Origin of the sequence: Methylopila turkensis (assembly GCF_027922325.1) — a bacterium.
In the GTDB taxonomy this organism is placed as follows: domain Bacteria; phylum Pseudomonadota; class Alphaproteobacteria; order Rhizobiales; family Methylopilaceae; genus Methylopila; species Methylopila turkensis.
The window spans coordinates 1,008,573-1,376,352 of sequence record NZ_BSFL01000001.1 but is presented as its reverse complement, the minus strand read 5'-3'; the positions used below and the strand labels follow the sequence as shown (position 1 = coordinate 1,376,352).

Below are 367,780 nucleotides of genomic sequence, written 5' to 3'. Positions count from 1 at the left end.
ACGGCCGCCCAAACAGGCGGCCGTTTTGCTTTGACCACGCCAGCAGGAACAGCGCCGACGGGCGAGGCGACTTCGCCCTGTGATCGGCGCCGAGCGAAGTTACCCCCTCCTTTAGGGCGGGCGGTCGCACCGTTCGTCTTTGCTTGCAGCGGCTCGCCGCAAACGGTCGGCAGATGAGCCGGCTCGCGCGGAGCGCCATCCGCGCACGACATCGCCTCCCATTGGTTCGCCGGCTCCACAAACGGCGACTGTCTCAATCCGGGCCATCGCGTCGCCGTCGATCGCAGCGGCCTTGACGGCGCCGCGACGGGCGCGCGAGGTCGTCGGCAACCGTCCAGTCCCAGCCGGATTTCACGACCCTGACCGACCATCCCGTCACCCTTCCCGGATGCCTGCGCTTCGACCTCGCTCCGAAGGCGGGCGGCGAACCCTACCGCGTCTTCCTGCGGACGCCGCCGGGGGAGGCCCCCGCCGGCGGCTGGCCAGTCATCACCCTGCTCGACGGCAACGCGGTGTTCGGAACGGCGGTCGAGGCGTTGCGGGCCCAAACGCCCTGGCCGATGGGGGCAGGCGTGGCCGACGCGGCGGTGGTCGCGGTCGGGTACCCGACCGACGCGCCGTACGACAGCGTGCGCCGGTCCTGGGATTACAGTCCACCGCCGGGCGCGACCTATCCGCCCCACACGCCGCAGGGACCCGACGTGCGCACCGGCGGCGCCGAGACGTTCCTGACCTTCCTCGAGGAGGAACTGAAGCCCGAGATCGCGCGCCGCGTGCGAACGGATCCCGCCCGTTCCGCCCTGTTCGGCCACTCCTTCGGCGGCCTGTTCGCGCTCTATGCGCTGTTCCGACGGCCGGAGGCGTTCTCGCGCTGGATCGCCGTCAGCCCCAGCGTCTACTGGGAGAACTTCACCCTCCTGCGTTTCGCCGAGGCGTTCGAGGCCAGTGCGGACCGGCCGACGGATCTGCGCGTCCTGATCTCGGTCGGCGAGTACGAGGAGGCGCCCGCGCCGTTCCCGCTCGACGCCGCCGACGCGGAGAAGCGCCGCGCCGTGCAGGCTTCGGCCCGGATCGAAACCCACGCCCGGGCCATGCACACGCGCCTGAGCGCGCTGGACGGGATCACAAGCGAATTCGAGCTGATCGGCGGCGAAACCCACATGTCCGTGCTGCCGACCGCGATCAACCAGGCGATCCGGTTCGCCTTCGGCACGTGGCGCTGAGCGAGCGTCCGCTCGGCCCTTCGCCGTCGCGCACGCCCGGCGGGAGGTTTCCGCCCGTCGCGGCTTCGGCTATCCGTTCGCCTCGCACGTGAACCCTGTCCCCGCGAGAGCTCCTCTGTCGTCCCTGTCGCCCGACGCGTCCAAACTGCCACGACCCGCGCCCTCGCGCCGGGCCTTCGGCATGCTTGTGGGCGCGGCGGCGCTTATGGCGGCCTCCGGGGCGTCGAAAGCGGCGCCGGCGCGGCGCGTGGTCACGCTCGACTATGGCGTCGGCCAGACGCTGATCGAAATCGGCCGTCCGCCCATCGCCATGGCGGCGATCGACGAGTGGGACCGCTGGTGCGTCGAGCCCAGGCTGACGCCGGGCATCGTCAATCTCGGCACCTCGCGGGAGCCCAATCTCGAGCTTCTGCAGCAGCTCGCGCCCGACCTCATCCTGTCGACGCCCTATCTGGAACGCCTGAAGCCGAAGCTCGCGCGGATCGCGCCGGTCGAGACCCTACCGGTGCACGCCACCGGATCCTCGCCGTGGCCGAATCTCGTCGCCGCGGCCCGGCGGATCGGCGACCTGATCGGGGCACGTGACGAGGCGGAGGCCTTTCTCGCGCGCGTCGACGCGGAGCTCGCTGAGGCGCGCGAGCGCGTGCGGCCGCTCGCCGACCGCCCCCTGCTGATGGTGAACTTCCAGGACGCGCGTAATGTCTGGGTGTTCGGCCGCAACAGTCTCTACCAAGACGGCCTCGTCCGGCTCGGGCTGACCAACGGCTGGACGCGCCCCACCAACGCCTGGGGCTTCGCCGCCGTCGGCGTCGAAGCGCTCGCCGAGGTCCACGACGCGCGGCTGGCGCTGTTCGATCCGACCCCGTCGGACGCGCTCGCGCTGCTGCGCGCCGGCCCGATCTGGAAGGCGGTCGGCTTCGCGGAACCCGGCCGGACGATCCGGCTCGCGCCCGCGCTCGCCTTCGGCGGCCTGCCGGTGCTGACCCGTCTCGCCCGTCTGCTCGGAGAGGCGGCCGCGCGTGTCTGACCGGCCGTGGGGCCCTGCGGGGGCTCTCGCGGGGCTGCTCGCGCTCGGTTTGGCGGGGCTCGCCGCCGCGCTTCTCGGGCGGCTGCCGCCTGCCTCTTGGGGCGCGGCGCTGTTCGCGCCCGAGCCGGACGACGTCGCCCAGCTCCTCGTGCACTACAGCCTGGCGCCGCGCGTCGTCGTGGCCGCGCTCGCCGGGGCCGGGCTGGCGCTTGCGGGCGTCGCCTTCCAGCAGGCGCTGCGCAATCCGCTCGCCTCGCCCTCGACGCTCGGGGTCTCGGCCGGCGCGCAGCTCGCGCTGTCGGTGACGACGCTGCTCGCCCCCGCCGTCGTCGACACCGCGCGAGAAGGCGTGGCGCTCGGGGGCGCCGCCGCGGCCGCGGCGCTGGTGCTGCTGCTGTCATGGCGAAGCCGGCTCGCGCCGTTGACGGTCATCCTCGCAGGCATGGTGACGGCCATGTTCTGCGGCGCCGCCTCGGCCACGCTGGTTCTGTTCAACGAGAGGCAGCTCGTCGGCTTCTTCATCTGGGGCAGCGGCGCCCTCAGCCAGCAGGACTGGTCGATCGTGACGGAGCTCGCGCCGCGCGTCGGGATCGCGGCGGGCCTTCTGGCGCTTCTGGCGCGGCCGCTCGCTCTGCTGCAGCTCGACGATCAGGCCCGAAATCTGGGCCTCTCCGTCGTTCAGATCCGGCTCGCCTGCCTCGCGCTCGCGGTGGCGCTGACGGCCGTCATCGTGAGCGCGGTCGGCGTGATCGGCTTCGTCGGGCTCGCCGCGCCGGCGCTCGCGGGCGCGCTCGGCGCGCGCACGGTGCGTCGCAAGCTGCTGTGGGCTCCGGCGCTCGGCGCGGCGCTGCTGTTCGCGACCGATTCCGCGCTCCAGGCGCTCGACGTCTGGACTGGCGTCGCGATCCCAACGGGCGCCGCGACGGCTTTGGTCGGCGCGCCGACGCTGCTCTGGCTCGCGTCGCGGATGTCGCCGGCGGCCCTGCCGTCCTCCGCTTCGCCACCGATCGCCCGCGCGAGGGGAGGCCGCGTCCGGGTCGGGCTGGTCGTCGCGGCTGCGCTCGCGCTGGCGGTTCTCTCGCTCGCGGTCGGCCGGGCGCCGGACGGGACGTTGCGGATCGCCGACGGCGCGATGTTCATGGACTTGCTGCCATGGCGCTGGCCACGGACGCTCGCCTCGGCTTCGGCGGGGGCGATGCTCGCGGCCGCGGGCGTGATGCTGCAGCGGTTGACGGGCAACCCGATCGCAAGCCCCGACGTGCTGGGCGTTTCGTCCGGCGCGGCGCTCGGCCTGCTTGCGGCGCTCGTGCTGCTCGCCGCCCCCGGCTACGGCGCGCAGCTTGCGGCCGCGACGGCGGGCGGCCTCGTGACCGCCGCGGGGCTCATGGTCTTCGCCCGGCGGAGGACGGGCGGCGATCAGGTGCTGATCGCGGGCGTCGCCATCGGCGCCGGCGTCAACGCGCTCGTCGCCGCGGCCATGGCGACCGGCGACCCGCGCATGCTCGTGCTCGCGAACTGGATGGCGGGCTCCGCCTACGACGTCGAGCCGCGGATCGCCCTGGGCGCGGCCGCCCTCGCGCTGGTCGGCCTGTCCGGCGCGGCGGCGCTGGTCCGCTGGCTCGCGCTTGCGCCGCTCGGACGGGCGACGATGACGGGGCTCGGCGCGCCAGCTCCGCGCGTGACGGCGGCGATCCTCGCCGCCTCCGCCGCGCTGACGGCGGCCGCCACGATGGCGATCGGCCCGCTGAGCTTCGCGGGGCTGGTGGCGCCGCATCTCGCGGCCCAACTTGGTCTGAGGACGGCCGGGCGGCAGCTTGGAGGGGCCGCCGCGCTTGGCGGGCTCATTCTGGTCGCGGCGGACTGGCTCGGCCGCGTGGTCTACTTTCCGTTCCAGGTGCCGGCCGGGCTGGTCGGCATGGCCATCGCGGGACCGGTGCTGATGTGGCTGCTGCAGCGGCGCTGACAGCGTTCGAGCCCAATCCGCCCGCACGAGAGCCTCATGCCGGCGGGTCCGAACGCGGCGTGCGCCCGTTTCACCACACCCTGGTCACGGTGAAGCCCGCCTTGCGATAGAGCTCCACCAGGCCCTTGGGGCCGGGCAGATGGAGCGCGCCGACCGCGACGAAGGCGCCGCCGGCGGCGATATGGGGCTGCGACCGCTCGGCCATCACCGCGTTGCGCCGGTCCACCAGCGTCTCCATGAAATCGGCATAGGCGGTTACGTCGAGCGCCTTGCCGAAGGTCTCGCCCTTCATCGCGAGGTACCAGCCGATCCGGCGGTCGCGGTAGAGCTGCAGCGTGGTGGCGCGCAGGTCCTCGCTCGCGGTCTGGCTGGCCAGAAGGTCGCGGATCATCCGGCGCGCGGTCTCGTCGGGCGTCTTGGCGACGGCGTCGAGTTGCTCCGTCACGCTTTCGAGCCCGACGACCGTGGCGCCGGCGTCCCGGGCAAGCGTCTCGACTTGCAGGTCGATCGTGCGCATTCCGTCGGCGATCCGCTTGGTTTCGCAGGGCGCGACCTGCAGCGTGACGCCGAGAAACCAGGGCTTGAGCGAGGCGGCGAGGGCCGCGGGCAGGCCGCTGGCCGCGATCCGGCGGCCGACCTCCTCGCGTTGGGCCTCGTCGAAGCCCTCGAGCCCGCCGCCGCTGAAATCGATGCCGTTCGCGGTGACGTAGGCGATGATCTCGGCCTGAGTGGCCGCGCCCGTGGCGTTCGTCACCTCGACGACGACGGTCTTGGCCGCGCTGAGCGCCTGGCGCGCCGGCTCGCTCAGCGCGACCAGGTCCTTCTCGGTGGTGTGCATGGTGCCGAACAGGTAGGAGGGCGCCGCGGCGCCCTTCGCCTCGATGCGCCAGAGCAGCCCTTCCGCGTTGGGCACAGCGCGGGCGTCGCGCTCGAAGACGGCGTAGGCCTCCGGCCGTTCGGCGCGGATTTTTGCGACGAGGTCGACGCCGCCGCAAGCCGGCGCCTCGGCGAGGGCGGGGGATGAGACGAGCGCGAGAGCGGCGAAAGCGAGGGCGCCAAGGCGACGGATCATGAGAGGGCTCCCGTGCGAGATCTCCGCCATCATGCCGGCGGATGTCCGACGGCCGCGTTAACGAGACCGTTGAAAAACGAGGCCTTCCGCCATGTTCGAAACGCGGCGGAGAGGGTGGCGCGCGTTGCGCGTCGGCGTGCTATAGCGGTCGCCATGCCGCTCAGCACCGACGAGATCGAACGCTACGCCCGCCACATCGTGCTGCGGGAGGTCGGCGGGCCTGGCCAGCAGAAGCTCGCGAAAGCCCGCGTGCTGCTGGTCGGCGCCGGCGGGCTCGGCAGCCCGCTCGCGCTCTACCTCGCCGCCGCCGGCGTCGGGACCATCGGGATCGTCGACGACGACGTGGTCTCGCTGTCGAACCTGCAGCGGCAGGTGCTGCACGGAACGCCGGACGTCGGCCGGCCCAAGACGGACTCCGCCGTCGATGCGCTCGCCCGCGTCAACCCGCATGTGACGGTCGCGGCCCATCCGTTCCGGCTCGACGCCGCCAACGCGATGGAGCTGATCGCCTCCTACGACCTCGTCGCCGACGGCTCGGACAGTTTCGCGACCCGCTACCTCGTCGCCGACGCGTGCGCGCTCGCCGGCCGGCCGCTGGTGACCGCGTCGCTCGGGACCTTCGACGGCGCGCTCACCACCATTCGCGCCCACGAGACCGGGCCGGACGGCGCGCCGAACCCGACGTGGCGCTGCCTGTTTCCGGAGCCGCCGCCGCCAGGGACCGTCGCGCCCTGCGCCGAGGCCGGCGTGCTCGGCGCGCTCGCCGGCATGATGGGCTCGATGATGGCGATCGAGGTGATCCGCGAGATCGTCGGCTTCGGGCAGGGCCTCGTCGGCCGGCTGCTCGTGGTCGACGCCCGCGCGATGCGCTTCGAGACCATCTCCTACGGGTGGGACCCGGACAACCCGGTCACCGGAACGGCGCCGACGATCCGGGACCTGTCGATCCACGCCCGGCGCTGAGCCGGGGCCGGGTCAGCGCGCCCAGACGAAAGCGCCGCCGGACCGCCGCACCACCTTCAGGCTGTCGCCCGACCGGATCGCGAGATAGCAGGATTCCCGCCGGGCCTGGCCGAGCTTCATGCAGAAGCCGTCCTCGTCGAGCCGCCAAGTGCCGTCGGTCGCCGCGCCGGCGCGGCCGCCGGCGCGCGTCACCTTGCCGTCCGGCGTGAACACGAAATCCGAGCGGCCGCCGCGCGGGCCGGTGGTCGAGACCGTGCGGCCGTCGAACCAGCCGGTTTTCAGCGCCTCCGGCCCGACCAGCTCGGCGGCGGCGGACAGGCCGGCCAGGCCCGAAAGCGCCAACAGCGCAAAGGTGAGAACGGAAGCGACGTGGCGGAACGGCCGCCCGGCGGCCGCAAGCTGAATGCGCATCATCCACCCCATGTTCATCGAATGTTCCGTGAACATGAATGGCTCCTGGCGCGGAGTCAATCGGGTTGCATTCTCGCAGACGTTCGCGTCGCTTGCCCGCCGCTTGAGGCCGCTGACGCCCCGTCCGTCGGGAGGTCCGTCACGGGCCGTCCGCGCCCTCGGGGGCGGCGCGGTCCGTCAGAGCATGGCGGGCAGCACGCGGTCCGGCGGGCGGTGGCCGTCGAAGAAGGTCTTGATGTTGACGATGACCTTTTCGCCCATGTCGACGCGGCCCTCGATGGTGGCGGAGCCGAGATGCGGCAGCAGCACCACCTTGTTCTGGCGCGCGAGCTTCACGAGCTTCGGGTTCACGGCCGGCTCGTTCTCGAACACGTCGAGCGCCGCGCCGGCGAGTTCGCCGGCCTCCAGCATCCGCGCTAGCGCCAGTTCGTCGATCACCTCGCCGCGCGCGGTGTTGACGACATAGGCCTCCTTCTTGAGCAGCTTCAGCCGCCGCGCCGAAAGCAGGTGGTAGGTCGCGGGCGTGTGCGGGCAGTTGACCGACACGATGTCCATCCGCGCGAGCATCTGGTCCAGGCTTTCCCAATAGGTCGCCTCGAGCTGCTCCTCCACATGCGGCGAGACCCGCCGGCGGTTGTGGTAGTGGATCGACAGGCCGAAGGCGCGCGCGCGCCGCGCCACCGCCTGCCCGATGCGGCCCATGCCGACGATGCCGAGGCGCTTGCCCCAGATGCGGCGGCCGAGCATCCAGGTCGGAGACCAGCCGGTCCAGTCATGCTCGTCCGGCACGACGCGCGCGCCCTCCGCGATCCGGCGCGGCACGGCGAGGATCAGGCCCATCGTCATGTCGGCGGTGTCTTCGGTCAGCACGCCCGGCGTGTTGGTCACCGTGATCCCGCGGTCGAGCGCGGACTGCACGTCGATGTTGTCGATGCCGTTACCGAAATTCGCGATCAGCTTGAGGTTCGGACCAGCCTGCGCCAGCACGGCGGCGTCGATGCGGTCGGTGACCGTCGGCACCAGCACGTCGGCGACAGTCAGCGCCTCGCCAAGCGCGCTCTGCGACATCGGAGCGTCGTCGTGGTTCAGTTGCGCATCGAACAGCTCGCGCATCCGGGTCTCGACCACGTCCGGGAGCCGGCGCGTCACAACGACGAGCGGTCGCTTCTTCATGGCCGTCGACCTTTCCGGGGGCGCTCGGGCGTCACGGTTAATCCATCGTCAACGCGGACGCGGGATGCTGGCGGCGGTGCGCAGGCGGGACATGTCCGCGCACGGGAGATGAGCCGTCTCTAACAGACGGCGGGCGGAACGCAATACGGCGACGAAAGACGGAGTTCTCCGGGGCATGACCACATCGATTTTCCGCCGCCTTCCGCGCGCCGCGGCGGCGGCCGCCGTGATCGCCGCGACGCTCGCGCCGGCGGGCGCCCGGGCTCAGGCCGCGAAGCCGGGCGAGGCCGGCGTCATGATCGGTCCGGTCTCCGGACTGCCGATCCCGCGCTTCGTCAGCCTGAAGTCCGCCAAGGTCTATGTGCGGCAGGGCCCGACCAAGGAGCATCCGGTCGCCTTCGTCTACCGGCGGGCCGGCGAGCCGGTGGAGATCACCGCCGAATACGACAACTGGCGCCGCATCCGCGATTCCGAGGGCGCGGAAGGCTGGGTCTGGCACAGTCTGCTGTCCGGCCGGCGCACCGCGCTGGTCGCGCCCTGGTCGAAGGACGCGGCGCTGCCGGTCCATGTGCGCGCGGGCGCCGACGCGCGGCTCGCAGCCCGGCTGGAGCCGAAGGTGCTGGTGGAGACCCGCCGCTGCGACGGAGGCTGGTGCCTCGTGGAGGGCGACGGCTTCGACGGCTGGATCGAGCAGAACCGGCTGTGGGGCGTCTATCCCGGCGAGCGGTTCGACTGACGGCGGAGGACAGGAATGACGCCAGCGGACGCTTGTCTCGTTCTGCCAGTTGATTTCGATGAGTGTGCGTCGATCGTAAGGTGCAAGGGATGGTTTTCAGACGTTAAAGCTATCGTAGGTGGCGCTCGATACAGCCTGACATTCTATGATCCAGCGCGTCTTGGTCAGGAAATAGAAAATGAAATGGAGGCGAGGGGCATCTTCTTTGAGAAGAACCTAATCGTCGTACGGTCTGTGACGCGATCCAACATGGAGAAGGCGTTGGTTTTTCTAGTCGCCACAGGCCAGATCGCCGCGCTCGTCGCCGATTGACCGACTGCGGCGGGCGGGCGGTTGTTCGCCATCACGCCGCGATTGTGGACTGAGCCAAAGCGCGCTTCGCGCGGCCCGGCTGGAGCCGAGAGTTCTGATCGAGGCCCACCGCTGCGACGAAAACTGGCGCCGCGTCGAGGGCGACGGCTTCGACGGCTGGATCGAGCAGAACCGGCTGTGGGGCGTCTATCCCGGCGAGCGGTTCGACTGACGGCGGGATAGACCCCGATGAATGAGCCCAAAATGCGCCTATTCGATCCGAAACTTAAAACGTGGAGATATTGGGTCGCTCTGTCAGGAGTCGCTCTGGGAACATCCGCTTGCATCGTTATAGGCCAAGGCATTGGCTATCCTTCGGCAGGATGGTTGGGAATACCTGTCGGTCTGACCGCCGGACTCGCTTTCCATCGGATTGGCTGGCTGTAAGTTCACAAGCTCGCCTCATCGACATGACGTGATGGTCGATACGGCTGCTGCCAGCTGAAGCCGAGATGCTGAGCGAGGTCTGCAAATGCGTTGGCGAGCGAGGTCAAGGCATTTACCGAGACGACCGCGTCGGCGGGTCTCTCTCGCCTGCTATTCCGGACGGCCGCAGGCCGATCTGGTAGCGCGCGCCGAATTTTGCGCCTGTTCTGACGACGATCCCAGTTCGCGCTTCGCGAGTCCGGGATGACAGCCTACGCAAACAAAGAGCCCGCCGCGTTTCCGCAGCGGGCTTTTGTTTAAGTGGCTCGAAAGCTCAGGCCTTGCGACGCAGGCGGACCACGACGTCCACCCGCGAAATCTCCATGCCGTCCGGGATGTCGGGCAGGCGATCGACCGAGACGTGCGCGCCGGGGATGTCGAACAGCTTGTTGTCGTCCTCGACCAGGAAGTGGTGGTGCTCGGTCACGTTGGTGTCGAACCAGGTCTTGGAGCCGTCGACCGCGAGTTCGCGCAGGAGGCCCACCTCGGTGAACTGGTGCAGCGTGTTGTAGACGGTCGCGAGCGACACCGGCACGCGGGCGCGCATCGCCTCCTCATGCAGGATTTCCGCGGTCACGTGGCGGTCGCCCTTGGCGTAGAGCAGACGCCCGAGCGCGATGCGCTGGCGGGTCGGCCGCAGGCCGGAGTCGCGCAGCATCCCTCCCACGTCGCGAGCGACGCACAGCGACGGGCGAAGGCCGCAGTCTGAAGCCGCGGCGACCGCGTTGGCGGCGGCGGTGGTCGTGTTCGTCTCGGCCATCGTCGGTCTCGGACAATCTCTAACGCTGGGGCTCCCCGGTCCGGCGGAGCCGGGCGTGGCGCGCACAATGACTGCCCTGCAAGAGACGCAGGGCGCTCGCGCATTCAAAATAGCCTGCCGCGGCGCAGCGATCAACCTCCGGCGTTCGGGGCGCTTTCCGCTCGCCGAGCATGTGTGCTAGCAAAGCCGCGCCTGCGCGCCGGATCGCCGCGCGGCGGGGATCGAGCAGAGGACGCCGACGGAGCGACATGAGCGAACGCAAGGCCAGCTTTGAGTATGAGGATCTTCTGGCCTGTGGGCGCGGAGAGCTTTTCGGCGGCGGGAACGCCCAGCTTCCGCTTCCCCCGATGTTGATGTTCGACCGCATCTCGGAGATCTCCGAAACCGGCGGCCCGAATGACAAGGGCTTTGTCCGCGCCGAGCTCGAGGTGCGGCCGGACCTCTGGTTTTTCGACTGCCACTTCAAGGGCGATCCGGTGATGCCAGGCTGCCTCGGGCTGGACGCGCTGTGGCAGATGACCGGCTTCTTCCTCGGCTGGCTCGGCGCGCCGGGGCGGGGCCGCGCGCTCGGCACCGGCGAGATCAAGTTTACCGGCCAAGTGTTGCCGACGGTCAAGAAGGTCGTCTACGGCGTCGACTTCAAGCGCGTCGTGCGCGGCCGCCTCACGCTCGGCATCGCCGACGGCTGGCTTCAGGCGGACGGCGAGACCATCTACCAGGCCAAGGATCTGAAGGTGGGTCTGTTCAAGGCCGACGCCGCGGCGGCCTGAGCGCCGCTTCGGTCTGAAGCTCGGGATCATCGGCCCCTCCGCCGCGCGCGCCTCGCGATTTGGGTCGCGAGCCCCGGCGCGGGGGCGTTCACAGGACTGGGAGGCTCCCCATGAGACGCGTCGTCGTCACCGGCATGGGCATCGTGTCGTCGATCGGAAACTCAACGCAAGAGGTGGTCGCCGCCCTGCGGGAAGCGAAGTCGGGCATCACCCGCGCCGAGCAGTTCGCCGCCCACGGATTCAAGTGCCAGGTCCAGGGCGCGCCGACGCTCGACGCCGCTGAGGTGGTCGACCGCCGCGCCATGCGCTTCCACGGCGGCGGCTCGGGCTGGAACCACGTCGCCATGGATCAGGCGATCCGGGACTCCGGGCTCGAGGAGAGCGACATCTCCAACGAGATGACCGGCATCATCATGGGCTCGGGCGGGCCGTCCACCAAGGTCGTGGTCGAGGCCGCCGACATCACCCGCGAGAAGGGCGGCCCGAAGCGGATCGGCCCGTTCGCGGTGCCGAAGGCGATGTCGTCGACCGCCTCGGCGACGCTTGCCACCTGGTTCAAGATCAAGGGCGTGAACTACTCGATCTCGTCGGCCTGCGCGACGTCGAGCCACTGCATCGGCAACGCCGCCGAGATGATCCAGTGGGGCAAGCAGGACGTCATGTTCGCCGGCGGCTGCGAAGAGCTCGACTGGACGCTGTCGAATCTGTTCGACGCCATGGGCGCGATGTCCAGCAAGTACAACGACACGCCCGCCACCGCCTCGCGCGCCTATGACAAGAACCGCGACGGCTTCGTCATCGCCGGCGGCGCGGGCGTGCTGGTGCTTGAGGAGTACGAGCGGGCCAAGGCGCGCGGCGCGAAGATCTACGCCGAGCTCACTGGCTACGGCGCGACATCCGACGGCTACGACATGGTGGCTCCCTCCGGCGAGGGCGCGGTGCGCTGCATGCGGGCTGCGATGAAGACGGCGCGGGAGCCGATCGACTACGTCAACCCGCACGCGACCTCGACCCCGGTCGGCGACCTCAAGGAGGTCGAGGCGCTGCGCGCGGTATTCGGCGACAAGTGCCCGCCGATCTCCGGCACAAAGTCGCTCACCGGGCATTCGCTTGGCGCCGCCGGCGTGCAGGAGGCGATCTATTCGCTGCTGATGATGCAGAGCGGCTTCATGGCCGAGAGCGCCCACATCGAGGAGCTCGACCCGGCCTTCGCCGACATGCCGATCCTGCGCGAACGGACCGACAAGACCCTGAACGCTGTGATGTCGAACTCCTTCGGCTTCGGCGGCACCAACGCCACGCTGGTGTTCGAGCGGGTGTGACGTCGAGCGTCATCCCGGCCGAAGCGGCCTAGCCGCGCAGAGCCGGGATCGTCATCAGAATGAGGCGCCATGTCCGGACGACGATCCCGGATCTTCGCTTCGCTCCGTCCGGGATGACGCGAACGTCCCCGGCGCATCCTTCGGAGGGGCGCATGGTCGCCGGACTTCTTTCAGGCAAACGCGCCCTCGTCATGGGCGTCGCCAACGACCACTCCATCGCCTGGGGCTGCGCCAGGGCGTTGGCCGAGGCCGGCGCCGAGATCGCCTTCACCTATCAGGGCGAGGCGCTGGGCAAGCGCGTGCGGCCGCTGGCGGAGAGCGTCGGCTCCGATCTCGTGCTCCCGTGCGACGTCGAGGACATCGCCTCGGTCGACGCGGTGTTCGCGGCGCTGAAGGAGCGCTGGGGCGGGCTCGACCTGCTTGTCCACGCCATCGGCTTCTCCAACAAGAACGAGCTGAAGGGCCGCTACGCCGACACCACCCGCGAGAACTTCTCGCGCACTATGGTGATCTCGGCCTTCTCCTTCACCGAGATCGCGAAGCGCGCCGCCGAACTGATGATGGGCGGCGGCGCGATGATCACGCTGACCTATGGCGGCGCGACCCGCGTCATGCCGAACTACAACGTCATGGGCGTCGCCAAGGCCGCGCTGGAGGCCAGCGTACGCTATCTCGCCGCCGACTACGGTCCGCAGGGGATCCGCGTCAACGCGATCTCCGCCGGCCCGGTGCGGACGCTCGCCGGCGCGGGCATCGCCGACGCCCGGCTGATGTACGAGCACCAGCGCCGCCACGCGCCGCTCCGCCGCCCGATCACCATCGAGGACGTCGGCGGCGCCGCGCTCTATCTGCTCTCCGACCTGTCGTCGGGCGTCACCGGAGAGGTCCATTTCGTGGACGCCGGCTACAACATCATCTCGATGCCGCGCGCCGAAAGCCTGAAGACCATCGTCGCGGCCGAGGACGCCGCGGAAAAGGCGGGGCAGGGCTGAACGCCGGAGTCGCGGACAGGAGCGTCCAGTCCGGGCGTGAATGGCAGCGGTCCGGCTGACGCGCTTCTCGCGCGGCCCGGGGCGGGCATACTCGGGGCGATGATCCGTCCGTTCGACCCCCGCCGCCTCGCCGCGGCGCTCAAGCCCGCCGACGCCCGCAAGCACACGCGGTTCGAGGACGCGGTCGCGTTCTGCATCGCGGTGGTGCTGATCGGCTTCGGCCTCGCGCTGCTGCAGGCGGCGGGGCTCGCGACCGGCGGCGTCGCCGGCATCGCGCTGATCCTGCATTTCGCCACCAGCTGGCCGGCGGGGCTGCTGTTCCTGCTGGTGAACGCGCCGTTCTACGCGCTGGTGTTCCGCACCATGGGGCGCGAGTTCGGGCTGAAGACGCTGATCGTCAACCCGATGCTGGCCGGCTTCGGGGCGCTCGCGCCGCACGCCTTCGCGATCGAGGTCCGCAGCGAGCCGTTCGCGGCGGTGGCCGGCGGGGTGCTGCTCGGCATGGGCGTGCTCGCGCTCGCCCGCCATCGAGCGAGCGTCGGCGGGTTCAGCGCGCTCGCGATCTATCTGCAGGAGCGCGGCGTCATGCGCGCCGGCCTCGCCCAGGCGCTGACGGACTGCTTCGTGATAGCCTGCGCCGCCGCCGTGCTCGACCCTCGGCACGTCGCGCTTTCGGTGCTCAGCGCGGTCGTTCTGAGCATCGTTCTCGTCCTCAACCACAAGCCCGGCCGCTACTCCGGCTTCTGACCGCGGCGGCTTGGCCCTTCGAAGCTGAACGCCTTTTGGGCATGCTTCGGACTCGCCTTCCGTGCGGCGCGCCATAGGTTGCGATGCACAAGGCGGGCAGGCGGCGTCGGGGTCTCGACGCCGCGGGCCCCGCCGTATCTCAACGAGGCGACGGGACGAACATGTGCGGAATCTGCGGTGAAGCGACCTTTCTCGGTCAGCCGGCGTCGGTCGAGGCCGTCGCCGCGATGGCCGGGTGCATGGTGGCGCGCGGTCCCGACGGCGAGGGCGTGGTCGCCCGCGGCCGCGTCGCCTTCGGCCACCGGCGGCTGAAGATCATCGACCTGTCGGAACGCGCCGAGCAGCCGATGGTGGACCCGGCGCTCGGCCTGACCATCGTGTTCAACGGCTGCATCTACAACCACAAGGAGCTGCGCGCCGAGCTGGAGGCCAAGGGCCACGTCTTCTTCTCCGACGGCGACACCGAGGTCATCATCAAGGGCTGGAAGGAGTGGGGGACCGAGCTGCCGAAGAAGCTATTCGGCATGTTCGCCATCGCGATCCACGAGCGGGATTCGGGCCGCGTCATCCTGATCCGCGACCGGCTCGGCATCAAGCCGCTGTACGTCTCCGAGGGCGCTGGCCGCGTTCGGTTCTCGTCCTCGCTGCCGTCGCTGCTGAAGGCGGGCGGGGTCGACACGTCGATCGATCCGGTCGGGCTCAACGCCTATATGAGCTTCCACTCGGTGGTGCCGGCGCCGCGCACCATCCTGGCGGGCGTGCGCAAGCTGCCGCCGGCGACGTTGCGCATCTACGAGCCGGACGGGCGCACCAAGGACGAGGTCTACTGGTCCGTCTCCTACGACCGCTCGGCGGCCGACGTGGCGCGATCGTTCGAGGAGTGGCGCGAACAGGTGCACGAAGGGCTGCGCACCGCCGTGAAGCGCCGCATGGTGGCGGACGTGCCGGTCGGCGTGCTGCTGTCGGGCGGCGTCGATTCCAGCGTCGTGGTGGCCCTGCTCTCCGAGCTCGGGCACCAGAACGTCGAGACCTTCTCGATCGGCTTCGAATCCCGCGGCGGCGAGGAAGGCGACGAGTTCAAGTATTCGGATATCGTCGCGCAGCGCTTCGGCACCAAGCACCACAAGATCACGATCGAGGAGCGCCGCATGCTCGACGCGCTGCCCGGCGCGATCGAGGCCATGTCCGAGCCGATGGTCAGCCACGACTGCGTGGCGTTCTATCTGCTGTCTGAAGAGGTCCGGAAGCACGTCACCGTGGTGCAGTCGGGCCAGGGCGCCGACGAGATTTTCGCGGGCTACCACTGGTACCCGCCGGTCGCGGCCTCCAACGCGCCGGCGGCCGACTACGCCCGCGCGTTCTTCGACCGCGACCACGCGCGCTACCTCGCGCATGTGACCGAGGCCTACGCCACCGCCGACGACGCCCGCGCCTTCGTCGAGGACCATTTCGACATGCCCGGCGCCGACGACGCGGTCGACAAGGCGCTCCGGCTCGACAGCCTGGTGATGCTCGTCGACGACCCGGTTAAGCGCGTCGACAACATGACCATGGCCCATTCGCTGGAGGCGCGCGTCCCGTTCCTCGACCACGAGCTGGTCGAGCTCGCGGCGCGCATTCCGGGCGAGCACAAGCTCGCCGACGGCGGCAAGGGCGTGCTGAAGGACCTCGCGCGCCAGATCGTGCCGAAGGAGATCGTCGACCGGCCCAAGGGCTACTTCCCTGTGCCGGGTCTGAAGTACCTCGAAGGCCAGACGCTGGAGATGGTCCGCGACGCGCTGGGCAGCCAGGCGGCGCGCGAGCGCGGCCTGTTCCGGCCGGAGTATCTGGAGACCCTGTTCGCGAATCCGCAGGCGCACATCACGCCGCTGCGGGGCTCCGAGCTGTGGCAGTGCGCGCTGCTGGAGGTCTGGCTCCAGACCCACGGCGTTTGAACGGACGGAAAGCGGGACGGTGGCGATGACGGCGATGCAGACGCAACAGGGCGAGCGGGCGGCCGTTGGCGGCGACGGCCAATCGAAGGAAGCGCCCGTGGTCCAGGCGAACGCGATCGTCGACTGCGGCTGGGGCCGGCTGCTGTTCGGCCAGACTTTCCAAGACCCGGCGCTGCTGGCCGAGGCGCTGCGCGAGGAGGGGCCGGAGGCGCGCGACATCGCGGTCTACGTCGACGACCCGCACGTGCTGCTGGCGCAGGCCCCGCTCGAGCTGTTCCTCGATCCCAGCCACATGTTCCGGCTCGATCTCGAGGCCTACGAGCCGTCGAGCCGCGGCCAGCGCGCCTTCAACGTGCGTCGCCTCGCTCGGCCGTCGGACGCCGAGGAGGTGAACCGCATCTACGCCTCGCGCCACATGGTGACGGTGCGCCCCGACTTCTTCGAGCGCCACGCCGGCGGCGACGCCGTGATCCACCTCATCGCTGAGGACGCCCGCACCCACGCCGTGATCGGAACGGTGACCGGCGTCGACCATGGCCGTTCCTTTGGCTGCCCTGAGGGCGGCTCATCGCTCTGGTGCCTCGCCGTCGACCCGCAGGCGACCCATCCCGGCGTCGGCGAGACGCTGGTGCGCAGGCTCGCCGAGACGCTGGCCGAACAGGGCGCCCGCACGATGGACCTGTCGGTGATGCACGACAACGCGCAGGCGATCGCGCTCTATGAGAAGCTCGGCTTCGAACGCATTCAGACCTTCTCGGTGAAGCGCAAGAACTCGATCAACGAGCGCCTGTTCGTGGGCGATCAGGGCACGGAAGGGCTCAACCCCTATGCCCGGATCATCGTCGACGAGGCGCGCCGCCGCGGCATAGGCGTCGACGTCACCGACGCCGAGGGCGGTTTCTTCCGCCTGACCCATGGCGGGCGCTCAATCCTGTGCCGCGAGTCGCTGAGCGAGCTGACGACCGGCGTCGCTATGTCGATCTGCGACGACAAGGCCGTCACCCGCCGCGCGGTGTCGCGCGCGGGCGTCACGGTGCCGGACCAGATCGAGGCCGGCGACCGCGCGAAGCTGGAGGATTTCCTCAAGCGCTACGGTTCGGTGGTGGTGAAGCCCGCCCGCGGCGAGCAGGGCCGCGGCATTTCGGTCGGGCTGGAGACCGTCGAGGAGACCGAGGCGGCGATCGAGCGCGCCCGCGCCTTCTGCGACCGCGTGATCGTGGAGCAGAAGGCGGAGGGCGAGGACCTTCGGCTGATCGTCATCGACTTCAAGCTGGTGGCCGCCGCGGTGCGGCGACCCGCGCAGATCACCACCGACGGCCGCTCCACGGTGCGCGACCTGATCGCGGCCCAGAGCCGCCGCCGCTCCGCCGCGACCGGCGGCGAGAGCTCGATCCCGATCGACGCCGAGACCGAGCGCTGCGTGCGCGCGGCGGGCTTCGCGCTCGACGACGTCGCGCCGCCCAACCAGGCCATCGCCGTGCGCAAGACCGCGAACCTGCACACCGGCGGCACGATCCACGACGTCACCGGCGTGGTGCATCCGACCCTGGTGGACGCCGCGGTCAAGGTGGCGCGCGCGATCGACATACCCGTGGTGGGCGTCGACTTCATGGTCCGCGCGCCGCACGAGCCGACCTACGCCTTCATCGAGGCGAACGAGCGGCCGGGGCTCGCCAACCACGAGCCGCAGCCGACGGCCGAGCGCTTCATCGACCTGTTGTTCCCGCTGTCGGTGCCCACGGCCGTGCGGCGTCTTGGGCTCGGCTGACCACCACGTCAGGCCCGCGCCTTCGCGCGGGCATCCAGACTTTTGCGTGGACGCTCGGCTTCGCCCGAAACCACGGCGCTTGAAGCCCTAGATGCCCGCGCCGAGGTCCACGAAGTCGCGCAGCAGCGTGTGCGGGCTCCGCCGCTCCAGACCGTTCGCCAGATAGTAGCTCTGCGCCGAGATTTCCGGCGCGGCCGTGATCTCCCACCATTCCGGACGCGTGAGCGGCCCGATGGCGAACAGCCAGTCCGAGGGCGTCGCGTACTTGTCGACCACGGCGCAGCCGAACGTCTTGATCCCGAGGCCGAGCTCGTCGGGCGTCAGCAGTCCGCGTTCCTTCAGCTTGATGTAGGCGGGCTCGTTCAGGTCGTCGAAGGAGGAGCGGGGCCCGGTGCAGTTGACGATCGTTCCGACCTCGATCCCGACGGCCTCGCGCGCGCCGCGCGGACGCAGCTCCACGACGGCGCCGGATCGCGTGCGCTTCAGGCCCTCGATGCGGCCGGCACGGATCTGCAGGCGGCCCGACCGTATGAGCTGCTCGATCGGCGCCGCCACGGCCCCCGCCATGCGGTGACGGTGCACGTCCCAGATCGTGCGGGCGTGGCGAAGAAACCGGCGGCGCTCGTCCTGGCTCCACGAAATCCAGACGCTCGCTAGGCTCGGCCGCGCCGCGTCGATCACGCGCTGCCACGGCACGCCTTGCGCCGCCGCCTCGCGCGCCTCCCGCCTGAGCAGCCGCAGGGCGGCCAGCGGAGGCAGCGGCCGGCCGTCGAAGGCGTTTCGCCACTGGCCGCCATGGACATGCCGGTTCGGCAGCAGGCCCCGGCGCGACAGCGCGATGATCGGCCCCTCGTGACCGCCGCGCGCGAGGCGCAGCGCCACGTCGACCATCGTCAGGCCCGAGCCGATCAGCAGCACCGTCGCGCCGCTGGCGGGCAGCCGGTCCTTGTGCACGTCCCAGGGGTCGGGAATGAAAACAGGCGAGTCCAGCACGCCCTCGTCCCTGAAGCGGGGCGTCTTCGGCGGCAGGTTGCCTGTGGCGAGCACGACATGGGCGCCGCGCAGGACGCGTCCGTCGCGCAGCAGCGCGTAGGGCTCTCCCTCCCGGCCGATCTCGACGACGTCGCCGCGAACGCGCGTCAGCCGGCCCGCGAGCACGTTCCGCTCAGTGACGTCCTCGATGTAGTCGCCGAAGGACCGGCGAGACACGAAGGAATCCTTCAAGCCGCCGTCGTCGGCGTTGAGCTCGTGCGGACGGTTCGCGCCCAGCCAGTCCTGGAAGGACGGCGACAGCCCGACCTCCATGCGGAACAGCGGCACGTTGAGCAGGTGCTCGGGGTCGCAGGCGCCGTAAGCGACGCCGCGGCCGAGCGCGCCGGACCGCTCGATCAGAACGACGCGGTTGGCCGGGTTCTCGATGGCGCGGAGCGCGAGCAGCGAGCCGCTCAGCCCTCCGCCCACGACGAGGATGGTGCGCGGCTTCGTCACTTCAGCAGGCATGAGACGGTCCGGGAGAGCTGATGTCAGTTCGGCTGTCGCGTCACCATATTCCATCCACCGCGGCACGGGGGTGGCCGGGAGGGGAACCGCCGGCGGCGATCGGGCGCAGGAGCCTCTCCGCGCTTGCGCCGGCGATGCCGCATGCTCGGGCTGCGCTGGGCCGCGCCGTGCGAAGGCCGGGATGACGCGCCGGCCGGCGCGCCCTAAACAGGGGCGAGCCGAATCATCCCGTCCCCCCTGCGAGGCCTCATGGCGCGTCTTGATGTCGACATCGATTATCTCGGCGAGCAGCTGAAGGCTCTGCTCAAGATTCCGAGCCCGACCGGCTTCACCGACACGATCACCCATGCGGTGGTCGACGAGCTTCAGCGGCTTGGCGTCGAGCCGGAGGTGACGCGGCGCGGCGCGATCCGCGCCAAGCTGAAGGGCAAGGCGAAGGATCCGTCGCGCGCGCTGATCGCGCATCTCGACACCCTCGGCGCGCAGGTGAAGTACCTGAAGCCGAACGGCCGGCTCGAGCTGGTCCCGATCGGCAACTGGTCCGCGCGCTTCGCCGAAGGCGCGCGCTGCACGGTCTTCACCGAGGCCGGCGCCTATCGCGGCTCGATCCTGCCGCTGAAGGCGTCGGGCCACACCTACGCCGACGAGATCGACACCCAGCCGACCGGCTGGCCCTATGTGGAGGTGCGCGTCGACGCTCTCGTGCGCGACGTGCCGGACCTGAACCGGCTGGGCTTCCATGTCGGCGACGTGGTCGCGATCGATCCGGAGACCGAGTTTCTCGACAACGGCTTCATCGTCTCCCGCCACCTCGACGACAAGGCGGGCGTCGCGATCCTGCTCGCGACGCTGAAGGCGATGATCGACTCGGGCAAGAAGCCCCCGGTCGACACATGGTGGGTGTTCTCGATCGCCGAGGAGGTCGGCGTCGGCGCCTCCGCGGTGCTGCCGCATGACGTCGCCGCCATGGTGACGATCGACAACGGCACCACCGCGCCGGGGCAGGCCTCCGACGAGTTCGGCGTGACCATCGCCATGGCCGACCAGACCGGGCCGTTCGACTACCACCTCACCCACGAGCTGATCCGGCTCGCGCGCGACAACGACATCCGCCACCAGCGCGACGTGTTCCGCTACTACCGCTCGGACAGCGCCTCGGCGATCGAGGCCGGCGCCGACGTGCGCACCGCGCTCGTGACCTTCGGCATCGACGCGAGCCACGGCTATGAGCGCATCCACATGCACGCGCTGCGCTCCCTCGCCGAGCTGATGACGGCCTATGTGACGAGCCCGATCGACATCAAGCGCGACGCCAAGCCGGTCGGGCCGATCGATGGATTCCCGCACCAGCCGACCGAGCCGGCCGAGCCGGACATCGAGCCGACCGAGGAGCTGCGCGCCGGCGAGTAGGCTTACTTGATCGCCAGCACCTGGATCACGGCCGGGCCGAGGATGACCACGAAGATCACTGGCAGGAAGAACACGATCATCGGCACGGTCAGCTTCGGCGGCAGGGCGGCGGCCTTCTTCTCGGCGTCGGCCATGCGCATGTCGCGGCTGTCCTGGCCGAGCACGCGCAGCGCCGTGCTGACCGGCGTGCCGTATTTGTCGGCCTGGATCAGGGCGGTGGCGACCGACTTGACGGAGTCGAGGCCGGTGCGCATGCCGAGGTTCTCGTAGGCCTGCCGTCGGTCCTGCAGGTAGGACATCTCCGCCATCGCAAGCGTCAGCTCTTCGGCGAGCGCGACCGACTGCGAGCCGATCTCGTCCGCGACCTTGCGGAAGGCCGCCTCGATCGACATGCCGGATTCGACGCAGATCAGCATCAGGTCGAGCGCGTCCGGAAAGGCGCGCTTCATCGACAACTGGCGCTTCGCGGTCTGGTTCTTGAGGTAGAGCTCGGGCGCCTTGATGCCGACGTAGGTCGCGAAGATCACGCCGCCGAGGCGGACCGGCCAGGTGAGGCCGAAGTCGTTGATCAGGAACAGGTAGATCAGCGCGATCGCCATGAAGACGAGGGGCGCGACGAGGCGGAAGAACAGGAACGTGACCATCACGCCCTGCCCGCGATAGCCGGCCATCTGCAGCCGTTCCTTGGCGTCCTCGGTGCCGAGGTGTTTCGCCAGGTTGAACTGGCTGACCACGTTCTGCATGTAGGCTTTGGGCTCGCGCTTGAGCCCCTTGCGCTCGCCGCGCGCCAGCCGCTCCCGCTCGCGGGCGCGGATCTTCGAGCGTTCCAGCGCGACCGACTTCATGCGCTTGTTGAGCGTGTCGCCCGCAAGCAGCGGCATCGCGAAGGTCAGCACCGTGGCCGCCGCCGCGACCGCCGCGAGCAGCATCGCGATCGAACGCGGATCGCTGGCGATTCTGAAGATCTCGTTGATCACCCGACGTTCCCCGTGGTCTTCAGAAATCGAAGTTGATCATCTTCCGCATGATCAGGATGCCCGTGAGCATCAGCATGCCCGAACCGACGAGCATCACCCGGCCCATGTCGGTGGTCCACATCAGGCCCATGTAGTTCGGGTTGAGCACCGCGATGATCATGACGGTGATGATCGGCAGCGAGCCGATGATGGCGGCGGAGGCTTTCGCCTCCATGCTCATCGCCTGGATCTTGGCCTTCATCTTCTTGCGGTCCCGGAGCACGCGCGCGAGATTGCCGAGGGCGTCCGACAGGCTGCCGCCGGATTTCGACTGGATCGCGATGACGATGCCGAAGAAGTTCGCCTCGGGCACGGGCATGCGCTCGTAGAGCTTGCCCACGGCTTCGGCCAAGGGGATGCCGACGGTCTGCGCCTCGACGATGGCGCGGAACTCGCTCTTCACCGGTTCCTGGGTTTCGTTCGCCACGATGCGGATGCAGTCACCGAGCGGCAGGCCCGCCTTCAGGCCGCGCAGGATCACCTCGACGGCGTTTGGAAGCTCGAGCAGGAAGCGGGTGGTGCGGCGCTTCCTGAGGAAGGCGAGAATCCAGCGCGGCAGTCCGAGCCCGCCGACGAAGGCGCCGGCGAGGCCCGCGAGCGGTTCGCCGGTTCCGGCGAGCGCGGCGATCCCGAGCCCGACCCCAAGCGCGAGGCTCAGAAGGTAGAACTGTTTCTTCGTCCAGCTCAGCCCGGCCTGTTCGATGCGCATCTTCAGGCTGGGGCGGTTGATGCGCTTCTGGCGCTCGTCAAGCGCCTTCAGGCTGTCCGCGACCTGACCGCGCCGCAGGCTATCGGCCGCGGCTTCGGTCGCCGCGCGGCGCCGGTCGACGCCGCCGAACGAGCGCTGCCGCTGCTCGACGCGCTTCTCGCCCGACAGGAACGGGTAGACCAGGGCATAGGCCGCTCCGCCCGCCGCGACGGCGGCGAGGAGGATGATCGGCAGGCGCTCCATATCCATCTGTGCGGCCGATCCGTGCGTTAGGCGACGCGGGTGGGGGTGTCGATGTCCATCGCGTCGATCGCGGCGGCGAGACGGTTCTCCTCGCCGAAGTAGCGCGCGCGCTCCCAGAACCGCGGCCGGCCGATGCCGGTGGAGCGGTGCCGGCCGATCAGGCGCTTGTTCGCGTCCTCGCCGAGGATGTCGTAGAGCAGGATGTCCTGCGTGATCACCACGTCGCCTTCCATGCCCATCACCTCGGTCACGTGGGTGATGCGGCGCGACCCGTCGCGCAGACGGGACGCCTGGACGATGACGTCGACCGAAGTGCAGATCATCTCCTTGATCGTCTTGGACGGCAGCGTGAAGCCGCCCATGGTGATCATGGATTCGAGACGCGACAGGGCTTCGCGCGGCGAGTTGGCGTGCAGCGTGCCCATCGAGCCGTCATGGCCGGTGTTCATGGCCTGCAGCAGGTCGAAGGCCTCGGGGCCGCGCACCTCGCCCACGATGATCCGCTCGGGACGCATGCGCAGGCAGTTCTTGACGAGGTCACGCATGGTGACCTGGCCTTCGCCCTCGAGGTTCGGCGGGCGGGTCTCGAGGCGCACCACATGAGGCTGCTGGAGCTGGAGCTCGGCGGCGTCCTCGCAGGTGATGACGCGCTCGTCCTCGTCGATGTAGCGCGTCAGGCAGTTGAGCAGGGTGGTCTTGCCCGAGCCCGTGCCGCCGGAGATCAGGACGTTGCAGCGGACGCGGCCGATGATCTTAAGGACCTCGGCGCCCTCCGGGCTGATCGAGCCGAAGCGCACGAGCTGGTCGAGCGTCAGCTTGTCCTTCTTGAATTTTCGAATGGTGAGCGTCGGGCCGTCGAGCGCGAGCGGCGGCGCGATCACGTTGACGCGCGAGCCGTCCGGAAGGCGCGCGTCGCAGATCGGCGAGCTTTCGTCGACGCGGCGGCCGACCTGGCTGACGATGCGCTGGCAGATGTTCAACAGCTGGGCGTTGTCGCGGAAGCGCACCGCCGTCGTCTGCACCTTGCCGGCGACTTCGATGTAGGTGCGGTCGGCGCCGTTGACCATGATGTCCGCGATGTCGTCGCGGGCGAGCAGCGGCTCCAGCGGACCATAGCCCAGCACGTCGTTGCAGATGTCGTCGAGCAGCTCCTCCTGCTCGGCGATCGACATCACCACGTTACGGATCGCGATGATCTCGTTGACGATGTCGCGGATTTCCTCGCGCGCGCTCTCGGTGTCGAGACGGGCGAGCTGCGCGAGGTCGATCGCCTCGATCAGGGCGCCGAAGATGCGGCTCTTGGTCTGGTAGTACTCTTCGTTGCGGCGGCCGTCGGAAGCGACCGGAGGCGGCACGGCGCTGGGCGACGCCGGGCGCGGCTCGGGCTCCGGCGCAGCGATCGGCGCGACGTTGATCAGCGGCGCGCCGAGGCCCGCCGCGATCGTGTTCCGCGTGAAGCCGGCGGCGCCCGAAGGCGTCGGCGATCCGCGTTTTCCGAACATGCGATCCGCTCCTCTTCCCGCACCGACCGGAAGGTCAGCCGGCCTTCTTCCGGTTCATGCGCGCCATCAGCGGCTCCAGAAACGCGCGCTTGGTCGCGCGCGTTTCCGAACGGCCGGTGAGGCGCTTGGCGAGATCGACGAAGATGTCGTTGATCTTGTTGCTCGGCGCTGTCTCCGCGATCATCTGGCCGTTGTTCGCGGCGGCGCCGAACAGCGCCGGATCGCAGGGGATGATGGCCGCCGCTTCGAGATCCAGCGCCTTGCAGAAGTCGCTCGGCTTGATCTCGGCCCGCTTCGGCATGCCGGCCTGATTGATCACCAGCCGGGCGGCCGCGTCGTTGGGACGGGCGGCCTTGAGCAGGTCGATCAGATTCTTGGCGTTGCGCAGGTTGGCGAGGTCAGGCGAGGCCACGATCACGACCTCGTCGGCCGAGATCAGCGCGCGCTTCGACCATGCGGTCCAGACGTGGGGGACATCGAGCACGCTGCAGGGCACGTTCGAGCGCATGATGTCGAGCAGCGGATCGAACACGTCCTCATGGAAGTCGTACACCCGGTCGAGGGTCGCCGGCGCGGCGAGCAGCGACAGCTGCTCCGTGCACTTGGACAGCAGGCGGTCGACCAGCGCGCCGTCGAGCCGGTCCGGCGCGAACACGATCTCGGCCACGCCCTGCGGCGGGTCTTGATTGAAGTTCAGGCCGGCGGTGCCGAAGGCGAGGTCGAGATCGACCACCACGCTGTCGAGCTTGAGCTGGCGCGCGATCGCCCAGGACACGTTGTGGGCGATCGTCGACGCGCCGACGCCGCCCTTGGCGCCGACGAAGGCGATCGTGCGGCCGACCGGATCGGCGCCCGGGGCGCGGAAAATCTCGGACAGCGAGCGCACGAGATCGACCACGCCGAAGGGCGGGACGAGATAGTCGCTCACGCCCTGCCGCATCAGCTCGCGGTAGAGCAGCACGTCGTTGACCTGGCCGATGACGACCACCTTGGTGCCGGGGTCGCAGACCTCGGCGAGGCGCTGCAACGTGTCGACCAGCCGTTCGCGGTGGGCGTCGCCCTCGATGACCACGACGTTTGGCGTCGGCGCGGCCTTGTAGGCCTCGGTGGCGGCGAGCCCGCCGCCCATCTGGACCTTGACGTGCGCCTTCTCCATGCGGCGGTCGGTCGTGACCTGCTCGATGAGGCGGGCGATCTCCGGCGTCTCGCAGAACGCCTGGATCGACACGCGCGGCAGCGGCGCGATCACCTCCGAGGGAGAGGCGCCGGTTCCGAGGGGCCCGCCGGGCTGATGCGTCAGGCTGGTCATCAGTTCTCCCCCACGTCGCTGAGCTTCGCTTCGTCCTGCTTATAGTCCGTGGTCGTGTCTGCGCCGGCGCGGTGCTTCTCGATCACGGTCTGGCGGCGCGCGGCGTAGACAGGGCTTTCGGCGCGGGGACGTGCGAGGTCTTCCGGATCGGCCACCTGGGCCGCCAGATTCTGCTGCGTCGCGCAGCCGTAGTTCCAGTAGTCGCGATTCTGCGTCGCGCCGTAGGCGTCGCCGCCATGGCCGAGATCGTCCGGCCACAGGCCGCATGGGTGCGGAACCTCGGCCTTGAGCTTGACGTAGCCGAGCTTGATCGGCGCCAGGTGGTCGGGGCCGGAGGCGGCGTAGCGCTGCGTCAGCACCGCGGTGGAAGGCACGCCGGCCGAGGCGAGCGTGGCGCGCAGCGCGGAGGCCGAATAGGCCGACGCCGCGTCGCTGGCGCCGCCCCGCGGGACCATGATGGCGAGCGGGCCGCGGCCGTTCCTGCGCCAGTCGGAGGCGAAGGCGCGGACGTCCTCCTTCTGGCGCGCCGTCAGGCCGTCGCGCCCCGCTCCGACCGGAAGGTCGAGGCGCGCGGCGCCCTCGGTCAGCACGATCGGATGGCGTTGGTCGTAATGCTGGGGGTAGTCGTCGGCGACGATCCGGTCGGCGTGGCAGCCGGCGAGCGCGACGGTCGACGCCGCGGCCAGCAGCACGCCAAGCCTGGCCCGCGTCAGAGAGGTGAGGAAGGACGTCATCGGTGAGAACTCCGGGAGCGCTGAGGCTCAGTCGATGATGAAGCCGCCGCGGCGGTGGCTGACGGTCGAGGGGTCGATCTTGCCGGGAATGCCGTAGAGGCGGTTGAGGCGTCCGAGCAGCAGGACCGACTGGTCGGACGGCTGGGCGAAGCCGTCGTCCGGCGAGGCGAGCTTCGCGGGCGCCGAGGGCTTGGCGAGATACGGGGTCACGAAGATCGCGAGTTCCGTGTCGTTGCGCAGGAAGTCGTTCGAGCGGAACAGCGCGCCGAGGATCGGGAGCTTCATCAGGCCGGGAAGGCCGCCCGCCGCGCGCTTCGTCTGCTGCTGGATCAGCCCGGCCATCACGATCGAGCCGCCCGAGGGAATTTCGACGGTCGAGTCCGCGCGCCGGACCTGCAGGCCCGGGATCACCAGACCGCGGTCGACGATCCCGTTAGAAGGATCGAGCTCGCTCACCTCGGTGCTGACCTTGAGGCTGATGCGGCCCGCGGAGAGAACGACAGGGGTGAAGTTGAGGCTGACGCCGAAATCCTTGAACTCGACGGACCGCGTGCAGCCGCCGTTGTCATTCGCTTCGCAAGGGCCGGGGAAAGGATACTGGCCGCCAGCGAGGAACTTGGCGCTCTCGCCCGAGATCGCGGTGAGGTTGGGCTCGGCGAGCGTCCTGACGACCCCGCCCCGCTCCAGCGCCTGGATGCTGGCCGCGAGCGAGCCGCCGTTGCTAGAGATCGCCCCGGTCAGGAAGTTCGCCGGGCTTGAGTTGTTCGCGCCGTATGGAAACGCCGTCTGTCCGTTGAGGGTGACGCCGCCGATGCTGAAATTGCTGGCCTGGTAGTCGATGCCGAGCTGCTTGATGACGTCGCGCTTCATCTCGACGACCTTGACCTGCAGCATGACCTGGTCCTGGCCTTCGATCTTCAGCGCGTTCACGACCTTCTTTGGGTCGGCCATGTAGCCGCTCGCGATGTCGATCGCGGCCTGGGCCTCCTGCGCCGACCTGACCGAGCCGGTGACGACGACGCCGTCGCCGACGCCCTCCACCCGCACCTTGTCGCCGTTGATGGAGCGGCCGATCGAGGCCCGGATCGAGCCGACGTCGCGGGAGACCGAAACCTCATAGGAGGCGATCTCGCGGCCCTCGGAGTCCAGGAACTTGACGTCGGTCTGGCCTGGGGCCGTGCCGATGAGATAGGCCTTGCGCGCCGTGCGCACCACGGCGTTGGCGACGGCCGGGTCCGCGACGAACACCTCCCTGGCGTCGCGCGGCAGCGTCACGGAATAGGACTTGCCGATGCCGAGGTCGATCTGGCCGGAATCTGTTCCGTCGGCGTAGCCGCCTTGGTCGAGATAGGCCTTGTCGGCGGCGAAGGCCGGAGCAGGCGCCACGAGGGCGATCGCGCAGGTCGCGACCAGGGTCGCCCGAAGCGCGCGGGCGATGCCGCCGGGGCGGCGAATGTCGTCATGGCTGCTGAGTAGGCTCATGGCGGTCGAAGTCCTGGCCGAGGGCCGGTCTGTCCGGCGCGGGGCGGGAAGAGCGAAGGTGGGGAGCGGAAGCCCGAAGCGGCGAGCGGTCACCGGGCGGCTCCCTGGCTGGAGACGCCGAACCGGACGACGGTCACGCGGCCGCGCTTCTCCGCCGGATCGAGCGACGTGTCCGCGGCGTTCGGGCTGGAGTCGATCAGCGAGCGGAGCGCGAGGGCGATCGTGCCGAGCTGCCGGCTGAGGGCGAGCTGCTCGGACTGCGACGGCGTCAGTTCGAGCGTCGCCGTCTTGCCCACGACGACCTTCTGGCCGTCCTTGTCCTCGACCGCCTGGTCGATGGCGAGCACGCGGATGTTCGCGGCGATCGTCTCGGAATAGGTCTCGTCGCGACCGCCCGCGCCTTGGACGCGGCGCGTCAGGATCACGTCGACGCGGTCGTTCGGCAGGATGAAGCCGCCGGCGCCGGTCTCGGGCGAAATCTCGACGGAGATGGCGCGCATGCCGGCGGGCAGGATCGCCGCCATGTAGCCGGAGCCGGAGCCCTTGATCAGCTTGTCGGGACGGATCGGCTCGCCGACGACAAAAGGCGACCGGGCGATCGCGCCGACATTGTCCTGCGCGGCGGTGGGCGCGCCGGACTTGGTCACGAAATGCGGGCTCGCGGCTTCTTCGGGCCAAGCCTGCCAGCGCACGTCCTCGGCGCGGATGACGCCGCCCATCTGGATGTCGGAGGCGGCGACGAGCACCTCGACGGTTTTCAGCGGCGCGGCGTCGGTGACAGCGGGCTCCGGCTCGTCCGATCCCCCGGCGAGCAGCGCGGCCCCGATGCCGGCCACGATCGCAATTCCCAGAACAACGATGCGCGCGGCCTTCATCGAACGGCTCCCCCTTCACGCCCTCGAAGCCGCGTTTCCGCAGTCTTCGAACTTCAGGGACAGTCAAACAGCCATTCGTCAATTCATGGTTAACGATGCGTCTGCGGCTCGTCTTAATCCGCCGTTGTTTTAACTGTTCGCTCGACAACTGTCGCGCGTCGGGACATGGCGGAACTTGATGGAGCGCGTTTCACCGCATCACGGCGCAGGATTGGAAGCCGCGGGGTCCGCTCGCGTTCAGCCGACGAGGGCGAACCACTGCGTCTGCGGCAGCAGCAGCAGCGTGCCGGCCGCGATCGCCACGCCGTAGGGAACGCCCGACGCGGGATGGTGCAGCTTGGCGAGCCAGCCGATCCGCACGAACTGCGCCGGCAGCGGGTACTTGCGGTAGATCATGACGCCGAGGGTCAGCGCGCCGCCGAACAGGGCGAAAAGCACGAGCCATTCGAGCAGCGGAGCGAAGCCGAGCCAGAGCGCAAGCGCCGCCGCGAGCTTGGCGTCGCCGCCGCCGATCCATCCGGGAATGAACAGCGCGATCCCGACGGCGAGCACCGCCGCGGCGGCCGCGAGATGTAGACCAAGATCCTGAAGGCCGAGCCCCGCGAAGGGCGCCGTCGCCGCGAACGCCGCCACGAGCGCCAGCACGAGCCGGTTCGGAATCGTCATGGTGAGAAGGTCGGAGACCGCCGCGACGACGACGAGCGCGGGAAGCACGATGACAACGACGGTTTCGAGCATGGCTTGTTCCCGCTGGACGGGCGTTGTTCGAGAACGCCTGCGGCTATACTGGCCGGCGAAGCGCTAACGAAAGACGAACTCCGTCGCCCCAGAAACGACGAAACCGCCGTCCCCGGCTGACGGAGATCGGCGGCTTTATCGCCCTGCCGGGCGACGGCCGCTTACGCGGCCGCCGCTTGCGGGAGGGAGCCTCGACGCGAACGTCCGCGCTCAGCTCACTTGGTCAGGTTGGTGGCGACCTTCGTGAAGGCGCCCGACAGGTTGGTGCCGACCGTCTGGACGGTCACGATGATGGCGACGGCGATGCCGACCGCGATGAGGCCGTACTCGATGGCGGTGGCGCCGGACTCGTCCTTGGCGAAACGCTTGAGAATGCTCATGAGAGTCTCCTGAACTCTGGAAGGTTGCGACAGCTCCAGTCCCGCGGCCCCTCAGTGTTCGTCGGTGCGCCGGAACGCCCTCTACTTACCGGAGCGCCCATTGCGATTGGGTTAATCGGACCGTTGAAAAAGAACTGATTCAAACTGGAGTGTTTCTCGGTTAAAGTAATATTCCGATCACCAGAATGCTTAACGACAGTTGAATTCGCTCGCGGCATATCGCGGAAACCGCAGACGGCCAAGATGCTTCGTCGCGGCGAAGGGTTGCAGGCGCTTCGGACGTTAGCGGTTCGTTCACCAAACTGCGCTGGAATGGCGTGGATTACCTGCGGGGACCCGACAGCCATGCGCATACACGCTGCAAGAAATTTTCTGCGCGCCGCAGTTGCGGCGACGGCTGCCTTGCTGGCGACGGCGGCGGCCGCGCAGGCGGCCGAGAGCCAGCTCGACGTCACCGTCGACCGCGCGAGCCTGATGCGCGCGCCGGACGGCGTCGCGACCATCGTCATCGGCAACCCGCTGATCGCCGACGCCACGACCCAGCGCAACGGCGTCATCGTCGTGACCGGTAAGAGCTTCGGCAGCACCAACATCGTGCTGCTCGACGCGCGCGGCGAGGTGCTGTCCGAGACGATCGTCAGCGTGGCCCGCGGCCAGAACAACACCGTCATGGTCCAGCGCGGGGCGAAGCGCGAGAGCTTCTCCTGCAACCCTCGCTGCGAGCCGGTGCTCGCCATCGGCGACAACCAGGACACATTCACCACGACCGCGGGCCAGATCAGCCAGCGGCAGGGCATGTCCGTCGGCGTCGGCCAGTAACGTCGTGGCGGCGGGGTGGCTTGGGTCGGCGGAGCGCCGCCGGGGGCCGGCGCGCGCGTCCCGCGCGCGGCTCGCCGTGATCGCCGGGCCGCTGCTTCTCCTGCTGCTCGCCACCTGCGAATCCGCGATCGTCGCCGCAGCCGACCGGCTCGCCGACATCGCGCGCCGCCATGCGGTTCTCGCGGCTCCGGCGCCCTGCGCGGGACCCGCGATTCGCCTCTGTCCCGAGGCATAGACCTTCGTCTGCGGTGCTCGGACACGGTTGCGAAGCCGCGTCCGGCAGGTGAAAAAAGCGACCGGCCGCATCGGCCTCGCCCTTTTTTCTGACGCCTCGGGACACCGCTTCATGCCGACCGACATCGAGATCGCCCGCGCCGCGACGCTCAAGCCGATCACCGAGATCGCCGCCAAGGCCGGCATTCCCGAAGACGCCCTCCACCTCCACGGCAAGCACATCGCCAAGGTCGACGACCGCTTCATCGCGGGCCTTCCGAAGAAGGAGGGCGCGAAGCTGGTGCTCGTGACGGCGATCTCGCCGACGCCGGCGGGCGAAGGCAAGACCACCACGACCGTCGGCCTCGGCGACGCGCTGAACTACATCGGCGAGAAGGCCATCATGTGCCTGCGCGAGCCGTCGCTCGGGCCTGTGTTCGGCGTGAAGGGCGGCGCGGCCGGCGGCGGCAAGGCGCAGGTCATCCCGATGGAGCAGATCAACCTGCATTTCACGGGCGACTTCCACGCCATCACCTCGGCGAACAACCTGCTCGCCGCTCTCGTGGACAACTCGCTCTATTGGGGCAATCCGCTCAACATCGACCCGCGCCGCATCGTGTTCCGGCGCGTGCTTGACATGAATGACCGCACGCTGCGCTCCATCATCTCAGGCGTCGGCGCGCCGACGAACGGCTACACCCGCGAGGCCGGCTTCGACATCACCGTCGCCTCCGAGATCATGGCGATCTTCTGTCTCGCCAACGACCTGCACGACCTCGAGGAGCGCATCAGCCGCATCGTCGTGGCCTACACGCCCGACCGCAAGCCGATCACGGCCAGGGACGTCGATGCGCAGGGCTCGCTCGGCGTGCTGCTGCGCGACGCGCTGCGTCCCAACATGGTGCAGTCGATCGACGGCTCGCCGGTCTTCATCCATGGCGGCCCGTTCGCGAACATCGCCCATGGCTGCAACTCGGTGATCGCGACCACGACGGCGATGAAGCTCGCGGACTGGACCGTGACCGAGGCCGGCTTCGGCGCCGACCTTGGCGCCGAGAAGTTCATGGACATCAAGTGCCGCTTCTCCGGCCTCGCGCCGGACGTCGTGGTGATCGTCGCGACCGTGCGCGCGCTTAAGATGCATGGCGGCATGGCCAAGAACGACCTCAAGACCGAGAACGTCGAGGCGCTGAAGAAGGGCCTCGTCAACCTCGGACGCCACATCGAAAACACCAAGAAGTTCGGCGTGCCGGTGGTGGTCGGCATCAACCACTTCTTCGCCGACACCGAAGCCGAGATCGAGACGCTGCAGAAGGCGGTGCGCGAGGACTTCGGCGTCGAGGCCGTGGTCTGCAAGCATTGGGCGGACGGCGCCGCCGGCGCCGAGGGTCTCGCCCGCGCGGTGGTGAAGATCGCCGGCGAGGAGCCCTCGAATTTCAAGCCGCTCTATTCCGAAGACCTGCCGCTGTTCGAGAAGGTCGAGACGATTGCGAAAGAGATCTACCGCGCCGACAAGGTGACGGCGTCGCCCGCGATCAAGAAGCAGCTCAAGGACTGGGAGGACGCCGGCTACGGCAAGTTCCCGGTCTGCATCGCCAAGACCCAAAGCTCGTTCTCGTCCGATCCGAACGCGATCGGCGCCCCGACCGGGCACACGCTGCCGATCCGCGAGGTCCGGCTCTCGGCCGGCGCGGGCTTCGTGGTGGTGGTCTGCGGCGAGATCATGACCATGCCGGGCCTGCCGAAGGTTCCAGCCTCGGCCAACATCAAGCTGCTGCCCGACGGCACGATCGACGGCATCGCCTGACGCGCCAAGGGGCGGGAGCCCCGCCTCCGTACGCCGTCGGGCGTACGTACTCGTCCGGGATTGAGACAGGACAGGACCGGCTCCACTCTTGGGGCCGGTTCTTTTTTGTGCGCATGGCGTTCGGTTTTCACCTGGACGGGTCCGCGTCGCGGACCGTTCCCGATCACGAGGCCCGCCCCATGACGCGCATCGGGCTTGTCGCGGCGGCCGCGGTCGCCATGGCTTCCACCGTCGCGACGCAGGCGCAGTCCCAGTCCGCGACGACTGTGGTGTGGCAGGGCGAGGCGACGATCCTCACCGTCACGCCCAGTTGCACGTCGAACAAGAACGAACGGCAGACGATCGGCGTCGGCACGGTGCTACGCACGCTGCTGCGGCCCGCGGGGCTGGGGGCCAACGGCACGACCACCCGGATGAGCTTCAATCACGACGGCCAGGCCAACGCGGTCTACATCATGCCGGGCACGCCGGGCGAGGCGTCCGGGACCTACGCGTCGTTCGGGGCGGCGCACAACGGCGTGCTGCTCGCGAACCGCGCCGCCACCTACGCCCGCTTCAGCTCGATCCCGGCGACCATCACCGCCGCCACCGTGTTCATCGAGTACCGGGGCGCGCTCGCGCACTTTCTCGCCATCAACAACTGCACCGTGACGTTCCGCGCGGCCTATTCGCCGCGTCCCTGACGCATCGACACCCGGAGCCTCGCCGCCATGAAGACCGCCGTGCTGGCAGGTTGCGTCGCCGCCGCGTTCGCGACGGGCGCGAACGCCGAGATCATGTATGTCGGCAGCGCCGCGGTGACGGCCGCGAGCACCGCCTGCGGCAACTCGGCGACGGTCGGAGATTACGCGCGGATCACCTATCGCCCGGCCTATCCGGCCTTCGGCAACAGCGGCGACAGCTATCTCGCCTATGTGACGACGCGCGCGAGCTTCGCCATGACCGTTCCCGCCAACACGTTCCGGGCGGGGATCAACTATTCCGGCCAGTCGGTGGGCTCGACGCTCAACGTGGCGAGCCGCGCGGGCGGGATCACCGCGTGGACGCAGGCCCCGGCCACGCCGGCGACGGACACGAGCTCGATCAACGTGACCGCGACGTTCGCGAATTTCTGGACGATTTCGGGCTGCACGGTGTCGCTGCGGTTCAACCTGCTGAGGGTGAAGTCCGGCCCGGACGAGGTTCTCAATTGATCGCTCACGGCGGCGGCGCGGGCCGCGCGGCGCGGGAGGCGACGAACACGCCGAGCAGCACCAGCGGAAAGCCGATCGCGTGAAACGCGGCGGGCCGTTCGCCGAGGAAGGCGATGGCGAGAACGGAACCGAAAACGGGCATGAGGTGGAAGAACGGCCCGGCCCGGTTCGCCCCGATCAGCTCCACGCCGCGGTTGAAGAACAGGTAGGCGAGCGTGGAGGGAAACACCGCGACGTAGGCGATCGCCGCGAAGGTCGTGGCGTCCGCGGTCGGCGCGCGGCCCTGCGCCAGCTCCCAGAGAAAGGCGGGCGTCAGCAGCAGCGCGCCGAGCGCGCTCGTCGCCGCCACGAAGGACAGCCAGTGCATCGCGGGCTTGATCCGGAGCAGGGCGGAATAAAGCGCATACAGGATCATCGCCGAAAGCACCCAGACGTCGCCGGGGTTCAGCCGGAGGTCGGCGAGCGCCGCCGGATCGCCCCGGGTGATGATCACCGCGACGCCGGCGAGCGAGACGGTGACGCCGGCGAACTGGCGCGCGGACAGCGTCTCCCGGAACAGGGCGAAGCCCCACAGCGCGATCAGCAGCGGTCCGGTGGACTGGATCAGCAGCGCGTTGAGGGCCTCCGTGCGCTGCAGACCCCAATAGGCCATCGCGTTGTAGACGCTGACGCCCGTGAAGGAGAGCAGCGTCAGCAGGGGCAGGTTGGCGCGGACCAAGGGCCAGTCGCGCCTCAGGTGCGGCCAGGCGAAGGCGAGCAGGATGCAGGCCGCGCCGCTCCAGCGCATCCAGGCCAGCGCGATCGGCGGAATGTGCCCGGCGACGAACCGGCCCAGCACGATGTTGCCGGCCCAGAACAGCGAGGTGAGGGAGAGCAGGAGGTAAGGCCGCCCGAACAGGGCGCGGCCGATGTCGGTGAAACGCATGACGCTCGCTTCATGGCGAGGATGTGGTGTGGGGCGCGAAGCAGGCGCGGCCGAAAGCAGCATGGACCAGCTCGCACGTCGGGTCCAAGGTCCGCTCACGCATGGCTGTCCCGAAACGGAGCGCCGGCCTGCCCGAACCAGGAGCGCCCAGCGCGCATGACATCCGACATTTTCGACCTCTGGCGGCGCCAGGCGGCGCTCGTCGGCGGGTTCGCCGCCATGGGGCCTTTCGCCGGGTTCGTGGTCGCGACCCGCGTCGCGCGCATGGCCCAGGAGGGCTGTTCGCCCACAGCGGCCGGCGCGGCGGAAGCCCAGCGCATGATGTCGGAGAAGGTCATGGCCGCCTGGGAAGGCGGAATGGCGGCCGGGCGCGTGCTCAGCCGGCTTGGCGTGACGTCTTCGCCGATGGCCGCCGCCGGCGTCATGGTCGCGGCCGGCGAAGCGGCGATGCGCCCCGCCGCGCGCGCCGTGCGGGCCAACGCGCGGCGGCTCTCCAAGCCGTAAGGCTCCGGTTCCCGCATCGCGCAGAGGACGATGGCGGAGCGCTCCCAAAGTCGTGTAGCCTGTCGGCGGGAGCGGTCCGTGAAGGCCGTTCCGCAGGCAAGGGGAACACATGGCTCGGCTCGCGCCGGCGCGTTCGACGACAGGCGTAACCTGCGAAACGGCGACGTTCCGGCCCGCCGGCCGTCGCGGGGCGAACGTCGCCGCGCGCTTGACAGGCCCTGAGGCAGACGGGATATCTCGGCTGCGCCCCCTTCGACCGTCACGTTTCCGTCACGCGCGTCCGACCATGTGGCGCCCGGCCGAGGTTTCGCGATTCGGTCGCGTCGCTCCGGGGCGGCGCGCGTCCGCCTTCCGCCGGCAGGCGCGGGGCGCAGCAATCGAGGCAGGTCCGCGTCGTCGCTCATGAAAAAAACCGCGCCTCTCGCCGTCGTTGGACGTTCGTGTCGGCTTCCCGGCGCTCCCGATGTCCCGGCCTTCTGGCGGCTGCTCTCCGAAGGCCGCTGCGCCGTGACCTCGATCGGCGAGGAGCGATGGTCGTCGGCTCGCTACCTGCACCCCCGCAAGGGCGAGCCGGGCAAGAGCTACACCTTCGCGGCCGGCGTTCTCGACGACATCTACGCCTTTGATCCCGCGGCCTTCGGCGTCAGTCCGCGCGAGGCCGAGCAGATGGATCCGCAGCAGCGCCTCGCGCTGCAGCTCGTCTGGGAGGCGCTGGAGGACGCAGGGATTCCGCCTTCGTCGATCGCCGGCGGCGAGACCGGCGTGTTCGTGGGCGCCTCGGCGCTCGACTACGGCAACCGCATCATCTTCGACCCGGCCTCGGCCGACCCCTACTTCGCGACCGGCAACACGCTGTCGATCGTCTCGAACCGCATCTCGTACCTGTTCGACCTGCGCGGCCCGAGCTTCACGGTCGACACCGCCTGCTCGTCCTCGCTCGTCGCGCTGAACGAGGCGGTCGCAGCTCTCCGCTCCGGCCGGATCGAGCGGGCGATCGTGGTCGGCGTCAACATCCTCGGCAGCCCGTTCCCGTTCATCTCCTTCGCGCAGGCCACGATGCTGTCGCCGGGCGGCCGCTGCCGCGCCTTCGACGCCAACGCGGACGGCTACGTGCGCGCCGAAGGCGGCGTCGCGGTGGTGATCGAGCGCGCCGACGCCGCCCGCGCGGCGCACCGCCGCATGCGGGTCATGATCGCCGCGTCCGACGTTAATTCCGACGGCCGCACCGTCGGCATGTCGCTGCCCTCGCCCGACGCTCAGCTCGCGCTGCTGGAGCGGGTCTATCGCGAGGCAGATATCGATCTCGAACGGCTCGCCTTCATCGAGGCGCACGGCACCGGCACGCGCGTCGGCGATCCGGCGGAAGCCGGGGCGGTCGGCGGCCTGCTGAAGGCCCGCAAGGGGCCGCCGCTGCCGATCGGCTCGGTCAAGACCAATGTCGGCCATCTCGAGGCGGCCTCCGGGCTCGTCGGCCTGCTGAAGGCCGATCTCGCGCTCGAGCACGACCTCTTACCGGCCTCGCTCCACGTCACGGCGCTCAACCCCGACATCCCGTTCGACGAGCTGAAGCTCGCCGTCGCGACCGCGGCGACGCCGCTGCCGCGCGGCGCCGGCGCGCGTTACGCGGGCGTGAACTCCTTCGGCTTCGGCGGCACCAACGCCCATGTCATCGTCTGCGACCCGACGCCGGACGACCGCGCCGGCCGTTCCTCGCCGCGCGCCGTCGAGGCCGGCGGCCCGGCGCCGGTGCTCGCGCTCTCGGCGCGCTCGCGCGAGGCGCTGACGGAGCTCGCCGCGGCTTACGCGAAGACGCTCGAAGGCCGCGACGTCGCCCGCGCGCGGCACGTGGCGACCAGCGTCGCCGCGACGCGCGACCTGCTCGGCCGCCGCCTCGTGCTCGAGAGCGACGATCCCGCCACATGGGGCCCGACGCTCGCCGCTTTCGCCGAGACGGGCGAGGCCCCCGGCGCGACCCTCGACAGCGCGGTCGGACGCGAGGCGCCCGTCGCCTTCGCCTATTCCGGCAACGGCTCACAATGGGCCGGCATGGGCCGCCGGCTGCACGCGCAGGACGCGGCGTTCCGCGCCCGCCTCGACGAGATCGACGCCGTCTTCGGCGCGCTCGCGGGATGGTCGGTGAAGGAGGTCCTGTTCGCCGACGATCTGGCAGACCGGCTCAAGCGCGCGGAGTTCGCACAGCCGCTGCTGTTCGCCGTGCAGGAGGCGACGACCGCCGCGCTCGCGGCCGCGGGCGTCACGCCCGACGTCGTGCTTGGCCATTCGGTCGGCGAAGTGGCCGCAGCGCTGGCCGCCGGCGCGCTGACGCTGGAGCAGGCCTGCGCCGTTGTGCATTCGCGCAGCCTTCATCAGGAGATCGCGTGGAAGGCCGGCGTGATGGCGGCGGTGCTGCTGCCGGCCGACGAGGTCGAGACGCTGCTCGCAGACGGCGGCTTCGCCGGCGTCGAGATCGCGGCGGTCAACAGCGCCCGCTCGGTCACGGTGTCCGGCCCCGAATCCGAGATCCGCGAGCTTGGGCGCTTCGCCCGCGGGCGCCGGATCGCGGTGCGCGTGCTCGACATCGACTATCCGTTTCACACCGGGCTGATCGAAGGCGTCCGGGCGCCGCTGCTCGCCGACCTCGCCACGCTGAAGCCCAAGGCCGGCAAGATCGCCTTCGTGTCGAGCGTCACGGGCGCCCTGACCGACGGCGCGACGCTCGACGCCGGCTACTGGTGGGACAACGTCCGACAGCCCGTGCGCTTCGCCGACGCCGTCGAGGCGGCGGCCGCGGCGGGCGCCCGCGTTTTCGTGGAGATCGGCCCACGCCCGGTGCTGCAGACCTACGTCAGCGACGTGCTGGCGGCGGCGGAGATTCCGGCCGGCGTCCTGAGTTGCGACGACCACGGCCCCGGCGACCACGACCCGGTCCGCCGCGCGCTCGCCCGCGTCGTCGCCAAGGGCGGACGCGTGACGCGGGACCAGGTGTTCGGCAAGCTCAACGGCCCGGCCGTGCGCCTGCCCGGATACCCCTGGCAGAATTCCCGCTTCGCGGTGGGCATGACGGCCGACGGCGAGTCGCTCTACCAAGGCTACGATCGCCACCCGCTGATCGGGGCGCGGGTGCGCGCCTTCGCGGACGACTGGATCGCGCATCTCGATCCGGCGAACGCGCCGCTGATCGCCGAGCACAAGGTCGGCGGGCGCGTGGTCATCCCGGGCGCGGCGCTCGCTGAGATGGCGCTCGCCGCGGGCCGCGCCTGGCTCGGCGTCGAGGCGGTCGAACTGCTCGACTTCGAGATCAGTCACGCGCTCACGCTTGACGCCGACTCCATCACCGAGGTCCGCACCCGGATGTCGCCGGAGAGCCGCACCGTCGAGATCCTGAGCCGGCCGCGGCTCCGCTCCGACGACTGGACGCTGCACGCCGTCGGCCGCGTCGGCGCGCCGCCGAGCCTCGCCGCCGAAGCGCCGGCGCCGGCCCCGGACGCCGGCGAAACCTATTCCGGCGCCGAGCTCTACGCGCTCGCCGGCCAGCACGGGCTCGACTTCGGCCCGTCGTTCCAGGTCGCCGAGCGGATCGAACGTCCGACGCCCGACCGTCTCGTCGTCACGCTCGCGCCCGAGGCGGCGCGCGGTCCACGGGACGCGCGCTACGGCCTGCACCCGGCCGATTTCGACGCCTGCTTCCACGGTCTGCTGGCGCTGTTCGGCGCGCACGGCCACCGGCCCGACGTGACCTACCTGCCGATGCGGTTCGGCGCGCTGAGGCTGCTCAGGCCCGGCGCCACGATCGCGCGCGCCGACATCGCGATCCGGCGCTTCAGCGCGCGGTCGATCGACGCGACCTTCACTCTCACCGACGCCGCGGGCGAGGTGATCGCCACGCTGCGCGACGCGCGCTTCCGCGCCGTGACGCTCGCCCGCCGCACTCCGCTCGAACGGCTCGCCTATCATGTGGCGCCGGCGCTGGTCGGCCCGGCGCCCGGCGCGCCCGAGGCCGCCGCGGTCGCGGCCTCGGACATCGTGGCGCGCGCCCGCGCGCTCGGTCTCGTCACCGACGCGCCGGAGCGCGCCGACGACGACCTGCTGCTGGAGGCCTTCGCGGTCGTGGCCGCGCATGACGCGCTGTCCGGCGTGTTCGGCCGCGGCCGCAAGCCCGCGACGCTCGCCGACCTCGTGCGCCGTGGGCGTCTCGCGCCGACCTCCGTGCGCTACGCCGGTCGGCTGCTCGCCCTGCTGCAGCAGCGCGGCCACGCCTCCCGCGCGGGCGACGTCTGGACGCTCGCGCCCTCCACCGGCCTGCCGCGCGCGGCGGAGATCGTGCGCACCGTCCTCGCCGACCACCCGGACCGCGGCGCAGAATGCGTCATGGCCTCCCGCGCGCTCGCGCTCATGCCGCGGGTGCTCGCCTTAGGCGCCGAAGAAGGGGCGCCTTTCGGCGCGGCCACCCTCGCCCATGCGGGTTCGGCGGCGCCGCTCGTCGCCGACGGCGTCCGCGCGGTCGCGGACCTCGTCCGGGCGCTGGTCGCGGACGCTCCGGCCGACAGGCCGATCCGCATCCTCGAGATCGCCGCCGGGACGGGCGCGCTGACGCGCGCCCTGGCGAAGCTTGGCCTTGACCCGCGGGTGACGCTCACGGTCAGCGATCCGGACGCGACCGCCGTCGAGCGGCTGCGGTTCGCCTTCGCCGGGCGGCCGGGCGTCGCGGTGACGGCGTTCGATCCCGCCGTCGACGGCGGCGACGCCGACGTGTTCGACCTCGTCGTCGGCGCTCTCGGATGGGGCCGCGCGCTCGCCTCGCCGGAGGCGGTCCGCAGGCTCGCCGGCCGTCTCGCCGACAACGGCGCGCTCGCGCTGGCGGCGCTCCAGCCGTCCGCGTTCCTCGACGTGGTGTTCGGCCTCGATCCGTCGTGGTTCGAGCGTTTCGAGGCGGATCATGACGCGGCCGGCTTCGCCCGCGAGGCGGGCGAGTGGACGGCCGATCTCGCCGACGCCCGGCTTTCCGACCATGCGGTCCTCGCCCTCGACGGCGCCCGCGCTCCGACCAGCCTCGTGCTCGCCACCCGACGCCGGCGGGCCGGCGACGACGCGGTCGCCGGGCGGGCCGGCGTCCTGGTGGTGGGCGAGGCGGCCGGCGGGCGCGGCGCGCTTGCGCAGTCGCTCGCGCGGGCGCTGGACGGCGACGGCCGCGCCGCAAGCCTTCATGCCGCCACCTCGGGCGCGAACGGGAACGGTCGCCACGCGCCCCGTCCCTGGGGCGAGCCGGCGGAGCTCGGCCTCACGGCCGCAGCGAAGAACGGCCCGAAGCCCGAAGTCGTCGTGGCGCTCGACGGCGAGGGCCCGGACGACGCCGCGACGGCGACGCTGCGCGCCGGCTGGCTGCTCGGGCTGGTCCGCGCCGCCACCGCGGTCGACGCGCGACTGTGGGTGGTGGCGCCGGGCAGCCTGTCAGGCGCCGTCGGCGTCGCGGGCGAGCGCGCCGACCAGGCCGCGCTCGCAGGCTTCCTGCGCGTAGTGCGGAACGAGTTCCGCGGCCACGACATCCGCCTGATCGACGTCTCCGCCGATCTCGGGACCGACGAGGCCGCGCGCGCGGTCGCCGCCGAGATCGCCGCGCCGCGCGCGGACGTGGAGCTGGTCATCAACGCCCACGGCGTCCGCGCGCCGCGGCTGCGGCACGGGCTGCCGCTCGCACCTCAGGCGGGCGATTCCGGAGCGCCGCGCGCCGCCGCGCTCGACACCGGCCGCGAGGGCGGGCTCGACGACGTCGCGTGGCGCGCGGCGCCGCTGAAGCCGCCGGCCGCGGGCGAGGTGGCGATCGAGGTCGCCGCCGTCGGGCTCAATTTCCGCGACGTGATGTGGGCGCTCGGCCTACTGCCGGAAGAGGCGCTGGAGGACGGCTTCGCCGGTCCCGGCCTCGGCATCGAATGCTCGGGCGTCGTGACCGCGGTCGGCGACGGCGTGTCGGGGCTCGCGGTCGGCGACCGCGTAGTGGCCTTCGCCTCCGGGGCCTTCGCAAGCCACGTCACCGTGCCGGAGATCGCGGTCGCGCCGCTGCCGGAAGGGCTCGCCTTCGAAGAGGGCGCGACCATCCCGGTCTGCTTCCTCACGGCCTATTACGCGCTGGTCGAACTCGCCAACATCAAGCGCGGCGAGTGGGTGCTGATCCATGGCGGCGCTGGCGGCGTCGGCCTGGCCGCGCTGCAGATCGCGCAATGGAGGGGCGCCAAGGTCGTCGCGACCGCCGGCTCCGACGAGAAGCGCGCCCTGCTGCGCACCCTCGGCGCGACCCATGTGCTGTCGAGCCGCAGCCTCGAATTCATGGACGAGGTGAAGCGCCTCACCGGCGGACAAGGCGTCGACGTGGTGCTGAACTCGCTGTTCGGCGAAGCCATCGAGCGCAGCCTCGCGACGCTGAAGCCGTTCGGGCGCTTCCTCGAGCTCGGCAAGCGCGACTTCTACGCTAACAGCCGGCTGGGCCTGAGGCCGTTCCGGCGCAACATCTCCTACTTCGGCATCGACGCCGACCAGTTGCTGGTCCACCGGCCGGAACTCGGCCGCAAGCTGTTCCGGGACGTGCTGAAGCTGTTCGGCAAGGGCGTGTTCGCGCCGCTGCCCTACCGCGCCTTCGAGGCGACGGAGGTCGGCGACGCGTTCCGGCTGATGCAGCAGTCCGGCCATGTCGGCAAGATCGTGGTGCGGCCGCTCGACCCGGCCGACCTGCCGGCCTCCGCGCCCGAGCCGTTCCGCTCGGCGGACGGCGCGCATGTGCTGGTCGGCGGCCTCGGCGGCTTCGGCCTCGCCACCGCGGAATGGCTGGTCGCTCATGGCGCGACCAAGCTCGCGCTGATCGGGCGTTCGGGCGCGACGAGCGCGGCTGCGGCCGCGGGCGTCGCCCGGCTCGAGGCGCTCGGCGCGACGGTTCGCGCCTACGCCTGCGACGCGGCGGACGCGGCGGCGCTGGACGTCGTGCTCAAGGACGTCCGCGCGGCGCTTGGGCCGATCGGCGGCGCGTGGCATGTGGCCATGGTGCTGGAGGACGCGCTGCTCGCCAATCTCGACGCCGAGCGGTTCGAGGCGGCGCTGCGCCCCAAGATCGACGGCGCCAAGGCGCTCGACCGCCTGACCGCGGACGATCCGCTTGGCCAGTTCGTGATCTACTCGTCGGCGACGACCGTGATCGGCAATCCGGGCCAGGCGAACTACGTCGCCGCCAATGCGTGGCTTGAAGCGCTGGCGCGAAACCGCCGTCGGTCGGGCAGGCCCGCGCTCGCGGTCGCCTGGGGCGCGCTCGGCGACGTCGGCTACCTCGCGCGCACCGGCGAGGTGAAGGAGAAGATCCAGCGCCGTCTCGGCCACGCCACGCTCTCGGGCGCCGAGGCGCTCGAAGGTCTCGGGACCGTGCTCGCCGCCGGCGATCCTGCGCCCGAAGCGGCCGTCGTCGCGATCGCGCCGATCGACTGGGCTGCGGCCCGGCGCGATCTCGCCTATCTCGCCTCGCCCATGTTCGCGCAGGTTCTGGCCGGCGCCGAGATGGGGCCGCAGGACGCGGTGGAGCAGATCGACCTCGCGGCGCTGGTGCGCGGCAAGGACGCCCGCGCCGCCCGCGACATCGTGGCCGAAATCCTGGCGGGGGAGGTCGCGCGTATCCTGAAGCTGCCGGCGAAAGAAATCTCGCCGCAGCGGCCGCTGGCCGAGCTGGGCATGGATTCGCTGATGGGACTGGAGCTGCGCATGAGCGTGGAACGGCGGTTCGACGTGGAGCTGCCGCTGGTGGCGATCGGCGATTCGACGACGCTCATCACGATCGCGCAGTCGATCGTCGCCCGCATCCACGATCCGGACGCCGGCGCGGAGACGAGCGCCGTCAACGCCGACCTCGTTCAGCGCCACATCGCCGACGACGTCGGCCACGAGGACCTCGCGGAGTTCGGCGAGGCGGTGGAGGCGCGCCGCGCCGCCCTCGGCGGAGCCGCGGGATGAGCGTCCGGCGTGGCATGGGCGGGCTTTCGCGCTCCGCGAAGGACGGCATCCTCGGCGCGCTGCGGTCGTCCGCGCCGAAGCCGGCCGAAGAGGGCGTCGCGGCGCCGCGGCCGCGGGCGAAGCGCGCGCGCAACCGCTTCGCCGACCTGCCGGAGCTGAAGGACATCCATACGCAGCAGGCCGTCGCCTCGCTGCTGAACGTGCCGAACCCATTCTTCCGCCTGCACGACGGCCGCGCGGGCGCGACCACCGAGATCGACGGCCGGGCGCACGTCAACTTCGCCTCCTACAACTATCTCGGCCTGAACGGGCATCCCGCGGTCGCGGAGGCCGCCAAGGCCGCGATCGACCGATACGGCACCTCGGTCTCGGCGAGCCGTCTGGTGGCGGGCGAGCGGCCGATCCACCAGGAGCTCGAGGCGCGCATCGCCGGCTTCGTCGGCGTCGAGGCTGCGGTCGTCTTCGTCAGCGGCCACGCCACCAACGTGGCGATCCTCGGCCATCTGATGCGGCCGAACGACCTGATCCTGTACGACTCGCTCTCGCACAACTCGATCGTGGTCGGCGCGACGCTCTCGGGCGCGACCCGGCGGATGTTCGCGCACAACGATCTCGACGCGCTCGACGAACTGCTGAGCCAGCACGCCCACGGCCACGACCGGGTTCTGGTCGTCGTCGAAGGCCTCTACAGCATGGACGGCGACATCCCGGACCTGCCCCGGCTGGTCGCGCTGCGGGAGCGCTACGGCTTCTGGCTGATGGTGGACGAGGCCCATTCGCTGGGCGTGCTCGGCCGCACCGGGCGCGGCGTGGCCGAGGAGCAGGGCGTCGATCCGAACGAGGTCGACATCTGGATGGGCACGCTGTCCAAGACGCTGTCCGGCTGCGGCGGCTATGTGGCGGGCTCGAAGGCGCTGGTCGAATACATGAAATTCACGGCGCCCGGCTTCGTCTACTCCGTGGGCATGCCGCCGCCGGTCGCGGCCGCGGCCATCGCCTCGCTTGACGTGCTGGAGCGGGAGCCGGAGCGCGTGGCGAAGCTGCGCGCCAACGGGCTGCGCTTCGTGGAGAAGGCGAAGCAGGCCGGTCTCGATGTCGGCGACAGCGCCGGCTTCGCGATCTCGCCCGTGATGGTGGGCGACAGCCTGCGCGCCGTGCACCTCGCGAACCGCCTGCTGGAGCGCGGCGTCAACGCGCTGCCGATCGTGCATCCGGCGGTGCCGGAGCGTTCGGCGCGGCTGCGCTTCTTCCTGACGAGCGAGCATTCCTTCGACCAGATCGACGAGGCGGTCGCCGTCACGGCGGACGAGCACGCCAAGCTCGCCAAGGCCGGCTTCGGCATCAAGATGGCGGCCGCGCTCGCCAAGGCCACGAGGCCGGGCTGACCGCTTGCCGCCCGTCCAGCACCCATCGTCGGCGGTCGACGTCCGCCCCGTCCGATCCGCGCGCGACCTGAAGCCGTTCTGGCGCGCGGCGCTCGCCGCGCAGGGCGGCGACCCGAACTTCTCGCCGCCGCTCCTGCAGGAGCTGAAGGAGACGCTGACGCCCGGCGCGACGCCCTTCGCCCGCGCCAATGACGGCCAGGCCTGGACGGCGTTCCGGGGCGGCGCGCCGGTCGGGCGGATCTACGCGGTCAAGCACCACGCCCATCTCACGGCCCATGGCGACGGCGCCGGCCATTTCGGCTTCCTCGAGGCGATCGACGACGACGCGGTCTGGGACGCGCTGTTCGCGACCGCCTTCGGCTTCCTCCGCGAGCGCGGCCTGACGCAGGTGACCGGGCCCTACAGCGCCTCGGTCAATCACGAATGCGGGCTGCTGGTGGAGGGCTTCGACACGCCGTCGACGACCCACACCAACTACGCGCCGCCCTATTACGCGCGCCAGCTCGAACGGCTCGGCTTCCGCGGCGTGAAGGACATCGTCGGCTACGAGGGCGAACTCGCGCAAAGCCGGCTGCCGGAGCGCGTCGCGCGGGCGCGATCGAAGTGGCGGTCAGCGGCCGACCTGACCTTGCGCAGCGCCGTCGGCCCGGACGCGGTGGCCACCATCAACGACGTCTACAACGACGGCTGGTCGGTGAACTGGGGCGCCGTGCCGGTCACGCTCGACGAGGCGCGGTTCCTGGCCGAACTCGCCCAGCCGATCCTGCCGCGCGACTGGTCGACGATCGCCGACTGGCGCGGCGAGCCGATCGGCATCCTCACCATGGCGCCCGACCTGAACGAGGCGATCCACGATCTCGGCGGCCGGCTCGCGCCGTTCGGTTGGGCCAAGCTGCTCTGGCGGCTCAAGGTCGCGGGCCTCAGCCGTGTCCGCGTGCCGATCATCGGCGTCCGGCGCGGCTGGCGCGGCACCCGCGTCGGCGCGATGGCGGCGGCCATGCTGCTGGCGGACGCCGTCGAGAAGGCGCGCAAGGCGGGCGCAACACGCCTCGAGGTGAGCTGGATGCTGGAGGACAACCGCAACGTCATCCACCTCGTCGCCGGCATGCCGGCCCGGCGCACCAAGACGTGGCGGATCTACCAGCGCGCGCTGTGAGGCCTCAGCGGTTGCGGAAGGCCGGTTTGCGCTTCTCCACGAAGGCGGCCATGCCTTCCTTCTGGTCCTCGGTGGCGAACAGCGCCTGAAACGCGCGGCGCTCGAAGCGCACGCCCTCGGACAGGCCCGTCTCGTGGGCGACCTCCACGGCCTCTTTCGCGGCGAGCACGGCGGCGCGCGAGAACGACGCGATCTTCGCCGCGGCCGACAGCGCCTCATCCAGCAGGCGGTCGCCGGGCACCACGCGCGAGACGAGCCCGGAGCGCTCGGCCTCCTCAGCGTCCATCATCCGGCCGGTGAGGATCAGGTCCATCGCCTTGGCCTTGCCGATCGCCCGCGTCAGCCGCTGGGTGCCGCCGAAGCCGGGGATGATGCCGAGGGTGATCTCCGGCTGGCCGAACTTCGCGGTCTCGGACGCGATCACGACGTCGCACATCTGCGCCAGCTCTGCACCGCCGCCGAGCGCGTAGCCTGAGACCGCCGCGATCCGCGGCTTGCGGCAGGCGACGAGCCGGGCCCATGCGCCGCCGAGATCGGCGAAGTAGACTTCCGTGAAGCTCTTCGACGCCATCTCGGTGATGTCGGCGCCCGCGGCGAAGGCCTTTTCGCTTCCGGTGATGACCACGGCGCCGACCGCCTGGTCCGCCTCGAAGGCCTGGATCGCGTCGCCCAGTTCGCCGATCAGGCGGGCGTTCAGCGCGTTGAGGGCCTTGGGGCGGTTGAGGGTCACGAGCCCCACCGCGCCGCGGGTCTCGACCAGGATGGTTTCGTAAGCTGCGTCGGTCATGAGGGCCTCGCGATGGGAGAACGTCATCGTCCCGGCCGAGCGTAGGCGAGAGCCGGGATCGTGCGCAGGACAGAGCGCCATATCCGTAGCACGATCCCGGTTCGGCCTTCGCCGTCCGGGATGACGGTCACTTCTGGCACTCCGGGCAGAAGAAGGTCGAGCGGCCGGTCTGGACGATGCGCCGGATCACGCCGCGGCAGCCCGGCGTCGCGCACGGCTCGTGCTCGCGGTCGTAAGCCCGGAACGCGTGCTGGAAGTAGCCGAGCGCGCCGTCGGCGTGGGCGAAGTCGCGCAGCGTCGAGCCGCCCGCGGCGATCGCGTCCTCGAGCGTCGCCCGGATGGCGCCGGCGAGCGCCTCGGCCTGGCTCGGCTTCAGCGTTCCCGCGGCGCGCGTCGGCGACAGGCGCGAGCGGTTGAGCGCCTCGCAGACGTAGATGTTGCCGAGCCCCGCGATCAGCCGCTGGTCGAGCAGGGCGGCCTTCAGGCTCGTCTTCCGGTCCGCGAACAGCTTCAGCAGCAGCGCCCCGTCGAGCGCGTTGCCGAGCGGTTCGACCCCGACGTGCCGAAACAGCGGATGCGCTTCGAGGTTCGCCCGCGGCAACAGCGTCATGAAGCCGAACCGGCGCGGGTCGTTGTAGGTGATCGAGGCGCCGCCGGCGAAGGCGAAGCGCACGTGGTCGTGCGTCGCGGCCTTGGAGCGCGGGTGGTGGAAGGCGCCGGGCGCAATCGCCGCGTCCGGCAGCTCGACGCGGAACGAGCCCGACATTCCGAGATGCATCACCAGCACCTCGTCGTCGTCGAGATCGGCCAGCAAATACTTCGCCCGCCGGCCGAGCGAGGTGACGGTGCGGCCGGCGAGACGCTCGGCGAAACGTTCGGGGAAAGGAAAGCGCAGGTCCGGGCGGCGGGCCTCCACGCTCTCGATGCGCCGGCCCTCCATCACCGGCGCCAGCCCCCGGCGGACGGTCTCGACCTCGGGAAGTTCGGGCATCGATGCTCTCTCGCGAATGGCGGCCGTCGAGGCGCCGTGTCTAGCGCCGCGCGGCCCCGCACGCTAGGTTCCGCCCGCCCGAGGCTGCGGAAGCCTCCCGAGGACGCCATGGACCGCCACGATTCCAAGCCCGACGACGAAGCGACCCATTTCGGCTTCTCCGACGTGCGGCTCGACGACAAGCAGGGCCTTGTCGACGATGTGTTCCACAAGGTGGCGTCGCGCTACGACCTGATGAACGACCTGATGTCGGGCGGCCTGCACCGGGCGTGGAAGTCGGCCATGGTCACGGCGATCGGGCTTCCCAAGGGCCCGCGCGCGTTCAAGCTGCTCGACGTCGCGGGCGGGACCGGCGACATCGCCTTCCGCGCGCTGAAGCACGGCGGACAGGGCGTCGCCGTGACGGTGTTCGACATCAACGGCGCCATGCTGGACGTCGGCCGCGAGCGGGCGCGCGAGAAGAAGCTCGGCGACCGGGTCGAGTTCGTGCAGGGCAACGCCGAGGAGCTGCCGTTCGCGAGCGGTTCGTTCGACGCGGTGACGATCGCCTTCGGCATCCGCAACGTGCCGCGCATTCCCGCCGCGCTGAAGGAGATGCGCCGGGCGCTAAAGCCGGGCGGCCGGGCGCTGGTGCTGGAGTTCTCGAAGGTCGACGTGCCGGTGCTCGACCGGGTCTACGACGCGTTCTCGTTCAACGTGATCCCGCGCATCGGCCAGATGGTCGCCGGCGACGCGCAGCCCTACCAGTATCTCGTGGAGTCGATCCGGCGCTTTCCCGACGCCGAGACGTTCGCCGACATGATGCGCGAGGCCGGCTTCGAGCAGGTCACGGCGACGCCGCTCACCGGCGGGGTCGCGGCGCTCCACGTCGGCTTTCGGATCTAGGCGCCCGATCGCGTGTCCGCGTTCGGCGCCGTTCCCAGCCTTCTTCGTCTCGCCCGCGCAGGGTTCGTCATGGCGCGCGAGGGCGCGCTACGGCTCGTCGATCCAATCGATCTGCCGCCCGCGGCCCGCACGCTGGTCGGCCTCGGCCGGCTGATCGAGCGCCGCAGCGCGCGCGACGGCGCGGAAGGCCTCGCCCGCGCCCTGCAGCGGCTTGGGCCGTCCTACGTCAAGCTCGGCCAGTTCCTCGCGACCCGGCCCGACGTGGTCGGCATCCAGACCGCGCGCGACCTCGAACGCCTGCAGGACCAGGTCGACCCGTTCCCGCAGGAGCTCGCCGAGGCGGCAATCGCCGAGGCGTTGGGCGCGCCGCTTTCGAGCCGCTTCACGCATCTCGGACCCCCTGTCGCGGCGGCCTCGATCGCGCAGGTGCACCGGGCGACGGTGAGCGACGCCTTCGGCGAGCGCGTCGTGGCGGTGAAGGTGCTCCGGCCGGGCGTGACCCATCGTTTCGGGCGCGACCTCCAGGCCTTCTTCCGGATCGCGCGGCTGATCGAGCGCTTCGCGCCGAAGACGCGCCGGCTGAAGCCGGTGGTGGTGGTGGAGACGCTCGCCCGCTCGGTCGCGATCGAGATGGACCTCCGGCTCGAGGCCGCCGCGCTGTCGGAGATCGCGGAGAACACCGCCGCCGATCCGGGCTTCCGCGTGCCCGCCGTCGACTGGGAGCGCACCGCTCGCGGCGTGCTGACCATGGAGTGGATCGACGGGGTCAAGCTGTCCGACCGCGCCGGCCTCGCGGCCGCCGGCCACGATCTCCCGGCGCTCGGCCGCCATGTGATGCAGACCTTCCTGCGCCACGCCATGCGCGACGGCTTCTTCCACGCCGACATGCACCCCGGCAACCTGTTCGTGGACGCCGCCGGCGGGCTGGTCGCGGTCGATTTCGGCATCACCGGCCGGCTCGGCATGAAGGAGCGCCGCTTCCTCGCCGAGATTCTCCACGGCTTCATCGTGCGGGACTACCGGCGCATCGCCGAGGTGCATTTCGAGGCGGGCTACGTGCCGCCCGAGCAGTCGGTGGACGAGTTCGCACGCGCGCTGCGCGCGATCGGCGAGCCGATCCACTCCCGCACTGCCGACCAGATCTCCATGGCGAAGCTGCTGACGCTGCTGTTCGAGGTCACCGAGCTGTTCCAGATGCAGACCCGGCCCGAGCTGCTGATGCTTCAGAAGACCATGGTCGTGGTCGAGGGCGTCGCGCGCTCGCTCGACCCGAAGCTCGACATGTGGGCGACCGCGGCGCCGGTGGTGCGCGAATGGCTCGAACGCAACCTCGGCCCGATTGGGATCGCGGAAAACGCCGTCGACGAGCTCCGGCAGCTCGCGCGCGGCATCGCGGCCGGGCCGGAGCTTCTGCTGCGGCTCGAGCGCATCTCGGTCGACCTCGAGGAGGTCGTCCATGGCGGCCTGAGCTACTCCGAGGACAGCATCCAGGCCATCGTCGGCGGTGTCCGCCGGGCGGCGTTCTGGAGCAATCTGGCGCTCGTCGTGCTCGCGCTGGGGGTTGTGGTCTACCTGTTCCGGTAGCCTCCCGCTTTGCCGGCAACGAAGTCAATGCTAGCATGGCTGTCACGTTCTTGACGGAGGCGATCATGGCGACGCTGACGGTCCGCAACTTCGATGATGCGATCAAAGCCGAGCTCCGCGTTCAGGCGGCCGAGCGGGGCCGTTCGATGGAGGAGGACGTGCGTCAGTTGTTGCGCGAAGCGGTCGAGCGGCGTCGGCGCGCCGAGCGAAAGCCCTACAGGAACCTGGCGGAGGCGATCGCGGCCCGTTTCGATCCGCTGGGCGGCGTGGAGCTGGAGTTGCCGTCGCGGACGCCGTTGCGCGATCCGCCGGACAGCGACGACGCCGGACGATGATCGTTCTGGACACGAACGTGATATCGGAACTCACCCGCTCGCGTGAGACGCGTTCGGCCGCCGCCGTCGCTTGGCTCGAACGCCAGCCGCTGGACGCTCTCTGGGTGACAAGCGTGACCTACGCCGAGCTTCTGGCCGGCGTGTACGCGATGCCGAGCGGACGTCGGAAGGAACTGACGCTTCAGGCCACGCGCGATGTGATCATGATCGATCTCGACGGGCGGATCCTGCCGTTCGGCGCGGAGGCGGTGAGCGCCTTCGCCCAGATATCGTCAGAGCGCCGCGCGAAGGGATTGTCCCGAACGACGGCTGATCTTCAGATCGCCGCCATCGCGCTTTCGAAGGGCTTCGCCGTGGCGACCAGGAACGTGTCGGATTTCGGAGCGGAGGGACTTACCGTGATCAACCCCTGGGACCACCCCGCCCCGTGACCGCGCCCCGCATCCTGCTCGTGATCGGCGGCGGCGTCGCCGCTTACAAGTCGCTCGACCTGATCCGACGGCTGAAGGAGCGAGGCTCCTCCGTGCGCGCCATCCTGACGAAGGCGGGAGCGGAGTTCGTGACGCCGCTGTCGGTCGGGACGCTGACCGCCGAGCCCGTGTTCCAGGAGCTGTTCGACCTGACGCAGGAGCAGGATGTCGGCCATATCCGGCTCGCGCGCGACGCCGATCTGGTTTTGGTCGCGCCGGCGACCGCCGATCTGCTCGCCAAAATGGCGAACGGCCTCGCCAACGATCTCGCCTCGACGACGCTGCTGGCGACGACCGCGCCGATCCTCGCGGCGCCGGCGATGAACCCGACGATGTGGGCGCATCCCGCGACCCGCCGCAACGTGGCGTGGCTCGAAGCGCAGGGCGTGAGCTTCGTCGGCCCGGAGATCGGCCTGATGGCCGAGCGCGGCGAAAGCGGCCTTGGGCGCATGAGCGAGCCGCTCGCCATCGTGGCCGCGGTCGAGGACCGGCTGCGGCCGTCGTCCGGGGCGCTCGCCGGCCGGCGCGTGCTCGTCACCTCCGGGCCGACCCACGAGCCGATCGATCCCGTCCGGGTGCTGGCGAACCGTTCGTCCGGCCGGCAGGGACACGCCATCGCCGCCGCCGCGGCGCGGGCGGGCGCCGAGGTCACGCTGGTGTCCGGGCCGGTCGCGATCCCCGATCCGGCGGGCGTCACGGTGATCCACGTGGAAAGCGCCCGCCAGATGCTGTCCGCGGTCGAGGCGGCCTTGCCGGCGGACGTCGCCGTGTTCGCCGCGGCGGTCGCCGACTGGCGCGTCGCGACCGACGCCGCGCATAAGATGAAGAAGGGGGCCGGGGGGCCGCCGGCGCTGACGCTGGTCGAGAACCCGGACATTCTCGCGACCGTCGCCCGCCGCGGGGAAGGCCGCCCGACGCTGGTCGTCGGCTTCGCCGCCGAGACCGAGAACGTGCTGGACAACGCGCGCGCCAAGCTCGCGCGCAAGGGCTGCGATCTGATCGTCGCGAACGACGTGTCGCATGCCGGCGGCGTCATGGGCGGCGTCTCGAACACCGTCCATCTCGTGACCGCGGACGGGGTCGACTCTTGGACGACCATGAGCAAGGAGGCGGTGGCGGAGGCCTTGGTCGCCCATTTCGCCGGCCGGCTGGGAGCGTCGCAATGACGGAGATCAGGTTCGTCCGGCTGGCCCATGGGCAGGGCCTGCCCGCGCCGCGCTACGAGTCGGAGGCGGCCGCTGGAATGGACCTCGCCGCGGCCGTGCCGGAAGATGCGCCGATCATGCTCGCGCCGGGCGCCCGCGCCCTTGTCCCCACAGGCTTGGTGCTCCAGTTCCCAGTCGGCTTCGAGGCCCAGGTCAGGCCGAGGTCGGGACTGGCGTTCCGCCACGGCGTGACGGTGCTCAACGCGCCGGGGACCATCGACGCGGACTACCGCGGCGAGCTCAAGGTTCTGCTCGTCAATCTGGGCGAGGAGGATTTCCTCGTCTCGCGCGGCGCGCGGATCGCGCAGCTCGTCGTCGCGGCGGTGGCGCGGGCGGAAGTGACGGAAACGGATGCGCTCGACCCCACCACGCGAGGGGAGGGCGGGTTCGGTTCAACCGGACGGTGAAGCGGAAGGACCAGAACGTATGAACCTGCTGCCGCGCCGCAGCCTGCTCGCCGTCGCCGCCGTCGTGGACATCGCCTACCACGCGCGTCCAACGCCTATCGCCGCCAAGACGCTCGCCGCCCGCCACGGGCTGCCCCCCCGCCATCTGGAGACGCTTCTTCAGGTGCTTGTCCGGTCCGGCATCCTGAAAGGCGTGCGGGGCCCGCGCGGCGGCTACGAACTCGCCCGCGAGCGCCGCCGCATCACCATCGCCGACATCGTCCGCGCCGCGCTCGGCGAAAGCGATGAGCCAGGCTCGATCGAGGACGCCGAACGAGACGGCTCCCAGCTCGTCGTCGACGTGGTCAAGCCGATGATCCGCTCGGCTTCGGAGAGCTTTCTCGAGCGTCTCGACGAGATCAACGTCGACGATCTCTGCAACGAGGCCGAACGCCGCTCCGTGTTCGCCGACAGCCGGCCGAGCTACGATTTTACAATATAAGTATGATAAATTAGGCGTTCATCGACATGCTGCTGTGACATCGCTATCGTCGCGGTGAAGCCAATCGAACGCGGGCCGCCCATGGGACGGTCCGCCGCCTGAGGAGACGTCGCTATGACGCAGCCCGCCCTGAAGCCGACGGAGGTCGCGCAGCGCGCGCCCGGTCGCGGCCGGATTTACGACTCCATCACCGACACCATCGGCGACACGCCGCTGGTCCGGCTCGACAGGCTCGCCAAGCACAAGGGCGTCAAGGCGAACCTGCTGGCGAAGCTCGAGTTCTTCAATCCGATCTCGAGCGTCAAAGACCGCATCGGCGTCGCCATGATCGACGCGCTCGAGCGCGACGGCGTGCTGAAGCCGGACAGCGTCCTGGTGGAGCCGACCTCCGGCAACACCGGCATCGCGCTCGCCTTCGTGGCGGCCGCGCGCGGTTACCGTCTCATCTTGGTCATGCCCGAAACCATGTCGATCGAGCGCCGCAAGATGCTGGCGCTGCTCGGCGCCGAGCTCGTGCTGACCGAGGGTCCGAAGGGCATGAAGGGCGCCGTCGCCAAGGCGCAGGAGCTGGTCAAGGAGATCCCGAACGCGGTCATTCCGCAGCAGTTCGAGAACCCGGCGAACCCCGAGATCCATCGCCGCACGACCGCCGAGGAGATCTGGAACGACACCGAGGGGACCGTCGACTACGTCGTCTCCGGCGTCGGCACCGGCGGCACCATCACCGGCGTCGGCTCGGTGCTGAAGCCGCGCAAGGACACGCTCAAGATCGTCGCGGTGGAGCCCGAGGACTCGCCGGTTCTGTCCGGCGGCCAGCCCGGTCCGCACAAGATTCAGGGCATCGGCGCCGGCTTCGTGCCGGGCATCCTCGACCGCTCGGTGATCGACGAGGTCATCACCGTCGGCAACCAGACGTCGTTCGAGACCGCGCGTCTGGTCGCGCGGCTCGAGGGCCTGCCGGTCGGCATCTCGTCCGGAGCGGCGGTCGCGGCGGCGCTCGAGATCGGAGCCCGCCCGGAGGCTGCCGGCAAGAACATCGTGATCATCATCCCGAGCTTCGCCGAGCGCTATCTCTCGACCGCGCTGTTCGAGGGACTCTGATCCGGAGAGGCTCCGGCCGGCGGGCCTGAGCCTTTCGTCCCGCTGATCAGATCTTCCTGAGCCGCACCTCGTCGATGCGGTGGCTCTTGCCCTTCTTCAGGATCAGGTCGGCGCGCGGGCGCGTGGGCCGTATGTTCTTGCGCAGGTTGGGCAGGTTGATCTCGGCCCAGAGCTTCTCCGCCTGCTCAAGCGCCTCCTGCTTTGAGACCTGAGCGTACTTTCGGAAGTACGACTGCGGGTCGCGGAAGGCGGTCTCGCGCAGCTGCATGAAGCGTTCGACGTACCAGCGGTGCAGCAGCGGCTCGTCGGCGTCGAGGAAGATGCCGAAATCGATGAAGTCGGAGACGAACGGCGCCACACGGCCGTTCTTCGGCTTGTCGCCGGTCTGGAGCACGTTGAGGCCCTCGAGGATGACGATGTCCGGCTGATCGATGACGATCTTTTCGCCGCGCACCACGTCGTAGACGAGATGGCTGTAGACCGGCGCCGCCACCTCGCGCTTGCCGGCCTTGATGTCGGAGATGAACCGCAGCAGCGCCTGGACGTCGTAGCTCTCCGGGAAGCCCTTGCGGCTCATCAGGTCTTCGCGGGCGAGCACGGCGTTCGGCAGCAGGAAGCCGTCCGTGGTGACGAGGTCCACCTTCGGCGTCGCCGGCCAGCGCGCGAGCAGGGCGCGCAGCACGCGCGCCGTGGTCGACTTGCCGACCGCGACCGAGCCCGCCACTGCGATGACATAGGGCACCTTGGTTTCGCTGTGCCCGAGGAAGCGCTGCGTCGCCCGGAACAGCTGCTGGCGCGCGGTGACGTAGAACGCGAGCAGGCGCGAGATCGGCAGGTAGATCTGCTCGACCTCGTCCATGTCGATCGGGTCGTTCAGCGAACTCAGCCGGTCGAGATCCGCCGCGTCCAGCGTCATCGGCGTGTCGGCGCGCAGCTTCGCCCAGGCGGCGCGGCCGAAGGTGGCGTAGGGCGAGGGATTCGAAACGCGCGGGCGATCGTCCATCAGCTCTTCCGGGCGGCCTTCTCCGCGAGGCCGGACTGCGCCGTGCGGCGTTCGAGCTCCGCCATCACCTCGGCTATGGAGACGTCCCGGACCTTAAGCGCGACCATCAAGTGGTAGAGCACGTCGGCGGCCTCGCTGACGAGTTCGACCTTGGCCCCGCAGGCGACCGCAAGCGCGGCCTCCACGCCCTCCTCGCCGAGCTTCTTGGCGACGCGCGCGGGCCCCGCCTCGATCAGCGAGCGGGTGTAGGAGCTTCCTGCATCGGCCGCGGCGCGGCTCTCGACGATGGCGGCGAGATCGTTGAGGGTGAAGGGGGTCGTCATGCCGTCGTCATCTCCCGTCGACGCGCGCTGTGTCAGGCGCCCTGAGCGCCCGGGTCGAGACGCACCGGCAGTCCGGCCGCGGCCATCGCGGCCTTGGCCTCGCCGATGGTGAACTCGCCAAAATGGAAGATCGAGGCCGCCAGCACGGCGCTCGCCCCGCCCTTGACCACGCCGTCCACCATGTGGGCCGGGGTTCCGACGCCCCCCGAGGCGACCACCGGCACCGGCACCGCGTCCACCACCGCCCGGGTCAGCGCAATGTCGTAGCCGTCCTTGGCCCCGTCATTGTCCATGGAGGTCAGCAGGATCTCGCCGGCGCCGAGCGCGGCCACCTCCGCGGCGTAGGCCACGGCGTCGAGCCCGGTCGGCCGCCGGCCACCGTGGGTGAACACCTCCCAGCGGTCGGCCTCGCCCGCGCCGGAAACCTTCTTGGCGTCGACCGCGACCACGATCGCCTGGGCGCCGAACTTGTCGGCGGCGCGGGCGACGACCGAGCGGTCGTTCACGGCCGCCGACATGATGGAGACCTTGTCCGCGCCCGCGAGCATCAGCGCCCGCACGTCATCCACCGAGCGCACGCCGCCCCCGACGGTCACCGGCATGAAGCAGTTTTCCGCCGTGCGAGCGACCACGTCGAGCAGGATCGCCCGCTCCTCGTGGCTCGCGGTGATGTCGAGGAAGCAGAGCTCGTCGGCGCCGGCGGCGTCATAGGCGATCGCCGCCTCCACCGGATCGCCGGCGTCGCGCAGGTCGACGAACTGGACGCCCTTGACGACGCGGCCGTCCTTGACGTCGAGGCAGGGAATGACGCGGATCTTCAACATGGGCGCCGATGGTGTCGCGATAACGGGGCGGAGCCTGCAGGCCCGGTTTCGTCCTGTCCTATAGGCGGATCGCTCGCGATACGACAGTCCCGTCACATAATCCGGAGACGATCATTCGCGGGCGAGCAGCGCGTCGAGAGGCGCCTCAAGACGGAAGACGACGCCTTCGGGACGGTAGTCGGCGACGGCCTTGCCCCGAAGCTGCATGGACAGCGTCTTCTCGATAAGCTGGGAGCCGAAGCCGCGCCGGGTGGGGGGCGCGACGAGCGGGCCGCCGGTTTCCCGCCACTCCATGTGGAACGCGTCGTCTCCGCAGTTCCAGGTCAGGGCGACGCGGCCTTCGGTCCGGGACAGCGCGCCGTACTTGGCGGCGTTGGAGCCGAGTTCGTGGATCGCGAGCGTCATGGCGGTGGCGGCGCGGTCGCGCAGGCGCACCGGCGGGCCGCTGATGACGATCCGCGTTTCCAAATCATGAGGCGTCAGCACGCTGCGGACCAGCGCGTCGAGCTGCGCTTCCGCGCTCTCGGCCTGAAACAGCATGTCCTGGGCGCGAGCCAGGGCCACCAGCCGCTCGTCGATCCGGGCGCGGTAGGGCGCCAGCGCCTCGCCGCCCGCGCGCAGCGTCTGGGCCGTGACCGACTGGGTCAGCGCGAGCGTGTTCTTGATGCGATGATGCAGCTCCGCCGCGAGCAGCTTGTAGCGCTCCTCGCTCTCTTTCAGCGCGGTGACGTCGCGCGAGACGGAGAGGATCGACTCCGGCCGGCCGTCCGGACCCAAGATCGGCGTCACCTGCACGTCCCAGTGGCGGGGATTGCCGCGCGCGGTGTTCGCCATCTCCTGGAAGCGGTAGCTTCGGCCCGCCCGCGCCGCCGCGATCGCGGCCCTGGCGTGGGCGGCGGCGCCGCCGGTCCATACGTCGGGCCATTGGCAGCCGCGGAGCCGCTCGAAGTCGTCGACCTCCATCACCTTCTGGCCGCCCTCGCTCATGAAGACGAGGGCGCCGTCGAGATCGAGGATCTTGATGCAGTCCTCGGAGGCCGCGAGCACGCTGCGGATGAAGCGGGCCTCTCGGTTCGGGTCCGCAGGGTCGATCTCGCTGGTCATGCTGTAGGCCTCAGGGCGCCCCGGACGGAGGTGGAATCCGGCGACGCACGGCCGCGCGACGGGTCGAGAAGAACCGAAACTAGACCTTTACCGCCCGCCGCGCGAGGTCCCGGTCAGCGCCAGCGCCTCTCGCGCGTCGAGCCTTCCGTCGTAGAGCGCGCGCCCGGTGATGGCGCCGGCGATCTTCGCGTTCTCGGGCGCGAGCAGGCGGCGGACGTCCTCAATGTCGGCCAATCCGCCCGAGGCGATCACCGGAATATTCACCGCCTCGGCCAACGCGCGGGTAAGTTCGAGGTTAAGTCCCTTGAGCAATCCGTCGCGGGCGATGTCAGTGAAGATGATCGCGGCGACGCCGGCGTCCTCGAACCGCCGCGCGAGGTCGAGCGCGGTCATGTCGGACACCTCCGCCCAGCCCTGCACCGCGACCTTGCCGCCGCGGGCGTCGACGCCGACCGCGATCCGGCCGGGATGGGCCTTCGCCGCCGCCTTCACGAATTCGGGGTCGCGGACGGCCGCCGTCCCGACGATCACGCGGGCGACGCCGCGCTTCAGCCAGGCGTCGACCGCCTTCATGTCGCGCACCCCGCCGCCGAGCTGCACGGGAACGCCGGCGGCGTCGAGGATTCCGTCGACCGCCGCGGCGTTGACGCTCGCGCCGGCGAAGGCGCCGTCGAGGTCGACGACGTGGATCCATTCGAAGCCGGCGTCGGCGAAGCTCTTCGCCTGCGCCGCCGGATCGTGGCCGTAGACGGTCGCCCGGTCCATGTCGCCTTCCTTCAGGCGGACCACGGCGCCGCCCTTCAGGTCGATCGCGGGATAGAGGATCATGGACGCCACCGCACGAAGCCCGCGAGCAGGGACAGGCCGAGCGCCTGGCTCTTCTCGGGATGGAACTGGACGCCGGCCACGTTGTCGCGCGCGACCAGCGCGGTGACGTCGCCGCCATAGGAGGCCGCCAGCACCACGTCGCCGGCGTCGTCGGGCGTCAGGTGGTAGGCGTGCAGGAAATAGGCGTGCAGCCCACCGTCGCCGAGCGGCAGGTCGTCGGTCAGCGGGTGCGAGCGGCGGCGCTCCAGCGTGTTCCAGCCCATGTGCGGGACCTTGAGCCCGGCGTCGCCCGGCTCGATCCGCACCACCTTGCCCGGAATCCAGCCGAGCCCCTGCGTCGGCTCGTGCTCCTCGCCTTCGGTCGCGAGCAGCTGCATGCCGATGCAGATGCCGAGAAACGGCCGGCCGCGCCGGCGCACGGCCTCGTCCAGCGCCTCGCCAAGGCCGCTGGCCTCGCCCAGCGCGCGGCGGCAGTCGGGAAAGGCGCCGTCGCCGGGAAGCACCACCCGGTCGGCGGCCGCGACCCGCTCGGGATCGCTCGTCACCACCACGCCGGCGCCGCCGGCGCGCGTCAGCGCCTTCTCGACCGAGCGCAGGTTGCCGGCGCCGTAGTCGACGACCGCGATGGTCACCGCGCCGCTCCGGGCTGCGGGAACAGGCCGAGCACGCCGGCGGCGGCCGGGCGATAGGCCGCGACGGGGCCTGCGGTCGGGCGGGGAGCCGGCGCGGGGTCGTGGGCGTCCGCGGACCATTCGGCGAAGAAATGCGCCTCGGCCTCGTCGCGCGAGCGGGCCATCAGCGCGGCGACGAAGCGGTAGCCGCGCCGCTCCAGCGACCTGGCCCGCAGCCAGGCGGCCTCGAAGCCGACGGCGAGGTTCGGCAGCAGCGCCAGCAGGATCGCCTCACCGCTTCGGAGCGACAGCAGGCCCGCGACCAGCGCCAGCGCGACCGCGGCGGCGAGGTAGAGCGCGAGCGCCAGCCAGCAGCGCCGCCAGATCAGCCAGACGAACGGGAACAGGAACGCGGCCTTCGAGAAGCCCTCGCGCAGGCTTACGAAGCGCTCGGCGTCCTCGAGGGTGCGGGCCGCGCCGCCGGGCGGCTCGTAGATCAGCCAGGTGTTCAAGGTCGAACCTCAGCAGATTTGATTTAGTCGCCGATGCGGCCCTTGGTCGAGGGCAGGCGGTCGCCGGCCCTCGGGTCGAGCGCCAGCGCGGTCTTCAGCACGCGGGCGAGGCCCTTGAAGCAGCTTTCGGCGATGTGGTGCGCGTTGGCGCCGTAGAGCGTCTCCACATGCAGCGTCACCGCGGCGTGGGTGGCGAAGGCCTGGAAGAACTCGCGCACCAGCTCGGTGTCGAACTCGCCGACCTTGGGCGCCGGGAACTCCGTGCGCCAGACCAGGAACGGGCGGCCCGAGACGTCGATCGCGACGCGGGTCAGGGTCTCGTCCATCGGCATATGAACGTCGGCGTAGCGCGTCAGGCCCTTCATGTCGCCCAGCGCCCGTCGCACGGCCTGGCCGAGCGCGATGCCGACGTCCTCCACGGTGTGGTGGAAGTCCACATGGGTGTCGCCGTTGGCCGTCACGTCGAGGTCGATCATCGCGTGGCGGGCGAGCAGCTCGAGCATGTGGTCGAAGAAGCCGACGCCGGTCTCGATCCGGCTCGCGCCCGTCCCGTCGAGGTCGAGCGTGAGGGTGATGTCGGTCTCTGCGGTCGTCCGGGTCACCTCGGCGCGGCGCATGGGAGCCTCGTTGATCGCGCGTTCCGTCGCGGAGCTGTCATGGAAACGCGCGGTCGATAGCACGGCGGCGCGCGCAAGGCCAACGGCTGCGCCCCTGCAAGACCGCATGGCGCATGCGCGGCGGGCGCGGGCGCGATATCGACTCCGGCTGCTTCGTCACTACTTGAGAAACACGCCGGCATTGGCGCCGGTCTGCATCAGGTGATTGTTATGGCCAAGAAACCGTCAGACGACGTCAAGGCGCGCAGGAAGGCGGCGCTCGCGACGCCGACCGACCTCGGCTCCAACGCGATCCGCGACCTGCAGGGCGCGCTGAACGCGATCCTCGCCGACACATTCGCGTTGTTCCTCAAGACCAAGAACTTCCACTGGCACGTCAGCGGCCCGCATTTCCGCGACTATCACCTTCTGCTCGACGAACAGGCGGCCGAAATCCTCGCAGGAACCGACGACATCGCCGAGCGCGTGCGCAAGATCGGCGGGACGACCATCCGCTCGGTCGGGCACATCGGGCGCCTGCAGCGGGTCAAGGACAACGACGCCGACTTCGTGACGCCGCAGGACATGCTGGCCGAGCTGCGCGAGGACAATCTCGAGCACGTCAAGCGGCTGCGCGAGGTCCACAGCCTCGCCGACGAGCACGAGGACGTCGCGACCGCGAGCCTGATCGAGAACTGGATCGACCAGGCCGAGAAGCGCGCCTGGTTCCTGTTCGAGGCGAGCCGCGGCGCCTGAGTGGGCGGGGAGCGCCGCATCGTTCCTGTCCCGGCCCTGAGCCGGGACCGGGCGTTCGTCGCCGCCCTTTTCACGGCCCGGGGGAGTGCATACCTGAGCTCCAGTCATTCCCCCGGAGCTTTCATGTCCGACATCATCCTTCACGGGACCACGATCGTGCTCGTCCGCAAGGGCGGCAAGGTGGTCATCGGCGGCGACGGCCAGGTCACGCTCGGCCAGACCGTGCTCAAGGCGACCGCGAAGAAGGTCCGCCGCATCGCCAAGGGCGAGGTCATCGCCGGTTTCGCCGGCGCGACCGCCGACGCCTTCACGCTGTTCGAGCGGCTTGAGCAGAAGCTCGAACAGTATCCCGGCCAGCTTCTGCGCGCCGCGGTCGAGCTCGCCAAGGACTGGCGCACCGACCGCTATCTCCGCCGGCTGGAGGCCATGATGCTTGTCGCCGACAAGCATGTGGCGCTCGTCATCACCGGCACCGGCGACGTGCTGGAGCCCGAGGACGGCGTCGCCGCCATCGGCTCCGGCGGCAACTACGCGCTGTCCGCCGCCCGCGCGCTCGCCGACACCGAGCTCGACGCCGAGGCGATCGTGCGCAAGTCGATGAAGATCGCCGCCGACATCTGCGTCTACACCAACGCCAACCTGACCGTGGAGAGCCTGGAGACGGTGGGATGATCCCACGCGCTCCGGCGGCCTACGCGTTTCGCGCGGTCACGCCCGACGATCTCCCGCAGATCGCCGGCTGGCTGCGCGAACCGCACGTGGCGCGGTGGTGGGGCGATCCCGACCAGCAACTGGCGTTGATCCGCGAAGATCTTTCGGAGCCGCGCATGGCGCTCAGCATCGTCTCGATTGACGGTCGGCCGTCCGGCTATGTCCAGGCCTACGGACCGTTCGACTTCGGGACGCTGGCGGGCCAGCCCGCGGGGTCGAAGGGGATCGACCAGTTCATCGGCGCGCCGGACCTCGTCGGCAAAGGGCATGGCCCCGCGCTGACCGAGGTTTTCGTGGCGACGTTGTTCGCTGCGGGCGCCCCGAGGGTGGTGACCGACCCTCATCCTGACAACGCCGTCGCGATCCGGGCCTATGAAAAGGCCGGGTTTCGACGGGAAAGACTGATCCATACGGAAGACGGTCCCGCGGTGCTGATGGCCAGGGATCGGGCTTGAGGAAAATGACATGACCGACCTTTCCCCCCGCGAAATCGTCTCCGAGCTCGACCGGCACATCGTCGGTCAGCGCGACGCCAAGCGTGCGGTCGCGATCGCGCTCCGGAACCGCTGGCGGCGTCTGCAGCTTCAGGGCCACCTGCGCGAGGAGGTGCAGCCCAAGAACATCCTGATGATCGGGCCGACCGGCGTCGGCAAGACCGAGATCTCGCGCCGTCTGGCGAAGCTCGCGAACGCGCCGTTCCTGAAGGTCGAGGCCACCAAGTTCACCGAGGTTGGCTATGTCGGCCGCGACGTGGAGCAGATCGTGCGCGACCTCGTCGAGGTTGCGATCGGCCTGACGCGCGAGCAGAAGCGCAAGGACGTGCAGGCCAAGGCGCACATGGCGGCGGAGGAGCGGGTGCTGACCGCTCTCGTCGGCGCGACCGCGAGCCCGGCCACGCGGGAGTCGTTCCGCAAGAAGCTGCGCGACGGCGACATGGACGACAAGGAGATCGAGATCGAGGTGGCGGCCTCCGGCCCCGCGGCGATGGAGATCCCCGGCATGCCGGGCCAGGTCGGGATGATCTCGCTCGGCGAGATGTTCAAGGGCCTCGGCGGCCAGAAGAAGACGCGCCGCGTCACGGTCAAGGACAGCTACGAACAGCTCATCGCCGACGAGAGCGACAAGCTGCTCGACCAGGAGAGCCTGGTCGCCGAGGCGGTGCGCACGGTGGAGAACGCCGGCATCGTGTTCCTCGACGAGATCGACAAGATCTGCGCCCGCGAGGGCCGCGCCGGCGACGTGAGCCGGGAAGGCGTGCAGCGCGACCTGCTGCCGCTGATCGAGGGCACCACCGTCGCGACCAAGCACGGGCCGGTGAAGACCGACCACATCCTGTTCATCGCGTCCGGCGCGTTCCATGTGGCGAAGCCGTCCGACCTGCTGCCGGAGCTTCAGGGCCGGCTGCCGATCCGCGTGGAGCTCAACGCGCTGACCCGCGAGGATTTCGTCCGCATCCTCGACGACACCGAGGCGAGTCTCGTGAAGCAGTATGTGGCGCTGCTGGCGACCGAGAACGTGACGCTCGCGTTCACGCCCGACGGCATCGACGCGCTCGCCGACGTGGCGGTCGAGGTCAACTCGACGGTCGAGAACATCGGCGCGCGCAGGCTGCAGACGGTGATGGAGCGGGTGCTCGACGAGATCAGCTTCACCGCCGCCGACATGGGCGGCCAGACGGTGACGGTCGACGGCGCTTACGTGCGCAAGTATGTCGGCGACCTCGCGAAGAACGCCGACCTCAGCCGCTTCATCCTCTGAAGACGGCGCGTCGGCGCGCGCTGCGGGAGCCCGGACCATGGCCGTTCTCACCCTCGACGAGGCCATGGCGCTCGCGGCCGGCGCGCTGGAGCGCAACGGCGCCCTGCCGGCGGTCGCGGCGAGCGTCGCCCGGGCGCTGGCCGGCGCCGAGGCCGACGGCCTGAAGGGGCACGGCCTGTCGCGGGTTCCTGGCTACGCGGGCCAGCTTCGCGCCGGCAAGGTGCGCGGCGACGCGACGCCGACCCTCGCCCGGCCGCGGCCGGGCGCGCTTCGGATCGACGCCGCGGAAGGCTTCGCCTATCCCGCCCTCGACCTCGCGGTCGCCGAACTGCCGGCGGTCGCGAGGGCGCAAGGCGTGGCGGCGGCGTCGCTTTTCCGCTCGCATCACTGCGGGGCGGCCGGCCGCCCGGTCGAGGCGCTGGCCGATCAGGGGCTGGTCGCGCTGCTGTTCGCGAACACGCCGGCCGCCATGGCGCCCTGGGGCGGCGCGACGCCGGTGTTCGGCACCAACCCGATCGCCTTCGCCTGCCCGCTGCCGGGACGGGCTCCGATCGTGGTCGACCTTTCGCTGTCCAAGGTCGCGCGCGGAAACATTATGGCGGCGAAGCAGAAGGGTGAGCTGATCCCCGAGGGCTGGGCCTTCGACGCGCAGGGGCGTCCGACGACCGATCCGGACGCCGCGCTCGCCGGGACCATGGCGCCGCTCGGCGACGCCAAGGGCGTCGCGCTGGCTCTTGTGGTGGAGCTGCTGGCGGCGGGGATGACCGGCGCGAACTACGCCGGCGAGGCCTCGTCCTTCCTCGACGACAGGGGCGGGCCGCCCGGCACCGGGCAGCTCCTGCTCGCCTTTGATCCCGCGGCGTTCTCAGACGGCGGCCCCGCCCGCTTCGCGGTTCTGGCCGCGGCGATCGAGGCCCAGGCCGGCGCGCGGCTTCCCGGCGCCCGCCGGCTCGCAGCGCGCGCGAAGGCCGCGACCGCGGGGCTCACGGTCGCGGACGCTCTCGTCGCGGAGATACGGGCGCTCTGAGGTCAGCCCATCGTCGGCATCACGAACTCGGCCCCGGCGCGGATGCCGGTCGGCCAGCGGGTCGTGATGGTCTTGAGGCGCGTGTAGAAGCGCACGCCCTCCGGCCCGTGCATGTGGTGGTCGCCGAACAGCGAGGCCTTCCAGCCGCCGAAGGAGTGGAACGCCATCGGCACCGGGATCGGCACGTTGATCCCGACCATGCCGACCTTGATCGAATGGGCGAACTCGCGGGCGGCGTCGCCGTCGCGGGTGAAGATCGCGGTGCCGTTGCCGAACTCGTGCTCGTTCACGAGCTTCGCCGCCTCGGCGTAGTTGTCCGCGCGGACGACCGAGAGGACGGGACCGAAGATCTCCTCCTTGTAGATGCGCATCTCGGGGGTCACGCGGTCGAACAGCGTGCCGCCGACGAAATAGCCGTTCTCGTAGCCCTGCAACGCCAGCCCGCGGCCGTCGACCACGAGCTCCGCGCCCTCGTCGACGCCGAGGTCCACATAGCCCGAGACCTTGTCGCGGTGCTGGGCGGTGACGAGCGGGCCCATCTCCGCCTCCGGATCGGTGCCGGGACCGACTTTGAGCGCGCGCACCTTGGGGGCGAGCTTGTCGATCAGGATGTCGGCGGTCTTCTCGCCGACCGGCACCGCGACCGAGATCGCCATGCAGCGCTCGCCGGCGGAGCCGTAGGCCGCGCCCATCAGGGCGTCGACCGCCTGGTCCATGTCGGCGTCGGGCATGATGATCATGTGGTTCTTGGCGCCGCCGAGCGCCTGCGCGCGCTTGCCCGCCTTGGTCGCGGTCTCGTAGACGTAGCGCGCGATCGGGGTCGAGCCGACGAAGCTCATGGCCTCGACGTTCGGATGGGCGAGCAGCGCGTCGACCGCCTGCTTGTCGCCGTTGACGACGTTGAACACGCCGTCCGGAAGGCCGGCCTCCTTCAGCCAGTCGGCGATCAGCAGGGCCGCGGACGGATCGCGCTCGGACGGCTTGAGCACGAAGGCGTTGCCGCAGGCGAGCGCCACCGGGAACATCCACATCGGCACCATGGCCGGGAAGTTGAACGGCGTGATCCCGGCGACGACCCCGAGCGGCTGGCGCAGCGAATGGCTGTCGACGCGGGTGCCGACGTTCTCCGTGAACTCGCCCTTGAGCAGCTCGGGAATGCCGGTCGCGAACTCGACCACCTCGAGGCCGCGCTGGATCTCGCCCTTCGCGTCGGAGAACACCTTGCCGTGCTCGGCGCTGATGACGGTCGCGAGCTCGTCGGAGCGCGCCTCGGCGATGGCGAGGAACTTCATCAGGATGCGCGCGCGGCGCAGCGGCGGCGAGGCGGCCCAGGCGGGGAAGGCCTTGAGCGCGGCCTCAACGGCGGCGTCGACGGTCGCGTCGTCGGCGAGCGCGACCGCGCCGGTCTGCTCGCCGGTCGCCGGGTTGAACACGGCCGCGCTGCGGCGGGAGCCGTCGCGGCGCGCGCCGCCGATGAAATGCGGGATCGGGGTCGCCATGGCATCCTCCTATCGGCGGCGCTCGAAACGGCGCCGGCCGTGGACCGCAGCTTCATTGTTGCGCAGGCGCACATCAACGGCATAGTTTCCGCATCCGTTGTGCGGAAATGCGAACATGGACTGGGACCATCTGCGCGTCTTCCTTGCCGTGGCGCGCAAGGGCCAGCTTCTCGGGGCCGCCCGGGCGCTCGGGCTGAACCACACCACTGTCGCCCGCCGGCTCGACGCGCTCGAGGCCGACATGGGGGCGACGCTGTTCGAGCGGCGGCCGTCCGGTTCGGCGCTGACGCCGGCGGGCGAGCGGCTCGTGCCGGTCGCGGAGCGGATGGAGACCGAGCTGCTGCAGCTCGCCTCGTCGATGCGGGCGGGGGAGGCGGAGGTCGCGGGGCCGGTGCGCATCGGCGCGCCGGACGGGCTCGGCAACCTGCTGCTGGCGGCCGAACTCGGTGCGTTCGCCGAGCGCCATCCCGGCCTCGCGATCGAGCTGGTGCCGCTGCCGCGCACCTTCTCGCTGTCGCGGCGCGAGGCGGACATCGCGATCGGGCTCGACCGGCCGACCCACGGCCGGCTGATCGCGGCGAAGCTCGGCGACTACAGCCTCGGCGTCTACGCCGCGCCCGCCTACCTCGCCCGCGCCGGGACGCCGGAGACCCGCGAGGCGCTGTCGCGCCATGCGGTGGTGACGGGGGTCGAGGACTTCCTCTACGCCGCCGCGCTCGACTACGCCACCGCGCTCGAGGACGGCGCCGGCCGGCTGTTCCGCTGCGCGAGCGTCGTCGGCCAGATGGAGGCGATCCGCGCCGGCGCCGGCATCGGCGTGCTGCACGACTTCGCCGCCGCGGGCGATCCCGGCCTCGTCCGCGTCCTGCCGGAGATCAGCTTCCGCCGCGCCTACTGGATGATGAGCCACGCCGACACCCACGGCGCGGCGCGGATCGCCACCTGCCGGGCCTTCCTCGCCTCGCTGTTCCGCGAGCGCCGCGTCCGCTTTCTGCCCTATGAGGGCGGCTGAAGGCTCACTGGAACAGCTCCCGCGCCTGCCAGAACTGGTCGGCGATGTAGTCCATCACGATCCGCACACGGGCGATGTCGCGCTGGGATTCGTGCACCACGAGCCACCACGAGCGCTTGAGCCGGACCGAGTTCTTCAGCACCGGCGCGAGATCCGGGAACTGGGCGGCGAGGAAGCGCGGCAGCACCACCAGCCCGCCGCCGCCGCGCGCGGCGTTCATCTGCGCGATGATGTTGGAGCTCTGCAGGCTCGCGCGCGCGCCGCGGGCGGCCTCGTCGAGATAGTCGAGCTCGGTCGTGAAGATCAGGTCGTCGATGTAGTCGATGAAGCGGTGGCGGCGCAGGTCGGCGGGGACCCGGATCGGCGGGGCGGCGTCGAGATAGGCGCGGCTCGCGAACACGCCGAGGGCGTAGTCCGTGAGCTTCCGCGTGGCGAGCCGGCCCTGCTCGGGCAGCGACAGCACGATGGCGAGGTCGGCCTCGCGCTTGGTCAGGTTGAACACCCGCGGCATGGCGACGAGCTGCAGCGTGAGGTTGGGGTAGCGCTCCGTGAGCGCGGGCAGCCGCGGCGCGAGGAAGAAGGCGCCGACGCCGTCCGGCGCGCCGATGCGCACAGAGCCGCCGGCCGAGAGGTCGCGGCCGCCGATCTCCTCCTGCGCGAGGTGGATCTGGTTCTCGACCGCCTCCGCCGCCTCCAGCAGCCGCTCGCCGGCGGGCGTCAGCGCGAGGCCGGAGGGCGTCCGCTCGAACAGCCGCGCCCGGGTCGCCTCCTCGAGCGCGGTGACGTGGCGGCTCACCGTGGAGTGCTTGACGCCGAGGGCGACGGCGGCGCCCGACAGCGTGCCGGCGCGGGCGACGCTGAGGAACGCCCTGAGATGCTCCCAGTTCGGGGTCTGGCTCATGTCGATTTCCGCACAACGGATGCCGTGATTTTGGCTGTAGCCGCTCAGCAATCGGCAGGCTACGCCTTGGGGAGGAAACGTCAAAGGCGCGATCCGCCATAAGAGCGGGCGGCCGGGATGGGGACGACGGGCTGCGCGCGACCAGCGCGCCAGCGCGGCCGCGTCCGTCCGAGCAACGGAGGGCGCCCGTATGGCGAAGATCGGCTTCATCGGCCTCGGCAACATGGGCGCCCCGATGGCGGCGAACGCCGTCCGCGCCGGCCACGCCGTCCACGGCTACGACATCGCGGCGGCGCGCTGCGCCGAAGCCGCGGCGCATGGCGTCGAGATCGCGGCGGATGTCGGCGACGCCGCCTCGGGCGCCGACATCGTGGTGACGATGCTCAACGCCGGCGCGACCGTGGTCGACGTCTGGACCCGCGTAGCGCCCCGGCTCGCGCCCGGCGCGCTGATGATCGACAGCTCCACCATCGACGTGGACAGCGCCCGGCGGGCCCACGCCGTCGCGGCCGAGGCCGGGCTGCTGTCGCTCGACGCGCCGGTCTCCGGCGGGGTCGAGGGCGCGACCGCCGGCACGCTCACCTTCATGGTCGGCGGCTCGGACGAGGCCTTCGCGAAGGGCCAGCCGCTGCTCGCCGTCATGGGCCGGCGGATCGTGCATTGCGGCGGCGCCGGCGCCGGCGACGCCGCCAAGATCTGCAACAACATGATCCTCGGCGTCAGCATGATCGCGGTCAGCGAGGCCTTCATCCTGGGCGAAAGCCTCGGCCTGTCGCGGCAGGCGCTGTTCGACGTGGCCTCGAACGCCTCCGGCCAGTGCTACGCGCTCACCACCCATTGCCCGGTTCCGGGCCCGGTGCCGGGCTCGGCCGCCAACCGCGACTACCGGCCAGGCTTCGCCGCCGAGCTGATGGCGAAGGACCTCCGGCTGTCGCAGGACTGCGCGCGTTCGTCCGGCGCGCCGACGCCGATCGGCGCCGCGGCCTCGGCGCTCTACGAGCGGTTCGTCGACGCCGGCGGGCGGGGCGTGGACTACGCGGGCGTGATCCGCTTCATCCGCGAGATGGAGGAGCAGGAGCGCGCCCCGATCGCCAAGGCCGGAGAATAAGGCCGGGAACAGGGACTGCGGACGCCCGCAGGGGCGGCCGAACGATGACGCCGGAGAACCGGCGCGCGAGGAAACGCAATCAAGGGGAGCTGAAACGCCATGAAGACCCGTCGCCTGCTCGCGGCCGCGGCCGCGCTTGCCCTGCTGCCGATGTCGGCCGAGGCCCAGACCGCCAAGACCCTCAAGATCGGCGTGCTTAACGACCAGTCCGGCCTCTACGCCGACATGGGCGGCGTCGGCTCGGTCGCCGCCGCGCGGCTCGCCGTGCAGGATTCCGGCCTGCTCGAGAAGGGCTGGAAGATCGAGGTTCTGGGCGCCGACCACCAGAACAAGCCCGACATCGCCTCCAACATCGCGCGCCGCTGGTTCGACGTGGAGGGCGTCGACGTGGTGACGGACGTCACCAACTCCGCGGTCGCGCTCGCCCTCAGCTCGCTCGCCCGCGACAAGAACAAGGTCGAGCTGGTCTCGGGCGCCGCGACCTCGGAGCTCACCGGCAAGCAGTGCTCGACCAACACCATCCACTGGACGCACGACACCTGGGCGCTCGCCAACGGCACCGGCAAGGCGATCGTCCAGACCGGCGGCGACACCTGGTACTTCATGACCGCCGACTACGCCTTCGGCCACGCGCTCGAGCGTGACACCGAGGCGGTGGTGAAGGCGAGCGGCGGCAAGGTGCTCGGCAAGGTGCTGACCCCGCTCAACACGCCGGACTTCTCCTCCTTCCTGCTGCAGGCGCAGAGCTCGGGCGCGAAGATCGTCGGCCTCGCCAATTCCGGCGTCGACACCTCGAACTCGATCAAGCAGGCGGCGGAGTTCGGCATCGTCGAGGGCGGCCAGAAGCTCGCGGGCCTGCTCGTCTACCTCACCGACGTGCACTCGATCGGCCTGCCGATCGCGCAGGGGCTGCTGCTGGAGGCGGCGTTCTACTGGGATCTGAACGAGGGCACGCGCGCCTTCTCCGACCGCTTCTCCAAGGAGATGCGCGGCCGCAGGCCGACCATGGTGCAGGCCGGCGTCTACGGCTCCGTCATCCACTACCTCAAGGCGGTCGAGGCGCTCGGCGACTCGAAGGACGGCCGGGCCGTGGTCGAGAAGATGAAGGCCACGCCGACCGACGACATCGTCATGGGCAAGGGCCAGGTCCGCGCCGACGGCCGCAAGATCCACGACATGCACCTGTTCGAGGTCAAGTCGCCCGACGAGTCCAAGGGCGAGTGGGACTACTACAAGCTCCGCCAGACCATCCCGGCGGCCGAGGCGTTCCGGCCGATGGATCAGGGCGGCTGCCCGCTCGTCACCACGAACTGACCCGCCGGGTCAGCTTCCGCAGACCGCGGGCGTCCGGCCCGGCGACGGCCGGGACGTCCGCGGCCCCCTTCCTTCCCGAACGAAAATGACGGAGCATCCGATGCCCGAGATGATGGTGCGCAAGATCGTCGTGCAGATCGAAGAGACCCACAGCGATTTCGGACGGCCGGTCGACCCGCCGTCGCGCAAGGCGACGGTCGCGGCGGTCATCCGAAATCCCTTCGCGGGCCGCTACGTCGAGGATCTCGCCGAGCTCTACGCGCTCGGCGCCGAGGTCTCGACCCTGCTGGTGAAGCGCGCGATGGACGCGCTCGGCGCGGGGCCCGACGACATCACCGGCTACGGCAAGGCGGCGATCATCGGAACGGACGGCGAGATCGAGCACGCCGCGGCGCTGATCCATCCGAAGTTCGGCGCGCCGGTGCGCTCCGCCACCGGCGGCAAGGACATCATCCCGTCCACCAAGAAGATCGGCGCGCCCGGCGCGGCGATCACCTTCCCGCTCACCGGCAAGACGTCGATCTGGAGCTTCGACGACATGGACGCCTCCGAGATCGCGATCCCCGACGCGCCGCGCGCGGACGAGGCGGTCGTGGTGCTCGCGCTCGGGATCGGCGGCCGGCCGTTGCACCGGATCAAGCTGCCGGACGCCTGAGCGCGCACGGACCCGCGGGGCGGCCTCGACGCCGCCTTGCGTGATAGAACGGCTTTGGGGAAACGTCTCCGCCGAAGACCTGGGATCAACCGGGCTCGCGCGGCGCGCTTGAGAAGAGGAGGCCGCAATGGACGGGGAGCACATCCTCGAGACCGAGGGACTGTCGAAGAGTTTCGGCGGCTTCGCCGCGGTCTCCGACGTCGGCCTGAGGGTGAAGCGGGGCACGATCCACGCCCTGATCGGGCCGAACGGGGCCGGCAAGACCACCTGCTTCAACCTGCTGACGAAGTTCCTCGCCCCGACGGCGGGCTCGATCCGCTACAACGGCCGCGACATCACCCGGACCAACGCGGCCGGCATCGCGCAGCTCGGGCTGGTGCGCTCGTTCCAGATCTCGGCGGTGTTCCTCCACCTAACGGTGCTGGAGAACGTGCGGGTGGCGCTGCAGCGCCAGCGCGGCGCGTCCTTCGACTTCTGGCGTTCCGAAAAGGTGCTGAAGCGCTACGACGCCGCCGCCATGGCGCTGCTGGAGGAGTTCGGCCTCGCCGAGGTCGCCCATCGCGAGGCGACCGAGCTGTCCTACGGCCGCAAGCGCGCGCTGGAGCTCGCCACCACGCTCGCGCTCGAGCCGGAGATGATGCTGCTGGACGAGCCGATGGCCGGCATGGGCCACGAGGACATCGCGCGCATCGCCGGCCTGATCCGCAAGGCGGCCGCCGGCCGGACGATCCTGATGGTGGAGCACAATCTCTCGGTGGTCGCCGACCTCTCCGACCGCATCACCGTGCTCGCCCGGGGCAAGGTTCTGGCCGAGGGCGACTACGCCGCCGTCTCCGCCGACCCGCGCGTGATCGAGGCCTATATCGGAGCCGGACATGCTTGAGCGCGTGAACGCCGCGAAGGCCGAGCTCGCGATCGAGGACCTGCATGCCTGGTACGGCGAGTCCCACATCCTGCACGGCGTCGGTTTCGAGGTGCGCGAGGGCGAGGTGCTGACGCTGCTCGGCCGCAACGGCGCCGGCAAGACCACGACCCTGCGCTCGATCATGGCCATGGTCGGCCGCCGCACCGGCTCGATCCGGATCGGCGGCGTCGAGACCGTCGCTCTGCCGTCGCGCCGGATCGCCCGGCTCGGCGTCGGCTACGTGCCGGAGGAGCGCGGCATCTACGCCAGCCTCTCGGTGAAGGAGAACCTGCACCTGCCGCCCGAGGTGCGGCCGGGCGGGCTGACCGACGACCAGATCTTCGAGCTGTTCCCGAACCTGAAGGAGCGGCTGTCGAGCCAGGGCTCCAAGCTCTCGGGCGGCGAGCAGCAGATGCTGGCGCTCGCCCGCATCCTCAGGACCGGCGCCAAGCTGCTGCTCTGCGACGAGCTGACCGAGGGGCTCGCGCCCGTCATCGTGCAGCAGATCGGCGCGACGCTCCGGACGCTCAAGGACCGCGGCTTCACCGTGCTGCTGGTGGAGAGCAACTTCCGCTTCGCTCAGAGCGTGGCCGACCGCCATCTCATCGTCGAGCAGGGCCGGATCGTCGACGCAGTCCTCAACGACGAGCTTGAGGCGAACCTGCCCAAGCTCAACCGCTATCTCGGGGTCTGAGCCATGATGATCCCCTTCCTCGACATCTCCACGCAGGCGCTCTTCGGGCAGCTTTTGCTGGGCCTCATAAACGGCTCGTTCTACGCCATGCTGAGCCTCGGTCTCGCCGTCATCTTCGGGCTGCTCAACATCATCAACTTCACGCACGGCGCGCAGTACATGCTGGGCGCCTTCGCGGCCTGGATGCTGCTGAACTATCTCGGGATCGGCTACTGGTGGGCGCTGCTGCTCGCGCCGCTGATCGTCGGCGCGACCGGCGTCGTGCTGGAACGGTTGCTCATTAGCCGGCTCTACAAGCTCGACCACATCTACGGCCTGCTGCTGACCTTCGGCCTCGCGCTGATCATCCAGGGCCTGCTGCGCAACCAGTACGGCGTCTCGGGCATGCCTTACGCCATGCCGAAAGAGCTGATGGGCGGACGCAACCTCGGCTTCATGTTCCTGCCGAACTATCGCGCCTGGGTGATCGTCGCCTCGGTCATCGTATGCTTCGGCACCTGGTTCCTGATCGAGCGCACCCGGCTCGGCGCCTACCTGCGCGCCGCGACCGAGAACGCGGCGCTGACCCAGGCCTTCGGCATCAACGTGCCGCTGCTCGTCACGCTGACCTACGGCTTCGGCGTCGGCCTCGCGGCGCTCGCCGGCGTGCTCGCCGCGCCGATCTACTCGGTCAATCCCAACATGGGCGCCGACATCATCATCGTCGTGTTCGCGGTGGTGGTGATCGGCGGCATGGGCTCGATCCTCGGCGCGATCGTCTCCGGCTTCTCGCTCGGCCTGATCGAGGGACTGACCAAGGTGTTCTACCCCGAGGCCTCGACCACCGTGATCTTCGTGATCATGGCGATCGTCCTCCTCGTGAAGCCCGCCGGCCTGTTCGGGAGGACCGCATGACCGCCCACGACGCTTCCGCGCCCGCCGCGGCGATCGGCCCGACGTCCGCCTCCCTGCCGCGCGAGGCGATGGCGACCTACCGGCTGCTGTTCCTCGGCCTCGCCGGCCTCATCGTCGTCGCGCCGCTGGTGATCTACCCCGTGTTCGTGATGACGGTGCTGTGCTTCGCGCTGTTCGCCTGCGCCTTCAACCTGCTGCTTGGCTACGCTGGGCTGCTGTCCTTCGGCCACGCCGCCTTCTTCGGCATGGCGGCCTACGTCACCGGCCACGCCGCCAAGGTCTGGGGGCTGACGCCCGAACTCGCGATCCTGCTCGGCGTCGCGGCTTCGGCCGGGCTCGGGCTCGTCGTCGGCGCGCTCGCGATCCGGCGGCAGGGCATCTACTTCTCGATGATCACGCTGGCGCTCGCCCAGATGGTGTTCTTCTTCTGCCTGCAGGCGAAGTTCACCCATGGCGAGGACGGCATCCAGGCCATCCCGCGCGGCGCGCTGTTCGGCGTGATCGACCTCAGCGACGACTGGGCCCTCTACGTCTTCATCGCCGTCGTGTTCATGGCGGCGCTGCTGGCGCTGTTCCGGATCGTGCATTCGCCGTTCGGGCAGGTGCTGAAGGCGATCCGCGAGAACGAGCCGCGCGCGATCTCGCTCGGCTACGACGCCGCCCGTTACAAGCTCGCGACCTTCGTGCTCTCCGCCGGCTTCGCGGGGCTTGCGGGCTCGCTGAAGGCGCTGGTCTCGCAGATCGCGACGCTGACCGACGTGCACTGGTCTATGTCGGGCGAGGCCATCCTGATCACGCTGGTCGGAGGCGTCGGCACGGTGTTCGGGCCCATCGTCGGCTCGGTCATCGTGATCGCGATGCAGAACTATCTGGCGCAGCTCGGCGCCTGGGTGACGGTGGCGCAGGGCGTGATCTTCGTGGTCTGCGTGCTCGCCTTCCGCGAGGGCATCGTCGGCGTGCTGGCCCGGCGGCTGAAGATGCGGCTCTGATCCGGCGGAGGATCGGCCGGAGCGGTTGACCCTCTCCGGCCGATCGTCGAGAAGGGGCCGTTTCGCCCGCGCCCCCGAGGACCCGCCCATGACCGGCTTCGCCACCTCCGCCGACCAGGACCGCATCGCCTACGAGACGGCGAAGATGTTCCTGGAGATCAAGGCGGTCCAGTTCTACAGCGACAAGCCGTTCATCTTCACCTCCGGCTGGGCGAGCCCGGTCTACACCGACACCCGCAAGATCATCTCGTTTCCGCGCCTGCGCACGGCGGCGGTCGACTACGCCGTGCGGACCATCGCGCGCGACATCGGCTACGAGGCGATCGACGTCGTGGCCGGCGGCGAGACCGCCGGCATCCCGTTCGCGGCCTGGGTCGCCGACCGGCTGATGCTGCCGATGCAGTATGTGCGCAAGAAGCCGAAGGGTTTCGGCCGCAACGCCCAGATCGAGGGCGTGGTGACGCCAGGATCGCGCGGCCTCCTCGTCGAGGACCTCGCCACCGACGGCCGCAGCAAGCACGTCTTCGCCCAGGCGATGCGCGACGCCGGCATGACGGTGGAGCACTGCTTCGTGTTCTTCTTCTACGACGTGTTCCCAAACAGCCGCGAGATGCTGGCCGACATGGGACTGAAGCTGCACTACCTCACGACCTGGCGGCACGTGCTCGAGGTCGCGAAGGCGAGCGGCCATTTCGAGCCCAAGGTGCTGGCCGAGGTCGAGAATTTCCTGAACGCGCCGGCGGAATGGTCCGCCGCCCATGGCGGCGCGTCGGAGCTGAAGGCCGGCTGAGGGTTTCGAGGACCGAGATCTAGGCGGACGCTCGGCTGGCTGCTCTTCTTGTCCCGGCCTTGAGCCGGGACCCAGACCCGCGTCGCCATCCGGTAAAGCCGCACGACCGTGGCATCGATTCATGGACGCCGCGGAGGCTCTGGGTCCCGGCTCAAGGCCGGGACAAGAGCGCTGCGTTGGCCGGCGGCGCGTCGAGCTGGCCGGGCTTGGAGGCGCCGCCCGTCCCTTACTCTCCCGCGAGCAGCTCCCTGAGCCGGCCGCGGTTCAGGGCGAGCCACTGCAGGCCGATCAGCAGATAGGCGTTGGTGGCGACCGCGCCGTCGAGCGAGGCGATCGCGGCGTCGATCGGCGCCGCGAACGGCCGGGTCAGCTCGTGCTCGTCCGCCGCCCCCGCATGCTCCGGCAGCGCGCCGGCGTCGACCCGCGCGAGGAACAGCGTGGCGTGCTCGTCGACGATGCCGGGCGTCGGCAGGAAGGTGAGCAGCGGCTTCGACAGCGCGAGCGGAACAAGGCCCGTCTCCTCCTCGAGCTCGCGCCGGGCGGCCTCGGCGGCGTCTTCGCCCGGCTCCATGCGGCCGGCGACGATCTCGACCAGCTCGCCGGCTCCGGTCGCGAGCGCCGCGGGCGCGCGGAACTGGCGGATGAACACCGCCTCGTCGCGCTCGAGGTCGACCGCGATCACCGCCACGCAGGGGCCGGCGCGCAGCACCTCGCGCTGCTGTCGTATCTCGCCGCGGCCGCCCGCGTCCGGCAGCGTCACGCGCCAGAGCTCCAGCTTGCGGTAGCCGTCGTGCAGCAGCTCCGGCCCGTCGAGCGCGACCTCGCCGGCGCGCGGCGCGAAAAGGTCCGCTTCGGTCACTGCGCCACCGCGTGGGAGGCCTTGGCTTCGATGTCGAAGGCGGCGGCGAGCAGGGCGCGGGTGTAGTCGGTCTTCGGGGCGGCGAACACCTCCGCCGCCGGCCCGTGCTCCACCACCTTGCCGCCGCGCATCACCACCAGATCGTTGGCGAGCGCGCGCACCACCTTGAGGTCGTGGCTGATGAACAGGAAGGACAGCTTCCGCTTGGCCTGCACCGCGCGCAGCAGGTCGACGATCTGCGCCTGCACCGACATGTCGAGCGCGCTGGTCGGCTCGTCCAGCACGATGAAGGCGGGTTCCAGCGCGAGCGCGCGGGCGATGGCGATGCGCTGGCGCTGGCCGCCGGAGAACTCGTGCGGGTAGCGGTCGAGCGCGTCGGCGCCGAGGCCGACGTCGGCGAGCGCGCGCGCCGCCGCCTCCCGCCGTTCCGCGGGCTTCAGCGCCTTGCCCTGCACGTCGAGGCCTTCGGTGACGATGTCGACCACCGTCATCCGCGGCGACAGCGAGCCGTAGGGGTCCTGGAACACGATCTGCATGTCGGCGCGCAGCGGCCGCATGGCGGCGGAGGAGAAGCCGTCGATCGCCTGCCCGAGATAGGCGATGCGGCCTTCGCTGGAAATTAGCCTGAGGATCGCGAGGCCCAGCGTGGTCTTGCCCGAGCCGCTCTCGCCGACCACGCCGAGCGTCTGGCCCTCGCGCACGGTGACCGAGACGCCGTCGACCGCCTTCACATGGCCGACCGTCTTGCGCAGCAGGCCGCGCCGGATCGGGAACCACACCTTGAGGTCGTCGACCTCGACCACGGCGCGCGCCTCGGCGTCGGTCGGCGGCGGCGCGCCCTTCGGCTCGGCGGCGAGCAGTTTTCGGGTGTAGGCGTGCTCGGGGGAGGCGAACACGCGGGCGGTCTCGCCATGCTCGACGATCTTGCCCTCGGTCATGACGCAGACCCGGTCCGCGATGCGCCGCACGATGCCGAGATCGTGGGTGATGAACAGCATGGCCATGCCGAGCCGCCCCTGCAGCTCCTTCAGCAGCGCGAGGATCTGCGCCTGCACGGTGACGTCGAGCGCGGTGGTGGGCTCGTCGGCGATCAGCAGGTCCGGCTCGTTCGCGAGCGCCATGGCGATCATGACGCGCTGGCGCTGGCCGCCGGACAGCTGGTGCGGAAAGGCGTCGAGCCGCTCCGCCGGGTTCGGGATGCCGACCTGCGCCAGCAGCTCCAGCGTCCGCTCGCGGCACTTCGCCGCCGACCAGCCGCGATGCACCTTCAGCACCTCGCCGACCTGCCGCTCGATCGTGTGCAGCGGGTTGAGCGAGGTCATCGGCTCCTGGAACACCATGGTGATGTCCGCGCCGCGCACCTTGCGCAGCTCCCGCTCCGAGGCCTTCAGCAGGTCGCGGCCCTTGAACAGGATCTCGCCGGAAGGATGCCCCGCGGCCGGGTAGGCCAGCAGCTTCACGATCGACAGCGCCGTCACCGACTTGCCCGAGCCGCTTTCGCCCACGATCGCGAGCGTCTCGCCCTTGGCGAGATCGAACGATACGCGGTCGACCGCGAGCGCCCGCCCGCCCTCGCGGGCGAAGTCGACGGACAGGTCGCGGACGGAGAGCAGGGGGGCGTCGGTCATGGGCGCGCGGCGGCCTTCTCGAACAGGGCGGTCATTTCGGCTTCGATCAGCGGACATGTGGGCAGGTAGGCGCTCGACGCCGCAAGGAGACCCGTGTCCTGCGTGATCATGACGTCGCAGCCGGCCGACAGGCAGGTTGCAAGATGGATGGCGTCCGGCAGCCGCAGGGCCCTGTGCTCGGCGCGAAGTTCGGCGGCCTTGAACAGCAGCGCAGCCGATACCGGAACGGCCTCCAGAGTCCCCGATCCCCGAAAAAACGCTTCGTAGGTCGACCGCCACACCCGCGCCGTCGGATCGGACGGGTCGGTACGCGCTCTTCGCAGCGGGAGGACAAGCACTTCCGCCAGCGTGAGCTCGCTGGAGACGGGAGCGACGTCGCCTGTCTCCAGCAGGCGGCGGACGGCGATCGCGACGGAGTCATCGGCCTCGACGCCCCGGATCAGCGCGTTCGCGTCGAAATAGGCCCGAAGCGGCAAGCCTCAGCGGTCCCATTCGTCCCGCAGCTCGCGGACGCGAGCCACCGCCTCTTCGGTCGTCACCGGAACGAACCCCGGCGAGCGATGAAGCTCCTCGATAAGAGCTTTGATTTCGGTCCAGTTCGCAAGCTTCTGGTCGCGCAGGCTCGGCGCCCGCTCCACCGTCACCTTGACCCGCGCCGCGTCGCCGAGGCCCTCGCGCAGGTCCTCGGGCAGGCGCTCGACCGGGTAGTCCTCGCGGATGATCTTCTCGCGCTCGTCCATGGCCCGCATCCTACACCCGTCTCATCGGAACGTCTTCCGCGGGTCGAAGGCGTCGCGGACGGCTTCGCCTACGAAGATCAGCAGCGACAGCATGATCGCGATGACGAGGAAGCCCGAGATGCCGAGCCAGGGCGCCTGCAGGTTCGACTTGCCCTGGCTGAGCAGTTCGCCGAGCGAGGGCGATCCCGGCGGCAGGCCGAAGCCGAGGAAGTCGAGCGCGGTCAGCGTGGTGATCGAGCCGGACAGGATGAAGGGCATGAAGGTCAGCGTCGCCACCATCGCGTTCGGCAGCAGGTGGCGGAACATGATGGCGCCGTCGGAGACGCCGAGCGCGCGCGCGGCGCGGACATATTCGAAGTTCCGCCCGCGCAGGAACTCGGCGCGCACCACGCCGACGAGCGCGGTCCAGGAGAACAGCAGCAGGATGCCGAGCAGCACCCACACGTTCGGCGCCAGCACGGACGAGATGATGATCAGCAGGTAGAGCGTCGGCACCGAGGTCCAGATCTCGATGAAACGCTGGAACAGCAGGTCGATCCAGCCGCCGAAATAGCCCTGCACCGCGCCGGCGACCACGCCGATGACCGACGACAGGATGGCGAGCGCGAGCCCGAACAGCACGGAGAGCCGGAACCCGTAGATCAGCCGGGCGAGCACGTCGCGGCCCTGGTCGTCGGTGCCGAGCCAGTTCCATTCGAGGTCGGCGCAGGTCCGGGCCTTGGGCGCGTTCCCGCCTTGCGTCGGCGCGGCGTCGCCGTCCGGCGTCCGCCCGACGGAGGCCTTCGAACACTGCTCGTCCGTCAGCATCCAGGTCGGGGCCGAGGGCGCCGGCGTCGGCAGGTTCAGGTTGATGGTGCGGTAGGAGTAGCGGATCGGCGGCCAGACCATGTAGCCGCCGCTGTCCTTGATCAGCTTCTGCAGATAGGGGTCGCGGTAGTCCGCCTCGGTGTCGAAGTCGCCGCCGAAGGCGGTCTCCGGATAGAACATAACCGCCGGCACGTAGAACGCGCCGTCGTGCTTCACGAGGAACGGCTTGTCGTTGGCGATGAACTCGGCGAACAGCGTGACGAAGAACAGCAGAAGGAACAGCGCGAGCGACCAGTAGCCGCGCCGGTTGGCCCGGAAGTTCGCGAACCGCCGCCGGTTGATCGGCGACAGTTTTCCGCGCGGCGCGGCCGGCATCGGCGGCGCGCCGGGCGAGGGCGGGGGGACGGCGGTGGCGGCGTTGGTCATGCGACGCCCCGGCCGGAACGCGGTCGGATCGGATAGCCCTCGCCGTCATGCCCGCGCCTTCGCGCGGGTATCGACGACTTTGGGCCACGCTCGACGCCGAAGTCGTGGATACCCGGCTTCGCCGGGCATGACGGAGAACGTGCCGGAGAGGGCAGGGCTGTCATGGGCCTCACACCTCCCGCGTCTCGAAGTCGATGCGGGGGTCGACCCACATGTAGCTGAGGTCGGAGATCAGCGCGACGACGAGGCCCAGCAGCGAGAAGATGTAGAGGTTCGCGAACACCACGGCGTAGTCGCGGTTCACGATCGCCTCGAAGCCCAGCAGGCCGAGCCCGTCGAGCGAGAAGATCGTCTCGATCAGCAGCGAGCCGGAGAAGAACGCGCCGATGAAGGCGCCGGGGAAGCCCGCGATCAGCAGCAGCATGGCGTTGCGGAACACGTGGCCGTAGAGCACCTGGTTTTCGGTCAGGCCCTTCATGCGCGCCGTCTGGACGTACTGCTTGCGGATTTCGTCGAGGAACGAGTTCTTGGTCAGCAGCGTGGTGGTGGCGAAGGCGGAGATGCCAAGCGCCAGCAGCGGCAGCGTCAGGTGCCAGAAGTAGTCGACGATCTTGCCCCAGAGCGAGAGCTGGTCCCAGTTGTCGGAGGTCAGTCCCCGGAGCGGGAACCAGTCGAGGAAGGTGCCGCCCGCGAACAGCACGATCAGCAGGATCGCGAACAGGAAGCCGGGGATAGCGTAGCCGATCACGACCACGGTCGAGGTCCAGACGTCGAAGCGCGAGCCGTCGCGCACGGCCTTGGCGACGCCGAGCGGCACCGAGATCAGGTACGAGATCAGCGTCATCCAGAGGCCGAGCGAGATCGACACCGGCATCTTCTCGAGGATGAGGTCGATCACGTCGATGTCGCGGAAGTAGCTGCGGCCGAAATCGAACCGGGCGTAGTCCCACAGCATCTTGAGGAAGCGCTCGTGCGCCGGCTTGTCGAAGCCGAACTGCTGCTCGAGCTGGCGGATGAATTCGGGGTCGAGCCCCTGCGCGCCCCGGTACTTGGACGAGATCGGATCGTTCGAGGCGCCGCGCTGGGTCTGCGCCTGCGACAGGTCGGAGCCGGATCCGCCGGAGAACCGCGCGGTGGCGGAGGTGTCCTGGCCTGTCACCTGCGCGATCACGCGCTCCACCGGCCCGCCGGGGGCGAACTGGATGATGACGAACGAGATCAGCATGATCCCGAGGATGGTCGGGATGATCAGCAGCAGGCGACGCGCGACATAGGCGAGCATGCGGGGTCAGGCCCTCGACGCGGGGTGGGAGCGGGGCGCGGCGTCATGCCCGCGCCTTCGCGCGGGTATCCACGACTTCAGGCTGCGCCCCACGTCGAAGGCGTGGACGCCCGGCTTCGCCGGGCGCGTCGCCTGTCCGAGTCGACCGCTCACGCCTTCACCCCCGCCTTCTCGGCCTTGTCCGCCTCCCACCACCACGTCTCCAGCGTGCCGCGGGTGAAGCGCGGCTTCTCCGGCGGGCGGCCGTAGGCGTCCCAGTAGGCGAGGGTGTGCGTGTCCTTGTACCAGGCCGGAACCCAGGTCCGGAGCGCGCGCAGCACGCGGTCGAGCGCGCGGGCGGCGACATGGAGCTCGTCCCGGCTCTTCGCGGCGATCATGGTCTCGATCAGAGAATCCACCGCCGGGTTGGCGACGCCGGAGAGGTTCTGCGAACCGGGCAGGTTCGCGGATTCGGACGAGTAGACCTGCCGCAGCCCTTCGCCCGGCGTCGGGCTCATCGACATGCGCCGGCTGACCACGTCGAAGTCGAAGCTGTTGGTGCGCTGCTGGAACTGGGCCGGGTCGACCTGCCGGATGGTCCCCTCGATCCCCAGCACCTTCAGGTTCTTGATGAAGGCGCTCAGGTGCGGCTCGAACGACGGCTCGAACTCCAGGAACTCGATCGTCAGCGCCTCGCCCGCGGCGTTGGTCGCGCGGCCGTTCTTCGTGGTCCAGCCGGCCTCGCGCAGCAACTTCGCGCCTTGGCGCAGCAGCGCGCGGTCCTGGCCCGAGCCGTCGGAGACCGGCGGCGTGAGCGGCTCGCCGAACGCCTCGTCCGGGATCTTGCCGCGGAACGGCTCCAGCAGAGCGAGCTCGGCGCCCTCGGCGACGCCCGTCGCCATCATCTCCGGCGCGCCCTGGAACACCGAGGCCGTGCGCTTGTAGGCGTCGAACATCAGGTTCTTGTTCATCCACTCGAAATCGAAGGCGAGCGTGATGGCGGCGCGGGTCCGCGGGTCCTGGAACTTCGCGCGGCGCAGGTTGAGCCATAGCCCCTGTGCGCCCGACGGCGTCAGGTCCGGCAGCGTCTCGCGCCGGACCTTGCCCTCGCGCACCGCGGGGAAGTCGTAGCCCGTGGCCCAGACGCGCGAGGTGAACTCCTCGCGGAACAGATAGGCCTTGCCCTTGAACGCCTCGAACGCGACGGCCCGGTCGCGGAAGAACTCGTAGCGGACGCGGTCGAAGTTGAACTGCCCGGCGTTGACGGGGAGGTCCTTCGCCCACCAGTCGGCGACACGCTCGAAGGTTATGTTGCGGCCGGGCTCGATGCGGCCGACCTTGTAGGGGCCGGAGCCGAGCGGCGGCTCCATTGTCGCGGCGTCGAAATCGCGGGTCGCGTACCAGGCCTTGGAGAAGATCGGCAGGCCGGCGAGCGTCAGCGGCAGGTCACGGGTGCGCTTCGGCGAGAGCCGCAGCACCACGACGCCTTCGCCCTCGACCTCGACGCCCTCGAGGTCGCGGATCTGCTGCGCGATCAGCGGGTGGCCCTTGGCCTTCAGCGTCTCGAACGACCACTTCACATCCTCGGCGGTGAGCCGCGAGCCGTCGTGGAAGCGCGCTTCGGGCCGAAGCCGGAACCGGAAGGCGAGCCCGTCGCCCGACACCGCGACCGATTGCGCCACGAGGCCGTAGAGCGCGTCCGGCTCGTCATAGGCGCGCGCCATCAGCGTGTCGAAGACGAGCTCCATGCCGGCGGCGCCGTCGCCCTTCAGGATGTACGCGTTGAGCGTGTTGAAGGTGGTGAAGTTCTGGTTCAGCGCGATCGTGGACGGCGTCTGGGAGTAGGAGCCGCCCTTGGGCGCGTCGACGCGCACATAGTCGAACGTCTTGAAGTCGGGGCCGTATTTCAGCTCCCCGAACGCCGACAGGCCGTGGCGCTCGGGCCCGAAGGCCTGCGGGTCGCCCTCGGCCGCCGCGGGCGCCGCCGGCGCGCCTTCGGTCTCCGCGCGGGCCGCCGCCGGGAACAGGCCGAACGCGGCGGCCGCGCCGGCGTAGGCGAGCGCGCCCCGCCGCGAGACGCCCTCGCTCACGAACGGCCCCCGGTCGCCTTCGCCTTCTCGGCGTCCCACCACCACAGGGTCGGGAACAGCGCGCCGCGCGGCGGCAGGTTGTCGGGGCGGGAGAAGCGGTTCCAGCGCGCGGTGCGGTCCTCGACGGAGGTGAACTGCGGCACGACGAAGTTGTGCGCCAGCAGCACGCGGTCGAGCGCCCGGGTCGCGGCGGTCAGCTCGTCGCGGTCCTTGGCGTAGACGATCTTCTCGATCAGAGCGTCGACGCCGGCGTCCTTGATGCCGACGACGTTCTGCGAACCGGGCCGGTCCGCGGCGTCGGAGCCCCAGTATTCGCGCTGTTCGTTGCCGGGCGAGAGCGACTGCCCCCAGCCCATGGTGATGACGTCGAAGTCGCGGGAGCGGATGCGGTTGATATACTGGCTGTCGTCGAGCAGGCGCTGCCGCACCTCGACGCCGAGCCGCTCCAGCGCCGGCGCGTAGAAGCTGAGGATGCGCTCCGCGCTTGGGTCGCCGTAGATGAACTCGACCGTCATGCGCTCGCCGGTCTTGGCGTTGACGAGCCGGCGGTCCTTGACCTCCCAGCCGGCCTCCCGCAGCAGCCGCACCGCCTCGCGCAGATTGGCGCGCGCCTGCTCCGGCGAGCCGCCGACCGGGTTCTTGTATTCGGTGGTGAAGACCTCGGCCGGAACCTTGTCCCGGACGCTTTCGAGGATCTCGAGCTCCTTGCCCTCGGGCAGCCCCTTCGACGCAAGCTCGGTGCCGTGGAAGTAGCTGTCGATCCGGACGTAGCTCCCGAACATGATGGTCTTGTTGATCTCCTCGAAGTCGAAGGCGAGGTTGAACGCCCTGCGCACCCGAGGGTCTTTGAACTTGTCGCGCCGCGTGTTGAAGGCGTAGCCCTGCATGCGGCCGGACTGGGTGTCCTTGAAGGTCTCCAGGATCACACGCTTCTCGTCCGCCGCCGGGAATTTGTAGGCGGTCGCCCAGTTCTTGGCGCTGTTCTCCTCGCGCCAGTCGTACTGGCCGCCCTTGAACGCCTCGACCAGCACGGTCGTGTCGCGGAAGTAATCGAAGCGCAGCTCGTCGAAATTGTTCACGCCCTTGCGGACGGGGAGGTCCTTGCCCCAGTAGTCCGGCACGCGCTCGTAGGAGATCCAGCGGCCGGGGGCCATGTCCTTGACCCGGTAAGGTCCGGACCCGACCGGCTTCTCCAGCGTGCCTTCCTCGATGTTGCGCTTGCGCCCCTGCGCGTCCGTCCCTTCCCACCACGCCTTCGGCAGGATCTGGAGCTGGCCCATGATCTGCGGCAGCTCGCGGTTGCCGGGCCCGGCGAAGGTGAAGGTGACCTCGCGCTCGCCGGTCTCCTCGGCCTTGGTCACGTCCTTGTAGTAGAACGACATCATCGGGTTGATGCGCTTCAGCGTCTCGAACGACCAGATGACGTCGGCGACGGTGATCGGCGAGCCGTCGTGGAACTTCGCTTCGGGCCGCAGCCGGAACGTCACCGACGACCAGTCGGCGGGGTGGCGCACGCTCTCCGCGATCAGGCCGTACTCTGTCGCCGGCTCGTCATAGGAGCCGGTCATCAGCGCGTCGTAGATCAGCGTCGAGCCCGCCGCCGGATTGCCCTTGCGGATGAAACCGTTGAGGCTGTCGAAGGTGCCGATGGTCGCGAGCCGCGCCGCGCCGCCCTTGGGCGCGTCCGGGTTGACGTAGTCGAAATGCTTGAAGTCCGGGGGATATTTCACGTCGCCGAACAGCGACAGGCCGTGCTTCCACTGGTTCGCGTCCGGGGCCTTGATCTCCGCGGCGGCCGGGGGCGTCGACGGCGTCTCCTGCGCGAGGGCGGGGGATGCGAAAGCGAGCGCGAAGGCGGCGATGGCGGCGGAGAGGCGTAGCGGCATGGGCGGCTGGAGACCTTTCGGACGGCGGCGCAGGGCGGTCGGCATTATGTCGCGAAACATGGCGCGTTCCAGACGAGGAGACAGCCTGACGCGAACGTGACGCCGAAGCCAAGCCCCGAGCGTGGGCCGGACACGAAAAAGGCCGGGCTTGCGGCCCGGCCTCGATCGTCGCGCCCGTCAGGCCGCGGCCGGGATCACTTGCCCGGAAGCGGCGCCGGGTTGTCCGAGTTCTTGTTGAGATAGGCGATGATGTTCGCCCGCTCCTGCGGATCCTCGACCTCAAGGATCATCATCGTGCCGGGAGCGTATTCCTCGGTGTTGGTCAGCCACTTGTCGAGCTGCTCGAAGTCCCAGGGACCCGGCTTCGCCTTCAGCTCGTCGGAGTACTCGAAGCCCTCCTGATGGCCGTGCTTGAGGCCGACGATGCCGTAAAGGTTCGGACCGGCGCCGGCGGGCTCGCCCTTCTTGAAGGTGTGGCAGACGCCGCATTTCTCGCCGACGACCGTCTCGCCGACGGCCGGGTCGGCGGAGGCGAGCCGCTCGGCGATCGGCGAAGCGGCGGGCGCCGCCGGGGCGTCGGCCTTCTTCTCCTCGGCCGGAGCCGCAGGGGCGGCCGGAGCCTCGGCCTTCTTCTCTTCCGCCGGAGCGGCGGGGGCGGCCGGGGCCGCCGCGGGAGCAGCCGGCGCCGCGGCGCCGAGCTCGAGCGGCTTGTCGGAGTTCTTGTTCAGCCAGCCGATCAGGTTGGCGCGCTCTTCCGGGTTCTTGATGCCGGCGAAGGCCATCGAGGTGCCGGGAATGTAGCCCTTCGGGTTCTCGAGCCACTTGTTCATGGCGTCGATGTCCCAGGTCTTGTCGGCCGTGCCCTTCATCGCCGCGGAGTAGCCGAAGCCTTCCTGGTGCGCGTGCTTCAGGCCGATGATGCCGTAGAGGTTCGGGCCGGCCTTGGCCGCGCCGCCCTTGTCAAAGGAATGACAGGCGCCGCACTTCTTGGAGGCCTGCTCGCCCTTCTTGAGGTCGGCCGCGGCGACCTTCGCGGTGAAGTCGTCGCCGCCGCCTCCGCCGCCGGCCGCAGCCGCGGGAGCCGCCGCGCCGCCGGCGGGGGCCGCCGGCACGTCGAGCGGCTTGTCGGAGTTCTTGTTGAGATAGGTGATGAGGTTGGCGCGCTCTTCCGGATTCTTGATGCCGGCGAAGGCCATCGAGGTGCCGGAGATGTAGCCCTTCGGGTTCTCGAGCCACTTGTCCATGGACTCGAAGTCCCAGGTCTTGTCGGACGTGCCCTTCATCGCGGCGGAGTAGCCGAAGCCTTCCTGGTGCGCGTGCTTCAGGCCGATGATGCCGTAGAGGTTCGGGCCGGCCTTGGCCGCGCCGCCCTTGTCGAAGGAATGGCAGGCGCCGCACTTCTTGGCTGCCTGCTCGCCCTTGGTCGCGTCGCCCTTGGCGAGCAGGGCCAGCACGCCCGCGCCTTCGCCGCCCGCCGCCGGAGCCGGCCCGCCGCCGGGCTGCTGCTCGGCGATCTCGTAGCCCGGTTTCTCGGGCTCGTGCGACTTGAAGACCTCTGTCGAGATGGCTTTGACGCCCAGCACGACAGTCAGCGTGCCGAGCACCGCGCCGGCGATCTTGTTGAGCTCGAAGGCGTCCATGTCCTCTCCGAATTCCCCCTTGGGCGGCGCGACGATAATTGGCCGAATTCCAGAACTCCACGCCAAGGCGCGGACGTCGCTAAGCGTTTCCTTTTTATGGCGCGCGGACGCTAGCCGTTTTTGCCGAACGTTCGCAACTCGGCTATCACCCCCTGCGCCTAAATACCGCCGCTTGGACGCGGCGGCCTTCCCGCCTTCCGACGAACCCGCGGACCGTCTCGATGCCCACCGTCCGATCCCCACTGCGCCCGCTGGTGCTCATCCCGGCGCGCCTCGCCGCGACCCGGCTGCCGCGCAAGCCGCTGGCCGACATCCATGGCGAACCGATGATTCTCCATGTCTGGCGGCGGGCGATGGAGGCGGGAGTGGGCCCCGTGGTGGTGGCGACGGATTCGGGCGAGGTCGCCGAGATCGTCGCGGGCGCCGGCGGACAGGCGATCCTGACCCGCGCGGACCATCCTTCGGGCTCGGATCGGATTTACGAGGCGCTGCAGACGCTTGATCCCGATCAGGACTTCAACGTCATCGTGAACGTCCAGGGCGATCTGCCGACGGTCGAGGCGACGGTGGTGCGCGCGGCGCTCGCGCCGCTGCAGGACCCGGAGGTCGACATCGCGACGCTGGTCGCCGAGATCACGCGCGAGGAGGAGCGGACCTCGCCGGACGCGGTCAAGATGGTGGGCGCGGAGATCGCGCCCGGCCGCTTCCGCTGCCTCTATTTCACCCGCGCCACCGCGCCGCACGGGACCGGTCCGCTTCACCATCACATCGGGCTCTACGCCTATCGTCGTGCGGCGTTGGAGCGCTTCGTCAAGCTGCCGCCGTCGCCGCTCGAGCGGCGCGAGCGGCTCGAACAGCTTCGCGCTCTGGAGGCCGGCATGCGAATCGATGCGGTCAAGGTCGACACGGTTCCGCTCGGCGTCGACACGCCCGAGGATCTGGAACGGGCGCGTCAGATGCTGATCTACGTGGCCGAGGGGGCCTGAGCGGATGTCCGAAACCCAGCCTGGCCCACGCGTCATCGCCTATCAGGGCGAGCCGGGCGCCAATTCCCACATGGCCTGCGACGCGGCCTATCCCGGATGGGAGGCGCTGGCCTGCCCGAGCTTCGAGGACGCGCTCGACGCCGTCGCCTCCGGGCGGGCGGAGCTCGGGATGATCCCGATCGAGAACTCGGCCAACGGCCGGGTCGCCGACATCCACCACCTGCTGCCCTCGGCGAAGCTGCACATCGTCGGCGAGCTCTTCATGCCGATCCACCACCAGCTCATGGCGGTGAAGGGCGCGACGCTCGACACGATCCGCTCGGCGCAGAGCCACGTGCAGGCGCTCGGCCAGTGCCGCGCGACGCTGCGCAAGCTCGGCCTGACGCCGCTGATCGGCGCCGACACCGCCGGCTCCGCCCGCGAGATCCGCGACGCCGGCGACGTTTCGCGCGCCGCGATCGCCTCCGAGCTCGCGGCGAAGGAGTACGGGCTCGAAATCCTCGCCCGCGACATCGAGGATTTCCCCAACAACACGACGCGCTTCGTGGTGCTCTCGGCGCGGAAGGCCTGGGCGCCGGCGAATCGCGGGCTCACCGTCACCACCTTCGTGTTCAAGGTGCGCAACATTCCGGCCGCGCTCTACAAGGCGCTCGGCGGGTTCGCGACCAACGGCGTCAACATGACGAAGCTCGAGAGCTACCAGCTCGACGGCGCCTTCGTCGCCACCCAGTTCTATGCCGACGTCGAGGGCCATCCGAAGGACCCGGGGCTGAAGCGCGCGCTCGACGAATTGCGGTTCTTCTCGTCGGAGTTCGCGATCCTCGGCGTCTATCCCGCGCACGCCTTCCGGGTCTCGGCCCGCGCGCTCGAGGCGCAGGCCGCGATGCAGTCGCGTCCTTGAGCGTCAGCCGGCGACGAACGCGCGCAGCAGGTGATGCGCGATCGCGGCGGGGGGCGGCGCGGTCAGGCCTTCCGGGTGGTCGCCCGCCAGCATCCGCCGCGCGTCCTCGCGGCTGAACCAGCGCGCGTCCTCGAGCTCCTCGAGGTCGGGATCTAGCGCGTCGTCGAGCGCCTCGCCGACCATCCCGACCATGAGCTGCGACGGGAACGGCCAGGGCTGCGAGAAGGCGTAGGCCACGCGCCCGACCCGCACCCCGGCCTCCTCGAAGGTCTCGCGCCGGACCGCGTCCTCCAGCGTCTCGCCGGGCTCCACAAAGCCCGCGAGGCAGGACCACATGCCGGGCCGGAACCGCGCCTGCCGCCCGAGCAGGCAGCGCCCGCCATGGGTCACCAGCATGATCGCGACGGGATCGGTGCGGGGGAAGTGGACCGCGCCGCAGGCCGGGCAGACACGCCGCCAGCCGCCGCCGGCCATGACGCTCGGGGCGCCGCAGTTGGCGCAGAAGCCGTTGCGGGCGTGCCAGCGCAGCATGCTCTTGGCGTAGCCGGCGAGCGCGAGCGCGGAGCCCGCGAGCCGTCCGTCGCTCGCGACCGCGCGCAGGTCCTCGACCGCGACGCCCGGCGGAAGCGACGCCTCCACGTCTGCGTCGAGTTCGGCGGCGAAGCGGGGGACGTCGCCGTCGAGCCCGAGAAACACAGGCTGAGCGGGTGCGCCGAACGCGACCGCCGCCGCCCGGTCGAACAGCGGATCGAGAGCGCCGCCCTTTTCGGAGAGCACGGCGCGCTCGCCCAGAAACAGCGCGAACCGCGCCCGCGGGTCGGCCGCCACGCGGTCGAGGAAGCCCGGCCGGTCCCGCCGCTCGCCGCAGCGGTCGAGCGCGAGCCCGGCGTAGCCGAGATCTGCGAGGTCGGGCGCAGGAAGGGCGTCTGTCATCGGGGTTTCGCCACAGGATCGGTCTCGGCGCGGGCGCCCTTGCAAGGCGCCCCGTCGGCGGTCCATATAGCGCACGGGAGGTTGGCGATGGGCGTGTTCCTCGCCAACCGGGTCAGGTCCGAAAGGAAGCAGCCCCAACGAGACCGATACGGGTCGTCGTCCGACCTCCCACCTTATCCCTGAGAATCCGGCGGAGCCGTTCGCGATGGCGACGAAGGTCGGCGTTCTCATCCACGCGGACTGGAGCGCCAAGAGCGCCGGTCGGTGGGCCGCTTTTTCGGAAGCCGATGGGGAAAGCTACGTCGTCAGTCGGCTGGCTCCGTTCGATCTCGGACCGGAACAGCTCCTGTCCCTCTCCCAAAACCGAAGCGTCCTGGCCGGATTCGATTTTCCGATCGGGATTCCCCGCTTCTACGCCGAAAAACTCGGCGTCTCCGACTTCAGGTCGTTTCTCAGTCTGCTTGGCGAACCTGAGTTCGAGCAGATTCGCCATCCGGCGGGTCGCTCAGCGGACATCAGCGTCCACAGACCCTTCTATCCCGCAGGCGTTCAGGGCGTCACGCGCACGGCGCTCGTCCAGGGGCACGGGCTTGAATCCTTCGACGCGCTGCGTCGCCGCTGCGAGCAAAAGGCCGATGGGCATCCAGCTGCGACACCTCTGTTTTTCACGCTGGGCGGCGCGCAGGTCGGCCGCGGAGCCGTGCGCGGCTGGATCGAACTGCTGGCGCCGCTGAGCCTGCGCCCGAACGTGCGCTTCTGGCCGTTCGACGGCCCTTTGGCCGAGCTCGTCGCATCGCCGGGGCTGACCATCGCCGAGACCTATCCGGCGGACGCGCGCCGGTTTCTCGGCGTCGGACCGCGAACCGGCTTCAGTAAGACGTCGCCTGCCGATAGGATCAGGGTCGGCGCAGCTCTGATAGAAGCCGCAACGGCGTATGGCGTTCGCTTCACGGACGACATCACGGATCAGATCAGGAATGGGTTTGGCGATGATCGTTTCGGCAGCGACAGGTTCGACGCGGTGGTCGGTCTGATCGGCATGGCGGCCGTGCTGCGCGGCCAGCACGCCGAAGGACCGGCTATCGTATCGCCCGTCGAAGGATGGATATTGGGCCGGGTCCCGTCGCGCGGCTCGGACAGCGTCGCATGACGACCCCCGCGCCCTACCGCGTCCTTGCCCGAAAGTACCGGCCGCAGCGCTTCGAGGACCTGATCGGCCAGGACCCGATGGTGCGCACGCTGCGCAACGCCTTCGCCTCCGGCCGGATCGCGCAGGCGTGGATCCTCACGGGCGTGCGCGGCGTCGGCAAGACCACCACCGCCCGCATCCTCGCCCGCGCGCTGAACTACGAGACCGCCGACGGGCAGGGCGGCCCGACCGTCGATCTGGCGATCCCCGGCGTCCATTGCGAGGCGATCATGGAGTCGCGCCACGTGGACGTGGTGGAGATGGACGCCGCCTCCCACACCGGCGTCAACGACGTCCGCCAGATCCTGGAGACCGTGCACTACGCGCCGGTGATGGCGCGCTACAAGGTCTTCATCATCGACGAAGTGCACATGCTCTCCACGAGCGCCTTCAACGCGTTCCTCAAGACGCTGGAGGAGCCGCCGCCGCATGTGAAGTTCGTGTTCGCCACAACCGAAATCCGCAAGGTGCCGGTGACGGTGCTGTCGCGCTGCCAGTCGTTCTCGCTGCGCCGCGTCGCCGCCGACGAGCTCTCCGCGCATCTGAAGCGCGTCTGCGACGCCGAAAGCGTGACGATCGAGGACGAGGCGCTCGCCGTGGTCGCCCGCGCGGCGGAAGGCTCGGTGCGCGACGCGCTGTCGCTGCTCGATCAGGCGATCGCCCACGGCCAGGGCGACGTGCGGGCGGAGGCCGTGCGCGGCATGCTCGGCCTCGCCGACCGGGCCGGCGTGCTCGACCTGTTCGAGGCGGTGATGCGCGGCGACGTCGGGGCGGCGCTCGACGGCTTCCGCAACGCCTATGATTCCGGGGCCGACCCGGTCGCGGTGCTGACCGACCTCGCCGAGACCGTCCACCTCGTCACGCGCATCAAGCTCGCGCCCAAGGCGGCCGACGACCCGACGCTCAGCGAATCCGAGCGGTTGCGCGGAAAAGCCTTCGCCGAGGGCGTCTCCATGCGCGTGCTGACCCGCGCCTGGCAGATGCTGCTGAAAGGCGTCGCCGAGGTGCAGGTCGCGCCGAAGCCGGCGCAGGCCGCCGACATGGTGCTGGTTCGCCTCGCCCACGCCGCCGACCTGCCGACGCCGGACGAGGCGCTGAGGGCGCTTGAGGGCGTCGAGCCGTCGCCCCCGCGCGGCGGTCCGCCGCCGTCCGGGCCTTCGGGCGGACCGCGCGGACCGGAGGCGATGGCCCCCGCGCGGCTCGGCCCCGCGACGGCCATGGCGCGCGCGCCCGAGGCCGCGCAGGCCCCACCGCGCATGGAGGCGGTCCCCGTCGCGGTGGCCCGGTCCGAACAGGCGCCGCTGGTGCGGCTGTCGCGGTTCGAGGATCTGGTCGCGATCGCCGCGAAGAACCGCGACATCCTCATGCAGGGCTGGCTGGAGCGGCAGGTGCGCGTCGTCCGCTTCGACGAGGGCGTGCTGGAGTTCCAGCCGACGGAGGACGCCGCGCCCGATCTCGCCGGAGCCATCGGCAAGCGGCTCCTGGACTGGACCGGCCAGCGCTGGATGGTCGCGGTCGCGGCCGGCGAGGGCGCGCCGACCATCCACGAGACCCGCGAGGCCGCGGCCGCGGCCCGGCTCGAAGGCGTTCAGGCCCACCCCCATGTGCGCGCTATCCTCGACCGGATGCCGGGCGCGGTGATCGTCGACGTGCGCGAGCGGCAGGCCGCGCCGGAGGAGGCCGCGCTTGACGCCGCGGCGGTCGACGCCCTACCTGCGGCCGAAGACGAAACCGACGATTTCTGAACCTTCGAGGAGGCCGCGTTGCGCGACATCATGGGCATGATGGCGAAGGCCAAGGAGCTCCAGCAGAAGATGCAGGAGGCGCAAGGGGAGCTCGACCAGGTCACGGTCGAGGGCGCCTCCGGCGGCGGGCTGGTCGCCGTGACGCTGTCCGCCAAGGGCGACCTGCGCGGCCTGAAGATCGACCCCTCGCTGCTGAAGCCCGAGGATGTCGAGATCCTTGAGGACCTGATCGTCGCGGCCCACGCCGACGCCCGCACGAAGGCCGAGGCTGCGGTGCAGGAGAAGATGCAGGGCCTGACCGCCGGCCTGCCGATCCCGCCCGGCATGAAGCTGTTCTGAGGCTGGGGCGTCATCCCGGCCAAGCGGCGCCGCCGCGCCGAGCCGGGATCGTCATCCGAACCACGCAAGACCGCTCGCAAGGGGGCTTGGCGGTCCGCCGGCGAACGTGCAGGCGATCCCGGCTCTCCGCTGCGCTCCGGCCGGGATGACGCGCTGCGCCGCCCGCGACGGCGCGGCTTCCTCCCGTTAAGGTGCAAACATGTCCCGCAATCCCGCCGGCCCCGAGATCGAGCGCCTGATCCAGCTTCTTGCGAAGCTGCCGGGGCTCGGGCCGCGTTCGGCGCGGCGGGCGGCGCTGCACCTGCTCACGCGCAAGGATCGGCTGCTGGAGCCGCTTTCGGAGGCGATGCGGATCGCCTGCGAGCGGGTGGCGGAATGCTCGGTCTGCGGCAATGTCGACACGCAGGACCCCTGCGCCGTCTGCCGCGACCCGCGCCGGGACCCCTCGCTGATCGTGGTGGTGGAGGACGTCTCCGACCTGTGGGCGCTGGAGCGGGCGGGCGCCATCGCCGCACGCTACCACGTGCTCGGGGGCACGCTGTCCGCGCTCGACGGCCGCGGGCCGGAGGACCTCAACCTCGCGACGCTAGCCGACCGCGCGCGCGACCCGGAGGTCAAAGAGGTCATCCTCGCGGTGAACGCCACCGTCGAGGGCCAGACCACCGCGCACTACGTCACGGACCTGCTCGCCGACTGCGACGTGAAGGTCACGCGCCTCGCGCACGGCGTGCCCGTCGGCGGCGAGCTCGACTATCTCGACGACGGCACGCTCGCGGCGGCGATCCGAAGCCGCACGACGTTCTGAGCGCAGGCGCGCGGCCGGTAGAGCTTCGTCGTCACCCCCGGGCTTGACCCGGGGGTCCATCGGGCGCGGACGCGCCCGGAACGATGGATGCCCGGGTCAAGCCCGGGCATGACGGCTAATGTCGTTTCGGCGCAGGACGTTGCGAGGGGCGTCGGGCCTCGTCGGACGAGATCGGCGTCATGCCCGGCGAAGCCGGGTATCCACGACTTTGGTCAGCGCCCTACGCCCAAGTCGTGGATACCGGCGCGACAAGCGCGGGCATGATGGCGGGCTTCCCGGTCCACGTCTGCGCGGCGGAGAGCCAGGATCGTCATATGCAAACGGTCTCGTCATGGTCCGGCTTGACCGGACCATCCATGTCGGACGTCGAGCGCTGCGTTGGAGATGGGTCCTCCGGTCGAGCCGGAGGACGACGCGGCGCTTGTCTACGCGGCCTGATCCCGGATCGGCCTCCAGCCGTCAGGGATGACGGGCGATCATCACTCCGCCGCGTCGCGCTTGAGCGGGTTCGGCAGCGCCTGCGGCTCGGCGGGGAGGCCGAGCTCCATCTGTTCGAGCCGCGCGCCGCGGCGGGCGATCTTCTCCGCCGAGATCGAAATCTGGTCGAGGTCGCCGACCGCCTGGCCGAAATGGACCTTCAGCTTGTCCACGCGCTCGCCGACCCGGCGGACGTCGTCGATGAGGCGGCCGACCTCGGCCTGCAGCAGATGCGCCTGCTCGCGCATGGCGGCGTCGCGGGTCAGGCCCTGCACCACCTGCACGGCCAGCATCAGCAGCGAGGGCGACACGATCAGCACCCGGGCCCGGTGGGCGCGCGCGACCACGTCGTCGAACCGCTCGGCGAGCTCGGCGTGGATCTGCTCGGACGGCACGAACAGCAGCGCCACGTCCTGGGTCTCGCCGGCGACGAGATATTTTTCGGCGACGTCCGAGACGTGGCGGCCGACGTCGGCGCGCACCCGCGCCTCCGCCGCCTTGGTCTGCTCCGGCGTTTCGGCGATGCGCAGCCGCTCGAAGCCCTCCAGCGGGAACTTGGCGTCGACGGCGAGGCCGCGGCCGTCGCCCGGCAGCCGGATCAGCGCGTCCGGCCGCACGCCGGTCGAGAGCCGCGCCTGGAAGGCGTAAGCCGCGGGCGGCAGGGCGTCCCGCAGGATCGCCTCCATGCGGCCCTGCCCGAAGGCGCCGCGCGCGGGCTTGTTGGCGAGGATGCTCTTCAGGTCCGTCACCTGGCTCGCGAGCGCGCCGATCTGCGCGCCGGCGGCGTCGATCACCGCGAGCCGGGCCTCGAGCTTCGAAAGCTGCTCGGCGGTCGCCTGCCCGTTCGCGGCGAGCCCGTCGCCGACCCGCGCGCCGACGGCGTCGAGCCGCTCCGCCACGCCGCGGGCGAGGTCGGCCTGCCGGGCGCCGAGCGCGGAGGCGAAGGCCTGCAGCCTGCCGGCCGCCTCGGCCTGCATGCGTTCGAGCGCCGCCAGCCGGATCGCGGCCTCGCGCGCGTCGCGGCGGCGCGAGCCGGAGGCGCGCGCGACCGCGACCAGCGTCAGCAGCAGCGCGCCGAGCAGCGCCGCGCCGAGACCGGCGAGCGTTTCGCCGAGCGAGACGGCGTGGTCGCCGACGAAGAACAGGGGATCGGTCATGGATTTTACGCGACTGGGGAGGATGAGACGGAGCAGTCTTTGGAACAAATAATGAACACATTGACCTTTGCATCACAAGGGCTTATCCGCGGACGTCCGTCGCCCCACGCATCAGCACGCGCATTCAGCCATGGCCGCCGCCCCGCTCGTCTATCTCCCGGATTCGAAGCTCCGCCTCGTCAGCGCGCCGGTCGAGCGCGTCGACGACGAGGTGCGCGCGCTCGTCGCCACCATGTTCGAGACCATGTACGAGGCGGCCGGCATCGGCCTCGCGGCGATCCAGATCGGCGTCGCCCGCCGCGTCGTGACCATCGATCTCGCCGGCAAGGACGAGGAGCCGCAGCCGCTCGCCCTCATCAACCCTGAGATCGTGAAGGCGTCGGACGAGACGCAGCTTTACGACGAGGGTTGCCTGTCGATCCCGGACTATTACGAGGAGGTCGAGCGGCCGGCGCGCGTGACGGTGCGCTACCTCGACGGTGACGGGGCGCAGCAGGAGCTGGAGGCCGACGGCCTGCTCGCGGTCTGCATCCAGCACGAGATCGACCATCTGAACGGCGTGCTGTTCATCGACCACATCTCGCGGCTGAAGCGCGACCGCGTGGTCAAGAAGTTCGAGAAGGCGCGCGCCATCGGCGAGCTGCCGAGCTTCCCCAAGCGCGAGCGCCGCGCGCCGGAGCCGGTCGAGGCCTGAGCGGCCCCGGCCGCCGTCTTCCCATGCCTTTGCGCCTCGTCTTCATGGGCACGCCGGACTTCGCGGCGCCGGTGCTGTCGGAGCTGGTGGGGCAGGGCCATGACGTCGCGGCCGTCTACACCCGCGCGCCGAAGCCCGCGGGCCGCGGCATGGAGCTGCGCAAGAGCCCGGTGCACGCGCTCGCCGACCGTTTCGCGATCCCCGTCCTGACGCCGAAGTCGTTCCGCGATCCGGAGACGATCGCGGCCTTCGCGGCGCACGACGCCGACGCGGCGATCGTGGTCGCCTACGGGCTGATCCTGCCGAAGGCGGCGCTCGACGCGCCCGAGCTCGGCTGCCTCAACCTCCACGCCTCGCTGCTGCCCCGCTGGCGCGGCGCCGCCCCGATCCAGCGGGCGATCATGGCCGGCGACGCCGAGACCGGCGTGATGGTGATGCGGATGGAGGAGGGGCTCGACACCGGGCCTGTCGCCATGGCCGAACGCGTCGCGATCGGGCCGGACGAGACCGCGGGCGAGCTTCACGACCGGCTGTCGACGCTGGGCGCCGACCTCATGGGGCGCGCGGCGGCGGCGCTCGCGCGCGGCGGGCTGACCTTCCGGCCGCAGAGCGAGGACGGCGTCGTCTACGCCGCCAAGATCGAGAAGGCCGAATCGCGGATCGACTGGGGGCGACCTGCGCGAAGCCTGCACGACCACATCCGCGGGCTATCCCCGTTCCCCGGCGCCTGGTTCGAGTTCGAAGGCCCTCGCGGACCGGAGCGGGTGAAGGTCCTGCGCTCGGCCCTCGCCGACGGCGCAGGCGCCGTCGGCGAACTGCTCGACGACCGCCTGACCGTCGCCTGCGGCGAGGGCGCGCTCCGCCTCGTCACCCTGCAGCGCGCCGGCAAGGGGCCGGTCGACGCCGCCGCGTTCCTGAACGGCGCCCGGCTTGCGCGCGGGGACCGGCTGTCGTGACGACGGCCGGCTGACGCCCATGCCGCGCTACCGCTTGCTGATCGAATATGACGGCGCGCCCTTCTCGGGGTGGCAGCGCCAGATCAACGGCCTGTCCGTGCAGGGCGCGCTGGAGGCCGCGTTCCTCGGGTTCTGCGGCGAGGCCGTGGCCGTGAAGGGCGCCGGCCGCACCGACGCCGGGGTGCATGCGAGCGGGCAGGTCGCCCATGTGGATCTTTCGCGCGCGTGGCGGCCGGACACGGTGCGCGACGCGGTCAACGCGCATCTCAGGCCTCAGCCGATCGCGGTGCTCGACGCGGCCCCGGCGCCGGACGATTTCGACGCCCGGTTCTCGGCGACGCGGCGGCACTACGTCTACCGGCTGGTCGACCGCAGGCCGCCGCTCGCGCTCGATCTCGGCCGCGCCTGGCGCATCCCGCGCCCGCTCGACGTGGGCGCCATGGACGCCGCGGCCAAGCGCCTGCTCGGCCGGCACGACTTCACCACCTTCCGCTCGGCCGAGTGCCAGGCGAACAGCCCCTTGCGCACGCTCGACCGGCTGGACGTGACGCGCGAGGACGGCGGCGTCGTGGTGCGCACCAACGCGCGCTCGTTCCTGCACAATCAGGTGCGCTCGATGGTGGGCTCGCTCGTCGAGGTCGGGATCGGGCGCTGGAGCGCCGACGATCTCGCGTCGGCGCTCGCGCGCGCCGACCGCGCCGCCTGCGGCCCGGTCGCGCCGCCCGACGGCCTCACGCTGGCGCAGGTCGACTATCCCGGCTGAGGCGCGTCGCTCTCAGCGGCACTCGCGGTCGATGCGCTCGATCGCGGCGGTGACGCCGGAGACCGAATAGGTGTCGGTGGTGACGTTGCCGCGCAGCGAGGTCGACTTCATCGTCATGTTGCGGCGGGCGCCCTTCAGCGCGGCGATGAACTTGGTCTCCTCCTCGGCCGACTGCATGAAGGCGCCGTCGGCGCGCGGGTAGAGCGTGAACTCGGTTCCGCCGATGTCGATCTCGACCTTGCTGTCGGGCTTGGCGGTGAAGCCGATCACGACGCTGATCTCGTTGCGGACGTTCTCCCGCGGCCGGTTCGAGATGAAGAAATAGGCCGGGTCGCGGTTCAGCCCGTTCGGCCGGCGCGAGGTCGGCTGCGCCAGCGCGTAGCAGATCTTGCCGCCCTTGCCCGGCGCCGAGTAGGCGTTCCAGGCGCTGTACTTCCCGAGCTCGACGGGCTGCGCCGGCGGCGCGGCCTGCGCCAGGGCGGACGGACCGCCGATCGACGAAAGCATGAGGCCGACGGCGAAGACCGTTGCGGTGCGGGGGCTGAAACTCATGGTGGGCGTCGCTTTCACATTACGGGCCGCCGGTGAGGGCGGCGCAGTCTCCATGGCCGGGCCGGTGCGCGTTCCGCGCGCTTGAGGTCGCCCGCCGCATGAACCTACGGCAAAAGTTTAGAAAATTTGACCATTTCGCCGACCCACGCGGCTTTGCATCTTCAGGGATTGGTGAGTAGTGGAAAACGGCGCTATCGTCTCGCCGACGCCGGCGTCTCGCCCGGCCCATCGTTCAGGTGTCCCGACAGGTGAACACGCATCCCGGCCTCGCTGCGAGAATGGCGGATCTGGTCGAGCGCGTGGCGCAGTCGCAGGATCGCGAGGCGTTCGCGGAGCTGTTCGACCATTACGCGCCGCGGCTGTCGGCCTATCTGCAGCGGCTCGGCGCCGACCCGGCCGTGGCCGAGGAGGTGGCGCAGGACGCGATGGTCGCGCTGTGGCGCAAGGCCGGGCTGTTCGACCGGCAGAAGTCCTCCGTCGGCACGTGGCTCTACCGCATCGCGCGCAACCGCCGGATCGATCTGATGCGCCGCGCGCGCGGCCAGACCGTGGACCTCGAGGACGCCGTCTCGCCGATCGACGACGCGCCGCAGCCGGACGCCGCCCTCGACGCCAGCGAGCGCGAAGGCTTCGTGCGCCGAGCCATGGCGAGCCTGCCGCCGGAGCAGTTCAACCTCGTGCGGCTGGCGTTCTTCGAAGGTCGCTCGCACAGCGAGATCGCGGAGTCCGAAGGCCTGCCGCTCGGCACCGTGAAGTCGCGCATCCGGCTCGCGTTCAGCCGGCTGAGGCGGCGGCTCGAGACCGACGGCCTCGTCGACGCGAACTGACCGCGCCGGACGCCCCGGCCCAACCCGCTCGCAATCCTCCCAGGACCGATCCCCCATGCTGGCCGTGCTGTGCGTCGACCTCGCCGGACCCGAGTCGCTCGTTCTTTCGGAGCTGCCCGATCCCGTCGCGGGGCCTGGCGAGGTGGTGGTCGACGTCGCTTACGCCGCGCTGAACTTCTTCGACACGCTGATCACGCGCGGGCGCTACCAGACCAAGCCTGCGCTGCCGTTCTCGCCCGGCGGCGAGATGTCGGGGGTGGTGGCGGAGGTCGGGCCCGGCGTGGAGGGGCTCGCGGTCGGAGACCGGGTCGCGGGCTATCTGGGCTACGGGGCGTGCCGCGAGAAGGTCGCGGTCGCGGCCGAGGCGCTGACGCTGGTGCCCGACGAGCTCGGCCTCGACAAGGCGGCGGGGCTCATCATCACCTACGGCACCACACTGCACGCGCTCGCCGACCGCGGCGCGCTGAAGCGGGGCGAGACGCTCGCGGTGCTCGGCGCGAGCGGCGGCGTCGGGCTCGCGGCGGTCGAGATCGGCAAGCTGCTCGGCGCGCGGGTGATCGCCTGCGCCTCGTCCGCCGACAAGCTCGCCTTCGCGCGGGAGCGCGGGGCGGACGAGGGTGTGGACTATTCGACGGAAGACCTGAAGCTTCGGCTGAAGGAGCTGACCGGCGGGCGCGGCGTGGACGTGGTCTACGATCCCGTCGGCGGCGACGCGACCGAGGCTTCGGTGCGCGCGCTCGCCTGGCGCGGACGCCATCTGGTGATCGGCTTCGCGGCCGGCGACATCCCCAAACTGCCGCTCAACCTGCCGATGCTGAAGGGCGCGGACGTGCGCGGCGTGTTCTGGAGCGCGCACGCCGAGCGCGAACCGGCCGCGCACAGGGCCGAGCTCGCCCGCCTGTTCGGCTGGGCGGCGGACGGCGACATTTCCGCCCATGTGGACGCCGTGCTGCCGATGGCGGAGACGGCCGAGGCGATCGGCCGGATCGCCCGCCGGGAGGCCAAGGGCAAGATTCTCGTTCAGCCCTGAGCGCCGATCGCGGCGGAGGCGTCAGGAGGGGTCCGCGATGCCTTCTTCGGCGAGCGTCCGGCGCGCGGCGTCGCGGTGGCGGTCGGTCATATGCAGTCGCACGCTGGCGATCGCGGCGGCCAGGACGCTGGCGTCGTCGGCGAATCCGACGAGCGGCAGGAAGTCGGGCGCCATGTCGAACGGGAGCACGAAGTACGCCAGGGCGCCGATCAGGGTGGCGCGCACATGCGTAGGCGTTTCGCGGTCGAGCGCGCAATAGTAGGCGGCGATCGCGTCCTCCGCGAACGGGATCGAGCGCGCGACGCGCTTCAGCTTGGGCCAGAATTCGCGCGACACGCGCGTTTCGTCCTGTGCGGTGTGCGTCACCGGGCTACTCCCTTTCAACAGCCTCAGGCAAGTTGGCGACGCCGTCGCCGGGGATCAAGCCTCGGCGGCTTCGGCGCCAGCCTCGATCGCCTCCATATCCTCGTCGGACAGGCCGAAATGATGGCCGATCTCATGGATCAGCACGTGGGTCACGATCGCCCCCAGCGTCTCGTCGTGCTCCGCCCAGTAATCGAGGATCGGGCGCCGGTAGAGATGCACGACGTTCGGCATCTGGCCGGTGCGGGACATCTCCTCGCCCTGCGCGAGGCCGACGCCCGTAAACAGGCCGAGCAGATCGAACTCGGTTTCGGCCTCGAGCTCGCGCAGCACGTCCTCGGTCGGGAAGTCGTCGATCCGCAGCACGACGCCCTTGGCGAGCGCGCGGAACGCCTCGGGAAGGCGCGCATAGGCCTGCTCGGCCAGACGCTCGAACTCCGCGAGATCGGGCGCGGCCAAGGTCGCCCAGTCGACGCTCACGAGGCGCCCCCCTGAGCGGCGAAGTCCGCAAGCGCCCAGGCGATCAGCCCGATCGAGGCGAGGATCGCGAGCCCGCGCCCGAAACGTCGCGCCCAAAGCTCGGTCCGATCTTCGGGTTCGGACGAGCCGACGGTCTGGCGCGCCGAGCCGCCAAGAAGATCGTCCGCGGCCGACAGTCGAGCCATCTCCCGTCTCTGTTCGTCTTTCGTCATTTCTTGCGCTCCGGGCGGAACGGACTCCGCTCACAGTTGTTTTATCGGCACAGGACCCGCGGCTTCGCCGCGATGGTTCGGACGAATGAAACACAGAAACGAGATGCGCCGTTCGAGCGCAACGACGGACTGCGCCCCAAACGGAGAAAACGACGTGAAGAACATCATCCTGTCGACCGCCCTCGCCGCCGGTCTCGGCGCCCTCGCTTTCGCTCCGGCCTCCGCCGCGCCGATCGGCGCCCGCGGGACGATCGCCGTGTCGCCGGCGGTCACCGACGTCGCCTGCCGGACGGTCGAGAAGCGCGTGACGCGCAACGGCATGACGAGGATCACGCGCCAGCAGGAATGCACCCGGGATCGCGACCGTTACGAGCGGCGCGTCTACCGCGACGACCGCCGCCGCTACGTCGATCGCCGCGAGTATCGCCGTTACGACGACCGGCCTGGCCTCAACATCCGGATCGGCAACTGATCCTTAACCAACAGACCGCCACCTCAAGGCGTCCGGACCGCAAGGTTCGGGCGCCTTCTCATGTCCGATGCCGTGATTTCGGCCAGGACCGAGGGATGAACCGCTTGTGAATGGCGGCCTAAGCGCCGGTTCACCGTCGACGCGCCATCCTCGCAAGCATAGACGGCCGCGCGTCGCTCGGCCCGCCTCGGGAAACGACTTGGAGAACAGGACGATGAAGACCCTTCTGCTTTCGACGGGCCTCGCTTTTGGCCTTGGCGTGTTCGCGCTGGCTCCGGCCTCTGCGGCGCCGGTGGTGAAATCGACCGTCGTGACCACGGGCGTCGTGAGCGACAGCGCCTGCCGCATGGTCGAGAAGCGCGTGCGCCGCAACGGCGTCGTGCGCATCACCCGCACCCGCGAATGCACCCGCCCGCGCGTCGTCGAGCGTCGCGTGTACCGCGACAACCGTCGCTACGCGCCGCGTCCGTACTACCGCCCCGATCCGCGTCCGGGCATCTCGATCCGCGTCAACTGAACGACGCGTCTGACCTGAGCTGAAACGAAGGCGGCGGACCCCAGGGTCCGCCGCCTTTTCGTTTTCTCACCAGGCGACCGAGCGGTCGATGCGGACCACGAAGTTGCGCCAGGGCGCGGGCTCCGCAACGCGTTCGTAGAGCGGGATCGCCGCGCTTCCCTCCGGAACCATCCAGCGCAGATGGACCCAGTCGCGCGCCGCGCCGGCCGCGGCGATGTGCGCGATCAGGGCGGCGGCCACGCCGCGCCCGCGGGCCGAAGGCCGCACGTAAAGATCGTCGAGCTGGCCGGCGCGGCGCGCGCTGATCGCCTCAGGCAGGTCGTAATAGAGCCCGAAGCCGGCCAGTTCGCCGTCGAGCTCGGCGCCTGCGATCTCGACCACGCGGTCGCGCAGCAGACGGCCCACATAGGCCTCGTCGATCGCCGCGGCCGGCCCGTGCATCAGCGCGGCCGAGTATTCGGCGACGAGCGGCGTCAGCCACGGGACGTCGGCCTCGCCGAGGCGGACGATGCGCAGGGTCATGCGGGACGTGTCCTTACGCCGAGAGCGGGGCCGCGGCGGGCGCGGCCCCGAGGCGCCTCAGCGCCAGTCGCGGATGTCGACGAAGCGACCGGCGATCGCCGCCGCCGCCGCCATCGCCGGCGACACCAGATGGGTGCGGCCGCGGAAGCCCTGACGGCCTTCGAAGTTGCGGTTCGAGGTCGAGGCGCAGCGCTCCTCGGGCTTCAGCTTGTCCGGGTTCATGGCGAGGCACATGGAGCAGCCCGGCTCCCGCCAGTCGAAGCCGGCCGCCTTGAAGATGCGGTCCAGGCCCTCGGCCTCGGCCTGCTCCTTCACGAGGCCGGAGCCCGGAACCACCATGGCGCTGACATTGGCGTTGACGGTCTTGCCGGCGACCATCTTGGCGGCCTGCCGCAGGTCCTCGATGCGCCCGTTGGTGCAGGAGCCGATGAACACGCGGTCGAGCGCGATGTCGGTGATCTTCTGGCCGGCGGTCAGGCCCATATAGGCGAGCGCGCGCTTGATCGCGGCGCGCTTGCCCTCGTCGGAGGCAGCGTCCGGGTCCGGAACGAGCCCGGTGACGGAGACCACGTCCTGCGGGCTCGTGCCCCAGGAGACGATCGGCGGCAGGTTGGCGGCGTCGAGCCGGACCTCGCGGTCGAAATGCGCGCCCTCGTCGGAGACCAGCGTGTCCCAGTAGCGCCGCGCGGCGTCCCAGGCGTCGCCCTTCGGCGCGCGCTTGCGGTCCTTGACGTAGGCGTAGGTGGTCTCGTCCGGCGCGATCATGCCGGCGCGGGCGCCGCCCTCGATCGACATGTTGCAGACCGTCATGCGGCCTTCCATCGACAGCGCGCGGATCGCCTCGCCGGCGTACTCCATCACGTAGCCGGTGCCGCCCGCGGTGCCGATCTCGCCGATGATCGCGAGGATCACGTCCTTGGCGCCCACGCCGTGCGGCAGCGCGCCGTCGACGGTGATGCGCATGTTCTTGGCTTTGGTCTGGATCAGCGTCTGGGTCGCGAGCACGTGCTCGACCTCGGACGTGCCGATGCCGTGCGCCAGCGCCCCGAAGGCGCCGTGCGTCGAGGTGTGGCTGTCGCCGCAGACGATGGTGGCGCCGGGCAAGGTGAAGCCTTGTTCGGGGCCGACGATGTGGACGACGCCCTGACGCTTGTCGAACTCGTCATAGTACTCGATGCCGAACTCGCGCGTGTTCTCGGCGAGCGCCGCGATCTGCGCCGCCGACTCCGGGTCGGGGTTCGGCAGGTTGCGGTCGGAGGTCGGCACGTTGTGATCGACCACGGCCAGCGTCTTGTGCGGGGCGCGGACCTTGCGGCCGGTGGCGCGCAGGCCCTCGAACGCCTGCGGGCTCGTCACCTCATGGACGAGGTGGCGGTCGATGTAGAGCAGGACGGAGCCGTCGGGCTGGCGGTCGACGACGTGGTCGTCGAAGATCTTGTCGTACAGGGTCTTGGGAGCGGCGGACATGATGCGCCTCTGGGCCTTGGTATGCGGAACGGACGGATGCGGCGCGCCGGCTCGCGGCGCGGTCGGGATCAGCGGCGAAGTCGCGTGCTGATCGCCGACAGACGCGCATGGAACCGCGACGGCAGGCGCACATGGTCGGCAAGACCCGCGAAGGTCTCCGTCGTCCGCGCCTCGATCCGCTGTCCGCGCCTGCTCATGGGCCGAGATATGGTCCAACTTGGAACGAGTTGCAAATGCCGCCGGAGCCTATGCGCTCCGACGTTTCCGCAGGGTTACGAACTCGCGCCTCCGAAGACGCGGGGACGCGCTCAGGCCAGCCGGCCGTGGCAGTGCTTGAATTTCTTGCCCGAGCCGCAGGGGCAGGGGGCGTTGCGGCCGACGGCGCTCCAGGTGGTCGGGTCGTTCGGGTTCACGCCGGCCGGCCAGGCTCCGTTCTCCTCGACCGCCGCGTATTGCGGCTCGGCGAAGGCGAACTCGTTCTCGCCGGTCTGCGGATCCTGGTGGATCGCGTGCATCTCCGGCAGGCCCTCGTCGGCGAGCGGCGGCGGCGACTGCACCAGCTCGACCCGCATCAGCTGGCCCGTGACCGCCTCGCGCAGCTTCGCCAGCATGGCCTCGAACAGCTCGAACGCCTCGGACTTGTACTCGTTGAGCGGATCGCGCTGGGCGTAGCCGCGCAGGCCGATCACCTGGCGCAGGTGGTCGAGCGTCGCGAGGTGCTCGCGCCAGAGATGGTCGAGCGTCTGCAGCAGCACCGCCTTCTCGATCTGGCCGGTGATGTCCGGCCCGAACCGCTCGGCGCGCTCCGCCGCGGCGGCGTCGGCCGCCCTGGTGATGCGCTCGCGGATCTCCTCGTCGGCGATGCCTTCCTCGGCCGCCCAGGCGACGATCGGCAGGTCGAGGTTCAGGACCTCGCGGACCTCCTCCTCGAGCTCCTTCGAGCTCCACTGCTCAGGGTAGGCATTCTCGGGGATGTGCTTCGAGACGATGTCGTCGATCACGTCGTGGCGCATCTCGGCGATCGGCGCGGAGATCGACTCCGCGGCGAGGAATTCGAGCCGCTGCTCGAACACCGCCTTGCGCTGGTCGTTCATGACGTTGTCGTACTTGAGCAGGTTCTTGCGCACGTCGAAGTTGCGCGCCTCGACCTTCTTCTGCGCCTTCTCCAGCGCCTTGTTCACCCAGGGGTGGACGATCGCCTCGCCGTCCTCGATGCCGAGCTTCTGCAGCATGCCGTCGATGCGCTGCGAGCCGAAAATGCGCATCAGGTCGTCTTCGAGCGACAGGAAGAAGTGGCTGCGGCCGGGGTCGCCCTGGCGGCCGGAGCGGCCGCGGAGCTGGTTGTCGATGCGGCGGCTTTCGTGCCGCTCGGTGCCGACCACGAACAGGCCGCCGGCGGCCTTGGCGATCTCTTTCTTGGCGGCGATGTCGGCCTTGATCTCGTCGATCCGGGCGTCGCGCTCCGGCCCGTCCTCGACTCCGTCGAGCTCGCGCTCGGTGCGCATCTCGAGGTTGCCGCCGAGCTGGATGTCGGTGCCGCGGCCCGCCATGTTGGTGGCGATCGTCACAGCCCCGGGCACGCCGGCCTGCGCGACGATGTAGGCCTCCTGCTCATGGTAGCGGGCGTTCAGCACCTGGTGCTCGATCTTCGCCTTCTTGAGCGCCTCGGACAGCGTCTCGGACTTCTCGATCGAGGTGGTGCCCACGAGGATCGGCTGGCCGCGCTCCTTGCAGTCGCGGATCAGCTCGATGATCGCCTTCTCTTTCTCGCGGTTGGTCCGGTAGACCTCGTCGTCGTCGTCCTTGCGGGCGACGGGAAGGTTCGTCGGCATCTCGACCACTTCGAGGCCGTAGATGTCGAGCAGCTCCTCCGCTTCGGTCATTGCGGTGCCGGTCATGCCGGAGAGCTTGTGGTACATGCGGAAGTAGTTCTGGAAGGTGATCGAGGCGAGCGTCTGGTTCTCGGGCTGGATCTTCGCGCCTTCCTTGGCCTCAAGCGCCTGGTGCAGGCCTTCGGAGAAGCGCCGGCCCGGCATCATGCGGCCGGTGAACTCGTCGATGATGACGACCTCGTCGCCGCGGACGATGTAGTCCTTGTCCTTCTGGAACAGCTTGTGCGCGCGCAGCGCCTGCGTGACGTGGTGGACGACCGTGACGTTCTCGACGTCGTAGAGGTTGCCGCCCTTCAGCATCCCGGCCTCTTCGAGCATGCGCTCGATGTGCTCGTTGCCGGCCTCGGTCAGGGTCGCGGTGCGCTGCTTCTCGTCGACCTCGTAGTCCTCGGGGACGAGCCGCGGGATGAACGCGTCGAGCGCGACATAGAGGTCCGAACGGTCCTCCATCGGGCCGGAGATGATCAGCGGCGTGCGCGCCTCGTCGACCAGGATCGAGTCGACCTCGTCGATGATGGCGTAGGCATGCCCGCGCTGCACCATCGCGCGCACGTCGTACTTCATGTTGTCGCGCAGGTAGTCGAAGCCGAGCTCGTTGTTGGTGGCGTAGGTGATGTCGCAGGCGTAGGCCTCGCGGCGCTCGTCGTCGTCGAGCCCATGCACGATCACGCCGACCGACAGGCCGAGGAAGCCGTGCACGCGTCCCATCCAGCCGCTGTCGCGCTGGGCGAGGTAGTCGTTGACGGTGACGACGTGGACGCCCTGGCCGGAGAGCGCGTTGAGGTAGGCCGCAAGCGTCGAGACCAGCGTCTTGCCCTCGCCGGTCTTCATCTCCGCGATGCGACCCTCGTGCAGCGTCATGCCGCCCATCAGCTGGACGTCGAAATGGCGCTGGCCGAGCACACGCTTCGCCGCTTCGCGCACCACCGCGAAAGCGGGGACGAGCAGGTCGTCGAGCGTCTTGCCGGCGGCGAGCTGGTCGCGGAACTCCGAGGTCTTGGCGCGGAGCTGCTCGTCGGTGAGCGCCGAGATTTCAGGCTCCAGCGCGTTGATCGCGGCCACGCGGGGGCGCAGCGCCTTTACGCGGCGCTCGTTGGATGAGCCGAAGAGGCGTCGGGCGAGACCGCCGAACATGGGCGAACCTTTCTCGAGTGGCGCGGAACGCGCATCGGGGGATCGGCCGGGCCGGAACGCCGCCCTCGGGCGGTCAGGGGAGCCCGGAACTCCCTCGATTTCGAGCCGCTTCGCGCACGGCGGACGGCAGCGGACGAGATAAGAGGGAGCCTCAGGGTTGTCAATGATAGGCCTTTCCGACACTCTCCCGCGCGATTGGGGCGCCGCGACGCTCAAAACGGAAGGTTCTCATGACATTTTCGCTTTCGCCGAGCCGTCGTTCCGCCGCGCTCGGCGCGTCTTTCGCGCTGATCCTCGCCGCCGTCGCGCCCGCCGCGGCGCAGACGCCGCCGGCTCCGGCCGCGACCGCCGCGGAGGCGCCGACGCCCGATCCGAAGACGGTGCTCGCGACGGTGGACGGCGCCGAGATCACCGCAGGCGAAGTCGAGCTCGCCAAGGAGGACCTGCAGCAGTCGCTCGCCTCCATGACCGAGCCGCAGCGGCGCGATTACGCGCTGAACTACCTGATCGACCTGAAGATCGCGGCGCGGGCCGCCGAGAAGGACAAGCTCGGCGACACCTCCGAATTCAAGCAGCGCATCGCCTATCTGCACGACCGCGCGCTGATGGAGGAACTGCTCCAGAAGACCTCGAAGGCGGCCGTCACCGACGAGGCGATGCGCAAGCTCTATGACGAGACCGCCAAGAACCTGAAGCCCGAGCAGGAGGTGCGCGCCAGCCACATCCTGGTCAAGACCGAGGACGAGGCCAAGAAGGTCGAGGAGCGGCTCGCCAAGGGCGAGGACTTCGCCAAGATCGCGACCGAGGTCTCGACCGATCCGGGCTCCGCCAAGCAGGGCGGCGACCTCGGCTTCTTCGCCAAGGGCCAGATGGTGCCAGCCTTCGACGAGGCCGTGTTCAAGCTCGAGCCCAACAAGGTCTCCGATCCGGTCAAGACGCAGTTCGGCTTCCACGTCATCAAGGTGACGGAGAAGCGCGAGCGGCCGATCCCGCCGTTCGAGCAGGTCAAGCCGCAGATCGAGCAGTACGTGGTGCGCACCGCCCAGCAGGATCTAATCCTCAAGCTGCGCGGCGAGGCCAAGGTCGAGCGCACCAAGGCCGGCGAGCCCCAGGGGCAGCCCGCGATCCCGGGCGCCGACGCCCCGCCGGCCGACGCGCCGAAGCCGTAACATACGGGAAGCGCTCGGCGCGGACCTCCTCCGCCGGGCCTCCTCCGCCATGCTGCGCATGGTTCCCCTCCTCCGCAAGCGGAGGAGGGTTCGCCGCGCCGCCGCGCGCTGGCCCTGCATTCCCTCCGTCATACGAATTCTGTAAGCCTCGCGCGGCCACGCGCTTCGAAGGGAACCCATGTCGACCGCCGTCTCGCCGCTCGCTCCCAAATCCTCGCCGACGCTGCCGGCGATCGCCGGCGTCCGGCTCGCGACTGCGGCGGCCGGCATCCGCTACAAGGGCCGGACCGACGTGCTGCTCGCGGCCTTCGACGAAGGGACGAGCGTCGCCGGCGTGCTGACGCGCTCGCTGTGCCCCTCGGCCCCGGTGGAATGGTGCCGCGACCGGCTCGCCGGCGGCGCGATCCGCGCGCTGGTGGTCAATTCCGGCAACGCCAACGCCTTCACCGGCAAGCGCGGCCGCGCTGCGACCGCGCTGACCGCCGAGATCACGGCGCAGGCGGTCGGCTGCCCGGAGGCGGAGATCTTCCTGGCCTCGACCGGCGTGATCGGCGAGCCGCTCGACGCCACCCGGTTCGCGGGCGTGATGGACGGGCTCGTCTCGGCCGGACGGGGCGACGCCTGGGCCGCCGCGGCGCAGGCGATCATGACCACCGACACCTTCCCGAAGCTCGCCACCCGCACGGCCGAGATCGGGGGCGTCACGGTGACGATCAACGGCATCGCCAAGGGCGCCGGCATGATCGCGCCCGACATGGCGACCATGCTCGCCTTCGTCGCGACCGACGCCGCGATCGCCGCCCCCGCGCTGCAGGCGCTGCTGGCCGACGCGGTCGAGCGCTCATTCAACTGCGTGACCGTCGACGGCGACACCTCGACCTCCGACACGCTGCTCGCCTTCGCGACCGGCAAGGCCGGCAACGCGCCCGTCGCCGACGCCGCCGATCCGGCGCTCGCCGGCTTCGCCGCCGCGTTCGAGGCCCTGCTCGTGGAGCTCGCCCAGCTCGTCGCCCGCGACGGCGAGGGCGCGCGCAAGTTCGTGACCGTCGAGGTCGAGGGCGCGGAGAGCGACCTCTCGGCGCGGAAGATCGCGCTGTCGATCGCGAACTCGCCGCTGGTGAAGACCGCGATCGCCGGCGAGGACGCCAACTGGGGCCGCGTGGTGATGGCGGTGGGCAAGGCCGGCGAGCCCGCCGACCGCGACCGGCTGTCGATCCGCTTCGGCGACATCCGCGTGGCGCATGAGGGCGAGCGCGACCCGTCCTACGACGAGGCCGTGACCTCCGCCTACATGAAAGAGGAGGAGATCACGATCGGCGTCGATCTCGGCCTCAGCGCCGGGCGGGCGCGCGTGTGGACCTGCGACCTCACCGAGGGCTACATCGCCATCAACGCCGATTATCGGTCGTGAATCCCTGATCGCCTCAACCCGCCCTTAAGGTCTCACGCGTCAGATGGTCGAGGATGCGAGTCCGAAGCTTGTTCTTGTCGTCGCCTGCGCCCTGGTGGACGCCGACGGCCGCGTGCTGATCGCGCAGCGGCCGGAGGGGAAGAGCCTGGCGGGGCTCTGGGAGTTTCCCGGCGGCAAGGTCGAGGCGGGCGAGCGTCCGGAACAGACCTTGATCCGGGAGCTGGCCGAAGAGCTTGGCGTCGTGGTCGAGGAGCCGTGTCTCGCGCCGCTCACCTTCGCAAGCCATCCTTACGAGACGTTCCACCTGCTGATGCCGCTCTATGTGTGCCGGCGCTGGACGGGGGTCGTGACGGGGCGCGAGGGCCAGGCGACGCGCTGGGTCCGCCCGGAACGGCTTCGCGACTTTCCGATGCCGCCGGCCGACGAGCCGCTGATAGCGCATCTCGTCGGACTGCTCTGAGCCCACTGCCGCGTCGAAGCCGCCCAGGACGGGCGCGTACGGGGGAGCGCGGTGGCATGGGGCAGGATCTGACGGCTGGGGCGCTCCGCGCGCTCGCGCGGTTCTGGAAAGACGAGCGCGGCGCGACGGCGATCGAATACGCCATGATCGCGGTCGGCATCGGCGCGGCGATCGCCGTGACGGTCTACACGCTGGGCGACGTCGTCTTCAGCAAATACTACCAGCGCATCGCCGACGAAACCGGCCGCTGAGCCCCGAGGTTCAGCCCGGCCGCTTCGGAGCGCCTTCTGGAACGCCGAGGGCGTCGGCGAGGCGCGTGCGGGCGGAGCCCGGCCTCAGCGGCTTCTGCTGGTCGGGATGCGGCGCCCAGCCGGACAGCCACACGATGTCGAAGGTCGCGCGCACCCGGCCGTCGGGGTCGCCGAAACGCTCGCCGTAGATTTCGATCATGCGCCCGAGCGTGGCGCGGCGCAGCGGCGTCCGCCGCCGCTCGGCGAGCGCGTTGGTCGCGCCCCAGGCGCGCAGGTCCGCCATCAGCGCCAGCGCGTGCGGGTAGCGCACCGTCACGCGGTCGACGTCGGTCACGGGGAGCGCGAAGCCGGCGCGCTGCAGCAGGCCGCCGAGCGCGCGCACGTCCGCGAAGGGCAGCACGCGGGGGCTCAGGCCGCCCTCGACCTCGCCCTCGGCCGCCGCGAAGGCCTGCCGGAGCTCGGTCAGCGTGTCGCCGCCGAGGAGCGCCGCCAGCATCAGCCCGTCCGGCCTCAGCGCGCGCCGGCACTGGGCAAGGGCGCCGGGCAGGTCGTTCGCGAACTGCAGCGCCAGCGTCGAGACGATCAGGTCGAAGCTCTCGGGCGCGAAGGGCAGCGCCTCCGGATCGCAGGCGAGGTCCGCGCCGGGGCCGGCGAGGGCCGCGGCGCGCACGACGCGCGTCACGCCGGGCCGAGCGGCGAGCGCGGCCGCCGTCTCTCCGCCGGGCGAGACGAGATCGAGCGCCTCCGTGAAGGGGCGCAGCGTCGCCGCCAGCCGGTCCGCGACGTCCTCCGCGACGCGACGGCGCAGGAAGTCCGGCCCCTCGCCGCCGCGAAGCGACCGGGCCCTCGCGAGTTGGAGCGCCCTGCGGTCGACGAGCGCCGGGACCTCCGAGATGGTCACGCCGGTTCCAGCGCCGCCGCCCGCGAGGCTTCCCCCGCCTCCAGCCGCCGCTCCGCGTCGATCATGTAGTCGCGGGTCTTCGGCGTGGCGTCGACGTCCTTCGTGAGCTGGATCTGGAACACCATGTGCTTGCCGTGGCGGAACGAGAACTCCGCCGTGATGAGGTAGAACTCCCACATCCGGCAGAACCGCTCGCCGAGCAGCGCCGCGGCCCGCGCGCGGTTCTCCTGGAAGCGGCGCTCCCAATGCACGAGGGTCTCGGCGTAGTGCATCCGCCAGATCTCGATGTCGGTCGCCCAGAGCTTCGCGCCCTCGATCGCCGTCAGCGTCTCGGACAGGGCGGGGGAGTAGCCGCCAGGGAAGATGTACTTCTTGACCCAGGCGCCCGTGATCCCCGGCCCGCCCTTGCGCCCGATCGAGTGCAGCAACGCGACGCCGTCCGGCTTCAAGAGCTTCGAGACCTTGGCGAAGAAAGCCGGGAAGTTCTTGACGCCAACATGCTCGAACATGCCGACGGAGACGATCCGGTCGAACGGCCCCGCGACGTCGCGGTAGTCCGTCAGCTCGAACCGCACGCGGTCGGCGACGCCCGCCGCCTCGGCGCGCTCTCGGGCGAGCGCGAGCTGCTCCTTCGACAGCGTCACGCCCAGCACCTCGACCCCGCAGTTCTTGGCGAGATAGATCGCCATCGAGCCCCATCCGGAGCCGATGTCGAGCACGCGCTGGCCGGGCCTGAGGTCGAGCTTCGCCGCGATGTGGCGGAGCTTCGCGACTTGGGCCTCCTCGAGCGTATCGTCGGGGGAGCGGAAATAGCCGCAGGAGTAGTTCAGCCCCTCGTCGAGGAAGAGCCGGTACATCTCGTTCGAGAGGTCGTAATGGGCCTCGACGTTCTTCCGCGACAGCGCGCCGGTGTTCGCGCGCGCCCAGCGCTTCAGCGTCTTCAGCGTGCCGCGCAGCGCCTTTTGGATCGGCTGGGCGCGCAGGTTCGTCCGGTTCAGCGCGTAGATCGTTAGGAAGTCGCGGAGCGAGCCGCGCTCGATGGTGAGCCGGCCGTCCATGTAGGCCTCGCCCGCCTTGAGCTCGGGATTGAGCAGCAGGTCGCGCGCCACCTTGGCGTCGTGCAGCCGGATCACGACCTCCGGCCCCGGCGCGCCGGCATGGGTGTGGGCGACGCCCTTGTGGTCGACGATGGTGAGCGAGCCGACGCCGACGAAACGGCGTAGCATCGTCTGGAACAGATCCATCGCAGCGCTCCCAACGCGAGGACGACAAGCCCGTTGCTTAGATCAGCAGCCCCCCGTCCGGCCAGCCCCTAACCGCCCATGATCGAGGCGCAGGACCTTCGGCCCGCCCCGTTCGCCCGGCTGAAAGCCGCCGCGAGCCGCTTCGGACGCGCGCTGCTTGACGTCGCGCTGCCGCCGCAATGCCTCGCCTGCTCCCGGCCCGTCTCCGATCAGGGCGGGCTGTGCGTCGCGTGCTGGGGCGAGTTCAAGCCGATCGAGCGGCCGTTCTGCGAGCGGCTCGGCACGCCGTTTCCGGCCGATTTCGGCGCCGGCCTCGTCTCGCCGAAGGCGCTGGCGCGCCCGCCGGCCTGGGACCGCGCCCGCGCGGTGGCGCGGTTCGACGGCGCGGCGCGGACGCTCGTGCACCGCCTGAAGTATGGCGACGGCCTTCATCTCGCCCGCGCCATGGGCGGGATGATGGCGCGGGCGGGCCACGAGCTGCTCGGAGCGGACGCGCTGCTGGTCCCGACGCCGCTGCACCGCGGCCGGCTGTGGCGGCGGCGCTTCAACCAGTCGGCGATGCTCGCCCGCGCCGCGGCGGAGGCGTCGGGCGCCCAGTTGGCGCTGCAGGCGCTGGAGCGCGTCAAGGCGACCAGGCCGCAGGTCGGGCTGACCGCAGCCCAGCGCGCGGACAATCTCGCCGGCGCGTTCCGCGTGTCGGAGGAGGGCCGGGCGCTCATCGCCGGGCGCCGCGTGGTGCTGGTCGACGACGTGCTCACCACCGGCGCCACGCTCGACCGGCTCGCCCGGCTGGCGCGGCGCGCGGGCGCGGCCTCGGTGGACGCTCTCGTCTTCGCCGTGGTTGTGAACGACGGATGACGGGCTAATATCCGGGGATGAAGACAAGCTCCCCGTTCCGCCCGAGGCGCCGATGCCCCCTGTGACCGTCTACGCGCGCGTCGGTTGCCCGTATTGCGACATGGCCAAGGACCTTCTCGCCCGGAAAGATATCCCGTTCGAGGAGATCGACATCGGCCGCCAGCCGGCCCGGCGCCCGGAGATGATCCAGCGCGCCGGCGGGCGCAGCACGGTCCCGCAGATCTTCATCGGCGACCGGCACGTGGGCGGTTGCGACGATCTCTACGCGCTCGAACAGGCCGGCGGACTCGATCCGCTGCTGGCGGCGTGACGATGGCCGAGAAGAACAAGCGTTTCGTCGTCGCGTGCGCGCAGATGCGCTCGGGCAAGGACGTGATGGCCAATGTGGACGCTGCGGCGCGCCTGATCGGCGAGGCGGCGGACGGCGGGGCGCAGTATGTGCAGACGCCGGAGATGACCAACATCCTGGTCCGGTCGCGCGACGAGCTGTTCGCGCAGATCGTGCCGGAGGGCGCCTGTCCGACGCTGACCGCGCTGCAGGAGGTCGCCCGCGCGCTTAAAGTTTTCGTGCACATCGGCTCGCTCGCGGTGCGGCTCGACGGCGACCGCGCGGCGAACCGCAGCTTCGTCATCGACCCGGAGGGCGAGGTCGTCGCCCGCTACGACAAGATCCACATGTTCGACGTCGACCTCGCCAATGGCGAAAGCTGGCGCGAGAGCCAGACCTACCGTCCGGGCGAGAGCGCGGTCGGCGTCGATCTGCCGTGGGGGCGGCTCGGGCTGACGATCTGCTACGACGTCCGCTTCCCGACGCTGCACCGGGCGCTGGCCGAGAACGGGGCCGAGGTCCTGGCCGGGCCCGCGGCCTTCACCAAGCAGACCGGCGAGGCGCACTGGCACGTGCTGCTGCGCTCGCGCGCGATCGAGACCGGCTCCTTCGTCATAGCGGCGGCCCAGGGCGGCCGGCACGAGGACGGGCGCGACACCTATGGCCACAGCCTGATCGTCGATCCCTGGGGCAAGATCCTTGCGGAGATCGACGGCGCCGAGCCGGGCGTCACGCTCGCCGAGATCGACCTGTCCGAAGCGGCCGCCGCCCGGCGCAAGATCCCGGCGCTGGAGAACGGCCGCCGCTTCAGCCTGCTGCCGGCTCCTTCCGAGCCGACGCTGCTGCGCGAGGCCGGCGGCTGAAGGCCGGCCACGGAAACGGACATCATGATTCGCTATGACCTCGCCTGCGCCTGCGGCCGTCGCTTCGACGGCTGGTTCCGCTCGTCGCAGGATTTCGACGCCCAGGCGGCGCGCGGGCTGCTATCGTGCCCAGCCTGCGGGTCGGTGGACGTGTCCAAGGCGCTGATGGCGCCCGCGGTCGCGACTCGCCGGGCCGAGACCTTCGCCGCGCCGGCCGCGGCCCCGTCGGAAGAGGCGTCGCAGGCCGTCGCGCTGGTGACGGAGAAGGATCGGGCGATCCGCGCGATGCTGCGGGAGCTGCGCGCCCACGTCAAAAACAACGCCGAAGACGTGGGCGACCGCTTCCCCGAGATGGCGCGCCGCATGCACGCCGAGGAGATCGAGCGCAAGTCGATCTACGGCCGCGCCACCGCCGACGAGGCGAAGGCGCTGGCGGAAGAAGGCGTCGAGGTCCATGCGCTGCCCCGGTTTCCCGACGACGGCGACTGACGGCCGGAACCTGTGGACGCCCAGCGTCGGACGCCGCGCCGCAGGCCGCGCTCCACGCTTCGTTAACTCTGGTCTTCCTAACTGGTGAGGAGTTTTCGCACGGGGCGCCGCGGCGCCGGAACGGGGTCATCGACATGCGTTTTTCGGGACGGCCGCCCGCATCTTCCGACCTCGAGGCGGGACGCGGGCCCGGCGACGCGCGGCGGCCGCAGACCGAGGTCCGCTCGGTGCGCACCCCGGACCGCGTGCTGCGGGAGCGCCGGGCCGCGCGCGACGAAACCCTCGACGCCTCCGTGGCCGTCGATCCCGGCCCGCTCGCCGGCGACGCTCCGCGGACGCCCCATGCGTCGCGGATCGAGTTCATCGTCGACGCCGCGCCCGCGCCGGTCGGCTCGTCGCTGCCGAGCTGGCTCCAGCCGTTCGCGATCAGCCCCAACACCCGCTTCACCCGGACGCCGGACAGCATCCTGCGCGGCCACGCCCAGGCGCCCGACGACGGCGTCGCGCCGATCGAGCCCGAAGCCGCCGCCGACGCCATCGCCGGCATGACCTTCGACGACGCGCCCGCGCCGGCGCCCGTGCGCCAGCCGTCGACGCTCCGCCGCCTCGCGGACGCGATCCGGCTTGAGGGCGCCGCGCCCGAGGCGGCCGCCGAGCAGGACAACGCGCCAGCGGCCGAGGCCTTCGCGCCGGAAGCGCCGGAGCCGGATCCGGTCGCGCCGGGAGCGTTCGTGACCGACTCGCTCGGCCAGCCCTTCGGCGGCTTCGCGCCGGTCAGCTACTCCGCCTCCTTCGCCTGGGCGCCGACGATGCCTGCCCCTGCGCCCGAACCCGTCGCGCCGCCGCCCCCGGCTCCGCCCGCGCCCAAGGTCGCCGCTCCGTCCGCGCCGGCGGCTCCCGTCGCACCGCCTGCGGCGAGGGCGCCCGCGCCTGCGCCCGTCCCGCCGGCTCCGCCTGCGGCCGCTCCCCGTCGGGCGCCGGCTCCCGCGCCGGTCTCCGAGGCTTACGAATTGCCGCCGCTCGATCTTCTGGCCGAGGCCGCCGCGGCCGAGCCCTGCTTCGAGCACTCGGAGGAGTTCCTGAACAAGAACTCGCTGAAGCTGCAGCAGACGCTGCAGGACTTCGGCGTGCGCGGCGAGATCATCGACGCCAACCCCGGTCCCGTGGTCACGCTCTACGAGTTCGAGCCGGCGCCCGGCGTGAAGTCGAGCCGGGTGATCGCGCTCGCCTCCGATATCGCCCGCTCCATGAGCGCGGTGTCGGCCCGCGTCGCCGTGGTCGAGGGGCGCAACGTCATCGGCATCGAGCTGCCGAACGCCAAGCGCGAGACCGTCTATCTGCGCGAGCTGCTGGAGACGCCGGAGTTCGGCGAGACCAAGCAGAAGCTCGCCATGTGCCTGGGCAAGACCATCGGCGGCGAGCCGGTGATCGCCGACCTCGCCAAGATGCCCCACCTGCTCGTCGCCGGCACCACCGGTTCGGGCAAGTCGGTCGCCATCAACACCATGATCCTCAGCCTGCTCTACATGCACTCGCCCGAGAAGTGCCGGCTGATCATGGTCGACCCCAAGATGCTGGAGCTTTCGGTCTACGAGGGCATCCCCCATCTGCTGACCCCCGTCGTCACCGACCCGAAGAAGGCGGTGATCGCGCTGAAATGGGCGGTCCGCGAGATGGAGGACCGCTACCGCAAGATGTCGAAGCTCGGCGTCCGCAACATCGACGGCTTCAACGCCCGCGCGGCGGAGGCGACGGCGAAGGGCGAGACGGTGGTGCGCACCGTGCAGACCGGCTTCGACCGCGAGACCGGCCAGCCGGTCTACGAGGACGAGGTCATGGACCTGACCTCGCTGCCCTACATCGTCATCATCGTCGACGAGATGGCCGACCTGATGATGGTCGCCGGCAAGGAGATCGAAGGTGCGATCCAGCGCCTGGCCCAGATGGCGCGCGCCGCCGGCATCCACATCGTGATGGCGACGCAGCGGCCGTCCGTCGACGTGATCACCGGCACGATCAAGGCGAACTTCCCGACCCGCATCTCCTTCCAGGTCACCAGCAAGATCGATAGCCGCACGATCCTCGGCGAGATGGGCGCGGAGCAGCTTCTCGGTCAGGGCGACATGCTGCACATGGCCGGCGGCGGCCGCATCCTGCGCGTCCACGGCCCCTTCGTCTCCGACGCGGAGGTTGAGAAGGTCGTCGACCATCTCAAGCTGCAGGGGCGCCCGGAGTATCTCGAGGCCGTCACCGCGGACGACGAGGAGGAGGGCGGCGACGAGGCGGACGGCGGCGGCGCGGAGGACACGGCGGTGTTCGACGCCGGCGACTTCGCTGCCGAGGAGACCAGCGGCGACCTCTACGAGCAGGCGGTCGCGGTCGTGCTGCGGGACCGTAAGGCCTCGACCTCCTACATCCAGCGCCGGCTGCAGGTCGGCTACAACCGCGCCGCCTCGCTCATGGAGCGCATGGAGCAGGAGGGCATCGTCGGCGCGGCCAACCACGCCGGCAAGCGCGAGATCTTCCGCGACGGCTGACGCGTCGGACCGTCGCGCTTAACGGGCCGGCCTGAAGCGGGCTAGACTCGGGAGGTCGCCCGCCTCAAGCCGGAAGGTCCGCCATGTTCCGTCGACCGACGCGCCGCAGCGTGGTGCTCGCCACGCTGGGCGCCGCCGCAGCGTCAGGGGCGCCCGGCGCGCTCGCCGCGCCCGCCCTCGTCGCGCGCCGCTCGACGCTCTCCGTCGCCGACGCCGCCTTCGGGCAGGCGGGGACCGGCGGCGACGACGCCGCGAGCTTCGAGGCCTGCATCGCGGCCGCGATCGAGAGCGGCGCGCGCAGCATTCTGGTTCCGGCCTCGGCCGACGGCTACCGGCTGGAGCGCAGCGTCGTTGCGCCGATCAAGGCGGGCCGGCTGCGCATCGTCGGCGAGGGCGCGGCGAGCCTGATCACCGTCGCCTTCGACGGGCCGGGCCTCGTGATCGAAGCCTCGCTCACCACGCTCGAGAACCTGAACTTCATGGGCGGGCGGGGTGGAGCCGCCACCGCCCTGCGCTTCGCCAAGCAGTCGAATCCCGACGACGTCGACGCGACGGTGACCGGCTGCACGTTCATGAAGTTCAACCGCGCGGTGGAGCATGTCGGCCGGGGCCTGCTGCTGCGCGGAAACACCTTCGCGGCCTGCGACCTCGGCGTCGGCTTCGACTGGCCGACGGGCCGGGTGGCGGCCAAGGACGGGCCGTTGCACAACGCGCCGCTCGGCTTCCGCAAGATCATCGCTACCGACAATCTCGGCCACGCCCTCAGCCGCTTCTTCGAAAACGCGTCCGAAGCGCCGCTGATCGGCGCCCAGCTCAACAACAACCACATGGACATCGGCCGCTCGTTCTGGTCCGGGCCGATCGCCTATTCGCAGATGCGCGACAACATGGTGCGCAACTGCAAGCGCACGCCGATCGTCGTCACGGGTCCTGGCCGCGGGCTCGACATCAGCGGGCAATACGGCGGCACGGAGGAGCCCGATCCGCCCTCCGAGAGCGTGCACCAGCCGGACTGGGGGGTGGAGTTCGAGACCGACGAGGCGGCCGACGAGATCAAGATCGACATCCAGGCCTTCCAGGTCCGACGCGGCGGCGTGCGCTTCCGCGGCGGCGTCACGCGCTCCGACATCCGGGCGATCGTGAGCCGCGCGACGTTTGACGCCAAGCCGGACGCGGCCGTGATCGTCGGCGGCGATATCCGCAACGCGCGCTTCGCCGTCGTCGACGACGCGGCCTCTGGCTCCGACAGGCCGGTGGTGCGCACCGGCGGCGACGTCAGCGGCGCGACCTTCGACCTGTCGCCCGCGGCCGGGACGCCATTGTCGGTCCGGGGCCGCGCCGACGGCAGCCTGCTCAACGGCCGGTCGTTTCCTCCCGAGCGCTGAGCCGCGATCGCGGGCGGCGCGTGCCCGCGGCGCCACAGCCCCTGTCGACGAAGTCTGCGGCGCGGCTTCGGGCCAGTGTTCGTTGGGAAAAAGTCCCGCTACGACGTAGTTTTCCGGACCCCAATACTTTGTCTTGATTTTGTCATGACAAGGCGCGGTGATTGACTTTCGGGAGGGGGTCAGTTCAATCGACCTGGGATCATGAACGTCGGGGGAAACGATGATCGCGGCTAAGCGCCTGATGCTGGCGGCCTGCGCGCTCGCGGTCGCCGCATGCTCCTCCCTTACGCCGGAAGGCGACGCCGACGTCGTGCGGACCGGCCTCGTGGTCGATCTGTCCGCCCGCAACCCGAAGCCGGACGCGGCCCCGGCGGCGCCCGGCGGGTCCGAGGCCGCCCCGGCCGCCTTCGCCGCCGCCGACTCCGGGCCGTCGCCGCTGCGCCTCGTCGCCGCGCCGTCCGAGGGGCCGGAGGAGCCCGGCGGCGCCGCGCGCTACCGCCTCAATTTCGAGGACGCCGACCTCCGCAACGTGGTGCAGGCGATCCTCGGCGAGGCGCTCAAGATCAATTACGCCATGAGCTCCGACGTCGGCGGCCGCGTGACGATCTCCTCGCCGCGCCCGATGACGGCCGAAGAGCTGCTGTCCGCGCTCGACACGCTGCTGCAGAGCAACGGCTTCGGCATGACCAAGGTCGGCGCCACCATGCGCATCGGTCCGCTCGCGGCCGGCGGCGGGACGGTCGACGTCGGACGCCGCGCCACGCCGGGCTTCGGCCTGTCGGTCGTGCCGCTGCGCCACGTCTCCGCGACCACCATGGCGCGCCTCGTCTCCGGCTTCATCGTGGAATCCGACGGTCTTCGGGTCGACACGGCCCGCAACGCCATGGTCGTGCGCGGCCCCGGCGCGCGCCGGCAGGAGGCGGTCGACGCCATCGTCTCGTTCGACGCCGACTGGATGTCGGACCAGGCGGTCGGCATCTACGAGGTCCGGCGCGCCTCGCCCGACGCGGTGGTGGCCGAGCTCAACCGCGTGTTCGACGCCGAGAAGGGGGCCGGCGCCGGCACCGTGCAGTTCAAGGCCATCGGCCGGCTCCGCGCCGTGATGGTGGTCGCCAAGACCCAGCAGCTGATGCGCCGGGCGGAGACCTGGGTGCGGCGGCTCGACCGCGACACCGCGGCCGGCGGCGAGAACGTGTTCGTCTACAAGGCGCGCTACCGCGAGGCCAAGGAGCTCGCCCGCATCATGACCAGCCTGTTCCAGGCGGGCGGCGACGGCGGGCGCGGCGGGCCCACCACCACCCCCCGCGCAGGCACCGGCATGCAGCGCGATGAGCTTGGCTCTGGCGACGCCATGTCCGACAGCCGTTCGGGCGCGAGCTCCGGCGGCATCGAGTCCGCCTCCAGCAAGAATCTCGGCAACGTCCCGGCGCAAGCTTCGGCCTCCGCCTTCAACAGCCCGAACTTCGGCGACGGCCAGGCCGACCCCTCGCAGAGCGCGGAAGCAGAGACCATCGATCTGACCCGGCAGGGCGGCGGCGCCGGCGACCGGCCGCGCGTGCTGATCAGCGCCGATGCCGCCAACAACTCGGTCGTCACCTACGCCGACGGCTACACCTACCAGAAGATCCTCACGGCGCTGCGCCAGCTCGACTCGACGCCGCTTCAGGTCGCGATCCACGCCACCATCGCCGAGGTGCAGCTCACCGACGAGATGCGGAACGGCGTCGAGTATTTCGTGAAGAGCGGCGGCGTCGGCCTCGGCCGGGACAAGGGCTCGTTCTCGCTGTTCGGAACGGCCGCCAATGTCCTGTCCAAGCAGACGCCCGGCTTCAACGTGCTGATCGGGTCCAATTCCAGCCCGGACGTCGTGATCTCGGCGCTCGATCAGGTGACGAACGTGGAGATCCTGTCGTCGCCCTCGCTGGTGGTGGCGGAGAACCAGCCGGCGAACTTCCAGGTCGGCGACGAGATTCCGATCGTCACGCGGCAGGCGCAGAGCGTCGACAACGTCGACAGCCCGCTCGTCAACCAGGTCGAGTTCAAGAACACCGGCATCATCCTGAACGTGATCCCGCGCATCGGCCAGAACGACGCGGTCACGATGCAGATCGACCAGGAGATCTCCGCGGTGTCGAGCGGCGCCAACACGCTGACGCCGACCATCTCCAAGCGTCGGGTCGCCAGCAACATCTCGGTCGTCAGCGGCCAGACGGTGCTGCTCGCCGGCCTCATCAGCAAGCGCGACGAGCGCGGCAAGAACGGCATCCCGATCCTCGGCGACCTCAAGGGCGTCGGGAACCTGTTCAGCCAGCGGTCGAGCGTGAAGGACCGCACCGAGCTCGTGGTCTTCATCCGCGCCCAGGTGATCCGCAACGGCGAGGACGCGCAGAGCGCGGCGCAGGAGTTCCGCTCGCGCATGACGGTGCTCGGAAGCGGAGCGCGGCCGGCGGTCGCGAAGTAGCCCGCGATGCAGACGCCGTCCGCAGAGCGCGCCTTCCGCAAGGCCGACCGCGCGGCGGGCCTCGTCGGGATCGCGGCCGCCGCGGCGCTCTCGGTCCTGAGCCCCGGCGCGCCGTTGGTCGCCGCCACGACCCTGCCGCTCGTCGCCTGGATCGTCTGGCGCGACGCGACCGGCTTCGTCATTCCGGATCCGACGGCGCTGGCGCTCGCCGCCATCGGCGTGGCGGCGAGGTTTGCCGACGACGGCGCCTCGCTCGCGACGGCGCTGTCGCTCGGCGCGGACGTCGCGCTCACCGGCGGCGCGCTCTGGCTGCTGCGCGAGGCGTTCTACCGGCTGCGCGGCCAGGACGGCCTCGGCTTCGGCGACGTCAAGCTGGCGGCGGCGGGCGGATGCCTGATCGGCGCCGAGGGCGTCGCGGCGGCCCTGCTCGCGGCCAGCCTCGCCGGCCTCGCCGTCGCGGCGCTCCGCGGCTCCGGGCGCATGGACCGCATCGCCTTCGGCGCGTTCTTCGCGCCCGCGATCTGGCTCGTCCTCGTCGGGGCGGCGGCGTGGCCACCGCTCATGCTCCGGTGACGGACGCGGGCCGGGGGGGCTGAGCGGTGGCGACGTTCGAGTATCGGGCCGTCCATCCTTCGGGAAAGATGCTCGCCGGCGCCATGGAGGCGGCGTCGCCGGCGGAGGTGCTCGACCGGCTTGACCGGGCCGGCTGCACGCCGATCTTTGCGCGCGAAGCGAAAGCCGGCGCGCGCCGGTCGTGGCGCGAACTGCTGACGCCGGAGCCGCCGCGCGAGCACGTCACCGGCTTCACGCTCGACCTCGCCATGATGCTCAAGGGCGGGGTCGCGCTCGACGAGGCGCTCGGCATCCTGGCCGAGATGGAGAGCCGCCGCTGGCTCGCGGCGCTGATCCGCGCCCTGCGAGACGAGCTCGCGGCCGGCAAGAGCCTGTCGGCGGCGCTCGCGCTGCATCCCAAGGCGTTCCCGCCCGTCTACGTCCAGACCGTCGCCGTCGCTGAAAGCGCGGGAAGGCTCGAGGCGGCGCTGGCCGACCTCGCCGCCGAGCGCCAGCGCGGCGAGAAGCTGCGCAAGAAGGCGGCCTCCGCCGTCACCTATCCCGCCTTCCTGCTGGTCGCGGCGCTCGCGGTGCTGTGCTTCGTGATGCTCTATGTCGTGCCGCAGTTCGAAGGCGCGCTGATGGGCTTCCGCTCCCGGCTGGAGCCGTCGACCCTGTTCGTGTTCGACCTGTCGCGCGCCTTCCGCACGAATCTCGACCTGATCGGCGCCGGCGCGGCGGCTCTGCTCGCGCTCGGGCTCGTCGCGAGCCGGCTGTCGCGGCAGGGCTCCTGGCTCGTGCGCCTGCTCGCCCGCCTGCCGCTGACCCGGACGATCCTCGGCTACGAGCTCGCGGTCGCGTTCTGCCGCACGCTCTCGATCCTGCTTGCGAACGGCGTGCCGATCACGACCGCGCTCAAGCTGGTGCGCGACGTGGTGCGGCCGCCCCAGGCGCGCGCGGCGATCGACCTCGTGATCGCGGACGTGCGGCAGGGCGACCGGGTCGCGGCCTCGCTCGCCCGCCGGGCCTTCCTGCCGGCGCATGTGGTGCAGATGCTGCGCGTCGGCGAGGAGGCCGGGCAGCTCGCCGACAGCGCCGGCCGGGTCGCGACCTTCTACGAGGTCAAGCTCGACGCCGCGCTTGGCCGGCTCACTGCGATCGTGGGGCCGGCGACCATGGTGGTCGTCGCCTGCCTCGTCGCCTGGCTGATCATCTCGGTGATGTCGGCCCTCGTCAGCATCAACGATCTTCTGGTTTGAGGCGCGTCATGCCCCGTATCCGCACCGCCCGTTCCCTCCGTCGCCGTGACCGCGCGGGCGGCTTCACGCTCGTCGAGCTGCTCGTCGTGCTGGTGATCCTGAGCCTCGTCATGGGCCTCGTGGGCCCGCGCGTGCTGGGCTACCTGTCGAGCTCGCGCGAGCGGGCGGCGAAGCTGCAGATCCAGTCGTTCTCGGCCGCGCTCGACCTGTTCTACCTCGACATGGGGCGTTACCCCACCGCCTCGGAGGGCCTTGCGGCGCTGGTGCGCGCTCCCGCCGGCGAGGGCCGCTGGTCCGGCCCCTACCTGCAGCGGGGCGAGACCCCGGCCGACCCCTGGGGCGCGCCCTACGAGTACCGCGTGCCCGGCCGCGGCAAGCCCTACGGCGTCACCTCGCTCGGCGCGGACGGCAAGCGCGGGGGATCGGGCGGCGATGCCGACATCTCCAACGACTGAGCGAAGGCCCGGCGGCGACGCCGGCTTCACGCTGATCGAGGCGACGCTCGCGCTCGCCCTGATCGCCCTGATCGCCGCGCTCGCGTTGCCGTTCGTGCGGCCGGCCGGCGGGACCGCCGATCTCCGCGCCAGGGCCTATCAGGTCGCGGCGCTGCTCCGGACCGACCGCGCCGCCGCCCAGCGCGCGGGCAGGACGGTCGAGACCGCATTCGATCCGCGCGGACCGGTCCTGCGTTCGGGCGCGACGGGCGAGACCGTCGACCTGTCGCGCGGGATCGCCGTGCGCGTGACCGGCTGGACCGGCGGGCGGGTGGCGTTCCACCCCGACGGCCGCTCTTCGGGCGGCGCGGTCGCGCTCGCGACCCGCGCGACGCGGATCGACGTCGCGGTCGATGGCTTCACCTCGGCCGTCACGATCCGGCCGGGGGCGGACGCGCCATGAGCCGCCGGGCGCGGGGCGACGCCGGCTTCACGCTGGTGGAGGCGCTGGTCGCGGTCGCCGTGGTCGCGGCGGTGTCGGTCGCGCTGCAGCGCGGGCTGGTCTCGACCCGGTCGGCGCTCCTCCGGTCGGACGCCGTCGTCGCGGCGGAGGCGACCGCCCGCGATATTCTTGAAAACCGCCTGCCGCAGCTCGCGACGGAGGTCGGCGAGCGCCGGGGCGCCGACGGCGCCGTGCTCTGGACGGTGACGAGCGAGGCGCTCGACCTGCCGTTCCCGCCGCCGCCCGCGCTGAAGCCGGCCCCGGCTCCGCCGCCGGTTCGCGCGCCGGCGCCGGCCGCCGCAGCCGCGTCCTCCGCGCCGCGCGCTCCCGAGGCGGCCGCGGACGTCGATCCGCCGCCCTTCGCGCGCTGGCTGCCGCTGCGCGTCACCATCCGGGTCGAGACCGCCGGCGCGCCGCTGGTGGTCGAGACCGTCCGTCTGGCGCGCGCGCCATGAGGAAGCGAGGCGCTTCGGGGCGTCGCGACCGCGACGGCGGCTTCCTGCTGGTCGAGGCGCTGGCGACGCTCGCGATCAGCGCGGTGGTGATCGCCGGGCTGCTGACGCTCGGCGGGCTGATGGCGCGCGCGGTGGACCGCGCCGCGCTCCGCGCCGAGGGGGCCGAGACGTCGTCCCGGCCTCTCAGCGTCGTGGCGCGCGAGATCGAGGGCCTCGCCCGCCGGCGCTTCGCCGGGCCGGACGGCCGGTTCGTGTTTCTCGGCGCGCCGGACCGGCTGGCGTTCGCGGTCGCGCCCCGCCAGGACGACGGCCTGCGCGCGCCCGTCGCGGTCGCCTATCAGGCGGCCGGTCCCGGCGCGCTGCTGCGCGCCGAGGCGCCGTTGCCGGTCGGCGCGCGTTCGCTCGACGATGTTGTGTTCGGCGACCCGGTCCGGATCGACCTCGGCGGCCTCGACGCACGCTTCGCCTATGTGGAGCGCAGGCCGGACGGAACGACGGTCGTGACCGACCAATGGAGCGAGGCCGCAAGCCTGCCGGTCGCCGTCCGGATCGAGCTTATGGAGCCGGAGGGGGGCGTCGCACGCGCGTCGCGGACCGCGCGGCTGATCGCGCAGTCCGAGCCCGGCTGCGCCGCGCCGGGCAAGGCACCCTGCAGCTCCGCGCCGAAGGCCGCCAATCGACCGGACGGCCAGCCGCAAGTCCGGGAGGGCGAGCGGTGAGGCGCGGCGAGGGCGGCTTCGTGCTGGTCTCGGCGCTCGCGGTGCTGGCGGTGCTCGCCGGGCTGGTGGTCGGGGCCGGAGCGCTGGCGCGCTCCTCCGCCGCCGGCGCGATCGCCGCGAAGGAGACGCTCGCGCGCGACGCGCTGGCGAACGCCGGCCTCGAACTCGCCGCCTACCAGATCTTCGTGCTCCGGCGCGCGCCGCATGAGGTCTCCGCGCGCCGGATCCGGCTCGACGGCGGAACCGTCGAGGTCTCGGTCGCGTCCGAAAGCGGCAAGGTCGATCTCAACGGCGCCGACAAGGACCTGCTGGCGGGACTCTGGCGCTCGGTCGGGCTCGGTACGCTGTCGCCGGAGGCGTTCGCGGCGCGGATCATGGACTGGCGCGACGCCGACGACCAAGCGGCGAAGGAGGGCGCCGAGCGGCCGGCCTATCAGGCCGCGGGCCGCGACGGACCGGCCGACGCGCCGTTCCAGGACGCCGACGACCTCCGGCACGTGCTGGGCGTCGGCGTCGAGGGCGCGCGCGCGCTGAAACGCTTCGTCACCGTCGCCAATCCCGAGGGCCGCGTCGCGGCGCTGGCCGCGCCGCTCGAGGTGCTGCGGGCGCTGCCGAAGGTGGACGGGCCCACGCTCGCCGCGGTGCTGCGGCTGCAGCGTTCGGGCGGCGAGGATCGGGCGAAGGCGCTGCAGGCGGCGCTTCAGGGCAAGGGCGTGGCCGCCAAGGCCGCGTTCGGGCCGTCCTTCGCGGTGACGGTGCGCAGCGACGACGGGGTCCGGCCTCGCGTCGACCGCTACGTCCTGATGCGGAGCTCCGCCCCGGACCGTCTCTATGACGTGATCGACTTCGAGCGCGACCCGCCGGCGTCGTGAAGGCGTCTCAGCCGAAGGCGGTCCCCAGCGCACGCTGATAGATTCGCGTCAGCGTCTCGAGGTCGGCCACCGCCACGCGCTCGTCGATCTGGTGCATGGTCTGGCCGACGAGGCCGAATTCGATCACCGGGCAGTAGCTCTTGATGAAGCGCGCGTCGGAGGTGCCGCCGCCGGTGGTGAGCGCCGGCCGGCGGCCGGTCTCGGCCTCGATCGCGGCGGACACGGCCTCGACCAGCGGGCCCGGCGCGGTGAGGAAGGCGTCGGCGTTCGCGGGCTCGAACGCGAGGGCGTAGGCCCCGGCGCCGAGGGCGTCGTCCAGCCGGTCGCGGATCAGCGCCATCAGGCTGTCCGCGGTGTGAAGGTCGTTGTAGCGGACGTTGAACTGCAGCGCGGCGTCGCCGGGGATGACGTTGAATGCGCCGGTTCCGCTGCGGACTCCGACCACCTCGAGGTTCGACGGCTCGAAATGCTCCGTGCCCTCGTCCAGCGGCTCGCCCAGCAGCGCGGTCAGCGCAGGCGCGAGTTCGCGAACGGGATTCCGGGCGAGATGGGGATAGGCGACGTGGCCCTGCACGCCGGGCAGCGTCACCGTGCCGGACAGGCTGCCGCGCCGGCCGATCTTGGCGACGTCGCCGAGCGCTTCCGGGTTGGTCGGCTCGCCCAGCAGGCAGCCGGAGAAGCGCTCGCCGCGGGCGTGCGCCCACTCCAGCAGCTTCGCGGTGCCGTTGATGGCGGGGCCTTCCTCGTCGCCGGTGATGAGGAAGGCGACGGGGCCGGCGAGCCCGGGGCCGCCGTCGAGCGCGCGGGCGACGGCGGCGACCATGCAGGCGATCGCGCCCTTCATGTCGACCGCGCCGCGGCCGTAAAGCTCGCCGCCTGCGATCGCGCCGGAGAACGGCCCCTCGGTCCAGCGCGCCTCGTCGCCCGTCGGCACCACGTCGGTGTGGCCGGCGAGCACGAAGGCCTCGCCCTCGCCGCGGCGGGCGTAGAGGTTCGCCACGTCCGGCGTGCCCTCGTCCGAGAAGGTCGGCCGCCAGACCTCGAAGCCGAGCGGCGCGAGCAGGCTCTCAAGCAGCGCCTGCGCGCCGCCCTCCGCCGGCGTCACGCTCTCGCAGCGGATCAGCGCCTGCGCCACCGCCACGGGATCTCGGGGGTCGATGGACATCGCGCGTTCTCCCGCGAGAGGGCTCCCGCCCTCAGTCCCTGAGCAGCTCGTTGATGGCGGTCTTGGAGCGGGTCTGGGCGTCGACCCGCTTCACGATCACCGCGCAGTAGAGCGACGGGCCGGGCTGTCCGTTCGGCAGCGGCTTGCCGGGCAGCGAGCCGGGAACGACGACCGAATACTCCGGGACCTCGCCGACGAAGACCTCGCCGGTGGCGCGGTCGACGATCTTGGTGGTCGCCGAGATGAACACGCCCATGGACAGCACCGAGCCCTTGCGGACGACGACGCCCTCGACGACCTCGGAGCGCGCGCCGATGAAGCAGTCGTCCTCGATGATCACGGGGCCGGCCTGCAGCGGCTCCAGCACGCCGCCGATGCCGACGCCGCCGGAGAGATGCACGTTCTTGCCGATCTGCGCGCAGGAGCCGACCGTGACCCAGGTGTCGACCATCGTGCCGCTATCGACATAGGCGCCGACGTTCACGAAGGACGGCATCAGCACCACGTTCGGCGCCACATAGGCCGAGCGGCGCACGATCGAGCCCGGCACCGCGCGGAAGCCGGCGGCCTTGAACTCGGCGTCGCCCCAGCCGTCGAACTTGGATGGCACCTTGTCCCACCACACGGCCCCGCCGGGGCCGCCGGGGATGCGCTCCATGTCGTTGAGGCGGAACGACAGCAGCACGGCCTTCTTGACCCACTGATGCACGGTCCACTGGCCGTTCTCCGGCACGGCGATGCGCAGCTCGCCCTTGTCCATCGCCGCCAGCGCCTGCTCGACCGCCTCGCGGACGGGCCCCGTGGTGGAGGCGCCGATCTCCGCCCGGCGCTCCCAGGCGTCGTCGATCACGGCGGCGATGTCGGCATGGCTCATAGGTCTGGGCTCCCGGCGCGAATTTGAGGCGTGGACCTTTGGGACGCCGAAAAGCGCGCGTCAATAGGAGGTCGAACTGGGCGAACGCGTCATTCTGCGTCACTCTTTGTGTCAATAGGCGCGTCCTGGCATCTATTATACCAATAGGCCGGAGACGAGAGCGCGCCGCCCGAGGACACGCCGGAGGGTCTCACGCCATGAGATTGCATGAATTCCAGGCCAAGCGGCTGCTCGCGGATTACGGGCTGCCGACGCCGCGCGGCGCCGTCGCGATGACCGCCGGCGAGGCCGAAAGCGTCGCGCGCGACCTCGGGGTGACGCCGCTCGCGGTGAAGGCGCAGATCCAGGCCGGCGCGCGCGGCGAGGCCGGCGGCGTGCGGCTCGCGCACGGCCCCGCCATGGTCCGCTCGGCCGCCGAGGCGATGCTCGGCCAGAAGCTCTCCACCGCCCAGACGGGCGAGGGCGGCCTCACCGTCCGCCGCGTCTATGTGGAGGAGGGCGTGAAGGCGGAACGCCAGCTCTACCTCGCGCTTCTCGTCGATCCGGCGGCCGGCGGCCTCGTGCTGTTCGGCGCGGCCGAGGGCGGCGGCGACATCGAGGAGCGCGAGCGCGCCGGCGTGCTCAGCCGCGAGCGCCTGCCGCTGTCGGTCGGCCGCGAGCCGGACGCGGGCGAGCTTTCGGCGTTCCTCGCGCGCATCGGCCTCGAAGGCGCGCTCGCCGACAAGGCCGCCGCGCTGGTGAAGGGGCTGCGCCGCGCCTTCATCGAGCTCGACGCCAGCCTGATCGAGATCAATCCGCTGGCGGTGACGGCCGGCGGCGACATCCTCGCGCTCGACGTCAAGATGACGCTCGACGACAACGCGCTGTTCCGGCACCGGGACCTCGCCTCGCTGCGCGACGAGGACGAGGCCGACCGCAACCGGCTCTCCGCGCACCGCGACCAGCTCAACTTCGTGCCGCTCGACGGCGATCTCGGGCTCGTGTCGAACGGCGCGGGCCTTGGCCTCGCCACACTCGACATGGTCAAGGCCGCAGGCGGCAAGCCGGCGAACTTCATGGACATCCGCACCACCGCGACCAGCCTCGACATCGCCCACGGCTTCGCGCTGCTGCTGGACAATCCGTCGATCCGGGCGCTGCTCGTCAACGTCCACGGCGGCGGCATGCAGTCCTGCGACACCATCGCGGAAGGGCTCGGCGTCGCGCTGCGCCGCTCGGGCCGGTCGCTGCCGATCGTGGTGCGGCTCGCCGGGCTGAACGCCGAGTTCGCGCGCTCGCGGCTGAAGAATTTCGGCTGCTCGGTGATCGAGGAGCCCGACATGGGGTCGGCCGCGATCCGCGCCGTCTCCGTCGCGGCCGGGAGGGCCTGAGCCATGGCGATCCTGCTCGACAAGGACACCCGCGTGCTGTGCCAGGGCATGACCGGCTGGGCCGGCACCCATCACGTCACGCAGATGATGGAGTACGGCACCAAGGTCGTCGCCGGCGTCCGGCCCGGCAAGGGCGGGCGCTCGCACCTCAACCTGCCGGTGTTCGACCGGGTCGCGGAGGCGCGCGACGCGACCGGCGCCAACGCCAGCATCATCTTCGTGCCGCCGGCCTCCGCCGCGGCGGCGATGATCGAGGCGATCGAGGCCGAGGTTCCGCTCGTCGTCGCCGTCACCGAGCGCGTGCCGGTTCTCGACATGGTGCGCGTGCGCGAGGCGCTCGCAGGCTCCCGCACGCGGCTCGTGGGCGCGAACAGCCAGGGCGTCCTGGCGCCCGGCGTCGCCAAGCTCGGCGTCATGGCGACCGGCAGCGAGCGGCCGGGCGGCGTCGGCATCGTGTCGCGCTCGGCCTCGCTCACCTCCGAGGTGGTGGCGCAGGTCACCGCGGCCGGCCTCGGCCAGTCGACCACGGTCGGCGTCGGCGGCGATCCGATCCACGGCCTGTCGATGCGCGACTGCGTCGAGCTGTTCCTCGCCGATCCCGGCACCGACGGCATGATCCTGATCGGCGAGATCGGCGGCGCGCAGGAGCACGAGGTCGCCGACTACGTCGCCGAGATGCGGCCGTTGAAGCCGATCGTCGCCCTCATCGTCGGCGCCCATGCGCCGGCCGAACGCCGCATGGGCCACGCCGGCGCGCTGGCGCTGAGCGGCGCGGCCGACGTCGCCGCGAAGGTCGCAGCTCTTGAGAAGGCAGGCGTCCGGGTCGCGCCGAGCGCCCATCTCGTCGGGCGTGTGATGGCCGAGGCGCTGGCGCGCGTCTCGTGACGGAGCCGCGATCCGTGAACCACCTCCGGGACCGTCATGGGTCGCCGGCAGGTCCATCGACGAGCAGGACGCGGCCACGCTCGGCGCGCATCTCGCGGCGCTCGGCGATCTGTTCGAGAGCGGCCGGCTGCTGTTCGCAGGCCCGTTCACCGCGGAAGACGGCGGCGTGCTTCTCCTCGCCGCGCGCGACTGCGACGACGCGCGGGCGACGCTCGATCGGGACCCGGCCGTGGCGGCCGGTCTGCTGACCTATTTGATCAAGCCCGTGGAGACCGTCTTCGACGCCGCCAAGGGCGTGGCCTGGTCGGCGGCGTGAGCGGCGCGGCGGAACTGGGCTTATCGACGCCGACAGGACGCGGGAAAGAGCGAACGCTATGAAGATCTGCATCTACGGCGCCGGGGCGATCGGCGGCTACATGGCCGTGATGCTCAAGCGGTCGGGCGTGGACGTGTCGCTCGTCGCGCGCGGGCCGCACCTCGCCGCGATCCGTGAGCGCGGGCTGAAGCTGCTGATCGACGGCCGCGAGCTCACGGCCGAGATGCCCGCGACCAGGAACGCCGCCGAGCTCGGCCCGCAGGACTACGTCATCAACGGGCTCAAGGCGCATCAGGCCTGGGAATCGGCCGAGGACATGGCTCCGCTGCTGGGCGACCACACCGCCGTCGTGACGATGCAGAACGGCGTGCCGTGGTGGTACTTCCACGGCCTCGAAGGGCCTCACGCCGACCTGCGGCTTCAGAGCGTCGACCCCGGCGACCGGCAATGGAACGCCATCGGTCCGGAGCGGGTGATCGGCGGCACGGTCTACCCCGCCACCGAGATCGCCGAGCCGGGCGTCGTCCGGCACATCTACGGCGACGCCTTCGGGCTCGGAGAGCCGAACCGCCGCAGGACAGCGCGTCTCGCAAAGCTCGCCGACGCGATCGACGCCAGCGGGCTCAGGGCGCGGGTCTATGACGACATCCGCGACGACATCTGGCTGAAGCTTTGGGGAAACCTTTGCTTCAATCCGATCTCCGCCCTGACGCGCGCCACGCTCGACGTCATCGCGACCGACCCAGCGACGCGGGCGCTTGCGAAAAGCATGATGCTGGAGGCGCAGGCGATCGGCGAAACCTTCGGCGCGACCTTCAAGGTGGGCGTCGAGCGCCGCATCGACGGCGCGGCCAAGGTCGGCGCGCACCGGACCTCGATGCTGCAGGACGTCGAGGCCGGCAAGGCGATCGAACTCGACGCGCTGCTCTCCGCGGTGCAGGAGATGGGCCGGCTCGCGAAGGTCGCGACCCCGAACATCGACCTCGTGCTCGGCCTGACGCGGCAGATGGGCCGGTCGCTCGGCCTCTATCCGACCTTCCCGGAGCCCGTCTCCGAGGACGCGCCGCTGGCGAAGGCCGCCAACGGCTGAGACGGCGCCTCTTTATTCCGGCGTTTCGTCATGGTCCGGTTTGACCGGACCATCCATGTCCGGCGTGGAGTTCGACGTCGACGATGGGTCCTCCGGAAACTCGAATGTTTTCGAGTCTCCTTCTCAAAGTGGTTCAGATCGGCAAAAGCCGATCTGAACGCAAGCCGGAGGACGACAAGGCTTGTTGGGTCCGGCGGCTCCCGTCAGGAGGCCGTATCGGCGACGACGTCGCGGAAGTACGGTTCGACCTTGCCCTTCAGCAGCAGGGTCATGGGATTGCCGAAGCGGTCCTTCGCGGCGCCGGCCGCGACGCGGATCCAGCCCTCGCTGACCGAGTACTCCTCCACATTCGTCTTCTCGGAGCCCTTGAAGCGTATTCCTACGCCGCGCGTCAGTGCGCCCTCGTCGTAGAACGGGCTGCCGGGGTTGACGGAAAGCCGGTCGGGCGGCGTGTCGGACATGGGCGAAAAACTCCGAAAATCGAGATGCGGGCGGACCATAGTGGTTTGTGGGCCTGCGATCCATGCAGGCGAGCCATGCGAGGGCGCCCTGTGTCATAGTGCGTTGCAGCATTGAAGTGTGCGATGCGGTATTTATGTCGGTATGCCAAGCGGCGTCATCGGCGTCGCGGCGCAAGGAGATCGCATCCATGGCCGATACAGGCGACGCCGGCGCCGGCATGCGCCGGTTCCGACCCGAGGGCGGCGGCGGAAGCGGCGGCTCCAAGCTCAAAGCAGTACGGGACTTCGGCTCCAACCCCGGCGGTCTCGCGATGAAGGTCTATGCGCCTCCGGGGCTCAAGCCCGGCGCGCCGCTGGTCGTGGTGCTGCACGGATGCACACAGCTCGCCGGCGGCTACGAGGCGTCCGCCGGCTGGACCGCGCTCGCCGACGAGCACCGTTTCGCGGTGCTCTATCCCGAGCAGCGCCGCGTCAACAACCCCAAGCTCTGCTTCTCGTGGTTCGCGCCGCACCGCGCGGCGCGGGACAAGGGCGAGGCCGCCTCCATTCGACAGATGATCGAGACCATGACCGCCCGCTGGCGGCTGGACCGCAGCCAAGTCTTCGTCACCGGGCTATCCGCCGGCGGCGCGATGGCCGCGGTCATGCTCGCGTCCTATCCGGAAGTCTTCGCAGGCGGGGCGATCGTGGCGGGACTGCCCTTCGGCGCGGCCGATGGCGTCAGCGCGGCCTTCGCGGCGATGAGCCAGGGACGGGACCTCGACGCGCGGAGTTGGGGCGATCTGGTCCGCGCCGCGTCCCCCCATGAGGGTCCCTGGCCGCGCGTCACCATCTGGCAGGGCGCGGACGACCGGACGGTCGCGCGCGCCAATGCCGACGGGCTGTTCGCGCAATGGGCCGACGTGCATGGCCTGGACGCAGACCGGGCCCGGGAGACGCAGGTCGGGCGACTGACGTGGAAGACGCTGGGCGACGCCGTCGAACTGAACATCGTCGCCGGGATGGACCACGGCGTGCCGATCGACGCCGCCAGGGGCGAACGGGCCGCGCCTTACATGCTCGACGTCGGCCTGTCCCAGGCGCGGGCCACGCTCGCCTTCTGGGGACTGGAGCGGCAGGCGCACAGGCAGGCGATCCGCTCGGCTCCGTCGCGCGCCAGGCCGGCCGAGCCGCGGCAGGCGCCTCCGAGCCCGCCGCCGGCCCCTGTCGCCGCGACGGTGGAGGCGGTCATCACAAAGGCGCTGCGCGCCGCCGGCCTGATGAAATAGCCGGCCCGGCGCCTTACGGCTCCAGCTCGCTGTCCCAGTAGAGATAGTCGAGCCAGCTGTCGTGCAGGTAGTTCGGCGGGAAGGCGCGGCCGTTCTGGTGCAGGTCGTGGACCGAGGGCTGGAACGGCGGCTGCGCCGGCCACATCCCGCAATCCGCAGGCATCTGCCCGCCCTTCTTCAGGTTGCAGGGCGAGCAGGCCGCCACGACGTTCTCCCACGTCGTCTGTCCGCCCCGGGAGCGGGGGACGACATGGTCGAAGGTCAGCTCCTCGCGCGTGCCGCAGTACTGGCAGGAGAAGCGGTCGCGCAGGAACACGTTAAACCGCGTGAAGGCGGGGTTTCGCGACGGTTTGACGTAGGTCTTGAGGCACACGACCGAGGGGAGCTTCATCTCGAAGCTCGGGCTGTGCACCGCGCGCTCGTAATGGGACAGCACGTTCACGCGGTCGAGGAAGATCGCCTTGATGGCGTCCTGCCACGACCAAAGGGACAACGGGTAATAACTGAGCGGCCTGTAGTCCGCGTTCAGAACCAAGGCCGGACACGCATCAGGCGATACGGCGATCGTCACCGAGCACTCCTCGACAGCGCGCCGCGTCGGGCGACGCTGGGGGATAGTCTATATGTCGTGTGTCACGCTTGTGAAGCGCCCCGAAGGCTTGTTCTGCGCGGTTTCAGCGCGCTGGCGAGAAACGCGGCGCCCTGGCGGAGACCCTCGCCGTCGATGCCGTGGCCGAGCCCGGGCGCGAGATGCCATTCGACCGGGATCTCCGCGGCGGCGAGCCCGTCCATGGCCGCGAACAGAGCGTCGACCGGGATGACCTCGTCGCGGTCGCCGTGCACCAGCAGGATCGGCGGCTTGCCCGTCGCCTCGGTCTTCAACGCTTCGGGCTGCACCAGCATGCCGGAATAGCCGAGGATGGCGGCCGGCGGCGTGGGACGGCGCAGACCGGCGTGCAGCGCCATCATCGTGCCCTGGCTGAAGCCGACCAGCGCGAGCCGGTCGGGTCCGAGCCCTGTGCGGGCGAGCTCGGCGTCGAGAAACGCGTTCAGTCCCGGCGTCGCCGCGATCACGCCGCGACGGCGCTCGTCCGGGTCGCGGAATGTCAGCGGGAACCATTGCCGGCCCGACGGCGAGGCCATGCAGCGCTCCGGCGCGTGCGGGGCGACGAAGGCCGCGTCCGGCAGGAGCTTGCGCCATTCGCGGCCGATCGCGATCAGGTCGTTGCCGTCCGCGCCGTAGCCGTGCAGGAACACGACCAGCGATTTGGCCGCGCCGGAAGCCGGGGCGAGGCGGGGTCCGTCGATCGCGGTCGTCATGCGGTCTCCTCCTGGGTCTCGGGCGCATGGGGCGCCGGCGCGCGGTCGCGCTCGCTGCGCCGGGTCAGGTAATATGCCCAGAGCAGGCGCGCCGCCACTCCGCGCAGGGGCCGCCAGTCCTCGGCGATCCGCTCCGCGGCGCGGGCGTCCGGCCGCGCCGGCAGCCCCAACACGCGCCGCATCGCCTCCTGCACCGCGAGGTCTCCGGCGGGGAAGACGTCCGCGCGGCCATGGGCGAACAGCAGGAACACGTCCGCGGTCCAGGGTCCAACGCCCGATATGGCGAGCAGGCGCGCCCGCGCCTCGCCGTCGTCGAGCCGTTCGAGGCCCCGAACGTCGAGGCCGGCGTCGACCGCCGCGCAGAGCGCCCGCACCGTCCGGAGCTTCGGCCGGGACAGGCCCGCCGCACGGATCGTCTCGTCGGAGGCGGCGGAGAGGCTGGCGTGGTCGATCCGCCCGAGCGCCGTCTCCAGCCGGCCGTGGATGGCGCGGGCTGCGGCGACCGAGATCAGCTGGGAGTTGACGACCCAGACGAGGCCGGAGAGGTCCGGCGCCAGCGCGCGCGGGTCGGGCGGTTCGGACACGGCGCGCGCCGCCGCGAGGCGGGGATCACGCGCGCACAGCGCGTCGAGCGCGCCATCGAGCTCCGCCTGGGTGATGACTCGCGCGGGGCGCGGAGGCGCGCCGGCCATCAGTAGTGCGGCGGCGGGCGGTCCACCGGCGCGGGGCCGGAGACGGCGTCCTCCAGCCGCTCGCCGAGCGCGGCCACCTCGCGCTTCAGCGCGTCGATCACCGCCCATTGCGCGGTGACGGTCTGGTTCAGCGTCTCGATCGCCTCGTCCTGATAGGCGATGCGCTCCTCGAGCGCGTCGATGCGCTGGGCGTCGTCAGCCATTCGGCTCCTCCGGCGTCGTCTGCCGCAACCCGTGGCCGAGCGCTACGCGCTCGTCGAACACGAAACACTCGCCCCGCCAGCGGCTGCGCTCCGGCGGGACATGCTCGAGATAGCGCAGAATGCCGCCCTGAAGCTGCCGGACGTCGCGGAAGCCGTTCGCGAGGAGATGCGCGCTCGCCTTCTCGCAGCGGATGCCGCCGGTGCAGAACAGGGCGACGGTGCGGTGCTTCGCGCCGGCGAGCTTCTCAGCGGCGAAGGCCTTGAAGTCGCTGAAGCGGCCCGTGCCGGGATCGATTGCGCCCTCGAACGAGCCCATCGCCACCTCAAAGGCGTTGCGCACGTCGACCGTGACGACGTCGTCGCGGCCGATCAGCGCGTTCCAGTCCTCCGGCGCGACAGAGGCGCCGCGCAGCCGCGTCGGGTCCGCCGCAGGGTCGCCGAGGGTGACGATCTCGCGCTTCAGACGGACCTTCAGCCGCCGGAACGGCGGCGCGGCGGCGGTCGAGAACTTGAGCTCCATGCCGTCGAGCCGGCCGGCGAACAGCGAGCGCATCTCGTCGAGCGCCGCCGAGAGCTCGGACGGTTCGGCCGCGATCGTGCCGTTCACGCCTTCGGGCGCGAGCAGCAGCGTGCCGCGCACGCCGCGCCGCTCGCAGAGCGCGCGCAGCGGCTCCCGCAGGTCGGCCGCGTCGGGCGTCGGCGCGAAGGCGTAGAGCGCGGCGACGGCGAGACCGGGGGATGCGTCGCCCGCCGTGGCGAAGGCTTCGGAATCTTGATTCATCTCCCGAGCGATAGCGTCCTAGGCTGGCGCGTGTCGACCGTCGCCTGCGCGTTCGGGCGCCGGCTGCGTCCCTGGTGCGGGCTTGTGGCGCCGGACTCGCGGGTTCATGGTGGACGCCGCGCGCGCCCCGCGGGGCGTTTCCGCCCGCGCGCCCTGACCTATCGGAGGTAGAGTTCCGTGATCGCTTTCGACCGTCGCCTCGCCGCGCTCCTCCTTGCGACGACGGCCTTCCTCGGCGCTCCGGCCGCGCAGGCGCGCGCCACTTCCGATGCGGAACTCGCCGCCAACGCGTCCTTCGCGGGGGCCTATCTCGCCGGCCGGGTCGCCGGCGCGCAGCGCGACGTCGACGCGGCCGCGGCGTTCTTCCGCGCCGCGCTCCGGACCGATCCGCGCAATCCCGAACTGCTGGAGCGCGCCTTCCTGCTGTCGCTCGCCGAGGGCGACGACGACCAGTCCATGCGCCTCGCCGAGCGGGTGCTGGCGGCCGACCCGACCAACCGCATGGCGCAGCTCGCGGTCGCCGTGCGCGCGCTGAAGTCGGGCTCCTACGCCTCGGCGCGCGCCCATCTCGCCAAGAGCGCGCGCGGGCCGCTCGCGGACCTCACCATCCATCTCCTCAACGCCTGGTCCTATCTCGGCTCCGGCCAGCCGGCGCGGGCGCTCGAATCGATCGACCGGCTGCAGGGCGCGGACTTCTTCGGCACGTTCCGCGACTACCACGGCGCGCTGATCGCCGACCTCGCCGGCCGCCGCGACGAGGCCGCCCGCAGGTTCACGGCGGCGCTCTCGGGCGACGGCGCCGCGCTTCGCGTGGCGCAGGCCGCCGCGACCTTCCGCGCCCGCACGGGCGACCGCGACGGCGCGCTCCGGACGCTGGCCGAATTCGAGAAGGCGGCGCCGCGCCACCCGCTCACCCGCGAGGTGCGGGAGGCCATCGACCAGGGCCGCGAGCCGCAGCGGCCGATCGCCGACGTGGCCGACGGCGTCGCCGAGGTGCTCTACGGCATCGGCGGCGCGCTCGGCCGCCAGGGCGGCGAGGATCTGTCGATCGTCTATCTGCAGCTCGCGCTGTTCGTGAAGCCCCAGCACCCGATGGCGCTGGTGACGCTCGCCGACCTCTACGACCAGATCAACCAGTACCAGGCCGCCATCGACGCCTACCGACGCGTGCCCGCGAGTTCGCCGCTGAAGCGCAACGCCGAGATCCAGAGCGCGATCGACCTCGACCGGCTCGACCGGACGGACGAGGCGAAGGCGCTGCTGTCCAAGCTGATCGACGCCGATCCCGACGACCAGGAGGCGATCGTCGCGCTCGGCAACATCGAGCGCGGCCGCGAGCAGTTCGTCGAGGCCGCCGCGACCTACACGCGGGCGATCGACCTGATCGCGAAGCGGACCGAGCCGGCCTCGCCGCCGCCGGCCGCCGCGGCGGCGCCTGCGGCCGCGGAGCCGAAGGCCTACGTGGTCCAGAAGGGCGACACGTTCTGGACGCTCGCGCGCGATCGTCTCGGAGATCCGAACCGCTGGCCGGAGCTGGTCGCGCTCAACAGCACGCCGGAGGCGATCCGCGTCAACGGCCGCCGCCTGCCGCGCTCCGGCGCGATCGCGCCGGGGCAGTCGATCCTGCTGCCGGACGCAGCGCCCGCGACGCCGACCTTGGCCGCGGCGCCGGCCCCCGTCCCGCCGGCCGCGCAGCCCGCCGGACCGACGCGCGCGGACTGGTCGCTCTATTACGTGCGCGGCATCGCCTATGAGCGCTCGAAGCAGTGGCCGAAGTCGGAGGCCGACCTCAAGAAGGCGCTGGAGCTGTTCCCCGACCAGCCGCTGGTGATGAACTATCTCGGCTATTCCTGGGTCGATCAGGGCGTCAATCTTGAGGAGGGCATGAAGCTCATCCGCCGCGCGGTCGAGCTGCGCCCGGACGACGGCTACATCGTCGACAGCCTCGGATGGGCGCATTTCAAGCTCGGCCGTTACGAGGACGCCGTGCGCGAGCTCGAGCGCGCGGTGGAGCTGCGCCCGCAGGACCCGGTCATGAACGACCATCTCGGCGACGCCTACTGGCGCGTCGGCCGGAGGCTGGAGGCGGGGTTCCAGTGGAGCCACGCCAAGGATCTGAAGCCGGAGCCGGAGGACCTCAAGAAGATCGAGGCCAAGCTCAAGGACGGGCTGCCGGACGATCCGCCGACCAACGCCGCGGACGCGCAGGAGAAGAAGAACGGCGGTTGAGCGCGCCGATGCTGCTTCGCGAGCGCGCGCCCGCCAAGGTTAACCTCACCTTGCACGTCCGCGGGCGGCGGGCGGACGGCTATCATGAGCTCGACAGCCTCGTGGCCTTCGCCGGCTGCGCCGCCGATCTGCTGACGCTCGCGCCTGGCCCCGGGCTTTCGCTCGCAGTGTCGGGGCCCTTCGGCGACGCCGCAGGACCCGACGACGACAACCTCGTGATCCGCGCCGCCCGCTCCGCCGCCGAGCGCGTCGAGGGCCTCGCGCTTGGCGCCTTCACGCTCGTGAAACGGGTGCCGGTGGCCGCGGGGCTCGGCGGCGGCTCGGCCGACGCCGCGGCGGCGCTGCGTCTGCTCGCGCAGGCGAACGGCCTCTCGCCGGACGACCCCCGCCTCGTCGACGCCGCGGCCGCGACCGGTTCGGACGTGCCGGCCTGCCTCCGCTCGCGCGCCGCCCGCATGGAGGGCCGCGGCGAGCGGCTGACCGAGGTCAAGCTCGATCCGCAGCCCGCCGTGCTGATGAACCCGCTGCGCCCGGTCGGCACCGCGGAGGTGTTCCGCGCGCTCGGGCTCGCGCCGGGCGAGACCTTCGTCCCGCCGGGACCAGCGGGCGCGGCGCCCGGCGACCCGGAGGCCGAGATCGCGCGCGGCCGCAACGATCTCGAGGCGGCCGCCGTGCGGATCGCGCCGGAGATCGGCGCCGGCCTCGTGCTGCTCGCCTCCCAGCATGGTTGCCGCGGCGTGCGCATGTCGGGCTCCGGGGCCACCGTGTTCGGGCTGTTCTCGACCGCTCAGGAGGCGCGCCGCGCCGCGCGCGCGCTGAGCGCCGCCGCGCCCGGCTGGTGGGTGCGCTCGACCATGCTGCGTTGAAGGGCCCGATCGTGACCGCCGCCGTCTATGTCGCCGCCGCCTTCGCCGAGATCGCCGGCTGCTTCGCCTTCTGGGCGGTGTTCCGCCTGCAGGCCTCGCCGCTGTGGCTCGCGGCCGGCGTTCTGTCGCTGATCGTCTTCGCCTGGCTGCTGACGCTGGTCGACGTGGAGGCCGCGGGCCGCGCCTACGCCGCCTATGGCGGCGTCTACGTCGCGGCCTCGCTTGTCTGGCTCTGGACGATCGAGGGCGTGCGGCCCGACCGCTGGGACCTCACGGGCTCCGCCATCTGCGTCGCCGGCGCCGCGGTGGTGCTGTTCGGGCCGCGGGGGTGAGGACGCGGATTGACGCCAGACGTTGGCGCGTAATACGTTGTATTACAAATGTCGGAGGCGACCATGGCCAAGCCTGCCCTTTCCGATCCGGTGACCTTACGGCTGCCGGTCGACGTCTTGGCGCAGGTCGAGACGATCGCCGAAACCTGCGAGCGGACGCGGAGCTGGGTGATCGTCCGCGCTTTGCGGCTCTATCTCGCGGGCGAGGGGCAGGAAATTCTGTCCATCAGGCGCGGGCGCGATCAGATCGCCGCCGGCGAGGCTCACGATCTCGACGACGTGATGCGGGAGCTTGAGGCGATCGTGGCCGGCAAAGCCGCCTGATGAAAGTTAGGCTGTCGGGGGACGCGCGTCGCTTCCTTCGGCACGAGGCGGGATACCTGCGTGACCGCAATCGGGCAGCTGCGGAGAAGTTCGTCGTCCGGATCGGCGAAGCGCTGTCGAATCTGGCGCAGTTCTCGAAGATCGGAGCGGGGGCTGAACCGTCGCCTGTGGCTGAGGCGCGGAGGCTGGTCGTCGGCGACTATGTGCTGATCTACGAGATTAGCGGGACGTCTCTGTCGGTGACGTCGATCCGGCACGGCAGGATGAGCCCCGGCTCAAGGCTGGTCGATGACGATTTCGACTACGAGGCGGACGACGGCCGATAAAACGGAAGACCGGGCAAGCGCCCCCTCAGTGCGCCCGCGCCGTCACGAAGCCCACCACGTCGAGCAGCGCTTTCGCGGCCGGGCGGTCGCCGAACAAGGCGAGGGCGTCGCGGGCCATGGCGCCGTAGTGCCGGGCGCGCTCCAGCGTGGCGTCGATCGCGCCGTGCTTCGCGAGCAGGCGGATCGCTTCCGCCAGATCGCCGTCCTCGATCCGGCCGTCCTCGAGCGTGCGCTTCCAGAAGGCGCGCTCCTCGGCCGAGCCGCGGCGGTAGGCGAGCACGACCGGCAGCGTGATCTTGCCCTCGCGGAAGTCGTCGCCGACCTTCTTGCCGAGCTTGGCCTCGCGCCCGCCGTAGTCGAGCGCGTCGTCCACGAGCTGGAAGGCGATGCCGAGATTCATGCCGTACGAGCGGGCCGCGGCCTGCTCCGCCTTCGGGCGGTCGGCGATCACCGGGCCGACCTCGCAGGCGGCGGCGAACAGCGCCGCGGTCTTGCCGCGCACCACGGCGAGATAATCGTCCTCGGTGGTGGCGGTGTTCTTGGCGGCGGCGAGCTGCATCACCTCGCCCTCGGCGATCACGGCCGCGGCGTCGGCGAGAATGCGCAGCGCTTCGAGCGAGCCGACCTCGACCATCATCTTGAAGGCCTGGCCGAGCAGGAAATCGCCGACCAGCACGCTCGCCTCGTTGCCCCAGAGCATCCGGGCGGCGAGCTTGCCGCGGCGCATCTCGGAGCCGTCGACCACGTCGTCGTGCAGCAGCGTCGCGGTGTGCATGAACTCGACGGAGGCCGCGAGCTTCACGTCGCCGTCGCCGGAATAGCCGGAGAGAATGGCGGTCGCGAGCGTCAGCATCGGCCGGAGACGCTTGCCGCCGGAGGAGATCAGATGGTTTGCGACCTCGGGGATCATCGCGACGTCGGAGCCGGTCCGCGACAGGATGAACGCGTTGACGCGCTCCATCCCCGGCGCGACCAGTTCGATCAGCGGTCCGATGCCGGCTTCATCCGGAACCGGCCGCTCGTCCAGCGGTACCACAACGCCCAAAACGCCTCAGCTCCTCGCAGACGGCAACGGCGCGGACCGTAGCCAGCGGGGCGGAGGCGGGCAAGCCGAAACGTGGAAGGCCGCTTATCCGCCGCCGAGGACGGCCTTGGCCGCCATCAGCTGCTGCGAGGCGAACGCGAGCAGGAAAAGGGCTGCGAGCAGGGTCACGATCTCGGTGCGCATGGCGGCTGAAGTCCGTCGTCAGGGAGCCGGATCGGCGGTTCGCTGTTCATGACGGATCTGCCCGGCCGAAGTTGGGCGTGATCGGGGCGTTTTCCGCCTTAAGGCTAAACGCGGCGGTTACCATGTCGCGGCGTTGTCCCCGCGCGCCGGGCAGGCCATCATCTGGCGGCCCAACGAGCGGAGACCCATGCAGGAAATCTTGCGGAGCAACGACCCCGTGCTGCTGTCGTTCGTGCGCGCCACGCTCGGCGACGCGGACATCGAGCACCTTGTGCTCGACGGCAACATGAGCGTGCTGGAAGGCTCGCTCGGCATTCTGGCGGCGCGCGTCATGGTGCATGACGCGGACGCGGCCCGGGCACGCCGGGCGCTCGCCGACAGCGGCCTCGCCAACGAGCTGCGCCCGGAGCCGGGGTGACCGGCGATTTCGCGCCTGACCTGACCGACGACGGGTTCTTCGGCGGCCGGCTGAAGCTGCTGCAGCCGGCGCGGGGCCATCGCGTCGGCACCGACGCCGCGCTGCTGACCGCCGCGGCCCTCGGCCGGATGGGGACGGACGCCCGCGTCGCGGATTTCGGCGCGGGAGTGGGGGCCGTGGGGCTGTCGCTCGCGATCGCCGGCGCCGCCCACGCCACCCTGGTCGAGATCGAGCCCGCCGCCGCCGCGCTCGCCCGCGACAACGCCGGCCGTAACGGGCTCCAGGGGCGCGTCGACGTCACGCTCGCCGACGTCGCCGAGGTCGGCCGGGTCGTCGGTCCGGCTCCGGACACGCTCGACCTCGTGGCCGCCAATCCGCCCTTCGACGACGCGGGACGGTTTCGCGCCTCGCCCGACGCCGCCCGCGCCCGCGCCCACGCGGCCGAGGCGGGCCTCGTCGAGCTCTGGACGCGGGCCGCGGCGCGGCTTCTCAAACCCGGCGGCGTGTTCGTGATGATCCACCGGCCGGAGGCGATTGGCGAGATCGTCGCCGCCTGCGCCGGCCGGTTCGGCGACCTGCGGCTGCGCCCGGTTCATCCCCGCGCGGACGCGCCGGCGCTCCGTCTGCTCGTCGCCGCCACGAAGGGCCGTCGGGGCCCGTTGGCGCTTCTCCCGGGCTTCGTGCTGCACGGTTCCGACGGCGGCTTCACGCCCGAGGCGGTCGAGGTCCAGCGCGGCCGGGCGACCATCGCGATGGGCTGACGCGGAACAAAAAAGCGCCCGCCGGAGAGGCGGGCGCTTCTTTTTCTGACGCAGTCGGACCTGACGCGGTCGGACCTGGCCGACCTCAGTAGCGGTAGCTGCGGCGCGAGCAGACCTCGCGGGTGCGGGTCACGTAGCGGTAGCCGTTCCACGACCGCACCGTCGTCACGCGGCAGCGCGGACGATAGGGCCGGTAGCCGTAATAGGGCTGCGGACGGTAGTAGCCCCAGCCCGGCCGCGGGCGGTCGTAGCGATGGCGGTAGCCGCGGTGGTAGACCGGCTCGTAGTAGCCGCCGCCGTAATAGGCGGGGCCCCCGAGGCCGATGCCGATCGACACGTCGCCGGCGGACGCGGCCGTGGGAAGCGCAGCGAAACCGCCGGCTGCGAGAGCGGCGGCGAGAACGAACTTGCGAATCATAACGTCCTCCACGTGACACGCCGCTCGGAGAGCCGGTCGGCCCGCATCGGCGGGCCTGGGGCCGGTGCGTTACGCCTTCGCACCATGCGAAGTTGCGCCGGGGGTGTCCTTGGGTATGGAAGATAGGCGCGAAGCCCTGAACGCCATCTGATACCCCCGTTCATCCGACGTTCATCGCGCCGAGCCGGGCGCTCGCTTGTGAGCGGCGCGGGCCGCGCCTATCTGCCGGACATGACCGCCATTCTCTCCCGCCTTCGCCGTCTCGCCGCCCCCATCCTGCCGGAGCGCCTGCGCGCCGAACGGCCGGTGGTTCCCGTCGTCCGCCTCCATGGCGCGATCGGCGTGGGCGGCGGGCCGTTCCGCCCCTCGATCACGCTCGCATCCGCCGCCCCGCTGCTCGAGCGCGCCTTCGCCACTCCGAACGCGAAGGAGGTGGCGCTGGTCGTCAACTCGCCGGGGGGATCGCCGGCGCAGTCGCACCTGATCTTCAGACGCATCCGCCAGCTCTCCGCAGAGAAGGAGATCGGCGTCACCGCCTTTGTCGAGGACGTCGCGGCCTCCGGCGGCTACATGATCGCCTGCGCGGCGGATGAAATCGTCGCCGATCCGTCCTCGATCGTCGGGTCGATCGGCGTGGTTTCGGCCGGCTTCGGCTTCGATCGCGCGATCGAGAAGCTCGGCGTCGAGCGCCGCCTGCACGCCTCCGGCGCCAACAAGGCGATCCTCGATCCGTTCAGCCCGGAAAAGCCGGAGGACGTCGAGCGGCTGAAGGAGATCCAGCGCGAGATCCACGAACATTTCATCGCGCTGGTGAAAGAGCGCCGCGGCGGCGCGCTCGGCGGCGACCCGGACCTGTTCACGGGCGCGTTCTGGACCGCCTCCACCGGCCTCGGGCTCGGCCTCGTCGACCGCATCGGCGACCTGCGCTCGACGCTCCGGGAGCGCTGGGGCGAGAAGGTCGACATCCGTCCGATCGCCGCGCGCGCGCCGCTGCTGCGACGGCTGTCCGGCCGCGGCGAAGGCGTCGGGGCGGGCGTGTTCGGGGCGGGCCTGGCCGACGAGGCGCTGGCGGCGCTCGAGGCGCGGGCGCTGTGGTCGCGCTTCGGGCTCTGACGCGGCGGGGCCCTGCGCTGGTTCGTCGCGAAATGCGCTTGGCGGTCGGCCCAACCGCCGCCAAGATCGCCTGAGAGGCTGACGTCTCGCTTCGCTCCCCGTTCGCGCGCCCCCTGAGGACCGCAATGCCGCCTTTGCTCGTGATCGCCGCCGCCGCCGCCGGCGCCATGTTTGGCGCGAAGGCGCTGAAACGCGAATGGCGTCGCGTGAACCGCGAGCTCAACGCGGCCGAGCGCAGCGCCGAGGAGCGCGACCGCGAGGTCAGACCGACGCTGCGCCGCGATCCCTCGTCCGGCGAGTGGCGTCCGGGCTGACGGTGACGCCGCGCCTCTAAATCCTGCGGAAGGCCAGAGAGGCGTTCAGGCCGCCGAAGGCGAAGGAGTTCGACAGCGCCGCCGGGATCGCCATCTCGCGCGGAACGTTGGGGATGCAGTCGAGGGGGCAGTCCGGGTCGGCCGCGTCGAAATTCGCAGTCGGCGGGGCGACGCCGCGCTCGATCGCCATCACCGTCGCGACCGCCTCGATCCCGCCCGCCGCCCCGAGCCCGTGGCCCGCGACGCCCTTGATCGACGAGACCGGCGGCGCGCGCCCCGCGCCGAACACGGAGGTCAGCGCCTCCGTCTCCGCCTTGTCGTTGGCGGCCGTGCCGGTGCCGTGGGCGTTCACATAGGCGATCTCTTCGGGCGTCAGGCCGGCGTCGGCGAGCGCGAGCCGCACCGCCGCGGCCATGCCCTCCACATCCGGCGCGAACAGGTTGCCGGCGTCGGCGTTGGAGCCGAAGCCCGCGAGCTCCACCGTGGCGCGCGCCCCGCGGCGCGCGGCGTGCTCCGCGGTCTCCAGCACCAGCACGCCGGCGCCCTCGCTCAGGATCAGCCCGTCGCGGCCGCGGGCGAAGGGCCGGCAGGCGGTGGAGGACATGATCTTCATCGCGTCCCAGGCCCGGAGCGCGCCGTTCGACAGCGAGGCCTCGACGCCGCCGGCGATCGCGACATCGGCAAGGCCGGCCCGCAGGAACTGCAGCGCGGTCCCGATGGCGTGGGCCGCGGAGGCGCAGGCGCTCGACGTGACGAAGCAGGGGCCGCGCGCGCCGGTCGCCATAGACACCCAGCTCGCGGACGACGACACCATCGCCTTCGCCACCGTCATCGGATGCACGCGGGTCTGCGCCTGCTCGTAGCGCCGGACGTACTGCTCCTCGACGCTGCAGACGCCGCCGGCGCCGTTGCCGAGGATGACCGCCACCCGGTCCGGGCGCTCGAACGGCGGTTCGAGCCCCGCCCGCGCCAAGGCCTGCCGCGCGGCGTAGACCGCGAACAGCGCGCTGCGGTCGCAGGACGACGCCTTGACGCCGAGCGCGTTCCAGTCCGGCTCGACCAGGACCTCGGCCGCGAGAATGCCGGTTCCCGGCGTCGCCCGCGCCTCCGTGAACAGCGGCTTCGCCGCGAGCAGGGCGTCCCAGAACGGCTCCGGCGCGTCTCCCGCCGCCGAGATCACCCCGACGCCGGTCACCACCACGCGCGTCATGCCGCGCTCTTCGCCGCCACCAGCCGTTCGATCTCGGCGGCGAAGTCGCCGATCGTCGCCGTCGTCTTGAAGGTCGAGTTGGCGTTGTAGTCGACCTCGATCCCGTACTTCTCCTCGACCTCGAAGATGATCTCGACGAAGTCGAAACTGTCGATTCCCACGCCGTCGATACGGGTCGCGGCGTCAAGCGGCGCGGTGGTCTTGGCGCGCGATTGAATCATGCCGATAAGCGTGGCGAGAATGTCTCCGTCGTCCGAGGACGACGGACCTGCTGCTGCGTTCACGCGACGTCCCCCGATGCGCCGACCAAAAGCGAGCCAACCTTAGACGACGCGCTTTCCAACGGAAAGCGGCCGCCCCGGCGGCGCGAGGTCGGCGTGGGACGCGCGGCCGCTCAGAAGCGCTGGCCGACCATCTCCTCGCTCTTCGCCCACAGCGCCTTCGCCCGTTCCGGGTCGAGCGCGTAGGAGCGCACGCCCTGGCGCAGGCCGGGGCCGTCGTTCACCTCGGCCACGCGGCAGTCCTCGCAATAGCGTCCGCCGATTTCGTCGGCCTTGGCGGCGACGCCCGCCCAGACCGAAGTCGCCGCGCCCTGCGGGATCGTCTTGAACTCGAACGCCACGGCGCCGTCCGGCCGGGGCGCGTCGTAGGTCCGGATCAGCTCCTCGATCGCCTCCTGCGTCGTGTGGCGGCTGAGCTCGGTCTGGATGACGCCGGGATGCACCGCCGCCGCCCGGATTCCGCGATCGCGGAACCGGCGGTCGAACTCGACCGCGAACAGGATGTTGGCGGTCTTCGAGCGGCCGTAGGCCACGAACTCCCGATACTCCGTGCGCTCGAAGCCGGGATCGTCGAGGTCGACGTCGGCGACCCGGTGGCCGGACGAGGCGAGGCTCACGAAGCGCGCGCCCTGCCGCATCAGCGGCGCGACGCTGTTGACGAACACGAAGTGGCCGAGATGGTTCGTGCCGAACTGGGTCTCGAACCCGTCGGCGGTGACGCGCTTGGGGCAGGCCATCACGCCGGCGTTGGCGATGACGAGGTCGAGGATCTGGCCGTCGTCCAGCAGAGCCTCGGCCGCCGCGCGGGCGCTCGCGAGCGAGGCGAGGTCGAGCTCGATCAGCTCGACGCCGCGGACGCCGGCGGTGGCGCGCCGCGCCTTGGCGAGGTCCCGGGCCGCGCCGATCACATGCGCGCCGCGGGCCGCGAGCGCGCGCGCCGTCTCGACGCCGAGGCCCGCCGACACCCCCGTGACCAGCACGCGCTTGCCCCGGAGGTCGACGCCCTCCAGCACCTCGTCCGTGGTCGATCGGGCTCCGAACGTCTCACTCATGGGCTTTCATCTCCTCGCGCGCCTGGAACGGCGGCGCCGAGGCCTAGATGGGAGATCCGCTCCGCGCGCCCGAGCCCGATCCTCTTGGAGTGTTGCCTGATCCTACGAGAGAGGGAGCCCGCGCGCCGCGCGGCTGGACGTCGCCTCATCCCCTTGCCTCGCTCCCCGCGCTCCCCTAGCGTCCGCCGCGCTTTTCCCGCCTGCCGGACATGCCGCCGATGACCGCCGACCTGCTCTCGCCCGCCCGCTCGTTCCAGGGGCTCATCCTCACGCTCCAGCGCTTCTGGGCGGAGCAGGGCTGCGTGATCCTGCAGCCCTACGACATGGAGGTCGGCGCCGGCACGTTCCATCCGGCGACGACGCTGCGCTCGCTCGGCCCCAAGCCCTGGAAGGCGGCCTATGTGCAGCCCTCGCGGCGGCCGAAGGACGGGCGCTACGGCGAGAACCCCAACCGGTTCCAGCACTACTACCAGTTTCAGGTCATCCTGAAGCCGAGCCCGGACAACCTGCAGGAGCTTTATCTCGACAGCCTCAAGGCCATCGGGCTCGACCCGGCGCTGCACGACGTGCGCTTCGTGGAGGACGACTGGGAGAGCCCGACGCTGGGCGCCTGGGGCCTCGGCTGGGAGTGCTGGTGCGACGGCATGGAGGTGTCGCAGTTCACCTATTTCCAGCAGGTGGCGGGCGTGGACTGCAATCCGGTCTCGGGCGAGCTGACCTACGGTCTGGAGCGCCTCGCCATGTACATCCAGGGCGTGGACCGCGGCTTCGACCTGAACTTCAACGGCCGTGAGGGCGACGACAAGATCACCTATGGCGACGTGTTCCGGCAGGCGGAGCAGGAGTACTCCCGCTACAACTTCGAGTACGCCGACGTCGCCATGCTGAAGCGTCATTTCGAGGACGCGGAGAACGAGTGCCGCGCGCTGCTTAAGGCCGGCGAGGACGGCGAGCGGCATCTGATGGCGATGCCCGCCTACGATCAGGCCATCAAGGCGAGCCACGCCTTCAACCTGCTCGACGCCCGCGGCGTGATCTCGGTCACCGAGCGCCAGAGCTACATTCTGCGCGTGCGCGAGCTGGCGAAGGCGTGCGGCGCGGCCTGGCTGAAGACGGAGGCGGGCGGGGCGCAGGCGGCGTGAGAGGCTCTGCGTCATGCCCGCGTCTTCGGGCGGGCATCCACGACTTGGACTTAGCGCTCGACGTGGAAGTCGTGGATGCCCGGCTTCGCCGGGCATGACGGCGCGTTAGGCGCCCAGGCTCAGGCCCTACAGGAAGTTCACCAGGCTGAGCTGCCGAAGCGTCGAGGTGACCTGATAGCTCGCCTGCAGCGAGGTCTGCAGCGACAGGATCTTCAGCGACACCTCCTCCTGGTCGACCGCCTCGACGCCGGAGATGGCGTCCTCGGCGATCGCCTTGGCGGCCGTGTGGCGCTCGCTCGCGGCCTTGATCGCGCTGTTCGCGCCGGCGAGGCCGGCAGCGATGGTCTTGACGTCGGCGGTCGCCTCGGTCGAGCCGAGCGTGGTGGCCGTGCGGCTCGCGAGCGCCGAGTAGCGCGCCTGCGCGTTGGCGTCCGACGACGAGAACGTCATCGAGGAGAACACGGCGAGCGTCTGCACGAGCCTGCGGGTCCCGTCCTCGTTCGCCCGCGCGCCGTAGCCGACCGTGACGCCGTCGGCGACGGTCGCCGTCGCGGTCCTGCGCGGGTCGTCGCCGGCGTCCTCGCCCTGATACCAGTCGACCGTGCGCGCCGCGGTCCCCGTCGTCGTCAGCCCGGTCGCGTTCTGCAGCGCGGCGATCCGCTCCGCGTCGCTGACGAAAGCGCCGTCATAGCCCGCGACCCGCGCGGGCTCGGCGCCTGCTGGCGTGTTGAAGAACTCCTCGCCCGCCTGCATGGCCGAGGCCGCGACGAGAGCGGTGTCCGCGGTCTTCATGAGCGCCGCGTCGAAGGCCGCGCGCATGTTGGCCGCGGTCTCCTCCGGCGTCGCGCCGACGCGGAAGTCGCCGCCCCGCAACGTCGCGGAAGGGTCGACGCGGGCGGTCAGCGTGATCTCGGTCGAGGTTCCGTCCGGCAGCGTCAGGCCGATGCGGATCTGCTCGCCGTCGTTCGGCGCGCCCGAGACGCCGAGCGTGATGGCGGCCGGGTCGCCCTCGGGGCCGGTCGCGGTCGCGCCGGTCATGGTCGAGGACAGCGACGCGATCTTGAGGCCGAACGGCCCGGAGGCCTCCTCGGAGACGGTGAAGGCGCCGCCGGCGAGCTCCGAAACGTCGATGCGGCCGCGGCCGTCGGCGCCGAGGTCGGCGAGCCTGCGTTCGTCGATCACCGTGCGCAGGCCCGCCTTGTCGCCGTCGTCGGCGAGAATCTTGTCGGCGGTGAGCACCGGCTTCACGTCGGTCGAGCGGCCGGAGAACAGGTAGCGGCCGTCGATCTCGGTGTTGAGATAGGAGATCGCCTCCTGCAGGTCGATTCGGGCCTGCGCCTGCTGGATCGACACGCCGCCCGAGGTGAGCTGGAAGTCGTTCGGATCGACGGTCTTGTACTCGGAGCCGAGATTGGAGATCGCGGTCAGCGCGGTCGACATCATTTTGATGCGGGTCGAGACCGTCTTGCCGACGGAGTCGTAGCTCTCGATCGCCTCCAGCCGGGCGCGCATGGCGAGCGAGGTGGTGCGGCCGGCGCCGAGACCGGCGTAGGTCGACGACTTCTTCTGGGTCGCGAGCTGGGTCAGCAGGTCGTCGAGCTGCGAGCGCGTCTCCGACAGCGTGCGCGCGAGGCTCGGGCGGCCGACGCCAGTGGAGGAATAGGGGCCGATCGTGGTCATGGGCGCCGTCCTCAGATCTGCATGAGCTGGTCGAGCATTTCGCGCACCGCCGTCATCACCCGCGCGTTGGCGCTGTAGGCGGTCTGGAACTGGATCAGCCGGCTCATCTCCTCGTCGACATCGACGCCGGAGGCGGAGGAGAACCGGTCCTCCAGCGCCGAAACCACCAGAGCCTGGCCGTCGGCGACCCTTGCGGCGGACGCGCTCGCGCTCGCCTGGTTGGAGATGATCCCTTGCGCGAATTCGGACAGCGAGCCGGTGAAGGGCGACGACGCGCCGCCGAGCTCGGTGTCGGGGTCGAAGGCGCGGTCGGAGGTCAGCGCGTTCCGCAGGAAGTCGAGCCGCGCCTGGTCGCCCGCCGCCGTGTCGGCCGCGTAGGCGACGAGCGCCGAAGGATCGTCCAGCAGCGCCGGGTTGACCGCGATGCGCGCCGCGAAGCCGGTCCGCTGCGAGCCGTCGTCGAGGCTGCCGGAATAGGGCGCGCCGCCGGAGCCGTCGACGAAGAACGGCAGCGCCAGCCCGTCGCCCGACAGGGCGTCGGCGGTGATGCGCGAGGAGCCGCCGGCGACGGTCACGCCCGCCGCGCCGGAGGTGAAGGAGAAGCCGGAGCCGCTGGCCGCCACGTCGATCGAAACGCCCTTCGCGGCGAGCGCGGCGGCGAGGTCGTCGGCGGCCGTCGGCGACGAAAAGTCGACGCCGATCACCGTGTCGTTGCGGTCCGCGGTCAGGTTGTCGTCGAGCGGGAGCCGCACGGCGTCGGTGACGTTGACGATGGTGAGCGAGCGGGTCGTCCCGCCGCTCGTGTAGGTCACGGTCAGGCGGTCGCCCGGCAGCGCGCCGCCGGTCGGAAGGTCGACGCCGCCGGCGATGGCGGTTCCGGCCGTCGTGGTGGAGCCGAGCGCCTGCGCGAGGTTCGCGGCGAGCTCGTCGAGCTGGGTCTGCGCCTGCGGCAGCGTCACGTCGCGCAGGTCGGCGTAGGCCTTCATCTGGCCCGAGCGCAGCGCGCCGTCCGCGAGCAGGTCGGTGGACTGGCCGGAGGCGCGGGTGAGCGTCACCGTGCCGAGCGTGCTCTGGCCCGCGATCTGCGAGTAGCGCGACTCCGGCGCGATCGTGCCTCCGCCGCCGGTGTAGGCGAGGCTCGACGCCGTGCCGTCGTAGAGCGCCAACCCGCTCTGGGTGCTGATCCGGATGTCGCCGCCGCTGAGGTCGTCCACGCGGATGTCCATCAGCGCGGCAAGGTCGTTGATGGCCATGTCGCGCTGGTCCATCAGGCCGGCCGTGGACTGGCCGCGGGCGTTTCCTTCGATGATCGCGTGGGTGAGCTCTTCGATCGAGCGCAGCGCCTCGTTCGCGGACTGGACGCCGTCGCGCAGGCCCTGGTCGGCTGCCTCGCGCTGCGCCTGCACGTCGCTCGAGGCGCCGTTGAGCTGCCGGGCGAGGATCTCGGCGTTCTGCAGCACGCTCTGGCGCGCGCTTTCGTCCTGCGGAGACGTCACGAGCGCGTCGAGCGAGGACGAGAAGCGCGAAACCAGCGTGTCGAGCGAGGTCGCGCCGCCCGGCGTGCCGAAGAGGGCCTGGACCTGGTCGAGCGCGTCCGCGCGGGTCGAGGCGTAGGCCGCGCCGGCGCTTTCGGCGCGGAGCTGGCGCTGGAGGTAGAGATCGATCTCGCGGCGGATCTCGGCGGTGCGGACGCCGGTCGTGACGCCGCCGGCGACGGACGCCTCGGCGTTCAGCGTCTTGCGGACATAGCCCGGCGTGTTGGCGTTCGCGACGTTGCCCGCGACGACGTCGAGACCGGCCTGGCTGGCCCGGAGGCCGGTGAGCGCTGCCCCGAGGGCGGTGGTGAGGCTCATGGCGCCGTCGTTCCGTCTGCGCCGCGCGTCGCGCGCGGCCCTTCATCCGTCGAGGAACGGCGCCGCGAACGCTTGACGTCCGCGGCGCCGGAAGCTTCCGCGCTCAGCGCAGCATGGACAGCGCTTCCTGCATCATGCTGTCGGAGGTGCTCACCACGCGGGTGTTGGCCGAATAGGCCTGCTGCGTGACGATCAGCTTGGTGAACTCGTCGGCGATGTCGACGTTCGATTCCTCGACCGCCATGCCGACGATCGCCGAGCCCGAGCCGAGGACCGCGGAGCCAGACGCGGCCGTCGCGGCGTAGGCGCCGCCGTCGAGATGCTTCAACTGGTTCTCGGCGACGAAGGTCGCGAGCGGGATGGAGTAGAGCGCGCGGGTCTTGCCGTTGCTGTAGGTCGCGGTGATCGTGCCGCCGTCGCTCACCTCGACGCCGACATAGTCGCCGGCGGCGGAGCCGTTCTGCGACACCTGCTTGGTCGAGACCAGGCCGGTGGCGTCGGCGTACTGCGTCAGGGCCGAACCATGGTCGATCGAGACCGAGCCGAGGTCGACGCCGTTGATGACGAGGCTCGGGACCGTGGTCGAGCCGCCCGCCGGGGTCGTCAGGGCGCCGCCCTCGAACGCATAGGCCTGCGCGCCGGCGGCCGCGGGGTCGGCGTCGACCTGGGTCCAGGCGACCTCCGATCCGGTGGCGGCGGAGTTGGACTGGTAGAACAGCGCCCAGGTGTCGCCCGTGCCGGCGGCTGTGTCGGCGTTGCTCACCTTGCCCCAGCGGAACTGGACGTCCTGCGCCGTGCCGGTGGCGTCGTAGACGGTGAGCGAATCGCCGCTCACGCTGCTCGCGATGAAGGCTGCGGACTGGTCCGCGGTGATCTCGGAGCCGAGGCTCGAGTCGAGCAGCCAGGAGCTCTCGTCGCCCGCGACGTAGTTCGCGGTCTTCGGCGTCGCGGGCAGGTTGCCGCGATAGGTGATCGTGCTGGTCGCGACCGCCGGATACGGGTCCTTCGAGATCTGGACCACCTCAGGGCTGGAGCCCACCGGGCTGCCGGTCGCCGGATCGAGGCGGTTCGCCATCAGGTAATAGCCGGCGCCGTTGTAGAGGTAGCCGTTGCGGTCGACGTCGAAGTCGCCGCGGCGGGTGTAGTTCGTGCCGGCCCCGAAAAGGGGCGAACCGTCGCTGGAGCCGGTCGCCTTCTGCACCAGCAGATAGCCCGGGCCGTTGATGCCGAGCGAGGTGGCGGAGGTCGATCCCGTCAGGTTGCCCTGCAGGTCGTTGGTCGAGCGCGAGAACGACATCACCGAGCCGGAGGTCTGCCGACGCGCGCTGACGTCGCCGCCGAGGACCAGATCGGCGAACGAGGTCTCGGTCCGCTTGTAGCCGGTGGTCGAGGCGTTCGCGATGTTGCCCGAAATGTTCTCGAGCGCGTAGGACTGCGCCCGCAGACCGCTGACCGCGGTGTTCAATGCCCCGAAAATTCCCATCGCCCTCTCCAGAACCGAACGCGCGCCCGCGCGTCGCCGCCGATCGGCGCGCCCCGGCGTCTCAGGCTCTGCAAACGGAGGGCCACCGGGCGACGCTCGCAAAAACAAGCACTTAGGGGCGAACGGCGGCGCTCTAGGGCCGGCGGAGGCTGCCGGGCGGCAGGATTTGCCGGGCTGCGGCGGCGTTGACGCGCCCGCGCCTGCCGCACACGGTGACCGTCGATTCAAGGCTTGGGCGGGAGACGGCGATGGGCGATGCGGCGAGCGGCGCGGAGCGGCTGCGGGGGCTCTATCCATCGATCGAGCCCTACGCCAGCGGCGCGCTCGACGTCGGCGGCGGCCACCGCGTCTACTGGGAGCGCTGCGGGACGGCGGGCGGCGTTCCCGCGGTGTTCCTGCACGGCGGACCCGGCGGCGGCAGCGCCCCGTCGCACCGCCGCCTGTTCGATCCCGCGCGCTACGACGTCACGCTGTTCGACCAGCGCGGCTGCGGCCGTTCGACCCCCCATGCCGGGCTCGACGCCAACACCACATGGGACCTCGTCGCCGACATCGAGCGGCTGCGGGAGCTCGCGGGGGTCGAGCGCTGGCTTGTCTTCGGCGGCTCCTGGGGCTCGACGCTCGCGCTCGCCTACGCGGAGACCCATCCCGAGCGCGTCTCCGGGCTGGTGCTGCGCGGCATCTTCACGCTGCGGCGGTTCGAGCTCGACTGGTACTACCAGTCCGGCGCCTCGCTGCTGTTCCCGGACAAGTGGGAGAAGTTCGTCGCGCCGATCCCGCAGGCCGAGCGCGGCGACATGATCGCCGCCTATCGCCGCCGGCTGACCGGCGACGACGAGGCCGAAAAGCTCGCCTGCGCCAAGGCGTGGAGCGTGTGGGAGGGCGAAACCATCACCCTGCGGCCGGACCCCGCGATCGCGGTTCAGCACGGCGGCGACGCCTATGCGCTCGCCTTCGCGCGGATCGAGAACCACTACTTCACCCATGGCGGCTGGCTGGAGGAGGGGCAGCTCATCCGCGACGCGTCCCGGCTCCGCGGCCTGCCCGGCGTCATCGTGCAGGGCCGCTACGACGTCGCGACGCCCGCCGTCACGGCCTGGGACCTGCACAAGGCCTGGCCGGAGGCGGAGCTCCACATTGTCGACGACGCCGGCCACGCCTTTTCGGAGCCGGGCATCCTCGACCGGCTGGTGCGCGCGACCGACGCCTTCGCGGACAGGCTCGGCCGCCTTTGACGGCGTCGTGAATTGAACGTCCGGCCTTTGCGCCTACCTCCCGTCCGAAGATCCTCTCCTCCGGAGGCATACATGCGCCGCTCGTCCCTCGCCCGCACCGCCCTTCTCGCCGCGGCCCTGTCGCTGTCCGCGGCCCCCGCCGCGCTCGCGCAGAGCGGCAAGCCGGAGACGGTGAAGTCCGAGAAGGCGAGCTTCACCGTCGAGACGGTGGCCGAAGGGCTGGAGCGCCCCTGGGGTCTCGCCTTCCTGCCGGGCGGGCGCATGCTCGTGACGGAGAAGGCCGGGCGGCTGAGGCTCGTGCTGCCGGACGGCAAGGTCGCGCCGGCGGTGACGGGGTTGCCGAAGGTCGACGCCCGCGGGCAGGGCGGCCTGCTCGACGTCGCCGTGGCGCCGAACTTCGCCGAGACCCGGCATGTCTATTTCACCTTCGCGGAAGCGGGCGAAGGCGGCGTGAACGGCACGGCGCTCGGCCGCGGCAAGCTCGCGGAGAACGCCGCGCGGCTCGAGGACGTCGCGGTGATCTGGCGGCAGGCGCCGAAATACGCCTCCACCCTGCATTTCGGCTCGCGGATCGTGTTCGCGCCGGACGGGACCCTGTTTCTGGGTCTCGGCGAGCGCTCGAACGCCGAGTTCCGCGTGAAGTCGCAGGCCCTCGACGAGACGCTCGGCAAGGTCGTGCGCCTGACGCTCGACGGCAAGCCGGCGTCCGGCAACCCGTTCGAGGGCCGCTCTGACGCCAAGCCCGAAATCTGGTCCTACGGCCACCGCAACATCCAGGGCGCGGCGATCAACCCGGCCGACGGCGCGCTGTGGGTGACGGAGCACGGCCCCCGCGGCGGCGACGAACTGAACAGGGTCGAGCCCGGCAAGAACTACGGCTGGCCGGTCATCACCTACGGCAAGGAATACTCCGGCGCGACGATCGGCGAGGGCCTGACCGAGAAGGAGGGCATGGAGCAGCCGGTGCGTTACTGGGTGCCGTCGATCGGCACGGCCGGCCTCGCCTTCTACGGCGGCGACGCCTTCCCCGGCTGGAAGGGCAACGCCTTCGTCGGCGGGCTCGCCATCCCAACCCTGGCGCGGCTCGAGATGGCGGACGGCAAGGTGACCCACGAGGAGCGCCTGCTGGAGGATATGGGCGAGCGCATCCGCACCGTGAAGCAGGGGCCAGACGGACTGCTCTACCTCCTCACCGACAGCGCCAACGGCCGGGTGATCCGCCTCAAGCCGGCGCCGAACGGACGGTCGTGACGCGCCAACTCAGCCGAGCGGCCGGCGCGCGGCGTGGCGGACGGCGAGGATGGTGATCGCGTCGGCGCTTTCCGAATAGACGATGATGTCGGGTAGCCGCCCCACGACCAATTCGCGCGTTCCCGGCGTCCGGCCGGGTCGCCCGCGCCGGAACTGGCTGGGCAGAGCGGCTGTCCGGTCGAGGCGATTGAGCACTCGTTCGGCCGCCGCCGGATTTTCGGATGCGATCCAGGCGAAGATGGCGTCGAGTTCGCGGATGGCCTGCTCGGCGTAGCGAACCTGCTTCAAGCGCGCTTCAGCGCCGCCTGCGCGATCGTCCGGCGGAACCGGCGCATGGCCTCGTCATGTGGAACGACCCGGCCGGCCTCGGCGTCCGCCAGACCGGCGGTCACGGCCGCGACGTGGTCGGCGTCGTCCTGAAACAGCAATGCGAGCGCGGTTTCGACCAGTTCATCGACGCTGTCGCCGGTGCGCGACGACAGGGCTTCGAGCGCCGCCGCCGTTTCCGGCAGCAGCCGGACCGTCAGAACGCGTCGCGTCATGCGAACTTCGCCAGAACCCGCTTTCGATGCTTCTGATCCTACCACCATCCGTCCTGAACGCGAGCGGCCGCCGGGGGGAGCCGGCGGCCGCGTGGAGGCCCTGCCGGCGGGTGGAGGCCGGCGCGGGCGGCGCGGGACGAGCGGCGGCGGGCCCTGCCGCCGCGCGCCCCGCGATCTCGGGGATGCGAGGTCAGAACGGCAGCAGGACGTCCATCACCTGCTGGCCGTAGCGCGGCTGCTGCACGTCGGTGAGCTGGCCGCGTCCGCCATAGGCGATGCGGGCCTGCGCGATCTTCTCGCTCGCGATGGTGTTGTCGCTGTCGATGTCCTCGGTGCGGACGACGCCGGCGACGATCAGCTCGCGGATCTCGAAATTGACCCGGATCTCCTGCTTGCCCTCGATCACCAGCGCGCCGTTCGGCAGCACCTGGGTCACGACGGCGGCGACGTTGGTCGTCAGCGTCTCCTTGCGGTCGACCGTGCCCTCGCCCTCGCTCGTGGTGGTCGAGCCGGCCTTGACGAGGTTCTGCGGATCGACCCCGCCGGGCAGCACCTTCTTCAGATAGCCCTCGTAGCCCAGCACGTTGTCGACATTGGCGGCTTCCGATGCGGTCCGCGTGCGCTTGGTCTTGTTCTCGAACTCGGCCTTGTCAGTGATGTCGACGCGCACGGTCAGCAGATCGCCGACCTGCCGGGCGCGCGGGTCCTTGAAGAAGCCGCGGGCGCCCGATCGCCACAGCGAGTTCGGCTGATAGGACACCGGCATGGCTTCCGGCATCGGCATCTGCACGGCCTTGTAGCCGGGCTGGGTGGTCGGGTTCTCGATCGCCGAAAGGGACGGGGGCTTGCCGACGCTCGCGAGGCGGTCCGCGGCGCCGCAGCCGGCGAGCAGCCCGGCGGACAGCGAGACAGCGGCGATGCGGAGCGCATGGGCGCGGAGTGAGGCGGTCATGGGGTACGCTCCTCGGAACTAGCGGCGGGCGACGGCGGTGGCGGCGGCGGTCACCGTCACCTCGGACGGGCCGGTGACGACGCCGCTGACCGTGCGCCTGGACTGGAGGTTCTGCACGGAGACCAGGTCTCCCTGCGCGCCGGACTGCAGCGCCTTGGCCTTCAGCGACAGCGACATGCCGCCGGACGCGTAGACCAGCGTGACGAAGGCGCCGCGGTCGACGTGCTGCGGCCGCATCAGGTCGCTGTCGCGCAGCGGTTGGCCTTCGCGCAAGGAGCGGCGCGCGGCGAGGCCGCGAGCCTCTGCGGGCGCCATGGCGTCGGGGTTCTGCGCGCGCGGCCGGCGCTCGACGACGAGATCGGCGTCGCCGATGACGTCGCCGCGGGCGAGCGCGCGCCCCGCGAGCGTGACCTCGACCGTCTCGACGGCCGAGCCGGTCAGCCGGCGCGGCGCGGCGCGCGCTCCGGCCGTGACGACGGCCTCGAAACGGCCGCTGCGGCGGTCGACGGCGAAGCGCTCGATCGCGAGCCGCTCCGGAGCGGACGGGTCGAGGTGGAGCGGTCCGGGCGCGTCGAGCGTGACGCGCAGGTCCTCCGCGCGGGCGCCGAGCTCGTCGGCCGCGCGGGCGGCGATCGCGTCCGTGAGTTCGGCCTCGCCGATCTCGCGGCTGAGCCGCGTGACCGCGATCTCGGTGATCGAACCCGCGACCACGTCGGCGACGCCGGCGCGGCGCGCGGCCTCGATCACCGCTGCGGCGGGCACGGAGCCGGTCTTGCCGAGATCGGGCGCACGGAACAGCGCCGCGCCGGAGCGGATGTCGGCGTCCTCGATCAGGTCGCCGAGCGTCACCACGTCGGAGACGACCAGCGCCTCGGCCCTGAGCGTCGGCTGGGCGCGGGCGGGGGACGCGAAGGCGGCGGCGGCCGAGAGCGCGGCGGCGATCAGCAGCGGGGGCGCGAGGCGGAAGGCGAGGTGCCGGGTCATGGCGCTCACCGCAGCATCGAGGCGGTGGACTGCAGCATCTGGTCGGCGGACGAGATCACCTTCGAGTTCATCTCGTAGGCGCGCTGGGCCGCGATCAGGTCGGAGATCTCCGTCACCGCGTTGACGTTGGACTGTTCCAGATAGGCCTGCATCACCGAGCCGAAGCCTTCGGCTCCCGGGTTGTCCTCGAGCGGCGTTCCGCTCGCGGGCGTCTCGAGGAACAGGTTGTCGCCGATCGCCTCCAGGCCCGACTTGTTGATGAAGCGGGCGAGCTGGAGCTGGCCGAGCTGCTGAGGCGCGGTCTGGCCCTGGATGGTGGCCTCGACCTGACCCGTGGCGTTGATCGTGACCGAGAGCGCGTTCTCCGGCACCGTGATGCCCGGCGAGACCACGTAGCCGTCGGCGGTGACGATCTGGCCGGTGGGGTCGAGCTCGAACGAGCCGTCGCGGGTGTAGGCGGTGCGGCCGTCCGGCAGATCGACCTGGAAGAAGCCCTCGCCGCGGATCGCGACGTCATAGGTCTTCTCCGTCGCGGCGATGGTGCCCTGGCTCATGACGCGCGGCGTCGCGACCAGCTTGACGCCGGAGCCGATGTCGACGCCGGTCGGGACGATCGTCCCGGCGTCCGATGAGGTCGAGCCGACCCGCCGCATCGACTGGTAGAGCAGGTCCTGGAACTCCGCCCGCTGGCGCTTGAAGCCCGCGGTGCGAAGGTTGGCGATGTTGTTCGAGATCAGCTCGACGTTCGCTTCCTGGGCGGCCATGCCGGTGGAGGCGGTGTAGAGGGCGCGCATCGTGCGGTTCCTTCAGGTCTCAGGCCGTCACGCAGGGACGTCGGCGAGGCGCTCGATCGCCGAGCGCCGGATCTCGTCCTGCTTCTCGAGCAGCGAGGCGATGCTGGTGTAGGAGCGGCTGACCTCGATCAGACGGCTCATCTCGGCGATCGGCTTGACGTTCGACTTCTCGACCGAGCCCTGCACAAGCCGGGTGGCGGTCGTCGCGTCGGTCGGCGTCACGTCGGACGCGAACAGGCTCGTTCCGTCCTTGCGCAGCGACTGCAGGTTTTCGAACTGGACCACCCGCAGCCGTCCGCGCACGCCCTCGCTGGTCGCGATCGTGCCGTCCTTGCCGATGGTCAGGCCGCTTTCCGTCGGCGCGAACTGGATCGGGCCGGCGGTCGAGAGCACCCGGCGGCCTTCGCTCGTCACCAGCTCGCCGGCGGCGTTGATCTGGAACGCGCCGTTGCGGGTGTAGCGCTCGCCGCCCGGCGTCTCCACGACGAAGAAGCCTTCGCCGTCGATCGCGACGTCGGTGTCGCCGCCGGTGGTCTGCACCACGCCGGCCGCGAAGTCGTGCCATGTCGCGCGGTCCTCGACGAAGGACAGCCGCCGGTCCGGCCGCTGGAACGTGTCCGCGCGGGCCTTCGGGCTGACGAACTCGCTGAACACCATCTCCTCGGCCTTGAAGCCGGCGGTGTTCATGTTCGCGACATTGTTTGCGATGACGTCGAGCTCCCGCCGCAGGGCGACCTGCCGCGACAGTCCGACGAGAGACGCGTTCTCCACCCAACGCTCCCGTGGCCGATCAGAGGATGTCTCCGGCCGCCGCTCCCCATCCTCCCCGACGGGGCGCCGCGTCCGGTAACCATGTTGCAGCCGGCGTGCCAACCGGCGGTTCGTTGGGAAATGAGGCGTTCTCTGGCGTTTACGGCTGCGGCGTGGCCGGCGCCGATCGTGCGCCCGGCGCAAAATGCCCGGCAGGAATTGCCGGCCGGAGGCCCGAAGCAATCCTTCGTTAACCTTTGCGACCTATCCGTTAACCATCACCTCCGGCGACGGGCCGGGGACGGGGGCGCGGCGCGGGACGCCGCGGCGGGGCATGGCTGAAGAGACCGGGGCGGACGGCGCGGCGGCGAAGCCGAAGTCCCGAAAGAAGCTCGTCATCATCGGGGCGGCCGCGGCGGCGGTCCTGATCGGCGGCGGCGCCGGCGCCTATCTCGTCCTCGGCAAGAAGAAGGGCGAGGCCCACGCGGAGGCGGGCGGCCATGGCGGCGGAGGCGTCAGCGCGCACGGCGTGACCGCGCCTTCGCTCGCGATCAACGCGCCGGCGAGTTTCGTCGAATTGCCGGAAATGACGGTCAACCTCGCGGGCTCCGACGCCGACCGGCAGCAATATGTGCGCATGACGGTCGCGCTCGAGGTGGCGAGCCCGGACCTCGTCAATGCGATCAAGCCGCTGATGCCGCGCGTGATCGACAGCTTCCAGACCCACTTGCGCGAGATGCGCCCCGCCGATCTGCGCGGCTCTTCGGGCGTCTACCGCCTGAAGGAGGAGCTGCTCCGCCGGGTCAACGTGGCGATCGCGCCGGCCAAGGCCGACGCGGTGCTGTTCAAGGACATCGTGGTCCAGTGACGGACGCGGCCGGCGGAGCGTTCAGCCATGGCGGGCGGTGATGACGATTTCGACGCCGACCTCGCGGCCGAATGGGGCGCCGCGATGGCCGAGCAGGTCGGCGAGGACGAGGAGTCGGCCGCCGGATGGGCGGCCAAGCTCGCCCCCGCGCAGCCGGACGTCGTCGAGCGTAAGGCCGCCGACCGCATCCTGAGCCAGGACGAGGTCGACGGCCTGCTGGGCTTCAATCCCGACGAGCTCGGCCTGTCCGAGCAGTCGGGCATCCGCGCGATCATCAATTCGGCGCTCGTGTCCTACGAGCGCCTGCCGATGCTCGAGATCGTATTCGACCGGCTGGTCCGGCTGCTCACGACGAGCTTGCGCAACTTCACCTCCGACAACGTCGAGGTCTCGCTCGACGGCATCAAGTCGGTGCGGTTCGGCGATTACCTCAACTCGATCCCGCTGCCGGCGATCCTGTCGGTGTTCAAGGCGCCGCAGTGGGACGGCCTCGGGCTGATGACAGTCGACAGCGCGCTGATCTATTCGATCATCGACGTGCTGCTCGGCGGCCGCCGCGGCGTCGCCACCATGAAGGTCGAGGGCCGGCCCTACACCACGATCGAGACCAGCCTGGTGCAGCGGATGATCGAGGTGGTGCTTGCCGACGCCGAGCAGGCGTTCCGGCCGATCAGCGCGGTGGATTTCACGCTCGACCGGCTCGAGACCAACCCGAAGTTCGCCGCCATCACCCGGCCCGCGAACGCCGCGATCCTGGTCAAGCTCCGAATCGACATGGAGGACCGCGGCGGCGTGATCCAGATGCTGCTGCCCTACGCCACCATCGAGCCGATCCGCGACGTGCTGCTGCAGCAGTTCATGGGCGAGAAGTTCGGCCGCGACGCCACCTGGGAAGGCCATCTCGCGACCGAGATCTGGTCGGCCAAGGCCGAGATCCACGCCGTCCTTTACGAGAAGAAGCTGCCGCTGCGCACCATCCTTGACCTCGACGTCGGCGACACGCTGATGCTCGAGGTGAAGCCCGACGACCTCGTCCAGCTTCGTTGCGGCGACCAGGTGCTGACCGAGGGCCGCATGGGCCGCGCCGGCGAGCACGTGGCGGTGCAGATCGCGCATCCGCTCCGGCGGTCGCGCACCACGCTCGCGGCGTTCGAGGCCGCGGGCGACATGCGCAAGGAGGCGTCGTGATGCAGAACGTCGTGGGGCTTGCGATCGAATCGCTCGTCGCGATCCTGCTGGTGGCGACCATCGCCTATTGCGCGGTGCTGAACCGCCGGCTGTCGCGGCTGCGCGCCGACGAGGGCGTGATGCGCGAGACCATCACCGAGCTCGTCGCCGCGACTCACGGCGCGGAGCGTGCGATCGTCGCGCTGCGCTCCACGCTCGGCGTCTGCGAGGAGACGCTGGCCGAACGGCTCGCGCGCGCCGAACAGGTGTCCGGCGCGATCTCCCAGCAACTGACCCACGGCGAGCAGGTGATCGAGCAGATCGCCAAGATCGCCAGGGCGGCGCGCGAGCACGCCTCGCAGGAGGTGGTCCGCGCCGAGGCCGCCCGCCGCGACCACGAACGCGAAGCCGCCCGGCTCGCCGCCCGCGCCGAGGCGGAGGCGGTCGCCGAACTGCGGCGCGAGGCCGACCGCGAGCCCGCGTCGCAGCGGCGCCGCGCGATCCCGGCGCCGTCGCCGCTCGGCCGCTCGGCCGCCACCGCCGCCGCCGCCGAGATGTTCGCCTCGCGGGTGAGGGCGCTCAGCTCCGGGGCGCCGGCATGACCTCGCGTCTGCGGCTCCACCTCATGCCCGTGGTGATCACCGCGGCGGCCGCGCTGCTGTCGCTGAAGGCCATGGGCCTGATGACCCACAGCTCCTACCTGTTCGCGGGTCCGGCGGCCGCGTCGCCCGCCGCCGCGCCCGAGCCCGCCCCCCATGGCGGGCAGGCTCCCGCCGCGGACCCTGCGCCGATGGCCGCGAAGGCCCCGGCCGCGCCGCCTCCGCCGGACGTCTCGCCGTCCGAGCGCGCGCTGCTCGAGGCGCTGCAGAAGCGTCGCGCCGCGCTCGAGGAGCGCTCCGACGACCTCGACCTGCGCGAGAACCTGCTGAAGGCCGCCGAGAGGCGCATGGACGAGCGCCTGGTCGAGCTGCGCCGGCTGGAGGAGCAGGTTGCGGCCTCCGACGCGCGCCGGGCCGAGGAGGAGAAGACCAAGCTCAAGAACCTCATCACCATGTACGAGGGGATGAAGGTGAAGGAGGCCGCGCGCATCTTCGACGATCTGGAGCCGGGCGTCCGCTTCGAGGTGGCGCGGCGCATGAACCCGCGCAAGCTGTCGGAGATTCTCGGCAAGATGTCGCCCGAGGCGGCGCAGAAGCTGACCGTCGCGCTCGCCCGCGGCGACGGCGACAAGACCGAGCCGCCGGCTCCCGTCGCCGTCAGCGAGCTGCCGAAGATCGAGGGCCGCTGAGCCGCCGTCGCCGATTCCCGCTTCGGCGGTAACCTTCCACCAACGGCTTGGCCGGTAAGACGTAAGCGAGAGGCGGCCCATCGGCCGCGCTCGGCTGCGGGGACCGATAAGCCGGTGGCGCTCGGACGAACGACGGCGTGGGTGCTTGCTCTGCTGCTGGCTATCGCCGGCGGGCCGGGAGACGCGCGCGCCGCGACCGGGACCGCGACGGCCGCCCGCGCGCCCGAGGGCTATGTCCGCCTGACCTTCGCCTTCGACCAGGCGCCGAAGACCGACGTCCGGCTTTCGAACGGCGTGCTGGTGGTGAACTTCGGCGGACCCGTACAGCTCGAGACCGCCGGTCTGACCAAGGGGCTCGGCGACCTCGTCGGCGTCGTGCGCCGCGACCCGGACGGCTCGGCGCTCAGGATGGCGCTCAACCGCGCCATGAAGCTCAACGTGATCGAGGCCGGCGAGACGCTTTACGTCGACCTGCTGCCGCCGAACTGGGCCGGCATGCCGCCCGGCCCGCCGAAGGAGGCGCTGGCGGCGCTTGGCCAGGAGGCGCGCGCGGCTCGCGCGGCCCGGATCGAGGCCGAGCGGCGCCGGGTCATGAAGCTGACGCCGCTCACCGTGCAGGGCGCGACCAACCCGACCTTCCGCCGGCTGGTGTTCAAGCTCGACGATTCCGTGCCGGCCGACCTGCGCCGGATCGGCGATATGGCGTTGCTCACCATCGGCGCGCCGCTGCCGTTCGATCTCGCGGCCGCCAAGGCCCGTCTGCCGGCCGCGCTCACCGCCATCGGCGTCGAGCGATCGGACGGCGCGATCACCGTCACCGTCCCCGCGCCCAAGGCGGTGGCCGTGCGGGGCTTCCGCGAGGACGGCTCCTACATCCTCGACATCGACCGCGCGGAGGATGACCGCGACCCTTCGGCCGCGACCGTCGCCGCCGCTCCGGTCGCCGCGTCCCATGACGAACCGGAGCCGTCCACGCCGGCGTCCGCGCCTCATGCCGAGGCGCCGGCTCCCGCGCCCGAACGTCCGGCGCCTGTCGCGGCGAAGCCCGCCGCCAGGCCGCTTCCCTCGGCTGCGCCGGTCCACGCCGAACATGCGGCCGCCGGGACCAGGATCGTGGAGCCGGCTCCGGCGGCGGCGGCCGTCGCGCTGGCGGCTTCGGCGCCTGCTCCCGCGCCGTCCGAAAGCTCGTCCGCGCCGGTCAAAAGCGCGTCGGCGAGCGCGGCCCTCAGCTTTTCCGGCGAATCGATCCGGATCGCCTTCCCCTTCGGCAAGGCGACGGCGGCCGCGGTCGCGCTGCGCGGCCGCACGCTGTGGGCGGTGTTCGACGATGTCGGGCCGATTGCGGTCGACGGTCTGGTCGCCGCCTCGCGCGGGGCGATCGAGGCGGTCGAGCCGTTCGCCGTCGAGCGCGGCCAGGCGCTGCGCATGCGGCTGAGAGAGCCGCGGTTCGTCACCGCGGCGCAGGACGGCGGCTCCTGGGTCGTCTCGCTCGGCGACGACATGGTCGGCGCGGCGGAGCCGGTCCGTTTCGCGCCCGATTTCAGCCGCGCCGGACGCGCGGCGCTCGCCGCCAAGGTCGACGGCGTCGGAACGGTGCGGCGACTCGCGGACCCGGAGGTCGGCGACGAACTGATCGTGGCGACGCTTCAGGCGCCGGCGCGCGGCGCCCTGCGCCCGCAGGCCTTCGTCGAATTGACGCTGCTCCCGACGGCCCACGGCGTGGTCGTCGCGCCGCTGGCCGACGACGTGCGCCTCGTCGCCGCCCTCGACGACCTCCGCATCGAGCGCGACGCCGGGCTCGCCCTGTCGCGGGTGGAGCCGACGGTCTCGGCCGTCGCCTCAGACGCGACGCCGCTTGTGCTGGGCGAAGCTGCGGCGGAGGCGACGGCGGGGCCCTATCTCAAGCGCGAGCGCGCCCTGCTGGAGGCCGCTTCGCTGTCCTCGCCCGACGCGCGGACCGACGCGCGCGTGGCGCTGGCGCGCTTCTATCTGCTGCGCGGCATGGCCGCCGACGCCAAAGCGGTGCTCGACGCCGCCGTCGGGGACGATCCGCTGTCGGAGCGCGAAGCTGAGGTCGCTCTGCTGCGCGGAGCCGCCGCCGCCGCGCTCGACCGGCCGAAGCTCGCCCGGGCGATCCTGTCCGTCCCCGCGCTTGCGATGAACCCCGAGGCCGCGCTGTGGCGCGCGCAGGTCGAATGGAGCGACGGCCGTCCCGAGCCCGCCCGCGCCGCGTTCCGGCAGGGGCGCCCCGCGCTTGGCGGGCTGCCGCCGGCGGTGCGCGCGCGCTTCGTGGAGCTCGAGGTGGAGCTCGCGCTCGACGCCGGCGACGCGGCGACCGCCGCCGCCGCGCTCGACCAGCTCGACGTGCTGCCGGCGCTGCGGGGCCTCGCCGCCCGCGAGGTGCTGCGCGGCCGCGTGCTGGCGGCGCTCGACCAGCCCGATCGCGCCTTCGCCGCCTTCGCGGTGGTGGCGCGGGGCCCTGATCCGATCGCCGCGGCCGAGGCCGAACTGCGCCAGGTCGAGCTCGGCCTCCAGACCGGCAAGACGCCCGCGACGGAGGGCGTCGCGGCGCTGGAGCGGCTCGTCACCGGCTGGCGCGGAGACTGGATCGAGGCCGAAGCGCTGGCGAAGCTCTCCGGGCTCTACGCCGACGCCGAACGCTGGCGCGACGCTTTCTCCACGCTGAAGACCGCGGTGCAAGCCTTCCCCGACGCCGACGAGACCCGCGCGCTTCAGGACCGCATGCAGGAGCGCTTCACCGACCTGTTTCTCGGCAGCGCCGTCGACCGCATGCCGAAGCTCGACGCGCTGGCGCTGTTCTACGACTTCCAGGAGTTGAGCCCGACCGGCCGGCGCGGCGACGAGCTGGCGCGCCGGCTCGCCGACAAGCTGGTGGAGGTCGACCTGCTCGATCAGGCCGCGGACCTGCTCGAATATCAGGTCGACCATCGCCTGACCGGCGCCGCCCGCGCCCAGGTCGCCTCGCGCGCCGCGCTGGTGCAGCTCATGAACGGCCGCCCCGCCGACGCCGTGCGCCTGCTGCAGAAGACCCGTCAGGCCGACCTGCCCGCCTCGCTGGTGCGTTCGCGGCTTCTGCTGGAGGCGCGCGCGCTGGCCCAAACCGGCCGTCCCGAGCTCGCGCTCGAGATGGCGGAGGGGCTCGAGGGGCGCGACGGCGCGCGGCTGAAGGCCGACATTCTGTGGTCGGCGAACCGCTGGCGCGAGGCCGGCGAGGCGCTGGAGGCCTCGCTCGGCGCGGCCTGGCGCGCGGCGGACCCGCTCGACACGGCCTCCCGCGCCGACGTGATGCGCGTCGCGATCGCGCTGTCGCTCGCCGACGACGCGCTCGGGCTCGACCGCATCCGCCAGAAATTCGCGCCGAAGATGGCCGACAGCCGCGACGCGCAGGCGTTCGAGATCGTCACCGCGCCGATCGAGGCGCGCGGGGAGGCGTTCCGCGAGATCGCGCGCTCGATCGCGGCCACCTCGCTGCTGGAAGGCTTCCTCAAGGAATACCGCAGCCGCGACCGCGAGCCCGCGAAGCCGGGCGCGGACCAGGCGGCCGACGCCTCGGTCTCCCGTCCCGGCTGACGGCTCGCGCCCGGCGCGAACCGCGCTATAGAAGCGGCGAGCTCACTCCAGCCGAAGGCGGGACCACCCATGGCCAAGATGATCCACTCGATGATCCGCGTGCTCGACGAGGCGCGTTCGCTCGCGTTCTACGAGACCGCCTTCGGCCTCAAGGTCGCGGACCGCTACCCGTTCGACGGCTTCACGCTGATATACCTGTCGAACGCTGAGACCGGCTTCGAGCTGGAGCTGACGGTCAACGCCGACCGCAGCGAGCCGTATGACCTCGGGAACGGCTACGGCCATCTCGCCGTCTCGGTCGACGATCTCGACGCGGAGCACGCCCGCTTCGAGGCCGCCGGCCTCAACCCCGGCGCGCTCAAGCAGATGGACCGGGACGGACAGCCCTTCGCCCGCTTCTTCTTCGTCAGCGATCCCGACGGCTACAAGATCGAGGTGCTGCAGCGCGGCGGTCGGTTTTTGTGATTTATGCCGCCAGGCGGCTTGGCGCCTGAGCGCCAGCCGCCACAGCAAGCGTTTCGTCGTCCTCCGGCTTGACCGGAGGACCCATCTCGGACGCGGAGCGCTGCGCTCGACATGGATGGTCCGGTCAAGCCGGACCATGACGGCGAGTTGCTGAACAGAGGCGGGCGGCGCGGCCTACTGCGACGTGCAGCCCAATCCCCCGCCGCCCCTGCAGGCGGAATAGGCGGAAGCGCGTTCGTTGTAGGTGCGGCCGTCGCTTCCGACATCGTCGCCGCCGCCTCCTCCGCCGATCATCGACGCGCCCACCGCCTGAATGATCGTGTTGACGGCCTGGCGCTGCTGCTCGGCCCGCTTCCGCGCGGCGGCGTCTTCTCTAGCCAGCTGCTGCCGTCCCTGCTTGGAGCGTTTGAGCTCAGCGCGGCGGGCCTGCTCGCGCTCATAGGCGATGCGGGCGCGTTCCTGACGCTCGGCTTGCTGCTGGCGACGCGAGATGTCGCGAATGATCGGGGCGCCGTAGCCGTTGAACATCCGCATGAATTCGCGGCTGTCGGCCTTGGAGGTCGTCGTTGACGCAGGAGACACGAAAACTAGAGCTGCGATGATCGCCACAAGTGCCGATTTCATGTCTTCGCCCCGTCGAAAAATCCTGATCCGTTGTCTCGACTGCCCTTACCTGCGTCTAAAAACCCCGTATGCAACCTAGGGAGGAAATATAGATTTGCATATACGTGGGTGTAAAGCGGATTTCGTGGCGTAGAATTACGTAGCGCGATGGCCGGCCGATCGTTCGCCGCTTGATGGTTTGCCGCTTGCAAGACGCTCGCCGGATCGCCAAAAGGGCCGCAGCTCCGAAAAAACACGGAAAACGAGGCGATCCATGGCGACCCACAAGCTCCTGCTGCTCCCCGGCGACGGCATCGGCCCGGAGGTGATGGCCGAGGTCCGCCGCGTGCTCGCCGTGATCGAGCGCAAGGGCCTGATCGCGTTCGAGATCGACGAGGACCTCGTCGGCGGCTCCGCCTACGACGTCCATGGCAAGGCGATCAGCGACGAGGCCGTCGCCAAAGCTCACGCGGCGGACGCGGTGCTGCTCGGCGCCGTCGGCGGCCCGAAGTGGGACGGCGTCGCCTATGAGCATCGCCCCGAAGCCGGCCTGCTGAGGCTGCGCAAGGACCTGGAGCTGTTCGCCAATCTGCGGCCGGCGATCTGCTACCCCGCGCTCGCGGACGCCTCCGCGCTGAAGCGCGAGCTGGTGGACGGGCTCGACCTGATGATCGTGCGGGAGCTCACCGGCGGCGTCTATTTCGGCGAGCCGAAGGAGATCACCGATCTGCCGAACGGCCAGAAACGCGCCGTCGACACCCAGGTCTACGAGACCTACGAGATCGAGCGCATCGCCGAGGTGGCGTTCGAGCTCGCCCGCGTGCGCGGAAACCGCGTGACGTCCGCCGAGAAGCGCAACGTCATGAAGTCGGGCCTGCTGTGGAACCAGGTCGTCACCGCGACCCACGCGCAGGGCTATGAGGACGTGAAGCTCGACCACATGCTGGCCGACGCGCTCGGCATGCAGCTGGTGCGCGCGCCGAAGCAGTTCGACGTCATCGTCACAGACAACCTGTTCGGCGACATCCTGTCCGACGTCGCGTCCATGCTGACCGGCTCGCTCGGCATGCTGCCGTCGGCCTCGCTCGGCGCCGAGGACCCGGTCACCGGAAAGCGCAAGGCGCTCTACGAGCCGGTGCACGGCTCCGCGCCGGACATCGCCGGCAAGGGCGTCGCCAACCCGCTCGCCATGATCGCGAGCCTCGCCATGGCGCTGAAGTATTCGCTGGGCAAGCCGGACCTCGCCGACACGCTCGACCGCGCCATCGCCGCGGTCCTGGCGAACGGCTACCGGACCGGCGACATTTATGTCGAGGGCGCGAAGCGCGTCGGGACCGCCGAGATGGGCGAGGCCGTCGCCGCGGCGTTCGACAAGCTGCTCGCGGCGTAAACCAACTGCCCGGCGCCGGGCTCTTGACCCGTCCGGCGCCGGGGGCCATCTCGTCCCCCATGCGACGCTCGATCCTCAAAGCCGGACTTTTGGGCGCACTCGCTGCGGCGGCGAGCCTGCCGGCTGCGGCCGCGGGGCTCGAGACGTTCCGCGGCAAAGCGCGGCCGGTGGTCGTGTTCGCGCCGGCTCCGGACGCGCCGCAGGCGATGGACCAGCTCAAGCGGTTGCGCGCCGACCGCGAGGGCCTCGAAAGCCGCGACATGCCGGTGTTCGTGGTGGGCCGCAAACGCGTCACCACGCTCGCGGGCGGCAGCGCGCCGGCGACGCTCGACGCGTCAAGCCTCCGTGAGGCCTACGGCGTCGGCGACGACGCGTTCGCGGTGGTGCTCGTCGGAAAGGACGGCGGCGAGAAGCTGCGCTCCAGCGAGCCGCTGGGCGTGGGCCGGCTGTTTGAAGTCGTGGACGAGATGCCGATGCGCCGCCGCGAAATGCGGTGACGCATCGGAGCTCTCATCAGTAGCCCGGCAATGTGAAGGTCGAGGGCAGCGGATAGCGCTCGAAGCCGCCGGGGCCTCGGGTGGGCGTCGTCGACTGGTACAGCGCCGAGGTCTGGTAGTCGGCGACGCTCGTCTTCGGGCGCGCGATTGTGCGGGTGTTGAGGTAGCTCGGACCCTTTCGGATGGTGATCGAGACGCCGGCGTCCGGGGACGCGCGCTCGCGGGTCTGGGCCGAGGCCGCAAGCGGAGCGAGCGTCACGCCCGCCGCCAGGATGAACGCGGCCGTTCCATGCGCAATGCCAAGCATAGCAGCCTCCATCAGGGAAAACGCCGCGTCCCGGGACTGAGCCGCGCCGGTCGACGAAGCAACGTCGCTTCGCAGGCTCTTGTTCCGTGAATTTGTTGCAATCCCGGCCCAACGGGGCCATTCACATCGCGCGGCGTCGCGCCGCGAACGACAGCAAGACGGCCGCGGTCGAAACCGGGCCGATGGAGTTGGAGATGGGTTATCGGATCGCCGTCGTGGGCGCCACGGGCAACGTGGGCCGCGAGATGCTGAGCATTCTCGAAGAGCGGGAGTTCCCGGTCGACGAGATCGTCGCACTGGCCTCGCGCCGGAGCCTCGGGACCGAAGTGTCGTTCGGCGATCGAACTCTGAAATGCAAGGACCTCGCGCAGTTCGACTTCTCCGGAATCGATATCTGCCTGATGTCGGCCGGCGGAGAAGTGTCGCGCGAGTGGTCGCCCAAGATCGCCAAGCAGGGCGCGATCGTGATCGACAACTCGTCGGTCTGGCGCATGGACCCGGACGTGCCGCTGGTGGTGCCGGAGGTGAACGCCGACGCGGTCGCCGGCTACACCAAGAAGGGCATCATCGCGAATCCGAACTGTTCGACCGCCCAGCTCGTCGTGGCGCTGAAGCCGCTGCACGACGCGGCGACGATCACGCGGGTCGTGGTCTCGACCTACCAGTCCGTCTCCGGCGCCGGCAAGGACGCCATGGACGAACTGTGGAACCAGACCAAGGGCATCTACGTGAACCAGTCGCCTGAGCACGAGGGCGGCAAGTTCCCGAAGCAGATCGCGTTCAACGTCATTCCTCACATCGACGTCTTCATGGAGGACGGCTACACGAAGGAGGAATGGAAGATGGTCGCGGAGACCAAGAAGATCTTGGATCCGAAGATCAAGCTGACCGCGACCGCCGTGCGCGTGCCGGTGTTCGTCGGCCATTCGGAGGCGGTGAACATCGAGTTCGAGAAGCCGCTCTCGGCCGAGGAGGCGCGCGAGATCCTGCGCGAGGCGCCGGGCATCCTGGTCGTCGACAAGCGCGAGCCCGGCGGCTACGTGACGCCGGTCGAGTGCGTCGGCGACTTCGCGACCTTCGTCAGCCGCATCCGCGTGGACCCGACCGTCGACAACGGTCTCGCGATGTGGATCGTCTCGGACAACCTCCGCAAGGGCGCGGCGTTGAACGCGGTCCAGATCGCCGAAAGCCTCGCCAACCGCGGTCTGCTGAAGCAGGCGGCGTAATACGGAAGCGAAAGCGGCGCTCGACAGGTCTCCGACATGGCCATCGTCCCGGAGGACGCCGAGCGCCGCATCCGCGCGAAACGGATCAACGAGCGTTTGAAACTGCTCGCGAGCTCGGTGAATACGGTCGGGCTGACAGTGCTCGGCGCGGCCGTGCTGGTTCCGTTCATCGGCGGCACGTTCACGCCGGCGGCCTTGGTTTGGATTCTGCTCGCGGTCGGCCTACATTCGGTTGCGCAGATTCTTCTCAGCTGGCTGCGCAGCGAGGATTGAGGCGATGGAAATCCCGTTCTGGTTCCAGTGGGGCGTTCCGGCCGGCGGCTTTGCGATCGGGCTCGCCGCGCTCGTCTGGGCTCGCTATGAGGTCGCCAAGTTCGACCGCCGCTACGGCAAGCGCGGCTGACCTCGGCCAGTCTTCGTAAAAGAGCGATCCGTGAAACTCTATCGCTTCCTCACCGGCCCCGACGACTCCGCCTTCTGCAAGCGGGTCTCGGCCGCGCTCAACAAGGGCTGGTCGCTGCACGGGAACCCGACGCTGACCTACGATCCGGAAAAGAAGACCGTGATCTGCGGGCAGGCGATCGTGAAGGACGTCGTCGGCGTCGAGTTTTCCGAAGACATCAAGCTGTCGGAGTGGTGACGAGCCGCAGCTCGGGCCGCCGCGGCGGCGTGCGCTCGCCGGGTTCGCCGCCGTCGATCGCGATCAGGCGCGGGCGGGCCTTGCTCGCCTGACGCGCGCGCGACGGGCCCTTCAGAACGGTCTCCGCCCGCAGCAGCAGCCCATGCGCCGCGTCCCGCGCGCCGGCGGCCTCGAGCGTGGCGGCGAGCCGAAGGCAGCTTCGGGCGAGATCCGGCGCGAGCAGCGCCAGCGAGGGCGCCTCCATCGCCACGAGATCGAAGGCCGCGGTCGCAGCGACGCCGGCCGCCGCGATCTGGCGCGGGTCGCCGGTCACCGGCGGCGCATCGCCGCGCTCCAGCGCCTCGCGCGCCTCGCGCGTCCAGCTTTCGCCGTAGGCCCTCAGGATGCAGCGCTGCTCGCAGGCCCGCGCCACCAGCAGCAGGCGCGTGACGTCGTCCGGCTGGGTGGACAGGTCGATGGTGAGGATCGCGACGCCGCGCACCAGCGCGGCCTCGGCCTCGGCGAGTTCGCCCTCCGGGCCGTCGGCGGTCCAGGCGAAGGCGAAGCGCAGGTAGCTCGCCGCGAGCGGCGCGTTCCAGTCGGAGCGCGAGGCGTCGCCGGAGCGCAGCGCCTCCCATTCCGCCCAGGCGTCGCGGAAACGGCCGGCGCGCTCATGCGCCAGCGCCCGCCGCGCCGCGGCGGCGGCGTCCATCGTTTCGCGTCGCGGCGCGAACGGTTCTGCGGCGTCGCCCAACGGCATGCGTCTGCTCCTTCCAGCCTTGCGGATCGGGAGCGTCGCCGCTCCGGACCGGCTCACACTCGCATGGAGCGCTTGAAAGCCGCGTGAAGCGGGACGTCGGCAATCGCTCGTTCCCGTTCACCCTCCGGAAAGGTCAAATCGGGCGGCGCGGCGACGAATGTCGATGTCGCCGCGGGCGCCGCAACGTGGCAGATGTGCGCCTGCGAACAGCCGAAACACGTGCGGGGAGTAGGGAATGGCCGGCGCCGGGCGCTTCTTCGAGGATTTCATCGTCGGCGACGTCATCCGTCACGCGACGCCCCGCACGATCACTCTCGGCGATCTGGCGCTGAACCAGGCGCTCTACGGCAACCGCTACGCGGTGCAGTCCTCCGACGCCTTCGCGCAAGGCGTCGGCTATCCCCGCAGCCCGGTCGACGACCTCGTCACCTTCCATGTGGTGTTTGGCAAGACCGTGCCGGACGTCTCGCTGAACGCCTTCGCCAATCTTGGCTACGCGGCCGGGCGCTTCCTCGCCCCGGTCTATCCCGGCGACACGCTGGCCTCCACCTCTGAGGTGATCGGCGTGCGTCCCACCTCGAAGGGCGACGCCGGCGTGGTGTGGGTGCGCACCCGGGGAACGCGGCCGAACGGCGAACTGGTGCTCGACTACGTGCGCTGGGTGCTGGTGCGGGTCGCGGGCGGCCGTCCGCTGCCCGATCCCGTGGTTCCGACGCTGCCGGCCGTGGTCGATCCCGCCGAGATCGGCGGCGCCTGCCCGCGCATCGACGCCTCCGCCTGGGACGACGCGCTCTCGGGCAGCGCCCGCCGCTTCGACGACTATCAGGTCGGCGAGAAGATCGACCATGTGGACGGCATGACGGTGGAGGAGGCCGAGCACCAGCTCGCCACCCGCCTGTGGCAGAACACCGCCCGCGTCCACTTCGACGGCTACGCCCAGAAGAGCTCGAAGATCGGCCGCCGGCTCGTCTATGGCGGCCACGTCATCAGCATCGCGCGTGGCCTCATGTACAACGGGCTCGAGAACGCCTTCCACGTCGCCGCCATCAACGGCGGCCGGCATGTGGCGCCGATCTTCGCGGGCGACACGCTCTACGCCTGGTCGGAGATCCTCGACAAGCAGACGCTGCCCGGCCGCGACGACGTGGGCGCGCTGCGGGTGCGGCTCGTGGGCTGCAAGGACACGACGCCGGGCGCCTTCCCGCTCAAGACCGCCGACGGAAAGGACGATCCGGCCGTGGTGCTCGACCTCGACCTCTGGGTCCTGCTGCCGCGCTGAGCGGCGCGCGGTTCGCGCCGTGACGCCGACCTTCCGCTTCGCGCCGTCGCCGACGGGCTTCCTGCATCTCGGGCACGCGCTGTCCGCCGTCACGGTCTGGCGCGCCGCGGAGGCGGCGGGCGGACGCGTGCTGCTCAGGATCGAGGACATCGATCCCGTGCGCTCGAAGCCGGAGTTCGCGGCCGCGATCGAGGAGGACCTTGCCTGGCTCGGCCTCGGCTGGAGCGGGTCGGTCGCGCGCCAGTCCGAGCGCTTTGATCTCTACGCCGCGGCGCTGGCGCGGCTCGACGCCATGGGCCTGCTCTACGCCTGCCAGCTCTCGCGCGCCGACATCGCGGCCGCGGCGGCGCCGGACGCGCCGCGCGATCCGGACGGGGCGCTCCGACTGCCGATCGCAGGCGCCGTCGCAAGCGACCCCGACGGCCCGGCCGCGCGGCGCCTGCGCATGGACGCGGCGCTCGCGAGGCTCGGGCCGGAGCGCCTGAGCTGGCGCGAGCAGGACGAGGGCGAAGTCGCGGCGCGGCCGCAGGACTGGGGCGACGTGGTGCTCGCCCGCAAGGAGACGCCGACGAGCTACCACCTCGCCGTGGTCGTCGACGACGCGGCGCAGGGCGTCACCCATGTGGTCCGCGGGCGCGACCTCTACGCCGCCACCTCCGTCCACCGGCTGCTGCAGCGGCTGCTGGACCTGCCGGAGCCCGACTACCGCCACCACCGCCTGCTCGCCGCGCCGGACGGCGACAAGCTCTCCAAGAGCCGCGGCTCGCCCTCGCTGCGTTCGCTCCGCGCCGATGGCTGGACGCGCGACGACGTGCTGCGCGCGATCGGCGACGTCTGACGCCCCTGTCGCGCAAGCGTTATCGACCTGCCACGGCCCGCGTCCTAGGTTCCGGCCGTGGCCGCGCCGTGTCAGGGTGCGGGTTCGCGAGGAGACGACCATGCTGCAGGGCGATGCGATCCGGACGAAGCTCATCGGCGACGCGGCGTCCGCGGCGGAGGGAGCGGACGGCCCGCCGGCGGGTTTCGTCGAGACGCTGTTCTCCCGCACGGCGCTCGACGACCTGGAGCCGCTGGGCGCCCGCACGCTGGCGGCGCTTGCGGGCTCGGCGTGGCGGCTGCTCGCCCGCCGCGCGCCGGGCGCGCCGGACATCCGGCTGAGCGACCCCGAGACCGGTGACCGCAACGAGATCACCGTCGTCGAGATCCTCAACGACGACATGCCGTTCCTGCTCGACAGCGTGCTGGCCGAGCTGGCCGAGCGCGGGCTGTCCGTCCGGCTCGTCGCTCATCCGATCATCGCGGTCGAGCGCGGCGCTGATGGAGCGCTGACCCGCTTCCTCGGCGACGCCAACCGAGTCGAGTTCGAGGACACGCCGCGCGAAAGCCTGATCCATCTGCATGTGGACCGGATCGACTCCGAGGCCGACCGGGCCGGGCTCGTGGCGGGTCTGCGCGAGGTGCTGGCGGACGTCCGCAGGACCACCGAGGACTACGACGCCATGCGCGCCCTCGTCCGCGCGCAGGTCGCGAACTTCAAGGAGACGCCGCCGCCGCTCGCCGTCGACGAGATCGCGGAGGCGATCCAGTTCCTCGAATGGCTCGAAGGCGACGAGTTCATCTTCCTCGGGGCGCGCGAATACGCGCTCAGGGGCGAGGGCGACGACGAGCGGCTGGAGCAGATCTCCGAGACCGGCCTCGGCGCGCTGCGCGATCCGGCCGCCCGCGTGCTCCGCCGCGGCGGCCAGCTCGTGAACCTGACGCCCGAAATTCGCGCCTTCCTGCACGAGCCGAAGCCGCTGATCGTCACCAAGGCGAGCGTGCACGCCAAGGTCTTCCGCCGCCGCCACATGGATTATGTCGGCGTGAAGCGTTTCGACGCCGACGGGCGGCTCGCGGGCGAGCTGCGCGTCGTCGGCCTGTTCACCGCCGAGGCCTACAACCGCCCGGCGCGCAGCGTGCCGCTGGTCCGCCGCAAGATCGACCTCGTGGTCCGCCGCGCCGGCTTCGACCCGGACAGCCATTCCGGCAAGGCGCTCGCGACCGTGCTGGAGACCTTTCCGCGCGACGAGCTGTTCCAGATCGACGTCGGCGACCTGTTCGACACGGCGCTCGAAATCCTCGCGCTCTATGAGCGGCCGCGGGTGAAGGTGCTGCTCAGGCGCGACCGGTTCGAGCGCTTCGTCTCCGCGCTCGTCTACGTGCCGCGCGAGCGCTACGATTCCGCCGTCCGCGCGCGGATCGGCCGGAAGCTCGCCGAGCGGCTCGGCGGCCACGTTTCGGCCTATTACCCCGCCTTCCCCGAGGGGCCGCTCGCGCGCGTCCAGTTCGTGATCGGGCTGCGCGGCCCGGCGCCGGAGGTCGATCCGGTCGCGCTCGAGGAGGAGATCGCGGCGCAGGCGGCGACCTGGGGAGACCGGCTGCGCGCGAAACTGCTGGAGAGCCGTTCGGGCGCCCAGGCCCGGTCGATCGCCGTGCGCTACGGCCAGGCGTTCGGGCCGGCCTACGAGGCCCGCACCGAGCCCGCCGAGGCGGTGATCGACGTCGGCCATATAGAGAGCCTCGCCGGGGAGCGCGGCTTCGCGATCGATTTCTTCCGGCGCGAAGGCGAGCCGGAGCTGCGCCTCAAGGTGTTTTCGCGCGGCGCGCCGATCCCGCTGTCGCGGCGCGTGCCGATGCTCGAGAACATGGGCTTCCGCGTCATCGAGGAGCGGAGCTATCGCGCCGAGCCCGCCGGCCTCGGCCCGGAGGACCACGTCTTCATCCACGATATGGCGCTCGAGCGCGCGAACGGCGCGGCGATCGAGCTGACGCGCGATCTCGACGCCCGGCTCGAGGCGCTGCTGATCGCGGTGCTGAACGGCGACGCCGAAAGCGACGGCTACAACGCGCTCGCCCTCGAAGGCGGCCTCGGCTGGCGCGACGTGGCGCTGATCCGGGCGCTGTCGCGCTACCTCCGGCAGGCGCGCGCGGCCTACGACCAGGACTACATGTGGGCGACCCTGACCAAGCACGCGCCGCTCGCGTCCAAGCTCGTGGCGCTGTTCCACGCCCGCTTCGATCCCGCCGCGACGGGCGACCGGGCGGCGCGGGAGGCGACGCTCGCCGCCGAGATCGACGAGGCGCTGGGTGAGGTGGAGAGCCTGGACGAGGACCGCATCGTCCGGAAATTCCTCAACCTGATCCAGGCCTGCGTCCGCACCAACGTCTACCAGACCGACGCGCAGGGCCGCCCGACGCCGACCTTCGCCTTCAAGCTCGAAAGCGCGAAGATCGAGGGGCTCCCGGCGCCCCGGCCGCTCTACGAGATCTTCGTCTATTCGCCGCGGGTCGAGGGCGTGCACCTGCGCTTCGGCAAGGTGGCGCGCGGCGGCCTGCGCTGGTCGGACCGGCCGCAGGACTTCCGCACCGAGGTGCTCGGCCTCGTGAAGGCGCAGCAGGTGAAGAACGCGGTGATCGTGCCGGTGGGCGCGAAAGGCGGCTTCGTGCCGAAGCGGCTGCCTGCCGGCCCGCGCGACGCCTGGTTCGCGGAGGGGACGGCCGCCTACAAGATCTTCATCAACGCCCTGCTCGACGTCACCGACGATCTCAGGCGCGACGACCTGATCCCGCCGGCGGAGGTGGTCCGCCACGACGGCGACGATCCCTATCTCGTGGTCGCGGCCGACAAGGGCACGGCGACCTTCTCCGACACCGCGAACGGCATCGCCGAGCAGCGCGGCTTCTGGCTCGGCGACGCCTTCGCCTCCGGCGGCTCGGTCGGCTACGACCACAAGGGCATGGGCATCACTGCGCGCGGCGCCTGGGAGGCGGTCAAGCGCCACTTCCGCGAGATGGACGTCGACATCCAGACGACGCCCTTCACCGTGGTCGGCGTCGGCGACATGTCCGGCGACGTGTTCGGCAACGGCATGCTTCTGTCGCCCGCGATCCGGCTGGTCGCGGCCTTCGACCACCGCGACATCTTCCTCGATCCCGATCCCGACCCGAAGGCCTCGTTCGAGGAGCGCGCCCGCCTCTTCGCGCTGCCGCGCTCGAGCTGGCAGGACTACGACAAGGCGAAGATCTCCGCCGGCGGCGGGGTGTTTTCGCGCAGCCTGAAGACGATCCCGCTGTCGGCGGAGGCGCGCGCGGCGATCGGCCTCGACAAGGCCTACGCGACGCCGCAGGAGCTGATGAACGCGATCCTGAAGGCACAGGCTGATCTGCTCTGGTTCGGCGGCATCGGCACCTATGTGCGCGCGACGACGGAGACCGACGAGCAGGCCGGCGACCGCGCCAACGACGCGATCCGCGTCACCGCGCCCGAGCTCCGGGTGAAGGTGGTCGGCGAGGGCGCCAATCTCGGCGTCACCCAGAAGGGCCGCATCGAGGCCGGGCGCGCCGGCGTCCGCATCAACTCCGACGCGATCGACAACTCGGCCGGCGTGAACACCTCCGACGTCGAGGTGAACATCAAGATCGCCTTCGCCGGCCCCGTGCGCGACGGCGCGCTGGCGCTCGAGGAGCGCAACCGCATCCTCAGCGAGATGACCGACGAGGTCGCGGGGCTCGTGCTCGCCAACAACTACGACCAGACGCTGGCGATCTCGCTCAGCCAGCGCGCCGGCGTCGAGGAGGCCGGGTTCCAGGCGCGCCTGATGCAGACGCTGGAGGGGCGCGGGCTGCTCGACCGCTCGGTCGAGGCGCTGCCGGACGACGCCACGCTCACCGAGCGCGCGCGGGCGGGCGATCCGCTGACACGGCCCGAGATCGCGGTGCTGCTCGCCTGGGCCAAGATCGCGCTCTACGACGACCTGCTGGCCTCGGACCGGCCGGACGATCCCTATTTCCGGCGGGACCTCGCCGGCTACTTCCCGAGCCTGATGCGCGAGCGCTTCGCCTCCGCCATCGCCGGCCACCGGCTGAAGCGCGAGATCGTGGCGACGGCGCTCGCCAACGCCATGATCAACCGCGGCGGCCCGGCGCTCGTCGTGCGGCTCTCCGACCAGACCGGCGCGCCCGCCTCGCGCGTCGCCGCCGCCTTCGCCGTCGCGCGCGACGCGTTCCGCATGGACGAGGTCCATGAGGAGATCGATGCGCTCGACACGAAGATCCCGGGCGACCTCCAGCTCACGCTCTACGCCGGCATGCGCGACCTGCTGCTGCACCGCATGGTCTGGTTCCTGCGCAACGTCGATCTCGACAGCGGGCTCGACCAGCTCGCGCGCCGCTTCCGGGACGGCGTCGACGCGGTCGCGGCCAATCTCGACGCCTCGCTCGGGCAGGAGGCGGCGGCCCGGCGATCCGAACGCGCCGCCGAGCTGGTCCGCGCCGGCCTGCCCGCGACGCTCGCGGACCGGTTCTCGGCGCTGCTCGCGATCGAGGGCGCCAGCGACGCGGTGCTGATCGCGGAGAAGACCGGCCGGTCGATCGCCGACGCGGCCGCGGCCCTGTTCGCGGTCGCCGACCAATTCCAGCTGTCGCGCATCGTGCGCGCCGCGCAGGCGGTGACCGCGGCGGATTATTACGAGCGGCTGGCGCTCGACCGCGCGCTCGACCAGATCGGGGTCGCCGCGCGCGCCATGGCGGTGGCCGCGCTCGGGGCCTCGCAGGAGGCCGGACCCGCCGCCGTCGCGCGCTGGGCGGAGGCCTCGCCCGACGCCGCGCGCGTGCGCCGCGCCGTCACCGAGATCGCCGGCTCCGGCCTCACGCTCGCGCGGCTTTCGGTGGCGTCGAGCCTGCTCGCGGACCTCGCGCGGGAGGTCGAGTGACGACCGGCGAGGCTCCCGCGTTCGACGACGGCTTCCGCGAACGTCTCGCCGACCTGATCGCCTGGCGGCGGGACGTGCGGCGGTTCCGGACCGATCCGATCGCGCCCGAACAGGTCAGGCGGCTGCTCGCGCTCGCGGCGCTGTCGCCCTCGGTCGGCAACAGCCAGCCTTGGCGCTTCGTGCTGGTGGAGGACGAGGCGCTCCGCCGCGGGGCGCGCGACTGCTCGCTCGCCGCCAACGCCGCCGCGGCCGAGACTTACGAGGGCGAGCGCGCCGCGCTCTACCGTTCGCTCAAGCTCGAGGGGATGGCCGAGGCGCCGGTGCACATCGCCGCGTTTTGCGACGAGGCGACGCCGGTCGGCTGCGGGCTCGGGCGCATGACCATGCCGGAGACGCTGAGCTACTCCGTCGCCGGCGCGATCGCCACGCTCTGGCTCGCCGCCCGCGCCGAAGGGCTCGGGCTCGGCTGGGTGTCGATCCTCGATCCCGCGCGCGTCCATGCGCTGCTCGGCGTCCCGGCCTCGTGGCGTCTCGTCGGCTATCTCTGCCTGGGCCGCCCGGTCGAGGAGCACGACGATCCCGAACTGGTCCGCGCCGGCTGGCAGGACCGGCTTCCCTTCGACGAAATGGTGCTGACGCGATGACCGCATCTCCCGCGCCGCGCCGGGCGGTCTGGGCCTGGGCGATGTTCGACGCCGCGACCCAGCCGATCTTCACCCTGATCGCCACGTTCGTGTTCGCGCCGTTCTTCGCGGCGCAGATCGCCGAGAACCCGGCCGAGGGCCAGGCCGCCTGGGGTTTCGCGGCCGGCGCCGCGGGCTTCGCGATCGGCATGCTGTCGCCGCCGCTCGGCGCCATCGCCGACCGCACCGGGCGGCGGAAGCTGTGGCTCGCGGCGTTTTCGGTCCCGCTCGTGCTGGGCTGCTGGGCGCTGTGGTTCGCGGAGCCGGGCGCGCCCTACGCGATGGCCTTCGCGCTCGGCGGCTTCGCGGTGGCGACCATCGGCGCGGAATGCGCGACCGCCTTCACCAACGCCATGATGCCGTCGCTCGCCCGGCCGGAAGCGCTGGGACGCCTGTCCGGCCTCGGCTGGGCGCTCGGCTATGTGGGCGGGCTCGTCGCGCTGGTGTTCGCGCTGTTCTTCCTGTCGGCCGACCCGCGCGACGGAGAGACCCTGATCGGCATCGCGCCGCTGTTCGGGCTCGATCCGCGCAGCTTCGAGGGCGATCGCGCGGTCGGCCCCTTCGCCGCGCTCTGGTATCTCGTTCTGGTGACGCCGCTGTTCCTGTTCGCGCCGGACGAGCCGCGCGGCATGCCGATCCGCCAAGCGGTCCGCGCCGGCCTCGCCGACCTCAAGCGCACGATCCTCGACCTGCGGGGGTCGCGCGACCTCGCGCTCTTCCTGCTCGCCCACATGCTCTACGTCGACGGGCTGACCGCGCTGTTCGCCTTCGGCGGCATCTACGGCGCGGGCGCACTCGGCTGGGGCGTGATCGAGCTCGGCGTGTTCGGCATCCTCGTGATCGTCTCGGGCGTGGTCGGCGCGCTGGTCGGCGGCTGGCTGGACGATCGCATCGGACCGCAGAAGGTGGTCGCCGGCTCGCTGGCGCTGCTGGTCGCCTCCGCGGTGGTGATCGTCTCGATCGAGCGGGCGCGGGTGCTGTTCGTGGTGCCGGTCGCGCCGCCGGTGGCGGACGACGCGCTGTTCGGCTCCACGCCCGAGCGCCTGTTCGTCGCGGTCGCGCTGGTGCTGGGCGCGGCCGGCGGACCGCTGCAGGCGGCCTCGCGCACCATGCTCGTGAAGCTGGCGCCGCCCGACAAGCTGACGCAGGCCTTCGGCCTGTTCGCGCTGTCGGGCAAGGTGACCTCGTTCCTCGGGCCCACGCTGGTCGCGATCGTGACCGTGCTGACCGACAGCCAGCGCGTCGGCGTCGCGGTGCTGATGGGCTTCTTCCTCGCCGGCGGCGCGCTGCTGTCGGCGGTGCGGATGCCGGACGAGCGGTAGGCCTCAGCCCAGCAACACGGCGGTGCCGGAGGCGGAGACCATCAGCATCGAGCCCTTGCCGCCGACGGTCTCGTAGTCGAGGTCGACGCCGATGACGGCGTTCGCGCCGCGGGAGCGGGCCTCCGCCGCCATCTCCTCGATCGCGATGTCGCGGGCGTTCTTGAGCTCGCGCTCATAGGCGCCGGAGCGACCGCCTACGACGTCGCGCACCGCCGCGAACAGGTCGCGGAAAATGTTCGCGCCAAGGATCGCCTCGCCGGTGACGAGGCCCTGATACTCGAGGATCCGGCGACCCTCGACAGTGTTGGTGGTGGTGATCAGCATGGGCGTCCTCCCCCGCGCGAGCGTCGCGCGGAAGATGGGAACGCCTGGGGCGGCCGTGAAGAGCGGGGTTACGAGCGCTTCGTGGCCTCGGCCACCGCCGGCAGCGGGGCGAGCTTGCGGCCGAGCGCCTCGGCGAGGAACGCGCCGACGCAGGCGTGGCCGCCGTCGTTCATGTGCAGCCGGTCGCGCGACAGCATGTCGGCGGCGCCGGCCTTGGCGAGCGCCCGCATGGCGGCGAAGCGGTGGGCGACCGGAACGCCGGTCGCGGCCGAGAGTTGATCGAGCGCCGCGATGTAGGGCGCGTAGACCGCCTCGTCCTGCGGCACGAACTGCGGGTCGAGCAGGGCGACGTCGATCCCGGCCTTGGCGATGCGCTTCAAGCCGCGCGCGGTGGTCTCGCGGAAGCCGTCCAGCGCCACGCGGCGGGCGGCGTCGTTGGTGCCGATCTGCCAGACGACGAGGTCGGGCTTCACCGCGACGAGCTCGCGCTCGAGACGGGCGTCCGCGCCGGCGGCGGTCTCGCCGCCGATGCCGCGCGCCACCACGTCGACGTCGACGCCGGCGAGACGACGCTCCAGCTCCTCCTCGAAGCGCTCGGTGTAGGCCTTCTCCGGCGCCGTCGCCCCCACGCCCGCGGTCGAGGACGAGCCGATCACCAGGATCTTGAAGACGTCGCCGCTCTTGATGTGCGCGATCGCCCGATCAAGCTTGCCGGTCATGGCGAGGTGCTCGTCCGCCACCTTGCAGGGACGGACCGGTTCGGCGACGCCGGCGGAACCGCCGAGCAGGGCGAAACCGGCGAGCAGGCCGGCGCGGAGCAGGGAGACGGCGGACGCCATGCGGACCTCTGGCTGGTCGGGGAGAACGGCTGCGGTCACGGAGGGGGTATCGAGGTCCCCCCGTGAGGCTCCATTAGCACGGGTCTCATCCAAAAGTCAGGTGCGCAGAATCCCCAATGTTGAACTCGACGTGAACGCCGTTTCGGCGGCCGGCGTCAGTGGCGGAAATGCCGCACGCCGGTGAACACCATGGCGAGCCCGGCCTCGTCGGCGCGGGCGATCACCTCGGCGTCGCGCATGGAGCCGCCGGGCTGGATCACGGCGGTGGCCCCGGCCTCGATCGCGGCGTCGAGCCCGTCCGCGAAGGGGAAGAAGGCGTCGGAGGCCACCACCGCGCCGCGGGTCAGCGGCTCGGCCGCGCCGGCGGCTTCAGCGGCGTCCGCGGCCTTGCGGGCGGCGATGCGGGCGCTGTCGACGCGGCTCATCTGGCCGGCTCCGATCCCGACCGTCGCGCCGCCCTTCGCGTAGACGATGGCGTTGGACTTGACGTGCTTCGCCACCCGGAAGGCGAAGCGCAGGTCGGCCAGCTCGGCCTCGGTCGGCGCCCGTTTGGTCACCACCTTGAGCTCCAGATCGTCGACCACGGCGTCGTCGCGGGTCTGGGCGAGGAAGCCGCCGGCGATGGTCTTGATCGCAAGGCCGCCGGCGCGCGGGTCGGGCAGGGCGCCGGCTACCAGCAGGCGCAGGTTCTTCTTCGCCGCGACGATGGCGCGGGCCTCGTCGGTGGCGTCGGGAGCGATGATCACCTCGGTGAAGATCTTCACGATCTCGGCGGCGGCCTCGGCGTCGAGCGTCCGGTTCAGCGCCACGATGCCGCCGAAAGCGGAGACCGGATCGCAGGCCAGCGCCCGCTCATAGGCCTGCTTCAGCGAGGCGCCCTCCGCCACGCCGCAGGGGTTGGCGTGCTTGACGATCACGCAGGCGGCGGCGCGGGCGGGGTCTAACTCTCCGACCAGCTCGTAGGCCGCGTCGGTGTCGTTGAGGTTGTTGTAGCTGAGCTCCTTGCCCTGGAGCTGGACGGCGGTCGCGACGCCCGGCCGGGCCTCAGCCGTGCGGTAGAAGGCCGCCTGCTGATGGGGGTTCTCGCCGTAGCGCAGCCCCTGGGCCAGCGCGCCGCCGAGCGCCCGGAAGGCGGGCGTCGTCTCGCCAGCTTCTCCCGACAGCCAGGTCCCGATCGCGGCGTCATAGGCTGCGGTGCGGGAGAAGGCCTTGGCGGCGAGGCGCTTGCGGAAGGCGAAGGAGGTGGCGCCGCCATGGGCGTCCATATCCGCCAGCACGGCGGCGTAGTCCGCCACGTCCACCACCACCGCCACATGGGCGTGGTTCTTGGAGGCGCCGCGGATCATGGCCGGGCCGCCGACGTCGATGTTCTCGACCATGTCGTCGTAGTCCGCCTGCCGGGCGAGCGCGGCTTCGAACGGGTAGAGGTTCACCACCAGCAGGTCGATGGGCAGGATGGCGTGCTCGGCCATGGAGGCCTCGTGGCCGGCGTCGCCGCGGATGGCGAGCAGTCCGCCATGGACCTTCGGGTGAAGAGTCTTCACCCGGCCGTCCATCATCTCGGGAAAGCCGGTGAGGTCGGAGACGTCCTGCACCGGCAACCCGGCCTCGGCGATCGCCTTCGAGGTGCCGCCGGTGGAGACCAGCGCCACGCCGCGCTCGTGCAGCGCGCGGGCGAAATCGATCAGCCCGGTCTTGTCGGAGACGGAGAGCAGCGCGCGGGCGACGGGGCGTTCGGACATGGGGGCTTCGGGCCTTCGACGGGTGCGGTCGGCCGGCCGGTAGCACTTTTCCGCGCGCGGGAGAACCTCGGGCGCGCGGTGGCTCAGTTGCCGAAGCGGTCGCGCCAGAGCTGTTCGCCGACGGTGCAGGAGCTCGTCGGATCGTCGGCGACGCGCTGGACGCGCGGCGCGGGCGACGGGCCGATCGCCGGCGCCTCCGGCGGCAGCCCCGCGATCTCCATCACGAGCTTGGTGCGGACGGCTTCCGCGAACTGCTCGATGGCGCGCACCGGCAGCACGAAGGCGCCGGGGCCGCCGACCACGCAGTCGCGGTAATAGACGTCGAGATCGACCAGATCCATCATCGCGTAGGACGGACGCTTCAGCATCAGCGGCAGGCCGTTGATGACGACGCCGCGCTCGATCGCCTCGTCGCGGACGTTCTCCACCGGCGCGCCCTGGTTGTTCGGGCCGTCGCCCGACACGTCGACCACCCTGCGCAGGCCGTCATAGCCGTTGCCCTCGAACATGCGGACGGCGTGCGTCAGCGCGCCCGAGATCGAGGTGCGGTAGGCGCGGCGCAGCGGCTGGGCGGCGAGTTCGTCGGCGAAGGCCCGGGCGCTCGCGGGGCCGTCGATCAGCCGCCACGGGACGACGGTGCGCTGTTCGTCCGCGCCCGCCCATTCCACATAGGCGACCGCGACGCGGCCGAGCAGGCCGTCGCGGATGGCGTCGAGCACCGGCTTCGAGGTGATGGCGGCGACGTAGCCGTCGCGCTGCACCTGCTGCTCCTCGACGTCCATGGAGTAGGAGATATCGACGGCGAGCACGAGCTCGAGGTCCACCTGCCCTACATCGGCGGCCGTCGCCCGCGGTGCGGCGGCGAGCAGGGCGGCGAAGGCGAGCAGGGTGAGCAAGCGCAGGGGTCCACGACGCGTCGTCCGCTCGTTCACCCCCATCGGCCCGCTCCTTCGAAGCTCGCGTCACGGTAGCTACCCACCATGGTGCCACCCGATTCGCCGCTTCGCCAGCGCTGCGACGCATCATCCACCGCTGCGATGCGACGCAAGGCTCCCCGAGCCGCGCGCGCCGGGCTATCGTGGCCGCCTCGCCGAGGGAGACCGCCCGCCCGTGATCGACGACGCCACCGTCGACGCCCTGTTCGCCGCCGCGGCCGCGGCGCGGGCGCAGGCCTACGCGCCCTATTCCCGCTTCGCGGTCGGCGCCGCGCTCGTGACGCCGGAGGGGGCGATCCACGCCGGCTGCAACGTCGAGAACGCCGCCTATCCCGTCGGCTCCTGCGCCGAGGCCGGCGCGATCTCGGCCATGGTCGCGGGCGGCGGGCACCGGATAGCGGCGATCCTCGTGCTCGGCGGCGGCGACGCGCTCTGCACGCCCTGCGGCGCCTGCCGCCAGCGCCTTCGCGAGTTCGCCGCGGAGAACGCGACGGTGCTCGTGGCCGGCCCCGAGGGGGTCCGCCGGTCGTTCACGCTCGGCGAACTGCTGCCGGCCTCGTTCGGTCCGGACGTCCTCGACGCCGCCGGAGGCGCACGTTGAGCGACGCCGAGGCCGCGGCGGCCCGCATCCGCGCCGTCGCGGGCGACGAGCCGGCGACGCTCGCCCTCGTGCTCGGCAGCGGGCTCGGCGGGCTGACGGAGAGTTTCGAGGACGCGCACCGCGTCGCCTTCGCCGATCTCCCCGGCTTTCCGGCCGAGGCGGTCTCCGGCCACGCCAAGCGTGTGGTCGTCGGCCGCTTCGCCGGCCGCCGGGTCGCGGCGCTCGAGGGGCGCGCCCACGCCTACGAGACCGGCGACGCCGGCGCGATGCGCACGCCGATCGCGACCCTGAAGGCGCTCGGCGCGACCCGGCTGCTGCTCACCAACGCCGTCGGCGCGCTTGATCCGGCGTTCGCGCCGGGAACGCTGGTCGCGGTCTCCGACCACATCAACCTCACCGGGCTGAACCCGCTGACGGGCGTCGGCGGCGACGCCCGCTTCGTCGACATGGTCGACGCCTATTCGCCCGGCTTGCGCGCGGCGCTCGGCCGGGCCGCGGCGGCGGAAGGGATCGCGCTCGGGGAGGGCGTGCTGATGTGGTTTCCCGGCCCGAGCTTCGAGACGCCGGCCGAAATCCGCGCGGCGCGGGCGCTGGGCGCCGACCTCGTCGGCATGTCGGTCGCGCCGGAAGCGGTGCTGGCGCGCCATTTCGGGCTGGAGCTCGCGGCCGTCTCGGTGGTCGTGAACATGGCGGCGGGCCTCGCGCCGGCGGGTCCGAGCCACGCCGAGACCCAGGCCGTCGCCGCGACGGGCGCCGAGGCGCTGCGCCGGCTGCTCGCCCGCCTGATCGGATCGCTCCATGACTGACGCGCTGCCCCAGGAGATCATCCGCGCCAAGCGCGACGGCGAACGGCTTTCGGCCGGCGAGATCGAGGCGATCGTCGCCGGGATCGCGTCGGAGACGCTGTCGGACGCGCAGGTCGGCGCCTTCGCCATGGCGGCCTTCCTCAACGGGCTCGACCGCGACGAGACCGTGGCGCTGACCCGGGCGATGACGGCCTCGGGGCGCACGCTCGACTGGGCCGACCTGCCGGGGCCCGCGGTCGACAAGCATTCGACCGGCGGCGTGGGCGACACGGTCAGCCTGCTGCTCGCGCCGGCGCTCGCGGCCTGCGGCGCCTTCGTGCCGATGATCGCCGGCCGCGGCCTCGGCCACACCGGCGGCACCGTCGACAAGCTGGAGGCCATCCCCGGCTACGCCGTGCGGCCGGAGACCGCGATCTTCCGCAAGGCGGTGCGGGACGTCGGCTGCGCCATCATCGGCCAGACCGCCGACGTCGCGCCGGCGGACCGACGGCTCTACGCCATCCGCGACGTGACCGCGACGGTGGAGTCGATCCCGTTGATCACGGCCTCGATCCTGTCGAAGAAGCTCGCGGCCGGGCTTTCGGCGCTGGTCATGGACGTGAAGACCGGCTCGGGCGCCTTCATGACCGAACCCGAGCGCTCGCGTGCGCTGGCGCGGTCCATCGTAGACGTCGCGAACGGGGCCGGCATGCCGACGGTCGCGCTCGTGACCGACATGGACGAGCCGCTCGCCCCCGTCGCCGGCAACGCGCTGGAGACGGCGCACGCGATCGAGGTGCTCGCCGGCCGCCGCGACGATCCCCGGCTGATGGCGGTGACCGTCGTGCTCGCGGCCGAGGCGCTCGTGCTCGGGAAACTCGCGGCCGACGTCGCGGAAGGGCGCGCAAGGATCGAGCGCGCCTTCGCCTCCGGCGCCGCCGCGGAGCGCTTCGGACGCATGGCCGCGGCGCTTGGCGGGCCGACGGACCTGATGGAGCGGCCGGAGGCCCGTCTCGCCAAAGCCCAGGTCGTGCGGGAGGTCGCGCCGGAGCGCGCCGGCGTGGTCGCGGGCGTCGACGTCCGCGCGCTCGGCCTCGCCGTGGTCGCGCTCGGCGGCGGGCGCAGGCGGGCCGACGATGCAATCGATTTCTCAGTCGGGCTCGACCGGCTGGCGGCGGTCGGCGCCGCGGTCGGCCCGGACGCGCCGCTCGGCGTCGTCCACGCCCGCGACGAGGCCGCCGCGGCCCGCGCCGCCGAAGCCGTGCGCGCCGCCTACCGGCTGGGCGACGAGGGCTCGCCGCAGCCGCTTATTCGCGAGAGACTGACGTGATCATGAGGAGACGGGGACGCGCATGTCGCAGGTGACGGTGATCGAGCACCCGCTGGTGCAGCACAAGCTGACGCTGATGCGCGAGCAGGAGCGCTCCACGGCGGCGTTCCGCACGCTGCTCCGCGAGGTCGCGCTGCTGCTGGCCTACGAGGTCACGCGGGACCTGCCGACCGAGCTCGTCGACATCCAGACGCCGCTCGCGCCGATGAAGGCGCCGAAGATCGCCGGCAAGAAGCTCGTCTTCGCCTCGATCCTGCGCGCCGGCAACGGGCTGGTCGACGGCATGCTCGACCTCGTGCCCTCCGCCCGCGTCGCCCATGTCGGGCTCTACCGCGACCACGACACGCTCGAGGCGGTGCAGTACTTCTTCAAGGCGCCGACCAATCTCGAGGACCGGCTGGTGATCGTCGTGGATCCGATGCTCGCGACCGGCAATTCGGTGGTGGCGGCCGTCGACCTGCTGAAGGCCAAGGGCGCGCGCGACCTGCGCTATGTGTGCCTGCTCGCCGCCCCCGAGGGCGTGAAGCGCTTCACCGAGGCGCATCCGGACGTGCCGCTGTTCACCGCGGCGATCGACGAGAAGCTGACCGAGATCGGCTACATCACGCCGGGCCTCGGCGACGCCGGCGACCGCCTCTACGGGACGAAGTGAGCCGTCACGGGCGCTCGCGGCCGGCGAGGCGGCGCGCGGCCTCCTCGACCAGCGCCATGCCCTCGACCCAGATCTCGTCGTCCGCGTTCTGGGCGGCGTAGACCTCGCGCCCGAGCGCTTCGGCGAGTTCGGCGTCGGACATGGCGCGGGCGCGGACCGTGGCCGGATCGTCGGCGTTCGCGAGAAGGCGGCGAAGCGGGGAGGTGAGGAAACGGCCGAGCCGGGACAGGCCCCGGTGCGGCCCTGATCCCGGCGGATCGTCCAACGTCTCGGTCACAGCGCGCCTGCCCGTCCAAAACCTGCGGGCTTCAGCCTAACGCAATCCAGGCTTTTGCGTCACGCGTCCTCTCGCGCGCCCGAAATCCATGTGGCGGCGGCGTTGAGGTCGTCGTCGAGCAGCACGAGATCGGCGCGGAACCCGGCCGCGACGCGGCCGATCTCGCCGTCGAGCCCGAGCCAGGCCGCGGGCGTGCGCGAGGCCATGGCCAGCGCGTCTTCGAGCGGGACCCCGAGCGCGAGGCGCGTGTTCCGGACCGCGGAGGCCATGTCGAGATCGGAGCCGGCCAGCACGCCGTCAGCGGTGGTGAGGCGCCCTCCGCCGCGCAGGATGCGGCGGCCCTGGAGGCGGAACTCGTCCATGTCGCTCCCGACCGTGGACATGGCGTCGGTGACGAGCATGATCCGGTCCCGGCCCTTGGCGAGGATCGCCGCCTTGAGCGACTCCTCCGCCACGTGGTGCAGGTCGACGATCAGGCCGCAGAAGGTGTCGCGTTCCGACAGCGCCGCGCCGACCGGACCGGGAACCCGGCCGAGAAACGGCGGCATGGCGTTGAAGAGATGGGTGTAGCCGCTGAGGCCGGCCGCGCGCGCCGCCGCGAGCTCGGCGGCGGTCGCCTCGGTGTGGCCGGCGGCGACGCGCACGCCCGCCCCGGCGAGCGCGGCGATCGCGTCCCGCCCGACCCGCTCCGGCGCGAGCGTGACCACGACGACGCCCGCGCCGCCGGCCGTCAGCAGCGCGACGTCCTCGGCGTCGGGCGCGCGCATCAGCGCGGGGTCGTGCACGCCCTTGCGCAGTGGGTTGAGGAACGGCCCCTCGATGTGGACGCCGAGCACGCCCGGCGCGCCGGCGGCGATCGCCGCCCGGGCCGCGTCGAGCGTCTGCGCCATGGCGGCGCGCGTGTCGGTGATCAGCGTCGGCAGCAGGCCAGTGGTCCCGAAGCGGCGGTGCGCGGCGGCGATGGCGGCGAGGGCTTCGGGGCTCGGATCGTCGTTCAGCAGCACGCCGCCGCCGCCATTGACCTGCACGTCGACGAAACCCGGCGCCAGAAGGCCGGCGAGCGGCTCCCGCGGGATCGCGGCGGGCAGGTCGGCCGCGGCGGGCGCCGCCGCGATCCGGCCGTCCTCGATGATGACGGCGCGGCCTTCGTGGATGGCGTCGCCGTCGAACAGCCGGTCGGGAACGAGCGCGACCGCGGTCATGGCGCGGCCACCGCGCCCATGCGGGCGAGCGCGAGCGCGCCTTCCAGCGCGTCGCCCTGCGGCGCGACGAGCAGGCCTTTCGCCGCCGGGCCGAGGCGCGGCGCGTAGGGCTCAGCCAGCCCGCCGACCAGCGCGACCTGGCCTGCGCCCCATGCGCCGAGCCGGACCACGAGCGCGGAGACCTCGATCGCGGCCTGCTCCAGCAGCCTTTCCGCCGCGGGGTCGACGGCGGCGTGGGCGATCACCAGCGGCGCGAGCGTCCCGAACTCGGCCGGGCCTGCGCGTCCGACCCAGGCGACGGCGGCGTCCTGATCCCCGCCGACCCGCGCGAGAACGTCGTCTGCGAGCGGCCCGCGCGGCTCGAGGCCGTCGGCCGCGCGCAGCGCGTGGCGCAGCGCTGCACGGCCGAGCGGCGCGCCGCCGCCCTCGTCGCTGACCTCGAAGCCCCAGCCGCCGAGCCGGATCTCGCGGCCGTCGCGGCGGGCGTAGGCCACGCTGCCCGTTCCGACGATGACGACGCCGCCGTCGCCGCCGCCATGGGCGCCGAGGCAGGCGGCGGTGAAGTCGGTGGCGAGTTCGCGGCGGGCGAAGGGGTGAGGCTCGGCGAGCGCGGCCTCGCGGCCCTCGCGCTGGCAGACGCCGGCGAGCGCGAGCCCGGCGTGGAGCCGCCCGAGCGCGTCCTCGCCGAGGCCGCCGGCGCCGAGCGCCGCCTTGGCCGCCGCGACGCTGGCCTCGATCGCGGCACGGGCGCCGCGCCGCGCGTTGGCGGCGCCCGCGAGGCCTTCGCCCACGAGGCGGCCGTCGGCGGTCCGGATGCGCGCGCGGCAGCGCGTGCCGCCGCCGTCGACGCCGAGATAGAGCGGCGCGCCGCCGGCGCTCACGACCCGACGCCCGCCGGGGACGGAAAAATGGCGAAATCGTGCGGAACCGCCGCGGCGTCGCCACGTTTGGGCGAAGAGGGCGCTGAAGACGCCGGCGCGGGCCGGCGGGGGGACCTGATCATGATCGACCGCACACTCATCCGATTCGAACGCCGTCGCAGAGCCGCAGACTACGGCGCCTCGGCGGCCCTCGTCGCCTCCTGGGGCGTCGGCCTCTGGCTCGTGGTCAATCTGGTCGACGTCGCGCGCCTGCTGACCCATTGAGCGCCGGGTTCAGCCGACCAGTTTCAGCAGCTGCCGCAGGGCCCCGGCGCCCACGGCGAGCACTATGACGATATAGCCGGCTATCCATAGCCTGCGTTCGAGCGCGCTTTCGCGCCCCGGCGTCCGGGGCGGCTCCCGCGTCACGACGCCCACAGCCAGGCTGCGCCGCGCACGCCCGACGAATCGCCGTGGACCGCCTGGCGGATCGGCGTGTCGCAGACGTCGGAGAACACGTAAGGCTGCATCAGGCCGGGCAGAGCCCCGTAGAGCTCGGCCACGTTCGACATGCCGCCGCCGAGCACGATCACATCCGGATCGAGCGTGTTGACGACGACGGCGAGGACGCGCGCGAGACGGCCGGCGTAGGCCTCCAGCGACGCGGCGGCTTCGGCGTCGCCGGCGCGGGCGGCCTCCACGATCGCCTCGGCCTGCATCACGGCCCCGGTCGCGAGCGCGTGGGCCCGCGCGAAGCCGGGCCCGGACACGAAGCTCTCCACGCAGCCGCGCTTGCCGCACCAGCAGGCCGGGCCGGGCTGTTCGGACACGCCCTGCGCCCAGGGCAGCGGATTGTGGCCGATCTCGCCGGCGACCCCGTTGCGGCCGCGCCAGGGCCTGCCGCCGATGGCGATCCCCGAGCCGCAGCCGGTGCCGATGATGACGGCGCAGACCACCGCCGCTCCGGCGCCCGCGCCGTCGGTCGCCTCGGAGACGGCGAAGCAGTTGGCGTCGTTCTCGATCCGCACCGGGCGGCCGAGGGCGAGCTCCAGATCGTCCCGCAGCGGCCGGCCGTTCAGCCAGGTGGAGTTGGCGTTGCGGACGAGCCCCGTCGCCGGCGACAGCGAGCCGGGAATCCCGACGCCGACCGTCGCCTGCCGGCCGGTGACGCTCTCGATGCCCTGGACGAGCGCCGCGGCGGCCCGGACGCCGCCGTCGTAATCGTCGCGCGGGGTCGCGATCCGCCGGCGCAGCAGCGTCTGGCCGGAATCGTCGAGCGCGATCGCCTCGATCTTCGTGCCGCCCCAGTCGAGTCCGATGAGCATGCCGGTTCAGGCGGCCTGATCGAGGCGCGACAGCGCGGAACGGATGGCGGAGGCGAGCGTGCGCGAGGCGACGCCGGCGTCCGGCCGCACCAGCAGGCCGATCTCGGCGGGAGGCAGCGACGGCAGACCCTCCGCCGCGCCGAGCCGGCGCCAGCCGGCGGGCATCGAGCTTTCCGCGACGCAGGTGACGGCGAAACCGGCGTTCACCGCCGACAGCAGCCCGTGCAGGCTCGACGAGGCGTAGGCGATCCGCCAGGGCCGCTCCACGCTTTCGAGCGCGCTCAGGATGACGTTGCGGAAGCGGCAGCCTTCCGAGAACAGCGCGAGCGGCAGCGGATCGCTGAGCTCCGGCCGATGGTCTGGCGGCGCGCACCACACCAGCGGCTCGTAGCGCAGCAGCTCGCCGGTCGGCCGCGCCGGATCGCGCGTGATGACCGCGACGTCGATGGCCGCCTGCGCGAGCTCCCGCTCCAGCCGCTGGCTGATGTCGCAGCGCACCTCGAGCTGGACGCGGGGATGGGCCGCGACGAAGCGGTTGAGCAGCAGCGCGCCGAACGGCTCCACATAGTCGTCCGGCATGCCGAGCCGCACGCGCCCCTGCAGGCTCTCGCCGCCGAGCGCGAGCCGCGCCTCGTCCTCGACCTGGAGCAGCCTGCGGGCGTAGCCCAGCAGCACGGAGCCCATCTCGGTCGGCGCCGCGCCGCCGCGGCCGCGGTCGAGCAGACGGTGGCCGAGCTCGGCCTCCAGGGTCGCGATCTTGGCGCTGACGGCGGACTGCGTGCGGCCGAGCCGGTTGGCCGCGGCCGTGAAGCCGCCGGTGTCCACGACGGCGATGAGCGTCGCGAGCGCGTCGAGATCGAGATGTCGTGTCATCGCCGGCCTCCGGGCGGTCCTGCGCCGGACCCCGCCCGCCACCATAGCGCGGCGGCGTACGGCCCGCGAGCGGGCCCGTCCCGGCGGCCGCGCACGGCCCCGTTGCGCGCGGCGCGCTTGACGTCGCGGCTTCGGGGCGCGATGGAGCGTCCGGCGACCGCCACAATCTGCGAGGAGAAGCCATGTCGTTCACGCTCGCAAAGACCGAACGTCTCGCCGCGATCCTGTCGCAGAGCCCCGTGATCCCGGTTCTGACCTTCGAGGACGCCGCGAGCGGCGTCGAGACCGCCAAGGCGCTTCGCGACGGCGGCCTCAAGGTGCTCGAGGTCACGCTGCGCACGCCCGCCTCCATGGAGGCGCTCAAGGCGATCATCGACGAAGTCGAGGGCGTGACCGTGGGCGCCGGCACGGTGCTGGAGGTGGAGCACGTGCAGGACGCGGTTCGCGTCGGCGCGGCCTTCCTGATCAGCCCGGGCTCGAGCTCGCGGCTGCTCGCCGCCGGTTCTGAGGCGCCGGTGCCGTTCATGCCGGGCGTCGCGACCGCCTCCGAGGCGATGCAGCTCGCCGAACGCGGAGCGACCTTCGCGAAGTTTTTCCCCGCGGGCCCCGCCGGCGGCCCCGACTATCTCAAGGCGCTCGTCGCGCCGCTGCCCGACCTGCATTTCGTTCCGACGGGCGGCATCACGCTCAAGAACGCGCAGGACTATCTCGCCGTGCGCAACGTCGCGGCGGTGGGCGGCTCGTGGGTCGCGCCGACGGACGCGATCCGCAACGGCGATTGGGCGACGATCCGCGCGCTCGCCGAGGAGGCGGCCGCGCTGAAGGCGCGGTAGCCCGCTCGGCTTGCGGCGGGGGCGCCGCAACCCTACGTCCGACATCCCAGAACGATGATCGGAGGCAGCCCCCGTGCTCGACGCCAAGAAGATTCTCGACCAGTTCCTCGGCGCCGGCAGCGGCTCCGGGCCGTCCCGCGGCGGCGGGCTCGGCGGCGCCGTGGGCGACGCGCTGGCGAAGATCGGCGGACCGCAGACGCCGGCGCGTCCCGACCAGCCGTCGCAGCCGACGACGAGCGGCGGCGGAGGCGTCGGCGACATCCTCGGCGGCCTGACCAAGGGCGGTCTTGGCGGCGTCGCCGGCGGCGCGCTCGCGGGAACGCTCGCCTCCGTGCTGCTCGGCGGCAAGGGCGGCAAGACGGTCAAGAAGCTCGGCGGCTCGGCCGTCCAGCTCGGCGGCCTCGCGATCCTGGGCGGGCTCGCCTACAAGGCGTGGCAGAGCTACCAGCAGAAGCAGGCGCCGCAGCCGGGCGCGCCCTACCCCTATCCGCAGGTCGAGCATCACGCGCCTCAGGCTCAGAACGCGCCTGTGGAAGTGACGCCGCCGCCGCCCTCGACCCCGTTCACGCCGTCGAGCCCGGCCGAGGAGCAGCGGCTTGGCCTGCTGCTGATCCGGGCGATGATCGCCGCCGCCCGCGCGGACGGGAAGATCGACCGCGAGGAGATCGCCAAGATCCGCGAAGCGCTGAAGGCCGCGGGCGCCGAGGCCGACGAGGAGGGCTTCCTGCTGGAGCATCTCGGTCAGCCGGACGATCTCGACGCTATCGCCGCCGAGGCGCAGGGGCCCGAGCTCGCCTCCGAGGTCTGGCTCGCCGCCCGGCTCACGATCGAGCCGGACACGTCCGGCGAACGCTATTTCCTGGAAGCCCTCGCGTCGAAGCTCAAGCTCGATCGGGAGCTCGTCGCCCATCTCGAGGCGACCGCCGCGCAGGCCAAGCAGGGCGGCGTAACGACGGGTTGAGACCTCTCGTCCGCTGATGACGACAAGTTGACTGCGAGATGACGGTTGGTCAGCCGCCCAAGGAACCGAAGCGCCATGTCGTCCGTTGTGTCGCCGAGAGACATATGGAGGCAGGAATGCTGAAGAACATCCTGAAGGTTCTGTTCATGGGTTGGATCACCAAGAAGTTCGCGCAGCGCGGCGCGCGGCGCGGGACCCGTTACAACCACTGATCAGCTTCGTCCCGCACGAAGTCGTAAGGCCCGGAGCGACGCTCCGGGCCTTTGCTGTTTCCCCCTGGCGCTTTGGATCATGCTGGAACGAAGAGCCGCCGCGGGGAGTTCGCATTGGTGCCCGAATGGGTCGCACGCGAGGAGATCGTCATGTCCGAAACGCCCGTGACCCCGAAGCTGCGCGAGCGCGCGAAGAAGCTCTGGATCGACGCCGGTTCGCCGGAAGGCCGCGAGGCCGACTATCTGGAGCGGGCGAAGGAACTCGCCGCGCTCGAGTCGAACCCGAAGGCAGGGCTCGAGCCGAACCCGCTGGCCGACGGCGTGGTGACGCCGGCCGAGCGCGGCCAGCCGATCGAGGAGGCCAAGCTGCAGGAGAACCTGGGCGAGTTCCCGGGTCTGCAGACCGACCGCGGCGACCGCGGGCAGGCGCCGGGCCGCGGCTAATCCGCCGCATCGCGCTTTCGCAAGGCCATGCGGGCCGCCGCCGTCACTCCGGCCGGCGGGCGCTCAGGAAGTCGCCCATGCGCTCCAGCGCGCGGGCGATGTTTTCGGCGGAGTTGGCGTAGGAGAGGCGAATGTAGCCTTCGCCGTGGACGCCGAAATCGGGTCCGCCGATGGTGGCGACGCCGGTCTCCTCCAGCAGGGCGGACGCCAGCGGCTTCGCCTTCCACCCGGTCTCGCCGACATTGGGAAAGGCGTAGAACGCGCCCTTCGGCGTCACCGAACTTACGCCGGGCAGCGCGTTCAATCCCTCCGTCACCAGCTTCCGGCGGCGGTCGAATTCGTCGCGCATGCGCGCGACTGCGTCCTGCGGCCCGTCGAGCGCCGCGATCCCGGCGAACTGCGTCGGGGCATTGACGCAGGACCACGCGTTCACCGCAAGCTTGCGGACGTTCTCGTACAGAGCCTTCGGCCAGACCGACCACCCCATCCGCCAGCCGGTCATGGCGTAGGTCTTGGACCAGCCGTTCAGCACGATCAGTCGGTCGCGGATCTCCGGATAGGCCAGCAGCGTGCGATGTTCCAGCCCGTCGAAGACGAGCTGGTCGTAGATCTCGTCGGACATCAGCGCCACGTTCGGGTGCGCCGCGAGCCCCTGCGCGAGCTTGTCGATCTCTTCCGCCGGGGTGACGCCGCCGGTCGGATTGCCGGGCGAGTTGATGATGATCAGCCGCGTCTTCGGCGTGATCAGCGCCAGCAGCTCCTCCGCCGAGAAGGCGAAGCCGTTTTCTTCACGCGCAGGGACCGGGATCGGCGTCGCGCCGGTGTGCTCGATCATGGAGCGGTAGATCGGGAAGCCGGGGTCCGGATAGAGGATCTCCGCGCCCGGCTCGCCGAACAGGCGGATCGCGGCGTACATCGTCACCTTGCCGCCGGGCACGATCATCACGAGGTCCGGATCGACCTCGACGCCGAACCGGCGGTTGAGATCGCGGGCGACCGCCTCGCGCAACGGAAGGATGCCGACGGACGGCGTGTAGCCGTGCTGGCCGTCGCGGAGCGCCTTGACCGCCGCCTCGACCACATGCGGCGGCGTCGGAAAGTCCGGCTGGCCGATGCCGAGATTGACGATGTCGCGGCCTTGCGCGGCGAGAGCCGTCGCGCGGGCGAGCACCGCGAAAGCGTTCTCCTCGCCGATGCGGTCGAACGCCGCGACGGTCGTGAGCGAGGTCATGCGTTGCTCCGGATGCACGGTTGTGTGAGGCGCAGGGAACGGAAGCGCCCTTGGCGAGTTGTTCGGATGAAGACGGTCGACAACTCGACCGCGCGGCGCATCTCAGCCGCTCAACCGCTCATCAAGTCAAGGAGGTCAGCAATGGCCAACCGTCTCGACGGACGGAAAGTCGCGATTCTTGCGACCAACGGATTCGAAGAAATCGAGCTCTCCGCGCCGGCGAAGGCGCTCCGGGACGCGGGCGCCGAGGTGAAGGTCGTCAGTCCCGAAGCCGGCTCCATTCAGGGTTTCCAGCATGACCGGCCCGCGTCCACCGTCCCGGTGGACGTAACTTTGGACGCCGCCGACGCCGGAGCGTTCGACGCGCTGCTGATTCCGGGCGGACTGTTCAACCCGGACACGCTGCGCCAGGACGAAGCGGCGCTCAGATTCGCGTCCGCCTTCTTCGACGACGGCAAACCCGTCGCCGCGATCTGCCACGGCCCGCAGGTTCTGATCTCGGCGGGTCTCGTGAAAGGCCGGCGTATGACCGGTTACTCGGCCATCCAGGTCGATCTCAAGAACGCCGGCGCCGACGTCAGCGACGAGCCGGTGGTCGTCGATCAGGGTCTGGTGACGAGCCGCAATCCGGACGACATCCCGGCCTTCAACGCCAAGATCATCGAGGAGTTCGCGGAAGGCCGCCACAGCGGCCAGTCGCGGTCCGCCGCCTGATCGAGGTCAACCGACCTTAAGCACTTCGCCGGGCGCGACCCCGTAGCGGTCGAGTTCGGCCTGTGAGACCGGCTGCAGCCGCGCGCTGGGCACCGCCCTGCCGAACGGTATCGCCCGCCGGGCGGACGACTCGTCCGCAATCGCTGCGACGTACGAGCCGCCGGCGCGCTGCGGGCCCGGCAGATTGACAACCGGAACGGTCAGCCTCCAGCCGGCCGGTCCATCCTCAACAGCAGTCATTCCGCCTCCTCGGAAGTTTGTTTTTGCAGACCTAGGGTACGGCCCGGAAACGAAAGAGAAAAGCCATGAAGACCTTTGTTCGCGCCACCGCCACCGCTCTGTTCGCCGCCAGCGTCATCGCCGCGCCCGCCGCGATGGCCCAGACCTCGCCGTCCGCGACCTCCACGGAGGGAGCCACCTTCCAGAAGGACCGCGCGGAAGCCGACGCCGTGCGCGACGGCCAGACCGCCGCGCCGATGGGCAAGTCTACGGTCCGCAGCCCGGCCGACAACGCCACCTCGACGGGCGGCGAGCGCGCGCTCAAGGATCGGGCGGAGTCCGACGCGACCCGCAAGAACGAGACCACGGCGCCGCAGGGCGCTGGCGCCACCCCGAAGGACGGCAAGCCGCTCGGCCCGACCAACAACCGCAGCTGACGCGCGCCTCGCGCGACTGGAGCGCCCGTCCCGCACGCGCGGGGCGGGCGCTTTCGCGTTCTGACGATTGTCCGCCGCCTGAACTTCCGTTCGCACGCTTGATCCGGCGCCGCCGTCCGGGCATGGTCCCGCTCCCGCCGCGCCTCTCCGTCGCGCGCCGTTTCGCCTTCGTCGGGGGTCGCGATCATGCTCTTTCCTGCGTGCCGTTTCGTCAGGCGGTCATGACGCGCGACGACAATCCGCCGCTTGGGCCTCTGGTCGACGACGCGCCCGCCCGCCGGCCTGAGCCTGTCACGCTCGCGGGCCGGCATGTGGTGGTGGCGCCGCTCGAGCCTTCGAAGGACGCGGCCGAACTGTTCGCGGCCACCTCAGGCCCTGAGCACGCCCGGCTGTTCGCTTATCTCTTCACCGGCCCGTTTTCGGACGAGGCCGCCTTCCGCGCCGACATCGACGCCTCCGCGGCGTCGCCCGACCTCGTCCCGCTCGCCATCCGCGACGCGCGCTCCGGGCGGACCGTCGGCCGCGCCAGCTACATGCGGATCGAGCCGCGGCACCGGGTGATCGAGGTCGGCTCGATCCTGTTCACGTCCGCGCTGCAGCGTACCCCGGCCGCGACCGAGGCGATGTACCTGATGGCGCGCCACGCCTTCGAGGATCTCGGCTACCGGCGCTACGAGTGGAAGTGCGACGCGCTCAACGCGCCGTCGCGCGCCGCCGCTGCGCGCCTCGGCTTCCGGTTCGAGGGCGTGTTCGCCAAGCACATGATCATTCGGGGCCGCAGCCGCGACACGGCGTGGTTCGCGATGACCGACGACGACTGGCCGCGCGTGAAGGCGGCTTTCGAGCGGTGGCTCGACCCCGCGAACTTCGGTCCGGACGGCGCCCAGAAGCGCCGGCTGGACGATATCAGGGCGGCGCTCTGAGCCTCTGGCGCTCCGGCCGCTAACATACCGGGACCTGCGCATGCACATTCTCATCATCGGCGCCGCCGGCATGATCGGCCGCAAGCTCACCGAACGTCTGGCGCGCGACGGCACGCTCAACGGGCTGCCGATCGAACGGCTCGACCTGGTCGACGTGGCGCCGCCGACGGCGCCTTCGGACGCGGCCTTCGAGGTCAACGCGGCCGCCGCCGACCTCTCCGAGCCCGCAACCGCCGCGCGTCTCGTCGCCGACAAGCCCGACGTGATCTTCCACCTCGCGGCCATCGTCTCGGGCGAGGCCGAGGCCGATTTCGACAAGGGCTATAGGATCAACCTCGACGGCACGCGCTTCCTGCTGGAGGCGATCCGGCGGGCGTCCTACGTCCCTCGGCTGGTGTTCACCTCGTCGATCGCGGTGTTCGGCGCGCCGTTCCCGGCCTCGCGCGTGCCCGACGACTTCAACCTGACGCCGCTCACCTCCTACGGGACCCAGAAGGCGATCTGCGAGCTGCTGCTCGCCGACTACACTCGCAAGGGCTTCGTTGACGGCGTCGGCCTGCGCTTCCCGACCATCGTCGTGCGGCCCGGCGCGCCGAACAAGGCGGCCTCGGGCTTCTTCTCCGGCATCATCCGCGAGCCGCTGTCGGGCATCGAGGCGGTGCTGCCGGTCGGCGACGACGTCCGGCACTGGCTGGCGAGCCCGCGCGCGGCGGTGGGCTTCCTCGTCCACGCCGCCGGCCTCGACGGCGCCGCGATCGGCCCGCGCCGCAACATCACGCTGCCGGGCGTGGAGGTGACGGTGGGCGAGATGATCGAGGGGCTGAAGAAAGTCGCGGGCGAGACGGTCGCGAGCCGCATCCGCCGCGAGCCGGACCCGGCCGTGTCGAAGATCATCTCCGGCTGGCCCGAGGCGTTCGAGGCCAAGCGCTCGCTGGAGCTCGGCTTCACGGCCGACGCCGACTTCGAAGCGATCGTGCGCGCCCATATCGAGGACGAACGCGAAGGCTCGTTCGTGGAGTGAGCGGGCTCAGTCCGGCAGCGCGAACTGCAGCATCAGCGTGCGTTGCAGCCGGGAGAAGTTGTCGTCGGAGACGACGGTGATCACGGTCACGCCCGAAGCGTCGCGGTGCGCCGACACGCCCTCGAAATTGTCGATCGTCTGGATCAGCGAGGCGGTCATCACAACCGGGCCGTCGACGACTGCGCCGGGCCGCATGTCCGCCTCGTCCAGCCGCCGCATCCGGATCGTGAGCGAGAACGGCGGCACGTACCGGCGCTCCAGCAGCACGAAGCCGCCGCCGGGAAGCCGGGCGAGATCGGTCGGCGAGAAGTCCTCGGTCCGGCGGACGGAGAACGCGAACGGCTTCTTCGCGCCCACCACGAAGGCGCGGTTGTCGCCGTTCGCCTCGAGGAATTTCTCCGCCACCATCAGCAGCGCGCCGCCGTTGGTGGTCGCGATGGCCTCGAAGCCTTCGTTGAACGGCGCCTTTCGCGCCTCCTCGGGAAGCGCGACGCGCCGCCCCGGTCCCGCGCGCCCATCCTTGTCCAGCGTGAAGCGCAGCACCTCGTTGACGCGCTCCGAGGCGATCCAGGCGCTTGATCCCCGAATTTCGAGCGCTTCGGTGTCGGAGCCGCGCCGGCCGGGCAGGGGGCCGCGCGGGCCCCGGATCGGCTCGCGCGTGACGTCGGCGACGCCGGCCAGCGCGCGGCCGTCATAGGCGAGCGCGCCGCGGAACCAGTGGCCGCGGTCGCTGATCGCGGTGAAGCGCCGGCCGTCCTCCGACAGGCGCAGGCCGGACAGTCCGCCGAAGGCCGGATCGGTCGAGGTCAGGCGCAGTCCGCCGAGAAACACCAGTTCGCCATAGCGGCCGCCGGCCGGCGTGCCGACGTCGAAGCGGTCGATCCGCGTCGCGGCCACGTCGATCGCGGTCGCCTGCGCTCGCGCGGCCTGCGGCGGGGAGGCGAGCGCGAGCGCGAGCAGCGCGCAGAGGGCGGCCAGAAAGCGGGGCACAGGCGTCAGTGGCGGGTGCGGCGCGCCGGCGGCGCGTCGTCGAACAGTTCGGCGAGCTTCTCGGTCATCACACCGCCGAGCTCTTCGGCGTCCACGATCGTGACCGCGCGACGGTAATAGCGAGTGACGTCGTGGCCGATGCCGATCGCGATCAGCTCGATCGGCGAGCGGGTCTCGATCTCCTCGATCACGCGGCGCAGGTGCTTCTCGAGGAAGTTGCCGGCGTTGACCGAAAGCGTCGAGTCGTCGACGGGCGCGCCGTCCGAGATCACCATCAGGATGCGCCGCTGCTCGGGCCGCCGCAGCAGGCGCTCATGCGCCCAGGCCAGCGCCTCGCCGTCGATGTTCTCCTTCAGCAGCCCCTCGCGCATCATCAGGCCGAGGTTCTTGCGCGTGCGCCGCCAGGGCGCGTCGGCGGCCTTGTAGATGATGTGGCGGAGGTCGTTGAGGCGGCCCGGCGCCATCGGTTTGCCCGAGGCGAGCCACTGCTCGCGCGACTGGCCGCCCTTCCAGGCGCGAGTGGTGAAGCCGAGAATCTCGACCTTCACGCCGCAGCGCTCCAGCGTGCGGGCCAGAATGTCGGCGCAGGTGGCCGCGACCGTGATCGGACGGCCGCGCATGGAGCCGGAATTGTCGAGCAGCAGCGTCACGACCGTGTCGCGGAACTCGGTGTCGCGCTCGCGCATGAAGGTGAGCGCGCTCAAGGGGTCGACCACCACGCGCGACAGCCGCGCCGGGTCGAGCACGCCCTCTTCGAGATCGAAGTCCCAGGACCGGCTCTGCTGCGCCAGCAGCCGGCGCTGCAGACGGTTCGCGAGCCGCCCGACGACGCCCTGCAGCGCCGAGAGCTGCTTGTCGAGATGGGCCCGGAGCCGCGCGAGCTCGTCCGGGTCGCACAGGTCCTCGGCGAGCGCCTCCTCGTCGAACTTGGTGGTGAAGGCCGAGTACTCCAGCCGCTCGCGTTCGTTGCGTTTGTCGTCGGCGGGCCGCCAGGGTTCGGTCGCCTCCTCGGCTTCCCCGAGTTCATCGTCGTCCGGCGCGTCGGTCGGCGGCGCGTCGGCCGCCTCCATCTGCTCGGCGTCGTCGTCGACCTCTGAGGAGGAATCGGTCTCCGAGGGATCGGCGCCGTCGTCGACGTCTTCGGGCGCGTCGGCGGCTTCGCCGTCCTGCGGGGGCGCGTCCTCGCCGTCTGGATCGCCTTCCTCTTCGCTGTCCTGCCGTTCGGCGGCGAGCTCCTCGCCCATGTCGAGCGACGACAGCAGCTCCCGAATCGTGCGGGCGTAGGCGTCCTGGTCCTCGAGCACGCGGTCGAGGCGGGCGAGATCGCCGCCGGCCTTGTCCTCGATCCAGGGCCGCCACAGCTCGACCAGTTTCTGCGCTGCCTCCGGCGGCTTCCGCCCGGTCAGCTTCTCGCGCACCAGCAGCGCGACGGCGTCCTGCAGCGGCGCGTCGGCCCGGTCGGTGACCTCGGCGTAGGGGCCGCGGTGATAGCGGTCGTCCAGCATGGCGGCGATGTTGTCGCCGGTCCCGGTCATGCGGCGGGCGCCGATCGCCTCGACGCGGGCCTGCTCGACGGCGTCGAACACGGCGCGCGCCTCCGTGCCCTGCGGCGCGAGCCGGGCGTGGGTGGCGTTGTCGTGGCAGGCGAGACGCAGCGCCATCGAATCGGCGTGGCCGCGCAGGATCGCGACGTCATGGGCGGTGAGGCGGCGCGGCGGCTCCGGCAGGCGGGCGCGATCGGGCGTCAGCGACGGGCGCTCGGACGCATAGACGACCTCGATCTCAGGCTCGCCGGAGATCGCGCGCAGGCAGCCGGCCACCGCCCGCTTGAACGGTTCGGCGGGCGGCGCGACCTTCTCGCCGGGTCTGCGGTTGGAGCCGGACATGGGACGCCTCCGCTAATGGGCCGCGCGCTGGGGGGCGAGGGCGGTTTGAAACATGCGAACGATCTCCTCGACGCCGAGCGTGAAGAAGCCGCCCTGGCCCGCGTCGAAGGCGTTCCGCCAGACGCGGTAGCCGCCTTCGAAGCCCTCGGGGATCGGAGCGTCGCCCTCGCGCCGCAGCAGACTCGCGAGCAGGGCGTCGATCGCGATCGGCGCGTGCTCCACGAGCCGGGGCGCCAGCGCGCCTGTCTCTGGGTCCGGCAAAGGCGCGTCCACGATCGAGACGGACGCCACCGTCGTCGCGCCGGTGATGTCGATCCGGCCGATCACGACCCGCGAGCTCGGAAGCTGCGCGCCGCGATAGCTCCACGCCTGTCCGGGAGCGAGATCCGCCGCGGTCGCCATGAGGTCTCCAGCGCTCGCGCCGCGCGTCAGCTCATCGCCACGTTGACGGCGCTCTCCGGCAGTTCGCGGCCGAAGCAGCGCTGATAGAACTCGGCCACCAGGCTGCGCTCCAGCTCGTCGCACTTGTTCAGGAAGGTGAGGCGGAACGCGAAGCCGGCGTCGCCGAAGATGTCGGCGTTTTCGGCCCAGGTGATCACGGTGCGCGGGCTCATGACGGTCGACAGGTCGCCGTTGATAAAGGCCTGCCGGGTCAGGTCGGCGAGGCGCACCATCTTGGACACGGTGTCCCTGCCGCCCTTCTCGCGCTGGTAGAGCGGCGATTTGGCGAGCACGATGTCCACCTCCCGGTCGTGGGCGAGGTAGTTCAGCGTTGTGACGATCGACCAGCGGTCCATCTGGCCCTGGTTGATCTGCTGGGTGCCGTGATAGAGGCCGGACGTGTCGCCGAGGCCCACCGTGTTGGCGGTCGCGAACAGGCGGAAGGCCGGGTGCGGGCGGATGACCCGGCGCTGGTCGAGCAGCGTCAGCTTGCCGGACTGCTCCAGCACGCGCTGGATCACGAACATCACGTCGGGGCGGCCGGCGTCGTACTCGTCGAACACCAGCGCCACGTTGTTCTGCAGCGCCCAGGGCAGGATGCCGTCGCGGAACTCGGTCACCTGAAGCCCGTCCTTGACCACGATCGCGTCCTTGCCGATCAGGTCGATGCGGCTGACGTGGCTGTCGAGGTTGACGCGCACGCAGGGCCAGTTCAGCCGCGCCGCCACCTGCTCGATATGCGTCGACTTGCCCGTGCCATGGTAGCCCGTGACCATGACGCGGCGGTTGCGCGCGAAGCCTGCGAGGATCGCGAGCGTGGTGTCGTGGTCGAACAGGTAGTCGGGATCGAGGTCCGGCACGGCGCCGTGGGATTCGCTGAACGCCGGCACCTCGAGGTCGCTCTCGATGCCGAACGTCTGGCGCACCGAGACCTTCATGTCGGGCGTCGGAGCGGGGGCGTCGGCGGACGTTTCAAGAGCGACGGTGGTCATGGAGCCTCCAGGCGGACCCGCACGTCGTGATGCGGGGTCCGGCGGCGCGCGGGCGCGCGGAAATTGCGGTCAGGTCAGCAGAAGCCGGCGGATCGAAGATAGTTATAGGCTTGGATGATCTCGCGCAATTTGTCCTCTGCGCCGCGATCGCCGCCGTTGGTGTCGGGATGGAACCGGATCAGCAGCTCCTTGTAGCGGGCCCTGATCTCCTCGCGCGACGCGCCGGCGCCGAGGTTGAGCGCCTCGAGCGACTTGAGCTCGACCTTGCGCACCTCGCGTTTCGGCTTCTCCGGGCGCGGCGTCGCGCCCTCCTCGCCGAAAAGATCGAAGTTGTCCTCGAAGACGTGGTCGCCCGCCCAGCCGCGGTTGCGGCCGCGACGGCCGCTCCCGGCCTTGGCGCGGGCCTCCGGCGTCGCCGTCGCGCCGTTCTGGCCCATCTGCCAGGTCGGCCGGTGACCCGTCTGGCTGTCCTTCTGGTACGCGATCACGGCGTCGTCGGACATGCCGGAGAAGAAATTGTAGTTCTGATTGTAGGCGCGCACATGCTCGAGGCAGTAGCGCCAGTACTCGTTCTCGCGGTCGCGCCCCTTAGGCGCGCGATGGACACCCGGCTGGCGGCAGCCGGGATGGTCGCAGCGCGGCGTCTGCGGCTGCGGCCGCTCCGCCGTCGCCTTCGAGACGCGGATTCTATCGAACCAAGGGCTGTCGAGCTTCATCACGGGGTCATTATGGGTGGGGCGACGGGAGGGAACAAGAACGCGGACCGCAAACCCGCTGAGGCGTGATGCGGGCTTGACGCGGGGAGCCGGCCGCAGTCCTGATCCGCGCTGCTTCGCGACGTGAGGGAGGAAGCGCCATGACGGTCCGCGCGCGCATCGAGGCCAAGCTGACGCAGGCCTTCGCGCCCGTCCGGCTCGAGGTGATCGACGAAAGCCACCTCCATGCGGGGCACGCCGGCGCGCGGCCCGAGGGCGAGACCCATTTCCGCGTGCGGGTGGTGTCTCAGGCGTTCTCCGGCGTCGGCCGGATCGACCGCCACCGCCGCGTGAACGCGCTGCTGGCTGAGGAGCTCGCAGGCCCCGTCCACGCGCTCGCGATCGACGCCCGCGCGCCGGAGGAGCCGGGCCGGCCGTGAGGTCCGCGCCGGTGGTTACTCCCGGACGACCTTGACCTTGGCGCCGGCCCGCAGCGGCTCGCCCGGCGCGAAGCCGTTCAGCACCGCGAAGCGCTCGATCGCGCGGTCCGGCAGCGCCATGCGAGCGGCGAAGGTGGCGTCGGTCTCGCCCGGACGCACGGTCTCGGTCTCGATGCGGAGCGGCCGCGCGCTCTCGATCTCGGCCTGCGACAGCCGGCGGAACGAGGACAGCGAGGCGCGGAAACCGGCGTCGATCTCGGGCGTCAGCTCGCGCGCGGCGAAGATCAGGCGGTAGACGTCGGCGCCGAACTTCACCGCCACGAAGCGGAAGGTCCATTCGCTGCCCTTGGCGACGATGGTCACCGCCTCCATGCCGTTTACGTCGAGCCGCTCCACCGGGCCAGGCTCGGTGCCCTCGATCCAGCCCTCCTGGATGTAGCCGTCGAGGCTCTGGCCCGAGCCGAGGCGGGCGGCGTCGAGGCGGAGCGCGCGGCCGTCCGGGGCGACGCCCAGCAGCGCCTCTGAGCCGTTCTCGAAGATGAAGCCCTCGGGCGCCATGAAGGTGAACCCGAGGCGCGGGTGCAGGAAGCGACGACCGCGCGCGTAGCCCTGGGAGGGATCGTCGCCGTAGACCAGTCCGTCGAGCGCGGCGAGGTAGCGGTCGCGGTCGCGCTCGCCGAGGCCGGGCGCGCCGATCTGGCGCGCGGCCGACACCGCGAGCTGCACGCGTTCGGGCGTCGACGGATGGGTCGACAGGAAGTCGAGGCCGGGCTGCGCCGGCTTCTGGCCGAGCGCGGCGCTGCGCAGCTCGGTCTGGCGGCCCATCGACAGCAGGAAGCGCGACGCGCCGTAGGGGTCGAAGCCGGCGCGGGCGATGTTCTGCACGCCGATGCGGTCGGCCTCGAGCTCCTGCGAACGCGAGAAGCTCGCGAGCGACAGCTTGCTCTTGGCGAGCGCCACCGCGCCGGCCTCGCGGTCCTCCAGCACGTCCGACACCACCCGGCTGACGAGCACGGCCTTGCGCTCCTCGTCGGCGCGCTGGAAGGCGTGGCGCGCGGTCACGTGCGCCATCTCGTGCGCGAGCACCGCGGCCACTTCGGAGGTGTCGTTCGCGATCGCGAGCAGGCCGCGGGTAACGTAGAGGCTGCCGTTCGGCAGCGCGAACGCGTTCACGAGCGGCGAATTCAGCAGGGTCACCTTGTAGCGCAGGTCCGGCCGGTCGGAGGTCGAGGCCAGCCGGTCGGCCACGCTGTTCAGCAGCGCGGTGAGCTCGGGCTTGTCATAGACGCCGCCATAGGCCGCGGCGATGCGGGCCTGCTCCTGGCTGACCGCCGTCGGAGGGCCCACGACCTTGGGCGCGGACGGCGGGACGATCGGCTGCGGCGCCGGCTTTTCGGCCTGCAAGCTGCCGCAGCCCGCGAGCGCGGCGAGGCAGACGATCGCAAGTGCGCCTCGTCCGAAACACCGCATGCCCGACCACGCTCCCATCATCTGCCGACCACGCCCGCAAGGCGCTCGACCTGCGCCGCCTCCGTGATCGAAATCGTCGGCCCGAGCCGCCGCTCCACGACGCCCCGCACCCTGAGCCGCGCGCCCGGCTCGATCCGCAGCGCGGCCAGTCCGCCAAGCCGCGCGAGCGCGCTCCCGGATATGGTGAGCGCCAGCGCGTCGCGCCATCGCGCGCCGAAGTTCACATAGGTCCGGCCGCCGGCCGACCTCACGCTCGCCACCCGCCCTTCGGCGAGTTCGAAACGGCCCGCCGAGTCGGCGAAGGCTCCAGCGTCCGACGCGTCGCGAACCTCGTAGTATGGATAGGCCCACAAACCAAGGCGCTGGCGGCGCGCGACGGACTCCGCCGCGGCGAGCGTGGCGCCGCAGTCACGCCCGGCGCGGTCGGCCGCGACGCGGACCGCCCCCGCGCGCGCAAGCCGCGCGGACAGGCCGGCGTGGTCCGGGGCGTCGGGAGCGGCGAGATAGCCGACGAGGCGGCCGTGCCGGTCCGGCCGGTCCGCCGCGCGAAGAACCAGGGTCCGGCCAGCCGCCTCCGCCCCGAGCGCCCGCCGGGCCTCGTCGCCCGCCGGCCAGCCGCCGTCGCGGTCGAGCGGGAGCCGCGGCGCCAGCACGCCGGCGAGCCGCACCTCGCGCCCGTCCGCGAGCGCGAGCGTCTCGCCGTCCAGGGCGCGCGCGGCCGTCACCGCCTCCGGCGGCGCGGCGAGCCGGCAGGGCGCGTCGTCGGCGCGCGCGCCGAGCGGCGCTGCGGCGGCGATGACGGCGAGGAGGGCGGACGATGCGTTCACGGCGCGGATGTTCCGCCGACATGGCGAATGACAGGTTAAGATCGCGCGTCCGGTCCGAACGGTCGCTTCACAACACCACGATGCCGGCGTGCTTGGCCTTGTCGTCCGGCTCCACATGGATCGTGACGATCATGTCGCTGTCCATGGCGTGGAGCGCGCGCTCGATGCGGTCGCAGATGTCGTGGGCGGCGGAAACCCGCATGTCGCCCGGCACGACGAGGTGGAAATCCACGAAGGTCAGCCGTCCCGCCAGCCGGGTGCGGAGGTCGTGGGCTTCCAGCGCGCCCTCGGCGGTCTCCGAGATCGTCGTCCGGATGCGCGCGATCTGCCGATCGTCCGCGGCCTCGTCCATCAGCCCGCCGACAGAGCTCCGCACCAGTTGCGCGCCGGACCACAGCACGTTCAGCGCCACCAGGCAGGCGATGGCGGGGTCGAGCCAGGCCTGGCCGAAGGCGACGGCGGCGCCGATGCCGACCAGGACGCCCGCGGAGGACACCACGTCGGACAGCAGGTGCCTGCCGTCGGCGACCAGCGCGGGGGACCGGAGCGCCCGGCCGCGGCTGAACAGGACCCAGCACCACGCCGCGTTGATCATGCTCGCCAGCACGTTCGCGCCGACGCCGAGCGGCGTCAGGTCGACCGGCCGCGGCGACCGGAACGCCGACCAGGCCTCGTTGAAGATCGCGAAGGCGGCGATGATGATCAGCGCGCCCTCCACCACGGCGGAGATGTATTCCGCCTTGTGGTGTCCGTAGGGGTGCTCGCGGTCGGGCGGGGCCGCGGCGACCCGGACCGCGACGAAGGCGGCGCAGGCGGCCGCCACGTTCACCACGCTCTCGGCCGCGTCCGAATAGAGCGCGACGGAGCCGGTGAGCAGATAGGCGGCCGATTTGAGCCCGAGCACGAGCAGGCCCACGACGACGCTGCCGAGCGCGATGCGCTGCGTCTGGTCCATGCCCCGCTCCCCCCGGTCCTTCGTCGCGCGAGCGCTGCGCTTAGACGCGGCGGGCCGAGTCTTCAACCGGTATGTTCGCGACTGCGAAGCGCTCGCGGGAGCGGCCCGCCGCGGCGGGCCCGCGACGCGGGGAGAGCGTCAGAACGCCTTGAAGGTGATCAGCGTGTGGGTGTCGCGCACGCCCGGCGCGGTTTGCACGTTGCGGCCCACGAAATGGCCGACGTCGACCCCGTCCTCGACGTGGTACTTGACGATCAGGTCGTAGTCGCCGGCGGTCGAGTAGATCTCGGAATGCAGCTCCAGGTCGGCCAGATGCTCGGCGGTCTCGTAGGTGCGGCCGAGCTCGCATTTGATCTGGACATAGAAGGTCTGCATCGGCGTCGTGGCTCCTCGGGCGATGGCGGCCTGCGGGGGCGGAGAGTACGGCGGCGCGGGCAGCGCCGGCAACGCCCCGGCTGACGCGGCGGCCGCGGGTCGCTATATGAGCGGGATGGCGGCCGATCGGGCCGCGCGCGGGCGACGCCCCCGACGGAGCATCGGGTTTGACGGCTAAGGACAAGAGCGCGGCGCGGTTCCGCGAGGCGATGTCGCGCGTGCCGATGGCGGTGCATGTGGTGACGACCGACGGGCCGGGCGGCCGGCACGGCGCGACCGCGACGGCGGTGACGAGCGTGACGGACGCCCCGCCCACGCTGCTCGTCTGCCTGAACCGGACCAGCGCGATCGCGGCCAAGGCCCTCGCCAACGGCATCGTCGCCGTCAGCACGCTCCGTGAGGACCACGAGCCGGTCGCGCGCGCCTTCGCCCGCTCCTCCGGCGGACGCCCGGACGACCGCTTCGAGGTCGGCCGCTGGGAGCGGCGGGTCACCGGCGCGCCGGTGCTCGTCGACGCGATCGCGAGCTTCGAGGGCCGGGTCACCGCGACCCACGAGGTCGGCAGCCATGTGGTGCTGATGGTCGAGCTCGACGGGGTCATCGCGCCGGAGACGGAGCGCGAGGGTCTGCTCTATCGACGTCGCGCCTACGCGTCCGCGGCCGAGGCGCGCGCCGCCGATCCCGCCGACGCCTGAGCCGGCGGCGCGATCCGCGCGTCCGTCTCGACCACGCGGACGTCATGCGCGCCGCAGAGCGCCGCGAAGGCCGGATCGTCGACGCGGTCCGTGACGAACACGTCGATCTGGGACAGGTGGCCGATGCGCACCGGCGCGGTGCGCTGCAGCTTGAGCCTGTCGGCCACGAGGAACACCTCGCGCGCGTTCGCGATCATGGCCTGGCTCACCAGCGCCTCGCGGTAGTCGTGGTCAAGCAGCGCGCCCTCCGGATCGATCGCCGAGACGCCCAGCACGGCGACGTCCACCTTGAAGCGGCTGACGAGATCGACCGCCGGCTCGCCGACGATGCCGGCGTCGGCGCGCCGCACCGACCCGCCGGCCACCACCACGTCGATGCCCGGATGACGGTGGAGCAGCGACGCCACGTTGAGGCTGTTGGTGACCACGGTAAGCCCGTCGTGGTCGGCGAGCGCCCGCGCCACCTCCTCGGTGGTGGTGCCGACGTTGAGGAACAGCGAGGCCCCCTGCGGGGTCAGCCTGGCGGTCGCCCGTCCGATCGCGCGCTTGGCGTCCTGCGCCAGGAAGCGGCGGGCCTCGTAATCGACGTCGTCGAGCCCGCCGGCGACGGTCGCCCCGCCATGGGTGCGGGCGAGCAGCCGGCGGTCGCAGAGCTCGTTGAGGTCCTTGCGGATCGTCTGCGGCGTGACGTCGAAGCGCGCCGCGAGGTCCTCGACCACCACGCGCCCCGTGCTGCGCGCCAGCGCGACGATCTCCTGTTGTCGCGGCGTCAGCCGGTCCATGAACGTCCTCCCGGTTCTTTCAGTCTTTTGCCGGGAGGATGACACGCTGGAGCGTCGTCGCAATCGCGACGTTCGGCAGGGCCCCGGCCACGCCGTTCAGACGCCGCCGAGCCCGCGCCGGCCGCGGCCGAGCCGCAGGCTCGCGGCGTCGAGCCATCCGGCGTTCTCGAGGCACCAGTCGACCGTCGCGGCGAGGCCTTCCCCGAAGCCCACGCGCGGCGCCCAGCCGAGCGCCGCGCGGGTTGCGTCGTCGTCGAGGGCGTAGCGGAAGTCATGGCCCGGCCGGTCCGCCACCTGCCGGATCAGCGTCCGCCGCGCCGCGCCGCCGGGCAGGGGGCCGAGCCGCGCGTCGACGAGATCGCAGATCAGCCCGACCATCTCGCGGTTCTCGCGCTCCGCGCCGCCCGCGATCAGGAACCGGTCGCCGGGCGCGCCGCGGTCGAGCGCGCGTTCCAGCGCCTCGGCGACGTCGTCGACGAACAGCCAGTCGCGCCGCTGGCGGCCGTCGCCATAGAGCTCCGGCGGTTCGCCCGCCCTCAGCCGCGCGATGGTCAGCGGCGCGAGCTTCTCCGGCGCCTGCCAGGGCCCGTAGGCGTTGCAGCCATGAACGATCAGTGTCGGCAGGCCGAAGGTGGCGCGGAGGGCCTCCGCGACGTGGTCGCCGGCGGCCTTCGACGCCGCGTAGGGCGAGCGCGGCGCGTAGGGGCTGGCGGCCGTGAACGGCGGATCGTCGGGGCCGAGCGCGCCGAACACCTCGTCGGTCGACACCTGCACGAAACGGAAGTTCTCCCGTTCCTCGGGCGGCAGACGGCGCCAATACGCCAGCGTCGCGCTCAGCAGCCGCTCCGTCCCGAGCGCGTTGGTCCGCAGGAACGCCTCCGGCGCGTCGATTGACCGGTCCACATGGGTCTCGGCGGCGCAGTGCACGATCCCGTCCGGCCGGAACGCGGCGAGCGCCTCGGAGACCGTGTCGGCGTCGCAGATGTCGGCGTGGCGGAAGGCGTAGCGGCCGGACGTTTCGCAGACAGCGACCGCTTCAGGGCTGGCCGCGTAGGTCAGGGCGTCGAGGTTCAGAACGTCGCGGCCGTTCGCGACGAGCCGCCGCGTCAGCGCGGAGCCGATGAAGCCGCAGCCGCCGGTCACGAGCGTCCGCCGCTTCATGCGGGGACGGCGCACGCGACGGGGGCTGGGCAGGCGTCTGACGGCATGAGCGACCCTAGGAGCGGAAGCCTCCGTCGGGCAAGCCGCCGCGCTGCGGCGGCGGGGTGCGCGCTGGCGCCGCAGTGCGGCGGTTCCGCCACGCTGGCGATTAGTTTGTCTCCCGGGGGTGCTCAAGCGACAATGGAGGCGTTATCACAGCACCATCGCCTGCGTTTCCCGGTCCTGTCCGGGACGGGTCTCCCTCGGAGCGTTTCCCCCGATGAGCCATCGTACCGTCGCCCTGCTCGCCGCCGTCGTCGCGGCCGCTGCGGCCCCGGCTTTCGCCGCCGACGCGCCTGCCGACTACGGGACGACCGTGGTGGCGCCGGCGGAGGGCATCGGCCAGGCCGACTGGCGCGTGACCATCAAGGCGACCGGCGTCATCCAGCCAGAGTTCGAGGGCGCCAAGGACTACGCGATATCCGGCTATCCCGGCCTGAGCATCCGCCGCCCCGGCCAGCCGTGGAAGTTCGGCGCGCCTGACGACGGCTTCGGCTTCGCGGTCATCGACACCGACCTGTTCCAGATGGGTCCGGTCGCCCGCCTGCGTAGCGAGCGCGACAGCAGCGACGAGCGCAAGATCCGCGGCCTCTCCAACATCGACTGGGCGGTCGAGCCGGGCCTGTTCGTCGAGTTCTACCCCACCACCAAGACCCGCATCCGCGCCGAAGTGCGCCACGGCATCGGCGGCCATGATGGCTTCGTCGGCGACATCGCGGCCGACTGGATCGAGAAGTTCGACCAGTTCACGGTGTCGTTCGGTCCGCGCCTCGCGCTCGGCGACAGCGATTTCATGAACGAGTACTACGGCGTCAGCGCCCGCGAGTCGGCGCGCAACGGCCGGCTCGACGCCTACAAGGCGGACGGCGGCGTGAAGTCGGTCGGCGTCGCGGGCGCCGTGACCTACGACTGGACGCCGAACTGGAGCACGACCGCCTTCGGCGCCTACAACCGCCTGACCGGCGACGCCAAGGACAGCCCGATCGTGAAGCGGCTGGACTCGAAGGACAACTTCACCTTCGGCCTCGGCGCGGCCTATTCGTTCGACTGGTGAGACCCGCGGTCTCTTAAATCCTAACGAAATCTGAAGCGCTTTCTTCGGACCTCCGGCTGAACCATCGGCCGGAGCGTCTCCGCCTGGGCGGACGACGCCGCTGTCGCGGGAGCGCGCATGACGGTGTCCACTTCTTCGCAGGCCGCCCGCGAGCCGGGCCGTTCGGGCGACGACGCCCGCACGTTCGTGGCGCGGCAGGCCTCCGTATTTTCGGTCGTGAGCGCCGATCCGGCCGCAGGCGAGCTGTCGACGCTGGTCGCCGCCGTAAAGGGCGCGGCGCCGGTGACGCCCGCGGAGGCGTCGGTCGCGCTCCGCCAGGCCCGGGACGCCGCCGAAATGCTGGCGCGGGCGCAAGGCTCTCCGGTCTCGCGGCTCTACGCCGAACGGGCGGCGGCGCAGGGCCTCGCCTCCGGACGGCTGATCTCGGACTACGCCTGAGCGATCGGCCTACTGCCGGACCCTGAGGCCGAACTCGATGATCGAGGCGTCGTAGTCCTCGCCGGGCAGGTTGCTGTAGCGGCGCTCGTGCTGGAAGCTGCTGATCAGCGCCAGCGTGCGGTTCAGGCGGTACTCCGCCTCGAGTCCCAGCACCAGCGTGTCGTCGGTCCGGTCGGCGCCCTTGTAGTCCGCAGTCTCGTAATCCACCCGTCCGGTCAGGAGCAGGTTGCGGCGGAGCGCGTGCTCGACCGCGACGCCCACGCTGCGGCGGAGAATGCCGCCGGAGCCTTCCGTGACGGTCTCGTCGATCGAGCTGCGGGCGTTGAGGCGCACCGTGGTCAGCGCGGTCGGCGCCCAGGCGACGCTGCCGTCGAACAGCAGGCCGTCGACCGGCTTCAGCCGGTCGTCCTTCGGCGTCTGGCGGCCGTAGCCGACCGCAAGCTCGCCCGTGACGAGCCGCGTCGCCTCGAAGCGCGCGCCGCCCCTTAGCGCCCAGCCGTCGGAGCCGAGCCGCCGACGGGAGGCGTCCGCGCCGTCGCCGACGATGTCGTCGCCGAAGCGCCGGTCGTAGTCGCGGGTGTCGACGGCGATCTCCGCAAACGGCGCGAGCGCGGGGGAGACCTCGTAGGCTGCTCGGAGGCGGAGCTGGTAGGCGTTGTAGACGCGGTCGGAGTTGTCGAGCGTCGAGCCGTCGAGCAGCTTGGAGTCGTCGTAGAGGTAGCGGTCGGCGAGGCCGTCGAGCCGCAGGCTCAGGCGGTTGAAGCGCTGCGCGACCCCGAGCGTCGCGCCGTAGGAGCGCGAGATCTCGTCGCCGTCGATGTCGGTCGGCGTGTCCGGGTCGCCCGGCCGCGAGGTGGTGATCGAGGCCCGCAGCTGCGTCACGATCTGGGTGCGTTCGGTGACGTCGATCCGGCCGTCCGCGGTGGCGTTGACCTCGGGCTCGTAGCCGGGCGCGTCCAGGTCGACATAGCGGCGGATCTGGCCGGTGGCCTGCGCCCTGAGCTCGTGGCGCGACCAGTCCGACGTCGCCTCGATGTCGCCCCGCAGACGGTAGAACTTGGAGCTCTTGCCGCCGACCGGGTCGCGATCCGGGTTCGAATCGTAGCCGACGGCGCTTTCGAGCGTCGGGCGCAGCGTGAAGGTCCCCGCGCGCACGCCTCTGGGGGCGTAGGGGTCGTCCGCCGGGATGCTGCGCCGCGGCCGGAGCGCGTTCGCGCCCGTGCTGAGCGCCGGGCGGCGGGCGAAGGGGTTTCCGACGTCGATCGTGGAGGCGGGCGGTTCGGTCGCGCGGCGGTCGGGCTGGGCCTCGCCGCCATAGCCGCCGCCCGCGAGCGGCGCGTCGGCGGTTCCATAGTCGCCGCCGGCGAGGGCGCGGTCGTCCAGGCGGCGCAGCGGTTCGTCGGCGGCGCCGGCGTCGGCGGCCCCAGCCCCGGCCGTCGTCGCGCCGCCGCGGAGACCGAGATCGCCGCTTTCCTGCGCGCGCGCGCCGACGGCCGCGCAGAGTGCGGCGAGGGCCAGGGCGGCTGTGGAAAGCGCGCGGCGCGTGGGCATGCCGTCCTTGTCACCACGGTCGTTCGACCGGCGGGGGCGACGCCCGAGCCGGATGGTTAACGACTTTGAAACGGGCATGGTTAAGAAAGGCTTGCCGCCCCCGGGGAGGCCGCCTCCCGGAGCGGGCGTTGGCGCGCTTCGCGGCATGGTGGTAGAGCTTGCGCCCGATTGGCTCGTTTCTCGCCAGCGCGTTTTTGATCCGTGGTCCGCATGAACACTCCTTCCCCAGTCCCGCCGTTCGCGACGCCCCAGCAGGGGCGTGACGTCGCTCCCCCGCCGCCGCGCGCGACCATGCCGGACGAGGCGATCGCCTCCGCCGTGCGCACGGTTGAGCTTGAGGCTGCGGGCATGGCGCAGCTCGCGGAGGCGCTCGGCGGAGAGCTCGGGGCGCCGTTCGCGCGCGCGGTCGAAGTGATCGCGGCCGCCCGCGGGCGCGTCATCGTCACCGGCATGGGCAAGAGCGGCCATGTCGGGCGCAAGATCGCCGCAACACTGGCCTCCACCGGCACGCCGGCCTTCTTCGTCCATCCCGGCGAGGCGAGCCACGGCGACCTCGGCATGATCACCTCGGACGACGTCATCCTCGCGCTGTCCTGGTCCGGCGAGACCACCGAACTGCGCGACATGCTGCACTACGCCCGGCGCTTCCGCGTGCCGCTGATCGCGATCACCTCCCGTGAGGACAGCGCGCTCGGCCAGGCGGCGGACGTGGTCATGGCGCTGCCGCGGTCGGCCGAGGCTTGCCCGCACGGGCTCGCGCCGACGACCTCGACCACCATGCAGGTCGCGCTCGGCGACGCGCTCGCGGTCGCTCTGCTGGAGAGCCGCCGCTTCACGCCGACCGACTTCAAGCGCTTCCACCCCGGCGGCAAGCTGGGCGCGGTGCTGTCCTTCGTGCGCGACGTCATGCATTCCGGCGACGCCGTCCCGCTGATCGCGGAGGGCGCGCGGATGTCCGAGGCGCTGCTCGTGATGACGGCCAAGAGCTTCGGCTGCGTCGGCGTCGTCGACCGGGACGGCGGGCTCGTCGGCATCGTGACCGACGGCGACCTCCGCCGCCACATGGGCCCCGATCTCACCGGCATGGCGGTCGACCAGGTCATGACCCGCTCGCCGAAGGTGGTGCGCCCGAACGACCTCGCGGCCGACGCGCTGAGCTCGCTCCAGGGCCGCGCGATCACCGCGCTGTTCGTGGTCGATCGCGGCAAGCCGGTCGGGCTGGTCCACATCCACGACCTGCTGAAGCTCGGGATCGCGTGACGCCGGAGGCGGTTGCGCTCGAGTTAACCCGCGCCTTCACCGCCCCTTAACCGGAAATCTTCACCATCCGCCCCCGAAGCCGCGGAAGGATTCCGTCGCGGCGCTCAAGGGGCGACCATGGATATCGCGTCGATTATCGGCTTCGTCGGCGGCGTCGGCGTGCTGGGCTTCCTGATCTACGACGGCGGCGGCGTCGAGCGTTACTGGTCGTCCCACGCCGCGATCGTCATCTTCGGCGGCGCCGTCACCGCCACCCTGATCCGGTTCGAGATGGGGGCCTTCCTGTCCTCGTTTCCGACCGCCTTCAAGACCTGCTTCGGTTTCGGCGGCAAGCACTCCAACCCGCGCGACCTGATCGCCGAGATCGCCGAAATGGCGGCGATCGTGCGCAAGTCCGGCCCGGTCGGCCTCGACAAGGCGACGCCGCACGACAAGTTCCTGGCGCAGGGCGTGCGCTACGTGGCCGACGGCTTCGACGAGGCCTTCATCCGCGAGACGCTGGAGCGCGAGCGCGACCTGAACCTGCACCGCCTCGAGATGGCGGCGAAGGTGTTCCGCGGCATCGGCGACTGCGCCCCGGCCTTCGGCATGATCGGGACGCTGATCGGCATGGTGCAGATGTTCGCCGAGATGTCGGACCCGTCGAAGCTCGGCACCTTCATGGCCATCGCGCTGCTCGCGACGCTCTACGGCGCGGCGGTGGCGAACTTCTTCTTCCTGCCGATCGCCGACAAGATCACGATCAAGTTCGGCCATGAGGAGCTGAACCAGACCCTCGTCATCGACGGCGTGCTGAGCCTGCGCCAGGGCAAGAGCCCCGCGGTCGTGAAGGAGATGCTGCTCGCCTACCTGCCCGAGAAGCATCGGGCCGAGCTTGTCGAGGCGGCCGCCTGAGATGGCGAAGAAAAAGCACGCCGATCACGGCGGCGGCCATGGCTGGTTCGTCACCTTCGCCGACCTGATGGGCCTGCTGATGGCCTTCTTCGTCGTGCTCGTCGCCTTCTCGACGCAGGACAAGAAGAAGATGCAGATCGTGGCCGGCTCGATGCGCGAGGCTTTCGGCACCCAGCGCGACATCATGGCGGCCGGCATCGTCGACATCGGTGGAACGCCGGCTCGCACCGAGCTGCTCAACAACTCCGCCCGCACGCCGGGCGAAGCGGCGAACCTTGCGGGGCCGCTGTCCAAGAACCGCGCCGACACGGAGGCCGCCGCCCGCGGCTTCGCCCAGGCCGCGGCGAGCCTGCGTCAGGCGCTGCGCTCGATGCCGGAGATCGCCGAGGTCTCGAATCAGATCATGATCGAGAGCTCGTCCGAGGGCGTCGCGATCTCGATCGTCGACCAGGACGGACGCTCGATGTTCGCGCCGGGCTCGGCCATGCCGTCCCGGCGCATCGCCGAAGCCGTCATGGCGATGGGGCCGACCTTCCGCGCGCTCGCTTATCCGATCTCGATCGCGGGCCACACCGCGTCCGGCATGGCGGAGGGCCAGAACACCGATCCGTGGAAGCTGTCCGCGGACCGCGCGAGCGCAGTCCGCGAGCTGATCGCGGCGTCCGGCGTTCCGGACGCTCGCTTCACCGGCGTCGAGGGCAGGGCGGCGAGCGAGCCGATGTTCGCCGACGCGCCGCAGATCGCCGCCAACAGGCGCGTGACCATCTCGCTGACGGCGTCGCCCGGCTCGCTGCCGATGAACCTCACGCCCTGAGGCGACCGCGCCTCAGCCCTTGAGCAGTGCCTCCAGCTCCTTGCGGAATGCGGCGCCGAGCTCCTCGCTCGCGAGCGCATAGGCGACGTTCGCGCTCAGGAAGCCGAGCTTGGAGCCGGTGTCGTAGACGTCGCCGGGGAAGGCGTAGCCGGAGAACGGCTGCCGTTCGGCGAGCGTCAGCATGGAGTCGGTGAGCTGGATCTCGCCGCCCGCGCCCGGCTTCTGCTTCGACAGCAGGTCGAAGATCTCGGGCTGCAGGATGTAGCGGCCGGAGATCGCGAGGTTGGACTGGGCGGTGCCCTTGGCAGGCTTCTCGACCATCGAGGTCATCTTGAAGCCTTTGCCGACCGCCTCGCCGCGGCCGACGATGCCGTACTGGTGGGTCTGGTCGTCGGGCACCTCGTAGACCGCGACGACGTTGCCGCCGCCCGCCTCGTCGTAGACCTGGATCATCTCGGCGAGGCAGCCGCGCTTCGCCTGGTGCAGCATGTCGGGCAGGATCAGGGCGAAGGGCTCGTCGCCGACGATGTCGCGGGCGCACCACACCGCGTGCCCGAGCCCGAGCGGCTCCTGCTGGCGGGTGAAGCTGGTCTGGCCGGCGGCCGGAAGCTGCTTGCGCAGGATCTCGATCGCCTCGGTCTTGCCGCGGCGCTGCAGCGTGTCGTCGAGCTCGTACTGCTTGTCGAAGTGATCCTCGATCACGGCCTTGTTGCGGCCGGTCACGAAGATGAAATGCTCGATCCCGGCTTCGCGCGCTTCGTCCACCACATGCTGGATCACCGGCTTGTCGACGACGGTCAGCATCTCCTTCGGAACGGCCTTGGTCGCCGGCAGAAAGCGGGTGCCGAGGCCGGCGACGGGGAACACGGCTTTACGAATCGGGCGGGGCATAAGGTCTCCGGCTTCTGGTCGCGCGGCCGCCGCCGAACAATGGCCGCGGTCGGCGCGTAAATTGGCATGTCTGGCGCTGAGGTAAAGGTCAGGTTTCCACGTATCCCGCCGCCGGGCTCACGCGGGGGTGACCAACGCGGTTAACCGAATGCAAACTCTCAGGCGTAAGTTTGGTGAACGCAATCTGAACCCGATCCGCCGCCGTCGTTCCACGGCGGCGCGCGAGGAGAACGCGAGATGTCCGCGCGTCACCGCATCATCGTCCGAGCCGCCGCGGCGGCGTTCGCAGCTCTTGGAGCGTGGAGCGCGCCGGCCGCCGCCAGCCCGCTGGACGCCCGTTTCGACGCCTTCGTGGCCCGCCTGAAGCCGCAGGCGGCCGCCGCGGGCGTCAGCCCAGCGACCTTCGATCGCGCCTTCCGCGGCCTGAAGGTCGACCAGGAGGCGATCGCCAAGTCGCAGTACCAGCCGGAATTCCGCACCACCATGGCGCAGTACGTCGACACCCGCGTGTCCGACACCCGCGTCGCGGCCGGTCGGCAGAACTACGAGCAGTGGAAGGACACGCTCGCCCGGCTGGAGCGCTCGACCGGCGTCGACCGCTACGTGATCCTGTCGGTCTGGGGCATGGAGACCAACTACGGCGCCTCCATGGGCAATCACAACGTGATCGAGGCGCTGGCGACGCTCGCCTGCTGCCAGACGCGCCGGCCCGAATTCTTCCGCAAGGAGCTGATCGCTGCGCTGCAGATCCTGCAGCAGGGCCATGTCTCGCCCGAGAACATGATCGGCTCCTGGGCCGGCGCCATGGGCCACACCCAATTCATGCCGACGAGCTTCAAGGCCTACGCCGCCGACTACAATGGCGACGGCAAGCGCGACATCTGGACCTCGATCCCCGACGCGCTCGCCTCGACCGCGAACTACCTGAAGAAGCACGGCTGGCATAGCGGCTACAGCTGGGGCTACGAGGTCGCGCCCGGTGGCTCCCGCCGCGTCGACGGCGGCGCGCTGCCGGCGGCGGCGTCGAAGCGCTTCGCCCCGGTGGGGCCGAATGGCCCGACCTTCATGCTCACCGGCAACTTCCGCGTCATCAAGCGCTACAACAACGCCGACAGCTACGCGCTCGCGGTCGGCCACCTCGCCGACCGTATCCGTGGCGGCGGCCCCATCCGCACCCCCTGGCCCAATCACGACAAGCCGCTCGAGGAGCAGGAGCGGTTCGAGCTGCAGGCGCTGCTCGCCCGCCGCGGCTTCGCCGTCGGGGAGCCCGACGGCAAGATCGGTCCGGCGACGCGCGAGGCGATCATGTCGTACCAGCAGGCGCAGGGCCTCGCGCCTGACGGCTACGCCGGCGTCTCATTGCTGAGGCGGCTGCGGACGGCGCGCTGAGCGGGGCGTGGCCCTCGCCGCGCCCCCGTGCTAATCTGCCGACCATGACACGGCTTGTCCGTTGGCTCCTGCTGGCATTGATCGCGCCGTTCGCCTCTCTGGCGGCGTCTTCTGGCGCATCCGCCCAGGATGGCGTCTACCAGCGCCGCTACTACGATCCGCCGCGGGTCGAACGCCGCTACTACGACGAGGACGAGCGTTACGTTCAGCAGCGGCTGCGCGCCATTCGGCGCGACAGCGCGGTGTTGCGTCGCGAGGCCGAACGACGCGCGGCCTATGAGGCCGCGCAGCGCGAACAGAGCCGGCGCGGCGGCTTCGGCGTTCCGTTCCTGCAACGCTTGTTCGGGGGATCGCGGCCCGAGGCTGACGAGCGCTGGAGCGCGCGCACGGACCCGGGAGCGGTCGAGGTCCGCCCGAAGCCGAAACGCATCCGTCGCCGGCCGCCGGAAGCGACGCCCGCGGCGGCGCTCCTTCCAGCCGTCACGCCGCCCGAGGTCGCCGCCGCGCCGCCGGCGGCCCCTCCGTCGACCTTCGTGGTTGTGATCGGCGACAGCATCGCGGACGGGCTGGCTGGCGGTTTGACGGAAGCCTTCGTTGACGCGCCCGACGTCGCCGTGAAGCGCGTGACGAAGCCAAACGCCGGGCTCGTTCGCGGCGATTACTACGACTTCGTCGCCGCGGCGCGTCAGACGCTCGACGAGGGACCGGCGACCTACGCCGTGTTCGATGTCGGCGTAAATGATCGCCAGCCTTTCCTTGACATGCGCGACGCGGCGCCGCTGTCGCCGCGGTGGAAGGAGCGTTACGCGCAGCGCATCGACGCTCTGCTGGCGCCGTTCAAGGAACGCAAGATACCGATCTACTGGGTCGGGCTCGCGCCGAGCGAAAGCGTCCGGGCGAGCTCCGACCACACGGCGCTCAACGCGCTAGCGCGCGAGCGCGTGGAGGCCGCGGGCGGCACATACGTGGACGTCTGGGAGGGCTTCGTCGACGAAGCCGGCGATTACGCCGCGGTCGGGCCGCAGCTCGACGGCCAGACCGCGAAGCTGCGGCTGGACGACGGGGTGCACTTCTCGAAGGCCGGCGCCCGCAAGCTCGCGCACTACGTCGAGCAGGAGATCCGCAAGGTCTACACGCCGAAGCCCGCAGTTCCCGCCGATGCGGTCGCAGGCACGACGACAGACGCCCCCGAGCCGAACGCCCCTCCGCTCGCGGCCAAGCCGAAGCCACTCGCCGGTCCGCTGATGGTGCTGACCGCGCCGCGGACGACACAGGGCGGCGCCTTGCTCGGGTCGGGATCGCCGGCCGCCGCCGAAACGCTGCTGGTCCGAGGCGAAGCGCCGTCGCCGACGCCGGGACGGCTCGACGACCACCGTTGGCCCGCCGCGGCGGGTCCCGACGGCGACGCGTCGGCAAAACCCGACGCCGCGCCTCGTCCGTGATCGGCGCGGCCCGGATGGCCGCTTAGGGCGTCAGCGCGGCAGCTTGGTCGAGCCGGTCAGGAAGGTGTCGATCGCAGCCGCGGCCTGACGGCCTTCGCGGATGGCCCACACCACCAGCGACTGGCCGCGGCGCATGTCTCCCGCCGCGAAGACCTTCGGGTTCGACGTGACGTAGCTGCTCTCGTCCGCAAGCACGTTGCCGCGCTTGTCAAGCGCGACGCCGGACTGCTCGACGAGCCCGTCGATCCGCGGCCCGGAGAACCCGAGTGCGATGAAGACGAGGTCGGCCTTGATCAGGAACTCGCTGCCAGGGATCGGCTGGCGCTTGGCGTCGGCGCGGGCGCAACGCACGCCCACGACCTTGCCGTTCTTGCCCTCAATTCCGAGCGTTACCGCGGCGAACTCCCGCTCCGCGCCCTCGGCCTGGCTCGAGGAGGTGCGGAACTTGGTCGGCCAGTAGGGCCAGGTCAGCAGCTTGTCCTCGACCTTCGGCGGCGTCGGACGGATGTCGAGCTGCGTCACCACGATGGCGCCCTGCCGGAACGAGGTGCCGACGCAGTCCGAGGCGGTGTCGCCGCCGCCGATGACGACGACATGCTTCGCGGTCGCCTCGACCCTCGCCTCGGGGATCGCGTTCTCGAACCCGACCCGGCGGTTCTGCTGCACGAGGAACGGCATTGCGTAGTGCACGCCCTGCAGGTCCTGGCCCGGCAGCTGCGGATCGCGCGGCTTCTCGGCGCCGCCGGCGAACAGGACCGCGTCGTAGCCGTCGGTCAGCTCCGAGACGGGCAGGGTCACGCCGACGTTCACGCCGTAGTGGAACGTGACGCCCTCGGCCTCCATCTGCTCGACGCGCCGGTCGATGTGGCGCTTCTCCATTTTGAAGTCCGGGATGCCGTAGCGGAGCAGGCCGCCGGCGCGCGGCTCGCGCTCGTAGACATGGACCTCATGTCCCGCGCGAGCGAGCTGCTGGGCGGCGGCGAGCCCGGCCGGACCGGAGCCCACGACCGCGACCCGGCTGCCGGACTTCGCGGCCGCGGGCTCGGGCACGATCCAGCCATTGGCCCAGGCCTTGTCGGCGATGGCCTGCTCGACGGTTTTGATCGCGACCGGAACGTTCTCGAGGTTCAGCGTGCACGCCTCTTCGCAGGGCGCGGGGCAGATGCGGCCGGTGAACTCCGGGAAATTGTTGGTGGAGTGGAGGTTGCGGGACGCCTCCTCCCAATCGTCGGCGTAGACGAGGTCGTTCCAGTCCGGGATCTGGTTGTTGACCGGGCAGCCCTGGGGCCCGTGACAGAACGGAATGCCGCAATCCATGCAGCGCGCCGCCTGGCCGGCGACCTCCGCGTCTGACAGCGGCAGCGTGAACTCGCGATAATGCCGGATGCGGTCGGACGCCGGCTGATACCGCGCCTCCTGCCGGTCGATCTCGAGAAAACCTGTGACCTTGCCCATCGTATGGTCTCCTCCGTCCGGAGGTCCTTGTCGCAAGCCCGCCTGCAGGTGGCGTCCGACCCTGCGCCGGAAGCGCAGGGCCGATCGTCCACGGCGTTAAGCTCTACCTTGATGACGGTCCCGGAGCGACCCCTGGGGCCGTCCGGAACGACGATGTCCTGCGCGAGCCGGAGGCCCGCTCCTCACTCCGCCGCCTGCAGCGCGCGCGCCTTCTCCATCTCGCGGAGAGCCCGGCGGTACTCGACGGGCATCACCTTCACGAACTTGTTCCGGTAGCTCGCCCAGTCGTCGAGGATCGCCTTGGCCCGCGTGGACTCGGTGTGGGCGAGGTGCGCGGAGATCAGATGCTTCAGGCGGTCCTCGTCGTGCCGGGTCATGTCCGGATCGACATGGATGCGGCCCTTGAACTCCAGATCGCCGCCGTGGTGGTGCAGCTCCTCGAGCAGCTCCTCCTCCTCGGGCACCGGCTCGAGATCGACCATCGAGAGGTTGCAGCGCGCGGCGAAGTCGCCCGCCTCGTCGAGCACATAGGCGACGCCGCCCGACATGCCCGCGGCGAAGTTGCGGCCGGTCTTGCCGAGCACCACCACCACGCCGCCGGTCATGTACTCGCAGCCATGGTCGCCGGCGCCTTCGACGACCGCGATCGCGCCGGAGTTCCGGACCGCGAAGCGCTCGCCCGCGACGCCGCGGAAGTAGCATTCGCCCTCGATCGCGCCGTAGAGCACCGTGTTGCCGACGATGATCGACTCCTCGGCCACCACGCCGGCGTTCGCCGCCGGACGGATGATGATGCGGCCGCCCGAAAGGCCCTTGCCGACATAGTCGTTGGCCTCGCCCGTCAGGTCGAAGGTGACGCCGGCGGCGAGGAAAGCGCCGAAGCTCTGGCCGGCGGTGCCGGTCAGCTTCACCGTGATGGTGTCGTCCGGCAGCCCGGCCGCGCCGTGCGCCTTCGCCACCGCGCCCGAGAGCATGGCGCCCGCGGAGCGGTTGCGGCTCTTGATCGCGCGCTCGATCACGACCGGCGCGCCGGTCTCGATCGCCGGCTTCGCGGCCTCGATCAGATCGCGGTCGAGCACCGCCTCAAGATGGTGGTCCTGAAGCTCGGCGTGACGGATCGCGACGTCCGCGCCGACCACGGGCTTCGCGAACAGCTTCGAGAAGTCGAGGCCCTTGGCCTTCCAGTGGGCGACGGCCTCGCGCTTGTCGAGCAGGTCGGAACGGCCGACGATCTCGTCGAGCGTGGTCGCACCCATCTCGGCGAGGAGTTGGCGGACTTCCTCGGCCACGAAGAACAGGTAGTCGACCACGTTCTCCGGCGTGCCCTTGAAGCGCTTGCGCAGCACCGGATCCTGCGTGGCGATGCCGACGGGGCAGGTGTTGAGGTGGCACTTGCGCATCATGATGCAGCCGGCCGCGATCAGCGGCGCGGTCGAGAAGCCGAACTCGTCCGCCCCAAGCAGCGCGCCGACGACCACGTCGCGGCCCGTGCGCAGGCCGCCGTCGACCTGCAGGCGGACGCGACCGCGCAGGCGGTTCATGACCAGGGTCTGCTGGGTCTCGGCGAGACCGGTCTCCCAGGGGCCGCCGGCGTGCTTCAGCGAGGTGAGCGGGGACGCGCCCGTGCCGCCCTCGAAGCCGGAGATGGTGATGTGGTCGGCGCGCGCCTTGGCGACGCCCGCGGCCACCGTGCCGACGCCGACCTCGGAGACGAGCTTCACCGACACGTCAGCCGCCGGGTTGACGTTCTTCAGGTCGTAGATGAGCTGCGCCAGATCCTCGATCGAGTAGATGTCGTGGTGTGGCGGCGGCGAGATCAGGCCGACGCCCGGCGTGGAGCGCCGGACCTTGGCGATCGCCGCGTCGACCTTGTGGCCGGGCAGCTGGCCGCCTTCGCCGGGCTTCGCGCCCTGCGCGACCTTGATCTGGATCGTGTCGGCGTTGACGAGGTACTCGGTCGTCACGCCGAAGCGGCCCGAGGCGACCTGCTTGATCGCCGAGCGCTTGGAATCGCCGTTGGCGAGCGGAACGAATCGCTCCGGCTCCTCGCCGCCCTCGCCGGTGTTCGACTTGCCGCCGATCCGGTTCATGGCGACGGCGAGCGTCTCGTGCGCCTCGCGGCTGATCGACCCGAACGACATCGCGCCGGTGACGAAGCGCTTCACGATCTCGGCCGCGGACTCGACCTGATCGAGCGGCACGGCCTCGCGGCCGCGCTCCTTCGCGGACTTGATGCGGAACAGGCCGCGCAGCGTCAGCAGGCGCTCCGCCTGTTCGTTCATGTCGCGCGCGAAGTCCTCGTACTTAGCGAAGGACCGGGCGCGGACCGCATGCTGCAGATCCGCGACCGATTCCGGCGTCCAGGCGTGGTCCTCGCCGCGGATGCGGTACGCGTACTCGCCGCCGACCTCGAGCGCCGAGCGCAGGACGGGGACGTCCGCGAAGGCGAGCGTGTGGCGGCGGACCGTCTCCTCGGCGATCTCCGCCAGGCCGACCCCGCCGACCGGCGTCGCGGTGCCGGTGAAGAACTTGTCGACGAAGTCCTTGGACAGGCCGATCGCGTCGAAGATCTGCGCGCCGCAATAGGACTGGTAGGTCGAGATGCCCATCTTGGACATGACCTTGAGCAAGCCCTTGCCGATCGACTTGATGTAGCGGGTGCGCACCTCCGTGGCGTCGACGCGCTCGGGGAAGTCCAGCGCCTGATGCATCGAGGCGAGCGTCTCGAAGGCGAGATAGGGGTTGATCGCCTCGGCGCCGTAGCCCGCGAGCACCGCGAAGTGGTGCACCTCGCGCGGCTCGCCCGACTCCACCACAAGGCCGACCGAGGTGCGGAGACCCTTGCGGATCAGGTGATGGTGCACGGCGGCGGTGGCGAGCGCGGCGGGAATCGCGATGCGGCCCGGGCCGACGAGCCGATCGGACAACACGACGATGTTGAAGCCGCCGTGGACGGCCGCGGTCGCGCGCTCGCAGAGCCGCTCGATCGCGTCGCCCATGCCGCCGGCGCCCTTCTCGGCCGGGTAGGTCGTGTCCAGCGTGCGCGACTGGAACTGGCTTTCGGCCAGGTCGTCGATCGCGCGGATCTTTTCCAGGTCCTCGTTGGTGAGGATCGGCTGGCGCACCTCGAGCCGCTTCTTCTTCGACGAGCCGTCGAGGTCGAACAGGTTCGGCCGCGGTCCGATGAAGGACACGAGGCTCATCACCAGCTCCTCGCGGATCGGGTCGATCGGCGGGTTGGTGACCTGGGCGAAGTTCTGCTTGAAGTAGGTGTAGAGCAGCTTGGAGCGCGTGGAGAGCGCCGACAGCGGCGTGTCGGTGCCCATGGAGCCGACCGCCTCCTGGCCGGTGGTCGCCATCGGCGCCATCAGCAGCTTCACGTCCTCCTGCGTGTAACCGAAGGCCTGCTGCCGGTCGAGCAGGCTCACCGCCGGCCGCGGGCGCGGCGGCGGGGCGTCGGGCAGGTCCTCGAGCACGAGCTGCGTCTTGGCCAGCCACTCCTTGTAGGGGCGGGCCTTGGCGAGGCTCGACTTGATCTCCTCGTCGGAGACGATGCGGCCCTCGGCGAGGTCGATCAGCAGCATGCGGCCGGGCTGCAGCCGCCACTTGCGGACGATCTTCTCCTCCGGCATCGGCAGCACGCCCATCTCGGAGGCCATCACGACGAGATCGTCGTCGGTCTGGTACCAGCGGGCCGGACGCAGGCCGTTGCGGTCGAGAGTCGCGCCGATCTGGCGGCCGTCGGTGAAGGCGATCGCGGCGGGGCCGTCCCACGGCTCCATGACGGCGGCGTGGTACTCGTAGAAGGCGCGGCGCTCGTCATCCATCAGCGGGTTGCCGGCCCAGGCCTCGGGCACGAGCATCATCACCGCGTGCGCCATGCCGTAGCCGCCGTCCACGAGGAACTCGAGGGCGTTGTCGAGGCAAGCGGTGTCGGACTGGCCCTCATACGAGATCGGCCAGAGCTTCGAGATGTCGTTGCCGTAGAGCTCGCTGTCGACGGAAGCCTGCCGCGCCGCCATCCAGTTGACGTTGCCGCGCAGGGTGTTGATCTCGCCGTTGTGCGCGACCATGCGGTAGGGGTGCGCCAGCGACCAGGCCGGGAAGGTGTTGGTCGAGAACCGCTGGTGCACGAGCGCGAGCGCGCTCTCGAACCGCTCGTCCTTCAGGTCGGGGTAATAGGCCGCGAGCTGATCCGCCAGGAACATGCCCTTGTAGACGATGGTCCGGCAGGACAGCGACACGGGGTAGTAGGACGAGGCGCGCGGATCCGCGCCGTAGATCTCGTTGGAGACCACCTTGCGCAGGATGAACAGCTTGCGCTCGAAATCGTCCTCGTTGTCGATCTGGGCCGAGCGGCCGATGAAGATCTGGAGCTGGACCGGCTCGGTCGGCTTGACGCTTTCGCCGAGCGAGGAGTTGTCCGTCGGCACGTCGCGCCAGCCGAGGAAGGTCTGGCCCTCCTCGGCGATGACGCGCTCGAACACCGCCTTGACGTTCGCGACCGCGGCGGGATCGCGCGGCGCGAAGATGTGGCCGACGGCGTAGAACCCGGGCTCCGGCAGCGCGAAGCCGAGGCGCTCGGCCTCCGCCGCGAAGAACTTGTGCGGAATCTGCACCAGCATGCCCGCGCCGTCGCCGGCACGCGGATCGGCGCCCACGGCGCCGCGGTGCTCGAGGTTTTCGAGGATCCGGATCCCGTGCTCGATGATGGCGTGGCTCTTGCGGCCCCTCATGTCGGCCACGAAGCCGACGCCGCACGAATCCTTCTCGTGACGCGGGTCGTAGAGGCCGTGCGCCTGCGGCAGCCCATGGTCGAGCGCGACGGTTTTGGTCGCGGCGGCGCGAGCGGCGTCGGTCGCGTCGCTTTCGCGCGCGATGTTGCGGATGTCGCTCTTGCTCTCGTCGGTCATGGCCAACCCCAAGATGCCGCCGGCCGCGAAGCCGGCGTGTCAGTCGTCCCGCATCGAATGCTGCGCGCGGTCCCGCCACACGCGATCGGCCCGGTCAGGACGCGCCGCGCGCTCCCGCCTGGAACCGTTCTTGAGTGAATAAGGAACGACGCCGATGCGCAAATGGACAGCCTTGCTGTCCTATTGCGCCGCGCACATTGTCAGAAAAGGTGGGTTGCGACAAGCGCCGATGCGAGGTCGCGCGGCGTTTTTCTGCCGTGGCGAAGCGTCCCGCCGCAACAAAATGTCGTCCCTCAGGCCAAACCCGCAACTTTCGGCGTATGCGCCCGACTTTCGCCCTTCCGCATCGACGCTGCGCGCTTCCGCGCCTAAAAGCGGTCGCCCGTTCATGAGGCGAAAGCGCATGTATCTCGCCAGCGACAATGCTGCTCCGGCCGCGGAACAAGTGCTCCAGGCGCTCGCGCGCGCCAATGCGGGCGCGTCCGCGCCCTATGGCCGCGACGAACCGACGCGTCGGGTCGAGGCGATGTTCAGCGAGCTGTTCGAGCGCGAGGTCGGCGTCTTCCTCGTGACGACCGGCACCGCCGCGAACGCGCTGGCGCTGGCGCAGATCACGCCGCCCTGGGGCGCCGCGATCGGCCACGCCGAGGCGCATGTGATGCACGACGAGTGCGGCGCGCCGGAGTTCTTCACCGCCGGCGCCAAGATCGTCGGCGTTCCGGGCCGCGACGGCAGGATGACCGCCGACGGGCTGAAGGCGCTGCTCGCGCGCGATTTCTGGACGCCGCCGACCCATGTCGCTCCCGCCTCCGTGACGATCAGCCAGGCGACCGAAGCCGGCACGCTCTACCGGCCGGCGGAAATCGCGGCGATCGCGGAGGCGGCGAAGGCGCATGGGCTCCGGGTTCATATGGACGGCGCCCGCTTCGCGAACGCAGCGGCCGCGACCGGCGCCGCGCCGGCGGAGCTGACCTGGCGGTCCGGCGTCGAGATCCTGTCGTTCGGCTTCACGAAGAACGGCGCGATGGCGGCCGAAGCCGTGATCGTGTTCGCCGACGATCTCGTGAAGAACCTCGCCGAGCGGCGCAAGCGCGGCGGCCACCTGTGGTCGAAGGGCCGTTTCATCGCGGCGCAGGTGGAGGCGCTGCTGGAGAACGGGCTGTGGCTCGACCTCGCGGCGCGGGCCAACGCGACGGCGGGTCGTCTGGCGAAGGGGCTGGAGAGCCGCGGCCTGCGGCTCGCCTTTCCGATCGAGGCCAACGAGGTTTTCGTCTGGCTGCCGCCGTCGGTCGACGACGCCCTGCGCGCGGCGGGCGCGGCTTATTACGCCTGGTCGAGCGAATCGATCGCGCCGGAGCGTTCGGGCCGCGACGGCGCTCGTCTCGCGCGCCTGATCTGCTCGTTCGCGACGCCGGACGAGGATGTCGACGCGTTTCTCGGCGTGATCGATCGCGAGCCCGTGGCGTAAAAAAGCGCCCCGGTCTCCCGGGGCGCCCGCGTGACGTCGATGGGTCGGCGCGCTTACGCGGCTTCGGCGACCTTGGCGTCGATCGCCTTCGGCCGGCCGGCGTTGATCGCGATCGTGCGGGGCTTCTTGGCCTCCGGCACCTCGCGCACCAGCTCCACATGGAGCAGGCCGTTCTCGAGGCTCGCGCCCGTCACCTGGACGTGGTCGGCGAGCTGGAAGCGGCGCTCGAAGGCGCGGGCGGCGATGCCCTGATGAAGCACTTCGCCCTTACGCTCCTCCGCCTGCTTTTCGCCGCGGACCGAAAGCGCGTTCTCCTTCACCTCGATCGTCAGGTCCTGCTCGGCGAAGCCGGCGACCGCGACGGTGATGCGATAGGCGTTCTCGGCCGTGCGCTCGATGTTGTAGGGCGGGTAGCCGGGCGTGGCCTCGGCGCCGCCGGCGACGTTGTCGAGCAGCGAGAACAGCCGGTCGAAGCCGACGGTCGAGCGGTAGAGCGGGGAAAGATCGAACTGGCGCATGGGTCACATCCTTTGATCAAGCGACATGGTTCGGCCCGCCGGTTTGGCCGGGCCTTTTCTCAAGCGCCGCAGCCGGTTGGCCTGCGACGAAACTGAGTTAGGAACGCGAAATCCGGCCCGCAAGGGGCGCCGGGCTCGCCATCGCGACGTGGTTCGGACGCGCGCCGTCTGATAGGCAGGGCGCACGACCTCCCGTTCCGAGCTGACGCCCCCGCCCGCATGCCGTCCCGCCCCCAGCCGCTTCCCGTGCGCGAGGATTTCGTCGAGGCGCCCGACGCGGCGATGACGCCCGGCGCGTCGCTTCGCATCGTGACGGCCGCCGACGGGCTGCGGCTGCGCGCGGCGACATGGCGACCGGCGGGAACGCCGCGCGGCACGGTCTGCGTGTTCCAGGGGCGGGCGGAGTTCGTCGAGAAATACTCCGAGGTGGCCGACGACCTGCTAGCGCGCGGTTTCGCGGTCGCGACCTTCGATTTCCGGGGGCAGGGCGGCTCGCAGCGGCTGGTGTCCAATCCGCTCAAGGGCCACGTCGACGATTTCGACGACTACCGCGTCGACGCCGAGGCCTTCATGCGGCAGGCGGTGATGCCGCACTGCCCGCCGCCCTATTTCGCGCTCGGCCACTCCATGTCGGCGCCGGTGCTGATCGCGCTCGCGCTCCGGCAGCCGCAGTGGTTCGACCGTATGGTGCTGGCGGCGCCGATGATCGGCCTGCCGCTCGCCCGCGCCGAATTCTTCGCCCGCGGCCTCGCCACGGGACTCGGACGGCTCGGCTTCTCCGGCTCCTACATCCCGAGCGGGGCGGATCGAATTCTCGCGCTGCGGCCGTTCGCGACCAATCCGGTGACGTCCGACCCGACGCGCTACGCGCGCTCCGTCAGCCTGATCACGCGCGAGCCGCGGCTCGCGATCGCTTCGCCCACCATCGGCTGGGTGCACGCCGCCTTCCGCGCGATGACCGCTACCGCGCTGCCCGGCGTGCCGGAAAGCGTCAGGACGCCGACGCTGGTGCTGACGGCCGGGGCTGATCGGATCGTGGATCCGCGGGCGAGCGCGCGGTTCGCGGCCCGCATTCGCGGCGGCGGCCACCTTCAGCTGCGCGGCGCGAAGCATGAGCTTCTGATGGAGCGGGACGACCTGCGGGGCCTGTTTTGGGCCGCGTTCGACGCCTTCGTGCCGGGAAGCGGCGCGTTGGCCTGAGGCTTCAGCCGAGCTTCGACAGCCGCTCGAGCGCGCGTTCGTGCAAGCGCTTGTCGCCCGCGGCTATGATACGTCCGCCATCGGTGGCCGGCCCGCCGTCCCAGGTCGTGACGACGCCGCCCGCGCCTTCGACGATCGGGATCAGCGCCACGATGTCGAACGGCTTCAGGTCAGCCTCGATGACGAGGTCGACATGGCCGCTCGCAAGCATTGCATAGGCGTAGCAGTCGCCGCTCCAGCGGGTCAGACGGACGTCCGCCGAGACCTGCTCGAAGGTCTCGCGCTCCTCGGGCGTGAACATGGTCGGCGAGGTGGACATCAACATCGCGTCTTCGAGCCGGGGACAGGCCCGCGTCCGCAGACGGCGCTCCGTTCCGCGCCCACGGTAGCTCGCGCTGGAGCCGTCGCCGGAGAAGCGCTCGCCGATGAAGGGCTGGTTCATCATGCCGAAGCAGGGCGAGCCGCCGCGCGTAAGCCCGATCAGCGTGCCCCAGATCGGCATGCCGAGAATGAACGAGCGGGTGCCGTCGATCGGGTCGAGCACCCAGACGAACTCAGCGTCCGGCCGGTCGTCGCCATGCTCCTCGCCGATGATGCCGTGCTCCGGAAAGGTTCGCCGGATCAGCGCCCGCATCGCGGTCTCGCCGGCCTTGTCGGCGGCGGTGACCGGGTCGAAGCCCTCGCGCAGCTTGTTCTCGACGCCGATGGAGGTGCGGAAGAACGGCAGGATCGCCTCGCCGGACTCCTGCGCCAGGCGGTCGACGAAGGCGGAAAAGTCTACGGCCGTCATGAGGGGCGCCCCGGTTGCGCGCCGGCGAAGGAACCCCGGCGGCCCGAAAGAGCGCGAAAGCGCGCGGCGGGCAAGAGGCGGGCGGAGCAGCGGCCTCACGGAAGGTGAGGATCAAAATAAAACGCCGGCTTACGCGACACGGGGTCGCAGCCGGCGATAGGTGGCCTTAGGCCTTGCTTTTTGTGCGGCGCGGCCGCATCTTATTGCAGCGCGGCAATGCGATCCCTCGCGATGCCGCTGCCCTCCTTGGGCGTTTCCTCCCTAGACTTGGGCCGCTTGCTTGCAGGCGGCCCTTTTTTCTTATTGGCGTCCAGGCAGGCGGGACATTGGCGACAGTTCGTCGCGTTTGCAAGCGTTTTCCGATCAGACGATAGGCGCATTGCGTCAAACCGCGGAAACGCCTCATTCCGCAGCGGCGCGCACCGTCGTGAGAGCGCCGAGTGGCGCCTGCGCCATAACCCGGACGAAGGTCGTGAGCAGGTCGAGCAGCGGCTCGAAGCCGGCGGTCTTCATGTGCGTGCGTTCGTCCATGTAGAGCCCGCGGTTGATCTCGACCTGAAGCGCATGGAAGCCGCTCGCGGGCGCGCCGTAATGCTCGGTGATGTAGCCGCCGGCGTAGGGACGGTTCCGGGCGACGACGAAGCCGGCCTTGCGCAGCGTCTGTTCGGCGAGATCCATGATCGCCGGCGCGCAGCTCGTGCCGTAGCGGTCGCCCAGCACCACTTCGGCGACCGGCCGCTCGTCGCGCACGCCGCCGCTCGAAGGCATCGAGTGGCAGTCGATCAACAGCGCCGCGCCGTGGCTGCGATGCGCGCGGCTGATGAGGCGCCCAAGCGTGCGGTGGTAGGGCTTGTAGAGCGTCTCGATCCGCGCGAGCGCTGCCTCGACGGGCAGTCGCGCGCCATAGATCTCCTGCGCCTCGCCGACCACTCGGGCGATCGTCCCGAGTCCCCCCGCGACGCGCACCGAGCGCGTGTTGGCGAAGGGCGGAAGCCGCCCCTCGAACATACGCGGATCGAGCTCGTAGGGCTCGCGGTTCACGTCGAGGAAGGCGCGTGGGAAATGCGCGCGCATCAGGGCCGCGCCGTAGCTCGGAGCCGCCGCGAACAGCTCGTCCACAAAAGCGTCTTCAGACCGCCGCAGCGCGCGCGCGTCAAGCCGGGAGGAGGCCAGGAAACTCGCGGGATAGCGCGACCCGGAATGCGGCGAATTGAATATGGCGGGCGAGGTCGCCTGCGCCGGCGAGGCGACGTCGAACGGCGGGTCCGGCAGGTCGGTCGGGGGAGACATCGTCACGTCGGCGGCGGTCCGGGTCTGCAGGGCGCTGGCGTCCGTCGATTGTTGCCGATCGATGACGCTCGTGTCCATTGGCCAGACCGGCAACGTTCTGTTTACCAAAGCGGTGACTTATGGAATGACTCGTTGCGGCTCCTCGCAATCCGGTTCGATTTCAGTGACTCCGAACACCAAGATCCTGCTCGCCGAAGACGACGACGACATGCGTCGCTTCCTGGTCAAAGCGCTCGAGAACGCCGGCCATTCGGTCGTGTCGTTCGACAACGGCCTATCGGCCTATCACCGGCTCCGCGAAGAGCCGTTCGAGCTTCTGCTGACCGACATCGTGATGCCCGAGATGGACGGCATCGAGCTCGCGCGCCGCGCGACCCAGCTCGACCCCGACATCAAGGTGATGTTCATCACCGGCTTCGCCGCGGTCGCGCTCAACCCCGACAGCCAGACTCCCAAGGACGCCAAAATCCTGTCGAAGCCGTTCCACCTGCGCGAGCTGGTGAGCGAGGTCGACAAGCTGCTCGCGGCGTGACGCCGGGGCGCGGCTGACGTTGGGCCCGCGCGACATCGCGCCGCCGGCGATGCTGGTCGTCGCCGTCGCGCTCGGGCTTTCGGGCGTGCTGGACCGTCCCGGCCTCGAAGGCCTCGGCGACGGTCTGCTCCTCGGCGCGGCGGTGTGCGCGCCGATCTGGCTGCTCGGTCTCTGGCGCCGCAGCCGATCGGAAAAAGGCGGGCGAGACTGATCCTCGCTTCCCCGCTTGCCAGCCTCGGGGTGATCCGATATAGCCGCCACTCTGTTCGCGCCGTCGCCCGCAGGCGGCGCAAATCCGGTTTCGACGGACGCCTCGCGGCCGTCACGGGCGTGTAGCTCAGCGGGAGAGCACTACGTTGACATCGTAGGGGTCACAGGTTCGATCCCTGTCACGCCCACCATTCGAAAAAGGCGGCTCCGGCGATGTCGGAGCCGCCTTTTTCTTTTTGGCCGCGGAAATGGGCACGGAAGCGGTCCCTACCGTGAAGCCGCGAGCTTGGAGCGCAGGAATCTTCGTCACCGGCGCCCGCGCCGGCGGAAGCCGTCTAAGCGGTTCGCGTGCCCCGGTCGTTTGATCGGCCCCGGAATGCGCCATAGACATGCGAAGAGCGGAGCGGCCGCAGGACGGTCTCGCCGATCCCTCTCCCAAGCGTAGGCGCGGTTATGATCGAACTGCCGGAGCATGCCTTCGAGTCCGGGCGTCCCGTCGCGCTGCGCGGCGCGCGGACGCCTGCGCCGTTCCTGCCGGATCAGGGGGACGCGTCGGTCGATCGCGACGGCGCGGCGCTGATCGACATCCTCGTCGTCGACGGACGGGTGACGGCGGTTGGGCCCTCCGGCGCGGTCACTGCGCCGGAGGGGACGATCGAGGTCGAACTCGACGGCCGCCATGTCTGGCCGACGCTGGTCGACATGCACGCCCATCTCGACAAGGGCCACATCGTCGACCGGGCCCCCAATCCCGACGGCACGCATGAAGGCGCGGCCGCGGCGACCGGCGTCGACCGCGAGGCGCGCTGGCGTCATGACGATCTGGTGCGGCGGATGTCGTTCGGCCTCGCCTGCGCGGAAGCCCACGGGGTCTCCGCGATCCGCACCCATCTCGACAGCCACGAAGGGCAGGGACCCGAAACCTGGGGCGCGTTCCGGGCGGCGCGCGACGCCTTCGCCGGTCGCGTCGCGCTGCAGGCGGTCGCGCTCGCTCCGATGGAGATCTACGCGACCCCTTACGCCGAGGCGCTGGCCGACATCGTGGCCGAGACCGGCGGCCTGCTCGGCGGCGTCGCGCGTCTCGACGGGGCTTCGCCGCAGGACGATCTGGCAGCTTTCGACGCGCTGCTCGACCGGATGTTCGCGCTCGCGGACGCGCGCGGCCTCGACGTCGATCTGCATGTGGACGAATCGGCCGACACGGCGCGCGCCACGCTGCCGACGATCGCGCGGGCTACGCTGCGCCACGGCTATGAGGGCCGGGTCGCCTGCGGCCACTGCTGCAGCCTGGCGCTGCAGGACGAGGCGACGCTCGACGAGCACATCAAGCTGGTCGCCGACGCCGGCGTGGCCGTCGTCACGCTGCCGACCGTCAACATGTATCTGCAGGACCGGCGGGCCGGCCGCACCCCGCGCTGGCGCGGCGTGACGCCGGTGCAGGAGCTCACGGCCGGCGGCGTGCGTGTGGCGGTGGCCGGCGACAACTGCCGCGACCCGTTCTACGCCTATGGCGACCACGACATGCTCGACACCTTCCGACAGGGCGTGAAGATCCTGCACCTCGACCATCCATTCGGGCGCGCGGCCGCGCTTGCGGGGCCCGTCCCGGCGGACGTCATGGGCCTGTCCGATCACGGCGCGATCCGCGCGGGCGGGCCCGCGAACCTCATCCTTCTCGACGCCTGGAGCATGGACCAGGTGCTCGCCCGCCCCCAAGGCGACCGGATCGTCATCCGCGACGGGCGTCGCTTGACGGCCGCGCCGCCGTCCTACGCTGCGCTCCGGAGCCAGCCGTCCCGCTGACGCGTCATCGCCATCCGGCCGATCGCGGGTAAAGTGGCGCCCCCGCGACGGATGCGGGAGCGCATATCGAGGACCGCATGTCGAACCTGTCCGACGAAACCAAAGTCAGCGCCGCCGTCTGGGACCGCTACGACGACGAGGCGCGGCGGGCCGAGCTGTCGCACTGGCGCGGCGCCGGAAAATGGGCCCACGACGAGAAGTGGCGCAATGTGGGCGTGCGCTCGCGCCGGAGGCTGGAGAAGCTCGCTTCGTTGACCGGGCGGACGCTGTGGGACAGGCCGCGCTCCATGCTGGAATGGGGCCCCGGCGGCGGCGCCAATCTGTTCGCCTTCCGCGACGTGGTCGCGACCTATTACGGCGTCGACATCTCGCAGCGGAACCTGGACGAGGCCCAGCGGATGATCGCCCTCGAGGGCTATTCCGGCTTCCGGCCGGTGCTGGTCGAGGGCGAGCCGGAAGAGGTCGAGGCCGCCGTGACGGAGCCGATCGACATTTTGCTCAGCACCGCGGTGTTTCAGCACTTCCCGTCCCGCGCCTACGGGCTGAGGGTGCTGCGCACGATGCGCAAGCTCGCCGCGCCGGACGCGATCGGGCTGATCCAGATCCGCTTCGCCGACGACGCAAACGCCGCGGGCGAACCGGACCTCGCCGACTACGCCCGCCGCTTCGTCACCGCGACGGCCTATGGGATCGACGAGTTCAGCGCGGCGTGCGGGGACGCCGGCTTCGCGGTGCTGAAGATCGACCACATCAACCCGAACTCGCGCTACGCCACCTTCTATCTGACGGCGTCCTGAGGCCGCCTCATCCCGAGAACACCGAAGCGCGGTCTTTAAGCTCCGGCGCGAAGCGGTTGCCGCGGACCGTGACGCGGGCGAGCCGCCGCGCATCGGACCGGCCGAGGCGCATGGCGATCGGCTGGTACTTTTCGCCGGGCGTCGCCTCGAAGGCGTTCTCCAGTACGGCGAAGCCGCCATGGCGCAGGTCGTCTTCGGGGCCGACGTCCGCGAGCAACTGATAGCTGTCGAAGTCCCTGAAGCGGTTGCCCGTCAGGCGAACGTCGTCGGAGCGGCTGATCATAAGGCCGACGTCGGAGACGCCTTCCCCCAGGGTCCCGAGCCGCGGCCGCTCCGAACCATCGAGCGTCGTGTTCTCCACCGTGACGCCGCGGCACTGCTCGACGCTCATGGTCAGGCCGAAGGCGCGGCGGTCGGCGCCCTCGTAGCGCACGATCCGGCGAAAGCCGCAGCCGGCGATCTGCGCGTCATTCACGCCCCGCAGCATCAGGCCGCGGAATCCGTGGACGATTTCGTTGTCGCGGAAAACGAGGCCCGTCAGCGGGCAGGCCGCCGTCTTGGTGATCCCGACGGAGTAGCTGAACAGGTTCTCGAAGCGGTTGCCCGAAATCTCTACGTCGCGCATCGGCGGATGGTCGGGGAAGTAGTCCTCCTGGTGCTCGGCGCCGAGGTCGATCCCCTTGCCGAACGCTCCGTCGTGCGGGCGCGCGGCGGCCCGGCCCGGCGCGCCGCCCTCTGCGGCGATGACGCCATAGAAGCGGTTGTCGACGACCCGGAACCGGCCGCGCCCGCCGAGATTGAGCGAGGAGCCGAGCGCGTTCCGCACGTCGCAGCCGCGGACCGTGACGTCCTCGGTCCGCGGTCCGAAGATGTTGAGCGGGCTCGTGGTCGCCGCGGGATTGAAGCGCTCGGGTCCGACGTGCCGGAAGCGCTCCACGGCGACGCCGCGACAGTCGAAGATCCACCATCCCTCGGTGAAGGAGGGGTAGACCGACGCGCAGTCGACGACGCGCACGTTCGACGAGTCGATGACGAGCACCGGACCGCTGCGGCCGATCAGGCGGCCGGTGCGGTCGTCCCGCAGGCGGATGTGGCGGTTGCGCGTCGTCGTCACCCGTTCGAGCCGCACGTCCGCCGCGCCGTCGATCTCGAGCAGGGCGGAGGCGTCGTCGGCGGAGAAGCCGTTGGCCGCCCGACGCTCCGCCGCGCCGACTCCGCCGTCGAGAGTGAGGTCGCGGATGTGCGCGCGCTCAACGCCGACCATGCGCAGCAGCGCGCGCGAGACGGGGTCGACGCCGGCTGCGCGTGATTCGACCGGCGGGCCGAGGAGCGTGGTGCGATCCGCGCCGGCGCCCACGATCTCGATCCGACCGCCGCGCAGCGCCGGCCGCGGATCGCCCGGCGCCGCGCGCCCGACCGGCGAGGCGATGAGGTAGCGGCCTGGCGGGACCGTCAGCGGCGCGCCGGATTCAGACGCGGCCGCAAGCGCGCGGGACAGCGCCGGCCCGTCGTCGGTTGTCCCGTCGCCGACTGCGCCGAACGCCCTCAGGTCGAGCGCCGCCGCCGTCCGCGCCCACGCCGACGAGGCCAGAGCCGCAACGCTTAGCGTCGCAAACCTTCGACGGGTCAGCATGACGGCGCGGCTTGGCTCGCCAAATCCGTGCTGGTTTCCATATAAAAATGACTGAATAGATGTAATTTCATCTGTGTCTAGCTTGGACGGCCATGAGACCGTCATGGTTGAACGAGATGATCCCGCGATGATAGATGAACTGGGGCTCAAGAGATCGTGCGTCGCACTGTTGGATGCGACGAGGCTGGCGATTGCGCCCGGCTCGACACGACTCCGCAACAGTCCGGATGCATGACCGCACACGACGCCCAGTCGAAGACGCCGCCTGCGCATGACGCCACGCGGCCGGACCCCGAGGCCAAGGATGAAGCCGCCGAAACCGCTGCGCCTGCCCGCGCTGGCGGTCTGGTGAAGCTCGTGTCGCGCGGCATGGGGGTGGGCTCGGTCGTGTCGGCGATGCTCAAGCCGGCGGCTGCGGAACGGCGCGCCGCGGCGCCCGAGCCGAAGGACGACGCAAAGTCGCGATCCGACGACGGCGACGCTGCGGTCTCCGCCCGACCCGAGCCGGACGTTCCGTCCGGCGAGGCGGGGGACGGTCTCACCGAAGAAATCAAGCGTCCGGGCAAGGCCGCGCGCCAGCGCGACAAAGCCATCGTCGAGCGCGACAAGGCGCGGGCGGAGCGCGACGAGGCCAGGGCCGAGCGCGCCCGCATGCGCAAGCAGCGCGACGAACTGCGCGAACGGCTGAACGAACTTGAACTCCGCATGCGCGACGTCGAGGCGCGCCAGACCGCCGAAGCCGCCGAGACCGTCCGTCCGACCATCGAGGGCATCGACGCCAAGCGGGTCGCGTCCGGCGTCGACGCGCTGCAGACGGCGCTCGACCGGCTCGGCCGGGAGCTCGGCCTGCCCACGCGGGAAAAGGCGGCGAAGCCTGTTGCGCTCGCCCCCGCCGAACTCGCCGCCAAACTGTTCTCCTACGCCAATTTCCACCGGCTCGAACATCTGCGGCGGCAGCGGGCGCCCGAGGCGCGGGCCAAGCTCGAGCAGGGCGAGAAGCTCAGCACGACGGAGCAGGAGCTGCTGGTCCAGCGCCACACGCCGCTGATGCACAAGCGCCTTCCGGAGCGCCGCGCGCCGCCCGCCGACGTCGCGTTCCTGACAGTCGCGAACGACCGTTTCGCGCCCGGCCTGACCGGGCTGCTGCTGTCGCTGCTCGACGTCTATCCCGACTTCGCATCGGACGTGCTCGTCTACCATGACGGCACCCTGACCGGGTTCGTTCAGCGCCAGTTGCTCGACGTCTATCCCCGAATCCGCTTCTTCACGCCGGACATGGACTGGCTGGAGCTGACCGCCCGCGAGAGCGACAACCACAAGCGCATCGGCAAGCTCGGCTATATGAACCTGTTCGCCTTCACGCACGGCGAATACGAGCGCGTGGTCGTCTTCGACAGCGACCTTCTGGTCATCGACGACATCAGCGCGCTGTGGGAGGGCGGCGGCGACGACTTCCGCGCCTGCCTCGACTGCGGCGATCGCGAATACGTGGCGATGTCGCCCTACACCGGCGCCTACATCGTCAACAGCGGCGTGATCTCGATCCCGAAGAGCCAGCTGACGGCCGAGGTTTTCGAGGAGGCGCGGGAGACCGCCAAGGCCAGCCTGCTCCCGCTCAACGATCTGATCGATCGTTTCGCCGACCAGAAAACCTGGAACATGCTGCTGCGGGACAAGCCTCTGACGCTGCTGGAGACCAATTACAACTGCAACGTGAAGTATGTGATCCGGCATCTCGGCGGCAACATCGAGGGCGTTTCGATCGTCCATTTCGCCGGCGCGAAGCCGTGGAACACGCAGCTCTATCTGAACGACGAGCTGGTGCAGGAGTACAACGTCAAGGCGCTGCCCTATCCGAAGATCTGGACGGACCAGTACAGGCGGCTGCTGTATCGCAGCCGGCTGAAATCCTTCCGCCGGGACACGGCGAACGACCGCCGGACGCCTGTGCTCGCGCCCGTGGAGGGCGAGGAGCCGACCTGCGTCATGATCGGCAACGGCCCGTCGATCGCGGAGACGCCGCTGGAGCGGCTGCACGGGCTCGAGAAATTCTGCTTCAACTGGTTCATCCTGCACGAGCGCTTCGAGCAGGTCGCGCCGGAGCACCTCGTGCTGGCGTCGCACATGTTCTTCGGCGGCTGGAACACGCAGAAGCCGGCCTTCCCGTCCGGCTACCTCGCGCGCCTGCGCGAGCTCAAGCACAGGCCCGCGCTCTGGACCTCCTATTACTTCAAGCCGCTGTTCGACGAGCTCGGGCTGTCGCAGGAGTTCGAAGTCAACTACTTGCTGTTCGAGAAACCGTTCAAGCGCTTCATCGACAGCCTAGGCGCGACGCCCTGCGACATCGACGGTTTTCTCGACGACGGGCGCACGGGCGTCCTGAGCTTCGGCGCGCCGATCGCGGCGGCGCTGGGTTTCCGGCGTATGGCTCTGGTCGGCTGCGATAGCAACTACAACGCCGGCGGCGCCGGCCATGGCTCGAACTACTTCTATGACGCGACGCTGCACACCTCGCCTTCGACGCGGGCGGACTCGCTGACCGCGACCTGGGCTCCCGGCGGCGCCGGCCACTTCGCCTACGACGTCGTCAGCGAGGCCTTGGCCCGGCGCGGCGTCGAGATGGTGGACGCCACCGTCGGCGGCGGTCTCGAGATCGGCAAGGTCGCCATGGACGATCTCGTGGGCGCCGCCGAACGGGCCCGGCGCGCGCGCATGGCCGTCTCGTTCGAGGCGGTGTCGTGAGCGTGGTGAGCCTCGCCGCGCGTGGCGCGCCGCTGCCCCATGGCCGTGGCCCCGAGCGCATCATGATCGGCGACACGGCGCTGATCGACGTCGTCGAGCCCGGCGCGCCGACGGCGATCGTGTTCAGCGCCGTCAACGCGCGCTCGTTCAGCTACTACAAGATGTTCATGGCGCGGCCCGTGAACCGCGTCTTCCTGCGCGATCCGGACAACCTCTGGTACCAGCGCGGCGTGTCGGCCGAACTGTCGGGCGTCGAGCCGCTCGCGGCCTACCTCGCCGAGGTCCTGCGCGTCCTGAAACCTTCCACGACGATCGCCTTCGGCTCGTCCATGGGCGGCTACGCCAGCCTGCTGTTCGGGCAGAAGCTCGACGTCGACGCCATCGTCTCGATTTGCCCGCAGACGCTGCTCGATCCGCGCCTGCCGCATACGCCTGCGGCGGCGCCGAACGGGCCCTACGACGACCTGTCCGGCCTGCCCGCTCCCGCGCCGAAGCGAAAAACCTATGTGTTCTTCGGCTCCGCCGACATGGTCGACATCTACAACGTCTACCGCATGCCGCAGGACGGCCTGACGCTTCTGCCGATCGCGGGGCAGGACCACATGGTCATGCATCACCTGATGAAGAACGGCGAGTTCGAGCGCTGCGTCGACGCGATCCTCGCGGGCCGCGACTACGCTTGCTCCACGCCCCTCGACCGCCGTTGCGACGATCCCCTCCTGCGCGCCCTGGTCGGACGCCTCGTCGAGGGCGTCTACCGTGAGGACCCGGCCTACGACCCCGAACGCTATGCGCGCGCGACGCTCGCGCTTCAGCCCGACTGGCCGGCGGCGAACTACATGCTGGCGCGCGTCTGGGCTGAGCAAGGCAAGCTCGAGGAGGCCGCGAAGCAGGCGGCGAAAGCGACGAAACGGGCGCCGGGCTCGATCGCCTTCGCCGATTTCCAGGCCCACCTGTTCCTGCGCCGCGAAATGTACGACGAGGCGCTGGCGGCCTATGAGCGTTGCCTCGAGGTGCGGCCGAAGCACTATGCGGCGCTGTGCGCGCTCGCTTCGCTGCACGCCCGCGCGGGCCGGACCGAGATCGCGCTTCGCCTGCTCGACGACGCCGTCGAGATCAGGCCGCGCCAGACGCGCGCGCAGAAGCTGCGCGACAAGATCAAGAGCGGACGCTTCGAAGCCGGCCGGACCGACGTCGCGCTCGACGACGAGTGACGGCCGCGCGACCTGACAGGATGATGAGGAGACGGACATGAGCGACAACCTGGGCAAAGTCACCCGCCGCGACCTCGCGGACGCGGTCGTGAAGACCACGGGCGTGCCGCGCGCCGAGGCGCTCAAGGTGATGGACGCGACCTTCAATCTGATCGCCGAGGCGCTCGACCAAGGCCGCATCGTCAACATCCGCGGCTTCGGCGCCTTCGACATGCGCGAGACGCCGGCCCGCACGCGGGTCGATCCCCGCTCCGGCGCGACGGTCGAGGTGCCGGCCGGGCGCAGGGCGCGGCTGAAGCTCGCCACGGCGCGTCCCGTCGAGGACGCGGCTGAGTGACGAGGACGGCGGGCGCTCAGGGGCGGGACGCATGACGAGCGATCGGGTCGACTTCTTCATCGTGGGCGCGATGAAGTCCGGGACCACTAGCCTGAGGTCGGTGCTGGGGCGCTCGCCGGACGTGGACGCCTGCCCGCGCGAGATGCATTTCTTCGACAACGACGACAATTTCGCGCGCGGGTTCGACTGGTACCACGCCCAGTTCGGGCCGGCGCGGCCCGGCGTGCGGCGCGGCGAGAAGAGCCCGTCCTACGGCTTCTCCGCCGAAGGGGCCGCGCGCATCGCCGACTACAATCCGGACGCCCGGATTCTCTGGATCTTCCGGGACCCGGTGGCGCGCGCGGTGTCGAACTACTACCACGCTCGGCGGCGCCGTGACGACGCGCCGGCGCTCGAGCACGCGATCGACAACCGCCTCGCGCTCGAACGCCGCAACGCCAAGACGGCCTATGTCTATCGCTCCGAGTACCAGAAACATCTCGACAATTTTGCGCGCTTCCCGAGCGAGCAGATGCGCATCCTGATCTTCGAGGAGGTGCTCGAGGGCGGGCGGCCCGACATTGCGGAGACCTTCGGGTTTCTCGGCGTCCGGGCGCCGGCGAAGGTCGGCTTTCCCCATTCCAACGAAGGCGACGCGGAGCTGAGGGAGACCAATCCGGTCTCCTCCGCGACGATCGCCGAGCTGCGCAGGCTGCTGCGCCCGACCGTCGAGGCGATCGAGGAGCGGCTGGGGCGTCGGATTCCGGCTTGGTCCCGCGCCTGAGGCTGGGCCGTCGATCACAAAGCGTCGGACAGTTCGGCCCTTCGTATTGACGCAGGCGTCAAATTGAGCACGCTTAGACTTTAGGCGAGCCGCCGATGCGGCGGTCGCATACGGTTGAGGGCCTACCCGATGATGAAGCTCATACTCGCGGCCTGCGCGGCGCTGGTCGCCGGCGCCGCTCCCGCCGCGGCCGACGTCCTGTCTCAGGTCAAGGAGAAGGGCGTTCTGGTCGTTGGGGTTAAGGCCGACTACAAGCCCTTCGGCTATCGCGATCCGACCGGCGCAATCGTCGGCATCGAGCCGGATCTCGCCGCCGACGTCGCCAAGCGCCTCGGCGTCAAGCTCGAGCTGGTTCCCGTGATGTCCGCGAACCGCATCGAGTTCCTGCAGCAGGGCAAGATCGACCTGATGATCGCCACGATGTCGGACAAGCCGGAGCGGCGGAAGAGCGTGCAGGCGATCGATCCGCAGTACTATTCCGACAGCGTCAACGTGCTGCTGTCGAAGAAAGCCAAATATACGAACTGGGAAGAGCTGAACGGCAAGACGCTCTGCGCCACCTCCGGCGCATGGTACAACAAGGAGGTCTCGGCGAAGTACGGCGTGAACGTGAAGGCGTTCGACGGGTCCGAGAAGCCGCTGTTCGCGCTGAAGCAGGGCGAATGCATCGGTTACCTCTATGACCAGACCTTCGTGCAGGGAAAGTTGATCGACGCCGAGTGGAGCGAGGGCTACGGCATGCCGCTGCCCGGCATTCTTGAGGCGCCGTGGATCATGGCGGTCAAGAACGGCGAGGACGCCTTCGCCAAGGAGCTCACCACGATCACGCTCGACTGGATGAAGACCGGCGCCGTCGTCGCGCTGGAGAAGAAGTACGGCATCGAGCCGACCGACTACTCCAAGCGCATGCACGAACAGCACAAGGGCAGCTGAGCGCCCTGTGCGAACGTCTTCCGCCGGGCGCGTTCCCGCGCCCGGCCGCATGTCGTCTGACCGTGAGCATCGATGGACGCGTTAGCTGAGTGGTTCCGCACGCTCTACGAGACCACGGGCGTCAACCTCACCATCGTCTACGACGCCTATGACCGGCAGAGGTTCGTCTCCGGTCTCGGGATGACGATCTATCTCAGCACGGCCAGCGTGCTGATCAGCATCGTGATCGGCGCGGTCGGCGCCTGGGCGCAGGGCTCGCCGCTGCGGCTGCTGCGCGGATTGGTCAACGGTTTCGTCGTCGTGTTCCGCAACACGCCGCCGCTGGTGCAGATCTTCTTCTTCTACTTCGGCCTCAGCCCGCTGCTGCCTTACGTCGAGGACATGGACGGCATGCGGGCGCCGCTGTTCAGCAACGTGCAATGGGCGATCATATCGCTGTCTCTGTTCGCCGGCGCCTTCAACGTCGAGATCTTCCGCTCAGGCATCGAGGCCGTGCCCCGCTCCACGATCGAGGCGGTGGAGTCGCTGGGCTACGGCCGGCTCGGCGTGTACCTGCATGTGGTGCTGCCGCTCGCGCTGCGCGTCTGCCTGCCGGCGCTGAACAACAACCTCGTCAACCTGCTCAAGACGACAACGCTCGCCTACGCCATCGCGGTGCCGGAGACGCTCTACGTCTCGAAGCAGATCTGGACCGACTCGCAGAACGTGCCGACGATGATGATCGTGCTGCTGCTGGTCTATGTGGGGCTGGTCGGAGTGCTGGTCTGGATCATGCACCGCTGGGAGCGCAGGCTCGCCATTCCGGGCTATGGCCAGGGGGCGGCGCGATGACCGGCCGGCCCCTCGCGGTTCTGCTTCCGGTCGCCTCGCCCGCGCCGCGCAGCTTTCCAAAACTGACGCTGGTCCATTGCGTCGGGATCGTCGGCGCGCTCGCGCTGGTCGGCGGCGCGGCGCATGCGCAAGGCGCGCCGGCGGCGCCGTCAGCCTTCGAGGTGATCTTCAAATGGTCGCCCCTGCTGTTGCAGGGCTTCCTGTTCAACGTCGCGATCTCGCTGCTCGCGATGACGCTCGGCACCGTCGCGGGCCTCGCGCTCGGCCTCGCGCAGATCGGGACGAACCGTCCGCTCGCCCGTGTCGCCTGGGCCGCGACCCAGTTCTTCCGCAACGCGCCCTGGCTGGTGCTGCTGTTCTTCGCGATGTTCATGATCCCGTTCCAGTTCCGGATCTTCGGCTACGTCATCCCGTTTCCGGACTGGGTGAAGGCGGTGATCGGCTTTTCGCTGCCGGTGATGGCGAATGTCTCGGAAATCCTGCGCGGGGCGGTGCGTTCGCTGCCGAGCGGACAGTGGGAGGCTGCGGAATCGCTCGCCTTCTCACGTCGGCAGACGCTGTGGCGCATCATCCTGCCGCAATGCGTGAAACGCATGCTGCCGCCGTGGATGAACCTCTATTCGCTCGTCACGATGGCGACGGTGCAGGCCTCGATCGTCGGGGTCTCGGAAATGCTGACTCTGACCTCCGAAGTGCACGCCGCCGAGGGCGGCCGGCCCGAGCTGCTCGCGCCGCTCTACGGCTTCGCGATGCTGTGCTTCTTCCTTTACTGCTACCCGATCGGGCGGTTGACGCAGCGCCTCGAACGCCGCTTCAACGTCAAGTCCTGACGGAATGGGAGCCGACGCCCTGACCAGCCCAGCTTCGCCCGCGGCGACCGGATGGACGCCGGACCAGCCGATCGTCAGCATCCGGGACGTGCGCAAATCCTTCGGCGCGGTCGAAGTGCTGAAAGGCGTGTCGTTCGACGTCCGCAAGGGCGAGGTGATCTGCGTCATCGGGCCGTCCGGCTCGGGCAAGTCGACGCTGATCCGCTGCGTCAACGCTCTGGTCGGGATCGATTCCGGCTCGATCACGGTCGCCGGCCGCGAGGTCAACGACCCGAAGCTCGACAAGCTCGCGCTCCGGCGCACCGTCGGCATGGTTTTCCAGCAGTACAACCTGTTTCCGCATCGCACCGCGCTGCAAAACGTCATGATGGCGCCGGTGCAGGTGCTGAAGCAGGACAAGCGCGAGGTCGAGGCCCGCGCCCGCGCCCTGCTCGCCAAGGTGCGCCTGTCGGGCAAGGAGGACGCCTATCCCGGCGAGCTCTCCGGCGGCCAGCAGCAGCGCGTCGCGATCGCCCGCTCGCTCGCGATGCGACCCGAGGTGATGCTGTTCGACGAGGTCACCGCGGCGCTCGATCCGGAGACGGTGAAAGAGGTGCTCGTCACCATCCGCGAGCTCGCGGAGGAGGGGATGACCTGCATCCTCGTGACCCACGAGATGGGCTTCGCCCGCTCGCTCGCCGACCACATCTATTTCACCGACCGCGGCGTGATCGTGGAGCACGGCCCCCCGGCCGAGTTTTTCGCCGCGCCGAAGGACGAACGCACCCGCGCCTTCCTCGGCCAGATTCTGTAAAGCGTCGCCGCCGAGCCGGCGCCGAGCGTGCTGAACCTCAGCGCAAGCGGGCCATGGTGTAGGCGTCGACGAAGGCGCCGTCGCGGAAGGTCGCGGCCTTGTGGGCGCCCTCGATTTCGAAGCCGAACTTCTTGTACAGGGCGATCGCCCGCTCGTTGTCGGTGAACACCGTCATCTCGAGCCGGCTTAGGTTCAGCCAATTGTCGGCGGTGTCGATCATCGCCGCGAGGAGCTGCGAGCCGAGGCCCTTCCCGGCGTGCTCCTCCCGCACGCCGATCCAGAACTCGGCGGCGTGCGAGCGACGTCCGAGGAACGGGCGCAGCGCAGAGGCGCCCACGACGCGGCCGTCGACTTCGGCGACGAGCATCAAGTCGCGCGGCGAAGTCGCCTCCAGCCAGCGCTTCACAGCCTCGAAGGACTCGTATGGCAGGGCGAGCGTCCAGTAGAGGAACGTGGGCTGGCTGACGATCTCGTAGATGTCGGCGATGTCTTCGGCGCGCATGGCCCGGATGATGGCGTCCATTCCTCCTCCGCGATCGGTCGTGAGATGGGCGGGAGGGCGTCGTCTGCACGTTAGCCCTCGAATCCTGAACGATGGAGCCGGCAGTCATCCGTAAAACCGCGTAATGCGGGGCGCGCTCAGGCCTCGGACTTGAGCGGTCGGGCGAGCAGCTCCTCGATCGCCTCCGCGACGCTGACGCGTCCCGCGACCACCGCGGCTACGGCCCGCGAGATCGGCAGCTCGACGCCATGGGCGTCGGCCAGCGCCACCAGCGCGCTCGCGGTCGCCGCGCCCTCGGCGAGCTTGGCCGGCGCCGGTTCGCCGCGGCCGAGCGCCCGGCCGAGCGCGAAGTTTCGGGACTTCGGGCTCGTCGCGGTCAGCACGAGGTCGCCGAGGCCGGACAGGCCCGACAGCGTCTCGGGCCGTGCGCCGAGCGCCGCGCCGAGCCGGGCGAGCTCCGCGAAGCCACGGGCGATCAGCGCCGCCACCGCCGAGGCCCCGAGGCCGCGCCCCTCGGCCGCGCCGGCCGCGATCGCGAGGACGTTCTTGGCCGCGCCGCCGAGCGCGACGCCGGTCATATCCGTCGAAGTGTAGGGCCGAAAGCTGCGGGTCGCGAGCCGACCCGCGAGCCGCGCCGCCAGCGCCTCGTCGGACGCCGCGAGCGTCACCGCCGTCGGCAGGCCGCGGACGACGTCGTCGGCGAAACTCGGGCCCGACAGCAGCGCGAGCGCGACGCCGGGGAGCGCGTCGGCCAGCACCTCGGGCGGCAGTGCGTTGGCCCCGCGCTCGACGCCCTTGGCGCAGACGACGACCGCCGCGCCGGCCTGGAGCCGCGGCGCGAGTTCGGCCGCGACGGCGCGCAGCGTCTGCGTCGGCGTGACCAGCAGCACGACCTCGGCGCCGGCGACGGCGTCGAGCGCGGCCGTCGGCGTCACATGCGGGTTCAAAGGCGCGCCCGGCAGATAGCGCGCGTTCTCGCGCGCCGCTTCGATCGCGGCCATGGCCGCGGCGTCCCGGCCGATGAGGGCTACGGGCGCCGCAGAGGCTTCCGCCGCCACGTTCGCGAGCGCGGTTCCCCAGGCGCCGGCGCCGACGACCGCGACGCCGCTCACGCCTTGGCTCCGGGCTGCGCCGCCGCGGCGTCGAGCGGCCAGCGGGGCCGCGGCGCGAAGTCGAGCGGATCGACGAGGCCGAGCGCGAGCCGCTCCGCGCCGGCCCAGGCGATCATCGCGCCGTTGTCGCCGCAGAGCGCGAGCGGCGGCGCCACCAGCGGCGCGCCGATCTGCTCCGCGAGGTTCTTCAGGGCGGCGCGGATCGGTCCGTTGGCGGCGACCCCGCCGGCGACGACCAGCGCCGTAGGCGCGCCGAAGCGCTCGGCGAAGGCGCGGACGCCGGCGCGGGCGCGGTCGGCCACCACGTCGACGATCGCCGCCTGGAACGCGGCGCAGAGGTCGTCGACGTCTCGCTCCGAGAGCGGCGCGGCGCGCTCCGCCTCGAGCCGCACGGCGGTCTTCAGGCCCGACAGCGAGAAATTGGGCTCCGCCCGTCCGAACATGGGCCGCGGCAGGGAAAAGCGCGCGGGATCGCCGGCCGCGGCCCGGCGCTCCACATGCGGGCCGCCGGGATAGCCGAGGCCCAGCATCTTCGCGACCTTGTCGAACGCCTCGCCGAGCGCGTCGTCGAGCGTGGTTCCGAGCCGCATGTAGCGGCCGACGCCGAGCACGGCGAGAAGCTGGGTGTGTCCGCCCGAGGCGAGCAGCAGCAGATAGGGAAAGCCCACGCCGTCGGTCAGCCGCGCGGTCAGGGCGTGCGCTTCGAGATGGTTCACCGCGGAGAACGGCTTGCCCGTCGCGAGCGCCAGCGCCTTCGCCGCGGTGAGGCCCACGATCACGCCGCCGACCAGGCCGGGCCCCGCGGCGGCCGCGACGCCGTCGAGATCGCGCAAGGCCACGCCGGCGTCGGAGAGCGCCTTGGTCGTGACGCCGTCGAGCGCGTCCACATGGGCGCGGGCGGCGATCTCCGGCACCACGCCGCCGAACGGCGCGTGCTCGTCGAGCTGCGCGCGCACCACGTTCGAGAGCACCACGCCGGGGCCTTCGCCCTCGCGGCGCACGACGGCGGCGGCGGTCTCGTCGCAGGTGGTCTCGATGCCGAGAACGAGCATGGGCTTCAGGCTTCGACTGCCCCGCACAAAGCGGGGACTGAGGGATTTCGAGCGCAGCACTTAACGAATTGAGGAATTAACGAAAGGACGAATTCCTGCTCCCGGGGGTTTACCCGCTCCGCGCCGCCCCTCAAAACAGGCTGCGTTCTCCCTCAGCCGTCCGAGGCGTCCAGTTCCCGACATGGCTCCTTCATTCCGCATCGGCACGCGTGGCAGCCCGCTGGCGCTCTGGCAGGCGAACCGCGTGCGCGACGACCTGATCGCCGCGCACGGCCTGGCGCCGGACGCGGTCGAGATCGTCAGCATCAAGACCACCGGCGACGCCATCCAGGACCGCCCCTTGAGCGAGGCCGGCGGCAAGGGTTTGTTCGTCAAGGAGATCGACGAGGCGCTGCTCGACGGCCGCGTGGACCTCGCTGTGCATTCGGCGAAGGACCTGCCCACCGAACTCGCGCCCGGCACATCGCTCGCGGCCACGCTCGAGCGCGCCGACGTGCGCGACGCCCTCATCGGCGGCGTAGCGCCGACGCTGGACGCGCTGCCGGCAGGCGCGATCGTCGGCACCGCTTCGCTTCGCCGCGGCGCGCTGGCGCTCCGCCGCCGGCCGGACCTGAAGATCGTGCCGTTCCGCGGCAACGTTCAGACGCGGCTTGACAAGCTCGGCCGCGGCGAGGTGGCCGCCACCCTGCTCGCGCTCGCCGGCATCACCCGGCTGGGTCTCGCCCAACACGCGACCGAAATCCTCGACGAGACGGTTTTTCCTCCCGCGCTCGGGCAGGGCGCGATCGCGGTCACCGCGCGGGCCGACGACGCCCGCGTCCGCGCGGCGCTGGGGCCGCTCGACCATTTCGCCACGGCGGCGGCGCTAGCCTGTGAACGCGCTTTCCTCGCCGTGCTCGACGGCTCCTGCCGCACGCCGATCGCGGGCCTCGCGCGCGTCGATGCGGCCGGCTGGCTCTCGTTCCGCGGGCTGGTGCTCTCTGGCGACGGCGGCCGCACGGTCGAGGGCGAAGGAGCGGGCTCGGCGGCTGAGGCGGCCCTGATCGGCGCGGAGGTTGGGCGCGACGTGAAGGGGCGCACGCCGCCCGACCTGCTCGCAGCCTTCGGCTGAGGCGCAGATTGATGGACGTCCTGGTTCTCAGGCCCGAACGCGCCGCGATCCGCACCGCGGAGGCGCTTGACCGGCTTGGGCTCCGCGCCGTGCTCGCGCCGGTGCTGTCGATCGAGGCGATGGATTCGCCCATACCCGAAGGCCCGTTCGACGCCGTGCTCGCCACGAGCGCGAACGGACTGCGCAAGCTGAAAAACCGGCCCGAGATCGCTGATCTCGTCGAGGTTCCTCTGATCGCGGTCGGCGACCGCACCGCGGCGGCAGGCCGCGAGGCGGGATTCGCTGTCGTCCATGTCGCCGACGGCGACGGGCGGGCGCTGGTGGCCGAGGTTGTCGCGCGCTTTTCTAAGCCTGCGCGCTTCCTGCACGCGGCGGGCGCCGATCGGGCCTTCGACGTCGCGGGAGCGCTCGGGACGCATGGTCACAGGGTCGACGTGGTCGAGCTGTACCGCGCCGTCGCGGCGACGAGACTGCCGGAGCCGGCGGTCGAGACGCTGCGCTCCGGGCGGCCCGCCGCCGTGCTGCACCATTCGCGGCGCATCGCCGAGACCTTCATCGCGCTCACCGGAGCGATCGGGCTCGGCGAAGCGGCCCGCGCGCTGCCGCACGCCGCTCTTGCGCTGCGCGTCGCCGAACCTTTGATGGCCGCGGGTTGCCCATCGGTCGCGGTCGCCGACCGGCCCGACGAGCCTGCTTTGCTCGCCGCGCTCGACCGATTGATCGGCGGCGCCTCGCCTTCCGGTGCGGAGCGTTCTAAGTAGGGCGTCGAGCCTGCGCCGCGGCTCAGTCTTCGTCTTCCGCGACTCGAAGGAGCAGCCCCCATGGCCGATCCGAAAGGCCCCGAGCAGAAGGCGGGGCCGAACGGCTCTCCCGCCCGGCCGAAGTCGCCGACGCTCGACCTTTCCGCGACCGACGTGACGCCGAAGGGGTCTCCCAAGTCCGGGACGTCGGCCGCTTCGAAGCCAGAGGACCCGAAGCCGACGCCCGGACCGGCCGATTCGAAGCCGGCCGCCGCGCCCTCGACGCCGGCTGCGGCGTCTTCTGTCTCCGCGGGCGCCGCCAGGACGACGCCGATCTCCTCTCCTGTCGCCAGCGCGCCGGGAGCTTCCTCCACGTCGACGTCGGCCGCGCAGGCCGCGCAGGCCGCGACAGGCCCCGCGCCGAAGCCGGGCGAGACCGGGGCGAAGCCTTCAGCGACCGGTTCCGCCGCCACGGGCGGCGCGACGAGCGCTTCTTCCGCCGCCGCCAAGCCGACGTCCGGCCCCTCGACCACCTCTTCGGCTTCGCCCGCTTCGCAGTCGGCGAAGCCGTCCGCAGGCGCCACGCCGCCGTCCTCCGCGCCGAAGACTGAGCCGGCGCCCGCCAGGGCGTCCGAAGGTTCGGGCGGCGCGGGCGTCGTCGGTCTCGCGCTCGCGGGACTGATCGGCGCGGGCGTCGCCGTCGGGGCCGTCGCCTTGTTCGGGCGCGATCTGATCGGCGCGCCGCCGGCCGATAGCTCGCGGCTCGTCGCCACCGAGGCGAAGCTCGACGCGGTCGTGCGCGAACTGGCGGCGCTGCGCGAGCAGTCCGGCCAACCGGCGCCGGCGGCCGACACCAGCGCCATCGACGCAAAGATCGACGACCTGACGAAGGCGGCCGCCGACCGGTCGCGGGCGTTGGAAGCGCAGCTCCAGGAGATCGCGAACCGATCGCCGGCCGTTCAGGTCGACACAGGCGCGGTCGACGCGCTCGGCAAGCGGATCGACACGATCGAGGGCAAGCTTGGCGAAACGGCTTCGGCGCAGGCGCTGCAGCAGGTCGGGGCGCGCATCGACGGGATCGGCGCCGCCATCGAGCAGGCGCTGCGGCCGATCTCAGACAAGATCGGCGCGCTGGAGACCGAGCTGAAGGCCCGGCCGGTGGGCGATCCGGACGCCCGGCTCGTGGTCGCGCTCGGCGCTCTCGACCAGGCGCTTGCCGCCGGGCGCCCATTCGCGAACGAACTCGCCGCCGCGAAGGCGGCCGGGGGCGGCGATCCGCTCGCGCCTCTGGACGCGACCGCAACCGCCGGCGCGCCGACCCGCGCCGCGCTTGCGGCCGAACTGCGGGACGTCGTCGCGGGGCTGCCGCCGATCCGTCCGTCCGAAGGCGCGTCGGTGTTCGACCGTTTCCTCGCGAGCGCGGGGTCGGTCGTCAAGGTCACGCCGGCCGAGGCGCCGGCCGGCTCTTCGCCCGCGGAAGTCCGTCTGCGCATAGTCGCGAAGGCCGCGAAGGGCGACCTCGCCGGGGCGCTCGCCGAGCGCGACGGGCTCGACGACGCCGCGAAAGTGGCGACGGACGCATGGGCGGCCAAGGCCAAGGCTCGCCTCGATGCGGAGGCGGCGGTGGGCGACGCCCGATCCGCCGCGCTCTCCCGTCTCGGCTCGAACTGAGGGTCTGCCGACAATGATCCGCGTCCTGCTGTACCTCGCTCTGGTCGGCGTTTTCGCCTTCGCCGCCACCTGGATCGTCGACCGGCCCGGCGAGATCGTCCTGACCTGGCAGGGCTATCGCCTGGAGACCAGCGTCGCCGTCGCCGCGGCCTTCATCGCGGTCGTGGCCGGCGCGACCGTGATCCTCTGGAACGTGATGCGCTGGGTCCTGGCGGGACCGGAAGCCTTCGCGCTGTTCCGTCGCAACCGGCGGCGCTCCAAGGGCTATCAGGCGATCGCCCGCGGCGTGGTGGCGGTCGGCACGGGCGACGCGCGCCTCGCCAACCGTGAAGCTTCCGAAGCGCGCAAGCTGCTCGGCAAGGAGCCGCTGACGCTGGTGCTCGCGGCGCAGGCGGCGCAGCTCTCCGGCGACCGCAACGGCGCCGAGGCCGCCTTCCGCGCCATGACCGACGCGCCGGAAACTCGCGCGCTCGGCCTGCGCGGCCTGTTCATCGAGGCCGAGCGCCGGGGCGACCGCGCCGCCGCCAAGCAGCTCGCCGAAGAGGCCGCCCGCCAGTCGCCGCAGACGCCGTGGGCGGCGCAGGCGCTGTTCGACTTCCAGTGCGCCGAGAGCGACTGGGCCGGCGCTCTGTCGACGCTTGAGCGGATGTCCGCGAACCGCCTGATCGAGAAGGCCGAAGCCAAGCGCCGCCGCGCGGTGCTGCTGACGGCGCAGGCGACCGACGGCGCCGTGTCCGACCCGACGCTCGCCATCAAGCGGGCGCGCGAGGCGCATGGGCTTGCGCCCGACTTCGCGCCCGCCGCCGCGCTCGCCGGCCGCCTGCTCGCCGAGCAGGGCGAGCCGCGCAAGGCCTCCAAGATCGTCGAGGCGACGTGGAGCAAGGCGACCCATCCCGATCTCGCCGAGGTCTATGTCCATGTCCGACCGGGCGATCCGGCGCGCGACAAGCTGAAGCGCGCCAAGGCGCTGAGCGAGCGGTCCGGCGACGATCCGGAAGGTCTGATCGCCGTGGCGAGGGCCGCGCTCGCCGCCCGCGAGTTCGATGTCGCGCGGGCCTCGCTCGACAAGTTGCTGGCGAAGCGCCCGACGGCGCGCGCCTGCCTGCTCATGGCGGAGCTCGAGGATCTGGAGCGCGGCGACGCCGGCGCGTCGCGCGAATGGCTCGCCCGAGCGCTGCGCGCGCCGCGCGATCCGATCTGGGTCGCGGACGGCGTCGCAAGCGAGATCTGGGCGCCGGTGTCGCCAGTGACGGGTCAGCTCGATGCATTCGTCTGGAAGACGCCTGTCGAGGAGAGCAGGCCGAAGCTCGCCGCCGACGCCTGGCTCGAGCAGGCGCCCCGCGACGCGAACCTGCCGGTCGCGGTGTCCGCGCCCGCGTCGGTGCTGCCGCGCAAGATGCCGGAGCTGAAGGACGACGGGCCGGCCGCGCCGTCGCCGGCGCCTGCGGCGAAGCCAGAGCCCAAGCCGGAAGCGAAGCCCGAGGCCAAGACGCCGCCCGCGCCGGAGCCCGCTCCGCTCGTCGCGCCGGCCAAGGTGGAGGTGATCGAGCCGCCCGCGCGCGCCGCGCCGCCACGCCCGACCGCCGCTGTGTTCCCTCTGCCGCGGGCGCCCGACGATCCGGGCCCGAACGCGGTCGAGCCGGTCGACGCGCCGACCACCCGCGCCTTTCCGGCGAACCGCCCGACCTACTGAGCGCGGCCGCCTTGCATTGCGGCGACGGTTTCGCTAGGACAGCGCCGTCGCCGCTTTAGCTCAGTTGGTAGAGCACATCATTCGTAATGATGGGGTCACGTGTTCGAGTCACGTAAGCGGCACCATCTCCTCCATCTGTGACGTTTTACCCGGCGGTGTTGCGCCGCGGCGCCTCGCGTCCGCGAGCGCACGACGTATATCGGATGACGAAGCTCGCGCGTCGCGAGCCCCGATCCTGCCGCGGGCGCCCATGTTCGACTCCATCCGTTCCTTCATGGCCGAGCTCGCCGGCGCGGGCGACGATTTCGGGTCCCGCTTCGCGGCCTCCGACCCGCGCGTCGCGACCGCCGCGCTGCTCGTGCACCTGATCGACGTGGACGGCGTCGCGGAGCCGCACGAACGGGAGCGGCTGCACGACATCCTCAAGGGCCGCTTCGGCCTTTCCGACGCCGAGACCGACGAGCTCATTGCGCTGGCGCGCCGGCGCGACGAGGAGTCGGTCGACCTCTACGCCTTCACGAGCGTCCTGAAACGTGCGCTCGACGCGCCGGGCCGGGCGGGCGTGGTGGAGATGATGTGGGAGCTGGTGTTCTCCGACGGCGCCGTCCATGAGCTTGAGGACAATGTGGTGTGGCGCGTCGCCGAACTGCTGGGCGTCTCCACCCGCGAACGCGTCGACCTGAAGCGCCGGATCGCCGCCCGCGCGCGTCCGCTGTCCGGCGACGCCTGACGCCGGCTTGCGCGGCCCGCCGGGGGCGGGCATGGCATGACGCGCATGACCTCCGATCGCCTGCCCATCGACGACGTGCTGCCAGAGCTGCTCGCGGCGCTTGAGCGGCGTTCGAGCGCCGTGCTGGCCGCGCCGCCCGGCGCCGGCAAGACCACGCGCGTGCCGCTCGCCCTGCTCGGCGCGCCGTGGCGGGGCGACGGCCGCATCCTTGTGCTGGAGCCGCGCCGTCTCGCCGCGCGCGCCGCGGCCGAGCGGATGGCCCGGACGTTGGGCGAATCGGTCGGCGAGACCGTCGGGCTTCGGGTTCGCCTCGGCTCCAAGGTCAGTTCCCGCACACGTGTGGAGGTCGTCACCGACGGCGTGTTCGCGCGCATGATCGTCGACGACCCCGAGCTTTCGGGCGTCGCCGCGGTGCTGTTCGACGAGTTCCACGAGCGTTCGCTCGACGCCGATCTCGGCCTCGCGCTGGCGCTCGACGCGCAGGCCGGGCTTCGCGAGGATCTGCGGCTGCTGGTGATGTCGGCGACGCTCGACGGCGCGCGCGTCGCCGCGCTGATGGACGACGCGCCGGTGATCGCAAGCGAGGGCCGGTCGTTTCCGGTCGAGACCCGCCATCTGCCGCGCGACCCCCGGCAGCGGATCGAGGACGCCGTCGCGGCGGCCGTGCGCCGCGCGCTCGCCGAAGAGCCCGGCGGCGTGCTGGCCTTCCTGCCGGGGCGCGGCGAGATCCGCCGGGTCGCCGAACGGCTCGCGGAGCCGCGCCTCGGCCCGGAGGTCGAGGTCGTCGAGCTCCATGGCGGGCTCGATCCGCGGGCGCAGGACGAGGCGGTCGCCCCCGCAGCTCCGGGACGTCGCAAGGTCGTGCTCGCCACGTCGATCGCGGAGACGTCGCTGACGCTGGAAGGGGTGCGCGTCGTGGTCGATTCCGGCCTCGCCCGCGTGGCGGCGCACGAGCCGGCGCTCGGGCTGACGCGGCTCGAAACGGTGCGTGTCTCGCGCGCCTCAGCGGACCAGCGGCGCGGCCGCGCTGGCCGGACCGAGCCGGGCGTCTGCTACCGGCTCTGGGAAGAAGCTGCGACGCAGAGCCTCGAAGCGTTCGCGCGGCCGGAAATCCTGGCGTCCGACCTCGCGAGCCTGCTGCTCGATCTCGCGGCCTGGGGCGTGCCCGATCCGGCCGCGCTGCGGTTTCTCGACCGGCCGCCTGCGGCCGCGACCGCCGAAGCGCGGGTCACGCTTCGCTCGCTCGGCACGCTCGACGCCGACGGCCGGATCACGCCACGCGGCCGGTCGCTGCGGCGGATCGCGCTGCCGCCGCGGCTCAGCGGCCTGGTCGTCGACGCGGTCGCGACCGGCGACGGCGCGCTCGGCGCCGAGATCGCGCTGCTCGCGGTGGAGCGCGGCCTGGGCGGCGACAGCGCCGACATCGGCGCGCGTCTCGACCGCTTCCGGCGCGAACGCGGGCCGCGGGCCGACGCGGCGCGCCGCCTCGCCGCGGGCTGGCTCGCGGCGGCGGGCGGACGCTCTGGCGCGGCGGATCCGGCGCGGGCGGGCCTTGTGATCGCGCGGGCGTTTCCGGACCGGATCGCCAAGGCGCGAGACCGGAACGGCGCCTTCCTGCTCGCGAACGGGCGCGGCGCGGCGGTTGACCCGGCGGACCCGCTGTCCCGCGCGCCCTATCTCGCCGTCGTCGATCTCACCGGCGTCGCGCAGGAAGGCCGCATCCTGCTCGCCGCGGCGCTCGACGAGGCCGCCGTGACGGAAGCCGCAGGCGGCGCGATCGAAAGCCGCGTCGACGTCGCCTTCTCGGCCGAGGCGATGGCCGTGCGCGGCCGAGCGCGGCGGAGGCTGGCCGCGCTGACGCTCAGCGAGGCGCCGATCCCGGTGTCGCCCGGGCCGGAGACCGCGTCGGCGCTGGCGCGCGGTGTCGCCGAGGTCGGTCTCGACCGACTGCCCTGGACCCGGCCGATGCGCGCGCTGGTCGAACGCGTCCGTTTCCTGCGCCGCGTCGAGCCCGACGGCGGCTGGCCCGACCTGTCGGACGCCGCGCTGGCGGCTTCGGCGGAGGAGTGGCTCGCGCCCTTCCTTTCCCGTGCGACGGCGCTGCGCGACATCGGCGAAGGCGACCTCGCGGCCGCTCTCGACGCGCTGACGCCCTACGCCCTGAGGCGCAGGCTCGACGCCGAAGCGCCGACCCATTTCGACGCGCCGTCCGGCTCCCGTCTTCCGATCGACTACGCCGGAGAGGACGGGCCTGCGCTCGACGTGCGGGTGCAGGAGCTGTTCGGGCTCACCCGCCACCCCGCCGTCGCCGGCGGCCGGGCGCCGCTGGTGCTACGGCTGCTGTCGCCCGCGCACCGCCCGATACAGGTGACGCGCGACCTGCCGGCGTTCTGGGCGGGCTCGTGGCGCGACGTGCGTTCCGAGATGCGCGGGCGCTACCCGAAACACGTCTGGCCGGAGGACCCTGCGTCCGCCGCGGCCACGAGCCGCGCCAAGCCCCGCGGAACGTGAGGCTAGGCGTCAAGCCTTCCCCGTCGTCAGCATGATCTTGCCCATGTGGGAGCTCGCCTCCATCAGCGCGTGCGCCTCGGCCGCCCGCTCCAGCGGGAAGGTGGCGTGCACCACGGGCTTGATCCGTCCGTCCTCGATCAGCGGCCAGACCTCGCGTTTCAGCGCCTCCGCGATGGCGGCCTTCTGCGCGGTCGGCCGCGCCCGCAGCGTCGAGCCGGTGACGGTGAGGCGCTTCAGCATGATAGGGGTGAGGTCGATCTGCACCTTCGGCCCCTGCATGAAGGCGATCTGCACCAGCACGCCATCCGGCGCCAGCGACTTGATGTTGCGCGCCGTGTAGTCGCCGCCGACCATGTCGAGGATGACGTGCACGCCCTTGCCGCCGGTCGCCTCCTTGACGATTTCGACGAAGTCCTGCGCGCGGTAGTCTATCCCCTTCGCGCCTAGCGTCTCGCAGAAGGCGACCTTCTCCGGGCCGCCGGCGGTGGCGAACACGGTCGCGCCGCGGGCTCGCGCGAGCTGGATCGCGGTCGTGCCGATGCCGCTCGTGCCGCCATGGACGAGGAAGCTCTGGCCCTCCTTCAGGCCGGCGCGCTCGAACACGTTCGACCACACGGTCATGAAGGTCTCGGGCAGCGCGGCCGCCTCGACGAGCGACAGCCCCTTGGGTACCGGCAGGCAGTTGGAGGCGTGGGCGACCGCGTATTCGGCGTAGCCGCCGCCGGCGATCAGCGCGCAGACCTCGTCGCCGACCTTCAGCGCGTCGACGCCGGCGCCCAGCGCCGCGACCCAGCCCGCCACTTCGAGCCCGAGAGTCTCCGGCGCGCCGGGGGGCGGCGGGTACATGCCCTTGCGCTGCATGACGTCCGGCCGGTTCACGCCCGCCGCCGCGACCTCGATCAGCACCTCGCCGTCCTTGGGCTCGGGCAGGGGACCGCGCGCGGGCTTGAGCACGTCCGGCGCTCCGGCGCCGTCGGCGCGGACGAAGGCCATGTCGGAAGGCAGGCTGGTCATCGGGACGTTCATCCTCGTTGTGCGGACGCGAGGCATGGTTTGGCGCGCCCGCCGCGGCGGGGCAAGCCTCGCAGTCCCAGACAGTGTCCCCGGCGGGCGCAAAATATGCGAATAGGGCGCGGGTCCCGATCCGACGCTGGAGCGCTCATGTCCACCATCTTCGCCGCCGATTCCGAGGCTTCGACGCCGATCTGGCTGACACCGGCGGGCGAGCCGCTGCCGGAGCCGGCGCGCGCCTGGGCCGCGGCGACCGGCTTCGAGTCGGGTCCGGGCAAGATCCTCGTCACGCCGACCGCGGAGGGCGGGCTCGCCGGCGTGGTGTTCGGCTTGGAGGCGGCGGACGCCCGCGAGCGGGAGCTCTTTCTCGCCGGCAAGCTCGTCGGCGCGCTGCCCGAGGGGGCTTATCGTTTCGAGGGCGCGGCGGGCGACGCGCGGCTGGCGACGCTCGCCATCGGGCTCGGACAGTACCGTTTCCGGCGGTACGGCAAACCGGCGCCCAAGGCGATCCGGCTTGTCCCGCCCCACGGCGTCGACGTGGGCGAGGTCGAGCGCACCGTCGCGGCGGTCGCCCGCGGCCGCGATCTCGTCAACACGCCGGCGAACGATCTCGGCCCTGCCGAACTCGAAGCCGCGATCCGCGCGCTCGGCGAGCGCCATGGCGCGTCCGTGACCTCGATCGTCGGCGACGACCTGCTGGCGGCCAACTTCCCGCTCGTCCATGCGGTCGGCCGCGCCGCCGCGGCCCATCGCGGCCCCCGCGTCGTCGATCTCGTCTGGGGGCCGGAAGACGGGCCGAAGATCACGCTCGTCGGCAAGGGCGTGGTGTTCGACACCGGCGGACTGAACATCAAGCCCGACGCCTCCATGCTGCTGATGAAGAAGGACATGGGCGGCTCGGCGGCCATGATCGCGGCGGCCGACATGGTGATGGGCGCGAAGCTGCCGGTGCGGCTGCGGCTCATCGTCGGCGCGGTCGAGAACGCGATCTCGGGCGACGCGTTCCGGCCAGGCGACGTCATCCCGAGCCGCAAAGGCCTGAACGTCGAGATCGGCAACACCGACGCGGAGGGTCGCCTCGTGCTCGCCGACGCGCTTGCGCTCGCCGACGAGGAGGCGCCCGAGCTGATCGTCGACGCCGCGACGCTGACCGGCGCCGCCCGCGTCGCGCTCGGCCCGGAGCTGCCGCCGCTCTATTGCGACGACGACGCCTTCGCGGCCGAGCTTCTGGCCCATGCGGCCGCCGAACGGGACCCGCTCTGGCGCATGCCGCTCTGGAACCCGTATGACGACCTGCTGTCGTCCAAGATCGCCGACGTGAACCATATCTCGGGCGGCGCCTTCGCCGGCTCCATCACGGCGGCGCTGTTTCTGCGCCGCTTCGTCGGCCGCGCCAGGACCTGGGCCCATCTCGACGTGTTCGCGTGGAACCCTTCGGCGAAGCCGGGGCGGCCGGAAGGCGGCGAGATCCAGGGCGCCCGCGCGCTCGCGGCGCTGCTCGTAGCGCGCTACGGCCGCTGACGTTGCGTCATCACGAAGGCGTGGCGCGGCGTCTCATGGGGCGACGCGCCCTCCGGCTCTTGGCATAAGGCCTTCCTCGGAATCGCAAGCGAGCGGCGATGCTTCAGGGCGTATATGACTGGTCGTTGAGGATGGCGCGCCATCGGCACGCCGAACGGGCGCTCGCCGCGCTCTGCTTCGCGGAGAGCTCGTTCATCCCGGCGCTGCCGGAGGTGATGCTGCTGCCGATGATCCTCGCCGAGCGGGCGAAGGCGTGGCGCTACGCGGCGATCTGCACGGTCTCCTCGGTGATTGGCGGCGTCGCCGGCTACCTCATCGGCTACTTCCTGTTCGAGGCCGTCGGCGAGCCGATCCTGAACCTCTACGGCATGAGCGGCGACTTCGAGCAGATCGCCGGCAAATACAACGAGTACGGCTGGCTGATGGTGCTGATCGGAGGCGGGATCACGCCGATCCCGTACAAGGTGATCACCATTGCGAGCGGCCTTACCCAGCTCGACTTCGTGACCTTCGTGGCGGCCAGCATCGTCGCCCGCGGCGTGCGCTTCTTCCTGCCCTGCGCGCTGCTCTACAAGTTCGGCCCGCAGGCCAAGCGCCTGATGGACACGCGGCTGAACCAGGTGTTCTGGGTCTCGCTCGTCCTGGTCGTGCTCGGCTTCGTCGCGGCGCCGTACCTGTTCAAGGGATGACCGCGGCGACGCGCCGTTGACGATTTCCGGCTAGACTTCCACGCGATGACAACGCCGTTCGACCGTCGCCTCACCCCCGCCCGTCCCGACGTCGCCGCCGCCCATCTGCGCGGGCAGGTCGAGGCATTGCGCTTCGTCGAGGGCGAGCGCCGCCGCGTCGCGGTTGGCCACGCCGGCCTTCGCCGCGCGCCGCAGCCGGACGCCTCGCTCGAGACCGAGGCGCTGTTCGGCGAGGAGGTCGTCGTCTACGACGAGCTCGAGGGGTGGGCCTGGGCGCAGCTCTCGGGCGACGGCTATGTCGGCTACATGCCCTCGGCCGCGCTCAGCGCCGAGCTCGGCTCAGGCCCGACGCACCGCGTCGCGGCGCTGCGGACGCTGCTGTTCCCCGAGCCTTCGATCAAGGTTCCGCCGCTGGACGCGCTCTCGACCGGCGCGCGGCTGAACGTCGTCGCAAGCGAAGGTCGCTTCGTGACCCTCGACACCGGCGCCTTCGCGATCGCCCGCCATCTCGCCCCTCTCGACGCCGTTGAGACGGACGCGGCGGCGGTCGCCGAGCGCTTCATCGGCGTGCCCTACCTGTGGGGCGGGCGCACCAGCCTCGGCCTCGACTGCTCCGGCCTGGTCCAGACCGCGCTCGCCGCGTGCGGCGTCGCCGCGCCGCGCGACGCCGACATGCAGGAGCGCGCGGTGGGCCGCCCGATCGAGCTCTCGGAGGCCCGCCGCGGCGACCTTCTGTTCTGGAAAGGCCATGTGGCGATGCTGCGCGACGAGCGCACGCTGGTGCACGCCAACGCCTTCCACATGGCGACCGCGCTCGAGCCGCTCGACGCCGCGATCGCGCGCATCCTCGCGAGCGACGGGCCGGTGACGAGCGTGCGACGCCCGGTCGGATAGACGGTCAGGCGAGGGCGTCGATCTCCGTGTCGCTGAGGTGGCCCGGCACCACCGCGACGGGGATCGGGAAGGTCGCGGCCCATTTGCCCACGATCGACGCCACCAGCGGTCCGGGCCCTTCCGCGCCGACGCCGGCGGCGAGCACCAGCAGGGCGATGTCCTCGTCTTCGTTGATGAAGGCGACCAGCTCGTCGCTGCGCTGGCCTTCGCGCACCACCTGCTCGGCCTCGACGCCCGAGACCTCCCGGGCGCGGGCCGCGACGCGGGCGAGGTGGGCGCGCGCCGTCGCCTCGGCCTCCTGCCGCATCACGTCGCCGACGCCGAACCAGTGCTGGAACTCACCCGGCGTCACTACAGAAAGCAGCGCGAGCGCGGCGCCGACGCGGCCGGCGCGGCGCGCTGCGAAATAGACCGCGCGGTCGCATTCCTCGGTGTCGTCAACGACGACGAGGAACTTCGGCCGATGGCCGGCCTCATAGGAGCGGCGGGGCGCTGCGGTCATGGCGCGAGGATGCGCGAGGCGGGCGGCCGCCGCAATCCGCCGTTCAGCGCCGGACGAAGCCGACGATGTCCTTGACGTGGGTCATGGTCTCGGCCGCGATCGCCTCGGCGCGGGCGGCGCCGTCGCCCAGCACGCGGTCGATGTGGCCGGGATCGGCCACGAGCCGCTTCATCTCGGCGTTGATCGGCCCGAGCTTCGACACCGTCAGGTCCACGAGCGCCTGCTTGAACGCCGAGAACTGCGCGCCCCCGAAGGCGTCCAGCACCGACGCGGCGTCGGTGTCCGACAGCGCGGCGTAGATGCCGACGAGGTTGTCCGCCTCGGGCCGCGCCTTCAGCTCCTCGACGCTCTCCGGCAGGGGCAACGGGTCGGTCTTGGCCTTGCGGATCTTCGCCGCAATCTGGTCGGCGTCGTCGGTCAGGTTGATGCGGGAAGCGTCCGACGGGTCGGACTTCGACATCTTCTTCGCGCCGTCGCGCAAGGACATGACGCGGGTCGCCGGCCCCGCGATCAGCGGCTCCGGCTGCGGGAAGAACTTCTCCGCGAGCCCGTTCGCCGCGATCGAGGCCGCGAAGTCGTTGTTGAACTTCTGCGCGATGTCGCGTGCGAGCTCCAGATGCTGCTTCTGGTCCTCGCCGACCGGCACGTGGGTCGCGCGGTAGACCAGGATGTCGGCGGCCATCAGGTTGGGATAGGCGTAGAGCCCGACGCTCGCGTTCTCGCGGTCCTTGCCGGCCTTCTCCTTGAACTGGGTCATGCGGTTCAGCCAGCCGAGGCGGGCGACGCAGTTCAGCACCCAGGCGAGCTCGGCGTGCTGCGGCACCTGGCTCTGGTTGAACACGATGTGCTTCGAACCGTCGACGCCGGCCGCGAGGAAGGCCGCCGCGACCTCGCGGATCGAGCGCTTCAGCTCGACCGGATCCTGCCAGACGGTGATCGCGTGCAGGTCGACGACGCAGTAGATGCAGTCGAAGCCGTTCTGCAGCTCGACGAAGCGCTTGATCGCGCCGAGATAGTTGCCGAGGTGGAGATTGCCGGTCGGCTGGACGCCGGAGAACACCCGCTGGGACACGCTCGCCATCTCGCATTTGCCTCGTGAACGAGGCCGCGTTATGGCCTCCGGAGGTCCCCTGCGCAAGGTCCGGCCCGCCCGGCGCCGTCCGCCCCGATCGGAGAGCTTTCCGCATGTCTGAAGCGAAGTACGACGTCCTCGGCATCGGCAACGCGATCGTCGACGTGATCGCCCGGACCGAGGACGATTTCCTCGTCGCCGAGAGCCTGGTGAAGGGCTCCATGGCGCTGATCGACGAGGCCCGCGCGGAGACGCTCTACGGCCGCATGGGCCCGGCGATCGAGGCCTCCGGCGGCTCGGCGGCCAACACGCTCGCGGGCCTGGGCTCGCTCGGCGGGCGCGCCGCCTTCATCGGCAAGGTCAAGGCCGACCCGCTCGGCGAGGTGTTCGGCCACGACATAAGGGCGATCGGCGTCGACTTCCCGACCGCGGCCGCGACCGACGGCGCGGCGACCGCGCGCTGCTTCGTGCTGGTGACGCCGGACGGCGAGCGCACCATGTCGACCTTCCTCGGCGCGGCGCAGGCGCTCGGGCCCGACGACATCGACGCCGCGACCGTCGAGGCCGCGAGCGTCACCTATCTCGAGGGCTACCTCTGGGACCCGCCCGCGGCCAAGGAGGCGTTCCGCAAGGCCGCGGAGATCGCCCACGCCGCCGGCCGGCAGGTCGCGCTGTCGCTGTCGGACTCCTTCTGCGTCGACCGCTACCGGCCCGAATTCCTCGAGCTGATCCGCGGCGGGACCGTCGACCTGCTGTTCGCCAACGACAGCGAGCTCAAGTCGCTCTACGAGACCGGCGACATCGAGGCCGCGCTGCAGGCGGTCGCGGCCGACGCCAAGCTCGCGGCCGTCACGCTCGGCGCCGAGGGCTGCGTGGTGCTCGCGGGCGGCGAGCGCGTGGCGGTACCCGCCGCCCCGGTCGACGGCGCTATCGTCGACAAGACCGGCGCCGGCGACCTGTTCGCGGCCGGCTTCCTGTTCGGCCACGTCCGCGGCCTCGGGCTGAAGCGCTCCGCCGAGCTCGGCGCCCTCGCCGCGGCCGAGGTCATCTCCCATGTGGGCGCCCGCCCGCTGGTCGAACTCCGCCAGCTCGCCTCCGACCGCGGCCTGATCTGAGGCCTTTCACTCTCCGTCACCCTCGGGCTTGACCCGAGGATCCATCGGCGCGGACGCGGCGTGCGAGGGATGGATGGCCGGGTCAAGCTCGGCCATGACGGCTGAGCGTGAGACGAGAGCGCGCGTCTCCGCCGTCGCGGGAGCGAAAGCCTCCGGCGGCGGGCGGGCGCTGGCGGTGATGACGCTGGTTCGGCACGCGAGCTTGAGGTCGGAGGAGGCGCGGAACGCCGGGCCACCGAAGGCTCTGTATTTCAGAATGCCGGTCGCCCGGCGTTCCACGCGCGACGGTTTCGCATTGGACGGAAAGCGGCTCTCCGGCGTCGAAGGCGGTGCTGCCCCAAGGAGACAACGACGTCTCCGGCCTTAAGGCGCCTCTGCATAGGCGCGGCCCCGTCATAGTGCAGGGCGGGTCGCTCACGCCCGGCGCGAACCTCCGTCCGAGGGGTTTGAACCTCCCCCAGACCGGCGTCGCGCGCCGCGCGTTCCGTCCGACGTCCCGGGGGCCCGGCTTCCGGTAGAACCAAACCCGCAGGCGCCGCCCCTGTCCCCGCATGGCCGGCCGGTCCGGACACGCCTCCCGTGACGGGGAAGGGTGTTTGAACCGTGCGCGCGGATGACGGAAATGTCAAGGAATATTATCCGATAACGAGCTAGCTCGTGGCGTGTGCCGCAAGCGTCAATGGGGGGTCGATGGCGAAATTCAGGGAGGCCCGAGGCGGGCTTGTCATAATATTACGCTTTATTTCCCGTTACTATCTCAGGGTCGAACATGTCTGGTTTCTTTAAAATCATGCTAAAAGGTCCTTTCGTGTAATCCCTTTTGTGCGGCAATATTGGCCTTTGCCAAAACCACCGTTTAAATTCAGCAGCAGCTATCAAGTTCTGCCCGGTCCATCCTCCCCCGCCAATTTTCCTTAATGGAGCATCTGTCCCGTACAGATTTATCCAAACGTATGATGGCCTTCTAAATAGGGGTATTCCCGGTTCGAATTTTCCTCTCAAAGTCCAAAAAAATTTCTTTTCGTATTCTCTCATCAAATCCATCAAAATTTTTTGTATTTCTTTAGTGTCATAGTTTACGCTATCTTTGGTTAAAGATGCAGTTACTCTGACACGAACCTTATTTCCAATAGACACATTTTCTACGTGTTTGACATATGCACGGCAACGTGGTGCACGTTTTCGTTTGGAAATTTCAATTTTTATTATTGATAGCATCAAATAGACGCGTGCTATAAATACTGGAATTGGCCTCCAGAATAATGCCGTGGGAATAGCGCCTTCGAATGCTGAAAATGGGAGATTATTATGCGCTGCATCAGAGATTTTGGCGACGTTAACGATCGCCAGAGAAGGCGTCCCTACCCCCGTGTCAACAGCAAGTTGCATCCAGTTAAATCTACGCCCTGAAAACTCGGAGGCTGTCAATGCGATCTTGGCAACTTCAAACAACAGCTCGCTATGGCCGAGCCTTGGGCCCTTCAAGTAAACATCTAGCTCCTTTCCTTTATCTGAATACCTTTCAAGGGCTCCTTGATACTCGATTCCATTATGAGCACGACATCCGTCTAGGAGAAAGGCAATCATGCTAGGCGGAAAAATTTCAAGTAGATCCAATTTTTTAGCGTAATTCTTAGAAAAACATACTAAAATAGCAGCAACCAACGATATCGAGTTCTGAAATAGATCATCAAATTTTTTTTCAAAATCATAAGTAGAAATTTCATAGGGGTGGGCGTCGGCGCCTAAAACGATTCGATCAGCCCGAAAGCTAACCTCTCCGTGAGCAATTGCATTACGCACACGGTCATCGTATCCACGGTCGATGTTTTCCGAAAAAATGCGGCGAAGGCGGGCTATTTCGTTTCTCGTCCCCGCAAAATTTTTCTTTCCGCTTATTCTGCAAAAAAGTCGAAGTATATTACTATAAATATGCTCAGAAAGATGGATATATTTCGGTAGAAGCCCGTTTTTGAGGGAACTTAAGTCATCAGCTTTATCTAAAGCATGCGATTTTTCATTTTCAAGCCAGTTTCTATCCCAGATATTTCTTATAATTGAGTCCAATGCGCGAGATTCAGAGCGAACTGAGGAAAAAAATTCCAATTTATGCTGATCAATAAAGCTAATAGCATGCGATATTATTCTTTCATCCCAGTAAGTCCATGGCGGTAAATCTGTAAGTCTATACAAAGCATAGAGAAAATCTGAATCTTCGTTGCCGTCGAGGCAGAAGTGAAATGCGGATTTAACTTGTCTTAATCGCTCGTCGCGCGCATGGGCGGCCATTAGGTCAATCCCCAAATAGCCTTCGACAAAATCATTTATTGAGTAATTATCTTTAGGTAGATTATCGCCCATTTCCCTATTTTTGACCACTCACATCCCCGAATAGTTCGGCCCGCCGCCGCCCTCCGGCGCGACCCACACAATATTCTGATTCGGGTCCTTGATGTCGCAGGTCTTGCAGTGCACGCAGTTCTGCGCGTTGATCTGGTAGCGGGGGCCTGAGGCGCCGTCCTCCACCCATTCGTAGACGCCGGCCGGGCAGTAGCGCTGGCTGAGGCCGGCATAGACGTCGTGTTCCGACGCCTTCTGGAGGGACAGGTCCTTCACGTGCAAGTGGGGCGGCTGGTCCTCCTCGTGGTTGGTGCTGGACAGGAACACCGACGAGAGCTTGTCGAAGGTCAGCACGCCGTCCGGCTTGGGGTAGGCGATCTTCTCGAACTCCTTGGCCGGCCTGGTGGCGGCGTAGTCCGGCTTGCCGTGGGGCAGGGTCCCGAACAGGCGGATTCCGAACTGCTCCGCCCACATGGCGAGGCCGCCCAGCACGACGCCGACGCGGGTGCCGAACTTCGACCACAGCGGCTTCACGTTGCGGACCGGCTTCAGGTCGCGGCCGATGGCGCTGTCGCGCCAGGCGGCGTCGTAACCCGCGAGCTCGTCCTGAGCGCGGCCGGCCTTCAGGGCCTCGGCCACGTGCTCGGCGCAGAGTTTTCCCGACAGCACGGCGTTGTGGCTGCCCTTGATGCGCGGCACGTTCACGAAGCCCGCCGCGCAGCCGACCAGCGCGCCGCCGGGGAAGGCGAGCTTCGGCACCGACTGGAAGCCGCCCTCTGTGATGGCGCGCGCGCCGTAGGAGAGGCGCTTTCCGCCCGCGAAGGCGTCGCGGATCGCCGGATGGGTCTTGAAGCGCTGGAACTCGTCGAAGGGCGAGAGGTACGGGTTTTCGTAGTTGAGGTGCACCACGAAGCCGACGGCGACGAGGTTGTCGCCGAAATGGTAGAGGAACGAGCCGCCGCCGGTCCTGTCGTCGAGGGGCCAGCCGAAGGAGTGCTGCACGAGGCCGGGCTGGTGCTTCTCCGGCGCCACCTGCCACAGCTCCTTCAGGCCGATGCCGTATTTCTGGGGCTCGGCGTTCTCATCGAGCTTGAAGCGGGCGATGAGCTGCTTGGAGAGCTGGCCGCGGGCGCCTTCCGCAAAGATCACATACTTGCCGCGCAGCTCCATGCCGCGGGTGTGGTTCGGGCCGGGCTCGCCGTCTTTCCCGACGCCCATATCGCCGGTCGCGACACCGGTGACGGCGCCAGCCGCGTCGAACAGGATCTCGTTCGCGGCGAAGCCGGGATAGATCTCGACCCCGAGCGCCTCGGCCTGGGTTCCGAGCCAGCGCGTGACGTCGCCGAGCGAGACCACGAAGGCGCCGTGGTTCGACAGGATTTTGGGCATGCCGAAGTTCGGCAGCCGGAACGAGCCTTTTTCCGTCAGGTAGAGGAAGCGGTCGTCGGCGACGGGCGTCCGGGTGAAGGCGCTCTCGTCCGCGCGCCAGTCCGGCAGCAGCGCGTCGAGGCCGATCGGGTCCACCACCGCGCCCGACAGGATGTGGGCGCCGACCTCGGAGCCCTTCTCCAGCACGACGACGGTGAGCTCGGGGTCGATCTGCTTCAGGCGGATCGCGACGCTGAGGCCGGCCGGGCCGCCGCCGACCACGACCACGTCGTAGTCCATGCCTTCCCGCTCGGGCAGCTCCGCCGCGCTCTCGACCGCATCGCTCATCTCGCCACGCACTCCTGAAGCTCGTCCATTGTGCGCTGCGGCGCACGTTGGAACGGTTCGCATCCCCGAGGGTCCAAGGCTAGGGCGACGTTGGTCCGAAGCGAGCAATTCGTGACGAAAGACGGAGAGAGGGGGGGCCTTACGGCGTGAACCAATAGCGGGTGAGGTGGAAGAACACGGGCGCGGCGAAGATGATGCTGTCGACCCGGTCGAGCACGCCGCCGTGGCCGGCGATGACGTAGCCCCAGTCCTTGGCGCCGAGGTCGCGCTTCACCGCCGAGAGCACGAAGCCGCCGAAGAAGCCGGCCACCACGATGATGAGGCTCATGCCCGCCGCCTGCAGCGCGGTGAAGGGCGTCAGCCCGTGCAGCGCCACGCCGATCAGCACCGCCGTCGCCCAGCCGCCGATGAGCCCCTCGACCGTCTTGGACGGGCTGACGTTCGGCGAGAACCGGGTGCGGCCGACGAGCTTGCCGAAGACGTATTGCGCGACGTCGGAAAGCTGCGCCACCACTACGAGGTAGAGCACCAGCAGGGCGGGGTCGGCGCCGGTGTCGAGCATCATCAGCGCCGGCGCGTGGCTCAGCATGTAGACGGTCAGCATCAGCCCCCACTGCACCCGGGCCTGGCGCGCGAGGAAGTCGGTCACGTCGCCGGCGAGCGTGGAGACCGCAGGCAGGGCGAGGAAGCAGTAGACCGGGATGAACACGGCGAACAGGCCGTACCAGCCCGTCCCCAGCAGCAGGTAATGGATCGGCAGCGCGACGAAGAACGACAGGAACAGCGCGCGGTGGTCGCCGGCGCGCGAGGGCGCGAGCGTCCAGAACTCGCGCAGCGCCATGAAGGACAGGCCGGCGAACAGCAGCGTCGTGGCGACGGGCCCGAGCGCAAGCGCCGCGCCGAACACCACCGCCATCACCCACCAGGAGCGGGTGCGGGCGTTGAGGTTCGCGATCGTGGCGCGGCCTTCAGGCGTGGTCGCGCGCCGCTCCAGCGTGCGGCCGACCACGGTCGCGACGGTGAGGATCGCGATGACGCCGACGATGACCCAGCCAAACGCGCCGGTCACGCCGCGCCTCCGTCGCGCCGGCGCGCAAGCGCTGCGACCGCGGCCCGCGCGCGCTCGAGGAACGCCGCCTTCGGTTCGCCGGGGATCTGGGTGAGGGCTGCGCCGAAGCGGGCGGTGCAGGTGATCGGCACGATCAGGAACGAGCCCTTCGGCATGACGCGGGCGAGGTTTTCGAGGTGCACGGGGATGAGCTCGGCGTCCGGATAGGCCTCGGCCAGCCGGTGCAGCCCGCTGCGGAACGGCGCGATCTCTTCGCCCGCGCCGCGGGTGCCCTCGGGGAAGATCAGCACGCTGTCGCGCCGGTCGAGCACGGCGTGGACCGGTGCGAGCGGGTCGCCGCCGCCGGAGCCGTCGCGGTCGATCAGCACGGCGCGCAAGGCGCCCTCGGCGATGAAGCGCTTGAACGCGGACGAGCCCCAGTAGTCGCGCGCGGCGACCGGATGGGTGCGCCGGCGCACGCCGAGCGGCAGCGCCGAGATCACCGCGAGCGTGTCGAAATGGCTGGTGTGGTTGGCGAAATAGATCCGGCTCCGGGTTTCGGGCGTCGAGCCGATCCACTCCCCGCGCGCGCCGACGAGGATACGCACGAGGATCACGAGAATCTGGCGGACGAGCGCGGTCATGCGCGGCGGAGCCCGTCGGCGATCGCGGCGGTGCGGGTCCAGCAGGTGACGAGGCTCCCCGCCGCGACGACCGCGATCGCGATCAGCAGTGACCAGCGCGTGTCGGAGACTGTCCACTCCACGCTCTGCGCGACGAGGCCGAGCGTCAGCGCCGCCATGCGCCGCTGCTTCGCCATCACGCCGTCGAAGCTCTGGGCGAGACTGAGCGAGCCGCCGAACACGCGCACATAGGCGGTCAGCGCGGCGAGAAGCGCGGCCGCCCAGCCAAGCCAGGGCACGCCGGCGGCGTAGCCGACGGGCACGAGCAGCAGCGTGTCGGCGACGCGGTCCGGGAATTCGTTGTAGATCGCCCCGACAGCGGATTTCTTGCCGCCCTCGACCGCGACCATGCCGTCCAGAAGGTTGCAGACGAGCCGGAGCTGGACGCAGGCCGCCGCCGCGAGCCAGGCGAGCGGCGTCGCCCCGAGCACGATCAGCGCGGCGCCGACGCCCGCGAAGATCACGGAGGCGACCGAGATCTGGTTCGGCGTGACCGAGGAGGCCGCGAGCCGTTGCGACAGCGCGATCGCCCAGCCGGAGGACCGGCTCGCGATCGGCCGGCGGGCGGGCTCCCCGCCCGTCTTCAGCGCGTCCGGCTGCATCGTCCCCCCGTCGCCTTCCCGCGAGGCAAGGCACGTTTTACAGCAAATCGGACGGCGGCTGTCGACCCGGCGCCACTTCCGCCTCGATCCAGCGGCGGAGCGCCGCGACGGCGGGGCGGTCCTCGGCGCCTTGCGGGCAGACGAAGTCGTAGCTGAAGCCGCCGAGTTCGGGCCCGAAGGGCTGGGCCAGCACGCCGGAGGCGAGTTCGTCCGCGACGAGGGCGCGGCTGAGCAGCGCCGCGCCTTGGCCGGCGACCGCGGCCTGGATCGCGCTCGCCTCGTCGTTGAAGGCGACGCCGGACTCCCAGTCGACGCCGGAGACGCCGGCCGTCTCGCCCCACAGGCGCCACGACGGGACGGCGCTCGCGCCGCTGACGCGCCAGTCGAAATGGATCAGCGCGACGCGCGCGAGGTCCGCCGGCGTGGCGAGTCCGAGCCGCGGGCTCGCCAGCGGCGCGAACAGGTCCGTCATCAGCGGAACGCTCGTGAGGCCCGGGCGCGGCGCGACGCCGTAGCGGATCGCGGCGTCGGCCTCTCCGCCGGCGAGGTCGACGACGCTGTCGGCGGCGTGCAGGCGCAGGTCCCAGTCCGGGTTCAGGTCCCGGAACCGCGCGGCCTTCGGCACCAGCAGCTTGGCCGTGAAGGCGACGGTGGCGGAGAGCGTCGCGACCCGCCGCGAGGGTTTTCGGCGCGCGTCCTCGACCGCGTCGGCCATGGCGTCGAAGGCGCGGCGCAGCGGCGGCAGCAGCGCCTCGCCCTTCGGCGTCAGCGCGACCTTGCGCGGGCCACGCTCGAACAGCGCGACGCCGAGCCCGTCCTCAAGCTGGCGGATCTGGTGGCTGACCGCGGTCGGCGTCACGCCGAGCTCGGCCGCGGCGTTCTTGAAGCTCAACCGGCGCGCGGCGGCCTCGAAGGCGCGGAGCGAGCCCAGCGGCGGCAGGCGGCGCATCGCGGCGTCTCCCTCAGTGGATGAGTCAGATTCATCCATATCCTGAGAATTCGTCGTTTGTCGCTTGTAAAATGAACGACCAACTCTCCGGCATGGAACGACGACTGAGCTTGTCTCAGTCCAGTCACGGGAGTTCAGTCCATGGCCTGGGTGTTTCTCGGGATCGCGGCGGTGTTCGAGGTCATCTTCGCGTTCAGCATGAAATATGCGGACGGCTTCTCGAAGCTTGGTCCGACGCTCGTCACCGTCGTCGCGGTCGCCGGCGGCATCGGCTTCCTCACGCTCGCGCTGAAGACGCTGCCGGTCAGCGTCGCCTATCCGATCTGGACCGCGGTCGGCACGCTCGGCACGGTGGTGCTCGGCGTCGCGCTGCTGGGCGAGGCGCTGACCGCGGTCAAGGTGGTCTCGGCGCTCGCCATCGTCGGCGGCGTCGCCGGCCTGAAGCTCGCTTCGGCCTGACGGGGAGGGGGCGACCAGCCGATCGAGCCGATCCTTGGGGGCAAGCGGTTCGTGGTCCTGAGCGCGCGCGGCGACGGTCGTTTCGCGCGCTCGCGCGTCGAGGCCGAGCGGGCGGGCGACGCGCTCGCGCTGGAGCTCGCGGGAACGGCCGCCGCGGCCTGAGCGCGCGACAGCGGGAGGCTGTCCATGGTCCCCGACAGCCTCTAGGGTGCGCGGCGATGGACCAACGCCCGCCCCTCTCTCCCGACGACGCCCGCGCGCTGCTCGACTGGTACGCGGCGATGGGCGTCGACGTCGGGATCGAGGAGACGCCGCAGGACCGCTTCGCCGAGAGCGCCGCGCGCAAGGCCGCCGCGCCGCCGCCCCGCGCCACGCAAAGCCCGCGCGCCCCCGCCGCCGAGCCCGCGCCGCTGCCGCGGCCGGGCCCTGCGGACGCGGCGCTCGGCTCCGCGGAGGAGACCGCCTCCGCCGCCCGCGCCGCCGCCGCCGAAGCCGCGACGCTCGCCGAGCTCCGCGCCATTCTGGAGCGCTTCGACGGCTGCGCGCTGAAGGCGACCGCGAGCCGCACCGTGTTCGCCGACGGGACGCCGGGCGCGCGGGTGATGCTGGTGGGCGAGGCGCCGGGGCGCGAGGAGGACCTGTCCGGCCTGCCCTTCGTCGGCCGCTCCGGGCAGTTGCTCGACCGCATGCTGGCGGCGATCGGGCTCGACCGTTCGAGCGCCTACATCGCCAACGTCATCCCGTGGCGGCCGCCCGGCAACCGCACGCCGACGCCGCAGGAGACGGAGACCTGCCTGCCCTTCATCCGCCGGCAGATCGAGCTCGCGGAGCCCGACGTGCTGGTGGCGCTCGGCGGCGCCGCGGCGCAGACCCTGTTCCGCGCGAAGGACGGCATCCTGAAGCTGCGCGGCCGCTGGCTCGACTACGACGCCGGCCCGCGCCGCATCAAGGCGATCGCAACCCTGCACCCGGCCTATCTGCTGCGCAGCCCCGCGCAGAAAAAGTTCGCCTGGCGGGACCTCAAGGCGATCCGTCGGGCCCTCGACGGGGAGTGAGGCGGGCGTGCCCGCCGCGCCGGCTCAGTGGTAGCCTTCGCCCTCGCGCACCTTGCCGCGGAACAGCCAATACACGAACACGGTGTAGCCGATGATGATCGGGAACAGCACGATGGTGCCGGCCGCCATGAAGATCTGCGAGGCGGGGGCGGCCGCGGCATCCCAGAAGGTCAGCGTCGGCGGCACCAGATAGGGCCAGATCGAGATCGCGAGGCCGAGGAAGCCGAGGAAGAACAACGCGATCGAGCCCAGGAACGGGCCGATTTCGCGCTCGTTCTCAAGCCCCTTCCACACGCCCCACGCGACCGCCGCGGTGACGAGCGGGATCGGCCACAGCAGGCCGATGTTGGGCCAGGAGAACCACCGCTCCCAGATCCGGTCGATCGCGAACGGGGTCCAGAGGCTGACGAGCGCCATGGCGACGAGCGTGGCGGCGAGCAGCGGGACGGCCTGCGCGCGCGAGCGGCGGGCGACCTCGCCGTCGGTCTTCATGTTGAGCCATGTGGCGCCGAGCAGCGCGTAGCCGAGCGTGACGCCGACGCCGCAGAGCAGCGAGAACGGCGTCAGCCAGTCGAGCGCGCCGCCGGCGAACTGCACGCCGCGGCCGGGGACCACCTGCGCGTCGATCCCCTGCAGCAGGCCGCCGAGGATCAGCCCCTGGCAGAAGGCCGCGACGATCGAACCGCCGGCGAAGGCGACGTTCCACACGCCCTTGTTTGGCTTCGCCACCCAGCGGAACTCGAACGACACGCCGCGGAAGATCAGCGCAAGCAGCATCACGATCACCGGCAGATAGAGCGCCGGCATGACGACCGCATAGGCCTTGGGGAAGGCCACCCACAGGCCGCCGCCGCCGAGCACCAGCCAGGTCTCGTTGCCGTCCCAGAACGGCGCGACCGTGTTCATCATCTGGTCGCGCTCGTGCTCGTTCTTCGTGAACGGGAACAGGATGCCGATGCCGAGGTCGAAGCCGTCGAGCACCACATACATCGCGACGGCGGCGCCGATGATCAGGCCCCAGGCGAGCGGCAGGTACCATTCCATGGGCGGCGCTCCGTCGTTCTTCGCGAGCTCGCGGTGTCAAGGAAACGATTGCACGACGACGATTTCGCCGACGATCGCGTCGTTGAACGCCGGAAGCTCTCCGGCAGGAATCCAGTATTCGAGGTGGTCGCGACCCCCGGCCGGCTGAGGTGAATAGGCTCGGAGGAAGTCCTCGCGGACCTCGAAACGCGTGACATAGCCTGCGCCGCTTGCGGGCACGTTCCAGTCGCGCGCGATCTTCGCCGCGTATTCTTGGGTGAGGACGGGGTAGAAGATGGGCTGATCCGGCAGGCGTGGAGGAAAGGCCCGTGAACCGCTCTCTTCGATCAGCGTGAGCTCTTGTGGTCCGACAGGCCTCCACAATGTCACCGTCCGGGGAGTGCCGCTCATCGCGTTCCCTCCAGTGCGCCGCCGTCAAGAACCGCTTCCATCGTTTCTCCCGCCGCCGACAGCGGGCGGCTCGGCTGGCCGTGGCGCGGGGGGGCGGTGACGGTGGCGTCCGGGCCGCGGTTGATCAGCCGGTTGACGTAGAACACGCCCATCGAGAACACGACGCAGTAGACCACCACGAACAGCGCGAGCGAGATCGCGACGCTCGTGAACGAGATCGGCGAGACCGCGTCCGCGGTGCGCAGCACGCCATGCACCACCCAGGGCTGGCGGCCGACCTCCGTGGTGATCCAGCCCGACAGGATCGCGACGAAGCCGAGCGGCCACATCAGCGAGGCCGGCCACAGGAACCAGCGCGCCTCCCAGAGGCGCCGCTTCCACAGCAGCCAGGCGCCGACCACTCCGGTCGCGATGAACAGCATCCCGATCGCGACCATGATGCGAAAGCCGAAATAGGGCGCGAGCAGCGGCGGCCGGTCCTCGCGCGGAAAATCCTTCAGTCCCTTGATCTTGCCGTCCCAATGGTGGGTCAGGATCAGGCTCGACAGGTTGGGGATCGCGAGCTCGAAGTCCGTGCGCTCGGTCGCCGCGTTCGGCCAGCCGAACAGCGACAGCGCCACCGGCTCCGAGCCGTCCCAGTGGCCCTCCATCGCCGCGATCTTGGCCGGCTGGTGCTCGAGGGTGTTGAGGCCGTGGGCGTCGCCGACGAAGGCCTGCAGCGGCGCCACCACCACGATCATGCCGACCGCCATGCGCACCATGGTGCGGGCGTCCTCGCCGAACTTGTTCGCGAGCAGGTAGCGGGCGCCGACCGCGAGCACCACCACCGCCGTGGTGAGATAGGCCGCGATCATCATGTGCGTGAAGCGGTAGGGGAAGGACGGATTGAAGATGATCTGGAGCCAGTCGACCGGGTGGGCGACGCCGTCCTTCATCTCGAAGCCCGCCGGCGTGTGCATCCAGCTGTTGGCGGACAGGATCCAGAAGCCCGAGATCGCGGTGCCGACCGCGACCACGCAGGCCGAGGTGACGTGCAGCCAGGACGGAACCCGCGTCCAGCCGAACAGCATGATCCCGAGGAAGGTCGCCTCGAGGAAGAAGGCGGTCAGCACCTCGTAGCCGATCAGCGGCCCGATGACGTTGCCGACGACTTCCGAGAACCGGCTCCAGTTGGTGCCGAACTGGTAGCTCAGCACGATGCCGGAGACGACGCCCATGGCGAAGGACACGGCGAAGATCTTGGTCCAGAACCGCGCCAGCCGGTGGTAGCGCTCCGCCCCGGTCTTCGACCACAGCAGCAGCAGCGTCGCGATATAGGCCGAGGTGCCGATCGAGAACGCCGGGAACACGATGTGGAACGAGACCGTGAAGGCGAACTGCAGCCGCGCAAGAAAGGTGGCGTCGAAGTCCATCCCGGGCTCCTGTCCTTCGGGAGCGCCAGCGACGCTCATGACGGCGTCCGCCTGATGGAAACGTTTCTAGATTGGTCGGCAGGAGGTTGCACTAGTCCTTTCGCCCCGAAGCTCGACGGGCGAAGCGCAAGCCCCGGGAAACTGCGATCTTGCGCGCAATCTCGGGTTGAGGATGCTTCCAAGGCCGTACGCCGCGTGCCTGATTCGGCGCCAGGCCGCCGAGCGACCACGTCTCCACCCTCCAGATCCGTGATCTCGACTGTGCCAGCGCCCACACCGGCCAATCAGAACGGCCCCAAACCGCGCGTCTATCTCGCCCTCGAGGGCGGCGGCGCGAAGGGGTTCGCCCACGTGGGCGCGCTGAGAGCGATCGAACATCACACCGAGATCGAGGGCATGGCCGGCGCCTCGGCCGGCGCGGTGGTCGCGGCGCTGAAGTCGGCGGGTTTCACGGCGGACGACCTGATCAACACCAAGACCCGAACGACGCTGCTGGACTGGCTGAAGGAGCGGGACGTCGTCATGCGCGACGCGACCCAGTTCTTCGGACGGCTCGGCTGGTGGCGGGTCAGAAGCCTGCGCGCGGCGTTTCGCCTGGCGCGGGGCGGCGGACGGAGCACGGTCGTCATCCTGACGGCGACCGCTGTCCTGTCGATCGGCGCCGCGGCGCTTTTGGGTCCTATTCTCGCGATGGCGGCGGCGGGCGTCTGGCTCGCCGTCGTGTTTCGCGCCGGCCGCGGCCTGCTCTCCGGGCTCTCGTCGGCGGGCCGGTTCCGAACCATCCTCGACAGCGCGCTCAAGCTGAAGCTTCGCGGCTCGCTGGACGGCGAGGCCGTGACATTCGCGGAGATGGCCGCCGCGGGCTGCACGCCCCTGAAAGTCGTCGCGACGGACCTGACGGCCGGCCGGCTTCGCCTGTTCTCGGCCGAGGATACGCCGGACATCGCCGTCTGCGACGCGGTGACGGCGTCCGTCTGTCTTCCGATCGTGTTCTCGATCTGGTCGTTCCCCCTTGTCGACGAAGGAGCCGACCACGCCTTTCTCGACGGCGGCCTCGTATCGAATCTCCCGGCTTGGCCGTTCGACGAGGAAAGAACGATCGATCAGCGTGCGGTGACGCTCGCCGTTGAAATCGCGGAGCCGGAGGGGGCGTCCGCGACGTCCATCACCCGCTTCAACTGGCCGATCGCGGCGTTACGGACCTCGATCTTCGGGGCGTCGGTGCTGAACAAGCGGGCGATCGGGCGGCTGGAAACGCTCGTCCTGCCATCCGCCCTCGGCGTCCTGCAGTTCGACGCGAAGCTGGACGCGGTCGTCGCCGACGTCGAGAACGCGGCCAGGGCCGCCGAGGCCCGCCTCGTGAAGCGCGTCGTGCACGATCCCTGGACGCTGCGGGAGGCGGCCGAAGCCGCGCGCAGGCTGACCGGATGGACGCTCGAGCAGTTGCCGGAGGTTACGCGGCCGCGGCCCGACCGATCACCGCGCGTCCGCGCGGCGATCGCCATGTTCGAGAACGCCGATCACCGCAAGACGCTCAAGCTCAGTCCGTGTGTCGGTTTTGAGGGCGATTCCGACGAGGAGATCGTCCTTCCCATCGAAGGATCGCTCGTCGGCAAGGCTTGGAAAGATCGCGTGGCGCTGTTTCAGGCTCTGCCTTTCGCCCGAGAGCTCGACCTGCCCGGCGTTCAGAACGATTTGCGGCGGAGACTCATTTGGAAAGACATGACATGGTCGCTCGCCATCCCGATTCTCGCCGGGGAGGGCGCGGGGCAGGGGACGCCGATCCTTGCCGTGGTGTTGGATGGCGATCATATCCTGCCCGACGATGTCGAGAGTTTCCGGTCCGTCCTTGGCCAACTGGCGGTCGCGATTCAGGAGAACGTCTTGGATATCGCGCAGGAAATAGGATAATTGACGGATGGCTATCCCGTTTCTCATCCTCAAGCCTGGGGCCGTCGACGGCGTCGCATCTCCCTCTCCCGGGGGCGTAAAGCAGACGGACCAGGACATCGGGGAGCAGGCGAAGCAGCTCTTCTCCGAAGTCGCCACACGCGCGCGTCGTAAGGCCGAGGAGCGCGACGCGACGATCCGTTCGATCGGCGACAAGCGGTTGCGCGAGCGCCTTCTCGACGACGAGTAGTCGTTACGCGCTGATCTGAGCGCTCGCCTCTTCGCACCCCCTTCGTTTTGCTTGCGGCTGTCCTTGACGGGACGTGGCTCCGGCCGCGCTCCGCGCTAGATTGCGTCTGGAGGGACCGTCGAGCGAGGGCCGGCCATGCGCTGGGATGATTTCCGCCGAAGCGACAATGTCGACGACGAGCGCGGCGGCGGTGGGGGCGGTGGCTTCCGGTTTCCCGGCGGGGGCGTCGGGATCGGCGGCCTGATCGTGGTGGGGCTGGTGTCCTGGGCGCTCGGCGTCGATCCGCGGCTGATCCTCGCAGGCCTCGAGACCATCCAGGGCGGCGGCGGTTCGGGATATTCCCAGCAGGAGAGGCCCCAAGGCGATCCGAGCCAGCTTTCGGAGGAAGAGAAGCGCCAGGGCGAGTTCGTGCGCGCGGTGTTGGCCCAGACCGAAGACGTCTGGGACAAGCTGTTCCAGGACTCCGGCAAGCGCTACGAGCGCCCGCGCCTGACGCTGTTCTCGGGCCGGACCAGCACCGCCTGCGGCATGGGCAGCGCCGCCATGGGGCCGTTCTACTGCCCCGGCGACCAGCGCGTGTATCTCGACACCGAGTTCTTCGACGAGCTGTCGCGCAAGTTCCGCTCGCCCGGCGAGTTCGCCCGCGCCTATGTCATCGCCCACGAGATCGGGCATCACGTGCAGAACGAACTCGGCATCATGAAAATGGCCAACGACCGCCGCCGGCAGGCGCGTTCGGAAGAGGAGGCCAACGCGATTTCGGTCCGGATCGAGCTGCAGGCGGACTGCTTCGCCGGCGTCTGGGCCTTTTGGGCGAACAAGCGCTTCAACGTGATCGAGCCCGGCGACGTCGAGGGCGCGCTGAAGGCGGCGACCGCGATCGGCGACGACACGCTGCAGCGCCGCTCCGGCGGCGAGGTGGTGCCCGACAGCTTCACCCACGGCTCCTCCGCCCAGCGGGTGCAGTGGTTCCGCGCCGGGCTCACGACCGGCGACCCGCGCCAGTGCAACACCTTCGAGGCCCGGCGGCTGTGAGCGCCGCCGCCGTCCGCTAAGCCGGAGGGACGTCAGACGCGCGCGGCCACCAGCCGCGCGCCGCGGCGTCCGAGGTCGGCGACCGCGCCTGCGGCGAGAGCGGCGAACCACGCGATCGCCCAGCCCAGCCATTCGAGCAGCAGCTCGGTCAGGCGCGTCGTGGCGCGGAACGCCCGCAGGCTGGCGCGCCCCACCAGCTCGGCGACCGCGCGGGAGCGGGCGCCGAACCGGCGCGCGAACGGCGCGAGGTCCGCGAGATCGTCGCCCGAACGCACGAAGCGCATCAGCCGCACGGTCTCCGCGGCCCCCGCGGCGGCGCTCGCGGCCTTGAAGTCCGCGCCGGTGGCGGCGAGGGCGCGCAGATCGAGCGCGCCGCCGCCCGTCCGGGTTGCGCGGACCGCCGCCCCGCCCGCCGCCTCGGCGCCCCCGACGCGGCGGGCGTCCGCGGTCCGGAACAGCCGCCGCGCCAGATCGGCGGTGAACTCCGCCGTCAGGGTGCCAACGCGCCGCGCCGCCTTCAGCGCCGAGACGCCGAACTTCGCCGGCGCGGCGCCGCCTCCGGTGGCGAAAGTCGCGGCCGTCGCCGCAAGCCCCGCCGCCGACAGCGCCATGATGAGTTCGCTGTGCTCCTCGCCGCGCGCCATGCGGGCGCCTTCGCGGGCGAGGTCGCGCACGTCGCCGATGACGGTGAGGTCGGAGGCGAGGGCTCCGGCGAGCGCGGCGGTTCCGTTCGCCTCGCCGGTGACGAAGCCGAACGCCGCGTCCCGCGCGTTGCGCCAGGCCGCAGCCTGGGGCGCTTCGGCCGCCGCGAGCCGGGCGCGGGTCCCGTCGATCAAGGGGCGGCCGAGCTCGCCCGCGAGATCGGCGTAGCCGCGGGCGAGCGCGACGTCCTCGGCGTCGAGGGCGGCGGCGACCCGCCGCTCCAGCGCGTCGCCGGGCGCCGCCGCGTCGAGCGCGCGGGCGATCGCGACGTCGAGCGGGACCGTGTAGCCCCAGTCGCGCGCGGCCCCGAGGGCGACCGCCGCGACCGACAGCGCGAGGCCGGCGCGGCTCAGCCGCGCGGCCCAGTCGACGGCGCGGACGAGGCGCGCGCCCATCGTCTTACGGTCCTTTCGCGCGCATGAGCGCGGCGTGGACCTCGAGCCGCTCGGTCCAGCGGTGGATGTCGCGCAGAATGCGGGCGGCGAAGGCGGGATCCTCGGCGAGCAGCTCGTGAACGAGCTCGCGAGGAGCGACAAGGACACGCGACGGACGATCGGCGAACACGTCCGTGGGCGCGATCATCTCCAGGGCCGCGACGCCGGAGACCCAGGCGCCGGGGGCGTCGTCGCGCCAGACCATCGGCTCGGCGACGCCGCGCACGAAGCGCCGCATGGTCCACCGCCCCTCCAGCAGGAACAGGAAATGCTCGGTGGTTCGGTCGCGGGCCAGAATGGTCTCGCCCGCCGCATGCGCGCGTTCCTCCGAGCCCGCCGCGAGGCGGCTGCGAGTCGCGTCCGCGAACGGGGCGAAGAACGGCGACTGGTTCAGCGCCTCGGGCGACATTTTTGACCCTCCGCGGGAGCGTTCCCGCGCGCTGAAGATGGGCGCAGCGGCGCCGGGGCTCAAGCGGCGCCCGCGGCGTCTGCAGGACCCATGCGACGAAACAAGGCTTTTTATGGATGCTTTCGCCGGCGTTTTCGGAGATAGTGAGGCGTCTACGGGGAGCGTGCGGGTTGGCGGTGAGCGGCATCGGGCGGGTTGCGTGCGGTGGGTCCGACTGCATCCAGGCAGGCGGGGTCGTCGCGCGGCGGGAGGAAGCGATCCGGCCGCAGGTCCGTCTGCGCAGACAGGCGCCGGAGCTCGACGAAGCCGCGGTGTTCGGGGCTGTCGAGGCGCTGCAGGCCTGCGGCAAGGCTGCGGCGCTGATTGGTCGCGGGCTCGAGCTCATCGCGGCGACGCGGCGCGCGGAGTCCCATTTCGGCGCCGGCCTGAAAGTGACGGACGGCGTGCTCGCGGCGAGCGATTCACGCTGCCAACCGGCCTTCGCGCATCTCGCCGCGATCGCGACGAGCGCGGAATATCTCACGCTGCGCCGCGCGCCCGATCCCGCGCCGCTCCATCGCGCCCGGGGGCGGCCCCTGATCGCGGACGCCGCGCCGTTCCGGCTGGAGGCCTGCGGCACGGGGCGCGAGGTCCGCGCGATCATCCTGCTCACCGATCCGGACGAGGCGCCGCCCGCCGTGCGCGAGAGCGCGCTCACGCACGCGTTCCGGCTGTCGGCGACAGAGGCGCGGCTTGTCGCGGCGCTCGCGCGCGGCGAGACGCTGGAAAGCTGCGCCGCCGCACGTGGGGTTGCGCTCTCCACCGTGCGCAACCAGCTCGCCGCGGCGTTCGACAAGACCGGCGTGCGCCGGCAGTCCGAACTGATCGCCCTCGTGGCTCGGGTCGGCGGCGCGCCGGGCTGACGGTTTAGGCTGGCGCGGCGAAGCGCGCGAAGGCGCGCGCCACGTTTTCGTAGAGCGCGCGCTTGTAGGGCACGACCAACGCCGGCAGCCGCTCGAGCCGCTCCCAGCGCCACGCGGAGAACTCGGGTTCGGCGCCGGCCGCTGCGGGCGCGAGGTCGATCTCGCCGTCGTCGCCTTCGAACCGCATGGCGAACCAGCGCTGCCGCTGGCCGCGGAAGGCGGCGAGGCGGTGCGGCGGGCCGTCATAGGGCGGGAAGTCGTAAGTCAGCCATTCGGGATGGACGCCGAGCACCGAGGCGCTGCGTACGCCGGTCTCCTCGAACAGCTCGCGTCGGGCGGCCTGCTCCGCGTCCTCGTCCGGATCGATCCCGCCCTGCGGCATCTGCCACGCGCAGCCGGGCGCGAGCGTCTCCGGCCCGTCGTCGCCGATGCGCTTCGCGATCAGCGCAAGCCCGCGGGCGTCGAACAGCGCGATCCCGACATTGGGGCGATAGGGCAGGGCGGAGCTCATCGGCGCCTTTCAAATCGTCGGCTGGGCTTGATGCGTCGGGGCGTTCCGGGCATCCGCTCGTGATTGATACATCAGACAGCGGCGGGACGTCGCGCAGTAAAAAGCCGGCTCAGCACCAGCTTTCGCGCCGCCCGCCGTCATAGGGGCGACCATGTCCCGCCCGAACCAGCGCGCCGGCGAGGTCGCCGACGCCGGCGGCGGAGACGCGCGCCACCACGCGGCCGAAATACTTGTCGCCGCGCACCTGGGTGAGCGTGAGCGGGCGATCCCGGACCAGCGCCGCGAGCGCCGCCGCGGCCGCTTCCGCCGCTTCGGTCTCTCGCGCGCAGCGGCCGCGCCGCTCGGGCGCGTCGACGCCGTCGATCCGGATCCGAGCCACGATGTCCTGTCCAGGAAAGGCGCGCACCCGCGCCTCGATCGTGTCGCCGTCGATGGCGGAAAGCGCGGTCGCGGCGAGGCCCGCCGCCGGGCCGGCGCGGGACGGCTCGGCCCGCTCCATGGCCGCGGGCGCCTCGCGCGCCTGCGGCATCGCCGCCGCGGCGAGAGCGGCTCCGAACGCCGCGCCCACGACCATGTCGGCGAGCCTGCGGGCGATCGTGGGCGAGAATCGGAACATGATCCCATACGCTAACAGAATCATGTCAAAAATACGGAAATTAATCCTTATTAAACATATGACAAATTAATGCGCGCATTTGGTCGCGGGCATGGAAACCAGACGCTAACAACGTCTGTTGTTGTACTTGCGAAGGCGAAATCCCTTCAGTAGGGGCGAAGTTCAGGCGTGGTCAGGCGCGGTAGGCGCTGGTGTTCGGGGTGCGTGTCATGAAGCGGTTCGGTCGGTTCGCAGGATGCGCGCTGGCGGTCGTGGTCGCAGGTTCGTTTGCAGGAGGAGCCGGCGCCCGTGAGATCGTGCCGTTCGAGACCGACGCCTACCGGGCCGGCACGATCGTCATCCGCAACTCCGAGCGAGCGCTCTACCTCGTCGGCGGCGACGGGCGCGCGATGCGCTACCGGGTGGCGGTCGGCCGTCCGGGCAAGCAATGGCTCGGCTCGGCGTGGATCAAAGGCAAGTATGTCGAGCCGGCGTGGTCGCCGCCGGAAGAGGTGAGGCGCGACAAGCCCCACCTGCCGGACGTCATTCCCGGCGGCTCGCCGAAGAACCCGATGGGACCGCGGGCGCTGCTGCTCGACCGCGACGAGTACGCGATCCACGGCACCAACCGGCCGAAGTCGATCGGAACCTACGCGTCCTATGGCTGCATCCGCATGCGCAACGTCGACATCATAGACCTCTACGAGCGCGTGAAGGTCGGCGCGAAGGTCGTGGTTGTTCCGTGATCGAAAGCGAGACGCCGTGGCCGCGCATGTTGTTTGCGCGGTACGTCAGCGGCTGCGGCGAACGAATACGAGGGCACGCGTCTCGAACGAAATCGGACGGAGCCGAGGCCCCGCCCGAACCTGTCGCGACCGAAATGCCGCGAGCCTGTCGTCAGCGTCCGCAATAGACGAGAACGAAGAAGTCGCGGTCGACGTTGGTGCCGTCGATCGCGTTGTCGATTTGGATGAAGACGCCGTTGTCGTTGCCGCTGCGCCGGGTGACGCCCGCCGCGGCCGGCGTTGCGCTGCCGATGCTGGATTCGCCCACAGTGACGGCGTAGGCGCACCGCGTGATGTCGCGGTCGAAGCCGACCTCGTAGACGCCGAGGCCGAGCTTGGTGGTCCCGGTGGCGATCACCCCCTCGCCGCGGGCGATCGTGCCGTCGGCGTTGATGGCCGCCGACATCAGCGCCATACCAAGATCGGTTGGGTCCACATTGGGCTGCGCCCGCGCGCCGGGCGGCGGCGTGTTGAGGTTTGGCTCGGCGGCCTGAAGCGGAGCGGCGAACAGGGCGGCGGCCATGGCCGCGCCCCCCAGCAACGGCAAGGTTTTCATGACGTGGTCTCGCAAGGCGTCGGAAGACGCTCGTGTTGAGGATGACGTTAAATGCGCGGCGTTCCCCCCGAACCCGCGCCGTATACGCACGCGATCGTACTTCGCCCGGCGACGTCGAGGTCGTCGAGGTATGACGAAAGTATTAGAAGCTCGCAGTTGTCAGCGAATACGCGACCAACTCGCCGCTTGAGCGTGCGGCGACCGTAGCATGCGGCGCTCGCGGACGGAACGACCGGTTGGTACTATTTTGGTCGACTAAGGTCCGGGGGCGTAGACGTCGCCCCGGGTCGCGGGGAGGGCGACCGATCCGCTCTTGGTGCGGGAGGAGGCCAGCGTCTGGCACACGCCGATCGAGCCGCGGGCGAAGGCGAGCGAGACGCCGGCGAGGTAGGCGATCCACATCCGGGTCCGCACTTCGCCGACCTCGGCTTCGGCGGCCGCGCGGTTCGCCTGCAGCCTGCGGCACCAGAGCGCCGTGGTGCGGGCGTAGTGGCGGCGGAGCGCCTCGGTGTCCTGCACCTCGAAGCCGGCCCGCTCCAGCCCGCTGAGCGTCGAGCCGATGTGGTCGAGCTCCGCGCCGGGGAACACGTGGCGCATGATCGCCTTGGCCTCGGGCCGCAGCTTGCGGTCGTCGCCGGGCTTGGCCCGCCGGGTGATCGCGTGGTGCAGGTAGAGCCCGCCCGGCTTCAGCAGCCGGCGGACGCCGCGATAGTAGGCGTCGGCGTTCTTCAGCCCGACATGTTCGAACATGCCGACCGAGGCGATCTTGTCGAAGGAGCCGGCGACCGTGGTCCAGTCCGCGAGCGCGACCGTCACCCGGCCCTGCAGCCCGCGCTCCTCGATCATCGCCTGCGCGCCGGCGAGCTGCTCGCGCGAGAGCGTCACGCCGTGCGCGGTCACGCCGTAGCGCTCGGCGGCGTGGCAGACCAGCGCGCCCCAGCCGCAGCCGACGTCGAGAAAGGTCTCGCCCGGCTTCAGCCGCAGCTTGCGGCACACGAGGTCGAGCTTCGCCTCCTGCGCCGTGTCGAGGTCGTCGTTCCAGTCCTGGAAGTACGCGCAGGAGTAGATCAGCCGCCGGTCGAGGAACAGGCGGTAGAAGGCGTTCGAGACGTCGTAGTGGTGGGCGATGTTCTTCTGGTTGTCGTCCGGGTCGCCGGACCGCCCGGGGGCCGCGTTCGGACCGCCTTCGCCGGGCAGCTTCAGGTCGCCGGCCGGCACCTTGAGGAAGGCCGCGGCGCCGCGGGCGAGCCGCAGCGGGCCGACGGCGCGCAGCAGGTCGCGCCCGCGCACCGACGGCCGCCGCTCGGCGAGATCGAACAGGTCGCCGTTCTCGAGATCGATGCGGCCGAGCGCGTGCAGCCGCACCAGCGTATCGAGCTTGGGCGATTTCGCGAGCGCGGCGAGCGTCCCCTCGTCGGAGAAGCGCACCAGCAACTGGTCGGGGCCGACATTGGCCGGCGCGGTCGAGCCGTCCCAGAGCTTGAGCGCGAGATGCGGCCCGAGCAGCGGCGCGACCGCCGCCGCGATGTCGCGCGCGAGCGCGAGTCGTCGGTCGGCGGCTGTCATCGGTTCACGGCTCCTGCGGTCCCCTCGCAAGCATGCGCGCTGCTGTGCGCCCGATCGGGCGTCCGGGTCAAGGCGGCCGGCGATCACGAGACGCCGCAGGCGCTCGCTCAGCGCCTCGGGCGGCGGCTCGTCCCGGCTTTTCGACTGGGCGGACGCGGCGGTCGGCGCGCCTGCCGCGGTATGCCCCCCGACAGAGCCGGACGGAGGCGCCGACGCTCGGTCAGGGTTGATCAGGCCACGGACAAACGGCCGCGGTCGATGCCAAAAAATGCCATCGGGCATGTCGCCTTTGGGCCGCGTCCATCTGGACTCCAAAAGACGCTCCGACGGGCGGCGCATCCTCATCGGGCGCCGACCTGCGGCGCCGGGCGTCCAGCCTGCGCCTCACGATCGCGAGGCTGGAGATCACAAGACCCAAAACCCGGCGCGCCCCGCATTGATCGAGGAGAGGCTGGTCATATCTGCCGCCCCCCGAACGCCACGATCGAAGGAGCAGACGCCGGATGATGGACAAGCAGAAGAAGGTGATGGTGGGCGCGTTGATCGCCGTCGGTCTCGCGGTAGGGGCGTATTTCGCGTTGGGCGGTCAGGACATGTCGGAAAGGATGACGACCAAGACCGGCGAAGGCCCGTCGACGGCCCCGTCGCCTTCGCCTGCCGCACCGCCGGCGGCCCCAGCGGTTCCGGAGGAGCCGGCGCTCGCCCCGCTCAGGGAGTCGCCCGCCACGCCGGTCCCCGCGCCGGATGCGCCCAATCCAGCTTCACCGCCCGCTGAGCCGCCTGCGGCCCCTGCGGTTCCGGAGGAGCCGGCGCTCGCGCCGCTGCGGGAATCGCCGGCCACGCCGGTCCCCGCGCCGGATGCGCAGAACTCTGCACCTCAGCGTTGATCAGGAAAATCCGGACGGCGCGGCGTTGGCCGCGCCGTCCGGATTGCGCGTCGCCCCGTCAGGCGAGATCGGCCGGCACCTTGCCGCCGTTGGCCTTCAGCTTCGCGATGACCTGCTTGTGCAGCCAGATGTTCAGGGTGGCGCTGTCGGAGGCGTCGCCCGTGTAGCCCAGCTCCTTGGCGAGCTCCTGCCGGTGGCTCAGGCTGCTGTCGAGGCCAAGGGCCTTCATCAGGTCCACGATCGAGGTGCGCCAGTTCAGTTTCTGGCCGCTCTTCGCGACAGCGTCGTCGAGCACGGCGGCGACGTCGACGGAGCCCGCGGCGGCGGGCTGGCCGGCCTGCGGGGCGGGCGCGGCTTCGGTCGGCGCGGGCGCTGCAGGCGCCGTGGACGCCTCGTCGGCCTTGGCCTTGCCGAAGATGGCCTCTTTGATGGTGTCGAAGATGCCCAAGGGAGTGCGCTCCTGTCTTTGCGAAGGGCTCCCTGAGCTAGCGCTTCGCGAGGCGCGGGCCATAGCCAGCCCGACCGTGGACGAACTTTTTCGCTCGTCGTTCCGCTCCGTCGCGCGCGTCACCGGCAGATGTCGAAGCCGCCGAGATCGAGATGCAGGTGGTCGGCGTGGGCGGCGTTGTAGTCCGGCGACAGCACGCCCGCGAAGACGCCGCAGGCGCCGTCGCGGGCCTCCCGCAGGAAGCGGCCTGCGGGCCCCGCATCGCTCCAGTCGCGTAGCACCGAGACCGTGCGGCCGTCCGCCAGCCGGAAGGCTGAGATGTCGATGGCGTTGGCGGTCGCGTGCTGCGAGCGCCGGCCCGAGGCGCGGCCATAGACGTTGCGGCAGGAATAGGCGCCGAAATGGGCGACGCCGGCGAGCTCCACGCCGAACAGCCGTCGCGCCGCCGGCCGCAGCGTGTGCCGCTCCCACGCGAGATAGGCGGCGGCGAGCGGGCAGCGCATCACCGGCGGCGCGTCGAGCGCGAGCGCGGCGGCCGACGGCGCGACGCCGTCCACGTAGCCGCAGCCGTTCGCGATCGGCCGGTCGGGCGCGGCCCGCACCGGCAGACCGGAGCGCGCCAGCACGCGGGCGCAGGTCTCGGGCGAGGCCGCCAGCGCGCGGATGCGCCATTGGGTGAAGGCGCCGGGCGGCTCCCGCAGGTCGAGCGGGAAGTGGCGGTCGAGGTCGGACAGCGCGATCGCCCCGGCGACGCCAAGCACGATGGCGAGCCCCAGCAACCCGCGCCCGACCAGCCGGCCGAGGACCGGCCGCCCCGGGCGTCGGCCCGGCGGCGGGGCCGGAGCGGGCGCGTCCCACTCAGAAATCGGTGGCGATCCCCTTGCGCTCCCAGTCGCCGTAGCGAACGGGCTCCGGGCCGTCGCGGCCTGCGATCTCGCGCGTCTTCGCCAGCTCCGCGGCCTGGCGCTCGTATTCGGCGCGCCGCTCGGCGGCCTCGGCGAGCGCGCGCCGGGCCGCGTCGGGCAGCGGGCGTTCCGGTGCGTTCTCCATGGCCGTCCTCGCGTTCTGATCCGATCGTGACCTACAGCGTCTTGGCGCTCCGGCGGTCCTCACCCCACATATAGGCCGCGCCGGTCTCGGCGCGAGCTTTCACGCGATACGGAGATCGCTTCACATGAACTACTTCCGCACGGCGCTGCTGCTGGCCGGCCTCACCGCGCTGTTCATGGCGGTCGGATTCGTGATCGGCGGCCGCGGCGGCCTGATGATCGCGTTCGTGGTGGCGCTCGCCATGAACGTGTTCAGCTACTGGAACTCCGACAAGATGGTCCTGCGCATGACAAACGCGCAGGAGGTCGACGCGCATTCGGCGCCCGAGTTCTACGCCATGGTGCGCGATCTCGCGGCCCGGGTGCAGCTGCCGATGCCGCGCGTCTACATCATCCACGAGGACCAGCCGAACGCCTTCGCGACCGGCCGCAATCCCCAAAACGCGGCCGTGGCGGCGACGACCGGCCTGCTCAACCGGCTCTCCCGCGAGGAGGTCGCGGGCGTGATGGCGCACGAACTCGCGCACGTGAAGAACCACGACACGCTCGTCATGACGATCACGGCCACCATCGCCGGCGCGATCTCGATGATCGCGAATTTCGGCTTCCTGTTCTCCGGCAACCGGGAGAACAACCAGCCGATGGGCATGATAGGGTCGATCGCAATGATGATTCTCGCCCCCATCGCCGCGATGATCGTGCAGATGGCGATCAGCCGGACGCGCGAGTACCAGGCCGACAAGCTGGGCGCTGAGATCTGCGGGCGGCCGGAATGGCTCGCCAACGCGCTGATCAACATTGAGCGCGGCGCGCGCCAGATCGAGAACCACGCGGCCGAGCGCAACCCGGCGACGGCGCACATGTTCATCATCAATCCGCTCTCGGGGCAGCGCATGGACAACCTGTTCTCGACCCACCCGGCGACCGAGAACAGGGTCGCGGCGCTGATGGAGCTCGCGCGCTCCATGGGCGGCCGTGGCTCCCCCGGGGCCTCGCAGCCGACGGGTCCTTGGGGCGGCGGCGACGCCGGCCGCCGCGGCGGGCCTTGGGGTTGAACCGTCGTCCCGACGTCCGTCGGCCCCAGCCGCAGCGTCGCGGCCCCGGCCCCGGCCAGCGCGCGCCTGAGGTTCCGGGCCTCGCGGCGCGGCGCGTCGCGGTCCGGCTCGTCGACGGGGTGCTGTCGCGCACCCGTCCGCTCGACGCCGCGCTCGAGGTCGATCACGACCCGTCCGGCTTCCGCGCGCTGGACGAGCGCGACCGCGCGCTCGCCCGCGCCATCGCCGGCGCGACGCTCCGGCGTTTCGGCACGCTGCGGACGCTGATCGCGGCGCGGCTCGACAAGGGATTGCCGAAGAAGGGCGGGCCGCTCGAGGCTATCCTCGCCACCGGGGCGGCGCAGGCGCTGTTCATGCAGATCCCGGCGCACACGGCGGTCGATCTCGCGGTGGCGGCCGCGCGCGCCGATCCGGACGCCCGCCATTTCGCCGGCCTCGTCAACGCGGTGCTGCGGGCGGTCGTGACGGAGGGCGCTCCCGAATCTGAACCCGGCGCGGATCTGCCGCCGTGGCTGCAGGCGCGCTGGATCAGGGCTTACGGACCGGAGACGACGGCTGCGATCGCCGCCGCGGTGGCGGTCGAGCCCGGCCTCGACCTCAGCGTCAAAGCGGACGCCGCCCGCTGGGCGGAGACGCTCGGCGGCTCCGTGCTGCCGACCGGCGGCGTGCGCATTCCCGGCGGAGGCCGCGTCACCGCGCTCGAAGGCTATGGCGAGGGCGCCTGGTGGGTGCAGGACGCGGCGGCGGCGCTGCCGGTACGGTTGTTCGGCGACCTCTCCGGCCGCAGCGCGATCGACCTCTGCGCCGCGCCCGGCGGCAAGACCGCGCAGCTCGCGGCCGGCGGCGCCGAAGTGATCGCCGTAGATCGCTCGGCCGAGCGGCTGCAGCGGCTGAACGAGAACCTGTCCCGGCTCGGCCTGACGGCGACGCCGCGCGTCGGCGACGCTGCGGCGATCGCGCTGGAGCCGGCCGACGTGGTGCTGCTCGACGCGCCGTGCAGCGCGACCGGCACCATCCGCCGCCACCCCGACGTTGCCTGGATGAAGCGCGAGAGCGACATCGCCGCGCTCGCCCGCCTGCAGGCCGCCCTGCTCGACGCGGCGGTGCGGCTCGTCAAGCCCGGCGGAACGCTGGTCTACTGCACCTGTTCGCTTGAGCCGGAAGAGGGCGAGCGGCAGATTCAGGCCCTGCTCGCCCGCGTGAACGGCGGCGTGCGGATCGAGCCTGTGCGTCCGGCGGAATTGCCGGGGCTGGAGGCCGCCATTGACGACGACGGCTGCGTCCGCACCCTGCCGAGCCACCTTCCGGCCGACGAGCCGCGCCTGTCGGGCATGGACGGGTTCTTCGCCGCCCGACTGCGCGTGGGATAGCGCGGCTGCGAGTGGCGACAGCGCTCGCCCGGTGTGCGACATTTTCGTGATGTCATCGGCGCGGCGTCGGGCGTGGTGCGTAAAGGAGGCGCGTGAGGCATGAGCGGGGGGGCGCTCGGGGAGAAGACGCGCCTCGCGCGCTTCGTCGCCGCGGAAGGCGCGCGCGTGGCGTGGCGCCGCTTCGCGGCGCTGACAACCGCCCCGTTCCGCGCCGCCGGCCGCACCCCCGACAAGCTCGTCATCGCGCCGCAGGACCTGCGCACCTCCGACCCGACGCGGGCCGGCGAGATCTACGCCGGGCTCTACGTGTTCGCGGGCAAGACGGTGGACGTGCGCGGAGGGTCGCCGTTCCAGTCCGACGCGCCGTCGGACGGTTGGGCCGAGGCGCTGCACGGCTTCGGCTGGCTGAGGCATCTGCGCGCCGCCGACACCACGCTCGCCCGCGCCAACGCCCGCGCGCTGGTGGACGAATGGATCGGCCTGCGCGGCGGGCGCCACGCCGCCGTGGCGCGCGCGCCCCATGTGGCGGCGCGCCGGCTGATCGCGTGGCTCTGCCACTCGCCGCTCATCCTCGACGGCGCCGACCGCGCGTTCTACCGCCGCTTCCTTCGCAGCCTCGCGCGGCAGACGCGGCAGCTCGGACGGCTGCGCGCGGTCGCCGACGACGGTCTGCCGCGTCTCGCGGCCGATTGCGCCCTGACCTACGCCGGGCTCTGCCTCGCCGGCGAGAACCGCCTGCTCAAGACCGCCGCGCGCCAGCTCGCCGAGGAGCTCGACCGTCAGATCCTCGCGGATGGCGGCCATGTCGGCCGCAACCCGGCGGCGCTGGTCGAGATCCTGCTCGACCTGCTGCCGCTGCGCCAGGCCTTCGCGGTGCGCGGCGTCGCGCCGCCGCAGGCGCTGCTGAACGCGATCGACCGCGCCATGCCGATGCTGCGGTTCTTCCGGCATGGCGACGGCGACTTCGTCCAGTTCAACGGCGCGGGTCCGGCGCAAGGCGACCTGATCGCGACCGTGCTCGCCTATGACGACGCGCGCGGCGCGCCGCTGGAGGACGCTCCGCATTCCGGCTACCAGCGCGTGGCGGCGGGCGAGGCCCTGCTCGTCGCCGACGTCGGCGCGCCGCCGCCCCCGCCACTGTCGGCGACCGCGCACGCCGGCGCGCTCGCGTTCGAGTTCTCGTCGGGGACCGAGCAGATCATCGTCAACTGCGGCGTTCCCCGCCACGGCCGCGAGCGCTGGGACGCGTCGCGCGCGACCGCCGCCCATTCGACCGCGGTGATCGACGACACCTCGTCCTGCCGGTTCGCGCGTTCGCCGCTCCTGAGGCGACTGATCGGGCCGCTGATCCTGGCCGGGCCGCGGGCCCCGACCTCGCGGCGAGAGCGCGACGACGGTGGCGTGCGGCTGGTCGCAAGCCATGACGGCTACCGCGCGCGCTTCGGCCTCTGGCACGACCGCTCGCTGCGGCTCTCGGCCGACGGCGACCGGCTCGACGGCGAGGACGCGTTCCGGACGGCGGAGGGCGCGAAAACGCCGGAGGCCAAGGTCGCGCTGCGGTTCCATCTGCATCCTTCGGTGCGGGCGAGCGTCACCCAGGACGGTCAGGGCGTCGTGCTGGCGCTCGCGAGCGGCGCCGGCTGGCTGTTCGCCGCGGTCGACGCCACCGCCGAGCTCGAGGAGAGCGTGCACCTCTCGGGCGCGCATGGTCCGCGCCGGACCGAGCAGATCGTGATCCGGGCGCCGTTGCGGGGCGCGCCGAAGATCGCCTGGAGCCTGCGACGGTTGGAGACGGGCGCCGGCGCGTCCCGCCGCGCCCGCCTGCCGTCGAGCGGTGACGGGCCGACGCTGCTCTGAACCTTATGCGCCTTATTGGGCGTTGCCGCCGGGTCTCCCGAGCGTATGGTGCGCGCGATGAAACGGGAACTTTTGGCAAAGGCCCCCTGATGCGCATCGCTCTCGCCCTGCTCGCCGCCCTCGCGGCGTCTCCGTCGGCCGCCGCCGGCTTCGACCTTCCGCCCCGCAAGCCCGGCCAATGGGAGATGAAGATCGCGGTCGACACGGCGGCGATGCCGCCGCAGGTGATCCTCATGTGTCTCGACGAGGAGACCGACAAGCTGCTCAACCAGCGCTTCGGCGGCATGGCCTCCTCGATGTGCTCGCGGCAGGAGCAGTCGAAGGACGGCGACGCGCTCGTGCTTGAGAGCGTCTGCCAGCTGGGCGACATGCGAACCGAGTCGCGCAGCGTCGTGACCGGCGACTTCGACAGCGCCTACACCATGAAGACCAGCGTCACCATGAGCGGCTCGAACGCGCCGGGCGGGCTCAAGAACGTCGCGCCGGGCGGTCCGCAGAGCCAGCAGACCACGATCGAGGCGCGACGCACCGGCGCGTGCGACGCGAAGTACAAGCCCGGCGACATCGACCTCGGCATGGGCCGCACCCTTAACGTGCGCGAGATGCCCGAGCCGAAGATGCAGTGACGGCGCGCCGTCACCCCTGCTTGAGCAGGCGCCCGACCACCTTGGCGGTGTAGTCCACCATCGGCACGATGCGGGCGTAGTTCAGCCGCGTCGGGCCGATGACGCCAAGCACGCCCACGATCTTCTGGTCGCCGTCGCGGAACGGCGCCGCGATCATGGACGAGCCGGAGAGCGAGAACAGCTTGTTCTCCGAGCCGATGAAGATGCGCACGCCGTCCGCGGTCTCCGCCCGGCCGAGCAGCTCGATGACGTCCTGCTTGGCCTCGAGGTCATCGAGCAGCAGACGGATGCGTTCGAGGTCCTCAAGCGCCTTCAGGTCTTCGAGCAGGTTGGCCTGACCGCGCACGATGAGCTGCCGCGGGTGGTCGGCCGAAGCGCCGGCCCAGCTCGCGAGGCCCGCCGCCACCACGTCCGCCGAAAGCTCGTCGAGCTCCTGCTTGGCGGAGGCGACCGCCTCCTCGACCGCGGAACGGGCCTCGCCGAGCGTGCGGCCGCGCATGCGTGCGTTGAGGAAGTTCGCCGCCTCCGTCAGCGCCGAAGCCGGCAGGCCCTGCGGCAGGGGCACGATGCGGTTCTCGACCGAGCCGTCCTCGCCGACGAGGACGGCGAGCGCGCGCTGCGGCTCCAGCGGCACGAACTCCATGTGCTTGATCGCGGGGTCCTGCTTGGTCGCGACCACCACGCCCGCGCCGCGCGACAGGCCGGACAGCAGCGCGGAGGCGTCGGTCAGAACGTCCTCGACCGTGCGAGAGGCGCTCGTCGCCCGCACCTGCCGCTCGATCGCGGACCGGTCCTCGGGCCGCAGGTCGCCGATCTCCAGCATCGCGTCGACGAAGAAGCGCAGCCCGAACTGGGTCGGCAGCCTTCCTGCGCTGGTGTGGGGCGCGTAGATCAGCCCCAGCGCCTCGAGGTCCGCCATGACGTTGCGGACGGAAGCCGGCGACAACGACACCGACAGCAGCCGCGAGACGTTGCGCGAGCCAAGCGGCTCGCCCGTCGTCAGGTAGCTGTCGACGATGCGGCGGAAAATGTCGCGGGAGCGCTCGTCGAGCTGGGCGAGGCCCACAGGCGCCTCCGGCAGGATGGGTCGTTCGATCGACATCGGGACATCACCTCGCAGGACGTCACTTTTCCGGTAAGCGGCCGCGCGATCAAGCGCCGAGGCGCTTGCGGCCCGGGCGCGGCGCGGGCAGAAAGGCGCGCATCTTACACTTTTGTTAAGGCCCTCCATGTCCATCCGCCCGTCCAAGCGCGCACCCGACGCGATGCGCCCCGTCTCGATCGAGCGGGCGGTCGCGCGCTACGCGGAGGGCTCGTGCCTCGTGAAGTTCGGCGAGACCCACGTGCTGTGCTGCGCCTCGCTCGAGGACAAGGCGCCGGGCTGGCTGCGCGGACAGGGCCGCGGCTGGGTCACCGCCGAATACGCCATGCTGCCGCGCGCCACCCATGAGCGCACCCGCCGCGAGGTGACGAGCGGCAAACCTTCCGGCCGCACGCAGGAGATCCAGCGCCTCATCGGCCGCTCGCTCCGCGCCGTCGTCGACCTGAAGATGCTCGGCGAGCGCCAGATCACGGTGGACTGCGACGTGCTGCAGGCCGACGGGGGCACCCGCACCGCCTCCATCACCGGCGCCTGGGTCGCGCTCCACGACTGCCTCGCCTGGATGAAGGCGCGCGACATGCTGAAAGGCCCGGCGCTGAAGGACCATGTCGCGGCGGTGTCGTGCGGGATCTTCCGCGGCCAGCCGGTGCTCGACCTCGATTACGCCGAGGATTCGGAGGCCGAGACCGACGCCAATTTCGTGCTGACGGGGTCCGGCGGCATCGTCGAGATTCAGGGCACGGCCGAGGGCGCGCCGTTCTCGGAAGCCGAACTCATCGAACTGCTTGGGCTCGCGAAGTCGGGCTGCGCCAAACTCGTCGAACTGCAGAAGCTCGCCACGGCCTGAAGACAGGGCGCGACCGCGCCGGAGGAACGCATGACCGGCCAGGCTCCCGCGCTCGGCGCGCGGCTCGTGATCGCGACCCACAATGCGGGCAAGCTCGCGGAGTTCCGCGAACTGCTCGCGCCGTTCGGGCTCGAGGTGGTGTCCGCAGGCGAGCTCGGCCTGCCGGAGCCCGAGGAGACCGGCACGACCTACGCCGAGAACGCGCGCATCAAAGCCGAGACCGCCGCGGCGCTCTCCGGACTTCCTGCGCTCGCCGACGACAGCGGGCTCGCGGTGCAGGCGCTGTGGGGCGCGCCGGGCATCTTCTCCGCGCGCTGGGCCGGGCCGGACAAGGACTTCGCCGGCGCCATGGCTCGCGTCGAGGAGGACCTGCAGGACCGCGGCGCGACCAGCCCTGAGCAGCGGCGGGCGGCCTTCGTCGCGGCGCTCTGCCTCGCCACGCCCGATGGCGACGGGCTCGACGTCGAAGGCGCCGTGCATGGCGTGATCGTGTGGCCGCCGCGCGGGACGCTCGGCTTCGGCTACGATCCAATGTTCCAGCCGGACGGGTTTGACCGCACCTTCGGCGAGATGGCCTCGGACGAGAAGCACGGCGTGGTCTGGGACGGCGCGGGCCGCGCGACCGGGCTTTCCCACCGCGCCCGCGCCTTCGGCGAGCTGATGGCGGCGCTCTATCCCGAAGGCCCGCCGCGATGACCGAGCCTGGCTTCGGCGTCTACGTGCACTGGCCGTTCTGCGCGGCCAAATGCCCGTACTGCGACTTCAACAGCCATGTCCGGCGGGCCGAGATCGACCAGGACCGCTACCTCGCGGCCTTCCGGCGCGAGATCGCGCATATGGCGGCGCTTGCGCCGGGGCGCACGGTGGGCTCGATCTTCTTCGGCGGCGGAACGCCTTCGCTGATGAAGCCCGAAACGGTGGGCGGGGTGCTGGACGCGATCAACGAAGCCTGGGCCGTCGATCCCGGCGTCGAGGTCACGCTCGAGGCCAACCCGACCAGCGTCGAGGCCGAGCGCTTCCGCGGCTACCGCGCCGCGGGCGTCAACCGCGTCTCGCTCGGCGTGCAGGCGCTGAACGCGGCCGATCTCGCGGCCCTCGGCCGGCTGCACACAGTGGATGAGGCGCTGGAGGCGGTGCGGCTCGCCGTCTCGATCTTCCCGCGCGCCTCGTTCGATCTCATCTACGCCCGCCCGAACCAGACGCCGGAGGCATGGCGCGCGGAGCTGGCCGGGGCGCTGGCGCATGCGCCGGAGCACCTGTCGCTCTACCAGCTCACGATCGAGGAAGGCACGGCCTTCCATGCGCTCTACGCCGCCGGCAAGCTCAAGACGCCGGACGAGGAGACGTCTCGCGCGCTCTGGGACGTGACGCAGGAGGTGACGGAGCGCGCCGGAATGCCGGCCTACGAGATCTCCAACCACGCCCGCGCCGGCGCCGAAAGCCGGCACAACCTCGTCTACTGGCGCTACGGCGAATATGCCGGCGTCGGCCCCGGCGCCCATGGCCGGCTGGTGGTGGACGGCGTGCGCCGGGAGCTCGCGACCGAACGCAACCCGGAGCTCTGGGCCGCCGCCGTCGAGGCCGACGGCCATGGCGTGGTGGTCGACGAGGCGCTGAGCGCCGAGGCGCAGGCCGACGAGTTCCTGGTGATGGGGCTTCGCCTTGCGGAAGGCATCGACCTCGCCCGCTTCCACAGGCTGTCCGGCCGCAGGCTCGACGCCCGCCGCATCGACGACCTGATGATGGACGGAATGGTGGAGCGCGTCGGCCGCGACCGCCTGCGCGTCACCCGCGCAGGGTTCCCTGTGCTCGACGCCGTTGTCGCCGACCTCGCGGGCTGAGGCGCGACGGCGTCAGCGCAGCCAGTTTTCCACGCGCAGGTCCGGCACGCGGGAGAATTCGCCGACATTGTCGGTGACGAGCACGCAGCCTAGCGCGAGCGCGTGGGCGGCGATCAGCATGTCGTTGCCGCCGATCGGCGCGCCTGCGCGTTCGAGTCGCGCGCGAAGCAAGGCGTAGCGCGTCTCGGCGGGAGATTCGAAGGGCGCGACCGTCATGGTCTCCAGCAGTCCTTCGACATCGGCGGCCAGCTTGTCGCTCTTCTTTTTCTCCGCTCCGAACCGGAGCGCCGCAGCTACGATGATGCTCGTGAGAACGCGCGTCGTGAGCCCACGGCGCTGGATCGTCGTTCGTACCGGCCCGCGAGGCCGGCGCAGCATGTCCGACAGCGAGTTGGTGTCCAGGAGATAGCGTGTCACAGCTCGACAGGCTTCGGCGGAAGGTCCTCGATCTCCGGGAAGTCCTCGTCCAGCGGCTCGAGGCTGTCCAAAAACTCCAGCAGATCCTTGCGCCGCTTCGGTTCGATCACCACGGTGTCGCCGACCGCCCGAAGCGTGACGACGTCGCCGAACCGATCCCAGTCCGCGGGAATGCGGACCGCCCGGCTGCGGCCGTTCCTGAAAACCTTGGCGTCACGAGCTTCCGCCACCGTCCGCTCCTGCCATATGCCGGAGGCCTATGACATAGGAGCCCGCCTCTCCTCGGTCAATTCGCCTGGGCGGTCTGGCCGTCGAAGCTTCGGGACGCCGGGCTGATCACCGTCGCGCCGCCCGGCTGGATCCGATAGACCGCGAGCCCGCGCTCGTTGACGCCGTCGTTGCGGAAGCGGAACACGCCGTCGACGCCCGAGAAGCCGGATGGGTTGGTGAAGGTCTGGTCGGTCAGCCCGGCCGCGCCCTGCATCTTCACGATCGCCGCGACCAGCGAGGTGGCGTCGTAGGCGAGCGACGCGGTGCGGACCGGCTCCGAGCCGTATTTGGCGCGGTAGCGCTGCGCGAAGGACCGGAAGCCCGCGCTGTCCGGCGCGGCGAACCACGCGCCGGCGAGGCTCGCGTCGCGGGCGAGCGCCGGATCGTCCCACAGGCCCGTGCCGAGCAACTGCACCCGCTTGGTGTTGACGCCGTTCGAGGCCAGCAGCCCGACGAGCGTCGGGATGTTGTCGGCGCCGTCGGGGATGAACAGCGCGTCGGCCTGGTTCAGAGCGCTCGATACGCGGGCCACCGGCTCCGGCATCTTGGCGCGGTCGGCCGGGTAGCGCTCGATCGCGACCACGCGGCCGCCGGCGCGCGACACCGCCTGCTGGAACGCGGCCTCGGCGACGGCGCCGTAGCCGTTCTCCGGCAGCAGCGCGGCGAAGGAGCGCTTGCCCTGCGCGACGGCGTAGCTGACCACGCGCTGCACGTCGGATTCCGGCAGGAAGCTGAGTAGATAGACGCCGCGCGAGGCGACGTTGGCGTCGGTCGAGAACCCGATCAGCGGCACGCCGCGTCCGCGCGCCGCCTGGCCCGCGCCCTGCACCGAATGGGCGAACAGCGGGCCGATCACGAGCTTGGCGCCCTCGTCGGTCGCTTCGTTCACCGCCGCCTGCGCGCCCTGCGCCGAGCCGCGGTCGTCCTTCACCACAAGCTGGATGTCGGGCTGGTTGAACTCCGAAAGCGCGAGTTCGGCGGCGTTCTTCATGGACTGCGCGGCGGCGCCGGCGTTGCCGGACGCCGAGGTCGGCAGCACCAGCGCCACCTTGACCCCGCCTTGTCCCACCACCTCCGGCTGCGCGAGCGGTTCCGACGTCACCTGCGGCGTCGGCACGCCCTGCAGCGGATCGACGCCGCCGTCTCCGTCCCCCATGCCGCCGGCGCAGCCGGCGAGCGCAAGTGTCGCGCCCCACAGCAGGAGGGCGCGGCCGACAGGCCTCAGGTCGATTGTCATGTTCGCCACCGTCGTTCGGCCGGGCGCCCCCAACACGCCGCCCGACTCGCCGATTGCCCCGAGTCGCCTCCGGCGGATTGAAACGAAGCGGCGACTTTCCGCCGACGCGCTCCGCCGATAGACTTCGTTCGTTGGTAACCGACGAGTCCCGCCATGCCAAGGGTCGCGCGGCCGGGCTCCATGCCTGACGCACCTGACGCCGCCGAACCGGATCGCGCCCGAGGCTACCTCGTGGCCGGCGCGCGGCTGGTCGCGCCGCCGCTCGCGCCCGGCCTTCACATCGTCGCGACGCCGATCGGCACGCTCGCCGACATCACCCTGCGCGCTCTCGAGACGCTGGCCGCCGCCGACGCGGTGCTGTGCGAGGACACCCGCGTCACCGCCAAGCTCATGAGCCATTACGGCATCGGCGCGCGGCTGATCGCCTATCACGAGCACAACGCCTCCGAGATGCGCCCAAAGATTCTGGCGCGGCTCGCCGCCGGCGACCGGCTCGCGCTCGTCAGCGACGCCGGCACCCCGCTGATCTCCGACCCCGGCTTCAAGCTGGTGCGCGACTGCGCGGCGGAGGGGCTCCACGTCACCCATCTGCCCGGGCCGTCCGCGGTGCTGACCGCGCTGGTGCTGGCGGGGATGCCGACCGACCGCTTCTTCTTCGAAGGCTTTCTTCCGCCTAAGCAGGCCGCCCGGCGCGCCCGCATCGCGGAGATCGCGCGCGTGCCCGGCACGCTGGTGCTGTTCGAGACCGGGCCGCGCGTCGCGGAAGCGCTCGCCGACCTCGCCGAAGGGCTCGGACCCCGCCCGGCGGCGCTCGCCCGCGAACTGACCAAGCGGTTCGAGCAGGTCCGCCGCGCGACCCTGCCGGAGCTCGCAGGCGCGCTCGCGAACGAGCCCGACCCAAAGGGCGAGATCGTGCTGGTGATCGGCCCGCCGGAGGAGGAGGCGCCGCTTGAAGGCGGCGAACTCGACGCCCTGCTCGCCGCCGCGCTCGCGCGCGTCTCGCTCAAGGACGCGGTGGCGGAGGTCGCCGCCGCCACCGGCCTCAAGCGCCGGGAGGTCTACGCCCGCGCGCTCGAACTCGCGCAGACGGCCGGGTGACGGGCTTGGCCGCCGCGCCGAAGCGTCTCGCCGCCTTCCGCCGGGGCCTGTCGGCCGAGACCAAGGCCGCGTGGCTGCTGCGGCTGCAGGGCTGGCGCATCCTCGCCCACCGCTACGCCGAGGGCCCGGGGGAGGTCGACCTCATCGCCCGGCGCGGCCGCACCATCGCTTTCGTCGAGGTGAAGGCCCGCGGCGACTTCGATCGCGGCGTCGAGGCACTGACGCCCCGCCAGCAGGCGCGCATCCGCCGCGGCGCCGAAGCCTTTCTTGCGCGCCGGCCCGCTTATGCCGGATATGTCGTGACGTTCGACCTCGTCCTCGTCGCGCCGGGGCGCCTGCCCAGACGGCTGCCGAACGCCTTCGGCTGGTAGTTCTTCTCCAAGCGGATCTTGGCCCCATGTCGCTTCGCGTCGCCGTGCAGATGGACCCGATCGAGCGAATCAACATCGCTGGCGATTCGACCTTCGCGCTGATGCTGGAGGCGCAGAGACGAGGGCATTCGCTCCTGGTCTACACGCCCGACAAGCTGTCCCAGAGCGCCGGCGAGGTGACGGCGCGCGTCCGCCCGGCGGAGGTGCGCGACGTGGCCGGCGACCATGTCACGCTCGGCGAGGAGCGGCGGCTTTCGCTCGGCGCGGAGGCCGACGTCGTCCTGCTGCGGCAGGACCCGCCCTTCGACATGGCCTATGTCACCACCACCCACATGCTGGAGCGCATCCACCCGAAGACGCTGGTGGTGAACGACCCGGCCCATGTGCGCAACGCGCCGGAAAAGATCTTCGTCCTCGACTTCCCGCAGCTGATGCCGCCGACGCTGGTGACGCGTGACAAGGCCGAGATCGACGCCTTCCGCGCCGCGCACGGCGACATCGTGGTCAAGCCGCTCTATGGCAACGGCGGCGCCGCCGTGTTCCGTCTGACCGCCGATGACCTCAACTACGGCTCGCTGGTGGACTTCTTCTCGACGAGCTTCCGCGAGCCCTGGATGGTGCAGAAGTTCCTGCCGAAGGTCTCGGAGGGCGACAAGCGCATCCTGCTGGTGGACGGCGCGTTCGCAGGCGCAGTGAACCGGGTGCCGGCGAAGGGCGATCTGCGCTCCAACATGGTGCGCGGCGGAGCCGCGACGGCGACGGAGCTGTCGCCGCGGGAGCGCGAGATCTGCGAGACGCTCGGGCCGGAGCTGAAGCGGCGGGGGCTGATCTTCGTGGGCATAGACGTCATCGACGGCAACCTGACCGAGATCAACGTGACCTCGCCCACCGGCATCCGCGCGGTGAAGCGGCTCGGCGGGCCGGACGCCGCCGCCATGACCTGGGACGCGATCGAGTCTCGCCTGTCCGGGCCTGCGCTGTGACGCCGCGGGCGGCGCTGGCCGCGGCGCTCATTCTGATCGCGTCCGGCGGCGCGGCGCGGGCGCAGGACATCACGCCCCAAGGCTTCCGGCTGCCGCCGATGCCGCCGATCACCGCCACGACGCCCGCGAAGGAGCTGTTCGGCCGGGTGACGCGCCCGAGCGAGGGCCGCGGCCGTTCGCTCGGCTTCTACTCCAAGGGATGCCTCGCCGGCGCCGACGCGCTGCCGCTCTCCGGCCCGACCTGGCAGGTGATGCGGCCCTCGCGCAACCGCTTCTACGGCCGCGCCCAACTCGTCACCTACATCCAGCGGCTGTCGAAGCGGGTGGCGGACACGACCGCCTGGCCCGGCATCCTCGTCGGCGACATGTCCCAGCCGCGCGGCGGCCCGATGCTCAAGGGCCACGCCTCCCACCAGATCGGCCTGGACGTCGACGTCTGGCTCAGGCCGATGCCGCGGGTCGAGATGACCATGACCCAGCGCGAGACGATGATGTCGACCAACGTGGTGGCGGCCGACCGCACCGACGTCGGCGCGGCCTGGACGCCGGACCACCTCAAGGTCATCCGCGCGGCGGCGCTCGACCCGCAGGTGGAGCGCATCCTGGTCAATCCCGCGATCAAGAAGGCGATCTGCCGCGACGCGCGCGGCGACCGCGGCTGGGTGCAGAAGGTGCGCCCGCAGTGGGGCCACGACTATCATTTCCACGTGCGGCTGGGCTGCCCCGCGGGCGAAAGCTCCTGCAAGCCGCAGGCCGACGTCGCGCCCGGCGATGGCTGCGGCAAGGCGCTGGACTGGTGGTTCACGCCCGGCCGCCTGTTCCCCGTGCCGCCGAAGGTCCCGCCGAAGCCGCGGCCGCCGATGACGCTGAAGGACATGCCGGCCGAATGCACGGACGTGCTGCGGGCGCCGTGACAATGTTCCCTTAATGTTCTTGACGCCCGTCGCGCTTTCGCTACCATCGCGTGCGGCGGATGGCGCGGGGACGAGGGCGGCATGGTCACGTGGGTGTCTACGGTCGCGTTCGAGGGGGTCGAGGCCCGGGCGGTGGACGTCCAGGTGCAGGTCGCGCCCGGCATGCCGGCCTTTAACGTGGTGGGGCTGCCCGACAAGGCGGTGACCGAGGCCCGCGAGCGGGTGCGCGCCGCGCTCGTGGCGTCAGGGCTCGCGCTGCCGCCTCGGCGCATCACCGTCAATCTCGCCCCGGCGGACCTGCCCAAGGAGGGCAGCCATTTCGACCTGCCGATCGCGCTCGGCCTGATGGCGGCGCTCGGCGCGGTGCCGCAGGACGCGCTCGCCGACGTCACCGTGCTCGGCGAGCTCGCGCTCGACGGCACGATCGCGGCGGTCGCCGGTTGCCTGCCGGCCGCGGTCGCGGCCCACGCCCGCGGCCACGCGCTGATCTGCCCCGAGGCCTGCGGGGCGGAGGCCGCCTGGGCGAGCGCCGACCTTCCCATCGTCGCGCCGCGCTCGCTGATCCAGATCGCGAACCATCTGAAGGGCGTGCAGGTGCTGGCGCGACCCCGGCCCGGCCTGCCGGAGGCGGGCGCCGCGGCTCCCGACCTCCGCGACGTGCGCGGCCAGGAGACGGCGAAGCGGGCGCTCGAGATCGCGGCGGCCGGCGGGCACAATCTGCTGTTTTCAGGCTCTCCGGGCTCGGGCAAGTCGATGCTGGCGAGCCGGCTGCCCGGCCTTCTGCCGCCGCTTTCGCCGCGCGAGCTGCTCGAGGTCGCCATGATCCGCTCGGTCGCGGGCGAGCTCGCCGGCGGGCGCTTGAGCGACCGTCGCCCGTTCCGCAGCCCGCACCACTCCGCTTCGATGGCGGCGCTGGTCGGTGGCGGCGCCCGGCCGCGGCCGGGAGAGATCGCGCTCGCGCACAACGGCGTGCTGTTCCTCGACGAACTGCCGGAGTTCAGCCCCCAGGCGCTCGACGCGCTGCGCCAGCCGCTCGAAAGCGGCGAGGCGGTGATCGCGCGGGCGAACCACCGCATCGCCTATCCCGCCCGCTTCCAGCTCGTCGCGGCGATGAACCCCTGCCGCTGCGGCGGCGGCGAGGGCGGCCACGCCTGCCGGCGCGGTCCCCGCTGCGCGCAGGAGTACCAGTCGCGGATCTCCGGGCCGCTGCTCGACCGCATCGACATCCGGCTCGACGTGCCGGCGGTCACCGCCGCCGACCTGATGGCGCCGGCGGCGAGTGAGGACAGCACGACGGTCGCCGCGCGGGTCGCCGCCGCGCGGCGCGTGCAGGCGACGCGGGCGGAGGCGCTGGGCATCGCCGGATCGCCGCTCAACGCCCATGTGGGCGTCGGCGCGCTGGAGGAGATCGCGCAGGCCGACGCCGCCGGGCGACGGCTGCTGCGGGACGCGGCGGACGCGCTCAAGCTGTCGGCGCGCGGCTACCACCGGGTGCTGCGGGTCGCCCGCACCATAGCCGATCTCGACGGCGCCGAGACCGTCGGGCGCATCCATCTCGCGGAGGCGCTCGCCTATCGCAGCGCGGCGGCGGCGGAGGCGAGGGCCGCGTGAGACCCTCATTCAGCGCTGCCGCGGGGTCGCCGGGTCGCCACGTTCGCGCGGATGGATCACGACCGTCGCGGTCATGCCCGAGGCGAGCGCGACCTCGGCGGGCGGCGCGTCGAGCCGGACGCGGACCGGGATGCGCTGCGCGAGCCGCACCCAGGTGAAGCTCGGATTGATGTTCGCGATCAGGTCCGAGCTCGCGACGTTGTCGCGGTCGACGATAGCGCGCGCGATTCCCTCGACATGGCCGGTGAGGTCGGGGCCGCCGGCCATCAGCCGGACCGTCGCCGCGTCGCCCTCGTGGACGGCGTGGAGCTTGGTCTCCTCGAGATAGGCCGCGACGTAGAAGCCGTCGCTGTCTACCACCGCGATGGCGGCCCTCCCGGCGGTGGCGTAGTCGCCGCGGTCGAGCAGCAGGTTGGTGACGTAGCCGTTGACCGGCGAGACGATCACCGTGCGCTCGAGATTGAGCTTCGCGACGTCGCGCTCGACCTGCGCCTGCCGCCACGCGGCCTCCGCGCTCAGCACCGCGGTGCGGGCCTGCTCGCGGGTCTCGTCGGCGACGGCGGCGGAGGTGAGCCTGTCCCGGCGCTCCGCCTCCTTGCGACGCTGCTCCACTTCGCTGAAGCGGCCGTCGACGGTCGCCTCCGCCTGGGCGAGCGCGAGCCGGTAGCGCGCCTGGTCAATCACGAACAGCACGTCGCCTTTCGCGACCTTCTGGTTGTCGCGCACGCGCAGGTCCGTCACGGCGCCGGAGACATCCGGCGTCACCTGGACGATCTGCGAGCGCACCCGCCCGTCGCGGGTCCAGGGCGTCTCGGTGTAGGCGCGCCAGGCATAGACGCCGCCAGCGAGCGCGCCGGCTGCGGCGAGAAGGGTGACGGCGACGCGGGCGGCGCGCGCGAGGCGGGACATGGGCGCGGACCTCACATGAGCGCCGCGACCGTCGCCGCGAGCAGCGCGACGAAGGCCGAGGCGTTGAACAAGGCTGGATGCCAGACGAAGCGGTGGACGCCCAGCCGCTCGAGCGCGGCGCGCAACAGGCGCCAGGCGACGGCCGCGACGGCGAGATAGAGCAGCAGCGGCGGAAGGAAGACGCCGAACAGATCGATTTCCCTGATCATGGCCGGGTCTCCGGGAGCGCCGCGCCGAACATCGCCGGGTGCTGGGCGAGGCTGGTCCGGATCGATGAAATGAAGACCGCGACGTCCGAGGCGTCCGGGCCGTCGCCGGGCGCGTCGAGAGCGGCGGCGAGCGCCTCGTCCAGCCGGTCGAGCGGCGGCGCGGAAGGCGCGCCGCGCGCAAGCCGCCGGAAATGGCGGGCGAGTTCGGCGAGGGCGCGGGCGGTCGCGCCCCGCGCCGCCTGAGGCATGGCGTCGAGTTCGCGGCGGAGCGCCAGCGCGTTGAGGCCGACGCGGACGCCGGCGAGCGCGCCGCGCTCGATCTCGAGCTGGCGCGGATCGTTCGGGTCGAGCCGCAGCATCAGGCCGTTCACCAGGTCGAACATGCGGCTTTCGAAGCCGAGCCGGGTGATCTGCCCGCGCGCCGCCGCCGAGGCGAGATCACGGCGCACGCCGGCCACCAGCCGCCGGATCGGCCAGGCCGAGCCGATCGGGCGCAGCACGCCGAGCAGGACGGCGGCAAGCCCGAGCCCCGTGAGGCTGGCGAAGGTGGTGTTGGCGAAGGTCGTGAAGTCGTAGGTCATCGTGTTCGACAGCGACATCAGGTTGAGCGCGCCGAGGCCGAAGGCGAGCGCGGGCAGCGCGCGGATCGGGTTGGTCATCTGCCAGGCCGTGGCGAACAGCAGCGGCGCAAGCGCGGCGGCGAGGCTCTCGAAACCTTCGAGCCCCGGCAGGATCGCGAACAGGTAGATCGCGGCGGCGGCGGCGCCTGCGGCGGTCATGAGCGCGAAGGTCCCGGCCGCGGCGGCCGGGTCGTCCTGCTGGCCGAACAGGCTGACGAGCACCGCGACGAAGATCGCCGCGCCCGCGCCGGCGTCCCAGCCGGAGGCGATCCAGAACGCGCAGACCGCGACGAGCGCGGCGAAGGCGGAGGCCGCCGCCACGCCGGCGAGCTGGTGGTCGCGGTAGCGCGTCAGCGTCGCGCGCGGCTCGCCTTCGTCTTCGTCCGGGGCGTCGATGCGGCTCAGCCGGTCGAGGTCGCTTCGCAGCGCGATCAGGTCGGCGATCCGGAGCAGCAGCGTGCGCTCCGGCACGGCCGCCGGGTTCGCCCGCAGCGCGTCGGCGGCGGGCGCCGCCGCGAGCGCCGCGCTCCGCGCGGCGTTGCGGTCCGGCTCGGGCGCGCCGAGGGCCATGGCGTCGGCGGCCTGCTCGAACACCGGCGCCAGCGCCGCCGCCCGCCCGGGCGTCTCGGCGCGGAGGGTCTCGAGCCGGTCGTGCACAGAGACCAGCATGGCGATCAGCGAGACCAGCCGTCCGTGCAGCAGGCGAATACGCTGGTTCGACAGCCGCGCGGCGGCGCTGTCGAAGGTGGCGTGGACGCGCAGGCTGTCGAGGGAGGTCACGGTCGCGATCAGCGTGCGGCGATCGCGATCGACGCGGGCGGCGTCGGGGCGGCCGCGCAGTGTGTCGGCCGCCCAGGCGGAGGCGGCCGTCATCGCCTGTTCCGCCGCCCCCTCGAGGGCGCGCCCGGCGCTGCGCGGGAAGAACAGCTGGCTGAACACGCCGGCGCACGCGATGCCGATCATGATCTCGGCCACGCGGTCGAGCGCCGAAAGGAACACGCCGTCGGGGGCGTTGACCGCGGGAAAGGCGATGATGGCGGCGGTGTAGCCCGACAGCAGCGCGCCGTAGGAGATGGGCGCGTCGCGCAGGAAGATCGAACCGTAGACGCAGGCGGCGATCCAGCCCGAGACGCCGAGCACGAACAGCTCCGGCGCGCCATGGAGCGCGGCCGTGAGCGCGACCGCGGCGACCGCCCCCACGATCGTGCCGACGACCCGGAAGAACGCCTTGGACAGCACCATGCCGGTCAGCGGCTGGGAGACGATCAGCACCGTCATCATCGAGCTCGAGGCCTGCGGCAGGTCGGCGAGCAGCGCCAGATAGCCGGCGAGCAGCGCGGCGAGCGTGGCGCGCAGGGCGAAGATCAGGCGATCGCGGGCGACGGCGCTCATCGGCGCGCCCGCTCCGCGACGCGCGCGAGCACCCGGCGACAGACGGCGATCTCATCCTCGGTGACGCCCTCCAGCATGTCGGCGCAGGCGGCCGCCACCACCGTCCGCAGCCGCGCCACGGCCGCGAGGCCGGCGTCGGTCAGGTGAAGCGTCTTGGCGCGCCGGTCCGAGGGGTCCTCGCGACGCTCCAGCAGCCCCGCCGTCGCCAGCCGGTCGAGCAGCCGGACGAGGGACGGCCCCTCGATGCCGAGGGATTGCGCGAGATCGCTCTGCCGCGCTCCGTCGCCGATCCGGTCGAGATGCAGCAGCGGCCGCCAGCTCGCGTCGCTGAGGTCGTACCGCGCCAGCGTGTCGTCCAGCGCGCGCCGCCATCGCCGCGACGCGATGGCGAGGTCGTAGCCGAACTCGGCGGCGGCGACGGCTGGCGAGGGCGAAGCATTCATCGCTAATAGATAGCATGCTATCTGTTAGCGCGGCATGCTTTCCCTGCGGGACTGATCGGCGTCGCGGGGGAGGGTCAGAACGGACGGGGGCTGCGGGCTCCCGCGATCGCAAGCCCCGCAAGGCCGGCGGCGACCAGCGCGTTGTAGCCCGCGAGCGACAGGCCGAAGAGCCGCCAGGCTGCCCGGTCGCAGGGCACGATGCGGGTGTTCTGCATCTGCGCGAGCAGGCCGCCCGCCGAGGTCGGGGCCGCGTTCGCGCCGGCGCAGCTTGTGGGGCCCGGCCAGAAGCTCCACTCCACTCCGGCGTGGTAGACGCCGAGCGCCGCGCCGCCCGCGAGCAGGATGGCGACCGCGACAAGCAGCAGGCGCGCAGGGCCGGTCGCCCCGCGTGCGGCGAGCAGGGCGGCGAACAGCGCGAGCGGGGCACCGAGATAGTAGGGCCAGCGCTGCCACAGGCAGAGCATGCAGGGCACGTAGCCGAAGCCATGCTCGAACACGAGCGCGCCGCCGACGGCGAGCGCGGCGACGACGGCGATCAGAAGGCCGGCCATCGCCGGGGACGGGCTGCGGAGCAAGGTCATGGCGCGAGTTATGGCCGATCCCGGCGCGTTCGTCGCGGGCGCGATCAGACGACGTATTTCACGACCACGAAACCGCCGACGACCACGACCAGGAGGATCACTGCGGTGAGCTCGAGCCGCTTCTCCACGAACTCGCGCACCGGCTCGCCGTAGCGCTTCAGCAGCCACGCCACCGCGAGGAACCGCAGCGTGCGCGAAATCAGCGACAAGCCGACGAAGGTGAGGAAGTCGTAGCCCGCGAAGCCCGAGGTGATGGTGACGAGCTTGTAGGGAATGGGCGTCAGGCCCTTCAGCAGGATGATCCAGGCGCCGTAATGGGCGTAGGCGTCGCGGAACGCGTCCATCTTGTCGCCGTAGCCGTAGAGCTGGATGATCCACAGCCCCAAGCTCTCGTAGAGCAGCGCGCCGATGGCGTAGCCGGCGATCCCGCCGAGCGTCGAGGCGACGCCGCACAGCAGCGCGTAGCGATAGGCCCGCTCCGGACGCGCCACCGTCATCGGCACGGACAGCACGTCCGGCGGCAGCGGGAAGAACGAGCTTTCGGCGAAGGCGACGAGAAACAGCGCCAGCTCCGCGCGCGGCCCAGCGGCGAGCGACAGCGTCCAGTCGTAAAGACGTCTCAGCATGGAGGTCTACGCCACGGCGTCAGCGCCGCATCGGGGAATTCGACGGCGAGAGTGCCGCGCCCGACGCTGACGAACCGTTACGACGGGCGACCGCATATGCGCGCCTCCCGCGCCCGAGGCAAGCGCGTTCTCGTAGGCGCGGAATTGACAGCCGCGCGCGGCCCCGACATCGTGCGCGCCGCGCGTGGGGCGCGCCTGTGCGGGCGTGGTGGAACTGGTAGACGCGCCGGACTCAAAATCCGGTTCCGAAAGGAGTGTCGGTTCGAGCCCGACCGCCCGCACCAAAGCCCTCAAGACCGCGAAATCGCTCCGACGGCCGTGTCCGGGCCGACCGCGTCTTGACTTCGCGTCGGGGGTTTCGACCTAGGGACGAAGCGGCCTCCGGGCCGCGCGTTCGGGGGGATGAGCCATGAACCATCGATTGATCGACGCCGTCCGGCGCGCCGGCGCGCTTTTCGCGGCCGCCGTCCTCGCGTTGAGCGTCGCGGGCTGCGGCGTCAACAACGTGCCCACGCTCGAGGAGCAGGCCAAGGCGCGCTGGGGCGAGGTCCAGAACCAGTACCAGCGCCGCGCCGACCTGATCCCGAACCTGGTCGAGACCGTGAAGGGTTTCGCCCGGCAGGAGCAGGAGGTGTTGACCAGCGTGATCGAGGCGCGCGCCAAGGCGACGCAGGTCACGATCGACGCCAGCCAACTGTCGGACCCGGAGGCCGTCAAGCGCTTCCAGGAGGCGCAGGGGCAGCTCTCGGGCGCGCTCGGCCGGCTGCTCGCGGTCTCGGAGAACTACCCGGACCTGAAGTCTAACCAGAACTTCCTCGCGCTGCAGTCCCAGCTCGAAGGCACCGAGAACCGGATCGCGGTGGCGCGGCGCGACTACATCGCCGCGGTGCAGTCCTACAACACCGAGCTGCGCACCATCCCCGGCCGCTGGATCGCGGGGTGGCTTTATCCGGAAGCGAAGCCGATGGCGGCGTTCGAGAGCGCGCCCGAAAACGCCGCTCCGCCCAAGGTCAGCTTCTGACCGGACGTCAGGCCTTCGAGGCGTCGTCCGCGCGGGCGGCGCCGACGATCTCGGCAAACAGCGCATGCAGCTCGTCGACATAGCCGGAGGCGCGCCCGGACGGACGGGTCGCGTCGGAGGTGACGACGGCGGTCAGCCCGAGGTCCGGCGCAACGAACAGCATCTGCCCCCCATAGCCCCAGCCGTAGCGCATCGGCGCGCCTTGGACGTCGCGCAGGAACCAGCCATAGCCGTAGGAATCGCCGGTGAACGGCGAGAACCCCTGCGGACGCCACATCGCGTCGATCCAGCCTTCAGAAAGCACGCGGCGGCCGTCGAACGTTCCGCGGTTGCGCGCCATCTCGCCGATCCGCAGCAGCGCCCGCGGCGACAGCTCCATGTCGTTGCCGCCGAAGTAAATGCCCTGCGGGTCGCGCGGCCAGGGCGGGATCGTGACGCCGAGCGGCTCGCCCAGCCAGTCGCGGGCGAGCTCCAGCGTCGATCGCCCCGTGGCGGCGGTGAGCGCGGCGGACAACAGGTGGGAGCTGCCGGTCGAATAGAGCATCCTGCCGCCTGGCTCGTCGTCGAAAGGGCGGCCGATGGCGTCGCGCACCCAGTTCCGGCTGGAGATCCAGGCGCCGTAGTTCGGGCCTGAGGTGCGCTCCAGCCCCGCGCGCAGCGACAGCAGATTGCCGATGGTGATGCGCTCCACGCGCGGATCGGCGTCGTCGGGAATCGAGCGGCGCAGCAGCGGCGCCACCGGCTGGTCGACGCCCTGAAGCGCGCCGCGGTCGATCGCGGCGCCGGCGATCAGCGCGAGCACGGTCTTCGACACTGATTTCACGTTGACCGGGCGGTCGAGCGCCGGGCCGCGGAAGGCGCGCTCGAACAGCGGGCGGCCATGGCGCGCGACGATCAGGGCGTGGAGCTGAGGAAGGCGGCCCGCGCGCTCGGCGATCGCGGCGATGCGCGGCGACGGCGCGCCGCCCACGGCCACCTCGGCGCGCGCTGCGACGGGCGCGAGAGCCATCGCGGCCGCTCCGGACAGGGCGGCGCGACGGGTGAGCGGCGGCGTCATGGTCATTCCGAAGAGATCGGGCGCCGGCGCGGGCGGAGCAACGGGGCGGGGCTTCACGAGCCGGTCATCGCCCGAGACACGCCGCGTTAGGACATCGCGAGCAATCTGCTAGGCTTGCGCCTGCGGGACCATGACGGGCGGGCTCGCCGGACGGTTCGTCCGGCCTTCGGGGAGGAATGGCGGTGGAGCGACTGCGCAACGCCGCGTTCGGCGCGGTCGCCGGGCTGCTCCCGGCGCTTGTCGTCTGTCCTTCGTTCGCGGCGGAAAGCGCGGCGGCTCCGACCGCCGTTGTGGCGGCTCCAGCTCCGGAAGGCCGCGCCGCCTATGTGGCGCTTGTTCGCAGGGAGGCCCAGGCGCGCGGGCTGCCGCCGGAGGTCGCGGAGGCGGTCGCCCATGTGGAGAGCGGATACCAGCCGAGCGCCGTCGGCGCCGTCGGCGAGATCGGGCTGATGCAGATCCGCCCCGAGACGGCGGCCATGCTCGGCCATGACGGCGGCGCCCTCGCCTTGTTCGACCCGGCCACCAACGCGCGTTACGCCGTGCGCTACCTCGCGGAGGCCTGGCGGCTGGCGAACGGCGATCTCTGCCGCGCCCTGATGAAGTACCGCGCCGGGCACCGCGCCGAACGGATGTCGGATCTGTCGGTGCAATATTGCCGGCGGGCGAAATCCTACCTCGCCACGCTCGGCTCTCCGCTCGCGGACGGCGCGGCTCCGGAGGTCGCGATCCGGTCGCTGCCCGAGGATGGGCGGCCGTCGAAAGCCGCCGGCGGGCGCAAGGGCCCCTATCTCGGCTGGCGGCCGGGCCGGCATACGCCGGCCGACAACGCGCGGTTCTGGGCCGCGCACGAGGCGCGGATCAAGGCGCTGTCGGCCCGCATCGACGCCCGCCGCAGACTGAGGGTCGCCCGCGGCGGGTGAGGCCGCTGGCGCTCAGGCGAGCGTGGCCTCGAAGTTGATCGTGGCCTTCAGCACCTTGGACACCGGACAGCCGTCTTTGGCCTTGGTCGCGATCTCCTTGAAGGTCGCCTCGTCTATGCCGGGAACGTCAGCTGTCACCGAGAGGTCGATGGTGGTGATCTGGAAGCCGCCGCCCTGCTGCTCGATCGACACGGCGGAGGTCGCCCTGATCTCGTCCGGCGGGAAGCCGGCCTCGCCGAGCATCAGCGACAGCGCCATGGAGAAGCACGAGGCGTGCGCGGCGCCGATCAGCTCCTCGGGATTGGTGCCCTTCTCGTCGCCGAAGCGCTTCTTGAAAGAGTAGTTCAGGTCCGAAAGCGCACCGCTTTCGGTGGAGACCTTGCCGGCTCCCTCCTTGACCGATCCGTTCCAGACGGCGCTGCCCACGCGTTTCATGGGGACTTCTCCTCTGCGATGTCGGGGTCGCCGCCTGAGAGCGGCGCTCGGTCAACCACCTAGGGCAGGTCCGCCGCTTTGCATCGGGGAGGCGGAAACTGCGCCGGCCGGGTCTCTCGCTCAGAGGCCGGCAGGACGAGCCGCCGGGCCGACCGGCGCTACGGGCGCGGCGTCGGTCGTCGCGCGGGCGCCGTCAATCCGCGCCTTCCGTCGCGCGGCGAGCGCGGCGTTGAATTCGGCCCCCAGGATGAACAGCGCGGCGTAGACGTTCAGGAACACGATCGCCGTCATGATCCCGGCGAGGCCGGCGTAGGTCGACGCGTAGTCGGCGAAGCGCGCGAGGTAGATCGAAAACGCCGTGGCGCCGGCGATCCAGAGCGCGACGGTGACAGCGACGCCGGGCAGCACGTCCCGCACCTTCCGCCGCCCGCCAGGCAGCCACAGATGCGTCGCGGTCAGCCCGGCCGCCACCACGAAGATGGTGATGGCGTAGCGCGCGACATTGCTCGCGAACTCCAGCGAGATGAAGGGCGCCGTGTATTCCGGGAAGTAGGCGATGGTGTAGTCGAAGGCGAGCTTCCACAGGATCGGCCACAGCACGATCAGCACCGCCACCGTGATCAACCCGAACGCGCCGAGCATGACGAACCAGATGCTCTGCAGCCGCGACAGCCAGAACGGCTTGGAGGTCGGCGACTGGTAGGCGCGGCCGAGCGCGATCCGCAGCGACTCGACCGCCGAGGACGACACCCAAAGCGTCAGCAGCACGCCGATCGTCAGCACGCCGCCGCGCGGGGTCGTCAGCACCTTCTGCACCTCGGTGGCGAGCGGCATGGCGACGCCCGAAGGCCAGGTGTCGAAGATCAGACGAACGACGTTCCCCGACGCGTCGCCCGCGCCGAGGAAGGCCGCAAGCGCCGTCACGAAGATCAGGAACGGGAAGATCGCGAGCAGGCCCGACAGCGCCACATGGCTCGCGATCGCCCAGCCGTCGTCGCGCTCGAACCGTCGCAGCGCGTCCCAGACGAGCGGCGCGAAGCTTTTTAAGGCGTCCCTTGGTCGTGCCCGCATGTGGCGGAAACGTAGCGCAATCTTGGGGCGGTGGGAGTCCCCCATTCGCCGCAGCGCAACATTCGATCGAGGCCCGTGATGGAGCCATCACGGATTATCGCTTGCCCCGAACTGCGTGACGGACGACCACCTCGCCTCTGACTTTCGGAGACGCGCATGCTCGTTCGCCTGTCGCCGCCGCTGTTCGTGCTGATCTGGTCGACGGGCTGGATCGTCGCGAAACTCGCGGCCCCGCACGCCGACCCGCTGACCTTCCTCGTGCTGCGTTATGTCGGCGCGATCGCGCTGCTGGCGCCGCTCGCCTTCGCGCTCGGCGCGGCCTGGCCCCGCGGCCGCGCCGCGTGGGGCGCGGCGATGCTGAGCGGCGTTCTGCTTCATGGGGTCTATCTCGGCGGCGTGTGGTGGGCGGTGGCGCATGGCGTGCCGGCCGGCGTGTCCGCGTTGATCGCGGCGCTGCAGCCGCTGTTCACCGCCATCGCCGCCGGTCCGCTGCTGGGCGAGCGCCTCGACGCAAAGCGCTGGGTGGGCGTCGCGATCGGGTTCGCCGGCGTCGCCGCGGTGGTCGCGCCGAAGCTCGCATCCCCCGGAGACGTCGCGGGCCTCGGCTGGCCGCTCGCGATCAACGTGGTCGCCATGGTCGCCGTCACCGCCGCGACGCTGCATCAGAAGCGCGCGCTCGCCGGCGCCGACCTGAGGACGCTGGCGCCGGTCCAGTATCTCGGCGCGCTGCTGGTCACCGCGCCCGCGGCGCTCCTGTTCGAGGACCTGCGGATCGACTGGACGATCGAGACGGTCGCCGCGCTGGCGTGGTCGGTGGTGGTGCTGTCGATCGCCGCCATCATGCTGATGCTGTTCATGATCAAGCGCGGCGAAGTTTCGCGGATGGCCGCCCTGATCTATCTGGTGCCGCCGACGGCGACGGCGCAGGCGTTCCTGATGTTCGGAGAAACGCTGTCGCCTGTGCAGCTTGGCGGCATGGCGCTGGCGGCCGTCGGGGTGGTTCTGGCCGCAGGCGCGCCGCGCGCCACGCCTGCGTCCGCCGAAGGGTGCATTGCGGCAATCGGCTCCGAAGGCGAGGATGGCGGCCACAACGAACGCCGGCCAGCCTGACGCGGCTGCTCGCTGGCCGCCCCTTTTCGGAGCCTTGCATGACCGCCGTCGCCAAGTCCGTCGCCGCCGAGTCCGAGACGCCGGCGGGCCGCCTCGCCGTCGTGCTTCCGGGCATCGACGCGCTCGTAAAGGAAGCGTCGGAGGCGGTCCGCGCGCGCGTCCTGAAGAACGGCAAGATCGATTCCGCGACCTTCGACCGCGAGCAGCGCGCGACCCACGGCCTCGCCTGGCTCGCCACCTACCGCATGGCGCTGCGCGAGCTGCACAGCTGGAGCGAGCGGCTCGCCCAGGAGGGCAAGTACGGCGCGATCGAAGAGGCGATCCTCCGCGTCGGCGCGGCGGAATACGTCGCGCAGATCATCGGCGGCATTCCGATGAACCAGGGCGAGATCGTCCGCGCGTCCGACCTCTATCTTGCGCCCGGCCGTCCGGCCGAGCTGCTGGGCGACGCCGCCTCCGACCTCATCGCCGACGGCGGCTCGGCCGAGGCGCGCGCCGAACTCGCCGATCTCGTGCGCAAGGCCGACGGCCGCTACGGCTTCGGCGACCCGGCGCTCGACGAGACGCTGGTGCAGTTCCGCGACGAGATGCACCGTTTCGCGGAGGCCGAGGTCGCGCCTTACGCCCACGCCTGGCATCTCGCGAACAGCTACATCCCGCTCGAGACCATCCAGAAGATGTCCGAGCTGGGCGTGTTCGGCCTCACCATCCCCGAGGAGTACGGTGGGCTGGGTCTCGGCAAGGAGGCCATGTGCGTCGTGTCCGAGGAGCTTTCCCGCGCCTATATTGGCGTTGGCTCGCTCGGCACCCGGTCGGAGATCGCGGCCGAGCTGATCATCGGCGGCGGCACCGAGGAGCAGAAGGCGCATTTCCTGCCGAAGCTCGCCGACGGCTCCATTCTGCCGACCGCGGTGTTCACCGAGCCGAACACCGGCTCCGACCTCGCGAGCCTCAAGACGCGCGCCAGCCGCGACGGCGACGTCTACAAGGTCAACGGCGCGAAGACCTGGATCACCCATCCGGTCCGCGCCGACCTCATGACGCTGCTCGTGCGCACCGATCCGAACGAGCCGGGCCATCGCGGCCTCTCGATGCTGCTGGCGGAGAAGCCGCGCGGCACCGACGGCGACCCGTTCCCGGCGCAGGGCATGTCCGGCGGCGAGATCGAGGTGCTCGGCTATCGCGGGATGAAGGAGTACGAGATCGCCTTCGACGGCTTTGAGGTGCCGGCGACGAACCTGCTGGGTGCGGTCGAGGGCGAGGGCTTCAAGCAGCTCATGAAGACCTTCGAGAGCGCGCGCATCCAGACCGCGGCCCGCGCGGTCGGCGTGGCGCAGTCGGCGCTCGACATCGGCCTGCGCTACGCCGAGGAGCGCGTGCAGTTCAAGCGCCCGATCGCCGACTTCCCGCGCGTCGCCGACAAGCTCGCCATGATGGCGGCCGAGGTCCAGATCGCGCGGCAGATCACCTATTTCGCCGCGCGCGAGAAGGACAAGGACCACCGCTGCGATCTCGAGGCCGGCATGGCCAAACTGCTCGGCGCCCGCGTCGCCTGGGCCGCCGCCGACAACGCGCTGCAGATCCACGGCGGCAACGGCTTCGCGCTCGAGTACCAGATCTCCCGCGTGCTCTGCGACGCCCGCATCCTCAACATCTTCGAAGGCGCCGCGGAAATTCAGGCGCAGGTCATCGCCCGCCGCCTGCTGGAGCAGGCCGCCTGAGCCTTCGGTTCAGGAGCGATGCATGGGCGGCGTCCTCGCCTTCTCTCCGTGACGGCGCGCCCGTTGCGCAGGGCGCCCGCGCCGGCTAGATAGCGTCCAGCATCAGGAGTTGGGACGACGCCCAACGCCAACCTGCCGTTCCGGGCAAGGTGGCGCTTCCCTGCGAGGGGAAGGATGCGGCCGAGACCGGCAACGAAACGGGATCACGCCGCAGGACCAGCGTCCCTCTCTTTCAGAAGGACGTTTGGCGATGCCGATCAAGATTCCCGACGATCTTCCCGCCTTCCGCACGCTCGAAGCCGAAGGCGTCATGGTGATGCGCGAGGCCGACGCGATCCGTCAGGACATCCGGCCGCTGCGCATCGGGCTGCTCAACCTGATGCCCGACAAGATCAGCGCCGAGACCCAGATCGCCCGGCTTATCGGCGCGACGCCCCTTCAGGTGGAGCTGACGCTCGTCCGTCTGTCGAGCCACGCGCCGCGCAACGCCGCCGCGGACCACATGTCGGCGTTCTATCGCGCCTTCGACGAGGTCGAGCGCGAGCGCTTCGACGGCTTCATCGTCACCGGCGCGCCTGTGGAGCGCATGCCGTTCGCGGAGGTCCGCTACTGGGACGAGTTGCGCCGGATCTTCGACTGGACGCAGGGCCACGCGCATCGGACGCTCGCGATCTGCTGGGGCGCGCAGGCCGCGCTGCACCATTTCTACGGCACGCCGAAGCACGAACTGTCGGCCAAGGCCTCAGGCGTCTACCGGCAGCGCGTCGTCGCGCCGAACTCGCCCTACCTCAACGGCATGTCGGACGACTTCGCGATCCCGGTCTCGCGCTGGACCGAGGTGCGGCGCGCCGATCTGGTCAAAGGGTTGACGGTGCTGGCCGAGAGCGACGAGACCGGGCTGTGCCTCGTCGAGGACGCGGACCGCGGCATGCTGCATGCGTTCAACCACGCCGAGTACGACGCCGCGACGCTGGCGAGGGAGTACTTCCGCGACGCGGCGCTTGGCCCCACGCCTTTGCCCGCGAACTACTTTCCCGATGACGATCCTACGCGCCCGCCGCCGAACACGTGGCGCAGCCACGCGCACCTGCTGTTCGGCAACTGGGTCAACGCGATCTACCAGACCGCGCCCTACGACATCCGGGAGGTCGGCCGGCGCGCCGCCTGACCGCCCGCGGCGCAAGCGTTAACCGGACGTAACTTGCGAGGTCCGGCGACCGGGTCTACCGCTCGAAGTCGCCACGGCGACGCCTCGTCGCCGGGCCGCCCCCGCCGACCGTAAGGCCCCGCAGGGACGATCGGACGCCTGGATCGCATCCGGGCGTCGAGGCGGGCGTCACGACCCGGCCCCCGGTCCGGCGCCGCCCGCGCACGGAGCGCATGGCCGATGTTTCGTTCGTTCTTTCCCAACCCCGTCCGGCTGTTCTTTCTCTCGGCCGGGCTCTGGGGCGCCTTCGCGATCGCGGTCTGGTACCTCGGCGGCTCGGACTGGGGCAGGGCGCTCGGTCTGGCCTATCCGGCGCCGGACGCCCCGCCTGTGACGGGCCCCGAGACGTTCGTCTCCGGGCCGTTTCTGTGGTTCTATCTCTACTACGCCCTGATCGTCGCGATCTTCGCCGGCGCCTGGATGACGCTGAGGCCGCATCCGTGGCAGCTCTGGTCGATCCTCGGCACCGCGCTGGTGATCTTCGTCACCTATTTTCAGGTCCAGGTCAGCGTTGCGATCAACGTCTGGCGCGGCCCGTTCTTCGACGTGATCCAGGCCGCGCTCGCGAAATCCCGGCCGGTCGACATCGGCGAGATCTATGGCGGCGTGCTCGAGTTCCTCGGCATCGCGATGGTCGCGGTCGTCGTCTACGTGCTGTTCCGGTTCTTCGCCAGCCACTACGTCTTCCGGTGGCGGACGGCGATGAACGACTTCTACATGGCGCACTGGTCGACGCTGCGCGGGGTCGAAGGCGCGGCCCAGCGCGTGCAGGAGGACACCATGCGGTTCTCCACCCAGATGGAGACGCTCGGGGTCAGCCTCATCGAGGCGGTGATGACGCTGATCGCGTTCCTGCCGGTGCTGCTCGCGCTGTCGGCCCATGTGTCGGAGCTGCCGATCGTCGGGGCGATCCCGCAGCCGCTGGTCGCCTTCGCGATCTGCTGGGCGGCCTTCGGCACCGGGCTGCTCGCGCTCGTCGGCGTCAAGCTGCCGGGCCTCGAGTTCCGCAACCAACGCGTGGAGGCGGCGCTGCGCAAGGAGCTGGTCTATGGGGAGGACCACGCCGACCGCGCGCAGCCGCCGACGGTCGCAGGCCTGTTCGGCAACGTGCGGAAGAACTACTTCAATCTCTACTTCCACTACATGTACTTCAACATCGCGCGCAGCCTTTACCTGCAGGTGGACAACGTCATCCTGTACCTCGCGCTGGCGCCGAGCCTTGTCGCGGGCCGGCTGACGCTCGGGCTGTTCGAGCAGATCTCAGGCGCCTTCGGTGCGGTCAGCTCGTCGTTCCAGTATCTCGTGAACTCGTGGCCGCAGATCGTCGAGCTGCTGTCGATCTACAAGCGGCTTCGCGGTTTTGAAGCCGTGATCTATGGCGCGCCGCCGCCCGCCCAGGACCTCGAGGCGCCCGAGGCGGAGGTCGACGCCGCCGGCGTGCGGGCGTGAGTTTCGAGCCCGCCGCCCATATCCCGGACGGTGGGTTCACCGGAGCAGATCGTCCAGGCCGTGGATCGGCGGCTGCAACGGCAGCCAGTGCGGGATGCGGCCGAGCGCGAGCCAGTAAGGCCGCCACAGCGCGCGCCATCGCGCCGGCGCTATGACGGAGCAGTTCCAGTCGACCGGAGGCGGGACGAGCGCGTGGTCCGCCTGCGAGGCGAGCCATCGCTCCGCGGCGATCCATATTTCGGGCGCGACCTCGGTGTTGCCCGGACCCTTGATCTCGACCAGGCTGACGGTCGGGCGGCGATAGGGGCGACCCACGCTCAGCGTCGCCACCCGGACACTGCCGCGACGGAGACTCCAAAGCTCCTCGCTGCCGCGCCGTACGTCGGGGCCGTAGCCGCGCAGGCAGTTTCGCATCGCCGCCGCTTCCTCGGAGATATCCCGCGCAGTCACGAGCGGCGTCAGCTCCAGGTCGAGGATGCGGCCGCCGTCGAGTCGGGGCGCCGCGGCGCCGTCCGCGAGATGGAGGTGGAGATCGATAGCGCTGCGCCACGCGATGGCCTGTTCGAGCGCGGCTTTCGCCTGCGCGCGCGGCGTCCAGCGGGCCTCGACGAGCCCTCCCGCCTCAGTGTCAGCCCGGCTGGAGAAGAAGGCGTAAAGAGCGAGCAGACGAACGGTCGCGGCGTCGTGCTTTGCGGTCAACGCCTGCGACTCGCGGGCAACCCAGACCGTGAACATGTCGTCGCCGCAGCGCGCCGCCTCCGCAACGAACCGGAGCCAGCGGTCTGCCCGTCGCGGCGACGCCGGCAGGACGTTGGCGATCCACCGGCGAAACGCGGGGCTGTCGGGCAGACCGCGCACGTCGGCCGCAGCGAAAGCTTCCGGCGGCAGGCGGCGCGCCCACATCGGCGCTCCGACCGAGGCGGCGACCGACCGCAGCGACGCGCCCCGCTCGACGAGCGCGATCGCCGGTTCGGCGTCGAACCGGCGGCCGGGCGCGGCGAGCAGCGCGAGCAGGCCGGGATAGCTTAAGGCGAGATCCGCCAGCCGCGGCGAACGCAGGGCGAGCCTGCGGACGGCGGCGCCATGCGCGCCGGAGAAGCGCGCCAACGCGCGATCCGTCGGCGACGGCGCGGCGGGACGGGGCGCGCGCCGGGCGATGGCGCGCGAAAGCAGGGCGAACATTGTGGAACATCCTGACGCGCCGGAGCGTGGCTTCGGCTGCGGTCGACCGGCGATGGGACGGAAAGGCTGCCGGCGGGGTCGCCGACGGCCTGGGCCTCAGAGGCCCTCGAGCCTCAGGGGTAGGCGATGATCGAAATGCATTTGGTCGCCTCCCTATGCGGCGTGGACGTCAGGAAGCGGCCTCTTAGAGGATTTCGCGCCGCGCTTCAACGGCGATGGTCCCCCGCGACCTCCGCCGGCCTCGCGCGGCGACCGGATGCGCGCTATGTCCTCGACATGACCGACAGCGCTCGCCTCGCTGGGACTGGGCCGGGCAGGGCCTCGCTCCCTTCGCTCTTGATCCTCGCGGCGGCGCTCGCGCTGAGCCTCGCCGCCTCCCTGCTCGGCTCCGCCGCCACGACGCCGAACCTGCCTTGGTACGCCGGGCTGGCGAAGCCGCCGTTCAATCCGCCCAACGCGGCCTTTCCGATCGCCTGGACGATCCTCTACCCGCTGATGGCGATCGCGCTCTGGCGCGTCGCGACCGCCGCCGCCGGACCGGACCGCCGCCGCGCCCTGGTCGCCTACGGCGCGCAGTACATCCTGAACGTGGCGTGGTCTTTCGCCTTCTTCGCAGCGCAAAGCCCGGCGCTCGGTCTCGCGGTGGTCGGAGCGCTGCTGCTGTCGATCGCCTGGACGATCGCGCGCTTCCGCCGCGTCGACCGGCTCGCGGCGGCGCTGCTGTGGCCCTATCTCGCATGGGTCGGCTTCGCGACAGCGCTGAACGCCGCGATCCTCGCCCTCAACTCGTGACGGGAAACCCGATGTCCGACTTTCTGTCCGTTTACGCCGTGCCGCTCGCCATCGGCGCGGTCGCGGTCGCGTTGATCCTCGGCCTCGTCAACATGGCGCGCGGCGGCAGCGCCAACCGCTCCCAGCAGCTGATGCGCTGGCGCGTGGGCCTGCAGTTCCTGGCGATCATCGTCATCATGATCACCGTCTGGGCCATGGGATCGTGACGCCGTGGTCAAACTGAACAAGATCTACACCCGCACCGGCGACGACGGCACCACAGGGCTCGCCTCCGGCGCGCGGCGCCCCAAGCACGACCTGCGCGTCGAAGCCTACGGAGCCGTCGACGAGACCAACGCCGTGATCGGCCTCGCTCGTCTCCACGCTGCGCCGGAGCTCGACGCGGTTCTGTCGCGCATCCAGAACGAACTGTTCGATCTCGGCGCCGACCTCGCGACCCCCGACACGGGCGAGGACCTCGGCTACGAGCCGCTGCGGATCGTCCAGAGCCAGGTCGAGCGGCTGGAGACCGACATAGACGTGGCCAACGCCGCGCTCGCGCCGCTGAAATCCTTCGTGCTGCCGGCCGGCGCGCCGCTCTCCGCCCACCTTCACCTCGCGCGCACCGTCGCCCGGCGGGCGGAGCGCCTCATGACGGCGCTGGCGGAGCGGGAGCTCGTGTCGAAGCCGGCGCTCGCTTACGTCAACCGGCTGTCGGACTACCTGTTCGTCGCCGCGCGGGTGGCGAACCTCGGGCAGGGCGACGTGCTCTGGGCGCCCGGAAAGACACGCTGACGGCGCAATCGGCCGACCGTGACGACCCGTGCGCTTGCGGGGAGCGACCCCTCGTCCATACTTCCACGCTGCGGGCGGCGCGGCGGCGTCCGCGCTCCAGCCACGATCGAGACGCCCATGTTCGTCCCCATCATGGACGACGCCCCGGTCCGAAGCATTCGGCACGCCTACGTCAATGACGGGTTCATCATCGTCTCGACGCTGATCTATGTCGTGTTCCAGTCCGGCCTGGTGATGGACGCCAACCAGCAGGCGGTGCTGTCCTTCGGGCTCATTCCCAGCGTGCTGTTCGGCGACGCGGTGCTGCCGGCCGGCTTCGAGATTGCGCCGGCCTGGACGACGCTAGGCTCCTCGCTGTTCCTGCATGGCGGCTGGCTGCACCTGATCGGAAACCTGTTGTTCCTCTGGGTGTTCGGCGACAACGTCGAGGACGATCTCGGCCATGTCCGCTACGCGCTGTTCGTGATGCTGTGCGGCGTCGGGGGCGGGATCGCGCACGCCGTGACCGCAGCCAATGTCGACGCTCCGCTGGTGGGGGCCTCGGGCGTCGTGGCCGGCGTGGTCGCGGCCTATGTCATGCTGCATCCGCAGGTGAAGGTCTGGGTGATGGTGTTCTACCGGCTGCCGCTGCGGCTGCGCGCTTTCTGGATCATCGGCGCATGGGCCGTGTTCCAGGCCGGCAATGCCCTGCTTGCCGGAAGCGAGCAGGTGGCCTGGTGGGCGCATGTCGGCGGCTTTCTGACCGGCGCGGTGCTCGTGGTCGCGCTGAAGCGCCCGGATGTGCCGCTGTTCGACCGCGATCTCATCGCCCGGGTCGAGGCGCGGTCCGCGCCTTCGGAAGGCCCGATCTGACGGACGGCGCTCAGCCCGGATCCGCCGCGAAACTCTGACGAGGACGCCGTTCCGTCCGGCCGTTCAGGCCACCTTCGCCGGTCGGAACGGCACAACGACGGCGTTCAGCGCCGCGGCGCCGGGAGCGTCGTCCCGAAAACCCTCGAGGTGACCGGAGTCCACGACGGCGTCGATCGCCCGGCGCAGGTCGGCCGGCGTGCTGACCTCTTCGCCCAGATCGGCGGCGATCGTCGCCGCGGCGCCGATGAGCGCCGCAAAAACCACACGGGGATCTTCGCCGCAGCGCTGGAGCGTGCGGGCGAGGCGAAGCACGACTGCATTCACATCATCGTTCGACATCGCAAAACTCGTGACAGTGGCTGGGCCGGCGGTCTACCGAGCCCTTCGGTCGCTCTCGAACGTATCGGAAGCTTTGAAAAAGCCTGCGAATCAGGACCTTGACGGAATCCTGCCGGCTGGACCGCGCCGAAATGAGACGCGATTGCGGCGAAGTTGAGCCAAAGAATTCGGACAGATCACAGCACCGCGATGCTCGGCGGGTCCGCCGTCGCCTGCAGTCGCGCCGCAGCAAGCCGGGCGAACCGGATGGTCACAGCCTTGCGCCGCGCCCCGCTCAGACTGTGGACCGGCGCCTCGCGCAACACCGCGGCGCCGTAGCCGTCCGCCGCGATCAGCCCGACGTCCGCCGGAATCATCTCCTGCGGAAAACCGCGGTCGACCGCAAAATAAAGACGGTCGCAAAAGGCGCGGTACTCCGGCCATTTGCGGTCGGTGCGAAAGTCCTGCGGGCCCGACTTGATCTCCACGATCACGATCTCGCCGGCGCGGCCGACCGCCATCACGTCCGCTCTCCGACCCGACCGGAGCGGCGTCTCCAGCAGACAGCCGTAACCGGCGTCCCTGAGATGCCGGCAGACGCCCCGGGCGATTGTCGCCGCAACGCCGGAAAGCGAGATCCGGATCGCTGGCGCGATGTCGTCAAAACCCGCTTCCGGGTCGGGGAGGGAGTGCATGTTCTCCATACGTTCCATAGTGGCACGACGCGGCGACATTGCAAGACTCTTTTCGGCGCCGCCTGAAGGCCGGCGCGAACGCCCGGCGTGAGGCGAGATGACGCGGGCGCCGAAAGCGCTAGTATGCATCGCCCACACGCGCCGGAGCCTCCCCATGCCCAACGACCGCCGGACGGCGATCCTCGCCGAGCTCGAGCGCAAGGCGCTCTGGATCGCCACATGGACCATCCACAACGCGAACCATCTGCGTCCCTCGGACGGGTTGAAGGTCGGCGGCCATCAGGCGTCTTCGGCTTCGCTCACGACCATCATGACCGCGCTCTATTTCGCGGCGCTGCGGCCCGAGGACCGGGTGGCGGTCAAGCCGCATGCGAGCCCGGTGTTCCACGCGATTCAGTACCTGTTCGGGAACCAGACCCGCGAGAAGCTGGAGGCGTTCCGCGCCTTCGGCGGCGCCCAGTCCTATCCTTCCCGCACCAAGGACGTGGACGACGTCGACTTCTCCACCGGCTCCGTCGGCCTTGGCGCCGCGGCGACCGTCTTCGCTTCGCTGACGCAGGACTACCTGCGCGCCAAGGACCTCGGCACGGAGCGTCCGGAAGGCCGGATGATCGCGCTCGTCGGCGACGCGGAGCTGGACGAAGGCAACATCTTCGAGTGCCTGCTGGAGGGCTGGAAACACGGCCTGCGGAACTGCTGGTGGATCATCGACTACAACCGGCAGAGCCTCGACGCCGTCGTGCGGGAGGGGCTCTACGAGCGCATCTCGGCGCTGTTCGAAGGTCTCGGCTGGGACGTCGTCGTGCTGAAGTACGGCCGGCTGCTCGAGGAGGCTTTCCGCGAGCCCGGCGGCGAAAGGCTGCGCGACTGGATCGACCGCTGTCCGAACCAGCTGTTCTCGGCGCTGTCGTTCCAAGGCGGAGCCGCGTGGCGCAAGCGCCTGCTCGACGAGATCGGCGACCAGGGCGCCGTCACCAAGCTGATCGAGCGGCGCTCGGACGACGAACTCGCCGCGCTGATGACGAACCTAGCCGGTCACGACCTGCCGACCCTCCTGGACGCCTTCGAGCGGATCGACCATGACCGCCCGGTCTGCTTCCTTGCATACACGATCAAGGGCTACGGCCTGCCGCTCGCGGGCCATAAGGACAACCATGCCGGGCTGATGACGCCGGCGCAGATGGAGGTTTTCCGTCGCGCTTCGAACGTCCGCGAGGGCCACGAGTGGGAGCGCTTCGAGGGGCTGTCGACTCCGCCGGAGGAGCTGGAGGCCTTCCTGAAGACGGTTCCCTTCTTGGCGAGGGGCCGCCGTCGCTACGCCGGCGCGAAGCTGCCGGCGCCCGAACGGCTCGAAGCCGACATTCCGGCCGAGACCTCGACCCAGGCCGCCTTCGGCCGTCTGCTCGACGGTCTGGCGAAGGGCCAGACGGCGCTCGCCGACCGCATCGTCACCACCTCGCCCGACGTCACCGTATCCACCAATCTCGGGCCGTGGGTGAACCGGCGGGGCCTGTTCGCGCGCGAGAGCATGAAGGACCTGTTCCGCGAGGAGCGCATAGCTTCGGCGCAGAAGTGGGAGTTCGGGCCGAAGGGGCAGCATCTGGAGCTCGGCATCGCCGAGATGAACCTGTTCCTCGCGCTCGGCGCGATGGGACTGTCCCATTCGCTGTTCGGCGAGCGGCTGATCCCGGTCGGCACGCTCTACGACCCCTTCATCGCCCGCGGCCTCGATGCGCTGATCTACGCCTGCTACCAGGACGCCCGCTTCATTCTGGCCGCGACGCCTTCGGGCGTGACGCTCGCGCCGGAGGGCGGCGCGCACCAGTCGATCGCGACCCCGCTGATCGGCCTCGCCCAGGACGGGCTGGCGAGTTTCGAGCCGGCCTACGCCGATGAACTCGCCGCGATCCTCGCCTTCGCCTTCGACTACGTGCAACGCGACGGCAAGTCCGGCGTTGCGGACTGGGAGCGCGAGGAGACCGGCGGCTCGGTGTACCTCCGGCTCTCCACCCGCATGCTCGAACAGCCGCAGCGCGCGATGACGCCTGAGCTTGCGGGCGAGATCGTCGACGGCGCCTATTGGTGGCGCGAGCCCGGCCCGAACTGCGAGGTGGTGATCGCCTATCAGGGCGCGGTCGCGAAGGAGGCGATCGAGGCGGTGGGGCTCATCGCCGGCGACCGTCGCGACGTCGGCCTGCTCGCCGTCACCTCCGCCGACCGGCTGATGGCGGGCTGGACCGCGGCGCACCGGGCTCGCGAACGCGGCGTGGCGCATGCGACGTCGTTGGCCGAACGGCTGCTGGGGCGGCTGCCCCGGCATTGCGCGATCGTGACCGTGATCGACGGCCATCCGGCGACGCTCGGCTGGCTGGGCTCGGTCTGCGGTCATCGCGTCCGCGCGCTCGGCGTCGAGCATTTCGGCCAGACCGGCACGATCGCCGACCTCTACCGGCATTTCGGCATCGACGCCCAGGGCCTCGTGCGCGCCGCCGAGGGACTCGCGCCTGGCCGGCCGATTCGCCATCTCACCGCGCTGGGGTGACGCGAGCGCGGGCCGCAGGGCCCGCGTACAGCCTCAGCCGGCGATCGACCAGGGCAGGGGCTCTTCGCCTCGGAACACGACGACCTCGTCGTCCTCCACCGGCACCGCCGCGAGCGCCCGGCCGGGCCGGCGCACGAGCGTGATTGTCCCGGCGTTGGGCGCGAGCCCATGGAACGCGGCGCCGTTGAGCGAGGCGAAGGCCTCGAAGCGGTCGAGCGCGTTCTCCTCGTCGAACACCTGGGCGTAGGTCTGCAGCGCGGTTGCGCCGACGAAGACGCCGGCGCAGCCGCAGGCGGCCTCCTTGGCGTTTCGGAGGTGCGGCGCGGTGTCGGTGCCGATGAAGAAGCAGGCGTCGCCGGAGGTCACCGCCGCGCGCAGCGCCAGCCGATGCCGCTCGCGCTTGGCGACCGGAAGACAGTAGTAGTGCGGCCGCAAGCCCCCCTGGAACAGCGACGTGCGGTTCAGCACGAGGTGATGCGGGGTGACGGTGCCGGCGACGCGGGGTGCATGCGCGCGGACGATCTCGACCGTCTCGGCGGTGGTGACGTGCTCGATCGTGACCTTGAGCCCCTCATGCCGCTTCAGCAGCGGCAGCAGGCTCTGCTCCATGAACACGGCCTCACGGTCGAAGATGTCGACGCTAGGGTCGGTGCTTTCGCCGTGGATCAGCGCCGGCATGCCGATGCGCTCCATCCGCTCCAGCACCGGCGCCAGCGCGACGAGGTCGCGGACGCCGCCATGGGAGTTCGTGGTGGCTCCGGCGGGATAGAGCTTGGCCGCGACCCAGACCTTTTCGGCGAAGCCTTTCTCGATCTCGTCGGGGTCGGTCGCGTCGGTGAGGTAGCAGGTCATCAGCGGCGTGAAGTCGGCACCGGCCGGCATGGCGGCGAGGATGCGCTCGCGATAGGCCGCGGCCGCGGCGACCGTCGTCACCGGCGGCACGAGGTTCGGCATGATGATCCCGCGGGCGAACTGCGCCGCGGTGAAGGGCGCGACCGCCCTCAGCATGGCGCCGTCGCGCAGGTGGACGTGCCAGTCGTCCGGCCTGCGGAGGGTGACCGTGGGAACGTCCTTCGGCGCGGCGTCGTCGAACAGCTCGGTCATGCCCATCGCGCGACCTCCCGTCAGTTCGCGAAGCGGAAGTGCAGCACGTCGCCGTCCGCCACGACGTAGTCCTTGCCTTCGAGCCGCATCTTGCCGGCGTCCTTCGCGCCCGCCTCGCCTTTCAGCGCGACGTAGTCGTCGTAGGCGATGGTCTCGGAGCGGATGAAGCCCTTCTCGAAATCCGAATGGATCACGCCGGCGGCCTGGGGCGCCTTGGTGCCGCGCTCGATCGTCCAGGCGCGGGTCTCCTTCGGGCCGACGGTGAAGTAGGTGACGAGCCCGAGCAGCCGGTAGCCGGCGTTGATCAGACGGTCGAGCCCGGCCTCATGCAGGCCGAGCGCGTCGAGATACTCCGCCCGCTCCTCTTCGGCGAGCACGGCGATCTCGCTCTCGATCCGCGCGGAGATGACGACGGAGACCGCGCCTTCCGCCTTCGCCCGCTCCTCGACCTTGGCCGAGTAGGCGTTGCCGTCGACCGCCGACCCCTCGTCCACGTTCGCGACATAGAGCACCGGCTTCGAGGTCAGCAGGTTGAGCGCGTCGAAGGCCGGCCGCTCGTCCTCGGAGATCTTGGCGAGGCGCGCCGGCTTGCCGTCGCGCAGCAGCGGCAGCACGCGGTTGACGAGCTCGAGCTGCTCCTTCGCCTCCTTGTCGTTTCCGCGCGCGCGCTTCTCGAGCCCGACCACCCGCTTCTCGAGGCTTTCGAGGTCGGCGATCATCAGCTCGGTCTCGACCGTGTCCGCGTCCGAGAGCGGATCGATCCGGCCCTCCACATGGGTGATGTCGTCGTCCTCGAAGCAGCGCAGCACATAGGCGATCGCGTCGACCTCGCGGATGTGGGCGAGGAACTGGTTGCCGAGGCCTTCGCCCTTGGACGCGCCGCGCACCAGCCCCGCGATGTCCACGAAGGTCAGCCGCGTCGGAATGATCTCCTTCGAGGCTGCGATCGCGGCCAGCGCGTCGAGCCGCGGATCGGGCACCGCGACCTCGCCCACGTTGGGCTCGATGGTGCAGAACGGGTAGTTTGCGGCCTGGGCGGCGGCGGTCTGCGTCAGCGCGTTGAAGAGGGTCGACTTGCCGACGTTCGGCAGGCCGACGATGCCGCATTTGAAGCCCATGGGATCGGATCGCTCGTCGGTTCGTGATGTGGCCGGCTGTCTAGCACGCCGGAGGAGCTAGCCGCGAGCCCCGCCGACCTTCGCGACCTCGCCGAAGCCGGCGGCCTCCATGCGCAGGTGCACCTTGTTCTGGAAGCTCGCGTCCTCGGCCTTCGCCAGCAGGTCGGCCGCGTCGGCGACGGCTTCGGTCAGCACGTCGACCCAGGGCGTCTCGGACTTGGCAAAGTCGTTCAGCACGTAAGAATGCACCAGCGCCTTGTCGCCGGGATGGCCGATGCCGAGGCGCACGCGCCGATAGTCGTTGCCCATATGGGCGGTGATGGACCGAAGACCGTTGTGGCCGGCGTTGCCGCCGCCGGTCTTCACCCGCAGCTTGCCCGGCGCGAGGTCGAGCTCGTCGTGCAGCGCCACGATGTCGGCGGCGGGGATCTTGAAGAACCGCGCGGCTTCGGCGACGGAGCGGCCGCTCTCGTTCATGTAGGTGCGCGGCTTCAGCAGCAGCGCCTTGACGCCGCCGATCGCGCCTTCCGCGGCCTCGCCCTGGAAGCGCGCCCGCCACGGGCCGAAGCCGTGGCGGGACGCGATCCGGTCGACGGCCATGAAGCCGATATTGTGCCGGTTCTTCTCGTATTTCGGCCCCGGATTGCCGAGGCCGACCAGGAGCAGCATGGTCCGGTCGCTCCCGCTCGTCCGAGATCAGTCCTCGGACTTCTTCTCGTCCGCGGCGGCCTCGCCCTCGGCGGCTTCGCCCTCGGCGTCCGGCGTCTCGCCGGCCTCCTCGGCGGCCTTCTCGGCCTCGATTTCGGCCTGCTCCTCAGCCTGCTCCTCGGCGACGACGGTCGGCGCCGCGATGGTCGCGATCGTCAGCTCGTCGAGGTTCTCGGCCGAGAACTCCACGCCCTTCGGCAGCTTGACCGCGCTCGCGTGCACGATGTCGCCGATCTCGAGCCCGGTGAGGTCGACCTCGATCGCCGACGGGATGTCGTCGACGCCCGCCTTCACCTCGACCGTGTGCGCCACCACGTTCAGCACGCCGCCGCGCTTGATGCCCGGGGCCTCGTCCTCGTTCAGGAAGTGCACCGGCACCTCGACGTCGACCACCGAGGAGGCGGTGACGCGGAAGAAGTCCACATGCAGCAGGGTGTCGGACACGACGTCGCGCTGGTAGTCGCGCGGGATCGCGCGCTCCTTGGCCCGACCGGTGTCGATCTCGAACACCGTGGTCTTGAAGCCGCCGGCGTGCAGCAGCTTGAACAGCTCGTGCCCGTTGAGCGAAATGCTCACGGGCGCCTTCTTGTCGCCGTAGATCACGGCGGGAATCTTGCCTTCACGGCGAAGCGCGCGGGCGGCCCCCTTACCGGCCTTCTCGCGCAACTCGGCCTTCAGCGGCTTGGTCGCGGACATCTCGGATTCTCCAAATGAAACGGCCGCCCGATACGGACGGCCTTCCGCGGCGAACCCCTCCAGGGGTGTGGGACGCCGCGCGCTCAGGCGACTAGCAGAAACCGCCGCCAAGAGCAATCTGAAGACCCGCAATCTGACGACCCGCCGGCCCGCGCGCTCACGAGTCGTCATCGTCGGAGCGCGGCGCGTCCGCCAGCGCCCGGCGGAACGCGGCGAGCCGTTCCTCCAGCTCCGGCGGCCGGTCCGCGAGGCAGGCGCCGCCGCGCACGCCGACGCAGGTCCTGGCCCGCCGGCACGGCTTCAGCCCACAGCCCCGCCACAGGCCGAGCGCGTCCGACAGCGTCTGGCGCAACCGTCGCGCCTCGCTTCCGCCCGGAAGCCGCCGCCGCGGCGGCGGCTCGACCGCGACCTGCGGCGCCGGAGCGGGCGGGGGCTCCGCCGCGGGTGCCGCCGCGGGCTCCGGCCCGATGGCGTCCGCCTCGGCGCCGGCGCTCGCGACGGTCTCGTCCGCCGCCGGCTCCGGGACGGTTACGACGCGCTTACGTCCCCGGGCGAGGCCGAACGGCGCCGGGCGGAAGCGGGGGATGGGCCCGACCTCGTAAGCCATCGTCTTGCATCCCTCCTGCGGGCCGCGCGGACAGGGGTCAGCGCGGGCTGCGGCATGAACGGATCCACCTCGTCATGCCCGGCTGAGCCGGGCATCCACGACTTTCTGGCCGCCAAGCTCCGCGCAAAAGTCGTGGATGCCCGCGACAAGTGCGGGCATGACGTCGTTTTTCACGCTGCGAACAGCCACGCCTCAGCGCGCCGGCGGACCATCTCCGCAGCGTCGCAAGGGGTTTTTTCTCGGAACGCACGAACGCGGACATCTCAGGAGACAGGGGCGCCGGGCCACCGTTCATCCGTAGTCTTCGGAAAACCGGTCGCCCGGCGCCCCCGCACGGCGTTTTCGCGACGGTCGCATGCCTGCTCTCCGGCGGCGGACGCGGGGAACTCCGAAAAGCTCCGAAGCGTCCGTCCGCCTTAAGGCGCCTCTGTCTAGGCGCGGCCCCGTCATAATGCAGGGCGGGCGGCTTTTCGCGAGGTTCGGACGACGCGCGGGCTAAGAACCCGCAAACCGTCCGCAAACCTGCGCTGCGACCGACGTCCCGGGACGCGGGCCGCCGGAAAGGCCCACGGCGCAGGCGCCGCCCTCACCCCCACGCGGACGACCGGTTCCGGCCACGCCTCCTGATGGGAGAAGGTTTTGGGAGCGTGCCGGGATTTTAAGCGTGTGTCAAGGATAAAAAACCCAAACTGCTACTTGGGGCTAAGCTGGAAGCGCTTCGCCTACGCGCCAGCAGCGGTCATTCCCGTGTCGACTTTGGAATGTCGTGTTTTCGGCCGGAAGCGAACTTCCTGTTTTGGGCCGATGACCGCGGTAAGCCTTTGTTCCGTACGCGGTAGGTAGCACACTAAAGCGATGCGGCGCCGCCGACATTCCAGGGGACCTAGCACTTCGGCGTCCGGGCAACGGGTGGGGCACAGATTATTCCGCGCGTTGATTCTCGTCAGTTTGCCTCGGGATGGATCTTGCGGGCACGCTGAAGTGCAATCGCCCCAGATTCTTTCGCTTCATCATATGTCATCAACGAAAGGTCGAGCGGCAATCCTAGCATATCAAGATCAATCGAGTTGCGCAGCCTGTCCGCCTGATCAGCATCGCAACACAGAATAAGCAAATCGATATCAGCAGCTCCTGATTCTTCGCGATCGACCGAGCCGAATAGATACCATGTACTGCCGCTGGCAATCACGCCGACGCCATCTGCAAGGGTGCAAAGTGCGGCCACCGCCGCCCGGCGTCTCATCGGCCCAACCGGCTCATGACGTCGCGAAACTTCATCGCCTCGGCGCCCATAGAGTGTGCCGCCTCCTCCGCGGCAGAAGTGACCGAGCCATAGCTCGACATCTTCAGGGCGATGTCGAACGCTCCGTACTTGGTCCGCGCGTGGCGTACATCTTCGGCACTCAGATTATAGGCGTCGATTAGTGCGATGGTGAGATCGGGCCCTTTCTTCCGGTGGGCGATGAAGACGAGATCATAGAGACGGGTGATCTGTCGGACGTTTGAATGCTGCCCAATCGCACGCTCGAAAAAGCCGAACTCCTTGTTTCGGTAGCCCGAAAGATCGCCAAGACGAACCGCTTTTCCCAGATCACCAAGTGAGCCGAACCCGGCGGGCGTGGCGTGGACCAAGTAAATTGCAGAGCCGGTCCAGATCGACTTAGACGGGATGTTGATTACGAACTCGGGCTTGCTCGCATGCGCCAGCACCGGCTCTACATCGACTACCTCTACCATCGGTTTAGCACCGATCACCGCGACCGGGTGAACGCACTTTTTGTCATCCTCGATTAAGAGGAAGTTCTCAGCCGAGCGACCGACGGCCTTGAAACCTGCATTTTCGTCGATATGCGCTTCGACCCAATCTGTAACGCTTCCTGCCATTTCAACCCTTCAGAACGTCCTGCATGCCCGCCGGAAAGCGGCTGGCATCCTCGCGTCGATCCTCGATATGAACGGCCTCAAGATCGTCGATGTGCTGCCGGAAGGCCTCAACCACGTCTAACTCTTCCTTGGCAAGAAGCGCTCGGTTGGCGTCGAGCTGGGCAATGATACGATTGCTGTTCGGGAGAATTCTGGTCAGCATTTTCCGTCGCCAAGTTTCCGCCGCGCCGCTCTCCGGGTTTTGCGCTGCCTCGATATGCGGACCGTAGCGTTCGAAGATGGCGCGGTTCTCATCGAGCAGCGGCGCGACCACTGCGCGAGCCGCACCGCGATCAGAAAACTCGGTCACGCCAAACAGGCTCTGAAGCTTTTTGGCATGGTCCCGCTTCCATCCCCGGATCACGTCGTCCGGATATGCATCCGGTGCCTTGTCGATCATGGTGTGGCAGACCGCGCACAGCATAATCAGGTTTTCGAACGCCCCGCGCTCGGCCTTGCTCATCTGCGGTTTGGCGCGCGGGCCATCGTCATTGGCTGCAAAGACGTGCGCCATTTCGGCGACATGGATAGACTTGCCCGCCGCATCGACGAAAAGTTCGCGCTCGCACGCGGGGTTCTGGCAATAGCCGCCGGATGCAGCGAATAATCGCCGTTGCGTATGTGTGTCCGGCGACGCAGCCCCTCGGGGACAAGCCAATCCTATTCTCCGCGTAACGCGTCTCAACGCAAATGACCGTTAAACAGACTATAGGCTTCGGCGCACCGAAATTCCAGAGATCGGGAAGAGGTTGCTACGTTTTTTCGTGCAGGACTTGCACTTGGACTACCGGCGACACATGCCAAAGATTGCAACAGTGAGTGGCACGCCCCGAATGTCGTTGAATGTCAGCATTTGGGGCGCGACGCGGTCTTTCACGCGGTGCCTTATGGACGTCCGAGAAGGGTTAAAGCCGGTCGCTAATGCCCGTGCAATCCGCCGTCATGCCCGGCCTTCGCCAAGCATGACGGCGGCGACGGTGTGACGCGTGCGCGCCGTTCCGGCCGTCGTAGGGGCGCGCCTCGCGACATCACTCCCCCGTCACGCATCTGTCAGCGCGCGCCGCTACCGTCCCGGCCGTAACGGATCAGCGCGGCGGCGGGGAGGAAACTCATGCGCGGGACGATCGTGGGACTTGGGCTCGCATGCGCGCTCGGGGCGTCGGCGCTGTTCGGCGCCGGCGGCGCGGCGGCGGACGAAGCGGCGCGGACGGGCGGCGCCGTGGCCGATGTGCAGGTGGGGCCGCGGCCGTTCTTCCTGATCGAGGACATGGCCAACGGCCCGCTCAAGCGTCGGCTGCAGCGCTGCGAGGGGAACCGGCTGCGGCCGAGCGACTTCTCGATCGGCCATCGCGGCGCGCCGCTGCAGTTTCCCGAGCACACCCGCGAGTCCTATGTGGCTGCGGCGCGCATGGGCGCCGGCGTGCTGGAATGCGACGTCGCCTTCACCAAGGATCTGGAGCTCGTCTGCCGCCACGCGCAGAACGACCTGCACACCACGACCAACATCCTGCTGACGCCGCTGGCGGCGAAATGCACCAAGCCGTTCACGCCGGCCGTGCTCGGGCCGGACGGCGCGTTGGTGACGCCGGCGAGCGCGGAGTGCCGCACCAGCGACATCACGCTGGCCGAGTTCCGCACGCTGCGCGGCAAGATGGACGCCTTCGACCGCGGCGCCCGGACACCGGAGGAGTTCGTCGGCGGCACGCCGGCCTGGCGCACCGACCTCTATTCCGGCCCGACCAGCGGCCATCTGATGACGCATCGCGAAAGCATCGAGCTGTTCAAGGAGCTCGGCGTGAAGATGACGCCGGAGCTCAAGAGCCCGGTGGTTCCGATGCCGTTCCGCGGCTTCACGCAAGCTGCTTACGCGCAGAAGCTGATCGACGAGTACCGGGCGGCGGGGGTCAAGCCGCGGGACGTGTTCCCGCAGTCCTTCGACAAGAACGACGTGCTGTACTGGATCCGCAACGAGCCCGCCTTCGGCCGACAGGCGGTCTATCTCGACGACGCCAACACGGTCGCCGACCTGCCGAGCGCGTCCGAGCTCGAGAACTATCGCCGGGAGGGCATCCGCATCTGGGCGCCGCCGGTGTTCGCGCTGCTCGACGTGAACGGGCGCAACGAGATCGTCGCCTCGCGCGCGGCCAAAAACGCGAAGGCGGCGGGTCTCGAGATCATCGCCTGGTCGCTGGAGCGCTCGGGTCGGCTCGCCGACCTCGACGGCGACTTCTACTACCAGACGATCGAGCGGGCGGTCAGCCGCGAGGGCGACCTGATGCGCGTGATCGACGCGCTCGCCCGCGACGTCGGCGTGCGCGCCGTGTTCTCGGACTGGCCGGCGCCGGTCACCTATTACGCCAACTGCATGAACATCCGCTAAGGCGCGGACTCGCCGCGCCGCCGCCGCGCGCCATGTCTCCGGGCAGTCTGTCCCGGAGACCTTGGCCCATGCGCGTCGGCGGCGTCTTGCTCGTGAGTGTCGTCCTCGGCGCGGCTCCTGCGCTCGCCGCCGATCCGCCGGAGCGCGGTCTTCGCGAGCGCCCGGTGGAGCGCTATCGCGTCACCCGCGCGGCGGAGGCCTATTACGGCCCGCAGGTCGCGCTGCCGGGGTCCGCGGACCAGATCGTCGTCACCCGCGGGCCGCGGCTGCTGCTGGAGGACGACGGGACCGGCCTGTTCCCGCCGGAGTTCACGTCGCGCCGGCTGCCGTCGCGGGTCCGCCGCGTGCGGGTCAACGCCGACGTCCCGCTCTACGAGGCCTATGAGGCCGAAGAGGCGGAGCCACGCCGCGGCCGGCGCTGAGGCCGGTCGCCCGGGACGGGGCTTCGAGCGGAGGCGCCGCCCTCTCACATCATCGAAACCGCGGCCTCGCGCACGTTGCGGGCGGCGGCGTCGATCTGCTGGGTCGCGCCCGAGATCGAGTTCATGCTGTGCGTCACGGAGCTGACGCCGAGCGCCGCGGTCTGCATGGAGACCGCGATTTCGCGGGTCACCGCGGCCTGCTGCTCCATCGCGAAGGCGATGCCGGACGAGATCTCGTTGATCTGGCCGATGGTCGCGCCGATCGCGCCGATCGCGTCAGCCGCCTCCTGCGTCGACGCCTGGACCGCGACGATCTGGGCGGAGATGTCCTGGGTCGCGCGGGCGGTCTGGCTCGCCAAGCTCTTCACCTCGCTCGCGACCACGGCGAAGCCCTTGCCGGCCTCGCCGGCCCGCGCCGCCTCGATCGTCGCGTTGAGGGCGAGCAGGTTGGTCTGCTCCGCGACGCCGTTGATGAGCTTGACGACGTCGCCGATCTTTCGCGCCGTCTCCGACAGGCCGACCATGATCTCGTTGGCGCGTCCCGCCTCGCCGACCGCCTTGGTGGAGATCGACAGCGCGGTGTCGACCTGCGCGTTGATCTGCTGGACGGACTGGGCGAGCTCCTCGGAGCCGGCCGCCACCGACTGGACGTTCGACGAGGTCTCGGCCGAGGCCGAGGCCGCGCCGGCAGCCTCGTCGCGGGCGTTCGTCACGGCCTGCGACACTTCCGCGAGCTCGCGCTCGATCTGCCGGACGATCGTCTCGCGGCGCATGCGCTCGCGCACCGCCTCGGTCACGTCGGTGGCGAACTTGATGATTCTGACGGTGCGGCCGTCGGCGTCCAGCACGGGATTGTAGGTGGCCTGGAGCCAGATCTCTCGGCCGTCCTTGCCGATGCGCTTGTACTCGCCGGACTGGAACACGCCCGCTCGCAGCGCGTCCCAGAACCGCGCATAGTCGGCTCCGGCGCGCGCGGGCGGCTCCATGAACATGCTGTGATGGCGACCTTTGATCTCGGCCGCGTCATAACCGACGGCGTCGAGAAAGTTGCGGTTCGCGTCGAGGATCTCGCCGTCGGGCGCGAACCGGATCACCGCGGTGGAGCGGTCGAGCGCCGCGAGCTGGCTTTCAAGCTCGGCGGCGCGGGTCTTCTGCTCGGTGACGTCGGACGCGATCTTCACGATCTTGGTCGGCTTGCCGGATCGGTCGAACACCGGGTTGTAGGAGGCCTGCAGCCAGATCACGCGGCCGCCCGAAGCGATCCGCCGGAACTCGGCGCGAACGAACTCTCCGCGGCGGAGGCGCTCCCAGAACTCCACATACTCTCGGTTCTGGCGCTCGGACGCGGCGACCAGCATCGCGTGCTTCTGGCCGCGCAACTCGTCCAGCCGATAGCCGACGGCGCGGAGAAACGCCTCGTTGGCGGTGATGATCGTGCCGTCGAGTTCGAACTCGATCATAGCTTGTGATCTGTCGAACGCCTCAAGCGTGCGTTGCGCCGTCGAGGACAGGAATTGCGTCATCGTTCTCACTCAGTGGGAGAATTCTTGGCGACCCCGGCAAGACAACGCCGGAAAAAGTTTTCGTCGCTTGAGCGAAGCTGGCGCTGATAATTAAAATAATAGTAAAATTTTGGCTAAGTATCATTACGCACGATGTCCCGTATGGCGAAGTAACGAGCGGGGGTGAAGATTTCGATCGATTATTTCAATCAACAGGCCTGGCTCTGACGCTTCCGACCATGTGCGGGCGCTGGCCTCGCCGTCAGCGTCGCGATCGAGACGACGTTGACGTTCTTCTCGGGCTGCACCGCCTTGGCGGCGGGCGACTACCCCTCGGTGCGGTAGGCCGATGACGCGCGCCGCCGTCAGTCGTCGCGTGTCCGCCATGTGCGGATCAACGCCGCCGTCGCCCTCGACGAAACCATGGGTCCTGGGAGGCTGGGTCGCAGCGTCGCCGGCGCCGAGACCGGTCAGCCGCGCGCGCGGATCGCGGCCTGCGCCCGGGCGATTAGGCCGGGATAGCGCTTGCCGGGATACCACGGCTGCTTGCCGATCTCGGCGAAGGCGGGGATCGTCTCCATGTGCCGCGCCATGCGGGCGCGCATCGCGGCGTCGGGCAGCGGCCCCCGCAGCGCGGCCATGTTCTCGGAGGCGTGCTCCGGGTCCGAGGTCGCGGGGATGACGCAGGTCACGGCCGGGTGGCCAAGCACCCATTTCAGGAAGAACGCGGCCCAGGTCGCGGCGCCGATCTCGCTTGCGAAGGCCGGCAGCGGCTGGCCCTCCACCGCCTTGAACAGCCGCGCCTTTTCGAACGGCATGTTCACGAGCACGGCGCAGCCGCGGGCCTCGGCCTCCTTCAGCACGGTCTCCTCCGCGGCGCGGTTGAAGATCGAGTAGTTCACCTGCACGACGTCGAGCTTGCCGCGGGCGATCCAGCTCGCGAGCACCGCGTGATGCGGGTTCTCGTAATGGGTCGCGCCGACGTAGCGGATCCGGCCCTCCTTCTTCCACGCCTGCATCAGCGGGATCATGACTTCGGCGTTGACGAGGCTGTGGCACTGCATCAGGTCGATCTTGTCGCGCCACAGCCGGCCGAGGCTCTGGTCGAGGCTGCGGACCGCGTGGCTGTCGTCGGCGAGGAACTCGCCGGTCGACCACAGCTTGTTGGCGACGAAGGCCTGCTGGTTGGCGCCGATCGCGATCAGGGCGTCGCCGGTGGTGATTTCACCGGTTCCGTAGAGCGGGGAGGTGTCCACCACGCGGCCGCCCGCCTCCCAGAACCGCTTCGTGACCTCGAACAGGTGTTCGCGCTTCTGCCCGGGCGTCAGGTCGAAGGCGAGGAAGGTGCCGAGCCCGACCGCGGGAATCTCCTCGCCCGAGGAGGGGATGCGCCGCGTCAGCGCAGGCCCTGCGGCGCTCTGCGCCGCGGCGGGGGACGCCGTCAGCGCGGCGGGCGTGACGACCGTCGCCGCCGCGAGCGCGGCGGCGGACCCTCCGAGAAAGGCGCGGCGGTTCGGGGCGAGCGGGCGGGGGGCCATGGGCTTGATCCTCGGGATGTTCGGCGAGCCCGTACGAACTAGACTATTGTCGGACGCCGCCGCGCGCGCGATCCTGACCGGGCAGCCGGGATCCTGACGGAATCCGCAGGCGCGGCCGAGGGTTTGCGCTGATCATGGGCCATACGACGATGTACCGTCGCGTTCACGAGCCGGAAGCCTCCGACCGCCGCAGCGCCGTGTGGCCCGGCGGGCGGTTCGACGCCGGCCGGCGCGCCCTGACGCGATCGGTCGAGGGCGTGACACGCTCGGCCGACCTCATCCTGCTGGTGACGCTACGGGGCGGCGCGCGGCGGCTCGAGGTGCGCTCGGACTGCGGTCACCGCTACGATGGGACGGACTTCGCGGGCGCGGTGTCGCTGGCGCCGCCGGACTGCGAACGCCGGATCCGGCTTCAGGACGTGGAGGCCGAATGGGCGTCGGTCGCGCTGGCGCCCTCGGTTTTCGAAGGCCGGCCGCCGGTCTTCGCGCCGTTCAGCAATGCGGACGACCCGTTCGTGCGCGCGCTGGTCTGCGAGCTGGATCGCGCGCAGCAGTCAGCCGGCGTTCTCGATCCCGCCTATGGAGAGACCTTGGCCTATGCGCTCGGTCGCTACATGGCGAGCCGCTACGCCGCGGCGCCCGCCCAGGCCGCGTCGCGGCTCGCCCCGTGGCGGCTGAAGCGGGTGACGGCCTTCGTCGAGGCCCATCTCCACCGTCCGCTCGCGATCGCGGAGCTTGCGGCGATCGCCGAGATGTCGTCCGGCCATTTCCACCGGGTGTTCCGCGAAACCACGGGGGTCTCGCCGCTGGGCTTCGTCACCGAGCGCCGGATCGCGCGGGCGGAGGCGCTGCTGCGCGGCGGCGCCGACGTCGTCGAGGCGGCCGCGGCGGTCGGCTTCGCGAGCCCGAGCCATTTCGCTCGTCTGTTCCGCCGCATCACCGGCCGCCCGCCGTCCGCGGCGCGGCGGACATAGCGCCGCTTACGCGGCCGTCTGCAAGGAATTCGCCTCGGCGCCCGTCGCAGGTTCGGGCGGCGTGTGGCCCGCCGCGGGCGCGCCGGCGAGGCCGGTGACGCTCGCGAAGCTCTCGATAGGGCCCGGCCGGCCGAACAGGTAGCCCTGCGCGCCGGCGCAGTTCTCCGCGCGAAGAAAGGTCATCTCGGCTTCGGTCTCCACCCCTTCCGCCAGCACCGGAAGCCCGAGACCGCGGCCGAGGCCCAGCACCGAGCGCACGATCGCCGCCGCCTGCGGGTTGCCGTCGACCGACTTCACGAAGGACGCGTCGATCTTGATCTTGTCGAACGGGAAGGCGCGCAGGTTGGAGAGCGACGAGTAGCCGGTGCCGAAATCGTCCATGGCGATGCGCACGCCGAGCGCCTTCAGCCGCCGCAGCGTGTTGAGCGCGCGCGGCAGGTCGCGGATGAGCGCGGTCTCGGTGACCTCAAGCTCCAACCGCGCGGCCGGCAGCCCGGTTTCGAACAGCGCGCGATGCACCTGGTCCCAAAAGGATGTCGAGTGCAGCTGCACGGCCGACACGTTGACCGCGATCGTCAGCGGGCTCGCCCAGCCCGCCGCCTCGAGGCAGGCGTGGCGCAGCACCCATTCGCCGATCTCGAGGATGGCGCCGCTCTCCTCGGCGAGCGGAATGAACAAGGCCGGCGAGACGGGGCCGCGGATCGGATGGCTCCAGCGGGCGAGCGCCTCGAAGCCGACGATCGCGCCGGAGGCGACGTCCATCTGCGGCTGGAAGGCGAGCGCAAGCTCGCCTCGGCCGATCGCGCCGCGCAACTCGTGCTCCAGCAGGCGCCGGTCATGCAGCTCGGCGCTCATCGCAGGTTCGAAGACGCAGCAGCGCCCGCGGCCCTCGTGCTTGGCGCGGTAGAGCGCCATGTCGGCGTAGGACAGCAGGGTCTCGCGCTCGCCGCTGTCCCGCGGGAAGATCGCGACGCCGATGCTGAGGCCGATCGAGCCGTCGCCCGATTGATCGAGCCCGCCTTGCGCGCGCCGGAGGATCGCGCGGGCGAGAGCCTCCGCCTCGTCGGGGTTCGCGACCGTGGCGAGCACGGCGAACTCGTCGCCGCCGACCCGCGCCACGCAATCTCCCGCGGGAACCGCCGCGCGCAGGATCTCGGCCACCTGGCGCAGCACGGCGTCGCCGGCGGCGTGGCCGAACAGGTCGTTGACGTCCTTGAAGCGGTCGAGGTCGATGCCCAGCACGGCGACCTGGCCGCCGGCTTCCCTCGCCGACTCTAGGGCGCGGTCCAGCCTCTCATGGAAGGTCGAGCGGTTGGCGATCCCCGTGAGCGGGTCGTGATGCGCCAGAAAGTAGATGTCGCTTTCCGCCTTCCGCCGCGCGCGCAGATCGCGGACCGCCACGGCGACCAGCGGCTTCGGGGCGTCGTCGAGCCTTCGCGCCAGAATCTCGACCGGGAGGCTGGCGCCCCCGGCCCCGAGCATGTCTCCCTCGATCGAGGCGCCGGCGAGGATCGCCGCCGCGTCGATCCCCGGCAGGTAGGCCGCGAGCTTCTGACCGGCGAGCGCTTCGGTCGAAACCCCCGAAAGCGCCGCGAAGGTTTCGTTGGCGTTCACGATGACGCCGTCGCGCACCACGAGCAGACCTTCGACGGAGGCGTTCGACAGGCTGCGCATCCGCTCCGCTTCCCGCTGCAGACGGCGGAGGTCGCGGATGTCGAGCAGCAGCGCCGCCGTGGCCAGGAGCAGGATGAGCAGGCTGACGGTCGCCACCGCCGCCGCGATCCAGGTCGTCGGCAGAGAGTTCTCGGGGATCACGATGCGCGGATCCGGCGTGATCGTCAGCGCGCCCATGGCCGTGAAGTGCAGCGAGCAGATGGCGAGCACCAGCAGTCCGGCGGCGTAGAGCTCCCGGCGAACGCTGCGCTTGTCGTTGCGAAGAGCGGTCGCGAACGCCATCGCGCCGAGCGTCGCGCCGAGGCCGATCGCCCAGGCCACGAGCCCCATGTCCCAGTCGATCCGGCCCGCGATCTCGAACGCCGCCATGCCGGTGAAGTGCATGGCGGCGACGCCGGCGCCGACGATCGCGCCGCCGATCGAGGCGTAGACGCCGCGCCAACTCGCCACCGCGAGCCCGACGCCGGTCGCGCCGATCGCCAGCGCAAGCGACGTCGCCGTGAGCGAGACGTCGTAGCCGCTGGGCGCGTCCGGCGAGAAGGCGAGCATGGCGACGAAATGCGTGGCCCAGACGCCGAAGCCGCCGGCGATCGCCGCCACGCCGAGCCAGACGGCGCGCATCCGGCTGTCCTGGAGCAAGGCGTGCCGCAGCAGCTTGATGGTCGCCACCGCCGCGACCGCGCAGATCAGCGCGGCGAGGAGGACCAGCCGGAGGTCGTGGTCCTCAACGAAACAGCCGACAACCTTGAGCATACGGTGACCTAGAAGGCGCGACAGAAATGTTATCGCAAACTATACAAGTCGCTGCTGAAGAAAGTGTTGTCGCAGGCGGGCTTAGCGCCTATCCCGATGGCTCGTCGTTCGGGCGTCGGGTCGCAGGCCGCGCGATCCGAAGCCCCTGAGACGGGGCGCGCCGGACGGCGGCCGCCGCGGAGACGCCCTTGGCCAACTTTCCCATCATTGCGACGGTTCTGTCGATGGTGCTGGGCTTGTCGGTCACGCGTCTCCTGCTTGGCCTCGTCACCGTCTTCCGGATTCGCCGCGTCTCGCCGCCGGACTGGGTTTCGCTGCTGACGATGATGCTGTTTCTGTCCGCCGCCCTTCTGCTGCCCAGCCGCAGCGAGGACGAGCAGCTCGGACTTCGTCAATATTACGAAACGAACGGACGTTACGCGCTGCTGTGCCTGTCGTCGTATCTCATCCTAGGCTTCGTCGCGAACGCCGCGTTCTACGACGCGCCGCTGATGTCGCTCGCGTCCCTCGTCGACCTGCCGATGATCGCGCTGCCGCTCGTCGCGTTCTTCGCGAAGCGCCGGCCGCACTACGCGGGCGTCGCCCTGCTGTACGTGCCGCTCGTGGTGGTCGACACGTGCATCGCGCTGGCGGCGTAGCTCCACCGCGCGTCGTCCGCCGGATCGCCTCAGTCGAACAGGCTCGAGACGCTCTCTTCCGACGAGGTGCGGGCGATCGCCTCGCCGATCAGCGTCGCGATCGAGACGACGCGGATGTTCTTCGCCACCCGCACGGCCTCGGTGGCGAGGATGGAGTCGGTGACGACCATCTCCTTGATGCGGCTCGCGGTGATGCGCGCCACCGCGCCGCCTGAAAGAACGCCGTGGGTCAGGTAGGCGTGGACCTCCTTGGCGCCCTGCGCGATCAGCGCGTCGGCGGCGTTCACCAGCGTGCCGCCGGAATCGACGATGTCGTCGACCAGGATGCAGGCGTGTCCTTCGACGTCGCCGATGACGTTCATGACCTCGCTCTCGCCGGCGCGCTCGCGGCGCTTGTCGACGATGGCGAGCTGGGCGCCGATGCGCTTGGCGATGGCGCGGGCGCGCACCACGCCGCCCACGTCCGGCGACACCACCATGACGTTCTCGAGCGCGAGCCGCTCCTTGATGTCGCGCACGATCACGGGCGCGGCGAACAGGTTGTCGGTCGGGATGTCGAAGAAGCCCTGGATCTGGCCGGCGTGCAGGTCGAGCGTCATCACCCGGTCCGCGCCGGCCTGGGTGATCATGTTGGCGACGAGCTTGGCCGAGATCGGGGTGCGGCCGGAGGAGCGACGGTCCTGCCGGGCGTAGCCGAAGTAAGGCATCACCGCCGTGATGCGGCGCGCCGAGGAGCGGCGCAGCGCGTCGATGATGATCAGCAGCTCCATCAGATGGTCGTTCGCCGGGAACGAGGTCGACTGGACGACGAAGACGTCCTCGCCGCGCACGTTCTCGAGGATCTCGACGAACACCTCCATGTCCGCGAAGCGGCGCACGTTGCAGCGGGTCAGCGGGGTCGCGAGATACGCCGCGATAGCTTCGGCGAGCGCGCGATTGGAGTTGCCGGCGACGACCTTCATTCCGTTGCTACCCTGATCAAGCGCCCGGTCATCACGCGGCCGGGAGGCCGGAAAACCGTGCGGCTCTTAACAACAATTCCAGATGGCCTCAACAGCGGCCGGCCTCTTGTGCACGCATGACTACATCGCTCGCGGCGCACGCCGGGTTAACGCGGACGCGTTCAGGCGAGCGCGATCGCGGCGACGAGCCGGCCGTAATCGGCCTCGCCGCGATGGGTGGCGCGGCGGTAGCTGAAGAAGCGCTGCTCGTCGGCGTAGGTGTCGAGGCCGACGTCGTCCACCGTCCCGACGCCCGCCGCCCGAAGCCGCGCCACGATGTAGGCCGCGAGGTCGAACAGCGCGTGGCCGGGCTTGCCCGACGGCTCGAAGAAGCGGGCGTTGTCCTCGTCGGCGGCCACGAACCGCGCCGTGAATTCGGGTCCGACCTCGTAGCTCGCCTGCCGGATGCAGGGACCGAGCACGGCCGTGACCCGCTCCCGCCGCGCGCCGAGCGTCTCCATCGTCGCGAGCGTCGCCTCCGCGACGCCCTTGAACGCGCCCTGCCAGCCGGCATGGGCCGCCGCCACCACGCCGGCCTCGGCGTCCGCGAACAGGATCGGCCCGCAGTCGGCGACCGTCACCGCCGCGGCGAGGCCGGGCGTCGCGGTGACGACGGCGTCGACCCGCGGCGCCTCCTCGCGGCTCCACGGCGCGGTCGCGACCGCGACATCCGCGGAGTGCACCTGCCACGGCAGCGCGAGCGTCCCCGGCGTGAGGCCGAGCGCGGAGGCCATGCGGGCGCGGTTCTCATGCACGTTGGCCGGGTCGTCCTCGGCGCCGAGCCCGCCGTTCAGGCTCGCGAGCAGGCCGGAGGAGACCCCGCCCTGGCGGGTGAAGAAGGCGTGGCGCACGCCGTTCAGACGGCCGAGCGCTTCGGACTGGACGGTCGGGACGGCTGACGTCATCGGGGCTTGCTCCGTCAGGGGGCCTTAATCGAAGGCGGGGAGGGGACCGAGGCGAGGATCGGCGAAGGCGAGCGCCTTGAACAGCGCGCCCATGGCCTTCGGCGCCCGGTCGGTGAGACGCAGGACGGCGGCGTCGATCGCCTCCGCCTGCGCCGGCGTCGCGCGGGCTTTGAGCGCCGTCGCGCGGGCGGCGAGGCCGAGTCGCTCCAGCAGATCGGCCTGCGGGAGAAGGGGCGTCACGGCGGCGCCGGCGCCGCGCGCGGCCCGGCCGAGCGCGCCGAAATCCACCTGCGCCGTCAGGTCGGCCTCGCCCGGATCGCCGAGCGGATCGACGAAGCGATGGCCGCGGACGGCCTGCAGCGTGTCGCCGGCGGAACGGCCCTCGCCGTAGTCGATCGCGAGCGCCGCGCCGCCATGGGCCGCCACATGGGCGCCGATCCGCGCCGCGACCGCGAGGCCCTCGGGGTTGAGCTCGAGCGTCGCGCCAGCGGGCCGTTCGGGCAGCGGCAGGTCGGCCGGCGGTTCGGCGGCGAGCCCGAAGGCGAGCGCGCCGTCCGCGAGCCCCACCAGCCGCTCGCGCCAGCCGGCCTCGGTCCGCACGAACTGGCGGACGGGCAGCGCGTCGAAGAACTCGTTGGCGAGGACGAGCGCGGGGAGGGGGGCGTCGAGCGCCTCCTCGATCGTCGCGGCCCAGCGGACGTGGGCGCCGCTTGGCTCCAGCGTTTTGCGCTGGATCTCGCGCAGCGTGGGGCTGGTCTCGACCAACGCGACCGTGATCGCCTCGCGGAAGCCGGGCGCGACCTTCGCCGCCCGCAGCGCGTCGGCCATCAGCGTTCCCCGGCCCGGCCCGAGCTCGATCAGCGCGACCCGCGACGGCTCCCCCATGCGCCGCCAGACCTCGGCGCACCACAGCCCGAGCAGTTCGCCGAACATCTGGCTCACTTCCGGCGCGGTGACGAAGTCGCCGCCGGCGCCGAACGGGTCGCGGGTCGCGTAGTAGCCGTGGACGGGGTGGCCGAGGCAGAGCGCCATGTAGCGCGCAACGGTGATCGGCCCGTCCTGCGCGATCGTCGCGGCGATCTCGCGGGCGAGCGGCGTCATGCCGGACGGGGGCGCTTCAGCGCGAGGACGATCACGACGAGGCCGAGCGCGAGCATCGGCGCCGACAGCGCCATGCCCATGGTGAAGCCGCCGGGCAGGAAGCCGATCTGCGCGTCCGGCTCCCGGAACTCCTCGCCGATGATGCGGCACACGGCGTAGCCGACGAGGAAGGCGCCGCCCACGAGGCCGGCACGCTTCAGCGCCCCGGAGCGCACGAGGACCTGGACAAGGATGAACAGCGCGAGGCCTTCGAGCGCGGCCTGATAGAGCTGGCTCGGATGGCGCGGCTCTGGCCCGCCATGCGGGAACACCATCGCCCAGGAAACGTCGGTGACGCGGCCGTAAAGCTCGCCGTTGATGAAGTTCGCGAGCCGGCCGAAGAACAGGCCGATCGGCGCGACCGCCGAGGCGAGATCGAAGATCGGCATCGCCGGCAGGCCGCGCGCGCGCGCGAACAGCGCGACGCCGAGCGACGCGCCGACGAGACCGCCATGGAAGCTCATGCCGCCGCGCCAGACCTGCAGCGCCTCGATCGGATTCTCGAGGTAGTAGCCGGGGTTGTAGAACAGCACGTAGCCGATGCGGCCGCCGAGCACGACGCCGAAGGCCACGTAGAGGATGAGGTCGTCGATCTGCTCGGGCGCCGGGCGCCGGACGACGCCCCACAGCGCGTCGTTTCCGGCGAGGCGCTTGGCGAACCACCAGCCGATCAACAGCCCCGCCACATAGGCGAGCGCGTACCAGCGGATCGCGATCGGTCCGACCGAGACGAGGACCGGGTCGATCATCGGAAAGGGGATCGCGAACAGCGGCATGGCGGCTCCCGGGCGGCGCGCCGTGATGGACGCCGCCGCGCGGAGCGTCAAGGCGCCATCGGCCGCGTCAGCCCGCGCCCTTAGGGCGCGGGCCTGGCGGAACGCCGCCGGGGCGGCGCCTCACTTCGCCATGAGCGCGTCGATGTCGTCCTGCGCGATGGCGACGCCGCGGTCCTGCGGGCCGTTCAGCAGCAGCTCGCGGGCGCGCCGCTCGCGGGCGTCCTCGGCGACGGCTTCGGTTTCGCCCCCCGGATTGACCGCCGCGGCGAAGCGGCCGACGCGCTTCTCGATGTGCTCGAGCGTCTCGATCACGCGGGCGATGCGCTGGCCGGTCAGGTCCTGGAAGGAGCAGGCCTCGAAGATCGCCATCACCTTGTCGTTGACGACCGAGCGGAACGTCGCGTCGTCCGCGCCGGCGGCCGCCAGGATGTCCTCGGCGCATTCCATGATGGCGTTGGTCGCCTCCTCGGTCGCGACCACGATCGCGCCGAGATGCTCGCCGGCTCTCGGCAGGCGGTCGGCCTGCAGCTCGCCCGCCTGCAGCAGAGCGATCTCGGAGCGCATGCGGGTGATGTAGTCCGCGATGTCGCGCAGCTCCTTGTAGATCGCTGTGTCGATGCTGGCGAAGAAGGCCTGCATCGAATCCGCCGTGATCTCCGCGAGCGCCACCACGTCGCCGAACGACGCCTCGCCCTCGCGCTTCTGGTCGACATAGGCGCGCACGCGGTCGAACGGCGCGGCCATGGCCTCCCTGGTCCTGCCACGCTGCGTCATTCGCCGAACACCGCGTTGATTTTGGCCTTGAGCGTGTCGGCGTTGAACGGCTTGACGATGTAGTTGTTCACGCCGGCCTTCTTGGCGGCGATGACGTTCTCGGTCTTCGATTCCGCAGTCACCATGATGAAGGGGGTGCGGTTGAGCTTCTCGTCGGCGCGGACCTCGCGCAGCAGCTCAATGCCGGTCATCGGCTCCATGTTCCAGTCGGAGATGACGAGGCCGTAGCGCCGGTCGCGCATCTTGCCGAGCGCCTCGGAGCCGTCGGCGGCCTCGTCCACGTCCTCGAAGCCGATCTGCTTCAGCAGGTTGCGGATGATGCGCAGCATGGTCTTGTAGTCGTCCACGATGAGCACCGGCATCGCGTGGTCGAGGGCCATCTGAAAAATCCTTCTTCATGGGGTCATGGTCCGACCCGGCCGTCGCTTGCTGGACGCGCGCGAGGACATTCTTCCTGCGCATCGGCCACAGCGGTCAGGATGGCGCCCCGCGGTTGATTTTCGGTTTAACAGGCGTAGGCACGGCGCCGTTCGCCTTAAGCCGAAAGGCGCGTTGCACCGCAGCGAAGCCGGTCCCACAGTGCCGCCGCTTTCGCATCAAGGCCCGACCGCCCATGACAGCTGCCTTCACGCCTGCGGAGATCGCGCCGCAGGATCACGTCGCGCAGATCGCTTTCGAGGACCTGTCGGTCGGCCAGACGGCCGAGATTCGCCACGAGGTTTCCGAGGACGGCGTGCGCACGTTCGCGGCGCTGACGGGCGACACCAATCCGATCCATCTGTCGGAGGCCTATGCGGCCAACACCCGCTTCGGCGGCCGCATCGCCCACGGGCTCTACACCGCGAGCCTGATCTCCGCGGTGCTCGGCACGCGCCTGCCGGGGCCGGGCGCCGTGTATCTGTCGCAGACGATCAAGTTCCGCGCGCCGGTCCGCATCGGCGACGTGGTCACGACCCAAGTCGAGATCACGGCGCTCGACCCCGGCCGGCAGCGGGTGACGTTCTTCTGCACATGCAGCGTCGGCGACAAGGTGGTGCTCGACGGCGAGGCCCAGGTGCTGGTGCCGAGCCGCGACGAGATCGAGGCCGAGCTGGCCTGACGTTCCTTCCGGCGAGAGGCGCGCCCGGAAGCTCCGGACGCGCCGCCCTTTACGGGACTTAGCCGATCGCCTTGGTCTCGGCCTCGCCGCGGGTCTTCCACAGCGACACCAGCACGCCGCCGGCGATCAGCGCGAGCGTGACGCCGAGCGAGATCGCCGGGTCGACCTTGCCGAAGAAGTGCGCCCAGAAGATCTTCACGCCGATGAACACCAGCACGAGCGCCAGCGCGTACTTCAGGTAGGCGAAGCGCGCCGCCATGGCGGCCAGCGCGAAGTAGAGCGCGCGCAGGCCGAGCACCGCCATGATGTTCGCCGTGAACACGATGTAGGTGTCGGTGGTGATAGCGAAGATCGCCGGCACCGAGTCGACCGCGAACACCAGGTCGGCGATGTTGATCACCACCAGCGCCAGGAACAGCGGGGTGGTCCACAGCACCAGCTTGCCGGTGACGGGGTGCGGCTGCCGCACGAAGAAGCGCTCGCCGTGCAGTTCGGGCGTCACGCGCATGCGCTTCGACAGCCAGGCCACCGCCTTGTTCTTGGAGAGGTCGGCCTCCTCGTCGCCGGCGAACAGCATCTTCACGCCGGTGAAGGCGAGGAAGGCGCCGAAGACCAGCATGATCCAGTCGTAGTCCTGCACCAGCTTGGCGCCGACGCCGATCATGACGCCGCGCAGCACGAGCACCGCGAGGATGCCCCAGACCAGCGCGCGGTACTGGTAGCGCGGGGGGATCGCGAAATAGCCGAAGATCAGCGAGATGACGAAGACGTTGTCGATCGAGAGCGCCTTCTCGATCGCATAGCCGGTGTAGTAGTTCATGCCGGCTTCGGGGCCCATCGACCACCAGATGTAGCCGCCGAAGGCGACCGCCACGGCGATGTAGAACACCGAGAGCTTCAGGCTCTCGGCGACGCCGAGCTCCTTGCCCTTGCGGTTGAGGACGCCGAGGTCGAAGGCCAGCAGCACGGCGACGAGGCCGAGGAAGGCCAGCCACAGCCAGGCCGGCTTGCCGACGATGTCGGCGGTCAAGAACGACGGGAGGAATTCCATTGCGATCGTGCCCTTGCGGTCGCAGGCGCGCGCACGTCGAGCCGTGACGCTGCGCCCTATGGTGGAAGCGCAGGTCCGACATCACGACCTCGATGAGGGTCGCCAGAGGGGCCCGGACCGTTCTGACGATCGCGAAGTTAGGCGACGGTTGTTGCGGCGCAAGAGGACCCACGCAGCCGTGATCGCGAGACGCCGTCCGCCACGCCAGAACGCGACCTTCCGCCGCTGGGCGGGCGCCGGCCTCCAACCCTTGAGCAGCCGTGACGGCGACGGTAGGCTGCTCACCATATCACGTGGAGATGTCAGTGGCCGTGGCCGACATGGCGCAACCGCCGGAGTTCTCCCCAACCGGAGCCGCGATGAGCGACGCCGCGCTGAAGGGCCGCCAAGCCTATGACCTGTTGCGGCGCGAGATCGTGTCTTGCCGCATCATGCCGGGGGCGCGCGTCACCGAGCCTGAGCTGATGGAGCGGTTCGGGCTCGGCAAGGCCAGCCTGCGGATCGCGCTGCAGCGGCTGGTGCAGGACGGGCTCGTCTCCTCGATGCCGCGCCACGGCTATCGCGTCGCCCCGGTCACGGTGCGCGACGTCGACGAGGTGTTCGCGCTGCGCGCGGTGTTGGAGCCGCTCGCCGCCCGGCTCGCGGCGGGCCGCGTCAACCGCGCGCTGCTCGAGCGCCTGGAGCGCATCTGCCGGGGCGAGATGCCGGGCGACGTGGGCGACCAGATCGATTTCTTCATGGAGGCGAACCGCAGCTTCCACATGGCGATCGCCGCCGCCTCCGGGAACGACCGTCTGTGCCGGACGCTCTCCGGCCTGCTCGACGAGATGACACGTCTCGTCGCGCTCGGCTTCGGCGTGCAGCGCGTCCGCCCGAACATCGAGAACGACCACGCCGTGTTGATCGAGCATCTCGTCGCCGGCGACGCCGACGCCGCGGAAATCGTCGCGCGCCGGCACGTGGAGACGTTCCACGCCATGACCATGGAGAAGGTGCTCGCGAGCATGCGTCACGCCGCGCTGTCGCCGGCGCCGCCGACCGCGACGCTGGGCGCCTGATCGATGGGATCCGTCCAGCTCCGCGGCGTCAGCAAGTGGTTTCCGCGCCGCGAGGGCGAGCCGCTGCACGTGCTGCAGAACGTCGACCTCGACGCGCCGGAGCGGTCGATCGTGGCGATCGTCGGCGCGTCCGGCAGCGGCAAGAGCACGATCCTCAACATCGTCGCGGGCCTGGTCCGGCCGGACGCCGGCGAGGTCTATCTCAACGGCGTCCCGGCCGAGGCGTTCAAGGACTGGCGGTCGATGACCTACATGTTCCAGGACGACCGCCTGCTGCCGTGGCGCACCGCGGCGCAGAACGTGTCGTTCGGGCTGGAGGCCGGCGGCGTCGGTCGCGCGGAGCGGCGCGAGCGGGTGGCCGAGACGCTGGAGCTCGTTGGTCTCACCGGCTTCGCCGACGCCTATCCGCACGAGCTCTCCGGCGGCATGCGCAGCCGGGTGGCGCTCGCCCGCAGCCTCGTCACCCGGCCGTCGATCCTGCTGATGGACGAGCCGTTCTCGAAGCTCGACCCCTCGATCCGCGCGCAGATGCACGAGGAGGTCCTGCGCATCAAGGAGCTCATGGGCATGACGCTTCTGTTCGTCACCCATGACGTCGAGGAGGCGGTGGTCCTCGCCCACAAGGTGGTGGTGCTGAACCCGCGGCCCGGACGCGTGCGCGAGACCCGGACGATCGATCTGCCCTATCCCCGCGATCCGCTGTCCCCGGAGGTCGCGGAGCAGGCGCGGCTGCTGCGCGGGAGCCTGTGACGATGGCGATGGACCCGACCGATCCCGCGGCCGCCACCGGCCGCCCCACGCTTCCCCGCTCCGGCGGGCCGGGCGGCTGGCGGATCGCGGCGCTGCGGCTGCTGCTGCTCGCGGCGCTTCTGCTCGCCTGGCAGGTGGCGTCGTGGAACATGCCGGCCTTCGTTCTGCCGGGGCCGCTCCGGGTGTGGGAGGCGTGGAGCAACCTCGTCGCCTCGCCGGGCTTCTGGAAGGACCTTGGCGTCACATTCGAGCGGGTGGTCATCGGCTTCCTGCTCGCCGCGGTGGTCGGCGTCGTGCTCGGCCTCGCGCTCGGCGCGAGCGAGACGCTCGGCGCGATGTTCGAGCCGGTGCTGACGGTCATCAACACGGTGTCCTCGACGATCTGGGCGATCTTCGCCCTGATCTGGTTCGGGCTGTCGAACTGGACCACGATCTTCGTGGTGTTCATGACGGCGATGCCGCTGATCCTGACCACGGTCTGGCAGGGCACGAAGACCGTCAACGCCGACTACGTGGAGCTGGCGCGCACGTTCCGCATGCCGCGGCGGCAGGTGCTCCTGAAGATCTACCTGCCGACGATCCTGCCGCCGTTCTTCTCCTCCGCCCGGCTCGCCTTCGGCTTCGGCGCCCGCGTCAGCCTCGTCGCCGAGACGCTCGGCGCGTCGAGCGGCGTCGGCTACCGCCTGCGGCAGGCCGCCGATCTGGTGCAGACCGACCAGGTCTTCGCCTGGACGCTGACGCTGGTCACGCTGATGCTGGCGCTCGAAGCCCTCATCCTGAAGCCGCTCGAAAACCGCCTCTTCCGCTGGAGACGGCGCGCCGGAGAGTCGTGATCCCCATGTCCTGTCAATCGCAACGCCCCGCAAACCCCATTTCGGAGCAGCCGTCGTGAAGCGCACAGCCGTCCTCGCCGCCGCCCTTGCGGCCATCCTCGGAGCCGCGGCTCCGGCCCACGCCGAAAAAGTCCGCATCGGCTACTGGAGCTCGGGCGTCAGCCTCGGCTTCGGCGCCGTGCTTGAGACCGGGAAATTCATGGAGAAGGAGGGGCTCGAGGTCGAGTACGTCAAGTTCCCCGACGTCAACGCGCCGACCAAGGCGCTGGCCGCCGGCGGCATCGACTTCGCGATCGCCGCCCCCGCCGCCGCCTCCATGAGCGTCGCCGCCGACGGCCTGCCGCTGTCGATCGTGCTCGCGACGCAGGTGGCCGAGCTCGACTTCGTCGTGCCCGAGGACTCGCCCATCACGACGATGGCGGAGCTGAAGGGCAAGAAGATCGGCGGCTCGCCCGCCGGCAGCGCCACCGCCGCCATCGCCTCCGCGATCCTCGAAAAGAACTACGGCTTCGGCTCCGGCGACTACACGCTGGTGCCGGGCAACGACCCGCGCCTCGCGCAGTTCCTGGTGCAGAAGGACATCGACGCCGCCGCGCTGCGCACCGTGACGCTCGCCCTCGTCAAGGACGTGAAGCTGCGCCGCATCGGCTCGTTCCGCGAGGAGTGGAAGAAGCTGTCGAAGGGCGACGCGCCGCCGGTGCTCGGCGTCGGCCTGATGCGCAACGAATGGCTGAAGGCCAACCCGGACGGCGCCGCTAAGGTCGTCGCCGGCATGCGCAAGGCCTACGAGTTCGGCAAGGCCGACAAGGCCGCCGTCGCCAAGGCGCTGGTCGCCGCAGCCAACATGGGCGAGGACGACGCCAAGGCCTACGCCGCGCTGTGGGACGGCATCTACACCGTCACGCTGGAGCCGTCCGACATCGCCTCGCTCAAGACCGCGTTCGAGGTGTTCAAGTCGGTGGGCGCGGTGAAGGGCGAACTGCCCGACGCCGCCTTCGCCACCGGCCCCTATGAGGCCTCCAAGGCGATCAAGTGACAGCTGTGTTGGCAGGCGCGGCGTCACTTGTCCCGGCCTCGAGCCGGGACCCAGACGCATCGCCTTCGTAGAACGAAGCTGTCGGTCGCCACGCCTTGTCTGGAAGCGTGGCGGCTCTGGGTCCCGGCTCAAGGCCGGGACACGAAAATCCGCCTTTCCACCGAAGGGCGAAAAACACTGCACCAACGACAAGCGCGAAAAGCGCCGCGAGAGAGAAGGCCGATCGATGCCCAAGACCATGAAGGCCCTGCTGCTGAAGCAGCACGGCGACGTCTCCGACCTGATCGTCGTGGACGACCATCCCGTCCCGACCGCCGACGCCGGCCACGTGGTGATCCGCGTCGGCGCGTCGTCGTTCAACTACCACGACGTCTTCACCGTGAAGGGCATGCCCGGCATCAAGGTGCCGATGCCCGTGGTCATCGGCCTCGACATGGCGGGCGAGATCACGGAGGTCGGCGAAGGCGTCGAGGGCTGGAGCGTCGGCGACCGGGTGCTGGTCAACCCGCTCTACCCCAACAAGGGCCTGATGGGCGAGATGCTCGACGGCGGCATGGCCCAGTACTGCAAGGTCTCGGCCGGCCAGCTTATCCGCATGCCGGACAAGGTGAGCTTCGTGGACGCGGCTTCGCTCCCCGTCGCCTACGGCACCGCCCACCGCATGCTCGTCACCCACAAGACGGTGAAGGCCGGCGACAAGGTGCTGGTGCTGGGCGCCTCCGGCGGCGTCGGCACCGGCTGCGTCATGCTGCTGAAGCAGCTCGGCTGCGAGGTGGTCGCCTGCGCCGGCAGCCAGGACAAGCTGGACCGGCTGAAGGAGCTCGGCGCCGACCACGTGGTGAACTACCGCGAGACCGATTTCTCGAAGTGGGCGATCCAGCAGTACGGCAAGCCGCAGCGCCGCAGCTATGACGGCGGCGTCGACGTGGTCATCAACTTCACCGGCGGCGACACCTGGGCGCCCTCGCTCAAATGCGTGAAGCGCGGCGGCTCCATCCTGACCTGCGGCGCGACCGCCGGCCACGATCCCAAGGAGGACCTGCGCTACATCTGGAGCTTCGAGCTCAAGATCATCGGCTCCAACTCGTTCTACGACGACGACCTGTCGGCGCTCATGGAGATGATCCAGGAAGGGACGCTGAAGCCGGTCGTCGACAAGGTGCTGCCGCTCGAGGAGGCGGCGGAGGGCCTGCGCCTGATCCGCGACCGCGAGGTCATGGGCAAGATCGTGGTGACGCCATGAGCGAGACCGTCACCCTCACCGCGGCCGAGGTCGAGGCCAAGCTGCTCAAGGGCCCGTTCCACCAGTGGCTCGGCCTCAAGGTGATCTCGGTCGGCGACGGCGAGATCGAGCTCAAGGCGACCTGGCGGCCCGAATGGGTCGTCAACGCCGAGCGCGGCTACGTCCACGGCGGCATCCTCGCCACCCTGATCGACCTCACGGCCGACTGGGCGCTGGTGTCGAAGACCGGGCGCGGCGTGCCGACGGTCGACCTGCGCGTCGACTACCACCGCGCGGCCATGGAGGGAGACCTGACCGCGAAGGGCAAGGTGGTGAAGTTCGGCGGCACGCTGTCGGTGGCGGAAGCCCAGGTGCTGGACGGCGAAGGCCGGCTGCTCGCCAGCGGCCGCGGCGTCTACATGACCGCGACCCCGAAGTGAGGGCCTGAGCGATGGCGGCGGCGCTCGACCATGTGGTCGTCAACGTGCTGCGGGGGATGGACGAGGCGGCGGCGCTGTTCGCGGGCCTGGGCTTCCAGCTCACGCCGCTCGGCCGCCATTCGCTCGGCTCCATCAACCACCTGATGATGACGTCAGGCGGCTATCTCGAACTCGTCGGCGTGCCGGCCGAGGGCCGCCAGCGTCAGGAGGTGCTGGACAGCCCGTTCGGCCTCAACGGGCTGGTGATGAAAAGCGCGGACGCCAACGAGACCTTCGCACGGCTCGCCGCCGCAGGGCTCGAGCCCGCTCCGCCGGTCGCGTTCTCGCGGCCGGTGGAGATCGACGGCGAGGCCCGCGAGGCGCGCTTCCGCACCGTGAAGGTTCCGGACGCGCTGTTCCCGGCCGGCCGGGTCTATTTCTGCGAGCACCTGACGCCGGAGCTGGTCTGGCGTCCCGAATGGCTCTCCCATCCCAACGGCTTTGTCCGCCTCGACCGCATCGAAGTCGCCTCGCTGGCTCCCGAGCGCGACGCCGCGTCCTACGCCGCCGCGGCCGGCGCGCCGCCTGCGCGCACCGCCGCGGGCTGGCGCGTGGAGCTGTCCGATTTCGTGATCGACGTCGTGCCCGGCGACCGGCCCCGTTTCGCGACCCTCGACCTCGCCTTCGACGGCCTGGACGGGATCGCGGCGCGGGCGCGGGCGACCGCCGGAGCGGTCTGGAGCGAGCCGGCCTCCGGCGACGGCGCGACGCTCGCGCTGCCGTCGCTGGAGCTGGTCCTCGCCTGCCGGAGCGCCCGATGACCGGCGTCACCAACCTCGGAGCCGTCCTGACCGATGACGTCGCCGCCGCACCCCCGGCGGTGATCGGCATCGGACCGGACGGCTCCGGGACCTCCGTCAGCCGCGCGGAGCTGAACGCGACCGCGGACGCCTTCGCGCGCGGGCTCGGCCGCAAGGGAATCCGGCGCGGCGACCGGATCGCGATCCTCGCCGCGAACGCGCCGGTCTACCTCGCGCTCCTGCTCGGCGCGATGCGGGCCGGCGTGATCCCCGTGCCGGTGAACTTCAAGTTTCCCCCCGCGACCGTGGCGCAGGTCGTGGCCGACAGCGGGGCGCGGGTGGTGTTCTGCGACGCCGAGCGGCTGCCGCAGGCGCCGGCCGCGGTTCCAGTCGTCGCGCTCGAGGGCGGGCTCGGCGACTGGCTCGATCCCGGGCCGTTCGAGCCGGTCGACCCGGCGGCGGACGAGCCGGCGATGATGCTGTTCACCTCGGGCTCGACGGGGCGGCCCAAGGGCGTGCTGCTGAGCCATGCGGGCCATCTCTGGGTCGTGCGCACGCGCATGGCGGACGACGATCTCGCGGGCGAGCGCATGCTGATCGCGGCGCCGCTCTACCATATGAACGCGCTCGCCAACGCCCTGCTGGCGCTGGCGGCGGGCGCGACGGTGCTGCTGCTGCCGCAGTTTCAGGCGCGCGCCTACATCGCCGCGATCGACCGCCATCGCGCCACCTGGGCGACGGCTGTGCCGCCGATGATCGCCATGATGCTGCGGGAGAAGGACGCGCTGGCGACCGCCGACCTGACCAGCGTCCGCGTCGTGCGCATGGGCTCGGCGCCGGTGAACGAGGCGCTCGCGGCCCAGACCCGAGCGCTGCTGCCGAACGCCCGCATCATCAACGCCTACGGCACCACGGAGGGCGGGCCGGTGGTGTTCCTCGACCCCGACGGCTCGGCGCCCACGGGCTCGGTGGGGCGCCCGCATCCCGGCGTCGAGCTCCGGCTCGTCGGCGAGGGCGCGCCGGACCACGGCGTGCTGCAGATGAAGAGCCCGGCGGTCATGCTGGGCTATCACGAGCGGCCGGACGTGCGCTCGCCGATCACGCCGGACGGCTTCTACGACACCGGCGACGTGTTCCGCCGCGACGCCGACGGCTTCTATTACTTCGTCGGCCGGGTCGACGACATGTTCGTCTCGGGCGGCGAAAACATCTTCCCGGGCGAGGTCGAGGCCATGCTCGAGACCCATCCGGACGTGTTGCAGGCGAGCGTCGTTCCGGTGGACGACGACATCAAGGGAACCAAGCCGGTCGCCTTCGTGGTGCGCCGTCCGGGTTCGGAGCTCACCGAGGCCGCGCTCAAGGCCTTCGCGCTCGCGAACGCGCCGGCTTACCAGCATCCGCGCCGGATCTGGTTTCTCGACCGCATGCTGCTGGCCTCCACCAACAAGATCGACCGGGCCGGACTGCGCGCCCGGGCGGAGGCCGAACTGAACAACGGATGATGGCGTAAGCCCGCGCCGGCTCGCCCGGACGCGCCGGATAAGGATCGACGGAACGCATCCACACGGGGAAACGACGAGGAGACCATGACCCGTTTCGATTGGACCGCCGGCTACCCGTCACGCCGCGTGCCGGCGTTCGGGCGCAACGTCGTCTCGACCTCCCATCCGCTCGGCGCGCAGGCGGGCCTGCGGATGCTGCACCAGGGCGGCAACGCCGTGGACGCCGCGATCGCGGCCGCGGCCGCCATGGCGCTGGTCGAGCCCTGCTCGAACGGCCTCGGCTCCGACGCCTACTGCATCCTGTGGGACGGCGAGACCCTGCACGGCCTCAACGCCTCCGGCGGCGCGCCCGCGGCGTGGACGCCGGACTACTTCGCCAAGAAATACGGCGAGGGCCGCTCACGCCCGCCGATGCGCGGCTGGGACAGCGTCACCGTGCCCGGCGCGGTCGGCTCCTGGGTCGCGCTCAGCGAGCGGTTCGGCCGGCTGTCGCTCGGCGACGCGCTCGCGCCAGCGATCGAGATCGCCGAGCGCGGCTATCTCGCGCCGACCATCGTGCAGCAGAAATGGGCCGCGGCGGCCGCGGTGCGCGACCTCGTGCGCCAGCCGGGCTTCTCGGAGCTGTTCCTGCCGCGCGGCCGGGCGCCGGAGGTGGGCGAACTGGTGACGCTCAAAGGCGCCGCGCGGACGCTGCGCGCCATCGCCGACACGGGCGGCGACGCGTTCTACCGGGGCGAGATCGCCGAGGCGATGGCGGCGCACGCCGCCGCCCACGGCGGGGCTCTGACGGTCAAGGACCTCGAGGCGTTCCAGCCGGAATGGGTCGAGCCGATCTCCAAGGCCTATCGCGGCTATGTGGCTCACGAAATTCCGCCGAACGGGCAGGGCATCGCCGCGCTGATCGCGCTCGGGATCCTCGAGCATTTCGACCTTGCGGGCCTCGATCCCGACGGCGTCGAAGCGAACCATCTGCAGATCGAGGCGATGAAGCTCGCCTTCGCCGACACCTACGCCCATGTGGCCGACCTCGCCCACATGCGGGTGACGCCGGAGCAGCTGCTCGACGACGCCTATCTCGCGGAGGCCGCGAAGCTGATCGATCCTTCGCGGGCGCAGGTCTTCGCGGCGAGGAATCCGGTTCGGGGCGGCACCATCTACCTCACCGCCGCCGACGAGGACGGCATGATGGTGAGCTTCATCCAGTCGAACTTCATGGGCTTCGGCTCCGGCGTCTGCCTGCCGGAATGGGGCCTGTCGCTGCAGAACCGAGGCCACGGCTTCGTGCTGGACCCCGCGAGCCCGAACGTCGTGGCGCCGGGCAAGCGCCCGTTCCAGACCATCATCCCGGGCTTCCTCACCAAGGACGGCCAGCCGGTGATGAGCTTCGGCGTGATGGGCGGCAACATGCAGCCGCAGGGGCACATGCAGACGCTCGTCCGGATGATCGACTACGCCCAGAACCCGCAGGCCGCCTGCGACGCGCCGCGCTGGCGCTTCAACGCCGGGCTCGACATCAACGTCGAGGCGACGATGCGGCGGGAGACGGTGGAGGGGCTGTCGGCGCTCGGCCACGAGATGAGCGTGATCGAGGACAGCTACCAGGACTTCGGCGCCGGCCAGTTCATCTGGCGCATGGGCGATCCCGGCGTCGAGGGCTACGCCGCAGCGAGCGATCCCCGCCGCGACGGCTACGCCGCGGTGAGCTGAGCCAACGACCCGTCTCGCGCCGCTCGCAACATCGCCGTCATGCCCGGACTTGATCCGGGCATCCATCTCTTAGCCCGAAGAATCGATCGTCGGGTCTAGTCCGGCGATGGCGGCCGTCTCAGACAGGCGTTCGAGACTAGCCGAAGCGACAGCCCTCGGGCAGGCGCGGGCGGTTTCCGTTCTGACGCCGTCAGTAGTTTGCGGCCTCTTCCGGCGACTGGCCGCGACGGTAGACCAGCATGGTCCGCTCGAAGCTCATCACCTCGGCGCCGTCCTGGTTCACGCCGCGGGTGAGCACCGTGACAATGCCCTGATGCGGTCGGCTCTTGGACTCGCGCTTCGAAAGCACCGTGCTCTCGGCGTAGAGCGTGTCGCCGGCGAAGACCGGAGCGGTCGCCTTGACCTTATCCCAGCCGAGATTGGCGACCACCTTCGCGCTCACGGTGCGCACGCTCATCCCCGTGAGCAGCGCCAGGGTGAAGGTCGAGTCCACCAGCAGCTTCTTCCACTCGGTCTTGTCGGCGTAGGCGGCGTCGAAGTGGACCTGCTGCGTGTTCATGGTCAGCAGCGTGAACCACACGTTGTCGACGTCGAGCAGCGTCCGGCCCGGCCGGTGCTCGTAGACGTCGCCGGGCTCGAAATCCTCGAAGTAGAGGCCCGAGGTCTCGCGAAAGCGGCGCTCGCCGACGATCTTGTAGGCGGGAAGGCTGTCGGTCATGGGGGTCGGCTCTCCGGGTGTCGCGCCCCCCCCCCGCACGCGACGCGGCGGGGCGCCTGGCAAGTACGATCAGTCGGCGTATTCGCCGGCGGCCTTGATGATCGGCGCCCAGCGGTCGATCTCAGCGAAGTACTTCGCCTTCAGCCCCTCGGGCGTCGCTTCCGCGTCGGACACCGGAGCCGTGCCGAGTTCGGCGAAGCGCCTCACGGTCTCCGGATCGTGGAGCGCCGCTTTCAGAGCGGCGTTGAGCTTGTCGATCACCGGCGCGGGCGTCCCGGCGGGGACGTACATGCCGTGCCAGACGCCGACCTCGAAGCCCTTGAGGCCCAGTTCGGCGGCGGTTGGCACGTCCGGCAGCACGGGGATGCGTTCGGCGGTCGCGGTGGCGTAGGCCTTCACCTTGTGGGTCTTCACCGGGCCGGTCGCGCCGGTGGTCTGGTCGCACAGCAGGTCGACCTGGCCGCCGATGGTGTCCGTCATCGCGGGGCCGGTACCCTTGTAGGGCACGGTCGTCAGCTTAACGCCCGTCAGCTGCATGAACAGCATGCCGCAGATGTGGCTGACGGCGCCGGGGCCGGCGTTCGCGAGCGAGACCTTGTCCTTGTTGTCCTTGATGTAGGCGAGCAGCGCCTTGAAGTCGGCCGGCTCGAAGTTCGGCCGGCTCACCAGCAGCATCGGGACCGTCGTCACCTGCCCGACGAAGCCGAAGGCGGTCTTGGGATCATAGGCGAGCTTGCGGTAGAGCGTGGCGCTGGTGGTGATGCCCATGTGGTGCAGCAGGATCGTCTGCCCGTCGGGCGTCGCGCGTGCGAGCCGGCCGGACGCCAGCGTGCCGCCGGCCCCCGTCGCGTTCTCGACCAGCACCGGCTGTCCGAGCTCCTTCTCCATCACCCGCGCGACGAGCCGCGCCACCACGTCCGTGGGCCCGCCGGCGGCGAACGGCACCAGCATCGTGACCGGTCCCTTGGGGAAGTCCTGCGCCGACACCAGCGCGACTGTCGAAACGAAAGCGAGGGCCGCCGCAGCGGCGAGGCGCCTGAAGACCATTCCCATCCTCCCATCGGCCCTGTTTCGGACCTGTCACGGGCGCCGATCGAGCGGCGCCTCGATCTCAAGAGGTAGCGGAGGGCATGACCATCGAGAAATGTTATATCGCGAACTCAGCTTTAGCATTCGGCGATAGGTCCGGGACATGGACGTCCACCAGCTCAAAACACTGATCCACGTGGCTGAGCTTGGCAGCCTGAGCAAGGCGGCGGACCGGCTGCGCATCGCCCAGCCTGCGCTCAGCCGGCAGATCCGCATGCTGGAGCAGGAGATCGGCCAGCCGCTGTTCGAACGCCACGGCCGCGGCATGCAGATCACCGACATCGGGCGCGACGTGCTGGCCCACGCGACCCGCATCATGGCCGAACTCGACGCCATCCGCGCCACGACCTCGGGAGGCGGCTCGTCCTATCGCGGCGCGGTCACCATCGGCATGACCTCCACCGTCGCCGAGATCGCGACCGTGCCGGTCGCCGCGCGGGTCAAGCGCGAGCATCCCCAGCTCGCCATCCGCTTCGCGTCCGCCTTCTCCGGGCATGTGCTGGATTGGCTGCAGCGCGGCGAGGTCGACATCGGCATCTCCTACGACCCGCAGCCCATGCGCTCGCTGCGAATCCGCCCGGTGATGACGGAAAGCCTGCTTCTGGTCGGCGCGGGTGCGGAAGGGCTCGACCGGAGCGAGGCGGTCGCCTTTGCGAGCCTCGCGGGGCGGGACTTGGTGCTGCCGAGCCCACGTCACGGCCTGCGGGCCATCGTCGACGATTGCGCGCGCAAGGCCGGGATCGCGCTGACGGCCAGCGTCGAGGCGGACTCCTTCGGCGGAATGATCGCGCTGGTGCGCGGCGGCTTCGGGCCCACCATCCTGCCGCTCGCGCCGATCTACGCGCAGGTCGAGCGCGGCGAGCTTTCCGCCGCTCCGCTCGTGGATCCAGCGCCCACCCGCCGCGTCGTACTGGCGTTCCCCGCGGACCGTCCGGTCAGCCCCGCCGCCCGCTTCGTCGGCGACGCCTTCATGGAGATCGCGGCGGACCTCGTCGGGCGGGGCGTCTGGCTCGGCCACAAGCTCGCGCCCGACCGAGCCTGACGCGAGCTAGATCAGAACGCGATACCTCAAAGCCACGATTGCTATTTGTGGGCATGGCTCCGCGCCGCTAACGCTTCCCGACATCAAGGGAGCACCGCACGCCATGACGACAGCCGCCCGCGAGACCTATGAGGACATCCGCGAGAGCGTCGCCAAGCTCTGCACGCAGTTCCCGGGCGAGTATTGGCGCGACCTCGACCGCGAGATGGCGTACCCCTCCGCCTTCGTCGAGGCGCTGACCGAAGCCGGCTATCTCTCCGTGCTCATTCCGGAGGAATACGGCGGCGTCGGGCTGCCGCTCTCCGCGGCGGCGGCGGTGCTTGAGGAAGTCCAGCTTCAGGGCTGCAACGGCGCGGCCTGCCACGCCCAGATGTACATCATGGGCGCGCTGCTCCGGCACGGGAGCGACGCGCAGAAGGCCAAGTACCTGCCCGGTATCGCCTCCGGCGCGCTTCGCCTGCAGGCGTTCGGCGTGACGGAGCCGACGAGCGGCACCGACACCTCCTCGATCAAGACCTTCGCGCGCCGGGATGGCGACCATTACGTCGTCAACGGCCAGAAGATCTGGACCAGCCGCGCCGAGCACTCCGACCTGATGCTTCTGCTCGCCCGCACCACGCCGAAGGAGCAGGCGGCGAAGCGCACGGACGGGCTGTCCGTTTTCGTGGTGGATATGGCGGAGGCGAAGCAGGCCGGCATGACCATCCGGCCGATCCGCACCATGATGAACCACGCGACCACCGAGGTGTTCTTCGACGACGTCCGCGTGCCGGCCGAGAACCTCGTCGGCGAGGAGGGCAAGGGCTTCCGCTACATCCTCTCCGGCATGAACGCCGAACGCATCCTGATCGCCGCCGAGTGCATCGGCGACGCCAAGTGGTTCATCCGGAAGGCGACGGCCTACGCGCGGGAGCGGAGCGTCTTCGGCCGGCCGATCGGCCAGAACCAGGGCGTCCAGTTCCCGATCGCCAAGGCCTACGCCGCCATGCGCGCGGCGGAGCTGATGGTGCGCGAAGCCGCCGAAAAGTTCGAGGCTGGGCTCGATTGCGGCCCGGAGGCGAACATGGCGAAGATGCTGGCCGCCGACGCCTCCTGGGAGGCGGCGAACGCCTGCGTGCAGACGCACGGCGGTTTCGCCTTCGCGGAGGAGTATGACGTCGAGCGCAAGTTCCGGGAGACGCGGCTCTATCAGGTGGCGCCGATCTCGACCAACCTCGTGCTGTCCTATCTCGCCGAGCATGTGCTCGGCCTGCCGCGATCCTACTGAAAGGCCGCTGCCGATGTCCCGTCCCCTCGAAGGCCTGCTGGTCGTGGCGCTGGAGCAGGCGGTCGCCGCGCCCATGTGCACCATGCGGCTCGCCGACGCCGGGGCGCGGGTGATCAAGCTCGAGCGGCCCGACGGCGACACCGCCCGCCACTACGACCGCAGCGTCCGGGGGATGAGCGCCTATTTCGCCTGGCTCAACCGCGGCAAGGAGAGCGCGGCGCTCGACCTGAAGTCGCCGGACGACCTCGCCGTGGCCCATGTGCTGGTCGCGAAGGCCGACGTGTTCGTCCAGAACCTCGCCCCCGGCGCCAGCGTCCGGCTCGGACTCGGGGCCAAGGATCTCGTCAATAAGTATCCCAGGCTTATCGCGCTCGATATCGTCGGCTACCGGCAGTCGACGCCGGCGAGGGCGCTCAGGGCCTACGACATGCTGGTGCAGGCGGAGAGCGGCATTTGCAGCGTCACCGGCACGCCCGAGGAGGCGGTGAAGGTCGGTGTCTCGATCGCCGACATCGGCACCGGCATGAACGCCCACGCCGCCGTCTGCCAGGCGCTCTACGAGCGCGAGCGCACCGGCCGCGGAAAGGCGATCGAGATCGCGATGTTCGACAGCATGGCGGAATGGATGGCGGTGCCGTTCCTGCACTACGAGCATCAGGGCCGCGTCACGCCCCGCACCGGCCTGAGCCACGCGTCGATCTTCCCCTATCACGTCGCGAACTGCCGGGACGGCGGCGTCGTCATCGTGGTGCAGAGCCCGCCGGAATGGCTGCGGTTCTGCGCGGGCGTGATGGGGCGGCCGGAGCTCGCGGCCGATCCCCGCTTCGCCGACAATCCGGCCCGCGTCGAGAACCGCGACGCGCTGATCGCGATCATCGACGAGGTCTTCGGGCAGGCCACGCGCGCGGAGATGATCGCGCGGCTCGAGGCGCATCAGCTTGCCTGGGCCAAGGTCTCCGACGTCGCCGACATGGCCGCGCATCCCGCGCTCACCCGCATGACCGCCACGCTCGCGAACGGCGAGAGCTTCGACCTGCCGACGTCGCCGCTCACCGCCGCCACGACCTGCGGCTGCCCGCCGGCGCTCGGCGCGCACACCGACGCGATCCGCGCCGAGGTCGCCGCGACGTTGAACGCCGGCCGGATCAGGCGGCCGGCCTGAGCCGCGCGCCGACGGCGTCCGTGACGACGACGCCGAGGGTGACGAAGACGAGGAACGCCCAGCCCGAGACCGCGCCGGCGTGGACGCCGGACAGCAGCACGCCGACGGTGCAGCCGAGCGCCGTCATCGCGCCCCAACCCATCAGCAGGCCGCCGATCAGTCCGCGCGCGACCTGGGCTCCGGTCGGGACCGCGGGCCGGAAGCGTCCCGCGACCAGCGCCGCCGCGAAGCTCGTCAGGACGAGCCCGACGACGAACAGGCCGTTCTCGGAGAGCAGCGTCTCCTTCACGGCCGTCGCGCAGCCGCGCAGTCCGTCGAGCCCGTGCAGGGTCGCGGGCAGCAGCCCGGCGAGCCCCGCGGCGGTGCGGGCCGCGCTGCCGAGCTCCGCCGTGACGCCGAGCGGGGCGACGCGCAGATAGGCGAGCGTCGCGATCGCCCCCACCAAGAGGCCGCTGGGCAGGAACGGCCAACGCTCCACGAACACGGCCCGCGCGGCGCTTCGGAGCGTCAACGGCTCCCGTGGTTCGGCCGCGCCGGGGCGGCCGCGCGCGAGCGCCAGCGCCGCCAGCAGTCCGAGGACGAGCAGCGTCAGCGCCAGCCAGCCGGGATAACCGATCAGCGCCGGCAGCCAGACCGCCGGCGCTTCGGCGACGCTCGCGAGATAGATCGGGTTCCAGGTCAGGAAGCCGATCACGAAGCCGCCGACCGCGCCCGCGAGCGCGAAGGGCGAGGTCGGCGAGCCTTCGCCGAGCCGGTAGAGATGCGCCGACAGGCACGAGCCCGACACCGCCATGCCGACGCCGAAGACGAAGGCGGCGAGGCCGAGCGCCGGCCCGACCGGACCCACATGGGCGGTCGGCGGCAGCCGGCCCCCGAACGGGTTCGGCAGCCAGGCGCCGAACACCGCGGCGTAGCCGACCGCGCCGGCGGCGAGCGCGACGAGGATCGCGAGCACGCCGCGGGGATCGCCCTCGCGCAGCAGATCGCGGAGATTGCAGAGGAAGCAGAACCGGCCGCGCTGGAGAGCGATTCCGAACGCGGCGCCCGCGAGCAGCGCGAAGGACTGCCGCGCGCCGACGGCCCCCGGCGTTTGCCCCAACACATAGGCCCACGCGGCGACGCCCGCGAGCACGACGGCGGCGAGGGCGATGCGCGTAGGGGAGAAATGATCGGCGTCGAGCGATGGGGGCGTCATGACGGCTTCGGATGTGAAAACAGCGCTGGCCGGCGGTCATTCGACCGCCGGCCAGCAACGCATTTGCATGATCAGGCGCGCTCGTCATCCCGGCCGAGCGAAGCGAGAGCCGGGATCGCGCCCAGACAAGATCGCCTCCTGCGGACGACGATCCCGGCTCGGCGCCGACGCGCCGTCCGGGATGACGCCTGTTGGACGCCAGCCCGGAGCTTCAGAGGCTTACTTGCCCTGCCAGACGGTGCCGGCGACGTTCGCGACGGGCACGCCGACCGCGTTGCCGTACTCGGTCCAGGAGCCGTCGTAGTTCCGGACGTCGTAGCCCAGCACCTTCGCGAGCACGAACCAGGTGTGGCTGGAGCGCTCGCCGATGCGGCAATAGACGATCACCGGCTTGGAGCCGTCAACGCCGGCCTCGGCATAGAGCTTCTTGAGCTCCTCCGTCGGCTTGATGGTCCCGTCCGCGCTGACCGCCTTGGACCACGGCACGTTCTTAGCGTTCGGCACGTGGCCGGCGCGGACCGCGGTCTCCTTCGAGCCTTCCGGCGCGAAGATCTTGCCCGAGAACTCGTCCGGCGAGCGGATGTCCAGCAGCGTGACGCTCTTGTCGCCCTCGGCCACCTTCAGCACGTCGCCGAGGCGCGCGCGGACCTTGGTGTTCAGCTGGCCGATCTCGATCGAGCCCTTGGCGGCTTCCGGCGTCGCGGTGTCGAGCGGCAGGCCCTTGGCCTCCCAGACCTTGCGGCCGCCGTCGAGCAGCTTCACCCGGTCGCCAAGCCCGTACGCCTCGAGCACCCAGGCGCCCCAGGCGGCGAACCAGTTGTTGTTGTCGCCGTAGAGGACGATTGTGGTGTCCTTGTCGACGCCGGCGGCCGACAGCAGCTTCTGCAGGTTCTCGGCGGAAGCGATGTCGCGCTTGACCGGATCGACCAGCTCGGTGTGCCAGCGGATGTTGGTCGCGCCCGGCACATGGCCGCGCTCATAGACGCCGGGGTCGACGCTGACCTCGAACACCTTCACCTTCGGGTTCTTGAGGTTGTCGGCGACCCAGTCGGCGGACACCAGCGGGCCGCCCTCCGCGGCCGCCGCGAAGCCGCCGAGCGCCAGCGCGAACCCAAGGCCCGCAATCCCCGTAATCGCCTTCATCGTCGGCCTCCTGAGCCGTTCGTAAAACCGAACGGCATTGATCCCGACGCTCTCGCGATCGTCAATATACTCAATCAGTCGACTTAATTGACATTCGTGTGATGATCGCGTTCCGGTGTGCGCCTCGGCCGGCCCCGAAGGCCGGCGGCCGCGATTGAAGGGCTGTTCCATGAAACGCACGCTTGCGGCGCTTCGCGCCGCCCTGATCGCCGTCGGACGGCTCCGCCGACGCGCGTGCGGCGTCCGATCAGGATAAAAATACAAATTCCATAGAATAAATAAAATAATTCTTGACCCCGCATCCGCCGCGACGCATGTTGGGGTCGTTCTCCGGTTCGACCGAACAGGAGCGCGGGTTTTGACCGAGCAGCTTGCCCCGCGTCACCAAACGCTAAAGCGCCACGTTGCGTGCCGAGCGCTCGTGGTCTCCACGAGGTTCGTCATGAAGGTCCCCTCGACGTCCTTCCTCTCCCGACTTGGACCCCGGCGTCGCGTCGCGACCGGACGATGTCGGCCCTGACAGGCCGCCGTCGGCCCGGCGCAATCGGTGCCGGGTCCTTTTTCGTCAGGTTGTCCGGAGGAGCGTCGCCATGAGCGCAGCGTTCGTCATTGAAGTTCGTGGCCTGCAGGCCGGTCTCGTGGTCCGCCAGGAGAGCGGCGGATTCCGTTTCTTTGCGGCCGTCGCGGAGGCGTTCTCGCTCGAGGGACAGGTGTTCCGCTCGGCGGCGCACGCCGGCCGCGCCGTGCGCTCGGCGCTCGACGCGCCGCGGGCGCGCTGAGGCATCAGCCGCCGCTGATCGCGGTCAGGATGTAGACGTCGGCGCCGGGCTTGAGCGGCGTCGCGAGAGTCGCCCGGCGGCCTTCGACGAAGACGTTGATGTGCCGCCGCACCGCCGGCGTCGAGTCGCAGATGCGGTCGCGCATGCCGGGCCAGCGGGCGTCGAGTTCGTCGACGAGCTCCTGCACGCTCGACGCGACGATCTCCACCCGCCGTTCGGCGCCCGGAAACAGGGCGTCGAACAGCGGCGGAAGGCGCACCAGCGCGGGAGCGGCGGCGGCCACGGTCAGTCCTCCACCACATAGGTTTCGACCGACGAGATCGTCGGCAGATGCTCGGCGATGCGCGTCCAGGTCGCGCCCTCGTCGCGGCTGGCGTAGAGCTCGCCGGAGCCGGTCCCGAAATAGACGCCCGCAGGGTCATGCCGGTCGGTCGCCATCGCCTGCCGCAGCACGTTGAAATAGGCGTTCCGCTGCGGCAACCCCTCGCGATGGGCGGTCCAGGTCGCGCCGCCGTCGCCGGTGGACCAGATCGCGGCCTTGGCGTCCGGCATGAAGCGGCCGGCGATGTCGCCGTTCAGCGGCGAGAGGTAGAACCGCTCAGGGTCGCGCGGATGGGCGGCGACGGGAAAGCCGAAGCTCGAGGGCAGCCCGCGCTCCACGCTGGTCCAGCTCACGCCGCCGTCGTCGCTGCGGTACATGCCGCAGTGGTTCTGCTGATAGAGCCGGTTCGGCCGGCCGGGCGCCATCACCACGCAGTGCACGCACTGGCCGTGGTCGGGGTAGTTCTGGCCTTCGGGCAGGAAGTCGGCGCGGGTGCCGCGGTTGCGCGGGCTCCAGGTGGCGCCGCCGTCCGCGGTGTGGAACACGCCGGCGGCGGAGACGCCGACCCAGACCTGATTGGGGTCGTCCGGATGCAGCACCAGCGAATGCAGGATGAGGCCCGCGCCGCCCGCGGTCCACTCCGGGCGCGAGGGCGTCTCCTGCAGCCCCGCCACATGGGCGAAGCTCGCGCCGCCATCCTCGCTGACGAACAGGCCCGCCGGATCGACGCCGGCGTAGAGCCGGCCGTGGCCGGCGGCGAGGCTCCACGCCGCCTTGATCGGCTCCTCGCCGGCGGCGTAGGCGAGGCCGCGGCTCGAATGGCTCCAGCTCGCGCCGAGGTCGTCCGAGCGCCAGATCGCTGGGCCGAACCATTCGTTGCCGCCGGCGGCGTGGATCACGCCGGTCGCCGGATCGACGATCGCGTGGTTGATCGGCCACATCTCGCAGAACGGCCCCTTCAGCTCCCAGTCGCGGCGGTCCGCGTCGCTCTCCAGCAGGAACAGGCCCTTTTTCGTTCCGACGAGGAGGATGGTCTTCGCGCCCATGGCGTGCTCCTCCCCTCAGGCCGCGCCGGGCACGACGACCATCCACGGCACGCCGAAGCGGTCCGTGACCATGCCGAAGCAGGGCGAGAAGAAGGTCGGGCCAAGCGGCATCTGGATCTGGCCGCCCTCGGCGAGCGCGTCATAGAAGCGCCGGGCCTCGTCCGCGCCGGCGGCGGAGAGCGAGACCGAGAAGCCGCGGAACGCCTCG

370 protein-coding genes, 3 tRNA genes, 1 other RNA gene and 1 riboswitch (1 of these 375 running past the window's edge) are annotated in these 367,780 nt (G+C 70.8%); of the genes, 207 read left to right on the top strand and 167 right to left on the bottom strand.

The window, feature by feature from the left end; genetic code table 11:
* Positions 1-359 precede the first annotated feature (359 nt).
* The 3 genes from PKE78_RS06620 (at position 360) to fhuB (ending at position 4,213) form a co-directional block, all read left to right on the top strand.
* Positions 360-1,223: an alpha/beta hydrolase gene (locus tag PKE78_RS06620; protein WP_271200090.1), complete on the top strand. Its 864-nt coding sequence runs from the start codon at positions 360-362 to the stop codon at positions 1,221-1,223.
* Between the two features lie 181 nt (positions 1,224-1,404).
* A complete protein-coding gene (locus tag PKE78_RS06615) occupies positions 1,405-2,250 on the top strand; it encodes an iron-siderophore ABC transporter substrate-binding protein (RefSeq protein ID WP_271200031.1) in 846 nt (281 codons plus the stop codon).
* On the top strand, positions 2,243-4,213 hold the full coding sequence (gene fhuB, locus PKE78_RS06610) for a Fe(3+)-hydroxamate ABC transporter permease FhuB (RefSeq protein WP_271200030.1): 1,971 nt from the start codon (positions 2,243-2,245) through the stop codon (positions 4,211-4,213). The genes PKE78_RS06615 and fhuB overlap by 8 nt, the downstream gene beginning before the upstream one ends.
* A 70-nt stretch (positions 4,214-4,283) precedes the next feature.
* On the opposite strand, the gene PKE78_RS06605 is transcribed toward fhuB, so the two are convergent.
* A complete protein-coding gene (locus tag PKE78_RS06605) occupies positions 4,284-5,285 on the bottom strand; it encodes a TraB/GumN family protein (protein ID WP_271200029.1) in 1,002 nt (333 codons plus the stop codon).
* Positions 5,286-5,438: 153 nt separating this feature from the next.
* On the opposite strand from PKE78_RS06605, the gene PKE78_RS06600 reads away from it, so the two are divergent.
* Positions 5,439-6,248, top strand: a complete 810-nt coding sequence (locus PKE78_RS06600; protein ID WP_271200028.1) for a HesA/MoeB/ThiF family protein — start codon at positions 5,439-5,441, stop codon at positions 6,246-6,248.
* A 12-nt stretch (positions 6,249-6,260) separates the two neighbouring features.
* On the opposite strand, the gene PKE78_RS06595 is transcribed toward PKE78_RS06600, so the two are convergent.
* Both PKE78_RS06595 and PKE78_RS06590 read right to left on the bottom strand, forming a co-directional pair.
* A complete protein-coding gene (locus PKE78_RS06595) occupies positions 6,261-6,695 on the bottom strand; it encodes a hypothetical protein (RefSeq protein WP_271200027.1) in 435 nt (144 codons plus the stop codon).
* A gap of 141 nt (positions 6,696-6,836) precedes the next feature.
* The gene (locus PKE78_RS06590) at positions 6,837-7,832 is read right to left on the bottom strand and encodes a 2-hydroxyacid dehydrogenase (RefSeq protein WP_271200026.1); all 996 of its coding nucleotides are present in this window, start codon (positions 7,830-7,832) and stop codon (positions 6,837-6,839) included.
* Between the two features lie 175 nt (positions 7,833-8,007).
* Between PKE78_RS06590 and PKE78_RS06585 the strand changes: the two genes are divergently transcribed.
* From PKE78_RS06585 to PKE78_RS18495, 3 genes are read left to right on the top strand one after another with little or no spacing between them, the layout of a single operon-like run.
* The gene (locus PKE78_RS06585; RefSeq protein WP_271200025.1) at positions 8,008-8,568 is read left to right on the top strand and encodes an SH3 domain-containing protein; all 561 of its coding nucleotides are present in this window, start codon (positions 8,008-8,010) and stop codon (positions 8,566-8,568) included.
* 15 nt (positions 8,569-8,583) lie between these two features.
* Entirely contained in the window at positions 8,584-8,880 is a 297-nt protein-coding gene (locus PKE78_RS06580) for a hypothetical protein (protein WP_271200024.1), read from the top strand.
* Entirely contained in the window at positions 8,876-9,091 is a 216-nt protein-coding gene (locus tag PKE78_RS18495) for an SH3 domain-containing protein (protein ID WP_309299094.1), read from the top strand. Before PKE78_RS06580 ends, PKE78_RS18495 begins: the two co-directional genes overlap by 5 nt.
* A gap of 528 nt (positions 9,092-9,619) precedes the next feature.
* Here PKE78_RS18495 and irrA read toward each other — a convergent pair.
* The gene (gene irrA, locus PKE78_RS06570; RefSeq protein ID WP_428981232.1) at positions 9,620-10,105 is read right to left on the bottom strand and encodes an iron response transcriptional regulator IrrA; all 486 of its coding nucleotides are present in this window, start codon (positions 10,103-10,105) and stop codon (positions 9,620-9,622) included.
* Positions 10,106-10,353: 248 nt separating this feature from the next.
* Between irrA and fabA the strand changes: the two genes are divergently transcribed.
* From fabA to ngg, 6 genes are all read left to right on the top strand, one after another.
* On the top strand, positions 10,354-10,875 hold the full coding sequence (gene fabA, locus PKE78_RS06565; RefSeq protein ID WP_271200023.1) for a 3-hydroxyacyl-[acyl-carrier-protein] dehydratase FabA: 522 nt from the start codon (positions 10,354-10,356) through the stop codon (positions 10,873-10,875).
* 110 nt (positions 10,876-10,985) lie between these two features.
* Entirely contained in the window at positions 10,986-12,197 is a 1,212-nt protein-coding gene (gene fabB, locus PKE78_RS06560; RefSeq protein WP_271200022.1) for a beta-ketoacyl-ACP synthase I, read from the top strand.
* A gap of 152 nt (positions 12,198-12,349) precedes the next feature.
* Complete coding sequence (gene fabI / locus PKE78_RS06555; protein ID WP_271200021.1) at positions 12,350-13,189, top strand: enoyl-ACP reductase FabI; 840 nt, start codon at positions 12,350-12,352, stop codon at positions 13,187-13,189.
* A gap of 99 nt (positions 13,190-13,288) precedes the next feature.
* Positions 13,289-13,936, top strand: coding sequence for a YitT family protein (locus PKE78_RS06550; RefSeq protein ID WP_271200020.1), 648 nt, complete (start codon positions 13,289-13,291; stop codon positions 13,934-13,936).
* Positions 13,937-14,097: 161 nt separating this feature from the next.
* The gene (locus tag PKE78_RS06545; RefSeq protein WP_271200019.1) at positions 14,098-15,870 is read left to right on the top strand and encodes an N-acetylglutaminylglutamine amidotransferase; all 1,773 of its coding nucleotides are present in this window, start codon (positions 14,098-14,100) and stop codon (positions 15,868-15,870) included.
* A gap of 25 nt (positions 15,871-15,895) precedes the next feature.
* Positions 15,896-17,638 (top strand): N-acetylglutaminylglutamine synthetase, encoded by a 1,743-nt coding sequence (gene ngg / locus PKE78_RS06540; RefSeq protein ID WP_428981231.1) that lies wholly within the window; start codon positions 15,896-15,898, stop codon positions 17,636-17,638.
* A gap of 87 nt (positions 17,639-17,725) precedes the next feature.
* Here ngg and PKE78_RS06535 read toward each other — a convergent pair whose 3' ends face one another.
* Positions 17,726-19,138, bottom strand: a complete 1,413-nt coding sequence (locus PKE78_RS06535; protein WP_271200017.1) for an FAD/NAD(P)-binding protein — start codon at positions 19,136-19,138, stop codon at positions 17,726-17,728.
* A gap of 249 nt (positions 19,139-19,387) precedes the next feature.
* On the opposite strand from PKE78_RS06535, the gene PKE78_RS06530 reads away from it, so the two are divergent.
* The gene (locus PKE78_RS06530) at positions 19,388-20,548 is read left to right on the top strand and encodes an osmoprotectant NAGGN system M42 family peptidase (protein ID WP_271200016.1); all 1,161 of its coding nucleotides are present in this window, start codon (positions 19,388-19,390) and stop codon (positions 20,546-20,548) included.
* Between the two features lie 2 nt (positions 20,549-20,550).
* Here PKE78_RS06530 and PKE78_RS06525 read toward each other — a convergent pair whose 3' ends face one another.
* From PKE78_RS06525 to PKE78_RS06485, 9 genes are all read right to left on the bottom strand, one after another.
* Positions 20,551-21,525 (bottom strand): type II secretion system F family protein, encoded by a 975-nt coding sequence (locus PKE78_RS06525; protein WP_428981230.1) that lies wholly within the window; start codon positions 21,523-21,525, stop codon positions 20,551-20,553.
* A gap of 19 nt (positions 21,526-21,544) precedes the next feature.
* Positions 21,545-22,522 (bottom strand): type II secretion system F family protein, encoded by a 978-nt coding sequence (locus PKE78_RS06520; RefSeq protein ID WP_271200015.1) that lies wholly within the window; start codon positions 22,520-22,522, stop codon positions 21,545-21,547.
* A 20-nt stretch (positions 22,523-22,542) separates the two neighbouring features.
* On the bottom strand, positions 22,543-24,018 hold the full coding sequence (locus tag PKE78_RS06515) for a TadA family conjugal transfer-associated ATPase (protein WP_271200014.1): 1,476 nt from the start codon (positions 24,016-24,018) through the stop codon (positions 22,543-22,545).
* Positions 24,019-24,052: 34 nt separating this feature from the next.
* Entirely contained in the window at positions 24,053-25,327 is a 1,275-nt protein-coding gene (locus PKE78_RS06510) for a CpaE/TadZ family protein (protein ID WP_271200013.1), read from the bottom strand.
* Entirely contained in the window at positions 25,327-26,061 is a 735-nt protein-coding gene (locus PKE78_RS06505; protein ID WP_271200012.1) for a CpaD family pilus assembly protein, read from the bottom strand. Before PKE78_RS06505 ends, PKE78_RS06510 begins: the two co-directional genes overlap by 1 nt.
* A gap of 27 nt (positions 26,062-26,088) precedes the next feature.
* A complete protein-coding gene (locus PKE78_RS06500) occupies positions 26,089-27,543 on the bottom strand; it encodes a type II and III secretion system protein family protein (RefSeq protein WP_271200011.1) in 1,455 nt (484 codons plus the stop codon).
* An 89-nt stretch (positions 27,544-27,632) separates the two neighbouring features.
* The gene (gene cpaB / locus PKE78_RS06495) at positions 27,633-28,418 is read right to left on the bottom strand and encodes a Flp pilus assembly protein CpaB (RefSeq protein WP_271200010.1); all 786 of its coding nucleotides are present in this window, start codon (positions 28,416-28,418) and stop codon (positions 27,633-27,635) included.
* Between the two features lie 237 nt (positions 28,419-28,655).
* Positions 28,656-29,156 carry an A24 family peptidase gene (locus PKE78_RS06490; protein WP_271200009.1) on the bottom strand — a complete coding sequence of 167 codons (501 nt, stop codon included), beginning with the start codon at positions 29,154-29,156 and terminating at the stop codon, positions 28,656-28,658.
* Positions 29,157-29,371: 215 nt separating this feature from the next.
* A complete protein-coding gene (locus PKE78_RS06485) occupies positions 29,372-29,536 on the bottom strand; it encodes a Flp family type IVb pilin (RefSeq protein ID WP_271200008.1) in 165 nt (54 codons plus the stop codon).
* 402 nt (positions 29,537-29,938) lie between these two features.
* Here PKE78_RS06485 and PKE78_RS06480 point away from each other — a divergent pair, with 402 nt between their 5' ends.
* The 4 genes from PKE78_RS06480 to PKE78_RS06465 all read left to right on the top strand — a co-directional run bounded on the left by PKE78_RS06480 (position 29,939) and on the right by PKE78_RS06465 (position 33,568).
* Positions 29,939-30,355, top strand: coding sequence for a pilus assembly protein N-terminal domain-containing protein (locus PKE78_RS06480; RefSeq protein ID WP_271200007.1), 417 nt, complete (start codon positions 29,939-29,941; stop codon positions 30,353-30,355).
* 346 nt (positions 30,356-30,701) lie between these two features.
* Positions 30,702-32,375, top strand: coding sequence for a formate--tetrahydrofolate ligase (locus PKE78_RS06475; protein ID WP_271200006.1), 1,674 nt, complete (start codon positions 30,702-30,704; stop codon positions 32,373-32,375).
* 179 nt (positions 32,376-32,554) lie between these two features.
* Positions 32,555-33,058, top strand: coding sequence for a hypothetical protein (locus PKE78_RS06470; RefSeq protein ID WP_271200005.1), 504 nt, complete (start codon positions 32,555-32,557; stop codon positions 33,056-33,058).
* 27 nt (positions 33,059-33,085) lie between these two features.
* The gene (locus tag PKE78_RS06465; RefSeq protein ID WP_271200004.1) at positions 33,086-33,568 is read left to right on the top strand and encodes a hypothetical protein; all 483 of its coding nucleotides are present in this window, start codon (positions 33,086-33,088) and stop codon (positions 33,566-33,568) included.
* Positions 33,569-33,572: 4 nt separating this feature from the next.
* On the opposite strand, the gene PKE78_RS06460 is transcribed toward PKE78_RS06465, so the two are convergent.
* Positions 33,573-34,493, bottom strand: a complete 921-nt coding sequence (locus tag PKE78_RS06460; protein WP_271200003.1) for a DMT family transporter — start codon at positions 34,491-34,493, stop codon at positions 33,573-33,575.
* Positions 34,494-34,649: 156 nt separating this feature from the next.
* Here PKE78_RS06460 and PKE78_RS06455 point away from each other — a divergent pair, with 156 nt between their 5' ends.
* The 4 genes from PKE78_RS06455 to PKE78_RS06440 all read left to right on the top strand — a co-directional run bounded on the left by PKE78_RS06455 (position 34,650) and on the right by PKE78_RS06440 (position 45,521).
* The gene (locus tag PKE78_RS06455; protein ID WP_271200001.1) at positions 34,650-34,997 is read left to right on the top strand and encodes a hypothetical protein; all 348 of its coding nucleotides are present in this window, start codon (positions 34,650-34,652) and stop codon (positions 34,995-34,997) included.
* Positions 34,998-35,399: 402 nt separating this feature from the next.
* Positions 35,400-42,980: a type I polyketide synthase gene (locus tag PKE78_RS06450; protein ID WP_271200000.1), complete on the top strand. Its 7,581-nt coding sequence runs from the start codon at positions 35,400-35,402 to the stop codon at positions 42,978-42,980.
* Positions 42,977-44,365 carry an aminotransferase class I/II-fold pyridoxal phosphate-dependent enzyme gene (locus tag PKE78_RS06445; RefSeq protein ID WP_271199999.1) on the top strand — a complete coding sequence of 463 codons (1,389 nt, stop codon included), beginning with the start codon at positions 42,977-42,979 and terminating at the stop codon, positions 44,363-44,365. The genes PKE78_RS06450 and PKE78_RS06445 overlap by 4 nt, the downstream gene beginning before the upstream one ends.
* Positions 44,366-44,369: 4 nt before the next feature.
* Positions 44,370-45,521, top strand: coding sequence for a hypothetical protein (locus PKE78_RS06440; protein ID WP_271199998.1), 1,152 nt, complete (start codon positions 44,370-44,372; stop codon positions 45,519-45,521).
* A 4-nt stretch (positions 45,522-45,525) separates the two neighbouring features.
* Here the strand turns inward: PKE78_RS06440 and PKE78_RS06435 are convergent, their stop codons facing one another.
* Both PKE78_RS06435 and mutM read right to left on the bottom strand, forming a co-directional pair.
* The gene (locus tag PKE78_RS06435; RefSeq protein WP_271199997.1) at positions 45,526-46,308 is read right to left on the bottom strand and encodes an enoyl-CoA hydratase; all 783 of its coding nucleotides are present in this window, start codon (positions 46,306-46,308) and stop codon (positions 45,526-45,528) included.
* Positions 46,309-46,435: 127 nt separating this feature from the next.
* Positions 46,436-47,299, bottom strand: a complete 864-nt coding sequence (mutM, locus tag PKE78_RS06430; RefSeq protein WP_271199996.1) for a bifunctional DNA-formamidopyrimidine glycosylase/DNA-(apurinic or apyrimidinic site) lyase — start codon at positions 47,297-47,299, stop codon at positions 46,436-46,438.
* A 108-nt stretch (positions 47,300-47,407) separates the two neighbouring features.
* Between mutM and ubiE the strand changes: the two genes are divergently transcribed.
* From ubiE to cysK, 8 genes are all read left to right on the top strand, one after another.
* The gene (gene ubiE / locus PKE78_RS06425) at positions 47,408-48,184 is read left to right on the top strand and encodes a bifunctional demethylmenaquinone methyltransferase/2-methoxy-6-polyprenyl-1,4-benzoquinol methylase UbiE (RefSeq protein ID WP_271199995.1); all 777 of its coding nucleotides are present in this window, start codon (positions 47,408-47,410) and stop codon (positions 48,182-48,184) included.
* Positions 48,185-48,196: 12 nt separating this feature from the next.
* Positions 48,197-49,768: a 2-polyprenylphenol 6-hydroxylase gene (ubiB, locus tag PKE78_RS06420; protein ID WP_271199994.1), complete on the top strand. Its 1,572-nt coding sequence runs from the start codon at positions 48,197-48,199 to the stop codon at positions 49,766-49,768.
* Positions 49,769-49,833: 65 nt separating this feature from the next.
* A complete protein-coding gene (locus tag PKE78_RS06415; protein ID WP_271199993.1) occupies positions 49,834-50,103 on the top strand; it encodes a FitA-like ribbon-helix-helix domain-containing protein in 270 nt (89 codons plus the stop codon).
* On the top strand, positions 50,100-50,534 hold the full coding sequence (locus PKE78_RS06410) for a type II toxin-antitoxin system VapC family toxin (RefSeq protein ID WP_271199992.1): 435 nt from the start codon (positions 50,100-50,102) through the stop codon (positions 50,532-50,534). Before PKE78_RS06415 ends, PKE78_RS06410 begins: the two co-directional genes overlap by 4 nt.
* Positions 50,531-51,739 (top strand): bifunctional phosphopantothenoylcysteine decarboxylase/phosphopantothenate--cysteine ligase CoaBC, encoded by a 1,209-nt coding sequence (gene coaBC / locus PKE78_RS06405; RefSeq protein WP_271199991.1) that lies wholly within the window; start codon positions 50,531-50,533, stop codon positions 51,737-51,739. The genes PKE78_RS06410 and coaBC overlap by 4 nt, the downstream gene beginning before the upstream one ends.
* A complete protein-coding gene (dut, locus tag PKE78_RS06400) occupies positions 51,736-52,185 on the top strand; it encodes a dUTP diphosphatase (RefSeq protein ID WP_271199990.1) in 450 nt (149 codons plus the stop codon). The genes coaBC and dut overlap by 4 nt, the downstream gene beginning before the upstream one ends.
* A 19-nt stretch (positions 52,186-52,204) precedes the next feature.
* Entirely contained in the window at positions 52,205-52,666 is a 462-nt protein-coding gene (locus PKE78_RS06395) for an RrF2 family transcriptional regulator (protein WP_271199989.1), read from the top strand.
* 114 nt (positions 52,667-52,780) lie between these two features.
* The gene (cysK, locus tag PKE78_RS06390; protein ID WP_271199988.1) at positions 52,781-53,767 is read left to right on the top strand and encodes a cysteine synthase A; all 987 of its coding nucleotides are present in this window, start codon (positions 52,781-52,783) and stop codon (positions 53,765-53,767) included.
* A 46-nt stretch (positions 53,768-53,813) separates the two neighbouring features.
* On the opposite strand, the gene coaA is transcribed toward cysK, so the two are convergent.
* From coaA to hisB, 8 genes are all read right to left on the bottom strand, one after another.
* Complete coding sequence (gene coaA, locus PKE78_RS06385; protein ID WP_271199987.1) at positions 53,814-54,770, bottom strand: type I pantothenate kinase; 957 nt, start codon at positions 54,768-54,770, stop codon at positions 53,814-53,816.
* The gene (locus PKE78_RS06380; RefSeq protein ID WP_271199986.1) at positions 54,770-55,093 is read right to left on the bottom strand and encodes a phosphoribosyl-ATP diphosphatase; all 324 of its coding nucleotides are present in this window, start codon (positions 55,091-55,093) and stop codon (positions 54,770-54,772) included. The genes coaA and PKE78_RS06380 overlap by 1 nt, the downstream gene beginning before the upstream one ends.
* Before the next feature lie 32 nt (positions 55,094-55,125).
* The gene (gene hisF / locus PKE78_RS06375) at positions 55,126-55,917 is read right to left on the bottom strand and encodes an imidazole glycerol phosphate synthase subunit HisF (RefSeq protein ID WP_271199985.1); all 792 of its coding nucleotides are present in this window, start codon (positions 55,915-55,917) and stop codon (positions 55,126-55,128) included.
* Positions 55,918-56,028: 111 nt separating this feature from the next.
* Positions 56,029-57,021: a sensor histidine kinase gene (locus tag PKE78_RS06370; RefSeq protein ID WP_271199984.1), complete on the bottom strand. Its 993-nt coding sequence runs from the start codon at positions 57,019-57,021 to the stop codon at positions 56,029-56,031.
* An 87-nt stretch (positions 57,022-57,108) separates the two neighbouring features.
* On the bottom strand, positions 57,109-57,849 hold the full coding sequence (hisA, locus tag PKE78_RS06365) for a 1-(5-phosphoribosyl)-5-[(5-phosphoribosylamino)methylideneamino]imidazole-4-carboxamide isomerase (RefSeq protein ID WP_271199983.1): 741 nt from the start codon (positions 57,847-57,849) through the stop codon (positions 57,109-57,111).
* The gene (hisH, locus tag PKE78_RS06360) at positions 57,846-58,481 is read right to left on the bottom strand and encodes an imidazole glycerol phosphate synthase subunit HisH (protein WP_271199982.1); all 636 of its coding nucleotides are present in this window, start codon (positions 58,479-58,481) and stop codon (positions 57,846-57,848) included. Before hisH ends, hisA begins: the two co-directional genes overlap by 4 nt.
* The gene (locus PKE78_RS06355) at positions 58,478-58,972 is read right to left on the bottom strand and encodes a DUF2628 domain-containing protein (RefSeq protein WP_271199981.1); all 495 of its coding nucleotides are present in this window, start codon (positions 58,970-58,972) and stop codon (positions 58,478-58,480) included. The genes hisH and PKE78_RS06355 overlap by 4 nt, the downstream gene beginning before the upstream one ends.
* 23 nt (positions 58,973-58,995) lie before the next feature.
* Positions 58,996-59,589 (bottom strand): imidazoleglycerol-phosphate dehydratase HisB, encoded by a 594-nt coding sequence (gene hisB / locus PKE78_RS06350; protein WP_271199980.1) that lies wholly within the window; start codon positions 59,587-59,589, stop codon positions 58,996-58,998.
* 210 nt (positions 59,590-59,799) lie between these two features.
* On the opposite strand from hisB, the gene PKE78_RS06345 reads away from it, so the two are divergent.
* From PKE78_RS06345 to PKE78_RS06325, 5 genes are all read left to right on the top strand, one after another.
* Positions 59,800-60,324 carry a Dps family protein gene (locus tag PKE78_RS06345; protein ID WP_271199979.1) on the top strand — a complete coding sequence of 175 codons (525 nt, stop codon included), beginning with the start codon at positions 59,800-59,802 and terminating at the stop codon, positions 60,322-60,324.
* Between the two features lie 123 nt (positions 60,325-60,447).
* Positions 60,448-60,996 (top strand): ATP-dependent protease subunit HslV, encoded by a 549-nt coding sequence (gene hslV, locus PKE78_RS06340; protein WP_271199978.1) that lies wholly within the window; start codon positions 60,448-60,450, stop codon positions 60,994-60,996.
* Positions 60,993-61,490 carry a GNAT family N-acetyltransferase gene (locus tag PKE78_RS06335; RefSeq protein WP_271199977.1) on the top strand — a complete coding sequence of 166 codons (498 nt, stop codon included), beginning with the start codon at positions 60,993-60,995 and terminating at the stop codon, positions 61,488-61,490. The genes hslV and PKE78_RS06335 overlap by 4 nt, the downstream gene beginning before the upstream one ends.
* Positions 61,491-61,500: 10 nt before the next feature.
* The gene (hslU, locus tag PKE78_RS06330) at positions 61,501-62,793 is read left to right on the top strand and encodes an ATP-dependent protease ATPase subunit HslU (protein ID WP_271199976.1); all 1,293 of its coding nucleotides are present in this window, start codon (positions 61,501-61,503) and stop codon (positions 62,791-62,793) included.
* 37 nt (positions 62,794-62,830) lie between these two features.
* Positions 62,831-63,820 carry an Ldh family oxidoreductase gene (locus PKE78_RS06325; protein ID WP_271199975.1) on the top strand — a complete coding sequence of 330 codons (990 nt, stop codon included), beginning with the start codon at positions 62,831-62,833 and terminating at the stop codon, positions 63,818-63,820.
* A 2-nt stretch (positions 63,821-63,822) separates the two neighbouring features.
* On the opposite strand, the gene PKE78_RS06320 is transcribed toward PKE78_RS06325, so the two are convergent.
* Positions 63,823-65,319, bottom strand: a complete 1,497-nt coding sequence (locus PKE78_RS06320) for a CoA-acylating methylmalonate-semialdehyde dehydrogenase (protein WP_271199974.1) — start codon at positions 65,317-65,319, stop codon at positions 63,823-63,825.
* 115 nt (positions 65,320-65,434) lie between these two features.
* On the opposite strand from PKE78_RS06320, the gene PKE78_RS06315 reads away from it, so the two are divergent.
* Positions 65,435-66,331 (top strand): LysR family transcriptional regulator, encoded by an 897-nt coding sequence (locus PKE78_RS06315; protein ID WP_271199973.1) that lies wholly within the window; start codon positions 65,435-65,437, stop codon positions 66,329-66,331.
* A gap of 4 nt (positions 66,332-66,335) precedes the next feature.
* Here PKE78_RS06315 and PKE78_RS06310 read toward each other — a convergent pair whose 3' ends face one another.
* Positions 66,336-67,232: a LysR family transcriptional regulator gene (locus PKE78_RS06310; RefSeq protein WP_271199972.1), complete on the bottom strand. Its 897-nt coding sequence runs from the start codon at positions 67,230-67,232 to the stop codon at positions 66,336-66,338.
* Between the two features lie 190 nt (positions 67,233-67,422).
* Between PKE78_RS06310 and mmsB the strand changes: the two genes are divergently transcribed.
* The 8 genes from mmsB to PKE78_RS06270 all read left to right on the top strand — a co-directional run bounded on the left by mmsB (position 67,423) and on the right by PKE78_RS06270 (position 74,580).
* On the top strand, positions 67,423-68,340 hold the full coding sequence (gene mmsB / locus PKE78_RS06305; RefSeq protein ID WP_271199971.1) for a 3-hydroxyisobutyrate dehydrogenase: 918 nt from the start codon (positions 67,423-67,425) through the stop codon (positions 68,338-68,340).
* Positions 68,341-68,439: 99 nt separating this feature from the next.
* Positions 68,440-69,654: an ABC transporter substrate-binding protein gene (locus tag PKE78_RS06300; protein ID WP_271199970.1), complete on the top strand. Its 1,215-nt coding sequence runs from the start codon at positions 68,440-68,442 to the stop codon at positions 69,652-69,654.
* Positions 69,655-69,754: 100 nt separating this feature from the next.
* Positions 69,755-70,309: an amino acid synthesis family protein gene (locus tag PKE78_RS06295; protein WP_271199969.1), complete on the top strand. Its 555-nt coding sequence runs from the start codon at positions 69,755-69,757 to the stop codon at positions 70,307-70,309.
* A gap of 127 nt (positions 70,310-70,436) precedes the next feature.
* Positions 70,437-71,192 (top strand): ABC transporter ATP-binding protein, encoded by a 756-nt coding sequence (locus PKE78_RS06290; protein ID WP_271199968.1) that lies wholly within the window; start codon positions 70,437-70,439, stop codon positions 71,190-71,192.
* Positions 71,185-71,907, top strand: coding sequence for an ABC transporter ATP-binding protein (locus PKE78_RS06285; protein WP_271199967.1), 723 nt, complete (start codon positions 71,185-71,187; stop codon positions 71,905-71,907). The genes PKE78_RS06290 and PKE78_RS06285 overlap by 8 nt, the downstream gene beginning before the upstream one ends.
* A 6-nt stretch (positions 71,908-71,913) precedes the next feature.
* Entirely contained in the window at positions 71,914-72,801 is an 888-nt protein-coding gene (locus PKE78_RS06280; RefSeq protein WP_271200086.1) for a branched-chain amino acid ABC transporter permease, read from the top strand.
* Positions 72,798-73,790 carry a branched-chain amino acid ABC transporter permease gene (locus tag PKE78_RS06275; RefSeq protein WP_428981229.1) on the top strand — a complete coding sequence of 331 codons (993 nt, stop codon included), beginning with the start codon at positions 72,798-72,800 and terminating at the stop codon, positions 73,788-73,790. The genes PKE78_RS06280 and PKE78_RS06275 overlap by 4 nt, the downstream gene beginning before the upstream one ends.
* Before the next feature lie 88 nt (positions 73,791-73,878).
* The gene (locus PKE78_RS06270; protein ID WP_271199966.1) at positions 73,879-74,580 is read left to right on the top strand and encodes an orotate phosphoribosyltransferase; all 702 of its coding nucleotides are present in this window, start codon (positions 73,879-73,881) and stop codon (positions 74,578-74,580) included.
* Positions 74,581-74,806: 226 nt separating this feature from the next.
* Here the strand turns inward: PKE78_RS06270 and PKE78_RS06265 are convergent, their stop codons facing one another.
* From PKE78_RS06265 to PKE78_RS06225, 9 genes are all read right to left on the bottom strand, one after another.
* Positions 74,807-75,439, bottom strand: coding sequence for an NUDIX domain-containing protein (locus PKE78_RS06265; RefSeq protein ID WP_271199965.1), 633 nt, complete (start codon positions 75,437-75,439; stop codon positions 74,807-74,809).
* Positions 75,436-77,067: an ABC transporter ATP-binding protein gene (locus tag PKE78_RS06260; protein ID WP_271199964.1), complete on the bottom strand. Its 1,632-nt coding sequence runs from the start codon at positions 77,065-77,067 to the stop codon at positions 75,436-75,438. Before PKE78_RS06260 ends, PKE78_RS06265 begins: the two co-directional genes overlap by 4 nt.
* Entirely contained in the window at positions 77,064-77,543 is a 480-nt protein-coding gene (locus PKE78_RS06255; RefSeq protein WP_271199963.1) for a type II toxin-antitoxin system VapC family toxin, read from the bottom strand. The genes PKE78_RS06260 and PKE78_RS06255 overlap by 4 nt, the downstream gene beginning before the upstream one ends.
* Positions 77,544-77,546: 3 nt before the next feature.
* A complete protein-coding gene (locus tag PKE78_RS06250; RefSeq protein WP_271199962.1) occupies positions 77,547-77,807 on the bottom strand; it encodes a hypothetical protein in 261 nt (86 codons plus the stop codon).
* A 21-nt stretch (positions 77,808-77,828) separates the two neighbouring features.
* Positions 77,829-79,040, bottom strand: coding sequence for an ABC transporter permease (locus tag PKE78_RS06245; protein WP_428981228.1), 1,212 nt, complete (start codon positions 79,038-79,040; stop codon positions 77,829-77,831).
* A 169-nt stretch (positions 79,041-79,209) separates the two neighbouring features.
* Entirely contained in the window at positions 79,210-80,322 is a 1,113-nt protein-coding gene (locus PKE78_RS06240) for a microcin C ABC transporter permease YejB (RefSeq protein ID WP_271199961.1), read from the bottom strand.
* 149 nt (positions 80,323-80,471) lie between these two features.
* On the bottom strand, positions 80,472-82,391 hold the full coding sequence (locus tag PKE78_RS06235) for an extracellular solute-binding protein (RefSeq protein ID WP_271199960.1): 1,920 nt from the start codon (positions 82,389-82,391) through the stop codon (positions 80,472-80,474).
* Positions 82,388-84,277 carry an extracellular solute-binding protein gene (locus tag PKE78_RS06230; RefSeq protein ID WP_271199959.1) on the bottom strand — a complete coding sequence of 630 codons (1,890 nt, stop codon included), beginning with the start codon at positions 84,275-84,277 and terminating at the stop codon, positions 82,388-82,390. The genes PKE78_RS06235 and PKE78_RS06230 overlap by 4 nt, the downstream gene beginning before the upstream one ends.
* A gap of 194 nt (positions 84,278-84,471) precedes the next feature.
* On the bottom strand, positions 84,472-85,917 hold the full coding sequence (locus PKE78_RS06225) for a c-type cytochrome (protein ID WP_271199958.1): 1,446 nt from the start codon (positions 85,915-85,917) through the stop codon (positions 84,472-84,474).
* Between the two features lie 221 nt (positions 85,918-86,138).
* Here PKE78_RS06225 and PKE78_RS06220 point away from each other — a divergent pair, with 221 nt between their 5' ends.
* Both PKE78_RS06220 and PKE78_RS06215 read left to right on the top strand, forming a co-directional pair.
* Positions 86,139-86,903, top strand: coding sequence for a 3-deoxy-manno-octulosonate cytidylyltransferase (locus tag PKE78_RS06220; protein WP_271199957.1), 765 nt, complete (start codon positions 86,139-86,141; stop codon positions 86,901-86,903).
* Positions 86,904-86,907: 4 nt separating this feature from the next.
* On the top strand, positions 86,908-87,804 hold the full coding sequence (locus PKE78_RS06215) for a prephenate dehydratase (protein ID WP_271199956.1): 897 nt from the start codon (positions 86,908-86,910) through the stop codon (positions 87,802-87,804).
* Positions 87,805-87,807: 3 nt separating this feature from the next.
* On the opposite strand, the gene nudC is transcribed toward PKE78_RS06215, so the two are convergent.
* Positions 87,808-88,737 (bottom strand): NAD(+) diphosphatase, encoded by a 930-nt coding sequence (nudC, locus tag PKE78_RS06210; RefSeq protein ID WP_271199955.1) that lies wholly within the window; start codon positions 88,735-88,737, stop codon positions 87,808-87,810.
* Between the two features lie 75 nt (positions 88,738-88,812).
* Between nudC and ffs the strand changes: the two genes are divergently transcribed.
* From ffs to recR, 5 genes are all read left to right on the top strand, one after another.
* An RNA gene (gene ffs / locus PKE78_RS06205) (signal recognition particle sRNA small type) lies at positions 88,813-88,910 on the top strand.
* 32 nt (positions 88,911-88,942) lie between these two features.
* Positions 88,943-89,887 carry a DUF429 domain-containing protein gene (locus PKE78_RS06200; RefSeq protein ID WP_271199954.1) on the top strand — a complete coding sequence of 315 codons (945 nt, stop codon included), beginning with the start codon at positions 88,943-88,945 and terminating at the stop codon, positions 89,885-89,887.
* The gene (locus tag PKE78_RS06195) at positions 89,884-91,671 is read left to right on the top strand and encodes a DNA polymerase III subunit gamma/tau (RefSeq protein ID WP_271199953.1); all 1,788 of its coding nucleotides are present in this window, start codon (positions 89,884-89,886) and stop codon (positions 91,669-91,671) included. Before PKE78_RS06200 ends, PKE78_RS06195 begins: the two co-directional genes overlap by 4 nt.
* 18 nt (positions 91,672-91,689) lie before the next feature.
* The gene (locus tag PKE78_RS06190) at positions 91,690-92,010 is read left to right on the top strand and encodes a YbaB/EbfC family nucleoid-associated protein (RefSeq protein WP_271199952.1); all 321 of its coding nucleotides are present in this window, start codon (positions 91,690-91,692) and stop codon (positions 92,008-92,010) included.
* A 199-nt stretch (positions 92,011-92,209) separates the two neighbouring features.
* On the top strand, positions 92,210-92,815 hold the full coding sequence (recR, locus tag PKE78_RS06185) for a recombination mediator RecR (RefSeq protein ID WP_271199951.1): 606 nt from the start codon (positions 92,210-92,212) through the stop codon (positions 92,813-92,815).
* Between the two features lie 479 nt (positions 92,816-93,294).
* Here the strand turns inward: recR and PKE78_RS06180 are convergent, their stop codons facing one another.
* Positions 93,295-94,449, bottom strand: coding sequence for a DNA recombination protein RmuC (locus PKE78_RS06180; RefSeq protein WP_271199950.1), 1,155 nt, complete (start codon positions 94,447-94,449; stop codon positions 93,295-93,297).
* 130 nt (positions 94,450-94,579) lie between these two features.
* On the opposite strand from PKE78_RS06180, the gene def reads away from it, so the two are divergent.
* From def to truA, 3 genes are read left to right on the top strand one after another with little or no spacing between them, the layout of a single operon-like run.
* Entirely contained in the window at positions 94,580-95,143 is a 564-nt protein-coding gene (gene def / locus PKE78_RS06175; RefSeq protein WP_271199949.1) for a peptide deformylase, read from the top strand.
* 23 nt (positions 95,144-95,166) lie between these two features.
* Positions 95,167-96,099 carry a methionyl-tRNA formyltransferase gene (fmt, locus tag PKE78_RS06170; RefSeq protein ID WP_271199948.1) on the top strand — a complete coding sequence of 311 codons (933 nt, stop codon included), beginning with the start codon at positions 95,167-95,169 and terminating at the stop codon, positions 96,097-96,099.
* Positions 96,100-96,118: 19 nt separating this feature from the next.
* A complete protein-coding gene (gene truA / locus PKE78_RS06165) occupies positions 96,119-96,862 on the top strand; it encodes a tRNA pseudouridine(38-40) synthase TruA (protein ID WP_271199947.1) in 744 nt (247 codons plus the stop codon).
* A gap of 12 nt (positions 96,863-96,874) precedes the next feature.
* Here truA and PKE78_RS06160 read toward each other — a convergent pair whose 3' ends face one another.
* The gene (locus tag PKE78_RS06160) at positions 96,875-97,414 is read right to left on the bottom strand and encodes a hypothetical protein (RefSeq protein WP_271199946.1); all 540 of its coding nucleotides are present in this window, start codon (positions 97,412-97,414) and stop codon (positions 96,875-96,877) included.
* Positions 97,415-97,692: 278 nt separating this feature from the next.
* Here PKE78_RS06160 and PKE78_RS06155 point away from each other — a divergent pair, with 278 nt between their 5' ends.
* A complete protein-coding gene (locus PKE78_RS06155; RefSeq protein WP_271200083.1) occupies positions 97,693-98,241 on the top strand; it encodes a sigma-70 family RNA polymerase sigma factor in 549 nt (182 codons plus the stop codon).
* Between the two features lie 55 nt (positions 98,242-98,296).
* Positions 98,297-99,271 carry an NADPH:quinone oxidoreductase family protein gene (locus PKE78_RS06150; protein WP_271199945.1) on the top strand — a complete coding sequence of 325 codons (975 nt, stop codon included), beginning with the start codon at positions 98,297-98,299 and terminating at the stop codon, positions 99,269-99,271.
* A 21-nt stretch (positions 99,272-99,292) separates the two neighbouring features.
* On the opposite strand, the gene PKE78_RS06145 is transcribed toward PKE78_RS06150, so the two are convergent.
* From PKE78_RS06145 to PKE78_RS06135, 3 genes are read right to left on the bottom strand one after another with little or no spacing between them, the layout of a single operon-like run.
* On the bottom strand, positions 99,293-99,637 hold the full coding sequence (locus PKE78_RS06145; protein WP_271199944.1) for a YkvA family protein: 345 nt from the start codon (positions 99,635-99,637) through the stop codon (positions 99,293-99,295).
* Positions 99,638-99,691: 54 nt separating this feature from the next.
* Complete coding sequence (locus PKE78_RS06140; RefSeq protein WP_271199943.1) at positions 99,692-100,114, bottom strand: metallopeptidase family protein; 423 nt, start codon at positions 100,112-100,114, stop codon at positions 99,692-99,694.
* The gene (locus tag PKE78_RS06135) at positions 100,111-100,299 is read right to left on the bottom strand and encodes a hypothetical protein (RefSeq protein ID WP_271199942.1); all 189 of its coding nucleotides are present in this window, start codon (positions 100,297-100,299) and stop codon (positions 100,111-100,113) included. Before PKE78_RS06135 ends, PKE78_RS06140 begins: the two co-directional genes overlap by 4 nt.
* Positions 100,300-100,480: 181 nt before the next feature.
* Here PKE78_RS06135 and PKE78_RS06130 point away from each other — a divergent pair, with 181 nt between their 5' ends.
* On the top strand, positions 100,481-100,798 hold the full coding sequence (locus PKE78_RS06130; RefSeq protein WP_271199941.1) for a hypothetical protein: 318 nt from the start codon (positions 100,481-100,483) through the stop codon (positions 100,796-100,798).
* A gap of 214 nt (positions 100,799-101,012) precedes the next feature.
* Positions 101,013-101,315 carry a hypothetical protein gene (locus tag PKE78_RS06125; RefSeq protein WP_271199940.1) on the top strand — a complete coding sequence of 101 codons (303 nt, stop codon included), beginning with the start codon at positions 101,013-101,015 and terminating at the stop codon, positions 101,313-101,315.
* Positions 101,316-101,381: 66 nt separating this feature from the next.
* Here PKE78_RS06125 and PKE78_RS06120 read toward each other — a convergent pair whose 3' ends face one another.
* The 3 genes from PKE78_RS06120 to secA all read right to left on the bottom strand — a co-directional run bounded on the left by PKE78_RS06120 (position 101,382) and on the right by secA (position 106,330).
* The gene (locus PKE78_RS06120) at positions 101,382-101,837 is read right to left on the bottom strand and encodes a GNAT family N-acetyltransferase (protein ID WP_271199939.1); all 456 of its coding nucleotides are present in this window, start codon (positions 101,835-101,837) and stop codon (positions 101,382-101,384) included.
* 57 nt (positions 101,838-101,894) lie between these two features.
* Entirely contained in the window at positions 101,895-103,304 is a 1,410-nt protein-coding gene (leuC, locus tag PKE78_RS06115) for a 3-isopropylmalate dehydratase large subunit (RefSeq protein ID WP_271199938.1), read from the bottom strand.
* A gap of 308 nt (positions 103,305-103,612) precedes the next feature.
* Entirely contained in the window at positions 103,613-106,330 is a 2,718-nt protein-coding gene (gene secA, locus PKE78_RS06110) for a preprotein translocase subunit SecA (protein ID WP_271199937.1), read from the bottom strand.
* Positions 106,331-106,560: 230 nt separating this feature from the next.
* Between secA and PKE78_RS06105 the strand changes: the two genes are divergently transcribed.
* The 4 genes from PKE78_RS06105 to PKE78_RS06090 all read left to right on the top strand — a co-directional run bounded on the left by PKE78_RS06105 (position 106,561) and on the right by PKE78_RS06090 (position 109,621).
* Positions 106,561-107,499, top strand: coding sequence for a peptidylprolyl isomerase (locus tag PKE78_RS06105; protein WP_271199936.1), 939 nt, complete (start codon positions 106,561-106,563; stop codon positions 107,497-107,499).
* Between the two features lie 178 nt (positions 107,500-107,677).
* Positions 107,678-108,910 carry a bifunctional glutamate N-acetyltransferase/amino-acid acetyltransferase ArgJ gene (gene argJ / locus PKE78_RS06100; RefSeq protein WP_271199935.1) on the top strand — a complete coding sequence of 411 codons (1,233 nt, stop codon included), beginning with the start codon at positions 107,678-107,680 and terminating at the stop codon, positions 108,908-108,910.
* Between the two features lie 43 nt (positions 108,911-108,953).
* Positions 108,954-109,370 (top strand): (deoxy)nucleoside triphosphate pyrophosphohydrolase, encoded by a 417-nt coding sequence (locus tag PKE78_RS06095; RefSeq protein WP_271199934.1) that lies wholly within the window; start codon positions 108,954-108,956, stop codon positions 109,368-109,370.
* A 56-nt stretch (positions 109,371-109,426) separates the two neighbouring features.
* Positions 109,427-109,621: a Flp family type IVb pilin gene (locus tag PKE78_RS06090; RefSeq protein ID WP_271199933.1), complete on the top strand. Its 195-nt coding sequence runs from the start codon at positions 109,427-109,429 to the stop codon at positions 109,619-109,621.
* A 10-nt stretch (positions 109,622-109,631) separates the two neighbouring features.
* On the opposite strand, the gene PKE78_RS06085 is transcribed toward PKE78_RS06090, so the two are convergent.
* Together PKE78_RS06085 and PKE78_RS06080 are read right to left on the bottom strand one after the other, a co-directional pair.
* On the bottom strand, positions 109,632-110,516 hold the full coding sequence (locus tag PKE78_RS06085; protein WP_271200082.1) for a methyltransferase domain-containing protein: 885 nt from the start codon (positions 110,514-110,516) through the stop codon (positions 109,632-109,634).
* Between the two features lie 2 nt (positions 110,517-110,518).
* Positions 110,519-111,766: an SAM-dependent methyltransferase gene (locus PKE78_RS06080; protein ID WP_271199932.1), complete on the bottom strand. Its 1,248-nt coding sequence runs from the start codon at positions 111,764-111,766 to the stop codon at positions 110,519-110,521.
* 78 nt (positions 111,767-111,844) lie between these two features.
* Here PKE78_RS06080 and PKE78_RS06075 point away from each other — a divergent pair, with 78 nt between their 5' ends.
* From PKE78_RS06075 to PKE78_RS06010, 14 genes are all read left to right on the top strand, one after another.
* Positions 111,845-112,624 (top strand): ComF family protein, encoded by a 780-nt coding sequence (locus tag PKE78_RS06075; protein ID WP_271199931.1) that lies wholly within the window; start codon positions 111,845-111,847, stop codon positions 112,622-112,624.
* Positions 112,625-112,676: 52 nt separating this feature from the next.
* Positions 112,677-112,934: a glutaredoxin 3 gene (gene grxC, locus PKE78_RS06070; RefSeq protein ID WP_271199930.1), complete on the top strand. Its 258-nt coding sequence runs from the start codon at positions 112,677-112,679 to the stop codon at positions 112,932-112,934.
* 2 nt (positions 112,935-112,936) lie between these two features.
* Complete coding sequence (locus tag PKE78_RS06065; RefSeq protein ID WP_271199929.1) at positions 112,937-113,815, top strand: carbon-nitrogen hydrolase family protein; 879 nt, start codon at positions 112,937-112,939, stop codon at positions 113,813-113,815.
* Positions 113,816-113,839: 24 nt separating this feature from the next.
* Positions 113,840-114,304, top strand: coding sequence for a DUF1178 family protein (locus PKE78_RS06060; protein WP_271199928.1), 465 nt, complete (start codon positions 113,840-113,842; stop codon positions 114,302-114,304).
* A 134-nt stretch (positions 114,305-114,438) separates the two neighbouring features.
* The gene (locus PKE78_RS06055; RefSeq protein ID WP_271199927.1) at positions 114,439-116,841 is read left to right on the top strand and encodes a DNA translocase FtsK; all 2,403 of its coding nucleotides are present in this window, start codon (positions 114,439-114,441) and stop codon (positions 116,839-116,841) included.
* Positions 116,842-116,924: 83 nt separating this feature from the next.
* Positions 116,925-118,226 carry a hypothetical protein gene (locus tag PKE78_RS06050; protein WP_271199926.1) on the top strand — a complete coding sequence of 434 codons (1,302 nt, stop codon included), beginning with the start codon at positions 116,925-116,927 and terminating at the stop codon, positions 118,224-118,226.
* A 220-nt stretch (positions 118,227-118,446) separates the two neighbouring features.
* Positions 118,447-120,687: a type II secretion system secretin GspD gene (gene gspD / locus PKE78_RS06045; protein ID WP_271199925.1), complete on the top strand. Its 2,241-nt coding sequence runs from the start codon at positions 118,447-118,449 to the stop codon at positions 120,685-120,687.
* A gap of 6 nt (positions 120,688-120,693) precedes the next feature.
* Positions 120,694-121,260 (top strand): prepilin peptidase, encoded by a 567-nt coding sequence (locus PKE78_RS06040; protein ID WP_271199924.1) that lies wholly within the window; start codon positions 120,694-120,696, stop codon positions 121,258-121,260.
* Between the two features lie 26 nt (positions 121,261-121,286).
* Complete coding sequence (locus PKE78_RS06035; RefSeq protein WP_271199923.1) at positions 121,287-122,498, top strand: type II secretion system F family protein; 1,212 nt, start codon at positions 121,287-121,289, stop codon at positions 122,496-122,498.
* 8 nt (positions 122,499-122,506) lie between these two features.
* Complete coding sequence (gene gspG, locus PKE78_RS06030) at positions 122,507-122,953, top strand: type II secretion system major pseudopilin GspG (RefSeq protein ID WP_271199922.1); 447 nt, start codon at positions 122,507-122,509, stop codon at positions 122,951-122,953.
* The gene (locus PKE78_RS06025) at positions 122,931-123,395 is read left to right on the top strand and encodes a prepilin-type N-terminal cleavage/methylation domain-containing protein (RefSeq protein ID WP_271199921.1); all 465 of its coding nucleotides are present in this window, start codon (positions 122,931-122,933) and stop codon (positions 123,393-123,395) included. The genes gspG and PKE78_RS06025 overlap by 23 nt, the downstream gene beginning before the upstream one ends.
* The gene (locus PKE78_RS06020) at positions 123,392-123,889 is read left to right on the top strand and encodes a prepilin-type N-terminal cleavage/methylation domain-containing protein (RefSeq protein ID WP_271199920.1); all 498 of its coding nucleotides are present in this window, start codon (positions 123,392-123,394) and stop codon (positions 123,887-123,889) included. The genes PKE78_RS06025 and PKE78_RS06020 overlap by 4 nt, the downstream gene beginning before the upstream one ends.
* Positions 123,886-124,608, top strand: coding sequence for a PulJ/GspJ family protein (locus PKE78_RS06015; protein ID WP_271199919.1), 723 nt, complete (start codon positions 123,886-123,888; stop codon positions 124,606-124,608). Before PKE78_RS06020 ends, PKE78_RS06015 begins: the two co-directional genes overlap by 4 nt.
* Positions 124,605-125,480 (top strand): type II secretion system minor pseudopilin, encoded by an 876-nt coding sequence (locus tag PKE78_RS06010; protein ID WP_271199918.1) that lies wholly within the window; start codon positions 124,605-124,607, stop codon positions 125,478-125,480. The genes PKE78_RS06015 and PKE78_RS06010 overlap by 4 nt, the downstream gene beginning before the upstream one ends.
* 7 nt (positions 125,481-125,487) lie before the next feature.
* On the opposite strand, the gene dapE is transcribed toward PKE78_RS06010, so the two are convergent.
* Positions 125,488-126,645, bottom strand: coding sequence for a succinyl-diaminopimelate desuccinylase (dapE, locus tag PKE78_RS06005; protein ID WP_271199917.1), 1,158 nt, complete (start codon positions 126,643-126,645; stop codon positions 125,488-125,490).
* A gap of 31 nt (positions 126,646-126,676) precedes the next feature.
* Positions 126,677-127,519 (bottom strand): 2,3,4,5-tetrahydropyridine-2,6-dicarboxylate N-succinyltransferase, encoded by an 843-nt coding sequence (dapD, locus tag PKE78_RS06000; RefSeq protein WP_271199916.1) that lies wholly within the window; start codon positions 127,517-127,519, stop codon positions 126,677-126,679.
* A 197-nt stretch (positions 127,520-127,716) separates the two neighbouring features.
* Between dapD and sucC the strand changes: the two genes are divergently transcribed.
* Genes sucC through PKE78_RS05980 form a run of 4 tightly spaced genes read left to right on the top strand, consistent with a single transcriptional unit; the run spans position 127,717 to position 131,180 of the window.
* Positions 127,717-128,889, top strand: a complete 1,173-nt coding sequence (sucC, locus tag PKE78_RS05995) for an ADP-forming succinate--CoA ligase subunit beta (RefSeq protein WP_271199915.1) — start codon at positions 127,717-127,719, stop codon at positions 128,887-128,889.
* Positions 128,890-128,892: 3 nt separating this feature from the next.
* Complete coding sequence (gene sucD, locus PKE78_RS05990; RefSeq protein WP_271199914.1) at positions 128,893-129,774, top strand: succinate--CoA ligase subunit alpha; 882 nt, start codon at positions 128,893-128,895, stop codon at positions 129,772-129,774.
* A 10-nt stretch (positions 129,775-129,784) separates the two neighbouring features.
* On the top strand, positions 129,785-130,090 hold the full coding sequence (locus PKE78_RS05985) for a YciI family protein (RefSeq protein WP_309299093.1): 306 nt from the start codon (positions 129,785-129,787) through the stop codon (positions 130,088-130,090).
* Between the two features lie 58 nt (positions 130,091-130,148).
* Positions 130,149-131,180, top strand: coding sequence for a 2-dehydropantoate 2-reductase (locus PKE78_RS05980; RefSeq protein WP_271199913.1), 1,032 nt, complete (start codon positions 130,149-130,151; stop codon positions 131,178-131,180).
* A 203-nt stretch (positions 131,181-131,383) separates the two neighbouring features.
* Here PKE78_RS05980 and PKE78_RS05975 read toward each other — a convergent pair whose 3' ends face one another.
* The gene (locus tag PKE78_RS05975; RefSeq protein ID WP_271199912.1) at positions 131,384-131,641 is read right to left on the bottom strand and encodes a DUF3297 family protein; all 258 of its coding nucleotides are present in this window, start codon (positions 131,639-131,641) and stop codon (positions 131,384-131,386) included.
* A 188-nt stretch (positions 131,642-131,829) separates the two neighbouring features.
* Between PKE78_RS05975 and PKE78_RS05970 the strand changes: the two genes are divergently transcribed.
* A complete protein-coding gene (locus PKE78_RS05970; protein ID WP_271199911.1) occupies positions 131,830-132,909 on the top strand; it encodes an extracellular catalytic domain type 1 short-chain-length polyhydroxyalkanoate depolymerase in 1,080 nt (359 codons plus the stop codon).
* A 13-nt stretch (positions 132,910-132,922) separates the two neighbouring features.
* On the opposite strand, the gene PKE78_RS05965 is transcribed toward PKE78_RS05970, so the two are convergent.
* The 5 genes from PKE78_RS05965 to trhO form a co-directional block, all read right to left on the bottom strand.
* Positions 132,923-133,480 carry an HNH endonuclease gene (locus tag PKE78_RS05965; RefSeq protein ID WP_271199910.1) on the bottom strand — a complete coding sequence of 186 codons (558 nt, stop codon included), beginning with the start codon at positions 133,478-133,480 and terminating at the stop codon, positions 132,923-132,925.
* 62 nt (positions 133,481-133,542) lie between these two features.
* Positions 133,543-134,229, bottom strand: a complete 687-nt coding sequence (locus PKE78_RS05960; RefSeq protein WP_271199909.1) for an alpha/beta hydrolase — start codon at positions 134,227-134,229, stop codon at positions 133,543-133,545.
* Positions 134,226-134,921: a DNA-3-methyladenine glycosylase family protein gene (locus PKE78_RS05955; RefSeq protein ID WP_271199908.1), complete on the bottom strand. Its 696-nt coding sequence runs from the start codon at positions 134,919-134,921 to the stop codon at positions 134,226-134,228. Before PKE78_RS05955 ends, PKE78_RS05960 begins: the two co-directional genes overlap by 4 nt.
* The gene (locus PKE78_RS05950) at positions 134,921-135,124 is read right to left on the bottom strand and encodes a SlyX family protein (protein WP_271199907.1); all 204 of its coding nucleotides are present in this window, start codon (positions 135,122-135,124) and stop codon (positions 134,921-134,923) included. Before PKE78_RS05950 ends, PKE78_RS05955 begins: the two co-directional genes overlap by 1 nt.
* Positions 135,117-135,905: an oxygen-dependent tRNA uridine(34) hydroxylase TrhO gene (trhO, locus tag PKE78_RS05945; RefSeq protein WP_271199906.1), complete on the bottom strand. Its 789-nt coding sequence runs from the start codon at positions 135,903-135,905 to the stop codon at positions 135,117-135,119. Before trhO ends, PKE78_RS05950 begins: the two co-directional genes overlap by 8 nt.
* 177 nt (positions 135,906-136,082) lie before the next feature.
* Here trhO and PKE78_RS05940 point away from each other — a divergent pair, with 177 nt between their 5' ends.
* From PKE78_RS05940 to PKE78_RS05920, 5 genes are all read left to right on the top strand, one after another.
* Positions 136,083-138,134 carry a tetratricopeptide repeat protein gene (locus PKE78_RS05940; protein WP_271199905.1) on the top strand — a complete coding sequence of 684 codons (2,052 nt, stop codon included), beginning with the start codon at positions 136,083-136,085 and terminating at the stop codon, positions 138,132-138,134.
* A gap of 8 nt (positions 138,135-138,142) precedes the next feature.
* Complete coding sequence (locus PKE78_RS05935) at positions 138,143-139,000, top strand: 4-(cytidine 5'-diphospho)-2-C-methyl-D-erythritol kinase (protein ID WP_271200080.1); 858 nt, start codon at positions 138,143-138,145, stop codon at positions 138,998-139,000.
* Between the two features lie 11 nt (positions 139,001-139,011).
* On the top strand, positions 139,012-139,332 hold the full coding sequence (locus tag PKE78_RS05930; protein ID WP_271199904.1) for a YnfA family protein: 321 nt from the start codon (positions 139,012-139,014) through the stop codon (positions 139,330-139,332).
* A gap of 63 nt (positions 139,333-139,395) precedes the next feature.
* Complete coding sequence (locus PKE78_RS05925; RefSeq protein WP_271199903.1) at positions 139,396-139,656, top strand: CopG family ribbon-helix-helix protein; 261 nt, start codon at positions 139,396-139,398, stop codon at positions 139,654-139,656.
* A complete protein-coding gene (locus PKE78_RS05920; protein ID WP_271199902.1) occupies positions 139,656-139,982 on the top strand; it encodes a type II toxin-antitoxin system RelE/ParE family toxin in 327 nt (108 codons plus the stop codon). The genes PKE78_RS05925 and PKE78_RS05920 overlap by 1 nt, the downstream gene beginning before the upstream one ends.
* 25 nt (positions 139,983-140,007) lie before the next feature.
* Here the strand turns inward: PKE78_RS05920 and PKE78_RS05915 are convergent, their stop codons facing one another.
* Positions 140,008-141,027 carry a polyprenyl synthetase family protein gene (locus PKE78_RS05915; protein ID WP_271199901.1) on the bottom strand — a complete coding sequence of 340 codons (1,020 nt, stop codon included), beginning with the start codon at positions 141,025-141,027 and terminating at the stop codon, positions 140,008-140,010.
* Positions 141,028-141,397: 370 nt separating this feature from the next.
* Here PKE78_RS05915 and PKE78_RS05910 point away from each other — a divergent pair, with 370 nt between their 5' ends.
* On the top strand, positions 141,398-141,628 hold the full coding sequence (locus PKE78_RS05910; RefSeq protein ID WP_271199900.1) for a putative signal transducing protein: 231 nt from the start codon (positions 141,398-141,400) through the stop codon (positions 141,626-141,628).
* A complete protein-coding gene (locus PKE78_RS05905; protein WP_271199899.1) occupies positions 141,625-142,389 on the top strand; it encodes a tRNA1(Val) (adenine(37)-N6)-methyltransferase in 765 nt (254 codons plus the stop codon). The genes PKE78_RS05910 and PKE78_RS05905 overlap by 4 nt, the downstream gene beginning before the upstream one ends.
* A gap of 85 nt (positions 142,390-142,474) precedes the next feature.
* Here the strand turns inward: PKE78_RS05905 and PKE78_RS05900 are convergent, their stop codons facing one another.
* Positions 142,475-142,807, bottom strand: coding sequence for a hypothetical protein (locus tag PKE78_RS05900; protein WP_271199898.1), 333 nt, complete (start codon positions 142,805-142,807; stop codon positions 142,475-142,477).
* A 231-nt stretch (positions 142,808-143,038) separates the two neighbouring features.
* Between PKE78_RS05900 and PKE78_RS05895 the strand changes: the two genes are divergently transcribed.
* A complete protein-coding gene (locus PKE78_RS05895; RefSeq protein ID WP_271200079.1) occupies positions 143,039-143,920 on the top strand; it encodes a S49 family peptidase in 882 nt (293 codons plus the stop codon).
* A gap of 125 nt (positions 143,921-144,045) precedes the next feature.
* Entirely contained in the window at positions 144,046-144,234 is a 189-nt protein-coding gene (locus PKE78_RS05890; protein ID WP_271199897.1) for a hypothetical protein, read from the top strand.
* A gap of 16 nt (positions 144,235-144,250) precedes the next feature.
* Here PKE78_RS05890 and PKE78_RS05885 read toward each other — a convergent pair whose 3' ends face one another.
* From PKE78_RS05885 to PKE78_RS05875, 3 genes are all read right to left on the bottom strand, one after another.
* The gene (locus tag PKE78_RS05885; RefSeq protein ID WP_271199896.1) at positions 144,251-145,444 is read right to left on the bottom strand and encodes a beta-ketoacyl-[acyl-carrier-protein] synthase family protein; all 1,194 of its coding nucleotides are present in this window, start codon (positions 145,442-145,444) and stop codon (positions 144,251-144,253) included.
* Positions 145,441-145,728, bottom strand: a complete 288-nt coding sequence (locus PKE78_RS05880) for an acyl carrier protein (protein WP_271199895.1) — start codon at positions 145,726-145,728, stop codon at positions 145,441-145,443. The genes PKE78_RS05885 and PKE78_RS05880 overlap by 4 nt, the downstream gene beginning before the upstream one ends.
* A 110-nt stretch (positions 145,729-145,838) precedes the next feature.
* Positions 145,839-146,777, bottom strand: coding sequence for an SDR family NAD(P)-dependent oxidoreductase (locus tag PKE78_RS05875; protein WP_271199894.1), 939 nt, complete (start codon positions 146,775-146,777; stop codon positions 145,839-145,841).
* Positions 146,778-146,995: 218 nt separating this feature from the next.
* Here PKE78_RS05875 and PKE78_RS05870 point away from each other — a divergent pair, with 218 nt between their 5' ends.
* On the top strand, positions 146,996-147,919 hold the full coding sequence (locus tag PKE78_RS05870; protein WP_271199893.1) for a glycine--tRNA ligase subunit alpha: 924 nt from the start codon (positions 146,996-146,998) through the stop codon (positions 147,917-147,919).
* A gap of 126 nt (positions 147,920-148,045) precedes the next feature.
* Here the strand turns inward: PKE78_RS05870 and PKE78_RS05865 are convergent, their stop codons facing one another.
* The 3 genes from PKE78_RS05865 to PKE78_RS05855 all read right to left on the bottom strand — a co-directional run bounded on the left by PKE78_RS05865 (position 148,046) and on the right by PKE78_RS05855 (position 152,935).
* A complete protein-coding gene (locus PKE78_RS05865; RefSeq protein WP_271199892.1) occupies positions 148,046-149,599 on the bottom strand; it encodes a flagellin in 1,554 nt (517 codons plus the stop codon).
* A gap of 11 nt (positions 149,600-149,610) precedes the next feature.
* Positions 149,611-151,452, bottom strand: coding sequence for a flagellar hook-associated protein FlgK (flgK, locus tag PKE78_RS05860; protein WP_271199891.1), 1,842 nt, complete (start codon positions 151,450-151,452; stop codon positions 149,611-149,613).
* Positions 151,453-151,555: 103 nt separating this feature from the next.
* A complete protein-coding gene (locus tag PKE78_RS05855) occupies positions 151,556-152,935 on the bottom strand; it encodes a flagellar hook protein FlgE (protein WP_271199890.1) in 1,380 nt (459 codons plus the stop codon).
* 248 nt (positions 152,936-153,183) lie between these two features.
* On the opposite strand from PKE78_RS05855, the gene pip reads away from it, so the two are divergent.
* Positions 153,184-154,170 carry a prolyl aminopeptidase gene (gene pip / locus PKE78_RS05850; RefSeq protein ID WP_271199889.1) on the top strand — a complete coding sequence of 329 codons (987 nt, stop codon included), beginning with the start codon at positions 153,184-153,186 and terminating at the stop codon, positions 154,168-154,170.
* A gap of 72 nt (positions 154,171-154,242) precedes the next feature.
* On the top strand, positions 154,243-155,421 hold the full coding sequence (locus PKE78_RS05845; protein WP_271199888.1) for a PQQ-dependent sugar dehydrogenase: 1,179 nt from the start codon (positions 154,243-154,245) through the stop codon (positions 155,419-155,421).
* A 9-nt stretch (positions 155,422-155,430) separates the two neighbouring features.
* Here the strand turns inward: PKE78_RS05845 and PKE78_RS05840 are convergent, their stop codons facing one another.
* The 6 genes from PKE78_RS05840 to flgF all read right to left on the bottom strand — a co-directional run bounded on the left by PKE78_RS05840 (position 155,431) and on the right by flgF (position 159,464).
* Positions 155,431-155,709 (bottom strand): type II toxin-antitoxin system RelE/ParE family toxin, encoded by a 279-nt coding sequence (locus PKE78_RS05840; protein WP_271199887.1) that lies wholly within the window; start codon positions 155,707-155,709, stop codon positions 155,431-155,433.
* Positions 155,706-155,963 carry a CopG family ribbon-helix-helix protein gene (locus tag PKE78_RS05835; RefSeq protein ID WP_271199886.1) on the bottom strand — a complete coding sequence of 86 codons (258 nt, stop codon included), beginning with the start codon at positions 155,961-155,963 and terminating at the stop codon, positions 155,706-155,708. The genes PKE78_RS05840 and PKE78_RS05835 overlap by 4 nt, the downstream gene beginning before the upstream one ends.
* 190 nt (positions 155,964-156,153) lie before the next feature.
* Positions 156,154-156,915: a flagellar basal body L-ring protein FlgH gene (gene flgH, locus PKE78_RS05830; RefSeq protein WP_271199885.1), complete on the bottom strand. Its 762-nt coding sequence runs from the start codon at positions 156,913-156,915 to the stop codon at positions 156,154-156,156.
* Between the two features lie 18 nt (positions 156,916-156,933).
* Positions 156,934-157,899: a flagellar basal body P-ring formation chaperone FlgA gene (gene flgA / locus PKE78_RS05825; RefSeq protein ID WP_271199884.1), complete on the bottom strand. Its 966-nt coding sequence runs from the start codon at positions 157,897-157,899 to the stop codon at positions 156,934-156,936.
* A 5-nt stretch (positions 157,900-157,904) separates the two neighbouring features.
* Positions 157,905-158,693, bottom strand: coding sequence for a flagellar basal-body rod protein FlgG (gene flgG, locus PKE78_RS05820; protein ID WP_271199883.1), 789 nt, complete (start codon positions 158,691-158,693; stop codon positions 157,905-157,907).
* A gap of 27 nt (positions 158,694-158,720) precedes the next feature.
* Positions 158,721-159,464, bottom strand: coding sequence for a flagellar basal-body rod protein FlgF (flgF, locus tag PKE78_RS05815; protein WP_271199882.1), 744 nt, complete (start codon positions 159,462-159,464; stop codon positions 158,721-158,723).
* Positions 159,465-159,777: 313 nt separating this feature from the next.
* On the opposite strand from flgF, the gene PKE78_RS05810 reads away from it, so the two are divergent.
* From PKE78_RS05810 to PKE78_RS05785, 6 genes are all read left to right on the top strand, one after another.
* Positions 159,778-160,311, top strand: a complete 534-nt coding sequence (locus PKE78_RS05810) for a flagellar basal body-associated FliL family protein (RefSeq protein ID WP_271199881.1) — start codon at positions 159,778-159,780, stop codon at positions 160,309-160,311.
* A gap of 27 nt (positions 160,312-160,338) precedes the next feature.
* Positions 160,339-161,499, top strand: coding sequence for a flagellar motor switch protein FliM (gene fliM / locus PKE78_RS05805; protein WP_271199880.1), 1,161 nt, complete (start codon positions 160,339-160,341; stop codon positions 161,497-161,499).
* Entirely contained in the window at positions 161,499-162,080 is a 582-nt protein-coding gene (locus tag PKE78_RS05800; RefSeq protein WP_271199879.1) for a DUF6468 domain-containing protein, read from the top strand. The genes fliM and PKE78_RS05800 overlap by 1 nt, the downstream gene beginning before the upstream one ends.
* On the top strand, positions 162,077-162,766 hold the full coding sequence (locus PKE78_RS05795; protein WP_271199878.1) for a MotE family protein: 690 nt from the start codon (positions 162,077-162,079) through the stop codon (positions 162,764-162,766). Before PKE78_RS05800 ends, PKE78_RS05795 begins: the two co-directional genes overlap by 4 nt.
* A 114-nt stretch (positions 162,767-162,880) precedes the next feature.
* Positions 162,881-166,357, top strand: a complete 3,477-nt coding sequence (locus PKE78_RS05790; RefSeq protein ID WP_271199877.1) for a hypothetical protein — start codon at positions 162,881-162,883, stop codon at positions 166,355-166,357.
* Between the two features lie 69 nt (positions 166,358-166,426).
* Complete coding sequence (locus PKE78_RS05785) at positions 166,427-166,822, top strand: VOC family protein (protein ID WP_271199876.1); 396 nt, start codon at positions 166,427-166,429, stop codon at positions 166,820-166,822.
* A 174-nt stretch (positions 166,823-166,996) separates the two neighbouring features.
* On the opposite strand, the gene PKE78_RS05780 is transcribed toward PKE78_RS05785, so the two are convergent.
* Complete coding sequence (locus tag PKE78_RS05780; protein WP_271199875.1) at positions 166,997-167,446, bottom strand: hypothetical protein; 450 nt, start codon at positions 167,444-167,446, stop codon at positions 166,997-166,999.
* Between the two features lie 253 nt (positions 167,447-167,699).
* Between PKE78_RS05780 and leuB the strand changes: the two genes are divergently transcribed.
* The gene (gene leuB / locus PKE78_RS05775) at positions 167,700-168,815 is read left to right on the top strand and encodes a 3-isopropylmalate dehydrogenase (protein WP_271199874.1); all 1,116 of its coding nucleotides are present in this window, start codon (positions 167,700-167,702) and stop codon (positions 168,813-168,815) included.
* A gap of 59 nt (positions 168,816-168,874) precedes the next feature.
* Positions 168,875-169,312, top strand: coding sequence for a DUF4174 domain-containing protein (locus PKE78_RS05770; protein WP_271199873.1), 438 nt, complete (start codon positions 168,875-168,877; stop codon positions 169,310-169,312).
* Positions 169,313-169,328: 16 nt separating this feature from the next.
* Here PKE78_RS05770 and PKE78_RS05765 read toward each other — a convergent pair whose 3' ends face one another.
* Positions 169,329-169,619: a hypothetical protein gene (locus tag PKE78_RS05765; RefSeq protein ID WP_271199872.1), complete on the bottom strand. Its 291-nt coding sequence runs from the start codon at positions 169,617-169,619 to the stop codon at positions 169,329-169,331.
* Between the two features lie 194 nt (positions 169,620-169,813).
* Between PKE78_RS05765 and PKE78_RS05760 the strand changes: the two genes are divergently transcribed.
* Genes PKE78_RS05760 through PKE78_RS05745 form a run of 4 tightly spaced genes read left to right on the top strand, consistent with a single transcriptional unit; the run spans position 169,814 to position 171,485 of the window.
* Positions 169,814-170,845 carry an aspartate-semialdehyde dehydrogenase gene (locus PKE78_RS05760; protein ID WP_271199871.1) on the top strand — a complete coding sequence of 344 codons (1,032 nt, stop codon included), beginning with the start codon at positions 169,814-169,816 and terminating at the stop codon, positions 170,843-170,845.
* A 36-nt stretch (positions 170,846-170,881) separates the two neighbouring features.
* Positions 170,882-171,118 (top strand): hypothetical protein, encoded by a 237-nt coding sequence (locus PKE78_RS05755; protein WP_271199870.1) that lies wholly within the window; start codon positions 170,882-170,884, stop codon positions 171,116-171,118.
* A gap of 4 nt (positions 171,119-171,122) precedes the next feature.
* Complete coding sequence (locus PKE78_RS05750) at positions 171,123-171,248, top strand: hypothetical protein (RefSeq protein ID WP_271199869.1); 126 nt, start codon at positions 171,123-171,125, stop codon at positions 171,246-171,248.
* Positions 171,249-171,278: 30 nt separating this feature from the next.
* Entirely contained in the window at positions 171,279-171,485 is a 207-nt protein-coding gene (locus PKE78_RS05745; RefSeq protein WP_271199868.1) for a DUF1737 domain-containing protein, read from the top strand.
* Here the strand turns inward: PKE78_RS05745 and PKE78_RS05740 are convergent.
* Complete coding sequence (locus PKE78_RS05740) at positions 171,466-172,224, bottom strand: hypothetical protein (RefSeq protein WP_271199867.1); 759 nt, start codon at positions 172,222-172,224, stop codon at positions 171,466-171,468. The genes PKE78_RS05745 and PKE78_RS05740 overlap by 20 nt on opposite strands.
* Before the next feature lie 235 nt (positions 172,225-172,459).
* Here PKE78_RS05740 and PKE78_RS05735 point away from each other — a divergent pair, with 235 nt between their 5' ends.
* From PKE78_RS05735 to PKE78_RS05715, 5 genes are all read left to right on the top strand, one after another.
* Positions 172,460-173,503, top strand: a complete 1,044-nt coding sequence (locus PKE78_RS05735) for a MaoC family dehydratase (RefSeq protein WP_271199866.1) — start codon at positions 172,460-172,462, stop codon at positions 173,501-173,503.
* A gap of 19 nt (positions 173,504-173,522) precedes the next feature.
* A complete protein-coding gene (gene gluQRS / locus PKE78_RS05730; RefSeq protein WP_271199865.1) occupies positions 173,523-174,341 on the top strand; it encodes a tRNA glutamyl-Q(34) synthetase GluQRS in 819 nt (272 codons plus the stop codon).
* 100 nt (positions 174,342-174,441) lie between these two features.
* Positions 174,442-179,253: an NAD-glutamate dehydrogenase gene (locus PKE78_RS05725; RefSeq protein ID WP_271199864.1), complete on the top strand. Its 4,812-nt coding sequence runs from the start codon at positions 174,442-174,444 to the stop codon at positions 179,251-179,253.
* Entirely contained in the window at positions 179,250-179,897 is a 648-nt protein-coding gene (gene bluB, locus PKE78_RS05720; RefSeq protein ID WP_271199863.1) for a 5,6-dimethylbenzimidazole synthase, read from the top strand. Before PKE78_RS05725 ends, bluB begins: the two co-directional genes overlap by 4 nt.
* A complete protein-coding gene (locus PKE78_RS05715) occupies positions 179,894-181,258 on the top strand; it encodes an MFS transporter (protein ID WP_271199862.1) in 1,365 nt (454 codons plus the stop codon). The genes bluB and PKE78_RS05715 overlap by 4 nt, the downstream gene beginning before the upstream one ends.
* Positions 181,259-181,261: 3 nt before the next feature.
* Here the strand turns inward: PKE78_RS05715 and PKE78_RS05710 are convergent, their stop codons facing one another.
* From PKE78_RS05710 to PKE78_RS05695, 4 genes are all read right to left on the bottom strand, one after another.
* Positions 181,262-181,582, bottom strand: a complete 321-nt coding sequence (locus PKE78_RS05710) for a heavy metal-binding domain-containing protein (protein ID WP_271199861.1) — start codon at positions 181,580-181,582, stop codon at positions 181,262-181,264.
* Between the two features lie 68 nt (positions 181,583-181,650).
* The gene (locus tag PKE78_RS05705) at positions 181,651-182,421 is read right to left on the bottom strand and encodes an SGNH/GDSL hydrolase family protein (protein WP_271199860.1); all 771 of its coding nucleotides are present in this window, start codon (positions 182,419-182,421) and stop codon (positions 181,651-181,653) included.
* 155 nt (positions 182,422-182,576) lie between these two features.
* Positions 182,577-184,163, bottom strand: a complete 1,587-nt coding sequence (gene purH, locus PKE78_RS05700) for a bifunctional phosphoribosylaminoimidazolecarboxamide formyltransferase/IMP cyclohydrolase (RefSeq protein ID WP_271199859.1) — start codon at positions 184,161-184,163, stop codon at positions 182,577-182,579.
* 83 nt (positions 184,164-184,246) lie between these two features.
* A complete protein-coding gene (locus tag PKE78_RS05695) occupies positions 184,247-185,101 on the bottom strand; it encodes a DUF1194 domain-containing protein (protein WP_271199858.1) in 855 nt (284 codons plus the stop codon).
* A gap of 172 nt (positions 185,102-185,273) precedes the next feature.
* Between PKE78_RS05695 and PKE78_RS05690 the strand changes: the two genes are divergently transcribed.
* Genes PKE78_RS05690 through upp form a run of 4 tightly spaced genes read left to right on the top strand, consistent with a single transcriptional unit; the run spans position 185,274 to position 188,466 of the window.
* Complete coding sequence (locus PKE78_RS05690; protein ID WP_271199857.1) at positions 185,274-185,699, top strand: cytidine deaminase; 426 nt, start codon at positions 185,274-185,276, stop codon at positions 185,697-185,699.
* On the top strand, positions 185,696-186,505 hold the full coding sequence (locus tag PKE78_RS05685; protein ID WP_271199856.1) for a purine-nucleoside phosphorylase: 810 nt from the start codon (positions 185,696-185,698) through the stop codon (positions 186,503-186,505). The genes PKE78_RS05690 and PKE78_RS05685 overlap by 4 nt, the downstream gene beginning before the upstream one ends.
* Positions 186,498-187,814: a thymidine phosphorylase gene (deoA, locus tag PKE78_RS05680; protein ID WP_271199855.1), complete on the top strand. Its 1,317-nt coding sequence runs from the start codon at positions 186,498-186,500 to the stop codon at positions 187,812-187,814. Before PKE78_RS05685 ends, deoA begins: the two co-directional genes overlap by 8 nt.
* Before the next feature lie 22 nt (positions 187,815-187,836).
* On the top strand, positions 187,837-188,466 hold the full coding sequence (gene upp / locus PKE78_RS05675) for a uracil phosphoribosyltransferase (protein WP_271199854.1): 630 nt from the start codon (positions 187,837-187,839) through the stop codon (positions 188,464-188,466).
* Between the two features lie 4 nt (positions 188,467-188,470).
* Here the strand turns inward: upp and PKE78_RS05670 are convergent, their stop codons facing one another.
* From PKE78_RS05670 to PKE78_RS05660, 3 genes are read right to left on the bottom strand one after another with little or no spacing between them, the layout of a single operon-like run.
* Complete coding sequence (locus PKE78_RS05670) at positions 188,471-188,743, bottom strand: hypothetical protein (protein ID WP_271199853.1); 273 nt, start codon at positions 188,741-188,743, stop codon at positions 188,471-188,473.
* Positions 188,744-188,802: 59 nt separating this feature from the next.
* The gene (nagA, locus tag PKE78_RS05665) at positions 188,803-189,945 is read right to left on the bottom strand and encodes an N-acetylglucosamine-6-phosphate deacetylase (protein ID WP_271199852.1); all 1,143 of its coding nucleotides are present in this window, start codon (positions 189,943-189,945) and stop codon (positions 188,803-188,805) included.
* On the bottom strand, positions 189,942-190,826 hold the full coding sequence (locus PKE78_RS05660) for a glucosamine kinase nucleotide-binding domain-containing protein (RefSeq protein WP_271199851.1): 885 nt from the start codon (positions 190,824-190,826) through the stop codon (positions 189,942-189,944). Before PKE78_RS05660 ends, nagA begins: the two co-directional genes overlap by 4 nt.
* Positions 190,827-190,946: 120 nt before the next feature.
* On the opposite strand from PKE78_RS05660, the gene PKE78_RS05655 reads away from it, so the two are divergent.
* Complete coding sequence (locus PKE78_RS05655; RefSeq protein ID WP_271199850.1) at positions 190,947-191,090, top strand: hypothetical protein; 144 nt, start codon at positions 190,947-190,949, stop codon at positions 191,088-191,090.
* A gap of 140 nt (positions 191,091-191,230) precedes the next feature.
* Here PKE78_RS05655 and PKE78_RS05650 read toward each other — a convergent pair whose 3' ends face one another.
* Both PKE78_RS05650 and PKE78_RS05645 read right to left on the bottom strand, forming a co-directional pair.
* Positions 191,231-192,130: an ROK family protein gene (locus PKE78_RS05650; protein ID WP_271199849.1), complete on the bottom strand. Its 900-nt coding sequence runs from the start codon at positions 192,128-192,130 to the stop codon at positions 191,231-191,233.
* Positions 192,131-192,136: 6 nt separating this feature from the next.
* Positions 192,137-193,003: a LysR substrate-binding domain-containing protein gene (locus tag PKE78_RS05645; protein ID WP_271199848.1), complete on the bottom strand. Its 867-nt coding sequence runs from the start codon at positions 193,001-193,003 to the stop codon at positions 192,137-192,139.
* 182 nt (positions 193,004-193,185) lie between these two features.
* Here PKE78_RS05645 and eda point away from each other — a divergent pair, with 182 nt between their 5' ends.
* The 3 genes from eda to PKE78_RS05630 all read left to right on the top strand — a co-directional run bounded on the left by eda (position 193,186) and on the right by PKE78_RS05630 (position 195,453).
* Positions 193,186-193,836, top strand: coding sequence for a bifunctional 4-hydroxy-2-oxoglutarate aldolase/2-dehydro-3-deoxy-phosphogluconate aldolase (gene eda, locus PKE78_RS05640; RefSeq protein ID WP_271199847.1), 651 nt, complete (start codon positions 193,186-193,188; stop codon positions 193,834-193,836).
* 73 nt (positions 193,837-193,909) lie between these two features.
* A complete protein-coding gene (locus tag PKE78_RS05635; protein ID WP_271199846.1) occupies positions 193,910-194,797 on the top strand; it encodes a DUF533 domain-containing protein in 888 nt (295 codons plus the stop codon).
* Between the two features lie 362 nt (positions 194,798-195,159).
* Positions 195,160-195,453: a DUF2934 domain-containing protein gene (locus PKE78_RS05630; RefSeq protein WP_271199845.1), complete on the top strand. Its 294-nt coding sequence runs from the start codon at positions 195,160-195,162 to the stop codon at positions 195,451-195,453.
* Between the two features lie 43 nt (positions 195,454-195,496).
* On the opposite strand, the gene PKE78_RS05625 is transcribed toward PKE78_RS05630, so the two are convergent.
* On the bottom strand, positions 195,497-196,684 hold the full coding sequence (locus PKE78_RS05625; protein WP_271199844.1) for a pyridoxal phosphate-dependent aminotransferase: 1,188 nt from the start codon (positions 196,682-196,684) through the stop codon (positions 195,497-195,499).
* 141 nt (positions 196,685-196,825) lie between these two features.
* Between PKE78_RS05625 and PKE78_RS05620 the strand changes: the two genes are divergently transcribed.
* Entirely contained in the window at positions 196,826-197,398 is a 573-nt protein-coding gene (locus tag PKE78_RS05620; RefSeq protein WP_271200078.1) for a type 1 glutamine amidotransferase domain-containing protein, read from the top strand.
* Positions 197,399-197,404: 6 nt separating this feature from the next.
* Here the strand turns inward: PKE78_RS05620 and PKE78_RS05615 are convergent, their stop codons facing one another.
* Positions 197,405-197,638: a hypothetical protein gene (locus PKE78_RS05615; protein WP_271199843.1), complete on the bottom strand. Its 234-nt coding sequence runs from the start codon at positions 197,636-197,638 to the stop codon at positions 197,405-197,407.
* Positions 197,639-197,703: 65 nt separating this feature from the next.
* Here PKE78_RS05615 and PKE78_RS05610 point away from each other — a divergent pair, with 65 nt between their 5' ends.
* The 3 genes from PKE78_RS05610 (at position 197,704) to denD (ending at position 199,998) form a co-directional block, all read left to right on the top strand.
* The gene (locus PKE78_RS05610) at positions 197,704-198,054 is read left to right on the top strand and encodes a hypothetical protein (protein ID WP_271199842.1); all 351 of its coding nucleotides are present in this window, start codon (positions 197,704-197,706) and stop codon (positions 198,052-198,054) included.
* A 221-nt stretch (positions 198,055-198,275) separates the two neighbouring features.
* Positions 198,276-198,977 carry a GNAT family N-acetyltransferase gene (locus PKE78_RS05605; protein ID WP_271199841.1) on the top strand — a complete coding sequence of 234 codons (702 nt, stop codon included), beginning with the start codon at positions 198,276-198,278 and terminating at the stop codon, positions 198,975-198,977.
* A gap of 40 nt (positions 198,978-199,017) precedes the next feature.
* Positions 199,018-199,998 (top strand): D-erythronate dehydrogenase, encoded by a 981-nt coding sequence (gene denD / locus PKE78_RS05600; RefSeq protein WP_271199840.1) that lies wholly within the window; start codon positions 199,018-199,020, stop codon positions 199,996-199,998.
* 6 nt (positions 199,999-200,004) lie between these two features.
* Here denD and PKE78_RS05595 read toward each other — a convergent pair whose 3' ends face one another.
* The 5 genes from PKE78_RS05595 to PKE78_RS05575 form a co-directional block, all read right to left on the bottom strand.
* Positions 200,005-200,988, bottom strand: coding sequence for an esterase-like activity of phytase family protein (locus tag PKE78_RS05595; protein WP_271199839.1), 984 nt, complete (start codon positions 200,986-200,988; stop codon positions 200,005-200,007).
* Between the two features lie 5 nt (positions 200,989-200,993).
* Entirely contained in the window at positions 200,994-202,874 is a 1,881-nt protein-coding gene (cobT, locus tag PKE78_RS05590; protein ID WP_271199838.1) for a cobaltochelatase subunit CobT, read from the bottom strand.
* Between the two features lie 12 nt (positions 202,875-202,886).
* Entirely contained in the window at positions 202,887-203,276 is a 390-nt protein-coding gene (locus tag PKE78_RS05585; protein ID WP_271199837.1) for a hypothetical protein, read from the bottom strand.
* 26 nt (positions 203,277-203,302) lie between these two features.
* The gene (cobS, locus tag PKE78_RS05580) at positions 203,303-204,307 is read right to left on the bottom strand and encodes a cobaltochelatase subunit CobS (RefSeq protein WP_271199836.1); all 1,005 of its coding nucleotides are present in this window, start codon (positions 204,305-204,307) and stop codon (positions 203,303-203,305) included.
* Positions 204,308-204,381: 74 nt separating this feature from the next.
* Entirely contained in the window at positions 204,382-205,023 is a 642-nt protein-coding gene (locus PKE78_RS05575; RefSeq protein ID WP_271199835.1) for a J domain-containing protein, read from the bottom strand.
* Between the two features lie 140 nt (positions 205,024-205,163).
* Here PKE78_RS05575 and PKE78_RS05570 point away from each other — a divergent pair, with 140 nt between their 5' ends.
* On the top strand, positions 205,164-205,442 hold the full coding sequence (locus PKE78_RS05570) for a BolA family protein (protein ID WP_271199834.1): 279 nt from the start codon (positions 205,164-205,166) through the stop codon (positions 205,440-205,442).
* A gap of 15 nt (positions 205,443-205,457) precedes the next feature.
* Here PKE78_RS05570 and PKE78_RS05565 read toward each other — a convergent pair whose 3' ends face one another.
* The 4 genes from PKE78_RS05565 to PKE78_RS05550 all read right to left on the bottom strand — a co-directional run bounded on the left by PKE78_RS05565 (position 205,458) and on the right by PKE78_RS05550 (position 209,069).
* Positions 205,458-206,912: a M48 family metalloprotease gene (locus PKE78_RS05565; RefSeq protein ID WP_271199833.1), complete on the bottom strand. Its 1,455-nt coding sequence runs from the start codon at positions 206,910-206,912 to the stop codon at positions 205,458-205,460.
* Positions 206,913-206,929: 17 nt separating this feature from the next.
* Positions 206,930-207,739 (bottom strand): thermonuclease family protein, encoded by an 810-nt coding sequence (locus PKE78_RS05560; RefSeq protein ID WP_271199832.1) that lies wholly within the window; start codon positions 207,737-207,739, stop codon positions 206,930-206,932.
* Between the two features lie 67 nt (positions 207,740-207,806).
* Complete coding sequence (locus tag PKE78_RS05555) at positions 207,807-208,694, bottom strand: cation diffusion facilitator family transporter (RefSeq protein ID WP_271199831.1); 888 nt, start codon at positions 208,692-208,694, stop codon at positions 207,807-207,809.
* A gap of 138 nt (positions 208,695-208,832) precedes the next feature.
* Positions 208,833-209,069 (bottom strand): Lrp/AsnC ligand binding domain-containing protein, encoded by a 237-nt coding sequence (locus tag PKE78_RS05550; RefSeq protein WP_271199830.1) that lies wholly within the window; start codon positions 209,067-209,069, stop codon positions 208,833-208,835.
* Positions 209,070-209,236: 167 nt separating this feature from the next.
* Between PKE78_RS05550 and PKE78_RS05545 the strand changes: the two genes are divergently transcribed.
* On the top strand, positions 209,237-209,764 hold the full coding sequence (locus PKE78_RS05545) for a flavin reductase (protein ID WP_271199829.1): 528 nt from the start codon (positions 209,237-209,239) through the stop codon (positions 209,762-209,764).
* Here PKE78_RS05545 and PKE78_RS05540 read toward each other — a convergent pair.
* Both PKE78_RS05540 and PKE78_RS05535 read right to left on the bottom strand, forming a co-directional pair.
* Entirely contained in the window at positions 209,716-210,546 is an 831-nt protein-coding gene (locus PKE78_RS05540) for a DeoR/GlpR family DNA-binding transcription regulator (RefSeq protein WP_271199828.1), read from the bottom strand. The genes PKE78_RS05545 and PKE78_RS05540 overlap by 49 nt on opposite strands.
* 96 nt (positions 210,547-210,642) lie before the next feature.
* Positions 210,643-211,707: a dTDP-glucose 4,6-dehydratase gene (locus tag PKE78_RS05535; protein WP_271199827.1), complete on the bottom strand. Its 1,065-nt coding sequence runs from the start codon at positions 211,705-211,707 to the stop codon at positions 210,643-210,645.
* Positions 211,708-211,966: 259 nt separating this feature from the next.
* Between PKE78_RS05535 and PKE78_RS05530 the strand changes: the two genes are divergently transcribed.
* Together PKE78_RS05530 and PKE78_RS05525 are read left to right on the top strand one after the other, a co-directional pair.
* Positions 211,967-212,800 carry a MipA/OmpV family protein gene (locus PKE78_RS05530; RefSeq protein ID WP_271199826.1) on the top strand — a complete coding sequence of 278 codons (834 nt, stop codon included), beginning with the start codon at positions 211,967-211,969 and terminating at the stop codon, positions 212,798-212,800.
* A 117-nt stretch (positions 212,801-212,917) separates the two neighbouring features.
* On the top strand, positions 212,918-213,238 hold the full coding sequence (locus tag PKE78_RS05525) for a hypothetical protein (RefSeq protein WP_271199825.1): 321 nt from the start codon (positions 212,918-212,920) through the stop codon (positions 213,236-213,238).
* A 9-nt stretch (positions 213,239-213,247) separates the two neighbouring features.
* Here PKE78_RS05525 and PKE78_RS05520 read toward each other — a convergent pair whose 3' ends face one another.
* Positions 213,248-214,789, bottom strand: a complete 1,542-nt coding sequence (locus PKE78_RS05520; RefSeq protein WP_271199824.1) for an outer membrane beta-barrel protein — start codon at positions 214,787-214,789, stop codon at positions 213,248-213,250.
* Positions 214,790-214,999: 210 nt separating this feature from the next.
* Between PKE78_RS05520 and PKE78_RS05515 the strand changes: the two genes are divergently transcribed.
* From PKE78_RS05515 to PKE78_RS05505, 3 genes are all read left to right on the top strand, one after another.
* Positions 215,000-216,049: a KpsF/GutQ family sugar-phosphate isomerase gene (locus tag PKE78_RS05515; RefSeq protein ID WP_428981227.1), complete on the top strand. Its 1,050-nt coding sequence runs from the start codon at positions 215,000-215,002 to the stop codon at positions 216,047-216,049.
* 117 nt (positions 216,050-216,166) lie between these two features.
* Positions 216,167-216,943 carry a motility protein A gene (locus PKE78_RS05510; protein ID WP_271199823.1) on the top strand — a complete coding sequence of 259 codons (777 nt, stop codon included), beginning with the start codon at positions 216,167-216,169 and terminating at the stop codon, positions 216,941-216,943.
* Between the two features lies 1 nt (position 216,944).
* Complete coding sequence (locus tag PKE78_RS05505; protein ID WP_271199822.1) at positions 216,945-217,757, top strand: OmpA/MotB family protein; 813 nt, start codon at positions 216,945-216,947, stop codon at positions 217,755-217,757.
* Positions 217,758-217,769: 12 nt separating this feature from the next.
* On the opposite strand, the gene galU is transcribed toward PKE78_RS05505, so the two are convergent.
* Positions 217,770-218,648 carry a UTP--glucose-1-phosphate uridylyltransferase GalU gene (galU, locus tag PKE78_RS05500; protein ID WP_271199821.1) on the bottom strand — a complete coding sequence of 293 codons (879 nt, stop codon included), beginning with the start codon at positions 218,646-218,648 and terminating at the stop codon, positions 217,770-217,772.
* A gap of 237 nt (positions 218,649-218,885) precedes the next feature.
* Here galU and PKE78_RS05495 point away from each other — a divergent pair, with 237 nt between their 5' ends.
* Together PKE78_RS05495 and PKE78_RS05490 are read left to right on the top strand one after the other, a co-directional pair.
* A complete protein-coding gene (locus tag PKE78_RS05495) occupies positions 218,886-220,037 on the top strand; it encodes a lytic murein transglycosylase (RefSeq protein WP_271199820.1) in 1,152 nt (383 codons plus the stop codon).
* 44 nt (positions 220,038-220,081) lie between these two features.
* Entirely contained in the window at positions 220,082-221,479 is a 1,398-nt protein-coding gene (locus PKE78_RS05490; protein WP_271199819.1) for a DUF459 domain-containing protein, read from the top strand.
* Between the two features lie 30 nt (positions 221,480-221,509).
* Here the strand turns inward: PKE78_RS05490 and PKE78_RS05485 are convergent, their stop codons facing one another.
* Together PKE78_RS05485 and gltB are read right to left on the bottom strand one after the other, a co-directional pair.
* Positions 221,510-222,934, bottom strand: coding sequence for a glutamate synthase subunit beta (locus tag PKE78_RS05485; RefSeq protein WP_271199818.1), 1,425 nt, complete (start codon positions 222,932-222,934; stop codon positions 221,510-221,512).
* Positions 222,935-223,116: 182 nt separating this feature from the next.
* Positions 223,117-227,853: a glutamate synthase large subunit gene (gltB, locus tag PKE78_RS05480; protein WP_428981226.1), complete on the bottom strand. Its 4,737-nt coding sequence runs from the start codon at positions 227,851-227,853 to the stop codon at positions 223,117-223,119.
* 397 nt (positions 227,854-228,250) lie between these two features.
* On the opposite strand from gltB, the gene PKE78_RS05475 reads away from it, so the two are divergent.
* A complete protein-coding gene (locus PKE78_RS05475; protein ID WP_271199816.1) occupies positions 228,251-229,315 on the top strand; it encodes a threonine aldolase family protein in 1,065 nt (354 codons plus the stop codon).
* Positions 229,316-229,368: 53 nt separating this feature from the next.
* Here the strand turns inward: PKE78_RS05475 and PKE78_RS05470 are convergent, their stop codons facing one another.
* Positions 229,369-229,833 (bottom strand): Hsp20 family protein, encoded by a 465-nt coding sequence (locus tag PKE78_RS05470; RefSeq protein ID WP_271199815.1) that lies wholly within the window; start codon positions 229,831-229,833, stop codon positions 229,369-229,371.
* A 219-nt stretch (positions 229,834-230,052) separates the two neighbouring features.
* Here PKE78_RS05470 and PKE78_RS05465 point away from each other — a divergent pair, with 219 nt between their 5' ends.
* Complete coding sequence (locus PKE78_RS05465) at positions 230,053-231,033, top strand: alpha/beta fold hydrolase (protein WP_271199814.1); 981 nt, start codon at positions 230,053-230,055, stop codon at positions 231,031-231,033.
* Positions 231,034-231,037: 4 nt separating this feature from the next.
* Here PKE78_RS05465 and hisN read toward each other — a convergent pair whose 3' ends face one another.
* Complete coding sequence (gene hisN / locus PKE78_RS05460; protein ID WP_271199813.1) at positions 231,038-231,823, bottom strand: histidinol-phosphatase; 786 nt, start codon at positions 231,821-231,823, stop codon at positions 231,038-231,040.
* Positions 231,824-232,225: 402 nt separating this feature from the next.
* The gene (locus tag PKE78_RS05455; protein WP_271200076.1) at positions 232,226-233,113 is read right to left on the bottom strand and encodes an N-formylglutamate amidohydrolase; all 888 of its coding nucleotides are present in this window, start codon (positions 233,111-233,113) and stop codon (positions 232,226-232,228) included.
* 124 nt (positions 233,114-233,237) lie between these two features.
* Between PKE78_RS05455 and cpdR the strand changes: the two genes are divergently transcribed.
* The 5 genes from cpdR (at position 233,238) to PKE78_RS05430 (ending at position 236,455) form a co-directional block, all read left to right on the top strand.
* Positions 233,238-233,645, top strand: coding sequence for a cell cycle two-component system response regulator CpdR (gene cpdR, locus PKE78_RS05450; protein ID WP_271199812.1), 408 nt, complete (start codon positions 233,238-233,240; stop codon positions 233,643-233,645).
* A gap of 19 nt (positions 233,646-233,664) precedes the next feature.
* Positions 233,665-233,856, top strand: a complete 192-nt coding sequence (locus tag PKE78_RS05445) for a hypothetical protein (protein ID WP_271199811.1) — start codon at positions 233,665-233,667, stop codon at positions 233,854-233,856.
* A gap of 115 nt (positions 233,857-233,971) precedes the next feature.
* A tRNA-Val gene (locus PKE78_RS05440) sits at positions 233,972-234,046 on the top strand.
* 262 nt (positions 234,047-234,308) lie between these two features.
* Complete coding sequence (locus PKE78_RS05435; protein WP_271199810.1) at positions 234,309-235,658, top strand: cytosine deaminase; 1,350 nt, start codon at positions 234,309-234,311, stop codon at positions 235,656-235,658.
* A gap of 77 nt (positions 235,659-235,735) precedes the next feature.
* Complete coding sequence (locus PKE78_RS05430) at positions 235,736-236,455, top strand: class I SAM-dependent methyltransferase (protein ID WP_271199809.1); 720 nt, start codon at positions 235,736-235,738, stop codon at positions 236,453-236,455.
* Positions 236,456-236,462: 7 nt separating this feature from the next.
* Here PKE78_RS05430 and PKE78_RS05425 read toward each other — a convergent pair whose 3' ends face one another.
* The gene (locus PKE78_RS05425) at positions 236,463-238,088 is read right to left on the bottom strand and encodes a right-handed parallel beta-helix repeat-containing protein (RefSeq protein ID WP_271199808.1); all 1,626 of its coding nucleotides are present in this window, start codon (positions 238,086-238,088) and stop codon (positions 236,463-236,465) included.
* A 231-nt stretch (positions 238,089-238,319) separates the two neighbouring features.
* Between PKE78_RS05425 and PKE78_RS05420 the strand changes: the two genes are divergently transcribed.
* From PKE78_RS05420 to PKE78_RS05385, 8 genes are all read left to right on the top strand, one after another.
* The gene (locus tag PKE78_RS05420; protein WP_271199807.1) at positions 238,320-240,830 is read left to right on the top strand and encodes a glycosyltransferase; all 2,511 of its coding nucleotides are present in this window, start codon (positions 238,320-238,322) and stop codon (positions 240,828-240,830) included.
* Complete coding sequence (locus PKE78_RS05415) at positions 240,827-242,044, top strand: tetratricopeptide repeat protein (RefSeq protein WP_271199806.1); 1,218 nt, start codon at positions 240,827-240,829, stop codon at positions 242,042-242,044. The genes PKE78_RS05420 and PKE78_RS05415 overlap by 4 nt, the downstream gene beginning before the upstream one ends.
* Before the next feature lie 37 nt (positions 242,045-242,081).
* Positions 242,082-242,381, top strand: coding sequence for an HU family DNA-binding protein (locus tag PKE78_RS05410; RefSeq protein ID WP_271199805.1), 300 nt, complete (start codon positions 242,082-242,084; stop codon positions 242,379-242,381).
* Positions 242,382-242,412: 31 nt separating this feature from the next.
* The gene (locus PKE78_RS05405) at positions 242,413-243,144 is read left to right on the top strand and encodes a sulfotransferase family protein (protein WP_271199804.1); all 732 of its coding nucleotides are present in this window, start codon (positions 242,413-242,415) and stop codon (positions 243,142-243,144) included.
* Between the two features lie 129 nt (positions 243,145-243,273).
* Positions 243,274-244,077 carry a transporter substrate-binding domain-containing protein gene (locus PKE78_RS05400; protein WP_271199803.1) on the top strand — a complete coding sequence of 268 codons (804 nt, stop codon included), beginning with the start codon at positions 243,274-243,276 and terminating at the stop codon, positions 244,075-244,077.
* Between the two features lie 72 nt (positions 244,078-244,149).
* Positions 244,150-244,908, top strand: a complete 759-nt coding sequence (locus PKE78_RS05395) for an amino acid ABC transporter permease (protein ID WP_271199802.1) — start codon at positions 244,150-244,152, stop codon at positions 244,906-244,908.
* Positions 244,905-245,738, top strand: coding sequence for an amino acid ABC transporter permease (locus tag PKE78_RS05390; RefSeq protein WP_271199801.1), 834 nt, complete (start codon positions 244,905-244,907; stop codon positions 245,736-245,738). The genes PKE78_RS05395 and PKE78_RS05390 overlap by 4 nt, the downstream gene beginning before the upstream one ends.
* A 4-nt stretch (positions 245,739-245,742) precedes the next feature.
* Positions 245,743-246,531, top strand: coding sequence for an amino acid ABC transporter ATP-binding protein (locus tag PKE78_RS05385; protein WP_271199800.1), 789 nt, complete (start codon positions 245,743-245,745; stop codon positions 246,529-246,531).
* Positions 246,532-246,568: 37 nt separating this feature from the next.
* Here PKE78_RS05385 and PKE78_RS05380 read toward each other — a convergent pair whose 3' ends face one another.
* The 3 genes from PKE78_RS05380 to tsaD all read right to left on the bottom strand — a co-directional run bounded on the left by PKE78_RS05380 (position 246,569) and on the right by tsaD (position 249,197).
* Positions 246,569-247,054 (bottom strand): GNAT family N-acetyltransferase, encoded by a 486-nt coding sequence (locus tag PKE78_RS05380; RefSeq protein WP_271199799.1) that lies wholly within the window; start codon positions 247,052-247,054, stop codon positions 246,569-246,571.
* A gap of 116 nt (positions 247,055-247,170) precedes the next feature.
* Positions 247,171-248,187, bottom strand: coding sequence for an NAD(P)H-dependent glycerol-3-phosphate dehydrogenase (locus PKE78_RS05375; RefSeq protein ID WP_428981240.1), 1,017 nt, complete (start codon positions 248,185-248,187; stop codon positions 247,171-247,173).
* Positions 248,142-249,197: a tRNA (adenosine(37)-N6)-threonylcarbamoyltransferase complex transferase subunit TsaD gene (gene tsaD, locus PKE78_RS05370; RefSeq protein WP_271199797.1), complete on the bottom strand. Its 1,056-nt coding sequence runs from the start codon at positions 249,195-249,197 to the stop codon at positions 248,142-248,144. The genes PKE78_RS05375 and tsaD overlap by 46 nt, the downstream gene beginning before the upstream one ends.
* 181 nt (positions 249,198-249,378) lie before the next feature.
* Here tsaD and hemC point away from each other — a divergent pair, with 181 nt between their 5' ends.
* From hemC to hrpB, 7 genes are all read left to right on the top strand, one after another.
* Positions 249,379-250,308, top strand: coding sequence for a hydroxymethylbilane synthase (gene hemC, locus PKE78_RS05365; protein ID WP_271199796.1), 930 nt, complete (start codon positions 249,379-249,381; stop codon positions 250,306-250,308).
* 11 nt (positions 250,309-250,319) lie between these two features.
* The gene (locus PKE78_RS05360) at positions 250,320-251,069 is read left to right on the top strand and encodes a uroporphyrinogen-III synthase (protein ID WP_271199795.1); all 750 of its coding nucleotides are present in this window, start codon (positions 250,320-250,322) and stop codon (positions 251,067-251,069) included.
* A gap of 60 nt (positions 251,070-251,129) precedes the next feature.
* On the top strand, positions 251,130-252,719 hold the full coding sequence (locus tag PKE78_RS05355; RefSeq protein ID WP_271199794.1) for a COG4223 family protein: 1,590 nt from the start codon (positions 251,130-251,132) through the stop codon (positions 252,717-252,719).
* 13 nt (positions 252,720-252,732) lie between these two features.
* Positions 252,733-254,412, top strand: coding sequence for a heme biosynthesis protein HemY (locus PKE78_RS05350; RefSeq protein WP_271199793.1), 1,680 nt, complete (start codon positions 252,733-252,735; stop codon positions 254,410-254,412).
* 49 nt (positions 254,413-254,461) lie between these two features.
* Positions 254,462-254,537 (top strand) — tRNA-Thr (locus PKE78_RS05345).
* Positions 254,538-254,662: 125 nt separating this feature from the next.
* Complete coding sequence (locus PKE78_RS05340; RefSeq protein ID WP_271199792.1) at positions 254,663-255,142, top strand: tellurite resistance TerB family protein; 480 nt, start codon at positions 254,663-254,665, stop codon at positions 255,140-255,142.
* 45 nt (positions 255,143-255,187) lie between these two features.
* Entirely contained in the window at positions 255,188-257,653 is a 2,466-nt protein-coding gene (gene hrpB / locus PKE78_RS05335; protein WP_271199791.1) for an ATP-dependent helicase HrpB, read from the top strand.
* A 9-nt stretch (positions 257,654-257,662) separates the two neighbouring features.
* Here hrpB and PKE78_RS05330 read toward each other — a convergent pair whose 3' ends face one another.
* Positions 257,663-258,667, bottom strand: coding sequence for an NAD(P)H-quinone oxidoreductase (locus PKE78_RS05330; protein ID WP_271199790.1), 1,005 nt, complete (start codon positions 258,665-258,667; stop codon positions 257,663-257,665).
* A gap of 147 nt (positions 258,668-258,814) precedes the next feature.
* Here PKE78_RS05330 and PKE78_RS05325 point away from each other — a divergent pair, with 147 nt between their 5' ends.
* From PKE78_RS05325 to PKE78_RS05315, 3 genes are all read left to right on the top strand, one after another.
* Complete coding sequence (locus tag PKE78_RS05325; protein WP_271199789.1) at positions 258,815-260,185, top strand: leucyl aminopeptidase family protein; 1,371 nt, start codon at positions 258,815-258,817, stop codon at positions 260,183-260,185.
* A gap of 98 nt (positions 260,186-260,283) precedes the next feature.
* Entirely contained in the window at positions 260,284-260,874 is a 591-nt protein-coding gene (locus PKE78_RS05320) for a YqaA family protein (RefSeq protein WP_271199788.1), read from the top strand.
* A 45-nt stretch (positions 260,875-260,919) separates the two neighbouring features.
* Positions 260,920-261,768, top strand: a complete 849-nt coding sequence (locus PKE78_RS05315) for a C40 family peptidase (protein ID WP_271199787.1) — start codon at positions 260,920-260,922, stop codon at positions 261,766-261,768.
* 4 nt (positions 261,769-261,772) lie between these two features.
* Here PKE78_RS05315 and PKE78_RS05310 read toward each other — a convergent pair whose 3' ends face one another.
* Positions 261,773-262,270, bottom strand: coding sequence for a universal stress protein (locus PKE78_RS05310; protein ID WP_271199786.1), 498 nt, complete (start codon positions 262,268-262,270; stop codon positions 261,773-261,775).
* 43 nt (positions 262,271-262,313) lie between these two features.
* Positions 262,314-263,351: a tryptophan--tRNA ligase gene (gene trpS / locus PKE78_RS05305; RefSeq protein ID WP_271199785.1), complete on the bottom strand. Its 1,038-nt coding sequence runs from the start codon at positions 263,349-263,351 to the stop codon at positions 262,314-262,316.
* Positions 263,352-263,455: 104 nt separating this feature from the next.
* On the opposite strand from trpS, the gene PKE78_RS05300 reads away from it, so the two are divergent.
* Entirely contained in the window at positions 263,456-264,457 is a 1,002-nt protein-coding gene (locus PKE78_RS05300; RefSeq protein WP_271199784.1) for an adenosine kinase, read from the top strand.
* Positions 264,458-265,189: 732 nt separating this feature from the next.
* Here PKE78_RS05300 and PKE78_RS05295 read toward each other — a convergent pair.
* The 6 genes from PKE78_RS05295 to PKE78_RS05270 all read right to left on the bottom strand — a co-directional run bounded on the left by PKE78_RS05295 (position 265,190) and on the right by PKE78_RS05270 (position 271,795).
* Positions 265,190-266,818: a hypothetical protein gene (locus PKE78_RS05295; protein WP_271199783.1), complete on the bottom strand. Its 1,629-nt coding sequence runs from the start codon at positions 266,816-266,818 to the stop codon at positions 265,190-265,192.
* Positions 266,819-266,836: 18 nt separating this feature from the next.
* A complete protein-coding gene (locus PKE78_RS05290) occupies positions 266,837-268,513 on the bottom strand; it encodes an electron transfer flavoprotein-ubiquinone oxidoreductase (RefSeq protein ID WP_271199782.1) in 1,677 nt (558 codons plus the stop codon).
* A gap of 139 nt (positions 268,514-268,652) precedes the next feature.
* Entirely contained in the window at positions 268,653-269,558 is a 906-nt protein-coding gene (locus tag PKE78_RS05285) for a phosphatidate cytidylyltransferase (RefSeq protein ID WP_428981239.1), read from the bottom strand.
* Positions 269,559-269,578: 20 nt separating this feature from the next.
* Entirely contained in the window at positions 269,579-270,205 is a 627-nt protein-coding gene (locus tag PKE78_RS05280) for a lysophospholipid acyltransferase family protein (RefSeq protein WP_271199780.1), read from the bottom strand.
* Complete coding sequence (locus tag PKE78_RS05275) at positions 270,202-270,846, bottom strand: CDP-alcohol phosphatidyltransferase family protein (RefSeq protein WP_271199779.1); 645 nt, start codon at positions 270,844-270,846, stop codon at positions 270,202-270,204. The genes PKE78_RS05280 and PKE78_RS05275 overlap by 4 nt, the downstream gene beginning before the upstream one ends.
* 37 nt (positions 270,847-270,883) lie before the next feature.
* A complete protein-coding gene (locus tag PKE78_RS05270) occupies positions 270,884-271,795 on the bottom strand; it encodes a LysR substrate-binding domain-containing protein (RefSeq protein WP_271199778.1) in 912 nt (303 codons plus the stop codon).
* Positions 271,796-271,936: 141 nt separating this feature from the next.
* Here PKE78_RS05270 and PKE78_RS05265 point away from each other — a divergent pair, with 141 nt between their 5' ends.
* Both PKE78_RS05265 and PKE78_RS05260 read left to right on the top strand, forming a co-directional pair.
* Complete coding sequence (locus PKE78_RS05265) at positions 271,937-272,254, top strand: DMT family transporter (RefSeq protein WP_271199777.1); 318 nt, start codon at positions 271,937-271,939, stop codon at positions 272,252-272,254.
* 218 nt (positions 272,255-272,472) lie between these two features.
* Positions 272,473-273,309, top strand: a complete 837-nt coding sequence (locus PKE78_RS05260) for a uracil-DNA glycosylase (RefSeq protein WP_271199776.1) — start codon at positions 272,473-272,475, stop codon at positions 273,307-273,309.
* A 24-nt stretch (positions 273,310-273,333) separates the two neighbouring features.
* Here the strand turns inward: PKE78_RS05260 and cydB are convergent, their stop codons facing one another.
* Genes cydB through PKE78_RS05245 form a run of 3 tightly spaced genes read right to left on the bottom strand, consistent with a single transcriptional unit; the run spans position 273,334 to position 276,095 of the window.
* Positions 273,334-274,353 (bottom strand): cytochrome d ubiquinol oxidase subunit II, encoded by a 1,020-nt coding sequence (cydB, locus tag PKE78_RS05255; RefSeq protein WP_271199775.1) that lies wholly within the window; start codon positions 274,351-274,353, stop codon positions 273,334-273,336.
* A 36-nt stretch (positions 274,354-274,389) separates the two neighbouring features.
* On the bottom strand, positions 274,390-274,743 hold the full coding sequence (locus PKE78_RS05250) for an ADP-ribosylation/crystallin J1 (RefSeq protein ID WP_271199774.1): 354 nt from the start codon (positions 274,741-274,743) through the stop codon (positions 274,390-274,392).
* Positions 274,740-276,095 (bottom strand): cytochrome ubiquinol oxidase subunit I, encoded by a 1,356-nt coding sequence (locus PKE78_RS05245; protein WP_271200075.1) that lies wholly within the window; start codon positions 276,093-276,095, stop codon positions 274,740-274,742. Before PKE78_RS05245 ends, PKE78_RS05250 begins: the two co-directional genes overlap by 4 nt.
* Between PKE78_RS05245 and PKE78_RS05240 the strand changes: the two genes are divergently transcribed.
* The 3 genes from PKE78_RS05240 (at position 276,006) to ypfJ (ending at position 279,330) form a co-directional block, all read left to right on the top strand.
* A complete protein-coding gene (locus PKE78_RS05240; protein WP_271199773.1) occupies positions 276,006-278,066 on the top strand; it encodes a patatin-like phospholipase family protein in 2,061 nt (686 codons plus the stop codon). The genes PKE78_RS05245 and PKE78_RS05240 overlap by 90 nt on opposite strands.
* A 7-nt stretch (positions 278,067-278,073) precedes the next feature.
* The gene (locus tag PKE78_RS05235) at positions 278,074-278,295 is read left to right on the top strand and encodes a hypothetical protein (RefSeq protein WP_271199772.1); all 222 of its coding nucleotides are present in this window, start codon (positions 278,074-278,076) and stop codon (positions 278,293-278,295) included.
* A gap of 135 nt (positions 278,296-278,430) precedes the next feature.
* Positions 278,431-279,330, top strand: a complete 900-nt coding sequence (gene ypfJ, locus PKE78_RS05230; protein WP_271199771.1) for a KPN_02809 family neutral zinc metallopeptidase — start codon at positions 278,431-278,433, stop codon at positions 279,328-279,330.
* Between the two features lie 32 nt (positions 279,331-279,362).
* Here the strand turns inward: ypfJ and PKE78_RS05225 are convergent, their stop codons facing one another.
* Positions 279,363-280,427, bottom strand: coding sequence for a hypothetical protein (locus tag PKE78_RS05225; protein WP_271199770.1), 1,065 nt, complete (start codon positions 280,425-280,427; stop codon positions 279,363-279,365).
* A 4-nt stretch (positions 280,428-280,431) separates the two neighbouring features.
* Positions 280,432-280,875 (bottom strand): Crp/Fnr family transcriptional regulator, encoded by a 444-nt coding sequence (locus PKE78_RS05220; RefSeq protein ID WP_271199769.1) that lies wholly within the window; start codon positions 280,873-280,875, stop codon positions 280,432-280,434.
* A gap of 170 nt (positions 280,876-281,045) precedes the next feature.
* Between PKE78_RS05220 and PKE78_RS05215 the strand changes: the two genes are divergently transcribed.
* Positions 281,046-281,777: a helix-turn-helix transcriptional regulator gene (locus tag PKE78_RS05215; RefSeq protein ID WP_271199768.1), complete on the top strand. Its 732-nt coding sequence runs from the start codon at positions 281,046-281,048 to the stop codon at positions 281,775-281,777.
* Between the two features lie 4 nt (positions 281,778-281,781).
* On the opposite strand, the gene PKE78_RS05210 is transcribed toward PKE78_RS05215, so the two are convergent.
* The gene (locus PKE78_RS05210) at positions 281,782-282,288 is read right to left on the bottom strand and encodes an RNA pyrophosphohydrolase (protein WP_271199767.1); all 507 of its coding nucleotides are present in this window, start codon (positions 282,286-282,288) and stop codon (positions 281,782-281,784) included.
* Positions 282,289-282,397: 109 nt separating this feature from the next.
* Positions 282,398-282,904, bottom strand: a complete 507-nt coding sequence (locus tag PKE78_RS05205; protein ID WP_271199766.1) for a thermonuclease family protein — start codon at positions 282,902-282,904, stop codon at positions 282,398-282,400.
* A 209-nt stretch (positions 282,905-283,113) separates the two neighbouring features.
* On the opposite strand from PKE78_RS05205, the gene PKE78_RS05200 reads away from it, so the two are divergent.
* Positions 283,114-283,629 (top strand): L,D-transpeptidase, encoded by a 516-nt coding sequence (locus PKE78_RS05200; protein WP_271199765.1) that lies wholly within the window; start codon positions 283,114-283,116, stop codon positions 283,627-283,629.
* Between the two features lie 151 nt (positions 283,630-283,780).
* On the opposite strand, the gene PKE78_RS05195 is transcribed toward PKE78_RS05200, so the two are convergent.
* A complete protein-coding gene (locus tag PKE78_RS05195; protein ID WP_271199764.1) occupies positions 283,781-284,191 on the bottom strand; it encodes a hypothetical protein in 411 nt (136 codons plus the stop codon).
* Positions 284,192-284,479: 288 nt separating this feature from the next.
* A complete protein-coding gene (locus tag PKE78_RS05190; protein WP_271199763.1) occupies positions 284,480-285,790 on the bottom strand; it encodes an SAM-dependent methyltransferase in 1,311 nt (436 codons plus the stop codon).
* Positions 285,791-286,293: 503 nt separating this feature from the next.
* Between PKE78_RS05190 and PKE78_RS05185 the strand changes: the two genes are divergently transcribed.
* Positions 286,294-286,677 carry a hypothetical protein gene (locus PKE78_RS05185; protein WP_271199762.1) on the top strand — a complete coding sequence of 128 codons (384 nt, stop codon included), beginning with the start codon at positions 286,294-286,296 and terminating at the stop codon, positions 286,675-286,677.
* A 58-nt stretch (positions 286,678-286,735) separates the two neighbouring features.
* Here PKE78_RS05185 and PKE78_RS05180 read toward each other — a convergent pair whose 3' ends face one another.
* The 3 genes from PKE78_RS05180 to PKE78_RS05170 form a co-directional block, all read right to left on the bottom strand.
* The gene (locus tag PKE78_RS05180; RefSeq protein ID WP_271199761.1) at positions 286,736-287,125 is read right to left on the bottom strand and encodes a DUF3597 domain-containing protein; all 390 of its coding nucleotides are present in this window, start codon (positions 287,123-287,125) and stop codon (positions 286,736-286,738) included.
* A 119-nt stretch (positions 287,126-287,244) separates the two neighbouring features.
* A complete protein-coding gene (locus tag PKE78_RS05175; protein ID WP_271199760.1) occupies positions 287,245-287,904 on the bottom strand; it encodes an extensin-like domain-containing protein in 660 nt (219 codons plus the stop codon).
* Positions 287,905-287,983: 79 nt separating this feature from the next.
* Positions 287,984-288,175, bottom strand: a complete 192-nt coding sequence (locus PKE78_RS05170) for a DUF1674 domain-containing protein (RefSeq protein WP_271199759.1) — start codon at positions 288,173-288,175, stop codon at positions 287,984-287,986.
* Between the two features lie 124 nt (positions 288,176-288,299).
* Between PKE78_RS05170 and htpX the strand changes: the two genes are divergently transcribed.
* The 4 genes from htpX to PKE78_RS05150 all read left to right on the top strand — a co-directional run bounded on the left by htpX (position 288,300) and on the right by PKE78_RS05150 (position 293,082).
* Positions 288,300-289,229 (top strand): zinc metalloprotease HtpX, encoded by a 930-nt coding sequence (gene htpX / locus PKE78_RS05165; RefSeq protein WP_271199758.1) that lies wholly within the window; start codon positions 288,300-288,302, stop codon positions 289,227-289,229.
* Positions 289,226-290,599, top strand: coding sequence for an RsmB/NOP family class I SAM-dependent RNA methyltransferase (locus PKE78_RS05160; protein WP_271199757.1), 1,374 nt, complete (start codon positions 289,226-289,228; stop codon positions 290,597-290,599). Before htpX ends, PKE78_RS05160 begins: the two co-directional genes overlap by 4 nt.
* A gap of 99 nt (positions 290,600-290,698) precedes the next feature.
* Positions 290,699-292,456, top strand: coding sequence for a heparinase II/III family protein (locus PKE78_RS05155; RefSeq protein WP_271199756.1), 1,758 nt, complete (start codon positions 290,699-290,701; stop codon positions 292,454-292,456).
* A gap of 89 nt (positions 292,457-292,545) precedes the next feature.
* Positions 292,546-293,082, top strand: coding sequence for a DUF3617 domain-containing protein (locus PKE78_RS05150; RefSeq protein WP_271199755.1), 537 nt, complete (start codon positions 292,546-292,548; stop codon positions 293,080-293,082).
* 10 nt (positions 293,083-293,092) lie between these two features.
* Here the strand turns inward: PKE78_RS05150 and hrcA are convergent, their stop codons facing one another.
* Complete coding sequence (gene hrcA / locus PKE78_RS05145; protein WP_271199754.1) at positions 293,093-294,184, bottom strand: heat-inducible transcriptional repressor HrcA; 1,092 nt, start codon at positions 294,182-294,184, stop codon at positions 293,093-293,095.
* Positions 294,185-294,317: 133 nt separating this feature from the next.
* Here hrcA and rph point away from each other — a divergent pair, with 133 nt between their 5' ends.
* From rph to hemW, 3 genes are read left to right on the top strand one after another with little or no spacing between them, the layout of a single operon-like run.
* Positions 294,318-295,031 (top strand): ribonuclease PH, encoded by a 714-nt coding sequence (gene rph / locus PKE78_RS05140; protein ID WP_271200074.1) that lies wholly within the window; start codon positions 294,318-294,320, stop codon positions 295,029-295,031.
* A gap of 30 nt (positions 295,032-295,061) precedes the next feature.
* Positions 295,062-295,727: an RdgB/HAM1 family non-canonical purine NTP pyrophosphatase gene (gene rdgB, locus PKE78_RS05135; protein WP_271199753.1), complete on the top strand. Its 666-nt coding sequence runs from the start codon at positions 295,062-295,064 to the stop codon at positions 295,725-295,727.
* Entirely contained in the window at positions 295,724-296,872 is a 1,149-nt protein-coding gene (hemW, locus tag PKE78_RS05130; RefSeq protein ID WP_271199752.1) for a radical SAM family heme chaperone HemW, read from the top strand. The genes rdgB and hemW overlap by 4 nt, the downstream gene beginning before the upstream one ends.
* Before the next feature lie 12 nt (positions 296,873-296,884).
* Here hemW and PKE78_RS05125 read toward each other — a convergent pair whose 3' ends face one another.
* From PKE78_RS05125 to PKE78_RS05115, 3 genes are read right to left on the bottom strand one after another with little or no spacing between them, the layout of a single operon-like run.
* Positions 296,885-297,289: a type II toxin-antitoxin system VapC family toxin gene (locus tag PKE78_RS05125; RefSeq protein WP_271199751.1), complete on the bottom strand. Its 405-nt coding sequence runs from the start codon at positions 297,287-297,289 to the stop codon at positions 296,885-296,887.
* Positions 297,286-297,519 (bottom strand): antitoxin, encoded by a 234-nt coding sequence (locus PKE78_RS05120; RefSeq protein ID WP_271199750.1) that lies wholly within the window; start codon positions 297,517-297,519, stop codon positions 297,286-297,288. Before PKE78_RS05120 ends, PKE78_RS05125 begins: the two co-directional genes overlap by 4 nt.
* Before the next feature lie 56 nt (positions 297,520-297,575).
* Positions 297,576-298,796 carry a penicillin-binding protein activator gene (locus PKE78_RS05115; protein WP_271199749.1) on the bottom strand — a complete coding sequence of 407 codons (1,221 nt, stop codon included), beginning with the start codon at positions 298,794-298,796 and terminating at the stop codon, positions 297,576-297,578.
* 180 nt (positions 298,797-298,976) lie between these two features.
* On the opposite strand from PKE78_RS05115, the gene rsmI reads away from it, so the two are divergent.
* The 5 genes from rsmI (at position 298,977) to PKE78_RS05090 (ending at position 303,773) form a co-directional block, all read left to right on the top strand.
* Entirely contained in the window at positions 298,977-299,894 is a 918-nt protein-coding gene (gene rsmI, locus PKE78_RS05110) for a 16S rRNA (cytidine(1402)-2'-O)-methyltransferase (RefSeq protein WP_271199748.1), read from the top strand.
* 5 nt (positions 299,895-299,899) lie between these two features.
* Entirely contained in the window at positions 299,900-300,265 is a 366-nt protein-coding gene (locus tag PKE78_RS05105) for a YraN family protein (RefSeq protein ID WP_271199747.1), read from the top strand.
* 26 nt (positions 300,266-300,291) lie between these two features.
* Entirely contained in the window at positions 300,292-301,248 is a 957-nt protein-coding gene (gene gshB / locus PKE78_RS05100; RefSeq protein WP_271199746.1) for a glutathione synthase, read from the top strand.
* Positions 301,245-302,162 carry a penicillin-insensitive murein endopeptidase gene (mepA, locus tag PKE78_RS05095; protein WP_271199745.1) on the top strand — a complete coding sequence of 306 codons (918 nt, stop codon included), beginning with the start codon at positions 301,245-301,247 and terminating at the stop codon, positions 302,160-302,162. Before gshB ends, mepA begins: the two co-directional genes overlap by 4 nt.
* An 81-nt stretch (positions 302,163-302,243) precedes the next feature.
* Entirely contained in the window at positions 302,244-303,773 is a 1,530-nt protein-coding gene (locus PKE78_RS05090) for a YifB family Mg chelatase-like AAA ATPase (protein WP_271199744.1), read from the top strand.
* Between the two features lie 9 nt (positions 303,774-303,782).
* Here the strand turns inward: PKE78_RS05090 and PKE78_RS05085 are convergent, their stop codons facing one another.
* From PKE78_RS05085 to PKE78_RS05060, 6 genes are all read right to left on the bottom strand, one after another.
* Positions 303,783-304,682 (bottom strand): efflux RND transporter periplasmic adaptor subunit, encoded by a 900-nt coding sequence (locus PKE78_RS05085; protein ID WP_271199743.1) that lies wholly within the window; start codon positions 304,680-304,682, stop codon positions 303,783-303,785.
* A gap of 11 nt (positions 304,683-304,693) precedes the next feature.
* A complete protein-coding gene (locus PKE78_RS05080) occupies positions 304,694-304,891 on the bottom strand; it encodes a DUF1656 domain-containing protein (protein WP_271199742.1) in 198 nt (65 codons plus the stop codon).
* On the bottom strand, positions 304,888-306,903 hold the full coding sequence (locus PKE78_RS05075; protein WP_271199741.1) for an FUSC family protein: 2,016 nt from the start codon (positions 306,901-306,903) through the stop codon (positions 304,888-304,890). The genes PKE78_RS05080 and PKE78_RS05075 overlap by 4 nt, the downstream gene beginning before the upstream one ends.
* On the bottom strand, positions 306,900-307,346 hold the full coding sequence (locus PKE78_RS05070; RefSeq protein WP_271199740.1) for a MarR family winged helix-turn-helix transcriptional regulator: 447 nt from the start codon (positions 307,344-307,346) through the stop codon (positions 306,900-306,902). The genes PKE78_RS05075 and PKE78_RS05070 overlap by 4 nt, the downstream gene beginning before the upstream one ends.
* Positions 307,347-307,420: 74 nt before the next feature.
* Entirely contained in the window at positions 307,421-307,927 is a 507-nt protein-coding gene (locus PKE78_RS05065) for a disulfide bond formation protein B (RefSeq protein ID WP_271199739.1), read from the bottom strand.
* Positions 307,928-307,971: 44 nt separating this feature from the next.
* Positions 307,972-308,553 carry a YqaA family protein gene (locus tag PKE78_RS05060; protein WP_271199738.1) on the bottom strand — a complete coding sequence of 194 codons (582 nt, stop codon included), beginning with the start codon at positions 308,551-308,553 and terminating at the stop codon, positions 307,972-307,974.
* Positions 308,554-308,752: 199 nt separating this feature from the next.
* On the opposite strand from PKE78_RS05060, the gene PKE78_RS05055 reads away from it, so the two are divergent.
* Positions 308,753-308,837, top strand: a tRNA-Leu gene (locus tag PKE78_RS05055).
* 125 nt (positions 308,838-308,962) lie between these two features.
* Positions 308,963-309,574, top strand: a complete 612-nt coding sequence (locus PKE78_RS05050) for a LemA family protein (protein WP_271199737.1) — start codon at positions 308,963-308,965, stop codon at positions 309,572-309,574.
* 7 nt (positions 309,575-309,581) lie between these two features.
* Here PKE78_RS05050 and PKE78_RS05045 read toward each other — a convergent pair whose 3' ends face one another.
* Complete coding sequence (locus tag PKE78_RS05045; RefSeq protein ID WP_271199736.1) at positions 309,582-310,583, bottom strand: serine hydrolase domain-containing protein; 1,002 nt, start codon at positions 310,581-310,583, stop codon at positions 309,582-309,584.
* A 224-nt stretch (positions 310,584-310,807) separates the two neighbouring features.
* On the opposite strand from PKE78_RS05045, the gene PKE78_RS05040 reads away from it, so the two are divergent.
* Positions 310,808-311,551 (top strand): lytic transglycosylase domain-containing protein, encoded by a 744-nt coding sequence (locus PKE78_RS05040; protein ID WP_271199735.1) that lies wholly within the window; start codon positions 310,808-310,810, stop codon positions 311,549-311,551.
* Positions 311,552-311,563: 12 nt separating this feature from the next.
* Here the strand turns inward: PKE78_RS05040 and PKE78_RS05035 are convergent, their stop codons facing one another.
* Entirely contained in the window at positions 311,564-311,986 is a 423-nt protein-coding gene (locus PKE78_RS05035) for an OsmC family protein (RefSeq protein WP_271199734.1), read from the bottom strand.
* Positions 311,987-312,106: 120 nt separating this feature from the next.
* Entirely contained in the window at positions 312,107-313,057 is a 951-nt protein-coding gene (locus PKE78_RS05030) for a YihY/virulence factor BrkB family protein (protein ID WP_271199733.1), read from the bottom strand.
* Between the two features lie 156 nt (positions 313,058-313,213).
* Here PKE78_RS05030 and PKE78_RS05025 point away from each other — a divergent pair, with 156 nt between their 5' ends.
* The 4 genes from PKE78_RS05025 to sbmA all read left to right on the top strand — a co-directional run bounded on the left by PKE78_RS05025 (position 313,214) and on the right by sbmA (position 318,544).
* On the top strand, positions 313,214-314,167 hold the full coding sequence (locus PKE78_RS05025) for a DMT family transporter (RefSeq protein WP_271199732.1): 954 nt from the start codon (positions 313,214-313,216) through the stop codon (positions 314,165-314,167).
* 38 nt (positions 314,168-314,205) lie between these two features.
* Positions 314,206-315,888: an acyl-CoA dehydrogenase family protein gene (locus tag PKE78_RS05020; RefSeq protein WP_271199731.1), complete on the top strand. Its 1,683-nt coding sequence runs from the start codon at positions 314,206-314,208 to the stop codon at positions 315,886-315,888.
* 94 nt (positions 315,889-315,982) lie between these two features.
* A riboswitch (SAM-I-IV-variant riboswitch) is annotated at positions 315,983-316,095 on the top strand.
* 43 nt (positions 316,096-316,138) lie between these two features.
* On the top strand, positions 316,139-317,056 hold the full coding sequence (locus PKE78_RS05015; protein WP_271199730.1) for a homoserine O-succinyltransferase: 918 nt from the start codon (positions 316,139-316,141) through the stop codon (positions 317,054-317,056).
* Positions 317,057-317,275: 219 nt separating this feature from the next.
* Positions 317,276-318,544 (top strand): peptide antibiotic transporter SbmA, encoded by a 1,269-nt coding sequence (sbmA, locus tag PKE78_RS05010; RefSeq protein WP_271199729.1) that lies wholly within the window; start codon positions 317,276-317,278, stop codon positions 318,542-318,544.
* A 36-nt stretch (positions 318,545-318,580) separates the two neighbouring features.
* Here sbmA and PKE78_RS05005 read toward each other — a convergent pair whose 3' ends face one another.
* Complete coding sequence (locus tag PKE78_RS05005) at positions 318,581-319,726, bottom strand: hypothetical protein (protein WP_271199728.1); 1,146 nt, start codon at positions 319,724-319,726, stop codon at positions 318,581-318,583.
* A gap of 276 nt (positions 319,727-320,002) precedes the next feature.
* Here PKE78_RS05005 and PKE78_RS05000 point away from each other — a divergent pair, with 276 nt between their 5' ends.
* From PKE78_RS05000 to PKE78_RS04985, 4 genes are all read left to right on the top strand, one after another.
* Complete coding sequence (locus tag PKE78_RS05000; RefSeq protein ID WP_271199727.1) at positions 320,003-320,518, top strand: TspO/MBR family protein; 516 nt, start codon at positions 320,003-320,005, stop codon at positions 320,516-320,518.
* Between the two features lie 11 nt (positions 320,519-320,529).
* Positions 320,530-320,724, top strand: coding sequence for a twin transmembrane helix small protein (locus PKE78_RS04995; protein WP_271199726.1), 195 nt, complete (start codon positions 320,530-320,532; stop codon positions 320,722-320,724).
* A 4-nt stretch (positions 320,725-320,728) separates the two neighbouring features.
* Positions 320,729-321,292: a cob(I)yrinic acid a,c-diamide adenosyltransferase gene (locus PKE78_RS04990; protein WP_271199725.1), complete on the top strand. Its 564-nt coding sequence runs from the start codon at positions 320,729-320,731 to the stop codon at positions 321,290-321,292.
* 117 nt (positions 321,293-321,409) lie between these two features.
* Complete coding sequence (locus PKE78_RS04985) at positions 321,410-322,144, top strand: rhomboid family intramembrane serine protease (protein WP_271199724.1); 735 nt, start codon at positions 321,410-321,412, stop codon at positions 322,142-322,144.
* A gap of 63 nt (positions 322,145-322,207) precedes the next feature.
* Here PKE78_RS04985 and PKE78_RS04980 read toward each other — a convergent pair whose 3' ends face one another.
* Both PKE78_RS04980 and PKE78_RS04975 read right to left on the bottom strand, forming a co-directional pair.
* Positions 322,208-322,483, bottom strand: coding sequence for a hypothetical protein (locus PKE78_RS04980; RefSeq protein WP_271199723.1), 276 nt, complete (start codon positions 322,481-322,483; stop codon positions 322,208-322,210).
* A gap of 176 nt (positions 322,484-322,659) precedes the next feature.
* Entirely contained in the window at positions 322,660-323,157 is a 498-nt protein-coding gene (locus PKE78_RS04975) for an MmcB family DNA repair protein (protein ID WP_271199722.1), read from the bottom strand.
* A 154-nt stretch (positions 323,158-323,311) separates the two neighbouring features.
* Here PKE78_RS04975 and PKE78_RS04970 point away from each other — a divergent pair, with 154 nt between their 5' ends.
* On the top strand, positions 323,312-325,699 hold the full coding sequence (locus tag PKE78_RS04970) for a transketolase (RefSeq protein ID WP_271199721.1): 2,388 nt from the start codon (positions 323,312-323,314) through the stop codon (positions 325,697-325,699).
* A 33-nt stretch (positions 325,700-325,732) separates the two neighbouring features.
* On the opposite strand, the gene pyrC is transcribed toward PKE78_RS04970, so the two are convergent.
* The 8 genes from pyrC to PKE78_RS04930 form a co-directional block, all read right to left on the bottom strand.
* Complete coding sequence (pyrC, locus tag PKE78_RS04965; protein WP_271199720.1) at positions 325,733-326,809, bottom strand: dihydroorotase; 1,077 nt, start codon at positions 326,807-326,809, stop codon at positions 325,733-325,735.
* 14 nt (positions 326,810-326,823) lie between these two features.
* Positions 326,824-327,921, bottom strand: a complete 1,098-nt coding sequence (ychF, locus tag PKE78_RS04960; protein WP_271199719.1) for a redox-regulated ATPase YchF — start codon at positions 327,919-327,921, stop codon at positions 326,824-326,826.
* A gap of 57 nt (positions 327,922-327,978) precedes the next feature.
* Positions 327,979-328,590, bottom strand: coding sequence for an aminoacyl-tRNA hydrolase (gene pth / locus PKE78_RS04955; protein ID WP_271199718.1), 612 nt, complete (start codon positions 328,588-328,590; stop codon positions 327,979-327,981).
* Positions 328,591-328,617: 27 nt separating this feature from the next.
* Positions 328,618-329,325 (bottom strand): 50S ribosomal protein L25/general stress protein Ctc, encoded by a 708-nt coding sequence (locus tag PKE78_RS04950; RefSeq protein WP_271199717.1) that lies wholly within the window; start codon positions 329,323-329,325, stop codon positions 328,618-328,620.
* A 157-nt stretch (positions 329,326-329,482) separates the two neighbouring features.
* A complete protein-coding gene (locus tag PKE78_RS04945; protein WP_271199716.1) occupies positions 329,483-329,932 on the bottom strand; it encodes a hypothetical protein in 450 nt (149 codons plus the stop codon).
* Between the two features lie 943 nt (positions 329,933-330,875).
* Positions 330,876-331,175: a hypothetical protein gene (locus tag PKE78_RS04940; RefSeq protein WP_271199715.1), complete on the bottom strand. Its 300-nt coding sequence runs from the start codon at positions 331,173-331,175 to the stop codon at positions 330,876-330,878.
* On the bottom strand, positions 331,172-331,816 hold the full coding sequence (locus PKE78_RS04935) for a hypothetical protein (RefSeq protein ID WP_271199714.1): 645 nt from the start codon (positions 331,814-331,816) through the stop codon (positions 331,172-331,174). Before PKE78_RS04935 ends, PKE78_RS04940 begins: the two co-directional genes overlap by 4 nt.
* 1 nt (position 331,817) lies before the next feature.
* Positions 331,818-332,513, bottom strand: coding sequence for a hypothetical protein (locus tag PKE78_RS04930; protein ID WP_271199713.1), 696 nt, complete (start codon positions 332,511-332,513; stop codon positions 331,818-331,820).
* A 453-nt stretch (positions 332,514-332,966) separates the two neighbouring features.
* Here PKE78_RS04930 and PKE78_RS04925 point away from each other — a divergent pair, with 453 nt between their 5' ends.
* Together PKE78_RS04925 and PKE78_RS04920 are read left to right on the top strand one after the other, a co-directional pair.
* On the top strand, positions 332,967-334,235 hold the full coding sequence (locus tag PKE78_RS04925) for a glycerophosphodiester phosphodiesterase family protein (RefSeq protein WP_271199712.1): 1,269 nt from the start codon (positions 332,967-332,969) through the stop codon (positions 334,233-334,235).
* Positions 334,236-334,327: 92 nt separating this feature from the next.
* The gene (locus PKE78_RS04920) at positions 334,328-334,657 is read left to right on the top strand and encodes a hypothetical protein (protein ID WP_271199711.1); all 330 of its coding nucleotides are present in this window, start codon (positions 334,328-334,330) and stop codon (positions 334,655-334,657) included.
* Between the two features lie 44 nt (positions 334,658-334,701).
* Here the strand turns inward: PKE78_RS04920 and PKE78_RS04915 are convergent, their stop codons facing one another.
* Complete coding sequence (locus PKE78_RS04915; protein ID WP_271199710.1) at positions 334,702-336,180, bottom strand: methyl-accepting chemotaxis protein; 1,479 nt, start codon at positions 336,178-336,180, stop codon at positions 334,702-334,704.
* Positions 336,181-336,629: 449 nt separating this feature from the next.
* Entirely contained in the window at positions 336,630-337,697 is a 1,068-nt protein-coding gene (locus tag PKE78_RS04910; RefSeq protein WP_271199709.1) for an aldo/keto reductase, read from the bottom strand.
* A 149-nt stretch (positions 337,698-337,846) separates the two neighbouring features.
* Here PKE78_RS04910 and PKE78_RS04905 point away from each other — a divergent pair, with 149 nt between their 5' ends.
* A complete protein-coding gene (locus PKE78_RS04905; RefSeq protein ID WP_271199708.1) occupies positions 337,847-338,671 on the top strand; it encodes a helix-turn-helix domain-containing protein in 825 nt (274 codons plus the stop codon).
* A 6-nt stretch (positions 338,672-338,677) separates the two neighbouring features.
* Here PKE78_RS04905 and PKE78_RS04900 read toward each other — a convergent pair whose 3' ends face one another.
* Positions 338,678-341,098, bottom strand: a complete 2,421-nt coding sequence (locus PKE78_RS04900) for a bifunctional diguanylate cyclase/phosphodiesterase (RefSeq protein ID WP_271199707.1) — start codon at positions 341,096-341,098, stop codon at positions 338,678-338,680.
* A gap of 188 nt (positions 341,099-341,286) precedes the next feature.
* On the opposite strand from PKE78_RS04900, the gene PKE78_RS04895 reads away from it, so the two are divergent.
* Positions 341,287-341,736: a hypothetical protein gene (locus PKE78_RS04895; protein ID WP_271199706.1), complete on the top strand. Its 450-nt coding sequence runs from the start codon at positions 341,287-341,289 to the stop codon at positions 341,734-341,736.
* A 29-nt stretch (positions 341,737-341,765) separates the two neighbouring features.
* Here the strand turns inward: PKE78_RS04895 and PKE78_RS04890 are convergent, their stop codons facing one another.
* From PKE78_RS04890 to PKE78_RS04865, 6 genes are all read right to left on the bottom strand, one after another.
* The gene (locus tag PKE78_RS04890) at positions 341,766-342,698 is read right to left on the bottom strand and encodes a ribose-phosphate pyrophosphokinase (protein WP_271199705.1); all 933 of its coding nucleotides are present in this window, start codon (positions 342,696-342,698) and stop codon (positions 341,766-341,768) included.
* A gap of 161 nt (positions 342,699-342,859) precedes the next feature.
* Entirely contained in the window at positions 342,860-343,642 is a 783-nt protein-coding gene (gene pgeF, locus PKE78_RS04885; protein WP_271199704.1) for a peptidoglycan editing factor PgeF, read from the bottom strand.
* Positions 343,643-343,666: 24 nt separating this feature from the next.
* Positions 343,667-344,743, bottom strand: a complete 1,077-nt coding sequence (locus tag PKE78_RS04880) for a class I SAM-dependent methyltransferase (protein WP_271199703.1) — start codon at positions 344,741-344,743, stop codon at positions 343,667-343,669.
* Positions 344,740-345,558 (bottom strand): prolipoprotein diacylglyceryl transferase, encoded by an 819-nt coding sequence (lgt, locus tag PKE78_RS04875; protein ID WP_271199702.1) that lies wholly within the window; start codon positions 345,556-345,558, stop codon positions 344,740-344,742. The genes PKE78_RS04880 and lgt overlap by 4 nt, the downstream gene beginning before the upstream one ends.
* Before the next feature lie 120 nt (positions 345,559-345,678).
* Positions 345,679-346,302: a protein phosphatase CheZ gene (locus PKE78_RS04870; protein ID WP_271199701.1), complete on the bottom strand. Its 624-nt coding sequence runs from the start codon at positions 346,300-346,302 to the stop codon at positions 345,679-345,681.
* 26 nt (positions 346,303-346,328) lie between these two features.
* A complete protein-coding gene (locus PKE78_RS04865; RefSeq protein WP_271199700.1) occupies positions 346,329-346,712 on the bottom strand; it encodes a response regulator in 384 nt (127 codons plus the stop codon).
* Between the two features lie 233 nt (positions 346,713-346,945).
* Here PKE78_RS04865 and PKE78_RS04860 point away from each other — a divergent pair, with 233 nt between their 5' ends.
* Positions 346,946-347,431, top strand: coding sequence for a MaoC family dehydratase (locus PKE78_RS04860; RefSeq protein ID WP_271199699.1), 486 nt, complete (start codon positions 346,946-346,948; stop codon positions 347,429-347,431).
* A gap of 58 nt (positions 347,432-347,489) precedes the next feature.
* On the opposite strand, the gene PKE78_RS04855 is transcribed toward PKE78_RS04860, so the two are convergent.
* Complete coding sequence (locus PKE78_RS04855; RefSeq protein WP_271199698.1) at positions 347,490-348,482, bottom strand: TerC family protein; 993 nt, start codon at positions 348,480-348,482, stop codon at positions 347,490-347,492.
* A 359-nt stretch (positions 348,483-348,841) separates the two neighbouring features.
* Here PKE78_RS04855 and PKE78_RS04850 point away from each other — a divergent pair, with 359 nt between their 5' ends.
* From PKE78_RS04850 to PKE78_RS04810, 9 genes are all read left to right on the top strand, one after another.
* Positions 348,842-349,540, top strand: a complete 699-nt coding sequence (locus PKE78_RS04850; RefSeq protein WP_271199697.1) for a GntR family transcriptional regulator — start codon at positions 348,842-348,844, stop codon at positions 349,538-349,540.
* Positions 349,541-349,543: 3 nt separating this feature from the next.
* A complete protein-coding gene (locus PKE78_RS04845; RefSeq protein WP_271199696.1) occupies positions 349,544-350,290 on the top strand; it encodes an ABC transporter ATP-binding protein in 747 nt (248 codons plus the stop codon).
* Positions 350,291-350,292: 2 nt separating this feature from the next.
* On the top strand, positions 350,293-351,123 hold the full coding sequence (locus PKE78_RS04840) for an ABC transporter permease (RefSeq protein ID WP_271199695.1): 831 nt from the start codon (positions 350,293-350,295) through the stop codon (positions 351,121-351,123).
* A 55-nt stretch (positions 351,124-351,178) separates the two neighbouring features.
* Positions 351,179-352,159, top strand: coding sequence for an ABC transporter substrate-binding protein (locus PKE78_RS04835; protein WP_271199694.1), 981 nt, complete (start codon positions 351,179-351,181; stop codon positions 352,157-352,159).
* Positions 352,160-352,385: 226 nt separating this feature from the next.
* Positions 352,386-353,402 (top strand): SDR family NAD(P)-dependent oxidoreductase, encoded by a 1,017-nt coding sequence (locus PKE78_RS04830; RefSeq protein WP_271199693.1) that lies wholly within the window; start codon positions 352,386-352,388, stop codon positions 353,400-353,402.
* Positions 353,399-353,821, top strand: a complete 423-nt coding sequence (locus PKE78_RS04825; RefSeq protein ID WP_271199692.1) for a PaaI family thioesterase — start codon at positions 353,399-353,401, stop codon at positions 353,819-353,821. The genes PKE78_RS04830 and PKE78_RS04825 overlap by 4 nt, the downstream gene beginning before the upstream one ends.
* Positions 353,822-353,832: 11 nt before the next feature.
* Positions 353,833-354,621, top strand: coding sequence for a VOC family protein (locus PKE78_RS04820; protein WP_271199691.1), 789 nt, complete (start codon positions 353,833-353,835; stop codon positions 354,619-354,621).
* Positions 354,618-356,102 carry a class I adenylate-forming enzyme family protein gene (locus PKE78_RS04815; RefSeq protein WP_271199690.1) on the top strand — a complete coding sequence of 495 codons (1,485 nt, stop codon included), beginning with the start codon at positions 354,618-354,620 and terminating at the stop codon, positions 356,100-356,102. Before PKE78_RS04820 ends, PKE78_RS04815 begins: the two co-directional genes overlap by 4 nt.
* Positions 356,103-356,186: 84 nt before the next feature.
* Positions 356,187-357,809: a gamma-glutamyltransferase family protein gene (locus PKE78_RS04810; RefSeq protein ID WP_271199689.1), complete on the top strand. Its 1,623-nt coding sequence runs from the start codon at positions 356,187-356,189 to the stop codon at positions 357,807-357,809.
* A 190-nt stretch (positions 357,810-357,999) separates the two neighbouring features.
* Here the strand turns inward: PKE78_RS04810 and ripB are convergent, their stop codons facing one another.
* Together ripB and PKE78_RS04800 are read right to left on the bottom strand one after the other, a co-directional pair.
* On the bottom strand, positions 358,000-358,527 hold the full coding sequence (gene ripB / locus PKE78_RS04805) for a (R)-specific enoyl-CoA hydratase RipB/Ich (RefSeq protein ID WP_204948573.1): 528 nt from the start codon (positions 358,525-358,527) through the stop codon (positions 358,000-358,002).
* A gap of 69 nt (positions 358,528-358,596) precedes the next feature.
* The gene (locus PKE78_RS04800; protein WP_428981225.1) at positions 358,597-359,574 is read right to left on the bottom strand and encodes a tripartite tricarboxylate transporter substrate-binding protein; all 978 of its coding nucleotides are present in this window, start codon (positions 359,572-359,574) and stop codon (positions 358,597-358,599) included.
* 145 nt (positions 359,575-359,719) lie between these two features.
* Here PKE78_RS04800 and PKE78_RS04795 point away from each other — a divergent pair, with 145 nt between their 5' ends.
* The 3 genes from PKE78_RS04795 (at position 359,720) to PKE78_RS04785 (ending at position 363,087) form a co-directional block, all read left to right on the top strand.
* Positions 359,720-360,658 (top strand): LysR substrate-binding domain-containing protein, encoded by a 939-nt coding sequence (locus PKE78_RS04795; RefSeq protein WP_271199687.1) that lies wholly within the window; start codon positions 359,720-359,722, stop codon positions 360,656-360,658.
* Between the two features lie 103 nt (positions 360,659-360,761).
* Positions 360,762-361,925: an acyl-CoA dehydrogenase family protein gene (locus PKE78_RS04790; RefSeq protein ID WP_271199686.1), complete on the top strand. Its 1,164-nt coding sequence runs from the start codon at positions 360,762-360,764 to the stop codon at positions 361,923-361,925.
* A gap of 13 nt (positions 361,926-361,938) precedes the next feature.
* On the top strand, positions 361,939-363,087 hold the full coding sequence (locus tag PKE78_RS04785; RefSeq protein WP_271199685.1) for a CaiB/BaiF CoA transferase family protein: 1,149 nt from the start codon (positions 361,939-361,941) through the stop codon (positions 363,085-363,087).
* Here the strand turns inward: PKE78_RS04785 and PKE78_RS04780 are convergent.
* A complete protein-coding gene (locus PKE78_RS04780; protein ID WP_271199684.1) occupies positions 363,071-364,282 on the bottom strand; it encodes a YeeE/YedE family protein in 1,212 nt (403 codons plus the stop codon). The two genes, PKE78_RS04785 and PKE78_RS04780, sit on opposite strands and share 17 nt — an antisense overlap.
* A gap of 219 nt (positions 364,283-364,501) precedes the next feature.
* Positions 364,502-365,425 (bottom strand): sulfurtransferase, encoded by a 924-nt coding sequence (locus PKE78_RS04775; protein ID WP_271199683.1) that lies wholly within the window; start codon positions 365,423-365,425, stop codon positions 364,502-364,504.
* Positions 365,426-366,015: 590 nt separating this feature from the next.
* Between PKE78_RS04775 and PKE78_RS04770 the strand changes: the two genes are divergently transcribed.
* Complete coding sequence (locus PKE78_RS04770; RefSeq protein WP_271199682.1) at positions 366,016-366,204, top strand: hypothetical protein; 189 nt, start codon at positions 366,016-366,018, stop codon at positions 366,202-366,204.
* A gap of 4 nt (positions 366,205-366,208) precedes the next feature.
* Here PKE78_RS04770 and PKE78_RS04765 read toward each other — a convergent pair whose 3' ends face one another.
* The 3 genes in view from PKE78_RS04765 to PKE78_RS04755 are tightly spaced (at most 15 nt apart) and all read right to left on the bottom strand, a layout consistent with a single transcriptional unit that may run on beyond the window.
* Positions 366,209-366,487, bottom strand: coding sequence for a MoaD/ThiS family protein (locus PKE78_RS04765; protein ID WP_428981224.1), 279 nt, complete (start codon positions 366,485-366,487; stop codon positions 366,209-366,211).
* A gap of 2 nt (positions 366,488-366,489) precedes the next feature.
* Positions 366,490-367,572, bottom strand: coding sequence for a WD40/YVTN/BNR-like repeat-containing protein (locus PKE78_RS04760; RefSeq protein ID WP_271199681.1), 1,083 nt, complete (start codon positions 367,570-367,572; stop codon positions 366,490-366,492).
* Positions 367,573-367,587: 15 nt separating this feature from the next.
* Positions 367,588-367,780 carry the final stretch of a VOC family protein gene (locus PKE78_RS04755; protein WP_271199680.1) on the bottom strand. Its footprint extends 227 nt past the window's final position, so the window shows 193 of its 420 coding nt (coding positions 228-420); its start codon lies beyond the right edge, outside the window; it ends in the stop codon at positions 367,588-367,590.

Coding starts and splice junctions, on each gene's coding strand:
- PKE78_RS05060 (WP_271199738.1), bottom strand. CDS start 308,553: ATGCTGAGACGTCTTTACGACTGGACGCTGTCGCTCGCCGCTGGGCCG.
- PKE78_RS06370 (WP_271199984.1), bottom strand. CDS start 57,021: ATGACCAGCGAGATCGACCCTGCGGACCCGAACCGAGAGGCCCGCTTC.
- PKE78_RS06515 (WP_271200014.1), bottom strand. CDS start 24,018: ATGTTCGGAAAACGCGGATCGCCGACGCCTTCGGGCGCCGCCGGCTTC.
- PKE78_RS06080 (WP_271199932.1), bottom strand. CDS start 111,766: ATGGATCTGTTCCAGACGATGCTACGCCGTTTCGTCGGCGTCGGCTCG.
- PKE78_RS05410 (WP_271199805.1), top strand. CDS start 242,082: ATGAGCGACAACCTGGGCAAAGTCACCCGCCGCGACCTCGCGGACGCG.
- PKE78_RS04945 (WP_271199716.1), bottom strand. CDS start 329,932: ATGGCTTACGAGGTCGGGCCCATCCCCCGCTTCCGCCCGGCGCCGTTC.
- PKE78_RS05960 (WP_271199909.1), bottom strand. CDS start 134,229: ATGACGACCGCGATCGACGGACCCCGCCTCGCCCCGGCTTCCGGCGCG.
- PKE78_RS05050 (WP_271199737.1), top strand. CDS start 308,963: ATGAACCATCGATTGATCGACGCCGTCCGGCGCGCCGGCGCGCTTTTC.
- PKE78_RS06270 (WP_271199966.1), top strand. CDS start 73,879: ATGACCGGCTTCGCCACCTCCGCCGACCAGGACCGCATCGCCTACGAG.
- PKE78_RS06025 (WP_271199921.1), top strand. CDS start 122,931: ATGCCGACATCTCCAACGACTGAGCGAAGGCCCGGCGGCGACGCCGGC.
- PKE78_RS05505 (WP_271199822.1), top strand. CDS start 216,945: ATGGCGAAGAAAAAGCACGCCGATCACGGCGGCGGCCATGGCTGGTTC.
- PKE78_RS05870 (WP_271199893.1), top strand. CDS start 146,996: ATGACCGCCGACCTGCTCTCGCCCGCCCGCTCGTTCCAGGGGCTCATC.
- PKE78_RS06090 (WP_271199933.1), top strand. CDS start 109,427: ATGGGGCAGGATCTGACGGCTGGGGCGCTCCGCGCGCTCGCGCGGTTC.
- pyrC (WP_271199720.1), bottom strand. CDS start 326,809: ATGGGCATGACCGAGCTGTTCGACGACGCCGCGCCGAAGGACGTTCCC.
- PKE78_RS04905 (WP_271199708.1), top strand. CDS start 337,847: ATGTACCGTCGCGTTCACGAGCCGGAAGCCTCCGACCGCCGCAGCGCC.
- PKE78_RS06530 (WP_271200016.1), top strand. CDS start 19,388: ATGGCGCGTCTTGATGTCGACATCGATTATCTCGGCGAGCAGCTGAAG.
- PKE78_RS05200 (WP_271199765.1), top strand. CDS start 283,114: ATGAAGCGGTTCGGTCGGTTCGCAGGATGCGCGCTGGCGGTCGTGGTC.
- PKE78_RS05310 (WP_271199786.1), bottom strand. CDS start 262,270: ATGACCGCAGCGCCCCGCCGCTCCTATGAGGCCGGCCATCGGCCGAAG.
- PKE78_RS05615 (WP_271199843.1), bottom strand. CDS start 197,638: ATGACTGCTGTTGAGGATGGACCGGCCGGCTGGAGGCTGACCGTTCCG.
- PKE78_RS05035 (WP_271199734.1), bottom strand. CDS start 311,986: ATGAAACGCGTGGGCAGCGCCGTCTGGAACGGATCGGTCAAGGAGGGA.
- fabI (WP_271200021.1), top strand. CDS start 12,350: ATGGTCGCCGGACTTCTTTCAGGCAAACGCGCCCTCGTCATGGGCGTC.
- PKE78_RS05620 (WP_271200078.1), top strand. CDS start 196,826: ATGGCCAACCGTCTCGACGGACGGAAAGTCGCGATTCTTGCGACCAAC.
- PKE78_RS04910 (WP_271199709.1), bottom strand. CDS start 337,697: ATGGCCCCCCGCCCGCTCGCCCCGAACCGCCGCGCCTTTCTCGGAGGG.
- PKE78_RS05800 (WP_271199879.1), top strand. CDS start 161,499: ATGCAGAACGTCGTGGGGCTTGCGATCGAATCGCTCGTCGCGATCCTG.
- ripB (WP_204948573.1), bottom strand. CDS start 358,527: ATGACCGACAGCCTTCCCGCCTACAAGATCGTCGGCGAGCGCCGCTTT.
- PKE78_RS06075 (WP_271199931.1), top strand. CDS start 111,845: ATGATCGAGGCGCAGGACCTTCGGCCCGCCCCGTTCGCCCGGCTGAAA.
- pth (WP_271199718.1), bottom strand. CDS start 328,590: ATGCTGCTCCTGGTCGGCCTCGGCAATCCGGGGCCGAAATACGAGAAG.
- PKE78_RS05760 (WP_271199871.1), top strand. CDS start 169,814: ATGGGTTATCGGATCGCCGTCGTGGGCGCCACGGGCAACGTGGGCCGC.
- PKE78_RS06595 (WP_271200027.1), bottom strand. CDS start 6,695: ATGTTCACGGAACATTCGATGAACATGGGGTGGATGATGCGCATTCAG.
- cydB (WP_271199775.1), bottom strand. CDS start 274,353: ATGGAATGGTACCTGCCGCTCGCCTGGGGCCTGATCATCGGCGCCGCC.
- PKE78_RS06380 (WP_271199986.1), bottom strand. CDS start 55,093: ATGACGACCCCCTTCACCCTCAACGATCTCGCCGCCATCGTCGAGAGC.
- PKE78_RS06240 (WP_271199961.1), bottom strand. CDS start 80,322: ATGCTCGCCTATGTCGCGCGTCGCCTGCTGCTGATCATCCCGACCATC.
- PKE78_RS04825 (WP_271199692.1), top strand. CDS start 353,399: ATGAGCGAGACCGTCACCCTCACCGCGGCCGAGGTCGAGGCCAAGCTG.
- PKE78_RS05735 (WP_271199866.1), top strand. CDS start 172,460: ATGGCCGGCGCCGGGCGCTTCTTCGAGGATTTCATCGTCGGCGACGTC.
- gspG (WP_271199922.1), top strand. CDS start 122,507: ATGCCCCGTATCCGCACCGCCCGTTCCCTCCGTCGCCGTGACCGCGCG.
- PKE78_RS05980 (WP_271199913.1), top strand. CDS start 130,149: ATGAAGATCTGCATCTACGGCGCCGGGGCGATCGGCGGCTACATGGCC.
- PKE78_RS06410 (WP_271199992.1), top strand. CDS start 50,100: ATGATCGTTCTGGACACGAACGTGATATCGGAACTCACCCGCTCGCGT.
- PKE78_RS05355 (WP_271199794.1), top strand. CDS start 251,130: ATGGCCGATCCGAAAGGCCCCGAGCAGAAGGCGGGGCCGAACGGCTCT.
- PKE78_RS06325 (WP_271199975.1), top strand. CDS start 62,831: ATGGCCGTTCTCACCCTCGACGAGGCCATGGCGCTCGCGGCCGGCGCG.
- PKE78_RS04780 (WP_271199684.1), bottom strand. CDS start 364,282: ATGACGCCCCCATCGCTCGACGCCGATCATTTCTCCCCTACGCGCATC.
- PKE78_RS05715 (WP_271199862.1), top strand. CDS start 179,894: ATGACCGCATCTCCCGCGCCGCGCCGGGCGGTCTGGGCCTGGGCGATG.
- PKE78_RS05080 (WP_271199742.1), bottom strand. CDS start 304,891: ATGATCAGGGAAATCGATCTGTTCGGCGTCTTCCTTCCGCCGCTGCTG.
- PKE78_RS06520 (WP_271200015.1), bottom strand. CDS start 22,522: ATGGATATGGAGCGCCTGCCGATCATCCTCCTCGCCGCCGTCGCGGCG.
- PKE78_RS06160 (WP_271199946.1), bottom strand. CDS start 97,414: ATGAGTTTCAGCCCCCGCACCGCAACGGTCTTCGCCGTCGGCCTCATG.
- PKE78_RS05890 (WP_271199897.1), top strand. CDS start 144,046: ATGCCGCCTTTGCTCGTGATCGCCGCCGCCGCCGCCGGCGCCATGTTT.
- PKE78_RS06615 (WP_271200031.1), top strand. CDS start 1,405: ATGCTTGTGGGCGCGGCGGCGCTTATGGCGGCCTCCGGGGCGTCGAAA.
- eda (WP_271199847.1), top strand. CDS start 193,186: ATGTCGTTCACGCTCGCAAAGACCGAACGTCTCGCCGCGATCCTGTCG.
- PKE78_RS05920 (WP_271199902.1), top strand. CDS start 139,656: ATGAAAGTTAGGCTGTCGGGGGACGCGCGTCGCTTCCTTCGGCACGAG.
- PKE78_RS04935 (WP_271199714.1), bottom strand. CDS start 331,816: ATGGCAGGAAGCGTTACAGATTGGGTCGAAGCGCATATCGACGAAAAT.
- PKE78_RS04775 (WP_271199683.1), bottom strand. CDS start 365,425: ATGAAGGCGATTACGGGGATTGCGGGCCTTGGGTTCGCGCTGGCGCTC.
- fliM (WP_271199880.1), top strand. CDS start 160,339: ATGGCGGGCGGTGATGACGATTTCGACGCCGACCTCGCGGCCGAATGG.
- hrcA (WP_271199754.1), bottom strand. CDS start 294,184: ATGTCGATCGAACGACCCATCCTGCCGGAGGCGCCTGTGGGCCTCGCC.
- PKE78_RS05765 (WP_271199872.1), bottom strand. CDS start 169,619: ATGCTTGGCATTGCGCATGGAACGGCCGCGTTCATCCTGGCGGCGGGC.
- PKE78_RS05330 (WP_271199790.1), bottom strand. CDS start 258,667: ATGACCAGCCTGCCTTCCGACATGGCCTTCGTCCGCGCCGACGGCGCC.
- hisN (WP_271199813.1), bottom strand. CDS start 231,823: ATGACGGCCGTAGACTTTTCCGCCTTCGTCGACCGCCTGGCGCAGGAG.
- PKE78_RS06095 (WP_271199934.1), top strand. CDS start 108,954: ATGGTCGAGGATGCGAGTCCGAAGCTTGTTCTTGTCGTCGCCTGCGCC.
- PKE78_RS05645 (WP_271199848.1), bottom strand. CDS start 193,003: ATGACACGACATCTCGATCTCGACGCGCTCGCGACGCTCATCGCCGTC.
- PKE78_RS05220 (WP_271199769.1), bottom strand. CDS start 280,875: ATGTCGCCCGAGGCGCTGAACCAGTCGCCGTTCTTCGCCCCGTTCGCG.
- flgH (WP_271199885.1), bottom strand. CDS start 156,915: ATGACCGCCTCACTCCGCGCCCATGCGCTCCGCATCGCCGCTGTCTCG.
- PKE78_RS06195 (WP_271199953.1), top strand. CDS start 89,884: ATGACGACCCCCGCGCCCTACCGCGTCCTTGCCCGAAAGTACCGGCCG.
- PKE78_RS05955 (WP_271199908.1), bottom strand. CDS start 134,921: ATGGCCGGCGCGCCTCCGCGCCCCGCGCGAGTCATCACCCAGGCGGAG.
- gspD (WP_271199925.1), top strand. CDS start 118,447: ATGATCGCGGCTAAGCGCCTGATGCTGGCGGCCTGCGCGCTCGCGGTC.
- PKE78_RS06050 (WP_271199926.1), top strand. CDS start 116,925: ATGTTCCGTCGACCGACGCGCCGCAGCGTGGTGCTCGCCACGCTGGGC.
- PKE78_RS06445 (WP_271199999.1), top strand. CDS start 42,977: ATGAGCGTCCGGCGTGGCATGGGCGGGCTTTCGCGCTCCGCGAAGGAC.
- PKE78_RS05795 (WP_271199878.1), top strand. CDS start 162,077: ATGACCTCGCGTCTGCGGCTCCACCTCATGCCCGTGGTGATCACCGCG.
- PKE78_RS05040 (WP_271199735.1), top strand. CDS start 310,808: ATGGCGGTGGAGCGACTGCGCAACGCCGCGTTCGGCGCGGTCGCCGGG.
- ubiE (WP_271199995.1), top strand. CDS start 47,408: ATGGACCGCCACGATTCCAAGCCCGACGACGAAGCGACCCATTTCGGC.
- PKE78_RS05025 (WP_271199732.1), top strand. CDS start 313,214: ATGCTCGTTCGCCTGTCGCCGCCGCTGTTCGTGCTGATCTGGTCGACG.
- PKE78_RS05435 (WP_271199810.1), top strand. CDS start 234,309: ATGATCGAACTGCCGGAGCATGCCTTCGAGTCCGGGCGTCCCGTCGCG.
- PKE78_RS04810 (WP_271199689.1), top strand. CDS start 356,187: ATGACCCGTTTCGATTGGACCGCCGGCTACCCGTCACGCCGCGTGCCG.
- PKE78_RS06345 (WP_271199979.1), top strand. CDS start 59,800: ATGGCCAAGAAACCGTCAGACGACGTCAAGGCGCGCAGGAAGGCGGCG.
- cysK (WP_271199988.1), top strand. CDS start 52,781: ATGACGCAGCCCGCCCTGAAGCCGACGGAGGTCGCGCAGCGCGCGCCC.
- PKE78_RS04860 (WP_271199699.1), top strand. CDS start 346,946: ATGACAGCTGCCTTCACGCCTGCGGAGATCGCGCCGCAGGATCACGTC.
- PKE78_RS04925 (WP_271199712.1), top strand. CDS start 332,967: ATGCGCGGGACGATCGTGGGACTTGGGCTCGCATGCGCGCTCGGGGCG.
- gshB (WP_271199746.1), top strand. CDS start 300,292: ATGTCGCTTCGCGTCGCCGTGCAGATGGACCCGATCGAGCGAATCAAC.
- pip (WP_271199889.1), top strand. CDS start 153,184: ATGGGCGATGCGGCGAGCGGCGCGGAGCGGCTGCGGGGGCTCTATCCA.
- PKE78_RS06245 (WP_428981228.1), bottom strand. CDS start 79,040: ATGACCAACGCCGCCACCGCCGTCCCCCCGCCCTCGCCCGGCGCGCCG.
- PKE78_RS04870 (WP_271199701.1), bottom strand. CDS start 346,302: ATGGCCGCGCCGTTCGACCGCGTGCGCGCCTATGTCGACCAGAAGCGC.
- PKE78_RS05360 (WP_271199795.1), top strand. CDS start 250,320: ATGGACGTCCTGGTTCTCAGGCCCGAACGCGCCGCGATCCGCACCGCG.
- PKE78_RS06250 (WP_271199962.1), bottom strand. CDS start 77,807: ATGGACGAGCGCGAGAAGATCATCCGCGAGGACTACCCGGTCGAGCGC.
- PKE78_RS06320 (WP_271199974.1), bottom strand. CDS start 65,319: ATGGCGACCCCGATCCCGCATTTCATCGGCGGCGCGCGCCGCGACGGC.
- PKE78_RS06395 (WP_271199989.1), top strand. CDS start 52,205: ATGAACCTGCTGCCGCGCCGCAGCCTGCTCGCCGTCGCCGCCGTCGTG.
- PKE78_RS05430 (WP_271199809.1), top strand. CDS start 235,736: ATGTCGAACCTGTCCGACGAAACCAAAGTCAGCGCCGCCGTCTGGGAC.
- PKE78_RS05020 (WP_271199731.1), top strand. CDS start 314,206: ATGACCGCCGTCGCCAAGTCCGTCGCCGCCGAGTCCGAGACGCCGGCG.
- PKE78_RS04785 (WP_271199685.1), top strand. CDS start 361,939: ATGTCCCGTCCCCTCGAAGGCCTGCTGGTCGTGGCGCTGGAGCAGGCG.
- PKE78_RS04830 (WP_271199693.1), top strand. CDS start 352,386: ATGCCCAAGACCATGAAGGCCCTGCTGCTGAAGCAGCACGGCGACGTC.
- irrA (WP_428981232.1), bottom strand. CDS start 10,105: ATGGCCGAGACGAACACGACCACCGCCGCCGCCAACGCGGTCGCCGCG.
- PKE78_RS05495 (WP_271199820.1), top strand. CDS start 218,886: ATGTCCGCGCGTCACCGCATCATCGTCCGAGCCGCCGCGGCGGCGTTC.
- PKE78_RS05750 (WP_271199869.1), top strand. CDS start 171,123: ATGGAAATCCCGTTCTGGTTCCAGTGGGGCGTTCCGGCCGGCGGCTTT.
- PKE78_RS05630 (WP_271199845.1), top strand. CDS start 195,160: ATGTCCGAAACGCCCGTGACCCCGAAGCTGCGCGAGCGCGCGAAGAAG.
- PKE78_RS05570 (WP_271199834.1), top strand. CDS start 205,164: ATGACGGTCCGCGCGCGCATCGAGGCCAAGCTGACGCAGGCCTTCGCG.
- fabB (WP_271200022.1), top strand. CDS start 10,986: ATGAGACGCGTCGTCGTCACCGGCATGGGCATCGTGTCGTCGATCGGA.
- PKE78_RS05405 (WP_271199804.1), top strand. CDS start 242,413: ATGACGAGCGATCGGGTCGACTTCTTCATCGTGGGCGCGATGAAGTCC.
- PKE78_RS05970 (WP_271199911.1), top strand. CDS start 131,830: ATGGCCGATACAGGCGACGCCGGCGCCGGCATGCGCCGGTTCCGACCC.
- PKE78_RS05650 (WP_271199849.1), bottom strand. CDS start 192,130: ATGCTCATCGGACTCGACTGGGGCGGCACGAAGATCGAGGCGATCGCG.
- flgK (WP_271199891.1), bottom strand. CDS start 151,452: ATGAGCCTCACCACCGCCCTCGGGGCAGCGCTCACCGGCCTCCGGGCC.
- PKE78_RS05705 (WP_271199860.1), bottom strand. CDS start 182,421: ATGGCGTCCGCCGTCTCCCTGCTCCGCGCCGGCCTGCTCGCCGGTTTC.
- PKE78_RS05470 (WP_271199815.1), bottom strand. CDS start 229,833: ATGCGCCAGTTCGATCTTTCCCCGCTCTACCGCTCGACCGTCGGCTTC.
- PKE78_RS05340 (WP_271199792.1), top strand. CDS start 254,663: ATGTTCGACTCCATCCGTTCCTTCATGGCCGAGCTCGCCGGCGCGGGC.
- PKE78_RS04850 (WP_271199697.1), top strand. CDS start 348,842: ATGAGCGACGCCGCGCTGAAGGGCCGCCAAGCCTATGACCTGTTGCGG.
- dut (WP_271199990.1), top strand. CDS start 51,736: ATGACGGAGATCAGGTTCGTCCGGCTGGCCCATGGGCAGGGCCTGCCC.
- PKE78_RS05575 (WP_271199835.1), bottom strand. CDS start 205,023: ATGAAGCTCGACAGCCCTTGGTTCGATAGAATCCGCGTCTCGAAGGCG.
- PKE78_RS06580 (WP_271200024.1), top strand. CDS start 8,584: ATGACGCCAGCGGACGCTTGTCTCGTTCTGCCAGTTGATTTCGATGAG.
- PKE78_RS06230 (WP_271199959.1), bottom strand. CDS start 84,277: ATGCCGCTACGCCTCTCCGCCGCCATCGCCGCCTTCGCGCTCGCTTTC.
- PKE78_RS04985 (WP_271199724.1), top strand. CDS start 321,410: ATGTTCGTCCCCATCATGGACGACGCCCCGGTCCGAAGCATTCGGCAC.
- PKE78_RS06510 (WP_271200013.1), bottom strand. CDS start 25,327: ATGACCAGCCTGACGCATCAGCCCGGCGGGCCCCTCGGAACCGGCGCC.
- PKE78_RS05490 (WP_271199819.1), top strand. CDS start 220,082: ATGACACGGCTTGTCCGTTGGCTCCTGCTGGCATTGATCGCGCCGTTC.
- PKE78_RS06105 (WP_271199936.1), top strand. CDS start 106,561: ATGACATTTTCGCTTTCGCCGAGCCGTCGTTCCGCCGCGCTCGGCGCG.
- sucC (WP_271199915.1), top strand. CDS start 127,717: ATGAGATTGCATGAATTCCAGGCCAAGCGGCTGCTCGCGGATTACGGG.
- PKE78_RS05475 (WP_271199816.1), top strand. CDS start 228,251: ATGTATCTCGCCAGCGACAATGCTGCTCCGGCCGCGGAACAAGTGCTC.
- flgA (WP_271199884.1), bottom strand. CDS start 157,899: ATGACCCGGCACCTCGCCTTCCGCCTCGCGCCCCCGCTGCTGATCGCC.
- PKE78_RS06200 (WP_271199954.1), top strand. CDS start 88,943: ATGGCGACGAAGGTCGGCGTTCTCATCCACGCGGACTGGAGCGCCAAG.
- leuB (WP_271199874.1), top strand. CDS start 167,700: ATGGCGACCCACAAGCTCCTGCTGCTCCCCGGCGACGGCATCGGCCCG.
- PKE78_RS05390 (WP_271199801.1), top strand. CDS start 244,905: ATGACCGGCCGGCCCCTCGCGGTTCTGCTTCCGGTCGCCTCGCCCGCG.
- PKE78_RS06550 (WP_271200020.1), top strand. CDS start 13,289: ATGATCCGTCCGTTCGACCCCCGCCGCCTCGCCGCGGCGCTCAAGCCC.
- PKE78_RS06485 (WP_271200008.1), bottom strand. CDS start 29,536: ATGAGCATTCTCAAGCGTTTCGCCAAGGACGAGTCCGGCGCCACCGCC.
- PKE78_RS06590 (WP_271200026.1), bottom strand. CDS start 7,832: ATGAAGAAGCGACCGCTCGTCGTTGTGACGCGCCGGCTCCCGGACGTG.
- PKE78_RS05810 (WP_271199881.1), top strand. CDS start 159,778: ATGGCTGAAGAGACCGGGGCGGACGGCGCGGCGGCGAAGCCGAAGTCC.
- cobS (WP_271199836.1), bottom strand. CDS start 204,307: ATGACCACCGTCGCTCTTGAAACGTCCGCCGACGCCCCCGCTCCGACG.
- denD (WP_271199840.1), top strand. CDS start 199,018: ATGCACATTCTCATCATCGGCGCCGCCGGCATGATCGGCCGCAAGCTC.
- PKE78_RS05280 (WP_271199780.1), bottom strand. CDS start 270,205: ATGACCGCGCTCGTCCGCCAGATTCTCGTGATCCTCGTGCGTATCCTC.
- PKE78_RS04915 (WP_271199710.1), bottom strand. CDS start 336,180: ATGACGCAATTCCTGTCCTCGACGGCGCAACGCACGCTTGAGGCGTTC.
- PKE78_RS04940 (WP_271199715.1), bottom strand. CDS start 331,175: ATGAGACGCCGGGCGGCGGTGGCCGCACTTTGCACCCTTGCAGATGGC.
- PKE78_RS05065 (WP_271199739.1), bottom strand. CDS start 307,927: ATGACCTTGCTCCGCAGCCCGTCCCCGGCGATGGCCGGCCTTCTGATC.
- PKE78_RS04970 (WP_271199721.1), top strand. CDS start 323,312: ATGCCCAACGACCGCCGGACGGCGATCCTCGCCGAGCTCGAGCGCAAG.
- secA (WP_271199937.1), bottom strand. CDS start 106,330: ATGTTCGGCGGTCTCGCCCGACGCCTCTTCGGCTCATCCAACGAGCGC.
- PKE78_RS05525 (WP_271199825.1), top strand. CDS start 212,918: ATGACGGTGTCCACTTCTTCGCAGGCCGCCCGCGAGCCGGGCCGTTCG.
- PKE78_RS05075 (WP_271199741.1), bottom strand. CDS start 306,903: ATGAGCGCCGTCGCCCGCGATCGCCTGATCTTCGCCCTGCGCGCCACG.
- PKE78_RS06585 (WP_271200025.1), top strand. CDS start 8,008: ATGACCACATCGATTTTCCGCCGCCTTCCGCGCGCCGCGGCGGCGGCC.
- PKE78_RS05210 (WP_271199767.1), bottom strand. CDS start 282,288: ATGAGCTCCGCCCTGCCCTATCGCCCCAATGTCGGGATCGCGCTGTTC.
- coaA (WP_271199987.1), bottom strand. CDS start 54,770: ATGGACGATCGCCCGCGCGTTTCGAATCCCTCGCCCTACGCCACCTTC.
- PKE78_RS05150 (WP_271199755.1), top strand. CDS start 292,546: ATGCGCATCGCTCTCGCCCTGCTCGCCGCCCTCGCGGCGTCTCCGTCG.
- PKE78_RS05015 (WP_271199730.1), top strand. CDS start 316,139: ATGCCGATCAAGATTCCCGACGATCTTCCCGCCTTCCGCACGCTCGAA.
- PKE78_RS05950 (WP_271199907.1), bottom strand. CDS start 135,124: ATGGCTGACGACGCCCAGCGCATCGACGCGCTCGAGGAGCGCATCGCC.
- PKE78_RS05085 (WP_271199743.1), bottom strand. CDS start 304,682: ATGTCCCGCCTCGCGCGCGCCGCCCGCGTCGCCGTCACCCTTCTCGCC.
- ychF (WP_271199719.1), bottom strand. CDS start 327,921: ATGGGCTTCAAATGCGGCATCGTCGGCCTGCCGAACGTCGGCAAGTCG.
- PKE78_RS05045 (WP_271199736.1), bottom strand. CDS start 310,583: ATGGCTCTCGCGCCCGTCGCAGCGCGCGCCGAGGTGGCCGTGGGCGGC.
- PKE78_RS06315 (WP_271199973.1), top strand. CDS start 65,435: ATGGACTGGGACCATCTGCGCGTCTTCCTTGCCGTGGCGCGCAAGGGC.
- ypfJ (WP_271199771.1), top strand. CDS start 278,431: ATGCGCTGGGATGATTTCCGCCGAAGCGACAATGTCGACGACGAGCGC.
- PKE78_RS06015 (WP_271199919.1), top strand. CDS start 123,886: ATGAGGAAGCGAGGCGCTTCGGGGCGTCGCGACCGCGACGGCGGCTTC.
- PKE78_RS06150 (WP_271199945.1), top strand. CDS start 98,297: ATGCTGGCCGTGCTGTGCGTCGACCTCGCCGGACCCGAGTCGCTCGTT.
- PKE78_RS05225 (WP_271199770.1), bottom strand. CDS start 280,427: ATGGGCGCGCGCCTCGTCCGCGCCGTCGACTGGGCCGCGCGGCTGAGC.
- ngg (WP_428981231.1), top strand. CDS start 15,896: ATGACGGCGATGCAGACGCAACAGGGCGAGCGGGCGGCCGTTGGCGGC.
- PKE78_RS05925 (WP_271199903.1), top strand. CDS start 139,396: ATGGCCAAGCCTGCCCTTTCCGATCCGGTGACCTTACGGCTGCCGGTC.
- hslV (WP_271199978.1), top strand. CDS start 60,448: ATGTCCGACATCATCCTTCACGGGACCACGATCGTGCTCGTCCGCAAG.
- leuC (WP_271199938.1), bottom strand. CDS start 103,304: ATGTCCGCCGCTCCCAAGACCCTGTACGACAAGATCTTCGACGACCAC.
- PKE78_RS06600 (WP_271200028.1), top strand. CDS start 5,439: ATGCCGCTCAGCACCGACGAGATCGAACGCTACGCCCGCCACATCGTG.
- truA (WP_271199947.1), top strand. CDS start 96,119: ATGCCGCGCTACCGCTTGCTGATCGAATATGACGGCGCGCCCTTCTCG.
- PKE78_RS05070 (WP_271199740.1), bottom strand. CDS start 307,346: ATGAATGCTTCGCCCTCGCCAGCCGTCGCCGCCGCCGAGTTCGGCTAC.
- PKE78_RS05420 (WP_271199807.1), top strand. CDS start 238,320: ATGACCGCACACGACGCCCAGTCGAAGACGCCGCCTGCGCATGACGCC.
- rdgB (WP_271199753.1), top strand. CDS start 295,062: ATGACCGGCCAGGCTCCCGCGCTCGGCGCGCGGCTCGTGATCGCGACC.
- PKE78_RS05910 (WP_271199900.1), top strand. CDS start 141,398: ATGCAGGAAATCTTGCGGAGCAACGACCCCGTGCTGCTGTCGTTCGTG.
- hrpB (WP_271199791.1), top strand. CDS start 255,188: ATGACCTCCGATCGCCTGCCCATCGACGACGTGCTGCCAGAGCTGCTC.
- PKE78_RS04890 (WP_271199705.1), bottom strand. CDS start 342,698: ATGAAGGTCGTCGCCGGCAACTCCAATCGCGCGCTCGCCGAAGCTATC.
- PKE78_RS06285 (WP_271199967.1), top strand. CDS start 71,185: ATGCTTGAGCGCGTGAACGCCGCGAAGGCCGAGCTCGCGATCGAGGAC.
- PKE78_RS05605 (WP_271199841.1), top strand. CDS start 198,276: ATGACGCGCGACGACAATCCGCCGCTTGGGCCTCTGGTCGACGACGCG.
- PKE78_RS05275 (WP_271199779.1), bottom strand. CDS start 270,846: ATGCAGCCGGACGCGCTGAAGACGGGCGGGGAGCCCGCCCGCCGGCCG.
- PKE78_RS05300 (WP_271199784.1), top strand. CDS start 263,456: ATGTCTGAAGCGAAGTACGACGTCCTCGGCATCGGCAACGCGATCGTC.
- galU (WP_271199821.1), bottom strand. CDS start 218,648: ATGCCCCGCCCGATTCGTAAAGCCGTGTTCCCCGTCGCCGGCCTCGGC.
- PKE78_RS06470 (WP_271200005.1), top strand. CDS start 32,555: ATGACGCGCATCGGGCTTGTCGCGGCGGCCGCGGTCGCCATGGCTTCC.
- PKE78_RS05465 (WP_271199814.1), top strand. CDS start 230,053: ATGCCGTCCCGCCCCCAGCCGCTTCCCGTGCGCGAGGATTTCGTCGAG.
- PKE78_RS06055 (WP_271199927.1), top strand. CDS start 114,439: ATGCGTTTTTCGGGACGGCCGCCCGCATCTTCCGACCTCGAGGCGGGA.
- PKE78_RS05000 (WP_271199727.1), top strand. CDS start 320,003: ATGACCGACAGCGCTCGCCTCGCTGGGACTGGGCCGGGCAGGGCCTCG.
- PKE78_RS06290 (WP_271199968.1), top strand. CDS start 70,437: ATGGACGGGGAGCACATCCTCGAGACCGAGGGACTGTCGAAGAGTTTC.
- PKE78_RS06500 (WP_271200011.1), bottom strand. CDS start 27,543: ATGAGCCTACTCAGCAGCCATGACGACATTCGCCGCCCCGGCGGCATC.
- argJ (WP_271199935.1), top strand. CDS start 107,678: ATGTCGACCGCCGTCTCGCCGCTCGCTCCCAAATCCTCGCCGACGCTG.
- PKE78_RS04865 (WP_271199700.1), bottom strand. CDS start 346,712: ATGGCCCTCGACCACGCGATGCCGGTGCTCATCGTGGACGACTACAAG.
- hisB (WP_271199980.1), bottom strand. CDS start 59,589: ATGCGCCGCGCCGAGGTGACCCGGACGACCGCAGAGACCGACATCACC.
- PKE78_RS05205 (WP_271199766.1), bottom strand. CDS start 282,904: ATGTTCCGATTCTCGCCCACGATCGCCCGCAGGCTCGCCGACATGGTC.
- PKE78_RS06450 (WP_271200000.1), top strand. CDS start 35,400: ATGAAAAAAACCGCGCCTCTCGCCGTCGTTGGACGTTCGTGTCGGCTT.
- PKE78_RS05265 (WP_271199777.1), top strand. CDS start 271,937: ATGGCCTGGGTGTTTCTCGGGATCGCGGCGGTGTTCGAGGTCATCTTC.
- PKE78_RS04950 (WP_271199717.1), bottom strand. CDS start 329,325: ATGTCCGCGACCAAGCCGCTGAAGGCCGAGTTGCGCGAGAAGGCCGGT.
- PKE78_RS06135 (WP_271199942.1), bottom strand. CDS start 100,299: ATGGCTCGACTGTCGGCCGCGGACGATCTTCTTGGCGGCTCGGCGCGC.
- PKE78_RS05115 (WP_271199749.1), bottom strand. CDS start 298,796: ATGACAATCGACCTGAGGCCTGTCGGCCGCGCCCTCCTGCTGTGGGGC.
- PKE78_RS06065 (WP_271199929.1), top strand. CDS start 112,937: ATGGCCGAGAAGAACAAGCGTTTCGTCGTCGCGTGCGCGCAGATGCGC.
- PKE78_RS06220 (WP_271199957.1), top strand. CDS start 86,139: ATGCCCACCGTCCGATCCCCACTGCGCCCGCTGGTGCTCATCCCGGCG.
- PKE78_RS06605 (WP_271200029.1), bottom strand. CDS start 5,285: ATGATCCGTCGCCTTGGCGCCCTCGCTTTCGCCGCTCTCGCGCTCGTC.
- PKE78_RS05655 (WP_271199850.1), top strand. CDS start 190,947: ATGATCGACCGCACACTCATCCGATTCGAACGCCGTCGCAGAGCCGCA.
- PKE78_RS05510 (WP_271199823.1), top strand. CDS start 216,167: ATGGATATCGCGTCGATTATCGGCTTCGTCGGCGGCGTCGGCGTGCTG.
- PKE78_RS06225 (WP_271199958.1), bottom strand. CDS start 85,917: ATGGACGCCTTCGAGCTCAACAAGATCGCCGGCGCGGTGCTCGGCACG.
- upp (WP_271199854.1), top strand. CDS start 187,837: ATGTCGCAGGTGACGGTGATCGAGCACCCGCTGGTGCAGCACAAGCTG.
- PKE78_RS05725 (WP_271199864.1), top strand. CDS start 174,442: ATGCTGCAGGGCGATGCGATCCGGACGAAGCTCATCGGCGACGCGGCG.
- PKE78_RS05785 (WP_271199876.1), top strand. CDS start 166,427: ATGGCCAAGATGATCCACTCGATGATCCGCGTGCTCGACGAGGCGCGT.
- PKE78_RS05625 (WP_271199844.1), bottom strand. CDS start 196,684: ATGACCTCGCTCACGACCGTCGCGGCGTTCGACCGCATCGGCGAGGAG.
- PKE78_RS05780 (WP_271199875.1), bottom strand. CDS start 167,446: ATGAAATCGGCACTTGTGGCGATCATCGCAGCTCTAGTTTTCGTGTCT.
- PKE78_RS05710 (WP_271199861.1), bottom strand. CDS start 181,582: ATGCTGATCACCACCACCAACACTGTCGAGGGTCGCCGGATCCTCGAG.
- PKE78_RS05455 (WP_271200076.1), bottom strand. CDS start 233,113: ATGTCTCCCCCGACCGACCTGCCGGACCCGCCGTTCGACGTCGCCTCG.
- sbmA (WP_271199729.1), top strand. CDS start 317,276: ATGTTTCGTTCGTTCTTTCCCAACCCCGTCCGGCTGTTCTTTCTCTCG.
- PKE78_RS05695 (WP_271199858.1), bottom strand. CDS start 185,101: ATGGGGGTGAACGAGCGGACGACGCGTCGTGGACCCCTGCGCTTGCTC.
- PKE78_RS04815 (WP_271199690.1), top strand. CDS start 354,618: ATGACCGGCGTCACCAACCTCGGAGCCGTCCTGACCGATGACGTCGCC.
- deoA (WP_271199855.1), top strand. CDS start 186,498: ATGACTGACGCGCTGCCCCAGGAGATCATCCGCGCCAAGCGCGACGGC.
- mutM (WP_271199996.1), bottom strand. CDS start 47,299: ATGCCCGAACTTCCCGAGGTCGAGACCGTCCGCCGGGGGCTGGCGCCG.
- PKE78_RS06125 (WP_271199940.1), top strand. CDS start 101,013: ATGAAGACCCTTCTGCTTTCGACGGGCCTCGCTTTTGGCCTTGGCGTG.
- htpX (WP_271199758.1), top strand. CDS start 288,300: ATGAACTACTTCCGCACGGCGCTGCTGCTGGCCGGCCTCACCGCGCTG.
- PKE78_RS05315 (WP_271199787.1), top strand. CDS start 260,920: ATGACAACGCCGTTCGACCGTCGCCTCACCCCCGCCCGTCCCGACGTC.
- PKE78_RS05170 (WP_271199759.1), bottom strand. CDS start 288,175: ATGGAGAACGCACCGGAACGCCCGCTGCCCGACGCGGCCCGGCGCGCG.
- PKE78_RS05585 (WP_271199837.1), bottom strand. CDS start 203,276: ATGGCGACCGCGGCGGATCTCGCTCCCGGACAGGCGTGGAGCTATCGC.
- PKE78_RS05515 (WP_428981227.1), top strand. CDS start 215,000: ATGAACACTCCTTCCCCAGTCCCGCCGTTCGCGACGCCCCAGCAGGGG.
- PKE78_RS05755 (WP_271199870.1), top strand. CDS start 170,882: ATGGCCATCGTCCCGGAGGACGCCGAGCGCCGCATCCGCGCGAAACGG.
- PKE78_RS05235 (WP_271199772.1), top strand. CDS start 278,074: ATGGCTATCCCGTTTCTCATCCTCAAGCCTGGGGCCGTCGACGGCGTC.
- PKE78_RS05835 (WP_271199886.1), bottom strand. CDS start 155,963: ATGACGCGACGCGTTCTGACGGTCCGGCTGCTGCCGGAAACGGCGGCG.
- PKE78_RS06545 (WP_271200019.1), top strand. CDS start 14,098: ATGTGCGGAATCTGCGGTGAAGCGACCTTTCTCGGTCAGCCGGCGTCG.
- PKE78_RS05520 (WP_271199824.1), bottom strand. CDS start 214,789: ATGCCCACGCGCCGCGCGCTTTCCACAGCCGCCCTGGCCCTCGCCGCA.
- PKE78_RS05295 (WP_271199783.1), bottom strand. CDS start 266,818: ATGGGCGATAATCTACCTAAAGATAATTACTCAATAAATGATTTTGTC.
- PKE78_RS05155 (WP_271199756.1), top strand. CDS start 290,699: ATGAGCGGGGGGGCGCTCGGGGAGAAGACGCGCCTCGCGCGCTTCGTC.
- PKE78_RS05935 (WP_271200080.1), top strand. CDS start 138,143: ATGCTGCTTCGCGAGCGCGCGCCCGCCAAGGTTAACCTCACCTTGCAC.
- fmt (WP_271199948.1), top strand. CDS start 95,167: ATGCCTTTGCGCCTCGTCTTCATGGGCACGCCGGACTTCGCGGCGCCG.
- PKE78_RS06260 (WP_271199964.1), bottom strand. CDS start 77,067: ATGACCGACGCCCCCCTGCTCTCCGTCCGCGACCTGTCCGTCGACTTC.
- hslU (WP_271199976.1), top strand. CDS start 61,501: ATGACCGACCTTTCCCCCCGCGAAATCGTCTCCGAGCTCGACCGGCAC.
- PKE78_RS05855 (WP_271199890.1), bottom strand. CDS start 152,935: ATGGGAATTTTCGGGGCATTGAACACCGCGGTCAGCGGTCTGCGGGCG.
- PKE78_RS05325 (WP_271199789.1), top strand. CDS start 258,815: ATGTCCACCATCTTCGCCGCCGATTCCGAGGCTTCGACGCCGATCTGG.
- PKE78_RS05885 (WP_271199896.1), bottom strand. CDS start 145,444: ATGACGCGCGTGGTGGTGACCGGCGTCGGGGTGATCTCGGCGGCGGGA.
- PKE78_RS05290 (WP_271199782.1), bottom strand. CDS start 268,513: ATGAGCGATGCGGTCGAGAGCGCGGCGGAGCTGCCCGAGCGGGAAGGC.
- PKE78_RS06280 (WP_271200086.1), top strand. CDS start 71,914: ATGATCCCCTTCCTCGACATCTCCACGCAGGCGCTCTTCGGGCAGCTT.
- PKE78_RS05005 (WP_271199728.1), bottom strand. CDS start 319,726: ATGTTCGCCCTGCTTTCGCGCGCCATCGCCCGGCGCGCGCCCCGTCCC.
- PKE78_RS06455 (WP_271200001.1), top strand. CDS start 34,650: ATGACATCCGACATTTTCGACCTCTGGCGGCGCCAGGCGGCGCTCGTC.
- PKE78_RS05535 (WP_271199827.1), bottom strand. CDS start 211,707: ATGAAGCGGCGGACGCTCGTGACCGGCGGCTGCGGCTTCATCGGCTCC.
- nagA (WP_271199852.1), bottom strand. CDS start 189,945: ATGACCGCGGTCGCGCTCGTTCCCGACCGGCTGTTCGACGGCGACGCC.
- sucD (WP_271199914.1), top strand. CDS start 128,893: ATGGCGATCCTGCTCGACAAGGACACCCGCGTGCTGTGCCAGGGCATG.
- PKE78_RS04800 (WP_428981225.1), bottom strand. CDS start 359,574: ATGGTCTTCAGGCGCCTCGCCGCTGCGGCGGCCCTCGCTTTCGTTTCG.
- rsmI (WP_271199748.1), top strand. CDS start 298,977: ATGCCTGACGCACCTGACGCCGCCGAACCGGATCGCGCCCGAGGCTAC.
- PKE78_RS04840 (WP_271199695.1), top strand. CDS start 350,293: ATGGCGATGGACCCGACCGATCCCGCGGCCGCCACCGGCCGCCCCACG.
- PKE78_RS04980 (WP_271199723.1), bottom strand. CDS start 322,483: ATGTCGAACGATGATGTGAATGCAGTCGTGCTTCGCCTCGCCCGCACG.
- purH (WP_271199859.1), bottom strand. CDS start 184,163: ATGTCCGAACGCCCCGTCGCCCGCGCGCTGCTCTCCGTCTCCGACAAG.
- cpdR (WP_271199812.1), top strand. CDS start 233,238: ATGACTCGTTGCGGCTCCTCGCAATCCGGTTCGATTTCAGTGACTCCG.
- trhO (WP_271199906.1), bottom strand. CDS start 135,905: ATGAATCAAGATTCCGAAGCCTTCGCCACGGCGGGCGACGCATCCCCC.
- PKE78_RS05555 (WP_271199831.1), bottom strand. CDS start 208,694: ATGGACCAGACGCAGCGCATCGCGCTCGGCAGCGTCGTCGTGGGCCTG.
- PKE78_RS05090 (WP_271199744.1), top strand. CDS start 302,244: ATGGTCACGTGGGTGTCTACGGTCGCGTTCGAGGGGGTCGAGGCCCGG.
- PKE78_RS06060 (WP_271199928.1), top strand. CDS start 113,840: ATGATTCGCTATGACCTCGCCTGCGCCTGCGGCCGTCGCTTCGACGGC.
- PKE78_RS06215 (WP_271199956.1), top strand. CDS start 86,908: ATGTCCGAAACCCAGCCTGGCCCACGCGTCATCGCCTATCAGGGCGAG.
- PKE78_RS05895 (WP_271200079.1), top strand. CDS start 143,039: ATGACCGCCATTCTCTCCCGCCTTCGCCGTCTCGCCGCCCCCATCCTG.
- PKE78_RS06295 (WP_271199969.1), top strand. CDS start 69,755: ATGCCCGAGATGATGGTGCGCAAGATCGTCGTGCAGATCGAAGAGACC.
- PKE78_RS05195 (WP_271199764.1), bottom strand. CDS start 284,191: ATGGCCGCCGCCCTGTTCGCCGCTCCGCTTCAGGCCGCCGAGCCAAAC.
- lgt (WP_271199702.1), bottom strand. CDS start 345,558: ATGCCGCTGTTCGCGATCCCCTTTCCGATGATCGACCCGGTCCTCGTC.
- PKE78_RS05270 (WP_271199778.1), bottom strand. CDS start 271,795: ATGCGCCGCCTGCCGCCGCTGGGCTCGCTCCGCGCCTTCGAGGCCGCC.
- PKE78_RS06275 (WP_428981229.1), top strand. CDS start 72,798: ATGACCGCCCACGACGCTTCCGCGCCCGCCGCGGCGATCGGCCCGACG.
- PKE78_RS05425 (WP_271199808.1), bottom strand. CDS start 238,088: ATGCTGACCCGTCGAAGGTTTGCGACGCTAAGCGTTGCGGCTCTGGCC.
- PKE78_RS06040 (WP_271199924.1), top strand. CDS start 120,694: ATGCAGACGCCGTCCGCAGAGCGCGCCTTCCGCAAGGCCGACCGCGCG.
- PKE78_RS04770 (WP_271199682.1), top strand. CDS start 366,016: ATGAGCGCAGCGTTCGTCATTGAAGTTCGTGGCCTGCAGGCCGGTCTC.
- PKE78_RS06465 (WP_271200004.1), top strand. CDS start 33,086: ATGAAGACCGCCGTGCTGGCAGGTTGCGTCGCCGCCGCGTTCGCGACG.
- PKE78_RS04820 (WP_271199691.1), top strand. CDS start 353,833: ATGGCGGCGGCGCTCGACCATGTGGTCGTCAACGTGCTGCGGGGGATG.
- hemW (WP_271199752.1), top strand. CDS start 295,724: ATGACCGAGCCTGGCTTCGGCGTCTACGTGCACTGGCCGTTCTGCGCG.
- PKE78_RS05260 (WP_271199776.1), top strand. CDS start 272,473: ATGGACCAACGCCCGCCCCTCTCTCCCGACGACGCCCGCGCGCTGCTC.
- hisF (WP_271199985.1), bottom strand. CDS start 55,917: ATGTTGAAGATCCGCGTCATTCCCTGCCTCGACGTCAAGGACGGCCGC.
- PKE78_RS05190 (WP_271199763.1), bottom strand. CDS start 285,790: ATGACAGCCGCCGACCGACGACTCGCGCTCGCGCGCGACATCGCGGCG.
- PKE78_RS04975 (WP_271199722.1), bottom strand. CDS start 323,157: ATGCACTCCCTCCCCGACCCGGAAGCGGGTTTTGACGACATCGCGCCA.
- PKE78_RS05770 (WP_271199873.1), top strand. CDS start 168,875: ATGCGACGCTCGATCCTCAAAGCCGGACTTTTGGGCGCACTCGCTGCG.
- fabA (WP_271200023.1), top strand. CDS start 10,354: ATGAGCGAACGCAAGGCCAGCTTTGAGTATGAGGATCTTCTGGCCTGT.
- cpaB (WP_271200010.1), bottom strand. CDS start 28,418: ATGAAGGCCGCGCGCATCGTTGTTCTGGGAATTGCGATCGTGGCCGGC.
- PKE78_RS06335 (WP_271199977.1), top strand. CDS start 60,993: ATGATCCCACGCGCTCCGGCGGCCTACGCGTTTCGCGCGGTCACGCCC.
- PKE78_RS05485 (WP_271199818.1), bottom strand. CDS start 222,934: ATGGGCAAGGTCACAGGTTTTCTCGAGATCGACCGGCAGGAGGCGCGG.
- grxC (WP_271199930.1), top strand. CDS start 112,677: ATGCCCCCTGTGACCGTCTACGCGCGCGTCGGTTGCCCGTATTGCGAC.
- PKE78_RS05530 (WP_271199826.1), top strand. CDS start 211,967: ATGAGCCATCGTACCGTCGCCCTGCTCGCCGCCGTCGTCGCGGCCGCT.
- hisA (WP_271199983.1), bottom strand. CDS start 57,849: ATGATCCTCTATCCCGCGATCGACCTGAAGGGCGGCGCCGTGGTCCGC.
- PKE78_RS06155 (WP_271200083.1), top strand. CDS start 97,693: ATGGCGGATCTGGTCGAGCGCGTGGCGCAGTCGCAGGATCGCGAGGCG.
- PKE78_RS06415 (WP_271199993.1), top strand. CDS start 49,834: ATGGCGACGCTGACGGTCCGCAACTTCGATGATGCGATCAAAGCCGAG.
- PKE78_RS06475 (WP_271200006.1), top strand. CDS start 30,702: ATGCCGACCGACATCGAGATCGCCCGCGCCGCGACGCTCAAGCCGATC.
- PKE78_RS05900 (WP_271199898.1), bottom strand. CDS start 142,807: ATGATTCGCAAGTTCGTTCTCGCCGCCGCTCTCGCAGCCGGCGGTTTC.
- PKE78_RS05865 (WP_271199892.1), bottom strand. CDS start 149,599: ATGACCACGATCGGCCCCTATTCCTCCACTGGCGTCGGCCGCCCGAGC.
- nudC (WP_271199955.1), bottom strand. CDS start 88,737: ATGACAGACGCCCTTCCTGCGCCCGACCTCGCAGATCTCGGCTACGCC.
- PKE78_RS05395 (WP_271199802.1), top strand. CDS start 244,150: ATGGACGCGTTAGCTGAGTGGTTCCGCACGCTCTACGAGACCACGGGC.
- PKE78_RS05565 (WP_271199833.1), bottom strand. CDS start 206,912: ATGCGGTGTTTCGGACGAGGCGCACTTGCGATCGTCTGCCTCGCCGCG.
- pgeF (WP_271199704.1), bottom strand. CDS start 343,642: ATGACGTCAGCCGTCCCGACCGTCCAGTCCGAAGCGCTCGGCCGTCTG.
- mmsB (WP_271199971.1), top strand. CDS start 67,423: ATGGCGAAGATCGGCTTCATCGGCCTCGGCAACATGGGCGCCCCGATG.
- PKE78_RS05875 (WP_271199894.1), bottom strand. CDS start 146,777: ATGAGTGAGACGTTCGGAGCCCGATCGACCACGGACGAGGTGCTGGAG.
- tsaD (WP_271199797.1), bottom strand. CDS start 249,197: ATGCTCGTTCTCGGCATCGAGACCACCTGCGACGAGACCGCCGCCGCC.
- PKE78_RS04995 (WP_271199726.1), top strand. CDS start 320,530: ATGTCCGACTTTCTGTCCGTTTACGCCGTGCCGCTCGCCATCGGCGCG.
- PKE78_RS04845 (WP_271199696.1), top strand. CDS start 349,544: ATGGGATCCGTCCAGCTCCGCGGCGTCAGCAAGTGGTTTCCGCGCCGC.
- PKE78_RS06460 (WP_271200003.1), bottom strand. CDS start 34,493: ATGCGTTTCACCGACATCGGCCGCGCCCTGTTCGGGCGGCCTTACCTC.
- PKE78_RS06435 (WP_271199997.1), bottom strand. CDS start 46,308: ATGACCGACGCAGCTTACGAAACCATCCTGGTCGAGACCCGCGGCGCG.
- trpS (WP_271199785.1), bottom strand. CDS start 263,351: ATGGCGAGCGTGTCCCAGCGGGTGTTCTCCGGCGTCCAGCCGACCGGC.
- PKE78_RS04900 (WP_271199707.1), bottom strand. CDS start 341,098: ATGCTCAAGGTTGTCGGCTGTTTCGTTGAGGACCACGACCTCCGGCTG.
- def (WP_271199949.1), top strand. CDS start 94,580: ATGGCCGCCGCCCCGCTCGTCTATCTCCCGGATTCGAAGCTCCGCCTC.
- PKE78_RS06490 (WP_271200009.1), bottom strand. CDS start 29,156: ATGCTCGAAACCGTCGTTGTCATCGTGCTTCCCGCGCTCGTCGTCGTC.
- PKE78_RS05845 (WP_271199888.1), top strand. CDS start 154,243: ATGCGCCGCTCGTCCCTCGCCCGCACCGCCCTTCTCGCCGCGGCCCTG.
- PKE78_RS05380 (WP_271199799.1), bottom strand. CDS start 247,054: ATGGACGCCATCATCCGGGCCATGCGCGCCGAAGACATCGCCGACATC.
- dapE (WP_271199917.1), bottom strand. CDS start 126,645: ATGTCCATCGACCCCCGAGATCCCGTGGCGGTGGCGCAGGCGCTGATC.
- PKE78_RS04760 (WP_271199681.1), bottom strand. CDS start 367,572: ATGGGCGCGAAGACCATCCTCCTCGTCGGAACGAAAAAGGGCCTGTTC.
- PKE78_RS05540 (WP_271199828.1), bottom strand. CDS start 210,546: ATGGACCGGCTGACGCCGCGACAACAGGAGATCGTCGCGCTGGCGCGC.
- PKE78_RS05030 (WP_271199733.1), bottom strand. CDS start 313,057: ATGCGGGCACGACCAAGGGACGCCTTAAAAAGCTTCGCGCCGCTCGTC.
- PKE78_RS05610 (WP_271199842.1), top strand. CDS start 197,704: ATGAAGACCTTTGTTCGCGCCACCGCCACCGCTCTGTTCGCCGCCAGC.
- PKE78_RS05320 (WP_271199788.1), top strand. CDS start 260,284: ATGCTTCAGGGCGTATATGACTGGTCGTTGAGGATGGCGCGCCATCGG.
- PKE78_RS06505 (WP_271200012.1), bottom strand. CDS start 26,061: ATGACGTCCTTCCTCACCTCTCTGACGCGGGCCAGGCTTGGCGTGCTG.
- PKE78_RS05975 (WP_271199912.1), bottom strand. CDS start 131,641: ATGTCCGACACGCCGCCCGACCGGCTTTCCGTCAACCCCGGCAGCCCG.
- PKE78_RS06535 (WP_271200017.1), bottom strand. CDS start 19,138: ATGCCTGCTGAAGTGACGAAGCCGCGCACCATCCTCGTCGTGGGCGGA.
- PKE78_RS06020 (WP_271199920.1), top strand. CDS start 123,392: ATGAGCCGCCGGGCGCGGGGCGACGCCGGCTTCACGCTGGTGGAGGCG.
- PKE78_RS06300 (WP_271199970.1), top strand. CDS start 68,440: ATGAAGACCCGTCGCCTGCTCGCGGCCGCGGCCGCGCTTGCCCTGCTG.
- PKE78_RS05740 (WP_271199867.1), bottom strand. CDS start 172,224: ATGCCGTTGGGCGACGCCGCAGAACCGTTCGCGCCGCGACGCGAAACG.
- PKE78_RS06180 (WP_271199950.1), bottom strand. CDS start 94,449: ATGACCGATCCCCTGTTCTTCGTCGGCGACCACGCCGTCTCGCTCGGC.
- PKE78_RS04880 (WP_271199703.1), bottom strand. CDS start 344,743: ATGACGCCGCTCGCCCGCGAGATCGCCGCGACGATCGCGCAGGACGGG.
- flgG (WP_271199883.1), bottom strand. CDS start 158,693: ATGCGCGCCCTCTACACCGCCTCCACCGGCATGGCCGCCCAGGAAGCG.
- PKE78_RS04790 (WP_271199686.1), top strand. CDS start 360,762: ATGACGACAGCCGCCCGCGAGACCTATGAGGACATCCGCGAGAGCGTC.
- PKE78_RS05550 (WP_271199830.1), bottom strand. CDS start 209,069: ATGCAGACCTTCTATGTCCAGATCAAATGCGAGCTCGGCCGCACCTAC.
- PKE78_RS06310 (WP_271199972.1), bottom strand. CDS start 67,232: ATGAGCCAGACCCCGAACTGGGAGCATCTCAGGGCGTTCCTCAGCGTC.
- PKE78_RS04855 (WP_271199698.1), bottom strand. CDS start 348,482: ATGGAATTCCTCCCGTCGTTCTTGACCGCCGACATCGTCGGCAAGCCG.
- cobT (WP_271199838.1), bottom strand. CDS start 202,874: ATGTCCGGCTCCAACCGCAGACCCGGCGAGAAGGTCGCGCCGCCCGCC.
- recR (WP_271199951.1), top strand. CDS start 92,210: ATGTCCCGCAATCCCGCCGGCCCCGAGATCGAGCGCCTGATCCAGCTT.
- PKE78_RS04795 (WP_271199687.1), top strand. CDS start 359,720: ATGGACGTCCACCAGCTCAAAACACTGATCCACGTGGCTGAGCTTGGC.
- PKE78_RS05185 (WP_271199762.1), top strand. CDS start 286,294: ATGATGGACAAGCAGAAGAAGGTGATGGTGGGCGCGTTGATCGCCGTC.
- PKE78_RS05350 (WP_271199793.1), top strand. CDS start 252,733: ATGATCCGCGTCCTGCTGTACCTCGCTCTGGTCGGCGTTTTCGCCTTC.
- PKE78_RS06120 (WP_271199939.1), bottom strand. CDS start 101,837: ATGACCCTGCGCATCGTCCGCCTCGGCGAGGCCGACGTCCCGTGGCTG.
- PKE78_RS05385 (WP_271199800.1), top strand. CDS start 245,743: ATGGGAGCCGACGCCCTGACCAGCCCAGCTTCGCCCGCGGCGACCGGA.
- hemC (WP_271199796.1), top strand. CDS start 249,379: ATGGCTCCTTCATTCCGCATCGGCACGCGTGGCAGCCCGCTGGCGCTC.
- PKE78_RS05400 (WP_271199803.1), top strand. CDS start 243,274: ATGATGAAGCTCATACTCGCGGCCTGCGCGGCGCTGGTCGCCGGCGCC.
- dapD (WP_271199916.1), bottom strand. CDS start 127,519: ATGAGCCATGCCGACATCGCCGCCGTGATCGACGACGCCTGGGAGCGC.
- PKE78_RS05250 (WP_271199774.1), bottom strand. CDS start 274,743: ATGAGCGGCACTCCCCGGACGGTGACATTGTGGAGGCCTGTCGGACCA.